The organism is Spirosoma sordidisoli (assembly GCF_004138325.1).
GTDB lineage: Bacteria > Bacteroidota > Bacteroidia > Cytophagales > Spirosomataceae > Spirosoma > Spirosoma sordidisoli.
Genome location: NZ_SBLB01000001.1, coordinates 115344 through 576716 on the forward strand (window position 1 = coordinate 115344; position 461373 = coordinate 576716).

Here is a 461373-nt window from a genome sequence, read left to right on the forward strand (position 1 = left end):
TCACGTTGCTGCGGGACGTACGGGAGCGGGCGCATCGGAACGGCATTGATACGCGGCCGGTAGACATGGAGATCAGTCGGGCGTCGTGAACATCATCACCACGATACCAAAGCATAAATATGCGTCGTACGCGGAGCTGGAGTACGTGCTGCGGCACACGGACGGGGCGGAAGGCGGGTTCTGGCTGGTCAACACCAAGACATTACCCAAACAGTGTCGTGTAGGCGAACATTGCTACATGGTGTACGACGGACAGGTTAGGGGCTACTTCACTATCGTGGATATGGACTGGTCGGAGAACTACCGGAAGCTGCATCGGATTGGGAAGCGTCGAACCACGCGCTGCATTGTACTGGCCAACTGGGTACCGATCCCGGCCCAGCCGCACGTCGGGTTTCAGGGCTATCGGTACACGGCGTTGAACCCGTTGAGTTGATAACGAAACTATCTGAATGAGAACGATAGGTACCAGAGCGGATTGATCACCCGCCAGCCCGTGCCAGGGTCAAGCGATCTGCGGTCGGCACAGCCGCAGACGTCTCTCCGAACGTGTCGGGCCGAGCGCAGGCCGGGTGAAAAAGACCGGCGTTTTTTAACCCAATTAACAATCAAAACATGGAGCAGGAACTGACATTCGGCCAGAAAGCGGTCGGGCTTTTATTTAACCCATCCGGCGACGATGCGGTGGGGCAGTGCAAACAAGGGTTTGCGGACTTGATTGATCAGATGAACAATCTGCGCCAGACCTCGACCAGTAACGATCAGAAACGTCACGCCAGTGTCGCGATCACTGAGATGGAAGGTGCCCAAATGCGGGCGGTCAAGGCACTTACCTGGAACGATTGACGAAATAAAAGGCCGATGACTCACGGGAGAGGCCACGAACGCGATTGAACCGTGTGACAGCCGGGAATAGACCGGCAACATTGCGTAGAGGTGGATAGTGGTTAGCCACGACGCGGCATGTCTGCGTTCCGTAAGGTTGTGAGTTCGATTCTCACCTACGTAACAACCGCAGGGCTGGTGCCTTGTATGGTGTGGATAGAAGCGGATAAGCCGGGCTGGTTTCTGGCCTGGCTTATTTTTTTAGCACTGGACAAACTACTTATAGGCGATACTGAAAATGTCCAAAATTATTTTCCTTGACGTGGATGGTGTGTTGAACTCAGAACTGTTCTACGGCCAGACGATCCGGAACGCGAAAAAGCAACTCCGGAAAGAGGTGAAAAGCGAGGAGCGAGAACGCTTTGATTACCACCTGGACCAGATCGACCAGCAGGCCGTCGAACGGCTCAACGGTATTATTCACGATACCGGCGCGAGAGTTGTTTTGTCGTCGTCCTGGCGGATCGGCAATAGTCGGGAGTATATGCAGTCCCTGCTCGAAGCGAAGGGGTTTACGGGACAGTTGATCGGCCGGACGCCCCGGCTGGACGGGCAGCGCGGCAAAGAGATCGACGCCTGGCTGAATTACTTCGGCATTATCCATCTGGTCGAACGGTACGTGATTCTGGACGACGATTCGGATATGACCGATTACCAGCTTGCCAACTACTACATCCACTGTGATTCGTATTGCGGCCTATCCCCTACCGTCGCCTACAAAGCAACACACATTCTAAATGGTGATTGGCGGGGCCAATTCCGGGGAATAACTACAAAATAATTAACGCGTTTGGAGACGATGAGGCTACACCGGGTCAATAGTCGTGTCGAATAATTGATCGAAAATAAACACGTTGCGTCAATGTGTTCGTTCGCTAAACATTTGAGGAGTTAATCTTTTGAAGGTGGCACCCAGATCACGTACTGCGTAAGAGAAATTACGACGATGTAAAGAAACCAGACGGAACTGGTCATGGATAGGTTAAACGCACTGTCGCCAGAATACTTACCTACTTCGTTCAGAGCCAAGTTGTAGAACACCACAAACAGGGCAAGGGCGGAACCAATCGACCATATTGTACGGCCCGCAGGGGTCTGGTCCTGAAAAAATCTTTGAACTTGTTTCATTGTGTGGCTTGAAATGAATCCACAAAACAAACTACTTTTACCATATGCTAAAGCAGCAGACAGCCGAACAACTAAAAAATGCACGAAAAGCGCAAGGGCTCACCCAGAAGCAGGTGGGCGAATTGCTGGGCATTGACGAGTCTACCTACAACCGTTACGAAAGCGGAACGGCTAATTTATCGCTGGACACAATAGAGAAAATAGTTAAGGCTCTTAATAAATCGGTTACAATCCTGATACAGTAATATATTTTTTTGCCTACAAACTTGGATTATATTCAAGTTTTATCTACTTTTGGATAAGCAAAAGCCCGTACCATCTGTCGCCAAACTTCGGATACGGGCCTTGTGACACACAAACCAATAGAGATATGTGCAATGATCAAAAGTACAACGCGGCCATCGATTCCGCAAAACCTATTGAGTTGCCGGCTAACCCCACTCCGTCCATTCGCCTTGCTTTGTTGGCTGGTCCACAGTTACAGGAAATGTTTGAGGCATTTATTCAGCATAAGTATCGCCTGTACGAAGAAGCCGCTAACGAACTGGCTGCTCATGACCTTGACGCTTATTTTGACACTACCCAGCGCATTTCATTGATAAATGACACGTTGTACGAGGTTCTTTTTATGCTCAACGAAAAAGTGGTAGAGTTTTCTAATGGAGGTGCGGACGCCTGCGGTGTCAGCTTGGCAAAAGAAGTGCAACAGAAGCGCAGAGAAGAATTAGCGGCCCTTCTCACCACAACGCAAACAGCAATCGGTCATGAATAAGGTATTCAGACACCGTATCGGGTTCACTGACTTTGTGAAACGATCAAAGCTGGTGCATGGAGATTTTTATGGCTATATGGAGCCAGAGGGATTCAGGATGGATAAAAACATAGAGATTATCTGTCCGCTACATGGCTCATTTATGCAGCGCCCTCAACATCACGTTCGTGGCGTAAAATGCCCTAGTTGCGCAAGGGAAATAACCAATCGAAAGCCTTTGGGTGCGGCTACATTTATCGCCCGCTCAAAGTCGGTACACGGCGATCTTTACGACTATAACCGAGTTGTTTACGTTAGAAATGATGTCAACGTAGAAATAGTCTGCCCTATTCACGGCGTTTTTTTGCAGACCCCGGACTCGCACTTAGTAGGTAGAGGGTGTAATTTCTGCTCTAAAAATCAGCGTCTATCAACCGAGCAATTTTTGGAGCGGGCTAAGAAAGTACACGGAGACAAATACGACTATAGCCGCGTTGACTATTGCTCCTACAACGTAAAGCTGACAATAGTTTGCCCTACACACGGAGCTTGGGAGCAACTGCCCGGCAACCATTTAAGAGGCAAAGGTTGCTCTTTTTGCGCCAAACAAAATGTTAGTCCGAAAAACATTCGCAAGTCAGCATGGGTCAGCAGGCAGAAGGGTCGCCGGTCCACCCTTTATCTTATTGCGTGCAAAACCAGAGACACCACGTTTCAAAAAATCGGCATTACGCACAACAGCCTAAAAATGCGTTTTCGGGGAGCCCCATTTCTGTTTACCAAAATTTTGGCAATTACCAGTCATGACGCAGGGTTAATTTATGATCTCGAAAAATTGGTCGCCAGACAGTTAAGGCCGTTTCGGTACATGCCCGGTGATAGATTTGGGGGATATACCGAATGTTATAATTTCCCTAACACAGAGAGTGCTGTTGATGTGATAAAAAAGACTTGGCGTACGATTAAACAATAAAAAGAGGTCCGCACTAACGATCAGTGCGGACCTCTTTTTATTGTTCTTCTTCAATGTCGTCCTTATCCTCGGTAGCTAGTTCACGAATAAGTCGGGTCGCGGTAGAGGAAAAGCCGGTTGATTTTGCCCCGAACTCAGTCAGATCATAGATCAGTTTGTCCATGATCTGCTTTTGTTTCGCTTCGTCCTCCTCGCTGAATAGCTTACCAGCCGAAGTAATAGCGTCGATACCCGTTTGCAAATTGTCAGCGGCCGGGATTTCCAGTAGATCGTTGTCTCGGTATCCCTGCTGCTGGCTGATATAATAATCAATGCCCGCCGTGGCAAACGTAGGGGCGATACCCGTAATGTTGCGCACGATGTCAAAGCCAATCTTCTGCGGCACCGCTTCGTAATCGGGTTCGTCTCCGCCGAGAATCGACAATAGCAGATTGACGCCAACGCCGACCATAGCGGTGTAGACCGCATTCAATACAACCGCGTATCCAACGGTGCTGGCCAGTTGTCGCAAGGCGGCTTCGGCTTCGGGCGTCCCTTTTCCTGTTTTGAGCCATGTACCCATTGAGTCCACCAAGGTGTTGAAAATCTTGATCGACTGCCCGCCGTACAAGCCCAATATCTTATTGATAAAGTTGAACGAGGTTTGCAGCGGGGCCTTCTCCGATAGCTGACCCATTACATTCGTTTTGTACGTAACAGCTTTGGTCAGATCAGCTACCCGGTCCCACCACGCATCGCTATTCAGGGCCAGCCCTTCACTGGTAGCCTGTTCTTTCGCGGCCTGCACAAAGGCATAAAACACGGCCCGGTCGCTTTTTCGCATCGGCCCCATTCCGTATTCCTGGGTGTATTCATCGAATTTGCCCAGCACCTTTTGTGCCTGGGTCAAGGTCTGTTTATTAACGCCCAGATCCTGGAACGAAGGGTTATCGACAAACGACGTTTGCGAACTAAACGCCCGGTCGAGCAACACGGCGAACCGGCGTTGCTGTTTCTTTCGGGCTTCCTCATCGGTAAACGTGTAGCCAAGCAATTCTTCGGCGTAGGGCCGCTCTATCGTGTCCAGCCCGGTTAGTCGGCCGGTGAGTCCGCTTTGCTCTTTATCGTTGGCCAGTACCGTGGATGGCGCGTCGAAGTCTTTAAACGCACCGGCCGTTGTTTTGAACAAAATGCCAATGGCCTCGCCCGAACGCAAAAACTCGTCTTTTATAATGCCCTGCCCCACGGCCCCGAAATAACTACCGGCCTGCTTCAGTGGCACCGAAACACTTAACGAAAACACGCTTTGCGTGTATCGTTTCATGATCTGATCGAACCAGCGGTTGTACCGGTTCTCGTCCCGGTTCTTAGCCTGCTCCCTGCGGTAAGACTGTAGCCGGTCGCGCTCCTGAGACAGATACGATTTGATCTGGTCTTTCTGGCTCCCTTCGTAATCGGATTCGATGCTGTCCAGTAACCCGTTGAGGTTGTTGACCACCTTCGTGTTTTCCAGCACATCGCTGACCGCGTTAAAATAGGTCTGCATGGTTTGTACCGGGTCGGTCGCGAGTATTGCCCCCGATGGGCCGTTACGAGCAATTAACTGACGACTTTCTTCCAGTTTCTTAGCGTAACCCCGGCTTTGTTGTTCGGCCGACTGGTCGCTACCAAAGGTGGTCAACGGCCAGTAATAGTTGACCCGCTCGAACGGCTGGGCCGGATTGGCCTCATTCACTTCCTGCTCCAGCAAATCGGTTACGTCCGGGTTATTGAAGAATGTAGCAAGGCTAGAAAAAGCGTCAATTTCCTCCTGCGCTCCGGTTTTGGTAAACCGGTCATTGAGTGTGTTGAAGTCCTCACGGCTCAGTAAGATATAATGAGTTTTGTCATTCTCCCGGTCGTAATAAACTGCCCCTCGCGGTGTACGCCGTAGTCCACCTTCCGGGTTTTTCTCGTACAATGTAACCGGCTCTGGTGCTATCTCGCTGACAGCATCCGCTTTGCCGTAACTGGAAAACTGGCTTCTCGACTTACCAACAATGTCCATCACGACGCCGACCGGCAGGTAGACCGGACGCCGGATAACGGCTCCCGTTTCATCGTAGTCATAGGTATTGACTTCGATGGTTCGCACTGTATCGGCCGTGTTGCCCGTGTTCAGCGAATAGCCAGCCAGCAGCCGGGTAGCTTGTATCTGGGCCGACTCCAATAGTACGCGGGCGTAAGCGGCTTTATCCGCTGATTCGCGCTTCACGGAGTGGATGAGTTCTTTCAGTAAGCCCCCCGAACTATCAATGAAGTTGGTAAACGTTTCCAGGTTCAGTAAGTGCCGTAGCGAAAAGGCCGACCGGAACAGTTGCCCTCGATACCCCTCTGCGTTATACGCGGTATCAAACCCTTCCTTAATCGCGTTGGCAATTTTGTACGCATCGACCTTAACCAGCGTACCGGACCGGGCGAAGAACAGTTCTTTGGGCCGGTTCCAGACCATTGTTTCGGGCGAAACAAGTTCAAATCCCGTTTCCTGCGCTACTTTCTTAATGTAGTCGCGGTCGGTCTTAGTCCAGAACATTTTAGGCGTGTAGTACAGCCGGGCCGATACCTCAATTGGCACTTCGCTATACATCTGCATCGCTTGTTGCCGTAGACTGTCGGGCGTTACGATGGTCCCCAGACTAAACTGCATGGCCTCGGGGTTGGTGTCGATACCCGACGTATCGAAGCCGGCATTGATCTGATCAATCACGGTAGCGGCCCAGTTGGATAACTTGACGTCGGCCAGCTTCTGGTCGGAGACAAGGCCAATGGCGTTGCCGATCTCCGCAAACAGCCCGTCCAGCCACCGGCTAAATTTGCTCTTGCGGTCGCTGAGCCGGAACAACGCTCCCTTATCACCTATCGCCGTTTCCAACGCTTCAATTTCCTGCTCGGCAACGGGCAGGTTTTTATAATAGGAGTTGGCCTGAAGCTTGGTGAAGTAGCCCGACTGCCGCACTAAGGAAACGCCTTGCTGGAATAGGTCTGGGTACTGGGTGCGGGCGACTTCGGCCCATAATCCGCCAAACTCGTGCATGACCGTGTTCTCGTCGACGTCGGGCGACAAATACACCTTACCCTGCCAGCGGAACGCGAGTATTTTGTTGTTACCAACACGCGCCTGCGCATTGCTGTCAGCAATAGCCTGGTTGTATTGCTGGGGGTCGGTAACGACCTCAACGCCCAGGTTCTCCCCGATCTGAAAGGCGAGGGCTTCAACCGGGGTGTCTACCCGCTGTTTAGGCAACAAGGACGCTAAGCTGTGCTGAGTGCCCCCCCGGCTTTCGACAATGGCGTTGGTCGGACTGATGCCAGGCGTGCCTATGTTGGTGTAGGGTTGTTGTTGGGTTAGGCTGTCCTGAGACAGACCGACATTGAACTGCGTATCCCTGGCTTCGATTTCGCCAGCATACGACCGGTACGCGTCAACCACCTTTGCTCGTACGTCGGCGGGTAGCTGACTGGTCGGTGTGTTGCGGTAGGTTTCGGGCAGAACGCCTTGATCAACTAAATAATCAAGTGCTTGTTTGATGCTGGCTCCGGATGCAAACCCTTCATATCGCTGGATGGCGTGTTGCAACTCGTGCAGGGTGACGGATTCGAGTTGACCCACCCATCCAGGAACGTTGGGTTCCAAGTCACCTGTACGTCCGCCATTTCCATCAGATTCGGGTCGTCCAGCGAGGGAATCGTTTGCAGTAGCGTTTCGGGAAAGGGCGTCATAGTACGTGGCGTTAAGGATAATGAGGGGCAGGTTTTGCGGCACCATGCCCCACGTATTTTGCGTTTGGGCGCGTTCAAAAATAACGTGCCACTCGGCTAATTGTGGATACAAGGTAAGCAATTTGTCAATGGAAATCAAGTCCGACACGGGTATGGCCCCCGTGCGCTCACCGGACGGCAATGACCGCATGGTGTCCAGTACCTGTTGCGGGTTTTTTAGCCGGACATCCTGGTCGCTGACCCGGTGCCGCCACAACCCATCCATGCCCACGAACCAGCCGGTCGCTATCCGCACCCGCTCAGCTACGGCTTGCCAGTCGGGATTGGCCTGTAGCGTGGCAAACGTAACCCCGGCCGGGATACCCGCCTGAGCGTACTGAGCGGTAGCGATGGACAGGTTCTCGGCCAGGCTGACGCCATGTATGCCGTCCACGGTCAGGTCGGCAACCGGCCCTATCGTGGAGAAGCGAGGTACCTCATCCAAACTGGGTATGTTGAACAGTTCGGTTTGCGCCTGATCACCGATAACCGCCTGTTCAATGGCCCTGATTTTCTGCTCGTTGTTCTCGGCAATCGCCCGGTCAATAGCGGTTATCTGCTCATCGACCTGCGCAATGGCCTGCTTGGCCGCATCCTGCGCTTCGACGCCTGAGGTGTCCCCCGCGAACAGATCGCCTTGTTGCTTTTTTGTTGAAGCAGGTTTAGGTTGCGCATCCAGCCAAGCTTCCAGTTCGGCAACTGGTCGGTAGCTGGCAATGTCAATCGTAGGGGTACTGACAAAATAGCTCCGAAGGCGAAATCCTTCCGGCGCGGACGTAATGGCCTCCAGAGCCTTTTCTTTGCCACGCTGGTCAACAAACTCAGCAAGGCGATCAATCCAGGCACCGGACAGCTTTTCAACCAAATCAGTATTGTTGGCCTGCTTATTAGCGATTCGCTTAACCAGATCGGCGTTGTTGCGCATCCAGTCAGCAACGTCAAGACCCATAGAGACGAAACGCCCACCCTGCATCACGCCTACATCAACAATCTGTCCGCTTTCCAAACGAACGGACTGGTTTGTGCCGGGCAGCGACTCAATACCGTTTAATGCCGACTCTGCCGTTTGTTGCGCTTTTTGCCGCAACTCGGCTAGTCTGTCCCGGTACGCCGTTGGCGGATTGATAGTGTCGTTAGCGAACAGGTCACCGGTCTGCACCCGGTTGGATGCGTCGCGGACCAGCTTATCCCTTTTGCGAACTAAGGCGTCGCGTTGCTTTTGAAGATTGGCCCCTTCAATGTCGTAGGAAGCCGACACCTCGGCGGTGCGCACATCGCTCGACGCTTCGGCTAAAATCTCGCTGTCTACAGCGGAGGCAAGTTCAGTAGCTGTCGGCGTTTCTGCAACAGGGCCTTCAGCCGGTCGGTCGTTGGAGCCGGTGTCGTATCCGAGTTGGGCGTCGGGGGCGGGGGTAATGTCTGCATCGCTGCGGTCAGCATCGCCGTTTTCAACAGGTGCCGGTTCGATTTGGGTTTGGGCTCTGGCTGCATCAAGTATAGGGCTAACCGTTCGGTTGGCAAAGATAAGACTTTCGCGCATACGGGCATACAACTCGACACCCGCAGGATCAATACTTAGAAAGCCGGACTCAATGGCCGGCAGGTCCGCAATAAAGTTTTCGGCGTCAAACGTGCCGTCCTCCTGGATGTAGCCGTTGCTGATCAAGGCTTCGACCAGCCGGTCAACTACCTCGTCGCTGTACGCATCCACCTCGCTGCTGACCACTGCCACCAGTTCGTCGGTAACGGCTTGTCCCTCCCACATCACGCGGTCCGCGTCGTCCATCGCGTCCAGCGCATCGGCCAAAGCCGCTTCGTCCTCGGCCGATGTATTGTCCTGGGCGTATTGCTGAAGCTGAACGGATGGACCGTTGCCTTTCCGGAACGAGATCACGGCATCAACAATAGCCTGCTCAACGGTCTGCTGGTCGTAATCGGTCAGCCCCAGCCCATCGGCAATGGCCCGGCCAATGGTATCCAATGGCGGTTGCCGGTTGGCCGGGTCCAGGTAGTTGAGGTACGGGTTGCCGCCCCGTTCGCCCCGGCGCATGGCTTCGCCCGCCACCCGGTCGAAATCCGCCATATTGATTTTTCCCCTGGTAGCGAAAAAAGTCAATATCGCACTTTGCAGATCAACGGGCTGATACGTTTTGGCAAACGACGTCCTTACTTTCGGCGTTCGACCAGATCCTGTTGCAACAGCACTCTGGTCAGCGGGTCTTGGTTCAGTCCCCGCTCCAAGCTGGTCAAGCTCCGCTGCAAGCGCGTTATTTGCTCGGTCAAGCGATTCGAGTAATCCGTCTGCCCCTGCGACAGCATCTGTTCCTGCTGCTGCAACAGATCGGGCAAGGTCGTCTGTAGCTTCCTGTAGCTCTCGACCCGTCTGGTCGCGTTGCTCCTCGACAACCGCTCGTTGTAGTTGAGCATCGAAATCAAGCTCGACCGCTGGTGGTTGGGGGTTAAGGCCCGAAACTGACGGGGCGACAGGGTTCGGGCGTGGTGCCGGGGTAGGGGTTGCATCTTGTATCGGGGTTTCGGCCAACAAATCAATATCTTCGCCAACAACGGACTCGGTTTCCGGCGTTGTCTCTACCGGCTGTACCAGAGCTCGCAGGGCGTCGGCTACCGGCGTATACGATTCGGCGTAGTCCGGGTTAGTCAGCAGGCCGTCAGCCGCGTTCAGATACGCCTGGGCCAGTGTTTTAAGCTCGACTACAGCCGGGTTTTCTTTGCGGGCTTTCCGCTTTTTGCCTTCATTGCCCTGCTCGACAGCGGCATACGCTTGTCCAATACGCTCCAGAATGGTTTCGCCATCGCGGATCAAATTGGCCTCCGCGCTATTATCGGGACTGGTGTACCTTGCCGTGGGTAACGGCTTGGCCGGGTCCGCTACGGCCGTGGCAATCGCCAGGTGCTGCGATAGGTCGTCGGCCGGCTGTTCGTAGCTGTCCACCAGGTCCGTGCGCTGGGACGGCACGAAGGCTCCGGATTCATCCAGACCCAGGGGGGTGGTTATTTCTCCCCCCACCCGGTTCAGTTTTCGATACACCCGCTTGTTGCCGTTGGTCACGTACGCCTGTCCGCTGGGATCAATAGCGGTTAAACTGGGCTGGAACGTATCGGGATAAGACACGGCCCCGAACTCCCGGTCCAGACTGTCCAGCTTTTCGGCTACGTAACTGTTGATCTGCGTGCGGTCGGTGTCGGCCGCGTACAGTTCCAACGCCTGCGCCCGGACTTTTTCGGCTTCGGCCCGGCGCGTTTGCTGCCGGATTTCGGCCTGGTACCTGGGGCCTTCCGGTGTCTCGACAACGCCCCCCAGTTGCTGGGTCAGTTTGCGCTGGGCGAGCTCCGCTTTGGTGCGTTCCCCGAACGAGGCATCGGGGTTTTGTAGCACCTGCTCCAGCTCGCTCAGCGACTGGCGGGCCTGGTTTAACTCGGCATCAAGCGTACGGGACACGTTGTCGGATTCGCTGACCCGGAACATGGTGGCCCGGTCGGATTCCGAAAACATATCCACGTCGGCAAAATCAGCCGATACCCGTGCCATGCGGCCCACTTTCTGCACCAGATCGGTATGGGTATCGGCGTCGATCTCACCGGCTTGCAACTTGTGATCCAGTACCCCCAGCATCTTTAACCGGCCGGGCGTCGATGGGTCGTCCGACAGCATCGTATCCAGGTCAATACTTTTGCGCAAGCCGTCGCGGACGTTGGCCCCGACGTAGCCAAACACCATTTGGTTCGCGGGCTTGGTTTGCAGAAAGGTGCCGGGCAGGGTACCGACGAGTACGCCCAGCGTCATGCCGTAGATGCTGTTGAACGCATACCGCCCCCAGGACGGGTCTTTGAATCGGCCGGTACTGTCGGCCGACGCCAGGTTATTGTACAGCAATTTGGCCAGTGTCTCGGCGGTCGTTTGTAAAAACTCCTCACCGGCTTCGGGTAGTCCCTGCTCAACAAAACCCCGACCCACGCGGCTGGACAGTAGCTTGCCCATTGCGCCTAACGACTTCGGGTTTTCGATGATACCCAACGCGCCTTTCACCGCTTGCTGACCGGCATCGACCAGCATGTCCTGTGTGAAGCCTTTGGGTAGGTTCTGCAACGCTTTGACCGCTTCGGACATAGCCGCTTCACGGACGGTGGCACGGGCCGCTTTGTCGGAGATACCCAGCGCACGGGTCAAATTACCCATGTTCGCTGTCTCAATCACCGCGTTGAGCCCGGCCACCGGAATCGCGAACAGCGTGGCGTCCTGTACGTCCAGGCCCGCCCCTATCGCTTCGCGCTGATAGAGTGGAAATGTTTGCAGAAAGGAACTGGCCCCGGTCACCCGCGTCGCGACTTTACCGGCCGTCGCCAGTTCCGACGTTAAAATGCCCCGCTCCGCAGCGGTAGCCGCTGTGCGCAACGCGGCCCGGCTCCCTATCGTCGCAACGGTACCAGCTCCGGCCGTGAGCAAACCGGGCAGGATATAGCTCATGAGCGTACCGGTGGTGCCGACCAAGTTCTTAAAATTAACGTCAAACTCCACCCCGTTTTCCTCACTGTACGAGGCTAACGGTTTCTGGTAGTCCTGAGAAACATAGGCTTTGTAGCCGGCGAACGTTTTCTCAATGCTTTTCTGGGTCCGCGTCCACTCCGGTTTGTCGATCAACCCCGTTAGCCCGGCTCCGGCCGTGGCGAGCTGGGGCACGGCTTCGGCCATATCCACGAACCCGTTGTATATCTGGCCGAAGAACGCGTTGCCTGCCGTCGAGCTGTTGTAGGCGGGTGCCGCTTCCTGCTGGGTGGGGAGCCGGTAGGCGTCGAGGTAGTTGCTACCGGCGTTGCCCCCTTCCACCTGATCGTTGAGGTACGCCAGTTTCTGAGCCAGCGTCGCCTTCGTGGCAAAATCACCCTCGCGGTGCGCCTTCTCCAGCCGCTGAATATCGGCGGTTGGGTTCAGGCCGTTTTTCCGCATCACCTGTTCGGTGCGGGCACTGATCTGGAACGTGGAGAGCTCAGGGTATAAATCCTGATCCAGCTTCACGGGTTTAGTGGGCTGTTTTCCCATTAGAACGTGGTGTCGGTATAAGGGGTGGGTATGGATGGGCTATCCCATTCGTCGTTGGCCCGTTTCTGGCCCTGCTGCGCTTTGATCAATGCGTTGACAAAGTTGGGGTTGGTTGCTTCGTCCACGGCTCCGATAGGCACGAAGATCGTGGCCTGGCGGGTGGACGGGTTGTACACCCCGGTGCCGGCTTTGGTTGGCCCGAACCCGGTCCAGTTGTCAAACAAACCGGCTTTCCGGGCTTCAGTCGGGTCGTTGAACTGAACCGTTACCCGGCTGTAGCCCCGCGTATCTCGGTTCAGTGCGCCTTTGGCCGGGTTCATGCTTTTGGGGTCGATGAACACCTTTGGCTCCACGGCCATGACCTGAAAGTTGAGTCCTTTCAGATTGATCGGCTGAACGCCGTTCGCGTCAATAAACCCTTCCTGAATATTGCCTTTGGAAAAGCCGGTTTTGGTTTTCTGAATGCCGAGCTGCTTCAGCAAGACATCACCCAATTCACCGAACAACGTAGCTCCCTGCAACTGGCCCACTTTGGACAGGTCAACTTTGGAAAACGGCAGCACCTTGCTGCCTTCCGCATCGGGATTGAGTCGGATTCGGTCGGCGGGTGCTGCCCCTTCGCCAAACAACTTATAGTCGTAGCCCTTGCCGTCCGCCGATTTGCCCGACAAGTCCTGGAGTCCCTTCGCGATTTTGATCTGGTTGAGTTGGTACGCCTGCCCTTTCAACGCCTGATCGGTTTTGAAGCCGGCCGCAGCGCGTCGGTTCGCGTCGAACGCCAGCCCCAACCGCTGACCCTCCATACCCAGCCGCGCCTGGCTACGTTTATCGTCATTGACCGCCATTTGGTAGCGGCCCTGGTCCATCTGAAACTCGTAGGCTTTGGTAATCGGGTCGGTTTTGTAATAGACCTGGGTGCCGGCGTGTTGACGTAAGTATTTATCGACGCCCATTTCCCGGCCGTATTTATCAACTAACCGGTTCAGCTTTTCATCCTCACCCACGGCTACCCGCTCCCACGGCAACCGGCCCGGCGCGTACTGGTCGCGAATTTCTTTTAAGTCGTCGTCTGGCTTGTAGCTGCCCCTAAACTTATAAACGTCGCTTTGCCCGGTCAGAAAGCCCTCCAGCTCTTTTTCGCCACTCCGGAAGTTTTTCAGATCGCCGTTGCCGACCAGGAACTCGGATTTATTCGCGGCCTCCTGCGCGGCCAGCACGTTGCGCACATTCTCGGTAGCCTGCGCGTACCACGGCTGTTGCTGCAACCGACTCGCGGAATCAGCCTGCCACGTAGGTAATTCGGCTTTGGCAAATGCCCGGAAATTGCCGTTGTACTCCGTGAGCAGTTTCCGGTACAACGCTTTTTCCTCGGCGTTTACATACGCTTGCAGCCGCTGCCGGTCTTTACCCAGAAACGGTAAGCTGCGGGCTTTCTGCAAAAACTGCTGGGTCAACGCTTCGCCCTGCTGCTCCTCGGCCAACTGCTGTTCGCTTTGCTGGTTGGCGATTGCGCCGACCTGAACGGCTTCCTGCCGGGCGGCTGAAGCCGCGCTCCAATTGGTAAACGGCGCGGTTACCGCCCCGATTAGATTTGCGTTACCCGATGCAACCGGAACCATAGTATGCGATAAATAAGGTAAAAAACGTATTATGCCCCCAATGCGTAGGCCCGTTCCCGAACCCGACGCCGTAACGCGGCTCTGGTCGCGGCCGTTTCGCTGGCCTGCTGAATCTGGTTCTCGGTCAACGCGTCGTACAGTGGAGCGTTCTGCTCAAAAATTCGCCTGTTCTCGGCGTTCTGCAACGTAGCCGATACCAGGCCCGCTCCGATTTGCTGACGGGCCGCATCCCGGTTGATACCTTCCCGCTGGATCGCGCTTTCCATTGCCGCCGTCTGACCTGTAACGGCCCCAAACAACGCAAAGTTACGTTCGCGACGGGCATTATCCTCGGCCAGCACCTGCTGAGTCGCGTTGTTGCGCTGCAAGCCGATGTTGGTCAACCCCGCCAGCGTAACACCGGGCGATGCCCCACCCCCGGTCAGCCGGCTTAGTGTGTTGACGCCCTCGGCGTAGTTATTGGCGATGTTGGTGTTGGCGGTTGCCCGCTCGATAGCACTGAGCCCGGTTCCTTTTCGGTTCGTCACCTCACCGACGTAATCCATCCATCGGTCGGGTACGGTGGGCATGGCTACCGGTTTGGACGCCAACGATACGCCCGTAGCGATGCGGGCCGCGTCACCAACACTGTTGAGTAATGTACCCGCCTTTCCTTTCTTTGTCGCGGCACTACCTGTTTCGTCACTACCCGTTTGAGACGTACGGCGACCCAGTTCTGCATTCAGGCCAGCAATTTGCGTCGCGAACGGATTGGCCGCATTGTCCAGGATCGACATAACCCGCTCGTTGGTAACGGACGGTGAGGTGATCGGGGCCGGGGTTTTTATAGCCGTCCGGGGGTCGGTCAGGGAAATGGTCTGGCCCGGCTGTAGCTGGTCGGGATTGCCAATGCCGTTGTTCCGCATCAGGTCCAGGGTCAGCAAGCCGGTACGGGCCGCAATATTGTCCAGGGTATCGCCGGGCTGCACCGTGTACTGACCAGCGACCGCTGTTACCGGTGGCATGGTCGCGGGATCGGTCGTAACCGTGGCGTAGGTACCCGTCATTTTTCGCGTTGTCGTCTTTTGGCTCGTTGCTTTGGGAGCCGGTTTACGTTTGGCCGGTCCACCGGTAGCGTACATAGGTAAGCCGGCCGGCACGAAGTCGCGACCCGGCGCACCAAACGCCCCGATCTGACCCATTGAGGCCCGGTACTGGCTGGACAGTTCGTTGCCGCGCTGGGCCGCAACCTGACGGTAGGCGATCCGGCGTGGCCGGCTGAACAGACGGGCAAAGAAGCCTAAGTTTGGCTGCTCCACCTGCGGAAACATTGTTTCAATCCGGAACGGGGCCGGTAACGGTGGGGGCACCAGGCCACCCCCGGCAAACAGCTTGCTGCCATCGACCGGCTGCTCGCTGAGCTGTTCAAACAGCAACGCGCCGAGCGCATATTTCTTTTGTCGGGGACTGACCTCGCTCGTCATGATATGGCCTGCTGACAGGGTTTTGTCCTGGGGTAAAATGTATTCGCCAATCCGCATTTCGCCAAACTTTTCTCCGGTGCCTTTGACCGAAATGATCAGATCCTCGGTCGGGTCGTTTTTGCCGTACACCTTGTAGTCTTTCGGCCGGGGTACGGAGCCCGCTACTCCCCCGTACTTATACAGGATAGCCGGACCACCGGCCGCATAGGTCCGGGGTGGCGTTATGCGCTTGCCCGTTTTAGGGTCGTAGTATATTCGCCCTTTTATTTCATAGGGCTTGCCAACAAAGTTCTCAACTTTGATTTTCGACCAATCCTGGCCCGGTATAAGCTGTGGTTCCAAATCCCACCAGTCCCGATAGTTGATATAGTTGCCATTGGCATCTTTCCCTTTGGCAACCGTATAGTTGCCCATAACCTCCCCTATATCATAGTTAACCCAACGATCTTCACCGTCTACGTTTCGATAATCGGCCGCTTTATATTCTACCGGGCCGTTCGGCGTTTTGATGTCCTGTCCAGCTCGTAGCTTGTTGACGTCCACCCGAAGGGCGGACCGCAGTATATCTTTCTCAATGTCGTTGTGAAGCCGGTATCCGCCCCCTGCCGTTGGTCGCAGCGCATCCCCTTGTGGCTTCATACCCAAATAAACCCGCCAGGCGTCATTTTTATTGAGTACCGATTTTTCTCCGATCGGTGCGTTGCTGGCTAGTTCAGCTTGCAAGTACCCGTCATACTCTTTTCTGGCATCGCCGGTTTGCTTGGTAAAATCGTACCCTACAGGATTTACGAATTTATACGCCAGCTTTTCAGCCAGGCCGGGCGTAAAGGGTTTATTGGCATCTTCCCGTTGAGCCGCTGACACCCGTTGCTGGTGGTGACGCATGGAGGTAGTCAGATCCAGGGTGCCAGCCAGTTCGGTTACCAGTTTAGGCGCGTCGAGCAAGGCGTTTTTCGCCCGATTCAGTGACCAGCCTGGCTTGATCGGTCCGCCCGTAGCGTAGCTGAAGTAAGACGTTGCTTTGGGTCGTTTGACGCCAAACAACAAATTATCCATCGCACCCAGATACGAGGGCTGTTCGGTCAGGGTAATAGCCCCGGCTGCACCGGGCAACGCCGGCAGGGCGGAGTTCATAGCCGTGCTTGTACCCAGTTGCGCCGGGGCATTGGGCGTAACGGCTGGCGGGGTTGGCACGGGTGTTTTGTCCGCTGTACCGTTGGGTATAAAGTTAGCTGCCAGCCCGCCGACCTGCGACCCTATGGCTGACAGCCCGACTCCCTGCGCCATCGCGTTTTCCGCGTTTTCGTAGCTGTCGGTAAAGCCTTCACCCGGCATGTTCAGATCGAGTTGCCGATTCACCACCGCCCGGCCCAGCTCACCCCCGGCCTGTCCCAACCCCTGAATGCCGGTCACCGCCCCCACCACGCTGCCGGCTGCGGACGTAATGGCGGGTAGCGCGGTGGACACGACCTTACCAAAACCGGTCAGTTTGCCATACCGGTTGAAATACATATTACCGCCACCGTACACCGGAGGCCGGTAGTAGGCGGTGCTGGGCAGGGTGGTGTCGTACAGTGCCATTATGGTCGGAATGCTAAGTAGATACAGAGGGAGTTGATCAGCACATGAAACGCGTTGTCAATAATGATCATGAGCCATACCGACATCCAAACTGGCTTGTCCGCGTCGTAGCCCATATTTGTGCTTGACCAGTTCCAGTTCACGAGCTTGATCCAGTACACGGCCAGCCGGTAGCGGTCGATGAGTACGTGACTACCCCACACAATCAACCACCAGCCCGACCAGCAAACCAGCAGGAACGGCAGCGCATATATCGTTGCGTGCAAAGCAGCCACCAGCAGCGACCTTGTTTTTTCTCTAGCCATAAAGTCATTTTGCAGTAGGTAGTCCCCCACAAAATGAAGCAGCAGGCCGATGTACAAGGCAAGTTCCAGTGTCATGGTTTGGTCGGGTCTGTGGGTAACTGAGTAGATTTGCCGTTGTCGCGTCGAGCTACCCAGTAAATGAATCCGGTCAGCAACAGAATGATGCCAATACTATATACAATGTTGAACACAAGCATAAAAATAGTGTATTAATATGTTTTTTCACTTATCTAAATACGGTTGAAAACGCGACCAGCACCACCTGCTTGTTCTCGGCATCGTTACCGATCTCAATTTCCACCGTCATATAGTCGTCCCGGAGTCGCTGTTTGGTGCCCGACCAGTCTACTTCGTGCATGGCGTAGCGCAGCGCATTCTGAAAGAACCGGAACCGCTCGTCATTCGCCGGAAACAGCGTATGCACCTGCGCTGGTCCGCCGTCCGGCGTCCAGTGGGTGATCCGGGTGATTTTCCGCCAGCTATCGGCACTGATATTAATCTGGCCGGCGTCGAACGTTTTTTTCTGGTTGGGATAAGGATTGACAATGAACCTGACCACGGACGGGTAGAACGTGCCGAAGTACTGACCGAACGGCCCCCGGTCCATCGCCCATAACGTGTTAGGCTGGCTTCGGGCCGACGCCAGCAGCAGCCGGCCGCGATTGACAAACCGGCTATAATCGCCGTCCTTGATCTCGACAAACGAACTCATAGCCGTGCTGTACACAGCGGTGAACGTGGGTATGCCCGGTTTGTAAAACGAGAACAGGATTTCCTCGTTGTCGCGGTTGGTACCGGCCACGCACTGCCAGTTCCGCAAGCTGTCGATCCCGGCACCGGCCAGTTCATACGTCAGGCGTTTAAGCTGATCACTGAACAGCTCACTCGCACTCAGACTGTCGAGCCCTCCGGTATACCGCAGCAACGCCCCCATCCGGGCATCCCACGCCCCCACCTGCCCATTGCTGGACCAGACGGATTCGGGGTGCTGGGTACCGAACTCGGTGCTGATCGTGATCATCCGGTTGAACACGGCTCCGGAATCCGTTTCGATCACGCCGGCATCGGTCGTCTGGTAGCTCAGCGGGTCGAGCGGCAATATACCGACGCCCCGTTCCTGCCAGCACAGGAGCCCCCGGCCCTGACCCCGTTGCAACTTGACAATCGCGCCCAAACTGCCATTGGCCTGGCCCGCGTCGCCCGGTAGCCGGCTGCGCCAGGCGTCAATAAACTGGCCGGGTTGTTTGGGTGGCGTCCAGCTAAAGCCGGCCGGGTCGTTGGTCACGGCCAGAAAGTCGCGGGGCATGACCGCGTAAGGATTGACCCTGGTGTCCACGGTCAACGCTTTGTTGTAGTTCCAGTCCTCGGGCTGATCCGGATTAATCCCGTTTTGAAACTGCTCTCCTTCCTCCCGGCACGTGGTCCGTTCGGGCCGGAACGCGTTGCGGGCCAGCGTTCGGCCGGGTCGCAACGCGAGGTTGTATTTGGATTCAACCGGAACAACGTGTCCAATGCCGTAATCGCTTTGCCGGCAGCTATCGGAATAAAAGGGGTAAATGCGGGCGAAATCAAACAGCGTGACGTACGCCGGTCCGCCCCAGACCTCAATGTCGTTAAACTCGAAAAATTGACCCGCAGCGGTTTCCACCGGTTTGGCCATACCGAGTAACGACTCGGTGATGGGCTGAAAGTGGCCGCAGGGGTAGTACGGTTCTATGGACGACTGCGCATCGACCGGCTGGGTCGTGCGCTGGATGTAGTTGACGATCCGGAACGTGCCGGGGTTCTCTTGGGAGCCGGCGTCTATACTGGTCCAGTCCGCCGTTTTTACAATCACGGCGTTTCGCTGCAACAGCCCGTCGCCGTAGATATAGAGTCCGCCCGCGCCCGACCACTGCGGGTGGGTCTGGGTTTCGATCTTCAGGTTCAGGTTGTTTTTGTCCAGCTCTTTGTAGGTGGTGTTGAAGCCATCGCTGTGCAGTTTGGCCAGCGTCAGCCTCGTCTCACTGCCCAGGCGCGGCCGGCCGCGCGCGAGCAGCGTAGGGAGCCAGGATAGGTTCGTTGCGGTCCGGTACGACTTTGTATAACCGTGGGTGACGTGGGTTTTGTCAGGCAGGGCCCGGCTGTAGCCGTCCAGCGCAATTACGTTGCTGGAGTACGCCCGCGATACGATGCCGACGTGGTGGAGCACATCGCCCTCCTCCAGTTCTTTGAGTCCACCTTCGATCAGCACATCCGGGCTGTGGTAGGTCAGGTAGTAGGGCTGGCTGCGGGTTTCGCGCCAGTCGCCTTCATTGGGTGTCGTGCAGGGCGTAGGCCAGGGGTAGCTGTGGCGGTTCTGCCCATCGAAATCGGTGGAGAACCAGTTCAGGTAAGGCAGGGGAAACGGCTTTTCCGACCGGCCCGAATCCAGCTTACATTCGTCGGTGCGACAAACCGGAAACACGACGCCCTGGTGCAGCAGCCGGGGAACGCGCTGCCGCTTCACGATCATAAAGCCGCTCACGTTCAGTTTGCCCTCGCTGTCGTACAAATCGGCCACCGGTAGCCGGAGCCCGGAGATCAATACACCCATCGGCACCAGCTCATAAATACCGGCCGGGCTGAGTTTGGTCAGTGCGTAGTGGTCGGTTTCGCCAGCCGGCCCTTCGTCGTACAACTGGGGAAAGGTGAAGGCGGGTAGCGGGGTGACGAACATCGGCTGGCCCAGCCGGTCGAACAGCAATACGCCGAACTCCTCGGTTTCGCCCCGGAAGTACGAGCCGTGCAGCCACTCCCAGACTTGGCCTTTGTCGTTGAGGTAGTCGTTGGTAACGGTGTAGGTTTCGGTCAGGCCGTTGAACGTTTTACGCACCACACTACCCAGCGTCACGGTTGACGAATTGGTCAGCGGGTTGCCATCGGGCTTGCCTGACGTCGGATTGGCAACGGGCCGGAAGGTGGGCTCTTTGACCTCATCCAGCACACATCGTTTCAGGAAGGGCTGAAAGCGGACGGCCGACGCATTCATAGTAATCGGCGGGAGCCGCAGCAAGTCGCCCTCCACCAGCCGGTTGTTTTCCGGGGCCAGGGTACCAACGCGCAGCACCGTTTCGTGCCGCTGGTTCAGTTCGGCTACCGTGATTTCGTCTCCGCTGTTATCAACGATCTCCACCGTTATCGCCGTGCTGCCTGACAACGCCGGGGTGATGGTTATGGGTGGCAGGGTCCGGATTGAGGTGGGTAAGCCTTCCGTTTCGTAGTACAGAACGGCGACAACCACCCGCTCCCAGCGGACATCGACCCGGCTGAGCTCCCAGCGCAAACTTTCCTGGGTTACGACGCCTGACGCGCCCATGACCCGGTTGTGGTGCGAGAGCCGAACGCCGGTCGTCGGGATCTGGCTGGGGAATCTGTCGAAGCCCAGCACGTCCAGCTTTTCGCTGGTGACAAACACGCGCCGGGTCACGGGCGTGAACGCGGACCGTACGCCGTCCCGCGACTCGTAGGCTATCGCGATTTGATACGTGCCGGATAGTAGCTTGCCAATACCCCGGCCCAGGAGCTTAATGGTAGGAAAAACGACGTCCGGCCGTTCCCGGAATCCGTGAGCCGACCAGGACGACGGGTACGGGGTGGTGGTCGGTGCATGGCGCAGGTTCAGCACATGCTTCGTGCCGCGCCGGTTCGTCCAGTACACGCGCTCTACCGACTCGTTCTCGTACGCAATTTCAATGTCAAAGGTGTCGGTCGTTCGCCAGCCCAGCCGCTCGGGAGCCGCGCTGCCCCGCTTGGACCAGGGCTGGTTCTTGGCGTGCGGATCATTGTCGTCACTGTACAGGACGCGAAAGGCACCCGTAACCACGGCTCCGTTCACCTCACTATCGTAGTCCCAGAAGCCGACGATACTGGTCGTGTTGTTGGTCAGGAATAGCACGTTGCCGCGCTGCGCTTCGGCGTCGCCAACGATGTGGTAGCCTTGCGTCAGGGTTAAGGTGAGTAGATTGCCGGGGCTGTTGGCCAGGGACAGGCTTTTCCCATCGGACGTATCGCTGCGATTCCGGTTGTACAGAGTCCGTACGTTCCGGCCGTAGCGATACGTCCCTTGCTGTTGCAGGTGTGCATCCACATCCTGCTTCATGCCGCCAGAAAAAACCTGTGTGTGCGTAGGCATTAGACTCTTGATTCCTTGTAACCAACCACGTTTTCATCCAACCAAACCTCCACCTCTGGCCAGACCAGATCCGGATTGCCATTCGCCACTTTGTCCTCGACAAATTTGCGAATCAACGCCCCGATCTCGGTAAGTTGTGCCAATCGGTCACTCACAACCGGACGTAGTCCGGCAGGCCCATTGCTGCCGGGTGCTGGTCCCTGGTGCGCTTCGTCTGCCGAGTTTTGTTCGTCTGCCGGTGGATCGGTGATTGGTGGCGCAGTATCCGTACTTTCCGCAACAGCCGGCGTCTGTGGCTCGATACCCGTTTCCGTTGTTTCGGGAGCAGGCGGTGTCACGGCTTCGGGTGCGGTGTCCTGGGGCTTCGCAGACTCGGTAGCGGGCGACTTGCTTTGTTCCGGTACGCCGGCATCGGTTTTCTCGGGCGGGGTCTGGGTAGACGCATGGGCATTGTTTCGTTTAGCCATTGGTTTTTTTGGTTTGTGGTTCAACATTCTTTTCCCAGATCGCTACCCAGTCGGCTTTGATCTCTTTGCCGTTCAGGGTGCGGTACCGCTGGAAGCGGGTTTCGTACATCCGCCCGTCCGGCATCGCGATAGCGTATACATCAGGGATCACGGCCTGCACACGACTGGCTATTTGCTGAGCGGAGAGCGCACGGGCGTCAAAGGCAAAGGTTTGTTTCTGGCCGAAGCCTCTCTCACCATTGCCGCCCGGCCGGTCCACAATAATGATCGTGGTAAACGTGGGCGGTGGGTTATGGGCAATGGAACGAACAACGAAGGGCGTAGCTAATAGTATGCCCATGCAGCGAATAAGGATTTGTTTGCGGTTCACGGCGGTACTGTTTTGGGTTAGTAGAAAAAACGGTCGTTGGTCTGGTTACGAATAAAGCCGCTGGCCTGCCGTTCGGTACGGCGGGTCGCGGCTGTTTCGCGGTTGAGCTCGGCCCTGGTCTGGGCAATTAGTGTATCGGCGTTTTGCTGCACCCGGTAGCGGTCGTTGTAGCGGGGGTGAAGCGGGTGGCTTTCCAACAGTTTGCCTAACACAAACTCGTAGCAGGCGGCATAAGCCTCCCTATGGATCAGGGCTTGCCCCCGTTCATCCTTCAGCAAGCCAATGTAGCGAACGTAAAGGTCGCCGGCCGGGTAGTTGGGTAGTTGCAGCCCTACCGGCGTCCGTTTGAAAGCGAGTAACGCTTTGGGGTACATTTCGGTCGTGACTTCGTAGCCGGCCCATTGCTGCCCGTCCAGGCTCAAATCCTCGACCTTCAGCACGTAGCTGGGGGTGGTAAGCGTGTGTTGCGCCACGGGCATTTTTTCCGTGAACTCACTCGCGATCAGGTCATAGCCAATGTTTCGGAACACGGTGCGCATATGATCGTTGACCCGAAAGCGGAAGCGTTCGATGTTGGGGAAGTTGAACTCCTCCGTCAGATCAGACAGCAAATCATCCAGTACCCGCGTTTCCATGTTTTTAATATTCTATTTTAGATTTCCCAAGACACGATTATGCTACCGGTCTGCCCAGGGTTATAGTTCGGCTGAAACTCGGAAACCTTGTAGCGTTCTTTGCGTAAACGAGCTAACAGTTCAGTAGAAAATCCGTGCCTGGAGTCAAACTTTTTAATCAAGCAACCTTGTTTAGCCGCCTGTTGAATGCCGGCGAAAACTTCAGCAAATTCTTGATCGTCCTTTTCTTTCGCTACCCGAGCCCTTAATGCTATAGTTTTTGCCTGTTCGGCCGACAACACTATAGTACCATATCCTTTCTCGTTCTTCTCAATAAACGGACTTTCAATGGTTGACGAAGGCTCTATCGGAGTAAAAATTACGCCCGCATCTGCGTTTTTTTCCTTAGCACTATCTGCCGCGAAACAGGCAGCAATTTTACCCAATGCTCCCGTAACCAAGTTGGCATCTTCCCGACTGTCAAGCACAACATATAGCTCAACAGATTTCGCATTGTCCGGAAGTGGAACATTCTCAATACGATGCACCTGGTCGCTTGTAATATCTGAATACAGCCAGCCGTCGTGGCAGAATGATCTTATTTTTAGCTTACTCATCTTTAGTTGGGTTATGGTTGGTTTATGGGCGTTTCAGTGCCCTCATTCTTTTTGTCGGCTCGTTGCCAGGTCGCGACGTTACCACCGCGCAGGCGCATTTCGGCCCGTTCCTTGATCACGGCCCGGTTGTTCTCCCACTGCCACGGTCCTTCCCAGTACGCCGGATCATTGCGATCCAGCCCTTCCCACGGGTTTTCCATCGCCCCGGTAACGCTCAGCTCATCGACCGCCACCAGTTGCGTCGTGGTATACACGAATAAGCTGTTGCCCTCCACGCAATAAGTCGAGACGTTGTTGCGCCTGGACACAACGGGTAGCTGCCACCGCTGAGCGACCGGCACCAGCGAGGCTCCGCAGCACGACACATTGGTGATGTAGGGCGTGCCGTTCCACGATAAGAAGGTGGGGATCGGTGCAGAGCGAACATTGGTGTCGCAACTCGCGCACTCGTCTCCGGACAGGGTGACGGTACGGGTCGTTATACGCCACGGCGCGATCTGCTGACCCAGTTGCAGCGTCCGGGCATCGTCTTTCACCCGTAACGCTGTCTGTTGCGCGATCAGCTCGGGTTCGATCTGATAAATCGTGATATTGCTATCATCGACCGGACCACTGCCGTACAGCGCATTCAGCACCTCGTAGGCGCAGGCCCGCAGACTGTCCGGGTGTATAACGACCTCGTTTTCCATCTTACTTCGCGTTGTGCTCTATTAAGCCCTTTATAGCCGACTGGTATAGCTTGCCAAGAAGCTCTGCGTATTCCTTCTCCATAAAGGCATCATAGTTAGTCTTTCCGCTATGCCTTTTTTTGCTAATGAGAATCTGTCGCTGTTCGCCCCCTACGGTGAATGTCTGACCATTTACATAATCAGCCATGTTGATCAATCCAGGCGAAACAAATTCTTCATCGGCTTTCGCGTTACCCACAAAGCAGTTTTCTGGCCGAATCAGGTTTTCTCTCGCCAGAAGGCAACTCGTAGCGTACTGTTCAGACGACAAGTCCAGTTGCCGATGGTGATTTATATATTGCCGGGCTTTGGACAACTGACCCACACCGTTGATTTGTTGCGATCCCCAGTCCTGAAACGGATTGGGCTCACCGGATCTGACCGGGAACGCATACGTTTCCCATTGGCTTTTGCCCGACATTCGGGCCTTTGCATAAATTGTTGTTATGCCTTGATTCGCGGCAACGTCCTTGTCGAACGTTGCCGCACTTAAAAAGGTCGGATAACGACCTCGACCTGTTCCAGCTTGTCCAGATACTTCTCAGGGATTTCCCGGCTGGCGAGCGTCTTGGCATGATCCTCGTTAGTGGCCAGCACGTTTTTAGGATCAAGGATAATTTCGGTCTGCTTCCCGGCCTCTACATCTTTGGCACTGGGGTGAAACAAAATGGCAATTTGAAACAGTCGTTTTTTCATCTGTATTTGGGTTTTATAAAATTGCGTTCCAGAGTTGGTCCAGGGTAATCGTGCCGCCCTCCGCGATCATTTTCTGCAACCGGGCTTCGGCCTCCGATAGCTCTTTGGCCGTTTCGTTGATCAAGCCGCGCAGGTTCTTAGCGGCCGTAACCTGCTTGGGAAAGTCAGCGTGATCAGCCTTTTTCCACACCATCGAATCTTCCTGTTTCTGATACTGCGCCAGTTTGCGCTTTAAAAACGCGACGTTCGTAACGTCCGGAATGGACGGCAATTCCAGCAGCGCATTGGTCAGCTTCACAAAAGCATCGTCCTTGTACAAGCCGGTGGGGTACAGCGTCCGGCCCATGTTGTTGACATGGCCCTGGTTCATGGCGGTCATGTGCTCAATGACCTCTTTTTCCCGCAGCTCCAGGTCGCTTTGCTTGCTGTGCAGGGAGATCGGGTGAGCGAACCAGCACGCGTAATGCAGGGCCGCGTCGCCCCACAAGTTGACCAACGGCTTTATGTCCGGGTGATCCAGTACCGTGATCGGCCAGCCAAACCCTTTGTCCGGTGTATAGAAAACAAGCATTATCTATTTTTTCTGGTTGTTCCAGTACGCGAGCCGGCGCGTTCTGCATTCGGTATGCACATTCTCCCAGAACGTAGCCGGATCAACCGAACCCGTTTTAAGCTGCTCGATCAATTCGGCCAGCACCGTTTGCACAATCACCTCGGTATGACTGTGCCGGTACGGCATAACGGGCGGTACCAGTAACCGTTCCAATTCACGGATCTGGGCCGGGGCATTTGCCGGGGTGGGTGTATTGACAAGTCCCATGAATAGTTTTACTAAGGTTTTTACCATATTACTGGGACGACGATAACGCGGCCTGTTGCTCGGCTGACGCCTGCTCCATTTCTGCATCCATAACCTTATTTTCCCGGTCGGTGTTCGTCTTTATATCGGTCAGCGTCCCTTTGAAATCTTCTTTCTCCCGGTTATCCGCTACCCGCATCTGAGCGACGAGAATATCCTTCTCAATTTCCATGCGCAGTAGCTCTTTTTCGTGGTCGCGCTGGGCCTGTTTGTCGGCCAGTTGCATCTGAGCCAGTTGACCCTCTTGCTGGGCCTGTGCCGACGCCCGTTCGGCCACGGCCTCCCGTGCTTTGCGGTAATTGGCGTAGCCAACGGAAGGATTGGGCGAGAGAATGATCTGCATCAACGCTTCGGCGTCGTCCGAGCCGCCCGACTGCATGAGCAAGGTGACGAGTTGATCCAGGGCCTGCTTCGTATCGGAGAGTAACTGACCCGACTCTAACCGGATCGCGAAGTCCGCGCTGCGCAACTCGCGGGTGAGCTGGAGAATTTTCTGCTCGTTTTTGCTGATCACCATCAACGCCTGGTTATCGACGGCGTAATGGAATTTGGATACGTCGGCGCAGGTCTGTAGCAGCTCGTTCATGAACTGGCTGTGCTCCCAGTTGAAGTCGATATTGAGCTGCTTTTGATTCGCGATGTTGAGCTGCTGCTGCTTACCCGAGGAGTACGGGCTGGTCTGACCCTGAACATCGGGGCCGGCCCCGACCCGTATTTCGTAGCTGGTTTGCCAGTCGCGAAACATTTGCCACGCGACTTTGAGCTGTTCGCTGGCGTTGGAGAGCTCGATTGTTTTTAAATGCTGCAAGCCGGCCATGTTGCCCGGCTGGTACTTGGTGCTGTCGATCTTGACCACACCGGTCATTTTCGCATTGTAGCGGTAGGCCACCGCGTTTTTACCCTGCGTATCGTCAATGATCAGGGCTTTGTCATACCCCATGTCGGCCAGAAACATATCGACCCGCTGCATGAGTACGTTGCCACGGGCCGCGTCGTCCTCCCCGAGCCTGGCCATCGACTTCTCGTAGCTGATCCGGCCTACAACCGGCCAGTATATTTTGTCCCGCTCCTGGGTATCTTCATCAAAATCAGGTTGGTATTTGTACGGGCCGATGTCGATAAACGAGTCGTGGCCGATCCGTTTAAACGACCATAGCTGAGGCCGGGCGTATACTTTCACATTGGCCCGGCTTGGTAATTTGGTGCCGATTGGTGTAAAGTCGATGTCGTAGCCGATCCCACCGCTACGAGCCGTTTGCCAGCTCTTTAGCTCTCTGTCGGTCGCCGGGCTGCGGGTGCCATCGCGATCCACGCGCTCGACCATGAACCGCTTTTCCCGCAGCATGGTGAAAAAGTTGTGCTGCACCAGCATATTCACCAGCAGCTTGCCCGTCCCGCGCATGGGATAGAACAGGTTGCGCATCCAGTTCACCTCCGTACTGGTGTAGTCCCTGTTCTCGTCCAGGCAGTAATTGGTGGTGTCGGCTGATATGCCCCGGCTGGACCAGTAGGTGCCGTACGGGTCGTAGCCGATACGGGGCGCGTTGCGCTCGAACAGCTTTTCCACGTACCGCAACGCACCCTTCACCCCGGTGCCGGTCGCGAGCTGGCCGGTGCCGAACGTATTGATCAGTTCGGTCGGCGTCATGTACTCGTTGACCTGGATACCGAACACAGCGGGGTCGCTGAGCTGCTCGACGGGTTTACCCGCCATCCACCTTACTTCGGCCGGCGTAAGGGCCCTGGCGCACACCCGGCCGTTCTTGACTTCGGTGAACGCGAACTGGCCATTGACCCGGAACTTATGCTTTAACGATTTACGACCGATGTCCTGAAAGCTGCACCGGGCGTCAATGTCTTGCAACAGGTCGTAGACAATGCCTTGTACCTGCTCTTGCCCGGTGGCGAAACTCAGCCACTCGTCGGTGGTTTTGGGCAACTGGATGTTGGGGTCAATTACCGGCGCAACGTGGCCTTCCCCCTGGGCGTACATGGTCTGAAGCATGGATTGCATCGCCAGCTTCGCGCCTTTCTTCGCGTCGTCCAGAATAGACTTCTGGGCGAAATCGGTATTGATATTGCGGACGCCGAACTGAAACGGCTGGGCCAGGATCTGGCTGAGAATGGTTTTTTCCGCGCCGTGGAAGAAATGGTTGTCTTTCACCCCTAACGCCGGCTCCTCCCCGAACAGCTTCATCAACGGTTCGTAATCGCTGCGGTTCAGCTTTCCGGCCACGACGTCATAGAGTCTGGCGTGGTTCGGGTTATGATTGCCGTAGAGCGGGTGGGGGTTGAGCAGCATGTAGTCCGATACACGGCGCAGGAACTCAACCAGAAGCAGGGGGTTGGTGTTGAACTCGTCGTTCCAGACCAGGATTGGCTGGTCGAATAGCTGCTTCTGGCGGGCTTCGCTCGACGCCTGGTATTGCCACGGCAGTTGGTCATGCCGCGACACATAGGCGTTGTACGCGTTCTGGTGAGCTATCGGTACGTAGTTGGAAACCATTTGGGCCGCAGCTACCGATATAGGTAAACCTGCGGCCCAAAAATAAAACTATTGTTTAAATATGCAAAAAAACATATCTACAGCTTAACTTCCTTCATCTCGTCAAACCACTCTTTTGTCGGAAAGACAGCGTGTTGCATATCAAAGAAAAAGGCTGGGTTTCCCTGCGAGTTGCCATGTAGTTTTGCATCAATGCGAACCAAGACGCCCATCTGGCTTAAATCGGTTAACACTTCTACAACCAGATCATAATCCAATTCGGTGTTACGCATGATATGGTCGGGCTCAATTAAAAAGTACACATTTTCTTCGTGCACCGACTTGAGCATATTAGCTTTTTCAACCCCGGCCATGAACCTGAACACAGTTCGGCTGGCCTCGAACAGCACTACGGCAATTTCCCGAGTAAACTCCTTTACGCACGGGGCTGCGTATCTCGCTATCCGATCTTCCACTAGCATGGAGTCGTAGATGCGTTTGGGGCCGATTTTTTCCTGTTGCTCCTCAGACCATAAATAAGAAAATCCTATTTGGCATATCTCGTACGGACTTAGGGATTGTCTGGGTTCACGGTCGTTTGAGTGGTTGTGCATTTTAGGTGCCGGGGCTTCCGCTAAGCAACCTTCTGCGACGCGATTTGAATTGAACATAACTCAGGGGGGTTATTGGTTTATGATAATAAACTGTCTGTAATTGGGCCTTAAAACACTTTTAGTTTACACGATCTCGTTGCGGTCGTAATACGCAAACACCTCGGCCAACTGCGTTTCGTCTTTCACCGTGAACTCCCAATCGTCGGGGGCTACTTCTTTCTCGATCACGTTGATGTAAAACGTTTTCGGCGTGAAGGGTAACCGGACCCATTGCCGCGACGGTATTTTTTTTCCGTCCGCCAATATCGCACTGCCTGTATACGACCCTCCGTTTTGGGTTTGCCACACAATGGCGTCGAGGTAGTACGGCTTACCTTCTTTTCCGTTTTTGAACACCGCACCACACCGACTGTTCTGAAATATGCCCCCATCAACCTCGCCCCACTCATTGTCGTTTCCGGTAATAGGCAGCAGCGGCTTGAAGTTAGCGAGGTCATAAAACAGCTTACTCACCATTGGAGCTGAGCTGCCCGAGTGGCCCTGCTCGGCAAAAACCGCCATTAAGTCGAGCACGTTTTTTTTAAGGTGCTGGGTATACTCGTCTTTTTCTTCCTGATTGTCGGTTGCGATCAGGGCATCAAGCTCACGCTCGGCATGGGAAATGAGATTACTCATGGTTTTATTATTGTATTTGGGTTATTTGGTTGAATTTTCGGCTTGGTACTGGCCGCAGGCCGGCCAGTTGATCAGGTGATCGGTGGTAACAGAGCTGGATACGCCCCGTTTGGCACATTTGTAGTACCGTTTGCTGTACTCTACGTACCGGAGTAGCGCACAGGTCTTGCATTTCGCCCCTTCCGGCCCCGGCCCAAACACTTTTATGCATGGATTGCCGTGTTTGGTGCCCGAATGCCAGGCTGATCGGTTTGGTTTGGGCGTGGCGTCCGGTATTTCCTGCCCGAACAGATCAATCATGGACGTAACGGAGGAACTTTAACGCGTGGTAGCCAATAGATCGGGGGGTCGGGCTGTATTGGAACGTGATGTAACGCCGACAAAGCCGATTTTTAGACACGGTTTCCAGCGAGGCCCTTATTACACCGTCGTTCGTTTTGTGAACCGTAACGATCACGATTCCCAACAGATGGGTGTACTGATAGATGTGGTTGGACATAACCCACGCCACCATATTTTTTTCCTCAAACAGTAGCTGAGTAGAGCCGCTGGTCAGTGCATAGGAGGTGTCTTGATCCGGATCGAGCGTATAGGACATGGCTATGCGGAGGTTTCAGGTTTATCCAGTAGCTCGGGGCCGATGGTGGCCCGTCTGGCGATTACTTTTTGGTAGGATAGCTTGGCTAGATCCTCCAGGCTCATGCCCAGACAGGAGGCCGTGGCGTTGAGGTAGTAGAACACGTCGGCAAGTTCGACGTTGAATTTCGTCTCGGTAACCTCAAAGCGGAGTGCCTGGCTGTATCGGCTGTCACTGCGAACTTTTTTCTTGATCCGGTCAATTTCGGACGCGAACTCCACAAATAGAGCCTTATAGTGGGCAATGACTTGTTCAAAAGTCAATAGGTCGTCTATCTCACCGATCTGTGTGTTGTCAGCATATATCTCGGCTTCGGCCGCGACCTCCCCTACTTCACCCAGTAACCCGAGTAAGGCGACGGGCTGTATCCGGCCCTTGACATAGCCGATCTGGTGCTGAAGCGCGGTCAGCTTCGTTACGTAGTTTTGTGTCTCGACTTCCGCGCAATAGGTATTAATAAACGTGATCGGATCAACCCCTTCGTCGCTGGCCAGGTTGCCAATGACCAGAGCGCGGTTCGTTTCCTTTGTTAAATTGAGTTCATCTTCAATCAAATAAAACAAACCAACCTTAGCAATCTCCGCGCAATCAAACTCGCTGGTGTCCATGCTACCGGGTTCGCAGATGCAATACCAGAAGTCGATGTGGTTATGCCGGGTTTTGTTGTTGTACGGCTCAATCACTTTGTTATAATATTTGCTGGCGATTTTATGATCCAGTTCAGCTACGTAGTACAAATCGGTATCGTCATGGTAACCGGAACGAAACGGTTTGGAAACTTGGGTTGGCTGCATGTGGTCGATCACAGCCTGGGTACACAGGTATTGCTCCATTGTTTTAATAAGGATTTTTAGTTGCTTTATTGTTTGACTTTATTGATAAATCTGCCGGACAACGATGTTGCTTATGGCATCTGTTTATGTACGGCTAACCCTTCTTTGATCCAGTTGTTGGTGTCAACGCCAATAGACCGCAGGTAGTCAATGAGGCTGGCGTAAGGAAGCATTTCATCGCAGCCAATCTCGCCATCGTTCCAGATCGTTAAGAAAGGTTTGCTTTCATTTGGGTAGCAAAACAGAACATGGTCCCCTTCTTCAGCCTGCGTTATAACAAAGATGTCTCCAAAATGGGCCACCCACTCTTGGTTTGTTACGTCTGTTGGTAGCCGAAGGACGGGGCGCAGGTAATTTGGCGAAAACATACCGAAGCCGCCTGAAAAAAGCACCTCGGCTCTTGCCGATAAGCTAACCAAGATTCCACGCTGGCCGTGGTACGGGTTATAAATGCAATCTATCTGCACCTGTTTGTTGATGCACTGGCCCAGTTGCTGCGGGGTAAGTTGCCTGGTCTCGCTCATGTGGTTGTCGTTTTGGAAACAACCCGACCAGCACGGCCGGCCGGGTGTCCGAACCTTCCTCTTAACTTACTGATTCCGCAAAGTCTATTGCCATCTGTTTAGCGTCGTCCAAGGTCAGGGCGGTCCATTCGCCCCGGCCCCATTTAGGCGGAAAGGTGCAGAACGCCTGCCCCTGTTTACCGCGCAAGGCTTCGTTGCCGATGGTATCGGCATAGGTCCACGTTATTTTCGCCCCCGGATGGCCTGCTCCGTCGGTTTGCCCCAGCTCGCCCGATACTAACAGGTGCTCAGGCTCCGTATGAAAGTTTATGGCCCATTCCAAGAAGTCTACTTCATTCGCTGGGCTGTAGTTAGCCCCGTCTTTCTGAACTGTATAGCCTACTCCAAAGCCGTAATACGCCCGGTGTGACCAGCCGTACCACTTCTGCTCAGCCGGGTTGAAACCAATACAGGCGGTATTGCCGTCCGGGTCTTTTTTCTGGATCTGCTCGGTAATGCCTTTGTTGTACAGCCAGCGCACATCTTCGGTCAGGTTACCGAAGCACAGGTACGCACCGTCGAGCCGGGTGACGTACATATCAATAGGTTCCTGACCTTCGCCCGGACTCCACGGCTTTATCTCTGCAATTCGCTCAAGCCACTGCTCAAATGTTTCCTTTATTTCTGTTGTCATTTTGTTAGCCGTTTTGCGCCCGGTCGGCGTTGGTTTAAACTATTCGGCCCTCTGGCTCTACCCACACATTTGTAGGGTCACATGGCGGGGCAGTATCATACACTGTATCGTTGAGAAAATAGGTTACGCGTCCGGCAACATATTCACGTACACAGGCACAATCCTGACAGTTTTGAGCGGATTCGTATATGGTTTTTTTAATTGGGGTTCCGCCCCACTTGTGACGTTTTGCCATTTTACTGTTATCCGCAGTCTGTGAATAAGTATCGAAGGTCTTGGTCGGTCAACGGTGTTTTGTCTAGCACCATCCGCAACGTGTTGGCCATTGTACTCGCCTGCATGAACACTAAGCTGAGTTCCTGGCTTCGCTGTGCGTAGTTCGGCGTTGTTTTGGTAATTTTCAGCTTTTCCAGCAACGCCTGATTACTACGTTTAGTGGCTACCGTTATCAGCTTTTCGATCTCAGCTTTCTTTTTCATGCGTCGAAAAAGGATTCGATTGCTGAATCTGGAATGTCTATACCGGCTTCCTTTTTTAGATGCTCGGCAAATGCGCTGATCAGGTTCATATTTCGGTCGGTGCGGGCCATCAGCTCCTCGTCCGCTTCTTCACAACCAACAAGCATTCGTTCCCGTAACAGTTGCAAAGCCTCAATCGCTCTGTCTACCGTCCCTTGATCTGGAAAGGTGAGTGTAATGTATAATGGTAGCCTCATTGTGTCGTCAATCTCTGGAGAGAAACAGAATCCGCGCTCCCATTTTTCAAACGCATTTCTTCTAAAGCTGTCAGGGGCTACCACGACGTGAGAAATTGCGATAGGTATGATAATTTCGGCCATTGTATTGAAGTTTATAAATCTTAGACTTCTTTTTTCACTATTGTTCGGTTGAATGAGGCTAACGCTGCTTCTCGGCTCGGATAGTAGGCTCCGGTCCAGCTATTAGAATTTCTGGACATGTCGTAATCCCAGCCATATTCATAATTGGCTATCCGACCGCGTTTCTCGTGTTTGCACACGCTTTCATAGTTTAGGCGCAACTCGTATTTAAAGCAGGCGATTACAAAACTGACAGCCTGTATTGTCGCTACCAGTTCAGGTTCCGTAGGCGGTTCGTACCCCTGCCCCAGATGGTAATACCCAAGCCATATTTCGTGAGACGGCAGGCCGGAGTTAATTTCCTGTAAGCTGTCTGTGTCGGATTCAATCACCTCTACTTCAACATAGGCTTGGTAATTAAACAGGCTCGCCGTATTGTGTATGTGAGGGCCGAATATTTGGGCAAACTCCCAGCCTTGTATGGACACGTATCCATCCGAATCAGCCACGCTTTTGTAAACCTCTACTGGATGGTGGAATTTTTTGGGCAGGTATTGCTCTTTGCCAGCTTTCCAAACTTCATACCCAGCCTCGGTAAGTTTCACCCATATGGGATAGTTGAGGTTATAGGGAATTTTGGTTGTCATGGTTTTAATAAGGTTTTAAAAATATATGCGAATCTGTTTATCCAATCGGGACGGTGGCCATTTCTCAATGACCGACTGCGCGTATTTCTGATCTTTATTGATCAGGGATTTCAGCGATATGCCGGTGAAAGGGCCGAAGTTGATAATCGTTTCCATTGTCACGATACCAGTTTTGGGCAGCAGCTTACTGTCAAGTTTTTTCAAGCCGTCAACCGTTTCGCTGACAGCTACGGGCTCCGCTTTTATTTCAGCACTTTCCCGCTTTTTCTGATCACGGATCGCGACGCGTTTAGTCACGCTTTTTTTCTTGACCTCAATCATGTAACCCTGTATGTAATCGCGTACCAAATCACTTACTTTATAATAGGTCCAGGTTTTTAACAGGCGTTTCATCCACCATACATCACGATCTATTATATCCGCTACGGTCATACCGGCATAAGGCCCGAATAAAACAAGACTATTCATGTCTACTTCGACATTAATATCGTCTTTATTTGCCAGCGGCTTTAGTAAATTACTTGGGGTGAGTTTGCTCATCTTTTCCGTAGCTTACATATTGCTTGTTGACCTGATATTCTCCCTTCCCTTTTTTCAGCAGCAGGCCGTTTTTTACCAGATTTTTCATGTAGTTAAACTGGCTCGCTTCTTTAAGCCCGTATAACTGCTCAACGGCCAGCCGCTTTTGCTTCGTGTTGGTCCATAAACCATCGGTCCGGTTCATGGTAGCGAGGATATAACCAAATAGCTTGGCTTCGCCAATATGATCGCATTTTGTGATCCACGAACAAGTTCCTTCCAGGATGTTCATCTTTAGCCAGTATCGTATTTTGTGCATTGTGCTGCACGATTATGCTCCACAAATATAGAGTAATCATCTAAAAAAACATATTAATACAATATATTTTTAGATAATAAGGCGAGAAATAGCAAACTATGTTAGAGTATTACTCTACACTATTTTAGACTTTTTGGCAAACTATGTTAGAGTGGAATGTTGCTATATCAGGCAGTTAGCTCATTTTGGCCCATGCCCCGAACCCTATATATCGCCTATCTGTAACGTTTCATTTATACATGCCGCTTACGCGGACCTGCTACCCCAGTAGCTGCCCGTTTTTTGGCCGATTTACACAATTATCTTCCCGGTCTGGTGCTGGGACTACCACCACGCCCGGCCCCACACGCGGCCCCGTTTTGTCTACCCCCCCCTACCTAGTGGTGCGTGCATGGGTAAGGAATCCCTTATAAAAAATGGTATGCTGTGCGTACACTGTCTTTTTTTTATGAGGTGGTGAGGATCGATACAGGCAGGAACGCACGAGGGCTAAGCCAATAGGTATGGGGTCTGGGTCCATAGGCTACCAGCTCAGCGTATAGCAGTGATTTGATAGCAGTGGACAGGTCAGCGGGTTTCCCTCCTACGTGGTCGCGCATCTGCTTGCGTGTGAGTGTTGATAGTTTGGTGTCGGGGTCCAGTTTGGCAGCGAGTAAATACAGCATACGTAAACCGGACGCTGGCAACTGTAGTATTTTGGTCAGTGTATAATCGTCAGGCTGGTATATGGTTGCTAACCTGGTTTCTGACCCAGTGCCGAAAGGGTTCTTTTTAGAAAGTGAATATCCGTCAACATATCTCATGTTAGTCACAACCTGTCAGTAAGTAGCTGAGTTTGTTACGGGACGAATACGGAGGGACGAACGAGGTTGGGGTTGGTGGGAATGGGTGAGGGGGTGGATAGTTACCTGAGGCAATATCGGGGTTTACCTAATGGGTTACCTGAGGGCTAAACTAGGCTAGGGGTCTGGGCGTAGTATTGGGGTAAATCAGGGAACAATACGGGCGTAGCGTCAGGTAACTTGAGGGGTATATCAGGGAAAAGCATCGGCAGTTACCTAGGGATTAGTATCGTCAGGTAACTGAGGAAAAGTACAGGAGTTACACAGGCAGGTAGCCGGGGGTCAGTAGCAGGAAAACAGCACAGATAAAGCAGTAAAAATTTATCTGTTGATAGAGCACACGTCTGCGGATACCTCAACACCTGGTAGGCCAGGGCACCGGCCGACCGGTCGTATAGTTGTAGCCGTGGCTGGGACAAGGCAGGCCGTTCACTCAAATAGTCTCATTAGACCAGCGCAACCATTGGGCGACTATCCTTTTTCATTTGCTCAATGTGTTCTGCCTTGTTTGCTTCATACCTCAACATAAGGGCAGGAAGTACAGATTTTGGCTGCAACCTCAGAAATAGACGATTGTACAATTCAAACCCAGCCTGTTTAAACTTATGCATCCAAATAGCTTCATAGTACTTCAGCGTCTCCGGGTTGCACTCTTGAAGCATGGTGCATGTAAAAGATTCCTGTCCGTGCGTGTGGTAGTCACTTAGCATAAGATCAGAGAACAGTAACCCGCTTTTAGCCTGTGCCATGTGTGTGTAGAAGCGGTTCGACACGCAAGACGACGACCCAACATAAATACGCATAGTGCTTTTGCAGGTAAGCAGGTAAACCCCACAATCGGAAGGGTCTTGCAGGTAACTAGTGTAACCAGGATGATAAGTGCCGTACATGGTTTTAATAAGTTATTTATAATAAAACGCTATATACACTTGCAGGGTTCAATTGAATTAAGTACTTTAGTACTATGAAACCAATAACACCCTACCAATATGCCAAGCTTTGCGGAGTCTCAGCGCAGGCCATAAACCAGCGTATTCTACGAGGTACGCTACCCGTGATAAAGCACGAGAACCCGGACGGTTCAGTAAGCAACTATATAGATGCAGACGCGCACCCACCGGTAAAATTTGACAAGGGCAGAAAAAAAGTTGACCACCAAATCAACTGACATTCAGCAACTTATAAAATATGTAAAAATATTTTATAACAAACACTTGCATAGTTCAATTGTATATACGTACCTTTGTCACAGACATTTAAACAAAGGGATATGAAAACGCACAGAATCACCATCGAACTCGAAGAAAACAGCACGGATTACATTGAATACACGACGTGCGGACATTCAACAGCGGTTGTAATCGAATACAGTGTTGAACAGGCGTCGGACGATAATACGGACGTAACGGAGTTTGTTAAAAATGCGGTATTGCTGGATGGGTTTGAAACGGTCCTTATCGCGGATGGTGCTAATATCTGGGGATAATGAACAACGAGTTGCAACGCATAAAGCGACAATCAGAACAGGTATTGAAACTCGTCAGCATTCTAGTTATCACCCTGTTTATTTTGTGTCTGTTAACATGTTAAAAACCATATTTAAACCTTAAACAATTACCACTATGTCCGGCTTCATTTTTTTCTGCATTTTCATTAGTTCGCTTCTTGCTGTCGCTTCAAACGGTAAGAAAAACTAACCTGTTTTTTAGTCCTCACAGCGATCAAGTCAAAAACCTTATTAAAACCTTAAACTTTGCAATTATGAACACAGCACCCATGTATAAATTAGTTGCCGCGCTACATCTGACAGACGAGCAGATTAAAGCCTACGAAGAACTCCCAGACAACGGACCAAAAACCAAGCTAACCGCTGCACAAACCCAATTTATATCGCGCCTTTATTACGATAAAGTCGAAGTGAACGGTTTCCGCATGGGATGGGGTAAGGAGCTTTACGAAGTGGAGAAAAAAGAAGGTTGGCCCAGTGGCGGACGCGTCAGCGATGCTCAGGCAAAGCGCATGGTTTTAAACGCAGTTATCCACCTCAACAAGCGGAAAGAACTAACCGCTGAACAGGCTGCAATCGAATTTAAAGATGCGTTAGAATTGCGCCCAACGTGGCAGTATATATACGCAAAAGCTTATGAACGTGTGTAGCCGAAACGCCTACGGGCGTCTGCTTCAACTAGCTATTGAAGTACTGATGATGGCAAGCTAAAAACCTTATTAAAACTATATAGCCATGAAAACCATAATCGCACAAGTTCGGGTACGCAAACAAGACAGAAACGGCAACACATACCACGACGTTTCTTTAATCGACGTAGACACAGAAAAACAAATAGCTGACGTAGTGAAGCGATACGGCTACGGCGACCAGTACAAAACAACAACCTGTGAGCTGATAAAAAAGACACTGCCGGAAATAGCTGAAGCGGTCAAGCCATTTGAAACTGATCCCAAGACGTTAGACAATTGGCGGGTAGAAAGTGAGGTTAAACAGGCCGGCATCCTTAAAATTATCTACATAGTCAATCACTTCTAACAAAGTTGGGCCTCGGCCCTACTCTAACGCGCCAACGGTCATTCCTCAGTGTGACGAGCAAAAAGCGGAAGGGGACAACCAAAAAACCTTATAAAAACCATGAAACGCAATTTCACCCGCACAGTTACCGCTGTAACCAGCATACAGCAAAATTACCCCAACTTAATCAAATCGGTTAGCTGGATCGCCAGCATTACCCCTACCCAGGCCGCGCTGGTCATTTGGGCCACTAAGAACGGGATCAGTGCGCCCATCGGTTCAGATCGGGTCAAGCTGTTCGGGGATAACCGGACATTGGTTTCTCAGGCCGTCAGATACCGGAATGCATGAACGTTGTCCGGGCCTCCACCAAATTCGAGCCAGTGTTAACCGGGTATTTAGCACTGGTGCAACGTGACGAAACAGAGCGGGCCGGCCTAATCCGGCTCGCGGTACTGACCTACGGCTATCTGGTTCCGATGGGCACGACCTTCACCCTGGATTATCTGGGCGAACTAATCCGCCAATTCTACGACCAATCGGATGAGCGAAACCGCTTACTGGCGGATCTATGCACGATCAACGCGGACACGTACAAACCAATCCGCCGAACCTACGACGGCGGCTTTAATCAGATCTAATATGTACTCCCATACCCTAGCCACGTTGCGAGCCAGTATTTACAAACTGCTCGTGTCGTTCTGCGAGCTCGATTATGACCTGTTCGAGTTCGTAACGGTTGAAACGGTCGCCCTTTTTGAATCGTACAACTTTGATATACCCGTCGAATGGGTAACTAAAACCGAACGTTATGAGAATCCGGTATGTGTCGAAACAACAGGGACAAACCCTGAAGCTGTCAACGTTTCCGTCGTTTGCTAAAAACGATAAGTCCAGCCGGGCGATGGCCGGCCCTGCCTCCTTACTGGTTTCGTGTGGAGGCACGATCTACAACGTAAGTTCTAACCCAGACATTTACAACCAGGCGAAATAATGGCAAACATGCCCCACACACCAAGCAAAAACCGACGAACGGTTACTAAACGAATCGTTCGTTTTTTGGAGAAAGAATACGCTACCAATAAAGTCGTAAAACTTGACGACAACACAATTGGAACCGGGCACTTATTAGCAGCAAGGGCTACTTGTCTGGGCTTTTCAATTATGCACCTTCCGGGCTCGGATAACAGGGCTTACTGGTGTTTTTATACACAGCCACTGGAACGGTGCCGAGTTATTCATTAAACGAGCCCTAACGCAGACATGAAAGAACACTTTGAAAAACTATCAGCATCGTACTACCACGCCTTTTTTATCATTGTACCGACACAAACGGCGGTCGTGATTCACCGCGAGCCGGGAGCCTGGTTCGCGGTTGAATACGCAACGATTACCGATGCTATGCTAGACCGGAATCCACTGACCACGAACAACGTGGTAGAGCTGACCCCCGACAGTCTAACGGTTACCCTGGTTCACTTTGGCAAACCGTCAACAGCAGTCGTATTGCTGCGCGACCTAAAACGAGTCTATCAATGAGACGCGGCCGGACAGTTCTGGTACTGCTACTAAGTGTAGTGTTGCTCCTATGCGTAACGTTCGCGTACGGTTTTCACCGTCTGTTCATGAAGTATGTCGTGCCTTATTTACTCAATCTCTGATCATGAAGCAGCGATTCTCAGGACCATCGGCTGGTGAACAGGCCGACAAAATGGCCCGATACGGAAACAGCGATTGGCTATTGTACACGGACCGGTCGGGCGTCCGTATAGCGACCAGGCTAACAAAAGCAAACCTAAAAACCTGCTTATTGTGTATTGGCACAAAGGGTCGTTTTTCTCACATTTTAGCCGGTAACGCCCACCACATGCGTTTAGGCTGGCGTACAGGCATAAACCTTCTATCTCAACTCAATCATGGCTAAGAAACCAACACCCAAACAACAAGCTGCAAAGGAACTAATAGCCCAGGGCGCAACGATAAAGCCCTACAGCCGACAGGGCCATAAGGGATGGCAAGACACACCGCTTTTTCTGGCTGCGGCCGAGGACAAACAAACGAAGCTTTTTTGATTCTCTAACAAGGTTTATTACGTATTAAAAACATGGCTAAGAAAACAAAACAGCCGGTCCTGGTCGTAACAGGGCCGGCCTCAGCCGCTTTCGTTATTGAAGGCACAAAGGGGAAAGACGTCGAGACGTACGCCACGATCTACGCGGGCCGCGACGATCACCCTGCGGGTAAAACCAGGCAGAACATGCTGGATCACGCCTACAAAACGCTTGACCAATGGCGGTTCCTAAAGCCGGACATTGAGTTCGCGCTGATTTTGTCAAATCCTAACAATGATTATGACATGATGGACCTGGACCTGCGGGGGCGTGATACAGAAATCGTAACGGAATAATGGAGAACACGTATTATTCCCCAGCGGAGAAAACGCTGTTCTGGGTCGCTGGCTATACCGGCGATCTGAACACGATCCAGGTCAGCGAGCAGGTTAAGTACCTGGTTACCCACGGTACAACATTCGCGGAATATGCGAACGTGGATATGGGCGAGGTACGAACCGACGTAGTACGGGTATCGCGACGATACAAGAACATGCGGGTTTTCTGGACCGTTACCGAGACACCGCCCGCCGACGCCTTCGAGATTACCAATAACTGGACCATGTGGAACTGGCTAACCGATTAAACCTTACACACTATGAACAACATTGCACGGGAGATTGCGCTTACCCTGGCCATTTTATCAACATCGACGCAGCAACGCGCCCTGGTTCGTCGGGAGCTGAACGAAACCCCTAAACCGACCGAAGAACAAATTCAGGAAAAGCTCAATACGGCCAAAGGGTTGAAGAAGTTTTGTATCAATGGCAAAACGGTGTGGGCGCGTGACGAAAAGAACGCGATCCGTAAGGCTAAACGATGAACGAGTTTGGAACTGGCTAACCGATTGAATCATGACAGACCTGCAACTACTTGATAAATACTGTGAAGAATGTCTTGACTTCATCAGCCCCGTCCTGCTACGTGACATCGAAAGCCGTGGTCTATACTCGTATATACTGAGGCTGCCTAACAATGTGGCGCAGGCAAAAGCCGTGATTCGGGGTCGGCTGGGGAAGGATGGCCGGTATGTTGGCGATCCTGAAATTGAAGAAATAGCGGACATGGTTTGCCGACTGGAAAGTTTGCGGGCGTCGCTCAACAGGTTGAACATGGCTGATACTGACCAGACAGCCCCTGTTCTGAAAGAAATGCAGCACTTGACCGATTGGCTTAGCAACTACTACAACAAATGATGAAAAAGACAGCAATACCCGACGAACACGACATCCTGCTTTACGAAGTGGGATTATTCACGGTTCGACCCGGCAAACGAGGCTACGAGGTCTGTAAAGAAGGGCTGACCCATGCTGTTGTCGTGGCCTGGATTGGCTACACGGGACCGATTGGTTTAGAGAAAGCGATCAATGAAGCAAACCGGAGGAACAGCCTTGAACCTTACAAACACACATCCAATGATAACACACACCGAAAGACAGACATGGTACAGCCTCGTGGCCAGGAAGCAACTGCTGGGTAATTATGATCAGGTCTACTTCAACGTAGGGGATACCATGCCCAACCCGTTCACAACGAACAACCCTCACCCGTTCCTGTTGACCCCGGACGAAATCAAACAGCTCTTTAAGTCCGGCCAGTACGAGAACGTAGAAGGGCATGGCGTGAGAAGCTTTTACAAATTCCCTGACAGCTTCGAGATCAGGAAGATTGTAAAGACCATCGCAACGGTAACGACAACCCCATCGCCAGAACAACTAGCCTCCGAGCTATATCTGTAGCCAGACAGCCCGTGAAGTCAATAACCACTAATCTGCATCCCGATGAACTATTTGTGTCTTTACATCGACGGTAAGCCCAAGCCAATACAAGGGCCATTGCCAGAGCGTGAGATCGTAGATATGATCTCAATGGTGGGGCCTATCGAAGTACAATTGCCTTATGGCAATTGGTCGCGGTACATGCTGGCAAAAGACAAGCATTACCCCAACACAAAAAAGGGTGACACTGCGCTTGTGGCAGACATAGCCGCCAACGCCGACCTGCTGGCAACGTTCCGAAAGCTAACCCGCCTTTTCTGGGTTGACTGCTATTACCCGGACGGCTCCGAGCCAATTCATTGCGAAACCATTAGAGCCGCCAACGAACAGATGGCAATCGAAAAAATGGAAGGCATCATGCGCTTTCGAGTGGACAGACACGACTTGCCGACTTTACGTTATAACGCTCGCACACGTCCCGGTACTGACTTGCCCAGACGGGCCGACCGATAACAATTCCTAACTAAAAAAATATACAATTATGACTCCGAAAGAGAAAGCAATCGAACTGACCCTGGGTATCCTGCCTTACGCCTACTGCTACATGGGTAGTGGGATGTTGACTAATGACTATGATCAGCGCGTGGCCCTGGACAGCGCACGTATGGCGGCTAGTAATGTTCTGGATTCCATAGCCCAGGTTGAGCAGGAAGCCAAACTGGTCGCGTACTGGCTGGCGGTTAAAAGTGAACTGCCGCGCATCACTTTTGACGATTTACCTAAGCCAGAAAAAAAGCAAGTGTAGGCGTGAGCTCAAAACGAACGACATACTTTTTGCACACTGCTGACAACTAGCTATAGTTGTTTTCTGGCCACGAGGCCAACCCCAATCAATACCCGATAGCCCTGTTACGTGCCACGTGACGGGGCTTTTTCGTGCGGGTTATGCATGATACTACCGTTTACTCAATTCAGAAAAAAAGTTTGTACCAAATTTGGTACTTATTGTTTTGTGTACTACTTTTGGTACAAGTTAAACGCTAAACAAAAAAACAGAAATGAAAACGGTATCATCAAAATCGCAAGCACTTGATTTAGACGCTCAAATTCACTTAGCACTGAAACGTCATTATGGATTTGCCAAGCCTATTACAGATGGTCAATTTTATGAAACGCCTAAAGGGGAAGTGCAAATAAACTGGACCAACTCAGGGCTTGACCACTTAAAAATTAACACTAGCGAAGGTTCGTGCTATGTCTCCTATACGGTTAAGCCTGACAAAGACCGGGACTAGTAATGACTGAAGCCGAAAACCTAAAAGCCTGGTTCACGGAAAACCGGCGCAAGCTGGTTTCCGTGAAGGCAGTTGAAGAAATGGCGGGAGTGCCAGCGTCAACCCTAAAACACTTTCTGGATGGGCGCCGAGCTATTCCAGAACACCATTTGGAGAATATAGAAAACGTCCTCTCAACAATCGGTTATCAGTCAATCGAGCAACGCAATTTTTTATAGCCACGAAAAAGCCGCTCCCGAAACCGGGGCGGCTTTTTACATTCCTCTCAATATACTTTATTGCTTAAACGATTGGTTTGTCAATTCGTTCAGCGAGGTACCATTGCACCACAGTATCTGGCTTCACCACAACCGGGTTTCCGTATGTCGAGCTCAGCACGACGCCATTATCAGCCATCGTGTAGCGGCCAATATGCAGTTCCTCGGCGGTCTGAGCCACGTAGAGCCGCCCGATCTGTAGCTTACCCGGCTCGGTCCTGACGCAAATCAGCTGGGAACCCAGCGGCATATCAGCTCCGAAGTCGTGAGTGGTCACCGGAAAGCTGTAACAATCGGTCGGGATCAGGTCGTACGGAATCCCGATGCGGTGGGGCGACTTTAACCACTGACCTATATCCCGGCTGGAAATGAATCGCAGATTACCGCCCTTATGCCGCTCTAACGACGCCAAGACCTGCTCGGCGGTCGGCTGGGTTTTACTGATCGGGGAGAACATGGGCAGCGTACCCCGGTCGATGTAGTCCGGGTTCGCACCCAGGATCAAAATGTACTGCTGCCGACCGTGTTTACCCAGCGTGAGATAACCCCGCTCGTAGCCACTGATCGTGCCCTGTCCGTTGGCCAGCTTGAACAGTTTACCCAGGGCCAGCTGGGTGAGCCCCTTCGCTCGCCGGATCTCGTAAAGCCGCCGACCCGTTTCAAGGGTTTCCGGCGTGGGCTCGTGCCGTGTTGTCACTTCACTTTTATCAATCATAATATGGTATTTGCTATGTTAAAAATAAGGTTTTTGACATGATAAACCGCTAAAAAAAAGCACTATTTAGCCTGTGTATCAGTTAGTTTCAGTAAGGTTTCTATCGCGGGTATCGGCTCATGCCAGCGGGCCACGACCTGCTGGGTAGCCGCTTTGTGACTCGATACCAGCCGCCGGATATTGACCTGCTGACCGGGCTCGTGGGATTGGTGCGCGAGCCGGTCCAGGTGCTGAACCACCATCGCCAGGGCCAGCACGGGGTAGTCCAGTAGCGAGGGGTCAGCGAGTGTATATACGTTATGGTCCAGGTAGCGTTGCAGATCGAGCTCGCGTAGCTTGCCGCTTTTCAACTGGGTATGCAGCACGGCACGGGCAACGCGACGGTCGCGTGTTGAGCTATCCAGTTCCGGGCAGGTTCGGTTTAGGTAAGCGGTTGCGTACGCTACTTCCGTCGCGATCTCGGTAAGCGATCGGGCCGGGGTAAAGAATAGCGTACGCAACTTGTCAAACATATCAGTCAGGTTCTTTGTGAGGGTCGATCGCCCGGATACCCAGGGTCAGGAGTTCCTTGATCAACTGCTGCTCCCGGCATAACGCGTCCTGGAGCAGTCGGTGCATTAATTGTAATCGCTCACAGTGGGAACAATCGCGCTCACTGTGGATACCAGCATCGTTCTTGTTGTTGTGGCCACTCTGATTGATAATCGTCGTGTCGCCAATGTGATGATTCGTTGTTGGATGGGTCTTACTCATAAGTTGTGGAGAGGGTTTGTAACCCCACAATAACGTAAGTACCCTGACTTGGTTTATAGATTTTATGAAAACAGTACCATTTATTCACTTTGCGGTATCAGTCCGTCGCGTTGCCCCGATCAAGTAACTTTTTGTACGCGTTTAGCAACTCATCTTTCAACGCGTTTTCCCGCTCCAGCTGCTCAATGCGCTGTTGCAGACTACTAACATCACCCTTGATACTGGCCGTGTTCGTGTTGTTCGTGCCGCGCTGGGTAATTGTATTGGTTTCGTTACCCGGCAGCAGGTCGGTTGTAGTGACACCCAGCAACTCCGCGAACACCGGTAAATACTTCTCTTTCTTTAGTTCGCCCGTTTTCAGAATCGTGTGCAACGTCGTCCGGCCAATACCCGCCTGTTTCGCAAAGGTTTCTTGCGTCCAGGCACTGGTATCAATATACCGCTGAAGTTTTTGGGCATTAATCATCATTGATAATCAGCTAGTTGAGTACTTTTTGTTCAAAAACTTCAACTTTTTGTTCCAAAAGTTTGGTTTTATTGTTCAGTTTGTTCAGTTTTGTATCAGAGATAACTAAGCAATAGCAGAACAATAGCAAAAGTATGGAAGAGAAACAGAAAAACAAGAGACGAGCCAGGAAAACGTTTAGTCCACTTAGTGAACGGTTTAGGTCGGCTTACTTCAAGTTGTCTCACCGTCAACGAACACAGTGCAAGCTGGCATTCTGCAAAAAGTTTGGTATGGTCCAGGATACGTTCCGGCATAAAGTATCGGCCTCGTTCAATGTCACAGAAACGGAAGTAATCTGGCTTGAACGATACACGGAAAAGTCGGGGGAGTTAATTGAACAAACTGAACAGGTATAATTCGACTCGCTATGATTCAGGCATTCGACTATAACAACACAGCAATCGAGTTCGAGCTGATCGACGGTGAGCTATACGCCAATGCTACCGCGATGTGTCTGGTTAAAAAGAAACGGCCAGCCGCCTGGCTTCAAAACGAGTCCACCAAACGGTACATAGCCGCTTTGAAGGCGAAGTCAGGAATCCTGACATCGCTCATAATCAGCAGAAAGGGCGGTACCGACGCAGGGGGCACAACATGGATACACGAAAAATTGATCCTGAAGCTGGCTTCGTGGCTTGATGTTGACTTTGAGGTATGGTGCGATGAAAAGGTGGCTGAACTGCTTCGTACCGGAACGGCAACGCTGGATATTAGCCCGCTATCCGGGTCGGACGCCGACCCGCTACTGACCTTCACGCAAAGGCCCAAACAGATTGCCAACAGTAAGGAGGTCAACAGCTTTAATTTCTCGCAGGGTGGCAAACAGCAGGCTATCGACTATAACCGGGCCAACTGCTTCCACCACACAGGAAAGACCCCTCAAGAAATTCTACTCTGGGCCAAATCAAAGGGCATTCCATCCAGGCATCGCACCTCAGCCAAAGAAGTGATCAGAACTTTTAAGCCCGCCGTGGCCTCGTCAATGGCACTAGCTGACGACTTCTGCAAGACGGGCCGGATTAGTATAGACGAAGCTTCGATCATCTGTAAGGCTCACGCGCTGCCACTATTTCAAAAGATGCAGGAGCTGGGAATCACCACACCTCCCGCCACTGTCCCACAACTTAAACAAGCACGATAATGGCTACTGCTGAGAAATCGAAAAATCCGCTACTGCTTTTTATTGATCCGGATCAGCTAAAAAAGCTGCCTTTGTCCGAACTAAGTATGCTGGATGAATTTGTTGAGGGCGAGATGGGCCGCTTCTATCAGCAAAGTAAGCTGAGTGATAATAGCCATGCCTTACAGGTAATGGAAATCCTTGAAATCGCTTCCGAACTGATCGCAAAGGCTTATCGGGAAAAGGTACGCACGTATGTCTGCATCAAAATGCCGGACGGAAGCGACGCCCTTGATGTCGTGGCACCGGTGAAGGGAGTAGAGCACCATTCTAACTTTCCGATTTATGGAGATCGTAATCCTGCTGCCTGAGCAACTGGACGAGTTGGAGGAACTACTCAGGGACAACGAGCTGACCTACGAGTCTCACGCCAAATTCATTCTGCAAAAAGCGTATTTTCTCTACCGGCGCGAGGGCAAGACACATCACGACACCATGCAGGTATTGCGCCACAAAATTAACGAGTACTACTATGGATAGACAAGTGATCATGGTCACGACCGAGGAAAGTTTAAGAGCCCTGGCCTATATGGTCGCTGATATTATCCGCAGCGACGAAAAGAAACCCGACACCGAACGGTTCATTGCCGTGGAGCTCGCTAAGAAAATCGGGATCGGGCCGCGCCGGGTACGAACCGCGATAGCCGAGGGCCACTACGGAACGGTGTATACGAAGGGAGGCAGAACGATGTATTACGGCACGGTGACCGAGGCCAGGGCGTACCACTTCGAGAACATCAGCAAAAAAAAGACGCCGGCCAGAAACCAACGTCTTTCGTAACTCTTAAAAAAACCTTTTAAAACTTTTTACCATGCAACTAATCTGCCCAGTTACAACCACAACAACCACAACACGTATCCAAAAGTTCGAACCGATCAGCACTCGACTCGAACGAACCATTCAGAAAATCGGGCTACCGGAGGGGTTATCTATCGGTGTTGAGGAATCAGGACCACTCGAAGTAACGATCGCGGTGTCGGGCTCGATCCGCACCAGTATCGCCGGGGCGGACCCCGACGAGTTCGGCTTCGAGTGGAACAGTACCGATGTTGAGGATGAAGTCTCGCTGACACACAGCCCCAACCCCGATATCCATAAACTTGCCGACGAAGCGATCGACGCGATAAACGAGCTGGTCAAGGACCTGCGCGATCAGGCGGACGAGGAACGCGATAGCCATGACAACGATCTGTACCAGCTGTCCACGTATTATTGATTTACCCATTTAAAAAACCTTATTAAAACCATGAAAAATCTGCTCACAACCAAAAACTGGGGGTGCCCCGACACCTGGCCGATCGACGCGGCTATCGTGGCCGAAGCGGCCTGGAACCTGGCCGATACCGCCGAACGGCTGCACGGCTGCTCACTGCGTGAGGCCGATGTATCGAAAAGTTACGGCCGGGAGTTTGCCGGGGTTGATCTGCTGCTGGCCGTGCCGCAGCTGGCTGGTACCATGCGGTTTCCCAAAGCCGTACTCTGGCTGATCCGCAACGAGGTATTGCAATCGGTCGATGTGCTGAACTGGGACACGCTATTTATCCCCAGCCTGTTTATCGAGGATCAACAGGAAGCGTATCGAACCCTTCGGACCCGGACCAATCGGTTAGCGGATTTGCTGATCGCGGCCCACCTGCACTATACCGACGCACAGCGGGAAGCGCGGGTCAGCATCGGGCTGTCCCACACCTATTTCGCCAATATCAAGGCTATGCGGAAAGAAAAGCAGTACTACCGGCTGCAACGGCTCGCTATTGCCTGGCTGAAAGCGGGCGCGATTGATCTGGAACTGTGGGGCGAACGACTGGCCGCTGGTAAAGACTCGCTACTCGACCTGACCTATGCCCGGTAAACGGTTCTGGCAAAGCTTCACGGCACTGACCGTGGCCCTGGCCCTGTATGTCCTCTGGCACTTATCCATCACGTTTATATACCCCTATTTATGAATACCGAAACAAAAGCACCCGACAAAAAAAACACCAGTCAATTACTGGTCAAAATTGACAGTACCTGTAGTGGAGCATGGTTTACCATTGTTCAACCCTGCATTGACCCCGAAACACAGGAAGAATGGGACAATGAAATTGCCCGTAGTAGCACAGCCTATGTATTTGACTACGAAAAATATGGCAATACCACCGCCGTGACTTATAACGAACGGCCCGATATGTGGAAAGCCGAGCCGGATCATGACGAGATAAAGAACTTAATAAACCTCATGGCCACAGCCCCTGAACTGTTTGAATGCCTGAGAGACTGCACGTTTGCCCTTTCAGACCCAAACGTTTCCAGGCGAGAAATTAATCGTGTGTTAGAACAAGCCGCAAGTGCCCTAAAAAGAGCCAATGGGAACTAAAATAAACCTCCGAAACCTGTGGCCTGTGCTGTGCAGCATCGCCAGCATCGCCCTGTTCATTTACGCCGGCTATACCCGGTACGAAGCCGGCGATAAGCAGACGGCCTCCTTTATCTGGCTGCTCACGCCCTGGGTCGCCATTGCCCTCGCGGCTATGATCTGGCTCGACAGAACTACCTCACACGACTTCGACCAAAAGGGGTAACCTCTGGTGACGGGCCGGTTCGATTCCGGCCCTGGTCGCAATGCATAAGCAGACAACGATTCAATCGTCAAATTATGAACACACGTCCCATAGTACTAGGGCTCCACGGAGATCCCTCGATCGGCAAAAGCACCACGGCCCTGACCGCTGGTAACGTTTTACCTCTTGATTTCGACATGGGCCTGGACCGGGCCGGTATCGCGGCCGACGCGTATCCGATCCATTCCTGGCCCGATGCGGTCGCCATGCTCGACAGCGAAGCGTTCGAGTTCTGCGACGCCGTGGTGATCGACACGGCCAAAACCTGCCTTGATAACTTCCTGGCCGAGTACGTGATGAAACAGGATCACAAAAACAAGCGCGGCAACGTGCTGAGCCTACAGGGTTACGGTGCGCTGGGCAACGAGTTCAAAACCTGGCTCAACCGGATTCGCCGGGCGGGTAAGGACGTGATCTGGGTTGCCCATACCAAAGATGAAAAGGACGGCGACGACGTTGTGAAAACACCCAACATCACGGGCGGCAGCTACGACTTGTTGATGCAATGCACCGACCAGCTGGGGTACATGACGACCCAGAGCGGGAAGCGCATGATCAAGTTTCAGATCAGCGAGAAATACCGCTCGAAGGACAGTGCGTATATCGGGGAAGTTACTATCCCGCCCATCAAGCACGACTCGCACGGCTTCTTTCTGTACGGGGTCATTGAGCAGGTCCGCAGCAGCCTGGCCGACCGGACCAAAAAAGCGAAGTCAAAGGGTGAGGTCTGGGGTGAGATCAAAAAGGCCGTGCTGTCCAGCACCGACGCTGACAGTTTGAACAAGTTTATCGCCACGCTCAGCGGGGATACCTATACCGCTCCGGATAAAGCATACGCCAAGCCCCTGATCGTGAGTCGTGCCAGAGAGCTGGACCTGCGCTTTAACCGCGATCTGGCGGTGTACGAATCCGCCACCGCCCCGGTGCCCGCTCCGGTGTCCGACGTACCGGCAGACGAGCCCGTTTCCCAACCTGCATAAGTTCACCTATAACCATACATAACGATGCCAAATTGGTTTCTGGGCAGCATTGCCTACCAACAGCCTATTGACGACGCGAGTGTCGGAACGAAAAACCAGGAGTTCGCGAAGGTAAAAAAGATCACGGAGACATACCTGTTCGACGCCGTGAGCCATTCCGATGCCGAGGCCCGGTTGTATCAGGAGATTGCTGCCAACACGCCCGATTTCGAGGTGACCAAAATTGCCCGCATGAAACTGGCCGACGTGATCAACACGGAGAACGGGGGCGATACGTGGTTCAAAATAAAGGTGCTGTTTATCACCGACGACGAGAAAACCGGCAAGCAAAAGAAATCACCCAGCGTGATTCTGGCCAACGCCGAGACGCCGAAACAGGCGTACGATCGCGTCGAGCAGCTGCTGAAAACGTCCCTGGACCCGCACGAGATCACGGACGTGATCAAAACGAAGATATTGGATATCTACCCCTACGATGAAACAGCTCGCTTAAAGCCGCTGAGTCAGGTCAGTAGCGAACCGGCTTAATCAACCGCCCGCTGGCGGGACCAGCGGGCAAAACATCCCTTCCTATGCAGCTGATCAATGGAGCCGGTGCGCTTATTCTCTGTATTGCTGCCTGTGCCGGGCTGGCCGCTTTAGCCGGAGGCTCTTATATACTGGCAAGCCTGATCATTTACCTGTTTCGGTACGTGTTCAGATCGGTGAGGCAGTGGTTCAACCCACCAATACAGAACAAGCACCATTACAAAAACTATAAATAGCCCAGTGAACATGACAAAGAAATTAAGAATATGGCATGTGCCCCAGGTGCCGGGCGAACGGATGATTGTCGAAGTGCCCGACCTGGCATCGGCGCGGTTGGTTCTAAACACGCTGGCCCAGTACGACCTGTTCCAGCTCGAACAGAACATTAAACCCGACTTCGCTAACGCACAAGGGCTCGAAGTGCTGGACCCGGCAACCGGGGAGTGGGAGGACTGGTACGACGACGAAACCGGACTCAGCTTCGAGGAGTATTGCATCGAAGGCTACCTGGATCAACCAACCGACAGCGAATGACAGCCCTGAACATTTCCGTCTCCAAGCTATGCAGCTTTGACGACTACCTGCACGGCCGCTGGAACCAGGACGACGATAGCAAGCTGAAAAGCTATATCATGGGCACCAGTGTCAAAACCTACGAACAGGGCGCGGGCGACGCGGTTCACGCCTATATCGAGGCTCCCGACCGCTACCCCTGCACGGATCTGACAACCGGCCAGGTCAATGTCAACGGGCATATGCTAGCCCCGGCCGTTGTCGAAACGTGCTTTGACTACTGGATGAACCTGCCTTGCCCCTTTCTATTCGAGCAGTGGCTACCGGCGATGCGGGTTGTGGTGAAGGGCTACGAGGTGTTTGTTCGGGCCAGGATCGACGTGCTGACGCCCGAAGCGATCCGCGACATCAAGACCTCTACCTACGCCTATGATCACGACAAATACGCCGATTCGTTTCAGTGGCGGTTCTATCTGTGGATGGCGTCTCACCTGGACATGGACACCTTTATCTACGACCATTTCCAGTGGAAAAGCAAGGAAACCGAACTAAAGTACAGCAGCGTACAGCTGTATCGGTATCCGACGATGGAACAGGACTGTCAGCGTATCCTAGCCGAGTTCATTGACTACCTGGAATCCCAGGAACTTATCGGCTACTGTGTAGCCAGCGAGAAATCACTCTATTACCAAGCGCAAAGTCGTTAAACCAACATAGCTAAATTAAATGCAACTGGATATGTCATTTGTGCCTGATAACAGGTCGGGCAACTGGTCGGTAGAAACCTTTGAGGTGCCTAAAAACGACCCTACACAAATATTTTCCATCATGAAGTCGGGACGAGGGGTGCCGCCCGGCACGTACAAACGGTTAATGCGTGGCGGCACGGTTGTGATGTCGAACACACCCGACGAACTATTTGATTTCCATAAAGTGCAGCATTTGGCCCACGGCTCTGTGTTGATCAACGGGCTGGGGCTTGGTTGCTTGGTGCGGGTATTACTAAATAAAAGTGAGGTGACGCAGATCACGGTTATTGAAAAAAGCGAAGATGTTATTGCGCTGGTCAAACCTTATCTGGTTGATTCCCGACTAACGATTATACAGGCCGACGCGTTCTCGTTCCAACCACCAAAAGGCGCTCGATACGACTTCGTGTGGCACGACATCTGGGATTACATCTGTAGCGACAACTTAAAGCAAATGGCCATCCTTCACCGTAAATACGCCCGCAGGTCGGGCTGGCAGGATAGTTGGGCCAGAGCTATATGTAAGCAGCAGGATCAACGCTGGAAAAAGCAAGAGCGGGCTTATCAGTCCTTTTCCGGAATGTATCAATAACTCCAAAAACTTATGCGATTCTGCATGGCCTACGGCAGTCGCTGCCAGAAACGTACCGAGTGCGGGGCGTATCAACGCTACCGCACTCACCCCGACCGAAGGCAGATTGCGGCCGTCGAGCTGGGGAAGGCGTGTATCGTGTCGAATCACGCCCAGCAGGAGCCCGTGAAAAAGTTTAACCCCGTAAAAGGTAGTATGTAAAAAAACATATTAATAACTTGTTTGCATGAAAGCGACACCCTATTTTTGGCACACATAACACAGGCGTTATCGAGGTGGTAGCCGATAGCAACTGTAAGGACTTGGTTGTCTGACAACCCGCCCGCCGTTTGCGCTACCACCGCAACGGCGGGTTTTTTATTTCCCCTTCTTTCCTGCAACCGCCAATCAACGCATTGGCATAATCAACTCCGCAATGGAAAAGACATCTTATTTTGACAATTTTATGGACACCGCCCCAGCATTGAGCGGGTATAAGTTTGGGTACTGTGCGGTATACATGGCCATCCTGCGGCTAACCAGGAAGCAGAAAACCAATGTACTGTCCGACGAAATGGACAGCATAAAAAACGTTGCTGCCGTGGGAAAAACCTTCGCCCACGAAGCCGTGATCTGGCTGGACGCGAACGAATTTATCCGCTACACCCCTACAGCCAATGGCAAAATACCAGCCACCATTCATCTAATCTTGGATTCTGCCACGCGGTCTACTAGCGGTCTAGTAGCGGTCCAGCAGCGGTCTAGTAGCGGTCTAGTAGCAGAATCCAGATTTCCTCACGTACACGCCCGCGAAGGGATAGGAACGCACGGCCACGCGGAGAAGGATGTTACTAATTATTTAGATACTTTTAGAGTAGGATATGGAGTAATAGAACCTACGGACTATCTACCGGTAAAGGATGCCCTACCGAGCCGACCGGCCGCAGCCGTTGATTTTTCCGGAGGTCGTCAATTCACACCCGGCCATCCACCCTCCGATCAGGAACGAGCCGATCTGCTCGCGATCCAGCAGTCCGGCCGTAAGTTCTCGTTGCAAAGTTTGCTTGATGACTACGAGAACGCTCACCCCCTCGACTACCCCCCTTCCATGCTGGTTGAGTTTGCCGAGTTCTACGAAAAGGCCGACGACAAGCAACCCTCGATCCAAATTTGGGAATCACTCAGCAACGGCCAGCCCGATAAAGCCCTTTGGCTCCGGCGACGGCTAAAGTCCTGGTGGGAGAAAAAGCAGCTATCCCACTACCCCACCTGGAAAAAAGGCGTTGGCTACCCGGCGACCCCTGACGACGACTACCAGGAAACCCCATTGACCTTTTCGACCAATAACCCGTATGAGTTCATTTAGCCGGGATCAGTCGGAACGTCACCACCAGTTACTCGTCCAGCGAGACGTACCCGAAGAAGCGGTAACGCGCTGGGAAACGATGATTGACGCGATCGAGTGCTCGCCTACCACCAGCCATTTACCCCCCTGGGCCTTTGTCTGGTTTTTCGCTGGTCGAAGTGATGCGTATAGCCGAATCCTGCCCCCGCCCCCCTGGGCGTATGCGCCTTACGGATCGCTGGAATCAACCCCACTCCTGCCCGGCCAGCCGGGTTACGTGCCCCAGCCGGTAACGGCCGACGACCTTCTTGAACTGAAATTAATACTGGGTTATGTTTGACACACTGAAATTACCCCCCTCCGACATACCCTCCGAACGGGCCCTGCTAGGGGCTATTTTCAACGAGCCGCGCCGGTTATTCGATGTCAGGGCCTATCTGGATGAGGGCAACGTGTTTTACGACCTGGAGCTGGCCGACATTTACAAAACGATGCTCTGGGTAGTGGATGCGGGCCAGACCCTACGGCCATTGACCGTGATCCAGCGGCTGAACATGCAGAAGAAGGAAGGTATCTTTGCCAAGCATAACCTACTGGATCTGAGCAACGAGGGTACGGGCTGTGATGTTGACTATACCGCGATTCACCTGCGTGAGCTGTTCATCAAGCGACTGGCGATCAGCGAAGCCAGCCAGCTGATCAGGATTTCGTTCGAGAACCAGCCGCTGGACCATGTTGTCGCGCAGTCGCAGCAACTAACCGAACTGGTGACAGGTCAGGTCAATGTCGGTCGCGACCGGTCCCTGGACAGCATTACCAGCGGGGCCTTCGCCCATATCGTGGACGCGAGTAACGCGCCGACCGGGTTGGTGGGGGTAACCACGGGGTCGGGCCGCATCAACAGGCTCACCGGGGGCTGGCAGAAATCAGACCTGGTGTACATGGCCGGCCGGCCGGGATCGGGTAAAAGTGCGGTGGCACTCTGCCACGCCGATGCCGCAGCGTCGGACAAAACCGGGGTCGGTATCATTTCGCTGGAAATGAGCGCGGAGGATAACGTGATGCGGCTGATCAGCGGACGCTGTAGGGTTCCGTACAGTGAGCTCAGGCGGGGCAAACACGCGGATGGAACGCCGTTCACGCCGGAGGAGTGGCGGGCGATTGAAAAGGCCAGGGACGAGATCAACAGCTTACCGCTCCATTTCTACACCAAACACAGCTACGACATCGCGGACCTGACGTATACCGCACTGGACTGGCAACAACGGTACGGCATTGGTTTGCTGATCGTGGATTACGTTCAGCTCTTAGAGGACCGAACGGTGAAGGGCAACGACCAGCAGCGGGTGAGCGCGGTGAGCCGCAAGCTGAAGCAGCTCAACTTTAGGACCGAAATGCCGATTCTGGCCCTGGCACAGCTGTCCCGTGCGGTAGAAACCAGGAAGAACAAGCGGCCGATCATGACCGATCTGCGGGAAACGGGTCAGCTGGAACAGGACGGCGGTATCATTATCGGACTGTACCGCGACGACTACTACAAGTTGCAGCGGGCCAAGAACCAGCGGGCCGACGCTACACTGGTTATGCCTGACTTTGATAACACGATCGAGTACGATTTATTGAAGAACCGAAACGGGGAGGTGCGTATGGCCAAGCTCTGGTGCGATATAGCGACCAACCGCATAGCCGACGACGCCCCCGGTCTGCTGCCTTACAATGGCATCAGTGCTCCCACGCCCAGCCGGGCTCTGGCACCGGTCCAGGCAGAGGATGAAAGCGACGTTCCGTTCTAAGCTAAAAACCATATTAATATGCTGAAACGAACCTTAGCCTATGAAGTGGATAACGGCGACATCTGGGTGATCGTGGGCCTGATCTACCCCAGCCCATCGGGGATCAGGCCCGTGGCCACCGATGTGATCATGGAGCGGACCCGCGACGGCAAACGAATCGAACGAGCCGTGGATGTGGTCGAGGAGCAGATCAGGCTGAAAAAGCTCGTACCCCGGCCCGTGTTCAACGACAAGCGCGATACAGTGCGCATCGACATCTGTAATAACCAGCTCATTTTAGAAACCATTTAAAAGGAAATAATGAAAGCATTCGTGAGTTTTAGTGGAGGTAAAGATTCTCAGGCATGTTTGATCTGGGCGGTAAAGACATGGGGGCAAAAGGTGGAGGCCGTATTCTGCGATACAGGTCACGAACACCCCTTAACATACATTCATGTGCAAGAGGTTTGTGATCAGTTGGGGGTGGCCCTGCACACCTTGAAATCAAAAAAATATGCTGGCTTTGGTGATATGTCGATACAGAAAGGTCGCTTCCCGTCAACAAAGGCCAGGTTTTGCACCGAGGAGCTGAAAATAAAGCCGATGGTTGATTTTGTGCTCAGTCAAGAAACTGACCTATTGGTAATACAGGGTATACGGAAGGACGAAAGCAACAGCCGATCAAAAATGGAGGAGCAGTGCCACTACTTCAAAGGATGGATTGAGCCGTATGGAAAAGACAAAAAGGGCCGTCCAAGATTCAACACGTATCGAAAAAAGGATGTGCTCATCCATATGGAGCGGTATAGTTCAACGATCATGCGTCCGATTTTCGACTGGACATCCCAAGACGTGATTAACTATATTCTTGAAAATAACCAGAAACCCAACCCATTATACTATAAGGGCTTCTCACGAGTGGGCTGCTTTCCCTGTATTATGTGCCGGCAAAGTGAGCTGAAATTAATCATTGAAAAATATCCGGAGCATATTGACAAAATAAAAGAATGGGAGTCGGGAATGGAGAAAAAAGATAGACACTTTTTCCCGCCTAATTATATTCCTAAACGAGCCATGACCAATCGAATTTGGCCAACTACGGATGATGTTGTTAAATACATTAAAGGGAAAAACGAAACGATCGAAGTTTTTGAAGAACCTGAGGGTGATGGGCGGTGTATGAGCTATTATCATCTTTGTGAATAGCCAAAAATTTAATCCCTTTTGGTTAGCATTTAATGTTTTTTACCATATTTTTGCCATTAAATAAACCTTATTTACCATGACAACAGAAACCGTAGTGTCTACCTCTGCGATCGTCGCCAGTTCCGTGATGCGTCACGCCATGTCCCGGCTGCTCCCGGTCGTATCCATCAACCCGATCATCCCGATTGTAGAGAACATGTTAGTGACGGTACGCGAAGATTTGCTCACCCTGCACGTCTCCGACCTCCATCGCGAAGCCCGCGCTATTATCCCGGCTGAAACCGATGTTTTTGGCACCGACACGACTCAGTTCTGCGTTCCGTTCCGTGAGCTCTACAGATTGCTCGTCACGCTGCCCGAACAGCCCATCACGATTCGCTACGAAGCCGGTGAGTCGCGGAAACTGAGTATCCTCGCGGTGAATGGGGAATACGAGTTTTTGTCGCTGGAGGACCCGCTTGACTTCCCCAAGCCACTAGACTTCAAGCCAACGACCAGCTTCACGGCTCCGCTATCCGAGTTCAAAGCGTTGATGCGACTCATGAAGCCGTTTATCAGCACGGACGATCTGCGCCCGGCAATGACCGGTATCCACTGGCAGTGTGGCGGTGCGCTATCGGGCGGACCGGAGCCCAGCCACAAGGGGCATGAACTGGTCGCGACAGACGGACACTCGATTGTACGCGTTCGGCCCACCTTCCCAACCTGCGACCCATTCGCGGTTATTGTCCCCCTCCAACTCGTATCCACGCTGGCCCAGCTGCCGGACAAAGGCGATAATCCGACCATCGCCATCAACAAAAGCAAAGATAGGCCGATGATAAACGTTAGTTTCGGCATGTTTAGCTACACCGCCCGGTGTATTGACGAGCGGTTTCCGGACTACCCCAATGTGTTGACCGATATTAAACCCACCGCCACGTTCCAGCTGGGGCGGGTCGATTTTATCAGCAGTTTAAAGCGGGCTCTGATCTTTTCTAACCGCATCACTCACCAGTTCAAATTGTCGGTAGCCAGTGTAAACTGGTGCTGAGTGCTCACAACCTGGACTATGCGAACGCGTTTACCGAGCGCATCCCGCTGCACGACAATAAAAAGCACACCCCTGCCGATATCGGGTTCAACGCGAAACTGATGCTGGGTATCATCGCGGTGGTGCCAACCATGATCTTTGAGTTTACTATCACGAAAGCCAGTAGCATTGCGCTACTGCATCCGGTCGGCCCTAACGGACCTGACAAAACGGTGCTGATCGGCATCATGCCGGTTATGCTGGATCGCTATTAAGGTATTTACCATATTAAATACATATTCGTGATTGATCTTGACAACGACCTGCCTGCTCTTTCGTACGCTACGGTGTGCAGCGGGATAGAAGCCCCCAGCGTAGCCTGGCATCCACTAGGCTGGCGACCGGTCTGGTTCTCTGAAATAGACCGGTTTGCCAGCCAGGTTCTTTCCCATCATTACCCCGACATACCTAATCTGGGGGATATGACCCTGATCCATGAAAAAGAAGCCTTCATCCAATCAGATATTGATCTTCTCTTCGGAGGAACCCCTTGTCAAAGCTTCTCCATCGCCGGACTCCGAAAGGGCCTTTCTGATCCGCGTGGCAACCTCGCCCTCACCTTTCTCGCACATCTTGAAAGAAAGCATCCCTGGTGGTTTGTTTGGGAAAATGTCCCCGGCGTCTTATCAAGCTGGTCAGATGAGACGGCTGGTCCGGAGGACGGAACCTACTGGCAAACAAACGATTTTGACACCTTCCTCTGTGGACTTCGGGAAATCGGGTACGGTGTCGCGTGGCGAATCTTTGACGCTCAGTATTTCGGCCTGGCCCAGCGACGCGAGCGTGTGTTCGTTGTCGGATGTCTTGGTGACGAGCGAAGTGCCCAGGCGGTTCTTTTTGAGTCCGGTTGCCTGCAAGGGTATCCTGCGCCGAGCCGAAAAAAGGGGCAAAGCATTACCTACGACCTTGCTCCAAGCCTTAAAGCAAGTGGCCCAGGCACATCAAGAGTCGGTGATAAAAGAGGTCAGGACCCGGTAGTAGCTGTTTGTATGGCTAAAGGACAGGCTAATGCAGAGATTACAAGTGAGCACAGCCCTGCCCTCACTTGTAATCACGAAGCTCCAATTGTTGTGTACGGAATTGACGAGGAATGCAACGTTAGCGAGAATCATTTTGGTTCGCTGTTGCGTGGTGGTCAAGAGGGCACCAGACAGGCTGTTGCGTACCGTACGGCGGGTGATGGTGGTATCTACGAATCAGGTGATCATACTGCGGCTCTGACAACCAATACCGACCGTTCGGCCAATATAATTCTTGGTTTCAGGTATGGGGCGTCACAGCAGGACACGCTGCATCATGAAAACGGAATTATGTCTACCCTGCCATCGGGCTCAAATAACAAAGCGGGCCATTATACCAAAACCGTTCAGGGCCTTTCCGTGCGCCGGTTAATGCCTGTAGAGGCCGAGCGGTTGCAGGGTTTTCCGGATGGATATACGGATATAAAGCCAAAAGGAAAGCCGACGCCTGATGGCCCCAGATACAAAGTTCTGGGCAACTCCATTGCTGTTCCGGTTCTACGTTGGATTGGTCGCCGGATTCAACTCGTACACAAACTAAAAGGCTATGAGCGAAGAACTGAGCATTGAGCAGTACCGCGCCGAGTTGCAGCGCGGGGCCGTATCCCGCCCCAAACTGCCCAGCCGCAAGAAGCAGGTATCGCAGCCCGACCAGCCCGGTACCGAGACACCGCCCGGCGTTCAGGTGATTTTGGGTTCCCCGCCGTCCAAGTCCAATTCGTACCGAATCGTGAATGACACGCTGGTGAAATCAACCGCGATGAAGCTGTGGGAGGAGTCGTTTTACATGCAGTGCAATCTGTACCGGGGCGTTCGGATCAACGGTTTCTTTGAGCTGACGCTAACCGCGTTTTTCCCCTCGATCAGGCACGATCTGGACGGCGTGTTGAAGGGATTGCTGGATTGCTTACAGACCATGCAGGTGATCAAAAACGACAAATATAACACGGCGATCAACGCCCGAAAGTTTGTGGACAAACAGAACCCTCGTATCGAATTTACCCTGACCCCGATCAATTTATGACCCAGCAAGACGATCAAGTGTACGGCCGGTTCGTGCATAACGGCACGTCGTACCGGCTCAACCCGGACGCCGGTGCTGCTGGCCCCAGTGGTCCAATCCTACGCTCACTCCATATCAATGATAAACCGGTCTGGCTCATTGACGACGCGTACTGGATTAAGGAGCCGTGGTCGGAGAACGAGTTGCCCTTCGACGTGGACGTCGCGTTCTACGCGTTCCGGTACTGTCTGGGCCGCATGACGTACGTAGTCTATGACATGGCCGAGTACCTGATCAATCACGCCGACGCGATCGATGATAAACACCGGGCTCTGATCATATCGGAGATTGATGCCGCGATCGAGAAGAAACAGGCCGGTTGGGATATGGACGTTAAACAGTGGCAACGGGTCAAAGCCCGGCTGTCCCCGGCCTACCGGGTACGTGTGTTTGATGGTTGGTACACGATGTATGTATGGGACGGAAAGTATTATTTACCCAACATGCAGCAGTACATGGAACCCTCGGCTATTATAGAAATCACACCACTCAATGGGACGACGTAGGAAAGAGCCCGACATCGACCCGGCTTCCGACTGGCCGCAGCTGATCGCGGCCCACGCCCCGTTCATTCGTCACGCAGCCCGCAGGTTTCTGACCAACAGCGACGACGCGCAGGATCTGGCCCAGGACGTGATGGTCCGGGTCCTGCTCAACGAGAAAAACTTCGACCGGGGCACTGACCTGAAAGCCTGGCTGTACTGCATCGTTCGGAACATGTTCATCACCGCTTACCAGCGCAAAAAACGGGTGAGTCGGGTTGATCTCTCCGACGAGCTCTACAGCGGTATGGATGTGCTGGGGAGCGTGGAGAGCGGGGCCGACGAGCTCATGCACATGCAGTCGGTGCTGGTCGCGGTCAACGGGCTGGTGCCGCGCTACCGGGAGCCCCTATTGCTGTTCATTCAGGGCTGGATGTATGAAGAAATCGCGGCCCACATCGGCCTGCCGGTGGGTACGGTCAAGAACCGGATACACGTCGCCCGGAAGTATTTGCACGACAACAGGGAGCAGATCGCGACCACAACCACCCTGGTTCTGGACGAAACGCCGGAATCATTGCTCAATACCCTATGTACCTCCGCCAGCAACACTTCGTCTTTTTCAACCGGGCCACGGGCCAAATCTGGCAGGACCGGCTCTTTGCGACGCGGCAGGAAGCCAAAAACGCCCTAGATGAGTTCTTCGGCTTCCCGGTTGATCTCAGAGCGATTCGACACGACTGGGAGCTGCAAAAAGTGGGCGTTACGTTCAGTATCAAAACCAAAAAACCTTATTAAACCAATGAAAGCTATCACACTCCAGGACAACGCATCTAAAAACCCCGTGCCCTGGCTATTGACGGGTTATTTTGAGGGAGAACAAAGGAGGCTTTGCCCAAGCTTCCCTGGATACTCTGTGACAGAATCGGGTAGGCTTTTTACCCACAGACGAAAAACGGGGGGTGCTGCAAAGAAGCTGGGTGTTCCCACAGTAGTTGTTGATTTTTCTTATGAAAAGGAGTTGAAAAGGCCATATGTTGACCCAAAGCATCCGTACGTAAATTATCCTATTTGCGTAAACGGAAAGCAAAGAGCCATCGGCATACATCGATTGTTAGCCGACGCCTTTTTTGGTCCTCGACAAAACGGACAGGTTGTTCGACATTTAGATGACAACCCACAAAACAACCATCTGAGCAATTTAAAATATGGAACAAATAAAGAAAACGCCCAAGACGCAATTCGTAACAACAAGAGAAAGTGTAACGAGGACCACCATATGTCTAAGTTATCTAATCAAGATGTAAGGGAAATAAGAAGGTTGCGACATCAAAAGGTCACTGTGCCAGAATTAAAAAAAATGTTTGGGGTGTGTACCGCTACAATTGAAGGGGTCATTTATAATAGGTATTACAAAGACGTAATTTGAAATGAAAGCTATCACACTTCAGGATGATGCGCCTAGCAATCCTGTCTGCTGGCTCAGTCTGGTCGAATGGGGTATCAAAACGATCGAAACCCGCAGCAACTGGATGAACCGGTCCCATTGGGGTGACACGATCCTGACCGGTAGTGCCACGAGCCGGACGCCTAACGCCGGCCTGGCGGTCTGCGTGGTCAATATCATCGACATCGTACCCATGACCCGTGAGCACGAAGAAAAAGCGTGTATCGAGGTGTACGAAAACGCCCGGGCCCTGATCACCACCGATCTGCGCTGGCTCAGCCGGAAGTTCCCGGTCAAAGGCTCGTTGGGCGTGTTCAACCTGGATATGCCGGCCGACGTACAGATTATCACGCCGACGCCGGAGGACCTGAATCCGGCCAACTACCCCGACTACCTCAAGCAGTATCTTTATGCAAACCGACCTAACGCTTTGTCTCGCCAACAACGATAAATGTCCCTTGCGCCGGTCGTGCCGTCGCTACACGGAGCTGGTCAAGCTGGACCCGGCCGAGTGCCATATCTTTTCCAAGATAGATGGGCAGACCTGCGCCGAGGCCGATTACCCCAACGACTACCCGGAGTACCTACCCCTATGAGAGAGATACAAATCAACCCTGACGAGGTGATGTACGCGGTGGGTGACGCGAACTACGCGCATATCCACTTTGCCAACGCGAAGCCGATTGTGTACGCCCGAACCCTGAAACTACTACACGAGCGGTGGCCGGTTATGCTACGGCTGCACAAGCATGTGCTGATCAACCCCAACTTCATCCGGTCGGTTCATGTACCAAAACGAAATGGCGGGGTGCTATCGGTCACGATGCGCGACGGATCAAGTCATGACGCGGGTAGGCGACGGAAAGCGGGCATACTTAAATTTCTCAATCAAAATAACGTATTAAAACCATGAACACCTGTCTCCATTGCAACGCTCCGGTAGAGCCCCAAGAGATCATTCACGGCTACGATGGCTATAAGTCGTATTACGAATGTAAGTCGTGCGAGTGGTGGTCGATGCTCGAAACCGGCAATTCTCAGGTTGGCCACTTCCTGTCACCCGTTGTCAAGCTATTCCCCCACACCCCGCACGATTTGTGTGTGCATGACCTGGTTTCGGCTATCAACAAAATGCCCCGCAACACGACGCCTGCCGAGCTGGCCAACTTCGTGCAAGGCTCGGTGTGCCAGTACCTGGAAGCCTTCTGCGTCGCGGCCAATATCCCGGACGAAAAACGGAAGCTCTACGAGATCAACACCGGTCTGGTCCCCACCCTACCCCGCAAAGAATTTACCCTGCCCGCCAATGAAACGAATTGATCTGTATTTCGGGGACAACCGCATTATACTGCCTAAACTGGCCGAGAACTCGGTGGATTCCATCGTTACCGACCCGCCATACGAGATCAATATGATGGGTAAGTCCTGGGACCGGAGTGGTATTGCCTACGACGTGTATATGTGGCAGTGCGCATACCGGGTACTGAAGCCGGGGGGCTATCTGCTCGCGTTCGGCGCAACCCGGACCTACCACCGCATGGCCTGTGCGGTGGAGGATGCCGGATTCCGGGTTATAGACCAGATGATATGGCTATATTCTGAGGGCTTCCCCAAGTCGCATAACCTGAAAGGTGAGCACGAGGGTAAGGGTAGCGCGTTAAAGCCAGCGCATGAGCCCATTGTTATTGCGCAAAAACCGTTCAGGGGCACCATCCTTGACAATGTACAGAAGTGGGGCGTCGGCGTTTTTAACATTGACCAAAGCCGCATCCCGTTTAGTACTGAACAGGACCTGAAATCGGCTACCTGGGGTCGCGGCACAGACATCACGGGGGGGCAATTTGTGGGCAGTACGCAGCCGTCAGGCAAGACCAATGTAGAGGCCAACCCGAAAGGTCGCTGGCCCGCCAACGTGCTGCACGACGGTAGTGAGCCTATTATGGACGCGTTTGCTCAGTATGGCGAACGGACCAGCGGCAAACCGAGCGGAATTAAAAAGGCTGCTAACAATATATTCGGTCAGTTTGGCGAACAGCCCTTAACCGGCTATGGCGATACGGGTAGTTTGGCCCGCTTTTTCTACTGCCCCAAAGCAACCAAAGCCGATAGGGAGGAAGGACTACGGCGATTCTCCTTACAGCAGGGCGGTATAAAGAACGCGAGCGGTCGGGGGTTTTCGGCCTCTGACCCCAACCGGCCCATTCTTAGACGCAACACATGCCCAACCGTCAAACCGGTTGAATTGATGCGGTATCTGTGTAAGCTGGTTACACCCACAGACGGAACCGTACTGGACCCATTTATGGGCAGTGGCTCAACCGGCAAAGCAGCCGCTATCGAAAGTTTTGGGTTCGTCGGTATTGATAAAGACCCAGAACATTTCCCGATCGCGAAGGCGCGTATTCATCACGCTGCCGGCAAGTATAAGCCGCAATCCACCATTTTCAACCACGGATCTATCCATGAACGCAGCGAAATTTGAAGCCAAGCTCCGGCTGGCTACCGGCAATGTGGTGGGCATATCCCGACCCGAACAAGCCTTGCTTTGGATGAGTGAGGGGGAATACCCGGTTGAAGTCGTTACCCTGCCCGCCTGGGTGCCGATTTTCTGGCAACCCGAACGCAGCTTTTTTGACGAGGACGGCGAGTGGGACGACTCGCTGATCCAGATCAACCAGGAAGTAATGGTGCAGATGGTCTACGGAGCTAATAAGTGGTCGGCCCGCCACCTTCAGCTCAGCTCGTTGAAGCACTTGTTTCGCGAAGTGGGACGGGTGCAGCGGGTGTACAAACGCCCCCGGCCGGAGCCTGGCGAGTTCGATCTGTATTTGCTCGTGTGGTTTGGGTTCAGGTGGATCGGGCTCCGAACCCGTATTGTTGAAACGTAGCGATGAAAGAGACAGAAATCGGTAAGGAGATCGTGTCGTTTTTTGAAGGGCCGTCTCACGAAGTCTTTTGCGAGGTTCCCTGCGCGGGTATTATTGATGTCGTGGTGCAGTGCGGTCCCATTATCACCGCTGTTGAGTGCAAGGTATCGTTCGGGTTGGCGGTGATCGAACAAGCCGTCAAGAACAAAACGTACGCGCATTATAGCTATGTCGCTGTTCCCAAGCGGCCCAGTTCTATGGGTCAGCGGATATGCAAAGACTACGGCATCGGCGTATTGGTCGCGTCGGTTGGCGGATCGTACCTAAACGTGTATGAACAGGTCAAGCCACGCCTGAATCGACGCATCGTTCGGCCCCACCTGCCGGAGTTTTGTAAACACAACGAAGCGGGGGTGCAGAACGATAGGTGGACCGCGTTTAGCTGGTTCGTGGAGGATGTGCGCCGGTTCCTACGGCGAGAACCGATGGGTGCCACGTACAGGCAGATTTTTGACAACTGTATCCGGCATTATGGCAAACCGAGTGTGCTGAACAGTTGCCTTCAGACCTATATCCGACGCAACATACTCAAAGATATAGAGTACCGGGACGGCCGGTTTTTCCTCAGCCTTGCGTCAAATAGCCAAGCCACATGAAAGAGCCGCTATACGTACCCCTCAACTGCCACCAGGATTACATCGGCAACCGGGACCTCGACCCTATAATACACAAAGGGTTTACGGTCGGTAAAAACGGACGCACGATGTACTGGTACATTATCTGGAACAGCTGGGGAAACGCGACCATATACCGGAAGGATGTGGGTGGCATACGATGGGTGCCAAATGATACCATGATCACTATTCATTTTAAATAATCAAAGCCATGCCAAAAGTTTCAACCGAACGAATCGTTCGCGACAAAGGACAAGACACTGAGTTTATCTTTCAGTATGATGTAAATGTGACGAAAGATGGTGTTTTCTCAACAACATTACCCAGCGACGTAGCTAGTAGATTGGAACTGGCTGGTATATCTCTGGCTCAGAATCGACTTGGCAACAAAGGATATATAGAGAGTAAAACCTTTGATGAGTTAATTAAACGCGTCAGAGACATTGTTGATCTCTATTTCAGCAAAGAGCTGATTAGCGAAAAAATTATCATTCGCTATGCTATCCGGACAACATGCGCGTACGTCCTGGACAAGGATGGTAATATCGCGCCTAATGGCACCTACTCTCCCCTTGGCGGAGCGGGCTGGATAAATGGCACCGTCCCTCAACACGCTAGTTCTCCTATGCCTTACGGCATTCTGGCGTATTGCAAACCGTTCGTTCGGCGGGATTATCTCTACAAAAATGGAAAAATAAAGACGGAGTTCGTATCTAATATAGACTGGCGCACCGATGATTTATTAGAGTCTGGTGTCGCCCTAAAATGGCTCAATGATTTGTGTAGCATCTGTCCGCCAGACAACGCCCCCGTTCAAGAGATAGACTATACAGAACCTGTCGCTGCCTTCTTCGTGCAGCTTATCAAGTCGCTGTGTGCGATCAATGAAAAGATTAAAGATTTTCTTGATCCTGTATCTATAAAAACGATAGCCGAATCCAATGGTAGACTTTTAGACTAAGCCAAACCACATAAACCACAACTCTTTACCATGATTTTCACAACACTAGCCTGGTTCTTTTTCAGAATAGCCGCTGTTCTGGCAATCGTCGCGGCTTACTTTGTCCTCTTTGACAATGCTGTCCATGAACAAGCCGACGCCATACTTATAGCAGGCTCCTTTTGTTTGGTAACATCGCAAGTCTTACTGTTGATCAATTCTTGGCAGGAACGGCGACAGAAAGGGTTGAAAACGATTAACCCAAACGTGATGTCGGAACCCGCTGGCTGGCAGAACAGGTGGGTGTCCTACCCCAAACCACCACCGCTACATAGTGAACAAATTTCATCAAAGTCGCGGCTGACCCCAGAGCTCCGTTTCTTTATAGCGATCACCGGTATTGTGGCCAGCTTTGTCGCGCTCAAAACGGGGTTTATTAGCGACCTGACTTTTTACATAGTCTGCTTTCTGGCCCTGCTGCTACAGCAATTATTGAAGCCGAAGTACGTAGCCAATTTGTACAGCAAGGGTGGCGTCGTACCCAGCGTGTCCGACGAACTCGCTGCTGAAAATCAGAAATTGACCGAACGCATATCCGTGCTCGAATCAACGATCGAGTCACGAAACAGCACGATCCAGACGCAGCGGGACTCTATTGACACGTTACATCAGCTACAGTCCGCCCATAACGAACAACTTAACAGAAAAGACGAACTGTTCAATCAAGCGATGGCGATTGATAAAACCAATCGGCAAACGATTGATAAGTATCGCGAACTCACGGACGAATCGCTACGTCATATCCAAACCCAGTCCGCTATGATCGTTGACCTCAGAGCGCAGCTGGAGCAGTATCAGGCTAGATCCGGTTCATGATTCCTTTGCTGTTTTTGAGCAAATCGGTTATCGTCATGTCGATATAATCGGCCGTGGTCTTTATGCTATCGTGCTGGTATATGATTTGTAGATCGAACAGGCTACCGCCCTCCTCGATAAACCGTTTGCCAAACGTTCTTCGGGCGGTATGGGACGACACGACTTTCCACTTCTCGATCGTTTCCTCGACCCGGTTGATTCCGGAATGCCTTACCTTCACAATGGGCGTGTTGATACCGGCCTGTCGGCAAAGTTCTTTCATATAGTCCGATTCGCCCTGCCGCGACATGGCCGGTATCCGCCAACCACACGACTCCAGTATGTCAACGCAGGGCGTACTGATCGGCAATATGTTTTCTTTCCCGGTTTTGGCACTGGTATACCGCACGACCCACTCACCCCCTTCTTTGTGAAAGTTCTTGGCCGAGAGCCCATCGCACTCCGATATCCGTAGACTCGTGTAGCAGCGAAACAGCCACCGGACATAAGCTTTCCACATGCCTGATCCGATTGCGGGTTTCGTCTGGATCAGCGCGTCGAGCTCGGCTTTGGTCAAGCTGATTGGCCGGGTGCGCTCGCCCTTATAGGTATAGTTATCGATCGCGTCGGGTACCACGAACCCCTGTTTCCTGGCTTCGCCCGCGACCACTTTCAAATTTTTGATATGGTTATGGATCGTCGCGTTGCTGAGCTCGTTGTCCACCAGAAAGTCGGTGTATTCGTCCAGCTTTTTCTCCGTCAGCATCGCCCAGGTCAGCGAGGTACTAAAGTTCTTTAAATGTCCCTCGACCTGATTGAAGGTCCGCAGGTACGACGGCTTGCGCCGTTTCGCGCTGATCCGCTTGAACTCGGCAAAGAACGGCACGATTCGTTCGTCGCGTTTGGTCTTGACCGCTGCCTGCTCTGGCTCTACCTGCTGCTGGATGCGATTGGTAATCTCGGTATTGGTCGGCACCATACCCAGCTTGTCGAAGTAGGCCAGGGCTGACGTGAACTGCTTCGTTAGTTCCTGGATGCGGTCGCGCATCAATACGACGTTCGGGGTCTTGGGATGCAGGCTCTGGTGGTCAACGTTGAAATGGGCCGGGGCAATACTGATACCGGCCGATATCTTGACCGTGCGCCCTTTGAACTGGGACGTGAGCGATAGCGGGGCCAGCCCCTTTTTATTGATTTTGCTCTGGTCCAGGAACAGTTTGATCTCGTACATATCGGGGAGGAACCGGGGAATGGGTTCGGGAGCAAAAGTAGGACAGTTACAGACCGCTGCAAAAAGTAAAAGACCGCCACAATGCTTTGTAGCGGTCTTTAAATGTCCTTGCCCTGCTCAGGGTCGCGTTTTGCGGAGAGAGAGGGATTCGAACCCTCGGTACCGTTACCAGTACGACAGTTTAGCAAACTGTTCCTTTCGGCCTCTCAGGCATCTCTCCGGATTTTTTACAACTGCTTCCGGCTTGTTGGAGTGCAAAGATAGAGCCATTCTCCGTTTATGCCAATAGGTAGCTCAGAAAAATCTTTGCAGAATCGCTAATTTTGCTCCTCTTTGCTCCTATTGGCCCTGATTACCAGTTCCGGCAGCATCGAAAAAAAATTTTTAAATGAACTGGTTATATTCATTCTCAACGACCGAATACCTCTTTATAGGGCTATTTATGTGCCTGTACGCTTTCTACATCTGGCGTACATTTCGACTCGCCCGTCAGCTGGGAACAACGGCCTGGGGAGTAGTGCCCAAATTTTTCTTACGCAGCAGCTACCTGATTCTGCTACTGATTGCCCTGCTTGGCCCGTCTTTCGGCGAGGCCAGTGCCGATCTGATGACTACCGGACGCGACGTGTTCCTGATTGTCGATGTTTCGCGGTCCATGGATGCCGACGATGTAGTACCCACCCGGCTCGAGCGGGTCAAGTACGATGTACAGCAGCTGTGCGATACGCTGGCGGCCGACCGGTTTGGCCTGATCCTGTCATCTACCGAGTCGTTTGTGTTGTCGCCACTCACCGCCGATCATGATGCCATCAGGCAGTCGGTTCGCGATGTTCGGACTACTGTTTCGCCAACGGGGGGCACCAATCTGTGCGAGGCTATCGAGCTGGCCCGGCAAAAACTGCTGACCGACCCCTCGACCCGCCAGAACGCCAAGGCTATTGTTATTTTCAGCGACGGCGAAAACTTCAACACCTGCGACCGTACGGCCATGGCCCGGCTTCGTACGTTCCGGATTCCGCTGGTGACGATGGGCGTGGGTACGGAGGGGGGCGCATCGATCCGACAGGGCCGGGATTTTATACGTGACGCCGATAAGCAGATTGTACGTAGTCGGCTGAACCGAAGCTTTTTACAACGACTGGCGCTCGAGACGCAGGGACGTTACATAGAAGTAGAAAGCCAGGATCAGCATATTGATGAGCTGGCCAGCTACATGCGGTCGTTACAGGGGCGGGTCGTTGACCAGCAGCAAGTGGCCGTATCGACCAACAAATATTACTACTTCGTGCTGGCAGCGCTGGTCCTGATTCTGTTTGATCTGATCATAACCGTACGGACGTTTCGGCTATAGGGTGGTCTCAATCTTTCGTCTTATTTTTGGACTCCTGTTTGTTCGTAGCTTATGATCTATGTGTTGATGATTGCCTGGCTCTGGTGGAGCGAGACCGTGCCGGTCAACCAGATTTCGTTAAATAATCAGGCCCGGCAGGAAGCGGAATCAGCTTATCGGGCAGGCCACTACCAACAGGCCCTTAGATTATATGTCTTTCTTAGTCAGGCCACTTCAACTGCCGACCCTGCCGTTCGGCTTAACCTGGGCCACACGTACTTTCAACTGAGACAATACAAAAAAGCAGGTCAGCAGTATCAGACGTTACTCGACTCAGACCGGTCTGCTCTGCGTACGGTAGCGGCTACCCAGCTGGGCATCATTGCCTGTCTCGACCACGACAGTACGGCGGCTCTGACCCTGTTCCGCCAGGCGTTGCTGGAAGATTTCACGAATGAACCGGCGCGGTATAACTTTGAGTTGATAAGTAAGCGGTATACTCCGCGTCCACCTTCCCGACAGGCGCCGGCCAAATCGACTGCCGAAATCCAGCAGCAGGCAGATCAACCGTCTATGGGCAATGGGCAGGTAGAACGGTCATCACGCCAGGATGATCTGCTCCGACGCTTCAGGCAGCTGAATCTGACGCAGGATCAGGCGCTTCAGCTGCTCGATGCTATGCAGACCGATGACTTACCGTATGCGCTGACGCGCTCAGCCCGACGCGTCACAAGCCCGACAGCGGGGGAAAACCGCTGGTAGTAATCACAAACTAACCATGAACGAAGTCGTAATTATTTCCGCTGTCCGAACCCCGATTGGGGGCTTTGGTGGCGTCTTGTCTTCCCTGTCGGCGACCGACCTTGGTGCAGCCGCCATCCGGGGAGCACTCAGCCGGGCCGGTGTGCAGCCCGGCCAGGTACAGGAGGTTATTATGGGTAACGTTGTCTCGGCCAATGTGGGTCAGGCACCGGCCAAACAGGCAGCCCTGAAAGCGGGCCTCCCGGCCATCATCCCCTGCACCACGATCAACAAAGTATGCGCATCCGGCACGAAAGCCGTTATGCTGGCGGCACAGGCAATCCAGCTTGGCCAGGCCGACATAGTGGTGGCGGGCGGCATGGAAAGCATGTCGAACACTCCCTACTACGTACCCAAAGCCCGCTTCGGCTATAAATACGGCAATGCCGAACTCGTTGACGGGCTGGCCCGGGATGGGCTGGTCGACGTCTACGATCAGTGTGCGATGGGCGTGTTTGCCGACCGCACGGCCCAAACCTACAGCATCAGCCGTGAAGCGCAGGATGCCTATACGGTGCAGTCATACCGGCGGGCCGAAGACAGTACCCAAACCGGGCGGTTCGCAGCAGAGATCGTTGCCGTTGAGGTGGCTGGTCGTAAAGGCACCGTAACCGTCAGTGAAGACGAAGAGTACAAGAATGTCATTTACGATAAAGTACCAACGCTGAAGGCCGCCTTCACCCCCGACGGTACCGTAACGCCAGCCAGCTCATCGCCAATCAGCGACGGAGCCGCTGCGCTCGTTATCATGAGCCAACGCAAAGCCGATGAGCTCGGACTAAAGCCACTGGCGCGTATTTTGGCCTATGCCGACGCCGAACAGGAACCCGAGTGGTTTACGACCGCTCCCACCAAAGCCGTACCACTGGCGCTGGAGCGGGCAGGCCTGACCACGGCCGACGTTGATTATTTTGAGATCAACGAAGCGTTCGCCGTAGTACCCCTGGCGTTCAGTCAGCTGCTGGAGGTGCCTCAAGAGAAGCTGAACGTGTTTGGTGGTGCTGTATCGATTGGCCATCCGCTGGGTGCGTCGGGGGCCCGAATTATAACGACGCTCACGAACGTGCTGCAGCAGACTGAGGGCCGCATCGGCGCGGTCGGTATCTGCAACGGCGGAGGAGGAGCGTCAGCGCTTGTCATCGAAAAAGTATAAACGGGTTTTGGGTCCGGTGTTCGCGGAAGCGAGTCATTCCATTCCGCCGGACCCAAAACCGAATATGTAGCCAATGCCCATTCAGGAAACCAACTTCCATTTTCCCGGCCAAACGGGATTTTACCGCGGCAAAGTCCGTGATGTGTATTCGTTCCCGGACCGTTTGATCATGATTGCGTCCGATCGGATTTCGGCCTTTGATGTCGTTCTGCCCCGCCCTATTCCCTACAAAGGACAGGTGCTGAACCAGACAGCCGAGTATTTTCTGCGGGCCACCGCCGATCTGGTTCCCAACTGGTTACTGACGGTTCCCGATCCCAACGTCAGTGTGGGGCTTCGGTGCGAACCCTATGCAGTCGAAATGGTAGTACGGGGGTATCTGGCCGGACACGCCTGGCGGCAGTACCGCGATGGCCACCGAATGCTGTGTGGCGTTGCCCTGCCCGACGGATTACGCGAGAACGACCGGCTCCCCACGCCCATCATAACCCCATCAACCAAAGCCCACGAAGGCCATGATGAGGACATTAGCCGCGAAGAGATCCTGAGTCGGGGCATTGTTTCGGAAAGCGAGTATGTGCAGCTGGAGCGGTACGCCCTGGCGCTCTTTGAGCGGGGTACACAGATGGCTGCCGAGCGCGGACTTATCCTGGTCGATACGAAATACGAGTTCGGTAATCTGAACGGAACCGTGATCCTGATCGACGAAGTCCATACCCCCGACTCATCACGTTATTTTTACGCCGATACCTACGAAGAGCAGCTCCGGGCGAACCAGCCTCAAAAACAATTGTCGAAAGAGTTCGTTAGAGAATGGCTTATCGCGAACGGTTTTCAGGGTAAAACCGGCCAGACCGTTCCGACCATGTCCGATGAGTGGGTAGACCAGATTTCGGGTCGGTACATTGAGTTGTTTGAAACCGTAACGGGCCAGGCCTTTCTGCGCGCCGACGAAACCAACCCACTTAACCGGATTGAAACCAATATTCTGAAGACCCTTACTGATACAACCATATGAATTATACCATTGAAAAAAACGAGCAGTATGCCCTGATTCGCCTGAACGAAACAGCCCTGGAGGGCGAGCTGCCAACGACCTTCGAGACCCTCAGCCGCAGCCTGTTCCGCGAAGGGTACAGCAATATTATTCTGGACATGGCTTCGCTGAAGTCCATCGACATGGCAGGCATCACGGCGATACGAAAAATAAACCGTCAGTGCACGAATGAAGTTGGGTTATTGGTACTCGTTACGAAAGATGACGACCTGATCGAACTCCTCGACTCAGCCGGCGGTAGTGACCTGACCATTCTGCCCACGGTAGAGGAAGCCATCGATGCCGTATTTATGAACGAATTGGAAAACGATTTCCGCAGCGAAGACGACGATGAGTACGACGCCGGGGGCAGCGTCGGTCGCGAGGAAGCCTAGCCTAACCCTATGCCCAACCAAGTTTCAGATCATTCCAGACCCGCTCATTTGCCGTTTACGCTCACCGTGCTGGGCGCCGGTTCGGCCACGCCCAGCCTGCGGTTTCATCCAACAGCCCAGCTGCTAACGGTTGGCAATGATCACATACTTATCGACTGTGGCGAAGGAACGCAGCTTCGATTACTCGAACACCGGATACGGCCGGGCCGACTGCGGTACATCTTTATCAGCCACCTTCACGGCGATCACTACTTCGGGCTGGCCCCGCTCCTCTCGACGCTCAATCTGAGTGGTCGAACGGAAGATCTGTATCTGTTCGGACCCCGTGGACTTGACGATGTACTGACGACCATTTTTCGGGTGTCTGATTCCCGGTTGGGCTACAAACTTCACTTCCAGGCGGTTGAGCCTGACCAGCCGGCATTGCTGCTCGATCATCCGCTGGTAACGGTAGAATCGATACCGCTGCAGCACCGGATCAGCTGTACGGGCTACATCTTTCGGGAAAAGCCCCACAAGCCTCACCTGCTCCGTGAAAAACTGCCGGCCGATGTCTCGATTGAGGTGTTGAAGCGACTGAAAGAGGGACAGGACGTACTGGACGAAAGCGGCCAGCTACGCTACGCTGCGGCCGAGTATACAGCGCCGGGACCGGAGCCGCGTTCCTACGCTTTCTGCTCGGATACCCGCTACGTTGAGGAGCTGGTGCCGCAGTTGCAGGGGGTCAGCCTGCTTTATCACGAAGCCACGTTCCTGGAAGATAACGCCCTGCGCGCGGCCGAAGTGTATCACTCAACGGCCCGCCAGGCCGCTACCATTGCCGCAAAAGCCGACGTAGGCCGGTTACTTATCGGTCATTTTTCGTCTCGCTATAAGCAGTACGAGCCGTTTCTGGACGAAGCCCGTACCGTCTTTCCCGAAACCTACCTGGCTATAGAAGGCGAGACACTGGCCGTTTAAGCCTCCGCCGGCCTACCTTTACAGTTGCTATGTACTTATCCTTTATGCTGGGGTTCAGACTGGGGTTTCTTGAAATTGGCTGGCTAGACCTGCTCGACATGGGCCTGGTAGCGTTGTTGATCTACCAGATTTATAACCTTGTTCGGGGCAGTGTGGCCAGCCGGGTGTTTATCGGCTACCTGCTGGTTTACCTGGCCTACCTGCTGGTAAAGGCACTCGGCCTGAACCTGATGACTACCATACTGGAGTATTTTATCAGTGTGGGTGCCCTGGCGCTTATCATCATTTTTCAGCAGGAGATTCGGCGGTTTCTGCTTTATATTGGTAAATCGACCAACCTCACTAACAGCCGCTGGATTCGCCGGTGGCTCCTGCGCCAGCCGCTGCAGGCCGATCATCAAACAACGCTGAAGCCTATTCTCGATACCTGCAAGGCGCTGAGCACCGAGTTTTCGGGGGGCTTGCTGGTTCTGCAGAAGAATGACGACCTGGAAAAGTTTATCCAGTCGGGCGAAATCATCAACGCCGATCTGTCCAAGTCGCTGCTGCTGGCTATCTTCAGCCAGTACAGCCCCTTACATGATGGCGCCGTGGTAATCAGCGACGGACGAATCCGGTCAGCGCGCTGTATTTTACCCGTCTCCAACGATGACGAACTACCGCCGGCGCTGGGGTTCCGGCACCGGGCCGCTCTTGGTATGAGTGAAGCCACCGATGCCGCCGTTATCGCTATTTCGGAAGAAAGCGGCCGGCTCGCCCTGGCCATAAACGGCGAACTGTCTACGAGCCTGAGCCTGTCTGAGCTGGAAAACCGGCTGGACCAATATCTACGCGAACCCCGAATCGGGCACTAAACCATTATCGACCATAGCCGGTTGAGTGAATTACCATCAGTCAATACGCTTTGAAAAACACGATACAACGGCTCAGCTTTTGTTTGGCCTTCCTGCTGCTTTCTGGCCCGGTTGTTCACGCCCAGCTCCGGCTCGACCTCGAATCGGGTCTTGTTCTCGGCACTCCTTATAACGAAGTCCGCATCCCCAATACGGGCGGCACTCTCGTTGACCTATCAACCGAACTGTCGGCTCAACCAACCGCCTTTTACCGTATTCGGCTGGGTTATACCATTAACAACCGACACACAATCTCTGCGCTATATGCTCCCCTTACGGTTCGTTACGATGGGGCTTTCGATCGGGATGTGAATTACAATGGTCTGATTTTTCCGGCCGGGCAGGCCACCCGGGTCAACTATACTTTCAACTCATACCGGCTAACGTATCGGTACGATTTTGTAGCCGACGAGCGCTGGCGGGTAGGTTTGGGCTTCACGGGCAAAATCAGGGATGCCAATGTTCAGTTTGCGAACGAAACCAGCAATCGGGATACGAATTTCGATAACCTGGGGTTTGTGCCGCTGATCAACTTTTATGTCAGCTACCGGCCCACGCAACGGCTGGGCCTGCTGCTGGAGGGCGATGCGCTGGGGGCCAGACAGGGCCGGGCCGAAGATATTTTTGCGGGAGCTACTTACCAGCTCAGCGATGCTTTCGGTCTGAAAGCCGGGTACCGGGTCGTGGAAGGCGGTGCCAACGTCGATACGATTTATAACTTCACCTGGATCAACTACGCATCGGCCGGGCTGCTCATAACCCTCTAAACGAAACTCGTCCTGCGGGCAATCGATCCAATCAATCTTCCGCAGGACGAGTCAATATCATCCGGGTGCGTTGCTGCCTTTAGTATTCCAGCATACCAGGCAGGCTCTTGGCCTGCTCAACAAAATCGCTCACCTGCTCTACAGACGGCGGCCGTTGCGTAAACTGCCGTTTCTTGTTGATCTCAATCAATTTTGCATGCAGATTGTTGGGCGACCGCTGGGCCAGTTCCTTCACCGTATCCACCCCGGCTTCTTCCATCAGATCACTGTATACCCGACCAATTCCCTTGATTCGGGCCAGATCGGCCCGATTGGCCAGTTCCAGAATAGCGGTTGCATCGACACCAGCTGCTGAGGCCAGCGTTTTACGACCGCCCGGGGTTTTTGCGGCTTCCAGAAGCGCGTCACTGTCGCCTAAACCTTGCCCTTTCAGGGCGTTTAGAACGGCATCCGTAATACCGCGCAGTTCTCCTAACGTAACACTCATTGCAAAAAGAGGATATGGGTTAAACAGAGGTAATCGGCCCGACCTTCAGGCCGCAGAGTACTTTTTCAACGAACAAGGTACTTTCTTCGGGTATCGTTTAAAAGAAATTTTTTCTGAGCGGTAAAGCTGTCCGGGTGCATTTGCGCGTACTCTCGCGCCCATATTACGTAGCGATCTGGCTCCTGCTCCCGGAACCGATTGGCATCTATCTTCTTCTTTAGCAGATAGTTATCAAATAGTTCATCCATTTATTTAGTCTTTATCAAAGCAGCACACTCGTTGTAGCATCAACCGCGATTCCTTCCGGGTGGGGGCGTAAAGTTAAACTACTTACTGTTTAGATCAAGAGAAGCAGTCGGCCCTAGTTCATTATTCCCAGACGCCTACGGAGTGAATGGTCTGCCAGAAATATACACTATATTGTTTTGGTATCGGGAAGGAGTATGTTTGCACGGTTTATTTCCATTCATTCATTATTCATTATGAAGCGAGTCTTAATTGTTCTATTCACACTGGCAGCCTTCTCGGCTACGGCGCAGGAGTACAAGCCATTCAAAGTAAACCTGTCTCTAGGTTTTGCCAAACCGCTGTCGTCGGGCGCGTCAGGTGGGGTATTGTTTGCCATCGAACCCAAATACGGGATCACCGACAATATTGATCTTGGCCTGCGCCTGGAGTCGGCTCTTGTAGCGCGGGCGGTGATCAGTAGCGGCAACACCGTTTCGGGGGAGATCGGCGCGTTCGGCTCGTACCTGATAACCGGTAATTACCTGTTCGGAACGGGCGGAGTACGCCCTTTCCTGGGTCTGGGCGCTGGGCTGTACAGCATCGCTTCGGGCGGTGTCGTAACAGTGGTCGATGGCCAGACACCGGAAGATGTCACCCTGGTTGGCGCTACCAAATTTGGCGGCATGATCCGGGGCGGCATCAAGGCCGGTCACTTCGTTCTGGGCGTAGAATACAATGCGGTCCCGACCACGTCTAACCGGCTGACGAATACGACCATCGAGAGCAAAAACGCCTACCTCGGCGTGAAAGTAGGCTTCGACATTGGCGGAGGGCGGTACTAAGCCAGCCGTGATCGAGCGACTAAAAGAGAGAAAGAGCGGCCATAATAACCGCTCTTTCTCTCTTTTAGTCCTCTGGTACCTGCCAGGGGTGGAAGCGGAGGCCTTTTACACGGCTGAATTCAAGTGTCGGGGCCGGTATCTTAAAAAACTGGGCGGTACCGATGAACCGCTGCAACGACGGGCTGAACGTGCCAACCCTCGACAGATCTGCGTCGGGCGAGATAAAGAACTGTCGGTACCGCTCGAACCTGACTTCATTGCCATTAGCGTCCCAGACCCTGGGGTTATCGTGCCCCCCGATCATACCGCTTCCGCTGTAGCCGATATCCAGATTCAGCCAGCGCGGAAACTGAGGGCCAACCGGTACGACCGACGCCAGATTAACCGATAGCCAGTATTGCTGCCCATTATAGTCTTTAAGCAGTTGCTGCCCGGTTGTTTTTCCGAGCAGATTGGGCCGGTACTGGGGAAAAATGGTTTTCCGGAACCCGTACTTCAGGGTAACGATCTGCTGCCCGGCCCCGTACTGCTGGCCCATAAACAAAGCGGTTCCGGCCGCGTTGGCGAGCATATCGCCCTTCGAAAAGCCCCATCCTTCAGAATAGCCGTCGAAAACCTCCAGCGTACTCTGAAACAGCAGCGCCAGCAAACCGCCGGTCAGGATGCTGGTTCGCTCGTTTACCCCGCTCCAGCGCATGAGTTCGTAACCGCCCCGGCTCATGCAGTAGGCCGTAGCCGCGTGACCGACCTTGTCCATCTGCAACCACTCCCGATTGTCGTTGAACGCGTGAAAAGGCACCCGCTTTTTGTACCACTGCTTTCGCAGCACCAGTAGCGTTACGGTATAGAAAGCCGCGGTTCCGGCCACCACGCCAATAAAGCGCCCCTGTCTGATACCAGACGGGTCGGGCCTGGTCGACATAACCGGCTGGGGCTGAGCAAAGGTGCTGACTGCCAGCAGCCAGGCCAGCAAGAAGGCGTAGAGCCTGTAGTTCATGGCCTAAAAATAGCCGATAATCAGTTGACCAGCTTCGCTAATTCCGCGGCCGATACGGTTAGTAGCCCGACTTTGGGCAACCGCCGGGTCAGTTCCCGCCAGTTGGGATCGGCCTCGTAAATTCGTTTCAGCATGACCACCGCCCGATCAACCTGTTTGGTATTGGCGAGGGCAATGGCCGTCCAGTACTGCATCTCCAGATTGGCCGGAAACAGCTTCATGGCCGCGCCGTACTCGTCCATAGCCCCTTTCATATCATTCTTTTCGGTGGCCAGATCGCCCCGGTTCATGTGTTCGTAAGCCCGATGCGTCCGTAACAGCCGGTCCAGCTCGGCCAGCGGCTGTTCGGCATCATCGACGCGCAGGTCGACCAGGTGATTATCGTCCCAGGGGGTGTCTGATGCGCGGCCTTTCACCATCAACAGCACCGCCGACTGCCGGCCACGAATGTCGCCACCGGCGGCCTGGGCGGCCTGCAGGGCCGAGAGTACCCGTTCGGGCAGGGGCATGCCGGCGTTTTTCTCGAATGCCCCCGCCATTGCCGCAGGCACCGTGTTGTTCAGCATCATATTGGCCTGAACCGAATAGGTAGCCCCTTTCTGATGACCGGCGAAGTCGATGCATTTTTTACCGGTATGCACGGCTACATTGCCCTTAGCGTCGGCAATAGCAACCTGCCGTACATCCCGCCCCTCGTCGGTACGCAGCAACTCATCCAGGGCCTGCTGGGCCGTTTTTCCCGCTTTGAGTAGCGCCAGCCCCCGCATACCAAATGATTTGTTGGTGAACGACTGCGTAGCGACCACCCCTACCCCGGCCTCGCCCCACGACACCGAGGTACCCACCGAGAACCAGTGGCTCTGAACGCCAACGGCCAGGTCGCCGGTTTTTTCGTCGCGGGCAACGATAGAAAACGTATGGGCAAACGGTTCGGGCTGGCCATTGCTGCCTATTCGTACGTGTTGGGCCAGGGCGGGGGCCGTTAGAAGCAGAAAAAAGAGAATACGTTTACGCATGATTGATGAGTGGTTGTCATCATCAAATGTACGCGTGCGGGGCAATTTCACAAGGAGTTAACCGACCCGATACACCAGACCATGTAACTTGCGAATCAATTTGATTCGCTGCCTATCGTCATGAACGATCAACCATCTCCCCCACTCACCCGCGCTCAGGAGTCGCGCGTTGCTATTGAACGGCTTTATATTACCATGCGTCACCTCTTTAACCGGGGGTTTTACAAACCATCGGGCGTATCGGGCGAAGAGATCCGACGGGCGTTGCTGACGCTGCAACCCGAAATCTACGGACTCGTTGGCGACCCCCAGCGGGTTGAGCTCGACGGTCTGGTTTACGTCATGGACCGGCTCCCTAAGGGGATTGAAGCCTGTCGGGTCATCACCCTGGCCTCGCGCGAAGGGTTCGAGAATTCCCATTTCCCGGTGCTCGTACCTGCCAAGCGTCGGCGCAACTGCTACCGTATCGATCAGGAGCAGATGGTCATTGAGGTAACCAACGGCCGAAGCGAAATCTACGATATCCTGACCCACCTGACCTTCATGTTTATGGAGGCCGACAAGATCAGGCGCAACGCCTTCCAGGAGCGGGGTAGTAAATCGCGCGAGTGGGAAAAGCTCGAAGCCATCATCCGGTCGGGCGGCACCGTTACCGACGATGAGCGGGAGCTGGCCCTGACCTACCTGAGTTCTATACTGGGGCGCACGTTTGAAGAAACCCAGCGGGCCTACCGGCGTTTCGAAGAAACCGCGGGCACCAACAACGGCTTGTTTCAGATTGTCTACGGCCTGGGCAGCGTTTCGATCAGCGAGGTACGCGAATCGAACGTAGACCGGGAAATTAACTTCACCCCCATGCTGCGCGAACGCATCGGCCAGCATCTCTATGGCGAGCGCTGGGCGACCCGCATCAAACAATACATCTGGCAAAACAACCTGCAGGACCGGCCGCTGCACATCATCAGCGCCAATCCGCACAGTGTCATGAATTGCCTCTACGCACCGGCCGCCCTGAAAGGAACCACCACCTGGGATAACCTCTACGACCTGGCCATGACCCTGAGCCAGCCAAACCAGCGGGAGCTGCGGGAGCAGGTCGCTCGGTACGCAGCCGAGCATGGCATGCATGTGCTGGAAGACACCGCTGGCACCAGTTTGCTGGTACAGCTGATCGATCTGTCGCGCTGTGACGTATCGAACCTGCCCGCCGAACTGAACCCCGACCCGGTCTATGTTCAGGAAAACCAACCCCTGCTGCTGGTCATGGACTACGCCTTCGGCGAGCAGGCTTTCGAGACGATGGACGAACTGCTGAAGCCCTACGAACGCCAGAGCGAATCGGCAACCCTGAAAGTAGCCTCGGTGACGATCATGGGCAAAGCCGGTATCCTGACCGGCGACAAAGGGGACCTGATGATTCCGACATCACACATCTTTGAGGGCACCGCCGACAACTACCCGCTGGATAATGACTTCAGCAAAGACGATTTCGAAGGCAACGGGCTGGCCGTCTACGAAGGCGCCATGATTACCGTACTGGGCACGTCGTTACAGAACAAGGATATCCTCAGCTACTTCTGCAATTCGTCCTGGAAAGCCATTGGGCTGGAAATGGAAGGAGCCCACTACCAGAAAGCGATTCAGGCCCACCTCAAAATCAGGAACAGCGTACCGGCCGACGTGAAAGTGCGATACGCCTATTACGCATCGGACAACCCGCTGCTGACCGGCGCTACGCTGGCATCGGGCAGTCTGGGTACGCTGGGGGTCAAGCCGACCTACCTGATCACCATGAAGTGGCTCGAAAAGGTACTGCGGGCCAGCTAAACTACGGCATAACACGCTGTCGACTGGCTGAGGGTATTATGCCGGAAGGCCCTGCCCCAGAGCCACATCGGTCTTAGTGTGCGCTCAGCCAACCCATTGGGATCGTGGCTGGGCGCACCTTTTTTTGGTACTGCTACGGGATAAAGTTGCGTTTTCCCAGAAACCTCACGGATCGGCCCCTTTACGGAGCAACAGCCTTACTTTTCCGAACATCAGACCTACTAATTTTGTAGATGAGTATGGGAATCCCCCAGCTACCATTATGGCAAAACATACGAATACAACTGAAAAAGGTCCTGATGTCGTGTTGATTGGAGCCGGTATCATGAGCGCCACCCTCGGTGTCATGCTCAAGGAACTGCAACCCAGCATCACGATCGAGATTTACGAGCGTCTGGACAGTGCCGCAGCAGAAAGCTCCGACGCCTGGAACAACGCCGGTACGGGTCACTCAGCCTTCTGCGAACTTAACTACACCCCCGAGCGCGAAGACGGCAGCGTTGAGACCGCCAAAGCCATCAAGATTGCCGAATCGTTCGAGCAGTCGAAGCAGTTCTGGGCCTACCTGGTTGAACAGGGTTTCCTGAAAGATGCGCCCAACTTCATCCGCTCCATTCCCCACATGAGCTTTGTCTGGGGCGAAGACAACGTGAACTACCTGCACAAACGCTACGACGCACTCCAGCAGAACTACCTCTTCCACGGCATGCAGTATTCCGAAGAGCCTGCTCAACTGGCCGAGTGGATGCCGCTGGTAATGGAAGGCCGCGACCCGGCACAGCCCGTTGCCGCCACCCGGATGGATATCGGTACCGACGTCAACTTCGGCGCGCTGACCCGCTGCCTGTTCGAGAAGTTACAGCAGATGGACGGCGTAACCATGCATTTTGGCTATGACGTGCGCGATCTGTGGCGCTCCAAAAGTCTGGGCGGCTGGAAAATCAGAGTTGAAAACCTGAACGACGGTAAAACCCGCGATGTACAGACCGAGTTTGTCTTTATCGGAGCAGGCGGTGGTTCGCTGCGCCTGCTCGAAAAATCCGACATTCCCGAGAGCCGCGGCTACGGGGGCTTCCCGGTAAGTGGGCAGTGGCTCAAATGCACCAACCGCGCTGTTATTGAACAGCATCACGCCAAGGTCTACGGGAAAGCTTCGGTTGGCGCCCCTCCCATGTCGGTGCCGCACCTGGATACTCGTATGATCGATGGCAAACAGGAGTTACTATTCGGACCTTACGCGGGGTTCTCGACCAAGTTCCTTAAAAGCGGCTCGTACCTCGACCTGCCCAAGTCGATTCAGTTGAGCAACATGGCTCCTATGCTGATGGCGGGTCTGCATAACATACCGCTGACGCGCTACCTGATTCAGCAGGTGATGCAGTCGCCCGAGGATCGGCTCAACGCCCTGCGCGAATACTTTCCCAACGCTCAGATGAACGACTGGGAGCTGGAGATTGCCGGTCAGCGGGTACAGGTCATCAAAAAAGATGAGGAAGAGGGGGGCGTTCTTGAGTTCGGCACCGAAGTCGTGAGCGCGGCCGATGGCAGCATTGCCGCCCTGCTGGGGGCTTCGCCGGGCGCGTCGACGGCGGTATCGATCATGCTCGACCTCATCAAGCGGTGCTTCCCGGAGCAAATGAACTCGGCCGACTGGCAGACCAAGCTGAAGCAGATGATTCCGTCCTATGGGCAGGTACTGGCCAACAATCCGGAACTGGGTCAGCAACTCCGCCGGCAAACCAGCGAAGTGCTGGGACTGACCACCGACGAGCAAACACCTGAGGTAACCCGTTAGCATACCCTACGTTAGGGTATCCTACGCCAGAGCGATGTTACTGCATAAATAGCTCGATTTACGTATCTTGTGCCACGGCCGCCTGGTCGTGGCACATCTTTTTTTAGCCCTGCCCCACCCATGAACAAGCTGATCGCTACCCTCTGTCTGCTGATTCTGTTGCTTCCCCGTCTGATCGCCCAGGACCGGCTCAGCGGCAAATCCTTTGCCACCCGGGCGGTCGTGATGGCTCGTCACGGTATGGCCTGCACCTCGCATCCGCTCTCGACGCAGGCCGCGCTTCAGGTGCTGCGCTCGGGCGGTAACGCCATCGATGCCGCTATTGCCGCCAACGCGATGGAAGGCCTGGTAGAGCCGCACGTAAACGGGATCGGGGGCGATCTGTTTGCCATCGTGTGGGATGCCAAAACCAAAAAACTGTACGGTCTCAACGCATCGGGGCGGTCGCCCTATACGCTGACCCTGGCCGAGTTCCAGAAACGGGGGCTGACACACATCCCCGCCGACGGTCCCCTACCGGTATCGGTGCCGGGTTGCGTGGATGGGTGGTTCTCGCTGCACAAACGGTTTGGTAAAGCACCCATGACCGATATTCTTTCCCACGCGATCCGATACGCCCGCGAAGGCTACCCCGTTCATGACGAAGCGGCTTTTTACTGGCCCACAATGGTTGCGCGCTTCGGCAAGTACCCTAACGTTAAAGAAACCTACGCCCCCACCGGAGCCGCGCCCAAGCGGGGCGAGCTGTTCAGAAATCCGGCGCTGGCCAACACCCTCGAAAAAATTGCCAAAGGCGGTCGGGATGCGTTTTATAAAGGCGATATAGCGCAGACGATCGACGCGTTCATGAAAAAGATGGGCGGCTACCTGAGTGCCCGCGACCTGGCCGATCATACCTCCGAGTGGGTCGAACCCGTATCGACCAACTACCGCGGGTACGACGTTTGGGAGCTGCCCCCCAACAGCCAGGGTATCGCGGCCCTGCAGATGCTGAACATACTGGAAGGCTACGATTTCTCGACAATTCCCTGGGGTAGCCCGGAACACATTCACCGGTTCGTTGAAGCCAAGAAGCTGGCCTTCGAAGACCGGGCCAGATATTACGCCGACCCGGCCTTTGCTACGATTCCGGTTCAGGCGCTGATCAGTAAACCCTACGCGGCAGAACGGCGAGCCCTGATCGACCTGAACCGGGCCGCCAGCCGGGTCGATGCGGGTAACCCGGCGCTCAAACAGGGCGACACCATCTACCTCACGGTGGCCGACGAAGAGGGTAATATGGTATCGCTGATCCAGAGCAACTACCGCGGATTCGGGTCGGGCATGGTTCCTGATGGGCTGGGCTTTATGCTTCAGGACCGGGGCGAGTTATATAGCCTCATCGACGGGCAAAATAACACTTACGCCCCCCACAAACGGCCCTTCCAGACCATTATTCCGGCTTTCATCACCAAAGACGGGCAGCCTTTTATGAGTTTCGGGGTGATGGGAGGAAGTTTTCAGCCGCTGGGTCATGTTCAGATCGTGATGAACATGATCGACTACGGCATGAACCCACAGGAAGCGGGCGATGCCCCCCGGATCGACCACCAGGGATCATCGGAACCGACGGGCGAGAAAATGACCGACTCCGGTCTGATTACCCTCGAGTCGGGCTACCCCTACGAAACCATCCGCGAGCTGATGCGCAGGGGGCATAAGGTAGGCTATGGCCTGGGCGGATACGGCGGCTATCAGGCCATTATGTACGATGCCAAGAACAAGATCTACCACGGCGCTACAGAATCCCGAAAAGACGGGCAGGCAGCGGGTTTCTAAACCTTGTTATGGACCAAAGGCGTGAGTGGCTATCGGCTGGTCTGGCCAGCTGAAGCGTCCGTAACGGGCATCCCGATCAGTACCGACACATCGAGCCATTCGCCCTGTTCAGGATCGGCAAACATCCCGAGCTTAAACATACGGGGCTCGGTTTTGACGACATCACTGACCCAGTTTGACAGGTCCACGTGTTCACGCACAAGCAGCGGCTTATCGTCGCTGTAACTCATAACCAGCAACACCCGGTATACGCCCGATTCGCTGGTTGCCAGCTGCTGGTTCAGCTGACGAGTGAGTTCCTGCATAATCTCGGCCGACCGGCTTTGGCCCCTGGCTCTGGCCGTTGTCAGCGTTAATCGTGCCTTACTGACCACTTTTTTAAAGTCCATAAAATCGACATGACCCAGCATGGACTCGCCGAACGTAGCCAGTTTGCCAACCGCGCTGGTAAACTGATCAACCTGCTGCGACCAGGCCGTTTCTGACAGCGGGTATACCCAGAGGCTGTCGGCCTCGGCCTGCAGGCGATGCATGGTCTGGTTAGCCAGATCCTGCTGCGCAGCCTCCAGATCTGGCGGCAAGCCAATACACACTACCGTAAACAGCCCGTATTCGGCCAGTAGCTCGACCAGGATTGGCGCCAGTTCGCAGTCGGCAGGTGTTCGAAGATCCGTTACGACAAGGGCTAGCTCACCCAGCGCCGGCAACTCATTAAACGCATCGGCCAGGTGCCACTTCGCGTCGGCACGCTCCCTCCCGGACTCCACAAACAGTTTATTGGGTATCGGAGAGGCCCGAAGCCGGTCCGGATCGGTATCGCAGAGGATCGGGACAAGGTTCCGGATAGCTGTCTTGTGCAGCTGATTGCCAACGGCAGTTCCGGTTTCGCCAAGGCCTATCAACGCGATGGCCGGGTTTTCTGAATCGTAGAACATGGGCACGTAGAGAGGTTTGACCGATTACCAAACGGGTTGCCTGGGCAGCTATACACCAAAAAGGCATTGGGCTGTTGTTTTAACCGAACTTACCCAATAAGTGAGACGCCTTGTTAGTAAATGGTGTATCCTGACCCCAGAGGCTCCGATCTGCGGGGTTCAGTGTGTAAACAGATCCGTCTGCTTCTCCGACGCTTTCCGGCGTAACTGACGTAGCGATGACACATGAGCCACCAGCACAATGGGCACCACCACCGATGGCAGCCATACAAACGGAAAATAGAGGATGGCTATGTTGGGCTGACTGAACGCAATCTGCTGAACAGGCGAGGGAACAGCCATAGCCGCAGTCAGCACGATATTGACCAGCAAACCCAGACAGATCAGATTCCATATCAACAACCCCCGCCCAGACAACCGCTTCCGGACAAATGCCAGATAGTATACCACCGGCGCCGTCAGACCAGACACGATATCGACGTTCCGTCCTTCGAAGGTCATTTCCTTCGGCACCGCGCCAGCAACGAACAGCCAGAACAGCACCAGCTCGACCGGGATGCGTACGGTATGCAGTAAAGTCAGCTGGTCCAGCCGGAGCGAATCGAGAAACCGACGCCCCCCGGCGGTTCGCAGCAGCCCAATCAGTACCAGAAGCGGGGGAATCACCAGGGCCGGAAAACGCGGAGGCATCGCATCGGTCTGCCGGTAAAACCCCGCCAGACTCAGGCCCGCCTGAAGCGCCATCCAGGCCAGAAGAACGACCAATACCAGGATCGACTGCCGACTGGCCCGGTAAAACAGCCAGACCGTGGCCAGCGTCGTGGCGCCGAAGACAAGGCTAACGTACAGAGGAAGTTGATGGAGCATAAGGCGGTGGCGAAAGTACCCGACAAAGTACAACCTGGCGCGGCCCGAAACAACACGGGCCGGATGCTGTCATCCGGCCCGTGTTGTTTCGGGTGTTTAGTTCGGCAGGGGCTATCGTCAGGCAGGCAGCTCGCCAACCATATCGCCGGGCTTCACCCATTCGTTAAACTCGTCTTCGGTCAGGTAGCCCAGTTGCAGGGCCGTTTCTTTCAGCGTAGAGCCATTTTTATGGGCGGTTTGTGCAATTTCGGCGGCTTTGTAGTAGCCAATTTTGGTATTCAGCGCCGTTACCAGCATCAGCGACGAATCGACGTGCTTTTTGATGTTGGCTTCGATCGGCTCGATCCCTTCGGCACATTTGTCGTTGAACGATACGCATACGTCGCCAATGAGCCGGGCCGAATGCAGGAAATTATAGATCATAACCGGCTTGAATACGTTCAGCTCGAAATGGCCGTTCATACCGCCGATGTTGATCGCTACGTCGTTGCCCATCACCTGCGCGGCCACCATCGTCATGGCTTCGCACTGGGTCGGGTTTACCTTACCTGGCATGATGCTGCTGCCCGGCTCGTTGTCCGGAATGTGTAACTCGCCAATCCCCGCCCGCGGACCGCTCGACAGCATGCGGATGTCGTTGCCGATCTTCATCAGGCTGGCCGCTACCGTTTTCAGCGCGCCGTGGGCTTCTACAATGGCATCGTGGGCCGCCAGGGCTTCAAACTTATTCTCGGCTGTAACGAACGGCAGACCGGTCAGGCTGGCAATGTGTTTGGCCACGTTGTCAGCGTAGTTGGGCGGGGTGTTTATCCCCGTTCCGACGGCCGTACCGCCCAGCGCCAGCTCGCTCAGGTGAGCCAGCGAGTTGTTGATTGCCCGCAAACCGTGATCGAGCTGAGACACATATCCCGAAAACTCCTGCCCCACCGTGAGCGGGGTCGCGTCCATGAAGTGGGTGCGGCCAATCTTTACGACGTGCATAAAGGCCTTCGCCTTGGCCGCCAGCGTATCGCGCAGTTTGGTAATGCCCGGAATGGTCACGTCCAGCAGGATCTTGTAGGCGGCAATGTGCATGGCCGTCGGGAAGGTATCGTTACTCGACTGCGACTTGTTTACATCATCGTTCGGGTGCAGCGCCTTCTTCTCGTCGGTAAGCGATCCGCCCTGCAGCACGTGCGCCCGGTAGGCCACCACCTCGTTGACGTTCATATTCGACTGGGTACCCGAGCCGGTTTGCCAGACAACCAGCGGAAACTGATCGTCCAGCGTTCCTTCCAGAATTTCGTCGCAGACGCGGCCGATCAGTTCTGCTTTTTCCGGCGCCAGCACCCCGGCATCGAGGTTGGTCAGCGCAGCCGCTTTCTTGAGGTACGCAAACGCCCGGATAATTTCGCGGGGCATTTTATTGATGTCCTGAGCAATTTTAAAATTCTCGATGGAACGCTGCGTCTGCGCGCCCCAGTAAACGTTGGCCGGCACCTGAACCTGGCCCATCGTGTCTTTCTCGATGCGGTATTCCATGTGGTAAGAGCGAAAGAGTGAAGGAGTCAGCGACGGAACAGGTACCAGGCCTGGAATCCGTTCCGTCGCTGACTCTTTAAAATCCGGCTGCAAAGGTACAGGGGGGCCGGTGTTTTCCCATGGGTCTGGTCACTTTGCGCCACGAATTGCCGGGCGATACTGATCAAAACAGCACGTAAAATGGTTCATTGGGTAACCCCTGGCTTATCGATCGAACATGGCCGCTTACACATTACCCAAGAAAATAGCCGCCCGGCAGCACGAAATCACTGCCGACTTCCTGATGGTGATTGACCGACATCTGGCCGACCTGCTGGCCGGACGGGTTACCGAGATGTATGAGATTCGGGACATAGCCGACGAGCTGCACATTCATCCCACCCACCTGAGCAACACTATCAAGCTCACAACGGGCCAGGCACCCTGCTACTTCTTCGAAGAAAAAATCATGACCATAGCCCGGTCCATGCTAACCGATCCACAGCAGTCCGTTGCCAGCATTGCCGCTATACTCACCTTCGACCCCTCCAACTTCACCAAGTTCTTCAAGCGGTTTCAGGGAGTCACTCCGAAGCAGTACCGCGAGGAGTACTGGCGGGCGGAGCGCGAAAAAACTGAAATGCTCACCATTTAAACGGAAACTGTCACCATAGCCTAACCCGTCGGGACCAGCAATTTTGTGCCATCCATTTAAAACAAACAATATGGCAACTGATAACAAAATTGCACTGGTGACCGGAGGCAGCCGCGGGCTGGGAAAAAATATGGCGATGCGACTGGCTGCCGATGGTACTGATCTTATTCTGACCTATCGTACGCAGCAGTCAGAAGCCGAGGCTGTGGTACAGGAACTGGAACGGCAGGGCCGGAAAGCGGTCGCCCTGCGGCTCGACACCAGCCTGTCAACGACATTTGATGCGTTTCTGGACGACGTAAAGGTCAGCTTAGCGCAAACCTGGGGCCGCACCCAGTTCGACTTTCTGATCAATGACGCCGGTATCGACGCCAGCTCGCCCATTGCGCAAACGTCCGAAGAAGCGTTTGACAGCCTGTTTGCCGTTCACGTGAAAGGGGTCTATTTCCTGACGCAGAAAGCGCTGCCGTTACTGGCCGACCATGGGTGTATCGTCAATGTATCGACTGGCCTTACCCGCTTCACAACGCCCGGCTACGCGGCTTACGCGTCCATGAAAGGGGCGGTGGAAGTATTTACCAGGTATCTGGCCAAAGAACTGGGGCCCCGGGGCATCCGGGCCAATCTGGTAGCGCCCGGTCTTATCGAAACTGATTTCACCCAGGCAGCCCGCGACACTCATCCCGAGCTGGGGGACGTTCATATCGTCGCAGACGGCGCTGGGTCGACTCGGGGTTCCCGACGATGTGGGTGGGGTGGCTGCGTTTCTTTGCTCGGCCGACGCCCGTTGGGTTAACGCCCAGCGCATTGAGGCATCGGGCGGTATGTTCCTGTAAATCCGGACTCGGTCAACAACATGGGTGAGCGCGCCAGCTGGCGTTGCTTACCCATGTTTGTTGACGATCGAGCAACCACATTTGCAAATGATCGGGTGATTCGGCAGCTTTACAAAACGAGCTCTAAACCCCAATCTGGCATGGATCAGCGCATTATCAACCTCTTCGACGAGTACACCCATAAACCGCTCAGGCGAGACGATTTTCTGAAACGACTGGCCCAGCTGACGGGCGGAACAGCCGCTGCTCTGGCGGTGCTGCCCTTACTGGAAGTCAACTACGCCAAAGCCGAAACCATCACGGCTCAGGACGATCGTATCAAAACCGAATCCATCACCTACCCCGGCTCCGACACCACCATGAAGGGGTACCTGGCCCGCCCCGCAGCGGCTGGTAAGTATCCGGCCGTTATCGTCATCCACGAAAACCGAGGCCTTAACCCCCACATCGAAGACGTAGCCCGACGCGTGGCGCTGGCGGGCTTTGTAGCCCTCGCCCCGGATGCGCTGTCGGCCGCCGGAGGCACCCCAACCGATGAAACCCAGATGCGGGAGCTGTTTGGCAAACTGGACGCCCAGAAAACGCGCGAAAATTTCATGAAAGCCGTCGACTACCTTAAAACCCGCCCCGACAGTACCGGCAAAGTGGGTGCCGTTGGTTTCTGCTGGGGTGGCGCCATGGCCAATCAGCTCGCCGTTCACGTGCCTGACCTGAAAGCAGCGGTTCCGTTTTACGGCCGCCAACCCGACGCGGCCGACGTACCTAAGATCAAAGCGGCCGTGCAACTCCATTACGGCGGGCTGGACGAACGGGTCAATGCCGGGATCCCGGCCTACGAAGAAGCGCTGAAAAAGGCAGGGGTCGCCTACGAACTTTACGTATACGAAGGCGCGCAGCACGCTTTTCACAACGACACCGCGCCCACCCGCTACAACGAAACCGCGGCCAAACTAGCCTGGGACCGTACTATTTCATTCTTTAAAAAGAACCTGAGCTAACCACCCGCCAGCTACTTGTCGGCCCGGGTGGCCTGCCAGCTACCGGTAGCCATACCATCAGACGCCCGCCAGTTCCCTTTTAGCGCGGACTGTTCATAGGTGCCCGAAAACGTGACGTCACTCCCACCCTGCGGGTCGGCATAAGCTGCGCTGAGTTTACCGTTTTGCCAGGTAATCACTTTCAGATCAATAGGATACCGATTGCCATCGGGCGCCAGCATCACGATCTGGCCGGTCAGCTTCCGGGCGTTGTCCTGATTGATAATCAGGTCGAATTTCCCCGCGTCTGAGCCATCATACGTACCGGCCCATTTGCCGATGAGCATGGCCGATGAGTCGGCCGGGGCCGCGGTTGTCTGAGCGGTGACTACAGAGTAGCTGGCTACCCAGGCCATAAGCAGGAATACCAGGGATCGGATTCGCATGATAATGAAGAAGTTAGTTTGTTCAGGATGGTACAGGAGTCGATCTCCCGCTGCCTCCTAAACAAAAAACCGCCCGACGCCTACTGATCGGTAGCGTCGGGCGGTTTATAAGGTACACAGATGGTGGCTACTGACTGAGGCTGGCAGCCGCTTTCTCATCGACCATCCAGATAAGCTGGCCGTCAGCGGGTTTGATAACCTGCGACGGATAAGTGTCGGGCCGGAACTCGCCCTCCAGCACTTCTTTCAGCGGGGCCGCTTTTTTAGGGCCGGCCACCAGAAACAGTACACACGACGCCCGGTTTACCACCGGAGCCGTGAGGGTGAGCCGGTACATAGTCTGCTGCTTTAGGTAATAAGCCTTCGTCCAGCTGGTTTGCTCGTGTACGACCTCGGTACCCGGAAACAGGGACAGCGTATGGCCGTCGTCGCCCATGCCCAGCAACACCAGGTCGAAGGTGGGGCCGGTGTCGCCAAAATAGTCGTGTAAAATCCGGTCATAGTCGGCTGCCGCAGCCTCGGGTTCGAGTTCGGTGCGCCATACGTGAATCTGTTCTTCGGGGGTGAACACATGCCCCAGCAGCGTATCGTAGGCCATACCAGCATTGCTCTGCTCGTCGTCAATGGGTACGTACCGCTCGTCGCCCCAGAAAACATGCAGCTGCAGCCACGGAATCTGCTCGGCAAAGGGTGATTTTGCCAGCAGTTCGTGCAGGGCTTTGGGCGTACTGCCTCCCGACAGGGCAATGGTAAAACGGTCCTGTTTTTTCAGAACCTCTTTGATCTGCTTCGTAATAAACTCAGCCGCAGCCTTGGCCAGCGCGTCCGGGTTTTTCTTGATAAGAACCTGCATACGATCGGTTTACAGTTGTTGGCAAACGATGCTGATGACGGCAAAAGCCACGATTCGAACACCCAACCGGGTTATTTCCACGAGAACCCGTCTTTTTCGACCAGGCGCATGGCCGCTTCGGGACCCCATGAACCTGGCGTGTAGTTCGGGAAATCGGTGGGAGCCTCGCTCTCCCAGGCGTCGAGGATGGGGGTAACCACCCGCCAGGCCGCTTCTACCTGATCGGCGCGCATAAACAGGGTAGCATCGCCCGTCATCACGTCGAGCAGCAGGGTTTCGTACGCTTCGGGTTCCTGCCCATCGTAAGCCGTTTTGTAGCTGAACACCATCTCGACCGGATCAATGGCCAGGGTCTGCCCCGGGCGTTTAGCCTGAAAACGCAGTCGTATGTCCATGGCCGGCTGGATACCGATCGTTAGCCGGTTCGACTCCCAGGTCGAGATCGCTTCATCGGGGAAGGCAAAATCCGGAGCCGCTTTGAACTGAATCGTAATAACCGTCGTCTTTTCGGCCAGCGATTTGCCCGTCCGCAGGTAGAACGGCACATTCTCCCACCGCCAGTTATCGACGTATAGCTTTACGGCGGCAAAGGTTTCGGTAGCCGAATCGGGCTTTACGCCTTCTTCCTGCCGGTAGCCGGGGATGTCTTTATCTTTTACGCGCCCCGGTCCGTACTGACCACGAACGGCCACCTGTTTGACGTCTTCGGGCTTGATGGGGCGAATCGCGTGCAGTACGTCTACTTTTTTGTTGCGGACTTCATTCGCGTCGAAATTGACCGGAGCTTCGGTAGCCACCATGCACATGACCTGAAGCAGGTGATTCTGAATCATATCGCGCAGCGCACCGGAGCCTTCGTAGTAGCCCCCCCGCCCTTCGAGCCCTACCGTTTCGGCGGCCGTGATCTGCACATATTCGACATAGCGCCGGTTCCAGATCGGTTCAAAAAGCGAGTTGGCAAACCGCAGCGCCAGAATATTCTGGACGGTTTCTTTCCCCAGGTAGTGATCGATGCGGTAGATCTGTTCTTCGGCAAAGAGGCCACCCAGCAGTTCGTTCAGTTCGAGGGCCGTTTTCAGGTCATGGCCAAACGGCTTCTCCACCACGATCCGCACGTGCCGTTTGTCGCCACACAGCTCCAGCTTGCTGAGGTTGGTAGCGATGTTAGGAACCAGCTGCGGAGCCACGGCCAGGTAGAACACCACGTTGGGGTGCTCGCCCCATTCTTCTTCTTTCTGACGCACAAAATCGGACAGCGTGCCGTAGGCGCCCGCATCGCCCGCGTCCATCTGCAGGTAGGATACCAGGGGCGAAAACGATTTCCAGGCGTCTTCGGGTCCGTTTTTACGGCGCGAGAAAGACTGTACCCCGTCGAGCAGGCGCTCCCGGAACGAGTCGTTGTCATACGGACTACGGCCCAGGCCAACAACGGCAAACCGCTCGGGCAGGTACTGGTCGATAAAAAGGTTGTAAAGCGCTGGCGTTAGTTTCCGGAGGTTCAGATCACCGCTGCCGCCGAATATAAAGAGGATGGTAGCGGCTGGCCGCTGATTAGTGGCTGGAATCATAAGCTGGTTGTATTGAGGGCCGCAAATTACCGATGCCCCCCGTTCCGAACAAGTCTACACGAATAAGGTTAGCGTTGGTGGTGCATAGCCCTGACGGATGGATAGGTAAATGTACGGCTGTTCTTCTTTTTTGGTAGACTTGCATTATCTACATCCCAACCGGACTTAGTACATTTATAGTTCGGTTCAGCAGGCTTTACTTTCTTTACCGGCTCTCCCCAGTCTTACGCTTACTATGGATCAGTTTTTCGAGTTTTTCCGGCGGCTTACCGACACCAGCGACTGGCCTCCCCGCTGGCTGTGTGGTACCTGGACCGACTTCCACGGATGGCTCTATATCGTTTCAGACCTTACCATCTGGCTGGCCTATATGGCCATACCGCTTATACTCATTCGGTTTTTACTCAAAAAAACCGGGGTTCCGCTCACGGGTGTATTCTGGCTGTTTGGCGCCTTTATTCTGCTCTGCGGCCTGACCCACCTGATCGATGCGCTCATGTTCTGGTGGCCAGCCTACCGCATCAGTGCCCTTGTCCGGTTTATGACGGGTCTTGTTTCTATTGCTACCGTAATAGCGTTGATCCGGTATTTTAACGAGGCATTGGGGTTGCGGACATCGGATGAATACAGCCGGGAGCTCACCCTTCGGCAACAGGCGATGCAGGAGCTGGCCCGCTCCAACGAAGAACTGCAACAGTTTGCCTATGTGGCCTCCCACGATCTGCAGTCACCCCTGAAAACCATTACCAACTACCTCACGCTGCTGGAAGCCAAACATGGCAGCCACCTCGACACCGACGCCCGAAAGCTGATCAGCGTCTCAACAGCCGCGGCCGACCGGATGCGCTCGCTGATCAACGACCTGCTGGCTTTCTCACGGGTAGGCAACACGGTCGAGTTTACCCCTGTCGACCTGAATCAGGTTGTGGCAGATGTGATCGAAGAACACCAGGCCGATATTCAGGCTACCCACGCAACCATCCGCGTAGAGGGTACGCTTCCTACGCTGACCGCCCACCAGACCGATATCCACCAGCTGTTTCAGAACCTGGTCAGTAACGCGCTCAAATACCGACGGCCGGCTACCGACCCCAAAGTACTGATCCGGGTGTCGGACCGGGGTGATCGCTATCATTTTATGGTCAGCGACAATGGGATCGGTATCGATCTGCAATACCACGACCGTATCTTCCAGATCTTTCAGCGCCTGCACGGCCGCAACGAATACTCGGGAACCGGCATCGGGCTGGCCACCGTAAAAAAAGTCATCGATATTTACGGCGGCCGGATTTGGGTCGAGAGTACCCCCGGCACCGGCAGTACCTTTCATTTTACCCTCCCCAAAATCATAAAAACCCTACAGCATTATGCCCAAACCGATTCGCTGCATTCTGTTGGTTGACGATGACCCCGACGATAATTTCTTTCATCAGCTGATTATTGAGGAGTCGGGCTATTGCGAAACGGTGCGGATCGCTGAAAACGGCCAGAAAGCCCTCGATTACCTGACCCAGACCGATCATCCCGACTACCTGCAGCCCGACGTCATCATGCTGGATATCAACATGCCCGGCATGAACGGATTCGAATTTCTGGATCGGTATCATCAGCTGCCAGCCTCACAAAAGAGCCGGCTGATCCTGCTGATGCTGACGACTTCGCTAAACCCCGCCGACCGGCAGCGGGCCATTGGCATGGACGAGGTGGCTGGCTATTACAGCAAACCCCTAACGAGGGATATGATCCAGAAAATCGTGGATACCTATTTCTCAGCGCCGGTCTGAGGCCGGTCAATCTGAATAGTGCTCAGCCACACGATCCGACCGGCGGGTTATCTACATTATTATTTCGTCAGGCCCGCATTTTGGCTACTTTTGGGCCTGATATCAACCTTGCATTACTTTATGAAAATTGCCATCGGCTCCGACCACGCCGGTTTCCGCTACAAAGAAGCCATTAAGCAGTATCTGATTGACCAGGGTCATGATGTAACGGACATGGGTACCTACTCCGACGCATCGGTTGATTACCCGCGTTTTATCCGGCCCGTTGCCGAAGCCGTAGCGGCTGGTGATGTAGAACGTGGGGTTGTACTGGGCGGCTCAGGCAACGGAGAAGCCATCATGTCGAACCGCATCAAAGGCGTCCGCGCGGCCCTCTGCTGGAATGAAGAGTCGGCCCGGCTATGCCGCCAGCATAACGATGCCAACGTGATCTCGCTGGGCGAGCGGATGATGAGTGAAGAAACGGCGCTCAAACTCGTGCAGATCTGGCTCGACACCCCGTTCGAAGGCGGTCGGCACCTGACACGCATTCAGCAGCTGGACGAATAGTAACGGGGGCGTTATGAACCGACGCATCCGGGAAATCGCCTATTTTCTCTCAAGCCAGAACTTCTCGAACGGCTTTCGTACCACGCTGTCTATTCTACTCCCCTCGCTGGTTTCTGACCAGTTTGGGCACCTGGATACGGGTATGGCCATCTCGCTGGGGGCACTGGCCGTCAGTTTGAGCGATGCCCCCGGCCCGGTTCAGCACCGCCGGAATGCCATGCTGGCCACGGTTGTTGTCAGCGTCGGGATGACTTTACTGACCGGCGTAGCGCGCCTGCACCCGATTTCCATGACCCTGGAAATCGGGCTGCTGGGTTTCTTTTTTTCTATGTTCGTGATTTACGGCAACCGGGCCACCTCGGTCGGTACAGCCGCTTTGCTCACGATGATCCTGATGCTCGACCGGCCGCTCGATCTGATGGGTATTTTGCGTGAGAGCGGACTCATTGCGGCCGGCGGACTCTGGTATACGGCCATTGGTCTGCTCTCGTCGCGGCTTCGCCCCTACCAGGCTGCCCGTCAGGCGCTGGGCCAGTGTATTCATGCCGTGGCTACCTTCATGGCCATCAAGGCCGATTTTTACGACATCAGCACCCCGCTCGATGATGACTACCGGCGGCTGGTTGCCCAGCAGGTTGTGGTGAGCGAGCAGCAGGATGCCGTGCGCGAAATTCTCTTCAAAAGCCGGCAGCTGATGGCCGAGTCCGACAATACCAGCCGCCTGCTCGTGCTTACCTTCACGGATGTCGTTGATCTGTACGACCAGATACTGGCCATGTACCTCGACTATGCCGACATGCTGGAGCGGTTTGGCCAGACCGGGGTTCTGCCGCGCTTTGCCGCCCTGATTCGTAAGCTATCTATCGAGCTCGATTACATTGGCTTATCGATACAGGCCAGTGTGATTCGGCGCCCCCCGATCGACATCAGCAAACAGCTCGATGATCTCTGGCAGCACATCGAAGCACTGGGCCCTGAATACGGCAGTACCCTCGTCCTGCGAAAAGCCATGGTCGGCTTACGAGCCATCAGCCAGCGGCTGTCAATTATTCAGAATAACATCAGCCAGCCCGCGGTACCCACCGATCGGGCCGACACCATCGAATACGGCCGGTTTGTGTCTCACCAGGTCATCGACTGGCCTTCTTTCCGAAACAACCTGACCCGCGAGTCATCAGCTTTCCGACACTCGGTGCGGGTGGCGGTCTCGCTGGTCGTTGGCTACCTGCTCACGCTGGTACTGCCGTACGGCGACTATAGCTACTGGGTTCTGCTTACAGTGCTGGTTATTCTCAAACCGGCCTTCAGCCTGACCAAACAACGAAACATTGAACGCATTACCGGCACGCTGGCCGGGGCCATCATCGGGGTTCTGATTCTGATGTTTGTGCCCGACAAAGCCGCTCAGTTCGCGTTTCTGGTTTTGTTCATGCTGGGCACCTACAGCTTTCTCCGGTTCAACTACCTGGTCATGGTTGTCTGCGTAACCCCTTTCCTGCTGATTGTTTTCAGCTTTCTGGGAACGGGCTACCTCGACGTGGCGGGCGAGCGGTTTCTGGATACGCTGCTGGGCGGGCTGCTGGCCTTCGGCGCCAGCTATCTGCTTTTTCCCAACTGGGAGTCGAACCAGATTGTCAACACCATGCGCGAAATGCTCAGCGCCAACATCCGGTATATGAATCTGCTCCTCGACGGGCTGTCGGGCAAATCACTGCCGGTTGTCGATTATAAACTGGTCAGAAAAGAGGTGTACGTAGCTTCGGCCAACCTGGCAGCGGCCTTTCAGCGAATGACATCGGAACCGAAGCATAAGCAGCGCAACGAAACGCTCATCTACGAATTTGTGGTACTTAACCACATACTATCGGCCAATATTGCCACCCTGATTACCGGTTTGCTGACCGACCGGCCCAGGCCGTATTCGGCAGAGGTACTTAAACCGATCAAGCGGGCCGCAGCCACCCTGACCGACAGCCAGAAGCGCTTGCTGGAAACGCAGCCCGTAGAGTCGGCTGCCACCCGCCCCGTAGCGGCCGACACGGTCGATGCGCCTGAGCCGACTTCGGCCGATCTTCTGTTTATGGAACACCTGCAGTTTATCCAGCAGGTAAGTGGCGATATAGGCAAGGTACTTTCGAAGGGGAACTGGGTCGATCACCCGGCAACAAAAAACCCCGACGGACCGTAGTCATCGGGGTTTTGCTGCGTTGTTAAGAGGTAAACGCCTAACGTATCCCGTTTGTTTCACACATGAAAAACTGTGCCATTATTTTTCACTTTAATCAACTTCGCCATTATAACTCATGCCCTACCTTGTACTCGACCTTGAAATGACCGGCCCTGAGCCGGATTACAACGAAATCATTCAGATTGGCGCAGTGCTCTTCGACGACAACTGGGTCAGGAAGGGGCAGTACCTAACGAACGTCTACCCCGAGAACGAAGAGGCCTTCTCATCGTCTTCGGAAAAGATTCATAACCTGTCTCTGGCTGATTTGCAGGATGCGCCCATGATGTACGACGTATTGCCCGAGCTGGAAGAATGGATCTGCAAAGAATTGTCGATCCGGGTACCGGCGGGTCAGCTCGACCGTACGCCTTACCTGCGCGACGTAATCATCTGTGGCCAGAGCGTCATCAATGACATCAATTTTCTGAAGGAAGCGTATCGGTACGAAAAGCTGAAATGGCCATATTCACGGGTGCTCCTCGATCTGCATACGCTTAGCTACTTTACCTTCCGGGTCCTGCGCGCGAACGGCCGTAAAGTGCCGGACCGGCTGAGCCTGACAGCCATTGCCAGCTACTTCGGTCTGGCACGGGAAGATGGCTTTCATAATGCCCTCGAAGATGCGGAACTCACGGCAAAATGCCTGGCCGAGGTATTCAAACTGGCGGATACCATGAAACTCACTGTATAAGAAAACGCTGGCTACCCGTTAGGACAGATTATACTGTGGAGACGGCTGTGCGACCCGGCGTCTCCTACGCCACCAGGCCCAAACAAGCCCCAGGCTGAGCAACAGCAAGGCGCTGCCGACCATCCAGGGCCAGGCCGGAGGCTGGTCGAGCGGAGCCGCATCGCCAACGACGATCAGACCCGCCCAATAGTTGGGTAGCTGATTTTCGCCCTCGGCCCTGGCCAGCCAGTCGCGCTGGGCCCGCTGCAGGGCTACGTCTTTGGGCATTCCTTCGGCCAGGTAGCGGTAGAACAAATTGGTGATGTCGTAAGTCGCTTTGTTTTCGACGCTCCAGAGCGTGGTCAGTACGCTGGGAACACCAAGGGCAGCAAAGCCTCGGGCTAAACTAAAAACGCCTTCGCCCCGCTGGTTGGCTCCGATGCCGGTTTTACAGGCCGCCAGCACTACCAGTTGCGTATTGAATAAATCGTTGTTACTCAAGTCTGATAATTGTAGGGTCGAATCGGCAAAATAAAGCTGAGGCTCCTGGCCCGTACTGTCATCAGCAATGGCGTGGGTAAACAAGTGAACGACGCGCGCGCGGGCGGCTTCGTCGAGGAAGGTTCGGCGTCGGGCCTGAGTATGGACAAGCAGCACCGACGACTTGAACCGATCGGCTATTGGCTGAAGTGCAGCATCTGAGCCAGGCAGTGACACCTGGCCCAGGCCAGCCGCGAAGGTTACCGGTGCCACCCCCAGAAAATCGGTGGTCCATAAGTTGGCCGTAGCGGAGGCTCTCGTTTCATTTTTCAGCAGCAGCCGCGCCGAATAGGCATAGCTGAACGCGTTTGTCTGCACCAGATAGTCGGCGGTACTGGCCGAGCGGCTCAGAGCCTCGAACGGAACAAACGCCCCATCGGGCGACACAATAACCCGGCCTTCGGGTAGCCCAACTGGAGCCAGCAGCTGCCGATAGAGTGAGTTTCCCAGCCCCATGAACTGACGCACGTTGGCCCGCTGGTTCATCGCATCAGGATTAGCCAGCAAATTCATAAACGAACGAACGGTCTGGCTGTAGTTACTAAGCGGTTGCCGAACCAGCGTAGTACGCCCACCGGCCACGCCCAGTACATACAGGCTACTATCGCCTATAAAATAGCTGACATACGATGCTTTCCGTTCGGTCAGGTATGCTTTCAGGTCAGCCAGGTGGGTGGTCGTGGTATCGTACTTATAACGGTAGTAAGCCGGATTGGAGGCTTCCAGCCCCCGCCGGAACCGATCGAGCTTAACCTGACCATCCAGCAGGGCTACCCGCAAACTGTCGTAAGCCCGGCCTGCCGGTGCATTGGCCAGCGCGGTTTGCTGTTCACTGAGCGTGGCCTGTAATCGTTTTTCTTCGGCATTCTGTTCGGCTGTCAGCTGCCGCCGGGCTCCCAGCTCGTTCAGTTTGTCGGCCAGCATGACGGCCCGGCTTTTTTCAATAAATCGAAATGCCTGTTCGGCATCGCCCAACCGCCAGCAGGTTTCAATAGCGCGCTCGTAAAGGGTTCTGGTTTTATTTCGCCAGAACAGTTTCGACTGCTGCTCGGTATGTTCCCACCGCATGAAGTCGATCATCTGATCGGCCACCTGGTAGGTATGCAGGGCATGGTACAGGCGTTGTTTGTTGTTTCCGGTCGCCCTAGCGTAGTCTAACCAGGCGTCCGCTTTGTCCTGAACGGTGGTGAGCAGGTACTCGCGCTGAAGCACCGATCGAATAGATTCGGCTGCCGGATTTTTTGTTATATCCGACGCAACAAACCGAATATTAGGCACGGCTGCCAGGCTTTGCTGATAAACGGACAGGGCTTTCGTATACTGCCCCTGCCGACGCAGTGCCGACGCAATGTTATCGAGCAGGCGGACCCGATTCATCGGATTGGTTTCTACCTGCAGGGCCTCCTGGTAGGTCTGAACCGCCCGGGGGTAGTTTTTCTGTTTGAAATACAAATAGCCGAGATTATTGAGAACAACCCCTTTCAGCGCGGTATCATTGGCCTGATCGGCCAGCTGAACCACTTTCTGATAGGCCTTCATCGCCGACACATCCTTGTTGCGATTGCTCTCGATGTCGCCCAGTAATAAATACAACTGCGGCAGAACATCTGTTACAGCAGCCGCAATACTCAGTCGGCAGGCTTCTTCAATAGTAACAATGGCTTCATCGTAACGGCCGAGCCAGTACAGGGCATTGGCTTTCTCGCGTAGTAGCTGTGCAACGATTCGCGGCTTATTTAGACCGACAGCCTGCCGCGAGCCCGATTCGGCATAGGTCAGCGCCTGCTGGTACTCTCCTCCCGATGCGCTTATGTAGGCCAGATTCAATAATGAACTGGCCGCCCATTTCAGGTCAGCATCACGACCTTTGGCCCAGCGCAGGGCCTGTAGTAAGGATGCGGTTGCCTGTTCGGCTCTGTTGTCATACAGATATGACGAGCCGGCCAGATAGTGCGCCTGAGCCGCCAGCGCCCTGTTTTCGGGTCGAGTAGTGGCCAGTTTCACTCCTTGCTGATAATAGCCGATGGCCTCGGCGTATTTTCCCTGCTGTCTGAATTGAGTACCGGTAAACAGGAGCAGACGCACAAAAGACGTATCGACGGACTCATGACAGGCACCCCATCGTTTTTGTAAGGCGAGGGCCTGTCCGGCCAGCTGGCTAGCCTCGAGCGTCGTATTTTTCTGAAGCCGGTCCCAGTCTGACCGGAGCGCAGGGCATTGCGCATAGGTAATTAGCGTAGCCAGCGTACAGCCACTGATCAACCAAAGCAGTCGTGCGTTTCTCATAGCTATACTCAATAACTGAACGGACACTCTCAACTACACGGATCGCCACTACGCTGATTGCCGGCCTTAGTTCGTCTCGACCGGAACAACCGTACCCTGATCGATCCGCTCGGTGAGCGCGGTGATTCGGCCCGGTATCGACGTGAGCATCCTCAGACGCTCCGGTATGGTGGTGGGGCGCTGGTTGCATTTCACGATTTGCGCAACCGCAAATGGCGTAGCAAACGATGATCCCTTTACCGGCGGAAACGTAACCGGAGGTGAATTGTCTTCCGACACCAGCGGCTCAATAAATTTGCCATCGTTTCCGCTGCCGATACCCATATTAACAAACCTCTTTGAAAAGTTTTCGACCGTCTCGAAACCCAGCAGAGGGGTTCGCTTCACGGTTGTAACCGTCACTACGCTGGCAAACTGGTCACTATAACAAGAAGGCCATCTGCGCTCATCGCCCAGATCTACAGTCTTATTATTTTTCACATCACCCTCGTTGCCAGCTGCATTGACCAGCCAGATTCCCGCGTCCTGCAGACGCGGTATATAACTACTCAATAGTTTGTCTTCTGTCGACTGATAAAATCCCCAGCTGGCATTGATCGCTACCGGCTTTTGAGGCAAACTGTCGGAGTGGAGCAGGTATTCGAAGCAGCAGAGAATATCGAATAACTGGCCTATACCGTACTTGTCGATGACTTTCAGCGGCAGAATGCGAACCTTGTGCTCCATCTGCCTGCTGATGATGGCCGCAATACGACTTCCGTGCTTGCTCCGGTCGTTGTCGTCGTAGGGATAGTTCTGGTCGTGTACGAAATCCCAGCCGATAAAATCGGGTTCAATGGTTTTTCTGCACAGGGGTTTACCGCCGTTAAACTGAATCGGTATCGACTCAGTATTAGGGTATGAAAAATCGATACCCGTATCCATAATGCCCACAATCGGAAAATCTTGCCAGGCCGACGAATCACGGATGATGCGCCGGAGTTGAAAATCGAACAATGCCGGTTTTATTCGCGGTGGGTTCGGGTTGCCCGGCCCGCTGGAATCCAGGATTTTGGGCGGAGGAGTAATGGTACCGCCCTCGGAGTAGTGTACATCATTGGCGCTACTCTTGACTATATCGAGAGTGGGACCAGAAGTAATTTTTATATCCTCCGTTAACAGGTGCGCGTTATTACCTTCGAGCAATACCAGATTCGGGTTACAGTGGGATCGTTTGATGACCCGTGCTTCGCTGATCACTACTTCCCGTTTGTCCCTTCCCCCGACACCCACGAGACTTAAGGTCTTCTCCTGGTCCACCTCCAACGGCTTTTCGAACAGCGCAACCAGTTGATTACGTACTACCAGTCGGCGGGGGTCAATCTCGTCTGGCACCGTATCGGGAACGAGCTCACCTTTTTCATATAACCGCTTAACCTTCACATGGAAATTGGGGCGCCCTGGGTTCAACATGGGTTTTTCCTGAGAGTGGGACATAACTGGGTATAGGTTAATTACAGCTGTTTAACAAGAGACTGCGCGGTACTTTTGCCTTCCAAGTTGCTGGTAATGACCTCGTCAAGCAACTTTTTGGCCTGCTCTTTATCCATCGGTTGATTCCGTTTGAGCCGGGCGAGTGCTTCGAGGAACGTTCCTGGATTCGAATACAGGTCTGTTCGCTGACTCAGGCGGTGAAAACGCGCTATGGCTTCGTCGTAATTTGCCTGTCGCAGGGCAACAAGCCCGGCCAGTTTCAGGACGCGGTCATTATCGGGCTGCTCGGTAAGTAGCTGATTAAAAATCAGTTCAGCTTCCTGGAATTTTTGCTGGTTATACAGGTCAATACCCTGTTTAAGCCGGTCAGCCGGGCCGCCACTCATGGTCGTGCTCAACTGACCGTATTGCTGGTTGAGGTAAGTGTCGGCCAGTTCTACGGCACTTGTTGGCCCGCCAGCCTGCCGGAAGATGTACCAGCCCAGTCCCAGCAGCAACAGGACACTGGCGGCTGCAACCCAGCGCATAGGCGCCAACCGGCGCCGGGGGGTTGCCACGGTCGGTTCGTCGGACCCGGTGTGTATGGGCGGTTGCGGATGTTTGTTCCGGCGCAGGGCATCCAGTTCGGCCAGGCGCTGCTCGCGGGCTTCCTGCCGGGCTACCTGTTTGGTCAGCACGTAAAAGGCGAGCGCATCGGCAAGGGCCGGGTCAGTGCGGAGCGAGGTCTCAAACCGCGTTCGTTCGTCGGCGGAGAGTTGACCGTTCAGGTAGTTTTCAATGATCTCCAGATCGTTCATAGCATATCGCGATAGCGTTCGCGCAACTTTTCGATACAGCGCAGTCGGCTGGTTTTGGCCACAGCGGCCGTGTTGTAGCCCATGGTCTGCGCAATTTCGTCGTCAGAATACCCTTCTCCCCAGGCCAGAATCATGGCGCGGCACTTATCGCCGATACTGCGCAGATGCCGGTGCAGGGCGTCTACGTCGCTCTGGGCAATGAGCCGCTGTACCGCCGAACGGGCTTCATCGGGTAATTGCAGGAGCGTATCGTCGAGAGACAGGGCATCGTGGACACTACTTCGGTTAGTCGTCTTTTTCCGAATAGCGTCAACACATTTGTTCGAAAAAATTTGATAGAGATACGTTTTAAGCTCCGAACGGCCCTCAAACCGGCCGGTGGTAATGTGTTCGAAGAGAGTCAGGACCGAATCGGAGTAAGCGCTGGCGCAATCGTCTTCGGTCAGCCGGTGTTTTCGCACCCCGTCGGCAATGAGGTAATCGTATTTTTCGTACAGCTTATTTTCAAAGAGCCGACGCTGTGTACCACCCGACCGGATACCCGCCATCAAATCCGCGTCCGATAACTGCCGGCGTAAAGGCTCCATAAGAAGTAGAGAAAGAGAGGTTTATGGGACGTAAAGTAGACAAAAACAGGCAATAAAGACTAGGATCATTCGATAATTAGTCCCTGACAGCACCGGCCTGCATCACGATCCGGCTCAGGCTATGACGACGTCTTCGGCCAGCGGGCACTGAAACGTAACGAGGGTACCGGCTCCGGGCGCTGACTCTATATGGAGTTGCCCGCTCAGCGATGCGGCCCGCTGGTTCAGGCTTCTTAGTCCGTTGCCGGTTGTCCGATCCGCTACCCTAAACCCCCGCCCATCATCGCGCACACTGACCTGGAGTACGCCGGCCTGCTGTCTTACCTGCACGTAGACATGCGACGCCTGCGCGTGTCGGACGGCGTTATGCAGCATCTCTTTCACCATCAGAAACAGATCCCGCCGTCCTTCGGCCGGCAGAACCCAGGTAGGATCGCTGTCGAGCGGCAAATCCAGATGAAGCTCCGTAGGCTGGTGATCGAAGAGCAGGCTGGCCGTTTCGCGCAGGCGGAATGAAAAACTCTCCAGCGACGTTTGCGCCGAGTTCAGACTCCAGACTATTTCGCGCATGGTGGCTACCACCCGCTGGGATGTCTGCCCGATGGTCAGGATCAGGGCGCGCGCTTCGTCGGGTTGGCGGTCGAGCTGGCGGGCGGCTGCCTGGCTGAGCAGGTTGATACTACTCAGGTCAGAGCCTACGTCGTCGTGCAGGTCGCGGGCAATGTCGTCGCGGATGCGCTGAAGTTTTTGCTGTTTCCGTTCGTTTTCGAGGAGTTGCTCGATCAGTTGCGCCTGGTATTTTATTTTTTCCTGTTCATTCTCGCGGTTCCGCAGCGACATACCCAGCGTGAAGCACAATACTTCGCCTACCACGCCGAGTTGCATGAATGTTATCGGGTACGTAAACGGATGGTCGATCTGGCGGGTAAACAGCGCCGGAATGAAATTTATACAGAGGGCCAGCAGACAACCCGACGTAAACAGCAGCGATCCGACAATAAAGTAGGTCACCACAGCCTGCCGCAGCCGCAGAATCCGGGGCATCACCAGCAGCGCACCAGCCGCCACACTGAACCGGTTGATCGTATACAAAGTACTCCGCAGGCTGTCGGAAGCTCCGGCCAGCCACAGCACCGTATCGAGCAGAGCCCCGGCCATCAGTATGGTGGTAATGACCCAGAGTATCCGGTAGCTGACGGAATCCTGCACCGCAATGTTCATCAACAGCACCGCAAACCGGATGTAGAGGACAAAGGCAATGGTTTCGAGCAGGGCGGCCCGGTAATCGGCTCCGGGCAGGTAATCGACCTTACCGTAGCCGATGTCATCGATCCAGAAGGTAGCGACCATACACAGGATATAGAGCGCATACTGCCAGTAGATCGACTTCTGCTGCTGAAAATAGCTCAGCAGGGCATACAGCGCCATCATGCATAGCATGCCGTCGAGGAATAGGCGTAGCGTCGTGTAGGCGGCAGGTAAAGCCATACTAAAAGCCTATGATCAATAGGTCAACCAGTTATCCTACAAACATACGAGTAAGCCCGAATTTTCCTAGGGAATCAGAAACGGACGTGGACTCACACAAAGAGCCAGCACCAGCAGCGCCAGCCAGCCCAGTAGTTGCCGCTTACCATCGAGTGGTTCGTCGAGCTGGGTTTCGGGATGGTAAATACCCAGAAAGCGGCCCAGCACAAAGGCAAAGGCCAGAAACCCCGAATACCCTTCCCAGTCGGGCCGGAACGAAGAGATGACCAGCTGTGCCATAACAACACTGAGGGTTACGAGTAGCGGAGTCATGCGAAAGCCCGCCCGGGGACCATCCTGTTCGTCTATTCTGGAGAAACACAGGTAGAGAAACAGCACATAAAGTCCGAAATACCCCAGCTGTGAGAAAAAAGCATCGTCGGTAGGCACGGCAAAATCGGCGGGTTTGAAGACCCCAAGTCCGGCATAGAAGACAAAGCCCGTGAAGAGCACCGGCGCTACCCGATTAAACCGCGTCCGGCCAATAAGTCCGTACAGAATATGTCCGCCATCCAGCTGACCAATGGGAATCAGGTTGAGCGCGGTGAAGAACAGGGCCAGATACCCCGCCAGCAGAAACGGATAATGAACCATTTCGTAAGGGTGCGGCACCCGCGCCGGATCGGCCACATACGTTTTAAAAAACCAGAACAGCAGGTTATCGCCCAGCCCTACGGCTCCGCCCGGGGGCAGGTTAGCATACACGTACTTCCCATAATCGAGGCCGTATTTCTGGTACTCCGGGTGGATACTGAAGACGTATTCCGGGGGCGGCAGGTGGGTGAATCCGTACCAGAGCACTACCAGCGCCAGCGCAAATCCGGCCAGCGGTCCGGCAATACCAATGTCGAAGTACTTGCGTCGGCTGCCGATGTAATCTTTGATCCGGATAAAGGCCCCCAGCGTACCGATGCTTTGCCCGACCAGGAACCAGAGCGGTATATAATACGGCAGGGTTACCCGCACCCGGTTGGCCTTTGCGGTAAAGTAATGGCCAAACTCGTGTACGGTCAGAATAGCCAGAAAGGGCACCGAAAACTGCAATCCGGCCACAAACTCGGCCCAGCCCAGGGGTTTCATGTCCTCGATGGCGATGAAGAGCCGGCCAAACATCCATTCCGCTCCTGAGAGGGTGGTGGTAATCAGGGTAAGCAAAAAAAGACCTCCGTGCAGGAGGTAGGTACGAGTGCGCTGGTTCATGTCGAAAACGCGGGTACAAACCCGTTCAGTGAGCAGAAAGGCGGTATGACCGCATCACGATAAATCCTTTACGTAGTCCAGCATCGTCAGGGGTGGCTGCACCTGAACCGCCTGAATACCTAACTCGGCGGCTGCGCGGATGTTCAGGGCGTTATCGTCGAAGAAAGCGGTTTCTTCGGCCCGGATGCCAGCCTGGGTCAGCACGTGCTGATAGATCCCGGGCGATGGTTTGGCCATCCGGAGGTCATACGAATAGAACACCGTCTCGAAGAGTTCTTCCAGCGCTGGCTGCCCCATGCCGGTCAGCACCTGGTTGACCTGCCGGATATGGATGGGACTGGTATTGCTCAGCAGGAACAGCCGGTAGCGGGTCCGCAGCTGTTTGATGCGCTCGATGCGCTCCACAGGCAGATCGAGCAGCACCGTATTCCAGGCCGTATCGATGACTTCGTCGGCCCAGCCTTTGGGTGCATCGCTGTACTGGCTGATCAGTTGCCGGACATGGTTGCGGAAGGCGTCGTCGTCGATCAGGCCGGTCTCGTAGTGATTCAGGAAATCGTGCTGCTGCCAGAGGTCCCGTACGTCGTCTTCGGGCATGTTGGCCAGCATGGCAAAATTGCGGATCGGGGCCGTCAGGTCAATGGGGATAATAACGTCGCCGAGGTCGAAAATAAGGTTTTTGAGCGTTGCGGGGTCGAGTGTAGGCTGCATAACTGGCCGATAAGCGGTACGTTCAGAAAACCAAAGATACGGGTAGAATAGCACACAACCCGTATCCGTCCTCTTTCCGATTTATGCCGGTCAGGGGGCCAGCGCGTAGGCCACATACTGATCGCCCGATTTTGATTTTAGCTTGCCCCCGCCACAGGCAATCACAACAAACTGCCGACCACCTACCGAATAGGTAGCCGGGGTCGCGTAGCCGGCAGCCGGCAGGCTTGTTTGCCAGACGATCTTGCCGTTTTTTTTGTCGATGGCCCTCAACTGGCTGTCTTTACTGGCCGCGATGAACAGCAGCCCGCTGCCCGTTACCAGTGGCCCTCCGTAATTATCGGTGCCGGTAGGCGGAATGCCTCTGGCGGTCAGTTCGGGGTACTCGCCCAGCGGCACCTGCCACCGGTGTTCGCCCGTATTGAGGTCAATGGCGGTCAGCGTACCCCAGGGTGGCGCACTGACCGGATAGCCCTGGCTGTCGTACCAGCGGTTATAGCCCGTATGCTGGTAAGGTACATCACGGGTACGAGCCCGACTCGCCTGAGCCGGGGTGGTTTTGTTCAGCAGATAGTCGACGATGGCTTTCCGTTCCGCTTCGGGTAAATGAGAGAAGCCGGGCATCATACCCCGCCCCCTGAGTACCACCTGATGAATAGCCTCCGCCGAGAGCCGCCGGTCGATCCCGAGCAGCGACGGATACGACCCGTCGTGATTGCCGCGCCGGTCGGCTCCGTGGCAGGATGAACAGTTTGCCTTGTACAGTTGCGCCGTCGACACCAGGGCTTTCCCGGCGGGCTGGTCTTTCAGGATAAGCGTCGAATAGCAGGGGTTCTGCTTGGCCGGAATGTAGATGGTTCCTTGCGGGTCGGTAGCGGCTCCGCCCCACTGTGCGCCCCCGTCGGTGCCCGGAAAGAAGATGGTCGTCTCCGCCGTCAGGGGTATATACGGGCTGCCGGTGCGGGCTTTTCGCAGCATGGCTACCAGGGCCGGCCGGTCCGAAGCCCAGGGGTTAATGTCTTTCTCGGTAAAGGTCTGCTGCGTAAACGGGGCAGGTTTCAGGGGAATTGGCTGGGTGCGGCTGGTCTGCTCACCCGCTACGGCATCGCCGGGAAACGGTTGTTCAACGACCGGAAACAAGAGTTTGCCCGTTACCCGATCAAAGACAAACACGTGTCCCTGTTTGGTTATCTGAGCCACCGCGTCGATGCGTCGGGGCCTGCCGTCCGACCCTTTCTGCACGACCGTCAGCAGGTTGGGGGGCGCGGGCGGGTCGCGATCCCAGATGTCGTGGTGAACGAACTGAAAATGCCACAGGCGCTTCCCGGTGGCGGCATCGAGCGCCAGCAGGCAGTTGGCAAACAGGTTATCGCCTTTTCGGTTTCCTCCGTAAAAGTCATAGGCGGCCGATCCGGTGGGTACAAAGACGATACCCCGCTGCCGGTCAATAGCCATGCCGGCCCAGGCATTGGCCCCACCCAGCCGTTGGCGGGGGTTGGCGGGCGACCAGGTCGAGTACCCATACTCGCCCGGCTGCGGAATGGTGCGAAAGGTCCAGACCGTTCGGCCGGTGCGTACGTCGTAGGCGCGCACGTCGCCCAGCAGCGCGGTTTCGCCTTCGGCCAGCCGGGCCCCCACGATGATCAGATTTTTGTAGATGGTGTTGGGCGTATTGGCCCGAACGTAGTTGTCGCCACCGGGTCGGTCGATGCCTTGCTTAAGGTCGATATAGCCGCCCTGTCCGAAGGACTCGATCCGGGTGCCGGTGCGGGCCCGTAGCGCGTAGAGGTTGTTACCGGCCCCGAAGAAGATCCGCTCGTCGGTGCCGTCGGTCCAGTAGGTTACGCCCCGGCTGGTGGTGCCGTCGGTATCGGGCAGGTTCGTTTTCCAGATTTCTTTACCGGTAACTGCGTTCACCGCAAAGGCCTGGGTATTGGCCGACACACCGTAGAGGATACCGCCTATAACGATCGGGTTGCACTGCATCTGGGTTCGGTTCCCAACGGTATCGGCCCCACCCGACGCATAACGCCAGGCCACCTCCAGCCGCTGCACATTAGCGGGCGTAATCTGAGCCAGGGGCGAGTAATGGCTGCGCTGCCCGTCGCCGTTGTATTCAGGCCAGTCGGTATTCGGTTCGGGGCTATTAAGCATCAGGCCCGCCGAGCCTAAAACAGACACAACCCCGAGCAGCACACGTTGCATTTCAGACAGGTAAGCCATACTATCCAATTCGGAATAACTAGAACGGTCGACAATCCGGGCCGGTCAGTACAGCCTGCCCATTCGTGAACGAAGCGTGGGTAGCCGCTCTTTTTACTCGTCCACCAACCCGCCCGTTCACCTGCCCGGAAACCGGAATGGACAGGCGAACGGGCAGTCAACCGAATAACCAATCGGCTCAGAAACGACCAAACTCCTGATAGACCTCGAACGGATCGCGACCGGTAGCCATCGCCTGACGACTCTGAGCCTCATCGGCAAAGGCCTGTTCGGCAATTTCCAGCACTTTGATGGTCAGCTCCTGCGGCACCACCACCACCCCGTCGTTATCGCCGAAGATGTAGTCGCCGGGATTCACCTGCAGCTGGCCGCTCATGCCTTTGACGTAAATGGGAATCTGGTAATCGACCACCATGAACCGGCCAAAAGCCTCGACTGGATTCCGAAACCGGCAGAACGTCGGGAAGCCCATATCGATCAGGTAATTGGAGTCGCGCGTGGACCCGTCAATGACAGCCCCTACACAACCCGCAGCGGCAGCCGCGGTGGCGGATATTTCGCCAAACTGCCCGCAGGAGGTGTCGCCCTGCGTATCGCGGATCTGCACAACCCCATCGGTCATACTCTTGAACATACCCAGCCGAATATCATGCACTTTATGGTCGCGGCTGGGCGTCGCGATACCATGGGCGGTAAACGCAGGCCCGGCCACTTTCATGGTATGAACCAGCGGGTAGATACCGCTCGACATACACTGGTTGTGGTAGCCCAGCCCTTCGAGGGCATCCGAGATCAGCGCGGCATACAGTTTTTTGTAGCGGTAAGCTACTTCGGCGGTGTCGTAGTCTACGAAGTGCTTGCGGACGGGATAATCGTTAGCAATGATTTCCATGTAATCAGTTGATTTATAAGTTACAATTTCAATACGTTCAGTCAGTTAGTTTCAGGCAACACAAGGCTGACCAGGCCGATGCGTCGACGCTTGCCCTTTACAGGCTATGTTCTTTATCGGCCTCAAAAAACCAGATAGCCCCCGCCCCGATCAGTAGCCCCCCGACCACATATACACCCGAGAGGCTGGCCAGCCCAATGGTTAGCCCGAGCGTTGGTTTCAGCACGCCCAGCAGATAAGGAGCCGATGCGCCGATCAGAAACGCACAGGCCAGCATCAGCCCGTAGGCCGATGAACGGATGGTGGGTGCTACTACCTCATACAGGGAAGCCACGATGTTGGAGTCGTACCAGCCCCGGAATATGCCGAAGCCAAACAGGGCTGCGTAGGTCATGGCCTGACTCTGGCTCATGCTGATCCAGTAGATGAAGGGCGCGCCCAGCAACAGCCCAAGCGCCTGGATCACGAGTCGGTTGCGGGGGTTGACGCGGGCAAAATGATCGGCCAGCTTCCCGCCCGACAGTACGCCCAGAAAAGCACCCGCATGGTGATAGAAAAGCGCGGAGAAACCCGCCTGCGTGAGACTCAGCCCGAACTTATCGACCAGAAACGAGGGCATCCAGGTCAGATACCCCACATTCACGAATACCATGCAGCCAAACCCCAGGGTAAGCAGTATCACCGTTGGTTTCCGGATAATGGCCCGGGCCGTGGCCACGATCTGAGTCGTGGATTCCTGTCGGCTGGCGGGCCCGGCGGCCGGTACGTCTTCGGGAATGAGTCGGAAGAAGACAGCCGCCAGCACGATCCCCAGTCCGCCAAACAGGTAGAAAGCATGACGCCAGCCGTATCGTTCACCAATGTAGCCCGCAATCAGTCCGCTCAGGATGATCCCGAAATAAACGGCCGACTGGTGAATGGACAAGACAAAGGACCGGTTATGGCGGTAGTTCTCGCCCAGCATCGCGTTGGCCGATGGCGCGTAGAAGGCTTCGCCCCCACCCGTTCCGACGCCCCGCAGCAAAACAAACTGCACCACCGACGAACACAGGCCCGTAAACAGGGTGGCCCCCGACCAGAACAGCAGGCAGAACCCGATGATATTCCGGCGCGAGAACCGATCGCCAATGAAGCCCGCTACCGGCACCAGCAGCCCATAGGTCCAGACCAGCGCCGACGCAATCAGGCCCAGCTCCGCGTCGGTCAGGCCCAGCTCGGTCCGGATGAGCGGTAGCACCACGCTGAAGATCTGCCGGTCGGCCTGGTTCAGGAAAAAGGCCAGCCATAGCAGGATCAGCAGGGTCCAGCGAACGGGCGCCTGGGGCGGTTTCGGGCGGGCGGCCTCTGGTATCGGCACAATTCCTGGTGGTTCGGATGGGTTCATGTTGGATCGGGTTTACTTGCTTGTTTTCTGAACCAGCAGCGCTTTGGTATCCAGCGGCAGGCTCACCACCGGCGCGTTCCAGGCACTGACAGTGACCGATACCGTTCCGGCTGGCCGTTCGCGGGGAGCGTCGGGCCGCTGGGTGTCGCCCCGCCAGAGCACCGTAGCGGCCAGGGTCCGGACTTCGCCGGGGGCCAGCCAGAAATAGTTGTCATCGGCAACGAGGGCGCGTCTGGCCCCGGCAATGTCGAGTCGGGTCATGAAGGCGGGCGTCGTGCCTGCGTTCCGTACCTGCACCATTAGTTGCGAGCGGCTATCGTCGAGCGGCTTCATCGACAGCAGTTTGCTTTCGAGCGTGGTGGTTGTTTTCTGAACGGTTGCTTTCAGGAAAGGTCCTTTCTCGATCGCCGGCCAGGCTACGGGTTCCGCTACGTACCTATCGTGAGTGGTTTTGTCGTCCATCATCGTCAGCGAACGCGGGTAATAAATGGAGCGCGATACCAGCTTGCCCGACGCGTCGGTTAGTTCAGCCACGACAAACAGGAAGCGGTCTTTATAGGCAGCCGGGATCGCAAACGCCCCGATGGTTGCCGAACTGACGGAGGGCCCGGCCGCAATGGCGAGCGGCTTGGTGGCTTTACAGAGTGGGTTGAACCCATCATCCAGCACCGTTACACGTACCGTATGACCGGCCAGTGCCTGCGGCTGGGCGTGGGTGACCTTGGCGGTCAGCCCGATGGTTTCGCCGGACGCCCAGATCAACCGGGGCAGGTCGATGGCTACGTGGGTCGGCTCGTAGGTGCGTTTCAGAAAATAGTACGGAGCGGCTGCCTGTCCGAACCAATCCATCAGCTGAATAGCAATGACGGGCCAGTGGCGTTTGAACACCCAGGGCATCAGCCCAGCCGTAACGGGGTAGTTACCCTGCATCTTTTCCGAGAAGACCTGATAAAATTCCCCCGCCCCAATCTGCGACGCTTCGGAGATGGACTCGAGCGTTGGATCGGCCATGTCGGCAATGTGCGACGCCCGGCTCAGCATACGCGGCACCCGACCGGGGCCGTATTCGGTAAAGTGATGAATGAAATCGGGGTGCGCGGGGCCAAACGCTTTATCCCACATCTTGCCCAGCCCGGTAAACTCCTTATTGTCGACAGTCTCCAGAAATACACCCGCTTCGGGAATACTATGCATACCCGTTTCTGACACCCACGGCTCAAACTTGTAGCTGCGGTTATACCAGCTGGGGTCCATGTCGGGATAGGCGTGCATGGAGCCATCGTCGGGGGTGGTACGGACAAACAGCCTCGACTTATCGAAGATATCCAGGTTCCGTTCGATGATGCCCATGGAAGCGGCATTGCCGTACGAGTATGGGTTAAACTCGTTACCACCGTTCCAGATCGCGAGCGAGGGGTGGTTCCGAAGCCGGAAAATATTCTGCACTACCTGCGCTTCCCAGACATCCTGCGGATAGTCGGGCGTATCCTGGTTTCCGATCGGAAAATCCTGCCAGACCATCAGCCCCAGCTCGTTACAGATGTCGTAGAAGTGATCGGTTTCGAGCAGCCCCCCGCCCCAGATGCGGATCAGTTGTACGCCCATTTTTTTGGCGGCTTCGAGGGTCCAGCGGTAGCGTTCGCGGGGCAGATCGAGCAGGATATCCTGCGGGGTGAAGTTCATTCCCTTCACGAAGAGTTTCTGCCCGTTCACGATAAACTGCCAGTTTTCCCACCGGTCGGCGGTGCGCGGCCCGGCGGTGGGTACGCGCTCAATGGTACGGATGCCATAGTCAAACTGCATCCGGTCTACCGGGCTGCCGTTCTGCTTCAGCGTCAGGCTGACGTCGTACAGGTTCGGGTCGCCCATACCGTTCGGATTCCAGCGCTTCGGGTTCGGCAGAGTGATGTCCTCTTCGAGCCAGATACGGCCTTCATAGGCGGTAACCGGGTACTCGCGGCTGAAACCCTCGCCCGGCTTGGTCCTGGGCGACTGACCGCCGGACCCGGTCGCTGGCGCCATTGCCTTTGGCCTGAGTTCGACCAGCACACTCAGCGTTTCGGCCACCGGCTTGAAAACGGTTCCTTTTTCGTTGGGGTGGTTTAGCTGGGTGTTGTTCCAGGGGTGAAGCTGTTTCTGGAGCGAGTGGGCCTGCGCGAATACTTCGGCCGAGAGGTGCAGCTGGGCCGCGCTGGCCGTCAGGCTTCGGGTGGTCATATACGGCCGTTCCAGATGAAAGGGCGGTACAATTTCGAGCCGGACGCCCTGCCACATACCCACCGAGAAAAACGGTTCACCCCCCGAGCCACCCGAAATCACCCACGGCTTAATGATTTTACCAGTGGCGCGGGGATTAAAGCCGGTTCGTTTCGAGTAATCGAATTCGCCCGAGGCTGTGCGGGGCAGGTTCTCGTAGTCGGTTGCCCGGTTTCCCCAGTTACCCGCCCGCACCTCTACCGTGATGTCGTTTTTGCCGCCCGGCTTCAGGAAACGGCTCACCTCAACGGTAGGCCCGCCAAACATGCCCTCATGAACCCCCACCAGGCTATCGTTGACCCAGACTTTCGAGAAGTAGTCGACGCCGTCGAAACAGAGAAAAACAAAGTTATCCCGGGCAGCTGCCGGCACGTCGACCGTCTTTTTGTAGTACCAGGCCTTTTCTTCGACCCAGCGGTACTGGGTTGAGTTGCGGTTATAATACGGATGCGGCAACCTGCCGGCCTTGAACAGCGACCAGTGAACCGAGTTAGGGATGGTCGTCTGAAAAGCCCCCTGGCGGCTCTGCTTCAGGTCCGTTACCGGCTTATCGGCATACGACAGTTCCCAGCCACGGCCCGACAAATCGATGTGCTGCGCGCCCGTTCGGGGGGTTATGCGGTACGGTTGCCAGAGCTTTCTGGCGGTCATGTCAGACTGGGCCGACACTCCGCTCGTTAGCAGCCACAGGCCCAAAAAGAGTGCGCTATATATCTTCATGCTGCGCTTTCGGTTAGTTGGTTTCGTATGGTTTTACCTGTCCATACCCCCGCATCAGCAGGAGTCCACCATCGATGGTGATGGTAGTACCGGTCATGTAGCTACCGGAATTGATTAAATCGACCAGTACGCCGGCGATCTCGTCGGGCAGGCCGAACCGACCGGCGGGAATACCGTTGTTCACCGTCTGAAGCAGGTCGGGGTTCTCCCATACATCCCGGTTGATATCGGTCTGCACGGCCCCGACGGCCACCGTGTTTACCCGAATCTGGTGCGGCCCCAGCTCCATGGCTATGCCTTTCATCAGGGTTTCCAGCGCCCCTTTGGTTGCTCCGTACACGCTCAGTCCCAGCCCCGGCCGTATTCCATTGACCGACGTAACTGTCCAGATGCTGCCCGCTACCTGATACCTGACCATGTTGCGGGCCACCGACTGGGTCAGGAACATGGTGCTTCGGAAATTGACGGCGTTGAACAGCTCAAAGTCGGCTTCCGTAACGTCCAGAAAATGGCGTTTGTACGATACCCCGGCATTGTTCACCAGTATATCCAGCCCGCCGGTCATGTCCCAGGCCACCTCGCCCAGTCGAATGGCCTGTTTTACATCCGACAGATCGGCCTGCAATACATGCGCGGTTCCGCCCTTCTCCCGAATGGCTTCAGCGACTCCGGCGGCTTCGGCCTGGTTCTCGTGGAAATGCACCACCACCTCATGGCCTTCGTCGGCCAGACGGAGCGCAATGGCCTTACCTATTCCCCGGGAGGCACCCGTTACCAGGGCTTTTTTTGGTGTTGACTCCATCAGTAGTCCAGTTTTACGATGATTGACCGGGAGAAATCTGGCAGCGACAGCGCTTTGCCAGGGGTACCCTTCGTCCAGACGCCTTTCCAGGGATCATAAAAGGAAAGCGTTCGGGAGGCAGGAAGCCCCGGCTTTATGGTTTTTCGGGACAGCACGGCTGCCGGTCGGTTAGCCTCCAGCTCGCTTTTCCAGTTCGAGGCAGTGTCCCTCACCCAAAGCAGGGTAGTTGTCCGGCCCCGCAAGCCGTAAACCGTCAGGCCATTGTTGGCCGATAGCCGGAAGGGTACGGCCTGCTGCGCTACTGGATCGAAGCCGCTTATGGCTTCGTTGAATCGGCTGAAATGCCACCACAGGTTATTTTTTTCGATGTAATAATCCCAGTGCCAGCTCTGCCCCGGCCCAGCCGCTCCCGCAAAGAACGAAGCGAACAGGAGGTCGTGCAGTAAGGTCCCCTGCGTATCGGCCGGGTACCGCAAAAAGGGGCCGGTATGGTGAGGCTCCACGGCACCCACTTCCGACAGCAGAACGGGTTTTGCCGGTGCCAGGGCCAGTAGACTGCTGACCGCGTCGCTGGCCAAAACATCCATCGGTGCCTGACAAACGGGTAAGGACGCCCCTTTGTCGAGGTAGCGATGGGCCTGCGCCAGCTCGTTGTTCGGCAGCGCCGAGTACGTCCGGTACAGCTCATGCTGTTTGGGCGAATCGTAGCTTCCGAGCGTTTGCATCACCAGCTGATTCGGCACCAGCGCCTTCACCCTGTCGAGCATGTCGGTTGTCCACGTCAGCAGCAAGGACTCGTCGTCGACCCGTACCGAGTTCAGCTCATTCCATAATTCCCAGCCGAAAATCGTTGGGTTGTTGCGGTATTTTCCGGCGAAAAAAGCGACCCGGTTCAGATACAGTTGCTTTCCCTTTTCCGAGCGAAAAAACGCATCCATCGACGAAATCGACCCGGCATAAACGGGCTTATCAAACGGAACGGAAGACGGAAAGGGCGCCGGTGAGCCGGTAACTTTGCGAAAATGTTCCAGGCAGAATTTAATACGTATGCCGTGCTTTTGGGCCAGCCCGACCAGGCCGTCGATCAGCGTTTCGGTTTGTTTATCGACCAAACCCGGCTGCTGCTTTTCGACTTCCAGCATAGGCGTACTTAACCAGACGCGCGTAAAGTTTCCGCCACTGGCAGCCAGCCGACCAAAATAGTGGTCGTAGTAGGCCAGCAGGCTGTCACCATTCGTCACCAGGCGGGCAAAGCAGATGTTGGGGCCTACCGGAATAAAAGGTTTGCCCGCCAGCTCCAGATACCTCGGATTGGTTTTGCTTACCCGTACAAACGCGCTTGGCTGGGCCACCCCCTCCAGACAAATGAGTAGCACCAGCAGCAGTACGTTTCGAGTCAGAGAATAATACATAACAGCCCTGTTGTTTACATCCCACCCACCGTCGGAAACCAGTCAGGCCGGTACGGGTCCTGATGAAAACGGGCGTAGTAATCGCCTTTCTCTTCGTAGTATTTTTCGTAAAACGTCATCTTGTCCTCGTCCAGCGATACGCCCAGCCCCGGCCCGGTTGGCACCTTGATACAGCCGTTTTCGTAGCGCATCAGCCCGCCCTCGATGATGTCGTCGGTCAGGTAGTGGTAGTGTGCATCGCCCGCAAAATTCATGGTCGGAATCGTCGAGGCTGTATGGATCATGGCCGCCAGCTCGATACCGAATTCGGCACCGGAGTGCATGGCTACGCCCAGGTTGAAGGTGTTACAGACGGCCACCAGATCCTTTACCCCGCGCGGGCCTTCCCAGTAATGAATATCGGTCAGGACAATGTCGACCGACCCCATCCGAATCGCCGGAGCGAGATCGTCGAAGCGAGCGGGGTACATATTGGTGGCGATCGGAATCCGGATCTGCTTCCGAACGGCCGCGTTGCCTTCGAGCCCCCAGGACGGGTCTTCGAAATATTCGATGTTGAGGTCTTCGAGCCGGTGGCCCATCTGTACGGCGGTCTGCACCGACCACAGCCCGTTCGGATCGATCCGCAGACCGAAGTCGTCGCCCAGCTGCTGGCGGCAGAGTTCGAGCACCCGCACCTCTTCTTTGGGCGCCATAACCCCCGCTTTGAGCTTCATGGCGTTTACGCCCAGCGTTTCGTGCAGTTCGACGCAGAAATCGGCCAGGTCTTCGGCGGTTTCGTCATGCCGTCCATCGCCGGGGCGGTCGTAGCGCCAGAACAGGTACGCAATAAACGGCACTTCGTCCCGTACGCGACCGCCCAGCAGATCGCTCAATGGGCGGTTCAGTACCTTTCCCTGAATGTCGAGGCAGGCCATTTCGATGGCGGCATACAAGCGGGCATTGGACATGTAGTAAATGCTGCGCAGTACTTTCAGCTTGATTCTTTCGAGGTGAAACGGGTCTTCACCCACAATACGCGGCTTCAGCTTCTGGAGAGCGCCCCGCTGATCGCCCCCGCCTACTTCGCCCAGGCCCACCACCCCTTCGTCGGTGATGATTTCCAGAATGGTGCGCAGAAAATAACCCGGATGAACGCCGGTATTGTGGCGGAGCTGAGCGTTGAGCGGAATAGCGACACAACGGGTACGTAAGTCAATGATTTTCATAGCGGTATGAACGACCGGGCGACTGGTCACGGCCGTTCCGTTAAAGGGTATCTGTCAGGTTGTTAGGTTAATCCAGCACTACGACGATGTCGCGTGTGCCGCTTTTCGGGCATTGAATTTCTTTTTCGTACGTCTTGCCTTTCAGCTGGGTTACCAGCTTGTAGGTACCGTAGAAGCCCCGGTAGCTGGCTCCGTTTGCAGTTGGTTTTACGGTCAGGTTCGTGCGCCACTCCTTATTGATCAGCCGGTCGAGTACGTCGTAAACCGGCTTTTTGGTAAAGTCCCGGTTCAGCAGCCCGCCTTTCCATTTGTCTTCGCCGGGAATTACGCTGCCATCGGCCCGGATCCCGGCCGGGGCCGCGGTGCCGTCGACCAGATTCCACCAGATAATGGCTTCTACTTTTGGGTGGCTGAACCACAGTTTATAGTAGTTCTCGGCCATGACCGCCTGGTAATCAGGGCCTTTATCCGATAGCGCCGAAACCGTAATCTCGGTGATGTGCAGCGGCAGGTTAAAGTCGGAATACAGGTCGAGTGTGTTGAATAAGGTAGTGGGAGTCATCTCTTTGCCCTTCACAATCTGTTCGTATTCCGGCTCGCTGAAGTTGTGAAACTGCAGGCCGATGGCGTTGATCTTCGCGTTACGGCGCAGCAGACTTTCGGTGAGCAGATAATCGGCGCTGTACTCGCGTTTGTTGCTCCGCTTCCAGATAGCGGTCGTGAAGTTGAGGGTAAAGACATTGCTGTTCGGAAATACCCGTTCACTCTCTTTAAAGGCCTTGAACGCAAAATCTTTGGGCATCAGCACGTCGGCATGCCGGTCGGTCACTTCGTTGACAACGTCCCAAATCTGAATCTCGTGGCCATACCGTTGCGCAATCTGCTCGATGCGTTTGCTGATTTTCTGCTCCATGATTTTCTCATCCTTCGGGAGCCAGGTCGGTATGGACCAGCGCGGATTATCCCAAACGAGGGTATGGCCTTTGGGGGTAATGGCATGCTTCCGCGCAAACTCCATCACCAGGTCGGGAGCCGGTCGGCGGTAGCTGTAGGGGCTGTCTTTGTCGAAACGCAGCTTGCCGGGTTCGGGCTCCAGCTCGGGCCAGTAGAACGGAATAGTGACGAAATTGAACAGCCGGGCAAAGTGTTCTTCGTACAGCGCATCCTCCTTCGGATTCTTGAACCCTTTGACCATAAAACCATTGGCACCGAAGTGAAAATCGTGGCGGGTTTGGGTCAAGGAGACATCGCCCGGCGAAACCGGATTTCCGTCCTTATCCGTAAACCGCACCGTAAAGTTTCCCATACGATGTTCGCGAATACCGTCGGCAATACGCTGCTGCACGGCGGGACTGGCCCACTGGTTTTTGTAGTCGTCAGACAGCTGAGCCGACAACGGCAGTGCCGACAGCGTCAGACAGGTGGCAAAGACAAGTTGTTTCATACTTAGGGTAGTAGCCTGCCAGTTGGCTGGCAGGTTCGTTAGAAAAGAGGTTAATGCTGGCTGGCCTATTTAGCTGTTTTTAGTGATCCTTTGAATCCGAGATGCACCCGCGCAAGCCAGGGGTAGGTATTAGTAGCCCCCGCGTTGCCGGTTACGACCCTGACCGCAACCGTACCGTGGGGTAATGCCGGTACGGTATAGATATACTTGTCAATCGAATTATCCTTGTTGCCGGAAATCTGGCTGGGGTAGGCGGTTCGGTGGGTTTTATGCAGCACCCCCTCGGGCAGTGCGGTCCAGGATGAGCTATCGGTCGAGTAAAACAGACTAACGGCATCTACCTTGTCGCTGAAAGCGATCACCTCAATCCAGCTCAGCGTATCGGCGCGGTACACCAGTTCGCCCGATTCACTACCGACGACCCGCTCCGCCTGAAAAAAATCTTCTTCGGTTTGCCGGAGCCGGGGCCATGTCTCCTGGCTGATCCGCAGATTGTCGGAATGCGATGCGGTCAGTGAGAAGTCTTTCAGGTTATCCATCACCATGCGGGATGTGGGCACTACTGGTCCGATTATATTCGATGCGGGCGATATACCAGCCTCGTTTTTACCTTTAATTCGGTAGTAATAGGCCTTTCCGGGAATGGCGCTGGCATCGGTGAACAACGGATAGAAATAAAGATGATAGCTGATGTCCAGATCAGTTCGGATCACCTGCCAGGGCCCTTTTGCCGAACTGGCTCTTTCGACGATATAGTATCTCGCGCCGGGCGAAACGCGCCATTTTAAGGCGACGGCATCGCTTCGTAAACTGGGAAACAGGTAGGGAGCATCCGTCGGCGCAGGCAGGGCGGGTAGCTGCTTTCCCCGGATTTTATAGCCATACGCCCGGACCAACATCAGATTTTCGCGTTCCTTGAAATAGTCGCCACTGTCGAATCCGGGCCAGCGGCTGCCGCCCCAGGAATAGGAATGAAACAGCGCATGGCCACCAATGCCGCCATTATACTGCGGTTTCATCAGGCTCCAAAGCAGCGCCCCGCTGGTGCCCGTGTTGCAAACCGCTTCCAGAACGTCTTTGAACCCCTCGAAGCGCTGAAACTCGTCGATAATCAGCGGGCGTTTACCCTGGCATTCGTTCCAGAGTTCGGCGACCGTGTTCCGATAATTGGGGTATTGCCGGGTTTTGACGATGTCGATGTTGGTATTATTGGCCAGCACATCCGTCACGATGTCGTTCATCTGCTGCACCCCGTTGGCCCGACGCGGATCGGCAATCAGATGGTTGGGGTCAATACTCTTCAGATAGCCGGCCATTTCGGCGATCCAGGCGCTCTGGTTGTTCGGCACCTCGTTGCCAAATTCCCAGGCCAGTATAGCCTTGTCGTTTTTATATGATACGCCCGTAAACCGATTTTTCCGACTGACAACAGTCTGTAGCAACTCCTTAAAGCCGGCTTTAACAGCCGCTGACTGGTAGTAGTCGCCCCCGCCGTAGAGCTTGCTGAACGCAGCTGTTCCGCCCCAGTATCTGTTTTCTTTGACCAGGCAGAGAATGACCCGGATGTTATACTTATTACACAATTCCAGCATTTTATCGATGCGCCGAAATGCCGTTTCGTTATAGGTATGCGGACCCGAAACCAGGGCTTCAAATTCGCCCGAGCCATCGTTAACCGTGATTCCCCAGGTGCGGATGACGGTAACCCCCATCTGGGCCATATCCTTAAAATGGGCTTCCATCTCAAAGGAGAGCTCTACCGGATCATAGACATACCCACTGGCCGGGTTGGTATGTTTATAGCCGTCATAATGCCCGTTGATGGTTGGTGTGTTTACCGATATGAACCTGAACACCTGGTTACCGTCCTTTAGCCGGTCGCCATCTCTGGTAATGAAATGTGTAAAGGCATTCGCGCGTGGCTGGATGGCCAGTACCAGAATCACAACGATACTCAGAACGATTGTTCTCAACATAACTTGATCAATCAAAGAGGGGTACAAATCAGGTAGCCGATAAGGTCAGCTACCTGACGGGATCATACCTAAACATTGTCAATCAATAGCCTGGGTTCTGGTCTTTGGCGGGGTCCAGCGCCGTATTAAAGTTCAGCTCACCCACGGGAATGGGCCAGAACAGGTGCTTGTCGGCCACGTCTTTACCCGTAGCGGCCTTGATGCGGGCTTTCAGTTCGGCGGTGCCCAGGCGTTTGAGGTCGAGCCAGCGTTTGGCTTCGTACTGGGTTTCGTACCCCCGTTCCTGAATGACCAGATTGGCAAACGAAGTAGCGTTGTAATCGGCCAGTTTGAAGTCGACGGCCGAGGCTACGGTGGGCGGCTGACCATAGGCCCGGCGGTGTACCTGATTCAGCGCGTCGAGGGCGGCAGCGGTAGGTCCGTTACCAGCCCGGCTGGCGGCTTCGGCATAGAGCAGCAGGATGTCCGCATAGCGATAGATCGGAAAGTCGTTACCGGCCGCATCATTACCCGGCGCCAGGGGATCGGCAAATTTTTTGCAGAGGAACGAGTTGGCTCCCAGACCGATATTCCAGCTGTACCAGTTGTAGCCCTTGCGCAGATCGGCATTATCCCAGTTTTTAAAGACGGAGTTGGCCTGCGCGTCGGTATAGTGAGCGAAGAACCCACCGGCTCCGTGGAGACGGGAACCCGGATGATGGGCAAACATGGCCAAGTATTGCCCCTGACCGGCCTGCCGGGTCATTTTCAGGTACCAGATTTCTTCGGTCGTCGATACAACGGTGGGGCCAAACACTTTGTCGAAGTCGTTGGCCACCGTAACGGGCACCAGCGAAAACAGCTTCGACTGGATAATCTCGTTGGCTTTATCCCGCGCTTCGGCATACTGGTTCCGGTAGAAATAGACCTCCGCCAGCGCGGCCTTGGCGGCCCACTTGGTGGCCCGGCCTACCTGCGCGCCTTTGTCGGGCAATACCGTTTCGGCTTCTTTCAGATCGGCCAGAATCAGCGTGTAGACCTCCTCGGCCGTCGATCGTTTTATGTTCGGCTCATTGAGCGTGGCTTCGGTACGGATTGGCACCCCACCCCAGTTACGCACGAGCCAGAAATAGCTGAACGCGCGGAGAAATTTGGCTTCGGCTACGTAGCGGGCCACGTCGGCCTGGCTGATCGACGATCCTTTGGGCGCGTTCTGAATAACCAGATTAGCATTGCGGATGGTCAGGTAAAAAAGGGTCCAGCCGGCATCGGTACGGGGAATATTGGTACTGTTGAGCCCCTGAAAATCGCTCAGGACCTGATAGCTCCCGCGTCCGTAGCTATAATCGGTATAGGCTTCCAGCTGCGCGCCCAGCTGACCGCTGATGTTGTTGGGGGCCCGAAGCTGGGCGTAAGCCGCGTTGACGGCCGCTTCTACCTCGCCGGCGGTATTGTAAAATGTTTCGACCGCTACCGCCTTCGGCGATTCCTGCAGTACCTCCTCGCAGGCTGTAAAGACAACAACGGCGAGTGATAGCGCGACTATGTGAATGAGAGATTTCATCGGATTGATAACATGAAGAGTAAGGGTCAAACTCATTAAAATCCTACGCGCAGGCCGAACGTAACGGCTTTGGAGGTCGGGTAGCTGTAGTGATCGATACCCTGACCGATGGAGTTGGCACCACCCTGCGAGTTTGTCTCGGGGTCCCACCAGGAATACCTGGTGAAGGTGAGCAGGTTCTGGCCGCTGGCGTAAATCTGCGCGTTCCGCATCCAGCTGACGCCCCACTGCTGCAGGGGCAGGTTATAGGCGAGCTGAATGTTACGCAGGCGCAGAAACGAGCCATCTTCAACCAGCCGATTCGAGTAGTTATAGGTGTTGGAGCGGGAAATGACCGGGTACTTGGCATTGGGCTGGTCGGGCGTCCAGTGATTGGTAAAAACCTCTCTTGGCATATTCAGCCCGAATCCGTAGTCGAGGGTGTTATTGATCGAGCTGACGTTCAGCAGATCGTTCCCCTGAGATCCCTGCCAGAACATGGTCAGCTCCAGGCCTTTGAACGACATGGTGGAGTTAAGCCCGTAGATAAAGTCCGGGTTCGGATTACCAATGATGGCTTTGTCGAGCTGGTTAATGACCTTGTCGCCGTTCAGATCCTGATAAACGACCCGCCCCTGCTCGTTATAGCCATTTTCGAGGTAGCCAAAAAAGACGCTCATCGGCTGGCCCTCGCGCAGCAGGTTAGCCGCGTCGCTGATCAGCGTTACACCCACGTTGCCACCCAGAATGTCTTTGCCGCCGTACAGTTTAATGACTCTATTCCGGTTGAAGGCAATGTTGCCGCTCAGGTCCCACTTGAAGGCTTTGTCGATCACCCGCGCGTCGAGGGCCACTTCCAGCCCTTTGTTCTGGATTTCGCCCACGTTCTGGATGGTGCTGGTAAACCCAAAACCGACCGGCAGTTGTACGGTATTAAGCAGATCGTAGGTATTCTTGATGTAATAATCGAGCGTAAGCCGGTAGCGGTTGTTAAGGAACCCGGCGTCGATTCCGAAGTCCGTTTGCTCGGTGGTTTCCCATTTCAGGTTACCGGGCAGTACAGTGCCGGGCGCAAAGGTGTTGTAGAGCGCGTCGTCGAATACGGTCTTGCCGGCCAGGAGGTTGTTTAGCGTCGCATAGGGGTTGATCGCCTGACTGCCGGTACGGCCCCAGCTGGCTCTCACCTTCAGGTCGCTGATGTAGGCCGAACTCTTCAGAAAATCTTCTTCCGACACCCGCCAGGCCAGCGCGCCCGATGGGAAGTACCCCCATTTGTTCCCTTCGCTGTAGCGGGACGAGCCGTCGGCCCGGAAACTGGCCGTCAGCAGGTATTTGTTATCGTAACTGTAGTTGACCCGGCCCAGGTACGACAGCAGGGTGGCGAACGAATAACCCGAACTTGGAATACCGGGCGTATTGGCCGAGCCCAGATTAGCGGTTTCGGTAACGTTGCTCAGAAAGCCATTTCCCGACCCGCCCAGCGAGGTATTCAGGAAGTCCTGATAGGTCAGCCCCACAACGGCCGAAATGCTGTGTTTCTGGGCCAGCGTCTTGATGTAGCTGATTGTATTTTCGCTCAGCAGGCTGGTGCCGCGCGTACTCGACACACTGGCGCTCCCCTGCGAGTTGATAAACTGGGTAGAGGTGTAAAAATCAGACCGGTCGTCGCTGTTTTCGATCCCGCCCGACAGTTTGATCGATAACCCATCGACGGGCTTGAACGTCAGGGCTGCGTTGGCCAGCACCCGGTTGGCGTCGATCCGGTCAGTTTGCTGGTAGATGTAATTGAGCGGGTTGATCAGCACGTTCGAGATGAACGGATAGGCCGTAGCCAGCACCCGGTAGGTGCCATCATCGTTGTAGGGGGTGAGCGTAGGTGGAGCCGATATAGCCGCCGAAATCAGCGAGCCACCCCGGTTGCCGCCCCCGTTGTTTTGCCGGCTGGTCTGGATTTTAGTCAGGGTAGCGCCGTAGGTCAGGTTAAACTTCTTGCTGATATCAGACGTGACATTGGCCCGGAGCGAGTAGCGTTTGTAATCACTGTTGATCAGGATACCGTCCTGATTGAAGATGCTGCCACCGACCGAAAACCGGGTCTTCTCATTCCCCCCGCTGACGGTCAGGTTGTGCGTTTGCATGGGCGCTTTCCGGAAGATCAGGTTCTGCCAGTCGAACCCCTCACCAAACGAGTCGATCTGCGCCTGGGTAAAGTACGGAGCCAGCCTGTCGTTGGCGGCCTGCTCGTTATAAAAGGTAGCGTACTCCCTGGCGTTCATCAGGTCCAGCTTTTTACGCAGGCTCTGCACGCTGTAACTCCCTTCGTAGTCTACCCGCATCTGCCCGGCCTTTCCCTGCCGGGTGGTGATCAGTACGACGCCGTTTGCCCCACGCGATCCGTAAATGGCCGTGGCCGAGGCATCTTTCAGGATTTCGATGCTTTCGATATCGCTGTTGTTCAGAACGGTTGGGTTGCTGCCCGAGGTCGGGAACCCGTCGATTACGTACAGCGGCTCATTGCTGCCCTGCACCGAGTTGGTGCCCCGAATGCGCACGCTGACCGCAGCGCCCGGAGCGCCGGTATTCTGAATAACCTGCACCCCCGGTGCCCGCCCCGACAGCGCCTGCAGCACGTTGGTGGCCGGAAAGGCGTTGATGTCCTTTGCCTTCACGGAAGCCAGCGAACCCGTCAGATCCGACTTTCTCACCGTTCCATAACCCACGACGACCACCTCGTTGAGCGACTTGTTATCTTCCTCCAGAGAAACATCCAGCTGCGTACGGCCGCCAACTTCCACCCGCTGGGTTACGTAGCCGATATAGGAGAAAACCACCGTGCTGTTCCCCGAAGGCAGGTTCAGCCGGTACGTGCCATTCGCATCGGTACTGGTGCCGGTGTTTGTTCCTTCAACGGAGACGTTCACCCCAGGAAGCGCAACACGGGAGTCGCCCGTAACGACCTTACCCGTCAGGGTAATGGACTGGCTCTGGACTGCTACTGAGACGAGGGAGAGTAACCCCATCAGTACCAGGCATTGTAGTTTTGATTGCATAGGGTTTAGTTATTTTTATATTATAAAATTTAATACCATAATGATAAGCAAATAAAATTACTCTTTCCCCTTTCTCAAAGTGTTCAGTCATATTTTTTTTTATATATTCTTGGAAATAGCCAAGAAACAAAAAAAACGCCCACTGTAAGGAGCGGGCGTTTGGCGTAGTTTTTCGGTTATTTATGGGACGGTAAAGGCCGCTGACCGTTTAGGCCAGTCTGGCAGATATGCGGTTGGCGGTGTTACGCAGTTCCTGAACGACCCGCGCTTTATCGGTAACCATGTATCGATATTCGGGCATGTATATGCTCAGACTCGCCACCACCCGATCCGCCTTCCGAACCGGCACTGCCAGCCCTACCACCTGTCGTCCGGTGGTGGTCTGGATAGCCAGTTCTTCACGCCTGATCAGGTCGATGGCCTGTTGAAACTGGCCGGGACTGGCGGCTTCGGTCCAGATATCTGCCGTGGGTAATCCGTACCGGGCTGTATACTTTACTAGTTCGGCGTCGGTATGAAAAGCCAGCAATAGACGGCCTGATGCCGTATTATAAGCATCTTTCTGATCGGGTGTGCGTACCTGCAGATCGTGTTCGGAGAACGTACGGAGCAGGACGATCCGCTGATTTCCTTTCAGGGCGGCCAGTAAGGTGTTCTCGTTGAGGAGCGTCGTAAGCCGGTCCATCTCGTCGGTAGCGGCTTCAACGATGTCTTTCCGGTAATTATCGTTTCCGGTCAGCGCATAGGCCTTGGCTCCTAGTATATACCCTTTCTTGGCACCGATCTGTTCGATGAAATCACGGCTGACCAGCGTTTTCAGAATGTTGGCGCAGGTACCGTGATTTAGTCCAACGGCATCGGCTATATCCCCCAGTGCTTTGGGCTTATCGGGGTCCTGGGCGATATACTCGACAATATCAATGGCCCGGTTGATAACCTGAATCATATTTAATTTTACATTATAAAACAAAGCTAACGACAACAGTGAATATGTCAATAGGCAACCCGTGTTTTTATCCCCGAATCTATCCACCGCTTTTCATTGACGGTCTCCGTACCGTCCTGTAACGCGCGCGGCCCTTTCGGGATGTCGTAACCGGGCAGCTACCCGATCCTGACAGTACCCTCAACAAAAAAATCCGCGAAGATCGTCTCCGCGGATTCTTGTTAACCCAACAAGTACGGGTCTATTCGACCACCACACCCATGTTGCAGAATTTCTCGATTCGCTGTTCGATACGGATCTGGGGATCCAGGGCGTTCAGTTCGGCCAGCGTGTCCAGAATCACCGTTTTGAGTTGGCTGGCCATTTCAGAATGATCGTTATGAGCACCACCCAGGGGTTCGTCCACAATACCGTCGACGAGCTGGGCGGCCTGCATATCGCGGGCCGTTAGTTTGAGGGCTTCGGCAGCCTGCTCCTTGAAATTCCAGCTACGCCACAGGATCGATGAGCACGATTCGGGCGAAATAACCGAATACCAGGTATTCTCGAGCATCAGCACCCGATCACCGATGGCAATACCCAGGGCGCCCCCCGAGGCTCCTTCGCCAATGATGATGCAGATGACAGGTACCGTAAGCATGAACATCTCTTTCAGGTTCCGGGCAATGGCTTCACCCTGTCCGCGCTCCTCGGCTTCGAGGCCCGGAAAAGCCCCCGGCGTGTCGATGAGCGTGATGATAGGCTTATTGAATTTCTCGGCGAGTTTCATCAGCCGCAGGGCTTTCCGGTATCCTTCGGGGTTAGCCATACCGAAGTTGCGCTGTTGCCGCTGCTTGGTATTACGCCCTTTCTGCTGCCCGATAACCATAACGGTCTGACCGCCAAGTTCACAAAAACCACCCACCATGGCCGGATCGTCGCGCACCGTGCGGTCGCCGTGCAGTTCGATGAACTGATCGCACATGAGTGAGATGTAATCGAGCGTATAGGGCCGGTCCGGGTGGCGCGAGAGCTGTACGCGCTGCCAGCGGGTCAGGTTCTGGAAAATTTCCTGGCGCAGTTTGTCGATGCTCTGCTCCAGTACGTGTACCGCTTCGCTGACATTGACGTTACTGGTCTGGGCTAACCGTTTGGTTTCTTCCAGCCGGGATTCAAGGTCGGCAATCGGTTTTTCAAAGTCGAGGTACGTTCTCATCGTTACTAGGTGATGAGCAATGGGCGATGAACGGCATACGATCATCACGCATCGCTCATAAATCAAAAGTTTCTCCTTTCTTGGGGATAACAACCTGGGGGTAGCCGGTTTCGGCGAGGGTATCACGGAAAGCTTCCATGCTATCGAACTCGCCATGGACCAGAAAAATACGTTTGAGCGTTTCGGGCGACTGCATACTGACGAAATTCAGCAGATCGTCGCGGTCGCCGTGGCCGCTGAAAACGTCGACTTTTTCGATATTGGCCAGCACCTGATGGTCTTTCCCTTTAATACTTAGGGTTTGCTGTCCGTTCAGGAGTCGCCATCCGAGCGTCCCTTCGGCACAATAGCCTATGATCAGGATAGTCGAGTACGGATTGCTGATGTTTTCGGCCACGTGGTATTCAACCCGACCACCCTGTACCATGCCTGACGACGAGATGATGATGCAGGGTTCACCAAAGTTCGACACGGCTTTGCTGGCTTTGGAAGACTCCAGAAACTGAAAATTCTGAAAATCGAACAGAGCCTCGTTCTCTTTATAAAACGCCTTGGCCTCCCCGCTCAGCATCTTGACATGCTGCAGGTAGATTTTGGAACTCTCGAACGCCATGGGGCTGTCGGAGAACACCCTGATGGGCGGGAAGTCACGTTCGGTATAGAGCCGGTTCAGGGTGTACAGCAGCGCCTGCGTACGGCCTACGCTGAACGACGGAATGATCAGCCGGCCCGGAATATCGATGCAGGTCCGCTGAATAACGTCGGCCAGCGCGTCTTCGGGACTCATGTGGTTCTCGTGGAGCCGGTTCCCGTAGGTACTTTCGCAGATGAGGTAATCGACGGGCGGCACCGGTGCCGGATCGACCAGCAGCGGGTAGTTTTTGCGGCCAATATCGCCCGAAAAACAGATGCTTTTCTGCTCGCCGTTTTCGACTACGTTGATGACGATATGAGCCGCTCCCAGCAGGTGGCCAGCCGGAATAAATGTCACATCGATGCCATCGGTCAGCCGGAATTTGCGGTTGAAGGCAATGGGAACTACATTTTCCATGGCCTCCCGTACCTGCCGGTCCAGGAAGAGATCTTTCTGCATCTGCGCCTGCCGATCTTTGACGCGCTGTTTCTTACTGGCGTTCAGCTCGTTGATTCGCTTTTGATTGAGCGAAGCCGCATCTTTCAGCAAGACGTTGGTCAGGGCAAACGTCGGTTCGGTACAGAGGATCTGTCCTTCATAACCTTCGCGAAACAGATTGGGCAGATTACCGGAATGGTCTACGTGTGCGTGGGTCAGCAACACGACGTTAATACTCGAAGCCTCAAACGGGAAGAAACCTGTTTGCGGAGTGATTGGGGCAGCCTGGCCGTTGGTTTTCGACCGTTCAAGATCAGACCCACAGTCAACCAGGATGCGGTAGTCGTCTATCTCCAGCAGATACATACTGCCGGTAACCTGCCGGGCCGCCCCCAGAAACGATACTTTCATGCGTACAGCGTTAGCTAATCAATGTCGTTGATTCAATGCTTCGGAAAAGGTGATTTTGACACAAGTTGGGTGGCGCGAAATCCGTAAGTTTGCAAAGCTACAAAATCAGGGGCGATTCCCCTAACCGCACGGAAACCTACAGTATGTACCCATTGCGACGCCGTTTAGTTCGATTATCCCCCTCTCTGTTGTTTTTTATCGTCGTCTGGTTTCCTGCGTTTGCGGTCCGGGCCGGTATGGATGGGCAACCGTCGTCACCGCCCGATTCGCTGGCAACCCAGCGGCTCCTTCGTCAGATCGAGTCGTTTCAGGCGGGTCCCGCTGTCCGGTACGGTACGGTGGCGCTTTCGGTCAGGCGGGTACGCGACGGCGAAGAACGAATTGGCTACAACGCCCGGCTGAGCATGCCCTCAGCCTCTACGCTCAAACTCATCACCACGGCCACGGCCCTGGCGGTGCTGGGTCCGAACTATACCTATACCACTACCCTCGAGTACGACGGCTCCATTAAAGACAGTATACTGACGGGTAACCTCTACATCCGGGGAACCGGGGATCCGTCGCTGGGCAGCTGGCGTTTTCCCGCCTACTATGATCTATCGGCGCTGCTCAAGAGCTGGTCCGAAGCCGTACGGGCGGCCGGCATCCGCCAGATTCAGGGACTTGTGGTGGGCGATGCCAGCCTCTACTCGGACCTCACTACGCCGGGTACCTGGCCCTTCGGCGACCTCGGCAACTACTACGGGGCCGGGCTGAGCGCCCTCAACATCAACGAGAACCTGTACCGCATCTTTTTCCGGCCGGGCAAATCGGTAGGCGCTCCTACCAGCGTACTACGCACCGACCCACTCGTGCCCTACCTGACTTTCCAGAACACCGTCACGACCGACGCGGCCAAAACCGGCGACCAGGTCAATATCGTGGGCGCTCCGTTTCTGAACCTGCAGTGGCTTACCGGTAAGGTACCCATGGGCGAACCGGCCAACGAGTTCAGCGTAAAAGGGGCCCTGCCCGACCCGGCTTATTTTGCCGCCCACGCGCTTCGGCAACAACTAGTGCAGGACAACGTTCTGGTACCGAATCTGCCCGTATCGATTGGTGGTGGCCAGTCGACTACCGTCGTAGCATCCGGCACGCGCGTAGTCATCAACCAGCACCGGTCACCCACGCTGGCCGAACTGGCGCAGCAAACCAACTACCAGAGCATCAACCTCTACGCCGAAGCCCTGATCCGAACCGCCACGCGCCAACTCGACAAAACCGTCGGCACAACCGACGCCAGTGTGGACGCGCTAACGGCATTCTGGCAGAAAAAAGGGGTTAACCTCGATGGGTTCCGTATTCACGACGGCAGCGGCCTGTCTACCACCGGTGCCCTCACGGCCGACAACATGACGGGTATCCTGAGCGCCATGGCGCGGGAGCCTTCGTTCTCCGCTTTCTACGAAACCATTCCGGTAGTCGGACAGACCGGCACCGTGCGTTCGCTGGCCCGGGGTACGGCCGCAGCCGGTAACATTCGGGCCAAGAGCGGGTCGATTGAAGGCGTCAGAGCCTACGCCGGGTACTTTACCGCTACCGACGGCGAGCGTATGTCGTTCTGCGTACTGGTCAATAAGTTTACCCCCGGCCAGAACCGCGCGGTAACCACCGAACTGGAAACGATTTTTCTGGGACTGGTTGGGCTGGCCGGTAACTAGACTGTTACCGCTTCCCTATCGATAGCCGACCCGGTGTAATTCGTATTTTATCAATTCACCAGAAGCCCTTCCGGTTTTGTGAAACAGCTCACAAACCGGAAGGGCTATTGGTTACAGGAAGCGCTACCGGGTTTGGCAGCAGCCAGACAGCTTACTAGATAATTATCAATAACCCGGATTCTGCGGGAACGTGGCGGGGTTGTTATACACGTCGATTTCAGCCTGCGGAATGGGGTAGATGAGCCGGTTGGCAGGCACCGTAATGCCGGTTACCTTGATGGCCTCTACGGCCCGACCCGTCCGGATCAGGTCGAACCAACGGTCCGACTCCAGCGCCAGCTCCAGCCGTCGTTCGTTGATAACAGCATCGCGGAAAGCCGCCTGGCTGGCGAGTTGCGCGGGCGTATACGGCTCTATGCCGGCCCGGCTCCGCACCTGGTTGAGCGACCGGAATGCATCGCCGTCGGGCTGGTAGCCCACCTCGTTCAGCGCTTCGGCATAGAGCAGCAGCACATCGGCAAAGCGCAATACCGGAAAATCGTTACCTACGTCATTCGTTGCCGATACCTCGTCGTAAAACTTGCGGGGTACCACGTTGACATTGCTCGGCACCGGCACCTGTACGGTCAGCGGCAGCCGTTTGTCGCCAGCCGGGTAAGCCGACCGCAGCGATTTTTCGATGTTGTCGCCGATGTTGGTCCCGAACCAGAGCGCGTGGCCTTCCGACACCCCGCCTACCCCTTTCCGGAACTTGATGGCGAATACAATCTCGGCGTTGTTTTTGTTGTTCACCGCAAACACGTCGGCAACGTTAGCCAGCAGCCGATACGGACCACTGGTCACTACCTCGCGCAGGATTGGTACGGCCTGGCTGTATTTCTTCTCGGTAACCAGTACCTTTCCCAGCAACGCCCGCGCAGCCCCCGCCGTAGCCCGACCCACATCAGCACCGGTATAACTGACGGGCAGGTTTGCAACCGCATCGGTCAGGTCTTTTTCGATAGCCGCGTACACATCCGTTACCTCATTACGAACATACGAACGCGAGTCGGCTGTAGTACCGGCCGTCAACACCAGCGGCACCCGTCCCCACAACCGCACCAGGTTGAAGTACGATAGTGCCCGGATAAACTGGGCTTCTCCCCGGTAACGGGCTTTCAGACCCGCGTCGATACTGACCGCGTCGATCTTGTCCAGGATCAGATTAGTTCGGTTGATACCGGTATAGAGACTCCCCCAGGTATCGCGCAGAACGGTGTTGGTAGTAGGCTCGATGAACCGGTCGATGTTATACCGCAGACCCGCGTTCGACGATGGGTCGTTATCCAGCACATTGTCGCTGCGGGCTTCTACGATCGTGTTAAAATCACCACCGTACTGGTTGGACGATTGCAGGGCGTCATAGGCTCCATTGACGGCGTTGTTGAAGTCATTGGCGGTCTGGTAAAAATTATCGACGTTGGGCTGCGACTGTGGTTTCAGGTCCAGAAAATCGCTCCGGCAGGCAGCCAGACCAAGCACAAAAAGGGTGGCCATAGCCGTTTGATGACCGAAAGCGCGAACAAACGAATTGGTTTTCATGATGACTACGGGGGTTAGAAGCTGAGGTTAAGGCCAACGGAAGTAGTACGGGCCAGGGGATACGTACCATAATCCTCACCAGCCGACAGGGCGTTATCGGGGCGGGCGCTCACCTCGGGGTTATACCCAATGTATTTCGTGAACGTGAACGGGTTCTGGGTGGTAACATATAGCCGGGCCCGGTTCAGGTGCAGCCGCTGGAGCAGCGCGGTGGGCAGCGTATAGCCCAGCGTGATGGTCCGAACCCGCACAAACGAGCCGTCTTCAATATGCCAGGTCGATATTTCGCCGTTAGAACCCGTTTGCAGGCGGTTGGCGCGGTTGTGCTGCCCGTCGCCCGGGTTAGCTTCCGACTGCCAGCGGTTCAGCGCCCCCCTGAACAGGTTGCCGTTTCCTTCCTGGTTGTAGATATACCGACGAATCAGGTTCAGGATTTTGTTTCCCTGGGTACCCTGCACCGTCACGCCCAGATCGAAACCGGCATAGGCGAAGGTATTGGTAAAGCCAAAGGTGTACTTGGGAAAATAGCTGCCCGTAACGGCCCGGTCGCTGCTGAAATCGATCCGGTTATCGCCGTTTACGTCAACGAAGCGAAAATCGCCGGGGCGGGTCGTGGTCGTATGCGGATAGGCGTCGATTTCGGCCTGGCTGTTAAATACGCCGTTGGTTTTCATGGTCCAGTACTGCCCGATGGGCTCACCAATGCGGGTAATGAACTGCGCGCCCGCTACCCCACCCGACACGATGATCGGATCGCCCGACGGACCAAGTGCCTTTACCCGGTTGCGGTTAGCCGCTATATTGGCACTGGCGTTCCAGCGAAACCCTCCGAACGACTGCTGCGTCCCCAGGGTCAGCTCAATCCCTTTGTTGTTCACCTTCCCAATATTTTGCAGCTCGGTGCTGAAGCCCGAAGCTCTGGGCACCGGCACGTTCAGCAACAGATCAGAGGTGTTGGCATCGTAATAATCGACGCTCAGGGTCAACCGGTTGCGGAAGAAACTGGCATCGACGCCAATATCGAGCATGGCCGTCTTTTCCCATTTGAGCTGGTCATTGGCCGAGTTACCCGGTGCCAGACCGCTAACGAGCGTTTCGGAGCCCAGGATGTAATTCTGGTAATTCAGCAGACTAACGGCCCCGTAGTTCGGTATCTGAAAATTACCCGTCAGGCCGTAGCTCGCGCGTAGTTTCAGATCACTGAGCCAGGTCGATGTTTTCAGGAACGGCTCCTGGGAAATGTTCCAGCCTGCCGATACGCTCGGAAAGTAGCCCCAGCGATTGGCGGCCCCGAAGCGCGAAGATCCGTCGGCCCGGACGGCGCCCGACAGCAGGTACTTTCCGTTATAATCGTACTGCACCCGCCCCAGGTACGACAGCAGTGACCACTCCTGAATATCGGAGCCCCCCGCCGACACCTGCCCGGCGTTGAGCGTCTGCACCAGGTCGTTGGGGAAGTTGGTGGCGGTCAGTTCGGTAGCGGTTCGGCGGTCTTTCTGAGCCGAAAAACCGGCCAGTGCCGACAGGTTATGCTGGCCGATGCTGCGGCTGTAGTTCAGCGTGTGTTCTACCAGCCAGTTGATGTAATTCTGCGTTCTGGAAAAACCGGTCGGTACAGACGCCCCTTTCCGATCGCGGATCTCGACGGTAGATGGGCGGTAATAGTCACGCTGGAAATTGTTGACATCCGCGCCGACATTGAGCCGGTACGAGAAGCCTTTCCCGATATCGTACTGCGCATAGGCGTTGCCGAGCAATCGGAGGTGCCCCAGCTTGTCCTTTATCTCATTGGCAACCGCCACCGGGTTCAAAATAGACGTAGCGCCGTAACCCCAGCCGTTGGCATCGAAGTTATACGTGCCATTCAGGTTGTACACCGGCCAGATCGGTGCTATCTGAACGGCTAAGCCAATGACCCCATCGGCCAGGTAAGGCCCTTCAGCCTTGATCAGATCGTGGTAGGAATAGGTAGGGTTGAAATTAAACCCCACCGACAACCGACCACTTTTTATATCGAGGTTGGCCCGGGCCGCGTACCGCTGGTAGCCCGAATTGATGACGATGCCGCGCTGATCGAGATAATTGCCCGAGACGTAATAGCGCACATTGGCATTGCCGCCGGAAATAGACAGGGTATGATTCTGAATGGGAGCCGTTCTGAAAATTTCGTCCTGCCAGTCGGTATTGGTCAGCCCAGGCTGGCCGCTCAGGTAGGGCACCACCTGGGGCGGAATCAGGGTGCTGGGTGCCCCTACTCCCCTGTTCCTGATCTCATTGCTGTCCGTAACCCGGCCCGTTGGATTCCGGTCCAGATAAGCATTGTTTTTCGCTTCCACGTTAAGGGTCGCGTATTCATAAGCGTTGAGCAGATCCAGCTTTTTCGATACCTGCTGGAACCCGACGAAACTATCGTAGTTGATGATAGTCTTGCCTTCGCGCCCCCGCTTCGTGGTGATCAGTACCACCCCGTTTGAGCCACGTGACCCGTAAATAGCTGCGGCCGAGGCATCTTTCAATACCTCGATACTCTCGATATCATCCGTGTTGATCGTACTCAACACATTGATCGGGTTGTCGGGAAACTGGGTACTCGTACTGCCCGTTGCAAACTTCGTATCCCGCGACAGCGGAACGCCGTCAATTACGTAAAGCGGATCGAGCCCGGCACTGATCGACCCGGTACCGCGTACCCGTACCTGCAGGGCCGCTCCCGGCGCGCCCGAGGTCTGGGTAACCTGAACGCCCGCAATCTTGGCCGCCAGCGCATTGTCGAAACTGACGACGGGCTGGTTAGCCAGGTCCCGGGCCCGCACTGACCCGATAGCGGTCGTCACGTCGCGCCGGTTTTGCACGCCATACCCAACCACCACAACCTCACTCAGCGCGTTATCGGCACTGCTGAGCTTCGCATCGACGACAGTTCGATTACCCACGGCTACCTCGAGCGGCTGATAACCGATAAACGAAAAAACCAGGGTTGAGGAGCCAGCGCTGGCCGGTACCGAAATCCGGTAGTTTCCCTGCGCATCGGTAGTAGCACCGGTATTGGTGCCCTTGATCTGAACCGTTGCTCCGGCCAGGGCTTCACCCGACCCGGCGTCCGTAACGGCTCCCGTAATCGTGGTTTGGGCCCAGCCGGTCGATAGGGTCAGAAGAAACCCGATCAGACCTATTGCTGATAACTTCCATCGGGAAGGTCTTTTTAATAGTAACGAATTCATCATACGCGAGAGACTGATTTAGGGGTGATTGACAACTGGGTGAATTACAGATTGGCTCCTCTTGGGGTTTGCCAATAGCGGACTGTATTGCAGAAGATCGGTCTACCCAGGCGTAGCATAGTTCACTACCCTCAGCAGGTGGCAGACAGCCATTGACGATACGATGGGTACCCGGCCAGGATTGGTGTAGACTGTATATGTTCTATGGAAGTGGTACAGATACCCAAATTACGCATTGTTTGCGCAATCCCGCTTGCCTGCGGATAAATTCTGGGACAAGGTAAGTGAAACTCTCCCGGTTTGCTCACCGGCCTCGCTTTTTACCGCGCCCATACAGCAGAAGGGGACAGTTCGAAACCCGTTCTATCCCCTTCTTTTATATCGATTCGTTCGTGATTTCTGACGATCTGCCCGTTGTGCCTTGTGTTCTTCCAGCCGGTCTGGTTAAAATGAGTAGCGAAGGGTTGTACCAAAGGTTCTTGGATCGCCCAGCACGGCGGCATAGTGGCCCGCGTTACCAGCGGCCGGTAGCAACTGCTCGAAATAATCTTTGTCCAGCAGGTTGCGTGACCAGAACATAATCGATAATCCATTCGACGCCCGGAAACCAACCCGTGCATTCAACAGCGTGTACCCCTCGATATTCAGGTATTTTGAGGGTGACGGACTCGACGAAAAAGAGGAGCGATAGTAGCTATCCAGCGCCAGGAAGAACCGGCCGCTCTGGCTCAGCAAGTTTCCGCCACCGCTGATTTCGCCACCGAACGACCCGGCCCATTTCGAGATTCCCGGCAGGTCGCCCCCCGATATATCTTTGAAGGCCGACTCTCCACCCGTTTCTTCCAGGGGAACGGGGGCATTCTTGAACGATACGTATTTGCCGTCGGTATAGGCCACAGCCCCGTAGAAAGAGAGCCCGTTGCTTACCCGGATGTTGCCATCTACCTCCACTCCGACTACCCGCACCCGTTCAGCATTGGCCAGGTAACCCCGGTTCACCCCCACTTCGGCGGTCTGAACCTGCGTCTGAAAATCCCGGATGTCGGTATTATGGAAAACGACGTTCAGCGTAGACAATGGCGTTGGCCGGGTTTTTACCCCAACCTCAAAATGACTCACGTACTCAGGTTTGATGCGGGCCAGCTCGGTCAGCACCCGTCCGTTGGCGGTGGGCAGTCCCCCCAGGTTGACCCCAACCGGTTTATAGCTATTCGAGTAGGTAGCAAATGAGTTGATTCGCGATGACACCTTATAGGATAGGGTTAACTGCCCCGACAGATTGCTTTCGTCTACGTTTGCCGTAAAGGCCTGATTCGTATAGACCGCATTTTTCAGCGCGATCAGCGCCGGATCAGTCGTTTGCAGCCCTCCGTAGGTCTGTCGGCTGAAATCGACCTGTTTTTCATCATAGTTGTACCGGAGACCAGGCAGCAGGTGAAGCCGGTCGGTAATAGCCCAGTCGACCTGACCGAATACCGCAGCACCGAAGCTTTTCAGCCGGGAGGTAGTTCTGATGCCAAACCCATCGAGTAGGCCGGGGGTTCGCCAGAGCGGACTCGTTGAACTTTGCGAAAAACGCCACTGCGCTGAACCAGACTCTTCGGTATGAACGGGATCCGTCTTGAGGTCCTGCCCAATGGCAAAGACACCGATGACCCCACTCACACGGGGTGAAATAGCTCCGGCGTACCGAACCTCCTGCGTCCACTGCTCGTGACGCGACGTGGCAGCCGACTTACTCAGAACCGGCAGGCCCGTAAAGTCGCGGTCGTTGGAGGGGTCCCAGTTCCAGTAACGCCAGGCGGTCGTTGAGGTCAGCGTTCCCGATCCGATCTTGGCGTCAACGTTGAGCGAAACACCACCCAGCTCGTTTCCCGACCGCCAGGGGGTATCATGGTCAATGACCCGATCGAACGGATTCTGGCTGGGCAGTTTGTAATTCAGGTCGGCAATAATCTGGTTAAACTGCCGATAGGCCGGACGCAACGTAGGAGCCACCCCCGCAACGACCTGGGCATACCCATCCGGGCGCTGACTCGACACGTCGCCCGCCAGCGTTATGCTGATTCTGTCGGTTGGCGTGAACAACAACTGCCCCCGACCGCCCAGGTTATTGAGATCATTGACGGGCTTCTGGGTCGCCACATTGTATAACAGCCCGTTACGCTGGGTTCCCGAAAAGGACAACCGACCGGCTATCTTCCGGCTCAATGGGCCCGTGATCGAACTACGGGCCTGAATGTATCCGTAGTTACCGTAGCTAACTTCCAGCGTAGCACCCGGCTGAAAACTGGCAGCCCGGGTGGTTATGTTGAACGCGCCGGCCGTTGTGTTTTTGCCAAATAGCGTTCCCTGAGGACCGCGTAGCACTTCTATCTGCTCAATATCAATGAAATCGAGCGTTGTTGCCGCCGGACGAGCGTAGTATACACCGTCTACGTAAAAGCCCACCCCCGGATCGATTCCGTCGTTGGTGAGCCCGAAGGTCGATCCCAGACCCCGAATATTGAGCGTCGTGTTGCGCGGGTTAGACGAATAAAGCTGCACAGTAGGCACCAGTTCTTTCAGTCGGTTCACGTTGAACGCGCCCGCATCTTCGACCAGCGCGCCCCGCACTACCGAAATCGGAATGGGCACGTCCTGAGCGGACTCCTGCCGACGGCGGGAGGTGATCACCACTTCAGACAGCTGGTTGTCGTTCGCCAGGGTCAGCGATAACGGCGAATCGGGCCGTTTGGCAAGCAGAATTTCCTGAGGTTTAAACCCAACTGAACTGATACGAATAGTAAACGGAAACTCCTGGCGGGCTGCCAGGCTGAATTGACCGGTGGCATCGGCAATTGCATAGGTGTTCGTGCCCTTTATTAGAACAGTGGCAGCCGCAACGGGCAGGCCTTCGTTGTCTTTCACCACGCCCACTACGACGCCCTGGGCAAATAAGGTGCTAACAGAGAGGATAAAGAGGGTGATCAGAGGTAGTGTTTTTCTCATTGTGGATTATGCTGGTTGGTAAAATGCTTTCTTGTTTACGGCCAACGGGCGACTGGTAAGATGCTGATTCATTACTTTTTAGGGCCGATATGCCACGCGCTTCCCTCCTGTTGATAGTAATCCATCCCAACTGGCAGGGTGCCTGCAGGCACACAAGCACCAATTAATACTTATATTCTATAGGATTTATATATTATTACAGTAAACAAATAAGCCAGTTGTTGGGCTGACTTATTGCAGGCCGGTCACCTTCAGTTTGGGCAACCGCTGGGCAAAAATGATATGGAAAATAATACGATCCAAGAAATAGCTAAAAAAATGACTATCAACAACTTACACAATAGTCTATCTAGTTTAAGGAGTATATACGCGGATACAGGCTATGATGATCAATATCGAAGTTTGGGGCTTCCAGGATAGAACAGCTGTCCGGCGGTATGGGTATGCTTACTGTATAGATTTACTCAGTTACTTGTAAGACAGGTATTTCCACTGAGTCGCTTTCTCGTATACTGCCTGTTGGCAAGCAATAAACCCAATGAGTCCCTGCTTGGGGCACACATCATGACGATCTATGCCTAAAGCAGGGACTCATTGGCTACTCGTCTCCCTGATGCTCGCAGACGGTAACAACGCTGAACCAGTATTGCCCGATCGCTTTTGTCACCTCGCTGAGTCGCTGGAAGGTAGGTGGTTTGGTAATAAAGCTGTTTGCCCCATTGTAGTACGATGTTTCGATATCGTCTTTGGCATCTGAGGTTGTCAGAACGACAATGGGTATATGACGAAACTGGTCATCCGCTTTGATCTCACGCAGCGCTTCCCGGCCATCTTTCCGGGGCATGTTCAGGTCCAGCAGAATCAGCTCGGGCAAGGAGTGTTCAGCGCCAATGTAGCGCCCCCGGTAATTCAGAAAATCAAGCAGATCTTCGCCGTCTTCGGCAAACGATATCCGGCTTGCGGGATAATGCTGATGAAATGCTTCACGCGTGAGGTAACGGTCGTCCTCGTCGTCGTCAACCAGCAGAATATGAATAGGCTTCGGTTGAGTTTGTTCGGTCATGATTGTGTAATGGATGACTTTCGGGCAATACAATTACGAAGGAAGTCCCCTGTTTGGGTTTGCTGCGGGCTGTAATATAGCCCTGATGATAGACGACTACCCGTTTGCAGATGGCCAGTCCAATGCCCGTTCCTTCAAATTCGCTTTTACCATGTAAACGCTGGAAGACCTTAAAAATATGGTCTAAATATTTTTCATCAAAGCCGATTCCATTGTCCTGCACGGTAAATTCAAAATAGTTTCGTCCGGCAACCAAGCCGGGGTACTCAGCCCCGTCTACGGGAGTCGCGCTGATACGCAGCACAGGCTGCACATCGGGCCGAATGAATTTCAGTGCGTTTGAGATCAGGTTGGTAAACAGATGGTCCATCTGGCTCGCAACGGCATAAATAGTAGGCAATGGCCCTACCTCAACCCGCACGCCCAACCCCTTTATACGTAGCTCCTGATCGTCAAGAATCCGCTGAATCACCTCGTTCAGCCGAACCGGTTTAAAGTCTTCGCGGTGACTGGATATCCGCGAAAAATTGAGCAGATCTTTGATCAGCTTGGACATTCGCTCCGCCGATGCACCAATCTTTTTCATGAACAGCAGACTGTCGCCCTCAAACAGGCTCCCGTACCGATCGGTGATCAGATTGGAGAAGGCCTGTATTTTGCGCAGCGGTTCCTGCAGGTCATGACTGGCTACGAAGGCAAATCGTTCCAGTTCTTCGTTCGAGGCTTCGAGTTGACGAATCTGCTCTTTCAGCCTCCGTTCATAGTCGCGCAGTCGGTCTTCGTTCTCCTGTCTGCGCAGCAGCTCAGCCTCCAGCAGTCGGTATAACACCACTACGGTCAGAAACGTCAGCAGCGACAGCGCAAAAATGATGATCAGCGTGTGCCGAAACGATCGGTTGGCCTGCCGGCTCCGGACCTCGACCAGACTACGTTCGGTTTCGACCATAACCGAGATTTGCCAGCGGATATCATCCATGTACCGCTTGGCTTCCCGAATGAGTTTGAACCCATTGGTTTTGTCGGGAGGCGCTACACCGATCCGGACCTGCGTAACGGCCAGCTTTGTCTGGATAAGCGTATCGATTTTATTGACCCTGCTCAGCTGCACCCGATTATCTTTCAGCAGCAGCCGCAAGCGGTTCATGTGCCCCGGCAGTGTCGTAACCGATGTCTGGTAGGGTTCCAGAAACGACGAATCTTTGGTGATGATGTAGCCACGCGCGCCAGCTTCAACGTCCTTGAGTAGCGACAGGGTCTCGTCCAGTGCTCCTATGACCTCATAGGTGTGCCGTACCCGTTCGGTATCCTGGCTGTATTGGTGGTAGCTGTAGAATGATATAATGAACCCGACGGCTATGAGTACCAGAGCCGCAATGAACCCCAGCGCGATACGCCGATTCATCAACGCGGGGGCCATACGTCCGAGTATATTCATAAAAGCCGTTGAGCACTATAGGCAACAAATATAGGAAAAAGCATAGGTTTTGTATAGACGTAGTGACCTCACTCCTGCCCACACAAGTTGCCGACTAAAGTACCTCTACCATCAGATTATGGTTGGTGTAAATGCACACGTCAGCCGCAATATGCAGACTCTCCCGTACCATCTCCTCGGCCGATAGGGTAGCCGCGTGTTTCTTGAGCGCAACAGCCGCCGACTGGGCATATACGCCCCCGGAGCCAATGGCTGCAATGTCATTGTCAGGCTCAATCACATCGCCCGTACCCGATACCAGCAGCAGGTCATCTTTAGAGGCTACGATCAGCATGGCTTCGAGCTTGCGCAAATATCGATCGGTGCGCCAGTCTTTGGCCAGTTCGATAGCGGCCCGCTTCAGATTGCCGCCGTAGGCATTCAACTTTTCTTCGAATCGCTCGATCAGCGTAAACGCGTCGGCTGTTGAGCCAGCAAAGCCGGCCAGCACTTTACCGCCCAGCAATACCCGTACTTTACGGACATTGCTTTTGGCAACGGTATTGCCCATGGTAGCCTGTCCATCGGCTCCGAGAGCCACCTGCCCGTTATGACGGATTCCCACAACGGTTGTGGCGTGAATGATTGGTTGCATACATTAAGTTGTTGATGAATATAACGCCCTAAAACCGGTTTACAGTTCACAGAATCGTCGGCTAACTCCATAAACCGGATACGGAAAAGAGCCGGTACGGCATCAGCTCTCCGCAAACGGAATGGGCCGGTTTACGCTCTCTTCGAGCGATATAAACGTTTCTGTGCGCTGAATGCCACTCACTTTCTGGATTTTATCGTGCAGCACTTCGCGCAGGTGCTGGGTATCCCGACAAACGATCTTGGCGAAGATGCTGTAAATTCCGGTTGTGTAATGGACGTTGACAACTTCCGGAATTTTTTCGAGCTGTTTGGAAACTTCGGCGTACAGTGAACTTTTGTCCAGATAAATACCCAGGAACGCGCTGATGTCCCAGCCGAGTTTAGCATGGTCAATGACAAGCTGAGAACCGCGTACAATGCCCATCTGCTTTAGTTTATTCATCCGGACGTGCACAGTACCGCCCGATACGAAGATCCGTTTACCAATTTCGGTGTAAGCCATGTTGGCATCCTGCATTAGTAAATTCAGTATTTTAAGGTCTGTGTTATCAATTTCTAAATTTTTCTCGGTCATTTCCATTTCATTTTTGATGAGTCTCAACAAAAATACCATTATTCTAAATTTTTTCTAAATTTTAAGAATTTTTACTGCAAAATTTGCAATGAATTATCCGTATGTACTATCTTTGCATTGTCAAGTTGATCGAGCGGGGTCACACGCCGGTCTTCTTGATGTCTTTGAATCTCACACTGTAGGGTGTCGAAATTGGCAGACGTGCCCTCCTGTCTCGGGGGTGGTGATAAGGGATAAACGCAGCATAATGCCGCCCGCAAGGGCGACTGGGGTTGACCACCAGAGTTGTACTGTGGCTAACTGCACCGTGGGCGGTTCGAGTCCCCCTCCTACAGCATCGCAGCGCTCAGACTTTCGAGTCGGCGTTCGATTGGTTTTAGTTTGTTGATGAAGTGTAATCAGACACGCCGGTCTCCATGAGATCGGCGTTTGTTTTTTGATACCCATTCCCGGCCAACGCAAACGCGGACTTTTTTGCCTAATTTTGCAGTTTACAGGTAAAGACCTCTCCGTTCTTCCAACGTGAAACATATTCGTAACTTTTGCATTATTGCCCACATCGACCACGGTAAAAGTACCCTCGCCGACCGGTTGCTGGAATTCACTAAAACCGTTGGCTCCCGCGATATGCAGGCCCAACTGCTCGACGATATGGATCTGGAGCGCGAACGTGGTATCACGATCAAAAGCCACGCGATTCAGATGGATTACATGTATAATGGCGAGCTTTATACATTAAACCTCATCGACACACCGGGCCACGTCGATTTTAGCTACGAAGTCTCCCGCTCCATTGCCGCCTGCGAAGGAGCACTGCTGCTAGTCGATGCCTCGCAGGGCACCGAAGCTCAAACGATCTCCAACCTGTACCTGGCCCTGAACAACGATCTGGTCATCATCCCCGTTCTGAACAAGATCGACCTGCCGGGCGCCAGACCCGAAGAGATCAAGGACGAAATGGTCGACCTGCTCGGGTGCGACCGGGACGAGATTATTCCGGCATCGGGTAAAGAAGGAATCGGTGTTCCCGAAATTCTGGCCGCCATTGTAGAGCGGATTCCGGCCCCCAAAGGTGAACCGGCCGGTCCGCTGCAGGCGCTGATCTTCGACTCGCATTTCAACTCCTACCGGGGTATCGAGGTAATTTTCCGGGTTAAAAACGGCCGTATCCGCAAGGGCGATAAGGTCAAGTTTATGAACACCGGCAAAGAATATACCGCAGACGAGATTGGCACCCTCCGGCTGACGCAGGAACCCAAAGACGTTATCGAATGTGGCGACGTAGGGTATCTGATTTCCGGGATCAAAGTAGCCAAGGAAGTTAAAGTGGGCGATACCGTTACGACCCTCGACAACCCGGCCAGTGTGGCTATACAGGGCTTTTCGGAGGTAAAACCCATGGTATTTGCGGGCATCTACCCGGTAGAAACCAGCGAATTTGAAGACCTGCGCGATGCCATGGAAAAGCTGCAGCTCAACGATGCCGCCCTGGTCTGGGAACCCGAAACGTCGGCAGCTCTGGGCTTTGGATTCCGGTGCGGTTTTCTGGGTATGCTCCACATGGAGATCGTACAGGAACGGCTGGAGCGCGAATTCAACATGACGGTTATCACTACAGTACCGTCCGTGCGTTTTGAGGTGATGACCACCAAAGGAGAGGAACTCCAGGTGTCAGCCCCGGCTGAAATGCCCGAGCCAAACCTGATCGACTACATCGAAGAACCGTTTATCCGGGCGCAGATCATTACGAAAGCCGAATATGTTGGGGGGATCATGGGCTTGTGCATGGATAAGCGGAGCTTACTCAAAAACCAGGTTTATCTGACCGCCGACCGCGTTGAACTTCAGTTCGAGATGCCGCTGGCCGAGGTGGTATTCGACTTTTTCGATAAGCTCAAGACCATCTCGCGGGGGTATGCATCCCTCGACTACGAGTTTATCGATAACCGCGAATCGGACATGGTTAAGCTCGACGTTATGCTGAACGGCGATAAGGTCGATGCGCTGTCGGCCATCGTTCACCGCTCCAAGTCGTATGAGTGGGGCAAGAAACTTTGCGAAAAGCTACGCGAGCTCATTCCCCGCCAGCAGTTCGAAATTGCCATTCAGGCCGCTATCGGTCAGAAGATTATTGCCCGCGAAACCCTGAGTGCCTTACGAAAAGACGTACTGGCCAAATGTTACGGGGGCGACATCAGCCGGAAGCGTAAGCTGCTTGAAAAGCAAAAGAAAGGTAAGAAACGCATGCGCCAGGTCGGCAACGTTGAAATTCCGCAGGAAGCCTTTATGGCCGTGCTGAAAATAAACTAAGCCTGATTCTTCTGACACAAAAAAGCCAGCTCTGAAGGGAGCTGGCTTTTTTGTGTCAGAAGGGCTAAAAACAGGAAACCGCCCCCAAGCGGGAGCGGCTCCACGAGTACAACAAAACCACAGTAAAGCTGTCGGACATTTCGGCCAGACAGGATGCCTGTGGCTCTGTTGATCGTTCGGTATATGGCATTCGGTTACGGTTAACCGAATGCCGCAGAACTATTAGGCTTCGATCAGGAATTCGTCGTGCTGGCTGACGTCCAGACCCTGCTTCTCGTCGTCTTCCGACACGCGCAGCGGCAGAATCAGGTCCGTCACTTTCAGGAGCAGGAACGACATACCGAAAGCGAAGGCCGATACCAGTACCAGCGCAATCATGTGCTCAATGAAGAGACCTGTTTCACCAAAGGCCAGTCCCTCAACGGTTACGGCTGAGTTTACGCCTTTGCTGGCGAAAATACCGGTCATGATCATACCAACCATGCCGCCTACACCGTGGCAGGGGAATACGTCGAGCGTATCGTCCAGAGTCGATTTCGAGCGCAGGTGCGCTACGTAGTTCGATACCATCGCACCGATCGTACCAATGAAGATAGCCGTCGGGATCGTTACGAAGCCGGCAGCCGGAGTGATGGCAACCAGACCTACTACAGCACCGATACAGAAACCGAGCGCCGACACTTTCTTACCTTTTGCGGCATCGAAAAGAACCCAGGCCAGACCAGCCGCAGCAGCCGCCGTGTTGGTGGTAGCGAAAGCTGAGGCAGCCAGCGGAGAAGCGCCTACGGCCGAACCCGCGTTGAAACCGAACCAGCCGAACCACAGCAGACCCGTACCGAGTAAAACGAACGGAATATTAGCCGGAGGCAGTACACTGGCTTCAACGTGTGACTTCCGACGCTTCAGGTAGATAGCGCCTGCCAGAGCCGCCCAACCTGCCGACATGTGCACAACCGTACCACCGGCAAAGTCAAGAACACCACGCTTGAACAGGAGGCCTTCAGGATGCCAGGTCATGTGCGCCAGCGGGCTGTAAACGAACAGGCTGAACAGAATCATGAACAATACATACGACCGGAAATTGATCCGCTCTGCCATCGATCCCGTTACCAGGGCCGGCGTAATTACCGCAAACTTCAACTGGAAGAAGGCAAATACCACCAGAGGAATACTAGCGGCCAGCGACCAGGGCTTACCATCCAGAACTCCCTGGAACATGAAGTGATCGAACGGGTTACCAACAACGCCACCGATCGAGCTTCCGAACGCCAGGCTGAACCCAACCACAACCCACAGTACGCTGATGGCGCCCATGGCGATGAAGCTTTGCAGCATGGTAGAGATAACGTTCTTGTTGTTCACCATACCACCGTAGAAATACGCCAGACCGGGCGTCATCAACAATACGAGGGCCGTGGCCACAAGCATCCAGGCGGTATCGCCCGAGTTTATCCCTTCCGTTACGATTTGCGTCGGAACGGCCGGCATAAAGATGGCTGCTATGCTGATTATCAACAGGATAGCAAGGGGGATGTAGTTAGGTTTTTGCATTGTGTTGGAGGGGTTTTTGTTGTACTTGTTTGCTAAAGAGAGTTAGAACTTAAAGATTGCGGCCATACCCAGGGTTGTCTGCGAGGGCGTCAGGCTTCCGTCATTTTTCTCAAACTTGTCTGCCGAGTAGCTATCGATGCGCAGCTCAGGCTTCAGCAACACGTGACCGTCGGCGGCCGTGATGTTTCCCGTTATCGTGATCGAGTTTACGCTGGCTCCGTTGCCCGCTGCGTCGGTGAGTGCACGGGCGCCTTTCTTATTATCAAACACTTCATAACGAGCACCCAGACCAAATTTATCCGTAAATGCATAGTTCGTATAGAACGCCACACCACTCCAGCTTGTGGAGGCCGATGGTCCACCGAAGCCCTGAAAATCACCTTTCTGCGAACCCGTTGCGGCATTCAGTCCAACAAAAAACTTAGATGTAATCTGGTAGGTAGTCGTTAAGTCGTAGAGCGCGTAGCTGGCGTCATCAGCCGAGGTACCATTAACATCCTTCGAAGCTTCATTGGAGACGATCCCGTTCAGGTAGACGTTCCAGCCCGCTACCGGCGAGAAGAAGAATTGTCCGATGAGACCCTTCTTTTTGTTGTTATCGAACAGGTTGTCTACGTTATTGACTACGCCCAGCATCAAGTAAGACCGGTCGCTGAACGAGTACTGACCTTTCAGACCGATGTGGTAGAAAGGGCCGTTGTTGAAAAGATTTGACAGCGAGTAGTTGTAGTTGACCGGGGCGTCAATTACTTCATACCCGATGTGGGTACCGAACTGACCAGCGGTGAACGTCAGCTTGGGTGTTGCTTTAAAAGTAATGTAAGCCTGTTTGATAGCCAGCGACGATGAACCAGGACCAAGAGGACCCACGTAGTTGCCATAGTTACCCAGATCAGCAAACGGACCGAACGCCATGTCGGCTACTGCATCTACCTTTTCGGAGGTGTAGGTCGCCTTTGCTTGAATAAGCCCGATACCGAACTGACCAGATCGTTGATCGAAAGCCCGGGCGTTACCAACACCCTGACCATTCAACCCCAGGTTAGACTGACTTTTCGGGTTGTTGAAGTTGCCGATATAATACGTATCGAGATATCCTGAAAATGTGAATTTACCGGGCGTAGTAGATGTGGAATCCTGAGCACTGACGCCATAAAACGAAAGCAAAGAACTTAGAAGTAAAAATGCTTTTTTCATAGTGTTTGTTTTGCAGACCGGGCGGCCTTATGGTGGTTTGTTCGGGAACAAATTTTAGGATAAAAATGAGCCTATGCAACAGATAGCGTGAGATTATTAGGCAATTTTGGGTTATTTACTTAATTTTGTTTAAAATATTCTAATAAATCCAGTATTAATACTGAAAATATGATAAAATGATATGCTTGCATAATATTTTGCTAACAGCTCATTAAGCCAAATATTATAAAATTTTAAATTAATAGATATAAGGAAGTTCTCGCTAGCTTAAAAATTGGACAAAACAAAAAACCCGGCCACTCAGTAGCCGGGTTCTCACTTAGGAAAAAGGTAGACGTCAATCAGGCTTCAGCATGTAGCCAGGCCTTTTTAGCCAGTAACGTTTCTTCGTCTTCTACGTGCTCGGGGTCGGGAACACAGCAGTCGACAGGGCAAACGGCAGCACATTGCGGTTCTTCGTGAAAGCCCATGCACTCCGTACATTTATCGCTGACGATGTAATAGAACTCGTTGGAGACAGGCGACTGGGGTGCTTTCCCGCTCACAACCGTTCCATCACCGAAATCGACGTCGGTCAGTTCAGTTCCTCCACCCCACGTCCATTCAACGCCACCTTCGTAGATAGCTGTATTGGGGCATTCGGGTTCGCAGGCACCACAGTTGATGCACTCATCGGTGATCATGATTGCCATGAGCAGTACAGATTTATTGGAGGTAAAAGTATAGACTATTGAATTGGACAACAAATATAACTATTTAAAGGTTGGCGGCAAACTAAATTTTAATCACTTCGGTTGATGGGGTATTCCATTTGATTATTTCATACATGCTTCAATCAGAACGCCTGCAAACGTTCATAGCGCTCGGTGATTTCTTACGCTCAGCCGAGGCCCAGCCCGAATTGACCGAAATAGCCCACCGGGCTCATGCCCGCAATAACTGGTTCACCGTAGCCAATTCGTTAAATGCCTTATCAGCAATTGCCGATGAATTTCTGACAGCTCAGAAACTAACCGACTGGGCTAGCTCGTACCGGTCAGAACCTGATTCTCCCAAACAGGTTGGCGTCGTGATGGCTGGCAATATTCCGGCCGTTGGCTTTCATGACCTTCTTTGCGTACTGATGAGCGGCCACGCTCTGCTTGCCAAACTAAGCAGCCAGGATTTTGTACTTATCCATTATTTAATACAAAAAATAAAGGAGATCAACCCGGCCTTTGATTCCCTGATTGTCGAGGCAGAGCGGCTCAACGCGGCCGAGGCATACATAGCTACGGGCAGTAATAATTCAGCGCGCTACTTCGACTACTATTTTGCCAGTAAGCCGCACATCATCCGCAAGAACCGATCTTCGGTTGCTCTGTTGATTGGCGAAGAGAGCGACGATGAGTTGCTGAAACTGGACCATGACCTATCCGATTACTACGGCCTGGGCTGTCGGAATGTATCCACGCTGCTGGTGCCGGAAGGGTACGACTTCACGCCCCTGCTCCGAACGCTGGAGCCGCTGGCCAACCGATACCTCGACAACCATAAGTACCAGAATAACTACGACTATAATAAGTCGATTTACCTGATCAACGGCGTTCCTCATTACGACAATGGGTACCTGCTCGTTACCGAAAACGATGCGCTGGTTTCGCCCATATCAGTCGTCTATTACCACATCTACCAGACCCAGGACGACGCCAGAAACTGGCTCGACGCCCACAAAGCCCAGATCCAGGTTATTGCATCGGCTCAGGGCTGGCTCCCGGGCAGTGTTCCCTTCGGTAAAACCCAGCGCCCCGGCCTGACCGACTACGCCGACGGTATCGATACCATGGCGTTTCTAAGTAAGCTGTGATGATGAATGATGGAAAACATATTTATTATTCACGATTCATCATTCATTTTACATTTCGCCACCATGATCCGCACGGATCACGGTGGCGGGGTAACTCATCGCTCCTCATTCATCACTCATAACTCACTCAATATCGCCAGCTTTTGAGGTCGGCGTTGGCGGGGTGGTTCTCTTCCATTCGCTTCAACATTTTATCGATGTACATCGTATTGTAGCGTAGGCGGCTGATGTAGTTCGGGACGTTCGGGTCGCCGTTCCAGCAGTGTTCAAACCGATCACCGTAGGCTACTTCGGAGCGGGCTGGCGGATTCTGAACCTTTTGCAGAAAATCTTCCATCAGATATACCGCATTATTGAGGTAGTAGTTGTCCATGTCTCCACAGTAGATGTGGATTTTGCCGGTCACTTTCGGGCCCAGTGTTTTCCAGTCCCGTTTCAGTATGTGGAGCAGGTCAAAATGCTCGCGCCAGTAGCTGGCAACGGCGGGGTCGATTTCGCCGGTTAGCTTATTCCAGATACGCTTGGGATAGCCCGATGGGGCGGCTGGTGAATAAACCGCTTCCCAGATATCGAACTGATCGCCGGAGCGGGAGTTTGTTCCAAGGGCCAGTTCTCGGTGGTTGGTTTCTTCCATGGTCACCTTCACCTGTCCGAGGTAGTTGCGCTGGCTGGGTCGGGGTGTACGCCGTAAAGGGCCTTCGGAATAATAGGCGTTTTTATCTTTGTACAGATTGAAAACGGTATAGGCGTCAAAACTGATCGGATCGGGGCAGGCCGCGAAACAGCCGTTGAACTCGTCGGGATAGAATACCTGAGCCGCCAGCGCTTCCCACCCGCCCGTGCTACCGCCGTAGGTGAACCGGGCCCACCCCTGCCCTATTCCCCGAAAACGGGTTTCGATCTCGGGCAGGAGCTCGTACATGATGGCGTCGCCGTAAGGCCCCAGATTTTCGGAGTTCACCGCGTACGAATCGTCATAATATGGGTTGGCATGCTGGATTTCGACAATCAGCATCCGCGGGAAGTCTTTACTGGTCCACTTTTTATAGAAGTCGTAGGCTTCCTGCGCTACTATCTTCTTGTACCCCCGCAATTTGAACCGCTCAATGTAATCGGTCGTGTCCATATTGGCGGGTGGTGGCGTTTCGCTGAACCCGCTGAAATCATCGGGGAAATGGCCGTGGAAAATAGCGAGTGGGTAGCGAGCCTCCGGGTGTTCGTCGAAGCCAGCCGGCAGCAGGATATGGGCGCCGAGGTACATGGGTCGGCCCCAGAACTCAGTCAGGCGTTTGCTCTGGATTTTAATATGTTTGATGAAGCGGGTATCCTTTGGCTCGTCGATGGGCGGATTAACCTGGTCCATGACAACGGCGAAGGTCTGCCGGCCGCCTGCTTTGAGAGTTATTTTCTGCGGCTTGCTGAAGAGGTTGCCCGGCGCCATTCGCCAGTTCTGGCCTTCGCCCCGATCCATCGGCAGTTTCACGGTATTACGCGTTCCGTTGGGGCCGTTCTTGATCTGAAAGGTTTCGTACTTGTGCAATACCGCCTGCACGTAATAATCACCCGCGGGCAGGTCGCGGAGGCTGCGTTTAGGATACCCAAATACGGTGGCGTCTACGAGCGCGCCCTGCCCGGGTTTGAGTCCGTTAACGTCAACACCGAAGAGCTGGGCCGTTTCGACCGCATCACTTACCTGCTGCCGGGGTTCGGGTGAAGCGGCCTTGGCCAGGATGAGCAGGACCCGACCATCGAGTGGCTGCTGGCTCTGCGAAGTGGGAAACGATACAGAAAATGTGGTCTGGGCATAAGCATGGGAAAACCAGAGCCAGCAAAAACAGGCAAGTAGAGGTCGTATCATTGATCTATAAAAATAGGGTTGCTGTTTATTCGTTACTGGTACACCCGCACGTAATCAACTTCCATTCGTTGCGGCCAGATGGTCTCGTCAACGCCCTGCTGGCCACCCCAGTTACCACCCACCGCTAGGTTCAGGATCAGGTAGAACGGCTGGTTGAAGGGCCACTGGGCCTCGCTGTTTCCCAGCGCCGACCGCTGTACACTGTAATACTGCTGATCGTCAATATAAAAATCGATCTGATCGACGGTCCACTCGATGGCGTACAGATGAAACGTGTTGACTACGTCGGCCAGCTTCAGCTTGTTGGTCTTCTGGGTGCCCTTCACGTGGTTATAGCTTTCGGAGTGAATGGACCCGTGAACCATTCCTTCATCGTAGCCAACGTGCTCCATAATATCGATCTCTCCACATCGGGGCCAGCCTGCAGTGGAAATATTCTTGCCGAGCATCCAGACGGCCGGCCAGGTGCCGCGACCTTTGGGCAGCCTGGCATAGGCCTCTATCCGGCCGTAGGTCCAGGTCTGCGTAGGCCGGGTCAACAGCCGGGCCGAGGTATAGCCCCGGTTTTCCCAGGTTTCCCGACGGGCTTCGATGATCAGTTTACCGCCCTCTACCCGAGCGTTCTCGGGCCGTTTGCGGGTGTAGAACTGCAGTTCGTTGTTGCCCCAGCCATTGCCCCCCACTTCGTACCCCCATTTGGTTGAATCGGGTAAGCCGGGAGTCGAGAACTCATCGGCCCAGACCAGTTTTCGGGTCGTTGGCGCCACCGTCTGGCTGGCAGGTGGCGTTACGGCCGGTGGCAGCGGTAGAGTAGCCGTCGCATCATCAGGACGCTTGCAGGCCAGGAGAAGAGCAACCAGTAGGGTATTCATCAGGAGTAAGGGTTTCATAGGTTTACGTGTCAATCGGGCAGTCGCTATGGCGCCCGGCTCAGCGTGCTGTTTCGCTAAACCGGCAGGAAACAGCGTTTAACCCGGTGTTATGGGGCAAAAGCCCATGTCAGAAAATCGGGCATGATCCGGCTCCAGGTTTCCTGATTATGCTGACCACCTGAAATCTCCACATAGCGGATATCCCGGTTTCGGTCGTAGCCTTTTCTGACCAGTTCGTCAATCAGGTCTGTCGTATCGTCAATCGAGTCGATGATTCCGTTGTTATTTCGGTCGCTGGTTTCATCGTCGGTACCCGTTTCAAACCAGAACGTCAGCCCTTTAGCATATGATCCGGACCGAACGAGGGCGTGCATGATGCGGTCGGTATCGTCGGAGTATCTCCCGTCGAACGCCCGGCTTCGCCACCAGAAAGAGCCTGAAAAAACGCCTGCTTTGCTAAAGCGATCGGGATGGTGAAACACGATATCGAAAGCCGACAGGCCGCCCAGCGAGAAGCCGGCAAATACGTTGTCGGCCGCATCGGCACTGACCGGATAGTGTTTCCGGACGTATGGCAGCAGTTCGGTCAGTACAAAATCAGTATACAAAGCCGCTTTACTCCCTCGCTTCATGTAGTCGGCCTGGGCGGCTGTGCCATATTCCTGAATCCGGTCGCCCGCGTGAATAGCCACCAGCACAAACGGGCGGATGGCCTGCTGCTTGTACAGCGAATCCAGTATGGCCTGCATGTTCAGCTGCGGCAGATCCTGCCCGTCGTTCAGAAACAGAACCGGCCAGCGCGCTGGTGATGACCCACCGGCCTGATGACCAGGCGGCAGAATGACATCGAGCCGAACCGTTCGGTTCAGGGGTACAGAAACCAGCGAATCATCATGCCGGACGGTTACGGCAACCGGATCGGCTGCAACAGAAGCCGGTAATGGTTCAGTCATGTGTGCAAGTACAAGTAGTAGTAGTATCACCTCGGCAGATATCCGGTTAGGTAAAGGTAACCAGCAAACGGCTGGATACGCCGAACCGATCAGCTTTACATTTCCGTCATCCCGTTGTTTTTGACTGACAAAATAAGGGCCTGGCCGGTGCAGACCAAAAAAAATTAGGCCACCCGGCGCATTCACCAACGAATCTCCAGCCCGACCATCCGGTTCACCGGCCTTCGCCAGCGCCTTGTTACAGGGTTTCCGCTCGGGCTGAGCGGATTACCGAGTCCATTATTTTTCCCGTACGCGCGGCTGTTTTTGCCGATGCCAGCTATTTGGCTAATTTCGACCCGTATTTTTTCTGATCTCAACATCAACCAACACCGTGCACGAAGACTATCGCAAGTGGTACTCCCATCACCTGGGCCGCGACATGGAGATGCTGGTTTACGGCAACTGGGGCTACCCCGTTGTGCTGTTTCCTACCTCCATGGGCCATTATTATGAATATAAGGATTTCGGGCTAACGGAAACCGCACGGTGGTTTGTCGAAACGGGCAAAGTAAAGCTGTACTGCATCGACAGCATCGATCGGGACAGCTGGTACGCCAGGCATCTGCACCCCGGCACCCGCATCTGGAACCACGTTTTATACGACCGGTTCCTGAGCGAAGAGTTCGTGCCGGGTATTCAGCGCGAGTGCAACGTCCGTAAAATAGGGGTGGCGGGAGCCAGCTTCGGAGGCTATCACGCACTGAATTTCGCGTTCCGGCACCCCGACCAGGTGGGGCATCTGTTCTCCATGGGCGCGGCTTTCGACGTCCGGTCGTTTCTGGGTGGTTATTATGACGACAACGTTTATTTTAACAACCCGCCCGATTTTATGCCCAACGCCCAGAACCCGGAGTTCCACCACATGAACATTGTGCTGGGTACATCAGCCTATGATTTCTGCAAGAGCGGCAACATCCAGATGTCGGATATTCTGAATCGTAAAGGCATCCAGCATACGCTCGACATCACGCCCTGGGGTGATCATGACTGGCCCGTCTGGAAAGACCAGTTTCCGCGCTATCTGAGTATGATCTAACCAATGTGGCCCATGATCGCTTACGCCCAGCCCACCGGCACGATTACGCCAGCCCTCGACCGGCTTCGCACGCATCTGGTACAGGTACCGGAACGGTTACACGGCTGTTCTGAGGCCGATCTGACCTACCATCTACCGGGCAAATGGTCCCGCAAACAACTACTGGGGCACCTGATCGACTCGGCGCTGAACAATCTTAAGCGATTTACCGACGCCCCGCTGGCCGACGGTCCTTACCGGCTTCAGGGCTACCAGCAGGATGAACTGGTGCTGGCCAACCGGTATCAGGACCTGCCGCTGGACCATCTACTGAGCCTCTGGAGCAGCCTCAATACCCAGATTATCTACGTGGCCGAGGCAATACCGGCTGAGTTACTCAGCAAACCGATTCGGGTCGAAAACCCGACCGACGACACCCTGACGCTGGGGTGGCTGATCGAGGATTATGTTGCCCATTTAGAACATCATCTGAAAACCATGTTATGAAGTAAACGGCCCGGCCGTTCCATGTCTCACGTTCAATCCAAGCTAAACCAGGCGGGTTTCCCGTCTTGTCCGTATGAAAAAAATAGGTATCCTTTTTGGTCAATAGAATTGCTTGAAAACAAATAGATACCTTTTCCTTTCATATAGACGCCCGAAGCCCGACAACGGGCTTTTTTTGCACGTTATGTTTCGGGGTCAGCTTTCACATTTGTTGTACCGTTGTTGTCCTGATCGGACCGTTTCCGGCGCTGGTACAACAACGTGGTAACAGAGTCCGATTCGGCCTGGTCGAACTGGTCGTCGTAGTCCCTCGTCGTTCTAATGTCCGAGTGACCGAGCACACTCTGTCGAACCTCGATCGGCACCCCCTCCCGGCGCATCATATCGGCGAAGCTGTGCCGCATCAGGTGAGCCGTGATCCGATTGCCGAACCCTAATCGTTCCCCCAGGCGGGTAATCTGAGCCTTTGCCCGGTTCTTACATTTCCGTAGCTCCCGGAAACGCTCCTCTGCCGGCAGCTTATCGAAGTTGACAGGTAGGTAGGGGAACAGGTAATCATCGGTCGCTTTCGGGCTGCCATCGGCACGGAGCCGGTACGGGGCGAATAGTTCGATACCCTCCTCATCCAACAGCACCGACAACCATTTCTTATTCTTGCCGGTCTGGTACCGCAGCCGGTGCTCCCTCCCCTCCACGACGTAGTTACTCACGCGCCAGGTAATTGCATCCTGTACCCTGGCCCCATGGCAGAGGAACATGGCCAGCGCCAGCGGCCGGGCATGAGTGGGATCTGTCACCGACGGATGCCCGCCCCGGTGCTTTTTCTCGATCGGCGCCGTGGCCAGCCGGTCAATCTCCTCCACACGCAGGCGCTGGACCTGTTTGCGGGTGACGGTGATCCGGACGCCCCGCATCGGAAAATGTTCGTAGGAGACGAGGCCTGCGTCAGCTGCCTGGTACAACAAGTGCCGGAGCTTCGAGAGGAACGACGATACGCTGCTGTCGGCGTAATGCTGTTGCAGCCAGACACGCAGATCGAGGATATGTTTTTTAGTCAGGGTCGAGAAGGCCCACGACAGTTCGTCGAGAGCGGTATCAGGCACCCGGGCAGGCACACTCAACGACTCCCGCAGGTAGCCGCGCAGCACGGTCAGCAGATCGGCGTAGGTCTCGGCGGTGGTCAGCTTCGACAGATCGTCGCCGGCGTCGGCCTTACGTTTGGCAATGTGAGCCACCAGGAAGGGCAACAGCCGTTCGGGCGGGCCTCCGGTCGTTAACGTGTCGCGCACCTGCAGGGCGGTGTAGGGTTGGCCCTTCTCGTCGTAGTCGGCAATCACAGCCTCGGCCCGGCGATACGCTGACAGAATACGATCGTTGTAGGCTTTCGATTCGACGTGCGACTTGCGGACCCAGTTGCAGCGATCGGGCTTGCCTTCGGGGTTGAAATGCTTCGGATCGATCGACAGGCTGAGCGCCCAGAAGCGGGGCTCCCGGTTGCGGGTAATCCGGATACGTACTACGTGCTGTCCATCGCGCCCGGCTTCGGGCTTCAGCGTTACCGCCAGCGTAGTACGTCCCATACTTATAGACGAGCCTTATAGTAGTCGTACACGTGGTAAATCGCCCGGATTTCGGCCATAGGCAGCTTCAATTCGGCACCGCCGTTCTCAGCCCGCAGGGTAACAGACTTACCCATCCAGTCGACGCCGACCAGGCGCTTGATCGTGAGCTGCTCGTGGAAGTCGACCAGGACAATTTTGTTCAGGGGCGGAAACATGCCGTCGGGCATCCGGTAGGCCATCACCTCAAAACCGGGCTCCAGAACGGGCTGCATGCTGTCGCCGTTCACCTCGACGATGACGTGTCGATCTTCATGCACGCCAGGGTACAACCGGTCCTCGGATACGGGTATGTATTCGCGCTCGCTGGGCACATCGGCGAAAAACGCATCATAGCCGTACCCAGCACGGGCAGAAATAGGGATACGAATGATGTCCACCATCCGCAGGCCCCCGACTTCGACAGATCGCACGCGTGGGCCGTTTTCGTAATTGGGTAGCTGACGTTTGGCAAAGCCGAATACATCCATTTCTGTAGCCTTAAGGGCGTTGAGTATAGCTGTTTTATTCTTCTGGTTTAGGTTAACCGATTTCAAATAGCCGGCCAGCGTCGTTTTCGATTTGTTGAGGAGCCGGGCCAGCTCGGCCTGCTCGATGCCATTACGTTCGAGGTAAGCCCGCAGCATCTGCCCTTCGTACATCTTTTCCGATTCCTCAGGCGCCCCTTCAGCATGATAAACCGGCTCGATACCCAGCTCCAGCCACTGGAGCCGCGCGGAGGTACCCTTCTCGATTTTCAGCAGCTGGCGACGGGTGAACTTGTCGGTGCCAGCCAGCATACGAGACAGGGCGCTCGGCTGGATATCGCACATAGCGGCCAGATCCTGCTGACGACCATCCGCCTTTTCGGCAATGAGTCGGCGGATGCGCTCCCTGATTTTTAGTTGGTCGTCAGCTGACGAAGACATACGAAAAGGCGCTTTAAACGTGCTGAAGCTGTAAACGGCCGTGGACATCATAACATCAAGAAAATTACGTTGTAAATTAAATTGTAAATTTTCTTGCAAATATCACGTACCTAGTTGCATATTTGCTCAAGGTTGTACAGGCGGTGCAAAACCTACCTGTACGGTAAATATGCAAATTAAAATGCAAGGAAATGGGAAGACACAAGCAGGGCATCACCGCTATTCAGTCAAATGAGGAGTTATTCGCACGCATCAAATCGGACATAGACTCCTTCACCGTGAAGTACCTGGCGAGCCTGGGACCGGCAAGCCACACAACGATTTATTTGTATCGTGGTGGTAAGGGAGTTACTCAAAGGACGGAGGATGAAATCTTAGAAACCATCCAAAAAGCGAAGAAATTAAAGGAAGAAGCTGATAACGAGCGCGTATTAGCGGTTAAACAATTGATCGAATCATGACATACGTACCTAGTTATGAGGAGTTTAATAAGTTGCGAGAGGAGTTCCAGGTTCTACGACAGGAAAATGAGTTTCTGCGAAAGCTGTTCCTGTCACAACGAACAGTCACGCGCAGCCAGGCTCGACTCATGCTGGGGGTTTCAGAAACGACGTTGTGGCGGTTGACGCAGAAACAGACGATCGAGGTCGTGAGCGACGGAGGGAAGGAAAAAATTACGCTGGAGAGCGTGCGGGTTTATCTAACGGCGCAAAAAAAATTGTCTACACAAGACGCAAATGGGCGCATTATCGAGGTTTTGCACACTGTGTGCTAATAAAAAACCCGGCCCAGCCAGTGGCCGAACCGGGTACGTTGTTGGCTGAGTACGTACAATGTACAATTTAGTTGCAAATTTTTTTGTAAATAAACTTGCAAATTTCCCGTACCAGTACGTACTTAGCATTGCGATTTAACAACAACGACAAGGCAAAAGTATGAAAAACCACGTGATTACCCTCGCCCTCTACTCGCCCAGCTACTGCCCGGCAAACCTGCAAACCCTCTGCGGCCGCTACACGACTGATTATGAAACGAAGCAGCGGGCCAGCTACACGATTGAAAACGGCGTAGCGACCATCACCGCGCTGACTCCGATCATGGGTACTCAGGTAACCCTGCCCCTGCCCTTCTGCGTGCCGGTAACGGATCTCGGCTCTGGCCAGCTGCACCGGATCGACATCAACGCTGATACGCTGACCGCCCAGCCTGCCACCTGCCCTTCTGCTGCCTGGGCAACCCGACGCGCTGTGATGCCTAACCCGACCATTCGCCAGCAGGTAGTAGCCGACCAACTTTTCTAACCCTCACCGGCCCGCTTCGGCGGGCCTAAACACCTTTCCCCATGACAACCACAACCGTATTGACCGACCAACAGACGAAAATTGGCAAGCTGTTACTGAACGCATGGTCGGCAGAATATGCGCTTCGCATTACGCCCGTCATCAACGATGAGCAGTATCTGCAAGACGCCCTGCAATGGACATTTCCTCAGGCTTACCACGGGGCCGTCTTTTCTGCCCGCGCCCTGCTGCTGGCTCGTGAGTTCGACATCAAAACGGAAAGCCTGATTGCGGTAATGATTGATGAGATGGCCGAGGCCGGATTGTACGAAAGCTGCGACAGCCGTAACGCCTTCGCCCAGCTGCTACCCTACCGAATCTGTACAGCCCTGCCCATGCCAGAGGGTACTACCATTCGCGATTTCCACGCGGAGACGCTGAAAAAGCTCGAACAGGTAGCCATCGCCCACGAATCGGCCATCGTCCAACTCATCGGCATCGAAACGTTTAGCGTAATCGTCGAGAGGGTTCCTGAATACCTGCGTGCTGCATTTCTGGCTGAGCGTTTCAACCTGCTACAGTCATGCTGATCCTGCTCTCACTCTGGGCTATTGCCAACCTGCTGTTTCTGCTTCGCTACTACCATCCGATTAAGCGGGCGATACTACTCAGCAACCAGACCGCCCCTCCTCTGCGGTACCAGATTCGACGTTGGTACCGTCGCCACCGCGCCGAAATCGGCGGCATTGGTTTCGTAATCTTCCTGATTGCCTGTTATCTACTCTTAGCCTTTATCTATCCATGAATGAGCCAATAATTAATCAGCGGGCGCATCAAATCGCCCATACGTTCGTCGAGTGCTTCCGCAGAGAAATAGACCCGGCCGAGGAAAGCAATACCGTTTTTCTGGTCGAACTCTGGCTTACTACCGCTTCGGATAAGCTGACGGGCACCGGTCTACAACGAGTTACCCAGGTTTCTCAGAAAAGCCGACGCATCTACGAAAACGACTTTTCGGCCGGCCACTGTGATGAGGTCCGGATGATGATCATTCAGGGGCTGGGTTACGCCCTGCTCGACTACGTACAAGCCTCTCAGGAGGAAGTGAGTATGTATGAGCTCTGGTACGACGTGGTGGCTGCGGGTATGATCTACGAAACCACCACAGACATACGGCCATGAACGACCGCCAGCGAACCTACCTGATACTGGCCTGCATTGGCCTCGCTCTGGCCGCCCTGGCCTGCAAATACGCCCTCTATTTTCAATGTGTTGCGCCTGCCCTGTGGGCGCGGCATTAGTACACCCCTATGAATTACATCAGGCTTATTCAATCCTTCTGGGCAAAGCACAGTCAGGACTATTTTACAGGCAATGAGACGCTGTTGTACGGGCGTCTCGTTGCCCTGTTCAATGAGGCTGGCGAGGGCGAAAAGTGGCCCGATTCCATGCGCTACATGGACGGCCACCTCTGCACCCAGACAGGACTATCTCCGAACACCCTGGACAAAGCCCGAAAGGTGCTGGTCAGTCGCGGCCTGATCGAGTTCGAAGGCTCCGGAAAAGGCTTCCGGATCGGCGGCAACTACCGGCTGATTGCCCCGGCGAGTTCCTCAAAAAGATCCTCAATAAGTTCCTCAAAAACATCCTCAAATTTTGAGGAACTACCCGAAAGAACCTCAAATTCTGAGGAACATTTACCGCAAGTTCCTCAGCAAGAACCTCAAGAAGATCCTCAACAAGTTCCTCAGCAAGAACCTCAAAATTTGAGGAACTCCCATATATATAAAGAATACCAAACGCCAAACAGCCAAACAGACCAAACTGTAAACGCTGGCAATGCGGGCGAAAGACGGTTTTCTGTTTCTCAACAATCGCCTGGAGAAACGCCCCCACCCCCCATACCCCCCGCCCCCCTGGCTATACCGATACCAGCAGGCAAAGTGTACGGCGACGGACGAGTGCAAGCCGAATGTCTGGACTACTACGCTCAATTCCCCGACGAGTACCCCCGATCGATCTACGTGCCCTTCCTGCGCTACTGGACAAGCATCGTCCGCAAAGGCATCCCGGAGAACATCGGCTTAGAAAAATGGCAAACCATGGATGATTGGGATATCGCCGATCGGCTAGGGCGCTGGCACAAAAGAGACTTGGATGATCAACAAAAACAGCAATATGCAAACGCTAAAAACAACCCCGGCAACGCAAATCGAACAGCAGGTCCGAGAATACCCGTACCCGCCACAGCCGACCCAGCACAACCAACCCGCTCGGGTTTTAACCGTCGAGTTACCGACTAATTCGGGCTACCCGTCCACGGCCTGGCCAGCCTTGACTGAGGAGGAGGAGCAGGATTGGTTAGCGCAAAATCTGCCCTCGCTACTCGTCGCCGGCCAGAAGGCAAAACACCACATTCTCGAAGGGCAGAAACTAGCCCAGAAGATTGCGGCTGCCTCGTTCATCCCGGATACACCCGAACTGTTGATGGCTGAAGTCGTGAAGCGGGGTGAAGCAATGGCTAAACAAAAATTCTGGAGAAAGCCGTTTTCGCTCACCAAATGGAACGAGCACATCTACCAGACGCTGGCCTACTATTTCACCGGAGACGCTCGATTTGAAACGGAAGGCTGCGAACTGATGGGCGTTGAGCCGGGCGTGTTTGATCTCCGAAAGGGCATCCTGCTGAGCGGCCCGAAAGGTTGTGGCAAGACTGATATGCTCGAGCTCTTTTCCCGCAACCCCTACGCCCCCTACATCGTGATTTCGTGCCTGGAGCTGGAGATGGCTTACAGCAAAAAAGAAGTTGGCTCTAACATCATCGATCAGTACGCTGGCCTGATCCCGACTCAGAACGTGCACCACTACTACGGCAAAACACACCTGGGCGTTCAGTTCGATGACTTTGGCGCGGAAGGCGAAGCGGTACACATGGGTAAGCGGGTCAATCTGATGGACGTACTGCTGCAAACCCGGTACCGGATCGTTCGAGGCCCGTACACGCATCTGACAACGAACGCCAGCGAACAGGGCATACAGGAGGCCTATGATGGCCGCGTTTACGATCGCATGATTCAGATGTTCAATTTCATCGAGTTCAGCCCTAACGCCCCCAGCCTTCGGGTATGAAGAAACGGAAGAGTGACAACATGAGCGCGGCCGAGTTTCGCGCCCAGTACGTCGACCAGGAAGAACACGGTTTGCAGGCCCGCTGCGTGAAGTGGTTCAGACGCCAGTACCCCCAGCTCCTACTGGTCGCCGTGCCCAATGCCGCCAAGCGATCATTCAAGCTGGCTGCCATGCTGAAAGCGGAAGGCATGCTTTCAGGCTTCCCGGATCTGATCCTTTGCTTTCCATCGGGCGAATACGGTGCCCTGTTCATCGAAATGAAAACGGTGAATGGCACCCCCAGCCCCGAACAGATTGTCGTTCATGCCTACCTGCGGGCGGCTGGCTATCTCGTCATTATGCCGCGCACCTTCGAAGAGTTTCAATCCCAAGTCAATCAGTATCTCAATCCCTAAAAACTATGTCCACCTGGTATCAAACCACCATCAAGTATGGAACTTACGTAGAGGGCAAACACAAGATCGTTTCTGAGCAGTACCTGTTTCGCTGCATATCTCTGACCGATCTGGAAGCCACCGTCATCGAAACGCTACAAGGGCGCATCAAAGAGCCTGACGTCGATTCGTTCAGTAAACCCCGGCCGTCCGACGTCTACAAAATGACCGATGGCCCGATCAGCGAAATTGAAGGCGATTTCTACGTCGTGAAAGTGCTCTGCGACTTCGGCGACGAAAGTAAAACCGTCGATAAACATATCGTCAATGCCGACTCGCCGACTCAGGCCGAGAAGCGGGTCCGGAAGCGGCTTAAGGACGTACTGTACGACTACGAGATCACCCACTGCGATAAGACCAAAATCCTGGGTGTATACGACAAGGATAACATTGTCTGGGTTGAGGACTTCAGGAAGCGCATGGAAGATCTTGAAGCGGCTGGCCACACCGGTACGGGTAAGCGGAAGAAGAACAAAAAAGCGGATCCAAATCAGACAGCGCTCGACCTCGATCCCAAACCGGAACAGCCCCAATCCGACCCGAACGCCATTACGGCGATGGTGATCCGGAACAACATCGAAGAGGTAGAGGCAGAGGATCTGCAGAACGGGGTTGACCCATCGGCCGACACCCTGACGCCAGTAGGCCAGCTGCCCAAAGGCAAGCGCAGCCGTACGAAGTCGCTCCCGGCTCCTCCTCCGGATGACCAGGAAACGGAGCCCGACGACGACGACAAACACCTCGAAGAATACCTCGCCAACGCCTAATCCCTACCTCCAATGACTTACCGCACAGAAATTGAAAACCTGTTGATTGAACTGCGTGACGCCGATGGCCGCGCTGAAGTTGACGAGAGTCTTTACCCTAAACTTGATCAGGCTGTATGCAAAACCATCGACGGCTTCGTCAACGTGCTATCGGCTGCCAAAGCCGTACGCGACGCCCAGAAGCTGTACTTCCGCACCCGGGCCAGTAGCGATCTGGAGAGGTCGAAGCAGGCCGAACGGATCCTAGACAATCTAATCACACTGTGGACCGGCGAAATGGCGCCACCGCCCGCGCAAACCAATCTGTTCTCATGAGCCAGGTAAAACCCGATGACGTGATGAAGATCACGTTTCACGTCATGCAGGACGGCAAGCCCGTCGCCAAAGAGGTCAAAATGACCCGCCAACATTTCATCGACTACAACGCGAAGCCTAAAAAGAAATGGGCTGATATGTACGAGATGATCGTCAGAGACAAAGCCTACATCAGCATTACCGATTTGTCTAACTCTAACTAATCATGTCTCTCCACAACCGCGGGCCACCTGCCTACTAGCTCCGGGAAGCGTCAAGACTTCTTCTGTCAAAAATGGGCCGACGCTGACCCAACCGAACCAACCGCACCCCTCCCTGCTTTCTCTCACATTTGGCGATGACATGATGATATCAGGGCGGGGGTCGGCTGGCCGGAATTATTCACCTGACCAGTTACCCAATTACCCATAATTACTAATGACATGCATGATCCTAAGACAGTGGCATTTGAAATACGATACCCGTTCAAAAATAAAAGCGGTTATCGCTCGTCGTTTATAACGATTTGGCATAATGACCCGCTGAATTTTCGGTTTCCCGATGGCACACGGAAGCAGGGTCGCAGAAGTGATGACAGCTGCGGGTGGTCAACACCTATGTACCACGAGCAGGAATGGGCGGATTTGAAAAAGGTTGCCATTCATCAATACAGTGAGCTGTTTGCTCGTCAGGTTGCCGAAAAAGAGGGCAAGGACTATGCGTATATCTGCAACCAGCCTGAATCAACCTACGAGATCGTGTATTGGATTTGGCGGGCTATAAAAGCCCACGGAAAAAAGGGCTGGCAGTATGGGAGACGCCGAAATTTCCTGTCAGCGGCCGAACTCGAATTTATAATGGTACTGGCTACCGCCCCAGGCGACAATTTTAAGCAGCACCATAAGCCACACGATGAAGAATCGTTTGTCGATATGTTTCGGATGATCTGGAATCAGTATCGCCGGTTTCATCGGCCTTGGTACAAGCACCCCCGCTGGCATGTGCATCACTGGTCAATTCAGTTTCACCCATGGCAGCAACTCAAACGGCGTTATTGGGATAAATGCTGCATCTGCGGCAAGCGTGGTTTCACGGGGCCAGCGTATGGTAACTGGAACGATGACCGGATCTGGCATGGGGAGTGTGCTAATGCCCGGAAAGAGGCTGTCACAGGCATCAACCCCATACAGTGATGAAAGCAATTACTCTGAAAGATAGCCCTGACCCGTGGGCCACCCTAATCGAGTACGGCATTAAGACCATAGAAACCCGTACATGGTCGACCAAGTATCGGGGTGACCTGCTGATATGCGCCAGCAAATCGAGCAAAACACCCAACGCGGGCAAAGCCGTCTGCGTGGTCGAAGTTTACGACTGCCGGCCTATGACCCCCGCTGATGAAAATGCGGCCCGTTGTGATATATACCCTAATGCCTTTTCGTGGAGGCTGCGTAACCTGCGCTGGCTGTCCGAGAAATTTTCCGTTACAGGGCAGCTGAGTATCTATGAAGTAGAGATACCCGAGGGCATTCGCATCTACCGGCCCGGTTTCAAAGAATTGCTAGATCACCCGGATTACCTTTGAATATGGCTACTCAATACACCTACCTCGGTGACCGGATCACGGACCCGCAGCTGAAGGGCGCCAGCTGCACCGCTGTATTGCGGGAGGACGGCAAGTGCATCCGCGGCCGAAATGGAAGTCAATTGGTACGGTTCGACTCCGGCCGCGAAGCCGTTGTGATTGGCCGACTTCTCAGAAAACTTAAACCTCCTATCAATGTCTAAACTGTCAGAAATCAAATCCCTACTCGGCTCCAACGGCTACGGCACTGGTAGCAACTACGTATGTTTCATGGCCGCTGGCCAGCCCCACACGGTGATCGAAGCGGCCGGCGACAACGACACGCAGCTGATCGTGTCCGGGAACAAGCCGGGCGGGAAAATATTCCGTTCCAGCGACGTGCGGGCCACCTACAATCACATTCAAACGCTGAATTGAATATGGCAGACAAGTATTTCCCTCTCGACGAACTGACCAAGGTGTTGAACCGGATTGCCGAACTATTACCTGAGAGAAAGGATGAATTACACCAAATCGGGTATGATGTTGATGATCTAGAGCGTGAGTTAGCCAGAATGATAAATGCTGAAATGCGTAAGAATCTGGTTCGGCAAAAATTAGCTGTAATGCCTGACAACGTGAAAAAGGCTGTACATGCGTTGTCGATGGCTTTGAGTCTGGAATCAACCCCTAGTTATCGCAATGGCTGTTACGACGCCTTGACTGACCTGTTATCGCTCCAGTGTCTGGATAACGACGATCTCAGGCGAGTGGCTCAGCTGACAGAGCCACAAGACTAATAAGGCTTGGTCAATTTCTCCATCAGCTGACTGAGCAACCTACACGATTCATCGTCGCCAGCCTGCGCACGTTGCAACGCATTCGGTAGAAATTTATCCCAGTCTTCAACAGCGACGTAGGAATTGATTTTGAAGGGATTTCTAGCCGACGTGGGGGGCAATGTTGCCGTTTTGAAGAACTCAATCAGTTTGTCCATGGGACAAAGATCGTAGCTTTGCAGTATCAAAGGGGGCAATGCCCCTAATGGTGTGGATAGAATTGGAAAGCCGTTCCCTACTTGGGGTCGGCTTTTTTGTTAAAAAACAGGCCGCCCGAAACTCGAACGACCTGTAAACACTCCTCTCAATATACTTCATTCGTAGATGTAGATGACCTGGCCAGGGCGCTTCTCAGCCCGCATCCCCTGCCGTCGCTGATTGCCAGTCGCTCGATACGCGACGTGGATCCAGGAGGGCTTACCGGCCGCGTCTGGAAACTCAGTAATCACCTGGTCATAACCCAGCGTCCAGCGATTCTGTCGAATCCATTTGTACAAGTCGCTATTCGACACATGTTTCAGCCCGTCGCAATCGATGTCGATGGCCAGCCCTGACATATGCGCTGAGGTTTTCGACCCTTTGACCGCCACGTTGAGCTTGGCCGATCGGAAAAAGCTGGTGATGGGCAGTTTCCCGAATTGCTCGCAGATCGGCACGTATAGGCCATTATACGCCTTCACCATGTTATTATACTGCTCCAGTGTTGGCACGTTCAGGATGCCGCGCCGGATGGCCTCGGCAGATTTCACGCCCTCGGCATAGGTTAGCCACTTACCAAAATCAGGGTAAACGGGGGTTGCGATCGCTACCATTCAGTTACTTGGTTAAATCAGTGATGTTGGTTCCCTCCCTCACGCGTCGGACGTTGGCCGCCCGCTTCCGCATCGCCTTTTTGCGACCCTTGCCCAAAAACCTTTTGGTCTGGGCTTCCTCGACGAACTGATCTTCCGCGTAGATACTGGAGACTTCCGCGTTCTGCGCCCGCTGATCAGCCGCTTTTGTCTGCCCTTCAGCAGTCGCGACCGCTTTCAGCAGCTTCGCGGTCGAGTCTTGGTAGATTTCCAGCCAAATCGACGTTTTGGCCACGGCCGCCACCAGTTCAGAATCTGCCTGCACGGGAGTAGGCAGATTCGCCTGAGCCGTCAGATCAGCCAGCCGGGTTGACGGTAACGACTTGTTCCGAACGAGGCTATTTAAGGCGGCAATACGTTGTTGTTGCTGACTCATGCCGGCAACGGATCGCCCAACGGTGGCCACGGCCTCGTTCAGCTGGTCGGCGAGCGTGTAGGCGTACGCCTTGGCGTCGCTGGCCTGCTGTTTGCAGGTAGCCAGTAAGCCGCTGAGGTCACTGATCCGCTTGTCACGAATCGAGACCTCAGTAATCACAGAATCACGTTCAGCAATGGCCTGATCGCGTTCGTTGCGGGCTTCGACTTTCTTACCGCACTCCTGGGTGCCCCAGAACAGCGAGCCGCACACGGCCGCAACGAGGGCAAAGGTTTTAAAAGCAGGGGCTATGTTCATTGATATAGGTAGGGGTTACGAGCCAACAGGGAATCACAATCGCAGGGGTCCGCTTCAGTATACCCCACCTTATGCCGGTTGCGTCGTTGAGGAACATCTACCGGTACCGGCTTGACCCGATCCGGACTCAGCAGGTTGATCGGGGGCGAGGACCGAACGGGAGCCGGAATAATGATGGCCGATTTTCGAGCACGCTCTACGTTGGCGTTGGTACGGTCTAGTTTCCGCTCCAGTCGGGAGTTGGCGGTTTTGGTTTCTCTGGCCACCGTGGCCGCCAGCTTCGCCGTTTCCCGGTTCACCGTCTGCGTGCTTTCGACGATCGCCTGTTGACCCGCCTTCAGCGAGTCGGTAGCTTCCTGAAACGTCTGGGTAAGCTCCGAGCGCACCTGAACGACTTCCTGCTTGACCTCCGCCGTGGCGGCCTTCTGAGCGGCCACCGCCCGTTTTTCGCCTACTGCAATGGCTGTTACGACCCGGTAGAAGCCGAAACCAAACAGCGAGACGACCAGCAGGCAGGCGCCGATCAGCCAGACCAGGGAGTTAAAAATAGCAGGCTGAGACTCCTGCCGTCGGCGCAGGTAGCGACCCAGGCGGGTGTTGGCTCCCAGCGTCGCGCGGTGCACGTCGACGGAGGCCAGCACCTCCCTACCAATTGGAAAGCGGTAGAAATACCAGTCGTTATAAATCAACCAGATGCCCGCGCCCAGTAGGCACAGGATCAGAAACACGACCAGGTACGAAAACGCGAACATGGCCACCAGCAGGGCCACGAACGTACTGCCCACCGCTCCCATGCCAATCAGAAAGTGGCCATGGGAGATCCGGTAGGACTGCATCCACCGGATGTAGAAGGCGACGAAGAACAACAGAACGACGAATACAGCGGCAAAATGCCAGAGCTCCGCGACAAACAGTTTCATGGTCATGATCATGGGTTGCCCGGACCTCCAGGCTTGTTTAGAATTTCATCCTGCTTTTTTTTCAGGTACACTTTGATGCCCCAGTACCCGCTGGCTCCGGCAACGAAGCCAATGGTATAGGCGGGGGCGTTGAAGATGGGCGCCAGCAACGGCCCCCCGAAGGCTCCCGCCAGCCAGCCCACCACGAACTGGCCCGCAATCTTGCCAGGCGAATCCGCATCCGGACCACCGGCGATGCCGACCACAATACAGGCTGCCAGCGACCCACAGAAGGGAGCCAGCAGCACGATAAGAATAGGCGGAAAGCCATTGAGTGCGGTGGCTAACTCCTGCAGAAACTCGTTCACAGCGATTCGTTTTAAGGGGTTGAGTGGGTTAGGACAATCCTAGAATGTAATCCCTAGTTGCTGCAGTCCGGTCGTCGTCGTGCCGTCGAAATTGGTGCCGGTCGTAATGACGTTGATGAGCCCCTGATGACTTAGTGCCGTGCCGGGGTGAACGCCGTCCGTCACTACATTGACAGCACCCCCGTTGCTGTCAGACGCAGCCCAAACTGATAGCCCTAGCGTCCGGTCGAACGCTTTGCGTAGGTCTATTACCTTAATTTTCGGATCATTCAGGCCCGTAACCACCTCAACTAGTTTGTTTCGATAGGCATCAACGGCCGTGTTCTTAGTGGTGTTGGCCACGGGAGTGTCCGTTAGCTTGACAATTATCGCATCGGGGTAAATTCGGCGCAGGATAGCCAGTTCCCGGCGTGTATTAGCCTCGTACGTGTTGACAGGTACGCCTTGTCCCTGGTCGTTGAGGCCAAACAGCGAGACAACGAATGTTGGATTTTCAACCCGGATCAGGCGGTTTTCCAGTGCGTTCACAATGTCGCCCGACTTCATTCCCCCACGCGCTACGATGACCGAGCGGTACACATTGCCGCTAGTGCTTTTCGCTTGGTTATTAATCCACGCCTGTACGCCCCACTGCATGATTTCTTCCTGCTTCATATCACCGTTCAACGTGCCCACCGTGCGAGAATCGCCCAACCACAAGATTTTCCTGTTGGCCTGCGGGTTCAGATCATTCGTCATTAGCGTGAGTTCGGTAAGACCCACAGCGTTAATTGAGTCACCTACCCGATGGCCTGACAGGGAAATAGATTCGAGCGGGTAATTGACGTTACGGCGGTATTCAACCTGTCCGGTTCGTTTGGCGGCCGTAGAAATGGTGCTGTAGTTGACAGCGAACCAATCTGAATTACCCATATTGAGTTGTACCGGCCAGCTACTTTGCCACTCCACGTATGTTTTCCGATACATAGCGATAAACATGCGGGGGTTATAGTTGGGCATAGTACCCATGCTGAGGGCGGAACTGGTTGACGCGGGGCGGGCCGACACGCCAAACGTCCAGCTTAGTTGCTGGCCTTCAGTCTCGACAATTTCATCAATATTGAACGCCCCCGATACGGTTAGGCGGGGGTTGGTGATCGTTGTGGGAAAACCGTTCTGCGCGAAACCGGCAAACGATACAAGGGAGAACAGTAGCAGGATAAGCGTTTTCATTGATCAGCGATTTCAAGAAGTGGGGAAATAAAAAACTTGGTACCCGACCAGTAGGCCCGCGTCTGACCATACGGTGGGTGGCTCTTGATGATGAAGTCGGCCGACTTGCCCGGTACCGTCAGTGCCCTGGCGTCGGCGATCGTATTGACTTCGTAGGTATCGACTTTTTTGGCGTCGATCTGGGCTTTTGTGTACACGTCGCTGGCATTCGCCTTCTGGCTAATTGACAGCATGGTGTTCGTTTTGTCGACGTTGTACTGGCTGACAAACGAGGTGTGTATACCGGCATCGAGCTTATTGGGCAGTACTGCGTTGACGGCCGCAATCGAGTTGCTGAGCGGTACCAGATCCGCCCCGGTCAGGTTCGACACGTTGACAGGAGCCAGCCCCAAAGTCGAGCTGACCGGCTGCGACGCCCGCACGAACTGAATTCGATCAGCCCGCACGACCGTTTGTTCGGCCCGTAGCTCCAACCAGATTTCGCCGGGTTGCCGGGCCGTCTGGGCCGCCGTCCAGTTCAGCGAGTAGGTGGCTCCCGAACGCGTGAGCGTGGGCTGATCCGCTGCCGGCAGCATACGCCCGCCCGCCTGGTAGTAGGATACCGCCGACAGCGACACCGGCGAGCCGGTTATGGTGCCGGTTAGAGATGCCGGCGACGAGGGAAACAGCTGGATCGGCTTCGATGCCAGCGAAACGGGCAGGTTGCCCTGGGCCATCGAAACGACAGCCCAGAGCCATAATGCGGAGGTGAGGAGGTAGCGCATTATTCGAGAATGCCAGCGTTGAATGTTCGTCCGATTACGTTATTCGACCCCTGGTTGACAACTGTAGATGACCCTCCCGTACGTCGTATGTTGTCAAGGAAACACTTATTAGCTGTCGGGAATAAGATAATAGCGGCATTACTAGAGGAGCCCGTACCCTGACTAATTGTAATGTCGCGCAGCGTTCCATCGATAGTGCCTTCTCCTCCAACGATAATACCATACATGGGGCCGTTCCCCGTATTATATAATCCGGTAGACTGAACATTGACCTGGGAGGTATTCAACAGTTCCATACCGGTACCCAGCCGGGAGGGCGTGGCCAGCACATAAAAAAGACAATTGCTGATTGTAGCCTGAATAAAGTTGCGTAGTCGGAAGGGCCGCTTCTTGACCTCCGCGTGATTGTTGACAAACGTTAGCTGGGTGGGTATGTAGACGTTAAAGTCTGCGGTGGATTCGATATCATATCCATAATCCATTCCCACAACATCACATTCGGTCCATTTCATACCCTCCAATCCGGCAATTGTCGGGCTACGTACGAAAACCCCGTACAATCCCCCGGAATACACCTTCACGTTCCGGAATACGCCCGATACGGCAGCCCGGGTACAGGTGACCTCTAATCCATTGAAGGTGGGTACCGTAGACCCCAAACTGGCATCCCCTCGCCCATCGATCGTCACATCGGATACAACCGCATTATCCGGGTCGATTATAATAATGCCTTTGCCCCACTCTATATCACCTCCTGCCCGACTCACTTTGACGTCTCGTAAAACGATACCTGGCTGACGGCCGGGCTGGCATTTGATGCGCAAGGCTACTGCGTCGAGGCCGGTCATATTGATACCCGCGTTGATATTGACGTTCTGGATACTCCCCGACACGCCATTCGCGAAATTGAACAGGTCGTTCTGCGTGATATGTTCGAAAATCACACCATTGCCGTTAAATCGAATGGTTGTGCCTGTAACCGCCGTAACGCTCCCGGCGGTATACACTTTACTGGCCTGAGCCGTTAACTCCCTTCCCGATGCTAAAGCCCTAATTAAAGCAGCAGTATTGGCGGACGCTTTCCCGAAATCATTGTAGGTCACCCCGAACTGTTCGATACTGACAGGACCTGCCTGCATCAGTTTGTATCGTAGCCCGTTCGCTGTGACCAGTACCGTGCCCGTATTGTCTGGTGTACTGGTATCAGCTGGATCCAGGTAGTACGTACCGCCCCCTACGCCCTTCACATCGATCACGTCCGGAGTCATTGGCGTATTGATAGCGTTCATTGCCCGTATGGTGGTTTTAGTCTGCACCCGGGCCGCCAGAACCCCTGACAGACTGGATACCCGGCTGATCGCTGACGTGGCCGTCTGCTGGATAGCATTGACTTGCTGCGCCGTGGCCCGCTGGTTGATCAGATTGACCAATTGATCCCGATCCTGCTGGTAGGCCGTCACCGCCACCCGTTCGTTGAGGGCCCCCGACAAGCCCTGTACGCCTGCCACTGTAACCGTTCCAGTGCCGGTGCCCCCACCTGTCGTGGGTGGTATGGTACCAATGGTCAGGGTCAGATAGCCGGTATAGCGCACGGTGGCGCCGGTCGAGATGACGATGTACGTCCGCTCGGCCATGCTTTTAGTGGCGTTGAAACGGACGTACAGTTTATCGGCAATCTTAGTCACGACCGGCTGCTGACTGGTAGGAATGAGCGACCCACCCGGCCGGTAGTACGCCTGGGCGGTGGGTGTGCCGGTCCAGGCATCATTGATCGTGACGTTCTTCTCGATGATGGTGCCGGCAATGCCTGACCAGCTGAAGTTTTCCTGAGCCAGCGCGGGCAAACTCAGGAGCAGAAACAATATGAGGTAGTGAACTCGGTTACGCATGGCTACACTTGATCGAGGTTGCGGTAAGAAATCCATTTGATAGTCCATTGGTCATTGTCTAAGGGAATCATGGCCGAGCCATAGTTGCCCCGCTTGATGCTCACTTCTCTAACGAGATCACCCGACCAGTTGGGTACGCCCGTCAGGTTGATATCCATCGTGCGCATCTGATTGTCGGGGTTCACCTGCAGCGCGTGGGTGAACTCCTGATCACCTTTTTTCCAGCGCAGGTAGATGTAGCTGGTACCACGAACCGCCCAGCGTATGTAGACGTGTTTGTAGACGTCGGCGTTGATCCACCGCTCCGGCAGACTGACATCGAAGTCCTTGCCGCCGTTTTCGTTGTCGGTCAGCGGGGTAATGGTGATATTGTCCGTGATGTTCTTCTCCAGCTGATCGGCACAGTTGTAGAGAAAAAAGCCGTGCCGGGTCTTCAGGTTCTGATCGAACCGATACTCAAATTTGCCGTCCCAGCGGGGCTGGTTGTAGACCCACTGGCGGGCCAGGTTCTCGTTGGCAAACTCGCCGATGGCCACGTCGAAGTCATACACGCCATCCCGATCGCAGCTGAGCATGGGGGCGCTGGCGATATACGCGGCCGGAAAGGTGTCGTTCTGACCGCTGGGGTGCATAGCCGCTACCACCCGCCCCGAGTGGGGTGTATACATCACTAGCACGCGCCCGGTCGATGGGTTTTTGGCCATAATGAATGGCTCGGTACTGAATTTGGGCACTTCGGCCGCTCCCGGATTTACAATGGGGTAATTCGTCAGGGGGGCATTCGTATACGGCTTGCCCGTACAGATCAGGAAAACCGAATAGCCAATATTGATATAGGCACAGGGGAGCTCCTGCTGCCGGGGCGTTGGGTAGTGATTGGCGTAGTTATCATCCCGGAACATGGTCCAGCGCATATGGCGCCGAATAGCCCGCGGCTGGTCCGGATCGAAGCGGTGCCAGTTTTCCATGTACATTTTAGCCAGTACACCGTCGCCATCCCCTCGCGGATTATTCCGCAACTCCCACTGCACCGGCTGCACCTGCACGTAGGCTTGGTTGTTCTGGATGCCATGTTTAAGGGTCACTCCATACTTGGGAAAGTCGTCGATGTTGCCGCCCTGGACCGGATCGTAGCCAATCGCGAAGCTGCTCTTCCCGTCTTCGACATATTGCCCTTCGCCCGCTCCGTTCGGGTACCCGTACATGGCATCCATGATCTGCCGACCGGCATCGAACCGGCCCGAATTGTAGATCGGAGAGTTGACCTGGTTGGCATTCGTACCGTCCCAGCTGAGCCAGTCAAGCACCGAGCCTACTTTCGTATTTAGCCCGGCCTTCAGCGTACCGTTATCGATGAATGAACGCCAGGGAAAATCCGTGGGCTTGGGCGTCTCGGCAAATGGCACGTAGGAGCTGTTAGGCGCGTACACGCCCCCGTAGCCGATCTTCGACACGTTAGTACCGGTATCGCCCCCGCCCCCAACGGTGCTGGCCAAAAACAGGACGATCGGCGTACCAGTCGTCTCGGGGTTGATCTCCCGGATGAATTCGGAATAGCCCGGCCGGTTGAACTTCAGGACCAGCGTTACCTGGGGCACCCCGACGAACGTCCAGTCGAGCACGAAGCCACTGGCATCGACGACCGTCCCGAAACCGTAGGGCTGGCCCGCGTTCAGCTGGGGGTTCGCCGAGTTGCTGAGCTGCATGCCGATCCCGTCCTTTCGCTGAATCGACATGGTAAGCCCTGTGCCATCGAAGCCGATCGGCTTGACGCGCACCTGAAAGGTGTTCGATGAGTAGGTATACCGGGCGTCGGCGTACGGGGGACCGGTGCCGGTGTTGCCGCCTGTGCCGGTACCGGGCTGGGTCGTGACCGCGGCAATGGTGCGAACGACCGTACCACCCGGTCCTGACAGGACCGAAATGGGTAACGCCTTGGCCACGATGGCCGCGTTGATGGCCACCGTACCCTCGGCCGTGCGGGGGTATACCGTCAGGTCACGACGGACCCGAATGTATTTTTCAACGCCGTCGATGCGGCATTTGGCGAAATAATTACTCAGGCTCATGCTGCGGGCGGGGTTGGATGGTTGGTAATGCGGGCCTCGCGGTAGTCACCCCGCCAGGTGTGTTTCTGGCCCTGAAAATCCGTGAACTGGAAGTAGAGATGCTTCGGCTCGATGCCGTTCATGGTAGCGGGGAGCACCCAGTCCTCGAGGAAAGCGCTGCGGCCGTCCAGGAGGACCGTGTAGGCGGGTGTTTTGACCCCGGCGATATCGCCCCAGACCGTGACGGTCGTCGAGGCATTGACATCCTGACAGGGCCACCAGCCGTACAGCCATAGCCACGTCTCGCCATTCCGAACGGCCAGACCACCCGTCAAAATCGGCTTACGGTAGAAAGCTTCAAACGGGTCCGCGGGTCCCTGGCCACCCTGTTTGAAAATCCAGAATTTTGGCTGTACGAGCCGCCACGGCACGTCGTTGATCCAGTTCAGCTGAGCCGCCCGGTTAAAGGCTTTCTGGTAGATTTCCAGACTGGCCCGGCTGGTGCTGTCGTTGCTCACAGCCGCGCCCAGCGCGGTCACAAACTGCGTCTGCATCCAGCCGCGGATGTAGTCGGCGAAGAGGTAATCGGCTATGCCGATTCCTTCCGTCCAGTCCGGGTTGAGGGGCCGACGGTTGATGTCCTGAACCTGCTCCAGAGTAAAGCCGGCTGACAGCCCCGTCTCGCTTTCCCCGTCCACGCGAAACTGGCACGACTGGCCCAGCATGTTCTCCCAGCCGGTCTGCCGATCGGTCGACATGGGCAGGTGTTTACACCCGGCGCGGAACCAGATATTAGCTGCGTACCGGGCAAACCGGCCATAGATTTTCAGCATGGCCCGGTACGTGTCATCTTCGTACAGCTGGCAGGACTGGCTCGCAATCGTGGTGATGCGCCGGTCGGTACGCCAGACCAGCTCACCGTTGACGACCTTGAAGGACCCATCGCTGTTTTTCTGGAACAGGCTCTGATCGTCGAACGTATGTTGCTGGTAGGAACCCACCCCGACGTAGCCTTTGCCTTGTTTGACGAGGCTGGCCAGCACCGAGTTTTCGCCCAAGGGAGCCGCCTGCGAGGAGCCCCGGTAGGGTTCGTCGATGGTCGAAAAGTGCATGTACCTCGGGATAGTCGGGTCCGGATCGACCGCGACGCCAGCCGCCGTGTCGTCATGAAACCAAGGGCCGACGGTGCACAGGTTGCCGTGGTCGGTAAAACCGGTTTTGACGGTGAACCCATCAGCCGCAGCGGCATTGATAATGCCCTGGCTGAGCCACCCCACCTGCCGGTACCACTGGGCGTAATCGCTTAGCCCGGCATTCGGACGCGGGGTAAACACCTCCTGGTTGACGCTGAAGTACTCGACCCCTCCGCCCCACCAGTCGGCTTGCCGGAACGTCTGCCAGAAAAACTGCGCGTACAACTGGCAGGCCGATTCGTCGGTAATCAGAATTTTCTGGTTCGCCCAGTCCATGAGCTGCTGGTACCGGGGGTCGCTGGGACCAATCATACTGGCCGCCTGAGCCGCTGCGGGGTAGTTGGGCATTTCGAGCGCCCGTTTGAACTCCGTGGGGTAGGGTCCCTCGACATCAGCCTGTTTGGCTGACTCACTGGTATGCGTCCAGCCGCGTCCGATGAGATCATTCGCGCCCGGATTCGAGTACAATCGCCCGGGGTAGATAATGACCTTTTTGGGGTGCGTGACGAATTGTGGGTGCCGTTTATGCAGCACTGTATTGAGGGCCGACTGAATGGGGAAATCGTAGTAGTTGCCCGTTTGGCGCGGGGCTTCACGTACAACCTTAGCCAAAATCGGCGCTGGCGTGCTGACAAACGAATTGCCGCTCGCATCCTGCCCCTGCTGGCTGTACGTGTAACTAAAATCGAAGCCATCAGTCGAGTCGGGCACTACCCCATCGGGGGGGTAGTTGCTCGAATCAGCCTCGACGTTGGTGATAATGTCGAGGCCGGTATTGATCAGACAGTTCTGGGGATCCCACGCACCGGGAATGCCGCGCGTGGGTAAGGCGTCGAGCAACTCAGTAGCCGCCGTAGCGATGTAAGCGTCGCGGGTTTCGCAGGTGGTCTGATCCGGCACGTAGCCGTAGCCGTCGACCTGGCCGGTGGCCGTGTCGATGAGCTGAAGAAGTGCGTTGGTTTCCGTTGCCATGATTACGATGTATAGATGGTGCGTACCTGACCGATTTGCAGATTGCTGGCGATGAGGTTGGCGGTGAAAATGGGTGTGCTTTGTCCCGTAATACGCACCTGGAAAACGCTGTATTCGTTGTCGAGGGTCGCCTGGTACTCGGGCCGCCATGGGTAGGCATCGTAGTACTGGTACGACTCGAAACCAGCGGGGCGGTTAAGCGAGACGGGCGGAGCGGAGTAGTCCGAGGCCAGCCACGCACCGGGGCTAAAGGGCTCTTCGCCCGACCAGCTGTCTTCCAGGCTTAGCGAGGCCGTCTGGGCTGTCCGGAACAGGAATACCAGCTTATCGGCCGCTTGCCGCCAGATGGCCGCCCCAGTGATCTGGGCAGTCGTCGTTGATTTGGGCAGGATGTTGAACACGAACGGATCGTCCGCATAACCGCCCCGGCCGTCGGCAACTACGAACCGGAACAAGTGAGTACCCGCCGTGGGGGGCGCCTGGCCATATACACGTCGGGTTGGGGGATCGAAGTTGATCCAACTGGGCAGCGACAGGCTCCACTCGTCGGTGTCGCTGGCCCGCCACTGGAGCACCCACTGCAGGGGGTCGTTGTCAGGATCCGAAAAATTTGTTTCGGGGATGTTGACACTGAAGGGCAACCCCACCTCCCAGGCCATGAAGCCGATGGCCACCACGCGCACCGGTGGACGGTTCAGGTTGCTGCCGTACGCGCTATCAACTACGTCGATAATCTTACCCTGAAATACCTGAATGGCTTTCTTGATGGTATTACCGTTGTTGATATCGGTTACTGGGTAGATGCCGTCCGAGACATTTTCGCACGAGGTACCCGTGCCGTTGTAGATCGTCTGCCCCTTAGCGAGCTGCCCCACCTGCATGACGAAGCCGCCGTTGGGTGTCAGCGTGGCATTGAGAGTTCGGTCATATATTTGCCCGAGCACGTTATTAGCTTCCGTAGGCGTGCGAAACGGGTTACCCATTCCATCCTTGACATAATTGTAGTGGAGCCGGTAGCTTTGAAGCCCGCTGTTTGGCCGCGTACACACGGCATCGAGCACCTGCACATTCAAGGGCTCGGCGGGGTAGGCTTTTCCGTTGTACTCGACCGTTGCGCCCAGGGAGAAGTTCTTACTGGCCGGTCCTGCGTCGATGTTGACGGTTTTAGCGCCCGCGTTGGGAGTTAATAGCAGGTCATCGCTGGGAGTAGCGGCCCAGTTGGGAGCCGTGCTGCCGGAGAACGCTCGTTCCGTGCCGGTGTTGAGCCGCTCAACGACGCTCCAGCTGGTACCGGGCACGCCCTTGGTCATAGCTGTGCGACCCGACACCTTGAATTGTACTGGGTACGGCTCATTGTTTGGCGGGGGTACCACGGCACAGGTCAGCAGGTTGTTGGGCGTATTGTAGCCGACCTCAGCGGAGCCGCTCGGCCCCATCAGCACCTGGATCTGGTGCTGCTTGCCATCTTTCGCCCACTCCGGAAGCAGAAACTCGACCCCGGGAATGACCGTACCGGTTAAGTTGAAATTAGCCACGACATCCGGCCGTGGCTTGTGGGCGGTTTTCGTTTCGACGAGCACCCCGTCAATTACCAACCTGGCTACAATCGGCGTGTTCGGCTTATTGAGGTCCAGCACCCAGGCCCCTACCCCCCGATCGCAGTCGATGAAATCTACCCGGCCCGAATAGTTGGGCGTAGTCGGTGGAGGTGTCGTGTTGGGGGCTTTCCACTTGTACAGCTCACCCGCCCGGTAGGTTTTGGTTGGCGTGGGATTGGTACCGCCCCCGGCGCTGGCTGAGCCGGTATAGAATTCGTCGTCTGTACCCACCACAACCGCTTTGGCCGTCATGCCAGCAGGTAGCGGTTTCAAGGTGCCTTTCAGACTGCCCTTGAAATAGGGCGTCTTGTCAGTTACTGGATCGACGAAAATCGTATCATCTAACGAAACCTCCTCGAAACTATCCTTGATTTGAACGATCAGACGCCCCACCTGAGCCGCGGTCAGTACCCTGTTTTCAGCTTCAAACTGCGCGGTATCGTCTTCATTGACCAGCAGAACCGTGCCTGGCACTTCGTCTGTCGCCTGGCCAATGGCGATCGAGTCGAAGATCGTGCCTAACGCAGCAAACACATTCTTGAACGGGATCGTGATGGTTTGCCCGTTGTGTTTGGTGATGATCAAATCACCCTCGGGCGTCAACTCGAACTGGGTGGGAACTTCGCCGAGCGATTCGTTTACCTTGTCGCGCCCGGCATTGACCAGGTCGCCAGAATCAATTTCTCGTATAGGCATCGGAGCGGTTGGTTGCTGAACAATTGCGAAATCAGCGAACTCCACCGTCCGGTAGTGGGGCCATTACTGGTAATCAGTACTCAAAAATACGATGGTACGTATTAATTGCAATTTTCTTAATCGAAATCCGAAAAGCGGCAGAATCTATACAAATTGGGATTGGCCGTGGTGTCGCTTTCAAAGCGACCGAAACTCCAGCTGCGGTAGTCCTGACAAGCCGGGCCTCCGGGATCGATGGCCACCCGCTTTTTGCGCAGAACAAGCTCCGCCGTTTCGCTCTGGTCATTGTAGACGATCCTCCGCAGGTACCCGCTGACCTTGTTACCGTCTGCGTTCCGCACCGTCACGTAGCCGAGCCGCAGGGCTTCGTCGCCCTCGTTGCGCATGGCTTTGAACAGAATTCGACGTTGCTTTCGGGTCATGTAGACGGTGGCGATGATACGCTCCGGCCGAAAGAGTTTCTCGAAGCGGTCCAGCTCACCCAGGGCCACGTTACCGGTTTCCCGGATCAGCTGCTTATCGGAATCGCCGGGCAGGGCGGGCACGCTGGGTTTGGCCTGGGTAACCATGGCCCCGTTGTGTTTGTAGGCCGTACAGCGCAGCTCGTCGATGGCCTGTTTATAGGCAAGGCCCGAGTTGATGAATGGCGCATGGCGACGTAGCATCCGGGCGGGCGACAGCTCCAGATTATAGGCGTTCGCCGGGTCAGTCACGCCTTCCACGTCGAGCCGTTCGTTGGTCCGCAGCTTAACGCCCAGGGTGCCCAGCGTCCAGGTGGTCGTTACGGTTCCGGTAGGCGTCAGGTCCGAGTCGAGCGCAACTTCGTAGGTCGGATTCGTGAAAACCGACAGATCGAGCGGCCGGGCCGGTGCGGTACCGATGATCCGGAACGGCTTGCCGTCGTTGGGGGTGCCGGTATCCGTGAAGGTGAGCACGTCGCCCACTTTCAGCGCAACACCGCCCACCAGCCGCGACAGCATCGTACTGCTGAGGGTAATGTATTTAGCCGCGTAGGGTTTCCGCAGCGTAGGGGCATCGATCCAGAATTTTGCCGTGTCCGTGAAGCTCTGACTGGCTACGTGCAGCATGAATCCGTCATCATCGTAGCTGCCGGCATCGCTCGTCGTGGGTACCTCTACCCCGTTTTCGAGTTTCTTGATGCCCAGCCGACGCGCTTCTTCGATCGCCGTACCGGCCGCGATGAGCGGACACTTGATTTCGAGCGTCTGATCACTGCTGATCAGGGGCGTCTGGTAGGTGCGCTCGGTGTTGAACTCCTCGGCTACCCCCGCTCCGGCGTCGGGGTATTTCTCGTAGCCAACGACAATCTGATTATGCAGCAGCGCTGTTTCCGGCTCCTCCCGATAGGCGAAAACAGTTTCCAGCTCCAGTATTTCCGTATCCCGGTAGAACCACTCGCCAGCTTCGACGCGCACCGTCGGGCTGTCCGTATCCATATCCTCGTAGAGAATCCCGGCCGCGTGATGTGCCCACAGGGTACCCATCAGGGTTTTGAGCGAAAAGGAAGGCGCTTTTTTCAGCCCACGCAGTAAGGCGCCCGTCGTCAGGGCGTACTCGCTGGCCGGGCCGGGCTGCCCGTTCTGGGTGCTGGCTCCTTCGATCAGCGACCCAACGACCCGGCCGGTTTTGCTGGCTCCTGCGGTCAGGTTGCCCGCGACGACCCCAACGACATGCTTCAGCACGTCGGGCATCATGTAGGTACCGGCCCGGCTGGCGGTGGCCCGGGTGCGTCGATCAATCGCTATCCGCAGGTTCGCCATGGTCACTGTGAAGTCGATCCGCTTGACGGGATTCGCCATGAAACAGGGTATTTCGCAGAAAACGAACAGCTGCGCCCCCTGAGGCAGATCGAGTGAACCCCGGTAGGATGCCGTCAAACTGTGCTCGACGCTGTTAACAAACCCGTTGCCGTTTTTGGGCGCGGCCAGACTGATTCGCTGATCGGCTTTGCCGGGTACCCGAACGAGCAGCACAGGTAGAAATGTCAGCCGTGCGAATTTGGCTTTGGGGGCCAACAGCCCGCCCGATTTGGTCAGGCTCACATTCACCCGAAACAGCCAGTCGATTTCGATCAGGTACGTACCCGCCGTTTCGCAAGTCAATAAAGCCAAAGGGGGCGAAATGGCGTTGGAAAAAATACCGCCTGCATATGGGGTAACGCCCGCCAACTCGTCCAGCGATACAACCCCATCGGTTCGGGGTGGGGTGATGCTGATTTTTGCCGGGTCGGGTAGCATGTCAGGTAGAACGTAAAACACCCCACCCAAACCTGCGTTTTCGAATGTTTCCGTTTCGACGTATTTGCCTTGCTTACTGAACTCGGCTTTTTCCCTCAGGGTCATACCAGCCAGATTAACATCTGAGCCGGTTGGGGGTACTATGGCCTTGTTGTCGAGGGTGAGGGTAGCGTCAACCGAGACGGGTGTTTCCCAGCGATTCTTGACTAATTCAGCAATGCCTCCAACAATAATAGACGCCGACACTTTGCCTGCTTCAATTACTATAGTCGCAAAATCAATTTTTCCCTGAAAATCAATTTCTTCCTGGCCAGCGGCCGGGCCGAACTTATGCACAACCTGAAATTTCACCTCGGCATCAGTTCCGTAGGTGTAGTACTGCTGACTTAAGATGGCGTGCGCGTGCTCACAGTAGAACTCCAGCTTCAGATCGCCCTCGGAGTATGAAGCCACAAAGCCATGAAACTGCTCGTCAACAGAGCCAACCAAAAGGCACCCTGACCAAAGCACAGGCTCGCGGATCTGCGGGTTGATTACAAATGGCTCATCGATACCTACGGCCTGAATAGCCGTTTTCAGGCGAAAGATAGTACGCTCCATTGGACGGCGGTAAATGGGTTGGGGCCGCACCGTCCGGTAGTGGGCGTAAGATGAGGGCTAAATTACGTTCTATTTCCTATTTTTACGCTAATCCTCACTACCGGACGGTGCGGTTCTCTAACCCATTAGCAATACCGTCCATGAATCCAATCTTATTCGAAGAACTCGTCGATAAGTCGGGTTACCTGCGTTCTATTGAGCAGCTGGAAGCCGCCAATGCCAAATTTGCCGATGCCGCGGTGATTCAGAATGAGCGCATTAGAAAGAGCCAGGCTGAACTAATCGCCGAGCTGACCAAACAGCGCGATATCGTCGTTCAACTTAACAACGTCCAACGCGGGGCGGGTAGTGAACTCAGCGGCCTGAAAGACGACGTTACGGGCCTGACGACAGCCTACCGGCAGAGCAACGAGCAGCTGAAACGGAATGAGCAGTTTCTGCAAAACAACAGTCAGGTCGTTGATCAGATGCAGAAGCGGCTGGCCACGTTATCGGCTGAGTACGCCAAGCTCGATCTATCCCAGAAAGCGGACCTCAAGCGCAAAAAGGAGATCGAGCGCGAACTGACCCAAACCACCCGGGCCTATAATTCCCTGATACGGGTTACCAATACTGCCAGCAAAGCCACCGATACGGCTGAGCGCTCCTATGATCGGTTGTCAAAACAGACCAACCAACTGCGGGCTCAGCTGCGGGCCATGCCTGGGGCTTTCGATGCCGAAACGGGAGCCATCAACCGCAACAACCGGGCGGCTGTCGAGCTGCAGAAGCAGATCGAGAAGAACAGCAAGGCGCTGTTAGCCGCCGATCGGGCCATGGGGACCAGCACCCGTAACGTGGGAAATTACGGGTCTGTAGTGAAAGACGTAGCCGGGCAGCTGGTTGGCTTTTCGTCGGCGGCCGGTGCGGTGGTTCTGGTGCTGCGGGGCATACAGGCCGGTCTGGGCATCGTTCAGGATATGGAGCGGCTGAACGCCGGGCTTCGTGCCTCTAGCCGGGATTCGGCCGACTTCGCCCGATCGCAACAGTTCCTGCTGGGCCTGGCTGACAAACTGGGAGTTGAGTACGATACGCTGGTCGGCACCTATAAGAGCCTGAAAGCCGCGACGAAAGACACGAATATGGAGGGTAAGGCCACCGAAAATGTGTTCCGGGCTGTCGTTACGGCTGGGGCAAAACTGGGCCTGACCAACGAGGAGGTAGAGGGCACGCTGCGCGCCTTAGAGCAGATGATCAGCAAGGGTAAGGTATCGGCGGAAGAGTTGCGCGGCCAGCTGGGCGAGCGTCTTCCAGGTGCCTTGCGCCTGATGTCGGAAGCCCTGGGCGTCAGCACATCCAAGCTGGACGACATGATGAAAAACGGCGAGCTGATCGCTACCGAGGTGTTGCCCAAATTTGCGGCTCAGCTTGGTAAGACCTACTCGCTCGAAAACAACCAGCGTATCGAGACGATGGCCGCTAATACGGCCCGCGTGAAAAATGAAACGGTGTTGCTGGTCGATCAAATAAACAACAGCACAGGGGTAAACAAATTTTTCTCGGCCTTGTCGGGTGGGTTTGCGGGGGCGCTGCGTAACCTGCGGTTGTTCGTCAGGGATGGTTCGTGGACGGAGTTCATTACCTTCTTCGGTCCTAATTCGCTGTCGGCCCGCACGGCGCGATCTATAGCTAAAGACGATGCTGTCGCCAAATTCAGTCAGATGGACCCCAAGCAACGAGCCGCGGAGCTGAAACGGCTGCGGGCGCTGGAGGATCAGCAGACCAAAGCCGGTTCCGATGACCGGTACCAGACCCGGGAGATTCGTCGAAAGCTACAGGATGAAGAGCTGAAGATGACCGTCGCCGGTATTCAGGAAAAACGGCGCAATGAGCTGATTGCCGAGAAGGATGCCGTCGAGAAAAACGAGAAGGACCTGACCCGCTTCCAAAAGCAGGCTGTTCGGAAGCGGACGGCGGAGCTGATTGCGCTCGAAAAGCAGTTGGCCGGTGACCCTCAAAACGAAGTACTAGCCGAGAAATTAAAGGTCTATACAAGACTCGATAAAGAGCAGAAAACGAAGGATAAGGAAGTCGCCGACCGGCTGAAGCTGGATAAGCCCGCCAAAGATGATCTGTCCGTACTGGAGCAGCTCGACAAGCAAATCAAATCCATCGAAGAGACCCTGCAAAAACAGGCCATGCAGGATCTGAAGGCCGGGCGCCTGATCGACGTCGACCCCAAACTCACGGCGAAGGTCACGGAGCTGAAAAAACAGTACGAAGCCATCAAGGCCATGCAGGAAGCGATCGAAAAAGGCACCTACAATACCAAGGTGACCTACGATGCCCAGCCGCTGGCCAGTATCGACGATGCTACGGCTTACACGGGTACCCGAGTCGGGCGTAATAAGTCGGCCGAGCTGTCGCCTGAGCAGATCAAAGCCAAAGCCGCCAAAACGCTGGCCGCCCAGACCGACACGCTGCAAAAGCAGATGTACATCATTCAGGAGTACGCTGGCAAACGGGAAAAATTAGAGTTCGACCTGGCTGGTGATCTGTATTCGGTTCGTGAATCGGACAAAAACCAGCTGCGTAGCCTCCTCGAGGAGCAACAGGAGGCTGAGCGGGCCGGGCAGAAAGAGCGGGTGCAGCTGATCGAGGAAGAGATTCGCCGGAAGAAGGAACTCTACAAAGAGGATATGCAGGCCCGGCGTGAGGTCGTTGAGAAATCAATTGAAATTGGCACGACGCTGGTGAACGGGTTATTCGAGATTGAACAGCAGAAGAATCAAAACCGTATCGCCGACCTGGAAAAGCAGAAGGAGTACGAATTAAGCGTAGCAGGTGACAATGCTGGGGCTAAAGAGGCTATAGAAAGAAAGTATGACGAAAAGCGAAAGGCCATACAACGCAAGCAGGATGTGCAGGCTAGGGCTCAGGCGCTCTTTAACGTCGCCTTGTCTACTATTCAGGGTGTGGCCAAAGCATACGCTATGGGGCCGGTGGGCATCCCGCTTGCTGTAGCTATGGGAGTTTTAGGCGCTGTTCAGGCCGGATTAATACTCGCAAAACCAATGCCAGCCTACAAAGACGGCCGTGGGGCTGGTGACACCTACGAAGGGCCAGCACTAGCCGGTGAAGCCGGGAAAGAGTTGCTGGTACGCGACAATAAGGCTTCGCTGATCGATAAGCCCTCTATTGTTGATGTCAAAAAGGGAGATATTATCTACCCAAATCACATCACAGAACGGCTTTTGCGGGGCGAGTACAGGGAAGGCAGTCAAATCATGGAACGCAACCGGGTGGCAGGTCAGACGGCCACGCAGCTGTCGCAGGGTCGCGACCAGTACCAAGCCTATTTAATGAGTAAGGCTTTCGGCTATGGTGGACCTTCGGCCAGTGCCATCGGAAAGGCCGTAGGGGATGCTATCGCCAAACACCCCAAGTTCCACCTGAGCTTTGATAAGAACGGGTTTAATGTAAGCCAGCACGACGCCAACACCCGAATTATTCAACAACGCAACAAACACCAGCTGGGCAAGTAGCTACTTCCCGGCGACTTTACTATACGGTTGTTTCAATTTGATAACATAGCCGTTTCTTTGCTGTAAACTTTATAAAAACAGTATGAGATTTATAGCTACAGTAATTTTTGTTGCTGTCCTTGGTAACGCTTATGGACAGGCCAGCCTTTACGGGAAGAAGCAGGAGGGGCCGCTAACGTTGGAGGGTGGTAAGCAGGTGTCCGTTGGCGATACAATTCACTTTGGTAGGGGCACCATGCCGGGCGGAGACTTCAAATACATTCAAACTCCGGCTAATGCCATTGTTGGACTAGCGGAAAGCTCGTTACCTCACCAGTGGGGCGGGCGGTTCGCCATAGTCAATGCGATACGTACGAATGAAACCAAGCGGTTTGGCAAAAAAACATACGTTGTTGTCAGTGCGGGGCGAAACGCAATGATTGAGATTGAACCAGCTATAGAGGTCGGAGAGGTTGTTGCAATTAACAGCCAGTCAGTTAAGACAAAAAATGCAACAAATAGCAGTTCTACGGTATCCGTGGCCGATGAGTTAATTAAGCTGAAACAGTTGCTTGATGCGGGCGCGATCTCTCAGGGGGAATATGATCAGCAAAAGAAGAAGCTACTTAACCCGTAGCACAACAAAAGCCCGGTCGCTACTGGCCGGGCTTTTGTTATTTGTCGTCATAATGACCTTTGCAAGAGGCTATATATACGGCACTGTCGTCAACTTTGTAAATAAAACGGTGGCCAGTTTCTAACCTACGCGACCAATACGTCTTATAAATGCCGTGCTTTAATGGTTCGGGCTTGCCTTTACCGTCAAAAGGCGTTCGCGCACACTCTTCGGCAAATTCAGCAATCTTTTGGGCAATCTTCGGGTTCTCAGTCATCCATGACTGCAAATCACCAAGCGCCTTCAAGCTGAACGTAATGTCCCGCTTTACACTACGCTGGGACTTCATTAACAAATTGCTGTAACTGCTCTACTGAAAACGTTTTGCCGCGTCCCTCCGCAAAGTCGCACTCAGCCTGCGAAATGACGTCAGTCAACGTTTCGGTACGGGCTACCTCGTAGCGAGTTACACCTAGCCGCTTTGCTAGTTGCGTTATAGCTTTTGCCACACGCGGATTGGTTACAATGTGGATGCTTGTCATAGTTTAGTATCTGTCTAGGCACTTACGGCACTATTGCCTCGCCCTTTTTTGTAAAAGAGCTTGACATTTTACGCTCAAATAACGTAAAACTTGTTGTTTAGGTTGTTATTTACTTGTGTTTTTTCTTGTAAATATATTTGTGAATTAGCTGTACACCTATCCCACCCCCTCCACAATGCCTTTAATGCGCCTAAAATGACCGTTTAGTCATTTAACACATAGTAACATGCGATATATTTCAGGTTATGCCCTATATTTACATCAAACAACCGAAAGTATGCCAACCATTACTGAGACGACAGGGAAACTTATAAGAGAAGCTCGAAAGGCAGCAGGGCTAACTCAGAAAGAATTAGGGGAAAAAATGGGAGTCTCTGAATCAACGGTTAATAAGTACGAAGCCGGGAAGCAAAATTTGTCGATTGAGACAGTAGAGCGCATTGCCAAGGCCCTGGGGGCCGAACTTGAAATTTATTTCAAGAAATAGTGTTTTTATTTACCCTTGCACTTGGAATATATACCAAGCTTACGTACCTTTGATTTGTCAATGAGGGACGAAAACAGCGACACAGTACCCTAACCCGGTTGCCTCGCTCAACGGTAGAACCCGAAACGACAAAGAAATACCCCCAACGCTATCAGTTTGGCGACGGAAGCGAAGGGGGCAAGTAAACCAAACCTATCAGATTTATGTCTACGGAACAAAAGTACGTGGGTAAGGGCGATAATGCCCCATCTATTCCACAAACGGCCCCCAGCGCGGCCCAATGGCCCAAACCGACCTGGCACGCGCTCTATCTGGCTCAACTGGTAGCCGACGGCTCATTGAGCGAAGACGACCGCAATTGGTCTGAAATCATCCCTATTCCTGACGAGAGTATGCAGGCGGGCGGGCCGTTAAACTTCGGCGGCTCGGTCGTCTCGCTCATGCTTGACCCCACCGAATACCACAGCACAACGGGCGTTGTTCTGATTCAGCTACGAGCCACCCCCGCCACCTACATCATTGGCCGGGTACGTTCAGCCAACAAGGTAGGTATGGTTATCAGCCGCGACAATCCGGCATGGCCTACCCGCGCTATTCGCTACGGCGAAGTCGTCAACATGTACAAGGGTCTCTTCGTAACCAACGCCCCCGTACTGTGATGAATGAGCTAATTCGTATCACTACCGACGCTCCCTGAGCGTCGGTAGTATCGGCCCGTGACCTGTACAGTTTTCTGGAAGTAAAGAGTCGCTTCAATGACTGGATAAAAAACCGGATCATCAAGTACGGCTTCATTGAAGATACCGACTATGTAACGCTTACTAAAACTTTAGTAAGCGGGGGTGTTGAAACTGACTACGCCCTGACGCTCGACATGGCCAAAGAGCTGTCGATGGTCGAGCGAAACGCGAAAGGCAAAGAGGCCCGGCAATACTTCATCGAAGCCGAAAAGATAGCCCGGCAACTGATTGAACAGCAAGCCCCGGCCCCCGCCCTGAGTAACGAACAGTTGATTCTACAACTCATGGCCGGGCAACAGGAAATCTTAAGCCAGTTGCGGGCCGACATTGAAAGTATCAAAGCGGGCCAACGACCGCCCGCCCGCGTACTACCGGGCTTGCCGGGCCGTCAGCTATCCCTGCCGGGCGTATCTGCCAGACGGAGGCCCGAAAACTTCCGATCAATGATTAGCCGGAAAGTGGCCGACTACTCGGCTACCTGCGGGGCTACTACTCAGCAAACCTACAACTACCTGTATAAGCGGCTTTACCATATCTACGGTATAGATGTGTACCAACTGTTTCGAGGTGAACGCGAAAGCATCTTGGATGCGTTGGAAAAATACGGCCATTTGGAGCGGCTATATGGGCTAATCATGGCAGAACTCAATATTCCAGACGATTTATAACTATATACTACATGAAGCGAATCTCTTATGAAAATCGGCGTGGGCCTGTATTGAATCCCAAACTAAGCCCCAAACACAAGCCCGTTCAGATCGATCAGGAAAAGCAGGAGAAAAAGCAGGAGGCAATCAGTCGTGTAGTTCAGCACTGTCAAATTCGAAGCCAGAAGCAGGAACAAAAACAACTACCCAAACCCTCCAAGAAAATGTTGTCTCCAAAGAAATCGTCTTGGCGAAAATATAGGTCAACAGTTTGGGCGTTAACCTATGAGCAGCCACTGAGCAACTTGCCCTTTTACATGCTCAGGCATTTTAAAGGATTTCATCTTGACCATATAGTTAGCATTTCGGATGGCCATAAACATTCTATACCGACCGAATGGATAGCTGACCTAACTAATCTACGAATGATTCCGGCTAACGAAAACATGCTCAAAGGTCGATTGTCAGACCCAGTTGCACTTAATAAAATGTTGCGCAGATTATCAGAGTAGGTTTTTCTCAAAACTCTTGCATTTTTCTAACAGCGGTTGACAATCGCATACTCGTTATCCCACAGCTCGAAGCTCGATTTATGCAGGCCACCCCCAAATTCTTCGGCGGTATAGCCTGTTTTTAGAGAAACAGGCTTTCCGTTGACCAATAAATTGCGGTGTGCAAGCATCGTAGTGTATCCCTCCTCACCAAACGCATCGGTCGGAACGGCAACAAAAGGGATATACTTATGAGTCTTGATTAGCGGAATTAATTTTACCCCCGTAGTCACTTCCTCATATTCTTCCTTTTGCGTCTCGGCCATAATCTGGCCGACCTGGCATTTCAGCCGTAACTTATTGACCACCACTTCGAGGGCAGGCAGTTCGTAATCGATCAGGCCGAGCGGGCGGCTGTTGCGGTATTCGAACACGGCCGACAGCTTATCATAGCCGGATTTTAGCAGCCATACCCGGTTGGAGTACACATACCCGCTCCCGCTGTTGATCCGCAGGCGATAATAGCCGTTCGCCGGTAATCCGGTCGGCGGTATCGTCAGGTTGATCTCGGCCACCGTCGACAGATAGGCGTTGTGGATGGCCACGGTACCAATACCGGCCTTGGCCACCGCCAGCGTATCAGCGCGGACCAGATCCACGCCCCCCGACAGCGCCGGGTCATCCAGAAAGCCAAGCAGGCACGTGTAAGTTTCGTCAGGTGCCAGGATGACCGACGCGGCCCCGATCTGGAACGTTTGCTGCATGGGCAGGCCGAGCAGGTGCGAAGCCTCGGGCGGGGTTGTGCCGAAGCTCAGGAACGAATATCTATTCAACAGGCTCATGTTGGGGCTGGGGTTGCTGTGCTTTATACTTCTTTTCGAGGGCGTCTACATACTGCCAGAAATCGAGCGAGGGCGTCTGATCAGTTACCGGCAGGTGCTCCAGCTGGAGCGCAATTTTGTTGCCTACGTAATTACTCCGGATCCGCTCCCAGTCGTTGTTTTTGCCGACGAACCGGGGCGGCTTGAGGCTTTGCTGAATCTCGTACACCAAACTCTTCCGTTGATCAGCCAGGGCGGGGTTGTCGGGATCGATCACCTCGTCGATCTGCAGCAACAGCAGCCGTTGCAGCCTGGCCACGTGCTCCGCTTCGCCGTCGGGGAACCGCTCCGGATAGGCCCGGTTCAGTTCCCCGTAGACTTTTTTCGCAACTCAGCCCACCACGACTGCAACAGCGTCTCGTTCAGCCCGCGGCTGGCCAGCTCCCTCGATAGCTGCTCCACCCCTTCCGGCGTGTAGTCGGTCCAGGCCTGTCCGTCGATCGACTCGACCAGACAGCAAAAAGCCAGCTGGGCCGGGCTTTGCTGCTTTTCGAGCAGGTTGGCAAACAGGAAGCGGGTGTTGTTGATCGCGTTCATCTGGGCGTCCTGATCATCCGAGCCAATCAGACCAATCATCGTCTCGAAATGGCGGTCGATATCGTTCATGTTCGAGCCGATGCCACTAGCGACCAGGGCGTAGTAGTCGTGTTCGGTACGCCTTGATTCGGGCAGGGTGCGGGGGCTGTCATGAGCCAGCAACACGCAGCCCGACGGCAGGGTGAACTCTTTCATGTGTTGAGATATGAAATAAATGGCACGTGACCAATAGAAAGTGCCAGCTGAACTAACTGTCCTATTGTATACTCGCGTTTGTTATACTCGCGAAGAACCTGCAGTAGTCTCTGCCTATTTGCAAGCCAAATTGGGGAAGGAGTATATTCTATTGGGGTTTGCCAAAACTTTCGGCAACTAAGAAAAAGAAAACTAGCCATAAGCGTTTAGTTTATGATTTTATTGAGCCAAACCTGTAGGGGTATGGCTGCCAGGGGCACAAATACATAGATGCTGCACGGTATCAGCTGAAGAAGGGCGAAAACCGCGAAGCCGATCCAGAACCCCCGGCAGAGTAGGCACGGCTGAGCAGGCCAGTACTTACACCAGAACCCGTGGGTGTTCATGTAATCGTCGATCTCCCACTTTTCGGCGAGCATCACGCCGGTAGTGCCACATAGGGCGGTGATGAGCAGGGCTAGTAACATAGATCAGCGTAGTGGACAATGCCGGATGACAAAGGCGACTCATTGCCTGTAGGGGTCATTGTTTGCAAGAAAACCCATAAGGGTTGACTACCCCCGGCGCATGACAATGTGACTGCCATACAACAGCCTTGGAGCAATCCCTCAGACACGAATAGATTCATCGGACGGCGGTAAATGGATGAGGGCCGCACCGTCCGGTAGTGGGCGTAAGGAGAGGGCTAAATTACGCTTTATTTCCTATTTTTACGACACCCCTCACTACCGGACGGTGCGGTTCTCTAACCCATTAGCATTACCGTCCATGAATCCAATCCTATTTGAAGACCTTGTTGATGTTCAGTCCTTCCAGAAGGCGCTGAATAGCCTTGAATCAGCTAATGCCCGCTGGGCCGACGCTGCGGTACTCCAAAACGAGCGCATCAAAAAGAGCCAGGCCGAACTGAACGCCGAGTTGACCAAACAGCGGAACCTCATCGCGCAACTCAACAATAAGCAACAGGGCGCTGTCGAGACCGTAACCGGACTGAAAGACGACGTTGCTGGCCTGACAACGGCCTATCGGCAGAACAACGACCAACTCAAACGTAACGAGCAGTTCCTGCAGAACAACAACAAGGTTGTTGATCAGATGCAGAAGCGCCTGGCCACGTTGTCGGCCGAGTACGCCAAGCTCGATTTGTCCCAGAAGGCCGATGTCAAGCGCAAAAAGGAGATCGAGCGGGAACTGACCCAGACCACCCGGGCGTACAACTCCCTGATTCGCGTTACCAACACCGCCACCAAAGCCACAGAATCGGCGGAGCGTTCGTATGATCGCCTTAATCAAGAGACCAAGCAACTGCGGGCTCAGCTGCGGGCGTTGGATAATGTATTTGAGACGAATACACTAAAAATCAATAACAATAATAAGGCTGCGGCCGAGCTGTTGGCACGTATTCAAGCGAATGATCGGGCACTTCGGCAGCTGGATGCTCAGATGGGTATTCAAACCCGCAGTTCGAGTAATTACGGGACGTCGTTGAAAAATGTAGCCTCCAATGCACTACTAACAGCGGGTAGCCTGATTGGTATTACTTCGGCGCTGGATGCAGTGCAGATGGGGCTGGGCATCATTGCAGACATGGAGCGCGTTAATTCGGCACTCAAAGCTGTATCTAAAGACTCTGCCGATTTTCAGCAAACCCAAAAATTTCTCCTAACAACGGCCAACGATCTGGGTCTGCGGTATGATGTGCTGGCAAAATCCTACAAGGGACTAAAGGCAGCGACAAACAACACCGCCTTAGAGGGTAAGGCCACGCAGCAAATATTTTCCGGACTCGTACGGTCGGGGGCGGCTCTAAAACTATCTAATGAGGAGATAGAGGGCGCAATAAAGGCTGTAGAGCAGATGATGTCCAAAGGCAAAGTGACTGCGGAGGAGCTTCGCGGCCAGCTGGCGGAACGTCTACCCGGCGCTATGCGACTACTGGCCGAAGCTACGGGCCTTTCTGAAGTCGAGTTAAACAAAATGATGGAGAAGGGGGAGCTACTGGCTGTTAATGTCCTTCCTCAGCTAGCGGATCAGCTGGATAAGACTTACGGCAAAGATGCGCAGAACAATTTGGCGTCTATGGCGGGCGGCTGGAATGTGCTCACAAATGAAGTACATCTATTCCTGGCTGCACTTAACGATGACGGGGCTATCGACCGAACAGCTACCAATATTACTGGTATGATTGCCGATACGCTGCGGGGTATGCGGGCTGCGGTGCGGTCGTCGGACTGGAAAACGTTTTTTGGTGCCTTGGCTAGCTATACCGGCATGGGTATGGTCATTCCCGGCATTGGCGACGAAGCCGTAAAGCAAGTAGGTCGCAATTCGCGCAATGAAAAAGTAGTCAATCAGTATCAGTCTATGTCTATAGATCAGCGTAAGGCTCGTCGTGAGATTACGCAGGATGCCATTGCCCGCGACGAAAATCTACTTAATACAACGTATAAGGATTCTATTTTCGGCGGTAACAAATCCAAAGTAGAGGATCGGATTAAGGAGAATAAACAGCTTCTGGAAAAGCTGAACAAGGCAGAAAAAGACGTCCGTCGTCAGCAGCGTAAGGATAATGAGCAGGAGGAAATCAATGCACAGCGCAAGGCAGCGACCAATAAGGCGGCTGAAGCGGAGCGGCAGGCCAAAGAAGCAAAAGCCCGCGCTGCTGCGCGAACAAAGGCCGAAGTTGAGGCTGATCGTCAGTTGAGCGAATCTCTGTCAGTTAGCAAGGCTAATACAGGTAATCAGCTAGCGGGGCTTTCCAATGACAAGCAGGATGGGTTGCTTTCGGAGCAGGATTTCATTGAGCAGCGGCAGAAAATCACCCTCGCCGGTATCGCCGAACGGCAGGGTTTGCTCATAAAGGCGGGCAAGAAAGAAACCGACGATTACAAAAAGCTGCTGGCCGAAAAGTTGGAAGCCGAAACGCAGTACAAACGTGACCTGCTCAAAATACGACTTGCCGACAGCAGACAGAGCACCGCCAACGCATTAGGGCAATTGTCGGCAGACAAAGAAGATGGTACTGTATCGGAGGCTGAGTTTGTAGAGCGCCGGAATGCTATAACCGTCGGCGGTATACAGGACCGGCAGCGTATTCTGGAAGAGGCTGGCTTGCAGGAAAGTAAACTGTATCGTGATGCCGAATCGGAGATTCTGGACGCCAGCGCCGATTATTATAAAGATAGGCTTAAGATCGCAAAGGCGGGGTGGAAGGCTGAGTTAGCCGAATTAAACGATGCATTCAAAGAGATTGATGGCGAAACGGCAGCGAACTATCAAGACCAGTTGGTGGAGCTGCAACGCTTCTACGATAAAAGGCGCGCAGAGGTTCAGAAGAATGTAAACAATGGGCGTATATCGGAGAGTGAAGGCAAGGCACAGTTGGCCGGTATAGACTTAGATCAGCTAAGGGATGAAATTACGGCTCTGGGCTTTTTCTACGAACAGGACCGGCAACTCAGCGAGCAGGCAACGGCTGAAAAAATAAACCACCTCGAGGAGTGGAAAGAAACCGGCATCAAGACTGCGGCTGAGATGTTGGAGGCTGACCGGCAGATTGCGGCCATCAAAAAAGCCCGGGAGGAAGAAGCCGCTAAAGACAAAAAGCGACTTGATAAAGAGGTAGCGGATAACGCGATAAGTCAATCCAAGCGCAAAACCGATAAGGAAATAGCGAATGATGAAAAGGTAGCTACGAAGCGGAAGCAGTTAACCGACTTTGCTTTACAGCTAACACAGGTAGTGGGCGACGGCCTTTTTGATGCAGAAAAGCAGCGTACCCAAAACAAGATTACGGCCCTTGAAAAACAAAAGGAGGCCGAGTTGCAGGCGGTTGGGGGCAACGAATCGGCGAAGGCTGCTATCGAAAGGAAGTACGATGAGCAGCGGAAAAGGCTGATGCGTCAGCAGGATATACAAACCCGTCAGAAAGCTATTTTTGATATAATCCTGGCAGCGGCCGTAAACATTGCCAAAAATCCGGCCCTCGCGCTGTTTACGGGCGGGCTTGCTCTGGCTCAGATTGCTATTGTCCAAAGCCAACCGCTCCCAGCTTACAAAGACGGCCGTGGGGCTGGTGACACGTACGAAGGCCCAGCGCTGGCCGGTGAAGCCGGGAAAGAGCTACTGGTACGCGACAACAAGGCGTCGTTGATTGATAAACCCTCTATTCTAAACGTCAAAAAGGGCGACATTATCTATCCCAATCACATCACAGAGCGGCTTTTACGGGGTGAGTACCGGGAAGGCAGCCAAATCATGGAACGTAGCCGTGTGGCAGGCCAAACGGTTGCGCAACTGTCGCAGGGTCGCGATGCGTACCAGGCGAAACTAATCGCATCAGCGTTCCATGCTGGCCCCACGGCCGGAGCCATCGGTAAAGCCGTAGGGGATGCTATAGCCAAGCACCCCAAATTTCACCTCACGTTCGACCGGAACGGGTTCAATGTGAGCCAGCATGACGCCAACACCCGAATTATTCAACAGCGCAACAAACACCAGTTGGGCAAGTGAGGCTGCCTAATAATTACCTCACAAACTTCTTAATGTGAGGTAATTATTAGCTTCCAAGAATCATACCGCCCATCTTCAAAAACGTTCTCTACACGAAAGTGGGCGGTATCTTTTCTATATTCCTTTCCAGTTCTTAAGGCTGTAGATAAACCAGCTGGCATTGGCTCCCCTATCAGATTAAACGTTTTACGGGCTGCACTTTCATACTTTGACAAGGCAGTAGACTTGCTACTCATATTGGGTATATTCACTTTTAACTTCAAAGTTTCAATGTGCCCTTCCGCTGGCGACTCCAAATATAAGGCCAGGTTATTGAGTATGCCACCTATACCTGGTGTACCAAATTCGTAAAAGTCTGATGCCGCTATCCAGCCAAAGCCTTCATCAAAACGCCACCGGCGTAAAGCACCAATACCCACAGCGCTCAGTTTCTGTCGGCAGTCATCTACGTTATTAAAGAGATCAATTTTGCGAGGTGGCGGCTCTGGAGCGGCTTCAATCTGAGAGAGAAGCGTAGAATCTTCAGCAGAATAACTCTTTGGCCGCTCGACTGTTGTCTGAGTTGGAGACGAGCAAGAAACGACGGTGCTTGAAGCTAAAATAGCCAAAATGAGCCTTAACATGATGTGGAATATTAATGATGTGTATTAAGTGTACGAATTTAAGCCGACGGTTAGCGATATGCCTACATCGGTTTGAGGGTGCTAACCTAATGCCCAAAAGCCAAAAAAGTACCTCTACAAATCAAATAAGTATATCATTACCTTTATGTATTATCGCCAATAGTGATTATTAAACGCTTTAGACAGTATGGGCAAATACATAAGTACAGAGGAGTTCTTAAGTAACGTAACCCTTCAGCTTGAGTTGCTGTACAAGATTGATAGCATATTAGAAAACCACATAGATAACCTGGATAGCCCTCCGACTAGATTGATTAATGAGTATAATAAATATTATGAGAATGGCGATATAACGAAAGAAGAGTACCAAGCGGCTATAGATATTTGGCTCGATCATTATCCACGACGTTAAAGCAGCCTTGACTGTAGAAGCAAGGAAAATACCTTTAACACAAGCAAATGACCGTTTAGTCATTTGACCATGTGACCCAAACCGGGCGGGCGGTCAAAACCTGTATATTTGTCACACACAATCAACCAGAGGTATGTCAGACATAACAGAGCAGGTAGGGGCACTTATTCGTGAGGCTCGAAAAGCGAAAGGATTAAGCCAAGAAGAATTGGCGAAGCTGATGGGGGTTACCAAGGCCGCAATCAGTGGATACGAAACGGGTAAACAGAACCTCACCGTAGGAACACTTTATAAAGTGTCTATTGCTTTAAACTTGCCGCTAAAAATCAGTTTAGGTTGAAATATATTTTTTGCCCTCTATGTATAGATATATCTGTACTTTTGCGTACCTTTGATTTGTCAATGAGGGACGAAAACAGCGACACAGTACCCTAACCCGGTTGCCTCGCTCAACGGTAGAACCCGAAACGACAAAAAAATACCCCCAACGCTATAAATCTTGCCGGATCGAGCGAAGGGGGCGAGTAAACCAAACCTATCAGATTTATGTCTACGGAACAAAAGTACGTGGGTAAGGGCAATAATGCCCCTTCTATTCCACAAACGGCCCCCAGCGCGGCCCAATGGCCCAAACCGACCTGGCACGCGCTTTATCTGGCTCAACTGGTAGCCGATGGCTCATTGAGCGAAGACGACCGCAACTGGTCTGAAATCATCCCCATTCCCGACGAAAGTATGCAGGCGGGCGGGCCGTTAAACTTTGGCGGCTCGGTCGTATCGCTCATGCTTGACCCCACCGAGTATCACAGTACTACGGGCGTTGTTCTCATTCAACTACGGGCCACCCCCGCCACCTACATTATTGGCCGGGTGCGTTCAGCCAACAAGGTAGGCATGGTTGTCAGCCGCGACAATCCGGCATGGCCTACCCGCGCTATTCGCTACAGCGAAGTCGTCAACATGTACAAGGCTCTTATCGTAACCAACGCCCCCGTACTGTGATGAATGAGCTAATTCGTATCACTGCCAACGAGCAAGGTTCGTTGGCAGTCGAGAGCCTGGATTTTGCGGCTGGCTTGGCAATTCAGCATAAGAACTTACTCGAAACGATTCGCACCCATCAGGAGGCTATCGAGAAGGACTTTGGAATAATCGCGTTTGAAACGCGAAAAGTCGAAGGGCGGGGCCGACCTGAAACGGTCGCCCTGCTGACCGAAGACCAAGCCCTGTTTGTGGGGACGCTGAGCCGTAACTCAAAGCGTGTTGTCGAGTTCAAGGCTGTTTTGATCAAATCGTTTGCAGAGGCTCGTAAGCAATATGAGCCTACCCCGGCCCCCGCCCTGAGTAATGAGCAGTTGATTCTACAACTCATGGCCGGGCAACAGGAAATCTTAAGCCAGTTGCGGGCCGACGTGGAGGCTATCAAGGCCGGGCAGTCACATCACCCCCCTACATCGCGCCGAATAGCCAAACAGCTACCCTTGCCGGGAATGCCCCCCGCCCGGCCTCAGCCTACGGCCTCCCTGCGGTCGATTATTCACCAACACGTCATCGAATACGCTGGCATCTGGAACACGACCACACAGGAAACTTATACCTACCTGTACCGGCGACTCTATGACGTATACGGTGTCAATAGCTACCGGCTGCAACGAGTAGGCAACGAGTCTATACTTGACGCCCTCGAACGGTACGGCCACTTAGACCGATTGTACGCGCTGTTAAAGGCTGAATTGATCATACCCGACGACCTGTAATTGAAATCCCCCTTTCTATATATGGCAAACCAACCTAAGTTACCTCATTACGTGGCTACGCTGGCCCTGCTCAACCGGCAATTAGCCGACTGGCAAAACCTGCTCGCTCAACTCCAAGAGTCCGACGCCCCCGCTGAGCAATGCGAGTACGCCCGCCGACAGATAGAGCGATTCAAAGCGGACCTAAAAGCCTTCGATAACTGATGGCAAACCAACGGAATCAGGGCGGCTCGACAACCGCCCTGATTAAACAGATTCGGCGGCTACCTCACTGCTTAGGAATCAACTTATGATATACGTTAGAACATACAGGTATAAACTTAAGCCCACCAAGGCCCAAGAGCTGCAATTTGAACAGTGGGTTGGAGCTTGCCGATTCGTCTATAACCTGTGCTTGGAATACCGTCAAGTTATGTGGCGATTCCACAAGCTATCTGTCTCAAAATCTGATTTAAAGAAAGAGATTGCCCAAATCGCCAAAGAAACACCGTGGTTACGAGCAATGAAGGCCCAGACAATACAGGCCGCGATTGATCGACTCGACAATGCTTTCATTAATTTTTACAAAGGCAAAAAGGGCTATCCCAAGTTCGCTAAGAAAGGGCGGTTTGCGTCTTTTGAGTATTGGCAAAACGTTCGGATTACACACGAATCCTCTTTGATTAAGCTTCCTAAGATTGGCTTTGTTAAGATGTTTTACAGCCGACCATGCCACGGAGTCATTAAGCAAGCCCAGATAAAGAAGTTTGTGGACGGATGGTACGTAACCGTAGTGGTAGAGGAAGAAATTGCCCCCCTCCCTCGAATTGAAAAAACAGTCGGCCTCGACTTAGGGCTAAAATCACTAATAACAAGCTCAGATGGACTAAAAATCAGCAACCCCAGACACCTGCACAAAAAAGAAAAGAAGCTTATTCGCTTACAGCGCAATGTGACCCGTAAAAAAAGGGGTAGCTGCAACCGAAAAAAGGCGGTACGCAAATTGGCATCTCAGTATCTGAAAGTAGCAAATGCACGAAAAGATTATCAGCAGAAGTTGACAACTCAATTAATTCGCGATAACCAAACGATAGTAGTTGAGGAGTTAAATGTAGTCGACTTGCTGAAAAATAATCATTTGGCGAAGTCGATTGGCGATGCGGGATGGGGCGAATTAGTGGCAATGCTAGAGTACAAGGCTAAGTGGTATGGCCGGAACCTGTACAAAGTTCCGGCGCATTACACCTCAAAAACATGCTCGTCTTGCGGCTTCATCAACCAAAGCCTAACGCTGGACATTAGACAGTGGCAATGTCCCTTATGCTTTACAGAGCATGACCGTGATATAAACGCGGCAATCAATATAAAAAACAGGGCGGAGGGACACTCCGTGTCAGCTTAAGAGATATACAACCTCATTAGAGGGGGTAGCTTAAGAAGGCCAAGGCTGAAAAGGGAGTCAGACACTTCCATCAGTAACATAGGTCATGCCAATGGACAATGCATTCCATCCGGAAGGCAGCGAAAGGGTGAGTTTGATAGCGTTCTTCGAGTCCCGACACGTCAAAGCCGGGATAGATTGCGGCCGGGCCGCTCACAGTCTGGTCTTTCGACCCCGAAACGGCCAGCACGCAGTACAATTCCCGCAGCTGCTGACGTACGTTCAGTTTGGCCAGCTCCAGGCTGTTGATGCTGGCCTTTTTGTAGTTGAGCCAGACGATAACCGACAGGGTGCGCGTGATCAGTTCACCGTCGTACTTCTCGTCATCGTGGGCGTACAGGCACGAAAACGCCGGTAGCGTGTCGTTCGGGTAGGCGCGGTAGTACTCGCTGGTTTGGCCCCGGCGAATCCAGGGCTCCAGTTTGCCTTTTACCGTTTGCGGTTTGACGCGGCCGAGCGAGTTACTCCCCAGCCAGCTGATGGTGGTGGCGAGTTGGTCCTGTATGGTTTGCAGCACCTCGTCGAGCGCAACGTTTGATTCGGGCAGGGTAGCCGGTGGCTTCAGGTTCATCGGATGAGCAGTTGTAGTTTATGAATGATCTGGGGGCGAAAGAAAGCCACCAGCCGAGCGGTTGATTCAGTCGTCAGGCCCACAATACGATCGCTATACTTGGCCATCAGTTCGGCCGTTTTTGGGTCCGTGGCATCGATCAGAAACGAGTCGGCGAACACCTGCGTATAGATCGAGCCGTAGAAATCGCCTTTGTCCTTCAGGGTCACCCGGTCGCTGGGCTGCCCTTTTGCGTCTTTCAGGGTTACGGTTACGTCGGTATAGTCAGGCGTAATCGGCCGGCCATCGTCGAGCAGGCCCGCGTGCAGCTGCTCACGGTTGAGGTCGGCAATGAACTCCTCGTTCTCTTCCACCACCTCCCGAATAGCCTGGTAGATGGTTTCGACCGTCAGACGGCGAAAGGGAGCCACGAAGGCCGTACGCAGATCGAGGGTTCGGTTTGCCATTAGTCATACATATTTTCAAACCGAATACCCCGGCGAGGGGCTTCCGCCTTCATACACGGCGAAACGCGCTGCATGACCTTCTTCAGATCAGCCAAGAGCCGGTCTTTTTCCCCGCGCAGGCCGATATCGTATTTGGCGCTGTTCTGCCCATTCAGGGCCACGTAGGCTTCGTTGCGGAACTGAGCCGCCAGCCCGTTCACCCGGTCGCTGGTACTGATCTCCTCCAGCACGTCGCAGGCTATGACGTACAGCAGGGCATGCGTCAACATCTCCTTGTTCTGAATCAGCGTAGCCGTCACGCTGCACCGGGCTTCGATGATCAGGTTCAGCCCCCAGGTCTGGCGCGTGACGTCGTTCTCGTCTTCCTCGTTCCAGGTCATTACGCCCGGTTCATCGGCATTCTCTACGTAGACAGGCCGGATGTCGACAAGGCGTTGTCGGCCCTGAGCCAACGCGTAATCACTGCCGAGGCAGCTCGAACAACCGGCCGGCGAAAAGCCCCGCTCGGCGCCAACCGCCTGCACCCCGATCGGCAGATCCGCTTCGAAGTAGCCAATCAGGTAATACCCGTCATTGAGCGAGGTCAGTACCGTTCCACCATCGTTCCAGATGCTGCGGCCGGAGCTGTTGCCCGTCAGGCCGATGGCGGCTACCGGTTCGGGTGACGATGAGTGAAACACGTAGATCGGCAGGCCAGCCAGCGGGCCGGTTACCTGCAGGGCAGCCCGTAGCATCATCAGGGCGATATCGTCGGCCACCGATACCCGTAAGGCGAGGAACCGGTTGGATTTGGTCAGCTTGCCCGCCAGATTGCCTTCTTTGTTGTAGAGGGGCTGGCGTTCGAGAACCGGCTGGGCGGGTGGTGCACTGGCCAACGACATCGCCAGTTTGCGGATGGCTCCCCGCTCGATCCGCCCGTACCAGGCCGACAAAGGCGTCGTTTCCTGCCAGTAGTCCGTATCGGTCAGCGGTTGCCCTGTGTTTGCGGACCTGACACTTTGGTACAGGGTGCCGCTGTCACTGACCAGATCGTGCTGCTTATACGTTTTGTTGGCCTCGTAACTCAGGGCAACGAAGTCGACCACGTTTGGACCCAGCGCAGCCAGGATATCGGGCCGCAGGAGCTTGTGGGCATCGGACAGGAACAGTTGCGGGTCCGCGTGCTGACTCCCCACCAGATCGGCCCCAGACTGAAAGCCCGAGTACAGCCCGACGACGCCGGTTAATTCATTTGTGAGTTTTACAGTATCGAGCATATCAGAAAGCAAAAAAATCCCCCCTCTGAATCAGAGAGGGGATTGACCGAATACAACCTAAACTAGCTACACAACTATGCCGCAATCGCAGCAATGTCGAAGCGTTTGATCGGTGACTCACCGGCAACGCTCGTGAAGTCGCAGGCAAACGTAAAGTCGGCCGAAAACTTCGTCTTGTACAAAATCGTCTCGTCTACGCAGGTATGCTCCTGCAGTACGCCCCAATCCCAATCGTTGAAAACCTCATCGGGCGTCTGACCCCATAGTTTCACTTCCGTGACGTCCTTGAAGCGCTCCCACTGGGTGAAATCCTCCGGCGAACCGATCACCGGCTTATCGCGGTACACGCCGTCGATGATGTTCACCACTCCCACGCTACCAATTGGAGCGATGTAGTGCACCGGCAGAGCCGAGCCAACCGCCAGCCGGTTCGAGTGATCAGACTCCACAATCTGAGCACCGGCCATCAGCTTATCGGTAGCCAGCACGTTACCGCCACCGGGCGCACCCAGCAGGTTGGTATCGGCCATAGCCACCGTGTTGTGCAGATCGAAGTAGGGCCCCTGAATGTCCATCTGCTCCATGATGGTTTGCAGGAAGCTGTAGAACTTCAGCGACGTCGGCAGCTCATAAGCGCCCGCTTTGCCTTTGAACAGGGGGCTGGCGTTGGGTCCGTTGGCCGGATCGACCACCATCGTGGTGTCCTTGTTGGCATCAATGAACGCAGCCGCCATTTCGTCGAGCTTCGTGTACACGGCCTTTTTGGCCATCGTGTAGCGGTGCCGCAGCGCCTGCTCCATCAGTACGTAGTTGTTCTCGTAGTCCGACGGATTGATACAGATGTCAATCGCCAGGTGCGTACGAGTGAGTGCCTTCAACCGGGTACCGATATCCTGACAGTTGATATCGCACGAACGTACGGTCAGAACCGTGTGGTTGTACTTATCGAAAATCGGGATCTTAATGGTACGGGTAAAGGGCTGTTTGCGGATCAGCTCGATCAGCGCAGCCCCGAACAAGGCGTTCGCGTTGCGGTAGAGGGTGTTGATGGCGCCGTAGTGGCTCATCCGACCCTCCAGCTTCCCAAATTGCCCGGAGTTGATACTGGCGATCAGCTCGGGTAACGTCATGTTGGTAATTGCCATAGTGGTAATACAGACGGGTTAAAAAATGAACTGGTAAGCCTTGCAATCCGTCCGGTAGATGGCAATGCGGGTAATGACTACTTTTTAAGTTCTGCCTCCTTCTCGGCGACGAACTTCTTCCAATCGTCGGAGTACATCCGGAGCCCGGCGTCGGACGCGGCTTTATAAATTTCCTGTTTGGTGCTGGGTTTGCCGCCACCGGAGCCGCCGGAGCCACCGGTACCGCCACCCTGTTGCTGGTGACCGGTCGGGGCCAGGAACAGAGAATGATTTTTCTGAATGATCTCCAGCGGGGTCATGGGTTCGCCGGTGGCCGTGTTCATCAGAAAATCAGCGGTTCCTTTTTTCTTGAATCCGAGTACGCCATTAGCATCTTCGGCACCTTCGTAGAGGGAGTTGAACAGCGCAGTGAGGTCCGATACAGCCCCCTTGCGGGCGGTTGCTTTCTCTGCGTCGGTTTTCAGGGCCGGATCAATGTTCACTGGGGCCGTTTTCAGTGAACTATCTACCAGCCTGGTAACAGTTTTGGCAAACTCCCCCTTCTTACCATCTTCGATCGACTGTTTATAGTCGTCGAATTCTTTTTTGAGCTGATTAAGCAGGGCTTTTTCAGCCGTACTGCCTCCACCATCGCCTTTGAGCATGGCTTCGATCTTAGTGATCTGCTCGGCGGTGAAGGGTAATTTGCCTTCCGCAGACAGTTTCTCAACGTACTCCCGGGTTTTCATGCCGTCGGGCTTGGCGAGGCCTACAGCGGCCAGCATCTTATCCATCGCCCCGTAAAACTTCGGTGCTTCTGAGTCGGCCCACTCCTTTTGCTTGGTGCTCAGGGCGGTGTTGAACTCGGTATCGTATTCCGTTTTCGGTTTGACGACGTGTCCCTTTCCCGTCAGGTAGGTAATGGCGCGGTTTTCAATCTTGCCCATTAAGGCCGCTTCCATTTCGGGGGTAATCTGCTCATCCGTGAGCGCGTTGATGTCTTCGAGGGTAAATGCCATGGTTTGGGTCCGTCCGGTAGACGCTGATTATTAATTGAGAAAATCCCAGCGGACACCCGCCCGCTGGGTACTGAGAAAATTTAAACTCTGTGAACGACGACGGGCTCGAGGCCCAGCATCTGGAACGTTGACGATCCGGTTTGCTTGTCGGTCTTGCTGCGGGCATCGTAGTCGCCTGGATCGAAGAACTGAACGATGCAGTTCTTTTTGTCGTAGCCGATCTGCTTACCCTCCGAATCGGTGTTGTACTTAGGCAGCACGGCCACCACTTTGTCTGTTGGCAGCTCAGACAGACCGGTCATTGTCGACAGGTCGAACTCCTTGTTTTTGTCCTTGTTGCCGTATGGCCAGGTGTTCTTACCGGTCGGCTTCGACTCCGGTTCTTCGGCCGGTGGCGTCGCAGCCTGGGCTGCGGCTTCCTGCACCTTTTGGGCAGCCAGTGCCGCAGCGACACCGTTTTTTATGCCCTCAGCAATAAAAGCTTTGATATCAATAAGATCTGCGATATCAATCTGCGGGGCGGGTTCGGGCGTGCTCGGCTCTGTTTTCACCTCAGGCTGTTTGACCTCCTGGGTCTGAACCTCCGGCTGGGTCGCCGGTGGGGTTGTTGGGGTCTGCGTCTCCTGCGACTCGGGCAGGTTGGGCTGGTTCGATTTCGTCGACATACGATTTTAAAGCGTCTAAAATTGTGGTTACTCGGGATGAATACGGGGTCAGGATACCGAAACGCTCGATCGGGATCTGCTCCTCACGCTCGAAGCGCCGGATAAAGCCCATCAGGCCAACCGCCAGCTGATACCCTTTCGGGTCGCTGGTATGAATGCCAGCACTCATTAGGTCGGCCGGAGCCATGTACGGGTACGGGTTGAGGTCGTTGATCAGCTTGAACCGCAGGCTACGCGACGCATCGGAGCGGGCGTAGTAGTTCTGCAGCATGCCGTCAATTTCCTCCATCAGCCAGAACGAGCCATTGGTTTTCGCCATCTCGGCCAGCTTCATGAGCAGATCACCGCTCAGGGCCGCGAACCGGCGACCGTAGTTCACAGTGCAGCCCACGAAATAGGGGCCATACCGCAGGCGGAGCACCGCTTCGAGTATCCGCTTGTGCAGCATCTCGAAATACTCAGCCAGGTACTGGCCCACCTGGCGGGCGGCTTCCAGAATCGAGAGGATCTGCGATTCGTTCAGGGCCTGCTCATTCTGCGGCCCGGCTTCGCTACCGGTGGCCGTACGCCGGATCTTCGCCCGCAGGAACTCGACCTTTTCCTGAATGTATTTCAGGCTATCGATCGGGGCGTCGATCCAGCCAGCGGGCACCCGCCAGTCGGCATCTTCGCGCTTCTGCTGAGCGGGAATCGGGATCACGGATCCAGGTCCACCCCGGGCACGTCTGACTTTCGACGCACACGACGGGCATTTATGCCTCGTGGTAATGCTCGGCGTGATTGGATCCTGGTACTCATAGGAGCCATTTACGCACGGCATGCCCTGTTCGCTGATCCACCGGCACGGCTCCTCCTCGGCTTCGAGGTGCCAGAACTGAGCAAAAGCGGCTTTCAGGTCGTTGCTGTGCTGGGCCGCATCCCAAAAGATGTACCGATCCAGCAAACCCAGCGACGGCCGGAGCAGCGTATTCGACACCAGGGGGTTGCTCCGATCAACGTCTGCCCACAACTTAAACGCCGGGCAAAAGCCCAGCGAATGCTGAAACCGAAGCTTTTCTACCCACTCCCCCGTCGTTCCGTTCGCCTTCTCGAAAATGGCATAATCGCTCTCGTCGAACAGGGCCCGCTGGTTTTTCTGCTCAGTGTCGAAATAGGCGAATTGCAGAAGCCCCGCTTTGTTGGCGCCAACGGCCGGCAGCGCCTTTTGTACCTTCTCGATGCTGAGCAAATAGGGGTAGGGCTCCGGGAAGTCGGTTGTCTGAACGGCGGGCAGGTCCACCACGACCAGCGAATTAGGAGCGGACATTACAGCGTTGTGACAGTCACGCGCCACGAACCCGTCGATATCGAGCTGCTCGATGTACTGCTCAGCGTCAGCCTGCAATTTCTCGTCGGTCAGCTCGATCGATATGAACCGGTCCTGCGCCCCGTGTACAGCCGCAGCCGAATCCGAGATATCATCCACCAGCTCGTTCGATACCAGCGGCCAGACGATATCGCGCAGCACCTGCTCACGAGCCGACTTGGCGGGAATCGTCGGTTCGAGGTACTGCGTCACCCACGACCGAAAATAGGGCGACGCCGAGGCAGCATCGGTAGCCGACTCGGCGTGCAGGCGGTGGCGCTGGTCGTAGAGCCGGGCAGCGTCTACGGCCTTCGTTTCGGCCTTTTTGACTAGGGGATCGTTGGGGGTGAGCGGCATCGGTCGGGGTTACTCGGTCGTGGTGGATGGTTCGGGGTCCTGTTTTGGCGTTATCAGCTCCCAGCAGGCTACGTGGGTTTTCTGATACTCCAGCAGGGCGTTCCCCTCATCCTCGGTCAGCGTCAGCGTACGGCCGAGGGCTGGCCCCTCTGCGGGGTCCAGTTCTTTGAACTTCATCTTTTTAGCAGCTGCCATGCTTAGAGCAGGTTGTGATTGAAGTTCAGGGTTACTACCATCACGTCACGGTACCAGCCTTTTTCCAGCTCGAAGTTGATCGGGAACTGAGTCAGGCTGTGCAGCTGGCCACCGGTGGGGTCACCGATGAAGAACGAGTGCGCAGGGATGGGACCGAAGGTCTTGCTGCACATGAACTGCCGATCGCCCAGGTAGGCGTAGAAGCCCAGCGTATCAAAATCGGCGTTGGCGTTGGCACGGGCGAACAGTGTTTCTACCTCGTCGTACTGGGTAGGCGTCAGGCCGGTGTACATGCCGTTGAAAACGGGCACCGTCTGGCCTACGACGATCGAGCGGCCGGCTGGCGTGCTGTTGTCGTTCGAGCCGATCTTGACAGCTTCGGTCGAGGGCAACTCGGGAGAATAAACTTTGAACTTCGGTACCAGCAGTTTGGCATCGGTTGTCAGAGCCATCGCGGCCGTGTGGGTGCCCTGGGCTAAGATTGTCGTATCTGTACCGAGGGCCGTGCCGGGCTGAAGCAGCTGGAAGCCGAAACGCCGAACCTGCTGGAGCATGACCATGCAGTTCGAGGCAGTGAGAGCCGTCAGCGGCCCGGTAATGGCATTACAATCGAGGAATTTCATCGTGACGGATTGTCTAAAGAGTTGCTTGCTTTAGGCCACACCGTCCGGTAGTGGGGCTGGATTGGGACAAAAATAAATAAATGCATGGTATTCGCAATATAATTGCAAATAAGCCACACCCCATAAGCCACAAACCCGTACCACTTTTATTTTGAACTTCTTGGCATCCACACGCTGGGTAGGGCAGGCTCCCCTCGCACCCAGACCGCCAATCCATCTTCATCCCATTCGTAGTCTGTAAGTGCTTTTAGTTCCGGCTGAGGCAGTAACACCATACGATATTTGGCATATTCGCTAATTACGCGGGGAACCACTTTACGAACAGATCGAACCAGGTGTACAGAGAGGATACCCCGCTTACCAACAAAAACCATGTATTGACCAACCACTGGAGCCGGATCGTCATGCTGGATATGATAGGTTATGGTTTTGGTCTCCATCATAATTTTACGAATTATCGAAACCGCCGAAGCGTCGGCGCGGGCCGGTCAGCTCAAAGTACTCTCGCATCATTATGTTGTCGGCAAAGTCAGGCGACCAACCGCCCAGGAGAATCTTCTGCGCTTCCTTGGAGTTGATCTGTTGCTTGCCCTCACTGTCGACCGCTTCTTTACGAATAGCCCGCAACTGGGTTTTGATCACGTCCCGGATATCAACCAGCTTGTTACCCATCTTGGTACGGCAACTGCGGTGAATGCTGTGCACATAACCACCAGCGGCATCCGTGGACGACTCGTAGATCCAAACATTGTCGTCATTGAGTGTTATTTTGATGGCTCCCCGATTTACCCGGGCCGCACTGCGATAGTAACACTGCGTTTTAAGGTTCTTGTAGTTTTCCTTAACCCGTGTTGCCGGATCTTCTAGGGCGGTAGCATTATTGAGAAAGCCCTGGTAATCGCGCCTTAGCGACAAAACCTCCCCCCCTACACCGTTCTGATCAATCAGAACATGGTGAGCCATCACGTTAAACTTGCTGCGCAGGAACTCGATAGCCTTTACCGCTTCAGGTGAATCATTGACCTTCATGATCAGACACCCTACCACTTCCCAGCCCTGCCAAACCAGCAGAACAGTCCAGTCGTGGCCAAACCGGGCGATATCACCGGTGATATACCGACTACCGTCGGAGGGAGCGTAATTTGTGTAGATAGAACCAACGGCGGCCGGATCGTATAAAGCCAGGCCATCAGCCCGAACTTTCCAGTTACCGCGCAACAGCCTGACTTTATCCTCCTCAGGCAGAGCCATCAGGTTACCCAGATAGTCGGGGTTTTTAGCCAGAAAGATCTTGTTGCCGAAGATATCCCCTGGAATAAACGTCAGCGACTTGGGTTTGACATTGGCCAGATCCCCCTGAAACATATGGGGAGCTTTGTCAATAACTTCCTGCATGGTATTGCCCCACACCAGCGCATCATTATCCCTGGTGAAATAGCGAAGCCGGCCAGCGCGCTCCGGTATCGGAAACCCATATCGGGGGTTAGGCGAACCGTCGGGCATCTTTTCGTCCTGATCGATCCACCACTCAATCAGAGTGGCCACAAAGCTATCGGGGTCAGGGTTACACGTGCCCCGCATAACGGGTTTGATGCCCGAGGAGGAGCGGTTACGACTCAGCATGTACCAAAACATGCCTTCACTGAACTGAGTCAACTCGTCAAAGCCGATATAGGCCAGCTCTGAGCCCTGCCAGTCATACACGTTCTTTTCGTGCTGCATATGACGGAAGGCCAGCCAGGCACCGCCAGGAAACATCCAATCGGCATCTCTGGAGTGTGCGCCCATCAGTGGGTACAATTCGCGGGCCTTCTCCCATAAACCGCCAGGCGCCATAACCTGCGGGTAGGTGCGACGGAACAGCACACCTGAATAAAACGAGTTTGCCCGGTGCCGGGTCGCTTCATAGGTAAGCACCCATGATTTACCCCCGCCAGCAGCCCCGCCCCCAATAGCGATATCTGCTCTCGACGACATGAACTGTTCCTGAAAACCGATCTGCGGCTTAATGATCTGCGGCTTGCTCATTCTGTGGATCACGGCCGTTATCCGGCATATAAAACACGACGTTGTGAATAGCCTTGCCAGCGCTGGTAACGTCACGACGCTGGATGATGCGGCCATGCACCTCCAGAATTTTGCTTACCGCCGTCATGGGATCGTTGAGCCTGAGTTTCGTCCGGATCGTTTCCGTCACCCCGGTTTCGCTTGTGTGTACGGTCTTGACCTGCTCAATATCCTTCAACAGATGGATATGCGCGCGTGCCTGGTCGGATTCGATGTCAAGCTGCCCATCAGCGGCAATGAAATGTTCGAGCGTACCCCTACCCCACTGGGTCAACAGGTGAACGGCTTCAGCCGCCGACATTGACTTGGCATTCAGGTACGCATCGATGGCCCCCCGAATCTGGGGTTTTCTGAGGTTCTCGTAAGCGATCTCATCATCAGAATGTTCGGAGTAGCCAGCTACGCGGGCGGCCCGCGCTCCATTCTGATCCTTAACGTACTCCTCCACAAACCGGCGCTGCTTATCGGTCAGTCCGTCATGCCAGGGCTTGTCTGTATCAATTGGCAAATCACTTATCGGTTCCTCTTCCATAGTGGTAATCCTTTGTACAATAATACGAACCATTATCAGGAGTACGGATTTCGGCTCACCCGTAGTACGTATTAATAATAATATTCTTGCAAATTTACTTGCAAATTTCCCGTACTATACCGAACTTAGCATTGCGATTTAACAACAACAGACATGAGAAAACAGATCACCACACTTGCCCACGCCATTCGGAAGACTGGCCAGAGCTGGGCCGAAGCCATGAAGCGGGCCTGGGCCGCTATCCGGATCAAGTTTGAGATGGCCCACAAAGCGGTAGGCTTTTTCTACAAGAAGGAGAACGGGGAAACCCGGTACGCAGTCGGCTACAACAAAGTAGCTCCCCCCACGTCGGCCAAACCAGCGCCAGCCAAAAGCGCACTCGTGATCACCTACTTCGACATCGACCGCTGGGACTGGCGCTCATTCAGAGCCGACCGTCTGATCATCGAATAATACCCGATGCCGGGCGGGTTTGACCCGGCGCTCTTTCATCTTTCAATTCTCTTACCCCTCATGGCAAAAACAAACGCCACCCCTGCTGAGCAATCCGCTCCTAATTTTAAGTACCTCCTCGGCCACCCGAAACAATACCGTTTCGACGCCAAAGAGGGCGTTTTCAACATCAATGGCATAGAGAAGGTAGGCCGCACCATGACCTTTCAGCCCATCGCATGGCGGATCTTCACCGACAACATCCTGAATATGGGTACGAAGAATTGGGCGGAGATCTTCTTCATCGACGACAAGAACTGCGTATCGGCCCTCCTCTTTCACGGCTATTCCGTAGACAACATTTTCCGGCTGATCGAGCCGCTGTACTACGATGATCTGACGCTGGCCGACGTAGTTATCACGGCCATAGCGGAGAAGAAAGAGAACACCAAGATTCAGCCCAAAGGTGTTTACTACATCGCTGATTTCTCCTATAAGATGGCCGATCCTGCCCAAACGGCTCCGCTGAAACAGTTTGCGCAGGAAACCCGGATTTTCCGGCAGGAGACGCTAACCGACATCGCCAATATCAAAACGTCGTACGGCTTCTATAACCCCTTCATCGAGGGTACGGCCGCTGAGGCTGGATACCTTCCCCCCGCTGGTACCGATCCTGAAACCGGCGAAGTAGCTACCGGTGAAGACATGACCCAAGGTCCTATCTAATCAGGTAGCGGTCATGAATACCGAAATCAAACATGGCTCCCGGGTGCGCGTCGCCGTGCACCGCGGGGGCTATCACAAGCGAAATTTTACCGGCTCGTTCATGAACTGGACTCCGACAGGCCAGGCCCGAGTACTCGAGGACGGCTGCACGAAAGCAAAAGCATATCCCGCTGACGACGTAAAACTGATCAAACAATGAATATCGATATCGCACAAGACGAACAGGTACATGACGCCGTACCGATGTTTAAAACTCCCCTTTCTCAGCCGATCTCGTTCGAGGTTGCCAAAGCAGACATTGACCACATGCGGGCCGAAGCGGCCGGGCTCCAGATCGCCGGGCCTGACGACAAAGCCGGTTTCAAAACGGTCTATGATCTCCGGCAGGTGATCAAGCGCCAGCGGGTAGCGGTGAAGAAGCGTCAGGACGAATTGAAGCGGCCCCACATTGACTATAACCGGGAGGTTGATCAGCTGGCCAAAGAGCTGACCGAACCCATGGAAGAGATTGAAAACGGCCTGGCTCTGAAAGAGAAGGCGTACAATGATGAGCGTGAGCGGATCGCCCGCGAAAAAGCCCTTTTCCTGCAGAAGCGTACCGAAGGACGCATCAACCAACTCCGCGCGATCGGCTACGAATGGAATCCGTCTACCGAATCATACAGCCGGTTTTACTACGTCGATGATGAGGAGAAAACCGACGTGATCAATTTCGATGACATCAAAGAGATGGAGGATGAGGAATACGCGCCCATCCTGACCGATGCTCAGGCCATACACGAAGCTGAGCAGGCCCGGCTGGCGGAAGAAAAACGTCGGTACAAAGAGGAACAGGAGCGCATCAAAGCTGAACAGCAAGCAGAGGCTGACAAGTTGGCCGAGGAGCGTCGCAAAATAGTAGAACAGCAGGAGGAGCTGAAACGTCAGCAGGATGAACTGAATAATACAATCCGCCTTAATCGTGGAAAACGGCTAATCGAAGCTGGCTACACAGAGAGTAGCGGCAACTACTTCCATCCTAATCACAATGTTCGGTATGATTCATTATTGAGCTTTACTGATGAGCAGTTCGACGCATTGATTCAGCAAGCTGTTGATTACGATCGACGATTCGAAGAACGTAAACGTCAGGCTCAAATTGAGGAGGCTGAGCGAATAAAAGCTGAACAAAAAGCTGAGAAAGAGAAATTGCGGGCCAACCGGGAGCGTCAGAAACTCTTGGCTCCCGACAAGAAAACGGTTAAGGATTTCTTCAAGAAGCTGAAGTCGCACCCATTTCCGTTCCTGCCTGATCTGCAACCCGAAACGGTTGCACTGTTGGGCGAATTCAACGAAAGTCTTGCCCAGCTCATCAATCAGTATCAGACGAAACTGGATGAGTTATGAGCAGCTACGATCAGCTATTCGAGACAGCGCCCGCGAACGACGATCCCAGCTGGTGCAGCACTCAGTCAGTAGGCATGTGGGTTGAATTCTACCAGGCGTGCCAGTTCACCGAGGACGAGTTGTTGGGACGCTTAGAGGAGCTGCTCGATGGAACGTATGTGCCGCAATGGACCTGCGAGATACCGCTGCGGATCGCGGCCCTACAGCAACTGTTAGGGCTGGCCAACGAAACCCCTACCGGCTGGGTATGCCCTACCTGCGCAGCACGTGAGAAGCGCAAACAGAAGCCCGCCGATCAGGCACAAACCTCCTTATTCTAACCATGGCAAAGACGAAGCCTAAGCAGGAAGAAGCCCCGCCAGTCGTACGCTCATTCGAGATCGACGGCATTGTCTACACGGACGGCGATAAGCTACAGGTGATCGCTCCGGAGCTAGGTCTGATCCCGGTAGTTGTCAAGTTCGCCGACTACAGCAACCACCATATCATGACAATGGAGTTCGGCTGGATACGAACACCCCTGCCATGCCGGATGAATCAGCGCCCCGATAGCCCCAACGCATCCCTCAGTTTAAGCATAACCCGAATGCCACCGGCTGGCTCAATTCAAGGCTACCACTCGAACGTGATGCACCTGGTGTACTTCTGCAATTGTGCGTACAGTAAGCATACAGACCAATTCAGATGGTACACCAGCTTCGATATGGGTGTCATTCGGGCCGAAGGGTTAGGCTGGGACTACAACAAGAACCGGCCGCATAATCATCCGCTCGTCGAGGGCTACGAACACTTACAGCCGATGACTTACGAAGTACTAAAGCAAGAGCTGGTTCAAGCCGACAAGCACGGACAATTCACATTATTCTAACCACTATCATGGCAAAAATCACCTTCGTTCAAAATCCTGACGCGGTAGTGTCCACCCCCACACCTGTAGAAAATCAGGTAACGGACATGCATCTCCAGCTCGAAACCATCACCCCCGAACTGGCTCAGCAATTCCTCGACAGGAACACCGACAACCGGCCCCACAAGGAACGGCACGTTCGGTTTCTGGCTGATCAGATGCGGGCCGGAGCCTGGCAGATCACCGGCGACCCGATCAAGATCGGTAAGTCGGGGCGGTTGCTCGACGGCCAACACCGACTGCTGGCCATCGTACAAAGCGAAACGACACAGCGGCTGTATGTAGCCTGGGATTGTGAAGAGGAGATTTTCGCCGTGCTCGACACCGGTCGTAGCCGATCGGCCGCGGACGTGCTGGCCACGGACGGCCTGAAAAACTATACGGCGGTATCCGCAGCGGCCAAACTGCTGATCATGCACGAACGCGGAGTACTGGCCATCATGGGCGGTAAACAGCGAGCCGCCACAAATGCCCAGATACTGGCCTATACAGCCAAACACGATGTTGAGACATCAGCCAGCAAAGCGTCGGCCTGGTCGAAACGCTGTAAGCTGCTCAACCCCGGCGAATGGGTAGCGTTGCATTACCTGCTGGCGAAAAAGGCACCCAAGCAGGCTGATGAATTTCTACAGCAGATCACCACCGGCCTGAACCTGACCGAGGGGCACCCCGTGCTAATTCTCCGTCAGCGCCTGCAGGCCGCACGTGACGGCCGTTTCAACTTCACGGCAGCCGAGCGGATGGCCATGACGGTGAAAGCCTGGAACGCGCATCGGGAAGGCCGGAAAATTGGCCAGCTCACCTGGAAGAACTACGAAGAGTTTCCGGAAATCGCCTGACCTGCATTATGGAGCTGACCGTCGTCATCGAGTACATGCGCTTCTGGAAAAAACAGAAGGGTGTGGAGTACTACAATTTTTCGGAAAGGGGGGTGCTGGCTGGCACCCACTCCCCCAACATCGTTCTGCAAGATGGTGCGGGTTATATGCTGGACTGGCCGGGCGATCACGAGCGGGCTGTTGAGCACCAACGCAAACTATCAGGCACATCCGATCCACAAGCTATGCCGACAAATGAAATTTACGTCCCTGAAGCCAAATGCAGGGAGATATACAGCAAAAGTGACCTTACGAGCATCATTGAAAAAAGCTGCTCTAAAACCTTCTTTTGGCAGAATCAAGAGTACATATACAGCGGATCGTGTCATAAAGGCGGGGTTCCGCTCTATATCAATGCGTACCGAGTCGAGCCGCTGGAAACCTATAAAGGTCCGCTCACCCCGCTGAAATATGGCCCACACTTCGAACAAGTGGATCTGGGCAACCGGGAACGAAGTTATGCCGGGATGTTGCTCACTAACGGCGGGCGGCAGCTAGTAGTATGTGCTCCTGAATACACGTTCAAGCAGCTGGACGTCGGCAAACAACTCTCCATTTTTTAGCTCTGGCCAAGTACGAATATGAATACAGACCTGTTCAATCAGCCTCTCGTCGAGAGACAAACGAAGAAACCCGCACGGGGTCAGCAGCTACAGATTTGCCCGGAAATCAAGACGGTCGCTTTCGATCAGCAGGAAATCTTACACAGCATCCTGACGCTATATGTTGCCGGCAGCACATTCGATGTAGATGCAACCTACGGGTACGGTGGCTTTTACTCGGGCCTTATCCCCCGGCCGGCTCATTGTTTCGATATCGCCCCGAAGCGGCCCGAAGCCATCGAGGGCGATTCCCGAAAACTGCCGCTGCCCAGCTCGAGCGTTCGCAGCCTCATGTTCGACCCGCCGTTCGTGGTCACGAATCACAAGGACTCCGACGAGTACGTGATGGGTCAGAAGTACGGCGGCTACCGCACCATTACTCAACTGCGGGAGCACTATCAATCCTCTCTCGACGAGTTCGCCCGCGTCGTCAGGCCCAGGGGTATCGTCGTGTTCAAGTGTCAGGATTTTGTACACGGCCGGAGCAATTACTTTATTCATAACGAGGTGCTGCACATGGCACAGCGGGCCGGGTTCAAAGCAGTAGACCTGTTCATACTTTTTGCCCGTAATCGCTTCCGGGGCGGGATGGTAAAGCAGAACCACGCCCGTAAGTTCCACTCGTATTTCTGGGTATTCAGACGCAACCAAAAAAAACGCTCCTGATCGGGAGCCCATCTCAACCATGAAACACTATCCACACGCCCCGTTAACGCAGCTGCTGATCGTCATCGCGATCGGCCTGCTACTGATTCACATCAACCGTACGTCGCAGCCAGGCCTGCGCGTCAAACCCGCCCGGGTGGCCGGTTTCTGCGTCGGGTTGTGCCTGGCTTTATTGAGACACCTATTCAACAGGATATGACACTGAACGACAACCCACGCGTCAGAGCCGAACAGCGGCACAAGATCCTGCGCAAACGAAAGGATAGGCTGAGGTCGATCAGCTACCGCGGCACGCCTAAGGACGTTAACTGGGGAGAACACAGCTTGCTATACAACATGTCTGCCTGGCACGCCTATAAGGCCAGGTGCAAACGCCTGATGGCTACTGTGGATGCTGAGCTGAAGCAGTGCGTATCTACGCTGCGAGCGTTCGGATCGAATGTGTATTACTACTAACCAACGCCAGCCGGGCGCTAAGCGGTAGAGATTATGGTCTACATCGACAATTTTAACGCCTGCTACAGAGGCATGAAAATGTGCCACATGATAGCCGATTCTACAGAGGAGCTATTGACGATGGCCGATCAGATTGGCGTGAATAGGAAGTGGATTCAGGACGCAGGCACGTACAACGAGCACTTTGATATATGCCAGGCCAAAAAGGCAAAAGCTTTGAGGCTCGGAGCGCAGGAAGTCACCTTGTTGCAGCTGGGCCGAATGCTTATTAAGCGCCCCGGTCATCCCTTGTATCAGCCATAAATTAGATTGGAGATGGAAAAGAGAAAGAATTTTATTGAAAGCAAAATATGCGTTCGGGAAGGTGAGCAGGTTGTCGGCTTCTCGGTTTCATCCGACCTGCCGCAAATAAAGTGGGGGTTAGGTGCTGATCAATTCAACGTTTCGCGTAGGGCTAAAAACTTGGCCCGTCAATTAACCCGGTCCCCCCTAAGTAAGCAAAGTCGGTATTCATAGTTCTAACAAACCAACGCCGACGGGCGGTAAGCGGCCAAACGATGGAACAACAAGATGAATTAAAGGGGCCAGCCCTTGAACAACAACGTAAGGACCTTTTAAACTGGCAAATCTCGGTCAAGAGTAAAGTTGTGGTGGTTTGCAGGCGATTAGAGGCAACCAATTCGGTTACAACCCAGGACATTACAGATCTGCACAAAGCCCTTGACTTTCTTGATGAGCTTAGGAAACGTTTAGAGATGCTTAAAGCTATCTAACCACCAAACCAACGCCAGCCGGGCGGTAAGCGGCTGAACAATGAGTGACTACGAAAAACCTGAAGGATTCAATCAGATGATTGATCATTTCATTAATGAAATCGAAGAGACTGACGACGAACTGGCGGCTCGTACTGAGCGGAACATTAATCTGATCGGCGCATTTGTCGATCATGTACAAAAGGAAACGGGCATAGAGATTCCCGATGAAGCAGTGGAGAGCTTTTTCGGTGCCTGAAAGTAATTGGGAATAGAGTTAGTGTGGTTACCTACACCCGGTCGGTTTTACTGGCCGGGTGTTTTTTGCAAATGCCATTCAGGTGCGTAGTTTTACCCCGCATCAGGGGTAAACAGCCAACCAGTTACCCTATTGTTGTACCAGCTTTTGTAATCGACACATCAACAGTAACATTATGAGCAACTTAACTAAGATTGGTATCCTTTTTGGTCAGGAGAATACGTTCCCGCAGGCCTTTGTCGACCGCGTCAACGAAAAGCAAAGCGAGTTTACCGCCGAATTTGTCAGCATCGACCGGGTCGAGCAGAGCGTGGCCACGGACTATGCCGTGATCATTGACCGCATCTCGCAGGACGTACCGTTCTACAAAGCCTTTCTGAAAAACGCAGCACTGACCGGCACAGCCGTTATCAACAACCCCTTCTGGTGGGCCGCCGACGAGAAGTTCTTCAACAATGCGCTGGCGGTACAGCTCGGTGTGCCCGTTCCTAAAACGATCCTGCTGCCCTCAAAAGAGCGCCCCGACGATACCAACCATAATTCGTTCCGCAACCTTCAGCACATGAACTGGGACGCCATTTTTGACCACATTGGCTTTCCGGCGTTCATGAAACCTCACGCGGGTGGTGGCTGGAAAAGCGTATACAAAGTTGATAACCCCGAGCAGATGTTCCGGGCCTACGACGAAACGGGGCAGCTGGTCATGCTCTATCAGGAAGCCATTGATTTCGACGATTATTTCCGGTGCTACTGCATTGGCGGCAAAGACGTGCGGATCATGCCGTATGAGCCACGGAATCCGCACCACCTGCGCTACGCAGCCGAGATGAAAACCACCGGCGATGCGGGCAAAAAGCTGCTGGCCACCATGACCGATTACGTACTGAAACTGAACCACGGCCTGGGTTACGACTTCAACACGGTTGAGTTTGCCGTTCGCGATGGTATTCCGATCGCTATCGACTTCTGCAACCCCGCCCCCGATGCCGACATTCACTCGGTAGGTCAGGCCAACTTTGAATGGGTTGTCGAAGCCGCGGCAAACATGGCGATCGAGCGGGCCCGTCGCGTACAGACCGGCAAAGATAACCTGACCTGGGGCACCTTTGTACGCGGTTCTGTAGCCGGCACGGGCCTGACCGCGCCGGACACGAAACAGCCAAAAGCCGAAAAGGCCGAAAAAAGCGCCAAAGAAGCCAAAGCCGACAAAGCGCCCAAAGCTGAAAAAGCCGACAAACCCAAGAAGGAAGACAAGCCTAAAAAGGCGAAGAAATAACCGGGCGTCAGCCCGTCTGACCGCAGCCTGCTTACAGAACCAGCCCCGGGACGCCGTCTCGGGGCTGGTTCGTTCGTTACAAACCTATGGCGCCGGGATCAATGCCGATATCGCGGGCCGAAGCGCGCAAAATAGCCAGCATCTCGATGTAGCTGAACAGACGCCCGTCAATGTAGGCGTGTTCTTCCGGATCGGCGAAGGCCCGTTTCTCTTCCAGATCGCGGATGTTGGCATGTAGACTAATCAGCACATCCTGAATAAAGTCTTCCAGTTGCTGGGGTGTTGCAGGCATCGTCGGGTTGCTTTTGTACTATATAGCAAAGAAATAGGGTGAACACAGGTTTGCCAAATATTCGTTGGCACCCTGACCCAAAAGCAATTACCATTCATCACAAAATAGTCAACTTGCCATACATAGTAAGCCATTTTTTGGCCATATTCGCGGTTTGCGAATAGTTCGCTGAACAAACCCGATCATCAACGGGAACTCTAACCAGTACCAGTCAATATGAAAAGACGAGAGTTTATGCAGTTGTCCGGCGCGGGCATCGGTGGCCTGATGGTAGCCGGCATTCCGGTCCTTGGCAACACGGTTGCTCCCGAACGCCTGCTTGAGCCTGGCGCCGACGCGGCCGCCAAAAAGCGCCTGGCCGATGTAGCGCTGAATGCTGCCAAAAGTAAAGGAGCTACCTATACCGATGTGCGCATTGGCCGGTACCTGCAACAGTTCCTCTTTACCCGTGAGCAAAAAGTACAAAACGTTGTCAACGCCGAATCGTACGGCATCGGCATTCGGGTAATAGCCAACGGAACCTGGGGGTTTGCGGCCACCAGCGACGTTCGGCCCGAAGCCATTGCCCGTTGCGCCGAAACTGCCGTTGCTATTGCCAAAGCTAACTCCCGGCTACAGACCGAACCGGTAAAACTCGCCCCTCAGAAAGGCGTTGGTGACGTAACCTGGAAGACGCCCCTCCAGAAAAACGCCTTCGAGATTCCTGTCGGGCAGAAAATCGATCTGCTCATGAAGGTGAACAGCGAAGCCATGAAGAATGGCGCAGCCTTCGTAACCTCCAACCTGTTCTTTGTCAACGAACAGAAATATTTTGCTTCGACCGATGGCTCGTACATCGATCAGGATGTGCATCGCATCTGGCCTACGTTTACGGTATCGGCCGTTGACCGGACGTCGGGGAAGTTCAAAACCCGCGACGCGCTCTCCTCCCCCATGGGTATGGGCTACGAATACCTCGACGGGCTGGCCTCCGAGAAGATTGCAGCCCCCTATGGTCTGGTAGGCTACCGAAACTCGTACGACATGGTTGAAGATGCCACCCTGGCGGCCAAACAGGTAAAGCAGAAACTTTCGGCCAAGACGGTTCAGCCGGGCAAATATGACCTGGTGCTGGACCCTAACCACCTCGGCCTGACCATCCACGAATCGGTGGGTCACCCTACCGAGCTCGACCGCGTGCTGGGCTACGAAGCCAACTACGCCGGTACCAGCTTCGCCACCCTCGACAAGTGGAAAAGCAAAAATTTCAACTACGGCAGCAAAATGGTCAACATCGTGGCCGACAAAACCCAGGTGGGTTCGCTCGGTGCTGTTGGATACGACGATGAGGGCGTTCCCTGCAAACAGTGGGATCTGATCAAAGACGGCATCCTGGTCAACTACCAGGCCATCCGCGATCAGGCGGCTATCATTGGCGAGAACGAGTCGCACGGCTGCTGCTATGCCGATAACTGGAACTCGGTACAGTTTCAGCGGATGCCGAACGTATCGCTGAAGGCGGGGTCCGAAAAACGCTCGGTATTCGACATGGTGAAAGGGGTCGACAAGGGCATCTACATCATTGGCCGCGGTTCATACTCGATCGATCAGCAGCGGTACAACTTCCAGTTTGGCGGGCAGCTGTTCTACGAAATCAAGAATGGCGAAATTGTCGGTATGCTCGACGATGTCGCCTACCAGTCGAACACCCAGGAGTTCTGGAACTCCTGCGCCCAGCTTTGCGATCAGGACGATTACCGCACCTTCGGCTCGTTCTTCGACGGTAAGGGGCAACCCAGTCAGGTCAGCGCCGTCTCGCACGGGTCGGCCACGACGCGCTTCAACGGCGTCAACGTCATCAATACCGGCCGGAAGATTTAACCCGCATCAGGCTGTTCGGCCCGACGATACGCTACCCGACGGCAGTCATTGCCTGATTCCGCGCGGCATCGATCGTCCGGCACAGCCGCTGCCTAAACGAGTAAGAACAACCGTCAAGAGACAATGCTAACCAGAGAAGAAGCCAAAAAAATTATCGACAAGGTTCTCTCGTACGCGAAAGCCGACGAGACCGCTGTCAGCCTGTCGGGTGGCCGAACGGGCAATATCCGATACGCCCGCAACTCGGTATCGACCTCCGGGGAGTCGGACAATATGAGCCTGGCCATCACCGCTGTTTATGGCAAACGGTCCGGAACCGCTACCATCAACGAGTTCGACGATGCCTCGCTCGAAAAAACGGTTCGGCGGGCCGAAGAAATTGCCCGGCTGGCGCCCGAGAACCCGGAGTACATGCCGATGCTCGGCCCCCAGAAATACCTGGACACGAATACTTACGCCGAAAGCACGGCTAAAATAGACCCCGAATACCGCGCCAAAGCCGCGTTCGATAGTATCGACCCCTGCCGCCAGAAGAACCTAACAGCCGCCGGTTACCTCGAGGACTCGACGGGGTTCTCGGCCATCGGCAATAGCAAAGGGCTGTTTGGCTACAACCGCTCGACGGGGGTTGAATTCTCCATCACCGTTCGTACTGCCGACGGTCTGGGTTCGGGCTATGCGGCCCGCGATGTGAACGATACGAGCAAACTCAGCACCAAAGCGGCCACCGAAGTAGCCATGCAGAAAGCCCTGGCGTCGTCGTCGGCGCGGGCGCTCGAGCCGGGCAAGTACACCGTTATTCTGGAGCCAACAGCCTCGGTCGAACTGCTGCAGAACATGATGGGCAGCATGGACGCCCGCAATGCCGACGAAGGCCGGTCGTTCCTGAGCAAAAAAGGGGGCGGCACCCGACTAGGCGAAAAACTGTTCGACGAGCGCGTCAACATCATCACCGACCCCATGAACGCCGAATTGCCGCTTAGCCCGTTTGGCGGAGGGGGTGGCCGGTTCGGTGGCGGTGGCTCCGATGGGCGCCCGCAGGAAAAGGTAGCCTGGATCGAAAATGGCGTGGTCAAAAACATGTACTATTCCCGCTACTGGGCCGACAAAAAAGGCGTAAAAGCCATTCCGTCGCCGGGAGGTATCATCATGGCGGGCGGCACGCAGTCGCTGGCCGATCTGATCAAGAGTACGGACAAGGGAATTCTGGTGACGCGTTTGTGGTACATCCGCGCCGTAGATCCGCAAACGCTGCTCTATACCGGCCTGACCCGCGACGGTACGTTCTACATCGAGAACGGCCAGATCAAGTTCCCGGTCAAGAATTTCCGGTTCAACGAAAGCCCGGTTATCATGCTCAACAACCTCGAAGCCCTCGGCAAACCGGTTCGGGCGGGTGGTCACCTGATTCCGCCCATGAAGATCCGCGACTTTACGTTCACCTCCCTGTCAGACGCCGTTTAGTTCAACCCGTTCATGGTATATGGTCGGCCAGGGCGGCAGCCATATACCATGAACGCATTCCGAATTCCCATCCCAAACGTATCCCATGAATCGTCGAGACTTTACCAACATACTAGGTATGGGCACAGCCGGGCTGATGCTCCCCTCCCTACCTGCCTTTTCGCGTACTGTTGCGCCGGAAGCCCTGCTCGAAACAGGCGTCGACGTGGCCACCAAAAAGCGCCTGGCCGATGCGGCCATGAACGCGGCCAAGAGTCGGGGCGCTACGTATACCGACGTACGTATCGGTCGGTACCTGAACCAGTTTGTCGTTACCCGCGAAGACAAGGTACAGAACATCGTCAATACCGAATCATACGGGGTAGGCGTCCGGGTGATTGCCGACGGTTGCTGGGGGTTTGCCGCCGTTGTTGATGCCCGCAGCGAAGCCGACACCGCCAAAGCCGCCGAGAAAGCCGTTGCCATTGCCAAAGCCAACGCCAGGCTCATGAAAGAGCCGGTACAACTAGCGCCCCAGAAAGGCTATGGCGAAGTAAGCTGGAAAGCGCCGATCACCAAAAACGCGTTCGAAGTGCCCATCAAAGAAAAGGTCGATCTGCTGATGGAGGTGAACGGGGCGGCCCTGAAAAACGGTGCCAACTACGTCAACTCGGTGCTGTTCATGGTGAACGAGCAAAAATACTTTGCCTCGACCGACGGCACCTATGCCGACCAGGACATTCACCGCATGTGGCCCCTGTTTACCGTCACCGCCATCGACCCCAAAACGGGCAAGTTTGAAACCCGTCAGTCGCTCAGCGCGCCGATGGGCATGGGTTACGAATACCTACAGGCCAACCCGTCGGACAAGATAACCGGAATCACGACCCGCTACAACAAAGGGTACGACATGCTCGAAGATGTAACGGCCGCGGCCAAGCAGGCGCGGGCCAAGCATGCGGCCAAGTCGGTCGAAGCGGGTAAATATGACCTCGTGCTGGACCCGTCGCACCTCTGGCTGACCATCCACGAGTCAGTGGGCCACCCCCTCGAACTCGACCGCGTACTGGGCTACGAAGCCAACTTTGCCGGTACCAGCTTCGCCACCCTCGACAAGTGGAAAAGCAAAAATTTCAACTACGGCAGTAAACTCGTCAACCTCGTGGCCGACAAAACCCAGGTGGGTTCGCTGGGCGCCGTTGGGTATGACGACGAAGGCGTAAAATGTAAACAGTGGGATCTGGTAAAAGACGGCACGCTGGTCAACTACCAGGCCATCCGCGATCAGGTTCATATCATCGGCGAGAACGAGTCGCAGGGCTGCTGCTATGCCGACAGCTGGAGTTCCGTACAGTTTCAGCGGATGGCGAACGTATCGCTGGCTGCCGGCAAAACGCCCCTGTCCGTGCAGCAGATGATCAAAGACGTGAAAAAGGGCATTTACATCATCGGCGATGGCTCGTTCAGCATCGACCAGCAGCGGTACAACTTCCAGTTTGGCGGACAGCTGTTCTATGAAATCAAGAACGGCGAAATTGCCGGTATGCTCAAAGACGTGGCCTATCAGTCGAACACCCAGGAATTCTGGAACTCCTGCGCGGCCGTCTGCGATGAGAAAGATTACCGGCTGGGCGGTTCGTTCTTCGATGGAAAAGGGCAGCCTCCGCAGTCGAGCGCCGTGTCGCACGGGAGCAGCACGACCCGGTTCAATGGCGTCAATGTGATCAATACCGCACGGAAGATCTAAGTTCGTTTAGCCGCAAACCTACCATGGCAACTATACTCACCGAGGCAGAAGCGAAAACCCTGCTTCAAAAAGTCCTGAGCTACTCGAAAGCCGACGAGTGCGAAGTAAACCTGTCGGGCGAAGAACGCGGTAACGTCCGCTATGCCCGTAACGAGGTCAGCACCAGCGGCTCGCTCACCAACCAGAACCTGGTTGTTCAGTCGTCATTTGGCAAGAAAGTCGGGACGGCTACTATCGACGAGTTCGACGATGCCTCGCTCGAAAAAGTGGTTCGGCGGGCCGAAGAACTCGCGCGGCTGGCACCCGAAAACCCCGAATACATGGGCGTGCTGGGGCCGCAGACGTACCTGAAAGCGAACGGCTTCTTCGACACGACCGCCAACATCACCCCCGACACCCGGGCCGAAGCCGTTGCGAAAAGTCTGCAACTGACCCGCGACGCCAGGCTGACGGCCGCCGGGTTTATGGAAGATCGTCATGGCTATTCGGCCATGATGAACTCAAAAGGATTGTTTGCCTATTACCCCAGCACCAACGTCAACTTCTCGCTGACCGTCCGCACCGAAGACGGCAAAGGGTCGGGCTACGTAGCCAGGGGCTATAGCGATATCACCAAACTCGACACCGCAGCCGCTACCAGCATCGCTATTCAGAAAGCGCGGGGGTCGGCCGAAGCCAGAGCCATCGAACCAGGTAAGTACACCGTCATTCTGGAACCTACCGCAGCGGTGGTACTCCTGGAGAACGTATTCTTCAACATGGATGCCCGGTCGGCCGATGAAGGTCGGTCCTATTTCAGCAAGTCAGGTGGTAAAAGCCGGCTTGGCGACAAGATCGTCGACGAGCGCGTCACGATTTACTCGGACCCGACCAATGCTGAACTACCCGCGTCGCCCTGGTCGGGTGACGGGCAGGCGCAGCAGAAAACCATGTGGATCGAAAAAGGGGTTGTCAAGAACCTGTCGTATTCCCGGTACTGGGCCCAGAAGCAGGGTAAAAAACCGCTGCCGGGCCCCAACAACGTGATCATGATGGGCGGCAACTCATCGCTCGACGATATGATCAAGAGCACCCAGCGGGGTATTCTGGTCACCAAACTCTGGTACATCCGCGAGGTCGATCCGCAAACGATTCTACTGACCGGACTCACCCGCGACGGTACGTTCTACATCGAGAATGGCAAGATCAAGCATCCGGTCAAGAACTTCCGGTTCAACGAAAGCCCGATCATCATGCTCAACAACCTCGAAGCCCTGGGCAAGCCAGAGCGCGTGGTCAGCACGGAGTCGGATCAGAACTACCTGATTCCGCCCATGAAGATCCGGGAGTTTACCTTCACCAGCCTGTCAGACGCCGTATAGCCATCCGTAGCCATCGGGTGGCCCCCATCCGATGGCTATTTGCTATTTATCAACTACCGCATGGTGCTGGATACCCTACAGGCGCTGTTTCGCCGGGACCTCGAACGACTCAGGAACGAGATTGACGCCTATCGATCAGAAGAGCAAATCTGGGCAGTCGATGGCCAGATTCCCAACTCGGCAGGGAACCTCTGTCTGCATCTGGTGGGCAATCTGAATACCTATATCGGTGCCGAACTCGGCAAAACCGGATACGTACGCGACCGCCCGGCGGAGTTCGCGCTCAAGGGGATTACCAAAGCAGTGCTGATCAATCAGGTTGAGCAGACGATAGCCGTTGTTGAGCAGACCCTTCGCCAGCTCGATGATCAGCAGCTGGAGCAGGCCTATCCGATCGTGGTGCTGAACGAGCCAACCACCACCGGTTTTTTGCTGATTCATCTGGCCACCCACCTGGGTTACCACCTGGGGCAAATCAATTACCACAGACGGCTACTTGATCAGTAGTCCGCTGTTTCTGCGCAGGAGATGATTACGATTATACCAGCTACCGACGAGCATTTACCCGTAATCCGCGACATGGCTTACCGAACCTGGCCCGGAACGTTCGGGCAGATTCTGACCGACGGGCAGATTCAGTACATGCTGGAGATGATGTACAGCCCGATGGCCCTCCGGGCGCAGGTGCATGAGCAGAAGCATGTGTTTTTACTGGCGCAGGAAGCCGACCAGGATACCTTTCTGGGGTATGTTTCGTACGAGCTGACCTATCGGCATCAGCCCGTCACGAAGATTCACAAGCTGTATATCGTGCCCGAGAGCCAGGGTAAAGGCGTAGGAAACGCACTGGTCGGTGCGGTAGCCGATGCGGCCCGGCAGGCCGGTGACGAGGCCCTTTCTCTGAACGTAAACCGGTTCAATAAAGCCGTTGGCTTTTATGAACGGCTGGGATTCGCAGTGGCAGGGTCGGAGACCATCGACATTGGCAATGGCTTCATCATGGACGATCTGATCATGAAAAAACCACTCGGCTGATGGTATATCCACCAAACCCGCGTTAGTATAATATGACCCGCGCCGGTATTGCCGGCTTACTCAACTGCTTATTTTGAAACCATTCGTTTTCACCCGCATCCAATACACCTCCGGCGACTGGGATACCGATCAGCGAATGCCTACGAATCTGCTGCATTCCCTGGTGGAGTATACTACCCTGCCCGTCGACCAGAAAGAGCGTGTAGTGCGGCTCAACAGTCCCGACCTGTTCAAAAGCCCGTTTTGCTACCTCAGCGGGCATAAGCTGGTCGAGTTTTCGGGTACCGAGCGGGACTATTTCAAGCGGTATGTACAGAATGGTGGCTTCGTCTTTGTCGATGACTGTAACCATGACATTGATGGGTTGTTTGCCAAGTCATTCGAGCAGGAGATGGAACGGACGTTCGGGCCGAAAGCGTTGCAGAAGATTCCCAACACCCACCCGATCTACAGCTGTTTTTTTAAATTTCCGGAGGGGCCGCCAACGACCTCGTTCGAGCTGAATGGCTGGGGCGATGACCTCGTCCATGATTACCTGAAAGCAATTATCGTCAACGGCCGGATCGGGGTGCTGTATAGCAACAAAGATTACGGCTGCGAATGGGACTATGATTTTAGAAACAAACGGTTTCTGGCCGAAGACAATACCAAGTTCGGTGTCAATATCGTGACGTATGCGTTGACGGCCTGACCCCAAACTACATCAGAATTCGCGGAGGAAAGGCACGGAGCCCCGGCGAATTTCAGGCACCTGATTGCTCTCCGTGTACCCTTCTATACAACCTGACTATTTTGGAAACACAACACTACAAAGCCCTGGTGGCCAAGCTTCCGCTGCTGAAGGCTGAAATCGGCAAGGTCATCATCGGACAGCAGGACGCCGTCAACGAAGTTCTGACGGCCTTACTGGCGGGTGGCCACTGTCTGCTCGAAGGGGTGCCAGGCCTGGCCAAAACGCTTATGGTCCGCACCATGGCCGATGCGCTGGCTATGCGCTTCAAACGCATCCAGTTCACCCCCGACCTGATGCCGGGCGATATCGTAGGTACCGAAGTGCTGGAAGAAGACCACAACACGGGCAAAAAGTTCTTCCAGTTCAACCAGGGGCCCATTTTCGCCAATGTGGTGCTGGCCGACGAGATCAACCGGACTCCGCCCAAGACCCAGGCGGCCATGCTCGAAGCCATGCAGGAGTACAAGGTTACCTACGGCGGTACCGACTATCCCCTGCCGAAGCCGTTCCTGATCATTGCTACGCAAAACCCCATCGAACAGGCCGGCACCTATCCCCTGCCCGAAGCCCAGCTCGACAGGTTTTTGCTCTATATCAAGCTCAGCTACCCTTCCGAGCGCGAAGAACTGGAGGTTCTCCGCAGCACGACCGGAACCAGTCGCGCCGACCTGCAAACGATCCTAACCGATCAGGACATCCTCGACCTCCAGAAACTGACCCGTCAGGTTCACATCAGCGACGAACTGATCAGCCTGATTAACCGGATGGTGCGGGCGTCGAGGCCAGCCGACTCATCGGTAGCATTCGTCAAACAGTGGGTCGAGTGGGGCGCGGGGCCGCGGGCGGGGCAGGCGCTGGTGCTCTGTGCCAAAGCCCGGGCCGTGCTGAACGAACGATTCTCGGTAACCCCCGACGATATCCGGGCGCTGGCCTTCCCGATCCTGCGACATCGAATCGCCCTCAACTTCCGCGCCGATGCCGAAGGTATCACCACCGATCGGGTCATCGATGAACTGCTGAAAGCGGTGAAGTAAATGTGTCCGGACGAGCTACAGCGCCGACCCCATGGACCACGGTGTTTATGACCTCCCGTGACCGTGGTCCGTGCGGTCGGCGCTCCGATCCCCACGGACCACTCGCGCGTCAGCAATACCATCCGAACAAGTGGTCCGTGGGGACACGGACCACGGTGTTTAGTGATCATGACCTCAACTCTGAAAACGAATCAACATGCTCAGTACCGATCTCATCAAACTCAACAACCTTCAGCTGGCCGGCAAGCTGGTCAGCGATGAGCTGCTGCTTGGGATCCAGGCCAGCCGCCGGTCGGGGGTGGGAACCGAGTTTGAGCAGTTTCGGCACTACGTACCCGGCGATGATCCGAAACGGATCGACTGGAAACGGTTTGCCCAGACCGGCCATCATCTCATTCGGGAGTCGTCTACCGAGAGTAACCAGCATATCCGATTGCTGCTCGATCTGTCGGGCTCGATGAATTATACCGAAGCGGGCGTAAACCGGCTGGCCTATGCCAAGATTCTGCTGGCTTCGCTGGCTTACATCGGCAACCGGCAGGGCGATCAGCTGAGCCTGTACGGGTTGCAGAACGGCGCTGTTCAGCTGATGGTAGCCGCCGGTAAGTCGTCGTTTCAGAAGGTGGTAGCGACGCTGGAGTCGGCTCGGGCCGCGGGGGCCTGGCAAAGTGACAGCACTAGCTTCCCGGAATTCAGCCGGAAACAAAGCGAACTGCTCATTATGGCATCGGACTTTTTGCAGGTGGGCGACGAGTGGCTGAATCTCATCCGAAACATAGCCGGGCCACGTCGGGAGATCGTTATCTTTCAGCTGCTGGGCGATACGGAACTGACCTTCGACCTGAGCGGGTTTTATCGGTTCCAGGATATGGAAACCGGCCAGGAGCTTGAACTCCAGGCCGAAGCGGTACGCGACGAAGTCCGGCAACGGGCATCGGACTATCTGGCCAGGCTGGATGAAGCCCTGCGGATTCCGCACGTCCGGCTCATCCGGGTGCGGCTGAGCGAGCCGATTGCGCTGGTATTAAAAACCTTTTTGCTGCGTTAGTTATGTCGTTTATAGAACCGGCTTTGCTGTGGGGGGCGCTGGCCATTGCCATTCCCATCGCGATCCACTTCTGGCACCAGAAGCGCGGAACGCCCCTGCCGTGGGCTGCCACCCGCTGGCTCACCGAACGCGACCAGCAACAAAGCCGGGGGTTGCGGCTCGACAACCGATGGCTGCTGCTCGTACGCTGTCTGCTGCTCCTGCTGCTGGCGGCTCTGCTGGCCCAACCCCTGCTCCGGGGACTGACCACCGATAAGACCGTTCAGCGCATTCACCTCGTTCAGCCCACGGACCGAGTAACTACCAATTTTCGGTTCGAGCTGGCCGAAGCCCGTCGAAAAGGCGAGAAAGTCTACTGGGCCACCCGCCGGCCGGAATTGATGAACGAAGATGGCACACTGTCTGACCAGCCGACCACCGACGGGTCGACCCGTTCATCTGGTTCATGGAGCGGCCTGACCCTTCAGACCGCCATCGACCAGCTACCCCATACGAACACCGAGCTGCATCTGTATCTGGTCAATGACCCCAGGCTGGCTGATGTACCCGCCATTTCGGTTCCGGCCCGATATCGGCTCCATACGATGGTCGATTCGTCGGTGCGACCACGCCCGTTTCTGAATCTCGGCAACTCGAAAAAACTACTGGTTAACCGGGCGGGCGTACTGACCACGACAGCCGCGCCCGACCCGTCACTTTCTCTTCAGTCGGCACCGGCTCACTCCGGCCCGCTGCGGGTGCTGCTCTACTACCCCGACAAGCCACAGCGGCAAACGGTTCGGGCTGCGTTGCAGGCGCTGACGGATGTATACTCACTCGGCTTCACGATCGATGAAAAAGCCGCACCAGGAACGGTTTATGACTGGGTGCTGACCAACCGATCTCCTCTCCGGCCGAACCCGCAAACGCTGTATGTCGTGTCGGGAGTAGCCCAGACGGTCCCCGCCGACAATGTGGTATTCACTAACGAGAGTCTGACACCCCCAGCCTCGGAGCTAGTAGCCAGCGGCCAGCTACCCGAATGGTTGGGCGACAAGTTGGTCCGGCATCTCGGCCTGCTCGACAACCGGGCTCCGCTCAGCCAGTCGGCATTACGGGCGCTCTTCGTCCCCACGGCCAAACCCGACCCCGTACAACAGGCTGGTCTGCAACACGCGCTGACCCTGCTCCTGATCGTTTTATTGATACTCGAACGCTGGATCGCGCTGACCAAAAACGCATGAACGAACTCCAACGCGCTTTATCGTCGGTTACGTACCGGCTCTACGCCAATGCGCTGCTCAGAAGTCTGTTGCTGGGCGTAGCCGCCTGGCTGCTGGTAGCGACCCTGACAGGCCCCTCGCTCTGGTCTTTTCTGGCTGGTTTGGTGGGGCTGGGGCTGGGTGCCTGGCTCACCCGCTTGTATCAGGATAAAAAACCCCAGGCCGTCCAGCTGATTCACCAGACCGTTGGCGACGTTGAATACAGCCTGCCCCTGCTGGAAAAATCCCAGCTCAACCTGGCCGAACAGCTTCAGCTCGAACGCCTGGCCGAACGCGTTCGGGATGTTCAGGTACCGGGCGTAATCCTTAGAAATAGTGGCTTGTATGCCGGCGTTCTGCTGGCTGCGCTGGCCGTATACGCGGGCTATCCGCTGCTGCGGCAGCAGGGATCGCCGGGACCGGGGCCGAAAGGATTTACCCTGGCCCGGCAACAACCCGCCGATCGCTCACCCGAGCCGCCCGTCTTCCGATCGGCCGAGCTTCAGGTGCAGCCTCCGGCCTACACCCGTCTGCCCCTTCGGCGGTCGGCCAATCTCAACGCGTCGGCTATTGTCGGCTCCGAACTGACCTGGCGGGTTCAGTTCAGCACCTCAGAACACGTATCGGTTCGGCTGGTAAACAGCCGGGGGCAGGAGATTCCGTTTCAGGCGTCGGCCACTGGTTTCGTGCACCAGGATCGGCTGGTTAATTCGGGACTTTACGCCCTTAAAGCCTACTGGCGAACCAGCCATCGGGGCAAAACAACCGATTCGCTGGTGTACCAGTCCGACTTTTTCCGGCTCGAAGCCCAGCCCGACCTGGCCCCGAAAATTGAGCCCGGGTCGAAAGAACTGTACACGTTCCATCTCCTCAAAGACCCTAAAACGCTGACCGTTACCGCCACGATCTCTGACGACTTCAGCGTATCGCAGGCCTTTATCGTAGCGACGGTGGCGCGGGGATCGGGCGAGAACGTCAAGTTCCGGGAGATGCGAATGCCGCTGGAGCCCAGGAATTTCCGCGAAGCGAAACTCACCAAAACCCTGAATCTGAACGCCCTGCAGTTTGCCCCCGGCGATGAGCTGTATTACTACTGGGCCGCCTTCGACAACCGCCAGCCAGAGCCGAACTTTACCAAGTCAGATACCTACTTTGTAGTCTACAAAGACACCACGAAGCTGGAAGAAAGCGAGCTGGCCACCATGGCCGTTAATATCATGCCCGAGTATTTCAGGAGCCAGCGGCAGATCATCATTGATACGGAGAAGCTCATCGCCACGCGCAAACGGATGCCTGACCCCGCTAACCCGACGCACGTCTTTAAGAGCAGTTCGAACGAAATTGGTTTCGACCAGAAAGCCCTCCGGCTGCGGTACGGCCAGTTTCTGGGCGAAGAGTTCGAGAAATCGATTGGCGGGGGCGATGCGCTGCCGACCGACCGCGATGGGGATCCGGTAGCCGGGTTTGCCGCTATTCAGCAGTACATGCACAAGCACGATGAGGGCGAAGGTGAGCATGGCGGGCCACCATCGGGCGGACATGAAGGGCATGACCATGACGGGCATAACCACGGGGGCGGACCGGCCGTTACCGATAAAGACCCGGTAGCGGCCCTGATGGAGCAGTACATCCACTCGCACGACGATGCCGAGACCAACACCTTTCATGAACAATCGACCCGGTCGCTGCTGAAGATGGCGCTGGAGAACATGTGGCAGTCGGAACTGCACCTGCGCCTGTATGAACCCGAGAAAGCGTTGCCCTTTGAGCGCAAGGCACTGGAGTTTCTGAAGCTCTCGCAGCAGAAAGCCCGCTCATACGTCAAAAAAACCGGGTTCGACCCGCCCCCCATCAAGGAAAAGGAAACCCGCCTGACGGGCGAGCTAACGAACGTTGACCCCACCAACCGGCAGAGCCGCACCATCAGCCAGGTACAGATAGCACCGATGGTCGCCGACGTACTGGGGTATCTGGACCAGCCGCAGCTAACCGCCCAACAACGGTTCACGGTTCAGCAGCTCGGTAATGCGCTCGCAGACCGAACCCTCAACAGCGGTCTGACCAACTGGTCGGTGCTGGCCAGTCTGCAGAAGTTAACCAACGGAAAGCCCTTATCAGCCGCGGAGAAAACGAGCCTGAAAACCAGACTGTACGCGCTGAGCAATCCGACCAAACAGACCGAAGCGGCCTATAGAAGCAGTCCGGCCCTGGAACGGGCGTTCTGGCGGCATCTGTAAACCAGCCCACCGAATTAACTGGTCATACAACCTGGCTATTTTCGATGCATACAACCCTTCCCGTAACCAATCCATTTGTCATCGCTACGCTGCTGGCTCTGCTTGTCATGCTGGTGGTGCAGATGGGGCTGCTTTTCCGTAATAAATCGCTGCCTCCGGGCCGTAAGTGGCTCCGGGCGGGGCTGAATGGGCTGCTCTGGCTGCTGGCCGTGGCGTTCGTGCTGCAACCGACCTGGCCGTCTGCCCAACCGACTTCCCACGCTTTGCTGGTTGGTGACGACGTCCCCGGCGCCTTTGCCCAACACGTCAGGGATAGCCTGCACCTGAAAGCCAGCTTTACGAGCGCCCGCTTCAAACCCCGCTACGACTCGGTGACGCTGGTAGGCCAGGATTTTCCGACCGAAACGCTGACCAGCCTGAGCCAGGCGGCCCTGCGATGGGTGCCCTACAACGCCCCTGATCAGGCGCGGGACCTCCACTGGAAGGCCGTTGTTGGTCAGGGCGAACTGCAGCGCATTACAGGGCGGATCAACTCATCGGGCAAACAGAGGCTGACGGTCCGGTACGGGAATCAAACGCTGGACAGCCTGATGCTCCCGGCAGGCGAAACTCCTTTTTCGCTCCGGTTTCCAGCCTTCGCCCGCGGTCGGTCGCGGGTCGAACTGGTGCTGAAGGGTAATTCCATCGACAGTGTTCATTTTTTCAGCCGCCCGCTTAAGCCATTGCGGGTGCAGTTTTTGCAGGATAGTCCCGATTTCGAAAGTAAGACCCTGGCCGACTGGCTGGGACGGCACGGCCACTCGGTGCAGCTAACCGCTACCCTTTCCAAAAATATCAGCAGCGACGTACGGATCAACGCCACCTCATCAACGGCTCCGGCCGACCTGATCGTTACCGACCCGTCTAACGCAGGTAGCGCAGCGGTTCGAAAAGCTGCGGCCGACGGGCGGGCGGTGCTGTTCATTAACCTGACTAACCCCGAAGCCGATTGCCGAACCATCAATCAGGCGCTGGGCAGCCGCTGGCAGGTTCGCCGGATCGCGACGGAGCCAACCGTACCGGTAAGCGATGGACTGACCGCCCTGCCCTACCGCTTTGCCGAGGCCGTGAATCAATCATCGGCAGCGGTGTATCCCGTGGCGGCACAACGCATCACAGCCCGGGGCGCATCGGCTCAGAGTCCGCCCGCCCGCGTGGCTGCAAGCCTGCTCAGCGACACATTTCCCCTGGCTCTCAGTGGCGACAGCCTGACCTACACCCGCATCTGGACGGCAATTCTGGCGCTGACCTACCCCACCAACGAAACCCAGCTCCAGGCCGATGCGCCCCTGATTCGGGGTATTGCCGAACCGGTTCAGCTCAACAATACGAGCCGACTGCTCAGCGCCCTGCTGGCAGGTCCCGATACGGTCCGGCTCGCGACGGCTCCGCTCAACAACCGCTCGGTACAGGGCGACTACAGGCCCACCGTGGCGGGCTGGCAGCCCGTTTCCGACTCACTGGCCCTATTTGTGCGCGAGCCGGTTCCCGGCGATCCGGTCGGCAGCCGGGCGCGGGTTCGTCAGCTCATGCTGGCTCATGCAGATTCGTCGGCGGGTGCGGGTGCAAATTCCCCGACCACCAGCGAAACCATTCCGAGTTGGGTATGGCTGGCGGCTTTTATTCTGGTACTGGGCATTTTATGGGTCGAGCCGAAGCAATAACGGCACTTTATTTGCGGGCGTTAGCGTTGATTGCTACCCATACGTCATGCGCTTCCTATTTTTAGTTGTTATCGGCTGGCTGTATGCCGGGCTGGCGGCAGGCCAGGCTCCGGCCCTCGTAAAGACCCAACGGACGGAGTTTGTCATCAGGGCCGTTGATGACAAGACCTCCGCCGAACTGCCCACCCAGTTCAGGATTGAGGCCCGGCGGGCCAAAAAGAAATGGGAGGGCACATCGAAGCCCCCCAGCGGGTTCATGTTTATCCTGACCCGTACGGACACGCTGACGGTAATTGCCAAATCGCCGGGTTACCTGGAGGCCGAAGAGGTGATGGTGGTCACCTGCGATACCTGCCCGGATTATGCGTATACCATCCTGCTGGAGAAATATACCAGACCTGACAGCGTTTTCAGCAACCTGCGCGTGAACCAGGCGTTCCGGCTCGACAATATTTACTTTGACCAGGGTAGTTATATCCTGCGCCCTGAGTCGTATCCGCAGCTCGATAAATTGGTTAAAACCCTGGTCACTACGCCAAAACTGGTTATCGAAATTGTGGGCCATACCGACAACGTTGGCGACCGCCGACTCAACCAGGCCCTGTCGGAAAACCGGGTAAAAGTTATCCGCAGCTATCTCATTCGCAGTGGTATTGCCGAAGACAGACTTCGGATCAATGGCTACGGCGATGCCCGCCCGGCAGCCCCCAACGACTCGGAAGAAAATAAACGAAAGAACCGACGGGTCGAATTCGTTGTCTTAGCGTTATAAGCGCACTGATGACGTCTGATGAGATACTTTGTTCAACCCGGCTCCATTGTCCGGCAGATCTGGGGCGATGCCGATGTAATTCTGCTGGTCTTTGCCGGCTCGGCCGCTGAGTTTGCCCTGAACCGGGCCGTAGACTGGCTGTTTTTTACCGGCAAACTCCCAGCCGACCCGATTGCCCGGTTGTTCTCGACCGTTCGCTACGCGCAGGAAATCGTGTTTGCGCCCGAGGCACAGGCCCGGCAGGCCATTGCCCGCATGGGCGCGATTCATGGGGGCGTGGAGAAGAAACGCGGCTATGAAATTCCCGACTGGGCCTACCGCAACGTACTGTATATGCTGATCGATTATTCGGAGCGGGCCTACCAGACGCTGCACCGTCCGCTGACCGATGCCGAACGGGATGAACTCTACTCGACCTTCCGGGCAGTAGGCGCGGGCATGAACGTTCCGGACTTACCCGCTTCGTATGGCGACTGGAAAACCGACCGGCTGGTTCACCTCAACCGCGACCTGACCCGCAGCGACTATACCGACCGGCTGTTTCAGCGCTACCGCGAGCAGCTGGGAAACTGGCGTTACGATCTGCTGCGACAGGTACAGGGCATGCTGGTGCCCGAACAGGTGCGGCAGCCGCTTGGTCTTCCCAAAAAGCCTGCCCTGATTCATTCCATCGGCCTGTATAAAGTCCTCAATACACTAGGGTTGCGATCGGCCGTACAACGAATTTTGCTGCCAACCGAGTATCTTGGCCAGATTCGAGGTTTAGACCGATAAGCGGTCATTTTGCCAACACCCATCAACATGACTAATCCGATTACTACCTCGGTGTTCGATCTGTTCAAGGTCGGTCCGGGACCATCCAGTTCGCATACCATTGGGCCGATGAAAGCGGCCTTCGATTTTCGGCAGCGGATCAGCGCACTAGCCGGTCGGCCAGTGCCCGATGCTATTCATGTTCACCTCTACGGATCGCTCAGTGCCACCGGTAAAGGTCATGGTACCGACCGGGCCGTCGTGGCTGGCCTGCTCGGCTGGCAACCGGAAACCACCGATCCTGACGCGCTCCTGGCTTTACTGAAAGACCCGACTACGCTGTATCCGGTACCCGTTGGCGACCAGCTGATTCTGGTGGGGCCGCAGCATATTCATTTTGAGCGAAAGCGGTACGACTCTCCCTTTGCCAATACGATGGTGCTCCGACTGACGGCTGGCAGCGAGACGCTGGCCGAGGAAGAATATTATTCGGTGGGGGGCGGCTTCATCAGCCGCAAGGGTGAACCGGAAATCAGCCCATCGACGGTTTCAGTCCCCTATCCGTACAGTACCATGACCGAGCTGAAGCAGCAGCTCACCCAGCATTCCCTATCGCTCGATGCGCTCCTGCTGGCTAACGAAATGGCCTTGACCAGCCGGAGCCGGACCGAGGTGAACCAGCGGCTCGACCAGTTGCTGGAATTCATGCACAAAGCCGTTCGGCGGGGGCTCCGTCACAAAGGCGTACTGCCCGGATCGATCCGGCTAAGCCGAAAAGCACCGGTGTTATACCAGCAGGCCAAAACGATGGCCAATGCTTCAGACAGTTTTCTGATTTTTCTGAACGCGTACTGCCTGGCCGCTTCTGAAGAAAACGCAGCCGGCGGCATTGTCGTCACCGCCCCTACCTCGGGGGCGTCGGGCGTTATTCCGGGCCTGACCTTTCTGGCCAAACACCATTTTCATTACGACCGGGCTACCCTCCGGGCCGGTATGCTGGCGGCTGCGGCCGTTGGTTTTCTGGTGAAACATAATGCCAGCATTTCCGGTGCCGAGATGGGCTGTATGGGCGAGATCGGCACGGCTTCGGCAATGGGGGCGGCCTTCCTGACCCGATGCGCCCAGCCCAGCGGCAGCATCAGCGCTATTGAAGCAGCCGCCGAAATTGCCATTGAACACCACCTCGGCATGACCTGCGACCCCATTGGCGGCTATGTTCAGATCCCGTGTATCGAACGGAACGCCATGGGGGCCGTAAAAGCCTACAATGCGTACCTGCTGGCCACCTCGGGAGCCCCTTCGTCGCAGAAGATTTCGCTCGACGCCGTGATCAAGGTGATGAAAGCGACGGGCCGCGATATGTCGACGAAGTACAAGGAAACCTCCGAAGCTGGGCTGGCGCTGAGTGCTACGGAATGCTGATCAACCCATGATGATTCAAACAATACAGGGCTGTTCAGCTGTTTATGTATTGCGAATCACAATTCGTGGTAAATACTCAATGAAAGCGGGTTACTACCCGCCCAACGAATGGCAACAATTTACACTCCCAAACAACAGCGGATCCTGCTCATTACGAGTCTGATCATTATTGCGGGCTTCATCATTGCCGGGCTGCGTGGCTACGCATCGGCCTTTCTGGGCGCCGGCATCCTATACGTAGTTTTTCGACCCTGGTTTACGGCGCTGGTCCACAAACGAAAATGGAACCGGCAGCTCGTTACGGCCATGCTGATCCTGTTTTCATTTGTGGTCATCATCATGCCGTTTCTGACCCTGAGCCTGATGCTGGTCGGCCGGATTCAGTACTACAGTCAGAACGCCGACGACATCCTGAACCTGATCCACAAAGGCGAAGAACTGACCGGATTCCGCATTACGAGTCCGCAGAACATCCGGCAGATCGTTCAGCAGGGCGCGGGTTATGTTAGTCGGCTGCTCCCATCGCTGGCGGGCGGGGCGCTTGATTTCATCGTCATCATCGGTCTGATGTTCTTCACGTTCTACTTCATGTTCGTACAGCAGGAAGCCTTTCAGACAGGCCTGCAGAAGTACCTGCCTTTCAAGCGCGACACCCAGCGCGAACTGGGCGAATCGCTCAAGAACAACGTGAATGCCAACGTATTGGGACAGGCACTGGTTAGTTTGGTGCAGGGGGTACTGACCGGACTGACGCTCTGGATCTTTGGCGTACCCGACGCACCCTTCTGGGGAACCGTAGCCTTTTTTATGGCCTTCATTCCGGTGCTGGGCACACCCCTGGTCTGGGGACCGGCCGGCCTTATCCAGCTCTCGCAGGGTAATACCGGTCAGGGTGTTGGCATTCTGGTGGTGGGCATCGTGGTCATCATCAACATCGACAACCTGCTCCGGATCGCACTGGCCAAACAAATGGGCGACATTCACCCGCTTGTCACTCTGGCTGGTATCGTATTGGGCGTTCCTATTTTCGGGATCCTTGGTCTGGTCATTGGTCCCCTCCTGCTCTCGTACTTCATCGTGCTGATGCAGGTATTTGAACGCCAGAACCGTGATCAGCGCGAAGAAGTGGCCGAAGACGAAGCCAAGGTGGAGAAGGTTGTCGAACGACGCGTATAAGGCTAGTCGTTAGTACGTTATTCCTAAAAACCGCTCCCTTTCTATGGCATCTGTTGATGACCACAGAAAGGGAGCGGTTTTTGTTATTGAGTGCGCTCGGGTACGTACTGCAGGAGCACGATGCCGCAATCGAATGGAACGGTTTTTACCAGTTGTAGATTCCGTTTTCCATCGGCCTCGCCAAAGATGGGGAGTCCGCGTCCAATGGCCGCCGGGTTGATCAGCAAGTGCAGCTCATCGATCAATCCCTCCCGGATCAGTGACGAAACGAAGCTGGCTCCTCCGTATACAATGATATCCTGACCGGCCTGTGCTTTCAGGCGCCCGATCTCGTCGACAAGCGAACCAGTGGCTACCGTTGTATTCTCCCAGATCGACTGGCTGAGGGTTCTGGAGAAAACGACCTTGCGGGTCTGGGTGAATTTCTGCCCGGCTTCATAATCCGGATTGTCGGGATTAGCCGCCACAGAGGCCCAGTAGGGGATGAACCCTTCGGCCAGTTTTCGGCCCAGCACAATACAGTCTACGGGGTCAGTCAGTTCTTTTACATACTCCTTCAGGGCATCGTCCCAGTCGAAAGTCATCCAGTCCATTTCGCCGTTAGGACCGCCTATGTAGCCGTCGACGGTCATTTGAACCTGAAGCTTTAGTTTTCTCATGTCGCTGTTTTTTCTACAAAAATAGTGTCGACAGCCACTACGGACGGGTTGTGTATGCGCCTTTGGAGCGGTGTTTTTGCGACATTACCAGCGTACCGGCCCGGGCCCTTATGGACCGGCCACGGTTTACCAATTCGGCTGATCATACGATCCCTAAAAAAGCCGCGGCCCTGACTACAGATCAGAACCGCGGCTACTTTTATGTTTGAACCGATTACTCGTTGTATCTGGTCACCTTACTGGCTCCCGACGTTTCGGAGTCCAGCGAACCGACCTGACCCAGGGTTGCATGGCTGGCTCCGCTGGCATCGATAGTAGCCTTGTCGATCTGCATGCTGGTGGCTTCGATTTTACTGGCTCCGCTCAGATCAGCTTCTACCTGGGTGGCCCGGCCCCGTAGCACAATGTTCGACGCCCCCGACAGATCGATGGTCAGGTTAGTGACATCTCCGTCAAAAACCGTACGGCAGGCTCCGCTCATACCAATGTTCAGCTTATTGTAGGCGCCGAAGCCGGTCAGGTTCGCCTTCGATGCGCCCGATAGTTTCAGCTCGTCAATCGAGGGCACGGTAATTGTCAGCCCTATGCGCTTCCGGTTGTTCCAGTCGAAGATACCCCGCCGATCGACCGACACGTCGAGGGTATTGCCACTGACCTTCACGCTGACATCTTCGAGATCCTCTTCGCGGCCGTCGGCCACTACTTTATACGTATCGCCTTTGCGGAACCGCACCACGAAAGCCCCGCCCACGTCTACTTTCGAGAAATTGCTCACGTTGAACTGGCGGGTGTTGCTACCGATGTCGTCGAAATCGTCGCCCAGCTCGTTGGCTACGGCATTCTGTACGTCGTCGGTCAGGTCGGTTACGTCGTTGTCCTCATCGTTACCGTCGTAGCTGCGGTCTTTTTCGCGGGGGAAGTTGAGACAAACCAGTCCGTCGTTCTTGGTAAACTTCCAGACGCTGGCTTCCATCCGGTCAAGTTCTTTCCCCCCAAATTCATTCCGGATAAACAGGGCAAAGTCTTTGGACATACGGAACGGTTTCTCATAAGGCAGCATCACTTCCATATCCAGATCCTGGGCCCGGAAGCGTGATTTGGGTTTCAGGGTGATGGCATTTTCAAACGCAATGACTGAATCGCGCACCGTATAGCGGTAGTCGATCTGGCGGGCATTTTCCTGCGCATTGGCGCGGCTGCTGCCCTGTGCCCGAAAACGCTGTACGAGGCTGATCGCGGTGCCTTCGTAGCCTTTCAGCTCGATAGAGGGACGCCAGTTGTCCTCATCCATTTCGGTCAGGTCGAAGGTCGGGATGGCAGCCGCTACGGTCAGCGTCCTGGTTTCTTCGACGGTACCACTCCGCTGGAAACTGTTGATCAGCGGACTAACGGTACCCAGCAGAATGACCAGGCTCACCAGATAAACCCCGCCCAGCGTCAGCGCGGTACGGCTGCTGATAATCGGCCGCGTAGTGATGAGCATGATACCGAGTACTGCCACGGCGAAGGCCTGAATCATACCAACGGCGAAGGCCGCTACAATCATGGGCATCGTAATGTCGCCCCGCACAAATCCGATCGGAATATCACCGAACTCCGCGCCCGACTCAATACCGAAGGCGGCTCCCGTTACGGCCAGACAGGCAATCATCAGCGCGAACGCTACCACCAGACAGATAATCCCGGCGAAGACCCGGATTACCGCCACGACGCCGTTCAGCAAGGGACCGAGTGCACTGCCAAGGCCCCCAATGATCGTGGCGATGGCCCGGAAAGGGAACAGCAGAATACGGGTCAGGGTACTTTCGTTATTCGGCGACTCGTTGATATTCAGGTTCTGCTTGATGCTCGACTCGATGTTCGAGAGTGTAATGGGCTGCCCCTGCATTTCCATCTTCTCGGTCAGCGTTTTGGCCGTTGGCGCTACCATCCACAGAACGACGTACAGCAGAAAGCCTACCCCGAAGAATACGATACCCAGGACGAACAGCAGCCGTACTACCCCCGTGTCGATGCCGAAGTAAGCTGCGATACCCGACGCTACCCCGCCCAGTACTTTATCTTCGGGGTTCCGGTAAAACTTCTTCACCGTCTTGTCTTCTTCAATGGTCATCACGCCCGGCAGTGCAATCCACATCGCAATGTAGATGAACAGGGCGAAGCCCGATACGCTGGCTCCGGCCCCATCGCCAACCGGCGGCAGCGCCAGAAACAGGGTCAGAAAGATGAGCCGTATCCAGACTACGTCGATGTTGAAGTAGTGGGCCAGACCGGCGGCTACCCCGCCCAGGGTCTTCCGGCGCAGGTCGCGCACCAGTCGGCGGGGTTCACCATAAGCCTCGGCCGATGAGCCGCCGTAGGCAGACGATGAGCTTCCCCCAGCCATCGTGGCCGCGGCTCCGGGCGCTTTGGTACCACTGCTGAACGCCGAATTGCGCCCGCCGTTGGTAACCAGTACCTCTTCTTCTTCTACCGCTTCGAAGTCAGAAACCGTACCCATGGCCGCCACCAGTTCGTTGACGTCGTCGAGCGAAACCACCTGATTGCCGGTTGCTTTCAGCTTGGCCAGCAGCTTTTCCGCGATACGATTTTCGATGTCAGTTACAATCTCCTGGCTGTCTTCGTAGGTTGAGAAATACTGCTGAACCGACGTCAGGTAATTTCTCAGTTTATCATAGCCATCCTCTTCGATGTGGAAGATGACACCACTGATGTTGATGCTGATTGTCTTTTTCATGGTCGTAACCCGGACTTCAGTCCGGTCCTTTTACTGGTTTAGGTCGGGTTAGTTGGTTGCAGAGGAAGGATTGACGGGATCGACGGATGCCGCAACGGGGGTGTTTCCATTAGCGGGCTTGCGGTGCTGGTCGGTCTTGCTTACGATAGAATGTACCGACTCGGATAACTCCTGCCAGGTGTCGTTCAGCGCGTCGAGCGAGTTACGACCCAGGTCGGTCAGGATATAATACTTACGGGGCGGTCCGGAGGTCGATTCTACCCATTTATAGTCGAGCAGGCCGGCATTTTTCAGACGGGTCAGCAGCGGGTAGAGCGTACCTTCCACCACCATGATTCGGGCGGAGGTTAGCTCGTCGAGCATATCGGAGGCATATACCTCGCCCCGCGATATGATGTGCAGAATGCAGAACTCCAATATTCCCTTGCGCATCTGCACCTGAGCATTTTCTATATTCATCGGTGTACGGGATTGCGTTAAACTTGATGCATCAAAGGTAGCATAAGGTACTATGCGATACAAGGTACTTTATTAAATATCTTCGTTTTCCATGATTAATGGTGCTAGAACGGGCTGAACGGCAGACGCTTTTTGTACACAAGTTAAAATGGTATGTATATTTCGATTCATTACCCACCGCTATGCTTCGACCATATGCCCTTACGATGCTTTGCTGGCTAGTTGGCTCAGCTATCTCAGCTCAGTCCTCACCAGCTGGTAATGAGTGGATTACCTACAGTCAATCTTACTACAAAATTCCCATAGTTCAATCGGGTCTGTACCGCATCACGAGCCTGGACCTGCAAAAACGGGGGGTGGTTGTACAGGCCATCGATCCAAAGACCATACAGCTGTTTCATCGGGGAAAAGAGCAGGCCATTCGGGTAGTAGACGAAACCGACGGTCGCTTCGATCCGGACGACTACATCGAGTTTTATGGCCGCGGCAACGATGGTCTGGCCGATTCGGCGCTTTACCGGAGCGACGCTGACCAGCCCGGACCGGCGCAGCCCCATTCGTACTACAGCCTGTTTAGCGACACGACCGCTTATTTTCTGACCTGGCGACCGGGCGGCCCCGCGGGTCGGCGGATGGTTACCGCTACCGACACGGTGGCTTCAGACCTGAACCCGGTCGAGTACCACTGGGCGGAGGAGCTACGCCTGTTTACCGATACCTACCCGGGTTATGCGGCCGGGATACCCCCTAAGATAGAATACAGCCACTACGAGCCGGGCGAAGGGCATACGGGCGTCATTCTGCAGACCCTCCCTTACGTCACCAGTCTGCTGCTGTCCAACGCCTATCGATCGGGTCCGCCCCCCCAGATCGACATCCTGCTGACCGGCCGCGACTACACAGCCCACCGGGTGGAGGGGCGGGTGGGGCCAGCGGCTGGCGCCCAGCGGCTGTTCGGGTCGGCCACTTTTTCTCTCTACGGCAACGCCCACCTCCGCGACACCCTCAGCTGGCAGGACGTCGGTTCCGACAATCAGTTGCTGGTATCGACCGCAGCCGCCGATGGAAACCGCTACTCCCTGTCGTACCTGCGGCTTCGCTATCCGCAGCGGCTCACGGCCAATAACCAGCCGGTTTGTTTGTTTCGGCTGCCGCCCCATTCGGCCGGTCGGTCGCGGCTCGTTGTCCTGGACGTTCCGGCCACGGCCCGCTTTTTCGACATCACAGACCCCAACGTGCCCACGCTGATCCAGCACCGGCAGTCCGGCACCACGGCCCGGCTCATCGTACCCGGCTCCGATCAGGAGCGGATCATTCTTTGCAGTAGCCAGGTCGACCCGATCCCGACCATTCGGCCCGTCACGTTCGTCGACTGGCGCAACCGGCGGCCTACCTATCTGATCGTCACCCACGAAAATCTGATGCAGCCAACGGTCCGTAGTGCCAACGCCGTACGGGCCTATGCCGCTTACCGGGCGTCGGTCGAGGGGGGCGGGTTCGATACGCTGACCGTGACCATGGCGCAGCTGATCGATCAGTACAGCTACGGCGAACGGCACCCCCTGGCCATCCGGCGTTTTGTTGACCAGCTCCTGCGGCAGAGTCGGGCATCCGGCGCGGCACCGCCCGAATTTCTGTTGCTGCTGGGCCGGAGCCGCAGTGCAGCGGGGGTGCGGCACAACCCCGACCAGGCCGGGCTGGACCTGGTCATGACGATGGGGTTCCCCAGCTCGGACGCAGCGCTGACGGCGGGTCTGGACGGTGCCCTCCGCGACGTCCCCCGCCTGCCAACGGGCCGTATCAATGCCGCCACCCCGGACGATGTACTGGCTTACCTGAACAAGGTAATCGAATACGAACAGCTCCCCTCCGATACGCCCTGGCGCAAACAGCTGCTCCACCTCAGCGGAGGCACTTCACCCGACGAATCCAGGTTATTCAGGTCGCTGGTCGATGCCTACGGGCGCCAGGCCACGAGAGCCGCGCTGGGCGCTCGGGTAGCAACCCTAAACAAACAAACCACGGCCCCCACCGAAGACCTCAATATCGCCCCGCAGGTGAACGAAGGCCTTGGTCTGATTACGTTTTTCGGTCACGCGGGCCTGTCGGTGACCGATTTGAATATTGGTTTCTGCTCAGATGATGCGCTGGGTTACCGAAATCGGGGCCGTTACCCGGTTCTGCTGATCAATGGCTGCGCTATCGGCAATTTCTTCTTCGGCCGCCCCACCCTCACCACCGACTGGATACTGACGCCCGAACGGGGAGCCATCGCGGCCATTGCCCAAAGTCACCTCGGTTACGTGAACACCCTCGATCAGTACAGCACCGTGTTTTACGGCCTGCTGACCGATAGCACCTGGCTCGACCGGTCCATCGGGCAGCTTCAGCAGGAAACCATCCGGCGCATTCTGACCCAAACCCCGACCGGTCTGGCCCTGGCCAATGCCCAGCAAATGGTTTTACAGGGCGACCCTGCTATCCGCCCATTCCCGTTTCCCACCCCCGACTATGGGTTCGTGCCAGGTGGACTACGGGTTGAAGGACCGAACGGCGCGGCTTTGACCAGCGCCAGCGATTCGGTCACGATTCGGGTAGTCATCCAGAACACTGGTCGCTATCAGGCCGGCCGGTTGCCGATACGGATACGCCGGTTTATCCAGGGCCGCGAATCGGGCGTGTACAACCTGAGCTGGCCAGGCACCGTTGCCTACCGCGACACCATAAGCCTGACCATTCCGAATGAGCGTACTACCGAAGGCGCCAACCGATTCGACCTGTCGGTGAACCCGGCCGACCGCGCTGATGCGATTCCGGAAGTGAATCGGACCAACAATCAGCTACAGGCCGAGCTACCCGTACCCGGCCAGCTACCCCGGCTTATCTACCCGCCGATGTCGGCGGTTGTGGCCGAGCGGCAAATTCGGCTCATTGCCCAGCCGTTCGGTCAGCCTCAGCAGTTGTATACGGTTGAACTCGACACGAGTGCCCGCTTTACCAGTCCCGGCCGGCTATCCTGGCAGCTCACAGCTGAAAACGGCCTGTCGTTACCGGCTACGCTCACCGGCCCGGCACCGACCCGCTATTTCTGGCGCGTACGGCCCGTCCTGCCAGCGGAGGCTTCCTGGCAGTCGGCACAGTTTACCTACCATCCGGCCGCGGCCGACAAAGGCCTGCCTGAAGGACAGGTCTGGCTATCGACAGCCATAGCGACGAATGACCTGCGCCAGGGCGACAGTGTAGCGATTCCGGTGTCCTTCGCCAACCTCAGTCCGCACCCTTTCCTGGACTCCCTAGTCGTGCAGCAGGTTCTTTACGGGGCCCGTCTCCCCCAGCCCCAACTCAGTCGGTTCCGGATTAAAGCCCCCGCTCCCGGCGATACGACCCGGTTTACGGTGCGCGTACCGACCGTGTCGATACCCGGTCTGAACCGGCTCATGATGACGGTCAACCCCAGCCTGCAAGCCGAGTATTCGCTGCTGAATAATACGCTCGATCTGCCCCTGCCGGTTCAGGCCGATCAACTGGCTCCGCTGCTGGAAGTGGCGTTCGACGGGACCCGGATCAATGAGGGTGCCGTCGTGTCGGCCAATCCCGTGCTGGATATCCTGGTGGCTGATGATAACCGGTCGCTACGCCGGCGCGACACCACCGGCATGGCGCTCTTGCTGCAACGCCCCGGGCAGCTGAGCTGGGAGCGGCTTGGCTGGACAAACGCCCGGATTCAGCCAGCCGGTGCCGATAACGTATTCCGGGTGCGGTACCAGTTGGCGTCTCTGGCTGAAGGCGACTATGGCCTGATCGCTACGGCGCAGGATGCTGTCGGGAACGCGGCTGTACCCTATCGAACGCGGTTTCGGGTGGTACGAACCCCGGCGCTTACCGATTTTACCGCTTACCCCAATCCGTTCCGCGATCAGCTTGTTTTCTCGTTTTCGCTCACAGGCGAAAGCGCTCCAAACGAGGTGCAGCTTGTCATTACGGATCTGATGGGTCGACCGGTCCGGCATCTGCGCAGTAGTACGACCGGCCGCCCGGTCCGGGTTGGACTGAATGAATGGGTATGGGACGGGCGCGCCGACACCGGCGAGGACATGCCGGCGGGTGTGTATCTGTACCGATTGATGATCAACGATGGCTGGGTAGTGCCCGCGCCCCCGCTCCCCCACGGCCGACTGGTACGGGTGCCCTAGCCCGGCTCCAGCGCCCCGGCAGTGGTTAGTCCCAGCACTCCATGAGCAGCAGATCGCCGGTCCGGGCTTCGACACGAACAAAGCCGTCGGCGGCTGCTTCGTTGCTGCTTCCCGTCCGATAGCCGAGGGTCATGGTATCGTTCTGTACGTTGTATTTCAGTCCTTCGGTAGTAATGCCGGTTACCGTCCCGACCGGAACCAGGGAGAGTGGCGTGCCCGCTTCGTACCATTTCTCGAATCGACCCACCAGCGGAAAAATGCGGGAGTGGTCGTCGAGCATGACAATCCGGATCTGGTCTTTGTACCGGACAATATTGGTCATGTTGGTCAGACTATGGTCGGCCCGCCGACCCGTTGCCCAGATGATATTGACAGCCGGATAACCCCGGCCGATCAGGTACTCTATTCCTTTTTCCAGATCGGTTTTATCCTGATCAGGCGTGTGAACCACGTCGAGCGGGTACTGCTGCGCCCGGATGGTTGCCAGGTCGAGATCCCGGTCGAAGTCGCCCAGCAGCACGTCTACTTTAATACCCAGATCGAGCACCCGCCAGATAGCACTGTCGAGCACCACCACCGTTGGACTCCACTCGAGCAGCTGGCCAAGCAGTTCGGGCTGGCAGGCTTCGCCGTTGGCGATCAGCAAAGCCGGCTCCTGCTTGTCACGAACGATATGATGAGACGACATACGAGAATGAACAGCGTGAGAACGACGACGATTTTAGCCCTGTCGGCTACTCTGCAAAGCCCGGTCAATGTCGGAGGGGTCATCTACGGCCTGGCTCTGGTGCACGGTTGTTACCAGTTTGATACAGTACCCCGCTTCCAGCCAGGCCAGCTGCTCCAGCGATTCAGCCTGCTGAAGGGGCATGATGGGCAGAGCGGCAATTTTTTCGAGTATATCGGCCCGGTAGCCATACAGGCCCACATGCCGCTGATACGGGTGGTGCTCGTGCCAGCGCGCCGGATCAACATCACGGAAGAACGGAATCGGCTGACGACTGAAATAGAGCGCTTCCTGTTTCGCGTTCAGGACAATTTTAACCTCGCCCGTACTGTGCAGTATCTCCGCCGACTCGACGGGCGACATCTGGGTGGCCAGCTCTACCGATCCGTCGAGGACAGCCGCCAGCTCATCGATCTGAGCGGGGTTGATAAACGGCTCATCGCCCTGTATATTAACGACGTAATGAGGCCCGGGAGCAGACAGGCTACCCGTCCCGGCCAGTTGCGCATAGGCTTCCTGGCAACGCTGGGTACCGTTTACGTGGTCGGAGTGGGTCATCGCCACCTCGCCACCTGCCTGCCGAACGACTTCGGCAATGCGTTCATCGTCGGTAGCGACGACAACCCGGTCCAGCAACTGGGCCTGCCAGGCCTGCTCGAGCACACGAACAATCATTGGTTTGCCGCCAATATCGGCCAGCGGTTTGCCCGGAAAACGCGTTGAGCCGTACCGGGCCGGAATAATGCCAATTATCATAGAAACAAAGAAATTGGTTTTGCCGAAGCGGGATATGCCCGCTCCGGCAAAACCAGCTACAGCCGCCGGAACAGGTCCTTAAGCAAATCAATGGTTATTACGTCCTGCCAGTGGGGGCCGATGGCGTGCAGCCACATATGCGGCAGGTTATACGACACCTCAGCCATCCGGGTCAGCGTCTCGTCGCTCCACTCGGCCGACAGCCCCTGCGGCAAATCGATCTGGTGGTAAGCCACCATCTGCCTGAACTCCGCTACGCCTTCGGGGTAATAGTCGGCCAGATGATTCATGATCAGACAGTTGGCGTAACAGTGACGGGTACCCAGAATTTTGGACAGGCCGTAACTGAGCGCGTGGCACACCCCCACTTCTGAATAGGTCAGGCTAAGCCCGCCCATAAGCGAAGCGACCATCAGCTTCTCGTCGTTTTCGGGCGTCTGTCCGGACTGATTACCCAGAAATACCTCCCGGCAAAGCTTAAGCGACTGCTCGGCAAAGGCGTGGGAGTAAGCGTTGTTCATACGACCATTTTCCGACTCGATGCAGTGGATATAGGTATCCATACCGGTATAGAACCACCAGTTGCGGGGTACGCTGGCAATCAGGTCCGGATCGAGAATAATCTGGTTGAAAACGGTCCATTCGCACTTAAGGCCCAGCTTCTTAACCGGCCCGGTCAGTACGGCGGTCATGGACACCTCGGCGCCGGTACCCGAAATCGTAGGCACCCCCACATGATAGACACCTGGTTTTTTGATGAGGTTAAGTCCCTGATACAGCGTTGAAGACCCATCATTGGTGAGCATCAGCGACAGCGCCTTGGCAATATCCATGATACTGCCGCCCCCGATCCCGACAACCCCGGACGGCAAGCCGCGCGTGGCCAGAATTTTGTCGCGGAGTTCGTCGATCTGCTGGGTGGTGGGCTCGTGTTCTTCTACACTGATGTAGTAGGTCAGGTCCTCGCTATGTACCGGCACCCGGCTCTCGAGCGATTTCCCTTTGAAATAGTTATCGACCAGGAAAACGAAATAGCCTTCATTCTCGGCCCGGTGGGGAGCCAGAATCTCATCGAGCTGATCGAAGCTACCCCGTCCGAAAACGGTTTTTTCGATGCCTTTGAAATTCTTGTGCGTGGGTCGGGTGGCGGTTGGTACGGTGGTGGTCATGTGGCTTAGGCTTCGATAAGGATGGCTTTACGGATGGCTGTACCCACGTTTTCGGCCAGGGCGGCTACCTCGTCGGTTGTCCAGCTCGCCCGGATACCAAACGAAATAAGCCGCCCGATTACCGACTGAGCGCCGGGCAGATCGAGGCTGTTATAATCCTGGGGAGCGCCAAACTTTTCGATAGGCAGCGCCGACGCCGTCCGCATCTGTTTGATATGATCCCACTGATTGATGAAATGGTACATGTTGGTGAACCAGTAGTTGAATCCACCGACCCCGGCTGCGTTCAGTTCTGCCAGTACCCGCCCGGCCGATTCGGTATCGGGCAGCAGCAGATTGAGGAAGGTAGCCGAGTCGCCATCGGGATCGGGAATGCGCGCAAACGACACGCCCGGAATCGCGCCCAGCGTAGCCATCAGCTGCTTCTTGTGGGCATTGTTCTTCTGGATGATGTCCGGCACCCGACGCGTCTGCACTAGTCCAACGGCGGCATGTAGCTCGCTAATCCGGTAGTTGAAGCCCAGAATCGGGTGCTGTTCCATACCCCGGTTGGTACCGATATGATCGTGGCCATGGTCCGAGAACGAATCGGCATGTTTATAGGCCTGCTCGTCGTTAGTCACCATGACGCCCCCCTCACCTGCCGTGGCAATCTTGAAGAAGTCGAACGAATAGGCGCCGGTTTTGCCCCAGAGGCCCGTCGACACCCCTTTGTAGCTGGCTCCCATGGCCTGACCGGCATCTTCGACCAGCACCAGCTTATGTTCGTTGATAACCGCCATGATAGCCCCCATGTCGGCCATCTGCCCGCACATATGCACCAGGCAAACGCCTTTGGTACGGGGCGTAATGGCCCGGCGGATACTATCGGCACTCAGGCAAAGCGTATCATCGATATCGGCGAAAACGGGCAGAGCGCCCACCATCAGCACGGCCTCTATGGTAGCGATGTACGTAAACGGGGGCACAATCACCTCGTCGCCAGCCCCGATTCCGGCCGCTACCATGGCACAGAGCGCGGCTGTCGATCCGCTCGATACGGCATGGGCGTAGTTGGCCCCCACCAGTTTGGCCACTTCGGCTTCAAACTCGCGGGCCTTGTAGATGTTGTTTCGCTGGGCTTCGTGATTGTAACGAAACAGGATACCCGTTTCGAGGACGTCGTTGATTTCGGTGCGCTCCAGGGCGCCGAAGAATTCCATTCCAGGCATGAGACAGACAATACGTTATCGGCTTGGGGCCAGGGGCCGGAGCCGGTTAATTTTCAGCAAAAGTACGTTTTTTCAACCGTTACCGGTACGTGCTTTTCGCTAGTACCGTATACGCCCCTCCCACCCGATCCACTCCTGAAAGACGGCATCGGCCTCCTGCCGCAGACACTGCTGCATGGGAATTGACCGTTGCTCGCGGGGCTTGTCGATCTCCTCATAGATGAACTGATCATCGAAACCGGCACCGGCCGCGTCGGAGTGAAAGGCACCGTATACGATCCGGCTGGGTCTGGCCCAGTAAATGGCCCCCAGACACATCGGACAGGGCTCGCAGGAGGTGTATAACGTACAGTCGCTGAGCTGAAACGAGCCTAGATTCCGGCAGGCATCCCGGATGGCTTCGACTTCGGCATGGGCGGTCGGGTCGTTGGTCGAGGTAACCCGGTTACAGCCCCGGCCAACAATTTCGCCGTTGCGGACAATGACGCAGCCAAAGGGGCCACCCTGCCCGGTTTTCATCCCCTCACGGGCCATCTGAATAGCCTCGCGCAGAAAATCTTCGTCGGTTTTTAAGGTTCTTGTCGTCATAAACTAGCAGTAAACGCCCGGCCTCCGGTAATTGACCGGCGCCGGACAACAATCGGTTCGGACTAACTTTATCGGATGGGCACGACTACCCCGACGCCCGATGGCCCGGCCGACAGCAGGAGCCGCTCCTGCCGGTCGCCCCGGTTTTTGGCGATAAAATAATTGACCAGATCAAAAGCCAGCAGGAAGCCCCCCTGCACCATGACCGATGCGCCATAGCCCCGCAGCTGGTCGGCTTTGTCCGGCTTTAGGTCACCCCGCTGACGCAGGTAAGCCCCGCCCACCACGTAGGCCACATCCAGCCCCGCGTTGACCAGCAGCAGCTGTTTTAGGTTTTCGTGCTGCCGCACCGCATCGGCCAGCGTTTCGCCCCCGGCGCTGCGTTTGCGCCCGCCCAGCAAGCCCGCGCCCGCAATACCCAGGTTGAACAGATTCCAGTACACATTCATCTGGTGAAAATATCTGGTCTGCCCCGAGGTTTGCCCGGCCGCTATACTGCCCACGGCGATGTTGGCCAGGGCATAACTCCCCAGCGCCAGGCCAAGCGTTTTCTGATGGCGCAGACGCTGTTCGCTGAACTGACGCAGGTCGGTTGTGGCTTCGGCGCGCTGGGCCGACACGGTGTTGCCCAGCAGGACCGACCCGACGGTAAGAAGTACCCGATGAAGTGTGTGCATAGTGGTGTATACCGTTTGGTTTACGCCAACAGAAGCGACCCAAACGGAACTCAATAAACCGCTTCGCAGACCGGATGGTTTAGCGAATCAGCGCGTGGCGGGCTACCAGATCGTTTACGTTGGTCAGCTCCCGAACGTCGGGAACAGTCAGCAGCTGAACGGGCTGCGACTGGAGAATCTGCCGGGGTGACAGCTGTCCGTCGGCTACGGCCCGATCGGCCACCGCAGCAAAGGCCGGCTCGTATATACCCAGCAGCGGCTCGGGTTCCTGCCCCGTTGAGTCGTAAAAAACCGTGGCCAGCCGGGTCGGGTCGCGGTTGGTCAGCAGGGCCTCAACCGAGCGACTCGTCAGCAGGGGCATGTCGCAGGCCACCACCAGCCAGGCCGCCAATGGATCGTGCCGAAACGCCGACAGTATCCCGTTGAGCGGACTGCGGATAGCCAAGGCATCGACGATGAACGGCTGTCCATCATCGGTAAGCGCAGCCGCCTGGTCGGGGTTGACCGACCAGAATACGGCCTGACAGTAGGGACGAAGCAGATCGACCAGGTGTTCGCGCTGTGGCTTCTGGTAGTAAACAAGCTGGGACTTATCCTGCCCCATACGACGGCTTTGTCCCCCGGTCAGGATCAGCCCGTTCAATCCCGTCGTCGGATTAGTCCCGTTTAAAGTCGCGCTTGCCACCGGTTTTCTCGACTAAAAGGGTTTCGCGGATGGTAATATGGTGCGACATCGCCTTGCACATGTCGTAGATCGTCAGCGCAGCCACCGACGCTCCAACCAGCGCTTCCATCTCGACCCCGGTCTTTCCTTCGGTCGACACCAGACACTCGACAATGGCCGCTGACCCCTCGGTCGTGATGGTAAGCTGGCAATTGTCGAGCCCCAGCGAATGGCAGAGCGGAATCAGCTCGTCGGTCCGTTTGGCGGCCATCGTTCCGGCAATAATGGCCGTCTGAAAAACCGGTCCTTTTTTGGTCTGTATGTCGGAGCCAACCAGGTGTTGCATGATGGCATCGCCCAGCTCAACCACGCTGCGGGCGCGGGCCGTCCGGCGCGTCACGGCCTTGGCCCCCACATCGACCATCGCCGGATTACCGTCAGCGTTAATATGCGAAAGAGACATTGATGAATGATGAATGATGAATGATGAATGTAAAAAGCTTTTGCTCATTTTCCAATCTTCATTTTTCACTCTACGCTTTTCGGCATACATTGTCCCCCACAGTTCTGGTTCTCCTATACCCCCTCATTCATCATTTCTCGTTTATCATTTACCATTAAAAACATCATTTCTCGTTCATCATTTATCATTAAAAAAACGTATGCTTTCTGTCAACGACGCGTTTGCGCTTACTCAACAATATCCTTTACCACTGGCCGCTGAAACCGTTTCGTTGACCGAAGCGGGGGGGCGCGTACTGCGCGAAGCCATCCGGGCCGATCGCGATTTCCCACCCTTCGACCGGGTGGCTATGGACGGCATTGCGATCCGGTTTGCCGACTATCAGTCCGGGCAGCGAACCTTCCGGATAGCCGGTCAGCAGCGCGCCGGACAGCCCCCGCTTACGCTGGAGCCCTCGGCTCAGTCGGCAGAAACGGGTTTGTGCCTGGAAGCGATGACCGGCGCCATGCTCCCCATCGGGACCGATACCGTCATTCGGTACGAAGACCTCAGCCTGGCCGATGGCCTGGCCACCATTACCATCGACGATGTGCAACGGGGGCAGCACGTGCACGCCCGGGCTACCGACCGGCGCGCCAACGACGAGCTGCTTCCGGCCGGCACCAGGCTCGGCCCGACCGAACTGGCCGTAGCAGCCTCGGTAGGAGCAGCTACCTTACAAGTGACGGCCCTGCCCCGCATAGCGCTGGTCTCGACCGGCGACGAACTGGTCGACGTTGCCGATGCGCCACTGCCTTACCAGATTCGCCGATCAAACACGTATATGCTCCGGGCTGCGCTGGCCTCTTTTGGGATTACGGCCACCCTGCATCACATCATCGATGATGAGCAGGTGTTGCAGGATCAGCTGGCCCGGCTCCTGGATCAGAACGAGGTGCTGATCCTGAGCGGGGGCGTTTCGGCCGGGAAAGCGGACTTCGTGCCTGCCGTACTGACCCGGCTGGGCGTACAGAAACAGTTTCACAAGATCGAGCAACGCCCGGGTAAGCCGCTCTGGTTCGGCACGATGAACGCCGGTCAGCCGGGTCTGGCCCGCACCGTTTTCGCCCTGCCCGGCAACCCCGTATCAACCATTCTCTGTGCTTACCGCTACGTGCTCCCCTACCTGCGTACATCGCTCGGCTTACCGCCCGAGCCAGCCCGCTACGCGCAGCTCGCCCGACCGTTTACATTCGCGCCGGCCATTACGTATTTCCTGCCCGTACGGCTGGCGAGCGAACCCGACGGTCGACTGCTGGCTCACCCTCTCCCCGGCTCCGGCTCGGCCGACTTTGCCAACCTGATGGAGGCCCGCGCCTTCATGGAACTTCCGGCCGACCGAAGCGAGTTCAGCGCAGGCGAAGCCTTTCGGATATGGTCAACGCTGTAGAAACCTGTATCTTTGTGGTTGAATTACGCCTATGAACGCCACCATTGCCAACGATATTTTCCGGCAGAGTATCCGCGATTATCACCAGACCGACCATGTTGACGCGCCCCTGCTGAACCCCTATCCGGCCAGCGAACTGACCGGACTGCTTTATCGGAAAAACTGGATAGACACCGTACAGTGGCATCTGGAAGATATCATCCGCAGCCCAGCAATCAGCCCCGACGAACTGGTTGCCATCAAGCGCCGGATCGACCAGTCGAACCAGGACCGGACTGATACTGTCGAACTCATCGACTCGTATCTATACGAGCAGTTTCGGGCCATTACCCCCCAGCCAACGGCGCGTATGAACTCCGAAACACCCGCCTGGCTGCTCGATCGGATGTCGATCCTTCAGCTTAAACTGTATCACTTCCGCGAGCAGACCGAACGTCCCGACGTATCGGCCGAGCACCAGCAGAAAGCCCTGGCCAAGCTGGCGGTGCTGATCGAACAGGAAGCCGACCTGGCCCGCTGTTTCGACGAACTGCTGGACGATATTCAGGCCGGTAACCGCTTCATAAAAGTGTACCGGCAGATGAAAATGTACAATGACCCAACGCTCAACCCGGTCCTGTACGGGCAAGCCTGAACGGCTGGTCTGTTGCTGGTTTCACCCCACTCCTAACCGAGCCGCCTGCGCGGTTGAACTCCATTACGCTTGAGACAACACCTGCTTTTGCTTCGTTTTTCGGCAATGGGCGACGTGGCCTTACTGGCTCCGGTCGTGCAGGCGTTTACCCGGCAGTATCCCGACGCCCGGCTGACGCTGGTTACCCGGCCCAGGTTTGCCGTATTTTTCCAGCAGTTTCCCAACCTGGAGGTAGTAGGTGTTGACTTTGACGGTGCCTACCAGGGCTTTGCCGGCCTGCTGCGGCTGTTTACCGAACTCCGGCAGCAGCCGGTCGATCTGGTCGTTGATCTGCATCAGAACCTGCGTTCGATGGTGCTCAAAAGCCTGTTTCGCCTGACGGGGGTATCCGCCGTAACGCTTGACAAAGGCCGCGCCGACAAGAAAGCGCTGACCCGTAAGCACACTAAAATCCGGCGCGCGCTGCCCCATTCGGTAGCGCGGTACGCATACACGTTCCAAAAAGCCGGCCTGACCGTCAGGCCGGATGCCCGGTTTCGGTTTGGGTCATTCGCACCGGCCGAGTCGGAGTTGACAGCGTTTCTGGCTAAGCAGACGCTGATCCCTGAAGCCCCCTGGCTGGGTATTGCTCCTTTTGCCCAGCACCCGCAGAAGATGTGGCCCTTTGATCGGTTCGATCCGCTGCTGGACAAACTACTCACCACCCGTCCGATCCAGATCTTTCTGTTCGGCGGTGGGCTTGCCGAGATCGCGCAGCTGGACGCCCTGCAACGGCGTTTTCCGCAAACTATACGGGTGGCGGGCCAGCTGTCGATGGCGGCCGAACTGGCGCTGATTCAGCAGCTGAACGGTATGGTCTGCATGGACTCGGGAAATATGCACCTGGCTGCGCTGAGTGGGGTGCCGGTGCTGTCGATCTGGGGGGCTACCCATACCGACGCCGGTTTTGGCCCCTGGGGTCAGGGGCCGGAAGCCGTACTTGAGGTTTCTACCGATCAGCTTAGCTGCCGTCCCTGTTCGGTCTTCGGCAACAAACCCTGCTGGCGGGGTGATCTGGCCTGCCTGAACGATATTCCTGCCAGTGCCGTAGCGGAGCGGGTGCTCGGGCTGCTCAGTCGGCCCCACTAACCGGCCGGGCTATTCGAAGTTTTTTTTCTTCTTCTGCAGTTCTTTCACCACAAAGTCGAACGAGATATCGTTCATGCACCGGAAGTGTTTGAGCGGGCAGGTGCCGTTGGTGCCTACGGTACAGGGACGGCAGCTAAGGCCCAGCTTCTCGAGCCGGACGTAGGGCGTACGGTATGGAAACCGCCCAAAACCGGGCATGGTACTGCCCCAGATCGAGTAGACCCGTTTGCCAAACGCAGCCGCAATCTGCATCAGGCCCGTGTCGTGGCTAAAAACAACCCGCGCGCCCTGAATAATGGAAGCCGACTGGTTCAGATTGAATTGCCCACAGGCATTGTAGATCAGCTGATTTCCCAGCGCCCGCGCCACTTCGTCACCAAACACGCGGTCGGCTTTGTCGCCCAGCAGCACGATGGGAAAGTTTATCTTTCGGCATAGCTCCACCATTTTGGCAACGGGCATACGCGCCGTCTGATGCCGCCCGCCAATGGCGTAGGCGACGTAGTTGTGCTGGTGGGAAGCCGGTAACCAGTCGGGCTCGACCTGATCTTTATACGGGATAAAGTAGTCGAGGCCCATTTCGTCGTCCTCAATACCCAACGGAGCCAGTGCCTCAAAATACCGGTCTACCACGTGCTGGGGCGGGATGACGTTGACCTTCCAGCGCTGGTACAGCCACTGCCTCAGCCGAAACGTCCTGACGCTGTAGGAACGAACCATGAGCGCGGCTTTGAGGAAAGCCGTCAGCACATTGTTCTGAAGGTCGACCACCAGATCGAACCGCTCGGCCCGAAGTTGCTGAATCAGCTCGGTTGGGCTCTCGCCAGCGTAGTGCCGCTTATCGATGTATGGATTGTGCTCAACGATGGGCAGGTAAGCCCGTTTGGTGCAGATATGTACTTCAGCATGGTGAATCTGCTGTTTCAGACAACGCACAACCGGCGAAGCCAGTACCATATCGCCAATGGATGCGAACTGCAGAACCAGAATTTTTACCGGGGAAGCCATGCTGATACATTTCCACAAAACTATCGCATTTATTATGCCAGTCCAAACCGTTCAATAGACCCACCAGCGCGGTTTGTTGGGTGTTCGGTAGATGCTGTTTTCGCAGACAACACAGGGCGATAAGGGCGGCACGAATACGGGAGGAGCCAGGTCGGGCGTACCCTGGCCGGCACTCCGGTCCACGTAGAACCCCCGCTCGGATACACCCGTTGCGCCAAAATACCCGAACGCCAGGACAGATGGGTCACTGACGCAGCGGATGTTACCCTGTACCAGCGCCGGTGCCGGATCGAACAGACCGCCCGTATTGCCTACCAGCTGCCGGACGCTCTTCCAGAACGCATAGGCCCCCTGACTGATGGCCTGCTGCTGCACCTCCAAATAATAAGGCGCCGACGAGGTGTAGGGCGCCCGCATGATCAGCTGTTTGCTGATAGCCTGTCCGTTGATGTTCGCATCCGAGCTGGTATTGACGCAGTTATAACATCGCTCTATATCCCAGCACTGGCTGCAGCAGCCTAGTCCGGTATACGACCCGTCGGTTCGGACGGTGCGCTGGCAAACACTGATCGGCTCGTAGTGGGTCCACTCCCAGCGGTAGAAATTACCGGGTGTGGCAGGGTCTTTGGTATCGATGTAGACATCCCACCCCTGCCGGCGGTTGGTGGTTCCGGCAATGGCTTCGTTCCGGTATTCGGTATACACGTTCAGGATGGGTGGCGCGGCCGTCAGCAGTTCCGGCTGCGACTCAAACTGCAAACCAGCCCGGGTCTGAATGGTCAGCTTATACTGTCGACCAGCCACCCCTCTCACCCCGTTTGCCCGGGTCTGGTAAACGCCGGCCGACGTTTCGGTAAGGGTTTCCCGATTGCCGGCGTTATCGGCCAGGGTAACCGTGGCTTTTTCTACGAGCAGGTTTACACTTCGGATGCTGTAATCGGCGGTGCGACTCAACCGAACGGTATAGGGGCCGGGCTGGTCGGTGATCTGCCCTTCTACAATGAGCGCAGGGGGCAGGCTGATGCTGTCAGGCTGGTATTCAGTTACGCAGCCAGCCAGCAACACACCTGACAGGCAGGCCAGCCATACTTGCCGCACAAACGCGATTAGTTGATTCATATCAGACCTAGAAAACCCACCAGCGGGGGGTAACGGAAGTTCGGTAAGGGCTGTTCTCACAGGGAAAACAGGGATCGGGCGGACTACGGAATAGAAGCTGTGGCTGAGCTGGCGGAGCCCCCTGCACGTCGGAGCGGTTGACCCGGAGCGGCACCACCGAAATGCCGGTAGCGCCAAAGTAGCCAAACACGGGTTCGGCCGCGTCGGCGGTGTTTCGGATGTTGCCCTGTACCATGGCCGGAGCCGGGTCGAACAGGCCGCCCGTATTATTCACCAAGCCCCGAACACTCTTCCAGAAGGTATAGGCCCCCTGACTGATGGCCTGCTGCTCAATTTCGAGGTAGTAGGGCTGAGTCGATGTAAACGGCACCCGGGTGATCAACTGCCGGCTCAGCACCTTCCCGTTGATACTCGCATCGGAGTTCACGTTCAGACAGTTGTAGCAGCGTTCAATATCCCAGCAGAACGTACAGCAGTACAAATCATGGTAAGCGTTGGTTCTGGGGTTTTCAACGACCCGCGCGCAGGCACTGACAGGCTCGTAATGGACCCAGTCCCAGCGGTAGAAGTTACCGGAGGTTTCGGGGTCCTGGGTATCGATATAGACATCCCACCCCTGCCGGCGGTTGGCCGTTCCGGCAATGGCTTCGTTCCGGTATTCGGCGTAGGCTTTTAGTATGGGCGGAGCGGACGTGAGCAGCTCCGCGTCGGACTCATAGCGCTTGCCGGCTTTGGTAAGAATGGTCAGCTTATAACGTCGACCGGCCAGGCCACGCAGGCCATTTGCTTTGGTCTGGTAGGTGCCGCCTGCCACTTCGGTCAGGGTTTCCCGGTTGCCCGCATTGTCTTCGATAGTCAGCGTGGCACCCTGTTCGAGCAAGTTGAACCCCTGGTTGCTGTAGTCACCGGTGCGGGTCAGGCGAACGGTATACGGCCCAGGCTGGTCGGTAACCTGTCCTTCTACGACGAGGCCAGGGGGCAGCGAGAGCGTTTCGGGTTGGTATTCGGTTACGCAGCCAGCCAGCAGAAACAGCCAGATACTAACCAGCTGACCGCTCCGTTTTGGTCGGGTGAATCGTGTTCTCATTGGGTTCAGTCAACCCACCAGCGGGGCCTGTTTGGGGTTCGATAGATCGTATTCTCGCAGACGGCACAGGGGTCGGGCGGCACGCGGAAAATAGCCGGGCGCGACACATCGGGCGGCCCCGGCGCATTCCGTCGATTAACCAGGAGCGGCACCACCGTCACCCCCGTCGCGCTGAAGTAGCCGAAAACCGGTTCGGCCGGGTCGCTGATGCAGCGCAGATTTCCATCCGATACCGCCGGTGCCGCGTCGAAGAGGCCACCTACGTTTTGGGTCAGTTGCCGCACACGTTTCCAGAAGTCGTAGGCGCCTTTGCTGATGGCCTGCTGCTCAATCTCGAGGTAATAGGTTTTCCGAGACGTGTAGGGTACCCGCATGATAAACTGTCGACTCAGGGTCTTGCCGTTGATGTTGACATCTGAGTTGACGTTGAGGCAGTTGTAACACCGGTTAATTTCCCAGCAGGGCGTACAGCAGCGCAGGTCATGGTAGGCGCCCGTCCGGACGTCGTCGATAATCGTCGCGCAGGATGCGGTATCCTGGTAGTTGGTCCACTCGTAGCGATAAAAGTTACCGGGCGTTTCGGGGTCTTTGGTATCGATGTAAACATCCCACCCACTCACCTCGCTGCGGGTCAGCGCCAGTGGCTCGGCCCGGTATTCGGCATACGCCCGGGTTATGGGGGGAGCCGCTGTCAGCAGTTCGGCACTGGACTGATATTGTTTTCCGGCCCGGGTGGTGATGGTCAGCGTATACCGCCGGCCGGCCACGCCCTGTAACCCGCCGGGTCGGGTTCGGTAGGTACCACCCGGAGCCTGTTCGAGCAGCGTTTCGCGGTTGCCGGCATCATCGGCCAGGATAACGGTAGCGCCCTCTTCGAGCAAGTTGATACTGCGGATGCTGTAGTCGGCAGTGCGGGTCAGGCGAACGGTGTATGGCCCGGGCTGGTCGGTGACTTGTCCTTCAACGATCAGTTTCGGGCTGGTACTTACCGAGGCTGGCTGGTACTCCCTGATGCAGGAGAATACCAGCGCCAGTACTGCCCACGCCACAACCCATAAGCGGATAGGTGCTTTCATCAGAACCTGAAGTTATAGGTCAGCGACGGGAAAGCCGTAGCGAAAATGGATAGCTTGTAGGCGTCGGAGAACGAGCGGGGATTGAGCCGGTAAAAGATCGAATACGCGTTTTTACGGGCGTACACATTGTAGATTGAAAAGACCCAGCTGCTCTGATTCCGCTTTTTCTTGAGCGGATTCTGCTCGAACGTCATCGAGAAGTCGAGCCGGTGATAATCGGGAATGCGCTGCTGATTGCGGTCGACATAAATCGGCACATACACCCCATTGATCCGGGCGCGAGCATAGGGCTGGGTGATCGGCCGTCCGGTGCTGTAGGTAAAGTTCAGCGACAGGCTGAACCAGGCCGTGGGGCGGTACGTGGCCAGGGCGTTCAGCGTGTGTGGCTTGTCGTAGTTGGCCGGATAAGCCCGGCCACTATTGACCCGTTCAACGGGAAACGGGCTGTCCATGGTCAGGAACGTACGGGCGAAGGTATAGGCCGTAAAGCCCGTCCACCGGCCTTTATTCTTCCGCAGCAGGGCTTCGAACCCGTAGGCTTCACCCCGCCCCTGTACAATCTGGGTTTCAACGGCTTCGGCCAGTTGCAGCTCGGCCCCGTCGCGGTAGTCGATGGCGTTGGCGATGCGCTTGTAATATATCTCCCCCGACGCTTCGATGGCGTTGTCGGCCGTATTTCGGAAATACCCCAGCGACCACTGATCCGCAATCTGAGGCTTGGTATAGACGTCGCTCAGGTGCCAGCGCGAGGTGGGCAGGGCGGCTGTCGTATTGGTCACCTGCTGGATGTACTGCCGAAGCCGGCTGTAGCCCGCCTTGATGGATCGGCCTTCTCCCACCGACCAGCGTAATGACAACCGCGGCTCCAGCCCCCCAGACCGGTGGTAAACCGTGCCAGCCTCGTAGGTCTGGGTCGACGATACCGTTTCATCTTCGCGCGGGCCGTTTTCCAGGTACGTACGCACCGTTGCCGGGCCGCGGTTCAGCAGGGCTGAATAGCGCAGACCCACCAGTACCGACACCGCCGTGTTTACTTTCCACTCGTCCTGTACATAAGCGGCCAGCTCATAGGCCTGTTCGCGGGCCAGATCAACCGGCAGCACGTTGGAAAAAGGGCCGGGGGTTCGGGTGTTGGGCTGCACCAGATAATCGATAGCGCTCAGTCCTGCCTGCCACTGGTGATTGTCGCCGGGCGTATAGGTCAGGTCGGTTTTGATTTGCCGGTGCCAGATGCCCGACCGCAGATCGAACGCGTTGGCCGAGTCGGGCGAAGAGAGGTTGGCCCGGTAGCGGCTCAGAATAACCGAGGTAGCCAGGTTCAGCTGACGGCCGATAAAGTAATTCCAGCGTAGCACCCCGTTGGTGGTCTGGTAATCGAACTGGGTCGAGGATGCATTGATTTCCTGTCCCGAGAGCGAATCCGACGCCAGCTTGAACACGTCGGTGCTCACGTAGCCGGTCAGGGTGATGGTATGCTGCTCGGATGGCTGGAATTTGATTTTGGTGGTGAGGTCGTAAAAGTTGGCTTTGGTGCCGCGCAGGTTGGCCGGCGCCAGCTTGAACAGAAAATCGTTGAACGACGCCCGGGCGGCAGCCAGAAACGACAGCTTTTTTTTGATGATGGGCCCCTCAACGCCGAGCCGGTTCGAAATCAGCCCTATCCCACCGTTCAGGCTCCATTTTTCGGCGTCGGGCTCCTTGATCTTCACGTCCAGGACCGACGACGCCCGGCCGCCGTAGCCAGCCGCAACGCCCCCCCGGTTCAGCGTTACATCCCGCACCACATCCGGGTTGAACACCGAGAAAAAGCCCATCAGGTGGCTGGAGTTGAACACCGGGGCATCATCGAACAGCACCAGGTTCTGATCGGCGCTGCCACCCCGTACGTTGAAGCCGGGAGCCCCCTCGCCCACGGTGGTAACGCCCGGCAGCAGCAGCAGGCTCCGCACCACATCGACTTCACCCATCAGGGGCGGAATTCGACGGATGCTGCGGATACTCAGCTGCGATACGCCGATCTCCACCTTCCTGACGTTGCGGTCGGGGGTTTCGCTCGTGACTACCACCTCCTCCAGATCTTTGGCATCGTCTTCCATGAAGACCTCGCGGAAAAGCAGTTTCTGGAGCGAGATTGTATCGTAGCGCGGCCGGTACCCTACGTGGGTAAACTTGAGTACGTAGTTGCCGGCGGGCATCGTTACCACGTAAAAGCCGTCTTTGGCCGTTACGTAGCCTTTAGATACATTGATAACAACGATATTGACACCCTGAATTGGCTTGCCTGTTTTGGCGTCGCGAACGTAGCCGGTGGCTGAATAGGCGATGGCGTTTTTTTGCTGGGCAACGGCTTCGGTCAACAAACAGGCAAGAACCGACAGAACGTAAAGAAGGCGCATAGAGGAATAGAGGAAACAGGTAGCCGCCCAAAGCGGACGGCTGACCGTTTAGCATGAATAGTAAAGCTAAACTTACCTATTTCTTCCCTATTCCCAACTTTCGATTCTGCAAATAAGTCTGCATATCGTCCAATGACAACGCATTGAAGGTCATTTGCTTGGTTAAACCGCCTTTCCGCCCGACGGCAACGCCATAATGCATATCGAGCAAACCGCTCAGCGTATGCGCATCCGGATTTATACTCAGCATGACGCCCTGCTCCATGGCATAGTCGATCCAGCGCCAGTCTATGTCGAGCCGGTACGGGCTGGCGTTGATTTCGATCACAACCTGATGGGCCGCGCAGGCATCGATAATGGCGCGATGATCGATGGGATACCCCTCCCGCGCCAGGAGCAGTCGGCCGGTCGGGTGGCCCAGAATGGTAGTGTAGGGATTTTCGATGGCGCGCAGCAGCCGCGTGGTGGCTTTTTCGATGGACATGGTCAGCGTCTGGTGAACGCTTGCTACTACATAGTCGAAACTGGCCAGGATTTCGTCGTCATAATCCAGCGATCCGTCGCCCAGGATGTCGGACTCGATGCCTTTAAAAATGCGAAACCCGGTGCCGAAGCCGGCATTGAGCGCGTCGATCTCCGCCTGCTGCGCCCGAACGCGTTCGGCATCAAGTCCGTTGGCGTAGCTGGCCGTTACGGAATGGTCGGCAATGCCGAAATACGTCAGACCCAGCTCGCGGCAGTAGGCCGCCATCTCGGCCACCGACTGCTTGCCGTCTGACCAGGTGCTGTGGTTGTGCAGTGTCCCCCGCAGATCGTCCCAGGTCACGAGTTCGTCGGCACGGTGTCGGGTGGCCCAGCGGAAGGCGAAATCATCTTCGCGCATTTCGGGCACGATATACGGCAGGCCGGCCCGTTCGTAGATAGCCGCTTCCGAAGTATCGGGGCTGGTATAGGCCACCTGAAGCAGCGAAGCGCCCCCACTGCCCACCTGCTGGAGGTGCGGCTCGGCCGCTGACAGGATAAACAGCTGCCGGTCCATCTGATCGGGTGCTACCAGCAGCAGTTCAACCCGTACGTCGAACCCATCGAGCTGGCCCCGCCAGGCAAAGGGCGATGATTCGACCTCGTTCGGCTGGAGGCTGGGTATCCCGTTCAGGGTCAGCATTGCCGATATCGGGTCGCTGGTCTGGATCAGCAGCTGTACCGTATCGATTTCCTGGGCTTTCCGCCGAACCTGCCCGCTCACCTCGACCCGGTCAAAATGCGGGGTCAGTTCATCGAGCAGGAGACCGGCCATCTGGGCCGCCTTGTCCATCCGTACTTTGCCTTTCTGCTCCTGCAGAAACTCCAGCGCAGCCAGAATCTTGTCCTGGGTAGCCTTACCAAAGCCTTTGATGGTAGCCACGCGCCCTTCTTCGCAGGCCTGCTGAAGTTCGCCCAGGCTCACGATGCCCAGTTCGCGCCAGAGCGTACCTATTTTTTTCACCCCCAGTCCTTTGATGCGGAACATATCCAGCACCCCGGCGGGCGTTTGGGCCAGCAGTTCGTCCAGTTCGGTCAGGCGGCCGGTATCAGCAATCTCGCGGATTTTATACGCTACTGATTTTCCGACACCGGGCAGTTTAATAAGTTCGTCGACGGGCAGGTTGGCCAGATCGGCGGTTGATTTGTCAAGGTTGAAAGCCGCCGAGCTAAACGCCCGCGTCCGGAAAGCGTCCTGTTCGTGGAGTTCCATCAGCCGGCCCGTTAGTTCGAGCAGGTCAACGATTTCGGAATTGGTCATTGTATAAGCCGCATTTATGCTGCAAAATAGGCAATTGGTCGGATTTCACGGGTGTGGGCCAATGGCGTCGCCCATCTTTACATCATCAGAAGGCCAGCAGACGCCAGCCTCAGCAACCCTGAAAACCAATCTCTGTCATGACCACCCAATCCGTTTCTCCCCAGCGCGACGATCTTTTATGGAAGCAAGCCAAAAAACGCGTTGGCTTCATCATGCACCTGCGCTCTTACCTGATCGTCAATGCCGGTCTCTGGCTGATCTATCTGGTCACCCACATGGGCTCGTTCAGTCAGCCGGTCTTTCGGGGGTATGGACTGCCCTGGCCGCTGTTTGCCATGATCGGCTGGGGCATTGGGCTCGCTTCTCACTACTTCAGCGTCTATGCCCGGCCCGACGAGCGGGGCATGGTTGAACGGGAGTACGAGAAGCTCCGCAATCAGTCGCGCTGACCGCAGCCGTCTGGGCTAATTCCAGTCGAAAACGGGATAGACACTAAGTTAACCAAACACTTTGCCGCCCCGCGAGTACATGTTTATGAGCCGGGATGAGGACAGGCGAACGAGGGAGCGAAACGCCCGGCTCTACGCCACGTATGCAAACAATACTCCACTCGCCAACGAGCGTGCTGCATCTGACAGCTGCGCTCGTGGCGATGGCGACAGGAACGGGGGTTCTTTTTCTGCCGAAAGGTACCCGCCAGCACCGGCGGCTGGGCCGGGTTTACGTAGTGAGTATGGCCGTGCTCCTGCTGACCGCGTTCCAGATTTATTTTCTGTTCGGCCGGTTCGGAGTCATCCACTGGGGTGCCGTCGGTAGTCTGATTACCCTGTTGATCGGGCTGGTCCCGCTCGCAATCCGATCCGGTATGCCGTCCTGGCTAGGCTGGCATTATGGCGGCATGGGCGCATCCGTAACGAGTCTGTATGCCGCTTTCCTGGTTGAGAGCAGCTACCGGTTTTTTCCACCCACCTGGTTCTGGTACGTTACGATGGGATCGGCCAACGCCGTTTTTCTGATCGGGGCGGTGCTGCTATACCGCTACCGGCGCTTTGATAGCCGGCCAGGGGTCGTAGTTCTCGAGCGTAAAATCGGCAAAGGTGAAGTCAAATACCGACCGTACGTCGGGGTTCAGCCGCATGACCGGCAGCGGACGCGGCTCGCGCGCTAGCTGGGTCTCTACCTGCTCGAGGTGATTCAGATACAGGTGCGTGTCGCCCCCCGTCCAGATAAATTCATGGGCTTCCAGTCCACACTCCTGAGCTACCATCATGGTCAGCAACGCATAGGAGGCAATATTGAAGGGCACACCCAGAAAGACGTCGGCACTGCGCTGGTAGAGCTGGCAGGACAGCTTGTTATCGGCCACATAAAACTGAAACAGGGCGTGGCAGGGCTGCAGAGCCATGTTCGGAATATCGGCCGGATTCCAAGCAGAGACAATGATCCGGCGCGAGTCGGGCGAGTTTTTCAGCTGCCGCAGCACCTCGCTGAGCTGGTCGATCACGCGGCCGTCGGGCGCGCTCCAGCTACGCCACTGTTTTCCGTAAACGGGGCCCAGGTCGCCCTGTTCGTCGGCCCATTCGTCCCAGATACTAACGCCGTTGTCTTTCAGGTATTTGATGTTGGTATCGCCTTTGATGAACCACAGCAATTCGTGGATGATCGACTTCGTATGTACTTTCTTGGTGGTCACCAGCGGAAAGCCCTCCTGCAGGTTGAAGCGCATCTGGTAGCCGAAAACGCTGATGGTACCGGTGCCGGTACGGTCTGTTTTGCGGGTTCCGGTGGCAAGAATATGTCGAAGCAGATCGTGATACTGGCGCATGGGTGATGTTGAAATGAACCCAAAAGTCGGTAGTTACCGGCCGGAAGTCAACAGGCAAATCGCTTTTTTCAGCCGCGCGATCCGGCCGGTGTCAGTGTCCAAGCCGGATGCGCGCCGGTAAGGTCCTAGGATTCAATCTCGAACGAGTAGGTAATGTCCGCAGTAGGCCGGAACTGGGCAGTTGCGGAGCAATACTTATCCATCGACAGGTCGATAGCCCGCTTCACGCGATCGGAATCGAGAGCACCCTTTAACGTATAGGTCAGGTGAATTTTCTGGAAGGGGGCGGGCGTAGCTCCCTTCTGACGAAGCCCGTCGACCGACAGCCGGAATCCGTCGATAACCTGCTTCTGTTTCTGCAGAATCAGGATGACATCGATGGCCGAACAGCCAGCCAGTCCCATCAGCAGCATCTCCATGGGACGGGCCCCGGCATTATGTCCGCCAATGTCGGTCGCTGCGTCAATATGCTGCACAACACCCGACGTACCAACGGCCTCAAAATGAAAGGCATCGTCGACCCGAACGAGTTCTACCTGCATCGTATTAAATTCAGGAACAGTGGCAACCGGTTGTGAATCAAGCATTGTATTTCTTGCGTTTATAGGGTATCGTTTGTACTTTCACAGACTTAAACAAACGGAGTCATGTCCGAAAAATTCACTGACGACCTCTTTAACCTGAAAAACGACCGGCGGCTGAGCGTATACCTCTACCGGGCCGGTTTTGGCTGCTGGCTGTTGTACATCCTGTCAGGTGCCCGTTTCATGCAGTCAGTGAGTATGTACCGAACAGATTTTGGGGTGTTCGCGTTCTTTTTGATGGTCATGGGCCTGTCGGCGTCCATGATCTACGATTACTACCACCATCCGGCCGAATTTGCCCAGAAAAGAAAGTGGCTGGCTATCAGCTATGTGGTACTGGCAGGCCTGATTTACTTCTTTATCCTGCACCACGAGCCGGTCTCGATCGAGCACCTGCTGGGCCGGGGTTTGTTCTAGCAGACGCTCTGCTGCAGCGAGCTGCCGGGCCAGGCCGCTCCTTTCTCACCACTCTATAAGTTCCGGATGTATTTCTGCCCACCGAGGTAACGCATCTGCCGGGCAATCTGGCGGGTTCGTCGCTGTACGTAATTCGACGGCTTCTGGATCGACAACTGGCGGGGATTGGGCAGAACAGCGGCAATACGGGCCGCTTCGTTGCGGCTGAGCGTGGCGGCTGAATGGCCGTAGAACCGCTGGCTGGCGGCTTCTACCCCAAACGTCATCGGCCCCGTTTCGGCCACGTTCAGATACACTTCCAGAATCCGTTTCTTGCCCCAGATCAGCTCGATCAGTACCGTGAAGTATACTTCCAGGCCTTTACGGATGTAGCTCCGCCCGTTCCAGAGAAACACGTTCTTGGCGACCTGCTGCGAAATGGTGCTGGCACCACGCGGCCGTTTCCGATGCTGGTTCTCCTTGATCGCATCCTGGATTTCGTCAAAATCAAACCCCCAGTGCGTCGGGAAGGCCTGATCTTCGGACGAGACCACGGCCAGGGCGGCTTCTTTGCTGATCTCGTCGTAGGGTCGCCATTTCTTGTAGACCCGCCCCGGCTCGTCGGTACCGACCGTATCGAACCAGCGCGACACAACCAGGGGCGTTACCCAGACCGGCACGTACTTAAGCACGATCACGTAGCCGATCGACCCGAAGAAGAGCCACAGAAACGCCTTGATGCAGAACCAGTAGGCCCGTTCCAACAGGGGTCGCTGCCGGATGAACCCACGCGCCTGCTGCCAGCGACCCGTCTTCTGCAGGCGGCTCGTTGACGCATGAGTCGCTTTGGGGCGGGGTTGCTGCGGCATATCGCGAAAGGTGTTGGCACGACGTTGCGGATTCATAGAAGCGGGTCTGTTGCGCGAAAATAGCAGTATTGATACCGGAAATCCGAACACCGAATCGACAGGATAAACAATTTCTATTCTGGGGCAACACCCAACCAGAGCGTTACTCCACAAAGAGCGTGGCGGCTACCCGGTCGGCAAAGAGCTTACCGGCCTGGGTCAGAAGCAACTGCCCGCTCTCGTTCGTCAACCAGCCCGACGCATACAGGCCGATCAGTTCGCGGGCCTGCACCTGCGTAAAGTCGGCGCCCAGCAGTTGGCTCAGCTCAGCCACTGAACAGCCCCACTGGGTACGCAATCCCGTCAGGAGGTACTCGTTCACCTGATCGGCTACCGACAGCTCCTCCACGGTGGCGGGCAACGTACCGGCGCTGATCGCAGCGATATAACGTCCATTGTTGGCTATGTTGTATTGGCGCGAGAAACCATTGTATGAATGGGCACTGGGGCCGATGCCGAGGTAGGGCCGGCGCTGCCAGTAGGCCGTATTATGCCGGGCATACTGGATCTGCCCCCTGTCGTTTGGCCGGGCAAAGTTGGAGATTTCATAATGGCGGTATCCGGCACCGGTCAGGGCCTGGGTCAGCTCTTCAAATTGTGTAGCTGCGAGGCCCTCATCGGCGGGGGGCAGTTTCCCGGTTTTTGTCCACCGGCCAAACGCGGTATCCGGCTCGATGGTCAGGGCATAGGCCGACAGGTGGGTAACGGGCAAGGCCAGCATGGTCTCCACATCCGTTTGCCATGCCGACGTGGCCCGGCCTGATGACGTGGCCCGGCCTGACGTGGCCCGATCAGGAATGCCGTAGATCAGGTCTACGCTCAGGTTCTCAAACCCGGCGTCGCGCGCCTGGCTGACGCAGGCGCGCGCTTCGACGGCCGTATGGGCGCGATTCATCCACCGGAGGGTCGGCTCGTCGAAGGTCTGGATTCCGATGCTGAGCCGGTTCACGTAGCGGTTCAGGATGTGAAGCTTGTCAGGACTCAAATCATCCGGATTGGCTTCGAGGGTTATTTCGGGCAACGTACCGCTGGCACCGGCTACCAGGGTAAACTGTCGGTAAATGGTATTGAAAAGCTGATCCAGCTCGGCCTCGGTCAGCAGGGAAGGCGTTCCCCCGCCCAGGTAGATTGTCTCCAGCGTTTTGTCGGGCAGATAGTCGGCCTGCATGGCCAGCTCAGCGCATAACGCATCGACCAGCGCCGATTTCTGCCCCAGGCTTGTACTAAAGTGAAAGTCGCAGTAATGGCAGGCCTGCTTGCAGAAGGGTATGTGAACGTACAGATGCATGTAGGTATATGACACCAAACCAGAACCGCAGGTTCCGTTGCCTCAGCCCTATCTAACCGGCCCGCAACCGGTCAGCGCAGCGATTTTTCCAGCACAATAGTTAGCCCATGCGGGCCCTGCAGGGTCCCGGTAATGGCAAAGCCGAAACGCAGATTGAGAATCAGCATCTCGCGCCACTGGTTATAGGTTTGGGTACGGATGGTATGATAGCCCTGGTCACGACACCAGTCGTGCTGACGACGCATCAGCTCTGACGCAATACCCTGCCCCCGACGGGTCGGATCGACGCAGCCCAGCCAGCTGTAGAAATGACCGGGTTTGCGTTCATACCCCAGCTTACAGCCAACCACCTGTTCGTGAAGCGGATCGATAGCCAGCTCGGCCAGTAGTGGCGTTCGGGCGTGCTGATAGTGTAACTCGGCCAGCAGGTCGGCCTCGGGACGAGAAAAAACGGAACTGAGGAGGTGAAGAAAAGACGCAGCCAGGGGTTCGGCAGGCAAGCCAGCCACCCGTTCGTACTGAATATTCATCTGGCAAAGATGGTGTACAGACGTCAAACGTTCGGCAACTTCCGGCCGATCAGTCGGGGCATTTCTTGCAGCGTTTGCCCTTTTTGTACTTCTTGCAGCATTTCTTCAGCACGCACTCCTGCCCAACGAAAGCGTTGAACGACAGAAGCGGCTTCGCATCAGAGGCAGGAAGGGTTGTTACAGAAGAGAAAGAATCGTCAGTCATGACTGTTTACTGGCTGCTGGTACACTGCAAAGGTATATCTATTTAGATTTAATACAAATAAGATTTATGAAAAAATTCTGGGTCACTTTGGGCCTGTGCCTGGGAGCCGGTATAGTACTGGCTCACGAGTTCTGGTTGCAACCTAGTCAGTATTTTGCCCAGGCTGGCAACCGGATCAGCCTGAAGATTCTGGTTGGCGAAGGGTTTCTGGGCGAACCTTCGGAGGGTAAGAAAAACCGAATTATTCAGTACAGGCACTACACAGCTAACCGTATTACCGACCTCAGCCCAACCCTATCCGGTGATACCTACAGTGATGTATCCGTGGTGCTTACTTCACCCGGCACTCACCTGTTCAGTTTCAGCAACACGCCCAAATTTCTGACGATGAAGGCCGATAGCTTTCTGCTGTATCTGAAAGAAGATGGGCTTGACGGAGTTATCGCGGCCCGGCAGCAACGGGGCGACAGCCGTAAGCCCAGTCGGGAATTGTACCAGCGCTGCGTGAAAACTCTCGTGCAGGTAGGCCAGAAAACAGATCGGACTTTTGCGACCAATACCAACTTACCGCTCGACATACGGGCCAGCCGAAACCCCTACGACCAGCGGGCCGGGCAGCAGGGCGAATTCCAGGTTTTATTTGGCCAGAAACCCGTTGCCAATGCGCTGGTCCGATACTGGAACCGCAACGCAGCCAACCGACTTTCTGAAGAACGGCAACGATCCGATCGGCAGGGACGCGTTCGGTTCCGGCTCCGATCGGGTCAGAATATGATCAGTGTCGTACATATGGTTCCGGCCAGCGATACAGCCCAGGCCCGGTATGGTCGGGCCGATTGGCATAGTTACTGGGGCAGCTTGACGTTTGGCTGTCGATAACCCCAAATTTGTATGAACACCCTGCTGAACAGCCTGGACCGCTACCGGGCTTATGCACCATTCCTGATTCGGCTGGTGGTTGCCTACCAGCTTTTCGACGCTGCGGGTCATACGGCACTCAACCCGGCAGAGGGCTTACCGGGTTATGCCGACTGGCTTACCAGCCTGGGATTTCCGCTGCCGATGGTGAGTGCAGCGCTGTCGGCTTATACCGAATTTATTGGCTGTATCCTGCTGGTGCTGGGCTGGAAAACCCGCTGGGCCGCCCTGTTCCTGATCATCAACTTTTCGCTGGCCCTGCTGGTTGCACACGTAGCCATCGGCGACACCTTTAAAAACACCCTTCCGGCCCTTACTATCTGGGCTGTAAGCGTATTCTTACTACTCAACGGTCCTGGCAAACCATCCATTGATGAAGGCATTTAACTGGCTATCCCTTAGCGTTTTCGTCCTGACCCATACGGGACTGGTAGCTCAGACTCCAGTCCTGCGCGACACCCTGCTGACGGGCTATACACGCACCGCTCTGACCCCACTCTATTACGGCCAGGGTACCGACCGACTCGGCGGAGCCCGCATGGAAACCCTCGACTCCGGGGTCGTACTCCGGCTAACCGGGCTCGATACAGTATCCAGATTATGGCGGGTGCGGCTTTCTCCTACCCTGTCGGCCTTTGTACCTACGGATCAGATCATTGCCGACACCCTGACGGCCAGTCAACCCGGTTCGGCGAGGTTCATCAACAACTGGACCGTATCGGGCGACTCGACCCGGCCCTTCGACTACGTGGCGGTTCGGTTGCCCACCCGACTGCCCTACCGGAGTCAGGTGCACAACGACCCCGGCCGGCTTATTGTCGATGTTTTCGGCGCCACCGCCAATACGAACTGGATTACCCAGCTGTCTTCGGCTACTGAAGTGAAGCGGGTCTGGTTTGAGCAGCTCGCCGACGAAACCGTCCGGATTTATATTGATCTGAAGCACCGGCAGCCCTGGGGTTACGCGATCTATTATCAACGCAACACGCTACTGATCCGCGTGCGTCGACCGCCCGGCCGAGCCCGCTTACGGGACCTGGTAATCGCCGTAGACGCAGGGCATGGCGGCTCCAACACGGGTGCGCGCGGCCAGCAGACCGGAAAACTGGAGAAAGAGATGACGCTCGATGTAGCCCTGCGGCTACAACGGCTCCTCGAACGGGCCGGTAGCCGGGTGCTCATGACCCGCGCTACCGATACCCTGCTGGGCCCCACCGCCCGGATTCTGGCCATGCGCCGGGCGCAACCCAACCTGCTCGTCAGCATTCATTTCAACTCGGCCGGTAATGCAGGCGTGCGCGGAGTCAGCACGTACTACAAACACCCGGGTTTCCGACCGTTGAGCCAGCACATTTTGCACGAGCTGCTGCAAATCAGAACGAACGACGGCCACCCCAACGAGTTTGGAAACGTTGGGCACTTCAACTTTTTCTTCAATGCCCCAACCGATTACCCCAACGTGCTGGTTGAGGGACCGTTCCTGAGCAACCCCGCCGACGAAGCCCTGATTACCGACAGGCGGTTTCGCCATCGTATGGCCAAAGCCATCCGACGAGGCATCCGACAGTTTCTAGCCGACAGCGTACGCTAGTATATCGTTAAATCAGGATGTCGCCCACCAGATAGAGTTGCACCTGCCCGGCAATATCGACCCGTTCGCCGTTGAGTTTGCAGCGCAGGTAACCGCCCCGCTGCGAAAGTTGGCGGGCCGTTAGTTCGTTTTTTCCCAGCTGTTCGGCCCAGTAGGGTGTCAGGGTAGTATGGGCCGAACCCGTTACGGGGTCTTCATCGATGCCGGACTGAGGGCCGAAGAAGCGGGACACGAAATCGACGCCACTATCGGCATCGCCCGGCGCCGTTACGATCACGCCCCGGGCCGGTACGGTGGCCATCTCCCGGAAATCGGGGGTCAGCGCTTCAATCTGTTCCTGACTTTCGTAAATCAACAGGTAGTCCGTTTTCCCTCTGTACACCGCCCGGGGTTTTTCGCCCAGGCTGGCTACCAGCGCGGGCGGCTGCACATTCGCTTTGTGAACAATATCGGCCGGGAAGTCGAGCGTGAGCCAGCCATCATCACCGCGGCATACCTTGAGCAGGCCGCTGCGCGACTCAAAGAAAATCTGGTCGGTATCCGGTTTCTCTTCCAGATAAAAGACAACATGCCCGGTTGCCAGGGTCGCATGACCACACAGGTCGACCTCTACCGTTGGCGTAAACCACCGGATATGGAAGGTAGCGTCCTGATCGGTTTGTACGTAAAAGGCCGTTTCGGCCAGGTTGTTTTCAGCCGCAATTCGCTGCATCTGGTCGTCAGGGAGCCAGGCTGGAAGCGCCACCACAGCGGCCGGATTGCCAGCAAACAGCTGGTCGGAGAAAGCGTCAAGCTGATAAATTTTCATAAGGGGTGACCGGGTTCTATGGTTCTATTCAGGAATAGTGCTTTATAGACTGCAACTGTTCGAACAGCTGCGGGGTAAACTGGGTAAGCGATGGTAGTATCAGATCGGCCAGGGCAAACTTCGGGTCGCGGATTTCAAATTCGGCCGGTACCGCTACCGTTCGCATACCAGCCGCATGGGCCGAGGCCAGCCCCGTACCCGAGTCTTCGAACGCCAGACACCGGGCCGGATCGATACCCAGTTTACGGGCCGCCCCAAGATACACATCGGGCGCAGGCTTGTTCCGTTTTTCCAGCGTAGCCGAATGCCAGAGCACCAGCCTGTCGCGAATACCCATCCGGTTAACGACTACTTCGATAAGACTCATCGGCGAGGCCGAGGCTATAGCCGTAGCCACACCCCGTTCGGCGAAGAAGTCGAGTATGGCCAGAGCGCCCGGCATCGGTTCGGCTAGCTGGCCAATCCGTTCGTGAGCGCCCTCGGTAATGGTAGCCCCGATTTCGGATCGGCTGTGGCCGGGCGTTTCGACCCAGGGGCTGCGTCCGTACCAGTAGTCGACAACGGCTGGTATGGGCATGCCTGTCGTTTGCATACACTCTTCGTCGGTGAGGTTCAGCCCTACGGTCCGAAAAACCTCCTGCTCTACTGACCGCCAGTGGGGTTCTGAGTCCACCAGCAGCCCATCCATATCAAAAATAGCTGCGTGTATCAACGTACTAGAGTCTCACCATAACCTGGGAGACAGTTGGGTTAAGCGTTTGCATGACCGGATTGCTGCTTGCAAAGGGCCGGTCGCCCATGACCTGTTCGGCCAGCTTCTGGTCGTTCACCGGGGCCGAATCGATCGAAAACCGAACACTGAGGAGCGAAAGCTGTCCTTTTGGTTGTAATACTCCCCCCTGCCAGTCGCCCACCAGGCCACCCATGTCCCAGCCGAAGCCGTAGAGCTGGAAGGGCCGACCGTTAATTGTCTCGACTTCGCGCAGGGTACTACCAATTTTCAGTCCATTTTCCAGCGCCCAGCGCGAGGGTTTGCCCGAGCGACCACTCTTTTGGTGCGACGGTCGTAACAGAATAGCGTCGGGTTTACTGAATGTCCTGGTATCTTTCCAGATAATTTCTGCCTGATCAGGTGTGCCGCGAAACAGGGTGGTGCCAACGGTCGTCTCGCCCTCGGCCACGTAGATGGTATCATGCGTCACAACAGCCGGGCCTAGGCGGGCCATCAGCGAGGCTTCGGTAGAGGTAGCCGTGATGGTACCGACCCGTTTGCCGGGAACGATCAGAAAAGCCCTGGCGTCGATTGGCTGGCGGCTGGTTGCGGTGGCAGCCGCAACTGGTTCTGTGTTTGTTGTATCGGCCCGTTGCCGGCACGATTCTGCCAGCCAGGCCACCGTTGTCAGTAGGAAAAGCGTAGTACGAAACATAATCACTAGACGTCAGCCTGGCGAAACGGTTTTACATCGATGCGGTCCCAGACGCGTTCAACGATATAGGGATCGGTGAGCAGATACTGCCGGAGCTGCTCGTCAGACTCCAGTTCCAGCATAAGCATAGAACCGATCATTTGCCCATCGGGGTCGAGCAGTGCCCCGCCCAGAATGAACTGCCCGTTGGCCTTGAGTTGACGAACATAATCGAGGTGGGCGGGCCGAACAGCCATACGCCGGTCCAGACTGGCAGGGTGATCATACGCGTGGATGACGTATTTCATGAGCTTCAAATTCGCGGGTTGTGTGGCAAGATACCATCTTTCGCCGTTTTCATCCCATAGTCCAGCGGGTTCGTCCCACATTTTTGTCGTGCCCGGCCGGGTACTTTAGTTTTGCGTCATTCTTACCAAAACACCTATATAGATCGCCTTTTCATGGAAACGAATTTCAGATCAACCGATTTTCCGACAAACGCCCCGCCGAGTGCTACGCCAACGCCCTATCCGTCGCTGCTGCAGGCCTGGGGCCTGATTGGTCTGCTGCTGCTGGCCGGCATTCCGGCCGCTCTGCCGTCGTTACTCATCAGCCAGCTGGCCCCCGACCTGAAAGCCGTTGGCGACACCCTGGCCTACATACTGGCCTTTAGCCTGACCATCTGGTTTGCGTTCCGGCAGCGCCGGTCGTCGGCTCTTTCGTTTGCTCCGGTAGCGCCGGCGGTATTTCCGCTCGTGGCGCTGGGTACGGTGGCGCTGGGTCTGCTGATCGAACCCCTGACCTCGGTACTGCCCACGCCCGACTGGCTCGAGCAGCTTATGCGGGATGCGTTTACCAAAGACGCCATTTTTTCGGCGGTCGTCTGCGCGCCCATCCTGGAGGAGATTCTGCTACGGGGCATTATCACCGACGGGTTTCTGAAACGCTATTCGCCCACCCAAGCCATTGTCTGGTCGGCCGTTATCTTCGGGGTGATGCACCTCAATCCGGTACAGACAGTGGGTGCTACGCTGCTGGGGCTGGCGCTGGGCTGGTTGTATTACCGCACCCGATCGTTGTGGCCCTGTATCTTTTTACATTTCGTCAATAATAGTATCGGATCGCTGGGTTTGTACTTCGACGAGTCGCCCGATATGAGCGTTAATTACACACAACAGTGGATCGGCGACAACAATCTGTACGTGGCTTTGCTGGTCGTTGCGGCCGTTAGTTGCTACGGGGTCTATCGGGCACTCGACCGGATACTCCCTCAGCAACCGGCCTGATTCCCTTCCTCCATTCAGTATCGATTCTGTTTTTATACCCGATGAAGCCCCTTTCCTTATCGCTGAGGCTCCCCCTTCCGTCAGTTGTCAAACGATTCGTCGTGAACCGGGAGGTTCGTTTACTCCTGATTCACCTGCTCATCTGGGTAACCGTTAGCCTGGTTCAGTACTACCTGATGATTCGGTTTGTACCCGCCGGTAAAGCCCCCGCCGGTACAGCCGTCATCTATCAGTACGCCAGTCAGCCATTTGTGTACCTCCAGATCACGCTGCTGATGAATCTGATCTTCGTGATTTGCGTACACGGCTGCTACTGGTTCTACCGGTGGGTATTCGACCGGGACCGCCGTTGGAGCGCCCCCGTATTTTTCGGGTTTGCGGTAGCCCTCTTCATCGGGTTTGCCTTTCTGATGGGTATTTACGCCGGTATCTTCGAGCGGCATATCGACCAGGCCATGGTCGTCAGCAGCGTTAGTTTTTCGTGGGTATACGCCCTCGTATTCACGTTCGTTCGGGCCTACCGGCAACAAAAACGCGATCAGCAGCGCTTGATCCAGCAAAAGACGCAGGCCGAACTGGCAGCCCTGAAAGCCCAGGTGAACCCCCATTTTCTGTTCAACACGCTGAATAATCTCTACGGCACCGCCCTCACCGGCGACTCGGACCGAACGGCGGTCGGTATCGAACACCTGTCGGGGGTAATGCGGCACATGGTCGAAGAGTCCAAACGCGACCGGACACCCATCGGCAAAGAGATCAAGTTTCTGGAAGACACCATCGAGCTGCACCAGATGCGCATACCGCGGCTCGACACCATCCGGATTCAGTCCATCATGCGCTGGGACGGCCTGCAGGCCGAGATTGCCCCGCTGCTGCTGGTATCGTTCATCGAAAATGCCTTCAAGTACGGCATCAGCATGAGCCAGCCCTGCTTTGTCGACATCCGACTCACTGTAGAGCAGGGCCAGCTGTCGTTCCGATGCCGCAACAGCATTATCCCAACCAACCGGCTCGGCGCCAGTACCGGCACCGGCATAGACAATGTACAGCAGCGCCTGGCCCTGCTGTACCCCAAGCGGCATACCCTTACGATTCAGGAAGAAAACGACGTGTTTGACGTTACCCTGACGATTGTGCTCCAAAACAGCTAACGCCTTCGGCATTTCTTGCTAATTTCCGGCTTTCAAGCCTGTTTTCCCCATGTCCTTCTGTCTATGACCCGCTTCTCTGGCTGGCCGCTTCTGCTGTTGACGGCCGCAGCATCGGCGCAGCCGACTCCCCCATCACGACCTACCCTCACCGTCGAAACCATCATGCAGGACCCCAGGGGATGGGTAGGCACCTCCCCCTCCAGCCCCTTCTGGTCCGACGACTCCAAAACGCTGTACTTCAGCTGGAACCCGACCCGCGAACCGGGCGACTCGCTTTACAAGGTAACCTTTAGCGCGGGTAAAACCCTGGCCCCGACAAAACCGCTTAAAGTCAGCCCGACCGAAAGACGAACCCTGGCCACTCCGCCCAACGCCGTCTTTAACCAGGCCCGCACCCAGCGACTCTTTGAACGCCAGGGCGATCTGTTTCTGGTGGATGTAAAGACCAATGCGCAACGACAGCTGACCAATACCGTCGAGACCGAGAGCGACCCGGCCTGGATTCAGTCGGGGTCGGCGGGTGCCGGGCAGCGGATCGTTTTTCGGCGTAGCCCGAACCTGTTCAGCCTCGACCTCTCCACCGGTCTCCTCACCCAGCTAACCGATTTCAAAACCGGATCGAAGAAGGGCGACCCCAAACTGACCGACGAAGAGAAATTCCTGAAGGCCGATCAGCTGCGCCTGTCGGCCGTACTTGCCGAACGAAAAGCGAAGAAAGACGCTGCCGACCGCATCACGAAGGCCGACCGCCCCCGCCGGCCGAAAGAGATCTACCTCGACGATAAGCAGCTCGTGAACCCGCTGCTCAGCCCCGACGGTCGGTTTATCACCTACCGGCTATCCCGGTCGGCCAGCGCCAAAACGACCTTTGTGCCCAATTATGTTACAGAATCGGGCTATACCGAAGACATTCCGGGCCGCACGAAAGTAGGCGCTCCGCTGGCAGCCCAGGAGTTTTTCGTTTATGACATCCAGAAAGATACCGTTCGCAGCGTACCGACAAAGGAGATTCCGGGTATTACCGATCGGCCGGCCTTTCTGAAAGCCGGCAGCAAAGCCGATACCAGCCGGAAAGCCCGGCCCGTTGTCATTAGCGGCCCCGTCTGGTCAGAGGATGGGAAACTGGCCGTTGTGGTCGTTCGGTCGCAGGACAACAAAGACCGCTGGATCATGCGGCTCGACCTGGCCGACAGCCCCCAGTTAACCCTGCTCGACCGCCAGCACGACGATGCCTGGATTGGCGGTCCGGGGGTCGGCCCAAACGGCGGTACGGGTAATCTCGGCTTCCTGGCCGATAACCAGACCATCTGGTTCCAGTCTGAGGCCGATGGCTATTCGCACATCTATACAGTAAACGTACTGACCCAAGCCCGTAAGCAACTGACATCGGGCAAATTTGAGGTGCAGCAGGCGTTTCTATCCAGAGACAAAACGCACTTTTTTCTGCAAACCAACGAAGTGCATCCCGGCGAGCAGCACTTTTACCGGATGCCCGCTACGGGTGGCGCCCGTACCCGGCTCACTACCATGACCGGAGCCAATGATGTGACGCTGTCGCCCGACGAAACCCGACTGGCTATCCGCTACTCGGGCAGCACCCAACCCTGGGAGCTATACGTGTCGGCGCCGGCCGAACTTCAGTCGGCGACGGCGTCGAAGAAGACCGGCGCCACTCCAACCCCGATCCGGTTGACCGACTCCCCTACCGACGCGTTTAAAGCTTACCCCTGGCGGGAACCCAATCTGGTTACCATTCCCGCCCGCGACGGGCAGTCGATCTACGCCCGGCTCTACAAACCCGAGAAAGCCAATGGCAAGAGTGTGGTGTTTGTACACGGGGCCGGGTATCTGCAAAATGCCCACAAATGGTGGAGCCAGTACTTCCGCGAGTACATGTTTCATAACCTGCTGACCGATCAGGGCTATACCGTTCTCGACATCGACTACCGGGCCTCGTCAGGTTATGGGCGCGACTGGCGCACGGGTATCTACCGGCATATGGGCGGTAAAGACCTGACCGATCATGTCGACGCGGCTCAGTGGCTGGTAAAAACGCAGGGAGTCGACGCCAATCGTATTGGCATTTATGGCGGCTCGTACGGCGGATTCATTACCCTCATGGCCCTGTTTACCGCGCCTGAAACGTTCAAAGCGGGGGCAGCGCTACGTCCGGTAACCGACTGGGCGGCTTATAACCACCCCTACACGGCTAACATTCTGAACGAACCCCAGGCCGACTCACTGGCATACCGGCAATCGTCGCCCATCAATTTTGCCGAAGGGCTGCGCGGGCATCTGCTCATCTGCCACGGAGTTGTCGACGTAAACGTGCACGCCCAGGATGCCATCCGGCTGGCCCAGCGGCTCATCGAACTGAAAAAGGAAAACTGGGAGCTGGCTCTGTACCCGGTTGAGGATCACGGCTTCGTAGAACCCACCAGCTGGATGGATGAATACAAACGCATCTTGAAGCTCTTCAACGAACGGCTTTAGACCAATCCGTTGGACGCAGGCAGGGTATGCCTGCTTTACAGGTATGAGTACGAGGTTTCAGGGCATGAAAAAGGAGCAGACTCGCTGCTCCTTTTTCATGCCCTGAAGAATCTCCGTTGCCATTATTCTACAATAACCCGGACAACAGCCCGGCGATTATCGGCGTCGGCCTGCAGTACGTATTGGCCCGCCGGTATGCCCGACAGCAACCAGTCGGCCTGTTTCTTGCCGGTAAAGGCCGTTAGCTGCTGCTGCCAGACCGACCGTCCCGAGACGTCGACCAGTTGCAGACGTACCGCCGACCGACCTATCTGCTCGATCTCAACCCGCAGCTGATCCCGGACCGGGTTGGGGCTGATCTGCACCCGGAAGTCGCTAACGGGCTCGGCAGTAGCGGTCAGCACAAAATCGATCGCGTCTGAAGGGGGCGACGAGCAGCCGTTGACGGTGATGACCGCAAAATACTGGCCGCTCTCGAACGGCACCAGAATCGGGCGGGTCGCGTTGGGAACGGGCCGGGCCGGATTGGTCCCCTGCCGAACGTACCACTGAATACCGGCCGTCTGATCGACCAGCAGTGTGCCGCCCGAAAGCTGAATAACCGGTTTAAAAGGCAGCGGATTCGTAGCCCGGATGGTAACGAATACCGTACTGGCTGTACAGCGGTTGCTGTCGAGTACACTCACGGTATACGTCCCTTCGGCCAGGGCCGTTTGGGTAGCGGTGCGGTTGCGTAGCGTATCCCGTCGTTCCGTTAGCCAGTAGTAGGTAAACGGCCGGGTTCCGCCCGACACCTGCACGGTGGCTTCTCCTTCACTGCCCCCTGCACAGGGCGTATTTTTAACGGTGCCGGTAGCCAGCGTTAGGGCGTTGGCATCGGTAATGACGGCCACTACCGAATCGGTACAGCCGACTTCATCAGCCACCCGGAGCCGGTAGGTGTTGGGGCGCAATCCCCCAATCAGGCTGCCTGGCTGGTAGGGTTGCCCGATCAGTTGGTACTGCCGTACGGTACCGCTGCCTCCCGTGCTGGTCAGCTGCACAGCTCCCGTCGGGCACACGCAACAGCTGGCCGGTGTAGGGGTAGCCTGCACTTTGATCGGAGCCGCCTGCGTAACGGTGGCCGAGACCAGTTCCGAGCAGCCATTGGCGTCCGTACCAATAATGGTATAGGTACCAACGCCCACCCCGGCGAACGTACTGCTGGCTTGGGATGCCTGACTCGTGGCCAGTCGATAGGTTACGGCTCCGGTACCGCCGGTATTGCTGACGGTGATGGTACCACTGGTCGGCCCGAAGCAGTTGACGGGTCGGGAAACGGCACTCAACCGAAGCGGAGCCGGTTGCCCTACCGCTACTGACCGCCGGGTTTCGCAGCCGTTGCCGTCCCGCACGGTGATATCGTACGTATTGGCCGACAGCCCGGTGAACTGCGAACCCGTCTGAAACGCATTGGTACCGATCTGATACTGATAGGCCCCCGTACCCCCGGTAGCTACCACACTGATGCTCCCGTCAACGGAGCCGACACATTTGGTAGGCTGGGCCGTCAGCTGAACACTAAAAGCTGCCGGAGCGGTAACGGTAACCGACTGAAACAGTACACAATCGTTCCGGTCGGCCAGGCCAATGGTGTAGGTTGTGCCGCCTTTCAGGTCCAGAAAGGTGCCGCTCTCGCGCGGGCCGACTCCATCCAGGAAATAGCGGTAGCCACCATTACCACCCGATGCCACCGCCACAATACCGCCATCGGCTCCACCCGTACACTTCGCCCCCACGGCGGTAATCGTCAGCGACAACGCGTCAGGTTGTCGTACCTGCGCACTGGTCTGAACGGTGCAGCCTGCGGCATCGCGGACAACGATGGGATAGGTACCGGCCACGAGCCGGTCGAAGGTAGCGCCCGTCTGGAACGGCCGGTTGTTGAACTGATACTGGAGCGCTCCCGTACCGCCCCCCGCCACGACGACCACCCGGCCGTTGTCGCCCAGGTTGCAGGAAACAGGCGTCACGGTGGCCGAAACCGAGATAGCCGCACTGACCCGGACCGTTGCCGAAGCCGATGTACTGACGGTATTGGTAACCAGCGACGTGGTACTGGTGGCGGTGCTGCTGACGGCGGTCGTTGTAACAACCGACGTGCTCGTTACGCTACAGAGTGCGCTATACGTCGTGGTCTGGGCAGGTGCCACCACCACCACCGCTCCTGTCTGACTGGTTGACCAGCGTAAGGTACCATTTGCCGGACACCCGCTGGCCGTCAGGGTTACGGACGTACCGGCACAGACGGAGGCCGAACTTGTTCCGATGGTCAGCGCGGCCGGCGTCTGATTCAGACCGGCCCGTACCGAATGCGTTGTCAGCAGGAGGCCGATGATCAGCAGCAGGCCCGAGAGCTGAAAATGGTATAAATGTGCAGATATAACGTATTGTATACGATTTCCCATAAGCAGAGTGGAAAGCTCAACTCAAATTCGAGCTGTTAAGGTAATCAACCCGGGTGTTGCCCGTAGTCCTTTATTTACTTTTCGGAGACAAACTTAGCGAGTTTACCCACACGGAGAAAGCCCGTTGCCGTTACAGCATAAAACCCGGTTTAGGGCCGGGTTTTATATGCTGAAACCAAGTATGTCAATAAAATAAGCCCCAGTCATCGGGAGCGTCATTGTCTTTGTCAAATCCGTTTACCCACTCCACAAACAGCAGCCGAAACTGTTCGATCTCGTCGCGGAGTACGTTCAGGTAAGCCGGAGTTGCCAGCTTTTCGGCTTTACAGTAGGAGGTTTGCGCCAGTAGTTCGCGGGCGTGCATCTTGATGATGACGGCATTTTCCATACGCAGTGTGTACAGATCTCCTCCTTCTGCGCCTACAATCTTGGGAGCAAGCATCATGGCATTGGCCAGCATTTGCTCATGCATCATCAGCACATCATCTTCCTTGTTGATCGTCTCGACAATGGCCTGCGTAAGTTCCATCAGCTCGTTGGCTTTGCGCAGAATGGGCAGATTCTTAATCCGGCGGTTTTCGGCCTCCATCTCTGCGCGGGCCTCTTCAGGATCATAATCCTCGTCGAAGCCGTCCCAGTCCATAAAGCTATCGTCGTCGTCTTCGTCGTCAAAGTTCATTGCGCATGGTTGAAGGGGTTCATCACCTTCTTTAAGACCAAAGTAACACAAAGGTTTGCCAAAAACAAATCGATACATCCAAAACAACCTGTCTGCCAGCGAGAAAAATCGTCCCTGTTACCCCCAGGTTACCCAGGCGGCAACCACTCTCCCGAACGCCCACCGCCCACCGGCACGGATCGCAGTGAATAGTCACATGGGCTGTCGAGACATTGATATACTACCCCCGTAGATGTTATCTATTTTGTGTATTTATAACTATCTGATTACTATTTTTTCAAATAAAAATTACTAAACCCAACCAATTAGTCGACCGATGTACACTAAATTCGCCAGGCGATTACCAACGCAACGACTACTCTTTATCCAACATGACTGTATTTGTACTAAAAGCAGCCCGGCAGGCTGTTATGGTGGCTATGTGCCTCCTGAATCTGTCGGAAGCCTTTGCCCAGCTGGACGTTACGTTTCCGGTTGAGCGGATGGTTATCCAGCGCGATAACGACAACTGGGCAACGGTTCAGATTGCCGGCAGCTTTGCCCAGCCGCTGGATGCGGTAGAAAGCCGGGTCGTTGCCCGCCAGACGGGACAGGGGACCTCCACCGACTGGGCCGTTCTTCAGGCCAACCCCATCAATGGTCAATTCAACGGAACCCTGCGCGTTCGGGGGGGCTGGTACACGGTAGAGGTGCGGGGCCTGCGCAACGGTCAGGTCGTAGCTACCGACAATGTACAGCGGTTCGGCGTAGGCGAAGTATTCGCCATTGTCGGCCACTCCAACGCCCAGGGATCGGGCTGTTTCATCAATGGCATCGATTACTGCCCCACCATGGAGGGCGCCGTTGACGACCGGGTCACGGTAGTAGCCGTGGATCAGAGTACGCCCGAATTTCTGGAATACGAAAACACCGCCGATACCCGCTACTTGCCGGGACTGGGTTTCAGCAAGCTGCTTACCTACAGTGGCATGTCGCCGTTCGCCAAAGTGTCGTGGTTCTGGGGCTATATGGGCGATCAGCTCGTGCAACGGATCAACGTGCCGGTGTTGCTGTACAATGCGGGCTTCGGCGGTACCAATATGGAACACAATTACAAAGCCGCCAACGACATTCCGTTCGAGCATGGCTTCTGTAAGTACTCGCTCCGGATGCCGTTTGTCAATCTCCGGAACCTGATGAATCTCTATGTGCCGTCGACGGGGATCCGGGCCATTCTGCTTCAGCATGGCGAGAACGACCGGGGTAACTCAACGGCCGATATCATCATGCATCATTACGGCACCATCGACAAACTGCGCCAGGAATACCCCGACAAGCAGAATCTGGCCTGGATCGTTGCCCTGTCTTCCTTCGTCAGCGGCCGGTTCGAAAACGTTCGACTGGCCCAGCGAACCGTCTACAGCCGGCCGGGGTATAAAACCTACCTCGGGCCTGACCTCGACGTAATCAGTTCGCTGGAAGACCGGCCCGATGGCATTCACTACTCGCCGGCGGGCCAGCGTAAGGTGGGCGCACTGTGGGCCGCGGCTCTGAACAACGACACCTTACAGGCAGCCCAGCCCTACCCGGCCCAACTTCAGCCGCTTGCTACGGTTGCCTGTGCCAGCGGCAATACCCTGCAGCTCACCCAGCCCGACGGCTACAGCTACACCTGGAACAATGGCAGCACCTCCCGCAGTCTGACAACCGGCAACGGTACCTATTCGGCCCGCCTGCGTAACGCCCAGAACCGGCATGTCTTCCCGCCGGCCGTTACGGTTCCGGCCGAAGTTCGCCCCGCCCGGCCCACCATCAATTCGGCGGGGAATACCTCCGATATTTGCCAGATTGCGGGTTTGACCCTAACGTCCAGCTATACGGCCCTCAACCAGTGGAGCACCGGCGCCACCTCCTCCTCGGTCGTCATAACCACGCCCGGCACCTACACGCTGCAAGCCAAAAATGCCGTATACGGCTGTTTGTCAGACGCCGTTACCCGAACCATAAACCTGGCCGGTGCTGACCTCAGCCTCTCGCTGCACGTCAGTCGGCGGACGCCCGCCGTTGGGGATACGGTGACCTTTACCCTGACCGTACGAAACGAAAGCAACTGCGATGCGCGGGCGGTTACCATGCAGAACCGGCTGCCTGCCAACGTCAGTTTCGTCTCATCGGCCGATGGTCTGTCTGTCACAAACGGTATAGTACAGGGCAGCCTGAGTACCGTACCGGCCCGGGCTACCATTACCCGCCGGTTTGTTGTCCGGTTAAACTCGGCCGGTATGTACCAGAACGCTGCCGAGCTTACAGCCAGCCTGAACCCCGACCCCGATAGCCAGCCCAACTCCGGAACGGGCGACGGTCAGGATGACGAATCGGCGGTTGACTTACGGACCTTATCTGCGGCTACAACCTCGCTGTATATATCCCCCAATCCGTCTCAGATTCCGCTGCCCGTAGTTCAGCCCAGTCAGCCCGCGCCGGATAACAGCAAGGCAGACCTCAGCCTGGCCCTACAGACCAGCACCCGGGTACTGACCGCATCCAGTCCGGTATCGGTCACGCTGACCGTACGGAACGCAGGGGGCCTGACCGCCAGTAGTGCAGGGGTGCGCTGCGACCTGCCCGCCGGCCTTCAGTTCAGCAGCACCTCGTCGGGTATGACAGCCAGCGGCCAAGCTGTTTCGGGTGTGCTTACCCAGATTGCCCCCGGCCAGAGTAAAAGCCTGGTTTTTGAGGCCACGCCCACGGGCTCAGGCCTGTTCACCCTCAGGGCCCAGATCAACGCAGCGTCTCCGGCCGATCCGGATTCGACACCCAACAACGGCACCGGAAAAGGAGAAGATGACGAGGCCATCGCCGATCTGCGAGTGGGTCTTTAACCAATGCATTTTTGAAGAAAAGAGCCGACATACCCAACAAAAACGGGGGCAACCTGTATATTTGTTGGTCATACAATCTGCTTCCCCACTGTCCCGAATGACGTATTGTTTAGGAATCAAAGTCGCATCAGGGTTAGTTGCCATCGCTGATACGCGGCTGACTTCCGGCACCGAAGTGTCGTCGAACCGTAAAATTTCGGTTCATGAAGTTGAGAATCATTCGTTGTTTATCATGACTTCCGGCCTGCGCTCCGTACGGGATAAGGCCATTACTTATTTCCGCGAGGTGCTGGCCGAGCAGGACCGATCGTTCAACAAGCTTTACAAAGCAGTCAATGCCTTTGGTGAACAGGTTAAACGGGTAGCGCAGGAAGATAAGGCCTCCATTGTGGCCAGCGGACTTCATTTTAACCTCAACGCCATTGTGGGGGGGCAACTCGAAGATGACGACGAACACAAGCTGTTTGTGCTTTATCCAGAAGGCAACTGGGTAGAGGTCGACCAGGGGGCTCCGTTCAAGATTATTGGCAACTCCGGGTATGGCAAGCCGCTTCTGTTCCGGAACCTGTCGTACGAGACCAGCCTGCCCGACGCCCTCAAAATCGGGTTTCTGGGCTTCGACGCCACCCGCGTCAGCGCCAATGATGTCGATTATCCGCTCGACGTCGTCATCTACCCCAAAGACAGTTTTCACATGACCGAGTACCGGCTCGAAAAAGAAGATATGGACGAGGTTTCGCACCAGTGGAGCGCCCTGCTCAACAATTCGGTGCGTAAGCTCCCCTCCTACTGGATGGATCCGATCTTCGACAAAGTGCGGGCTGCCAACCTCAGGCCGGCGAAATAAATACGGTAGGCTGGATACGTGTCGATTCTGTCGGTATCTTAGTCAGTCTACGCCCCGATACTCTCCTGTACTTAGCTTCTCCCATCCATGCACCTCCACGTTCGGCACGAATCCGAGTACACTTATGACGCCCCCGTAGCGCTGGGACCGCAAACGCTGTACCTCTATCCCCGGATGTACCCCTATCAGCGGCTGTTGCGGTATGAACTGATCATAGACCCGTTGCCGTCGCGCGTGGTGCGCAATGTAGATGTAGAAGGCAATGTGCAGCAGCTGGTCTATTTCAACCACCCTACCTCCCACCTGCGGGTAACAGCCGAGATCGAACTGCAATCTGACGAGTTCAACTCCTTCGATTTTGTGCTGTTTCCCTTCGAAACCCAGCGGGTGCCGTTTCGATACCCCAGAGAAGTGCTGGACCTGCTCCAGCCCTATCTGGACCGGACGGGTGTAACCGAACGGGTCGAATCGTGGGCGCGGCAGCTGGCAGCCAGTGCGGGCTGGCAAACCACGTCCTTTCTGATGGCGCTGACCCAGGCCATCCGTCAGTTTGTCTACGAGGTGCGGGAAGAAGGAGCGCCGTTTGAACCCGAACAGACGCTCATCCAGCGCAAAGGCTCCTGCCGGGATTATACGACCCTGTTCATGGCTGCCTGCCGGAGCCTGGGTATTGCCTCCCGTTTCGTGAGTGGCTACCTGTTCGGCAATCCCCAGCAGGAACACCAGCTTCACGCCTGGGCCGAGGTGTATCTGCCCGGCGCGGGCTGGCGCGGCTTCGACCCAACCGAAGGCTCTATTGTAGTAAACCGGCATGTCTTTCTGACCTCAACGGCCAAACCTGAACTGGCGGCTCCCATCAGCGGTACGTTCAGCGGAGAGGCCAACTCAACCCTGCGCTCCGACCTGCTGTTCGTCTGACACCATCGGAAAATTTCCTAAAAACCGTTCTTCGGCCGAACGCGCTCCCCGCTGAATAAGGGAACGACGAAACTGTATCTGCACCCGCTTTAAAACGACACAAACTGAACCCCTACTGACTATCTTTGTGGGCTAACAACCTATTACTTTTAAACCGATCACGTGGCATTAATTAAGTCTATTTCCGGGATTCGAGGGACAATTGGGGGGCGCAGTGGAGATGGGCTGACGCCGTTGGATGTAGTGAAGTTCTCAGCCGCCTTCGGGTACTGGCTCCGGCAGCGCAATCCTGACCGTCCTACCGTCGTCATTGGGCGCGATGCCCGCCTGTCGGGCGAGATGGTGTCCCGACTGGTGGTCGGTACCCTCCAGGGCCTGGGCCTGAATGTTATCGATCTGGGCCTGTCTACCACGCCTACCGTCGAACTGGCCGTAACGGGCGAGAACGCAGCGGGCGGTATCATCCTGACCGCCAGCCATAACCCCATCCAGTGGAACGCGCTCAAACTGCTCAACGAAGCCGGCGAGTTTATTTCAGCAGCCGACGGTGCCGAAGTGCTGGCCATTGCCGAAGCCGAATCGGTCGATTTTGCCGATGTTCGTAAACTGGGTCAGTACCGAACCGATACAACCTGGCTGGCCAAACACATCGAACTGATCCTGGCGTTGCCGCTGGTCGACCGCGACGCGATCGCCAAACGAAACTTCCGGATTATTGTCGACGCCGTTAACTCGACGGGTGGCCTGGCGGTGCCGATGCTTCTCGAAGCGCTGGGGGTCGAGCAGATTACCCGGCTTCATTGCGAACCGACCGGTCAGTTTGCCCATAACCCCGAACCCTTGCCCGAAAACCTTCGGGATATCATCAAGGAGATGGAGAAAGGCAGTGCGGATCTGGGCATTGTGGTCGACCCCGATGTTGACCGGCTGGCGTTGATATCGGAAGATGGCACCCCCTTCGGTGAAGAATATACGCTGGTAGCCGTTGCCGATTATGTACTTCGCAGCGGTACTGTTGGTAATACCGTTTCTAACCTGTCAAGCACCATAGCCCTCCGGGAGGTGACCCAGCGGTACGGCGGGCAGCATTTTGCGTCGGCAGTGGGTGAAGTCAATGTGGTAGAGATGATGAAGGCGCAACAGGCCGTTATCGGGGGCGAAGGAAACGGGGGCATCATCTACCCCGACCTGCACTTCGGCCGCGACGCGCTCGTCGGTATTGCGCTGTTCCTGAGCTACCTGGCGCAGACCGGCAAATCGGCTTCGATGCTTCGCCGGACCTACCCCAACTATTACATCTCGAAGAATAAAATCGAACTAACGGCCAACATCAACGTCGACGAAGTGCTGGACCGGATTCAGGCCCGGTACGCGCGCAATCCGATCAATACCATCGATGGGGTTAAAATCGAGTTCGACAAAGAGTGGGTGCATCTGCGCAAGTCCAACACGGAACCCATTATCCGCATCTACTCCGAGTCAGATACCCAGGCTACGGCCGATCACCTGGCCAGTAAAATTATCAGCGACATCCGCGAAGTGATTTCGGAAAAACGCTAAGTGCTGACTACATACGCAGACGTGCCCCCGGAAGCTGGTCGATGATCAGTTTCCGGGGGCACGTCTGCGTATGTCCGTTACGACCGGACCTTAACGGCTGCCGTATGTCGTATCGTCGTCCAGATCGGTTCGACGGTCGGCGCTGCGAAGCGACGGATCGACCGACGAATCCAGGTTTTCTATGTCTACGTCGGTGCTGCGAACCGTATCCCGAATGGTTTCTTCCCGCTCGGACACTTCTTTTCCGATCGATATCTCTTCGACCACGTTCGCTGTTTTCGACACGACCGGTATTTCGGCATGTTCGCGCAGTTCGATCTGACCTTCCTGGAATGCGTTCAGATCGTCGGCATTGGCCGGGCGGTTGACGGGCGTACGCTGAACGTGTACCCGCTCCTCGCGCAAACGGAGGCTTTCCTCAACAGGACGCTCTACAATGCGGCTCCGAACCCGTACGCCACCGCGTTCTACGTCGCGTTTGCCTACCTGCAGGTCTTCCTGAATCACTTTAATGGTCTGGTCCGCATCGACTACCCGATCCTGGTCCGTATAGGCCACATCCCGTTCGGCAACCGTCCGATCCAGATCCGTACTATCGGTCAGGTCATTGACGGTATTGCCAACAACACCCGCCCCCATCGTAGCGCTGCTTCCCGACAGGGAGCTGTCGTAGTCGGCGGTGGTGTTGTACTGAGCGGCCCGTTCGTCAACATCAACGGCTCCGTTATCGTCGAGGATATCGGCAGAGCGTTCGGCCTCGTCGGCCGTCTGTACGTGTACCGTTACGAGTGTACCCCGTTCGGCCACCGTTCTCAGGCGCCGGGCATCGTCGTCATCGTCACTGCCAAACAGCGAACTGAAGAAGCCTCCTATGCCCCCTGAATCACGCCGGTCTTCTTCAACCCGGTTGTTGTCGGCAATGTATTCGCTGTCTGAATACGCGGTCTTCTGGGCCGACAGATCGATGTTACTGCGCGAAAATCCATCGCTTACCAAGGCATCTACTGCCTGCTGTGCTTCGGTGGCGTCGTCGAATACGCCGATCACTGTTAGTGCCATGATTTCTCCTGATTAACGTTGATAAAAGGTTAGTTTGATTATAACGAAGGCCCCCTATCCGGAGCCGGACGTTCGCTGTTTTGGCCAGACCGTTCTATTACAACGGTTTCCTGCCGCACACTGGCCCGTTCGGTGCTGTTGCTGACGGTCCGGCGTCGGGTAACCCGCACTTCTTCGACCAGCATAAGCCGCTTCTCGATGACCAGCACTTCTTTCAAAACCGGATAAACGGTCGTCTCTCCTTCGTACCGGACAGGCGGAGGTGCCCCCACGGTCTGATTAACCGGCACCCGCTCGATCTCCACGGTTTCATTGGTGAGCGAAACCGCCACCGTTTCTTCCACTTCCTGAACGGTTTTTATGAGCCGGACCCGCCCTGTTTCAACCTGACGCGTCTCAACCCGCAGCTGCTCCTCAATGACCGGAATCACCACCGAATCGGTGGTAACCCAGGTGCCGGAAGACGGCTGCTGCTGTTCGTTGGTGTTGCCACCCGGCTCTCGTTCCTCATTCATAATCGCTCGCCAACGGGTCAGGCTTTTGCAGCCCCTTGTATGATAGGAAGAGATTATATGTCTATTTGTTCTATTAATTTACTATAATTTATCTACGACCCCGTAGCCACCCGGCTGCCGGGCTGGCTTATCATCCCAACGATTGGGCCAGAAAAAAGTCCTATCTACCGTTCGATCAATACCCTAGCGATTGTATTTCCGGCGTTGGCGTCTTTTCGACTAAGTCTGATAAACGCTACTCACCCATGATCCAATCAGCCACACTGACGCCTGCCTCCTTCTTACCCCGTCTGGTATCTGCACTTGGTTTGCCGGGTTTAGTCCTGCTGCTGATGAGTTGCATGACGACCCGCATCAGCACCGCCCCCGACTGCAACACCCCCGCCAATGTCAGCTACACCCAGCAAACCGTAACGGCTTATTTCTGGGGCCTGAAGCAGCCCGCCGACATTCAGCCTAACTGCAATCCGGGCCATGCCTTCAATCACCTGAATGGCGTAACCGTCAAGTCGACGTTTGGCCATTACCTGCTGTCGACCGTAACGCTTGGTATCGTCACCAAACGGCGCGTACAGTGGTGTTGTGCGCCCTACGTTCCGCCTACCGATTCGCTCTAATCACCCACCCTTCTCCCGTTGCCTCATGAGCTTACCAAACGGACTCGAACCCCTCACCATCACATCGCTGACCAATCGGCACGAGAACTTTACCCAACCGCTGACGAGCGGAGCTTCGTTCAAACTCAACATTCCGACCGGTATGCCCGATGGCCGGGCGGCTTACCGGCAGTCTACGGCCAATTGCCAGTGGCTGATTCAGCACGCAATCGACCAGGGTTTACGCCTGCGGGCCATCGGCAAAAACTGGTCGTTCACCCAAGTAGGCGTCACCAACGGCGGCATGATCGATACCAACGCGCTGACCCAGACGTTCAGGCTACGCCCGAGCTCCGTCGATCCGGCGTATGGGAAACCGGCCGATTCGCTCTTCTTCACCCAGTGCGGCAATACTGTACATACCCTTGAGCAACTGCTGGAATCGATGGGCAAGTCGATTCGGGTATCGGGCGCCAGCAACGGGCAAACCATAGCCGGCGCCATTTCGACCGGTACACACGGGGCGGCCTTCGATCTGGGGGCAACGCAGGATATGGTGGTTGGCATGCATCTGGTTTGCGGCCCCGACCGGCACGTCTGGCTCGAACGGGCTTCAAATCCGGTAACGACCCGGGCCTTTACCGAGGGGCTGGGCATTACCGACGTCCGACGCAGTGATGAGCTGTTCAATGCCGCGCTGGTCAGTTTCGGCTCCTTCGGTATCATTCACGGCTTACTGCTCGATGTGGACAACCTCTTCTGGCTCAAGTCATACAGTCAGAAAAGCGTGGCCTACACCCCCGACCTGAGAAAAGCCATGACCAGCTGCGATTTTTCGGGCATTGCCGACGCCCTAAGGCTCCCACCCGCCGACCCCACCGGTGCTTCGGGAGAACCGTATCATTTTCAGCTCATCGTAAACCCGCACCAGTTCGACACCACCGGTACCAACCCGGACCGGGGGCCGTTTGTCCGAATCCTCTACAAACACACCACCAAACCGGCGGGCCTGGATTTTTCGACTATCAACAAACCGGACTTTACGTACGGCGACGACACCCTGGGCCTCATCCAGACAGTACTGGATAAACTTCGCCCCCGGATGCTTATCCCTACCCTCGTCAACGCCCTGTACCCGATGGCCCTGGAGCAGACCGACGGGTATGTTGGCACGATGCGGGAGTTTTTTGCCCCGACCGACATTCGGGGCCGGGCCTGCAGTTCGGCCATCGGCATCGACGCCCGGCATAGCCCCCAGGTTCTTGAGGCCATTATCGAGTTGAACCGGCAGACGGCGTTTCCGGGTGTGATGGGACTTCGCTGGGTGAAGCAGACGCCCGCTACGCTGGGCTTTACCCGGTTTCCGATCACCTGTGTTCTCGAACTGGACGGGATCGACTCCAACCTGACCAATCAGTTTCTGCAGCGCAGCTGGGCCCGGCTCGATCAGCTCGGGATTCCGTACACGCTGCACTGGGGCAAGATCAATTACGGTCTCAGCGAACCGCTGGTTCGGCGGATGTACGGCGATGCCCGTATCGATGCCTGGCTAAGCGCCCGTCAGCAGCTACTGGACGAGCCCACGCGGGCGGTGTTTACCAACGAGTTTATGGAGCGTTGCGGCCTGGACAAACCGCCAGTTCCGGCGGGCATCGTTGCCTGACTGAAAAGCGTGAGTTCTCCCTGCGTTTGACGGGACTGACTAGTTATATTGCTAACTCCGTGTCTGTGCCCCATAGTCAGATACGGCGCCTGGTTGCCTGTCTGGTCAATGTTTCAGGCTGGGTTTACAGTGAATAGCGCTCTTGCCGTCAGTCCGGGGTTCGTTGGTATACGATCGGCTAGTAAACAGCAGCCGGTCGCCGTCTTCATGGTGTTTTGTCTGTAGCAGGAATGTCTTGGCCTGCTCAACCCGATAGTACCCGGCTTCGGTCTGAGCGAAATCTACCTCAGCGCCATTCTGCACTAAATTGGTCTGTGTATGCGAGGGCCGCACCACGGCCTAGCCCTCCGGTATCCTTTTAGCCGGATGAGCAAAACAGGTTGGATAAGGCATTGTAGGATTATGGCCAACAGCCACAAGAAGCATGTTCCGACAAGTCGTCGTCTACGTTTTTTGAATTATCTGGCGAGAAACAGTCTGAACGTGTGCAGCCGATTATGACCTAATTCAGTCGTTAGTTTGCCTTTGTCGAGCGAAATGGCCTGATCATCGGTTTCGATGTGGGTGGTGTTAAACCCTTTTGCGATGGGTACATTGGCAGACACCGTTACCGCTTTGTTGGTGTCGGCCACGTTCCAGACGCGCATGATGATACCTTTCTCAATGCCTTCTTCGGCCGGTTTCAAGGCCCAGAGCATTGCGTCGGGGTCAGACAGGCTAACGAGCGAAAACTGGCTGGGGTCGTAGCCTGACCCACCCTGTATGGGGTGCGCTACCAACGGGTTCTGATGCGCCAGGGAGAACCGCATGGCGTCATTGGCGTTGAAGCCCCCAATATGCGGTTTCAGGGCTAGAAAATGCTCGAAATACGAATCGCCATCCTGATTGATCATGCCCAGCGCATTGTCGATCTGCCCAGCCGCCAGCACTTTGAGTTGGGGCGTATCCTCATCCAGCTTCGTATTGGTGCTTTTACCGACTTTCATGAAATACGCATCCCGATTCGACAGGATCATACCCCGGCTGGCGTCTGACATATCGGCGAAATGATTCATGGCCAGCCAGTCGAACCGGCTGGCGGTGTCGGCATAGTGTCCGCCTTTTATGGTTGGCTTCACCCGCAAAATGGCTCCCGCTTCTTCATGCCACGTATCGGGCTTGTCGAGGTTGAGCGAAAAGGCATAGGTGACCGCTTTGGCATCCAGATTCTGGGTGATGTAGTTCTCCAGTTCAATGCGGTCGCTGTTTTCAAAGAGAGTCACTTTTGAGGTGTGCTTGATGGGTTTGTACGAAGAAGCCATCAGCGTGACCGATACCGCGCCTTTATTTTCTACCCTGACCTTATCTCCCTGATTGCCCAACCCAGACCCTAAATCATTGAGGTACAGCTTATCCTTTGCCTTTACCCATTCCCGATTCGTTGCTTTTTCGATCAGACTCGTGATAACGCCCTGAGCGGTAAATTTTAGTTTATAGAACCGGTTCTCAATGGTACTGTCAGTGACGGCCAGGCTGCTTTGGAACGTAGCCGGTTTAGCCACCTTTTGTATCTCAAATACCTTGTAGCCAACCGACGGAACATTGGACGCCAGAATCCGCAGGTAGGGTTTATCCTTTTTTCGGATCAGTTGAAAAGGCACTTCCTTCCCATCGGTTTTGTCGACCACCCGAATCGTAGCCGGGCCAGCGTAGGGGTAATCGCTATAATCGGAACGTACCCAGTTCAGCGGGTTAAACACATAAAATGACTCCGTCGTGTTGTTAGGTTTTGCAATCAACTGCCCCAGCCGTTTGAGCGACCGGTTGTACAGCGTGTCTACGTAACTGATAAAAATACCCGCCGTTTTCTTCTGCCAGTCGGCGCGTTGTTTGCGCGTGATGTGCGGCCCGTCGGCGGTCCAGTCGTGCTCGAAATACATGCCACACGCCAGCCACGCTTTTTCCTTTTGGGTGGCTAAATCCTGAGCAAACTTTTTGTCTTTCAGCGCAACGAATGTGTAAACGGCTTCGGCCGTTCTCAACTTTTCAATAGCCCGTTTTACCGAAGCCGACACCTCAGCTAGTGAGGCAAAACTATTGCCCCATTCGGTACTGCCATACGAGGTCGTTTCTGTCGGTAATGAAGCGCCATATTGTTTCTCAAAGTCTGTAAAGAAATCGATTTCGTTCGACACAATCACCTCGTAGTCGGCTCCGGATTTGTCTTTAGCAACCTTTGGAAAATTACTGGTCAGGGTTTTCAGATCGTCGCCCCCTTTACCAAATGCACCCGCTATCGAGTACGGATAAACAGGGTCGTTCATCAGGGCTTTACAATCGGTGACCGCATTGTTTTGATGCGCGGCTTCCAGGTACGTTCCCAGGTTATATCGGTACTCTTTCCGGTTGGTAATCATCGACGGATTCACGGAATACCATTTCATCAAAACACGCTGATCGTCAAGGCCTTTGTACCAGTACATCTGGTGCTTATGCCGGTCGAGCCCCGTCACTTTGGTGGCGCAGGTACAAACGCCTTTCCAGGAATACCTGGCCCCCGACCCGGCCCATAATGACGATAAGCCCAGAGGCAATACCTGATCTTCCATGTTCAGTACCAGCGGTAAATCCAGTCCGTACTTCCGCTTCAGCGAGCCGGCATAGTACATGTCGCGCAGGGTGGCTTCGGCGGGAGCAGCGCCCATCAGCACAATCATGGAATTCAGCGGCACCGTAATCTTACCATCTCTGATCTGCTTGATGAGCTTGCTGAACTGCTCGGGGCTGCGCGTTTCCCGGTAGTTGTAGACCCAATATGACCCATCGCAGTTCCACTTGTTCTGCAGGTTGTAGGGCAGATGAGCGGTCGAGTCGTTGAGCTTTATGTAGTAATCCAGCATTTCCGAGAACGCCTTTTTATAGGTCTCTTCGTCGCCCGTCCACATATAGTCGGTATGGTCGTCGTTGGCAAGGTAAATCTTTTTGGGTTGGGCATGCAGGTACGTTGTCAACGTGATAAACACCAAAAGGAAGCTTATTTTCAGGACACTGGCTGTACGAAAAGGGGTAGCTAAGTTCATTGTTCCAGGGTTCAGGGTGGGTTTACTGCCGACAGAGCAAAATGGCTTTCGTTGTTGTATTCCAGGTACTAATCAGGTTGCTTGTCCGTCCAGAGGGTAAAATCATCCCAATAGACCTGAAGCGTTTTGCCCTGCGCCCGTACGTGGTTGACCAACTCTTTGGAGGTGTACAATTTCATGGGATTATAGCCCGTGATGCCGTTGGGTGACGGATCGGTGGTGTTGTGGGTGAAGTTGGTAATGTCATACACGACCTGCCGGGGCTGCCCGTCGGGGGTGATGGCCAGAAAAAACCGCCCCGTGTCGCGGTTCCCTTCTTTGAGGTAATACTCCATCGTAAACCACCTCCCGATGGGTACCGCCACGGTTGACGAAGCCGAATTGGCGTGCCATACTTCCTTCTGACCCGCGTTTTCAGCATTCAGAATAAATTTCAGTTCGTTTTGGGGGCCACTTGCCTTGCCGATACCGAGCGTGATGCGAAAGCCGTAGGGCTCGCCTTTCACCCACCACTCGTTGTTCCAGAACTCGGAGATCGTGCACCAGCTAATGGCCCTTGGGTACGTCTTCAGCGCGTTGAAATCGTCGGTCAGGAACACCCGAACGGACTGATACAACTCGGTAAGCCCTCCGTTGATGCCGTACAGATTGGTTTGGATACGGGCCTTTTGCTGGTTTTCGGAAGCCGCCCACGAGTCATTGAGCCAGTAGTGGAGTACGTGGTTTTTGGGGTTACCCGGTTCGGCCATGACGCGGGCCAATCGTTTGGTCGAGTCGCCCCCCGTGTACTGTACCTGCATCCGGCCACTCTTCACCAGCCGTTGCCAATCGGTGCGCCAGTTACTGTTGGCCGAAAAACTCGTATCTACGCCGTCGATGTATTCCATTGGGGCACCGTGGTCATTCGTGCCGTTGAGTTTCAGCACACGGCTACTCCCCTCAAAACCAGTCTGGAAGAGCCGTTTGCCGGTAGATGGCCCCTGCTGAGCATGACAATACAAAGAAGCCAGAATATAGCCCAACAGGAGGCTGACGAAACGAACGGTCATAGGGGCCATGTCTGATTTCAGTTTTCGGTAGTTGATCTGCTCCTTTTTGCGGATAGGTACATGAGTCATTTCGGATTGGCATCCCTTACAGCAGCCAGCAAAGTCATCCAGGCGAAACAGCAGTCGCCCGATTGCGGATCAGTCCGGTCGAGCGCCAGATAAAAGGGGCAGGCCTCCGCAGATAAGCCATCTGGCTGCCAACCAGGGGCAATCAGCCTAATCCTTCTGCTGGGCGTAGTACGCGTTATTCCCGGTTCAGGTCATGCCGAAACGTTGCAGAAATTTATCTCACCCGTAACCGCACCCATTGGCTTTACGTAAGGCTACTAGATAATCATCAGGAATAACTCCATCCGACGGGTTCACTATTTTTTTAGCCCGGAAAGTCCGCCAAACAGGACATCATGGCCATTTTTTTAAGAAATCTCATAAAAAATGGTCTAAAATCACAAAATCGAGTAAGGGATATCCCATCTTGATCACTCTTGTATGGGTAAGCATTTACTGCATATCTTTTTATGGCTCTACCTACTTCCGATAGCAATCCTGAACCGGCGCCATTTCGCTCATCGGAGGAGCCCAAAACGCGTCACTTCGATGATCGGGAAACTTTTATCCGGCAGGCGTTCGCGCAAAACCCACGGGTTGGTTACGAGCTGTTGTTCAGACGGTACTACCAACCGCTTTATAGCCACGCTACCCGCCTGGTTTATTCGCCCGATGTGGCGGATGATATTGTGAGTGAGGTGTTCCTGAACTTCTGGCAAAAGGAATCGTACACAAACGTTACCACATCGTACCGGCTCTATTTGTTTATGTCGGTGCGGTATGCCGCCTTTGCTCACCTGCGTCGGGAGTTCAAACACGAATCGCTGGATATACTGGAAGCGCAACAGGCGGCACTGGATACCCCTTCTGCCGAAAAGATCATCCTGTACGATGAACTCTATCTATCCATTGATCAGGCCATAAAATCGCTGCCGCCCCAGAATCAGCGGGTGTTCATGCTGAGCCGGTTCGACGGTAAATCGCACGCTGAAATCGCCCGGTTATTGTCGATCTCCCCTAAAACGGTGGAGGTGCATATTCACAAAGCCCTGCGCTTACTCCGAACAATTATTGCTGAACTATAAGGGATAGCCCGGTTTGGCGACTCTCTAGTGTAAGCATTATACATACAACCTAATGAATCAGGACATAAATCGGGAGCTGTTGTTTCTATACTGGTCGGGCCTGGCCACACCCATGCAGCGTAAGCTAATCGTGGAATGGCTTCAGGAATCAGCGCATCAGGAAACGTTTTATCAGTGGCTCACAGAATGGGAAGACCTTTATCCCCAATCGCTGGGCGATACCGATAAAGCCTGGGTGGCCCTGAGCAGCCGTGTCGATGGAGAAGCAGCCCAATCAGCACCGGCAGAAACCCAGTCGAGTCGTCCCCTGCCGGTATGGCGGCCGCTGGCTGGCTGGTGGATGATGGCGGCTAGTTTTGTTCTGATCATGGGGGTAAGCTTTCTGCTGCGCGATACGCTATTCTGGAACACCTACCGGACCGGCAGCGGGCAGATCGCTACCATCCAGCTGGCGGATGGTAGCCAGGCCACCCTCAACGCGAATTCTGAACTGCGCGCGCCAATTTATTTCCTCCCGTTCGGAGACCGCTCCATCCAGCTGACAGGAGAAGCCGATTTCTCCGTCACCCACCAGAAAAATCACCAACGTTTCATTGTAAAGACGCCCAGTAACGTAGATGTCGTTGTGCTGGGTACTGAGTTTGTGATCCGGTCGACAGGAAAGCAGTTTCGGGTGGCCTTACATACGGGAAAAATTGCCCTCAAGCAGGATACAAGCCGTACCGATATGCCGCTGATGACGCTCAAACCAGGTGATGTGGCTTCCATCGATACAGGAGGAGCCCTTCAGCTGGCCACTCGCCAGCCAACCCGCCAGTTGACGACCTGGCGAAATCGCCTGTTTGTGTTTGATCATCATTCGCTGGGCGACGTGCTGACAATGCTGAACGACCAGTTTGGCGAGACTATCAAGCTGGAAAACGACTCCCTGGCCAACTATCAGATTACCGGTCGTTTTCGGGCCGAACGGGCCGAGGATCTGCTGGCGGTAATCACCGAAATTACGGGTTACCGGATTGTGACGCGCAATAATCAGAAATACCTGGTCAACTAAATCTAGACAATCAATCTGTATTCCTAACTCTACTATGCTGCTTTCTACCAGACCATTACAGCGGACTCTGGGCTGGAGCATATTCGGTTTGCTTTGCCTGACACTGCAAACCGGGTATCCACAGGTTTTGGCTGCCCTTGGCCGAAAGTCTCACCAACCCGCTTTTAAAGCAACGCAACAGCAACAGGTTCAGCTACGCACTGTCTTACTGGATCTGATGAACCAAAAGCAGGTCAATATTCTCTTCGATGAGCGCCTGCTGGTTGACAAACTCATTTTTACCGGGCAAGTCAAGACCAGCTGGTCCGTCGAGAAAACGTTATCGACGTTGTTGGAACGGACCGGTCTGCGCTACCGTCGCATTCGAAAGGATACCTACCTGATTCTGGAAAAAAACGACACGAAATCGGTTCAGGTAAACCCCTTGCCTGCGGATATCAAAGCCGTTGCCACGGCCAGCAAGGGAAGCGACAGTCCGCTGGCGCAACCGATGAACCCCGGTCTGGTTCCGCTGCAGATGAAACAACCCCTGGATCAGACGGTAACCGGCGTAGTGACTGACAGCGAAAAAGGAGAGCCTATTCCGGGCGTTAGTATCGTGATCAAAGGAGCTACCCGAGGAACCAACACGGATGCCAACGGTAAATTCAGTATCTCCGTCCCCAATGGAAACGCGGTGCTGATATTCAGCTTTGTGGGGTTCGAAAAGCAGGAAGTGACTGTAGGGAACCGCACCCAGCTCAACATAGCCCTGAATAACGACCTCAAAGAACTGAATGAAGTACTGGTAGTGGGGTTTGGTACCCAAAAAAAAATAAACGCGACGGGAGCCATTTCGACCATTGGCACCAGAGAACTGATTCAGTCGCCGGTGGCCAACATCAGCAACTCGCTCGTAGGCCGTTTGCCCGGCTTGTTTGCGACCCAGTCGGGTGGTGAGCCGGGGAACGACGGCTCCAAAATCAGAATCCGCGGGGTAGGTACGTTTTCGGGAAATACCGATCCGTTGACGCTCGTAGACGGTATTCAGGTTGACAACTACAACAACATCGATCCCAACGAAATTGAGTCGGTAACGATTCTGAAAGATGCTTCTTCAACGGCGGTATACGGGATCAGGGGGGCCAACGGTGTACTGATCATCACCACGAAGCGGGGAAAAGTAGGCCCACCCAAAGTGAGCTACACCTTTAACCAGGGCTTCAATTCGTTCACCGACATGCGGGAAATGATGAACAGTGCCGATTATGCCACGCACTTCAACGAAGCCCTGAAGAATGATACGTTCGTAACGGGGGCGGTTTACGTTCCCCGCTACACGGATCAGGATATAGAACTGTATAAAAACGGGCAGGACCCAATTTTTCACCCCAATGTGGACTGGTTTGATGTGATGTTTAAAAAAGTCTCGACTCAGTCGCAGCACAATATCAACATCAGCGGAGGGCAGACCAAAGTAAAATATTTCATTTCGGCGGGGTTCTTCAATCAGGAAGGCTTGTTCAAAGATACCCGGGATGTGGTGGACGCCTTTTCGCCCCAGTCGATCTACAAGCGCTACAATGTCCGGTCAAACTTCAATTTCGACGTAACCCGCCGGTTGAAACTTACCCTCGACCTGTCGTCACAAACCGAAACTCGGAGCGGTAACAATGGACCGAGTACCGAGCGTGTGGTGGGTGATATTGGCCGGGCCAGCCCCCTGAGTACGCCCGGTGTGGTAGACGGCAAAGTGGTCAATATTACTACGGGTTCCCAGAACAACCCCTACGTCAGCCTGCTTTACCCGGGCCAGGCGGGGGGGCTCAAGCGCTCCTACCGAAACTACCTCAATGGAAACGTGCGGGCTGATTATGACCTCGATGCACTGACGGCCGGCCTGTCGGTCCACGCCAACGTAGCCATGCAGACCTACAACGACCAGCAGATTACCAACACCAAAACGCTGATTACCTACCTGGCTACCAAACTGCCCGATGGCACGGTCAACCTGGTCCCCTCAACTACCGAAGCGCAGTTCAATTTTGCCCAGGTGGGCACGTTCACCAGACGCGTAACCGCCGAATTTGGTATTGACTACAAACGAAGCTTCGCCCTGCACAACGTCACGGGGCTGCTGCTCTATAACCAGCAAAAAACGTTCGACCCCGCCCTGGCCTTTTTGATTCCCAAAGGCTATCAGAGCTTTGTTGGCCGGGCTACGTATGATTATAACGGTCGGTATCTGGCCGAAGTCAACGTTGGGTACAATGGCACGGAGAACTTTGCACCCGGCAAGCGGTTTGGCTTGTTCCCGGCCTACTCGTTGGGCTGGGTGGTATCGCAGGAGCCATTTTTTCAGAAAGCCGGCTTTATCAACTTCCTCAAAATCAGAGGCTCGTATGGCGTTGTGGGGAATGATAACATTGGCGGTACGCGCTTTCTCTACCGCTCGACCAGCTATTCGTCGGTGCCTAACATCTACTATTTTGGCAATGTAGGCAGTACCTATAGTGGCTTTCCCGGCATACGGGAAGGAGCCACCGGAAACCCCGACGTGACCTGGGAACGAGCCGTCAAACAGAATATAGGCCTGGAGATGTGGTTCTGGAAAGACAAAATCAGGTTTACGGCCGATGTCTTCAACGAGAAGCGTAGTGATATCCTGGCCACGCCCCAAACCATTTCATCGATTGCCGGTCTGGCGCAACCCGCCAGCAACCTCGGCAAAATGGAGAACAAAGGGTATGAAGTCGATATTGCCTACACCGATAAAATAGGCAACCTGGGGTATCGCGTTTCGGCTAATTTAAGCTTTGCCCGCAACAAGGTTCTGTACCGCGATGAAATACCCAACAGGTACGCCTACCAAAATCGGACTGGGCAGCGGCTCGGACAAAACTTCGGGCTTATTGCCGAAGGACTGTATAATACGCTGGAAGAAGTCAACGACCCGGCCCGGCCTGTTTACTCGTATTCAAATAATAAAATTCAGCCGGGAGACATCAGGTACCGAGACTACAACGGTGACGGGATCATCGACAATTTCGATGCCGCCCCGATTGGCTTCTCCAACATCCCCGAAAAAACGTTTGGATCTACCATTAGCCTCAATTACAAAGGGTTCGATTTCTCGGTGCTTTTTCAGGGCGTTACCAACGTGTCGCACTATTACACCCGGTTTCAGAAAGGGACCGGTTACGGGCAGGCTCCCCCGGAAGGATCGCCGAGTTATTTTAACGAAAGCTGGAGTGTCGAACGCTACGAAGCTGGCTTACCCATCCGATTTCCCCGGTTTTCGGTCAACAGCAATCCGAACAATGAAGGGTCTTCGTTCTGGCTGGCCGACGCCAGTTACCTGCGGCTAAAGAATGCCGAAGTAGGCTACAAATTTCAGCCGGGCATTCTCAAGCGCGTCGGGCTAAACTCGTGTCGTATCTATGTAAATGCCAACAACCTGATTACCTGGGACAGAATGCTACCGGGTATCGATCCCGAGAACACCTCGACCGGCGATACTAACACGGAACCCTACCCGCTCGTACGAACCATCAACGCAGGATTGAACCTGAATTTTTAATAAACCACCCCTATGAAAAAGCTGTACTTCATCGCTACGGTCGTTATCTGCTGCTTCATAACGACTGCCTGCGAAAAGAAATTTTTGGACAAGGCCCCTGGGGTTGACCTCACAGAAGACAACGCTTTTCTGAACAAAGCCAACCTGGAGACGTTTGTGACCACCATTTACCGCTACGCTGTTCATTCAAACTTCCGGTACAGAATTCAGAGTGAAGCCGTTGCCAGCCCAGCCAATTATTACACCCCGTTCTCGGGCGTAAACACCACCGACTGCATTCACCCCAGTTCCAGTATCAGCGATGAAGGCGATGCATCGGAAGCTGCCTTTATAAACAACAACCGGTGGAACGAAGGGGTCATCCTGCCGGCCAACATCGTAAACGTAGAGGACTTCCGGTACTACATCCGCTGGATCGCCATGCGACAGATTAACCTGGTACTGAAGCGGATCAATGAAGTTCCCGATGCCGACGATGCGTACAAAAAGCAGGTCGTTGCGGAAGTGAAGGCCCTGCGGGCCATGAATTACATGGAAATGCTGAAACGCTATGGCGGGGTGCCTATCGTAGAAAAGGTATTTCAGCCAGGTGAGCAGGTAGACGTGCCCAGAAGTTCGTTCGACGATTGCGTCAAGTTTATCGTGAAAGACGTTGATGAGGCCATTCCCAATCTGCCGGCTGTCTATTCTGCCTCTCAAACGGGTCGTATAACCGCGCTGGCGGCTCTGGCCATCAAATCAGAAGTACTGCTTTACGCAGCCAGCCCCCAGTTCAACACGGCTACCCCCGTGATCAGCATGGGCAATGCGGCCGATAATCAACTGATCTGCTACGGCAATGCCGACCCCAACCGCTGGAAACTGGCTGCCGATGCCGCCAAAGCCGCTATCGACTATGCCCTGGCCAATGGCTACGGCCTTATCGACGAGCCGGCTAACCGGATTCCGAAAGAGTTGGATAATGGTACGGTTGGCCCCCTCGGAAACTACCGGGTGTCGTGGGAAACGAATAATAACAAAGAGCTGATCATGATGTACCAGGGCGGGGCCAACAGCGCCAACGGCATTACCAATGTCGGCAATGCGCCCCTGACGTTCTGGAACCCAACCTGCTACGGCTCGTTCTGGAGCGGCATCAGTGTACCTCTGAATTTCATAAGGAAATATGAGAAACTCGACGGAACACCCCAAACCTGGGATGCCGCCGGCGGAACCGATCTGATCGCCAAATACAACGAACTGGACCCCCGCTTCAAGCAAACCATGTCGTACACGAACGGCTACTATACCGCCCGCGACCCCATTGCTCAGATTTATAATGGCGGTAAAGATTACGCGAACTGTAAAGGCGGTGTCTGGCTCCGTAAGTACATCCCCCGCAATGCCACCAGCGCCAATTTCGTCATGAACGACGTGATCTTCCGGGTCAACGAACTGTATCTCAACTACGCCGAAGCGCTGAACGAATTTTCGGGCCCGGTAGCGGAGGCCTATGCCGCCGTAAACGCCATCCGAACCCGGTCGGGGATGCCGAACCTGCCAGCAGGATTAACCAAAGAGCAGTTCCGCCAGCGGGTCCGTAATGAAATTGCCATCGAGCTGGTCAACGACGATCATCGGTTCTGGGACATCAAACGCTGGCTCATTGCCGAAGAAGAAGGGGTAATGAAAGGCAACTTCGAGGGCTTACAAATTACGCGGACGGGTACGGCTCCCAATTACAAATACACCTGGAAACCCTACACTTTCGAGACCAGGACATTCAATAAAAACATGTACCTGCACCCGTTTCCGCAAAACGAAGTGCTCAAGGGAAACCTCATTCAGAATCCCGGCTGGTAAGCTCCTCACACCATGAAACGATCCTATACCAACAAAGGGGCTTCACTCTTTCTCCTGTTTGCGCTCACCGCTCCGGCTCTGCAGGCGCAACAGGGCGTGGATATGCCCGTACCCACATTGGATACCATTGCTCCGTACACGAAGCCGGCCAGCCGGGCCATTGGCTACGGCACCCAGCCGGTTAGCCACGTAACCAGTGCCATTTCGACCGTGTACGGGGTTGATTTAGAAAAAAACTTTACCCTCAACCTGGGCAATACGCTGTATGGCCGCTTACCTGGTTTGTCGGTTACGCAGGGCGGGTCGGAGCCGGGGGCGGCTACGCCGGGCCTGTTTGTGCGCGGGGTAAACACTTTTGGCGGGGCAGGTAATGCTCCCCTGTACGTGATCGACGGGTATATCAGCAACGGGTCGGGTACGTCCAATGCCTTCATGCAGCTGATGCCCGAAGAAATTGAAACCATTACGGTGCTCAAGGATGCCTCAGCAACGGCCATTTACGGGGCTCGCGGGGCCAATGGCGTTGTGCTGGTGACCACGAAAGCAGGTAGAGAAGGCCCCCTGCGCATTTCGTTTACCACCAAACAGGGCTTTAATCAGGCTCAGTACCTACCCAAGTTTTTGAATGCCTACAACTACAGCGTTCTCTACAATGAAGCCCTGGTAAACGACGGCCTGCAGCCTCGCTATACCGATGCCGACCTGGAGGCTTACCGGAACGGCACCGATCCCGTATTTCACCCCAACGTCGACTGGTACAAAGAAACCCTGCGGAAAACAGCACCCGTTTCCAGCTACAACCTGACGTTTGGCGGGGGCGACAAATTCGTGCGCTACTTCGTAATGCTGAACGCCCTGAGAAGCAACGGCCTGTTCAAAAAATTCGGGGATATGAACCGGTACGCCGGAGCGGAGGAAAGTTCGAACTCGAACTACTCGAAGTACAACTTCCGCACGAATCTGGATATAAGCCTGACCAAACGATTTACCGCAGAATTCAAGATTGCCGGCTCCATCGAGCAAACCAATAACCCCAACAACTACACCACCGGAGGAACGTTCAACCTGCTGGCCCAGCTGCCGCCCAATGCCTTTCCGGTCTACAACCCAAATGGGAGTTTTGGCGGTAATGCCTTGTACGCCAATCCCGTAGCCAACTTGCTATCGACCGGATTTTACAAAAACAATTCCCGCACCATTCTGACCTCGCTGAAATTTACGGAGCAATTAGATATGCTGGCCAAAGGGTTGAGTGCGTCGGTGGCGCTCTCGATCAATAACTACTTCGAATCGGGCTCGCGAAAAACAAAGCAGTATCCCCGGTTTAGCCTTACAAAAGGCGCAGCAGGCGATACGGTATACAGCCCGGCTATTGGTCAGTTAACATCCCTGGCCGGCGCCGAAGAAACGCTCGATCAGTACCGCAACCTGATTATCCAGGGCTTTCTGAATTACAACCGGACCGTTGGCAAAAGTAATGTGTCGGCGATGTTGATGGTGAATACCGACAATGTAACCGTGTTCGGGCCAGCCTCAGACCCGTCAACACCGACAGCCAATTCAACGGACCCCTACAAACACAACAGTGCCGCCGGCCGACTGACGTATGCCTACAATAACAAGTACATTGCCGAAGCGTCGGTAGGGTACATGGGCAGTGATATTTTTGCGCCCGGCAACCGGTATGGCTATTTCCCGGCGGGTTCCATCGGGTGGGTTGCCTCCAATGAAAAATTCCTGACGAACAGTACAGCCATTGATTATCTAAAATTCAGGGGCTCGTACGGTCTGGTTGGCAACGATATAATTGTACCGCTGGGCTTGTCGACCCGGTATGCCTATACGCCCACCTTCGGCGGAGGGGGTTACTTCTTCGGCACGGGAAACACGGCCGTCGGTGGCTTTGCCGAAAACGCCATTGCCAACCCCAACGTGACCTGGGAGAAAGAGAAGTCGGTCAATATTGGGCTGGATGCCACCCTCTTTAAAAACATCGACATCACCTTCGATTATTTCAACCGGGACCGGTACGACATTGTGGTACCATCGAACAGCACAACGCCATTGATTCTGGGTATAGTGACGCCTAACCTGAATCAGGGCAAAGCCAATAACCGGGGTTTCGATGGCTCCATCCGATACACCAGTGGTAGCAAAAACGCTTTTCAGTTTTTTGTCGAGACCAACCTTTCGTACTTTAAAAACAAGATTGTGTTCAACGCAGAGGCTCTTCAGGCCAACACGCAACTGTACGGAACGGGGCGGGCCATTGGTCAGCCGCTGGGTCTGAAAGCCATTGGCTTTTATAGCGAGGCCGATATTGCCCAGCGCCTGATCGATCCCAAAACCGTACCCGGCGTGCTGACCGAAGTGATCAGGGCGGGTGATATAAAGTACCAGGACATCGGCGGACCCGACGGCAAACCCGATGGTGTCATCGACGGTAATGACCGCTTGCCCATTGGTAAACCCGGTTTGCCGAACTTCTCGGCGGGTCTGCACACGGGCCTTCGCTACAAAGGCTTCGATGCCGATCTGGTGTTTCAGGGTGCTACTGGGAATACGGTTTATTTGGGCGGCAATTACTTCCAGGCCTTCCAGAGCAACGGCCAGGTTGCTCCGATTGCGCTCAACCGCTGGACACCCCAAACGGCCGAAACCGCCGACTACCCACGGTTGTCCTCGAAAGACAATCTCAATAACTACCAGTTTTCAACCTTCTGGCAACGCGATGGCAGCTTTGTCAAGTTGCGTAGCGCCGAAGTTGGCTACACGATACCGGCCAGTTTGTCGAACCAGATCCGAATTCGAACAGCCCGGTTCTTCCTGAACGGTACCAATCTTTTCTCGATCGACCGAATTCCATACGGCGACCCTGAATCCCTGACCGGATACCCTGTAACCCGGACGGTGACAGTGGGCCTAAGCGTTCAGTTGTAACTCATTTTAATCGGAGCTAACGAATGAAGAAATATATCTATAGCATCATTTGCCTGATCGGGACAGGGCTCGCGGCCTGCCAGGATCTTGACCGTGAGTTTGTGACCACCATTGGCCGAAACGAGATTGAACAGTCATTTGGCAACGTCCAGGCTTTACTGAACGCCATTTATTCCGACATTCCCGATGGCATGCTGTACATTGGGGGAGCGGCTATGATGGCATCGGCCACGGACGAAGCCGAGTTCACCGCCGAAACAAACACCGTTCAAAGCTTCAACACCGGCAGCTGGAACGCGATCAACAACCCGGACTTCGTGTGGGGCAACTACTACCGGAGTATTCGCAAGGTGAACCAGTTTCTGCTGTCTACCGGAAAAGTCAACCTTGACCCCTGGAAACTGGACCCGTCGCCTTCGGCCCAGCAAGTGTATCAAACCAACCTGGCGGCTATTAAACGGTGGACATACGAAGCCCGGTTTCTGCGCGCTTATTATTATTTTGAACTGGTAAAGCGGTACGGTGGCGTACCCCTGCTCACCAAAGCGCTCTCGCTGGAAGATGATGTCAGGAACATTCCCCGGGCGTCGCTCAACGATTGTCTCCAGTTTATAACCGCCGAGTGCGATTCGGCAGCGGCCCAGCTGCCCCTCAACACCTCCACCTTCCCCTACGTAGCGGCTACCGATCTGGGCCGGGTTACCAGGCTCACGGCGCTCGCGCTGAAAAGCCGCGTGTTGCTCTATGCCGCCAGCGATTTGTTCAATAACCCGGGCTGGGCGGGCGGCTATGCAAAGCCAGAATTCATCGCACTCCCCACCGGCGACCGGGCGGCCCGCTGGAAAGCGGCTTCCGATGCCGCAAAAGTCGTGATCGATGCGGGTGGTGCTGTGACGTTGGGGAACTACAAGTCGCTCTTCAACACGTTCAATAACCCCGAGATTATTTTTACCCGAAGCAACGCGGCCAGTAATCAGTTCGAGCGAAACAACTCCCCCATCGGCTTCAACCTGGGCCTTAGCGGGAACACGCCGTCGCAGGATCTGGTGGATGCGTATGAGGTAAAAGTAAACGCCACTACGGCCGTCAAGTTCGACTGGAACGACCCGGCTATGCGGGCCAATCCGTACGCTAACCGGGACCCGCGGCTGGGCTTTTCCATCGTTACCAACAACTCGGCCTTCGGTACGCCCAGCCGTAACGTGCAGCTTTGGACCGGTGGCCTCGATGCCAGGCCGATCATCAATGCGTCTAAGACCGGTTATTATTTGCGGAAATACCAGATTGAAAGCCTGAACCTGATCAACGGGAACACGGGCGTTCACAGCTGGATCATCTTCCGTTTTCCGGAGATGTATCTCAATTATGCCGAAGCCCTGAACGAATGGAACCCCGGCAACGCCGATATCAAGAAATACGTAGACCTGGTGAGAACGCGCACGGGCGTGGCCATGCCTCCCCTGCCGACCGGACTTTCGCAGGCCGACATGCGGGAGCGGATTCGTAATGAAAAACGGGTTGAGTTTGCCTTCGAAGATCACCGGTTCTGGGATGTGCGCCGATGGATGCAGGGGCCCGCTTATTTTAACAAGCCACTAACGGGCGTGAACATCACCCGCAATGCCGACAACACGTTTACCTACGCGGTGGTAAAGGTAGAAGATCGGGTGTTCACGCCTAAAATGTACCTGTATCCGATTCCCCAGAGCGAACTGAACATCGTTACCGGCATGATCCAGAATCCACTCTGGTAAGGATCGACCCACGCAACCCTATGGCAGATCAATTTACCCCCACGGAGCATAGTCAGCTGTGGGACCGGTTTCGGACGGGAAGCCCGGGCGCTTTTTCGCAGCTGTACCGATCGTTTGCCGCCGATCTGTACAGCTATGGGTACAGGCTGGTTCGCCACAAAGAACTGGTAGAAGACTGTCTCCACGAGCTGTTTTTACACATTCACGAAAACAGATCCAGACTTGGCTACACCGATAATATCCGCTATTATCTCTGCCGCGCATTACGCCGTCGGCTGGCCGAATCGGTTGAACGCCTGAACCGGCTGGAATCGAGCCCGTGTCTGCTGGACAGGCCAGCATTTCTGACCCATTCGTATGAAAGTTTGCTGATTGACGAGCAGGTGGTAGCGCACCAGCAGCGGGTTTTGGAAACAGCGATGAACCGGTTGCCAAAGCGTCAGAAAGAAATTCTGCATTTGGTTTACCTGCAGGGGCTGACCTATCCGCAGGCGGCCGAAGTCATGAATCTATCCATAAAGAGCGTTTATAACACCGTTCATGTGGCGTTGAAAACACTGCGGGGACAGGTTAAGCCGTACAGTAAGCACCAGGCTTTTTTCGGCTTTTGACGCGAATAACAAACCTGCCCACATGCTACTATCTGTTAATCAGCGATGCTCAATGAGGCTCAGCCGTATACCCATAGCCCTGTTACCGCCCAAGTCATCTGCCCATTCGGTTGGCCGGATCAATCCTGTATTGCTGTTCATCTCACTGCCGTTGCTTGTACTTTTTTCGGGCACTATCCGTGGCCAGTCGGCCCCCTCTACCGGTGCGCTGCCAAACCAATTACAACCCTGCAGGGCCAGCCTCCGCCAGGATACATTGGTGATCGAAAACGACAGGATTGCCCGGCACTATCGCTGGAATAACGGCCATCTGATTACCCTAAGCCTGACCGACAAAAAGCAAAAGAAAACTTGGACCTGGCTTAGCCGCGAGCCCGACTGTGCGTTTCCCGGCCACACTTCGACCGAAGGCCAGGGGATCTTCGAGACAAAACAGATTTTGGGCCAGCCCAACCAGGCCGACCATCTGGAGGTGAACGTAACTACCCAGCTGGGCACGCTGGCCGTGCGACGGGTTTTTCGGATTTATCCGGGCATCGCTGCGATCAATTGTACGTTTTACCTGCGCGGAAAAGCCTCGGCCGAGTGGCTTCAGACCGCCAGAGAGGCTGGGTCGGGGATGGATTTCAAAAATATTGAGTCGCAAAACGACCTGAATAAATTCAATGCGACGGTGCCGGCAATGGACAGACTGGCGCTGGCAGGCAACCACTGGCGGGGGCGGGCGGTTGAATTCACCGACATGACCGACCGCAACAACACGCTGGTTACGGAGGTCAGCTACAACCTGTACCGACAGCCGGGATACCTGAAAGGCAATCTGCTCTGGCTGACGGATAACCTCACCGATGCGTCGTTTTTTGTGCTGAAAGAAGCCCCCGTATCGGCGGTGCAGCTGGCCAATCCGGGCTTCGATTTTCTGGTAAAAACCGGGAGTGTTCAAACGGTAGGCGCCGGTATGTTGCCAACCGACCTTTCGGTATCGGAATGGGTACGGGGCTACGGCTATACGCTTGGGTTGGGCGGTCCGACAGAGCTTGAGGGATTGCAAACACTACGTAGCTATCAGGATGCCAGACACCCGCGCCGGCCCGACCGCGACGAGATGATCATGATGAATACCTGGGGCGACCGCAACAAAGACACCAGGATCAGGGAACAATTCATCATCACCGAATTGAACAGGGCCGCTGAACTGGGTATAACCCGGTTTCAGATCGACGACGGCTGGGAGCTGGGTAAGTCGATGAATTCGGCTACCCCGGGAGGCAGCAGCGAGAACATCTGGAAAAACCCCAATTACTGGAAACCCGATCCCGACCGCTTTCCCAACGGCCTAAAACCCGTGATCGACGCGGCCAGAAAGCTGAACATCGAACTGGGCCTGTGGTTCAGCCCCAGCCCCGACAGCAGTTTTCATCATTGGGATAAAGACGCACAGACGCTGATTGGGCTGTATAAGCAGTACGGCATTCGGACGTTTAAAATTGATCTGGTTCAGATACCCGACAAAACGGCCGAGGTCAATTTTCGCCGGTTTCTCGATACGGTGATGGCTGGCACCAATTACCAGGTGGTGTTCAACATGGACGTTACCGCCGGTCGGCGCAACGGGTATCACTTCATGAATGAATACGGCAACCTGTTTCTGGAAAACCGGTACACCGACTGGACCAATTATTACCCCTACTGGACACTCCGCAACCTGTGGAATCTGTCGAAATATGTGCCAGCCCAGAGTTTGCAGATCGAGTTTCTGAACAAATGGCGTAATACCGACAAATACCCGGCAAACGACCGATTCGCACCCGCCAACTACACCTTCGATTACCTGTTTGCCATCACCATGATGGCTCAGCCGCTGGCGTGGTTCGAGGCTACGGGCCTGCCCGCCGAGGCTTTCCAAACGGGCAAGCTGATCCAGACCTACCGGGCTATTCAGCCGCAGCTTCATGGCGGGCAGATTTTTCCGATTGGGAGTGAACCCAGCGGGAAAAGCTGGACGGGTTTTCAGTCGGTGGTTTCGGCGAGCGAAGGTTTTCTCCTGGTATTCCGGGAAAACTCGCCCGCGGGTCAGCAAGCGATCCGGACCTGGTTACCCGCTGGCAAACGGGTCAGGCTACAACCCGTGGCCGGTGCCGGAAAAGCAACCGAAACGGCTGTGGGAGAGCATGGAAGCCTGTCGCTGTCCTTACCCGCGCCGAACAGTTTTGCTCTCTTTCGCTACAAGGTGTTGCAGTAAAAATCGATAAACGGCCATGAAACCTATCCGTCTGCTATCCTGGTGTACACTTCTGACCGGCTGCCTGCTGATGTCGTGCTCCGACTCGGCGGAGGTGCCCCAGGAAATTCAGTCACTGGCCGATAAACTGCCCGAATCGGTCGATTATAATCTGCACGTCAAGCCCATTATCTCGGATCGCTGTTTCAAATGCCACGGCCCCGACAAAAACAAGCTCGAAGCAGGGCTGCAGCTGGCTACCTACGAAGGCGCTACCAAAACGCTGGAAAGCGGAGTGGCGGCCATTGTGCCGGGCAATATTGGTAAGAGCGAACTCGTCAAACGCATCCTGAGCCACGACCCCGATGACGTGATGCCCACGCCCCAATCTAACCTGACCCTGACCGACGAAGAAAAGGCCATTCTGGTGAAGTGGGTGCAGCAGGGCGCCAGGTACAAAGAACACTGGTCGCTGGTGCCCATCGAAACGCCCGGCGTGCCCCGCGTCGGTAATAGTTTCTGGGCGCGCTGGGGCCTGACCGATGATGAACAAACGCGCTGGGTCCGTAACGATATTGACCGCTTTGTCCTCGATAAAATGAACGACGGTCCGGCGGTCCGGCGCGGCCTGAAGCCCTCGCCCGAAGCCGACAAAACGACGCTGCTCCGGCGGGTATACATGGACCTGACCGGCCTGCCGCCAACGCCCGCCGAAGTTGACGCTTTCCGAAACGATACCCGGCCCGATGCCTACGAACGCGTGGTGGATAAACTGCTGGCTTCTCCTCATTTCGGCGAGCAACAGGCCGTTAGCTGGCTCGATCTGGCCCGCTTTGCCGACTCGCAGGGCTATCAGGACGACCCCATGCGCAATGCTTACCCCTACCGCGACTGGGTGATCCGGGCGTTTAACCAGAACAAACCCTTCAACGAGTTTATTACCGAGCAACTGGCGGGCGATCTGATTCCCGGCCCGGCAACACCCGCCGTTCGGCGCGACCGGCTGGTGGCTACGTCGTTCAACCGGCAGCACGCGCAGAGTGGCGAAAACGGCATTGTGCCCGAAGAATACCGCATCGAATACGTGGCCGACCGCACCAATACATTTGGCAAAGCCATGCTGGGGCTGACGTTTGAATGCGCCCGCTGCCACGATCACAAATACGACCCCATTCTGGCAAAGGATTATTATTCGCTGTTTGCGTTTTTTAACCAGAACAAAGAGACCGGCCAGATCACCCACAACGGCGAAGCCTGCCCGACCGTCATGCTGCCTACTGCCGAAGTAGAAAAAACCGTCCGCTATATCCACACCCATCTGAAAATCCTTGAACCAAAACTCAATCCTGCCATCTACCAACCCGCTTTTGCCCGCTGGGCCCGTAACCCCAAACCAGCCTCAACGCTGACACAGGGGCTGCTGGTGCATCTGCCGTTTGAGGAATCAGGTAACGACAGCTACGCCAATGCAACGGGCTTTGCCGTTGAGGCTTACGTCAGTGGCGACAAGGAACGCAAGCCCCTGCCCACGCCCGGAAAAGTGGGGAAAGGCCTGTTGCTCCAGGGCGATTGTGGCGTTGGCATTACCCTCGCGGGCGTAGACCAGGTCGATGGCCGCTTGCTGGAACCAGCCAAACGATTCGGGAAGGGGCTGAACTTTGAGCGAAACCAGCCGTTTTCGGTGAGTATCTGGGCCAACGTGAAGCAGGCCGGTGCGGAGGGCGCCCTGTTCCGCCGGTCTAACTACGAAAACGAAGGCTACCGGGGCTATGGCGTCCGGCTGAATGCCGACGGAACGCTGCGGGTGCTGCTCAGCTACGTCTGGCCCGCCAATTGTATTGAGCTGCGAACCCGTCAGAAACTACCGCTGCGGTCCTGGCAACACCTCACCCTGACCTACACCGGCAACGGCAAAGCCAGTGGCGTTCGGCTGTTCATCAACGGCCGCCCGGCCCCCTGCGAGCTCATCACCGACAACCTGACCAAAGGCCTGTTGCATGGCCCCTTTGGCACCAACAAATCGGACAAACTCCCCATTTTCGAGATTGGCAATGAGCAGCGGGAAAAAACGCTGCGGAACGTGGCTGTAGATGAGTTGCGGATTTACAACCGCCAGCTATCGGCCCTGGAGGTGCAGTCGCTGGCGGTCACCACCGGAGGCCAACCGGCCAATCTGGTTCCGGGCCTGCTGGCCCGTTCAACACGGTCGCCTGTCCAGCATCAGCAACTCCTGGAGCACTACCTGCTGACCAGCGACTCGACCGCTGCGGAGTACCGCCGGCAACTGGCCGACTGGCGCGGCAAAGAGGTTGCGTTGCTGACCGACGTGCCGGAGGTGATGACCATGCAGGAACTGCCCGTCAGCCAGAGCCGCCAAACGTTTATTCTGAAACGCGGGGTATTCGATGCGCCCGGCGAGCCCGTCATGGCCGAAACCCCCGGTAAACTGGGCAAGCTACCGGCCAATTACCCGCGCAACCGGCTCGGACTGGCGAAATGGCTGCTCGATGAATCGAATCCGTTGTTTGCGCGGGTGATGGTGAATCGGTTCTGGCAGCAGTATTTTGGCAACGGGCTGGTAAAAACACAGGAGGACTTTGGCAATCAGGGCGAGCTCCCCTCCCACCCTGAACTACTGGACTGGCTGGCGGTGCAGTTCAGGCACGATGGAGTAAACGGCTGGGATGTCAAAACATTCATCCGGCGGATGGTCACGTCGGCCACCTACCGGCAATCGTCCGTGGCCACCAAAGAGCAGATCGAAGCTGACCCGGACAACAAGTGGCTGGCCCGAGGATCGAGTTATCGCTATGCCGCCGAGCAGGTGCGCGACAATGCACTGGCTGCCAGCGGCTTGCTGGTGCGTGACATTGGCGGGCCGAGCGTGTATCCCTATCAACCCGCAGGCATCTGGGAGGCCCTGGCTACCCGGAACACCGTCAGCTACCGCCAGAGCCAGGGCGATAGTTTGTACCGGCGGAGCATGTATACGATCTGGAAACGAACCTCACCGCCACCCATGATGCTCAACTTCGACGCGCCCGACCGGGCCTTGTGTACGGTCCGGCGGCAGAAAACCGCTACCCCCTTGCAGGCTTTGGTAACGCTAAACGACCCGCAGTTTGTGGAAGCCGCCCGCGTGCTGGCCGAGCGAACCATAAAACGTACCCGAACGCTCGACCAACGGATCAATTACTTTTTTCAGGCTGCCCTATCCCGACGACCTCGACCAACCGAACTGGCCCTGCTCCGGCAACTGTACAACACGGAGTACGCCGGTTTTCTGACCGAAAAAAGCCGGGCCGAGTCGCTGCTCAAGGCTGGGGAGTTTTCCCGCGATGCCTCGCTTGCCCCCGCTGAAGTAGCTGCCTATACGGTGGTCGCAACGACTATCCTGAATTACGACGAAGCCCTGGTAAAACGCTGACCCACCATGCAAACAGATCTAGAACATCAGATTCATGACCAGTTCAGCCGCCGGAATTTTCTGGGTCAGGCGGGTCTGGGCGTTGGGGCCGCTGCGCTGGCGTCGTTACTACCCCGGCAGACGCTGGCATCGGCCGATCAGCCCAGCGGTACGGGCGGGCCTCACTTTGCGCCAAAAATAAAGCGGGTCATCTACCTGTTCCAGAGCGGGGCGCCCTCGCAACTCGAAACCTTCGATTACAAGCCCAAACTCGAAACCATGTGGGGTCAGAACCTGCCCGAATCGGTGCGGAACGGGCAACGGCTCACGGGTATGTCGGCGGGGCAAAGCTCGTTTCCGCTGGCGGCCTCACTCTTTAAATTTGCGCAGTATGGCCGGAGCCGGGCGTGGGTCAGCGAACTGCTGCCGCACCATACCAAAATCGTGGACGACGTCACGTTCATCAAGTCGATGTACACCGAGCACATCAACCACGATCCGGCGGTGACGTTTATCCAGACCGGCAACCAGATTGGCGGACGCCCGTCTATGGGTTCCTGGATGAGTTACGGCCTGGGTTCCGAGAACAAAAACATGCCCGCCTTCGTGGTACTGCTGTCCAAAGGTCGCGCCGGCGATCAACCCCTGTACGCCAAGCTGTGGAGCAATGGATTTCTGCCCTCCACGCATCAGGGTGTCATTTTCCGGTCGGGGCCAGACCCGATTTTTTACCTTAACAATCCGGCGGGTATCGACAAAACCTCGCGCCGGAACATGCTGAATACGCTGGCCAGGCTAAGTCAGGATCAGTACAGACACGTGCTCGATCCCGAAATCAACAACCGGGTGCAGCAGTACGAAATGGCCTACCGGATGCAGGCGTCGGTACCCGAAACCCTCGACATCGCCAGCGAACCCGGTTATATTTTCGATATGTACGGCCCCGAAAGCCGCATCCCCGGTACGTTTGCCGCCAACTGCCTGCTGGCCCGAAAACTGGCCGAGAAAGACGTGCGGTTTATTCAGCTCTACCACCAGGGCTGGGACCAGCATTTCAACCTGCCCAAAGACATCAAAACCATGGCCTCGTCGGTAGATCAGGCCTCGGCAGCACTGATCCAGGACCTCAGACAGCGCGGCTTGCTGGACGATACGCTGGTCATCTGGGGGGGCGAATTCGGGCGGACCAACTACTCGCAGGGCAAGCTGACGAAAGACAATTACGGTCGTGATCACCACCCGCGCTGCTTCACGGTCTGGCTGGCCGGGGGCGGTATCAAAAAAGGATTCACGCTGGGCCAGACCGACGAGTTTAGCTACAACATCACCAAAGATCCCGTTCACGTCCACGATTTGCAGGCGACGGTGCTGCACCTCCTGGGTCTTGACCACGAGAAACTGACGTTCAAATTCCAGGGTCGCCGGTACCGCCTGACCGATGTGGCCGGTAAAGTCGTGAAACCTATTCTTGCCTAACGTCAACCGCTTATTAGAACCGAACTGTCTATGAACTACTACACTGGATTGATTCAGCTGGGCTTGTTGCTGCTGAGTACAACGCTACTGGGCTGCGATCAGAAGGCCGTAGAGGATATTGTGGCTCCGGCGCGCCCCCCAGCAACCGCAGTCGCCCGGAGTTATTATGTCTCCGAGGCAACCGGCTCCGACGCCAACCTGGGTACCTCCATCAATGCCCCCTTGAAAACAATCACGGCTGGGCAGGCACTGGCCACCCCCGGCGACACGGTATTTATCATGAACGGGTCATACATACCCGCCACCACCATTCAACTGCTAAAATCAGGAACGGAAGGAAAGTACATTACCTACAAGGCCTATCCGGGGCACGCCCCCAAATTCATCTTTTCCGGAAGCATCTGGAATGCGGTAAGCATCAATGGCTCTTACCTCGTTCTGGAAGGCATCGAATTTCAGGGCAATAACCAGAATCTGACCTATGCCGACGCCCTGGCTTCGTATAATGACAAACAGGCGGGCGGAACGAATAATGACCGATATGCGACCTATAACATGAATGGCATTTCGATCGGAGGCCCAAGAACGGATTCTAAGTTTCCGCATCACGTAGTCATCCGCAACTGTAAGATACACGATTTCCCGGGGGGCGGTCTCAGTGCCATTCAGACTGATTACATAACATTTGACGGAAACACGGTTTACAACAACGCCTGGTATATGATGTATGGCGGCAGCGGCATTAGTATTCTGACCCCGTTTGACAGCGACGCCAACACCGGGTACAAAAACATTGTCCGAAACAACATCTGCTATAACAACAAAACGACCATACCCTGGATTGGCCTCACCCCCGCGCGGCTTTCGGATGGCAACGGCATCATCATCGATGTCAACCTGCGTCCATACAATTCGACCGCAACGGATAAACCGTATAAGGGTCGGACGTTGGTTGAAAACAATGTCAGTTTCAATAATGGGGGGTCGGGTATCCATGCGTTCGACGCAGCGCACATCGACATCATCAACAACACGACCTATAACAACGCCCAAATTATGGTCGACTACGCCGACCTCTATGCAAATACCTGCAACGATGTACGAATTATGAACAACGTTGTTTATGCGAAGCCCGGCGGAAAGTGCAATTCAAACAACAAAAACACCAACGTTATCTACGATTACAATATCTACTTTGGCGGTACCACGGCGGTAAAAGGGTCCAATGATAAAGTGATGGACCCTCAGTTTATCAACCTGTCGACCAATGCAGCCGTGGCTAACTTTTCATTAGCGGGTGGAAGCCCAGCCATCAACGCCGGCACCCAAACGCTGTTCTCCCCGAAAGACATTAAAGGGGTGGCGCGGCCCAAAGGGGGAGCCATCGATTGTGGCGCCTATGAAGTTCAGTAGTTCACTGATCTTCAGGCGGCTCAGGCAGTTTGCTAAGGTTCGGCGGGTTCAGGCCTGCCCTATACCCTTTCAGCACCGGCGCTACCCGGCTGGGTAAGTCGGCCATCGTCTCCCAGCCCCGCGACGGCGGCCCGGCCTAAGAGCTTGTTTGGGGAAGAGTTGATGTGAATTCCACTAGCCCGAATCGCTACCTTTTTGCCCCCCAGCCCCCTAAAGGGGGAGCCGTCCGCGCCGAATGGGCTCCCCCTTTAGGGGGCTGGGGGGTACAAAGGCAGCCCATCGAGCCAACTAACGTCGACAAATCTCTTCCCCCAACAACCTCTTAACCCAGCGGGGAGCCTTGCCGACTGCCCATTACGCAGCAAAGTCGATGACTGAAGCACCTGCTGCTTTTCAGCTACTAAACCGAACAAAAGTCGATCTGGAATGAAAAAAGTGCGTCTCTTCTTTTTCGTTGTTGCCAGCTTGTGGACAGGGATTAGCATTGCCCAAAAACCTCGCTTTAGAAACTATCGGCTATGGTACGACAAACCCGTGCCGAATCTGCCCATTACGAACTTGGATTCGCTCAATGCCCAGACACTGGTAGAAGCCACCCCGCTGGACCCCGCCTGGGAAAACTGGTCGCTGCCGATTGGGAACGGCTATATGGGAGCCTCGCTGTTTGGCCGGACGGTAACGGAACGAATACAACTGACCGAAAACAGCATGGCCGCCAAAAGTCTCTACGGTGGCGTAGGCTTAACTAATTTTGCCGAGCTGTACCTGGACTTCAACCACAAAACGCCCCAAAAGTACAGCCGTAGCTTACGGCTCAACGATGCGGTGTCGACGGTAAAATACGAACAGGACGGGGTCAGGTATGAGCGGGAATACATAGCCAGTTATCCGGATAAAGTACTCGCCATCCGGCTAACGGCCAGCCAGAAAAATAAACTGTCGTTTACCGTTCGGCCTGAAATTCCGTACAAAAAACCAATTGGCCCGGCCTCCAAAAACAACGGACGCGTGGGCCGCGTGTCGGCCCAAAACGACCTCATCACCTTATCGGGCAAGCTGGAACACCTCAATATTCGGTTCGAAGGCCAATTCAGGGTCATTCCAACGGGCGGCACGCTGAAAGCCATCACGGATGCGGACGGTGATAACGGGAAGATTGTGGTCACCGGCGCCGATGCGGCCCTTATTCTGGTGGCGGTCGGCACAAATTATAAACTGGACAGTTCCATTTTTGAGGAACATACGAGTAGCAAAAAGTTAGCCGACACCACCTCGCCCCACCGCAGGGTAACGGCTATTCTGGAAAAAGCATCGGCCAAAACGTACGCTCAGTTACTGGCGTCTCACCGAAACGAGTACAGCGCGTTGTTCGATAGAGCCACGGTCAATTTGGGCGCAAACGAGTCGGCATTGACAACAGACGCGCTGTTGAACAACTACAAAGCAGGCGTCATTGACCCGTACCTCGAAGAATTGTACTTTCAGTATGGGCGATATCTGCTCATCTGTTCGTCCCGCCCCGGCACGTTACCACCTAATCTTCAGGGCATCTGGAGCCAGTACGACATCACGCCCTGGACGGGGGGCTACTGGCACAATATCAACATACAGATGAATTACTGGCCCGTCTTTACAACTAACCTGACCGAGCTGTTTCAGTCGTTTGCCGATTACAACCTGGCTTATCGCCGGGCCGCCACGCAAGGAGCAACGGACTACCTCAAACGGAACAACCCCCACAGGCTGGTGGCGGGCGATGGCGAAAATGGCTGGACCATCGGAACCGGAGCAAGTGCGTATTCCATCTCAAAGCCGGGTATTCATTCCGGGCCAGGCACCGGCACGATGACGACGAAACTGTTCTGGGACTATTATGCGTTTACGGGCGACAAACAAATCCTGAAAAACATCACCTATCCGGCCCTGCTCGGCATGTCTAAATTCCTGGCCAAGGTAGTGGTCGATACGGCGGGCGTACTCCTCACCTATCCATCCTATTCTCCGGAGCAACGATGGCAGAAAGTGAAGGAGCATTATAAGACAATGGGCACTGCGTTCGATCAGCAGATGATCTACGAAAACCATCGGGACGTGCTGAAAGCCGCTCAGGAACTGGGCGATACCACGCCTTTTTTGGCTGTCATTCAGGCTCAGTTACCCAGGCTTGACCCGGTTCTGATAGGCATGTCGGGGCAGATTAAAGAATACCGGGAAGAAAATTACTACGGTGAAATCGGCGACCCCAGGCACCGCCATACATCGCAGTTGGTTGGTCTGTATCCGGGTACGCTCATTAACTCGACGACCCCCGCCTGGCTGGATGCGGCCAAAACAAGTTTAAACGGACGGGGCGATAAAGCAACGGGTTGGGGCATGGCCTTCAGACTCAATCTGTGGGCACGAACAAAAGACGGCGACAGAGCCTACGCCTTGTACCGGTCATTGCTGCAAAAAGGAACGCTGAATAATTTATGGGACACCCACCCCCCTTTTCAAATCGACGGCAATTTTGGCGGAACGGCAGGGGTAGCCGAAATGCTCCTGCAAAGTCATGAAGGGTTTATCGATCTGCTACCCGCCCTGCCGCAGGCGTGGAAAACCGGTGCTTATTCGGGTCTGCTGGCACGGGGAAATTTTGAGGTATCGGCTCAATGGACGGATGGACAGGCCCGTAGATTCACAATCAAATCCAACGCAGGTGGCCTCTGCCAACTGCGCTATCCCAACATCCACCAGGCTACTGTACAGTCTGCTACCGGAAACAGGGTGCCGATAACCTCGCTAAAACGGGATTTTATTGCGTTTGCTACCCAGGCGGGGGATGTCTTTACCATCACGGGCCTACCCGCTGCCAGCAAAGTGGCCAACCCGTCGAACCTGCATATCAACGAGCAGCAGGGTGAAAAAATCGTTATCCGGTGGGATAAAAGCCCCGACGCTGTTGCTTACAACATCTACAGCCATGTTGGCAACTCACCAGATTATACCCTGATTCAAGCCAATTGCAGAGCAACAACCACCGAGCTTGTAGCGGCAGACGTGAAAGCCGCCAAACACGGCACCCTGAGGGTTACGGCGGTTGATGAAACCGGCAGAGAAAGCAGTGGCCTAACGGTGCAGGTGATCTACGCCCATTGACTGTGCGATGGGCTGGCTACGCCAAACGTTTGATGGATTGGCTAAACCGGTTTTGTTTCTCCAGCCTCCGTTAGCGGGCCACAATCAGCAGGCCAAGGCCGATGATGTAGCAGACGAGCATGGCGTTGAGCAGGGCGCCCACGCCTTTGGGAGCCGCCCGGAACTCGCGCCAGACGTAGATGCCCCAAAGAGCCGCTACCACCGTAGCCCCCTGCCCCAGCCCGTAGCTGATGGCTGGCCCGGCTTTGTCGGACGCCAGGATGCTGAACAGCATACCCAGGCACCAGATCATACCGCCCAGCACGCCGGTCAGGTGGTCGCGGCCCGTGCCTCGAACATAATCGCCGTAGCTGACCGGCGTACCCACGAACGGGCGACGCATCAGCAGGGTGTTGAACAGCAGGTTGCTGAGCAGAATACCAAGGGCAAAAAAGAAGACGGCCGTATACGGGCTAAGCTTACCGGGCTGGGGCACCGCAAAATCGGGAAACATGGCCTGGGCCACATTGCCGTAGAACAGGCCCATCAAACAACCCGCCACCACCGACAGGGCCAGACCTTTCGTTGAGCGGCCGGTGGTTTGGGTGGCTGTCCGGCGGTAGGCAAAGGCGTTGAGCAGAATGGCGATCACAATCAGGGCCATACCGCCAAACAACAGAGCCGCATTGCCCACCGGTGCGTTGAGGTAGTTGACCACCACCCCGATAACCAGCGCCAGCCCGATACCCACCGGAAACGCGACCGACATGCCCGCAATGGCAATAGCTGCCCCCAGCAGAATATTGGCCGCGTTGAATAGCACCCCGCCCCAGAGCGCCGACCCCATATTGGCGGGATCGGCCTGCCGGATATCGGCCAGAAACGGGCGGCCTCCCTCGCCCATACTGCCCAGCGTCAGGGCCGACAGCAGCGCCAGGGCAACAATGCCCAGCACGTAATCCCAGTAAAACAACTCAAAGCGCCAGGTGCCGGCGGCCAGTTTCTGGGTATTGGCCCAGGAGCCCCAGCACAGCATGGTGATGAGGCAGAAGAGTACGGCCGTGCCGTAGGTATCGATGATGAACATAGGGCAGGATTAGTAACGGGCCAGTACGGGTTTATCGCCGAAAACGAGCAGGTTATTCAGCCTCAGGTTTACGTCTGGCGTGGGGTTGAGCCACTTCAGCCGAAGGGTGTGCTTGCCGGCGGGCAGCTGGTATTTCCAGGCCAGGTCGTACCGACGGCGGGTGAAACTGGCGGGCAGGCTGGCCGTTTCCTGCTTTTTCCCGTCGATATACACCTCCATCTGCGCTACAAAATCGCTCTCGTACTGGTAGGAAGCCGTTTGTCCCTTGGGCCGGACCTCTCCGCTGAGAATATAGCCGATACCGTTGAAGGTGGTGGTGTACTCGTCGGCCAGGGGTTTGTTGATGGGCCGCTTTTCGAGGGGAAAATGGCCCGTAAAGCCCTGTTCGAGCCGCACGGTTTTGGGCGTCTGCAGGGTAATGGAAACCGTTTCGCCGTCTACCTTGCCGCCGTTGCGCCCGATGACCTGCAGGGCGTGTTTCATACCAATGCTGTAGACATCGTTGAGCGACAGGGTGGTATATTTAAAATCGATGTCTTCGGCTTCTTTCAGGCCCTGCTTCCAGTAGGCGGGTATGTTGTCGTAGCCCAGCATGGTGCCCAGAATACCGCCCGCCGACGAGGGGTTGCAGTCCGAATCCTGCCCGGCGCGGGTGCTGATCTGCATGGTCCTGGTGTAGTCGCCCTGGCCGTAGAGTAGCCCCAGCGCAATGTAAGCCGCGTTCACCTTGGCGTCGATGTTGAACGTTGCAAATACGCCATCGGAGCAGCCCACGTCATCGGACCATTTCCGCTGAATCTCGAACCAGGTCCGTTTCCAGTCGTTGGGGTACTGCTGGTGCCAGCTGATCACGTCGCTGATGCACTGATAAAAGGTGCTCTGCGGTGGAATCGTCTTCAGGCTTTCGCGGACAATGTAGTTGACGTCATTGCTGACAAACGCCAGGGAGTACATGGCTCCCACAAACACGCCACCGTACCAGCCGTCGCCGTAGTTCATGATGTGGCCGATGGGATCGCCGATCTGAATAGCCGTGTTGGGCATACCGGGGGCCATCAGTCCCGAAAAATCGGCTTCAATCTGAAAGTCAATATCGTCGGCGTGCGGATTGTTGAGCCAGTGGCCCGAGTCGGGGGCTTTCAGGCCGCTCAGGATGTTGTTTCGACCGACCTGGTTGGCGTGCCAGAGCATATAACCGGCCCGGGCAAACGCGTTGGCGTGTTCAGCGACGGGAGCATCGAGACCTTTCTTCTCGAATACATCCACAAACGTGAGATCCATGTAAAGGTCGTCGTACAGGCCCACGTTCTCGATCATTGTTTTTTTGATGTAGCCATCGTACCAGGGAATGGGCTGGTAGTCGTTGATCATGGTGCCGTTGAACTTGAATTCGGTCGGGCCGCCAAAGGTGCAGCCAATGACCTGACCCGCCCAGCCGCCTTTGATTTTGTCCTGTAAGGTGGCTTTAGAGAGGGTTATCGTGCCGGGCGCAGTACGTTTCGGCTGGGGACCGGGGCTCAGTGCCAGCAGGGTCAGTAAGGGCAGCAGGAAACAGATTTTTTTCATGGAGTAAGGGCGCTTTATAACAGGTTAAGCAAGTACAAGGGGGATGGCATCTACTTCGGGGCGGTGGGGCAGCGACGCCTGAGCCCCCAGCCGGGTTACGGAAATGGAGGCAGCTTTGCAGGCAAAGGCCACGGCATCGGCCAATGCCTTTCCTTCGGCCAGGGCTACGGCCAGCGCGCCGTTGAAACAGTCGCCGGCAGCCGTGGTATCGACGGCCGTAACGGGCGGAGCTGGCAGGAGAGCGGGTGGGGTATCGCTCCCCGCCGACGATACGTAGGCACCCCGCGCGCCGAGGGTGATGACAACGTTAGGCACGCCCATCGTGTGGAGGTGCTGCGCGGCCTGCCGGGCGGTGGTTTCGTCGGTAACCCGGATGCTGGTGAGCAGTTCAGCTTCGGTCTCATTGGGCGTAATGGCATAGAGGCAGGCCAGCACCGCCGGGTCGAGCACCTGAGCCGGGGCCGGATTCAGCACCACCCGCATGCCCCGCTCGTACCCCTGCCGGATGGCATACTCCACCGTGGGCAGGGGCGTTTCCAGCTGCAGCAGAATAACCGTACTGGCCGGCTCGCTGATGGACGCCAGGGCATTGGCCACCTGATGCTGGTCTAGCCGGGCGTTGGCGCCTGACGCCACCATGATGCTGTTTTCACCCCGACTGTCGACCCCAATCAGGGCCACCCCGGAAGGCTCGTCAGCGTCGGTCGAGATAAATTCACTCCGGATGCCTTCCCGCTCGAATTGCTGGAGTGCCTGCCTCCCAAACACGTCGTTGCCCACGTTGGCGACGAAAGTAACGGTAGGTGAAGCACCCGTATCGGACGAGATCAGCGCCAAACGGGCGGCTGCTACGGCCTGGTTGGCTCCTTTCCCCCCGGGGTTCATCAGGAACGTGCCGCCAATGACCGTTTCGCCGGGAGCCGGTAATTTGCTGGCCTTGATGACCATGTCCGTATTCGAGCTACCAATGACAAAAACTGTTGCAGACATAGTGGCGAATGTTATTGAACAAACCTACCAAAAAATAGCATCCTGATCAGAACAGATTTTTTACGTTTAGCTATTCCTACTTACAACTTCATCGGCAAAATATGACCGACACGAGCCGTTTAGACGTATGTTTACAGAATCTGTCAGCTAATCCTACATGACTATCGACGTTTTACACCCGCTGATTCATTCGCTCACAAAATCGGAGAAGCGCTACTGTCGGCTAACAACGGGCGGTTCAGGGGTCGACAAAGGCTTTCTGCGCCTGTTCGACTGCCTGCTGGCGCACGATACGCTAAACGAGGAGTTGACCGCTGAGCTGGACCGTCAGTTTCCCGGCTCTACCCTCGAGCCGGCCCGCAAGCACCTGTACCGGGTAGTGATGCAGCGGCTCCGCCAGTTTGAGCAGAACCAGCGGGTTGAGGTGCGGATTGGCCAGCTGCTGCACGACAGCCAGATTCTCTACGAGCGGGGGCTTGTGCAGGCCAGTCAAGACCAGCTCGAAAAAGCCCGGCTACTGGCCCAGCAGCACGAGCGGGGCCTGTATGCCGTGCTGGCTGCCCGGCAGCAGGCCGAACAGTGGGTGCGGCTGCAGTTCGATGGGGTCGACGAGCCCGCTCTGGCCAGCCTGCACGACCAGATCCGGCAACAGCTCGACCAGTCGCAGGCGGCCCTGCAGCACGCGGCCCTGTACGAAACGCTCCTGTTTCGCTACCAGGCCCGGGGGGTTGTGGGCAGCCCGGCCGATACGCTCCGACTTAACGATTTGCTGCTGGAAGAATACCAGCTATTGAATCGCCAGACCCGCACTGGGCCCTCCCGCCGATCGTTCGCCCTGCTGCAGCAGCATCTGCATTTCCAGTCGGCCTACTTCCGGATGATTGGCGACGGGGCGGGCAGCCTGCGGGTGTATCGGGAATTAGAGACTCTGTTTGCGCGAAACCCCACCCTCTGGACCCACCAGCCGTTGTACTATGTCCAGCTGCTGGAAGGTATTCTGGCCGACCTGCGCCTGCTGGAGCAGTACGAGGCCATGCCGTATTTCATTGACCGGCTTCGGCGGATCGACACCCCCGTTCAGGGGCTTAACCGCCTGGTGCCGTACCTGGCGCTGTATTTTTCGCTACTACGCCTGGTCGATGCCCAGCACTATACCGATGCTGTTGCCCTGTTGGCGCCGTACCAGGCCGACCCGGCCGGCTTCGAGCGCGAACTAAGCCAGCTGCCCATGACTACCCGCACCGAATTTGATCTGTTGCTGGTGCGGCTGAACCTGGGTCTGGGTCAGCTGTCGGCCGGTCTGCACCGGCTCAACCGGGTGCTGGCCCTGCCCGCTCGCTCGTTGCCGGGTACACTCTATACCCAGAGTCGGCTGCTGAACCTGCTGCTGCACGCCCGGCTCGGCAACGCCGATTACCTGACCCACGCCCTGAGGTCGGTAGAACGGAAGCGGAAAAACAAGGCTTCGGCGGGGGAGCAGCTGGTGACTGACCTGCTTCGGCAGTGGCTCAGCGGTCGGCTGACGAAGGGCAGTCTGGACCGGATCGACACCTTTAGTGGTAGCCCCGCCGACCGGCAGCTGCTGCGCAATCTGGACGTACGGGACTGGATAATCCGCCGGTGAAACGCTGTCTGCTTCTATTCACATTACCTACTCCCCGTACAGCTCCTTCAGGTTTTTCCAGACGGGTTCGCGGCTATATAGTTCCTAATCATTGGATGACAGCCAACCTGACTGCTTTTCATAACGCCTTGAGCTTGAAGTAGCAGAACAGGGGCCAGGAATGGGGGTGCGAGCAATAGCCCTGAAAAGCCCGTTTCCGGTCGGGCGACGGCACCCAGAACGCATACAGTCCCTCGCGGTGGAGCGTCGAGTTTACCTCGTCGGCGGCTGTCCAGTGGCCCACCCAGTAGTTTGGGTACTGCCGGGCAAAATTGGCAAACGAAAACGTCGACAGCAGCGACCACGCTTCGGCTTTGTCGAAGGTGGCTACGCCCAGCAGCAGCGGGTATTCGAGCGAGAACCAGATACCCCCGTCCTCGCCGTCGGGATTACGACCCCAGAGCGACCGTTCGCGGGAGCGGGCGCCAATTTTCTCGGGCGTCAGGAGCCGGCTTTTGACGTAGGCGTAAATCTCCCGTTTGCGTTCGCTGGTCAGGTCGGGTGCCTGCAAGAGATAGCCCTGCGGCTCCAGACATACGTTGTCCAGCCCAAATTTGAGCTTGCTGTTCAGGTAGGCCCGGGCCGAGAAGGTACGGCTGCCCAGATCGCGCAGGTAGTTTTCGGCAACGGTTGTCCGGTACTGGCGCAGGGCGGTCAGGAGCGATGCGGCCTGCGGGTTGTCCGCTTTTTCCAGGGCTGTAATCAGCTTAGGAAAGGTGGCCAGCACCAGGGCCGAGTTCAGGTGCGACTCCGCCGATCCGGCAAAGATGTTCGGCGAATGGTCGTGGAAAAAGCTGTCGCTCCAGTCGGAGTTCAGCATCCGCACCAGGCCGTTGGGACCAAGCCCGATTTCGTCGCGCAGGTAGACGAAATACTTTTTCACGAACGTCAGCACCGAATCGGTCCGCCCGGCTTCGGCGGGGTAATAGGCCACCGGCTCGTTCAGAAAGCCGTAATCGTTCGTAATCAGCAGGTATTCGGCCAGCGTCAGAAAGAAAAACAGCTGTTCGTCGCTTTCCTTGTAGATAGATGGGGCCGTGTAGCCGTAGCCGTTGTTGCCCCGCTTGATTTCGCCGTCCGCTTCCGTATGCTTCATCACATACCGCATCGTCGATTTGGCCAGGGCGGGGTTGGTATAACAGGCAGCCAGGGCCGCCTGCAGGTGATCGCGGTTGGAGATGTTGTCGCCAAAGTAATAGCTGTACACGGTGCCCTGCGGAATGAAGGTCTCCCCAAAATAGTCGCTGTATTTGGCCGAAGCTTCGAGCATATGAGCGTTCCAGAGCATCTCGCGCTTCAGCACCTCGCTGGTCTCGGCCGACAGATCAGGTAACTTCTTTTTCCACTGCTCAGCAAACAGGCCGTCTGCCAGACCGTTGGTATTGGCGCCCGCCAGCAGCGCAGCTACCTCGCTGTCGACCGCCTTCAGATCGGCACCTTTGGTCAGGCCGATAACCAGGTTGAAGCGGACCGTCTGTCCCGGTTTCAGGCGGGTGCTGACGCGGGCCGCCAGCGTATCGCCAGTGGCCCCGACGGTGGCCGTTTGCCCGCTGCCGTCGGGCAGTGCCTTCATGAACAGGGCGGGCGGAGCCAGGTCGTAGGGGTAGCGTTCGCTGGCGCCGGGGAGGACCAGAAATTCGTTGGGCTGGTGGGTGATCGTGGCCAGCACGGTTTGCCGATCGTCTGCCGCACTGGTGCGGGCGCGGTACCGAAGCGGGCGTTTGGCCGGGTCGGTATACTGCGTGCTGTTGAGTACGAAATTGACTCCTACCCGCTCGGTATAGGTCAGATTTTGCGGCTGGTTGCTCTGGTTGGTCAGCGCTACCGTTACGATAAAGGCCGGACTGCCCGCGTGGATGACGGGCGAGGGCTTCACCGACAGGACGCGCGTGCAGCGTACCTGGTCGGGAAGCTGATAGTCGTAGCGGGCAAACCCCACGCCGAACGTTTTCTGAACCCGGTTCGGATCGGCCGCTATCGTGCCTACGCCCACCAGGTCGGTGGTGTGGCTGCCCCGGCCGGCTGAAACCACAACGCGGGCATCGTTCCAGCCGTAGTTGGTCTGGCTAGCCGCATTGACGCGTGCCCAGGCCCGTTCGGCCGTCAGGAGCTGGTAGCGCCCACTGGCGTGGGTGATGAGGGCCATGCGGTAGTTGCCCAGCAGAAAATACGGATCTTCGGGCAGGTTGGCGTCCTGGCCGTTTTTGTCGATCGCCGTAAAGGGCAGCGGCCCGGTATAGTGGTAAACGGGAAGCGCCTTCGCCGACATGCCCCAGTTACCAATCGGCTGCGCACAAACCGGCTGTTCCAGAAACCAGCCGACAGCGGCCAGCAACGCGATTCGTTTCATCATACAAAAGGGGTATACCTGCTAAACGCCCAACGTGAATTTTAGCCCGGTTTTAGGAATACAGGGTGGAACATTGCTGAAATATGGGTCAGCGCGCCGATTTGAGAAGACCGTCTGACTCCATGTTCCGGTATAGTTTAGTCAGGCATACGGGTTAACTCTCTTTCGATTTCTTCCAGCGATTTACCCTTTGTTTCGGGCATCCGCAGGCGCACGAACAGGAAGTAGACAAAGCACAGCAGGGCATGCAGGCCGAATGTGAGTGGCAGACCCCAGTGCTGCTTCATAATCGGAAACGAGGCCGTCGTAAAGAAATTGGTAATCCATAGCGCCAGGGTAGCCAGGGCGAGGGCATTGCCCCGAATCCGGTTGGGAAACAGCTCCGACAGCGCCACCCACGTTACCGGCCCCAGCGTGGCGGCATAAATGGCGATGAACGTTAGCACAAATACCAGCACCCACGCGCCGGGCAACTGCCAGTAAAACGCGGCCGACAGCGCCAGGGCGTCGAGACCCAGCAGAACCGAACCGTACTGCAGTAGTTTTTTGCGGCCCAGCTTGTCGATGGTGCCGATGGCTACGAAGGTGAACAGAAAGTTGATGACGCCAATGATGATCGACTGCAAAAAGGCCGAATCCTGCCCCATGCCCGCCTGCCGAAACAACTCCGGCGCGTAAGAAAACAGGGAGTTCTGCCCCACGGCCTGCGAAAATACGGCCACTACGATGCCGATAAACACGATGGGCCACAGCTCTTTGCGGAACAGGTCGCCCACGGCTTCGCGTGATTCCTGGGCGAAGCTGGCCTGAATCTGAGCGGCTTCGGCCTGGGCGTAGTCCGGTCCGCCAATGCGGGTCAGTACCCCGCCGGCCTCCTCGTGCCGGCCTTTGCGGATCAGCCAGCGCGGGCTCTCGGCCACTAAGAATAGGCCCACAAAGAACAGCAGCGACGGGGCCGACTGGGCCGAGAACATCCACCGCCAGTTATCGGCACCGGTGTTGAGCAGCAGGTAGTTAGACAGGTAGGCCAGCAGAATGCCGATCACGATAGACAGCTGGTAGAACGACACCATCCGCCCCCGCATGGTAGCAGGCGAAATTTCGGCTACGTACATGGGGCACACCAGGGCCGCGGCCCCCACGGCTACCCCGCTCAGCATCCGAAACCCGACAAACAGCGGGAAGCTCATTGCCCAGCCCGTGCCCGCGCCCGTGAGGGCAAACAGCCCCGCGCAGAGCATCAGCAGCCGGCGCCGACCGAGCGAATCGCTCAGTTTGCCCGCCAGCAGGGCACCCAGGGCCGCTCCGAGGTTGATACAGCCCACCGCCCAGCCCGTCTGGAACGCATCGAGCCGAAAAAATTGGGTGAAAAACGGCACCGTACCCGATATGATGACCAAATCAAAGCCGAACAATACCCCGCCCAGGGCCGCAATGGCGCTGATGAGGTACACATACTGCCGGTTGATAGTAGCCAGACTGCTGACAGCCTGGGACTGGGATTGAATAAGTACGGCCATGGGAGTTTAGGGAAAAGCAAATACAGAGATAAACAAAGCAGGCTACGAAGAGATACGCTGGGGCATCTCTTCGTAGCCTGCTTTTTACTTCAGCGCGACGTCGGCTTCTTTAGCCAGAAAATCAGCGCCTTCTTCGGCCAGTCCGGCGGCTTCCCAGGTCAGCAGAGCCTCGTTGGGAACAACTTCAATGGGGGTAATACTCGACATCGACGACGCAGAGTCGTTGTAGCCGATGTTGGCCTGGCGGTTGTAGCACGAAATCATCGACCAGCGCGGCTTGTCCGACAGGTTGGCCTCGGACCGGTGGAGAATGTTGCTGTGGAAGAACAGCACGTCGCCCGCTTTCAACTCCACAAATACCCGCTCCATGGTTTGCAGGGCCAGATCGACGTACCGCTGCGAGGCTCCTACCTGCTCGCCCGCAAACCCGTGCTCGACCCGGCCCATTTTGTGCGAACCCCTGATGACCTGCAAACAGCCGTTTTCTTCGTTGGCATCGGTAATGGCAACCATCACCGACATCATCTGGTCGGGTAGCAGAAACTCGTTTTTGTACCAGTAGCCGTAATCCTGATGCCACTCCCAGGCCCCCCCTACCCGGGGTTCTTTCTGCATGAGTTTGGAGTGGAAATGGCAGACCGCCGTATCGCCGTCGAGCAGCGCATCAGCCGCGTTGACCAGCTGTTCGCTGCGGGTGAGCAGCCCGTAGGTGTCGTTGCCGGGTTTGTACCAGAGCGAGAGCTTGCTGCGTTTGCCGGTGCTGTCGTTCACGTTGATGGCGTTTTTACTCACCGCGCTGTCGTCGATGGCTACCCGGTACAGCTTGTCGACCTCTTCCTGACTGAGAAAGTTACGGACAATGAGATAGCCGTCCTGCTGATACTGACGGACCTGTTCGGAAGTTAATGGCTGATTTGTCATGGCGATTATTGATAAATCTGTGTGTTTCGATGGCGTTACTGACTACTGATCTGAAAAAGCGTCCCGCCGTACCGTTCATTGATGGTTACGGGGAAGCCGGTCGTTTGCAGGGCTTGGCCGGTGAGGCTGGTCACCAGCTGGTTGTTCATGGTTAGCACCTGATAGCGCCTTAACGGGTCCAGGTGCGCCACGGTGACCTGGCGTTTCGTTTCGGTGGCCCCATGCCGGAATACGCCAATAATGCCTCCCTGTCTGGTCTCGGTATTGATGCGCTGGAAGCCATCCCACAGGCCCTCTTTCGGTTCGCCAAAACCAGGCAAATCCTGCCGGTAGGTCATGATCTGATGCCTGTTTTCCATCGCCTGCAGCCAGTCGGCGTAGGCCCGGTATTTTTTCAGATCCGCAGGCAGCAGTTTACGGGGGTCACCCAGCATGATGGGCAGCGCACCGGCCAGTGACTTGATGTGCATTTCCCAGCCGGCGTCCTGCATTTCGGGGTTCCCAATGACCAGGGCCGTGGCGGGTATGGCGGGCGAACGCCACCAGGCCATATTCCGAACGCGCAGGTCGACGTTGGCATCGGGTGGGCCGTAGAAATTAGACAACCAGTCGCCCTCGGCATGTTTAAGCATAGCGTAATCGATCAGTTGCAGGCCACCCATTGTCTCGAAGGTGCAGTCGATAAACAGGTTGGGTTTGGCCGCGTGCAGCTCATCGAACAACTGCCAGACCTCTTCATAATTGGTATAGAGCGACTCGTGATGGTCTTTATGGCCTTTGTGATTGTTGGCATAGCAGCCAGTTACCTTGTTCCCAAAACGATAGGTACTGGTCACCACCGTGAAGTCGAGCTTCAGGTATTCCAAGCCGTATTCCAGCGCCAGTTTGAGCAGCACATCTTTGATATAGCCTCGCCATCCGGTGCCAAAGCAGGCGGTACGCATCGACAGGTCATCTTCATGCAGGTTGGCCGGTTGCTGCTTTTCGTCGAGCACAAACCAGTCGGGATGGGCCTGATACACTTTGCTGTCGGGCGACGCACTGCCCACGCTGACCCACAGCCCCGGCTTCATGCCCAGCGATTTGATGTAGTCGAAAACGGGTTTCAGGCCGTTGGGGAATTTCTTTTTGTCGATGTTCCAGTCGCCATAATTGTCGGCCCAGCCATCGTCGATAATGAATTCCTTCATGCCCGCATCGGCAGCGGCCTTTGCCAGCTCCATCACCAGCTTTTCGTTGAGGTTTTTACGGAAAGGCACCCACGTATTGTAGACGAAAGTGGGTTTCTGGGCCAGCTCAGACAGGCGTATGCCCAGGTGTTTACGGACAAAATCAGGCACGGCGGTATTCAGTACCTCATCCGGGTCTTTGTGCGCATTGTAAACGATGGTGAAGACCTGCGGGGTGGTAAACGACTCGCCTTTATGAATGTATTTCCGAAACGGGAAGCGGGCGTCCTTGTGCGTCAGGCCGCTGAGTATAGTGGGTTCGTTCCAGAAAACAGACGTATGTTTCACCACGCCGGAGGCCTCATTGCCGATAACAATGCCCTGCTGCCAATCGCTGTTATGCACCGTCAGCAGCGCATCCTGAAAGTTACCATCGTAAGGACCAATGGAACGGCGCCGACCATAATCGTGGCAAATCCAGCTAAACGTTGTGGCGTAGTAGGGGGTTACCGTGAACTTCTCGACATCAACCGATTCGAGCCGCATCGATTCGGCCGTCAGGTTTCTGATCGTCAGGCTTTTCCGAATAACGGGCTGGCCGGGATACAATAAAAAATTGACGATCAGCTCGATCCGGCCATCCTTACTTTGCAGCGTAACGGCAGCGCCATCGCCCTGCCGGGCATCGGTAAGTTTCTCTATGGTTTTCAGTGTCCAGTCGCCGGAACCGGTATATACGGTATCGTTTAGCTCGAACTGGAAATCGGCGCTCGTTTGGGTGAAGTACTTAAACGCTCCGTTAACCGGCTTGTAGGTGGTGGTCAGAAACGAACCGGAAACGGCCGTCGGCAGGGATATCGTTCGCTGCACGACCCCATTGTTCAGCACCAGTTCGGTAGCTGTCCAGCTGGCGAAAGGACGGGCCACACCCGAGGCCGCCGACTGGGCGAAGCCCTCCGGTACAGACCTGATGCCCCCAAGGGTAATACAAACGGTGAGAAAAAACAGGAAGGACTGCTTCATGCTGAATGGCTTTATACCCGGTCAGTCGATCTGTGAGCTGCCTATGGATATTGTATTTTATAATCACAAAATTCAGTTATTCGAGGATCGGTCAGATGAATGATTTTGGCCTAAACCTGGATTATCTTACCTTCGGCGGTCACATACAGCTACACAATGGCAACGAATCGACAAAACCGGAAAGGCCGGGGCTTTACCGGCGAGCGGATGATTGAAATGCCGAAAGAGGTCATCGATAAATGCCGGGCCATGCCGCTCATCAACCAGTTATTTATTACCCAGATGGGCTTCTTTCCCAAAGCGCTGCACCACTACTACCAGCGGCCAACGGGCATGTCGCAGGTAATTCTGATCTACTGCACCGACGGACTGGGCTGGGTTCAGGTACCGAAAGGTCGGGTACAGCTGCAGGCGGGGGACCTGTACGCCATTGCGCCGGGCGTGCCGCATTCCTACGCGGCCGATCCCCACAATCCATGGACGATTTACTGGTTTCACATCAACGGCAGCGCCTGCGCGGAGTCGGTCTGGGCCACCCTGGGTAACGCAGACCAGCTGCCCCAGACGGTTCGGGTTGTATTCTCCCCCGAACGCATTGCGCTCTTCGACCGTATCTACGACACCTTTCTGAACGGCTACAGCCAGTCGAACCTGCTCTTTGCGAACCTGACCCTTCCGTATTTTCTGGCGTCGTTTGTACTGCCCGATAACTTCCGGCCCAAAACGCGGGTAGCGGCACCCGTCAGTGCCACCGACCGGGCCATTCAGTTCATGCAGGACAATCTGTCCCGACCGGTCACACTGGATAATATTGCCCAGTCGGCCCATTTGTCGGTGTCGTTTTTCTCGCGCAAGTTCAGGCAGGATACCGGCTACGCGCCCATCGAGTATTTCAACCACCTCCGCATTCAACGGGCCTGTCAGTTACTTCACTTCAGCAACCTGCGCGTCAACGAGGTAGCCGCGCAGCTGGGCATGGACGATCCGTTCTATTTTTCGCGCCTGTTCAAAAAGCAGATGGGCCTCTCCCCCGCCGGGTATCGCAAACGGGAGGGGATACAGGTTACCCCCCAACCTTAAGCGTAGCGCTGCTTCAGCAGGTTCAGCATAAATACGTTCACGTCCCACTGGCTGGCCAGCGGCTCCTGGGTGTAAGGGTGCAGCGGCATGTACGGGGCCGGGCCAAACTCGGTGTTGACCGTCAGCTGCGTACCATGGGCGCGGTGGATGGCTACCAACCGGTCCCACCAGGCCAGGTGGGCGTTGAGCGTTTCGGTCCAGGCCGGGGCGCGGGGGTCGGCCACCTGCGGCCCTTCCGGAAACCCCACCCGGCTGTGGAGGTGGTCGGCGCGGGACAAGGCCAGTTGTACCGCTTCGGGCTGATCGTCGAGCATGGATTCATGAACAGCACACCAGTGCGAAATGTCCAGGCAGATGCGAAGGTTAGGCAGGCGGGTGAGGTATTCCTGCGTTACGTGAGCCGCAAACAGCGCCTTGCCCCGGTGGGTTTCGTGGATAATACGCACGCCCGTTTCCGCCGAAATTCGGGCGGCCAGCTCAAACAACCGGCTGTTCTGCGCAACGCTGAAGTAATCTTTTCCCGTCTGGCAGTTGATGAACACCGGCCCGAAAGCTGCCAGGTGGCGCAGGTAGGTTTCGTAATTGCGACTGTGCTCGGCCAGGTCGCGCTCAACCGACTGGTAGTACTGCCCAATCCACGTCAGGCCATGCGCCCGCAGCGTGTCCACGAGCGTCTGGCTGGCGACCTTATCCAGGGGCAGGGCCAGCTCGACCCCGTCATAACCGGCCGCTTTCACGCGCTGGCAAAACTCCCCGAACGGAAGGGTATTGCCCCACTCGGGGGCGTAAAAGCGGATCGGTATCCCAGGAACTGACTCAGGCATAGGTGCAAGGAATTTACTGTTCAAAGGCGCCCCGGTCGCGACCGCTACCGGCCGGCCGGGCTTTTTTAAGCAGATCGGTAGGCAGCGGCACGTCGGCGGAGCCTGAATGCAGGGCAGGACTGCCCTTAGCCAGCCGGAAATTACCCGTCAGCAGGTCGGGGCGCGGGTCAATAAAGCGGGGGTCTCCCACCCGGTCGTTAGGCCCCGTAAAGATTGTCTGGGCCGTTGGGTACAGGTTATAATCCCAGCGGATGTTGGTATTGCGGTTGTTGGAGGTGACCTGACCACCGGGGCGCGGCACGATAATGTTGTTCAGAATCACCACGTCGTCGGAGCGGTTGGGAAACAGTTCCTGGTAGCCCACGATGCCGCCGTTATGGTAGGTGGTATTGTTGATGATGTCGACATGCCGCGTCCGGAAGGTGTGGATGCCCGACCCACCGTTGTAGGCACTCAGGTTGTTGGCAATCAGGGCACGGCCTTTCCACTCGGGCCGGGCGGGTTTGGGATCGGGGGCGGGCTGGGTCACCGTCTGGCTGGCAGGCTTCACCACGGCGTCGGCATTGGGGTTAGTGGCACCGTTGGCCGTGTTCTGGTCGGTCACGTCGAGCAGGATACCGTTTCCGTCGCTTAGTTTGTTGATGCGCTCCCACGGCACGAGGGTCTTGTTGTTCCAGACCCGGTTGCGCTGGATAACGATGTGGTAGCCGGGCGCATCATCGAAGGCCCAGTTGTTGAGGGTGGTAATACCCGATCCGCCGTAGCGCATAAACCAGGCATTGTCGAACACGGTACAGTCTTCGACGGTCAGGTAATCCATTTCGATCCCGACAATGCCTCCGCCGGGGCATTTACCCACCGTGCAGTTGCGGATTATGAGGTGGTGTGGCTTGCTGCCAGGCGGGTTGTTGCGGCCGTTGAAAAAGATACCGTTGGTGTTAAAACCGGGGTCGGGCTTTGGCTTTTTGGCGTCTTCCTGCGCCTTCAGCAACACAATCGAATCGTTCCGGCCCGTTACCGACAGGCCATCGAGGATGTGGTACGAGCCAGACACCTGAATACCGCACCAGCCCACGGGCCGGATGTCGGGTTGGTGGCCGGGCCGTGCTTTCCAGGTTATCCAGGCACCGGGTTTGCCCGAACGAGTGATATTCAGCACCGCGCTGCCGTTACCGGTGTCGGTGTTGGTATAGATCCCATTGCCGATCAGCACCACATCGCCGGGTTCTACCAGACCGGCGGCTTTCTGTAAACTACGAAAGGCTGTTTTCTCCGATTTGCCGTCGTTGGCATCGTTGCCGGTGCCGGATACGTACCAGGTCTGGGCCGAGACGAATGGGGTAGTTAAGAGCAGAACGAGTAAAAGCAATTGATTCATGGCGAATAGGTCTGTTTCACAACTAGTTGGTTGGTCCGGGATGTGTGGCTCTCCGGGATTGTCTGCCCTTCCTGCTTTACCCTTTTAGCTGATAAACGGAGCGACTGTCCGTTTTTCCCGGCTTTGGTGCCAGGCTGGTGTACGCTCCGCGGTCGTTCTGTCGGGTAAGCGGCTTTACCCGCCTGTCAGTCAACTTGCTTACCGCTGCACCTGCAGGCGATAGGTATTCAGCTGACTAGGCGCAAACGGTAGGGTGAGCCTGCCTTTCCTCGGGGATAAGGGGCGCTCGTTCGTTTCGATGTGCGTGGTCTGCCAGGCGCGGCTGATGGGCATGGCCAGTCGAAGCGTTGGTGCCATGGCGGTGTGGGTTATGTTCCAGAACCGGGCAATCAGGCCGTTGCTGATCCCCTCCTCGCTGGTTTTCAGCCCCCACAGCAGCACGTTCCTGTCCGAAACCGTCAGCAGCGAATACGTCATCGGAGGATAGTTGCCGACGAGGCCGGTTACCGCACCGGTTACCAGCGGGTTCTGGTGCTCGAGTGCAAATCGCATGGCTGCCTGCGCATCGAAAGCCGCCGGGTGGGTGGTGAGCGCAAACTGGTACCGAAACGCGGTGGCTCCGTTCTGCTGCCGGATCCCCAGCTCCGGCCCGTCGACCTGCCCCCCCGCCAGCGCGTTCAGCTGGGGCGACTGCTCCCAGAGTGAATCAACGGTGCTGCCGCCGAGCCTGAAGAAGCTGCAATCCAGGTTGGAGAGGGTTACCCCATACGCAGCTTCGCTTAGGTCGGCAAAATGATTAAACGTGAGCCAGTCGTAGCGGGCGGGTCCCGTTCCGGCTGCTCCGCCGGTGCGGCTCCGGTTGGCATAGTGTCCACCCCGGCGTTCTTCCCGGGCGGTAAGAACGGCTCCCAGCTCTTCGTGGCGGGTTGTTGGCCTGGTCAGATTGAACGAAAACGCCCAGGTTTTTATATCACCGAAATTCGCCTGGATACTGTCTTCAATATCAATACGGGCCGGGCCGGTCGGCTTGCCCTGGTGGCTGCTCTTGTACAGGGTTACCCGAACCGTATGCGGAACGGGGTCGCTGGAAACGGCTTTGAGCGTGACCGATACCGCCCCGGCATTTTCGACCTCAACCTTTTGGCCGGCATCCGGATTGACCGTTCCCAGGTCGTTGAGAAACCGCCCGCCAACGGGTTGAACAACCGGCCGGTTGCCGGCCCGACGATCAACCAGATCGCTGATAACCCCGGATGGACGCAGCCGAAGCCGATAGTACGCATTTTCGATGACATCGCTGGTCACCTTAGCCGCCATGGGCTGAGGACGGGGTGTAGCGTTTTGAATCTCGAAGACTTTATACCCCACCGAAGGCACGTTTTCGGCCCAGATCCGCAGATAGGCTCGCCCCCCTTTTTGAATGACCTGACTGGCTACTTCGTTGTTTTCTGCCAGGTCAATAACCCGCACTGGCCGGGTCGACGGTAACGGCAAGTCAGCTGCGTCACTCCGGGACCAGCTTAAGGAATTAAAAACGTAAAACCGCCGGGCGGTCGCGTCGGCCGCCCTGATCTGACGGCCCAGCGCCCTGACCGACCGGCTGTAGAGCGTATCGACGTAGCGGCTGATGGTGCCCTGCTGCCGAAGCTGCCAGTTAGCCCGCTCCTGGCGCGTCACGGGTCCGTCGGCCGTCCAGTTGTGTTCCCAGTAGAGCCCATAGGCATCCCAGGCCTGCTGGCGAGCGGGAGTCAGGTCGGCCGCGAAGGCAGTGTCGTTGAGTGACACCAATGCCGCCAGGGCTTCGGCCGAGCGGAGCTTTTCGGTAGCCCGGCGCACCTGGGCCGTAGTCTCGTTCATGGATACGGGGTACAGATCCCATTCGTTGCCGTAACTCACCGACTCGCTGGGCAGGCTGGGGTAGCTTCGCTCCACATCCCGAAAGAAATCTTCTTCGTTAGACACCCGAACCCGGCGCGTGGGCGTCGTACCGGTTTGGGCAGCGGCAATAAAGGCGGGGGCCTGAAATGTACTCAGGTCGTCCCAGCCGTAGCCGAAGGCCCCCGCCACGTTGTACGGATACGCTGACTGCGCCGATACCGTATCGCAAAGCGCCGTCAGGCCATCGATGGTGTGAGCAAAATTGGCGGCAATGCCGGCGGTTTTGCGCAGGGGTCGGGTCTCGCTGTAGCCGCCCAGCCCCGTGTTTTCGCCAATGAGGCTGTACCATTTCATGATCACACTCCGCCCGTCGGGGCCCATATAGCGGTACAGCTGGTGCGGCCGGTGGGCCAGACTGGTCCTGGAAAGCCGGCTGGCACAGCCGCAAACGCCCCGCCAGCTGTATTTCGCGCCCGACCCGGCCCAGAGCGAACTCAGGCCCATGGGCAGGGTTTGATTTTCCATGGCGATGGCCATCGGGAACCGCAGCGTGTACTGGCGCTCCAGCTTCCCGGCATAGTACATACCCCGCAGCATAGCTTCGGTGGGCTGCCCGCCGTAGGTACTCACCACCGAATTCAGCGGGCTGCTGATGTGCCCCGACCGGATCGCGTTCATCAGCCGGTCAAACTGAGCCGGACTACGGTAGGTCTGGTACGTTCTAAGCCAGTAGCTACCGTCGCAGTTCCACCGCGCCTGAAAGTCGTCGGGGTTATGTCTTGTCGAATCGATCTGGCGCAGGTAGTAATCGAGCATTTGCACGAAGGCCGAGTCGTACCGGGCTTCGCTGGCCGTCCACATATAATCCGTGTGGTCGTCGTTGGCCAGGTAAAGTCGTTTAACAGCCTGCGCCCGAACGGTCGAAACCGAAGCCGCTAACGAAACGATCAGAAGAAGTGTTTTCATGAACTCGGCCCGGAACCTGTTAGATGGCTTCTGTTACTTTACCGCCCACCACGAACGTTTCGCCGATGTTCATTCCCTGCGCCATGTAATACGCCATGAAATTGAACGGCACGATGGTGTGCAGGATAGAAAACGGTTCGGCCACATCGTCGGGAGCTTCTACCGTCAGCACCTGCGCCCCGGCCCGCTCAACCCGCTCCGACAGCCGACGGGTGCGGTCGTAGGTGGCTCCCTTCGCCAGGATCTGAATCAGAAGGCTATTCGTCGCCGTTTCTTTGGGGCCGTGGTCGTACTGCGCCATGGCCAGCCCCTGAAACGAGAGTTTGGTGCTTTCGCTCAGGATCAGAGCGGCTTCGTGGGCCGTGCCGATATTGGGACCGCTGCCTGTTACGTACATACCGTGCATCGGATGCTGCTGCCGCAGGGCCAGTACCCGCTCGGCCAGCTGCTGCCCCTGCTCGTGGTACTGCCCGAAGCGTTCGGTCAGTTGCCGCACGGCCGCATCGGGCAACAACCCAAACCCCCGGAAGAGGGCAACGAGGGTGTTGACGTAGGTTTTGGACGATGAATACTGCTCCAGCCCCGCCCCGATGGCTACCACACGAGCCACGTTGGGGGCAGTACACAAGTCGCTGGCGGGATTGTTGGACACGGCCACGTACTGATCAAACAGGTCGCGGCACCACAGCACTTCGCTGCTCTGGCCCGACTGCGACAGCAGCACGGCCATGGGCGCCCGCTCGTCCCTGGCCAGGTAATACACGTACTCCGAAGCCAGTTGGGGGAAAATGGGCAGACCCAGGTAGCTGAAGGCCAGGGGCGCAAAATACGACGAGCCCATACCGAGATACGGCACGTGTAGCGGCAGCGGGTCGACCGGGCTGCGGAGTCCTTCGCGGGCCCGGTCGGGAATTTCCAGAATTTCGGCAAGTACAGGATTCATACGTTCAGGGATTGGCGACGGGCACACCGTCAGCCGGTACGTTTTCTTTTTCGTAGGAAAGGGTCAGCGCCCCCGCGACGGCGAGCGCGATACCCAGCGACTCCGTTACGGATACACTTTCGTTCAGAAAGACAATGGCCAGCCCGATGGTGAAAACGGGTTGCAGCGCCCCGGCAATGGTCGTTACTTTAGACGCTTTCCCTTCGGCCCCGTAGGCCACAAAACTAGCCAGTACACCCAGTCCGTTCAGCATACCGGCCAGCGAACCGAGGCCCAGGGTTTGGGTTGAGAGGTTGAGGTCGGCCAGGCCCAGGCCTGCGAACACGAGCGCAATCATCACCGACGACAGGATAAAGCTCACGTACGACCACTCGGCCGATATATGGTTGGTCGTTTCTTTCTGAGCCGCACTGAACACACCCCAGAAAAACAAGGCGATCAGCGAGTATACAAGCCACGGACTAAGGCCCAGACTGGTAAAAAAAGCGGTTGGATTGTCGAACAGCAGCGATTCGCCCGAGAGCATGACTACCGCCGGAATGGCCAGCAGAATGCCAAGCGCGTTGAGCCAGTTAAGTTTTTCCTTAAACACCAGCAGCGCAATCGCAATGGTAACGAGTGGGTAGAGGTTGGTTACGGGAATAACAATAGCCGCCAGCCCACCGGCCGTGAACGCCTGATAGACGGCTACATTGCCCGCTACGGCCAGGGCGCCGGCCACCAGCCCCCAGCCAATGCCCCGGCGGTTCGGGCGCTGCGTCCTGAGTTTGCGGAGGATGAGGGGCAGCGTCAGCAGCATCCCGGCGCTGAACAGCACATGGTTGGCAAACGGCGACACCTGGTCGGAAATCAGCTTGGCCACCACGCCCCAGGTGCCCCAGAAAAAGGCCGCGGCTATCGAGTACAAAATCCAGGATTTCATCATAATGAATGGTACTAGAAACGGGTGACACGGAAAACCAACCAACCAATTCGTGTTTACGTTCTTACTTATGTTTGCTCAGTGAAGAGGGCGGCACCGCCCAGAATACCAGCCTGCTCGCCCAGTTCAGAAACAGCGACCCGGGTTTTGTACGCCTTGTATGGATTGAGCAGACTGGGTGTATGCAGCTGGTCGGTCAAGTGCTGGAGTCCTTTCGCAATACCTCCGCCCAGCACAATAAGGTCGGGTGCGTAGAGATTGATGTAGTTGTCGATGCCAGTTTTCAAATAGCCTACGTACTCGTCAATGATCGCCCTGGCGTCGTCATTGCCTGCCAGCTGCTGACTGAAAATGGTTTCGGCAGTCGGTGGTACTGTCGGATAGGTCGCTGCCCAGGCCCGGCGGCTGGCAATTCGCTGGATACCCGCCGAGGAAACCAGCGACTCCAGGCAACCCGTTTTACCGCAGTAGCATACGGCATCACTGCTTACAACGGTCAGGTGCCCCCCCATGTGGGCAAACGGAAGCGAGCCATCCAGCCGCCCGTCGATGGTGAAGCCCAGCCCTAAGCCGGTGCCCAGCGTCAGCACCAGCACCCGACTAACTCCCCGCCCCTGCCCGTAGAGCGCTTCGCCCAGGGCTACCACCCGCGCGTCGTTGTCGAGCCGGCAGGGCAGGCCATGCTGCCGCGTGATGAGATCGGCGAGAGGATAGTCTTCCATGAAGTCGAGAAAGCCGTAAGTCGAATCGACCACACCACCGGCAAAAACGAAGCCGGGCACGCCGATGCCCACCCCCGCCACCTCAGTCTCCTCGGCTGCGGCCCGGTCGGTAAACAGACGGATGGCTTCCCCGATCAGGGCCAGAAAACGCCCGCCGTCTCTGGTTTCGGTCGGGGTGATATGCATGGCTTCAACCCGCCCGCTGGCGAGGTTGACCAGGCCAATTTTGGTGCGGGTTCCGCCAATGTCAATACCAATTGCGTGGGTTTTCACAGAAGGTCAATGGTAAAGTTAAACGAAGGGATCCGGTGCCCGCGAATCCGTCATTCTGCAAAACAGCGCGCTGTCGGTTTTTTCCCGGTTTTGGCCGTGTCATTTCAGTCGGCCAACGGACTGTACCGTTGCTTTGCCACGTACCGATTTACTGGAGCTTAACCAGACTTTTATCGGCAATCAGGATAGGCGCGTCGTAGACCGGCATGTTGGTAAAGGTATAGGTCGAGCCCGTCTTTTTCCACTGACCCGCCGGAATCTCGTACACGCCCCCGCTGATGAGGTCGACGTAGACCGGCTGGTCGAAGTGGCCGTTGATAAAGGTAAAAGTCAGGTTGCGGGTCTTGTTGGAGTCCGTGGGGATATACTCGTCGGACCAGATGGTGTAGACCTGTTTCCCGGTGTTTTTGTGTCGGTAGCCGTACACCGCCAGGCTGCGGTCGGTGCTGCGGCTGTAGACCACCTCCGATTGATCGGCGGGCAGGTAGGCGTTGTTGTACGACGGCTTCAGTTTCTTCAGCCGCTCCAGCGAGTTATCGAAAATCGACGTTACGTGCTGAATGGCGTAATAGGCCATTTTTGGCCGGATGGCCCGCTTGGTCGAGTCGGATTTGATAATGCCCTTGTAGTTAAGCCGGTTGATAGGGCCGCTGGTATAGGCCATTTCGATGAGCCCGAAAATACTCGTTTCAATGTCGTGACCCAGGTCGCCGAGCATCCGGCGCAGGTCCCATTTAGCCTGGGTCAGCTCGCTCCAGTCGTAGTCCCAGAGGGCGCCCCGGCCGCTTCCGCCCCCCGAGGGACAGCCGTTTTCGCCCTGCCGCAACGGAATGCCGGGCGCGTACTTGTCGAGCACCGCCCGCAGCTTCATCACCTTGCCGTAGTGTGAATCGGGGTTGTAGACGTAGTCGTGATAGGTGAAGTTATCGAACAGAAGAATCTTTTTACGGTCGGCCAGGATCTTAAAAAACCGGTCGGCATAGTCGAGATCGATGTGGCCCATGGCCAGGCCCGACACCCGCGCTTCGGGCTGAATACGCTTGATGATATCGACAGTACGGATGGTCAGGGCCGCAAATTTGTCGGGCGTGTTTTCCTGGTTGTCGCCAAAGTTGGGTTCGTTCCAGATCTCCCAGTCGACGACTTTGTTTTTGTACCGCTTCACCATGGCCTCCACCCAGCGGTCCCAGGCCGCCAGAGCCTCCGGCGAGGTTGGTACGCCCGCGCCGAGGTTGGCCCCGCCCCCGTTGGGATAGTTATGGTTGCCGTAGGAGGTCTGCAGCCAGGGCTGGAAGCCGCGCCGGTGGGCATCGTCAATGATGTGGTCGAGCCAGGCCCAGTCGTACTGCCCCTTTACGTTTTCGGTCTTGTCCCAGCCCGCCTGCATCCGCAGCCGTTTGATACCGAGGGGGGCGATGTACGCTTTGTACTGGTCGTAGTCGGTGAAGTCGCGGTCCATCGTCTCGCAGCCGATCAGCCAGTTAGACCCCGTAATCTCACTGGTGGAGCGGGGTTTTACGGTACCGATGCGGGGCATGGTAACGGCAAAATCGGTTTTCACCCGGTCGGGACGGGTGTCGATGGGCTGGGCAGTCGCAGGTTCACCCATCAGGGTCAGCAGGCTGGTCGCCAGGGCAATGGTGGATGTAAAGAAGGTGGTTCTCATGGTGGTACAACTAGCGAGTTAGGGCTACTTCTGGCCGACGGTAGCGCGGCCTGGAATCATGCGCACCTGTAAGGTTGTCGTTGTTTGAGCAGGTGTTTGAAGTTGAACTACGATGCGGCTGACGCCCGGATTCGCCGAATCCTGCCTGTTCCGGGGCTGTGACACATCGTCAATGACCACCGTGTAGGGTTCCGATGCCGATAGCAGGAGCTCCAGCGACTGGTTATCCTGCCGCAGCAGCAGACCCCGGGGCGTTTTGCTCACGGTGGCCCTGGTCAGCCATTGCCAGGAAGCGGCCACGGGGCGGTCGGCGGTGGTCCAGACATCATCCAGCCGCACCGAACGGTCGGGCAACAGCCGGATACTACGCGTCACGCTGGCTACCTGCTGCCGGTAGAGTGACGTCAGGTCGATACGGTTACCCAGGCTGCCATCGGTGCCGGGCAGCACGCTGATGCCGGCGTTCCCATCGACCTGCTGTGGCTGCTGGTCGAAGCGCAGGATATTGTGCCCCTCCGGCCCAACCCGGAACGTAGTCCATCGGGTACTGTTCTGGCTGTAGTTCCAGAGGTCGAGTTTGGCGGCCCGCATCCTGTCGTAGCTTTCGGTACCCAGGTCAATAGCCCAGCGAACGCCATCGGCTTCGAGCACAAAACTGCCCACGTCCATGTGCGCGTGCGAATGATTGGGCGTTCCGCCCTTGATGGCCACGAACGTGGCCGCTGGGTCCTGCCAGGCCGACCGCATCACCGCCATCGGCAAAACACCCTGCGAGGTCCAGTGGCGGGGCCGTGTAATGGTCGATTTCCCAGCCAGTTCCGGCTTCCACCACAACAGTTCGAGGGGTGTATGCCGGTTCGCCGTCACGCTGCTTTTGGTGTTCGAGACAGCCGCCCGATACAAGGTGTTTACATCGGCCAGTTCCTGCCCGGCCAGATCTGGCCGTTGGGTTTCCCGGGCGAACCACAGCATAATGGGTTCATTCTGGGTTTCGAGGTGGTAGTCGGAATAGTTGACATCCAAACCACTCGGCCCCACCATTTGCAGGTTGTAATCGGCCGTTTTCAGAAAGCCGGGAAACTGTTCCAACCCGAAACTCTTACCCAAAGCCGAGCGCAATGCTTCGATCAGCAGCACATGAAACGTGGTTCCGTACGACCAGTAGCTGGGGCCTTCGGGATACGCTCCGTCGGGCGCATAAACGGCTCCGGCATGGGGCACGTTCTTAATGGCCCGGTTGATGATTTTCGTAGCCAGTTCGGGCTCCCGTTCGGCAATGGCCAACGCCCCCACGGTCAAGCCGCCATGGCACACCTGCGTCCAGTTGAAATCGCCATCTACCCAGCTTCCGTTTCCCTCCGCAACGTTCAGCGATGGCAATAAGGCATTTTTGACGATGGCCTGGGTAAGCTGGTTGCGTTCGTCAGGAGTTAGGTCATCATACAGCCAGTCGAGTCCGATACCCGCGGCCAGCGCGCCTTCGCCCACATCCAGAAAGTGGTTGGGAGCCCAGTCGGGCAGGGTGGCCAGTTGTACCAATTCCTGACGGGCGCGGTTCAGATAGCGCTTGTCGCCGGTAAGCCTATAATTCATCGCCAGGGTAATAATACGCCCCTGCACGGTTCTCATCTGGCTAAACTTAAAACCCGTTGTCGGATACACGATTTCGGGAGCGGTCAGGAGCCGTTCAGCTTCGTGTTGTATATAGATTTTCAGCCGTTGAGAGACCGTATCGTTCTGGGTCTTTAATTCAGCAAAGCGAGCCGCATTCGCCAGTAAACGCGGATGTGCCGGCAACGTTCGCACGTCTACCTGGGCCTGAGCGCTGACATACGCGCCCAGCCAGAACACCCAGACCACACGGACGATCGGAATTATACGTCGCATTGTAATAAATATTTCATGCCTGCCGGGTTGTTGTCGATGGTCTCGAAGACCGATTTGGCATCGGCCAGGGGTGAAATCTGGGTGATCAGCGCGTCGAGTTGTAAGGTACCCGACGCGGCCAGGGCGATGGCTTCGTCGAAATCCTCGGGTTCGTAGACCCGTGCCCCGATCAGCTTCAGCTCCCGCCAGAAGAAGCGGAACAGATCAACGGCTTTGGGTTCGGCATGAATAGCCACCATCACGATCCGACCCCGGACCCGGGGCAGTTGGGTCATGGTCGTGACGCCCGCCTGCACACCTGATACTTCGAAAACAACATCGGCCATGGCTCCATCGGTGAAGTCTTCCACATGAGCGAGCAAATCCGTTCCTTTCGGGTTGACCGTCGCCAGCCCCATCGAATCAGCCAGTTGCAAACGGGTTTCATTTACCTCCGAAATCAGCACATTCGCTCCTTTCTGTCGGGCCACCAGCGCAATCAACATCCCGATGGGCCCACCACCGATGATCACGACGTTCTCGCCCGCTTTCACCTCACCCAGCCGCACATCGTGACAGGCAACGGCCAGCGGTTCGATCATCGCCCCAATCGTAAGCGGTAAGTTGTCGGGTAAGCGGTGGAGAGTTCTAGCGGGTACGTTCCAGTACTGCTGCATACCACCGGGGGTATCGATGCCGATAAATTTCAGGTTTTGCCCAATGTGCTGAACGCCGTTGTCTACCGGCATTTCCTGACCAGGCTTCAGCGGCCGAACCGTTACCCGATCGCCGGGTTGCCAGCCCGATACGCCTTCGCCCACCGTGTCGATTTCGGCCGACACTTCGTGGCCAATCACCTGTGGCAGTGAGAGTCGCTGCGCCATAGCACCGTGGTAGATGTGCACGTCGGTACCACACACGCCACAGTACGCTACTTTCAAACGAACCTCGCCCTGCGCAGGCCTTTGGATATCAACATCCTGTAAATCAAAGGTTTTGTTTCCTGTAAACTGGAGTGCTTTCATTGGTTTGGATTTTTTACGTAGAGACGCGACCCTTCGCGTCTCAGCATGCGTCAGCAATTTCATCTGCCCACCATCCGGTATATGAGACCCCTGTTTGCGAATGAAATTGCTGACGCGTGTGTGCTGGCGCATGATGAGACGCGAGGTATCGCGTCTCTACAGTAACACCTGTCTTTCTAAGATCTGCAGCATATTCCCGTCAGGGTCAAAGAGGTTACGGACTTTGCCGCCACCGATGGCGTTGATGACGGAGCCACCCCAACGAACCCCTTTGGTGTCGAGGAAAGCGATGGCTTCGTCGATGTTTTCGACGCGCAGGGCGAGGTGCGACCAGCCGGGTGTCCAGGTGGTGCGTTCAGGACGGGCGGTGTCGTCTTTCGGCATCACTTCGAGCAGGGTGCCGTCGGGGGCTTTGAGCATCCAGACCGGCTTCGGGTGTCTGAACCACTTTTCGTAGCCGAATACCTCGCAGTACCAGTCGGCAAGCTGCTCGACGTCATTGGCCGCGACGCCGGGGTGATCGATTCCTTTTAGTTTTAGAGGATTCATGGTTTTTTCGTTTCCAGTGCCTGCATGGCCTTTGCATACCTGCGTCCCAGCTCGCGGGCCGATTCGGCGTTGAAATGAGTAGCATCGCCCCCATCGGTCAGGCCCGATGCATCGGCGAAGGCTACCCGCGACAGCCGGTTGGGTAGATTGGACAACGTGGCATTGATTTGGGTAGCCGCCGGATTCTTCGATAAGTAAAAATCCCCCAACGTACCCACCACAACCGGCACATCGGGACTGCCGAACGCCTGCCGAAAGCGCCCGATTAGCTCCGTGAGCTTGGCTTCATACCCAGCCGCCAGGTCGGGTTTGCTATCACTTTCACCCTGATGCCACAGAATGCCGTGCACCGTACCTGCCTGTTGCGCCAGTTGAACCCGTTGAACGGCTTCATCGTAGGGATAATTCTTTGTTTGCTCATGGTACCCTCCCGGTGTCCAGGCGTCGATGGCCGACCCTCCTACGGCGGTTGGAATCAGGCCAATGAACGCGTTGGGGTTCTGTTCGGCCATTAGTTTACCAAACGCCAAACCCGGACCAACACCCACGACCGCTGGCTTGTCGAAGTGCATCGGCTCGGTAGCAGGCACCCATTGATTGGCTTTGTTCAGCATCCACACACGCGGATGTGGGGTTTTATCAAGGGTATCGACCTTGCCACGGCCCGCCATATTCGACTGGCCTGCCAACACATACAAATGGAAATTGGCACGGTCCAAACCAGTTGGCAGGGAGGGTTGAGCCACCGTGCTGAGTTGGCTTAAGAGGAGAAAAAAAGCAGTCAGAAGCAGGTATTTAGCCATGATCGGGCATTCGTTTTAAAGAATAGTGGCCCGATTCGTTAAGCACATCCCAACGTCGGCCATGCCCCGAAACTAACGAAAGCTGATGGGCTTCGTCATCCTGTACGATTAGCGTCCATTTTTTCTGCCCGTTCGATAGCGTAAACGCGTTCCCATCTACGGTTAACGCCCATCGATCCAACACAATAGCCTCGTCGAGAGCAATAGCGTGAACAACCGTCCGGGCGGTTGCCGCTGCCTTTTCTGTCCAGCGGTAGAGCAGGCCGCTGCCGGGTTTTCCTTCGCCGTACTGGTTTGGCTCTACGTGGTAGGCGTCGTGGACGTACCCATAAACGGGGTACCCGATTTTACCGTTGCCACAGTGAAACAGCTTCATACCGGCCTCATTTCGTCGAACAGTCAGGCACGTAGGTTGCGTGTCGACCTGCGCCTGTCCGTCGCGGTTATTGACCAGCCAGTTCCAGACCGTTGTCACGGGTTGGCTTGCCTCAATCCGGTCAATGACGAACAAAACATTACTCCCCGCCATGAGCCAGAATCTTGAAAACGTGTCGATAGGCGCACCGCAAGCGTTACCAATCTCCGAGCCAACGACCGAAACGGGTTCATCGTGCGCAACAATCAGCCGCCGATTTCCTCGGTCGACAGCCGGACCGGGGACGCCGTTGATCAGCAACCGACGAGGCAGCACGCTTTTCTGCTCCAGCATGGTGGCTTTGGCCTTATCCTCCTGCAAACCCAGCGTTTCTGCCTCGACAAGGAAGGTGCAGGTGTTATGCGTTTGCGTGCTGCTCTCCAGCCCGTGAATCAGGTTCCGGTAGCAACTGTGGCCGGGGTCGACCAGCAGTCGTTCGCGGTTATGCACAAGGATAAAACTGTTCAGGTCGCCGTGCAAATGGCCGGGACCGTGCAGCCCCTCTCCCCCACCGTTGATGGCTACGATGGTCTTTCCATTCCAGGCGTCACGCATGAAGGTGTGGCCGTTACTGAATGCCGTCGTCAGCGGCAACCCTGCTTCCTGCGGACTAATGCCTTTCGTTTCGTGGGTCAGCAGCGGCAGGGTCAGAAAACCCCAATCGTTATGCATCCCGAAGGTCGCCAATTCGTGCGGCCCCTGCGTAGGAACGGTCTCGTAGTAGCTAGCAAACAGGCCACGCGCCAGTTGCTTTTCGTCGTCTGTTCCGGCATGAACGGCCAGGTGTAGCAATAGGTCGCCGGAAGGCCGGAACAGGGCCGCGCTGTCATTGAAATTGGCGGCCCGGGCGCGGGGTTCGGTGCCCCAGGAACCGCTTCCATTCTCAGCAAGAGGTTTGGCGTAGAACATGCTACTGGCCACCCACCGAATGCCCTTTCCATACGTACCCACATCGAGCAGGGCGGCTTTTTCCGGGTACGTTCGGCTCAGCGATTCATAGGCCAGCATGAGCGCAAACGCCAGGTAATTGCCGTATTGCAACGACTCGCCGTAGGAACCATCGGGCTGGAATGCCAGTGCACAGCGTTGCCATTCCGATACGTATTGATCGATCAACTCCTGCTCGTTAAGAACCGCTGCCGCTACCAGTACGCCCGACATCAGAATGCCCCGCCAGTTGGCCAGGTGCGTGTTTTTATCGATCCACCGCCGACAGAGAACAATGCCTTTTTCGGTCAGTGCTTGCCGTACTTCGGCCTGTTCCGACTCAGAAAAGACGTCACGAGCCAGATCATAAACGGCACTCAGCGCCCAGCACAAATGCGCCGTTTCCAGGTGTCCCGTCAGCGGCTCCAAATGGTCACGAAACGCTGGTCCAGCCCAGTCGTAAGCAGATGTTCGGGCAATATCGAGCGTAACGGTGCGTAGCCAGTTGGCCAGTCCTTCGTCGGGTTCCAGCGCATACAGCATGGCCGCGTCCGACAGGTATTCGGCTGCCGGATAATACCAAGCTACGGTGGCACCAGGTCCTAGCAGTCCCTTCGTGACAACCCGTTCGTAGACGCGCTTGTGCAAAGCCGCGTAGAAACGACTTACCAATGGCTCGCCGTTTTGGAGACCCGTCAGAATCCGGGTACGTTCGGTATCGGTTAAAAAGCAAGATGCTTCGTTCCTCAGCATGACAAAAATCAGAAGTACCCCCCGTTTTTCACTACGTCGGTTGGTTTCATGCCGCTTTCGACCATCTCGCGGATTTCGTCTTCTTTGTGCAAGATTTTCTCGGCTGCCAGCAACACATCATAGGCGATGTTCTGCGGAATCGAGATTACCCCGTCGATGTCGCCAAAGACCCAGTCGCCGGGCTTTACGGTTACCTCGCCCATGAGAACGGGCTTCTGGTAGTGGTGCATCCGAAACCGACCGAGCATGCCCGTGTTGGCTTTGTACTTGTGAAACACCGGAAAACCCAGTTCCAGAATCGCCTGTGTGTCACGGATACCGTTGACAACTGCGCCCCGGCAACCGGCTTTTTTTGCGGCCATGGTCATCACTTCGCCCCATTGTGAGGTGACGGTGTCGCCCGTACAATCCCACACAACCACCGAATCGGCGTGCAGGTCTTCGAGCATCTGGGCGCGCATTTCAAACTCTCCGTCGGTCGTAATGTCGGGGCCACCTTTCACAGTAAAGGCCAGTCCGGCCATTTTCATGGCCTCGCGCAGGGGCGCAAACTCGGGCGGCAAACTGGTGGCGTGCATGTTGTAGTTGAACCGCAGCACATCGTTGACCGCCCCCGTGTAGAGCCGCAAATACCGCTCGCGCATCTCGGCAACCGGGATGGGAAAAGGCGATGCCGCAACAGCCTGGCCGTTGCCGTTCGTGTGGGTATGGAGTGTGTTCGTTATCATCCTGCCAGAAAATTCATGTTGTCGAAATTAATTTCACGGATCACCACGTAATCCGGTTGGTTGAGCACGAACGTGATCACGTTGGCCACGTCTTCCACTTTTAGAAACTTCTCCCGGGGCACCTTGCGATCGCCCCAATAGTCGCTATCGGTGGGGCCGGGGTTTATATCAGTCACCCTGATCCCTTCTTTGATGACCTGATCGGCCAGTCCACTGCTGAGGCCACGGGCGCCAAACTTTGAGGCTGCATAGACCGGAGCATTGGGGTTCGTACGCTGTCCAGCCATTGAAATTACGGTCAGGATATGCCCCGATTTCTTCGGCTTCATCACCTTCAGCGCTTCGCGGTTGCAGAGAAAAACGCCCCGCATGTTCACGTTGACCATCTGCTCATACGCATCCAGTTCTGTCATGGAAAGATCGGTTGTCAGCACGCCCATACCCGCATTATTGAGCAGCACGTCGACGGTGCCAAAAGCCTCAAGACAGGCGGCAAACCCGGCCTGCACGTCGGCTTCTTTGCTGACATCACCTTTGAACGAGCGTAGGTTTTCGTGCTGTACTTCATCGGAAAGCTGACGGGTTCGACTGAAGTCGAAGACTTTTGCACCCTGATCGAGCAGTTGCAGGGCCGTAGCCTTGCCAATGCCACCCGATGCGCCGGTGATGAAGATTACTCGGTCTGCGATCCGGCGGTCGGCGTCCCGGTTATTGTTGAGGTTATTCATATGTGTAAGGTTGTGATTCGATTAGTGTACGGTTGTTGCTGTGGGAACTTCTTCTTTAAGCAGAGCGGCTGCTTTTCGTGCCTTGTACCATAAGAAAGCAGAGAGAGCAAGACACACGCTCCCGGCTCCCAGCGCCAGTTGCCCGCTCAGCATAGCCCGCGAGGGGAAGCCCATGATGACGAACATGAGGCCGGTGAGCCCGAAAGCGATGCCATACATCAACTTGATAGCATCGGCAAAGGCATCGTCGTTTTTACTTTCCTGGACCGGCACAAACGGCACGGTCAGTTTGTGGAAGAAAGCCGCCACGCGCTTGTTGTAGGCGCTATCTGCTGATTTAAAATAGCCCGACAGGATGAATACCGAGAAGCAGAACCCGATTTCGACCAGCGTGGCAATGGCCCAGCGCACCTCATCAATGACGCCCGGACCGGCGAGGTTGAACGCATCGGTTTTCACGAAAAACACGTGCAGGACAAAACCTAATGCAACTCCGCCAAACAAAGTCACCAACGCCCCCCAGGGTTGCGGTTTGGCCATGAGCACACCCACGATAACGGGCACGATCATGGGCACAGCGAAAATGCCCGCCAGCAGTTTGTTGGCTTCAAACGCCCCGCCAAATCCGGCCACAAACAGAGCCCCGACCGTAACGATGCCGCCCACCAGTAAGGTCATCAGCCGACCCACGAGCAGGCTTTCTTTCCCACTGGCATTAGGGCGGAACACACGCTGGTAAATGTCGCGGGTGAGTACACTGGCTGTGACGTTGTATTCGGCACTGAGCACCGACATGGTGGCGGCAAACATGGCGGCCATCATCAAGCCCATAATACCCGACGGCAACAGCTTCACGCAGAGGCTTACATACGCCATTTCGGGGTTGGCCAGGTTGGGCAGAATAACCCGAGCAGCCAGGGGCGGAAACAGGAAAATGATGGGAAAAATAAAGAAGAAGACCGCCGACAACCCCGCCAGTTTCTGCCCGTCGGTTTCGGTTTTGGCACTGTAGAAACGCTGAATGAACGTCCAGTTGCCGAGGTACCGAATGATGAGGAGAATGTAGTAGGTAACGAGCCAGATCGGAATGCCCTTTTTGCCGTTGAACCAGGTCATGTTCTGGGGAATAACGGCCTGCATATTTTCCAGGCCGCCAGCTGCGTTGTAGGCCAGCGGCACCAGAATCAGCGTGGCGAAAAACAGGATCACAAACTGCACCACGTCGGTGACGATCACGGCCCAGAAACCCCCAACGACCGTGTACAATGTCACAACAATACCACAACCGATGACGGCCGTTTCGAACGGCATTCCCGAAGCCGCCGTGATAAAGAGCCCGATGGAATACAGTTTGATCATGTCGTCGAGCAGTTTGAAGGCCACACCACTCCACGAAAACAATTGCCGAATGGGGGCGTTATAGCGCGTTTCGAGGAACTCGACGGGGCTCATGATGCCCGCCCGTTTCCAGCGTTTGGCAAAAAAGCCAATAGCAATCAGAGAAGGAAACACGGTACTCCAGATCACCGTAATGGCCACCAGTCCATCGGAGTAGGCGATGCCCGCGTAGGCCACAAAGATGAAGGTGCTGAACTTGGTCATGAAGTTGCTGATCCCACCAGCCACCCACGACACGCCACTCCCACCCTTGAAGTAGTCGTTGATGTTCTTGACAAATCGGCCCAGGAAAATCCCGATGCCCGACATCATAATCATGTACAGGACAATGGCCGTGTAATCGAGCGCTTTAAGTTGGTTCATACGGTTAATGAGTAAAAGGGGTCCGGGTCTTTATGGTCTTTTGGCTGAGGCAGTTCATTCGTCAGGCGCCTACTAGTTCAGGAGCGTTATCACTTCGTTGGTCAGGGCCTCTTTTCGGGCGAGGTTCAGCTTCTTGTCGCCCCGGTACCAGTCTTTCCATTTCTCGGGTTTAGCACTCAACGCTTTGCCCTGCTGAGCGAGCGAAATAGCCCGCGTAGCCTCCTGTAAATGCTGTATTACGCTGCTCTTATCGGCGGCATCAGCGGCCAGTTTCGCCTGAATAAGGTGCATGAGCCAGTCTTCCAGTCCAAGCATTATTTTGATTTGGGCAACAAAGTTGACTTCGAAAAATAACCGCTGCTCGGGCGTTAGCTGAGGGGCTATTTTTATCGCCAGTGCGTCGGCTCGCATCAGTCCCTCTCGCTGCCGGACAACCCGAACCAGCTGTTCACTAAGGGACAAATCGCCCGACCGCATATCGCCAATCGCCGACTTTATCCATTTGCTCTCCTCCGTTTCGGTCTGCTTGTTTTTCAGGATAGCCTGGTACTGAACCGAGTCGGTCAGTTGAGCTTTCAACTCGGTTAGCATACCTGCCCCAAGGCTGGCCGTTTGGCCGTCCATCAGAATTGGTGTGCCCGTGTTGTCGTTGAGGACAAAACTGTCGAAATAGGTCTGGTAAGCCTGGGCCACCGCCTTTGCGGACGAACCAAATCGCTCGGCAAACCACTGGTCGTTGAACTGCCGGGTATCAAATCCGGCGAAGTCACGCAGCATCTCCGCCGAAGCCGCAATGCCTAGTTGAAACTCCCGCACGTTCGACACGTTCAGGATGCAGTAGGTCGTATCGCCTTTTTGCACCGCCTGACTCAGTACTTTATAGGTTTGCGCAGGTGGCACGATCTGCACCAGATGAGGCCCTGAACCCCATAGCTGGTGGTGGTAATACACGCCGTAGGTATTTTTTTGCGAACGGGGCGTTTGCATGAAATCGGCCTGCCAGCGCCACCCCGGCGAATTGTCGGCAAAAACGACGGTTACTTTTTCTGGTATACGAAGGTGTCCGGCCTGGTTCAACACCGAGCCTTCGGCCCAGAGCGTGGTAGTCACAGGTGGGTTCGGGCGAGGGTCTACTTCCTGAATCAGCCGCATCTGAAACGCCATCGCGTCGGAGATGAGTTTGCCCCGGTCGGCGTCGGTTTGCGGGGTGTTGGGGTCCGCCAGCCACATGGGGCGGTCGGCAATGCCGCGCAGGCCAATTTGCCAGATTACGTTCGGGTATTTCGCCCACTCACGAGCATACACCCGCCATACTTCTTCTACCTTCTCGCGATTACTGAAGTAAGAAAACAGCGGACTACTGCCGTCTTTGGCTTTCCAGTAGTTGAAATACGAAAACGCGCTCACCCCCATTGGCTCCACATGGTGCATGGAAACGAACAGACCCCGTTTGGAAGCTTCCTGAATCAGAACCGCTTCGGCCGGGTTTCGGATGTCGATAAAGCTGGCTGGGATGATTAGGTTGAACTGCAATCGAAGGGCCGTTTCGCAGACTTTCGCGATAAGGTTGGGCGAGGCTACCTGCTGGTAAAACGGGTAGTCGATGTTTCGACGGCCGCTGCTTTCGTACCACTCGGTCAGTAGATCTTCGTCGTTGATGAACCAGCCCCGGTACCGAAAAGTCGGCTTTTGGGATTGATATTGAATGGTTTCCCAACGCAGAACTGCTCGCTTTTGCGGGGCGCGATCATTCCAGAAATACATGGGATCGACACCCAGATAGTGCTCAATGAAATAATAAATGCCAAAGACGGTACCGAGTGGACTCGTACCGGTGATGTACAGATCGCCGTTTCGGACGTTTAGCTCAAATTGCTCCGGGGCTGACCCCGCTTTGGTCTGAATGAATACAGCTGCCTGACCGGGCATTTTCTTGTTTGCTGTTCCCAGCGTTTTGCCCGTAATTTTTTCTACATCACGAATCAAATCCTGAATGGCCAACCGTACGGGTTCTGTCTCATCCCCGGTCAGTACGATTACGGCCCGCTGCGATTGACTGACTAATACAAACGGTGCTTTCTGCTGCCCAAAAGCGGGCAACGTACACCATAGCATCAGCGGTATCAGCAGCAAACGCTTCATAACAAGGCACCTTATCAGGCTATTCATTTGCTAAAAGGTCAGTTTGGGTAATTCATTTTCCAGGTACGTTAGCCACTGCTGCTTTGTCTTTACGTGCGGGTTTTTGGTCCAGCCTGCGCCCACGTAGTACGTAATGGGCTGACCGGCTTTGACGTTGACCAGCACGAACTGTTCGTTTTTGTGCGTTGCAAACCGGCTGATAAGGGCGGGGTTGGCGATGATGCTGGTGCCCAACTCTCCATTGGCAGGCAGGTATGATTCCCAGACCGTAAGCAAGCCGGTTTTGGGATCGGTCAAGATTTCGGGTTTGTTGGCATAGGAAATGCCGATGCCGACCGTGATTGGCCCTTTATGATCTGTCTCGAATGTGCTGACGACTTTGAAAAAGTTCGTGCCCATTTTCATGCTGATCACCTTGCGTTCCGACACCATAAATTGCCCCGCCGGGCCGCCGTCCACTTTCCAGGGGTCGAAAACCAGCTCGAACGCGATTTCGTCGGGGGTGTTTTTCAGGATTTTATGCGTCGCGTAGGGCTGTGAAATGTAGGGCTTATCGTTCGACCAGATGGCCGTTCCGCCGTTGCCCCGCCCGAAACCGACGTGAAAAAAGTCGCAGCCCTCGCCCCGGTCGATGTGGTATTCCAGCCCCTCGGCGTTCAGGCTGTACCACTTGTCGGCAATGGGATAGTCAACGGATTTTGTCCAGACATCGATACCGCTACTAACCCGGTCTTTCACGGGTGGACCATACACGCGGAAGGCTACGCGGTCGTTTTCCCAGAGGATATTGCCGTTGGCTTCGGGCCTGTAGCGAACATACGTCTGCGGTTTGCGAAGCGAGGCTTCGTTGGTCACGAAATAGCCCGCCGTTGGCGCGTCAACGGTGATGATACCCAGTTTGGCGGCTTGCGTAAAAGCCAGAACAGCCGGGCCAAATGCGTGCTGATCGTTGAATTTCCAGCCCTGCTTTTTGTAATCGGCTTTGGTTCCTTTTCCCGGACACAGGCAACTGCCGCAGGTATGGCTTACCGATCCGTCGTCGCCGATATAGGCCATGTAGCCGCTCAGGCCCTTTTTGAAGGCGGGCAGATACGATTGATCGAGCACTTTTTTCTCGATGGCAATACCGATGGCATACAGCATCAGTCCACTGCCCGACGTTTCCACATACGACGACGTATCGGTCATTTCCTGGTGCCACAACCCGTTTTTGTTCTGATGGCTGAGTACCGCCGTAAAGAATGACTTCGCCAGTGCGTTGACGGCTTTTTTCTGCGGGTGCGAATCGGGCAAGTCGCGGACCAACGAAGCCAGCCCGAACGCGCCCCAGCCGTTGCCCCGGCTCCAGTTGTCCTGCGAAATCACGCCCTTCCCCTGAAAACCCCTACCCTGATGGAGCAGGCCGTTGGCATCCTGAAGAACCCTGAATAGCTCCAGCGTTTCAAACACCGCTTTGTCCACGTATTCGGGTTTATTGAGCGCCAACCCGCTGTAAAGCAAGTAAGGCGTTACGGCAAAAGCCATGTCGATAAACACCTGATCGAGACTGTCTTTGGCCCAGTTGGCGGTCAGGATTCCCTCGGCAGAACGCTTCTGTTCACTGACCATCTTCTCCGCAAAGCGGGCTACCTGATCAGTCAGCGCGGGCGACTTTTTCAGGTACGTTAGGTAAGCGGCCCCGCTGCCTCCGGCCTTGTAGCTGATAAAACTCCCCCGCCCGTCGATCTTGCCACTGTTGAACTGCGCGAATAGCTCAAGCGCCCGGCTCAGGGTTTTGGGGTCTTTTTGAACGATGCTCAACTCCGCCATGCCGTGCATCAGCAAACTGCCAGGGTACAACCCCATATCGATGGTAGCCAGCCCCTTGTTCAGCACCCGCTCGGCCACGGTCAGCGTAGCGACCCGCTTGTCCGCTTCCGGTTGAGCAAACAGCAGATTACTCATCAGAACGAATAGAAAGAGAAGCTTGCTGTTCATGGATGTTTAGAGTCTAAAAATTGATTTATCAGCGATCAATACGGGCGAATCGTAAACGGGTACGTTGCTGAAGGTGTAGGTTGTACCCGTTTTCTGCCAGCTTCCTTTCGGGATTTCGTAGATGTGCCCCGTCAGCAGATCGACCCAGACGGGGGTATCGAAATTTCCGTCGCTGATGGTGATGTCGATGGGTGTGGTCGTGAACAGGTTCGTGGGCGTTTTGCTGTCTAACCAAACGGCGACCAACTGCTTTTTTCCCGCTTTTTGCTTGTATCCGAATAAAGAAGTCGACTCTCTAGCGGTTGTTGTCGCGTTGAAACCGGGAATTAGTTCGAGCCGGTTGTCGAACACACTGGCCAGATTCTGCACCGCGTAGTAAGCGACTTTCGGGCGAATGACGGTCTTGTCAAGGTCCGACTGAATCAGGCCTTTCATGTTCAGCACCGGCGTGTCGCCCGCATACCGGATGTCGATGATGGTGAACACCGACGTTTCAATGTCGCGCCCCAGATCGCCGAGCAACCGGCGCATATCGTACTTGGCCTGCGAATATTCGGTCCAGTAGTACTTGTCGAGGGCGTAGCTGGGGATGTAGCCGGAAGGCGCTCCGTTTTCGCCCTGCCGGAGCAGGAGGTTGGGCGCGTATTTGGCCAGTTGCCGTTTGAATGAGGCCACGCCTATGTACGATTGTTCGGGCCGGAAGGCGTAACTGTGGTACGATACCCAGGTGAACAAATCCAGTTTTTTCCGGTCGGCAAATACGGTCAAGGCCCGGTTCAGGTACGTTGTGTCGGTATGGGTAGCGAGGGCCAGGGCTGCAATTTTGGCCTCCGGCTGAATGCGTTTGATGATCTCGCCCGTCCGGATGTTTAGCTCGGCGGTTGTTTCGGGCGAATTTTTCTGCATCGGATGGTCGGGCTCATTCCAGATTTCCCACTCCTTCACCCGGTCTTTGTAGCGGGTGACCAGCGCCGTGACCCAGCGGCCGTAAGCCGCGAAGCCTTCGGGTGAAGTCGGCATACTGTTGAGCAGACCCCGCCCGCCACCGCCTTCATAAATCGGATTGCCGTACGAGGTTTCGAGCCAGGGGTCAATCTTGTTGGCAACGGCAAAGTCGATGATCTCGTCGAGCCACGTCCAGTCGTATACCCCTTTCACTTTCTCACACTTGGCCCATCCCGCCTGCAACCGGATTTTCTTGACGCCCAGCGGAGGCAGGTACGCTTTATACCCGTTGAAATCGGTAAAATCGCGGTCGAGCGTTTCGCAGCCCACCGTAATGCGCGACGATTCGATGGCCGATGTCGAGCGCGGCTTCAGCGTACCGATGCGTTTAAATTCGACCGACAACGGCGTTTTAACCCGCTCGGTTGAGGTATCGATAAACTGGGCAGATGCGGTGCCTGAAAGGAGCAGTAAGTAGGCGAACAGGAGATTTTTCATGTGTTTGTAGAGACGCATCCTTGCGTCTCCCGTGCGTCAGCAATTTGTTTTTCGGCGTACCATCCGGCGGTGAGACCGGTCCGCCGGTGCGGCAAGGATGCGTCTCTACAGATGTACGGCCGATTTCTCGGCAATCAATACCGGGTAATCGGGTATGGGCATTTCAGAGAATGTCCACTCTTTACCGGATTGCCTGCGTTGATTCGCCGGGATTTCGTAGATTTTCCCGGTGATCAAATCCACAAAAACCGGACTCCTGAACTGGCCTTTCACCGTCACAGTGGTCGGCTTGGGTACGTAGGCTTCAGCGGGACGGGCTTCTTTGCTCCAGAGCGTAACGAGAGTGCCTCTGTTTCGCTTGTTGCGGTATGCAAACCCGTTCACCGTTTCCTGACTGATAGCTGGCTTAACGTCCGACAGCAATTCAATTTGGTCGTCGAACAGTGAGAATACGTGCTGGGCGGCTTTGTAGGAGAGCTTGGGTCGTTTGATGGTCTTGTCGGGATTGGTTTGCAACAGGCCTTTGGTGTTTACGCCAACCATGTGGTCGCCGGCCGCGTAGTGAATGTCGGAGATGGTAAACAGGTTAGTGGCGATGCCCCGTCCGTGGTCGCCCAGCATCCGTCGCAGGTCCCATTTAGCTTGCGTTAGCTCGCTCCAGTCCTGATCGCGCATAGCACCGATGGTAATTTCTTTGGGGGTCGACGGTGCCCCATTTTCACCCTGCATAAACACAACGCCCGGTTTATAACTCCAGACGAGTTTACGCATCTCTTCAATCCTTGGATACGAGGTATCGGGGTTATGCGCGTAGCCGTGGTAGGTCATTACATCGACCAAATCGAGCGCATTTTCCTTTTTGAGTGTCTCGTAAAAGTCCTTTACAAAGTCAAGCCGGGTCACGCTGGCCATACCGAGCGCAATCAGTCGAGCGTTGGGTTGGATAGCTTTAACCAATCGGGCTGTGCGGATATAAAACTCGCCGATTTCTTTACCCGTGTGCGATGGGTTGAGGTCAGGCTCGTTCCAGATTTCCCATTCCGGCACCTGATTTTTGTAGCGCGTTACGATGGCACGCACCCAGTTGTCCCAGGCCGCCAGGGCTTCGGGTGAGGTTGGGATGTGGCCCGCCAGCTTGGCTTCGCCCCCACCCTCGTAAATCGGGTTGCCATACGACAGTTCGACCCACGGCGCCACCCTTCGTGAAGCCGCATCGGGAATAACCACGTCGAGCCATTTCCAATCGTATACCCCTTTCGTTTTTTCACACTTGCTCCAGCCACCCTGCAACCGAATCCGTTTGGCTCCCAGTGGTCCCAAATACGACTTGTATGATTGGTAATCGGTGTAATCGCGGTCGAGTGTTTCGCCCCCGATGCTCCAGGTGCTCGATTTGATGGATTTGGCATCACGCGTTTTAAGTTGCCCTACAACCTTCCAATCAGGTTGTGCCAGAATGAGTTGAGGTAACAGAAGGCTGACGGCAAGAAACAGACGACGAAGCATAATGGTGTTTTAAGGTAGGTTATCAGTACTCATTCATTAGTTGTTTGACAAAAAAGGCCGCCAGGATTCCCCGCGTCGGCGGCCCGACGGCCTTTCCATTCCAACCTATGATTAATCAGTTTACTCAAATACGTATTGGTATTTATGGACAATCAAGCTCTCGTTTAGAATTGAATCCGATACGTGTTCAGTTGACGAGGGCTAAAACTCGTTTTCAGACTGGTACTAATAGGCTTCAGCACCTGCTCATTGGTTTCAATATGCGTGGTTTGCCAGGCCCGGCGGATTGGCAATGCCCAATTCAGCGTGGGTGTGGCGGCCGTTTTGTTCAGATTCCAGAACCGGGCAATCAGACCGTTGTTGATACCTTCTTCGCTCGGTTTTAATCCCCAGATCAGCAAGCCCGGAGCATCAGTTTTCAGCAGCGAGAATGTCGTTTCAGGATAAGTACCAGCATTACCCGTTACGGCTCCGGCTACGAGCGGATTCTGGTGTTCGAGCGAGAATTTCATGGCGGCAAGTGCGTCGAATGCACCCGAGTGAGTCGTCAGGGCAAAGTGGTAGCGGAGGTCTTTTACCCCATTCTGATTGTAGATACCCAGCCGGAGCGTGTCTTTTTTGCCGGACCCGTAGGTATCTACCTGCCCGCCAGCCAGTGCGTTCAACTGGGCCGACGTTTCCCAAAGCGAATCGGGCCGGGCCGCCGTTGCAGTGCTTTGACCCAGCTTGAAGAAACTGCAATCCTGATTCGAGATCGTGACCCCGTAAGTTGGTTCGGCGACGTCGGCAAAGTGGTTGAAGGTCTGGTAATCAAGTCGGGCATTCTGGCTGGCATAGTGGCCGCCACGAGTCTCCTTTTTCGCGGTTAGAATCGCCCCCAACTCTTCGTGGTTAGTCGTTGGCTTATCGAGGTTCAGCGAAAACGACCAGGCTTTCACATCCCCAAAATTGGCTTGCAGGCTGTCTTCAATATCGATCCGGTTGTTCCGAAACAGCGTTACCCGTACCGTATGAGCAATGGGGTCGTTTGAAACCGCTTTGAACGTGACCGATACGGGTCCTTTATTCTCCACCATTAGCTCATTACCCGCGTTGGGATTCTTGGTACCAATGTCGTTCAGCAATCGCCCATTGGTTTGCTTCACCAACTGACGGTTCGCTTTCCGGTCATAGAGTTCGCTGATGACACCCGACTTTTTCAGCCGAATCCGGTAGTAGTCGTTCTGAATAAACTCACCCGCTACCTCGGCCGCATCGGGCCGACGAGTTGGCGCTCCCTGCTGAATTTCATAGACCTTGTAGCCGACGGATGGTACGTTTTCGGCCCAGATTCGCACGAACGGTTTACCCCCCTTCTGAATCGGCTGGCTGACAACCTCGCGCTTTGTTTGTACATCAATAACCCGAACGGGTTGCTGACCAGCATAGGCAAAATCGGCTACGTCGTTTCGCGACCAGTTCAGGGGATTGAACACGTAAAAACGGGACGCCAACGTACCTGTCTGGCTACCTTTGATCTGCTGCCCCATCGCCAGCACCGCCCGGGTATAGAGCGAATCTACGTACCCGACAATCCGGTGGTGCAGTTTGGTTTGCCAATCGGCCCGCTCGCGTTTCGATACGGGGCCATCAGCCGTCCAGTCATGCTCCCAATACAGGCCATAGGCTTCCCAGGCCAGATCGCGGGCCGTTTTCAGGTCGCGGGCAAAAGTGCTGTCTTTGAGCGATACCAGAGCCGCCAACCCCTCCGCCGACCGTAGTTTTTCGGTGGCCCGGCGAATATGGGCGGTGGTTTCGTTCATCGAGACGGGGTACAAATCCCACTCGTTGCCATAACTCACCGACTCAGTCGGGAGCTTCGGGTAGGTACGTTCAACGTCGGCAAAGAAGTCTTCTTCGTTCGAGACACGTACCCGGCGAGTAGCCGTCGAGTACCGTTGGGCTGCGGTGGTAAAGGCGGGCGACACATAGGTATCTAGATCATCCCAGCCGTAGCCAAACGCACCCGCTACATTGAACGGATAAACCGAACGGGTCGAAACGGTATCGCACATCGTGGTCAGGTCGGCTATCACCTTACCCATATCGCCCACAATATCCGTTGGCACTTTCTCGCGCCGGGCTTCGGCGTAGCCGCCCAGTGTCCGACCGTTATAGATGGGTCGATTGTACCATTTCATGATGACGGACCGGCCATCCTGACCCATGTAGCGGTAAAGTTGGTTTCGGCGGTGGGCCAGACTTTCGTGGGATATTTTGCTCGCGCAGCCACAAACGCCCCGCCAACTGTATTTGGCCCCCGACCCCGCCCAGAGCGAACTCAGGCCGAGTGGCAGCGTCTGGTTTTCCATGCACACCGCCATTCTGAACCGTAAATTCCACTGCCGTTCCAATTGCCCGGCGTAATACATGCCCCGCAGTACTGCTTCGGTGGGTTGGCCCCCATACGTACTGACCAACCCATTGAGCGGACTGCTGATGTGCCCCGACCGAATGCGACCAATGAGCCGTTCGAACTGGGCCGGACTACGAAACTTCTGGTACGTTTTGAGCCAGTAACTGCCATCGCAATTGAAACGGGCCTGAAAATCATCGGGTAACTGTTGGGTCGAATCAATCTGCCGGAGGTAATAGTCGAGCATACGGACAAACACCGTGTCGTACTGCGCTTCGTTACCCGTCCACATATAGTCGGTATGGTCGTCGTTGGCCAGATACAGTCGTTTTACCGGCTGCGCGTTCAGCGTAACCGCCAGCAGCAACAACAAGACAACTCCCAGTAAGATGACGCTCAGTCGTGACATGGCTAATGGCTTAATAGCCTGTATTTTGTGTCAGCTTTTTGTTCAGATCGATTTCGCGCAGTGGAATCGGGTACAGTTTCTGATGGCTCAACACCTTCAGCCCTTTGGCAGTCAGAACCGTCATATACCGATCGGTACGCAGCAGATCGAACCAGCGGTGATTTTCGAAGGCCAGTTCAACCCGGCGTTCGTCTTCGAGCGCCAGCCGCATTGTCGCCTGGGTGAGGCCCGTTTTGTCGGCAAGGCCCGCCCGTTTCCGAACCTGATTCAGGAACGGCAGTGCGTCGGCTGTTTTGCCCTGTTCGTTGAGTGCTTCGGCATACATCAGCAATACATCGGCGTAGCGTAGTATCGGGAAATCGACGTCGGAGTCAGCGTTAAGTGCCCCCTGTTGCCGGAACTTCACCACGTACGCATCGGCCACATCACGACCCTGCGCGTTTTTGTAGGTCGTTAGCAACGACGCATCCTTGCGCACGTCACCCGCTTCGTAGGCTTTAACCAGATCGGCCGTGGGGCGATTGAATCCGCCACCACCGCCACCGCCCGTACCAAGCAAAACAGTCCCGGCGTTGAACGGTGCCCAGTTCGACCACATATCGGAGCCCTGCCCGATTTGTCCCGACAGGTACTGCACCGCAAAAATCACTTCGCGGTTGGCCGCAAACGAGGTTGTGTTGGCAAACACACTGGCATACGACGGCATCAGGTCGTGCGCCTTCGAATCGACAACCTCTTTTAGTTTGGCAGCTGCATTATCGTACTGTTTCAGGGTCAGGTACACCTTACCCAACAATGATTTTGCCGCCCAGCGGGACGCCCGGCCAGCTTCGGCGTTGGCAATCGTAGCGGGTAATTTCTCTTCGGCTGCTTTCAGGTCGTTCACAATGAGTTCGTACACCTGAGCCGCCGGGCTGCGGGGCAGGTCGTTGGCCCCGTAGGGCGAGCTAACCTCCGACGTAAGCAATTGAACATCACCAAAGAACCGAACCAGGTTGAAGTAGAACATGGCCCGCATAAACTTGGCCTCGCCCTCAAACCGGTCTTTACTCGCCTGCGGAATCGTGGTGGCAGGCAGGCGGTCCAGAATGGCATTGGTCCGGGCAATGCCCAGGTAATGCCCCGTCCAGGCAGCCCCGACGGTAGCGTTGGAGATCGTAATCAGGTAGTCGTCGATCTCGAAGATCGGGAGGTTTACCGGCTGACGCGTAACGCCCAGATCGGTGTTGTCGGTGATGATTTCGGACATCGAAAACAGGGCACCGCTTCCCCCGCCGTATAAGCCGGGGTTTTTCAGGGTCGCATACACCCCCACCACGGCGTTGTTGAAATCAGCCGTTGTTTTGTAGAAATTAACTTCGCTTCGTTCAGTAACCGGCACCTGCTCCAGGAATGACTCCTCACAGGCCGTCGATAACAGCGCCAGCAGAACCAAAGATATATACTTGATTTTCATCGTCTTGTGAAGATAAAGTGGTGGGTTAAAAACCGAGATTGATACCAAACGTGATGGTACGGGCCTGTGGGTACGTGCCAAAGTCGAGGCCAGCCGCCCGAACATCGTCGCCCGATCCGCTCACCTCCGGATCGAAGCCGTTATAGTTGGTGAAGGTGAACAGGTTCGTCGCCGTGGCATACACCCGCGCAGAGCCCAGACGCAGCCGATTCACGACAGACGTGGGTATGTTATAGCCGAGCGAGACATTGCGAATCCGCAGGAACGACCCATCGAACAAGTAGGCACTGCTAAACACCGTGTTGTTGTTCCGGCTTCCGCGGATAGCGCGGCCATACACGCCGTTGCCCGGTTGTGTAGGCGATACGTAGCGGTTGTCAAAAGCCTCCTGAATCTGGTTCTGAACGCCGGAGGTGTTGATCGAGAAAGTAGAGTTGAAAATCTTTTGCCCCACCATACCGTTAGTCAGCACGTCGAGCGTGAAGCCTTTGTACGAGAAATTGTTGTTAAAGCCGAAAAAGAAGTCGGGATGGGGACTGCCGATCACCGTCCGGTCGTTATCGTCGATCCGGCCATCGTTATTGATGTCTTCCCACTTGAAATCGCCCGCTTTGGCGAAGGGTTGTTTACCGTAGGTCGTCGCTTCTTCGTTGGTCTGGAACACGCCAATCATCCGCCGACCAAAGAAGCTTCCGATTGGGTCACCCACCTGCGTCACGGCGTATACCTGCCGGCCCAGTGCCGACGAGAATATTTTTTCGGTTTCGGCGCTCATCGCCAGCACCTTGTTCCGGTTGAAAGTAATGTTGAAATTGGTGGTCCACTTAAACGCCTTCACTGTATTTCGGGTGGTGAGCGCCAGTTCGATACCCCGGTTCTGCACTTCGCCCAGGTTGACGAGCGCACTCGTCAGTCCGGTTGCCGATGGGGTCTGAATGCTAAAGAGCATGTCGGTATTGCGCTTGTCGTAATAGTCGGCCGTGACGGCAACCCGGCTGTTGAGCAGACTAAAGTCAATGCCCAGGTCAAGCTGCTTCATCGATTCCCAACCCAGCAAACTGTTGGTGAACGACGACCGGCCGAGACCGGGGGCCAGCGCATTGCCCAGCACATAGTTGGCATCGCGCAGTTGGCCAATGGCCCGATAATCGCCAATAGCATTGTTACCGGTCAGGCCGTAGCTGGCGCGTAGCTTCAGGTCCGATACGAAGGTCAGCCCCTTCATAAAGTTTTCTTCCGATACCCGCCAGCCCACGGATGCCGAGGGGAACGTGCCCCAGCGGTTGTCGGCTCCAAACCGGGATGACCCATCGCGCCGAACAGTAGCTGTAAACAGGTATTTGTCGTTCAGCGAGTAGTTGACCCTGGCCAGATACGACAGCATCGTATGAACCGTTGTGCCCTCGCTACCCGCATTGACCGTACCCCCGTTGATATTGTCGATCAGGTTGTCGGGAAAGCGGGTGGCCTGCGCCTGAATGCTATTGGCGTAGGCATTCTGGGCGGTGAAACCAACCACGGCATCAACGGCGTGGCGACCCACCTGCTTTTTGTAGCTAAAGGTGTTCTCTGTGAGCCAGTTGGTGGCTTCGCTGTTGGTGGCGGTGGCGTTGGTCAGCACCGATACCGGGTTGTACGTGTTGGGATCGAACCGGCGGTTTTTCGAGTAGTTCAGGTCGGCCCCTACCGTCGACCTGAACTTCAAGCCGTTCAGGATTTCGTATTCGGCGTAGGCATTCCCAAACAGGCGGAACTGGGTGCCGTTGATCTGTAATTCATTCGCCAACTGCACCGGATGCGGATACGCAATGTCGCCTTCGGTGGGTTGGTAGGTGATGGTGTAATTGCCGTTGGCGTCATAAACAGGCACATACGGAGGCAATGACAAAGCCGCCTGCACCACCGCCCCGCCCGAGTGGCCAATGGCACTGACATCGTCGATTTTAGTGAAACTTGGCAGCATCGTTACACCCACCGTGAGTTTATCCGACAGTTTGCCATCCAGATTAAGCCGAAAACTGTAGCGCTCCAGACCGGAACTGATGATGATGCCTTTCTGGCTGAAATAACCGCCCGACAAGGCATACCGCAGCTTGTCGGTACCGCCCGATGCCGACACCTGGTAGTTTTGAATCGGGGCCGTGCGGAAAATAACGTCCTGCCAGTCCGTATCGGGAAGCTTAGACAGGTCGCCCTGGAGGATACTCGGAATCTGGTACGAATTGGGGCGAACAGAATTCGGGTCCGTTACCTTTCCCGTAGCCACGTTATCCAGATAGCCGTTGTTACGCCCTTCGGTGACGAACTGGGCAAAATCGCGGGTATTCAATAAATCCAGTTTTTTGGCTACCTGCTGAAAACCCGTGTACGCGTCCACTTCGATGCGTGCTTTACCCGCCTTTCCGCGCTTGGTTGTGATCATGATAACCCCGTTAGAGCCGCGCGATCCATAGATAGCCGTTGATGAGGCATCTTTCAGCACGTCGATACTCTCGATATCGTTGGGGTTGATGGTGTTAAGCGGGTTGCCAATGCCTGAGTTGGTCACCGGGTATCCGTCAATCACAAAGAGCGGTTCGTTTCCGCCTGAAATTGAGCCGATACCCCGAATCAGAATGTTGGTGTTGCCGCCGGGCGCACCGTTGCTCTGCGAAATCTGCAAGCCCGCTACCTGCCCCTGCAATGCCTGATCGACGCCCGAGACGGGTAACTTCTGAATATCTTTTGAACTCACCGAAGCAATGGCGCCCGTCAGATCTTTCTTTTCCTGGGTACCGTAGCCAACCACCACAACCTCGCCCAGCGTTTTATCGCCGGGTGTCAACTGGACATCAATCGTCGACCGGTTGGCAACGACTACTTCCTGGCTAAGGTACCCCACGTAGGATACAACCAGTACGGCATTACCGGCAGGCACCGATAGCCGGTAGATCCCCTCCGCGTTGGTTGTTGTACCGTTGGAGGAGCCTTTGAGCAATAGCGTCACGCCGGGTAATGACTGGCCGGTTTCATCGGTAACACGGCCGGTGACGGTCAGGGTAGTTTGGGCATGAGCTGTCAGAAAAACAGCCAGCCCCAGCATCAGCAGCAGCCAGGTTCTCTTTCGAATGCGGGAAGTAAAGTCAGAGTTCATAATGATTATTATTTGACAATAGTAAATAACAATTCTATAATGCAATACTATATCTTTTATCAATATCGAGCAATTATTTTCACTTATTTTTTATAAATCATAATTATTCCATGTTTTCAGGTATAAGTATTATTATAATTTTATCTCATTTTTCTTAATTACATTAGCTCATTTGCTACAAATAATCCAATTTCAACGAAATGCTCACGCTAGGCTGGGCGTCCAGCTTACCAGTCGTGTTATTTCGTATTTATCTGTTATACTTGCGTCTTACTACAACAATGATACACTATGAGTGTCGCTTCTCTTTTTGACCTAACGGGTAAGGTGGCCCTGGTAACGGGCTGCAAACGGGGTATTGGCCGAGCAATTGCCATAGGGCTGGCGGAGGCTGGGGCCGATATTATTGGCGTCTCTGCGTCACTCGAGACAAGCGGGAGTGAGGTAGAGCAGGCTATCAAAGCGCTGGGCCGGGAGTTCACCGGGTACCAATGTGATTTTAGTCAGCGGACATCGCTATATGCGTTCATTGACCAGATCCAGCGTGCGTTTCCCGTCATCGATATTCTGGTTAACAATGCCGGTACCATTCTGCGCAAGCCGGCCGCCGAGCACCCCGACGAGTATTGGGATACGGTCATTGAAACGAACCTGAATGCGCAGTTTGTGCTGAGCCGCGAACTGGGAAAAGGCATGCTCGAACGTGGCCAGGGTAAAATAATATTCACGGCTTCGCTACTGACGTTTCAGGGCGGCATCAACGTGCCGGGCTATGCAGCCAGCAAAGGTGCCGTGGGGAGTCTGGTGAAGGCGCTGGCTAATGAATGGGCAGGCAAAGGGGTAAACGTCAACGCCATTGCACCGGGTTACATTGCTACTGACAATACCGAAGCCCTGCGGGCCGACCCCGACCGCAGCCAAAGTATTTTATCCCGGATTCCGGCTGGGCGCTGGGGTGAGTCGGACGACTTTAAAGGGCCGGCTGTCTTTCTGGCATCCGCGGCCGCTGATTACGTTCATGGCACCATTTTGACAGTAGATGGTGGCTGGATGGGGCGTTAACTCCTTTCCATCCGAAAACGAAGCGAATCTGTCAGCCGTTACTTATCCGATTTTGCTTACATTCCGTTATGGTACTAGTCATTATTAAAGCGCTGGATGTGCTGGAGTACGTAGCCCGTGACCAAACCCGGCCGTCTACGCTTACCGAGATAGCCGAAGGGTTGCAGCTCAACCCGGCCACCTGTGCCAACATCCTGCAGACGCTGGTCTCCAAAAATTACCTCGAACATGTAGGGCGTAAAAAAGGCTACCGACTGGGTCCGATGGCTTTCAGCCTGACCAACAACGCCAACTACGAGCAGCAGTTGGTGTCGGCGTCGAAAGAGGTTATGGAAGCGCTGACGCTCGAGTTGAACGAAACCTCTATTCTGGGCGTCATTCGCAACAACAAGCGGTTCATTCTGCACCTGGTCAATAGTGATCAGGATTTGCAGGTTCGCAGCCGAACCGAACGAAACGTGTATGAAACGGCCAGTGGTCGGCTTTTGGTCGCCTTCATGCCCCCCCGTGAACTGGAAAGTCTGGTTAATCAAATTGGTTTACCGGCATCGGATGTCTGGGAAGAGGCCACTACGGCCGAGGGCCTGGCTTCCAGCCTGGCCAGTATCCGGCGTGATGAGCTGGCTGTTACCATTTCCAAAACGCATATCATCGGGCTGGCTGTCCCCATTCGTCGGGGCGACCTGGTCATCGCCAGTCTAAGTGTTTTTCTGCCTCAAGTGCGCTGCAACGCCCGCCGTCGGAAAGAGATAGAACAGGCCCTGCACCGGGCGGGTCGGGCAATCAGCCAGCAGCTGAATTAACCCTTACAGGGACTGGCTGAATAATACTTGTTAGCAATCTGAATAGCCCCTGCAGGGGGAGTTTGGGGAAGGTATCTGCTGACGTTAATCGGCTCGAATGGGCTGACTTTTCTACCCCCCAGGTCCGCGACGGCGGCCCGGCCTAAGAGGTTGTTTGGGGAAGGAATTGATGTGAATCCTACTAGCCCGAATCGCTACCTTTTTACCCCCAGCCCCCTAAAGGGGGAGTTAGCTCCGCCGAATGAGCTCCCCCTTTAGGGGGCTGGGGGGTAAAAAGGTAGCCCATCGAGCCGACTAAAGTCAGCAGATACCTTCCCCAAACAACCTCTGAAGAGTGCAGCCGGGCTTTTATTACTTTTTGAAGGCCTGGGTTATCTCTCGTAAATCTACGTCCATCAATTTGTCGATCTGTTCAAAAGCAGTGCCTACGCCCGTTACCGTTGCTTTTTCTATGTCTTCGGCCTGTAACTCCAGCGATGAGTTTCTGTCAGTAGTACTTAATGAATAGCGAAGTTTATCGGCCAGGGGCTCCATGTTGCGGTAAATATGGCCCCAAAGAGTCAGCTCGATCAAATCGAACTGTGGTTGTATAATATCGCTTAGGTCAAATGGCGATTGTAACTTTTCGGCTGGGTTAAACTTGTCAAAATAGGTATACAGCCGGGGCCGGAATATAGGGATTTGGGAGAGGATAAAGTCAATGGTCCAGCAGCGTCCAAAGCGTGCCCAAAGGGCTTGCCGCACCACGATGCCCACCTCAAGCAGGGGCGTATTGCGGTTAATTTCCCGCAATCCGGTGTATTCAAAATGCAGGAGTAACAACTCCCAATAGCAATAACGACCTACGTTAGGAGGGGCTATCCAGAGGGCTACGTTGATAAAATAGCGGCTTATTTTTTCCCAGTTTGTTTTATTGACCGCATTCTCCAACCCAATCAGATTCATATTGAACCAGTGGTGCCAGGTGGAATCGACGACAACACGGCCCACGGTGCTGCCATTGCTACGGCCGTCATACACACTGATCATGGGGAAGTGAGCAGCGTTCACTGGCCCTTTCTGGTGGTTCAACTTGGCTTCAATAGTTCCGTAGGCGATAATCTGCGGCCTGGGTTGTACGCCACCTGCATCCGGGTATTCCTTCTCCGGCCCAAACCCCACCGTAGCCGCATAGTCAATGGTGGCGGGGTCCTCGCAACGACCCTCGTGCGGGTGATCAGGCATTACATTGATGGGGCCATGGGTGGGGTGGCAAAGTATCCGATGGGGGTATTTGTACCGGAAAAATCCCTGCCGAATAATGCGTTGGGGCACCCATTGAATGGTCTGGGGCAGGTTATCGCTTTCATTGGCGTTGGCAATCACATCAACGCCGGTATCTTCATCGGGGGTGGCGGGCCGGTTGGTATCCAGTCTGGATGGCCCGTTAATTGGCGGTACACCATCGGCGTTGGTCCATTTGCGCATGCTGCCCACCCGGGGTATCCGATGGCACATGCTGGCACCAAGGTAGTCGTGATCGCCGGTAGCAAATACGCCCCCTCCCTGGTTCATCCAGTCGGTCAATACCCGTAACTCGGCGTCGGTACTATGCCAGGGGTGACTGGTGATGTTTGTGTCTGGCCCGGCAGCATTGTCTGGCGCGAAGCCAAACAGGAATACTTCGTGGTAGCGGTTCAGCACCGGATTGCCACCGGAGGTGGAGTCGAAACGAAAGTCGATGTATCTGGGCTCAAACGGGCCGGGTGAGGCTACTTCCGTGAACACAATATCGGCCGGGTTTATGACCGTTGGCCGTTGGGCAATGTCTACCTTAAAAACGGTACAACCCACCGTCGTTTCCCGCAACAGCTTGATAAAACGACCAACGCCAAAACCATCATTTTCACCAATGCGAACCGAGGTGTCAACGACGATCAGTACGCTAATTCGACGGCGTGTCCATTTCACTAAATCTTTGTAGTGATCAAACGACCGGTAAGCGCCCTCCACCTTGATAGGTGAAGTACCTTCTTTAAAGATTGAAAAGGTGTTTGCCATGATAAGTTGGTTTTAGGTGCGTCAATATTGACACCTAAAGTTTCAAGGCATACAGGGCATCTGAAAGAGTATAAGTACCTGTTTTTGTGTACGGTAACAGGCCTGGGGTTTTACCTGCTATTTCCGGATCAGCTGGTCAATTTACAGGGGATAAGACACCCTAGCCTTCCATAGTATCCATTTGGGAGTTTTACTGATAGACAGCCAGGAAGCTCTCGCTGGGCTTCGGATCTGAACGAACCCAGTCAAATACCGTTACGGGTAGACGCCCGCAGCCAGGGGAGGCATAAGAGCTATCCTCGTGGGTACGGGTAATGGTCTTTAGAATGAGTGGCCGCAACGGCTTATTTACCCAGATGCATGTGCCTGGATAGGGGTCCGGGACAATTGGCCCTGCTGGATTGACCCACCGCTATCGTTGACCGGCCGTCTGACGAGTAATCCGTATGGTGTGCTCAGTCAACCACACCATACGGATCTGCCTAATCGTTCGTGCTTAGGACGTGGCAGAATCGCCAACCGTCGTAAAACCGGTGGCTACGGTAACGGCTTTCCAGTTTTCCAGATCATGCTGCAAGGCCTGTATTTTCCCATACGCCATATCGTAAGCGTCCTGACCGAGCAGCAAATGCAGGGGCGGGTTGGGCGCGTTAGCCACCTGGATTATCGCGGCTACCGCTTTTACCGGATCACCGGGCTGATTGCCTCTGATTTGTTCCCGATGCATAGCTTCTGACTCCCGCACCAGGGCGTAATCGGACAACTGCCCCTGCGCGACCCGCATCGAGCCTGACGACAGGAACTCGGTCCGAAAATAACCGGGCTCAACGATTGTTACCTTCACCCCAAAGGGGGCTACCTCGGCAGCCAGCGATTCCGATAAGCCCTCGACGGCAAATTTGGTGGCGCAATAAATACCCCAGCCAGGAAAGCTACCCGTAATGCCGGCAATCGAAGAAATATTAATGACATGACCGGACTGCTGTTTCCGTAAGTAAGGCATAACCTGCCGGATGACATTCAACATCCCGAATACATTGACCTCGAAATTGGCCCGGGCTTCTTCATTCGTCAATTCTTCCAGACTACCCAGCTGGCCATAACCCGCATTGTTGACGACTACATCAACACGGCCAAACTGGCTGACGGTGGCGTTGAGGGCCTCTCTAACACTGGCCTCGTTTTCCAGATCCACAGCCAGTGGCAGAAAATCAGCCGACTGGCGACCAACGGCCTGGCGCAGTCCATCGATAGTGCGGGAGGTTGCTGCCACCGCATGGCCGGCCTCCAGCAATTGATTGACCAAACCCAGACCGAATCCTTTAGAGGCCCCCGTGATAAACCATACTTTTTGTTCTCCATGTTGCTTGCGTGTTTATTGGCAGCAAAGGTCGGGGAGCAGGGTCTATCCCGGCTTTCGCCAATCAAACCAATGCTTACCAAATTCAAACAGTTCGAAAGGCAGATGGGGTCAGTCGGGTATGCTTTTTAAAGAAGTAGGTAAAATGAGCTGGTTCGTCGAAGCCCAGGCAGTAGCTGATTTCAGCAATGTTCCAGTCGGTATGTTTCAGCAAGGCGGTGGCTTCGCTGATAAGCCGATCGGCGATGTGAGCCGTCGTTGTCCGGCCGGTGGTATCACGGATGGATCGGTTCAGGTGGTTGACATGCACCGACAACTGCCGGGCAAAATCACTGGCCGACCGTAGCCGGAACCGCTGCCCCGGCAACTCGATGGGAAACTGACGTTCGAGCAACTCGATAAAGGCAGCCGTGGTGCGGGACTTAGCATCCGGGTGCTGATAAAGGCTGTCGGAGGGCTGGAATTTCAGGGCTGTATGAATCAATTCGGAGAGGTAGCTGTGAATCAGATCATATTTGTAGATATAGTCTGAGTTGACTTCAGCTAGCATTTTCTCAAAAAGCCCGCTTATCAGGTCATCCTGGGCGGCTTCGAGCGGGTAAGCCGGTTTACCCCCAATCCGGAACATGGGTAACTCCTGCAGGTTACTGCGCATGCGCTCAGCCATGAAGGCCTCCCGAAAGATGCAGAAGAACCCGGTTTGCCTGTCGGAAAGAGGCTCCCAGTTATAGGGCACCTGCGGATTAAAAAACAGCAGGGTCGACCCATTAACCCGGATACTTTTGTCGGCGTAATGATAGAGGTTGTCTCCCCGGATCAGGGAAACTTTGTAGTAATCACGGCGGCTGTACTGAACAGGAACGGTCCCCTGACCGATGCAGTCCTCTAAGCGGAACACATTGATATGCGTGGCGTCATGGTGCAGACCAGCCGGTTGCTGGTTAAATTTCAGTCGGTAAAAATCGGCTATTGTTTCTGTTGGCCCCATGGAACAAACTTACACAATACAACCAAGCAATGGTCATTTGACGACGTTATAACCAGCTATACTATAAATCGCCACCAGGCAAGCTACCAGTCATCGGAGGGAAACTGTCAAATGCTTACGAACGCGGTTTGGCACCGTTTACCAGGAGTTATGATACAAGATGACGGGACCGTGACGCACACAAGCCTGATACTGGGTACGTTGACATCTATCCTTCTACCAACTAAGCGGTGAGCCGCCCAGTCGTCCCTGCCGGTCGGCACCTTCGTTGCTCTGCTGGTACCTGCCCGCCAGAAAGCCAGCGGACTCCAGGGCAACAGACTCAGTCCGCATTTGCGACCGGCAGGAGTGTGCCCCTGCTCCACCAGCGAGTACTCCATCTGCAATGGGGCCGGGTATCTGATGAACGGCGGCTAAGATTGCAGCTTGGGCCGTGTAGCAGGCGGGCATGTCTGAAAAACTGATATACCGAATCTTACCCGCCTGCACCAGAGCGCCCAGCGTGTGCAACACCTCCTCCACGGGTATCACCATATCCCAGACGTGCAGCCAGTAAAGGTCCACGTAGTCGGTCTTCAGCCGACGCAGGAAGTTTTCGAGGGCGTGGTGAATATGCTTGCGGCCGTTGCTCCCCGCGCGCGGGATGCGCGGGGGCGTGTTGAAGCCAAATTTGGTCGCGCAACCCGCCATCAGCTATGCACTGGCCGACGAGTTCTTCTCTGCGCCCACCAGAATCGGCGTTGGCGGTGTCGATCAAGTTACCCCCGGCATCGACGTACTCATTAAAGATCAGTTGGCGGGTGTCGTCAGGCGAGTTCCAGGCCGTGTTGCCAAAGGCCATGATGTCCAGTCTCCACCAGGCCGGAGCGACCCAGTATACGATTATCAGCCAGTGTCATTAATAGCTGTTGCTGGAGCGAAGTCGCTATTGCGCCGAGAAACGGAAGGCCACCGGGCTGAGGCCCGTCTTGCTTTTGAACAGGCGGCTGAAATACTGTGGGTATTCGAAGCCAAGCTGAAAAGCCGTCTCGTTGACCGACAGAGACGTTGTCAGCAGGAGCCGTTTGGCTTTTTCGATCAGGGCCTGGTGAATGTGCTGCTGGGTGTTCTGACCAGTCAGTACGCGCAGCAGATCACTCAGGTAGGCGGGGGACACGTTCAGCTGATCGGCGAAAAACTGAACCGTTGGCAAAGGCTGGTCAGTTTCCTGCGCGAAATAGTCCTTCAGCGCCGTCTCGAACCGGCTCAATACCGATCCTTCGTCACGGTCGTGTTCGACCGAACGCCGGGTAACAAACTGACGGGTGTAAAAACGGTCGGCGTAGGTTAACAGCAACTCGACCTGGCCTACCAATACGTCCTGACTGAACGCGTCGATCGGCCGGTCGCACTCCGCCCGCAGGTTATCGAGCAATCGGCCAAGCTGAACTTCTTCCTGTTCCGACAGGTGGAGCGCTTCATGCACGGCGTAGGCGAAAAAGCCATAGCTGCCGATTCGTTTGCCTACCGGGTATTTCCGCAGCAGGTCCGGGTGAAAGACCAGCATCCAGCCCGTCACCTGGGTGGTATCTAGTGACGGATCGACAGCGAATACCTGGCCGGGCGCTGAAAAACCCATGACTCCCTCGCTGAAATCGTAGGGGCGATGGCCGTAGTACAGCAATCCATTCAGGTTTCGTTTTAAAAATACCGTGTAGAGTTGGAGGGCGACTGGTTTGTGTATACCCTTGCCGCCACGGGCCACCGCCTGTTGATTAGCCGCTCCCAGATCAATCAGGGTGAGCAAGGGATGCGCGGGGGCGGGCAGGTCGTAGAACCGGGTATACTCGGTAACGGTCTGTAGCGTCTGGATGTCGGTGGTCGTGTGTTTCATCGATACGATAAACCATTGGCTGTAATCCGTTTCAGGTTGTTGATTCGCCTGGATGGGCAATCCAACAACCCGAAACGGAGTTTGGTTAGCTAAAAACCGGATAAGCGGAGCCCGCTACGCTGCCCACTGGCAGAATTGCATCGAGTTCGGCGAGTTCCGAAGGGCTCAACGTGATAGCAGCAGCGGCCACATTGGCTTCCAGGTACGTTCGTCGCTTCGTTCCAGGTATAGCCACTACGTGTTGAGCGAGTACCCAGGCCAGGGCCAGTTGCGAAGCGGAAACGCCTTTCGTTACAGCCATTGATTCCAGCTTCTTAACTAACTCCAGGTTCTTATAAAAGTTGTCGCCCTGGTAGCGGGGAAACATCCGGCGTGAATCAGTTGGCTCAAAATCGGCCGGCGATTTGATCGCACCCGACAGAAACCCTCGTCCCAGGGGCGAGTAGCCCACAAAGCCGATACCCAGTTCCCGCGTTGTTTCCAGCACCCCCGTTATTTCTACGCCCCGATCAAACAGCGAATACTCACTCTCAATGGCCGTGATGGGATGCACGGCATGCGCCCGTCTGATGATGTCCGAAGGCACTTCCGACAGACCCAGATACCGGATTTTTCCTTCCTGAACCAGGTCAGCCATGGCCCCTACGGTCTCTTCAATGGGCGTGTTGGGGTCCAGCCGGTGCAGGTAATATAGATCAATGTAATCCGTTTTGAGGTTCTTCAATGATCGCTCAATTGACTTCCGGGCATACGCCGGCTGGCCATTAAAGGCGTAGGTAATGGTGCCGGCATCGTCGACCTCGAAACCGAATTTGGTCGCGATCGTAACCTGGTCGCGTTTTCCCGCCAGGGCTTTACCCACTAGCTGTTCGTTGGTGAAGGGGCCGTATACGTCTGCCGTATCGAGCATGGTTACTCCGAGTTCAAGCGCCCGGTGAATCGTGGCAATACTTTCGCGTTCGTCGGGCGTACCGTATATCGTGCCGCCGGGAAAATCGCTCATGCCCATACAGCCCAATCCTTGTACGGAGACCTGTAAACCCTGACTGCCTAGCGGTATTGTTTTCAATATGCTCATATCGTCTTGTGGTTTGAACCATTAATTACGATACAAAGGTCAGCCCAGTGCCCGCCCCGTCAGCTAAACGAAACGCGGTTTATGCAATACAAAACGCGGTATTGATCATGAATACAGGCAGACAGACGAAGCTAACTCGCTTAGACATAGAACGCTCGTAAGGGCTTAATAACGCGGTCATATTGATGGAGACAGCAATAGTTTTCACCTCCTGTTTGTATGGCGAAGCTGGCGCCATAGAACAGAAAAGCGGTGCCAGTCTGTACTGACACCGCTCTATTGACTACGAGCCGCTTTGGCCATTTTAGTGGCTACTCACCCAATTGCCCTCCAAACTCCGGAATGACTCATGTTCTCATTGTCAACCAGTTTGCTTATTCCCACTCAATGGTGGCCGGGGGTTTGGACGAGATGTCATACACGACCCGGTTTACGCCTTTGACCCGATTGATGATCTCGTTCGAAATATCGGCCAGGAACTCGTACGGCAGGTGGGCCCAGTCGGCGGTCATGCCATCGACGCTCGTTACGGCACGCAGCGCCACGACTCGTTCGTAGGTACGCTCATCACCCATAACGCCCACCGACTGTACTGGTAGCAGCATAGCGCCTGCCTGCCAGACTTTGTCATACAGGCCCTCCCGCTTGAGTCCGTTGATGAACAGAGCGTCGACCTCCTGCAGAATCTGCACTTTTTCGGGCGTAATATCTCCCAGAATACGGATCGCCAGTCCCGGCCCCGGGAACGGGTGGCGGCCCAGGATGGCATCGGGCAAACCCAGGGTGCGGCCTACGGCTCTTACTTCGTCTTTAAAAAGGGTGTTGAGCGGCTCAACCACTTTCAGTTTCATGAAGTCGGGCAGACCACCAACGTTATGGTGCGACTTGATGGTAGCCGATGGTCCTTTGACCGAAACCGACTCGATCACATCGGGATAGATGGTTCCCTGTCCCAGCCACGAAACGCCTTCGATCAGATGGGCTTCGTGGTCAAACACATCGATAAAGGTTTTTCCGATGGCTTTACGCTTGGCCTCGGGATCGGTCAGGCCGGCCAGGGCTGTATAAAAGCGGTCTTTGGCATCGACGCCTTTCACGTTCAGGCCAAGCGTTTTGTACGACTCCAATACCCCGGCAAACTCGTCTTTGCGCAACACGCCGTTGTCGACGAAGATACAGTACAGGTTTTTGCCGATAGCCCGGTGAATGAGCACTGCCGCCACCGACGAATCGACTCCGCCCGACAAACCCAGTACGACTTTGTCGTCGCCCAGTTTCTCGGTCAGCTGAGCAATGGTCGTTTCGGCAAACGACTCGGCGGTCCAGTTCTGCGAACAGCCGCAGATGTCGACAACGAAATTGTGGAGCAGCGTTTTACCCTGCAGCGAGTGGGTCACTTCAGGGTGAAACTGAATGCCGTACGTCGGTTCGCCTTCGACCTCGAAAGCCGCCACCCGCACCGTATCCGTTGAGGCAATGACCCGGAACGAATCGGGCACATTGGTGATCGTATCGGCATGCGACATCCAGACCTGCGAGTGCTGGTCGATGCCGCGCATCAGCGGACTGTCGGTATTGACGGTGCCCAGTTTGGCCCGCCCGTATTCGCGGATGGCCGACGCCTGTACTTCGCCCCCGCTGGTGTGTGCCAGCAGCTGTGCGCCATAACAAACGCCCAGAACGGGCAGCTTATGGCGAAAAGCAGCCAGATGCACATCAGGCGAGTCGGCATCGCGCACAGACGACGGACTACCCGACAGGATGACGCCTTTTACATCCGGGCTGATGGTTGGAATGTTGTTGTAAGGATGGATTTCGCAGTAAACGTTCAGTTCGCGGACCCGGCGGGCGATGAGTTGGGTGTATTGCGAACCGAAATCCAGAATCAGAATCTGTTCGGTGGCCATGGATTGGTCTCTAAAGCACAAAGGTAGGGCATTTTTCAATACGCTGACCTAAAAACCAGGAATCCCCCCTGTACCACCTGTCTGAACGGGTCACTAGCGAACCACAATCAGTCGGGAGCGCAGCCCGCCACCCCTATATTGAGCGGTAATCAGGTAAGGCCCTACCGGTAAGGCCGCCACCGAAAACGGCATCGACGACGCGCCGGCCGGCACCCGTTCTGAGCGCGACAGCACGACCCGGCCCGACTCATTCGTGACCAGCAGCGAAACCGTATCGCCCGACCAGTCGGGCGGCAGCTTGAGCCGAACCTGGTCGCTGGCGGGGTTCGGAATCAGCACGGCAGTCTGAACGAAGGTGGTATCAACCGCGGTCCGGCTTACCGGCAACTCCTGCTTTATGGACAGAATAAGCTGGAGCGACGCCGTAACTACGGGCGAGGAGGCCGACTCGGCCTCCTGATTCACGGCCCGTATCCGATACTGGTAGATGGCGCCGATGCGCATAGGCCTGAGTGGTGAGGTCTGCCGCAGATCGAGGTAACTGGTAGCCGAACCGGGCAGCGTAGCCAGCAGCTGAAACCGCCCGCTGGTATCGGCCCGCTCCAGCACCCATTGGGTAATAGCGGCCGAGGGCGATTTCCAGGCCAGCCGGATCGCCATCGTATCGATCGGAACGGCCTGCAGCGCCTGAGCACCGGGCAGCTGAGCCGCAATGGGCACCTGGAAAAAGGTCAGCGCCCGCATACCCCGCTGGTTTCGGATGGTAGGGCCAACGTAATACCCGACTTCCAGATCCCGGTATGACGACGGCAGATACGTCAGATTTTTGGCGTTGACGGACTTGGTCAGTTTCAGCACGAGCCGGTTGCCCTGTTCCGACACGGACTGTACAACGTTCGACTCACCGGATGGGTAATCGGTATACACGAAATTACGCAGGCTCTGGGTGTAGCGCGCGCCGTTTATCGTATTGACAATGATGGTGTCGGCGGGCCAGCGCATCACCTGCCCCGGTTCAAACTCCAGGGTGATCTCATTCTGCTCGGGGGTGCTGTAAAACACCTTGCGCACATTGGGCGAGGCTATGTTGCTGGTGTCGGTTGCGCCGTACAGGTCGCGGGCCACCAGCCGGTACAGTTCCGTACCGAACTGCCGGTAACCGGCCTCGCCATAGTGAATGCCATCGTACCCGGGCAGGCCGACGGTTGCGATGGGTTCGTTATCGCCAAATATGGCTTTCGACCGGCGCTGGTAATCGCGCAGGGCACCGGCCTGTATCTTGTTTTCGGTCAGCAGGTTCAGCTGCCCGTGGTACACTTTGGTCAGGCCGGGGTAGTCGCGCTTCCAGTTGGCATACAGTTGCGGAAACAACCGGCTGTAGGTGTCCGGATCGCCAACGGCTTCGGCTTCGCCCTGCCGCCAGATCATGGCCCGAACCTGACCGGCCACGCCCGCTTTGGTAGCCCGGTACAGCAACCGGCCGTAGAGCGTATTCAGATTGGTGGGCTGGGTCGCATCCCGAATCACGTGGCTGTTGATGGAGGTAGAGCCCGCAGCGCCGTTGATGACAGCGGTTGGGATACCCTGCTGCTGCGCGATCAGGCGCTGAAGTTCAATACCCCACAGCGCGTTATTGCCTTCCGTCGTATTCGACAGGCTCCAGGCTGTATCGGCCGGGTTGTAGGGCACATCGCCCCGATTGACGCCAAACGTCCGGCAGAACTCACTCCGGTAGGCGTTGTTATCGAACCGGCCCACCGCATTCGACTGGCCCATGACCAGATACACATCGCCACAGACGATGCTGTCACGAACAGCAACCCGCACCGAATCACCGGCCGACGGATGCACGAACAGCGAAAACCGGTACTCGCTCAGCTCCGCTTTGATGATGGGCCTGAAGGCAAACCGCCCCGTTAGCGAGTCGACAGCAACCCGGTTATGCTGATACAGGGTCTGGTTTCGATGAACAACCAGAGAAACGGCTCTGGCGCTCCCGATCGGGATACGGCCACTGATGGTTACGGCACACTGGCTGGACTGATCGCGGGGGTAGAGTTGAAGTGGTGTGGGCCATTGGTCCAGGACAACAGACTGTGCCTGAACCATGACAGGGAAGAATCCCAGAAAGAAAGCGACAATACGTAAGGACTTCACAAGACGACGGTAAGTAAAACGCAAATCTACTTAGATGTCTGTACACATAATAGACTGCTGCCAACTATTTTAACCTAACCGATTCAGCAAGTTACATGACGTATATACGTGAGAGTCTGTTGATTCGATTGACGGCTCAGCTGTATTTAAGGGTAAAGCAGATATTTTTTCCTGGTCAACTTATAAGCGTTAAGAGATGGCTGCCAGCTCTTCCGAATCTGGCTTTCCGGGACACTCGTTTGCAGTTGCAGCCGCAGCTGATCCGTACCCGCCAGCTTATCGATGTAGTTCGTGGCCAGAAAGAAGCTGGTTTTGTCCGTAGCGCGTTTGTAGAAGTCGATGAGGTACGTTAGCACCAGGCTCTGGCGCGACACCGGTACGGTCGACAGATCGAGGCCGTAGCAGAGTTTACCTTCCTGGGGTGGGTTCATGGCACCGGGCTTATCGACGGGGGTAAACGTATACGGGCCGTATTTGGTAAGGGGCGAGCCAATCACCTGAAACTGCTTATCGGTGCCCCGGCCAATGCTCACCACCGTTCCTTCGAAGAAACAAAGCGACGGATAGAGCAGCACCGACTGCTGGTTAGGCAGGTTGGGCGACGGCGGTATGGGCAGCACGTAGGGCGTTTTGTGGGTGTAGTTTTTTACGGGAATAACCGTCAGCGGAGCGATCCGGCCGGGCCCGAGCCAGCCTTCGCCGTTGATCATACGCGCCAGTTCGCCGATGGTCAGTCCATGAACGACCGGAATAGGGTGCATACCGACAAACGACTTAAACTTGGGGTCAAGTACAGGGCCATCGATGTAATGCCCGTTCGGATTGGGACGGTCCAGCACGATCATGGGCTTACGGGTTTCGGCGCAGGCTTCCATCACGTAATGCATGGTGCTGATGTACGTATAGAAACGGGTACCGACATCCTGGATATCGAACAGGATTACGTCCAGCGAATCCATTTGCTCGGGCGTTGGCTTGCGGTTCTTGCCGTAGAGCGAGGTGATGTAAATCCCCGTACGCGAATCGCGCCCACTGCTGATTTCTTCACCATCGGTAGCCTGCCCGCGAAAGCCATGTTCCGGCGCAAAAATGGTTTTTATGCTGATGCCCCGCGCCAGGAGCGTATCGACCAGATGGGTACGCCCAATCGTTGAGGTATGGTTAACGACCAGCCCCACCCGTTTTCCCTGCAGGGCGGGCAGGTACAGCGGCAGTTGTGAGGCTCCGGTAACGGGTTGGGCCTGCGCTCCCTGACTGACAATGACTAAGAGTATACAAACTGCGGTGACGATGCGCGAACGAATGGAAATTGGATTCATAACAAATCAGTAATTAATCGGTATGCTGATCAGCACCCGGCCGCTGCCGGATGGGTAGCTGAATAACAAAGGTAGTACCGCTGGCCGAAGTAGAATCTAGCGACAGAACGCCCCCGTAGCCTTTGGTGATGATATCATAGCTGATTGACAGCCCAAGTCCGGTGCCCTGGCCGGTTGGTTTGGTGGTAAAAAAAGGCTGAAAAATTTTCTGTGCGGCCTCGCTGGGCACCCCCGTTCCGTTGTCGCTCACCCGGATCTCGACCTGGTCGGCTACCTGCCGGGTCTGAACGGTAACGGCGGGCTGGTAGCCGGCCGGGCTCAGCAGCTGTCGTTCCCGCACCGCATGAAAAGCGTTATTGAACAGGTTAAGCAGCACCCGCCCCACCTCCTGCGGCACCACCGCTACCGAAGGCAGATCCGGTTGCAGATCGACGATGAGCTGAGCGTTGAAGTCTTTATGGGCCGCCCGCAAGCCATGGTACGACAGCTTCAGGTATTCATCGGCCAGCGCGTTCAGATTGGTTAGGGCGGGCTGGCCGGTATTATTACGGGCATGATCGAGCATACTGCGCACGATGCCCGACGCCCGACTGCCGTGCTGGTTGATTTTGTCCAGATTTTGCCGGAGGTCGGCCAGCAGTTCGGCTTCCAGGTCGTCATCCCGTTTATCCGGCTCTTTGGCTCGTTCTTCTTCCAGTTCGGTAACCAGTTCGCCCGATACCTCGGCGAAGTTGTTGACGAAGTTGAGCGGGTTCTGGATTTCGTGGGCAATGCCGGCTGTCAGCTCGCCGAGGCTGGCCATTTTCTCGCGCTGCACCAGCTGCTGCTGGGTACTTCGCAGTTCGGCCAGCGACTGCCGCAGTTCGGCGGTACGGTCGGCCACCTGCCGTTCCAGCGTCTCGTTCTGGCTTTTGAGTAGGCTCTCTTTCTCGGCCGACAGCTGTTCAACTTCATCCAGCCGGGCCTCAAGGCTGCGGTTGGTCTGCGCGTATTCGCGCGCCAGGATGATGGCAAAGCTGATCGGAAGTACCACAAAAAACAGCAGATTGGTGGCGTTTCCCCAGTAGGCGGCATAGGTCGGATACGCATCACTGAGCCAGGCGCTGGCAAACCCGCCCACAACCAGAATCAGCAGCAGCGCCAGCGAGCTACCCAGCACCAGCCGCGCATTGGGTCGACCAGCCCGGTTGGCCAGGATACTGACCCGCAACCCATCAATGAACAAGACTACAACCGTTACAGTATATAGTAAACTTCCCGCCTTTGAGTAATCTGAATAATGCAGCAGCAGGCGCGATACGAAAAGAACAACCGCTATCAGCCAGAACAGCCACGACAACCGGTACCCCAGATACACGTAGTAGATCGCCAGCAGCAGGGTCATGAACAAGGTGACCATCAGATTTCCCACCAGCGACATCCACTCCGCGGCTTCCGGACTGGTAATCACCCCCAGCGAGGTAAGCAGGGCTATAAACAGCGAACAGGATGCGGCCGTCAGTCCGAAGATCAGGTTGATGCGCTGACGCCGGTAATAGAAGTACAGAAAATGGATGGCACCCAGCATGAAAAATATCCCGACCAGCATGTAGTTCGTCAGGGTAGAGGCAAACAGTTGCTCGGCCACCTCGCTGGTAGTCTTCTCGGTCCGCACCAGCTTCACAAAAAAAATCGGCAAACTCTGGTAATACAGATGAGGCACGTAGCCGGGTGGTCTGTGCTGGGATAGGCGTACGGCTATGACATGCCGACCAGCCGTCAACGGCGGCAGCAGGTAGCGCTCCCAGGTGGCGGGCGTGTAGGACTGCTGCTGCGCGTAGTTTTTCCCGACGGTTCCCAGCTTTACCAGCAATTTGCCATCCAGATACAGTTCAGACGCGCCGTACTGATTCAGCTCCATCGACATCGACTGACGGGCAACGGCAGAACCCAGGTTGACCGTAATCCGCAGCCAGCCCAGGGGTGAGCGCTGGAAGTCAGGCAGTTCATCAATGGACTGGATGGGCTGAATGGGACTCCATCGGCGGTCGTCGAAGTCAGGACTGGCCCATATGGCCTGATCGCCTGGATGCCACCGCCAGCCCGATCTGAGGAGCAGCCCGTTGTCGGGCAGACTGTCGACCTGGATTGGGGATTGGGCATGGGCGAACCCGAAACCGCCGACCAGCACGATCAGCCAAAAAAATCGGGTATACAACCCCATTACATCTCGTGATTTAGTCGCTAAAAATACGCACCGACCGGGTTAGTTCATAACCGGAGCCGGGCTATGTCGGCCGGAACAGGCAAAAAGCGTAGTTTTGTCGTTATCTGCCAAGTTACCCATCGGAGGGTAATTTATGAACGAGTAACCATCGCTTTGAACGTTCCTGTTTTTCTGGCCCGCAAGGTACGCCACGCCCCGATCGGCTCTTTTTCGGCAACGGTAACGCGGGTAGGCGTAGCCAGCATTGCGCTGGGGCTGGCCATTCTGATCATTGCCTTCGCGATCCTGTTTGGCTACAAACGCACCATTCAGCAGAAGATATTCCTGTTCGGGGCTCATCTGCAGGTGTCTAAATTCACCAACAACTTCTCGTACGAGGAGTCGCCCCTGCCGGTCAATACGGCGCTGTATCAGCAGCGCGAGCCCATTCCGGGCGTTCAGTATATGCAGGCCGTGGCGCTGAAAGCCGGCATTCTGAAGACCAAAGAAGACCTGGCGGGGGTTATCCTGAAAGGCGTCGGCCGTGATTATCGCTGGGACCTGGTGCGCGAATCGCTCGTAGCCGGCACCGTACCGGTTGTAGGGGCCGATACAGGCAACGGCAGCACCCAGCTTCTTATCAGCCAGTACATGGCGCGGCAGCTGCGTCTTTCGGTCGGTCAAAAAGTACCGATGTATTTTCTGGGTAACCCGCCCCGTGCCCGCAGCATGACCGTCGTCGGCATCTACGATACAGGACTCGAAGAGGTCGACAAGACCATTGCCATCGGCGATATCCGGCTGGTGCAGCGGCTCAACGGCTGGGGGCCCGACTCGGTAGGCAGCTACGAAATTTTCGTGAACGACTTCGATCAGCTCGAAGCGACCCGCAACGCCGTCTTCGACCAGACAACGCCCGATATGCGCGTAACCCGCGTTACCGATCAGTACCGCCCCTTGTTCGACTGGATGGTTCTGCTCGACCGCAACATGGTCATTCTGCTGGCGCTGGTCACGTTTGTGGCCTCGTTCAATATGATTTCGGTGTTGCTGGTGCTGATGATGGAGCGCACGCCAATGATTGGTCTGCTGAAGGCGCTGGGGGGCGACGATCCCCTGATCCGGAAGGTGTTTCTCTACGTCGGCCTCAATATGGTGGGCTGGGGACTGCTGATCGGTAACGCTGTCGGGCTGGCTTTCTGTTTTCTCCAGTATCGGTACCAGCTCATCCCCCTCGACCCTAAAAATTACTTCGTCAACCACGTCCCCATTGCCTGGGACTGGCCTACGATTCTGGCGCTGAACGGCGCTACCGTCCTGCTGATTGCCCTTGTACTCTGGCTACCGACGTTCGTCATCAACCGCATTCAGCCCGTAAAAGCGCTGGCGTTCAAAAAGTAGAAAAACGGGGTTTCACCCGAAACGGTATCCCCGCCGAAACGTTTATCGGCTCTCATCCGCGATAGCTGCGTTTTCAGGTCTATCGCGGATGAGAGCCGAATGTCTTTCTGGCTTATTCGACCGCCCGAACGGTATAGCCTTTCTGGCGGAGCAGGTTCACGACGCCTTTATCGTTACCGAGGTGGCCCGCCCCAAACGCGAAAAAGGTCGGTTTGTCTTTGGCGGCCTTCTCGATGACCGGTATCCAGTTGGCGTTCCGTTCGTTGAGCAGCTTGTCTTCAAACTCAACGGAGTTGCTGCTGAACTGGCTGGTTTTAACCATATTCATCAGTTTGGCAATATCGCGGGCTTTGTACGCGTCGAGCAGGTTCATAAATTCTTTTTTGGCTTCATCGGGCTTTCTGGCCATATCGACCAGGCCTTTCAGCTGTTCCTGCTCCGGAATTTTGTCCAGTGCCGCCAGCTGAGCCTCCAGCGACTCGAGCCCCAGCACCTCTTTCTTGTCTTTCCCCGCCATCTGCGCAAACGTCAGGTCGTAGGAAGCTGGCTGGCAGGGCAATACGGTCATGTACATGAGCGACATCAGGCCGATGGGTTTAAAGCCCCCCACCTGCGTCAGACTCACGTTCATCTTCTGCTTGAGGTAGGTATCCAGCACCGTGTAATCATCGGGCTTGAGCATGTCTTTGATGTTTTTCCCATTGGGCATCATCATAGCCTTCTGCATCTGCCCCATCATGGCCGGATCATCCATGTCCAGTTCGAGATAAACCTGCTGGGCGTCGCCAATGGCTTTTTTCGTAGCCTCGGTGATGTTCAGGTCCGTGGGGCAGACCAGATGGAAGGTGCCGTAGAGATAGGATGGCTGGCTGAGGCCGTTGCCCGTCACTTCATAGAGTAAAGCGTTATCCTGTGCATTCGTTGTGCCGATGAGTGTTCCGGCCAGCAGCAGACCGGCGATTAGTTGTTTTTTCATGAGATTGGCAGGCGTTTGTCTGTTTGGTTGAACCAAAGCTACGACAGACGGACAGGCTCTGCCAACAAAATGGGGGCAAGTCGGGCGAAGATGGGACAAACAGCAGCAACGATGGGATGAAACCCATTCCCGATTGCTTTAGTAACTTTGGCAAAAAAGGAGAAGAACGGCAGACCAGCAGACGGCAGGCAGGCGATTTCGACAACGGGATCCGGTCTGTTTCACCACGATCAGCCTGCTCGTCTCCGCCTTATTCCCTTCATCAATATGATCGCTACTCCCGCTAAACCCCAGTCCCAGCCCGAAACCGGCTGGACCCATAAAATCCGTATCGTCACGGCCGCGTCGCTCTTCGACGGCCACGATGCGGCTATCAACCTTATGCGCCGGCTGATGCAGGCGTCGGGCGCTGAAGTCATTCACCTTGGCCATAACCGATCCGTTGCCGAAATCGTCGACTGCGCCATTCAGGAAGACGTACAGGGCATTGCCATTACCAGCTATCAGGGCGGCCACCTTGAGTTTTTCAAGTATATGTACGACCTGCTGAATGAACGCGGGGCAGGTCATATCCGAATTTTTGGCGGAGGGGGCGGCACCATTCTGCCCTCGGAGATCGACGAGCTGCACGCCTATGGGATCACCCGCATTTACAGCCCCGACGATGGCCGCGCCATGGGATTGCAGGGCATGATCAACGACCTGCTGCAGCAGTGCGATTTTGAACTCCCCCCCCTGCCCACCACCGACCCCATTGACGTCCACGCCATTCCCCGGCTGATCACCACGGCCGAGAACGAACGCGCCACGGAGAAGCAACGGCCCGGCGAACCGGCCTTTGCGGCTCAGCGACCAGATGGCGCCCTGTCGAACCCGCCGGTGCTGGGTATTACGGGTACGGGCGGAGCCGGCAAGTCGTCGCTGGTCGATGAGCTGGTGCTGCGCTACCTGCGTACCTACCCCGACAAAACACTGGCCATTATTTCGGTCGACCCCTCGAAGCGAAAAACCGGCGGGGCCCTGCTCGGCGACCGAATTCGGATGAATACCATCCATAACCCTCGCGTTTACATGCGGTCGCTGGCCACGCGGCAGTCGAATCTGGCGCTGAGCCGCCACGTGCAGGATGCCATTGACGTCTGCAAAGCCGCCCACTTTGACCTGATCATCGTCGAAACCTCCGGCATTGGGCAGTCCGACACCGAAATCACCGAACATGCCGACAAGACGCTGTACGTGATGACGGCGGAGTACGGCGCAGCGACGCAGCTGGAGAAAATCGACATGCTCGACTTCGCCGACGTCATCGCCATCAACAAATTCGACAAACGCGGCTCGCTCGACGCCCTGCGCGACGTGCGCAAGCAGTACCGCCGGAATCATAACCTCTGGGACACGGCCGACGATGCGCTGCCTATTCTGGGCACGATAGCCTCGCAGTTCAACGACCCGGGCATGAACGCCCTGTTCGATCGGCTGATGGAAACGCTGGGACTTTCGCCGGGACCAGTCGCGAGCAACGCAGAAATTCAAGGTACAACCCCTGCTCCCCCCCAGGCCATTATTCCCCCCGACCGGGTGCGGTACCTGGCCGAAATTGTGGAAGAGAGCCGCCGTTACGACGCCTTCGTGAACGAACAGACAGCCCTCGCCCGCCAGCTCTACCAGATTGACGGCGTCCTCCAAACCCTGTCCGTGGTCGTAGACCCGGACAGTGGTGGAGTGGCGAGCAGAGGGGAAACACTACCGACACCACGCCCCGGGTCTGCGACCACGGACAGGGTGTCGGTACACACCGAACTCCAGAAACTGTATACCGAACTCGAAGCACGGCTTCATCCCGACTGTCGCTACTGGCTACAGCAGTGGCCCGCCATGCAGCAGCGGTATACGGCCGACGTTTACGAATTTAAAGTCCGCGACAAAGTGATCCGGCAGCCGCTGTATACCGAAACCCTGTCGCACCTGAAAATACCGAAGGTCAGCCTGCCCAAATACCACGACTGGGGGGATGTGCTGCGCTGGCTGCTGACCGAAAATGTACCGGGCGAGTTCCCTTACGCAGCCGGGGTATTCCCGCTCAAGCGCGAGGGCGAAGACCCAACCCGTATGTTTGCGGGCGAGGGTGGCCCCGAACGAACCAACCGCCGGTTCCACTACGTCTCCAAAGGGCAACCCGCCAAACGGCTCTCCACCGCTTTTGACTCCGTAACGCTCTATGGCGAAGACCCGGCGCTGCGTCCCGACATTTTTGGCAAGGTAGGCAACTCGGGCGTGAGCGTCTGTACCCTCGACGATGCCAAAAAGCTCTACTCGGGCTTCGACCTCTGCGACCCGGCCACCAGCGTCTCGATGACCATCAACGGTCCCGCGCCCATGCTGCTGGCCTTCTTCCTCAACGCAGCCATCGACCAGCAGTGCGAAAAATGGCTGGCCGACAACGCAGACAGCCTCAAACTCGCTTCAGCCCCCCACGCTCCGGCCTACAACGGACCGCTCCCCGAAGGCAATAGCGGGCTGGGACTGGGCCTGCTGGGCACCACCGGCGACCGGGTACTGCCGCGCGAGGTCTATGAGCAGATCAAAGCCGACACCCTGCGCAAAGTTCGTGGTACCGTACAGGCCGACATTCTGAAAGAAGACCAGGCCCAGAACACCTGCATCTTCTCGACCGAATTTGCGCTCAAAATGATGGGCGACATCCAGCAGTACTTCACCGACAACCGCGTCCAGAATTTTTATTCGGTGTCGATTTCGGGCTACCACATTGCCGAAGCGGGCGCCAACCCCATCTCGCAGCTGGCCTTCACCCTCTCCAACGGCTTTACGTTTGTCGAATACTACCTCAGCCGGGGTATGCGGGTCGACGATTTTGCGCCCAACCTGTCGTTCTTTTTCTCCAACGGCATGGACCCCGAATATACCGTTCTGGGTCGGGTAGCCCGGCGCATCTGGGCGAAGGCGATGAAGCACAAGTACCGGGGCAACGACCGAAGCCAGAAGCTGAAGTACCACATCCAGACCTCGGGCCGGAGTCTGCACGCGCAGGAGATTGCGTTCAACGATATCCGCACCACCCTGCAGGCCCTGCTCGCCATCTACGACAACACCAACTCGCTGCACACGAACGCCTACGACGAAGCCATCACGACCCCTACCGAAGAATCGGTTCGGCGGGCCATGGCCATTCAGCTCGTCATTAACCGCGAATTCGGCCTGACAAAAAACGAAAATCCGCTGCAGGGTTCGTTCGTTGTTGAAGAGCTTACGGACCTGGTCGAAGAAGCCGTCTATCAGGAATTTCTGGCCATTAACGAACGCGGAGGGGTGCTGGGCGCCATGGAACGGATGTACCAGCGCAGCAAGATTCAGGAAGAATCGATGTACTACGAAACCCTGAAACACAACGGCGACCTGCCCATCGTGGGGGTCAACACCTTCCTCGACCCCAACGGCTCACCTACCATCGTGCCGGCCGAAGTGATCCGTAGCACCGACGACGAAAAACGCAGCCAGGTCGACAACTGCCGGACCTTTCAGGAGCGTCATCGCGCCGAAGCCGAGGTAGCACTGGCCAACCTCCAGGCTACCGCCCTGGCCAATGGAAACCTATTCGAGAGCCTGATGGAGGCCGCCAAAGTTTGTTCGCTGGGTCAGCTCAGCAATGCCCTGTACGCCGTAGGGGGCAAGTATCGCCGAAATATGTAAAGAATCACCGCCCGACGGCTGCTGATAAAACCAACCGTCGGGCCTTTTCGTACGTTTAGTCTATAAGCAGAAACGGCCGGATAGCCCAGCCGTTGGCTGTTTTTTCAACAACCTATGCAGTTGCTCCATCCGTCGACGGTCGTTTTACTGATTGCGCTCCCCGATACCCACGAGGCCAGCCGCAAGTCAGTAGCCAGCCTGTCGACCTGGCGCGCCATGCGTCGGTTAGTCGAGCAAAAGGCGCAGGCTGCGGGGCTGCCGCTGCTCTCTTCCGATCAGCTCATCGACCACCGGGGCTCGTTTGGCAACCAGCTCAGTTCGGCCGTTTCGGCAGCTTTTGCGCGCGGTTACGAACGGGTCATCTGCGTGGGGAACGACTGCCCCGACCTATCGCCCGTTGATCTGCGCCGGGCGGCCAGCGCGCTGGCTGCGGGCCAGCTGCCGGTCGGCCCCGACCGCCGGGGCGGGCTCTACCTGGTTGGTTTCGATCAGGCCCGGTTTAAGGCCGATGTGGTAGCTCAACTACCCTGGCAAACCGGTCAGCTGGCCGATGCGATGCGGCAGTTCGTCTCATCGCAGGATGCCGCACTGCTCGAACTCCCCGTCCGGACCGACCTGAACAACTCCGCCGACATTATCCGGATTCGATGGACGGGGCAGGTTGCCAGTCGTCTGCTCAACACCATCCGACAAGCTCTGTCGCCCACCCGAACGGCCGCCTGTTGCGGGCACTGCGGCTCCGGTCTGGCACTGGCTATCGACCCCTCGTCGGGCCGCGCTCCGCCCCTCTTTGCCTGACGCGCTGCGTCCTCTTCCTGTTCATTCTCCGGATCGTTTCATAATCGGTCTGTTCAAACCGGCACGTGTCTGGCTAACCCGGCTGCGTGCGCTGATGCCCCTGCTTAGTAAGGCAGGCTGTTTTTCGTTTATTGTCTACCAATTCATTCATGAAACAAGTACTCTACACACTCGTGCTCCTGCTGGGCACCTGCTCAACGTTACTGGCCCAAACGGATCTGGACATTACGGTTCTTCAGCTGACCCGACAAACGCCGGTCGAAGGCGCTACGGTTTACCTCGAAAACAACGCCATTGGCCTCTCAACGTCCGGCATTACCAATGCGCAGGGTAAAATTCAGTTCAGAGCCCTGCCTCTCAACGGCAGCTACCGCGTTTTCACCCGCGACGATGCGAACTACCTCGAAACCTCGTCCGACAATATCGAACTCCGCACCAACGGCCGCCGATCGGTAACGCTGCTGCTCCCCACCCGGACCGAACAAACGCTGAACGAGGTGGTGGTTCGCAGCACGAGCACCTCGCGGATCAACACCGTCAATGCCGAAGTATCGTCGGAGATGGTCATTCAGAAGGTGCAGGAGCTGCCGGTCGAAGGGCGCGATATCACCCGGGTGCTGTACCGCTTGCCGAACGTCAGCCAGGCAACGGGTTTCTTTCCCGAGGCTCCCAACGTCAGCATCAACGGCGCCAACGGCCTGTTCAACAACTACCTCATCGACGGGCAGGATAACAACGAGCGGTTTCTGGGGGGGCAGCGGTTTGCCATGCCCGTTGGCTTCGTGCGTAACATCTCGGTGCTGACCAACAACTACACCGTCGAGTTCGGCAACACCGGCAACGGCATTATCAACCTGACAACCCGATCGGGCAGCAACGAAACCACGGGCGAGGTATTTCTGCTGTCGCGGCCCGGCCGACTCACCGATTCGCCCTCGGCCTACGCGCAGCGCGATCTGTCGGGCAATCAGGTTAAAGATGGGTTTCAGCGGTTCCAGGGCGGTTTCGGCATCGGCGGGGCGCTGGTGAAGAACAAAACCTTCTACTACCTCAACTACGAACACACCACCGACGTGAAAGACAACCTGCTGACGGCACCGGCGCTGGGCGTTAACCAGACCATTCGCGGTACCAACCAGTTCGATCTGATCTCGGGTAAACTCGACCAGTTCTGGAGCAGCAAGTTTCATTCGTCGCTGCGGGCCAACGTCGGTATTGTGGCCATTGGCCGGCAGGCAGGCGGGCTAACCGGCGGTAATGCCTTTCCGTCGGCAGCCAACGCGCAGGACCGCAACTCGATCACCATTGCCAACAAAAACATTTACACGACCGACCGGTTCACGTCCGAGACCAATCTGCAGTACGCCCGTTTTCGCTGGAACTACGCCCGGGCGCTCAACCCCAATAGCCCGAGCGTTACAGTACTCGATCCGCAGGGCGTCGGCATTGCTTTCCTGGGGCATCCGGGCTACCTGTTCGACGAGCTCGAAAACACCGTTCAGGTGCAGCAGAAGCTCACGCTTTACCGGGGCAACCACACCATCCGGGCCGGCGTGGAGCTGATCAGCGGCACCCATTCGCTGTTTGGCGGAGGTAACCCCAACGGCAGTTATACCGTTCAGCTAACCCAGCCCCAGCTCGACGCGCTGCGGAGCCGCAACCTCGGAGCCGCGCTTAGCCCGTCTGACATTCCGGCCGATGTGACGGTGCTGGGTTATTCGGTTGAACTGCGTCCCAACTCGTTCGGCAAAACCCAGAATATTCTGAGTGGGTACCTCGAAGACCAGTGGTCGGTCAGCGACAAGCTGAATCTGACGCTGGGCCTGCGCTACGATTACGACAACCTGTCGAAAGGCGGGGCGGCTTCCGGCGATTTCAACAACCTGGCTCCGCGCTTCAGTGCCAACTACAAACTCAGCCCCCGCAGCAGCCTGCGCGGTGGCGTCGGGCTTTTCTACGACAAGATTCTGTACACGATTTACAGCGATGCGCTGGCCCAGAACAACACCTCGGCCGACTACCGGCGCCAGCTACAGGCCCTGATCGATACCGGTATTCTGCCCACATCGACCAGCCTGGACCGCATCACCTACGACGGCAACCTGTCGGTGGGCGGCACCAGCAGCGGGGGCGCTCCGGTTCGTTACCTGCAGGGCCCTTCGGCCGAGTCGTTTGCGGGGCAGCGTAACACCTTCAACGGGGGCGAAAACCGGATCCTGAACCCCAACGGTTACCAGAACCCGTATACCGTTCAGACGTCGATCGGTTATCAGTACCAGATCAACAGCAACACCCTGTTCTACGTCGATGCAGTGTATAACCACGGCTATAACCTCTTCCGGACCCGCAACCTGAACGCTCCCGCCCCCTGGGACTATAGTCTGAGCGGACAGCTTGGTATTGCCCGGTCTACGGCCACCGCCGACTCGACACGGCCCATCCCCGTATATACCGGCGCCGGTGGAGCACAGTTCGTGTCGATCAATGGCCAGCGACTGGCGGGCGGGGCCAAAAGCATCGTGGTGACCGAAACCGCCGGCGAGTCAGAATACTACGCGCTGAGCTTCAACTTTCAGAAAGACCGGGGCACGGGTCCGCTGGCCTACCGCCTGATTTATACCCTGTCGTCGCTGCGAAACAATACGGAAGATATTAACTTCCGGGCGCAGGATGCCAACAATTTCGCGGCCGAGTGGGGTCCGTCGGTCAACGATCGCCGGCATATCATCAACGGTATTGTCAACGTTTACCCCCTCAAAAACCTGACCCTGACGGTGGCCGCCCTGATCCAGAGTGGCCAGCCCATCAACCGGATTCCCGACGCGTCGCAGTATTACCTGGTCAACAGCCGCTTGTCACCCGTTCTTATAGGTGGTACGCGCCGGTTCACCAACGACCTCAACGGCGACGGTGGCTCGTTTGGGGATGCCTACCAGGGTAACAGCGACCGGCAGCCCGGCCAATCGCGCAACAGCGACCGCCTGCCCTGGTCCGAAACAATCGACGCCAGTGTTCAGTATCAACTGCCGGTTGGCGACCGCGGCCGACTCGAGATCCGCGCCGATGCCTTTAACGTGCTCAACACGGTGAACCTGAGTGGGTATTCCAATAATGCCACCCAGAGCAATCAGATTCAGGTTGGCCCCCCATCGGCGGGTATCCTCCAGAAGAATGCTGCGCCCCCACGCCAGTTCCAGTTTGGCGTGCGGTACCTGTTTTAACCAGGATAACTACCACACCAAAAAGGGGCACCGAATATGGTTCGGTGCCCCTTTTTGGTGTTCACCCGTTGCGGTGTTCCCACAGCAACCCGACCGGATGGGAAAACCCCACCCTCACCCGTTGCCGTGAGGACACGCCAACGGGTGAGGGTGGGGTTTGGCGGGGGTTGTCGTATCGGTGATTGTAGCGATTCAGTTGGGCATCATCATGGGAGTCGGGTCGCATTCGAGCCGGTACACGCGATGGCTTTGCTGACGATGCAGGCTGTCGAACTCTGTAATGGATATGTACAGGTCATCGGATGGCGTTTGCGACGAGCTCACCAGCCGAATTTCGTGACTGGCTCCGTCGAACTCGATGACCCGGGTCCAGGTTTTGCCCGAATCGTAGCTGCACATGAGCAGACTTTTGGCCTGGCTCGACAGACAGCTGTAGGTCGTAGCCCATAATTCGCTACCCGATGCGCCCTGCCGCGTTACCAGGTTCATCACCGGACTCCGGCGGTACGGATCGGGTAACGTTAGCTTCTCGAAACGAACTCCGTCAACGGTTCTGACGATGAAGTTGGTGCCGCCCAGGTAGTCGCTGCCAAAGACCACCGCGTCCTGCGTTTCGGCCATCGACAGGTAGCCGCCCGTCTGATGGTGGTAGCGGTTAATCAGCTGCCAGCCCGTCGTAAACCCAGTCGATTCGTTCACCAGCGCCCGGTTCGACCAGATTTGTTTTTTGTTATCCCCATCGGTCAGGAAAACAGCCTTTGCCGTAGCCGAATACCGCACCAGGTGCACGTGTTTGTTGACCCCCTGTCGCTGCAGAAAATCAGACGAAGTCCAGGTTTCGCCCCCGTCGATGGACGAATAGACATAGGCCAGGTTCTGCCAGGATCGTCCGTGCCAGATGGACCCGTATTCGCCCAGCAGCAGCGTATGATCGGGCAGTTCGGTCATGCCGTTGTTGAACAGGAAATAGCTGATCGGCGTCGACAGGTTCAATACCGGCCTGAACGACAGTCCGCCATCCCGGCTTTGGTAAACAACCCCTTTTACACACACAAACAGCGTCGAGTGCTGGCTCACAAACAGTGACGCGATGGGGTGCTGAAATTCGTGAAGCACCTCAACCGACTGGCTCCGGTCAACGCTGACAACCAGCGCATTGGGCCTGGAAAACAAGCAGCCGTATAATCGGCCATCGGTCGCCTGAAAACTGTACTTCCAATCGACCGGCACCGCCCTGAACGACAGCCCCGCGTTGATGGATACTGAACCGGCGGCCGTATTTTTCCGGAGCCAGACCCGATCGTTGGTGATCGAAAAAAACGACTGATCCGTGAAAGAAACGTATCGGTTTCCAAGCCGGAACAGGCGGAGCCGGTGAACAATCTCCCAGCGCAGGAACGAAACGCACTCGCGCAGTTTACCGACCCGGTAGAGATCGACGGCAAGATCCCACAAGCGCTTTATAATCAGCGGATCGGGCTGCCGGAGCAACGCAAAGTATTTTGACGAAATATCCATTACAGTGATCTGAAAGGGTGGATAGAAAAAGAACCTGGTGGCTACTGCGCCCGCATGGGTACGGTGCGCTGCGCCACCAGCGTATACATGAGCTGGCTCTTGTGGTGCTGGGCAAAATACTGGGTATGGTAGCTGATCTGAATATCACCGAAACCCAGCACCCCCAGCGCCTGCTCGAGCAGTTCGGGCGACAGGTGCCACCAGGTTTCTTCCGGGTGCCCGATGGCCGGGTCGGGCCGGAAAATCATCGACGGGCCGAAAAGCTTCTGACGGATCGCTCGTACGGCTCCTTTGCCGAGCCAGCCAAACAGCGTGTTGATAAGCCGCTGGCGGTTATTGTCGAGGATGTCGGTAATGATAATGGTTTCGCGGGTGATCCGGGCGGCCTGCTGCAGGGCCAGGAACGGGTCGCGGATGTGGAGCAGGATACTGCCAAACGTAGTTATATCGACTTGCCCGACCGAGTCCGGAATGTGGTATACCGAGCCATGGACATATTCGCAGGAGGAGTTGAGCAGCGAATGGGCCAGTCGGTAGGCGTTGTTGATTTTCCGGATGTGGTTTTTCCGGTCGGGGGCCAGCGCAGCTGCGTTCTTATCGGCAAACGGCACAATATCCCAGTCCTGCTCGGGCGACAGGTCGTAGCTCACCACCGACGCCCCTTTCTGCTCCATATGGAACGACAGAAAGCCGTTGGCCGCGCCCATTTCCAGAACCCGTTTGTTGGTAAGCCTTACGTTGCCCAGGTATTTCTCGGGCGACTGGCGGAGGTCCCATTCGCCTTTCATCTCGCCCAGGCCGGGCAGATCGATGGTGTGGTAGAAGTAATAATCGTCAGCATTGACAGCGGCTGGTTTTTCGACAGTTAGTGTTGAGTTCATCATTGTGTTGTCCGAACATGGACGAATAAAGGGGTGTGGATATAATTTTTTGAGGAAATGACGGGCATCAGTACGAACGTCAGGGGCCTCGATAGACAGCGGTCGCGTTTTTCATCAGTGTCAGCATCTGGTTACAGCTCTGTATCGGCGACGCCGGCAAAAGGTGAGTCGTTTCGCCCTGATTTTTTTTCAGTTTTTTTTATCCGTTTTTTTCCCGGGCGACGACTTACCTTTTGGCCGCATGACCGATTAAGCAATAAGTAGCGACCAGACGGGTCCGTATTGGATTGGATCATATATTCGTCTATTCCACACGACTATGTCCACTCAACCGCTACCGATCTTTTCCAGAGATCAGGATTTGTACGACGCCCTGCGCCGTCGCGATGAGCGAGCTTATCAACTTTTGTACAGTGAATCGTTGCCTCCGTTTCGGTATTGGGTCATCACCAATAGCGGTACAGCCATGGACGCCGAAGATGCTTTTCAAAAAGGGCTGCTCAATTTTCTACTCAACCTCGAAACCGGCCAATACCAGTATCAGCCCGAAACGCGGGTCACGACCGTTCTTTTCGAGTACTGCAAACGGGTCTGGTTTACCGAACTGAAATCGGCCCGGGTACGTCGGCGCGGTACCCTGCCCGAGGGCTACGAAGCGGCCGACACCGACGATGTGCAGAGAGATCTGGAGCGGGCCGATGTGATCCGGGCCGTACGGGCGTCACTCCATCAGCTGAAAGGCGAGTGCCGAAACCTGATGGAATGGTTTTACGTAGATGAACTGTCCCTGCGCGAAATTGCCGGGCGGCTGGGTATGAAAGAATCGTCGGTCAAATCGAAACGATACGACTGCGCCGAAAAGTTGAAAACCTATTATCGGCAGACCGCCATCAATCAGGGACTATGAAGTTGTCGGAGGAGCAATACGAAATCATTGATGCCTACCTGGCCAACGAATTATCGGCCGCCGACCGGGCGGCTTTTGACGACGAGATCCGGGCCGATGCCGACCTACGGGCCGAGGTTGACCGGCAGCGTGAGTTGCGGCTTGGCCTGCGGGCCATCGGGATCGAACGGGCGCTCGACCGGGCCCGGCTTCAGTATCAGCAAACCGAATCCGCAGCCCGGGCCGTAGCGCCCGAACGGGCCGTGGTCCGTCCGTTGGGAAGCTGGCGGTACTGGGCCGCAGCCGCGTCGGTCGTGGTGGTGCTGGGGGCCGGCTACTACGCCTACCAGCAGACCGCCCGCCCGGCAACTGACCTGGCGTACAACAACGCCCTCCCCGCCGACCCGACCAGCGAACTCCGCAAAGCGTTTCCGACGGGGGAGTTACCGTCCTCCGTCCGCAACCAGTTTCTGGACGCCCTGCGTAGCTACCAGTCTGGCAAGTACGACCAGGTCATCGACCAGCTCGCCACGCTCCCGGCCGACAAGCAGACCATCCATTACAAAAACTACCTGCTGGGGTTAAGTCATCTGGCCAACAATCAGCCCGCCGAAGCCATTCCGCTGCTGACCAAAGCCCAGGCCTCCCCTACCCGGTCGCTGCGGCAAAAAGCTGACTGGTTTCTGGCGCTGGCCTACGTAAAAAACGGACAGAAAGAGAAAGCCCTGCCGACACTGAAGCAAATCAGCAGCGACAGGGCCAACCCTTTTCACACGCAGGCGCAGCGAGTCCTGCAAAAAATCAGCAACTAGCTCTACTGCTCGAAAAGCGATTTTACTTCGTCAGGTCTAAGCGCCCGCTTGTAGATCCGGATATCGTCCATGGCACCGCTGAAATAGTTAGGATACTCACGAAGTTGAGCCCCAAACTTCAGCTCCCCGCCGGGGCATTTGTCCATACTGGAAGCTGGCAGAGGGTCACTCTGCGCGAGGGGTGAGTTGTTGTAATAGATACTGAGTGTATTTTTCGAGTACACATATACCAGATGAGTCCAGGCACCGGGCGTAAGTTTTCCACTAAACGTCGATGGCTGCCAGCCTTTACCAGGTTGACAGTTACTATTTTGTTTTATGTCAGCCATAAATATGTAGTTGTTCGACCCGCTCTCACTTTTCTTGATCAGTGCGCTGTACATCTCATTCTCACTGGTGGCCCATTTCGACTTGTTAAATATCTGTATCCGATCATTTACGTTGTTGATCGGATTCGCCTTGATCCATAGGCTGATACTAAATTCATCTAAATTATTCAGGCTGGCGTTGTCATTCATGAAGAAATAATCCTCGACTCCATCGAGCAGAATAGCCGAGTTTGGTCTATCTCTACGGTCAGTAGTGAAGGTTGGAGTACCCGCTGGATTCGCATCGTTTTTGTAAACAGTTATATCCTTCATGGAACCATCCGTAAACGACACCGACGCGATAAGATCATTCGTTACGGTGTCCAGTGGCGTCGTAAACGACAGAATCGTAGTGCTGTAGATAATTTCACCAGACGGCAGTTTGGCATACGCCCGGTAATAATATGTCTTATTGGGTGTAAGATCTGTAAGCGGAACAGACACGTTGGTACCTACTGGCGGACTTGTAACTATATGTTTACTGCCATTATTTAGATCGGGCGTACTATTTAATGAGTAGCATATACCGTATTCTACAGCCGACGGAGTACCAGGTGTGTTGACGACCAGGCCGACGGTAGCGGTGGTTGACGCGACATTGGAAGACCCCAGTGTCGTTACCGACGGGTCCTGGCCCGTCGTAAATGTTAGCACAGGGGAGCTATAACCAGGTCCTGCCTGATTGACGGCATAACTGCGTATATAATAAGTCGTATTCGGAGACAAACCCGTTACTGACGTTGGAAAATCTTTATTGATATCGCCGGTGCCTGTAATTGGGGCCGTTTTACAGTCTGACTGATTTAATGCAGGCACTTTATTGCTTGACGAGTAGCAGATTCCATACGCCGTAATCGTGGCATTTCCGTTGGAGGTTATCGCCATCGTAGCTTTTGCTGTCGTCTTCGAGATATCGGCTATCGGCTGGAGGGTGACCGTTGGCAGAACGGCATTGCTCACCGTAACCGACGTGATCAGGGTTATTTCCGTCTTACAGGCGTTGGTAAGCGTTGCCTGTACATTGTACGTACCCGGTTGGGCGTAGGTATGCGTGGCTGTCGTACCGGTCGTAACGGTCGTACTGCCGTTGCCAAAACTCCATTTGACCTGATCGATGGTGCCGCTAGCCTCCCCGATGCTGAAGTTCACTTTCAGCTGTTGTATGTCCGCACGCAACGTTCCTTTCGGTTCACCACAGCTGCGCTTTGTTTTTTTGTTGGGCAGTAGATCCCAGTTGTCGCAGCTTACGAGCAGGGTGCCGCCCGCGGCCAGCATAAGCAGGAAAATAATATAGGTTGAGAAACGATTCATGGGTGTTATCACGAAAATGGGTGTGAACAGAAACAGTTAAAACTTGTAGGATACAGCCAGTCCCCACGACTGCGAGGCCGGTTTCAGTTCCAGCGCCGTTGTGCGGGGTTTGGGTTTACGCAGCAGCAGGTAGATCTCGGCCACCGTCGCTACGGCCGCTACCCCGATGCAGGCCTTGAACAGGCCGCTTTTCTTCTGGGCCGCTGCGGCTGCGTCATAGGCGTCGCTGTACTGCTGATACGCGGCCGGGTCGGCAATCTCGCCACTATTGGTTGGGTCGGTGGTTTGGCTGATCTGGTTCAGGGCATCTAGTTTCGACTGGTAGTCGCTCCGCAGCAGCAGAGCATAGGCACCCGCCCCGATGGCTACGACACCCGTAGCCAGTTTCAGCCCCACGCGCCGGGAGGGCCGGGTCAGGTTGTCGATGGTTCTGATCTGAAGCCGCAGCGTCTCCTGCCGGGTGGTGGTATAGGTAAGGGCTTTCGAATAACTCTCCCGGGCCAGCAGATACCGCTTCTGGTTGAAGAGTACGTTCCCTTCCCGTTCGTAATAGTCGGCATACTGGGCGCGGGTAATTACGTCGTCGGGGTTTAGGTTAAGCAGCTGGTTCAGCAGCGCCACGGCTTCGGGTCCTTTGCCCTGCCGCAGGGCATCTTCGGCCTGTTTGCGCAGGTTCAGTCCCGTAGTACATTCCTCGATCTGGCCCCTGGCGTAGGCGTCGTTCTCAAAGCCGGGCACCTCCAGGCAGTTCTGATACTGTCGGCGGGCTTCGAAGTACTTGCCTTCCTTGAAGTAATCGTCGCCCCGTTTCTTGTACCGGTCATATTCGTCATCGACCGCAGCCAGGCTGAAGGCGGTGCGCCCGTGGGCGGTGGTCACAAAGGGGGCTGTCAGTAACGAAAGCAGGATGGATAGATGTAATAGTTTACGCATAAAATGGAGGTACTAGTTTGTGCATTGTTTGATTTTCCGTCGGACTTCTTCGGTGTCTTTTACAGCTTTGGCCACCAGGTACCAGTCTTTGGCGCCTTCCAGCTCGTCTCTGTCAAATAGTTTCCCGGCCTTGTTCATGTTGTAGGCGTAAGCCGCTTCGGCCCGGGCGGTGTTGAGTTCGTATTCTTTGGTGAGGCCCTGCGCCTTCGTGAAGGCAGCCATGGCTTTGGCCTTGTTGTTGCCGTTGGTGATGGCCTTCATCCCCTCGTCGATGAGCTGGTCAAATTCTTCCTGCGCCAGCTGCTTTGCACTGGTTCCGGTTTCTTTGGGGGTTGGGGTCGGATCGGCCGGTTTGGTTTTGGCATCGTCCGTCGGGGCGGGCGACTCGCCGGGTTTGGGCGTCTCCGCCAGGGGGCGTGTTTCCGGGATGGGGGCTTTTACCTTACGCAATTCGTTCAGGGATGCCGTACGCAAATTCGCCACATCGCGCCGGGACGGATCGAGCTGCAGGGCACTGGTAGTCAGCACGTACGCCTTTTCGTAGTCTTTCAGCCGAAAAGCCGATCTGGCCTTCTGAAGAGCAACCGTAACGCGCTGGTTGATGGCCTCCCGGCCTGCGGGAGCCGGCAAAACTGTTTCGGGTGTGGTTTCCCTGGGCGTTTTTTTATCCTCACCAGCGGGCGGTACTGCCGGGACGACCGTTGCCTTCTCGCTCTTTGTTCCCGGGTTTTCCACACGCTGGCTGCCACCGAACAAACCGGGTTGCTGTAACACGAAAAACAGGGCCAGACCGCTCAGCCCCACCAGCGGAGCAACCACCCGCCACGGAAACGTTCGGGTAGCCAGCCGCGTACCGACACCCTCAGCCACAGGAGTCGATACCGGCCTGATGGGTAAACCGATGGGTACCGGCGGTGCGGCCACGACCGGCCCCGAAACGGGTTTGGCGCGCTCCGTCGCGGGGGGGTTAACGACGGGTGGACGCCGGACAACAGCGGGTTTAGGCGCCGGTGGGGCTACGTACACGTCGGTCCGCTCGCCGACAAATGCATCGGTTTCCGGCTCGATCGGCTGAGGTTTGGGACGCAGCTGCTCTTCGCACAGGGCCAGACCCAGCGTGGCTACCGTATGTGATGCATCTCGCAGCAACACCTGCTCGTAGACCGATTTGGCCTGATCGAACCGGTTTTGCCGAACCAGCGTTTCGGCTTCGGCGATCAGGTCGTTGAGCAGCTGCCGCTCCAGCGCGGCCCTGGCCTGCCGGATACCCGCCTGCGCTTCGGCCTGGTTTTCGCGCTTGGTCAGTACCTGCTCGTAAACGGCAATGGCCTGCTTATACTGACGGGCATCGGCCAGCGCTTTGGCGTCGGCCAGCAGCTGCGGAATCCGGTCGAGCAGGTCGAGCAGCTCATCTTCTTTGCGAACGCGCTCGTGGATGTCCCGCACCAGACACCGGCGAATCATGGCATTATACGGCTGGGGCACCTGATCGAGCCGGGCAGGCAGCTCAACGGTAATGATTTTTTTCTCGATCTCACGCCGGGCCGATTGTTCGCTGGTGACTCGCAGGTCGGCCCGGAACGGTTTCTCGCCCGTCATGATCTCGTAGAGAATCACCCCAAACGCCCATAAGTCGAGGTTGAAGCTCACCCGGCTCCCTTCAATCTGTTCGGGAGCTTTATAGGAGGGAGTGCCGCGCCCATCGCTCAGGTCGAAGTCAGAACTTTCGATTTCATCGTCGCGCACCAGTTTGCTCAGTCCGAAATCAGCAATCTTGGGGATGAACCGGCCGGCGTTGTCGCGGGAGATCAGGATGTTGGCCGGTTTGAAATCGCGGTGTACGATTCGGCTACGGTGCAGATGCTGAAGGCCGAGCAGGATACCCCGCGAAATGTCGTAGATCTGGGCCGGCGTCAGCGTGACCCGCCGGAGCAGATCGGCCAGGTTACCATCCGGGTAGTACTTCATGATGGCAAAATCGCTGACGCTCGTGTCGGTTTCGAGCCGGTAGCAGGCGTCGTACCGGGCAATGTTGGCCTGGCGCGGCACCCGCTGGGCCAGCTCCACTTCGGCCTTCAGCGATTTGGTATCGTTGCCTTTGAACTCGCTGATCTTGATGGCAACCCATTCCGTTTCCAGCTGATCTTCGACCTTGATAACCCGCCCGTACGAGCCGCTGCCCAACAGCATACCCTCATCGTTAGGGCGGATGGGGTAGCGTTGTCTGAAGTCCTGAAAAGTAGTAAACGTTTGATTCATAGCAAGCAACGTAATTAATCAGTCAGGTGAACGCTTACAGATAGGCCAGGGGCAGATCGTCGGAAAAGCGGCCGTAAAACAGGGGCGTTTGCTGACCGCGTGTCATCTTCCGGACGCGCGGAGCAATGTATCGGTGCAGCTCGCGGATGGTCACGATCCGGTTACCATCCAGGTCGCCCTGGCCCGTCAGTCCCCGCAGTATGAAATACGTGAAGGCGCCCCCGGCCAGCCGGCCATCTTCGAGCGCGTACTGGGTAGACCGGCTGGCCAGCAGCATGGCCACGTTGCTCCCGTCATGAACCGGCTGTACGAAGGTCGGGCGGCTGGTCCTGGGCTGGGTCATGCCCCCCGACATGCAGGCGTCAGCGATGCAGAGTTTGGTTTGGGCTTCCGAGTCGTGGAAGGCAGCCTTGATCATTGGGTAGCTCAACAGTCGCGCGGGGCTGTCGGGGCGGGCATCGTAAGGCACAAAACTGTCGGGCAGTCCATGTCCCGAAAAGTAGAGAATCACCCGATCGGTGCGACGCGCCTGCCGAAACAGCAGGAGCGCCTGCGCAATATTGGCCTGCGTAGCCTGCTGGTTGGTCAGGAGCCGGATGTTGGCGGCTGGTACGTTGCCCCCGGCGCGGCTTTTCAGAAATGAAACCACATGCCAGGCATCCCGATCCGCAAACCGCAGATCACCCGTCGAATACGTCAGGGCTTTGTAGTCTGAAATGCCGATTACCACGGCATAGGTCTGCCCGGTAGCTACCGGATCCGGTAGCCACAGTAAAGACAGCAGACTCAGCAAGGCGTGTACGATCATGACAAAATAGAGCTAGCGGGTTCGGGCTGGGCTACCTGACGGATACCGATCAGATAAGCCGAGTAGTTGTCTTTGGTCTGGCCCGCACACATGATCTGCATAGACTGGATATGCTCCCGCTCCGACCGGTCGATGGCCAGTATCGTTTCCAGCATCTGATCGTCGAGCGTTTCCAGCACCCCGTCTGTACACATGAAAAAGTAGTCGCCGGGCTGAACATCGGTCAGCACAACCACATCGGCCGCTGGCCGGGCTGCGGGTTTGTCAACGGCCGACGCGCTGGCAACGGCCAGTACCGCCCGGCTGAGCCGGTTTCGCCAGGGATGGGTTCGGGCCTGGGCAGCAGTGATAATACCGGCCTCCACCATGTCGGTCACCTGCCGGTGATCCTGGGTGCAGAAGATGATTTTCCCGTCCCGAAACTGATAAACCCGGCTGTCGCCCAGGTGCGCTACCGTAACGCCTTGCTCGTGGAGTTGTACCAGGGCCAGCGTTGAACCCATGCGGCTAACGAGCGGGTGCGCCTGCAGATAGGCGTTATAGGCCTCGTACGCTTCATCGAGGGCGCGGCTCAGGTGGTGGCTGTCAAAGACCAGTTCAGGTCGGGCGCTGGCGTACCGGGCGAGGGCCTGGCACAGCAGCTGACTCGCCACTTCGCCCTTGTCGGCGCCCCCCATTCCATCACAAACGATAAAGAGCTGCGACGCTGGCGTGGCCATGTCGACCGGCGGATACAGGGCATCCTGGTTGACAGGCCGCTGACCGACCTGCGAAAACGCAAGCGGCAAAGCAGGCTGAATAATCATAACTTACTGAGTGCGATCGGGGTTGAAGGCCAGCTCGATCCTATACGAGTCGAGCATGGGCTGTGGAATAGAAAAATGGATCAGCCGAAACTGATCGGCTCCGCCCAGGGTAATCAGCGCCTGGTCAGCGACGTCGATCAGTTCGGTTTTGCGAATCGACACCTGGTTCAGCTGGGTACCGTTCAGGCTATACTGTCGGGTATCGGGCTGCTGCGGATCAGCAACGCCGTCCTGGAGCAGGTACCGCAGCTGGCCCGCCCAGGGATCGAACGTAACCGTCAGGGTGCAATGCCGCCGGCTGACGAAGCACTGTCCGCCATGCATGAACCGCTCCACCTGAACCGTACAGGTATTGGCTGTGCCGATCACGTTATCGCCGAACTGAAGTGGGTATACCTGCGTCGGGTCGCGCTGACAAACCAGCTTTCCAAAGCCGGGAAGCCCCTGTACCAGCCGTTCGTCATACTGAAACGTCGTTTGCAGGGTGTTGATGGCCCCGCAGCCCAGGTGAGAGCATACGATGCTGCCGCGCTCGGCATCGGCCGCCCGAACCATAATGCGCCGGGCGCACTGATGGCAGGTGATAAGCGTAGTTTTGAAGCCTGTCATACGCCCTACTCGTCCATCTCGCTGACATCGCCGTTGTTGACGTAGGTATCGTCCGGCTCGTGAGCATCGGCTACGTAATCAACCTCATCGGGTTCGGTGCTGGCGTCGTTCAGCTGATCGGTCGGTGCTGCGGGGGTTACCGGCGCCATGGTCGGCTCCAGAATGGAGTCCACAATTTCTTTCGACATACTGGCTTCCAGCCCCTGGCTGAACTGGTCGTTGCTCAGCACGAACGGATCGTCGATCTTTTTGATCTCCACCAGTTCTCCGTCGAGGGAGTCGTAGCGCAGGAGGGTGTCCAGCCCTTCGTCACCGCTGGCATCGACCACCCGGTAGGCATGGCCGTCGGCTCCTTCCATCACCAGCGTATCGATGACGCCGTCCTGATCGTAGTCGATGCCCATAACCCGCTGACCATTCATATGCCCTTCAATGACGGTAGGCTCGGCCCCGGCTTTTGCGTCCTGCCCGGCCTCCGATGGAGTCGCGGCAACCGGTGCTTCCGAATCGGCATAAGGCTTGACGGGCAGCTGCTCCTGGGTAATCATTTCCGCAAACTGGTGGCGCTGGGCCAGCGAGAGGCTGCTCCATTCCGCCTGTTCGAAGGTGCTGTACCAGTGGCCGTGCCAGCTGAACACCCCGCCAAAACCGACTTCCTGCCGCGCAACCTCGAAGGCCTGCTCAAACGGCATGGCATCGGTAACCGTCCCGGCTACGTCCAGCTCGGCCGGCAACTCGATCGACGATGGCACATCAGTACCTGGTGGGTTACCACCGACAGAGGGTTCCTGACTGTTCTGTTTGGCGAGGATGGCCCGGCTGACCACCCAGCTGGCTCCGCCGAGCAAGAGGGCTGCGGCCGAGATGCCCGCCAGCTTCTTCCGGTCCGGGCGGCTGGTCGGGGTAGTAACAACGGCTGGCGTTGGGGTAGCCGGGGCTGGCGTCGACGGATAAACGTCAGTCTGCAGATCGATGGGTGTGGATAGTTGTGACATGATAATACGTTGATTATAGATGAAAAGCGTCTGTATAACTCTGTATAGGTGTCGACCGAAAAAGGTAAGTGGCTATTGACGATAATTTTACCGGACCCAAATCGCCTGGCAGCGTCGACACACTTTCTGATGGGCCAGCAGCTCCCACTCCCGGCTCCCAAACGGATCGCGGCAAGTGGGGTTAGGGCAGCGGTAACGTTCCCGGTATTCCTTGTCGATGAGTTCGAGTTTTTCGTCGGTCGACAGGAGCGTAGAGCATAGCGTAGGCACCAGCATGCCCAATCCCGCACTGGAGAGGAGCGTAAACGCCAGCCCACCGGTTGACAGTACGGCACCGATACCGACCACCGACGATAGCAGTACACTTCCCGTCCGGATCATTTTTTCGCGGTTTCGACAGTCCCGGCGCAGGTTAGGATACTGGTCAAACACCTGTCGTAAGTCGGCAAAAGCGCGTGTAAAATCCAGCGGATTAGCGGTGGGCTCCGGGTTGGCAGGGGGTGGCGTCGGCTCGACCGTTACCGGGTCGGACTTCCGCAGAGCCAGTAGCTCCGGGATGGTTAGCTCAGCATCGGCGAAACGGATTGTATCGTGGCTATCCACAATTTTGCGGACGATGCGGGTGCCATTGACGAACGAACCGTTTTTGCTGGCGAGGTCTTCGAGAACGAAGGTGGTGGGTGTACAGCGGATCAACCGGGCGTGGTAGCCGCTTACTCTGGCGTTGGCAATCACAATCTGATTGTCGAAACGACGCCCGATGGTATAGGCAGGCAATTGACTCAGATCGTCAATCAGTTGCTCCAACTGGCTGTCATTTCTAGCTAAAGAAGGCATGGATAGGGGAATCGAATTCCGACACTAATATATAAATTATACAGGCTTAGAAACAAATTAATGACCGACCTGTAGCCTTCCTTTTCGTAAGCGGTCGTTCCGCCGTACAATTAATGATCTGATGATCATCTTATAAGTTCATTTTTCATTATCAAAAAACGTGGTCTGGCCAGTACCCAGTCTGCTCAGCCAAGAGGTTGTCTGGGGAAGATATCTGCTGACTTTAGTCGGCTCGAGGGGCTGCCTTTTTTGCCCCCAGCCCCCTAAAGGGGGAGCCCACTCGACGGGGTTATCTCCCCCTTCAGGGGGCTGGGGGCAAAAAAGGCAACCCTTCGAGCCCACCTCCAAAACCCCGGGTGGTTTCAAACGAAAATCACCCGGGGTCGGTTACCCGTTGGTATGGCAAACTCATCATTCGGCTCTTTACTGGCCCGCGTCGGGCTCGACTGGTTTATTCTCGCCCTACTGGCCATGATTGGTCTGGCGCGGCTTTTTCCCGAACCGGGTGTTCAGCAGGGACCTTTTTCCCTGTCGTCGCTGGCGGGTTATGGCGTCTCGCTGATCTTTTTCTTCTACGGGCTGCGGCTCAACTTCGAACAGTTACGGGCCGGGCTTCGTAACTACCGCCTTCATTCGGTTATTCACCTGACCACGTTTCTCGTCTTTCCGGCGGTGGTGCTCGCGGCCCGGGCGGTCTGGCTCACTCCCGACACCGAACTGCTATGGCTCGGTATCTTTTACGTCGCGGCCCTGCCCTCTACGGTTTCGTCGTCGGTCGTAATGGTTTCTATTGCGGGCGGTAATCTGCCGGCGGCAATCTTCAACGCCAGCATCTCCAGCCTGATCGGCGTCTTCTTCACCCCCCTCTGGATGAGTTATCTGCTGTCGAGTACGGGTGGCGACTATGATCTGGGCGGGGTTATCGGTAAGCTGACCCTGCAGGTGCTGGTGCCGGTGGTGCTGGGGCTGCTGCTGAACCGGCGGCTGGGCTGGTTTGCCGAACGGCACAAGGCGTATCTGCGCTACTTCGATCAGTTCACCATCCTGCTCATTGTTTATACGGCCTTCTGCGAATCGTTCGAGCGCCGGCTGTTTGCCGACTATTCGGCCGCCGATCTGCTTTCGCTGGCCGCGCTGATGCTGGGTCTGTTTTTCCTCATCTACGGGTTTATTACCCTGGTCAGCCGACTGCTCCACTTCAGCCGTGAAGACCGGATTACGGCGCTGTTTTGTGGTTCCAAGAAGTCGCTGGTGCAGGGCAGCGTGATGGCCAATGTACTGTTTCCAGCCAGCGTGGCCGGTATTGCCCTGTTGCCAATTATGATGTACCATGCGCTGCAGCTTATCGTGGCCAGCATCCTGGCGCAGGCAATGGCCCGCCAGCGGGACACGCCCGCTCCTGTCATTCAGAAGTGATTCGGGGCGACTCAGCCACCCGAAAGCGGCATTCGGCCAGATAGGCCCATACCCTGGTTAAACGCCCGGCCGTGGATTGTCTCTAACGATCAGTAAACCACAAACGCAAAACAACTGAATCATGAAAAAGACAATTGCAGCCGCCCTTACCTTATTCGCACTGACCACTGGCGTAACCTTTGCTCAACGTGGCTACCCGCAGCCGAACCGTGGTCCCCAGTATGGCGGAACCCAATACAACAGCAACCGGGATGAATTGCAGGAGGAGCTGAAGATCGACCGTATCGACGCCATCGTTGGTCTGTCGCGCCGTCAGGAAAAGCAACTCCACAAGATCGAAGACAATTACGACCATACCGTAGCTACGGCCCGCCTGACGCCCAGCGCCTACCGCCAGCTGCAACTCCGGAAACGCCAGGATATGCTGGCTGTGCTGACCTCCGCCCAGCGCGAGCGCCTGTTTGCGCAGCAGCAATACCGTCGGCCTAACGCCCCCTTCGGTCGCAGAGGCTAAGCTATACCCCACCGTAACGAAACGAGGAACCGGCGTGATGCCGGTTCCTTTTGTTTTTTTGGGAAAAACCGGCCGCCAGTCAGTGAACCGCCAGCATGTCCAGACTGTGCCAGACCAGGTCGCCCATGGTTCGGCAGGCATCGAAGTGGCTGGTTCGGTAATGCCGGTTCAGGGCGCCCCGCAACTGCTCCACGTTGGCCCCGGGGGCAATTTCGTCGACCCGCATGGCCGCCATCAGATCGCCGATCCGGGCTTGTTCTACCCGCAGCCGCCCCGCTACCAGCGAGCGCTCCTCAATTTGGTACTGGCGCACACTCTCGGGGGTCAGGCAGCTCGTACCGAGGTCGATAATGGGCTGATTCTGCCGGTAGTACTGCGGCATATAGACCGATTTACGGCCTTCGTACGACTGCTGATCGAAGTCGATGGCGCGAATGCGGTAGTAGACCTCGTCGAAGTCGGGCGTGATGTCGACCACGAAATTACTCGAGTGCATATCCCCCAGGAGCCGCACGAAACACCGTTCGTTGAACTTCACGAACTCCTTGCAGAGCCGGATCGGGTTCATGTCCTCGTCGTGCATCTGCTGCTCGAAAAACATATCGCCCGGAATCCCGGCAATGTGCTCTTCGATGAGGGTCTGTCCGCTGGTCAGGTAACTGATGCGATTGGGCGACAGGATATGCTCCAGCTCCAGACCGTAAATGCGGGAGGCATCGGCATTCTTGATGTAGAAATAGTCGAAGTTATCGTTGACCAAGTTCCGCACCCGCACCCGAAAGGGCCGGGTGTTGCCGTACAGGCACAGATCGACCCGATCGATGGTGAGGTGGGCCGTGATCGACATATCGCCGTCGGCTTTCAGGATGGCGTAGATCGTTTTGAGCGCCAGCAGGATATCGTCGGTTTCCAGCGCCGGGTAATAAACGGTTTCCCAGAGCGTATCGCGGTCGCGCTTGTCGAACAGCGAAGCCGAATTATCGTACCGAAGCAGGTCGGTATACTGTATCGGCAGCCGATGCTCGCGATTGTACTGCTCCAGATATACCCGCAGGGGGCCACTGATGGGATAAGCACGTTTCTTCTTTGAGATGATAGGCATAGACAACCGGTAGCTGGGTGGCGGGGTAAAGATACGGGCCGACACGATGGGTTGTTTCGCGGGCTGGCCCCCGGCGCCCCGACGGTGTCATATTAAGCTTTTGTTACGACCAAACCCTTTGCGTTTGTTCGATCGTTATGTCTTCATCGCTAGTCCGTCTATTTTGTCGACCCACCAACCGCCCCGAACCGACACCCCGCCCCTGCTGAACCGCCCGGCATTTGGTACCGATTTTATCTGGGGCACAGCCACAGCCGCCTACCAGATTGAAGGCGCTGTCGACCGCGACGGGCGCGGCCCCTCCATCTGGGATACGTTCAGCAAACAGAAAGGCAAGATCAAAACCGGCGAGCATGCCGATATAGCCTGCGAGTTTTACGACCGCTATGAATCCGATTTACGACTCCATAAAGAGCTGGGTCTCGACCATTTCCGGTTCTCACTGTCGTGGTCACGGATTCTGCCCGACGGTACGGCCCCACCACGGGGTGGACGCATCAACGAAGCGGGCCTGGCTTTTTACGACCGGCTGATCGACCACTGCCTCCGGCTGGGCCTTACCCCCTGGATTACCCTCTACCACTGGGATCTGCCGCTGGCGCTGGAAAACCAGGGCGGCTGGCCCAACCGCCAGATCGTCGACTGGTTCACCGATTTCGTCGATGTCTGTACCAAAGCCTACGGGCACAAGGTCAAGCACTGGATCGTGCTGAACGAGCCGCTGGCGTTTTCGGTTTTGGGCTATTTTACCGGTCAGCACGCGCCGGGGCGTCGGGGGTTCTGGAATCTGCTGCCCGTTATTCATAACACCGCCCTGGCGCAGGCCGAAGGAGGCCGCATGGTACGGCAAAATGTGCCCGACGCTCAGATCGGCACGGCTTTCTCCTGCTCGCCGGTCGATCCGTTTACCCCCCGCGACCAGAACGCAGCGGCCCGGGTCGACGCGCTGATGAACCGGCTTTTTATCGAACCCGCCCTCGGCCTCGGCTATCCCAGCGACACCCTGCCTTTCCTGAGCGACATTGCCCGGAAGGTTGCCAAACCCGGCGACATGGAGCGGCTGGCGTTCGATTTCGACTTCATTGGTCTTCAGCATTACTTCCGGGCGGTGGTTGAGCAGTCGTTATTCATGCCCTACCTTTGGGCCAAGGAAGTCACGGCGCTTCGGCGGGGGGTACCCGTTATTACCGAGATGGGCTGGGAAGTGTATCCCGACAGCATGTACCGGATCATCCGTCAGTTCAGCCAGTATGCCGGTATAAAGAAGCTGATTATTACCGAGAGTGGGGCGGCTTTTTACGACACCGTCCAGCACGGAATGGTTAACGATACGGCCCGCACCGAGTATCATCAGCAGTACCTCACTCAGGTGCTCCGGGCCCGGCAGGAGGGGCTTCCGGTCGATGGGTATTTTGCCTGGACGTTCCTCGACAACTTCGAATGGGCCGAAGGGTACCGACCCCGGTTTGGACTCGTCTACGTCGACTTCCGCACCCAGCAGCGCATCGTCAAGGCGTCGGGGCGGTGGTTTCAGCAGTTTCTGACCGCCGAAAACGAAACGTCGAAACGACTATAAACCCGTAGACCCCGGCGGTCCCCGTTGCCGCTAATTACCAACACTTCGCCGTTCATAGCAGTTGTATTTCTAAACCAAAACCAACGTTATGCAATACCCTGAATTCATCCACGAAGGCAAAGAAAAACTCGGCGTCGACACCGAACAGGAAGTCCTCGACATTACCCGCGCTTTTCTGCACACCCTGACCCAGCACCTGGCCGGCAACGCAGCCGATAACCTCGGCGCCCAGCTCCCGGCTCCGCTACTCGACATCATCCGCGAAATCAGCCCCGAAGAGCGCGACCAGGGCGAACGCTTTAAACTAACCGAATTTTACGAGCGCGTAGCGGACAAACTGAATGTCGACACCGATACCGGCCAACGCTATACGCACCAGTTCATGCAGGTATTCGGCCCGATGGTCACGGAGGGTGAGCTCCACAAGCTCAGGATTACCCTGTCCGACGACTATGCGCCCCTTTTCGACAACGTTAAAACCGCCAGTAACGCCCCTAATTAACGCGTTGTGACGAGCGGGGAGGGATACGAACCGAACAACGGCCAGCCGCATCGCTCCCCACTCATCATCACCCGTTCTGTTCCCCAGTTTATGTCCACTATCCTTCCTCTTACCACGCCCGAGCAGGCCGTATCGGCCATCCAGTCGGGCAATCGTGTTTTTATCCACAGCGTAGCCCAGACTCCGCATGTCCTGATCCGGGCTATGGTCGACCGGGCGCCCGAGCTGCGCGACGTAGAAGTCTGCCACATCCATACCGAAGGCCCCCTGCCCTATCTGGAGCCGCAGTACCGCGAGTCGTTCCGGCCCAATTCGTTCTTTATCGGCGCCAACATGCGGAAGCAGCTCGCGCAGGGTATCGGCGATTACGTGCCGGTGTTTCTGAGTGAGGTGCCGCTGCTGTTCAGCCGTCGGATTCTACCCGTTGATGTGGCCCTGATTCAGGTGTCGCCCCCGGATCAGCACGGCTATTGCTCGCTTGGCCCCTCGGTCGATGTGTCGCTGGCGGCCATCCGGTCGGCCAAGTACGTCATTGCGCAGGTGAACCCCCGCGTACCCCGCACCCACGGCGATGGACTGATTCCGGCCAGTATGCTGCACGCGGCCGTGGAGGTCGACGAGCCGATCTACGAAGTACACACGGGCGAGATCAGCGCCGACGACCGTAAAATCGGGCAGTACGTAGCCAGCCTGGTTGAGGATGGGGCTACGCTACAGCTGGGCATCGGCGGTATTCCCAACGCCACCCTGGCCGAACTGATTCATCACAAAGGCCTGGGTATTCATACCGAAATGTTCTCCGACGGCGTCATCGACCTCGTTGAGCGGGGCGTCATCACCGGCGAGCACAAAACCGTGCTACCTTACCGGATTGTATCGGCCTTCGTCATGGGCAGTCAGCGGGTATACGACTTCATCGACGACAACCCCGGGGTGGCTATGAAGCAGGCCAGCTACACCAACGACACCTCTATCATCCGGCGCAACCCGAAAGTAACGGCCATCAACTCGGCCATCGAGATCGACATCACCGGCCAGGTCTGCGCCGACACCATCGGTACCATGCAGTACTCGGGGGTTGGCGGGCAGATGGACTTCGTACGGGGCGCGTCGCTGTCGGAAGGCGGCAAACCGATAATTGCCCTCCCCTCCGTAACGAGCAAGGGCCTGAGCAAGATCGTTCCGTTTCTAAAAGAAGGCGCCGGCGTCACCACGACCCGCGCCCACGTGCATTACATCGTTACCGAATACGGCATCGCCGACCTGTATGGGCAGAACCTGCGCCAGCGCGCCCGGGCCCTGATCAACATTGCCCATCCCGACCACCGCGAAGAGCTGGAACGGCAGGCGTTCGCGCGCTTCGGCCACCTCTAAACAGCCATTAAAAATCGACGCGGTACAGGAAAATCGGCAGAAACCCGAGCTGGTATTCCTGTTTGATGAAGCTGCCGTCGGGCTGGGGCGCGTAGCTGAGCGACAGCAGGTTCTGTATACCGAGGATATTCACCAGATCGACCGAGATCGTATGGGTCAGGCCCCGGCGGTCGGCTGCCCCGCGGTTCATCTTGTAATCGACCTTCAGATCGAAGCGTTTGTAAGGCGCAAACTGAAGGGTGTTGCGGCTTGCGCTCTGGTAAATAATCTCCTGGTTCAGCCGCGACGCTGCTTCATCGACCGGGCCGTACCAGCGCCCGCCGGTGGTGGTGTATTTGAACCCAAGGTTGAGCGACGATCGCCGGAATACAAATTCTTTCGAGAACAGGGCATTGAAGGCGTAGCGCCCGTTGAAATCCGTATTTCGCAGCACCCCGTCAGACCCGGTGTATTTTGCATCGAAGACCGAGCCCGTGAGCAGGAAATAATAGTGGTTGCTGAAAAACTTCTCGACCGTTAGCTCCAGCCCGTAATTACGGCCGGTTCCGGTGTTGACCAGCGGACCCGGAAAGATTCGGGAGAAGGCCGCCCCCGTGTTGACCATCGAAAACGACGACTGCGCCTGTTCGACGGGTATGTTGAACAGGCGCTGGTAATACGTCTCCAGCAGCAGCCGAATGCTACGCCCCAGCAGCCGCTGGTAACTGGCTACATAATGCCAGCTTTTGGTCAGGCCCATTGTCCGGTTGGCCAGCGGCCCCGCGGCCGAGCCACTGCCCGGGTTTTCGGCGTAGAAGTAGGTATAGAGCGGCTGTATTTGGCTGTGTAGTCCTGCGGCCAGACTCAGTTTCTGCCGGGCGGGCAGCTCCCAGCTCAGCCCGACCCGAGGCTCTACCGGCGCTACACTGCGGGTGTTGAGCGTAAACCAGAGCGCATTCAGGCCAGCCGTCAGGGTCAGATTTTCGGTCAGGCGGTGGCGGAAGCTGACATAGGGCTGTACCAGCGCAAAGGTTTCGTTCGTGTTCCAGCGCGTGCGCCAGGGGGTGAAGCGGGTGTAGCTCAGATCGGTAAACGACCGAACGCTGTCGAACGCCCGAAAGCGGTACAGATCGGTGTTCAGACCAACTTTCAGGGTAGCGCGGGCACTGATCTTATGGTTGACGAAGGTAGCCAGCGAGTACTTCATCTCCGAAAACCGGTAGTCCAGGATCGGCCGGAGCGAGTCGATTACGTAGCGATTGTTCACCACCAGCGGGTTGCGGTCGCCGTCCCTGCGCAGGAACAGGTAGTTGTGGTTGGCATCCTGCGAATTGCCCGATACGGCCAGCGTCGCTTTCCAGAACGTCTGGGGACTCAGCGGGCGGGTATAGGTCAGTCCGGCGGCCCCCATACGCGCGGTGTAATACTGATCGCGGTCGTTATTGCCGAAGATGTTACGGTCTTTCACCTCCTGTTCGCTGATGAGGATATCGACGGTGCTGGTTCCGCCGAGGGCCCAGAGCGCCAGCGCCCCGACCGACTCGCCCCGCCGGTTTCTGAGCGGGAAGTTGAACCGAAAAAAACCGTCCTGATAGGTCGGTACCGCCTGGGTTCCGATGTCGATACCGATTTTGTTGAACAGCCACAGGTTGGCGTAGCGGTAGGTAGCCAGATACGACGCCTTCGAGCTCTTCGACAGCGGCCCCTCGACCATGGCTTCAGTACCCAGAAAGCCGAACTGCACCATTTTTTCGTGGCGCTCATTATTTCCGTTGCGTAGCTTCAGGTCGAACGCGCCCGCCACGGTATTGCCAAATTCGGCCGGAAAAGCCCCCGTAAAAAAATCGGAGTTGGCCAGATACCGGTTATTGATGATACTGACCGGCCCGCCCGATGTACCTGCAATAGCGAAATGGTTGGGACTGGGAATACTTACGCCATCGACGCGCCAGAGCACTCCCTGGGGCGAGTTGCCCCGAATAACGATGTCGTTTCGGGAATCGTCGGCGCCCTGCACCCCGGCAAAATTGGAAGCCATCCGGGCCGGTTCGCCCCGGCTGCCCGCGTACCGGTTCGTTTCCTCCACCGAAAACTGCCGGGCCGACACCACTGCCATTTCGTTACGGGCCTCGCCGGTTCGCTGCGCCTGCACCGTTACCGCCACCAGCTGCCGGATTTCCTCTTCCAGCTCAATGTCCAGGATTTTTTCCCGCCCGGCATCCAGGCTCACATCAGCGAGCACCATCTCCTTGTAGCCCACCAGCGTCACCTTTACGGTATGCCGCCCAACGGGTATCCCGGTTAGCCGAAACAGGCCAGCCGTATCGGTCAGTACGCCCTTATCGGCCAGCTGTACCGTAGCGCCCACGAGCGGAAATTTGGATTCTTTATCGACCACATGGCCCCGCAGGGTTTGGGTTAACTGTCCCTGTCCCAGCAGGGGCGTAACCGCCAGGCAGACCAGCAGCGACAACAGGCAGACCGTTGCGCCGAAACGAGCAAAGATTTTCATGAACAAGAGGAAGCAATCAGCGGGTAATATTATCACATCATCCGCTGATATACAATGACGCGTACCGGACCAGATACTTACCTGACTGTGTGTACAAAATTGAGCCGCGACCAGCCCGGTCGCGGCTCAGGCGCTTATCGTCTGCATCAGTTCGCTACAACTTCGTAATGCGCTTCGATGCCATCCGGTCGCCAACCCGAATCCGCAGTATGTAGGTCCCGGCCGGCTGCTGGTCTAGCGGCACCAGAGCCGCATCGCGACGGGTTTCGTGCTGCCAGGTCGATCGGCCGGTTAGATCGACCAGTTCCAGCCGGGCCGTCTGGCTGGATGGCAAGCCGTGAATACGTACCGTCAGCGTGGTTGTAGCCGGTATGGGATACACCTCGACCACACTAGCCAGCGATTGATCATCGATCGAAAGCAGCGGAGCCACTGTAATCAGCACGGTTTTGTGGGGTGGGGTTACGTTCCCGCAAACGTTACTGACGGCGGTCAGGAAATAGGTGGCTGTTCGGGCGGGCATCACCGTAAGCGTATGCGGATTGGAGGCCGTCTGCACCGTTTTCGGACTGCCCAGTACCCCCCCGGTAGTGTCCTGATAGGTAAACACCCAGGGTGCATCGCCTGTGAACGCCACCGACAAATTGGCCGACTCGCCCTCAAAAATGGTTCGGTTGCCCGTCATCGTAGCCGTTGCCCGGGCTCGTACCGTCAGCAACGAAGGGCTATAGGTCCCGTTGATCGGAATTTTAGGGTTGGTAGCCATCACGCGCACCCGGTACGTACCGGCGGCAATACTGGTCGGAATAACGCCTGAAATCTGCCCGTTTATGGTCTGGTTGCCTATGGTGATAAAGTCGTTTTTCGTGCTATCCGCTTCGACCCGGGCAATCTGTAACCTAAACACACTCCCCGGATTGAAAACCCCCGTTGTGGTAAAGCCCGTCGAAACGCTCGTGCCTGCGCAGACCGAAGAGGCCGCAAGGTCCAGGGTCTGTATCTCCGGGATCGCTACGGTGATGGTCGCCGACGCGCCCCCCGGCTGGCCCAGCCCGCATTTATTACTTACTTCGGCCACCCGATAGGTCGTCGTGCGCTCGGGCAGAACCAGCAGGGTGGTGTCTTTGGTTGCCGTTCCGGCCAGCCCGTTCGAGAGCCGATAGCGGTAGGGGCCCACCCCGGTAAACGCCAGCTTCAGCGGCACCTCTATGCCCAGGTTAACGGCAGTCGTTCCGCCGATCGACAGGGTGGGCGTCGTCTGCACAAAGACCCGAATAGCCGTCCGTGGACTTTCGCAGGTGTTGGTGTCTGTCTGGGTCACGTAATAGATATCCCCCTCGGCACTGGCTGTAGGCGACGTCGTTGGCGGCACCGGCGCGCTCGTGCTGACCACACCTTTCGGGTCAATCCATTTCAGGTTCCTGCCACTGGCTTCCAGCGGTTGTGCGGTCGCGCCCTGGCATAACTCGACCGTAGTGGCTGCTACGGTCGGCGCCGGGGTGGTCAATATTCTGACGGTCAGGGTTGCTTTGGGCCCTTCGCAGCCGTTAACCGTCTGCGTAACCTGGTAGGTAAAGGTGGCTCCCTGGCTGGTACTGATCGTGGGCGGCATCGTGAACCGGTTCCCATCGGGGTTGTACCAGGCGAGGTTCTCGCCTTTGGCCGTAACCGTTTCGCCGGGCGCAAACTGACAGATCGTTCGGGGGCTTACCTCGGGCGGAGCCGGCAGCGGCTTAACCGTAACGACCAGCGCAGCCCGGGGGCCTTCGCAACCATCGATCGTCTGAGTGACAAAAAAGGTTGTCTGGTTCGCCTGCCCGGTAGTCACGGTGGGGGCGGCTGTCGAGCCGGAGCCCCCAGCCTCGGTCGTGTACCAGAGCAGGTTTTGCCCGCCAGCCGATACGGTTCGGGCCGGTTCGTTCAGGCAGACGGCCAAGGGCGCCGTAGCCGGGCTGCTGGGCGTGGGTTTGACGACAACCCTGATTTCGGCCCGCGGACTCTCGCAACCGCCCGCCGTTCGGCTAACCGAATAGGTCGTCGTACCCGGATTTTCGGTCGAGGGTGTAGGGGCCTGGCTGCTGCCGTTTCCGTTCATATCGTACCACCGCAGTTCATTACCCGACGCAGTCAGCGCCGAAGCAGCCGCTTGCTGACAGTAGCTCACCAGACTGGTAACCGCCGGTGCCTCGGGCAGGGCAGTTACGGTTACGGTCAGGTCGCTGCGGGGGCTTTCACAGCCGTTGATGGTCTGGCTGACCCGGTACGTAAACCGGCCGGGGCTATTGGTTTCCGGAATGGCCGTTTCACCGATCCGCGTGCCTGACTCGCGGTACCAGGTTAAGCCCTGTCCAGTAGCCTGCAGCGGCTGAGCTTGCGCGTTCTGGCAGTAGGCGGAGCCGTTGCTGGCTACGCCCGGTGCAGCGGGTATGGGGTAAACCGTCACGGACAGGGTGGCCCGGGCGCTTTCGCAGTTGTTAATCGTCTGGGTTACATAGAAGGTCATCTGGCTCGCCTGCCCGGTGCTGATTACGGGGGGCGTTGCCGAGCCGGTAGCCGAGCTATCGCGGGTGTACCAGCGCAGGTTCTCGCCCGTGGCCTGCAACGTGGGGGCGGCCGTGTTCTGACAGATCGCCACCGGGCCAACCCCGGGAGCCGCCGGAATAGCGTGGATGGTAACCGACATTTTTTCGCTGGCTACGCTTTCGCAGCCGTTGACGGTGCGGGTTAGCCAGTAAGTAAACGTGCCGGTCTGGGTAGCAGGCACCCGCGCGCTGAGCAACCGCTCTCCATTGTTAACATCGGTGAGGGTTGGCTGGCCGTTCCCCACGCCATACCAGGTGTAGGTGCCGGACTGAACCGCTACTTCCGTCCGAATAACGGCGCCGGGGTCGCCGAAGCAGAACGAATAGGCTGTCTTCTGAACGGCCGGGGCCGTCGGTGCCTCTTTGATCGTCACGCTGACGCCGGTACGGGCGCTTTCACAGGTATTGACAGTCTGGCTGACGTAATAGCTTCGGGTACCGGGCGCATCGGTAGTAAGGGTAATCGAGCCGCGGGCTTCTCCCCCCGATGACTGCTCATACCATTTCAGGTTCTCGCCCGTTGCGGTCAGCGTTTGGCTGGCCGAAAACTGGCAAAGCGATACCTCGGCGGTACTGACCCGCGGGGCAGGCGGAATACCATAGACCGTTACGGGCAACGCCACCCGTGGACTTTCGCAACTCCCGCTCACCGTCTGCGACACGTAGTACGTCTGCTGCCCGGTACTGGTGGTAACCGGCGATGGTGCCGCCGGAGAGCCTGTGCCCCCGGTAGCAGCCGCGTACCAGTTGAGCGTACCGCCACTGGCCGCTATGGCCGACAAGGGACTGGCCGATGCACCCAGGCAATAGCTCACGGCCGATACCGTAGGCGCGGGTGAGGCAGCTTTCACCTCTACGGTAATTGCCGCCCGCTCACCTTCGCAGTCGTTGACTTTCTGTGCTACGTAATAGGTGAACGTGCCGGCACTGCCAGTCGATGGTACCGGCGCCTGTGCGGACCCCGTCCCCCCCGTTGCGTTTGTGCCGTACCACACCAGCGAGGCACCATCCGCATTGGTCTGAGCACTCAGCCCGCCGGCCGTCTGAAACTGGCAGACTGTAACCGTGTTGGTCGATACGGTCGGCTTTTCAGGTCGTGCATTGATTTTTACGGTAATGTAGGCTGTAGGCTGCAGTGAAGCTCGACAACCGTTCAAATAATGAGACAAAGCAAATTGAATACTGCCGACCTGATCTGTAGAGGGCGTAGGTGGTTTAGATTCTCCTCCTAAACCAAAAACATCCTTTGAGTATAGCACTATAGATCCATCCGTCAGCGGTTTATGTCCTTTTTCGTTCAAGGGTAGAGCTTTGTCGCCCTGACAGTAATCTATTATTCCGTAAACAGCTCCGTTGCCTACGCCAACAATGTTATCAACGTTGATAGATGACGAAGGCCTGGGCTTTACAGTAATTCGGGCTTGTGCCCGATCGCTCTCACAACCGTTTATCTGCTGAGTAGCAAAGAACGTCCTCTGGCCAGGAATTTCATTACCAGAATAAATTTCGAATGATTTATCGGTAGCAGTTCCGTAGGGTGTCAAAGAGCCGACGGTATTACCATTTGAATCATATAGCCGGGGGATTGCTTCTGGTGAACTTAGTTTAACAGGTACTGTAAAAGAAGTAATATTAGACCCCATCGGCCGTTGACACACTTCACTCTCGGCAGTAACACTAGGCGGGGCAGGCTTTGCCTTAACGGTAAGTTCAGTGATATTACTGACCAGGGTTGTATCACGGGTTCCAACCAGTCTCACCTTGTAGGTGCCGGCTGGTATATCGGCGGGAACGGTGGCCCGTACCTGTGCACCGTATCGGCCCAGATTGCTCAGGATTACGGAGGGTATAGTACGAAACCCATTCCCGCTGGATAGCTGGACAACAAAGGCGGCATACGCCTGTTCCTGCGTACCGGCAATATCGAAAAAACCATTGGGGAACGTACCCGGACAGATAGCGGCTGGCGAGGGGGCCGATGAGCGTAGAGGGTCCTGCGCCCGGAGCATGGTACTGCAAACAAGCAGTAAGCTCACGGCTAGACGTAGACGTTGAGTCATGAATGAACAGAAAAGTGTGGATAGACTACTACAAATATAGACTGCAACTACCAGTCTACTTATCCCTCAAACGCTCCATCATTTGTCTATTTATCTACCGGTAGCCGGGCAGACACCGCCCCCTCGGGTGGGCACCCGGCCCAGGCTTTGATTGCCATCGACGTACCGAAACCCAGCTCCCCTATCTACTCCCTTACCGCCCACGAATCAGTAGACCAGCCCCGGTAAGTTACCTTTATGCGCTAAACGCTATTTTGCCGCCCCTTAATGAACGTGTCCATGTGTAGTTCCTTCGCTTCCCGCCTGTCGCTGTTCCTGACGGCCCTGGCGCTGGTTTCGGCTCAGGCCCAGACGCTCCGCCCACCCGCCTACCCGCTGGTTACCCACGACCCGTACTTCAGCCTGTGGAGTACCACCGATAAACTGACCGACTCCCCCACCCGCCACTGGACCGGTCGCCCGCAGTCGCTCGAGGGGTTGATCCGGGTCGATGGCAAGGCGTATCAGTTTCTGGGCGCTGTCCCTACCACCTACCAGCCCATTCTGCCCACCGGTGAGTCGAAACCGTATACGGCGCTCTATACCCTGACCAAACCCGCCGACGGCTGGGAGAAACCCGACTTCGACGCCCGCAGCTGGCAGTCGGCACTCGGCCCCTTCGGCGACACGCCCGACGCCCGCACGACCTGGCGCAACAGCCAGACGCATAAGGCAGGCATCTACGTCCGGCGCGAGTTCACCTACGACGGCAAAACCGACCCGGCCAAACTACTGCTGGCCCTCAACCACGACGACGAGGTCACCATCTACCTCAACGGGACCCGAATCCTGAACAAGCCGGGTTATATCAGCGAATACATCTATATGCCCCTCCCGGCCGAAGCCCGGCAGGCACTGCGCCCCGGCAAAAACGTATTGGCGCTCCACGGCGTCAGCCCCGGGGGCGGCTCGTTCGTCGATGTCGGGATCGTTAACCCCGTCATCTCAACGGCCATGGCAACCGCCAACCAGACCGGCGTAACGGTTTCGGCCACGCAGACAGCGTATACGTTTGAGGCTGGCCCGGTAAACCTGCGGCTGAACTTCCTGTCGCCCCTGCTGCTCGACGAGCTGGAGGTGGCTGCCCGCCCGGTTACGTATGTGACGTTCGAAACCAGCGCCCGCGACGGCAAACCACATACCGTACAGGTCTTTTTCGGGGCGTCAGCCACGGTGGCTACCAACACGCCCGGGCAGGACGTCATTACCGACGCAGGCCGTACGGCGGGTCTGCGGTGGCTGAACGTGGGTACGCAGCAGCAGCCCGTTCTTCAGAAAAAAGGCGATAATATCCGCATCGACTGGGGCTACGCGTACCTGGCCGTACCCGAACAGGCCGGCACCCAGTTGACGCCGGGATCGCTGGCCACCCTCAAAGCGGCTTTTCTGAAACAGGGCACCCTGCCCGCCGGCCAGAAAACGAGCGGCCCCGCCCAGGAGCAGGGGCTGGCGCTCAGCCTGTCGATGGGGTCGGTTGGCACAACGCCGGTGCAGAAACACCTGCTGCTGGCCTATGACGACCTGTATTCCGTGCAGTATTTCGGCAAAAACCTGCGGGCCTGGTGGCGTCGGGATGAGACGATGACGATGCCCCGACTGCTGGAAACCGCCGAAAAAGACTACGCCCGCCTGCGGCAGAAAAGCAGCGCCTTCGATGCGCAGCTGCTGGCCGACGCGCAGAAGTCGGGCGGAAAACCCTACGCCGACCTGTGCGTGCTGGCCTATCGGCAGGCCATTGCGGCCCACAAGATCGTGGCTGGCCCCAAAGGCGATGTCCTCTTTTTCTCGAAGGAGAACTTCTCCAACGGCTCCATCGGTACCGTCGACGTGACGTATCCGTCGGCTCCGCTCTTCCTGCTGTACAACAACGAACTGGCCAAGGGGCTGCTGCGGTTCATCTTCGACTACAGCGAATCGGGCAACTGGAAAAAGGATTTTCCGGCCCACGACGTAGGCACCTATCCGCTGGCAAACGGGCAGACCTACGGGGAGGATATGCCGGTTGAAGAAGCCGGCAACATGATGATTCTGACGGCGGCTTCGGTACAGATAGACGGGAAACCCGACTTCGCGCGCGAGCACTGGCCCACGCTGACCAAGTGGGTAGGCTTTCTGAAACGCGACGGCTTCGACCCGGCCAACCAGCTCTGCACCGACGATTTTGCCGGTCATTTGGCCCGCAACGCCAACCTCTCCGCCAAAGCGATTGTAGGCATTGCGTGCTACGGCAAGATGGCCCGGATGCTGGGCGATGAGAAAACGGCCGACGAACACCTGACCCTGGCGCGTGAGCTGGCCCGGCGGTGGATGCAGATGGATGCCGACGGCGATCATTACGCGCTGACGTTCGACAAAACACCGGGTAGCTGGAGCCAGAAATACAATATCGTCTGGGATAAGCTGCTGGGCCTCGACGTGTTCCCGACCGAGGTAGCCCGGAAAGAAGTGGCGTTCTACCTCAAAAATCAGCAGCCATACGGACTCCCGCTCGACAGCCGCCGGACCTATACCAAGTCCGACTGGATCATGTGGACCGCCACGATGGCCGACTCGAACACCGATTTTCAGGCCTTCATCGATCCCATCTGGAAGTTTGCGAATGAAACGCCGACGCGCGTACCACTCTCCGACTGGCACGAAACGACCAACGCCAAACAGGTTGGTTTTCAGGCCCGGTCGGTGGTGGGTGGCTACTATATAAAACTGCTGGCCGACCGGCTGGCGGCTGGCCGGTAGTGTGTTGCCCGGGCCGATGGCGATCCCGTGTCGGCCCGGGCTTACCGCATCGCCTAGAGCTGCACGACCAGGCCGCGGTCTGTTTTCTGATGCACCAGCTCGCCGGGCAGGTGCGACAGGATCTCGCCTTTCAGCGCGTTGATGAGCTGCCGCTTCAGAAAGCTGCGGTGCATGACCAGACTCACCTCCCGAACGGGCTGGGGCGACTCGAACGACCGAAGCCGCGCCCTCCGAACCGGGTCCATATCGACGGTGGCCAGGTAAGGCAGCAGCGTGAAGCCACTCTGGCGGTCAATCAGTTTGATGAGGGTTTCCAGCGAGCCCGTCTCGTACTGAAGGCGGGCGGGTTCCAGCAGCGAGCCGTCGGGCGTTTGGCGGTCGGCCCCGCAGATGTTGATCACCTGGTTGCGGAAACAATGGCCCTCGGTCAGGAGCCACAACCCATCGGTATGCAGGTCGGCCGGTGCGATGGTTTTTTTGGCCGATAACGAATGGCCTTCCGATGCGTAGAGGACAAAGGGCTCTTCAAAAAGCGGCACCTCGGTAATGCCGTTCTCGGTCAGTGGCGTCACCACCAGCCCAACGTCGATGAGTCCGTTCCGCAGCCGTTCAACGACCTGCTCGGTCACCAGCTCCTGGATGCGAACCGATACGGCCGGGTATTTCCGGATAAACTCGCCGATGAAATACGGCAGCAGATACGGGGCCAGAGTAGGTATAATGCCGATGCGGAGATCGCCCCGAAAATCGTTTTTCGACTCGCTGACCAGCTCCGGGATACGCCGGGCTGTCCGAAGCACTTCGCGCGACTGGGCCAGAATGGCCAGCCCCAGCTCGGTAGGCACAACCGGCTGCTTGGACCGATCAAAAATCAGCACCCCCAGTTCATCTTCCAGTTTCTGGATCTGCATACTGAGCGTAGGCTGGGTAACATGGCAGGCATCGGCAGCCGTAGCAAAATGCCGAAAGGTGTCAACGGCTACTATATAATCGAGTTGAGTGAGCGTCAATCCGGTAGGTGATTACAATTTTAAGCACAGCCGCCGGGCGGGACTAATTCCGATTTTGGCGGTAATAAATCGAAATTCCAATACTTTTACTGATGAAACAACCACTCTGCATGAAAACACGTCAACTTTTCATTTTTTTATTCGTCCTGACCCAGACCGTTGGATTTGCCCAGTCGGCCAAGTCGGTTAATCCGGCCGCAGCGGGCTTTGATGTAGCCGGGTCCGATGCCCGCGCCGTACAGATTGCCGACCAGGTGATGGCGGCCATGGGCGGCCGGAAAGCCTGGGACAACACACACCTGATTGCCTGGAACTTCTTCGGGTCGCGCCGACTGATCTGGGACAAATGGAGCGGCACCGTCCGGGTCGACAACCTCAAAGACGACCAGACCGTTATTCTGAACGTCAACAACGACAAAGGGCGCGTTTTTCGGCAGGGTGCCGAAGTAACCGACGCCGACTCCGTAGCGAAGTACGTAAAACAGGGCAAAGCCGCCTGGATCAACGATTCGTACTGGCTGGTTATGCCCTTCAAACTGAAAGACTCGGGCGTAACGCTCAAGTACCTGGGTGAAGAGACGACCCAGGACGGCAAGCCTGCCGATGTGCTTCAGCTTACGTTCAAGAGCGTCGGCAATACGCCCGATAACAAGTACAAGATCTGGGTCGATAAAAAAACGCATCTGGTCTGGCAGTGGGCCTACTTTCCCAAGTTCACCGATGAGCAGCCCCGCTTCACGCTGCCCTGGATCGACTACCAGAAGCACGGCGGCATTCTGCTGTCGGGCGAACGCGGTGATCGTGACCTGACCGATATCATGGTCTTCACCGGCCTGCCCGGCGAGGTGTTCAGCGATTTTGCCCGCCCGGACCTGAATCGCTATCCGCAGGCGAAGTAAACAGGCCGGGGGTACGGCCACCGCGTTGGGAGGCCCCCCGCCCCCGGCTCGTTTTCGGTAAACTAACTCGTTAAAATTGCTGTTCTGCCAGCATGGAAGCACCTGTTCTGAATCGTACTACCACCACCCCGAAGCCGCTCGGCAAAACGGGGGTTCTACTCGTCAACCTCGGCACCCCCGATAGCCCTTCTGTTCCCGACGTACGCAAATACCTGCGGGAGTTTCTGATGGACGGGCGCGTCATCGATATTCCGTTTATTCCCCGTTTTCTGCTCGTCAACGGCATCATCGCGCCATTTCGGGCTCCGAAGTCGGCCAAGACCTACAAGGAAGTCTGGACCGAAAACGGCTCTCCTCTTAAATATTACGGGCAGGTCAACGAACGGCAGCTGCAGCAGGCGCTGGGCGACGAGTACGTAGTTCGGCTGGCCATGCGCTACCAGAGCCCCAGTATCGACGCCGGTCTGAGCGAGTTTCAGCGGCTGGGCCTGACCGACATCATCGTGATTCCGCTCTTTCCGCAGTATGCCTCGGCTACCACAGGATCGGTCTACGAAAAGGTGATGGACATTATAAAAACCTGGCAGGTCATTCCGGAGATTCGCTTCATCAACCGGTTTCTCGAACATCCGAAATTCATCGACGGGTTTGTGCAGCTGGGCCGCAAGTACATGGCTGAGCACGACTTCGATCATTTTCTTTTCAGCTACCACGGCCTGCCCGAGCGCCAGATTCGCAAAGGCGATATAACCAAAACGGTTTGTCAGCTGGGGGAGTGCTGCGCATCGCTCCGTGCCGATAATCAGCATTGCTACCGGGCACAGTGTTTCGAAACCACCCGCCGGCTCGTGCGGGAGCTCGGCATTCCGGAGGGTAAATACACCACCTGTTTTCAGTCCCGACTGGGCCGCGACCCCTGGATCAAGCCGTATACGGAAGATACCATCCGGGAGCTGGCCGGGAAAGGCATAAAACGGGTGCTGGCTTTTTCACCGGCTTTCGTGGCCGACTGTCTGGAAACCACTATCGAAGTGGGCGAAGAGTACAAAGAACTATTCGAAGAGCTGGGCGGAGAACACTGGCAGCTCGTAGAGAGCCTGAACGACAGCCCGATCTGGGTAGAAACCCTGGTCGACCTGGTCAGAACGGCTTAGCGTTACCACCCGTAAAAAACGCCCCGTATCGATCGATGCGGGGCGTTTTTGCTGTTAGCGGGTGGCTACCATCCGGGGTTTGGGCGTAAAGGGCGGTACCGTGTGCTCAACGGGTTTTACCGTTCGGAGGTAGTCGTAGATAGCGCCCAGATCCTGATCGGTCATGTGGGCATACATGGTCCAGGGCATGATTGAGTTGGTACCCTCCTCCCCGACAGTGGGTTGTGCCGACGCGTTGGTATAGGCCCTGAAGCGGGCAATAAATGCCTCGCGGGTCCATTTGCCGATACCCGACTGAGCCGGAGTGATGTTAGCTGCGCGGGCCGTACCGGTAGGCATCGGAAACTCACGCCCACCGGCAAACGACATACCGGGCAGCCCCTGCCCCTGCGCATCGACCGGTGTGTGGCAATCGCCACAGCCCGCAAACATGGTTATGTATTTCCCATACGCAATCTGGTCCGTTGGGGCCGGCCGTTTGCCACCTTCCCGTTTGGCGGGTATGGTGTTGATGATAAAATTCATTGGAAAATCCGACTCCGACGCGGGTACCACGTGCTGTATGGGTTTCAGACTACGCAGGTAAGCAATGATCGCGTGAATATCATCCGGGGCCATCTGCCCGAAATTCTGGTACGGCATCACCGGGAACAGAGCGCGGCCATCCCGACTGACGCCGGTTGTAATGGCCCGGTAAATTTCCCCGTCGGTCCAGGTACCCAGATGCGCGGGGGTCAGGTTCGGGGCGTAGTAATTACCCGGAAAACCCTGCTCCCGTAAAAATCCTTCGCCCCCTTTTCCTTCGGTACCGGCTACCATGGGCCCGGTTAGTTTCGTGAAGTCGCGGGTAGAGTGACAATCCATACAGGCGGCTACGTGGTTGGCGAGGTACCGCCCCCGCTCGATCTGAGCCGCATCGGAATCAATCTCCAGCAGGGGCGCAGGCCCTACGTCGGGCAGTCCCAGCCGGATAAACGCCAGACCAGCACCAACAATAACCAGGAGCCCGACGATCAGGAACGTCAGGGCTTTACGTATTCTTTTTCTCATGAGGATAAGGAAAAATAGGGAATAAACAAAAATAGACCAACTACCTCCAGAGTACAGATATATTTTTCAAACGGTTGTTTCCATTATGATAAACAAGTAACTTCAAGAATACATATAGTAACCTCATTACTAATAATTTACATTATAACATAACGTATGACAGGATATTTATTTAGCACACTTATTCTATCATACCTATTGCATATTAGTTTTTCCTTGCTTTCTTTGCAACCAAACCGCTTTATCCGTAAATTTCATGTATCCTTTTTCGCTCATGCAGAGCGCTTGTGTACGTACGTGCACCCTGCTACTGCTATGCCTGCTGACGTGTGTCAGACACTCCGCCATCGGCTCTTCAGCCCCGCTCCTTTTCGGTAAGGACGCTCCACCCAATCGATCATCAACGGCCCCACCCAAAGTCGCGTTACCTGTCTCTCCGATCACTAAAACAAAAGCATCTCCTGTTGCATACAAACCTCTACCTCATCTCATTTACAGCGATCCCATTCGGTTTAACCTGCAGGTAAGCCGTCGGTCTGTACGGCTGGGAGAATCGGTCGAACTGGTCATTACAGCGCAGCTGCTTAACCTGTCGCCCAATTCCATGTTCTTCCTGCCCGGAGCCAATGCCTACCGGCTGAAGCTGCTGCTGCCACCGGGTTTCGAACAGACAGGTGGAGACTATGTCGACTTTATTGGCGACGAACTATCGTACCCGGCTCACCCTGTAGCCACCTATCGCATTCAGGGTCGCTTCCGCAGTATCACCGAAGGCACCTCATTCCGGCTCCTACGCGGGCATAGCCAGGCTACGGACCAGAGCCTCTTCATCGAAAAAGCCCAGCTTCACCTGAAAGCGGTTCCCGGAGAGCCCAGAGCCTCTTCATCATCCAATACCATCGACGACCAGACGCTGATGGTGATTGGTGAGCCGGAGCCCGCAGCCACAACCGCCGGCGCTCGGGCGGCTGCTCCGTCGTATCGGTCATCGCTCGAACACGCCCGCTGCGAAACCATTGGCGGCTGGGTCATTGACGCCAACAATCCCAGCCAGTCGGTCAGCCTCGATATTCATCTGAACGGGCTGAAGGTAGCCACCATCTCCGCCGACCAGCCCCGCAACGACGTCGCCAGCGCCTTCGGCAGCAGCTATAACAAATACGGATTTACCTGGACCCTGCCGGCCAGCTACAAGTCGAACGATAAGCTGATCGTGTCGGTACGCCCTACCGGCAGCACGACCGAACTGACCGACAGTCCCCGCGTTACCGAGATTTGCGTTGGTTCGGGCCAGTCGCCGATAACGACGCCCCCCAGCACGACCGTAACCACGCCACCGAGCACTACAACGGCCACCACTCCGCCCAGCACGACGGTAACGACGCCACCAACCACGACGGTAACCACCCCGCCCAGTAGCACGACCGCCACGCCCCCCAGCACGACGGTAACCACCCCGCCAACGACCACGGTAACGACGCCACCAACCACCACGGTGGTGACCCCGCCCGCCCCCAACGCCAGCTACCGCTCCTCCTTCGAGCACGCCCGTTGCGAAACCATCGGCGGCTGGGTTCTCGACGCCAACAACCCCAACCGGTCGATCAGCCTCGACGTCTACATCAACGGCACCAAAGTCGCCACCATCGCGGCTGACCGGGTACGTAGTGATGTGGCCAGCGCCTTCGGCTACGGCTACAACAAGTTTGGCTTCCTGTGGAGTATTCCCGACAGCTACAAGTCGGGCGCTCGCATGACCATTTCGGTACGGCCCGCCGGCACCAGCATCGAGCTCAACAGCAGCCCGCGCACCACCGACGTCTGCGCCGGGAGCGGTACACCCCCCGTCACCACCGAGCCGCCCACCACGACGGTAACCACCCCGCCCAGCACGACCGTAACGACGCCACCGACCACCACGGTGACGACCCCGCCCTCGCCCAACGCCAGCTACCGCTCCTCCTTCGAGCATGCCCGTTGCGAAACCATCGGCGGCTGGGTCTTCGATGCCAACAACCCCAACCAGTCGGTGAGCCTCGACGTCTACATCAACGGCACCAAAGTCGCCACCATCGCGGCTGACCGGGTGCGTAGTGATGTGGCCAGCGCCTTCGGCTACGGCTACAACAAGTTTGGCTTCCTGTGGAGTATTCCCGACAGCTACAAGTCGGGCGCTCGCATGACCATTTCGGTACGGCCCACCGGCACCAGCATCGAGCTCAACAGCAGCCCACGCACTACCGACGTCTGCGCCGGGAGCGGTACACCCCCCGTCACCACCGAGCCCCCCAGCACGACGGTAACCACCCCGCCAACGACGACCGTAACGACGCCACCAACCACCACGGTGGTGACCCCGCCCGCCCCCAACGCCAGCTACCGCTCCTCCTTCGAGCATGCCCGTTGCGAAACCATCGGCGGCTGGGTTCTCGACGCCAACAACCCCAACCGGTCGATCAGCCTCGACGTCTACATCAACGGCACCAAAGTCGCCACCATCGCGGCTGACCGGGTACGTAGTGATGTGGCCAGCGCCTTCGGTTACGGCTACAACAAGTTTGGCTTCCTGTGGAGTATTCCCGACAGCTACAAGTCGGGTGCCCGTATGACCATCTCGGTACGGCCCGCCGGCACCAGCATCGAGCTCAACAGCAGCCCACGCACCACCGACGTCTGCGCCGGGAGCGGTACACCTCCCGTCACCACCGAGCCGCCCACCACGACGGTAACCACCCCGCCAACGACCACGGTAACGACGCCACCAACCACCACGGTAACCACCCCGCCCGCCCCCAACGCCAGCTACCGCTCGTCGCTGGACCACGCCCGCTGCGAAACCGTTGGCGGCTGGATTCTGGATGCCAACAACCCCAACCAGTCGGTGAGCCTCGACATTTACATCAACGGTACCAAAGCGGCCACCATTACCGCCGATCAGCCCCGCAGCGATGTGGCCAGCGCCTTCGGCTACAGCTACAACAAGTTTGGCTTCCTGTGGACCATTCCGGCCAGTTACAAGTCGGGCGCGCAGCTGATCGTATCGGTTCGACCCACCGGCACGGACCGCAACATCACGAACAGCCCGCTCACGACGGATGTATGTTCAGGATCGGGCACTCCGCCGGTAACGTCACCCCCACCGAGCACGACCACCACGACCCCGCCGGTTACCACACCACCGATCGTGACCCCACCGCCGTCCACTGATTATCCGATCCTGGACAGTCCGCAGCCGAGCGACTTACGGCCGTTCATCCAGAACGAGCGGGTACGGGTAGCCATCGATCTGGCCGTAGGGGGCGTAGTTCGGGAAGTAACGGATCTTCAGGTTGGCGAGAACATGATCAACTGCCTCGTGAAGGACGGGAAGCGGGATACAGGACGTGACGACCAGATTGCGATCTACGGACTTCCCGATGCTAATCAGGGCTGGACAACGGGCGGCAGTCAGCTCCATGACAACATTGGCTACAACCCGGTACAGGGTGGCGACGTGCTGCTGAACCGCTCGCCTATCCTGGCCTTTGGTAAGACCAACAACATGCTGTACTGCAAAACCCGGCCGCTGCAGTGGGGCCTGAACAACATCCCGGGCGATTATATCATTGAGCAGTGGATTCAGCTTCAGGGTAACATCGTTCGCCGGCACGTTCGGATTACGGGCAACCGGCCCGAAACCGGCAGCCAGTTCTATGACCATGCCCGCCAGCAGGAATTGCCCTGTACCTATACCAGCGGCTCGTTCTACCAGTACTACGTGGTTCAGGGAACGCCTTACACCAACGCTCCGCTGGTTAAGGTAAATGACATTCCCAACCTCGATGGTAGTGGCAAAACCCTGAACCAGTACGACGATTCGATGGGCCAGATTGCCCCGCTCAACGTCGATGCCTCTGAGCCCTGGATTGCCGCCGTACGTCCGCAGGATAACCGGGGTATTGCGCTGCATACGCCGTTCTCGAACGAGTTCAAGGTCGGTCTGTTCAACAGCGTAGGCTGGGGTCCGCCAGAAGCGCTCAACGCCGGCTATATCGCCAATGGCCTGAAACTGACCCTGGACCGGAACGGCGTTTACGAATTCGACTTCAACATGGTTGTGGGTAGCCTGAACGAAATCCGGAACACGATCAACTCGCTGCCGCAAAGCGAAACCAAGCCACACTACGTGTTTGCAGGGCAGAGCAAACGGCATGGATTCTCGTACCAGAAAGGCTATGATCAGGGCTATCCTGTGGGCGACGAACTGAGCATTACCCCGAAAAACCGGCGGTTCAGCTTCACCTCACCCCGCAAAGGCTACAAAGCATCTGACATCAACCGCATCTACATCAGAATACGGGCGCGCACCAACGAAACCCAGTTTGTGCTGAAGTGGCGAAAAATTGGTCAGTCGCCCATCGAATCCGAATGGGCTGGTCAGTCGATCTCCTTCCCCATTACGGGCGACAACCAGTACCGGACCATTGCAATTCCGGTCGGTAACCACCCGCAGTGGAACGGTATTATCAATGAGTTTTCGATCAACTACGCCAACCCCAATGAAGAACCTGCCAACAACCAGCAGATCGGCATCAAGTGGATTTCGGCCGAAAACCTCGAAAACCAGTAAGACACTCTTAAAATGAGTTCGGATAAAAGCTGATTACTTTAAAGCCGTTTCAGGTCATCTGAAACGGCTTTTTCGTAGTATCACCAGCAAGTTGTATACATCAGGCTGCCATGAGGCCGTCCGTTGCCTGACCTGACTCCAGCATGGGTGCTATGGTCGTGTTCATCCGCTCCCGCACGAAGCTCTCCTGCAGATAAGCGGGCAGCTTACTGACCAGTTGCCGGTACGCGTCCACGCCCAGCGCTTTGGCAATGTACGCTTCATGAACAGCGTTGACATGGGCAACGATATTGACCAGGCTCTGGTGAAACAGCTTCACATCGATCTCGGAGTCGACAAACCGCTCGATTTCCCGGTTGGTCGACGAGATACGCAGGCGGCTCAGCATGTCGAAATAGGTGGTATACCCGATCTGCCTGGCCAGCTGCTTGTATTGCTCAACGCTGAACTTCTGCAGAATCTCACCCGTCTTCGGGCTTCGCAGCGCCGTTTTGGGATTGTTCTGGATGGCATTGCGCAGCGACTTCACCCGCTGGTCGCGGGTGGTTTTGAGAAACTGCGCCAGTTCGGCCTGGGCCGACCCCGCCCGCGACGGCAGCAGCAGGTCTGTTTTCGCCGTAACGCTGAATCGCCGGGCCATCGGCAACCGCTGAATGCGGTAATTATTGATCGGGCCAAGCGCGTAGTAGCCGATGGACGACGGGTAATAGCCACGCACGACCATGTTTCCGATCCGCTTCCGGATCAGCTCTTCGTTACTCACCTGAATGCCCTGCACCGCCAGAAAAGCCCGGGCGCTGAACAGCGCACTGTAGTAGGCCTGCGGAAACGTCCAGTGCAACGAGCTTTGCAGATACTGTTCGTCATTCACAACGGGTGTAATCCGCAGCGCATATTCGGCACTCCAGCTGTTGAGCAGCAGCTTTTCCAGTGCCTTATAGGCAGCGTCGTTCACCCGCCCATGGAACTGCCCGAAGATGGGAAACTTAGCCACATCGAACAGGTCGTTCTGGTGCTGGATATGATAATCCATGGCGAAAAAATGGTTCAGAAACACCTGTGCCGGAATAGACTTCCGCCAGTTCTCGTCGAGCGGCAAATGGCTCGCCGGAGCTGGTGCAAGCGGTGCCTGAGCGTTCTGGGAATGCATCGTCACGTTGGTTATCTGTGTCATACTTTATCAACAAAAAAGGCATTCCCGGCGTTCCTTTCCCTGCCCTAATTTTATGTATATAAATCCTATGAAAATCAGCAAGTTATATACTATTTTTTGACTTCAAAAAACCCACCCTCAACGGCATATAGAGCGGATAGACCATATTGTATTTTTGCGCGAGCGAAGGCACTTTTGCTTTGCGTTTTTACGTTGAAAGAAAACATGAAACGAATACAGCCTCTCGTTATTTACTGTTGCTTACTAGCTAGTCCGTTGTTTCCACAGACTGGCTGGGGACAAACCCCGCCCATGTCGCCCTCAACGCTTCAGGCCGTCACCTTCGAGGGTTCCGTTGTCGATGCTTCCAACCGGAAGCCGCTCAGCGGAGCTCTTATTTCAGCCACGAATCAGGCCGGCGTGAAAGGGAGTTCGCAACGAACCGGAGCCGACGGTTCGTTCAAAATCACCCTTGGCCCCCGTCAGTCTTATGTAGTAACCATTAGCGCTGATGGCTATCATCCCCTCAACGAACAACTCACGTATACGTCTATCTACGTGAACAAGCTCACCAAAGTGATCCGGCTGTATCGTACCGGGACACAACCCCCTGTTCAGGAAAAAAATGTGACGCTGGCCGATACGCGCCAGACTATGCCCTCTTCAACCACCCAATCCACAGACATACTAGCCTCAGGTACAAACACGGCTAATGCAGCGACGGTACCAGCGGCAGCGGCTCCCGTGGCTACGGCCCCTCCGGCCCGACCGACTCCTCCTCCCGCCAGCAGCCCCCGCGTCACCCCGCCCAAAACCCTCGACGCTAAAGTGGTTTACACTCCTCCGCTCGTTGTGGCTCCGGTCGGAAAAACTACGCAGCTGCGAGCTATTCAGTTTGTACAAAGCAAAGCCGAGCTGTTGCCCGACGCCCAGCCCGCACTCGACCAGCTGCTGACCTTCATGCAGGCCAATGCCACCGCCGAAATTGAGCTGGCCGGTCATACCGACAACCAGGGCGATTTTGATGAGAACCTGAAGCTCTCGAAGCAGCGGGTCGATGTGGTCAAAGAGTTTTTGGTAAAGAATGGCATAGCCGCCAATCGAATCAGCACCCGCGGCTACGGCCCAACCCGCCCCATTGCCAGCAACAACCACGAGTTCTCCCGCCAGCAGAACCGGCGCGTCGAGATGATCGTAGTCAAACAGTAGAGACGCGATCGCACCGGCCCTCGCGTCTCACCCGCGTCAGCAACAAACCATATGGCTGGGTGGTCCGTGAGGACCGGAGCGCCGACCGCACGGACCATATGTAAGAACGTAGAAACGGACCACCTACCCTTTACCGGCGGCCCAGCCACAGGCCGGATACGACCAGGGCGGTGCCAGCTACGGTGTACAGGGTGATGGGTTCGCCCAGCAGCACGTACGAATAGAGAAAGCCGAAGATCGGGCAGAGAAAGAGCCAGAGCGACGCCCGGACGGGGTCTTGCCGAACGAGGTAGAACCACAGTTGCAGAGCCGCCACCGACACCGGTATGATCAGCCAGAAGACCGACGCCCAGAACCGGGCATCGTAGTTTGAAGCGCCGAACACCGACGGGTCGAAAGCCGCGCTCAGGAGCGTGAAGGGTATCAGCAGAAAGCCCCCCAGCAACACCTGCCAGCCGTTGATGACCAGGTTGGGCAGACGCCATTCAAAACGCGCGTAATAGACCGTTGCGGCCGATACCGAGACCATACCGACCAGCAGGATCACCAGGCCCTCTACGGTAGCGTGAGCATCCTGCAGGAGCGGATACGTTGCCACCCCAACCCCAACCAGCCCCAGCATAAGGCCGGCCAGCTCGTTCGGACGCGGCATACGGCGCAGCCACAGCGCCGACAGCAGCGCAATGAACAGCGGATTGGTAGCCGTAGAAAGACTACCGATCCCGGCCGATACCTGCTTCAGTGCCAGCACAAACGCCCCCAGATAGATCGTCGTGTTCAGCAGCGCAAAAATCGTCAGCCGGCCAAACTCAGCCCGGTTGGGCCAGGCGTCGGTACGCTGTATGCCATACGCGAATAACAACATGCCGGTACCGGCAATAAAAAAGCGCACATTGGCCAGAATGAGCGGATGCACCGACAGCACCCCAAATTTGGTTGCCGCCGATGCCGACGCCCAGAGAGCCGCGAAAAGAACACCGGGGAGCAGCTGTTTCATCGGCTCCCCCCGGGTTTAGCCACTCGTCGCAGGGCTGCGTAGTTCGTATGTCTGTCTGTCACGGCAGCATCGGCGGGTTAAAATCCAATCTTACCCCGACGGCCGTTAGGCTTTTGCTCGGCCGCCCAGTCGCGCATCTCGGCGAGTTCTTTTTCGTATCCGCCCGACAGAATCGGGAAACGCATCCACGAGCGCGGGTCAAGGTTGTGGTCGTCGAGGTGGAAGCTGGGGGCGTAGCGTTCGCGTTTCCACTGGTTGCGGCTCCAGAGTTTGAAGAACCGCTCTACCCAGATCAGCAGTTTTTCGCGCTCGTGGGTACCGGCAAACTGTACTTCAACGAGCTTCAGCACATCGACGGGGGGCTGCTTGTCGCGGATGGCGGCCTGCTCGATGGCGTTCAGCACATCATACGGCATCAGGTCATCCTCGTCGGTCTGTTTCTTGTCGAGTGGTCGCAGCTCGGCGGTGGGCTGCAGGTTGTTGACAGCGCGCAGTCCTTTTACCTTGATCAGCTCATCGGCCGCAACGGGGCCAATAGCCAGGCTGGTTCGGTCGGTGGGTTCCGTCGCATTTTTGATATTCAGCCCAACGGTTTCGAGCCATACCAGCCAGCTCCGCAGAAAATGCTTGTCGATGCCGGTAATGGGCGAAATACTGCCCGCCGTATCGCCATCCATAGTAGCGTAGCCGACAGCCGCTTCGGAGCGGTTCGACGTACTGAGCAGCAGCGCATTGTTGATGTTGGCAATCATCCAGATACCCGGCGCCCGCACCCGGGCCTGAATATTCTGCAGCGCCAGATCGTCGGTATCCCACGACAGCGTGCGGCCCAGTTGCGCTTCGATCAGCCCCCGGTAGGTTTCTACCAGCCCGTTGATGTTGATCGAGAGGAAGGTAGCCCCAATGTCGTCGGCCAGTTCTTTGGCCGAGTTGAACGTATCGTCGGATGAGTTTTCGGTGCCCTGATACATGACCGTCAGCAGCTTCCCGACCATGGCCTCGGGCGTTTCACAGTCCTGCAGCGCGCGGATGTAGTCGAGTTTTTTCTTAACGCCCTCGATGCCGATGTTCTGCACGGCCATCCGAATCATCAGGAAAACGGTAGCCGCAATGGCCGACGAGTCGGCTCCGCCACTCAGCGAAAGCACGTATCCCTGCGACCGGCTCTTGCGCAGGTAGTCGAACAGGCCCAGCGCCACGGCCCGCGCGAACTCTTCTTCTTTGAGGTATCCACCCCGCTCCCAGGCTTCCAGCTCTGCTTTCTGCCTGACGGGCGCCACCTCGGGCCAGTCGAACCGGTCAGCGACGCGCAGGTTCGTCATGGCCAGGGCCAGGTTACCGCGGCTCTGCACCTGGTTGAGCCGGGTCGCATCAATATCGATCACGGCCGGTACGATGACGAAGTCGTGGTAGCTCAGCCGCGCGCCCGACACCAGCAGTTCGCCGTTGGAGGCTACCATAGCGTCGCCGTCGTAAATGACCCGCCCGGCTTCGTTCCCGAGCATGTTGGTATATATGTAGCTGACCCCAAACGCCCGGCTGGCATCGATCACGAAGCGCTCGCGGGTCTGCGATTTGAAGAAGCCAAAGTGGCTGGCCGACGGGTTCATCAGAATATCGACACCCCGTTCGTACAGCGTACGGCCGGGCCGGTTGGCAATCCAGGCATCTTCGCAGATCTCGAACGCGATACGGACGCCTGACAGGTCGAAGACCAGATCCCCGAACGGATAGGTAAAATCGCCGATCCGGGTTTCGTCGCGCAGGCCCATCTGCCAGGGCTGGAACCAGCGGGCTTCATAATGGAGACCATTGTTGGCCATGTACTGCTTGGCCGCAAACCCCAGAATCCGCTTGTTGGCCACCAGACATACGACGTCGTAAATCCGGTTGTTATGCCGCAGCGGCATACCGAGCGCTACAGCAATGTCGTTGGTATGTTCAACGATATCCAGCAATGAGGCAATGGCCTGGTCGATGGTATTCTGCGCAAAAAAGGCATCCTCGCAGCCGTAGCCGGTAATGGCCAGCTCGGGCAGGCACAGCAGGCTGACGTGCTGCCGCTGCGCTTCCTCAATGGCGTTGATGATGTTTTGCTTGTTGTGTTCCCACGCTAAGGGGGTCTGGTTCAGTACACCGGCGGCTACTTTCAGAAGTTTCATGGATACAGGGAGTGCTTATCGATCCGGCTGGCCCAACGCAGCGGGGCGCTCTCACGACAAAGATGCTGTAAGAATAACAAAAAAGGACGGCAAATGGGTTTAGGTCAGAAATCGCCATAATCGACCTGCAGGCAGGTAAGCCCCACCGTTCGGCGCCACATGTCGACAACCTGCTGGCGGTCATCGACCACAAACTCTACCCGGTACCGCCCCCGGATATGCCGATCGAACAGCTCCTGCTTGACGACGGCATCTTTCCGGTTGTCGCGCTGGGGACGCATGAACAGCTGATAGTCGGCCGTGGTCCAGCCGAAATGCCGGTTGAGCCAGTCCACGGTTTCGGCCCGGCAAACGGCGTCGCGACCGGAGAAAAACACGATGGCATAGCCCGAAGCCTGCATGGCCCTGACCAGACTGATGATGGGCCATTTGGGCGTATCGAGGCCCACCCGCTGCCAGTCGTACGGTGAGCGATCGCCTTTGTCGGCTACGGTGCCGTCGATGTCGACCAGTATGCAGCCGGGCAGATGACTCTCCTGCTCGCGTTGAAAGGCGGGCCGGCGGGTCAGGGTTTCGGACGCAAATCGGAATGTCTTTTTCAGGGTTGCCAGCTGCTCGGCCTGCTTCCGGATCACGGCCTCCCCTACCGAATCGTCCCGGTTGCGGTCGCGCCGGATACACTCGTCGAGGGGCGTATCGATGAGCCGGTACTGGATCGTGACTTCGTCTAGATGCTCAGCCAGCAGCTTCCTGAACTCATTGAAATAACTAACCTTTAGGTTGGTATTATCGACCAGCACATGCCAGCCCCGGCCCAGCCCCTCCAGAATAGCCGTCTCCTGCATGGCGCTGACAACGGTTTCGATCCGATTTTTCTCCGAATCGGGGTAGTTTTGCCAGTAGTCGGGCAACGAAACCGGCAGCAGACTACGCCGGAGATCGTCGCGGTTGACCCGCAGCCAGTTGGGGTGGTCGGCGCAGAACTGGCGGGCGTAGGTAGACTTGCCGCTGCCGCTCAGGCCGGTCAGGATCAGCACCTGTTTCATGATTGACGTTTCGACGACTTCGCCTGCCTGCCCAATGCTGCGGGCGCATCGGTCAAGCCAGGCATCGTTTCGTTCTTACTGTTTTATAAAATCGTAGGAAATCAGGCTTTTGCCGTTGGGCATCCGGTAGGTCTGGCGTCCCTCGAAACGCAGGGTCGGAGCGGTATGAGCCAGCAGGCTTTCCTCGGCCACCTCGGTAGCGATAGCGGCTACCGGCTGCAGCGTTGTTACCCCCGTGTTGCTGACCCAGCCGCTGTTGTTGCTGCGCTGGAGTACCACATTCAACAACCCACCCCGCCGGAGGGTTTGCCGGATACTGGCAAAGGCCCGCTCCAGATCGACGTATTCGAGAAACAGGTGGCAGATAATCAGCTCGGCCGAATCGGGTGGAATCGGAACGGGGTCCTGGTTGATGTCGGCCTGTATCAGCACCAGCTCGTTCAGGATGGGGTCGTAGCGCTCGTGGCAGATGGCCAGGTAAGTCGGGTTCAGGTCAACGGCATAGACCCGCCGGGCGTCGGTGAAGTGAACGAAGCCGTTTCCGGTGCAGGCGCCATAAACAGCTATCGTCTGCGGATAACGCTGCTCTATTTTCTCCTGGGTAATCTCACTCAGACAGGCCAGCTGACCAACGGTGTCGTGGCTCATATGGCGTTCATAATCATCGGCAGGAACGTCGCTCCAGGGATTCATAGGTATCGGTTTATCAGTGGCAGCTCTCCCGGCGCAGCGGTCGGTCAGGCAACCATCGGCTCGGGACGGTCCCGAAACTTGCGGCTAAAGTACGCAAACGACGCGATGACCAGTATACCGTAAACGACTGCCAGAATGTAAGCGCCCGACACGAAGAACTCCCGGTAGCTAATGCCGCCCTGCCCGAAATTTTTATACAGCAGCACCCCAACGCTACCCAGATACCCGTACCAGTCGGCCAGGGTGACGATGAAACCAACCGTGCTGACGTAGCGAAAAGCCGCTACCAGCCGCTCGAAATACAGGCCGTTGCAGGGTACGTAGCCCATGTATAAACCCAGCCCCGTCAGCAGAAACCAGGTGCCGGGGTCGAGGGTACCCACGGTGTAGAGCCAGGTGCTGACGCCCACCAGCACCCCGCCCGTCAGCATGATGCCGTTCAGCAGGGCAAACGCCCGAAAATTGTCCGTCACGCGCTGCAGCAGGGCCATGACAACCAGAATTCCCAACGCAACCAGCGTTTCCGTACGGGCAAAAACCGCCGGGTTCTCCACACCCGCATCTTTCATAATTTCGGGCCCGAAGTTGTCGCGAAAGTCGCGGAAGGCGGTCAGCAGGACATAACTGGCGATGAGCAGGGCCAGCCCGGGCCCGAACTCGCGCACGAAAGCCTGCCGTTCGGGCTGGTTCATCGGCTTTCGCTCGGTACGCAGCGCCCGATCTTCGGGCGTAGGCGGAGGCAGCAGTGTTAGCGCGTAGACCGATACGAGCATCGGCAGTACGAACAGACTCCCCGTTACGAAAGGCAGCCAGAACTCCGTTACGCCCCAGCTGGCCCGGATCGACAGCGCCACGGTTTTTACGAAGCCCGACGCGAAGATGAACGAAGCAGTGAGTCCGGCAACCAGCGCATCGGTTTGTCGGCGGCCTTCCAGAAAGCCGAGGGTGATTCCGTAGACCATACCCAGCGGCAGGCCGTTCAGGAACAGAAATACGATATTCCAGGGGGCCGGAACGAGGGCAAAGCCCAGCAGCGCCAGCAGGGCCATGCCAACCAGCAGCAGCATATTGCCAGCCCGGCGCCCTGGCGACATCTCCGATACAAACTTGATACCCAGCCCTTTGGAAGCGGCATAGCCCAGTACCTGCGCCGTAACGAGCCAGATCTTATAGTTGATCCCCGCAAAGGCCATTCCTTCGAAGGTTACCGCCGTGATACCTTTGCGAAAGGCATACATGCAGGCGTAGGTGCAGAAAGCAGCCGTGGCTCCGAAGAGCATGAACGCGGTCGGGTGGCGAAGGAATCTGGGAGTCATGAATCGTCTGTTGACTGACAATAAATGACATTTCTACCAACTAACCAACACCGACAGCCACGCGCTGCGGCCAACACCGTCGACCCCTGACCCGTGGGTCCGGTAGGCTTCGTTGGTCAGGTTCTGCAGTTCGGCGCTGACGGTCAGGAATTTCCAGCGATAGCCGCCGTTGAGGTTCAGTACCTGCCAGCCGGGAGTGCCGTTCTTACCGATGCGGTTATCATCTTTGTCGCCCTGGGCCAGCCGGGTTTGTGCCTGCGCATACAGGTACTCGGCCCGCGCCCACCAGCCAGCCCGCTGGTACGTCAGTCCGGCGCGGCCGTTGAGGGGCGGAATCCGACGAAACGGCTCGTTGGCCGTCCTGTTTTCGCCGTAGGTGTAGGTGAGTCCGCCGTACGCCAGCAGGCCCGCCCCGAACTCGTATTCAACCTCCGCTTCGAGCCCGCGGATGACTGACTCCGAGCTGTTCTGTTTCAGGTATACCGGATAGCCCTGGATGGAATCCCGCCCCGACCGGACGCGGCTGATGAAGTCGGTCAGCCGGTTGTTATACACCAGCAGGGTAGCCGCCAGCCGGCCGGTCCGTACTTTTACGCCGGCCTCGGTTGTCAGTGACCGCTCGGGGCGAAGGCTGGCATTGGGCACTTCGTACCGGAAATCGACGATGCCGAGCGTACCCAGATCATCGACGTTGGGCGCCCGGAAAGCCGACCCCACCGAAGCCACCAGCCGAACCGCTGGCACGATAGCATAGGAGGCTCCGGCCGAACCAACCAGCGCCGACGGTCGGATGGTCGCTTCGCCCAGGGTAGCCTCCGGGGTAGTGATCTGGAAGGCGTTATACCGGGCGCCCGCCGTCAGGGTCAGCCGGTCGACGGTTATCGTGTGGTTCGAAAAGATGGCCAGGCTGCTCATCGTTGCCCGATCCGGATACAGGCCCCGTTTCAGCGTGGCCGCGCCGGTTTGGGTATTCACATCCTGCCGGGTGCTGCCAACCCGGTCGTAATACCACTCGATGCCGTTCTGCATCCGCCAGTAGCGCATCGGCTGGGCGTTGGCCAGCAGGCTCAATCCGGTGGTGGTGGTCTGGTCCCGTTCGTAGACCGCCGTGGGGTTGTTGTTGCGCTGACTCTGCCGCCCTTCGATCTGCCGTTGCCACGATCCTGTCAGCTGCACCGATTGCAGAAACCGATAGTCGTAATAGCCTTCGAGCCGGGCGTAGGCCAGCTGTCGGCGCTGGGGGTTGAACTGGTAATACCGGTAATTTTCGAGCCGGACCCGATGGTAGACCGGTACGCTATCCTGTTGCAGGTTCTGGTAGGCCGCCGTGGCAATGAGCCGGTTCGACAGCTTGAACCGCCCTTTTATATCGCCCGACAGCTGGTTATAGCCCGTGGGTGACTCCCGCCCGAGGCCACGGCCCGCTACCAGATCGCCAAACTTCCGGTACGCCAACCCGCCCCTGATGGCTACCGACGGGGTCGAAACCCCCAGTTCGGCCCGGCCGCTGTATTCCATATCCTGCGTCATGGCCTTTCCGAAGAAACTGCCCGTTACGGCCGGGCGGTCGGCAAACTGCGGGGTTTTGGTCAGCACGTTTACGACCCCGCCGATGGCATCGGAGCCATAGGCAACCGACCCGCTGCTCCTCAGAATTTCGATCTGCCCCACGCTCTGAGGGTCGATGGTATTCAGGTACTGGTTAGGCCCGGAGCGGAAGGTAGCGTTGTTGAGTCGGATGCCGTCAATCAGCAGCAGCGTCTGCTGGCCAGTCAGCCCACGAACAAAGGGCGAGCCGCCCCCGTGGTTGGTCTTCTGCAGGAATACGCCGGTTGCGCCAACCAGGGCTTCGGGTACGGTCCGGGGCGAGCGCTGCCGCAGGTCGCGGGGGGTAATCAGCGTGGTTACTTCAGGGCGCTCAAAATCAACGGATTCGCTGCGTTGCGGAGTAGAAACCAGCTGCTGATTCAGCTGAATTACGCTCGGGGTTGCGTAGACCAGTATCTTCCAGTCGGCCCGGCTGTCTATCGTCACCGTCGAGTCGGTTAGCCGGTAGCCAACCGAGCTTACCCGTATGGTATACTGGCCTTTGGACAGGTTGTAGAAATTGAAGTATCCCCGGCTATCAGTAGTTGTGCCCCGGGTAGTCGGGATGAGTTGCACGGTCATTCCCTGAAGCGGCAAACTGGTTCGGGCATCACGTACCATCCCGCTCAGGGTCTGGCCAAAGGTTTGCTGAAGCAGCAGGAGACTGCCAAGCAGGGTGTACAGTTTGTGCATGATGTTTCAGGTTGATCAGCACATAAGATACTGACTACAGGAGCCAGCCAACGAAAAATGTGCCTACTTCTTAGTTAACGTTGATTTTTAGACTGTTCTCGTTCGTCAATGACGCGGTTGTTACCAATAGTCACTCTGGTTAACGGCCTTCCGTTTGCTGCCGGTAATGATCGGCGCGTTGGTCGGCGCGGTCGTCCATCTCGGGGCCGCGCTGGATTTTACGCCAGTCGAAGTTTTTTTTGTAGGGCTTCATGGCCTCCTGCGGGTCGAAGATGCGGGCGTCGGGCAGGACGGCCGTATAGGGGCGCAGGTCGGGTTTGTCGGTAAAGAAGTCCTGGAGCAGCGAGGCCGTAGCGTCGTACTGATTGACGTAGGGCACGCTGAGCAGGTTGTAGATCATCTTGAGGATCGACCCGAAGTTGGCGTGCGTGTGCGATACATAACCCCGTTTCACGTACGGACCGGCCAGCATCAGCAGCGAGCGGTGGGCATCGATATGATCAACACCTCCCTGCGGATCATCTTCGGTCACGATCACCAGCATATTTTTCCAATAGGGCGTCCGCGAGAGGAAGTGCAGCATACGCCCCAGCGCCAGGTCGTTATCGGCCATGTACGAGTGCAGATACGGATAGCCTTCGTCCGGACGGGGACCGGACCCGTGGTCATTGGGCAGCATGACCGTGAGCAGTTGCGGCAGGGGCGCCCGTTTTTTACCGAGCCACTTCGCCGTGAACTCCCGTTCGAACTGATCCATCCGAAACTGATCGGGGATGTTGGTGTTATAGCCCGCAAAATTTCGGGAGGTATGTCGAAAAGCGGCCGCTGGCATCGGAAACACGACCGGATGAGCCGCGCCGAAGAGGGTATCGAACTGCTCTTCGTAGTTGCCGGCGTATTCGTTGACCTGACCAAAGTTATAAAACGAGACCTTACTGCGTTCCAGCGCTTCCCACAGCCCGCCAATCTCGTTGTAATCTTCAGGATCGATGGCCCCCGACGACTTCGGGAACCGCCGACCGGGCGCTTTCGAGAACGGGTCGAACCGGCCGGCCGAGGCTGCATTGGCCTCTACCCACTCGTTCGGAATGGTGCCCATCATCCAGTGGTGGCCGTGAATGCTGGCGTCAGAATCGCAGTAGAAGTTGTCGGAGAACCCGAACTGGCTGGCCAGCCGGGCGTGGTTCGGCATAATGTCGGCACTCGTGATCCGTACCGAATCACCCGGCTGATCGGTGGTACGACCGCTGTTACCCCGCGTGGTGGTTATACGTGACCGTACGGTTACGCCCGTACCGAAACGAGCCAGGGTCGAGTCGCCTTTCCCGGCCCGGAGCTGGCCCAGCACCTCATCGTACGTTCGGTTTTCTTTGGTGATGTAGACGATGTGTTTGATCGGTGAGGGCCGCGTTCTGGGCAGCACGGGCAGCGGATTACGCCCCGGATCAGCTACGGCCACGGTCTGGTAGGTGTTGGCCAGTACCTGCCGGGTCAGGGCGGGCAGGTCGGCCCGCAGGTCTATAGCCTGGAACGTGCCCAGCTGGATATCGCCGATATACGTACCCTGCGGTGGTTTCACGAAGCCTGCGCCCCCATTGGGCCCGGCTCCGTAGCCGCGCGCCGACGTAACATACAGCGTTTTTTCGTCGGGCGACAGCGCCACTCGGGTGGGTCCCCAGCCGGTCGGAATCAGCCCCCGGACCGTGCGGGTCGGCAGATCGACAACGGCCACGGCATTGAACGCCAACAGGGCTACGTACAGTGTTTTTTCATCGTTGGTCAGCGTCAGGCCAAAGGGCATCAGGCCCCGATACCGATCCAGTTTCGGGTCGACCCGGAGCGAAATCGTACCAGCCAGCTTACGCGATCGGTGGTCGATGATCGAGATATTGTCGTTGGTAGCGTTGGAGACATAGGCGTAGCGGCTGCCCACCACCACCGAGTTGGGCGACGACCCACCAACTACCTCCGCTTCTTCGATCATCCGGGCGCCGGTTCGCTCCCCAATCTGCAGACCGGTTTTGAGTTTGGCCGTTACGCGGTTGGTGGCCAGATCGATCAGCCAGACGCTCATGGCCTCGTCGGCCAGCGGACTACCCAGGCCCGGTATACGCCGGCCATCCCGCTCAACCCCTTCCCTTGATTCTTTGGTATGCGCCCCATAGGCCGGAAACTGGAGCATCATGGTGTCTTTATTAGTGGGGGTTACGCCCGGCACCAGCGGGTACGCATACAGCCCCACGTTGGCCACAAATGCCTGCTTCCGGTCGGGGGTCAGCGCCAGCCCGAACGGTTGCCGCCCCGTTGGGATCGAGGCTGTAATTCGTTTCGTGGCCAGGTCGATGCGCACCAGCCGGAAGTTGGCCCGGTCTAGTGCCAGCAGCTCACGACCGTTGAGCAGCAGGTCCGACGTAAAACTATCGGTATAGCCATTGCCGTTGAGGTCGATGCTATCGGTTGTCCGAAGGGTTTCGGTGTCGAAGATGATGACGCGGCCTTTGTCTCCGTTACTCAGGTAAGCCGTTTTATGATCCGGTGCCAACGCTACGCCGAGGAAGGTAGCTCCCTGTACCGGCGACGGAATCGTGCCGGCATAGTCGGGCACCCGGACGGTGGCCAGGGTTGCCGTGTTGATGACCGTCAGCACGCCGTCGTGCAGCGTCAGGGCTTTGGTCCCATCGGGCGAGAGCGTCAGCCCGAATGGGTCATTCGTTATCCGGATCGTCTGTCCCGCCGGGGTTACGTACCGGCCACTCGGCAACACGGCCCGGCCCGCCAGCCGGTTGCGGCCGGTATCGATCCGGCAGTAGTCGGCCCGGCCTGGTACCTGTAAAGTCCTATAGGTTTTCTGGCCAAAGGCCGACCCGGCGAGCAGCGCCAGGCCAGTCAGTAGATATAACTTCATAAAGTAAGGCGGTTAGACGGACGAAAAACGGATTACAGACCGGCTATCAGGCAGACAAAGCCAGGTAATAGGCAACATCGGGTGTGGGTAAGCCCGGAATTTTCGCCTGCTCGTCCCACCGGCGCAGTTGCAGGATCTCGGCAAAATAGGGATGCTGTTCAAAGTGGGCGGCTTCGTCGGCGGTCATCGGTCCACCCTGAAACTCAAGCGTCCGCAAACTCGCGTCCGACAGCTGAGCGAAGTACTCAGGGTTCTTTGCAACCAGATACCGCTTGGCGTTGACGTGATGCTCGATCAGCGCGGCTACTTTCTCCGAGTAGCCGCGCTGCCGCAGGAAATCGGCCCCCAGCCGCTCGTGGTCAACCGTGCCGTAGCCATCCATGTAGCCTTCGGCCGCGTCGGCAGGCAGCAAATGGCCAATATCGTGTAGAAAAGCCGCCTGCACCGTTTCCCGATCGGCCCCGGCCTGTTCGGCCAGTAGCGCCGTCTGCAACGCATGTTCCAGCTGCGTAACCGGCTCCCCGTAATACGCATCCTGCCCCCCCTGGGCAAACAAATCGAGTATTGTAGTCATAAGTGAGTGGTGAATGATGAGTGATGAACGATGAGTGATGAGCGATGAGTGTATTTCCGTTCCCGTATTGCATCATTCATCATTCCCCGTGGTCCGTGAGGACACGGACCACGGGGACGGAGTAGTCAGTGAGGATCGGAGCGACGACTGCACAGACCACGGGGACGGGCGCTGGCGCATCGTTTATCATTCATCGCTCATCATTCATCACTCATCACTATTTATTGTTGTACGTCAGATACGTTCGTTCTATGGTGCCGTCGTCGTAGAGGTCAAATAAGGCGTAGCCGGCTTTAGTCTGGTGGTAGGTGTCGCTGGTCCACCAGTTGCCGCTGACGGCCCCGTTGCAGAAGTAGGTTACGTTGTTGTACTCGACCCGGTCGAGCAGGTGCATGTGTCCGCTCAGGCAAGCCTTTACGTTAGGGTGCTGGTAGAACAGCGCAATCAGATCAACGGCGTCGGTATGATCCCAGCTACCGGGTATCTGCCAGTTGCCATTTTTGACGTTGGCTTTGTCGTAAAAGACCGTTGCCGACACAATCGGGATGTGCGACAACAGCAGCACCGGGGTTTTCGGATCGGTGCGGGCCAGATCGTTTTTGAGCCAGTCCATCTGTTCGGCGTCGATATGGGCCGTATACCACTTGCCCTCGGGGGTGGTCTGTACGCTGTCGAGGATGATAAAGTGCCAGCCGTTTTTGTCGAACGAGCGGTAGCGGTTGCTGATGCCCATCTGCTCAACGGCCCATTTTTTCCCGTAGAGCGGGTCCGCTTTGGCTCCTTCGTACCCCCAGACGTCGTGATTGCCGATGCAGTATTCGATCGGCAGCGAGCTGTTGCCCTTGACGACGGTATGCCAGGCGTCCCACTGCTTTTGCACCTGGCTGCGGTCCTGCCCCAGTGCATCCATGATCGTATCGCCCCCGTGGAGAATAAAAGCGGGTTTATCGGCCTGGTCCTGCGCGTGGTGCAGACAGCGGGCAACGGACGCCATCGGTTTACTGTCGGCGGTGATGTGCGTATCGCCCAGGTACGCGAACCGAACGGATCGTTTACGGACAGCGCTGGCAACAAGGGGCAAATCCGGCGCAACGAGTGGCAGCAGGCCGGCGGTTTTGAGGAGTGAACGACGATTCATAAAAAAAGGGGATCGAACAAATGACTGCATCGGCACTGAGTATGAACCCAATACCGATGCAGTTTAGCCAGTTTCGCGGGCGATTGCAACAGTCCGAAGCTGTACTTCCCGTAAAGTAAGGGGCGTCGGCCTACTTGTCCCACCAGACGGCCGTGTTCAGATCGTCGGTTCCCTGACGGGTTACCGCTTCGGCCCGATTCTTACCGTTCAGCGCCTGCTCCGACTGCGGGTACGGGTAGCGCACCGGTACCCGGTTGCCGTTGAGGTTATCGGGCCCCGGCGTAACGGTAGGAATGCCCGTCCGGCGCCAGTCGAACCAGCCCTCAAGTCCGTTGAACAGCAGCGCCACCCACTTCTGGGTCCCGATTTTTTCCAGCTTCTGCTGGGTAGTCCCCGTATAGGCCACCCCCGCCTGGGTGAAATAGTCGGCCGCGGGGGTTACGTTGATGCCGTACTCGGCCGGTACGATCGCCTTGTAGTAGTCCATATTGGCGCGGATACCATTCAGGTAGTACGTTTCGGCACTACCCGTCGAGATCAGATTTTTCTCCCGGGCTTCGGCCAGCAGGAACTGCACCTCGGCATACGTCATCACCAGTCCACGCGCCACGTTAGGTACCGGCGCGGGCGAGCTGCAGACGAGGCAGGCAAACGGCAGCCCCACCCGCGAAACACCCTGCGGGCCACCGTTGTAGTTCAGCGCCGGCGTATCGCCCAGTCCGTTGGGTACGCCTACGTATTCGACCTTACCCGCCGACGAGGGCCGCTCGACCGGCCGGGCAAAGACCGGCAGCCGCGGATCGTTGATAGCCAGGAGTCGGTCGACCAGCGACTTGCTGGCCCGGAACTCATCGAACGAGCCTACCCGCGAGCCGTAGAGCGGCCACTGGTTCGGAGCCGTAGCCTGATAGGTCAGGGCTGCGTTGTCGGCGTTCGATTCCATAATCGGGAATTTGGCCCGGTCGGCAACGATGGCCTGCAGGTCGGCCGCGACGTTCCGCTTACCGGAAATCCGCATCAACGCCCGTAGCCGGAGCGAGTTGGCCAGTTTTTTCCAGCGGGCAATAGACCCGGCCCCACCGCCAAACAGTATGTCGCCGGCCAGCACTTCGTTACTAGTACCGAGCAGGTCGTTCGCTTTGGCCAGATCGGCCAGAATACCGGTGTATACGGCTTCCTGCGTATCGTACTTCGGCGCGTAAACACCGCCCGACTTGGCCTGGGTCGCTTCCGTATACGGAATATCACCATAGGCATCGGTTGCCAGCGTGAACAGCCACGACTTCCAGATCAGCGCCACCCCGAGGTAGTTGTTCTGACCAGCCGCGGTAGCCAGATCGATGATGTTCTGAACGTTGCGCATATTACCGTAGACACTGTTCCAGACGCCGTTGCGCTCACCCCAGAGGTAGCGATCTTCGTTTACGAACTGAATCTTGGCCGTATGCTGCACAACGATGTTGCCAATGCCCCAGGCCTCACCGACCTGGTCGTTGATCGTATTTCGCAGCACACCCGCCAGCAGCAGATCCGGCGATACCTGCGTCGGGACGTTCGGGTTGGTATTGACCTCCTCAAACTCGTTGTCGCAGGCAGTAGCGATCAACAGAGCCAGGCCAAAAACGATTGATTTAAGCACTTTCATAGCTTTTGAATATCGATGGTAGTGATTGACGATCAGCAAACCGCCAACGACTATGATGATAGAATGGACAGAGACGGTTAGAGTTTCAGCCCCAGGTTGAACCCGAAACTGCGGCTCGACGGAATGGCCATGTATTCGATACCGGGCAGGGCCGTGCCGCCCGAATACGACAGGGTTTCGGGATCGACATGCGGCACTTTGGACCACACGGCCAGGTTACGACCAACCAGCGTAAACGTTACCCCCCGCAGCGGCACCCGACCCCAGATTCGATCAGGAATGCTGAAGCCCAGCTGTACTTCGCGGAGCTTGGCGAACGAAGCGTCGTACATGACCCCTTCGGCAATGTTGCGCCCGCCGGTCCAGGCCGTGTGCCACTGCCGCGAGTTCAGCTTCACGTCGTTCGGAGCAAAGGTGGTTGACCCATCGGCATTGGTAACGATTTTGGCGCCCTGCCCAATGACGCCGTTGCCGGGCAGGCTCAGGTCATAGCCATTGGCGCGGCCTTCCAGGGTCTCGATGATGATACCGCCCTCACGACCCACGGTCTGGGTCTCGGAATACAGTTTACCACCCTGGCGGATGTCGAACAGGAAGCTCAGCCGCAGGTTCCGGTAGCTCAGGCTATTGTTGATGCCCAGCAGAAAATCAGGGTTGTAGTTACCCAGCTTGATGCGTTCGGTGGTAGCCACCGGCCGCCCGTCGCGGTAGACCATCTGCCCCACGTACTGGCCCGATGCGTCGTAGTACGGCTTCGTTGGGTCGCTGTTCTGCACCCGGGCAAACCCGATTCCGTACATATCGCCCATGCGCTCACCCACGCGGGCTTCGATGCTGACCCGGCGGCTGGCCATCACGAAGTTCTGAATATTGTCAGAGAGCGAGATAACCTTGCTGCGGTTGGCCGAGAAGTTGAAATCGACACCCCAGCGCAGGCTGTTAGGCAGCTCGACCGGCACCAGGTTCAGCGCCACCTCTACCCCACTGTTGCGGATCAGACCGGCGTTGATAGCCCGGCTGTTGTAGCCACTGGTGATCGATAGCGGAATGTTCAGAATCTGGTTGCGGGTGTTGGTCAGGTAATACGACACATCCAGCCCCACCCGGCGTTTGAATAGTTTCAGTTCCACACCACCTTCGAACGAGTTGCTGATTTCGGGTTTGAGGTTGAAGTTGGCCAGGCGGTCGGTTTCGCCGTATACCTGGCTGTTGCCGAACGGGTCGCTGGGGTTGTACGCCTGGGTAAAGGTGAATGGGTCCGTGTCATTACCTACCGATGCGTAGTTGACGCGGGCCTTCAGGAAGGAGATCGACTGCGGCAGGGCAATCATCTCGCTCAACACGGCGCTGAGCGCAGCGGAGGGGTAAAAGTAAGAGTTGTCCTGAGTACCCAGCGCCCGGGCATACTCGGGCAGCGTCAGCGCGCTCGACCAGTCGTTGCGGGCCGTCAGCTCGAGGAACAGGTAATTCCGGAACGCCAGCTGGGCCGACCCGTAGAGCGAGTTTACCCGCTTGCCAACCAGGCTCTGCGCCACCTGCAGTGGCACCCGCGAGTTGGTCAGGTTGTAGATACCGGGAATATTCAGCTGACCGGCATTGCTCTCCAGGAAATCCGATTTCTGCCGCAGCTGGTTGCCGCCAAACGTACCCGACAGGGTCCAGTCGGCATTGAACTCTTTGTTGGCCGTAAACAGAAAGTCGGTGTTGCGTTCTTCGGTAATGATGCGCGAATCGCGGTACTGTCCAAACGGGAACCGCTGGGTGCTGAACGCCCGCCGGTATTCGCGTTTTTCGCTGCTGTAGTCGATGGCCGTACGGCCCTGAACGCTCAGCCAGGGGGTCAGATCGTACTTCAGCGAGGCATTGCCGATCACGCGGTCATACAGTTGTCCATTCGTATTTTCGTAAACCGTTAGGTAGGGGTTGTCATGGTAGTTGTAGTTCCAGCTGAACTGCCGGGTTCCTTCGAGACCGCGCATCCAGAGGTCCTTCATCGGCTCGAGCTGCACCGAGGGCGGCAGCCAGCAGTTGAAGAGATACATGATACTTTCGGTACCGTAGCTGATCGATGGGCGGTTGCCGCTTTCGCCCTTGATGTAGCTGACGAACGCATTGGCCGAAAATTTGGGGGTGAAGTTGTAGCCCCCGCTCAGCGAGGTCGTGTAGCGTTTCAGATCGGTGTTTGGCACGATACCGGTCTGGTTCAGGAGCGTGTGCGCCAGCCGGAAATTGCCGGATTCATTACTACCCGTCACGGCTACGTTGGTCGTGTTGGTATGGCCCGTCTGCAGAAACTTCTTTAGGTTATCGGTTTCGGGTACCCAGGCCGTGGGCGTGATGACGCTGCCCGCCGGTGCGTTCAGGTCGCCCCCCCGGAACGGAATGGGCTGGCCGTTGAGCGTGCGGGGTGAGTTGTACTGAGGATAGCTTTTGTTGAGCGAGAAGGCAGGCCCCCAGGCTTCGTCGGTTCCGTCGGTCAGGCCGGCTCCGCCCCCGTTGACAAAGGCGAAGTCGCCCCCGTTGGCGTTCCCCTGTCCGTATACGTTCTGGTATTCGGGCAGCACGAGGGGTGTTTCGAAGGTCTGGTTCGTGTTAATCTCGACCCCGATGCCTTTACTGCCGCGGCCTGATTTGGTCTTGATCACAATTACCCCGTTGGCCGCCCGCGCGCCGTAGAGCGCCGACGCAGCCGCTCCCTTCAGCACGTTGATCGACTCGATGTCGTCGGGATTGACGAAGCTGGCGCCGTTGCCGAAGTCTACTTCGAGGTTGTTACGGCCCGACCCGCTGGTGAGCCCGTTCGAGATCGGCACCCCATCAATGACGTACAGCGGCTGGTTTTTGTTGAGATCGACCGAGCGCTCGCCCCGGATCGTGACCCGCGCCGAGCCGCCAATGCCCGATGGGCTACCCACTACCGTAACCCCCGCCACTTTACCGGCCAGCTGGTTGGTCACGTTGGTTTCGCGGGCTATAGTCAGCGCACTGCCCTGAATCTCCTGAGTGGCATAACCCAGGGCTTTCTTTTCACGCTGGATACCGAGGGCCGTTACTACCACTTCGCCAAGCGTCTGGGCATCGCCCTTCAGCGATACATCGACCGTTGACCGGTTACCGACCGCCACCTCCTGCGATTCGTAGCCGATGAACGAAAACGTCAGCGTACGGTTAGGACCCGGCACCGTGAGGGTGTACCGCCCGTCGGCTCCGGTGGTGGTGCCCGTCGTGGTGCCTTTTATGACAATCGATACCCCCGGCAGTGGCTGGTTGTCATCGGCCGAGCTGACCCGCCCGGTAATGGATTGTGCGGTAGCCGCCAGCCCCGACAGCAGACAAAAAAAGAACGCCACCCAGAGTGGGCGCAAACCGGGCAACGGGGGCGTTAAAGAAGGTAAACAGGTTGATTTCATACATGTGCAGGTTAGTCTCGAGTAAGTACCAGCCGCAAATGTATGTCAGCACTGTTACGCTAATATTTCCTGATTATCAATCCTTTATGAACAGAAAAGCCGGATGATCACAATAAAATAACAGCTCCATAGGCTTAACCTGCTTGCCCCAGAGCCCGGCTACACGCTGACGTTCAGCCACTGCCGAACGGTTTCTTCGGCGAAGCCAGCGCCCGAGCTCATTCCTTTGCCGCCAATGCCCGTAATGATCCGGATATTCTCGTCGACCGGGTAGTCGAAGATCTCGTCGGGGGTCTGGCTGTAGAAACCGGCCCAGGTTTTTCGAACCGTTATCGGAAAGCGGACAATTCGCCGGGCTTCGGCCAGCATGAGTTCGTTGATGAAGTCCTGCGTATGATAGCCCAGGTCTTCGGCCCGGGTCGCGTCGGCGTATTCGTGCGAGTCGCCGATGATGATCGACCCGTCGACGGCCTGCTTGAACAGGATATGGATACCCCATTCTTTCAGCGCGGCCAGCTGGGGGGGCGTAGCGATCGACGCGTAGGACGGACACTGCTGGAACGACTCGTACCGCCGAATGGTCAGCCCCGTCAGGATATTACCCGGCAGCAACAGACCCGCCACCGGCTCGGCCAGCAGCATCTGCAGCTTGCTGACCACCAGACCAGCCTCGGCCAGCACCTCCGGAAACAGCAGCCGCACCTCGTGTCCGGAGCAGATCAGCACCCGGCTGGCCTGGTACCGCTCCCGGTTGCTGAGGGTAATGATAGCTCCGTTGTAGTTGGACTGGCAGTCGATCACAGCCGCCCCCGACTGGTACGTTACCCCGTACTTCTGCTGGATAAAGGCGATGAGCCGGTGAATCATCTGTTCCGGTTCGAGACTCAGCTCCTGCGGGAAGTAGAGCCCACCCCGTACGTAGTCTGCCTGCAGGGCCGGGTACCTATCCAGACACTGCGCCTGACTGAGCAGCTCGCTGGTATAGCCAAGTTGCTGATACCGGTCGTGCAGCTCGTTGACCAGCGTCCATTCATCGGCGTCCGAAGCCAGGTAGACGGAGCCATTGGCCCGCACCGTCAGCTCGGTTTGCGCCTGAATGTCGCGGTAGATCTCCAGGCTCCGACGGCCATAATCGAACCAGCGACCCGCCAGTCCCGACGGTACCGCCTGGCCGAAGTTCCGAACGGTGGCGCCCATCGGGTAGCGGTCTTTCTCGAGTAACAGCACCCGCAGCCCGGCTTTGGCGGCATGATAGGCATGAAACGTCCCCAGTGCACCGGCACCGACAATGATAAGATCGTACATGGATAAACGGTTCAGAGAAGCGGCCCGGCCGATAAGGTTCGGACCGACGGGTTAGCTGACAACAAAGTAGCGGCTGTCTACCAGCTGGGGCAGATCGACCAGCGAAGCCAGCAGAAGGTCGTGCGGATAGGTCTCCAGCTGCTCCTGCGTGTGGGTTCCGTTGGTGATACCGAGGTTGAGGCCTACCCCGGCGGCCCGGCCAGACAGCAGATCGGACGGGGTATCGCCAATGTTGATGACGGCCTTCGGGTTCGTTACGCCCAGCGTGGCCATAGCCCGCTCGATCATGTACGGGTAGGGACGCCCCCGCTCTACCTCGTCGCTGGCGATGGACAGCTGGATCAGGCTATCCCGGCTACCGACGCGATCCTGATCGAGGCCGTCGAGCCAGCCCAGCTTGTCCAGGATGATGTCGGTTACGGTGCGATAAAAGCCTGTTGTCAGCGCTATGGCGATGCCGCGCTCGTGCAGATAGGCGAAGGTATCGAGACAGCCTTCGGTAGGCGTGGCGCCGTTGGTGGCGTAGTGGTTCTCCAGAATACCCCGGAAAGCCGCGTACGACACATCGACCTGGTGGTTCACGTCGGGGTGCACATCGCCCAGCTGTTCTTTCCAGAGCGTTTCGAAGACGTACCGTTTGGCCAGCCCCTGCATGGCCAGAATCCGTTCGTCGGTAACGAACAAACCCGTTTCAGCGGCTGCCAGCGCAAAGCACCGCTCTACTTCGTGGTGGTCGGTAACGGTTGTGCCGGCCATGTCAAAAACCACTAATTCAATTGGTTGCATCGGTCAAATCGGTTACGTCAGTTAGGGAAAGAGCGGTAAAGCAACGCAAAGAATCGATACATGCTGTTGGTGAGTCCATTAACAAATAAAGAAATTCTTAGGCCATATACCGGGCTGCGCGCTGCGCTGGGAACCAGGAGGTCAGAATAGTCATCAGAACAACCAGCCCCCCCGTCAGGACAACATCGATCAGATCGAGCCGGACCGGGTACGCATCCACGATAGAACTGGGCGTTCCCATACTGACAAACCCGTATTGCTGCTGGAGCAGACAGATTACGATGCCCAGCACCAGCCCCGTAATGGCTCCGGTCAGCGCAATGATGGCGCCTTCGGTCAGGAAGATCCGCCGTATCATACCCGACGTAGCTCCCATGGCGAACATAATTCCAATGTCCTGCTTTTTTTCGATGACCAGCATCGACAGGGAGAAAAAGATGTTGATCGACGCCACCAGAATAATGAACGATAAGGTCAGCGCCACAAAGAGCTTCTCGACCCGGATGGCCCGGTACAGATCCCGATTGAGGTCGTCGCGGCTCTGAACGGTCAGTTGAACGGCTGGAGCGGCTTTGCTGACAACGGCTTCCAGGGCCTGTTTGGCAGCCTCCTCATCGGTGCCCGGCCGCAGCTGAATTTCCAGACTCGTTACCTCATTGGGCTCGTAGCCGAACAGGGCCCGCGCCACGCTGATTGGCGCCAGCACCACATTATTGTAATTGGGTACTTCGATATAGAACACCCCCCCTACCGTCAGCGCTTCCCGGTTAAACGCGTTCGGGTTGATGGCGCTCAGCGTCTGGCCACTCTGCGGATACAGGATCTCGAGCGGGGTAAGAATATCGACCGGCGAAATGCTCAGGTCGTTGCGTATTCCTTCGGCCACAACGGCATAGTTGACATCGTCCCGACGCAGCACCAGCTGCCCCTGAATCAGGGTTGAGTCGAGCTGGCTGCGCTGGGTATAATTATCGTCTACCCCCTTCAGCTGTACCACCGCCTGCCCGTCTGTTAACCCACTGGCGCGGTAGCGGGCCAGCGCATTATCCTGCGCCACCGCGCTGATGAAGCTGACACCGGGCGTTTGGCGGAGCTGCGACAGGAGCGCCGACGAGGCAACGAACCGCTTTCCTTCGGCGGGCAGTATGGTCATGTCGGCTTCGAAGTTGCGGAAGAGCTGCCGGTTCAGTTCTTCCATCCCGTTAAACACCGACAAAACGATGATGAGCGCCATGGTACCCACGCCCACCCCCAGCATCGACAATATCGACAGCCAGCTGATGAAGCTGCGTTTCTTACGCGAAAAAAAGTACCGGCGGGCGATCCAGGCAGGGAGGTTCATGCTTACGGAGTGAATGAGTAAACAAGTGCGCGGTGAGATTGCATGACGATCGGTTGAATCGCTCAATCACCATCTACTCATTTACTCAATTAGTATCGTCGTCATCCTCGGCCGGGGCGGGGGGTATCTCCAGGCCGGCGAAGAGTTTATCCATTTTGTCGGCGTATTCGGCGGTGTCGTCCAGAAAGAAATGTAGTTCGGGCACAATGCGGAGCTGGTGCCGCACCCGGTCGCCGAGGTGTTGCCGAATCACCTTGCCTTTTTCCTGGATCAGGTCCAGCAATTCATTCCTGTTTTTGGTGGCCAGAAAGCTCAGGTAGATACGGGCTACGCTCAGATCGGGCGACACCCGCACGTTGGTCACGGTTATAAAGCCCCCTGGACTGGATGGTCCGTTGAACAGGTGCGGTACCTCGCGCTGGAAAATTTCGCTCAAATCTTTCTGCAACTGGCGGGCAACTTTCTGCTGTCGTTTCGATTCCATATCATCTGTGGTTGAGTCACTATCCAGTCGGTTTAACCCCGGCGGACTGACTTTGTTAATGCAGGCCTCGCCCCGTTCCGGTTACCGGTCGCCTGGACCGTAAGATCGGCATTGGGGTGGCCATTCGCGCAAATATCCGACGCTTTTTCCGTTCTGCCGAAATTGACCGTAATTTCGCCCTGACCACCGTTACCCAATACTAGCTTTGCTTCGTTTTTTTCGTTCATATTACCCCTATCAATACGTCAGTCTGCTGGGCCTATTGGTGCTGATCCGGCTGCCGCTTCTGCTTCATCCCTTTCCGCTGCTCATTCCGGAGTTAAACTGGCTGCTCGTTGGTGAGCAGATGAACCAGGGGCACCTGCTCTACCGCGACATCTGGGACAGTGTGAGCCCCTTATCGGCAGCTGTCTACTGGGGGCTGAACGCCCTCTTTGGCCGATCGGCTACCTCTTTGCACGTAGCGGCCACGCTCGTGTCGGTATTTCAGATTGTATACGTCAATTACCTGACCAACGTGCGCGACTTCTACTCCGACCGCTCGTTCTGGCCTGGTCTGGTATACATGCTGTTTCTGCATCTGTCGTTCGACTGCCTGACCCTGTCGCCGGTGCTGATGTCGACCAGTTTTCTGCTGCTGGCACTGGGTACGCTCGTCAAGCAGATGGATCGGCGCGGGGCTACCGATGAAGTGTTCGAGGTTGGGTTTTACATCGGCATAGCCGCGCTCTTTTACCTGCCGTCGGCCCTATTCATCATCTGGGCGGCCATGTCGATGCTGCTGTATACAGGGGCTACCTTCCGGCAACACTCGCTGTCGCTGTTCGGGTTTCTGTTTCCGCTGGCGGTTACGATTCTGTTTTATTACCTGAGCGATAGTTTCGACGATTTCAACCGCAACCTGCTGTCGTCAGTCTTTCGGGTGCGCCAGTATTCGCTGTCTGACTACCAGTCGCTGGTGGCGTCGCTGCTGATTCCGCTGGGGCTGGGTGTGCTGGGGTTTCTGAGCCTGTTCAACACCAGCAGTCGGTATGTCAACGTACAGCAGCGGATTCAGCAGATCATGGTGCTCTGGTTTGGCGTAGCCGTACTGACCATTGCGCTGATGCCTTTTCTGGCGCCGATGGCCTTTCTGAGCTTTGTGCCTCCGATGGCTTATTTCGCCGTTTTCTACTTCGAAAACGTCCGAAAACAATGGCTGGCCGAAGTGGGGTTCATCTCCGCTTTCGGGCTTATCCTGCTGTTGTTTTACCAGGGCGCGCTGGGCCTTGTGCCGGGGTCCGATTTTGGTCGGCTCAGTAAGCTGCAGGTCCGGGCGTCGCCCCTGACGGCTACGATCCGTAACCAGCGGCTGCTGATCATCGGCGAAGACCTGAGCGCCTATCAGTATAACCGACCCGCCACCCCCTACCTCAACTGGGACCTGGCCAAGTATGATCTGCGTAACCTGGACAATTACGAAGCCGTGATCAACGTCTTCGACCATTTTCGGAAAGACCCGCCCGATTACATCATTGACCGCGAAAACGTGGTAGAGAAGCTGTTCCAGCGCGCCCCCGCCCTGGCCGAACGGTACGAAAAAACGGCAACGGCTGGCGTATATAAGCGAAAATAAAATAGGTTTGTAGTATTCGGTTGCTGGCTGACTATAGCCGTTAGCTGACAACCGGCCCCAACCGCAACCCCAGCTACCCATGCCTTCCTACTCGTTTACCAACAAGCGCACCAATCTGTATATTTTTCTGAGTGCCGTTTTCCTGACAAACGCGCTCATTGCCGAGATCATCGGCGTCAAAATATTCTCGGGCGAAACCCTCCTGGGCACCCAACCCGCTCAGATTCACCTCTTCGGCGACTTCATTCTGGATTTCAACCTCACCGCGGGCGCCGTGATCTGGCCGTTCGTTTTCGTCACCTCCGACATCATCAACGAATACTTCGGCAAGGCGGGCGTTCGGCGGATTTCGTTCCTGACGGCAGGCTTTGTGGCGTATAGCTTCCTGATTATCTATGCCGTGACAACGCTGCCCCCGGCTCAGTTCTGGCTCGATGTCAACGCCAAAGACGGGGCCGGAAACCCCATCAACATCAACAACGCCTTTCAGATGATTTTCCGGCAGGGCCTGGGCATCATCATCGGGTCGCTGACGGCTTTTCTGATCGGGCAGATTCTCGATGCATCGGTGTTTCAGTATCTGCGGAAGATCACCGGGAGCCGCAAAATCTGGCTGCGGGCTACCGGCTCTACACTGGTGTCGCAGCTCGTCGACTCGTTCGTAGTACTGGGAATCGCGTTTTATGTGTTCGGCAACTGGTCACTGGCGCAGGTCATTGCGGTAGGCATCATCAACTACCTCTACAAAGCGACCACCGCCGTCCTGCTGACCCCGGTTCTGTACATCGCCCACTACGTCATCGATCGGTACCTCGGTAAAGAACATGCCGAAGAGCTGGCCAACGAGTCGGCCATGAGTTCATTTATGTAGGGGCTGGCTTCGTCGCCAGTTATCGAGCAACACCGCCGTAGCGATGCCGACGTTCAGCGATTCGGCATCGCCATAGCGCGGAATCGTAACCCGGTTCGTCACAAACCGCCCTACCTCCGCCCGTATGCCGTTCGATTCATTGCCCATGACCAGGTAGCCTCCCGACCCGAACGGCAGCGTATGCACATCGGCGCCGTCCAGAAAAGCGCCGTAGACGGATACCTGTGCCGGCAGGACGGTTGTTTCCAGAAACGATGTCAGATCGCCGTACCACCACGATACCCGCGTAAACGATCCCTTGCTGGCCGAGATAACCTTCGGGTTATAGACGTCGGCCGTCGTGTCGGAGCAAAGAATTTTACGAACGCCGTACCAGTCGGCAATGCGCAGAATCGTGCCCAGGTTACCAGGATCCCGAATATCATCGAGAATTAACGCTATTTCGCCGGCCTGGGCTACTAAGGGGCGGTTTTCTTTCGTTCTGACCACAGCCAGGGCCGCGTTGTTGCTTTCGAGCGTACCGACCCGCTCGAGTTCGGCCACCGACGCGATTTCGACGGGTGTTCGTTGGCGGTCTGTCAGCTGGACGTTTTCTTTGTAGAAGCCTTCGGTAGCCACCACCAGTTCCGTATGGAAATCGGACAGCAGCACTTCCTGCACGCTCTTGGCCCCTTCGACCAGGAATGCGCTATGTTGCTGCCGGTATTTTTTCTGGTGCAGCGACCGAATGAATGACGATTGACTTTTTGACAGCATGAAGCAGCGAGTGGATAGTGAGCAGCGTATTCATCATATCGATCGACAAAAGTTGGCACAGGGTACTGCGCTCTGGCGTCGTTATTCGGTCTACCTCCTCTACTATTCGATAAGCATTGGTTTATCCGGTTGCCTGAGTTCCAAACAGCTGCGAACCGGCGAG

The 461373-nt window shown here is 55.9% G+C and carries 411 protein-coding genes, 1 tRNA gene and 4 pseudogenes (2 of these 416 running past the window's edge); 198 read left to right on the forward strand and 218 right to left on the reverse strand.

Features of this window, described 5'->3' with window-relative positions; translation table 11 throughout:
* The 4 genes from EQG79_RS00525 to EQG79_RS00540 all read left to right on the forward strand — a co-directional run.
* On the forward strand, positions 1-89 hold the end of the coding sequence (locus tag EQG79_RS00525) for a hypothetical protein (protein ID WP_129598804.1). The gene continues 406 nt to the left of window position 1, outside the view; 89 of the gene's 495 nt are visible here — the last part of the coding sequence; its start codon lies off the left edge, out of view; its stop codon occupies positions 87-89.
* Complete coding sequence (locus EQG79_RS00530; protein WP_129598807.1) at positions 86-436, forward strand: hypothetical protein; 351 nt, start codon at positions 86-88, stop codon at positions 434-436. The genes EQG79_RS00525 and EQG79_RS00530 overlap by 4 nt, the downstream gene beginning before the upstream one ends.
* Before the next feature lie 179 nt (positions 437-615).
* The gene (locus EQG79_RS00535; RefSeq protein WP_129598809.1) at positions 616-846 is read left to right on the forward strand and encodes an Acb2/Tad1 domain-containing protein; all 231 of its coding nucleotides are present in this window, start codon (positions 616-618) and stop codon (positions 844-846) included.
* 277 nt (positions 847-1123) lie between these two features.
* Positions 1124-1666 (forward strand): HAD domain-containing protein, encoded by a 543-nt coding sequence (locus EQG79_RS00540; protein WP_129598814.1) that lies wholly within the window; start codon positions 1124-1126, stop codon positions 1664-1666.
* 110 nt (positions 1667-1776) lie between these two features.
* Here the strand turns inward: EQG79_RS00540 and EQG79_RS00545 are convergent, their stop codons facing one another.
* Entirely contained in the window at positions 1777-2013 is a 237-nt protein-coding gene (locus EQG79_RS00545; RefSeq protein ID WP_129598817.1) for a hypothetical protein, read from the reverse strand.
* 44 nt (positions 2014-2057) lie between these two features.
* On the opposite strand from EQG79_RS00545, the gene EQG79_RS00550 reads away from it, so the two are divergent.
* The 3 genes from EQG79_RS00550 (at position 2058) to EQG79_RS00560 (ending at position 3737) form a co-directional block, all read left to right on the forward strand.
* Entirely contained in the window at positions 2058-2258 is a 201-nt protein-coding gene (locus EQG79_RS00550; RefSeq protein ID WP_129598820.1) for a helix-turn-helix domain-containing protein, read from the forward strand.
* Between the two features lie 125 nt (positions 2259-2383).
* Positions 2384-2785, forward strand: coding sequence for a hypothetical protein (locus tag EQG79_RS00555; protein ID WP_129598823.1), 402 nt, complete (start codon positions 2384-2386; stop codon positions 2783-2785).
* Complete coding sequence (locus EQG79_RS00560) at positions 2778-3737, forward strand: hypothetical protein (RefSeq protein ID WP_129598826.1); 960 nt, start codon at positions 2778-2780, stop codon at positions 3735-3737. Before EQG79_RS00555 ends, EQG79_RS00560 begins: the two co-directional genes overlap by 8 nt.
* Before the next feature lie 37 nt (positions 3738-3774).
* On the opposite strand, the gene EQG79_RS00565 is transcribed toward EQG79_RS00560, so the two are convergent.
* The 29 genes from EQG79_RS00565 to EQG79_RS00705 form a co-directional block, all read right to left on the reverse strand.
* Positions 3775-12573, reverse strand: coding sequence for a hypothetical protein (locus EQG79_RS00565; protein ID WP_129598829.1), 8799 nt, complete (start codon positions 12571-12573; stop codon positions 3775-3777).
* The gene (locus EQG79_RS00570) at positions 12573-14192 is read right to left on the reverse strand and encodes a hypothetical protein (protein WP_129598832.1); all 1620 of its coding nucleotides are present in this window, start codon (positions 14190-14192) and stop codon (positions 12573-12575) included. Before EQG79_RS00570 ends, EQG79_RS00565 begins: the two co-directional genes overlap by 1 nt.
* A 29-nt stretch (positions 14193-14221) precedes the next feature.
* Positions 14222-17236, reverse strand: coding sequence for a LysM peptidoglycan-binding domain-containing protein (locus EQG79_RS00575; RefSeq protein WP_129598835.1), 3015 nt, complete (start codon positions 17234-17236; stop codon positions 14222-14224).
* On the reverse strand, positions 17236-17616 hold the full coding sequence (locus EQG79_RS00580; protein WP_129598840.1) for a DUF3307 domain-containing protein: 381 nt from the start codon (positions 17614-17616) through the stop codon (positions 17236-17238). Before EQG79_RS00580 ends, EQG79_RS00575 begins: the two co-directional genes overlap by 1 nt.
* Positions 17617-17767: 151 nt before the next feature.
* Positions 17768-21694, reverse strand: coding sequence for a hypothetical protein (locus EQG79_RS00585; protein ID WP_129598843.1), 3927 nt, complete (start codon positions 21692-21694; stop codon positions 17768-17770).
* Positions 21694-22161, reverse strand: coding sequence for a hypothetical protein (locus tag EQG79_RS00590; RefSeq protein WP_129598846.1), 468 nt, complete (start codon positions 22159-22161; stop codon positions 21694-21696). The genes EQG79_RS00585 and EQG79_RS00590 overlap by 1 nt, the downstream gene beginning before the upstream one ends.
* A complete protein-coding gene (locus tag EQG79_RS00595) occupies positions 22154-22501 on the reverse strand; it encodes a hypothetical protein (protein WP_165358808.1) in 348 nt (115 codons plus the stop codon). Before EQG79_RS00595 ends, EQG79_RS00590 begins: the two co-directional genes overlap by 8 nt.
* A 47-nt stretch (positions 22502-22548) precedes the next feature.
* Positions 22549-23166, reverse strand: a complete 618-nt coding sequence (locus EQG79_RS00600) for a hypothetical protein (RefSeq protein ID WP_129598852.1) — start codon at positions 23164-23166, stop codon at positions 22549-22551.
* Between the two features lie 17 nt (positions 23167-23183).
* Entirely contained in the window at positions 23184-23762 is a 579-nt protein-coding gene (locus tag EQG79_RS00605) for a hypothetical protein (RefSeq protein ID WP_129598855.1), read from the reverse strand.
* Between the two features lie 11 nt (positions 23763-23773).
* Complete coding sequence (locus EQG79_RS00610) at positions 23774-24451, reverse strand: hypothetical protein (protein WP_129598858.1); 678 nt, start codon at positions 24449-24451, stop codon at positions 23774-23776.
* 1 nt (position 24452) lies between these two features.
* Positions 24453-24911 (reverse strand): hypothetical protein, encoded by a 459-nt coding sequence (locus EQG79_RS00615; RefSeq protein ID WP_129598861.1) that lies wholly within the window; start codon positions 24909-24911, stop codon positions 24453-24455.
* Positions 24912-24979: 68 nt separating this feature from the next.
* On the reverse strand, positions 24980-25186 hold the full coding sequence (locus EQG79_RS00620) for a hypothetical protein (RefSeq protein ID WP_129598864.1): 207 nt from the start codon (positions 25184-25186) through the stop codon (positions 24980-24982).
* Between the two features lie 13 nt (positions 25187-25199).
* Positions 25200-25757, reverse strand: coding sequence for a hypothetical protein (locus EQG79_RS00625; protein ID WP_129598869.1), 558 nt, complete (start codon positions 25755-25757; stop codon positions 25200-25202).
* Between the two features lie 3 nt (positions 25758-25760).
* Positions 25761-26033: a hypothetical protein gene (locus tag EQG79_RS00630; protein ID WP_129598876.1), complete on the reverse strand. Its 273-nt coding sequence runs from the start codon at positions 26031-26033 to the stop codon at positions 25761-25763.
* A 1-nt stretch (position 26034) separates the two neighbouring features.
* On the reverse strand, positions 26035-28551 hold the full coding sequence (locus EQG79_RS00635; RefSeq protein WP_129598881.1) for a PspA/IM30 family protein: 2517 nt from the start codon (positions 28549-28551) through the stop codon (positions 26035-26037).
* A gap of 77 nt (positions 28552-28628) precedes the next feature.
* Complete coding sequence (locus tag EQG79_RS00640; protein WP_129598886.1) at positions 28629-29201, reverse strand: hypothetical protein; 573 nt, start codon at positions 29199-29201, stop codon at positions 28629-28631.
* Positions 29202-29267: 66 nt separating this feature from the next.
* Positions 29268-29819 (reverse strand): hypothetical protein, encoded by a 552-nt coding sequence (locus tag EQG79_RS00645; protein ID WP_129598891.1) that lies wholly within the window; start codon positions 29817-29819, stop codon positions 29268-29270.
* Between the two features lie 21 nt (positions 29820-29840).
* Positions 29841-30119 (reverse strand): hypothetical protein, encoded by a 279-nt coding sequence (locus tag EQG79_RS00650; protein ID WP_129598896.1) that lies wholly within the window; start codon positions 30117-30119, stop codon positions 29841-29843.
* Entirely contained in the window at positions 30112-30417 is a 306-nt protein-coding gene (locus EQG79_RS00655; RefSeq protein WP_129598901.1) for a hypothetical protein, read from the reverse strand. The genes EQG79_RS00650 and EQG79_RS00655 overlap by 8 nt, the downstream gene beginning before the upstream one ends.
* Before the next feature lie 2 nt (positions 30418-30419).
* Entirely contained in the window at positions 30420-31289 is an 870-nt protein-coding gene (locus EQG79_RS00660; protein ID WP_129598906.1) for a nucleoside triphosphate pyrophosphohydrolase family protein, read from the reverse strand.
* A 71-nt stretch (positions 31290-31360) separates the two neighbouring features.
* Entirely contained in the window at positions 31361-31813 is a 453-nt protein-coding gene (locus EQG79_RS00665) for a hypothetical protein (protein ID WP_129598913.1), read from the reverse strand.
* A gap of 61 nt (positions 31814-31874) precedes the next feature.
* The gene (locus EQG79_RS00670; RefSeq protein ID WP_129598917.1) at positions 31875-32486 is read right to left on the reverse strand and encodes a hypothetical protein; all 612 of its coding nucleotides are present in this window, start codon (positions 32484-32486) and stop codon (positions 31875-31877) included.
* Positions 32487-32728: 242 nt separating this feature from the next.
* Positions 32729-32965: a hypothetical protein gene (locus EQG79_RS00675; protein WP_129598920.1), complete on the reverse strand. Its 237-nt coding sequence runs from the start codon at positions 32963-32965 to the stop codon at positions 32729-32731.
* On the reverse strand, positions 32962-33324 hold the full coding sequence (locus EQG79_RS00680; RefSeq protein WP_129598923.1) for a hypothetical protein: 363 nt from the start codon (positions 33322-33324) through the stop codon (positions 32962-32964). The genes EQG79_RS00675 and EQG79_RS00680 overlap by 4 nt, the downstream gene beginning before the upstream one ends.
* Before the next feature lie 20 nt (positions 33325-33344).
* Complete coding sequence (locus EQG79_RS00685; RefSeq protein WP_129598926.1) at positions 33345-33950, reverse strand: hypothetical protein; 606 nt, start codon at positions 33948-33950, stop codon at positions 33345-33347.
* A gap of 15 nt (positions 33951-33965) precedes the next feature.
* A complete protein-coding gene (locus EQG79_RS00690) occupies positions 33966-34490 on the reverse strand; it encodes a hypothetical protein (RefSeq protein ID WP_129598929.1) in 525 nt (174 codons plus the stop codon).
* Complete coding sequence (locus EQG79_RS00695; protein ID WP_129598932.1) at positions 34468-34788, reverse strand: hypothetical protein; 321 nt, start codon at positions 34786-34788, stop codon at positions 34468-34470. Before EQG79_RS00695 ends, EQG79_RS00690 begins: the two co-directional genes overlap by 23 nt.
* 446 nt (positions 34789-35234) lie before the next feature.
* Positions 35235-35453, reverse strand: coding sequence for a hypothetical protein (locus EQG79_RS00700; protein WP_129598935.1), 219 nt, complete (start codon positions 35451-35453; stop codon positions 35235-35237).
* 623 nt (positions 35454-36076) lie between these two features.
* The gene (locus EQG79_RS00705) at positions 36077-36520 is read right to left on the reverse strand and encodes a GIY-YIG nuclease family protein (RefSeq protein ID WP_129598938.1); all 444 of its coding nucleotides are present in this window, start codon (positions 36518-36520) and stop codon (positions 36077-36079) included.
* Positions 36521-36900: 380 nt separating this feature from the next.
* On the opposite strand from EQG79_RS00705, the gene EQG79_RS00710 reads away from it, so the two are divergent.
* The 16 genes from EQG79_RS00710 (at position 36901) to EQG79_RS00785 (ending at position 43496) form a co-directional block, all read left to right on the forward strand.
* Positions 36901-37116: a hypothetical protein gene (locus tag EQG79_RS00710; protein ID WP_129598941.1), complete on the forward strand. Its 216-nt coding sequence runs from the start codon at positions 36901-36903 to the stop codon at positions 37114-37116.
* 275 nt (positions 37117-37391) lie between these two features.
* Positions 37392-37787 carry a hypothetical protein gene (locus EQG79_RS00715; protein WP_129598944.1) on the forward strand — a complete coding sequence of 132 codons (396 nt, stop codon included), beginning with the start codon at positions 37392-37394 and terminating at the stop codon, positions 37785-37787.
* An 85-nt stretch (positions 37788-37872) separates the two neighbouring features.
* Positions 37873-38175: a hypothetical protein gene (locus tag EQG79_RS00720; protein ID WP_129598947.1), complete on the forward strand. Its 303-nt coding sequence runs from the start codon at positions 37873-37875 to the stop codon at positions 38173-38175.
* Positions 38176-38274: 99 nt separating this feature from the next.
* Positions 38275-38505, forward strand: coding sequence for a hypothetical protein (locus EQG79_RS00725; RefSeq protein ID WP_129598950.1), 231 nt, complete (start codon positions 38275-38277; stop codon positions 38503-38505).
* Complete coding sequence (locus EQG79_RS00730; protein WP_129598953.1) at positions 38502-38795, forward strand: hypothetical protein; 294 nt, start codon at positions 38502-38504, stop codon at positions 38793-38795. The genes EQG79_RS00725 and EQG79_RS00730 overlap by 4 nt, the downstream gene beginning before the upstream one ends.
* 170 nt (positions 38796-38965) lie before the next feature.
* Positions 38966-39148, forward strand: a complete 183-nt coding sequence (locus tag EQG79_RS00735; RefSeq protein WP_129598956.1) for a hypothetical protein — start codon at positions 38966-38968, stop codon at positions 39146-39148.
* Positions 39149-39417: 269 nt separating this feature from the next.
* The gene (locus tag EQG79_RS00740; RefSeq protein WP_129598959.1) at positions 39418-39693 is read left to right on the forward strand and encodes a hypothetical protein; all 276 of its coding nucleotides are present in this window, start codon (positions 39418-39420) and stop codon (positions 39691-39693) included.
* Positions 39694-40258: 565 nt separating this feature from the next.
* Positions 40259-40561 (forward strand): hypothetical protein, encoded by a 303-nt coding sequence (locus tag EQG79_RS00745; RefSeq protein WP_129598963.1) that lies wholly within the window; start codon positions 40259-40261, stop codon positions 40559-40561.
* Entirely contained in the window at positions 40561-40851 is a 291-nt protein-coding gene (locus tag EQG79_RS00750; RefSeq protein ID WP_129598965.1) for a hypothetical protein, read from the forward strand. The genes EQG79_RS00745 and EQG79_RS00750 overlap by 1 nt, the downstream gene beginning before the upstream one ends.
* Before the next feature lie 12 nt (positions 40852-40863).
* Positions 40864-41088 carry a hypothetical protein gene (locus EQG79_RS00755; protein WP_129598968.1) on the forward strand — a complete coding sequence of 75 codons (225 nt, stop codon included), beginning with the start codon at positions 40864-40866 and terminating at the stop codon, positions 41086-41088.
* Between the two features lie 31 nt (positions 41089-41119).
* Positions 41120-41461 carry a hypothetical protein gene (locus EQG79_RS00760; RefSeq protein WP_129598971.1) on the forward strand — a complete coding sequence of 114 codons (342 nt, stop codon included), beginning with the start codon at positions 41120-41122 and terminating at the stop codon, positions 41459-41461.
* Positions 41462-41680: 219 nt separating this feature from the next.
* On the forward strand, positions 41681-42004 hold the full coding sequence (locus EQG79_RS00765; RefSeq protein WP_129598976.1) for a hypothetical protein: 324 nt from the start codon (positions 41681-41683) through the stop codon (positions 42002-42004).
* Between the two features lie 42 nt (positions 42005-42046).
* Complete coding sequence (locus EQG79_RS00770; RefSeq protein WP_129598979.1) at positions 42047-42496, forward strand: hypothetical protein; 450 nt, start codon at positions 42047-42049, stop codon at positions 42494-42496.
* 28 nt (positions 42497-42524) lie between these two features.
* Entirely contained in the window at positions 42525-42788 is a 264-nt protein-coding gene (locus EQG79_RS00775; protein WP_129598981.1) for a hypothetical protein, read from the forward strand.
* 253 nt (positions 42789-43041) lie between these two features.
* On the forward strand, positions 43042-43278 hold the full coding sequence (locus EQG79_RS00780; RefSeq protein ID WP_129598984.1) for a hypothetical protein: 237 nt from the start codon (positions 43042-43044) through the stop codon (positions 43276-43278).
* 2 nt (positions 43279-43280) lie between these two features.
* Positions 43281-43496 carry a hypothetical protein gene (locus tag EQG79_RS00785; RefSeq protein ID WP_129598987.1) on the forward strand — a complete coding sequence of 72 codons (216 nt, stop codon included), beginning with the start codon at positions 43281-43283 and terminating at the stop codon, positions 43494-43496.
* A gap of 64 nt (positions 43497-43560) precedes the next feature.
* Here the strand turns inward: EQG79_RS00785 and EQG79_RS00790 are convergent, their stop codons facing one another.
* From EQG79_RS00790 to EQG79_RS00805, 4 genes are all read right to left on the reverse strand, one after another.
* Positions 43561-44250: a helix-turn-helix domain-containing protein gene (locus EQG79_RS00790; RefSeq protein ID WP_129598990.1), complete on the reverse strand. Its 690-nt coding sequence runs from the start codon at positions 44248-44250 to the stop codon at positions 43561-43563.
* A gap of 62 nt (positions 44251-44312) precedes the next feature.
* A complete protein-coding gene (locus tag EQG79_RS00795) occupies positions 44313-44762 on the reverse strand; it encodes a hypothetical protein (RefSeq protein ID WP_129598993.1) in 450 nt (149 codons plus the stop codon).
* Between the two features lies 1 nt (position 44763).
* Positions 44764-45003, reverse strand: a complete 240-nt coding sequence (locus tag EQG79_RS00800) for a hypothetical protein (RefSeq protein ID WP_129598996.1) — start codon at positions 45001-45003, stop codon at positions 44764-44766.
* A gap of 97 nt (positions 45004-45100) precedes the next feature.
* The gene (locus EQG79_RS00805; RefSeq protein WP_129598999.1) at positions 45101-45472 is read right to left on the reverse strand and encodes a hypothetical protein; all 372 of its coding nucleotides are present in this window, start codon (positions 45470-45472) and stop codon (positions 45101-45103) included.
* A gap of 406 nt (positions 45473-45878) precedes the next feature.
* Here EQG79_RS00805 and EQG79_RS00810 point away from each other — a divergent pair, with 406 nt between their 5' ends.
* The 37 genes from EQG79_RS00810 to EQG79_RS00985 all read left to right on the forward strand — a co-directional run bounded on the left by EQG79_RS00810 (position 45879) and on the right by EQG79_RS00985 (position 67396).
* Positions 45879-46652 (forward strand): KilA-N domain-containing protein, encoded by a 774-nt coding sequence (locus EQG79_RS00810; RefSeq protein ID WP_129599002.1) that lies wholly within the window; start codon positions 45879-45881, stop codon positions 46650-46652.
* Entirely contained in the window at positions 46652-47002 is a 351-nt protein-coding gene (locus tag EQG79_RS00815) for a hypothetical protein (protein WP_129599005.1), read from the forward strand. The genes EQG79_RS00810 and EQG79_RS00815 overlap by 1 nt, the downstream gene beginning before the upstream one ends.
* Entirely contained in the window at positions 46977-47171 is a 195-nt protein-coding gene (locus tag EQG79_RS00820; RefSeq protein WP_129599008.1) for a hypothetical protein, read from the forward strand. Before EQG79_RS00815 ends, EQG79_RS00820 begins: the two co-directional genes overlap by 26 nt.
* On the forward strand, positions 47164-47472 hold the full coding sequence (locus EQG79_RS00825) for a hypothetical protein (RefSeq protein WP_129599011.1): 309 nt from the start codon (positions 47164-47166) through the stop codon (positions 47470-47472). The genes EQG79_RS00820 and EQG79_RS00825 overlap by 8 nt, the downstream gene beginning before the upstream one ends.
* Before the next feature lie 31 nt (positions 47473-47503).
* Positions 47504-47908 (forward strand): hypothetical protein, encoded by a 405-nt coding sequence (locus EQG79_RS00830; protein ID WP_129599014.1) that lies wholly within the window; start codon positions 47504-47506, stop codon positions 47906-47908.
* A gap of 30 nt (positions 47909-47938) precedes the next feature.
* The gene (locus EQG79_RS00835) at positions 47939-48544 is read left to right on the forward strand and encodes a hypothetical protein (protein ID WP_129599017.1); all 606 of its coding nucleotides are present in this window, start codon (positions 47939-47941) and stop codon (positions 48542-48544) included.
* Positions 48545-48634: 90 nt separating this feature from the next.
* Positions 48635-49048, forward strand: a complete 414-nt coding sequence (locus EQG79_RS00840) for a hypothetical protein (protein WP_129599020.1) — start codon at positions 48635-48637, stop codon at positions 49046-49048.
* Positions 49038-49253: a hypothetical protein gene (locus EQG79_RS00845; protein ID WP_129599023.1), complete on the forward strand. Its 216-nt coding sequence runs from the start codon at positions 49038-49040 to the stop codon at positions 49251-49253. The genes EQG79_RS00840 and EQG79_RS00845 overlap by 11 nt, the downstream gene beginning before the upstream one ends.
* A 74-nt stretch (positions 49254-49327) precedes the next feature.
* Entirely contained in the window at positions 49328-50272 is a 945-nt protein-coding gene (locus EQG79_RS00850; RefSeq protein ID WP_129599026.1) for an ATP-binding protein, read from the forward strand.
* Positions 50273-50296: 24 nt separating this feature from the next.
* Positions 50297-50800: a DUF4494 domain-containing protein gene (locus tag EQG79_RS00855; protein WP_129599031.1), complete on the forward strand. Its 504-nt coding sequence runs from the start codon at positions 50297-50299 to the stop codon at positions 50798-50800.
* A 44-nt stretch (positions 50801-50844) separates the two neighbouring features.
* Entirely contained in the window at positions 50845-51036 is a 192-nt protein-coding gene (locus tag EQG79_RS00860; protein WP_129599036.1) for a hypothetical protein, read from the forward strand.
* A gap of 10 nt (positions 51037-51046) precedes the next feature.
* Complete coding sequence (locus EQG79_RS00865; protein ID WP_129599041.1) at positions 51047-51334, forward strand: hypothetical protein; 288 nt, start codon at positions 51047-51049, stop codon at positions 51332-51334.
* A complete protein-coding gene (locus EQG79_RS00870; protein WP_129599046.1) occupies positions 51331-52020 on the forward strand; it encodes a hypothetical protein in 690 nt (229 codons plus the stop codon). The genes EQG79_RS00865 and EQG79_RS00870 overlap by 4 nt, the downstream gene beginning before the upstream one ends.
* Positions 52021-52039: 19 nt before the next feature.
* A complete protein-coding gene (locus EQG79_RS00875) occupies positions 52040-52654 on the forward strand; it encodes a polyamine aminopropyltransferase (RefSeq protein WP_129599052.1) in 615 nt (204 codons plus the stop codon).
* Positions 52655-52666: 12 nt separating this feature from the next.
* Positions 52667-52855, forward strand: coding sequence for a hypothetical protein (locus tag EQG79_RS00880; RefSeq protein WP_129599058.1), 189 nt, complete (start codon positions 52667-52669; stop codon positions 52853-52855).
* Between the two features lie 214 nt (positions 52856-53069).
* Positions 53070-53999, forward strand: a complete 930-nt coding sequence (locus EQG79_RS30880) for a hypothetical protein (RefSeq protein WP_165358812.1) — start codon at positions 53070-53072, stop codon at positions 53997-53999.
* Positions 53986-54318, forward strand: a complete 333-nt coding sequence (locus EQG79_RS00890) for a hypothetical protein (protein ID WP_129599070.1) — start codon at positions 53986-53988, stop codon at positions 54316-54318. The genes EQG79_RS30880 and EQG79_RS00890 overlap by 14 nt, the downstream gene beginning before the upstream one ends.
* Positions 54311-55771 (forward strand): replicative DNA helicase, encoded by a 1461-nt coding sequence (locus EQG79_RS00895; protein ID WP_129599075.1) that lies wholly within the window; start codon positions 54311-54313, stop codon positions 55769-55771. Before EQG79_RS00890 ends, EQG79_RS00895 begins: the two co-directional genes overlap by 8 nt.
* 18 nt (positions 55772-55789) lie before the next feature.
* A complete protein-coding gene (locus EQG79_RS00900; RefSeq protein WP_129599080.1) occupies positions 55790-56062 on the forward strand; it encodes a hypothetical protein in 273 nt (90 codons plus the stop codon).
* Positions 56063-56071: 9 nt separating this feature from the next.
* Complete coding sequence (locus EQG79_RS00905; RefSeq protein WP_129599083.1) at positions 56072-56956, forward strand: phosphoadenosine phosphosulfate reductase family protein; 885 nt, start codon at positions 56072-56074, stop codon at positions 56954-56956.
* A gap of 76 nt (positions 56957-57032) precedes the next feature.
* Positions 57033-57989 (forward strand): DNA polymerase III subunit beta, encoded by a 957-nt coding sequence (locus EQG79_RS00910; RefSeq protein ID WP_129599086.1) that lies wholly within the window; start codon positions 57033-57035, stop codon positions 57987-57989.
* Positions 57983-58243 carry a hypothetical protein gene (locus EQG79_RS00915; RefSeq protein ID WP_129599089.1) on the forward strand — a complete coding sequence of 87 codons (261 nt, stop codon included), beginning with the start codon at positions 57983-57985 and terminating at the stop codon, positions 58241-58243. The genes EQG79_RS00910 and EQG79_RS00915 overlap by 7 nt, the downstream gene beginning before the upstream one ends.
* A 27-nt stretch (positions 58244-58270) precedes the next feature.
* Positions 58271-59617, forward strand: coding sequence for a DNA cytosine methyltransferase (locus EQG79_RS00920; protein WP_206445570.1), 1347 nt, complete (start codon positions 58271-58273; stop codon positions 59615-59617).
* Entirely contained in the window at positions 59595-60071 is a 477-nt protein-coding gene (locus tag EQG79_RS00925; protein WP_129599092.1) for a RusA family crossover junction endodeoxyribonuclease, read from the forward strand. The genes EQG79_RS00920 and EQG79_RS00925 overlap by 23 nt, the downstream gene beginning before the upstream one ends.
* Positions 60068-60616, forward strand: a complete 549-nt coding sequence (locus EQG79_RS00930; RefSeq protein WP_129599095.1) for a hypothetical protein — start codon at positions 60068-60070, stop codon at positions 60614-60616. The genes EQG79_RS00925 and EQG79_RS00930 overlap by 4 nt, the downstream gene beginning before the upstream one ends.
* Positions 60603-61286 (forward strand): RNA polymerase sigma factor, encoded by a 684-nt coding sequence (locus EQG79_RS00935; protein WP_129599099.1) that lies wholly within the window; start codon positions 60603-60605, stop codon positions 61284-61286. The genes EQG79_RS00930 and EQG79_RS00935 overlap by 14 nt, the downstream gene beginning before the upstream one ends.
* 108 nt (positions 61287-61394) lie before the next feature.
* Complete coding sequence (locus tag EQG79_RS00940) at positions 61395-62021, forward strand: HNH endonuclease (RefSeq protein ID WP_165358813.1); 627 nt, start codon at positions 61395-61397, stop codon at positions 62019-62021.
* A gap of 1 nt (position 62022) precedes the next feature.
* Positions 62023-62490 carry a hypothetical protein gene (locus EQG79_RS00945; RefSeq protein ID WP_129599105.1) on the forward strand — a complete coding sequence of 156 codons (468 nt, stop codon included), beginning with the start codon at positions 62023-62025 and terminating at the stop codon, positions 62488-62490.
* Positions 62450-62635, forward strand: coding sequence for a hypothetical protein (locus tag EQG79_RS30885; protein ID WP_165358814.1), 186 nt, complete (start codon positions 62450-62452; stop codon positions 62633-62635). The genes EQG79_RS00945 and EQG79_RS30885 overlap by 41 nt, the downstream gene beginning before the upstream one ends.
* Positions 62632-62952 (forward strand): LytTR family DNA-binding domain-containing protein, encoded by a 321-nt coding sequence (locus tag EQG79_RS00950; RefSeq protein ID WP_165358815.1) that lies wholly within the window; start codon positions 62632-62634, stop codon positions 62950-62952. Before EQG79_RS30885 ends, EQG79_RS00950 begins: the two co-directional genes overlap by 4 nt.
* Complete coding sequence (locus tag EQG79_RS00955) at positions 62949-63359, forward strand: hypothetical protein (protein WP_129599111.1); 411 nt, start codon at positions 62949-62951, stop codon at positions 63357-63359. Before EQG79_RS00950 ends, EQG79_RS00955 begins: the two co-directional genes overlap by 4 nt.
* A complete protein-coding gene (locus EQG79_RS00960) occupies positions 63346-64521 on the forward strand; it encodes a DNA-methyltransferase (protein ID WP_129599113.1) in 1176 nt (391 codons plus the stop codon). The genes EQG79_RS00955 and EQG79_RS00960 overlap by 14 nt, the downstream gene beginning before the upstream one ends.
* Positions 64502-64927 carry a hypothetical protein gene (locus EQG79_RS00965; protein WP_129599116.1) on the forward strand — a complete coding sequence of 142 codons (426 nt, stop codon included), beginning with the start codon at positions 64502-64504 and terminating at the stop codon, positions 64925-64927. Before EQG79_RS00960 ends, EQG79_RS00965 begins: the two co-directional genes overlap by 20 nt.
* A 2-nt stretch (positions 64928-64929) precedes the next feature.
* Positions 64930-65562, forward strand: a complete 633-nt coding sequence (locus EQG79_RS00970) for a hypothetical protein (protein WP_129599119.1) — start codon at positions 64930-64932, stop codon at positions 65560-65562.
* Positions 65559-65783 (forward strand): hypothetical protein, encoded by a 225-nt coding sequence (locus tag EQG79_RS00975; protein ID WP_129599123.1) that lies wholly within the window; start codon positions 65559-65561, stop codon positions 65781-65783. The genes EQG79_RS00970 and EQG79_RS00975 overlap by 4 nt, the downstream gene beginning before the upstream one ends.
* An 8-nt stretch (positions 65784-65791) precedes the next feature.
* Positions 65792-66541: a hypothetical protein gene (locus EQG79_RS00980; protein ID WP_129599126.1), complete on the forward strand. Its 750-nt coding sequence runs from the start codon at positions 65792-65794 to the stop codon at positions 66539-66541.
* 30 nt (positions 66542-66571) lie between these two features.
* Positions 66572-67396 carry a hypothetical protein gene (locus tag EQG79_RS00985; RefSeq protein ID WP_129599129.1) on the forward strand — a complete coding sequence of 275 codons (825 nt, stop codon included), beginning with the start codon at positions 66572-66574 and terminating at the stop codon, positions 67394-67396.
* Here the strand turns inward: EQG79_RS00985 and EQG79_RS00990 are convergent.
* Together EQG79_RS00990 and EQG79_RS00995 are read right to left on the reverse strand one after the other, a co-directional pair.
* On the reverse strand, positions 67380-68606 hold the full coding sequence (locus tag EQG79_RS00990) for a tyrosine-type recombinase/integrase (protein WP_129599132.1): 1227 nt from the start codon (positions 68604-68606) through the stop codon (positions 67380-67382). The two genes, EQG79_RS00985 and EQG79_RS00990, sit on opposite strands and share 17 nt — an antisense overlap.
* A 133-nt stretch (positions 68607-68739) precedes the next feature.
* Positions 68740-68826: transfer RNA gene (locus EQG79_RS00995), tRNA-Ser, on the reverse strand.
* A 168-nt stretch (positions 68827-68994) separates the two neighbouring features.
* On the opposite strand from EQG79_RS00995, the gene EQG79_RS01000 reads away from it, so the two are divergent.
* The 8 genes from EQG79_RS01000 (at position 68995) to EQG79_RS01035 (ending at position 75941) form a co-directional block, all read left to right on the forward strand.
* Entirely contained in the window at positions 68995-69957 is a 963-nt protein-coding gene (locus EQG79_RS01000) for a vWA domain-containing protein (RefSeq protein WP_077919944.1), read from the forward strand.
* A 51-nt stretch (positions 69958-70008) separates the two neighbouring features.
* Entirely contained in the window at positions 70009-70698 is a 690-nt protein-coding gene (locus EQG79_RS01005; protein WP_077919945.1) for a tetratricopeptide repeat protein, read from the forward strand.
* A gap of 16 nt (positions 70699-70714) precedes the next feature.
* A complete protein-coding gene (locus EQG79_RS01010; protein ID WP_129599135.1) occupies positions 70715-71890 on the forward strand; it encodes an acetyl-CoA C-acyltransferase in 1176 nt (391 codons plus the stop codon).
* 73 nt (positions 71891-71963) lie between these two features.
* The gene (locus EQG79_RS01015; protein ID WP_129599138.1) at positions 71964-72908 is read left to right on the forward strand and encodes a phosphoribosylaminoimidazolesuccinocarboxamide synthase; all 945 of its coding nucleotides are present in this window, start codon (positions 71964-71966) and stop codon (positions 72906-72908) included.
* Positions 72905-73321 carry an STAS domain-containing protein gene (locus EQG79_RS01020; protein ID WP_077919948.1) on the forward strand — a complete coding sequence of 139 codons (417 nt, stop codon included), beginning with the start codon at positions 72905-72907 and terminating at the stop codon, positions 73319-73321. The genes EQG79_RS01015 and EQG79_RS01020 overlap by 4 nt, the downstream gene beginning before the upstream one ends.
* Before the next feature lie 9 nt (positions 73322-73330).
* Entirely contained in the window at positions 73331-74281 is a 951-nt protein-coding gene (locus EQG79_RS01025) for a ribonuclease Z (RefSeq protein ID WP_129599141.1), read from the forward strand.
* A gap of 44 nt (positions 74282-74325) precedes the next feature.
* Positions 74326-75135, forward strand: a complete 810-nt coding sequence (gene cdaA / locus EQG79_RS01030; RefSeq protein ID WP_129601103.1) for a diadenylate cyclase CdaA — start codon at positions 74326-74328, stop codon at positions 75133-75135.
* Positions 75136-75185: 50 nt separating this feature from the next.
* Positions 75186-75941 (forward strand): porin family protein, encoded by a 756-nt coding sequence (locus EQG79_RS01035; protein WP_240699236.1) that lies wholly within the window; start codon positions 75186-75188, stop codon positions 75939-75941.
* 79 nt (positions 75942-76020) lie between these two features.
* Here EQG79_RS01035 and EQG79_RS01040 read toward each other — a convergent pair whose 3' ends face one another.
* The gene (locus EQG79_RS01040; RefSeq protein WP_077919952.1) at positions 76021-76428 is read right to left on the reverse strand and encodes a DUF4332 domain-containing protein; all 408 of its coding nucleotides are present in this window, start codon (positions 76426-76428) and stop codon (positions 76021-76023) included.
* Between the two features lie 482 nt (positions 76429-76910).
* Here EQG79_RS01040 and EQG79_RS01050 point away from each other — a divergent pair, with 482 nt between their 5' ends.
* Entirely contained in the window at positions 76911-77498 is a 588-nt protein-coding gene (locus tag EQG79_RS01050; protein ID WP_077920102.1) for a hypothetical protein, read from the forward strand.
* A gap of 64 nt (positions 77499-77562) precedes the next feature.
* Here the strand turns inward: EQG79_RS01050 and EQG79_RS01055 are convergent, their stop codons facing one another.
* Both EQG79_RS01055 and EQG79_RS01060 read right to left on the reverse strand, forming a co-directional pair.
* On the reverse strand, positions 77563-78495 hold the full coding sequence (locus tag EQG79_RS01055; RefSeq protein WP_129599146.1) for a DUF2279 domain-containing protein: 933 nt from the start codon (positions 78493-78495) through the stop codon (positions 77563-77565).
* Between the two features lie 20 nt (positions 78496-78515).
* Positions 78516-79511: a DUF1028 domain-containing protein gene (locus EQG79_RS01060; RefSeq protein ID WP_077919955.1), complete on the reverse strand. Its 996-nt coding sequence runs from the start codon at positions 79509-79511 to the stop codon at positions 78516-78518.
* A 120-nt stretch (positions 79512-79631) separates the two neighbouring features.
* On the opposite strand from EQG79_RS01060, the gene EQG79_RS01065 reads away from it, so the two are divergent.
* From EQG79_RS01065 to ggt, 3 genes are all read left to right on the forward strand, one after another.
* Complete coding sequence (locus tag EQG79_RS01065) at positions 79632-81338, forward strand: DUF6909 family protein (protein ID WP_077920103.1); 1707 nt, start codon at positions 79632-79634, stop codon at positions 81336-81338.
* A gap of 262 nt (positions 81339-81600) precedes the next feature.
* Entirely contained in the window at positions 81601-83133 is a 1533-nt protein-coding gene (locus EQG79_RS01070; RefSeq protein WP_077919956.1) for a malate:quinone oxidoreductase, read from the forward strand.
* Between the two features lie 120 nt (positions 83134-83253).
* Entirely contained in the window at positions 83254-84951 is a 1698-nt protein-coding gene (gene ggt, locus EQG79_RS01075) for a gamma-glutamyltransferase (protein ID WP_129599149.1), read from the forward strand.
* 29 nt (positions 84952-84980) lie between these two features.
* Here the strand turns inward: ggt and EQG79_RS01080 are convergent, their stop codons facing one another.
* The 3 genes from EQG79_RS01080 to fumC all read right to left on the reverse strand — a co-directional run bounded on the left by EQG79_RS01080 (position 84981) and on the right by fumC (position 88274).
* On the reverse strand, positions 84981-85886 hold the full coding sequence (locus EQG79_RS01080) for an FtsZ/tubulin family protein (RefSeq protein WP_129599152.1): 906 nt from the start codon (positions 85884-85886) through the stop codon (positions 84981-84983).
* Between the two features lie 159 nt (positions 85887-86045).
* Entirely contained in the window at positions 86046-86753 is a 708-nt protein-coding gene (locus EQG79_RS01085) for a hypothetical protein (protein WP_129599155.1), read from the reverse strand.
* Positions 86754-86870: 117 nt separating this feature from the next.
* On the reverse strand, positions 86871-88274 hold the full coding sequence (gene fumC / locus EQG79_RS01090) for a class II fumarate hydratase (RefSeq protein ID WP_077919960.1): 1404 nt from the start codon (positions 88272-88274) through the stop codon (positions 86871-86873).
* A 217-nt stretch (positions 88275-88491) separates the two neighbouring features.
* Here fumC and EQG79_RS01095 point away from each other — a divergent pair, with 217 nt between their 5' ends.
* From EQG79_RS01095 to EQG79_RS01105, 4 genes and pseudogenes are all read left to right on the forward strand, one after another.
* Positions 88492-88908: a helix-turn-helix domain-containing protein gene (locus EQG79_RS01095; protein WP_077919961.1), complete on the forward strand. Its 417-nt coding sequence runs from the start codon at positions 88492-88494 to the stop codon at positions 88906-88908.
* Positions 88909-89044: 136 nt separating this feature from the next.
* Positions 89045-89530 (forward strand): annotated as a pseudogene (locus tag EQG79_RS31530) (SDR family NAD(P)-dependent oxidoreductase); the annotation flags it as partial.
* 133 nt (positions 89531-89663) lie between these two features.
* Positions 89664-89744: a hypothetical protein gene (locus EQG79_RS31535; RefSeq protein ID WP_317126244.1), complete on the forward strand. Its 81-nt coding sequence runs from the start codon at positions 89664-89666 to the stop codon at positions 89742-89744.
* Positions 89745-89884: 140 nt separating this feature from the next.
* On the forward strand, positions 89885-90742 hold the full coding sequence (locus tag EQG79_RS01105) for a dienelactone hydrolase family protein (RefSeq protein WP_077920104.1): 858 nt from the start codon (positions 89885-89887) through the stop codon (positions 90740-90742).
* Between the two features lie 11 nt (positions 90743-90753).
* Here the strand turns inward: EQG79_RS01105 and EQG79_RS01110 are convergent, their stop codons facing one another.
* From EQG79_RS01110 to zwf, 3 genes are all read right to left on the reverse strand, one after another.
* Entirely contained in the window at positions 90754-91167 is a 414-nt protein-coding gene (locus EQG79_RS01110; protein WP_236648620.1) for a hypothetical protein, read from the reverse strand.
* Between the two features lie 127 nt (positions 91168-91294).
* Positions 91295-92020 carry a 6-phosphogluconolactonase gene (pgl, locus tag EQG79_RS01115; protein ID WP_129599158.1) on the reverse strand — a complete coding sequence of 242 codons (726 nt, stop codon included), beginning with the start codon at positions 92018-92020 and terminating at the stop codon, positions 91295-91297.
* A gap of 71 nt (positions 92021-92091) precedes the next feature.
* Positions 92092-93588: a glucose-6-phosphate dehydrogenase gene (gene zwf, locus EQG79_RS01120; RefSeq protein WP_077919964.1), complete on the reverse strand. Its 1497-nt coding sequence runs from the start codon at positions 93586-93588 to the stop codon at positions 92092-92094.
* A 235-nt stretch (positions 93589-93823) separates the two neighbouring features.
* On the opposite strand from zwf, the gene EQG79_RS01125 reads away from it, so the two are divergent.
* The 5 genes from EQG79_RS01125 (at position 93824) to EQG79_RS01145 (ending at position 98842) form a co-directional block, all read left to right on the forward strand.
* Positions 93824-94990, forward strand: coding sequence for a sensor histidine kinase (locus EQG79_RS01125; protein ID WP_129599161.1), 1167 nt, complete (start codon positions 93824-93826; stop codon positions 94988-94990).
* On the forward strand, positions 94956-95372 hold the full coding sequence (locus EQG79_RS01130) for a response regulator (RefSeq protein WP_077919966.1): 417 nt from the start codon (positions 94956-94958) through the stop codon (positions 95370-95372). The genes EQG79_RS01125 and EQG79_RS01130 overlap by 35 nt, the downstream gene beginning before the upstream one ends.
* A gap of 120 nt (positions 95373-95492) precedes the next feature.
* On the forward strand, positions 95493-95921 hold the full coding sequence (rpiB, locus tag EQG79_RS01135; protein WP_077919967.1) for a ribose 5-phosphate isomerase B: 429 nt from the start codon (positions 95493-95495) through the stop codon (positions 95919-95921).
* Between the two features lie 13 nt (positions 95922-95934).
* Positions 95935-98109: an FUSC family protein gene (locus EQG79_RS01140; RefSeq protein ID WP_129599164.1), complete on the forward strand. Its 2175-nt coding sequence runs from the start codon at positions 95935-95937 to the stop codon at positions 98107-98109.
* Positions 98110-98224: 115 nt separating this feature from the next.
* Positions 98225-98842, forward strand: coding sequence for a 3'-5' exonuclease (locus tag EQG79_RS01145; protein WP_077919969.1), 618 nt, complete (start codon positions 98225-98227; stop codon positions 98840-98842).
* An 18-nt stretch (positions 98843-98860) separates the two neighbouring features.
* Here EQG79_RS01145 and EQG79_RS01150 read toward each other — a convergent pair whose 3' ends face one another.
* From EQG79_RS01150 to EQG79_RS01250, 21 genes are all read right to left on the reverse strand, one after another.
* Positions 98861-101647 (reverse strand): CHAT domain-containing protein, encoded by a 2787-nt coding sequence (locus tag EQG79_RS01150; RefSeq protein WP_129599167.1) that lies wholly within the window; start codon positions 101645-101647, stop codon positions 98861-98863.
* A gap of 66 nt (positions 101648-101713) precedes the next feature.
* Positions 101714-103123: a S8 family serine peptidase gene (locus EQG79_RS01155; RefSeq protein WP_077919971.1), complete on the reverse strand. Its 1410-nt coding sequence runs from the start codon at positions 103121-103123 to the stop codon at positions 101714-101716.
* 17 nt (positions 103124-103140) lie between these two features.
* Positions 103141-103917 carry a tetratricopeptide repeat protein gene (locus EQG79_RS01160; RefSeq protein WP_129599170.1) on the reverse strand — a complete coding sequence of 259 codons (777 nt, stop codon included), beginning with the start codon at positions 103915-103917 and terminating at the stop codon, positions 103141-103143.
* Entirely contained in the window at positions 103914-104504 is a 591-nt protein-coding gene (locus EQG79_RS01165; protein WP_077919973.1) for an RNA polymerase sigma factor, read from the reverse strand. The genes EQG79_RS01160 and EQG79_RS01165 overlap by 4 nt, the downstream gene beginning before the upstream one ends.
* A gap of 114 nt (positions 104505-104618) precedes the next feature.
* Entirely contained in the window at positions 104619-105992 is a 1374-nt protein-coding gene (locus EQG79_RS01170; protein ID WP_129599174.1) for a sensor histidine kinase, read from the reverse strand.
* 66 nt (positions 105993-106058) lie between these two features.
* Complete coding sequence (locus EQG79_RS01175) at positions 106059-107231, reverse strand: site-2 protease family protein (RefSeq protein ID WP_077919975.1); 1173 nt, start codon at positions 107229-107231, stop codon at positions 106059-106061.
* 54 nt (positions 107232-107285) lie between these two features.
* Entirely contained in the window at positions 107286-107942 is a 657-nt protein-coding gene (locus EQG79_RS01180) for an HAD family hydrolase (protein WP_129599177.1), read from the reverse strand.
* A gap of 90 nt (positions 107943-108032) precedes the next feature.
* Entirely contained in the window at positions 108033-110147 is a 2115-nt protein-coding gene (locus EQG79_RS01185) for an outer membrane protein assembly factor BamB family protein (protein ID WP_129601105.1), read from the reverse strand.
* Positions 110148-110343: 196 nt separating this feature from the next.
* Positions 110344-111057 carry an RraA family protein gene (locus EQG79_RS01190; RefSeq protein WP_077919978.1) on the reverse strand — a complete coding sequence of 238 codons (714 nt, stop codon included), beginning with the start codon at positions 111055-111057 and terminating at the stop codon, positions 110344-110346.
* Positions 111058-111154: 97 nt separating this feature from the next.
* Positions 111155-112441: an MFS transporter gene (locus tag EQG79_RS01195; RefSeq protein ID WP_129599180.1), complete on the reverse strand. Its 1287-nt coding sequence runs from the start codon at positions 112439-112441 to the stop codon at positions 111155-111157.
* Positions 112442-112453: 12 nt separating this feature from the next.
* Positions 112454-115417, reverse strand: a complete 2964-nt coding sequence (locus EQG79_RS01200; RefSeq protein WP_129599184.1) for a glycoside hydrolase family 2 protein — start codon at positions 115415-115417, stop codon at positions 112454-112456.
* A 13-nt stretch (positions 115418-115430) separates the two neighbouring features.
* Entirely contained in the window at positions 115431-116219 is a 789-nt protein-coding gene (locus EQG79_RS01205) for an SDR family NAD(P)-dependent oxidoreductase (RefSeq protein WP_129599187.1), read from the reverse strand.
* Positions 116219-117631 carry a glycoside hydrolase 5 family protein gene (locus tag EQG79_RS01210; protein WP_129599189.1) on the reverse strand — a complete coding sequence of 471 codons (1413 nt, stop codon included), beginning with the start codon at positions 117629-117631 and terminating at the stop codon, positions 116219-116221. Before EQG79_RS01210 ends, EQG79_RS01205 begins: the two co-directional genes overlap by 1 nt.
* 14 nt (positions 117632-117645) lie before the next feature.
* Positions 117646-118839, reverse strand: coding sequence for an enolase C-terminal domain-like protein (locus EQG79_RS01215; RefSeq protein ID WP_129599194.1), 1194 nt, complete (start codon positions 118837-118839; stop codon positions 117646-117648).
* A gap of 67 nt (positions 118840-118906) precedes the next feature.
* Positions 118907-120283 (reverse strand): endo-1,4-beta-xylanase, encoded by a 1377-nt coding sequence (locus EQG79_RS01220; protein ID WP_129599199.1) that lies wholly within the window; start codon positions 120281-120283, stop codon positions 118907-118909.
* Positions 120284-120348: 65 nt separating this feature from the next.
* Positions 120349-122259 (reverse strand): glycoside hydrolase 5 family protein, encoded by a 1911-nt coding sequence (locus EQG79_RS01225; RefSeq protein WP_129599204.1) that lies wholly within the window; start codon positions 122257-122259, stop codon positions 120349-120351.
* A gap of 82 nt (positions 122260-122341) precedes the next feature.
* Positions 122342-123802, reverse strand: a complete 1461-nt coding sequence (locus EQG79_RS01230) for a RagB/SusD family nutrient uptake outer membrane protein (RefSeq protein ID WP_129599209.1) — start codon at positions 123800-123802, stop codon at positions 122342-122344.
* 35 nt (positions 123803-123837) lie between these two features.
* A complete protein-coding gene (locus EQG79_RS01235; protein ID WP_129599214.1) occupies positions 123838-126831 on the reverse strand; it encodes a SusC/RagA family TonB-linked outer membrane protein in 2994 nt (997 codons plus the stop codon).
* A gap of 208 nt (positions 126832-127039) precedes the next feature.
* Positions 127040-127777, reverse strand: a complete 738-nt coding sequence (locus tag EQG79_RS01240; RefSeq protein WP_077919987.1) for an IclR family transcriptional regulator — start codon at positions 127775-127777, stop codon at positions 127040-127042.
* Positions 127778-128018: 241 nt separating this feature from the next.
* Positions 128019-128972 carry an acetyl-CoA carboxylase carboxyltransferase subunit alpha gene (locus tag EQG79_RS01245; protein ID WP_077919988.1) on the reverse strand — a complete coding sequence of 318 codons (954 nt, stop codon included), beginning with the start codon at positions 128970-128972 and terminating at the stop codon, positions 128019-128021.
* A gap of 55 nt (positions 128973-129027) precedes the next feature.
* Positions 129028-130455 carry an MBL fold metallo-hydrolase RNA specificity domain-containing protein gene (locus tag EQG79_RS01250; protein WP_077919989.1) on the reverse strand — a complete coding sequence of 476 codons (1428 nt, stop codon included), beginning with the start codon at positions 130453-130455 and terminating at the stop codon, positions 129028-129030.
* A 188-nt stretch (positions 130456-130643) separates the two neighbouring features.
* Between EQG79_RS01250 and dacB the strand changes: the two genes are divergently transcribed.
* A complete protein-coding gene (gene dacB / locus EQG79_RS01255; RefSeq protein ID WP_449448560.1) occupies positions 130644-132155 on the forward strand; it encodes a D-alanyl-D-alanine carboxypeptidase/D-alanyl-D-alanine endopeptidase in 1512 nt (503 codons plus the stop codon).
* A 165-nt stretch (positions 132156-132320) separates the two neighbouring features.
* On the opposite strand, the gene EQG79_RS01260 is transcribed toward dacB, so the two are convergent.
* The 7 genes from EQG79_RS01260 to EQG79_RS01290 all read right to left on the reverse strand — a co-directional run bounded on the left by EQG79_RS01260 (position 132321) and on the right by EQG79_RS01290 (position 143656).
* On the reverse strand, positions 132321-133736 hold the full coding sequence (locus EQG79_RS01260; RefSeq protein WP_240699237.1) for a RagB/SusD family nutrient uptake outer membrane protein: 1416 nt from the start codon (positions 133734-133736) through the stop codon (positions 132321-132323).
* Positions 133737-133750: 14 nt separating this feature from the next.
* The gene (locus EQG79_RS01265; protein ID WP_170315637.1) at positions 133751-136960 is read right to left on the reverse strand and encodes a SusC/RagA family TonB-linked outer membrane protein; all 3210 of its coding nucleotides are present in this window, start codon (positions 136958-136960) and stop codon (positions 133751-133753) included.
* 441 nt (positions 136961-137401) lie between these two features.
* Positions 137402-139948 (reverse strand): TonB-dependent receptor, encoded by a 2547-nt coding sequence (locus EQG79_RS01270; protein ID WP_077919992.1) that lies wholly within the window; start codon positions 139946-139948, stop codon positions 137402-137404.
* Between the two features lie 598 nt (positions 139949-140546).
* Complete coding sequence (locus EQG79_RS01275) at positions 140547-141011, reverse strand: response regulator (protein ID WP_077919993.1); 465 nt, start codon at positions 141009-141011, stop codon at positions 140547-140549.
* Positions 140965-142446, reverse strand: coding sequence for a sensor histidine kinase (locus EQG79_RS01280; RefSeq protein ID WP_240699238.1), 1482 nt, complete (start codon positions 142444-142446; stop codon positions 140965-140967). Before EQG79_RS01280 ends, EQG79_RS01275 begins: the two co-directional genes overlap by 47 nt.
* A gap of 94 nt (positions 142447-142540) precedes the next feature.
* Entirely contained in the window at positions 142541-143080 is a 540-nt protein-coding gene (gene hslV, locus EQG79_RS01285; RefSeq protein WP_077919994.1) for an ATP-dependent protease subunit HslV, read from the reverse strand.
* Positions 143081-143182: 102 nt separating this feature from the next.
* The gene (locus EQG79_RS01290) at positions 143183-143656 is read right to left on the reverse strand and encodes an Lrp/AsnC ligand binding domain-containing protein (protein WP_077920109.1); all 474 of its coding nucleotides are present in this window, start codon (positions 143654-143656) and stop codon (positions 143183-143185) included.
* A 522-nt stretch (positions 143657-144178) separates the two neighbouring features.
* Here EQG79_RS01290 and lepA point away from each other — a divergent pair.
* Complete coding sequence (lepA, locus tag EQG79_RS01295) at positions 144179-145966, forward strand: translation elongation factor 4 (protein WP_077919995.1); 1788 nt, start codon at positions 144179-144181, stop codon at positions 145964-145966.
* A 222-nt stretch (positions 145967-146188) separates the two neighbouring features.
* On the opposite strand, the gene EQG79_RS01300 is transcribed toward lepA, so the two are convergent.
* The 3 genes from EQG79_RS01300 to EQG79_RS01310 form a co-directional block, all read right to left on the reverse strand.
* Positions 146189-147517, reverse strand: coding sequence for an ammonium transporter (locus EQG79_RS01300; protein WP_077919996.1), 1329 nt, complete (start codon positions 147515-147517; stop codon positions 146189-146191).
* A gap of 42 nt (positions 147518-147559) precedes the next feature.
* The gene (locus EQG79_RS01305; protein ID WP_077919997.1) at positions 147560-148714 is read right to left on the reverse strand and encodes a porin; all 1155 of its coding nucleotides are present in this window, start codon (positions 148712-148714) and stop codon (positions 147560-147562) included.
* A gap of 341 nt (positions 148715-149055) precedes the next feature.
* On the reverse strand, positions 149056-149406 hold the full coding sequence (locus tag EQG79_RS01310; RefSeq protein ID WP_077919998.1) for a 4Fe-4S dicluster domain-containing protein: 351 nt from the start codon (positions 149404-149406) through the stop codon (positions 149056-149058).
* 134 nt (positions 149407-149540) lie between these two features.
* On the opposite strand from EQG79_RS01310, the gene EQG79_RS01315 reads away from it, so the two are divergent.
* Positions 149541-150560: an acyl-CoA reductase gene (locus EQG79_RS01315; RefSeq protein WP_077920110.1), complete on the forward strand. Its 1020-nt coding sequence runs from the start codon at positions 149541-149543 to the stop codon at positions 150558-150560.
* A gap of 127 nt (positions 150561-150687) precedes the next feature.
* On the opposite strand, the gene EQG79_RS01320 is transcribed toward EQG79_RS01315, so the two are convergent.
* The 3 genes from EQG79_RS01320 to EQG79_RS01330 all read right to left on the reverse strand — a co-directional run bounded on the left by EQG79_RS01320 (position 150688) and on the right by EQG79_RS01330 (position 154243).
* On the reverse strand, positions 150688-152418 hold the full coding sequence (locus EQG79_RS01320; RefSeq protein ID WP_129599227.1) for a hypothetical protein: 1731 nt from the start codon (positions 152416-152418) through the stop codon (positions 150688-150690).
* Between the two features lie 32 nt (positions 152419-152450).
* Positions 152451-153308, reverse strand: a complete 858-nt coding sequence (locus EQG79_RS01325; RefSeq protein ID WP_129599232.1) for a glycoside hydrolase family 16 protein — start codon at positions 153306-153308, stop codon at positions 152451-152453.
* 89 nt (positions 153309-153397) lie between these two features.
* Complete coding sequence (locus EQG79_RS01330) at positions 153398-154243, reverse strand: alpha/beta hydrolase (protein ID WP_129599236.1); 846 nt, start codon at positions 154241-154243, stop codon at positions 153398-153400.
* Positions 154244-154616: 373 nt separating this feature from the next.
* On the opposite strand from EQG79_RS01330, the gene EQG79_RS01335 reads away from it, so the two are divergent.
* Positions 154617-155321 carry an esterase family protein gene (locus EQG79_RS01335; RefSeq protein WP_129599240.1) on the forward strand — a complete coding sequence of 235 codons (705 nt, stop codon included), beginning with the start codon at positions 154617-154619 and terminating at the stop codon, positions 155319-155321.
* Positions 155322-155333: 12 nt separating this feature from the next.
* Positions 155334-155807 (forward strand): DinB family protein, encoded by a 474-nt coding sequence (locus tag EQG79_RS01340; RefSeq protein WP_161492717.1) that lies wholly within the window; start codon positions 155334-155336, stop codon positions 155805-155807.
* Between the two features lie 182 nt (positions 155808-155989).
* On the opposite strand, the gene EQG79_RS01345 is transcribed toward EQG79_RS01340, so the two are convergent.
* Both EQG79_RS01345 and EQG79_RS01350 read right to left on the reverse strand, forming a co-directional pair.
* Positions 155990-157387, reverse strand: coding sequence for a tyrosine-type recombinase/integrase (locus tag EQG79_RS01345; RefSeq protein WP_129599246.1), 1398 nt, complete (start codon positions 157385-157387; stop codon positions 155990-155992).
* 2 nt (positions 157388-157389) lie between these two features.
* A complete protein-coding gene (locus EQG79_RS01350) occupies positions 157390-158334 on the reverse strand; it encodes a LexA family transcriptional regulator (protein ID WP_129599249.1) in 945 nt (314 codons plus the stop codon).
* A 191-nt stretch (positions 158335-158525) separates the two neighbouring features.
* On the opposite strand from EQG79_RS01350, the gene EQG79_RS01355 reads away from it, so the two are divergent.
* From EQG79_RS01355 to EQG79_RS01430, 17 genes are all read left to right on the forward strand, one after another.
* The gene (locus tag EQG79_RS01355) at positions 158526-158795 is read left to right on the forward strand and encodes a hypothetical protein (protein ID WP_129599252.1); all 270 of its coding nucleotides are present in this window, start codon (positions 158526-158528) and stop codon (positions 158793-158795) included.
* The gene (locus EQG79_RS01360) at positions 158792-159109 is read left to right on the forward strand and encodes a hypothetical protein (protein ID WP_129599255.1); all 318 of its coding nucleotides are present in this window, start codon (positions 158792-158794) and stop codon (positions 159107-159109) included. The genes EQG79_RS01355 and EQG79_RS01360 overlap by 4 nt, the downstream gene beginning before the upstream one ends.
* 160 nt (positions 159110-159269) lie before the next feature.
* A complete protein-coding gene (locus EQG79_RS01365; RefSeq protein WP_129599258.1) occupies positions 159270-159635 on the forward strand; it encodes a hypothetical protein in 366 nt (121 codons plus the stop codon).
* Positions 159636-159676: 41 nt separating this feature from the next.
* Positions 159677-160204 carry a hypothetical protein gene (locus EQG79_RS01370; protein ID WP_129599261.1) on the forward strand — a complete coding sequence of 176 codons (528 nt, stop codon included), beginning with the start codon at positions 159677-159679 and terminating at the stop codon, positions 160202-160204.
* The gene (locus EQG79_RS01375; RefSeq protein ID WP_129599264.1) at positions 160198-160419 is read left to right on the forward strand and encodes a hypothetical protein; all 222 of its coding nucleotides are present in this window, start codon (positions 160198-160200) and stop codon (positions 160417-160419) included. The genes EQG79_RS01370 and EQG79_RS01375 overlap by 7 nt, the downstream gene beginning before the upstream one ends.
* Positions 160416-160796, forward strand: coding sequence for a hypothetical protein (locus EQG79_RS01380; RefSeq protein WP_129599267.1), 381 nt, complete (start codon positions 160416-160418; stop codon positions 160794-160796). Before EQG79_RS01375 ends, EQG79_RS01380 begins: the two co-directional genes overlap by 4 nt.
* Positions 160793-160915, forward strand: coding sequence for a hypothetical protein (locus EQG79_RS31440; RefSeq protein WP_262708607.1), 123 nt, complete (start codon positions 160793-160795; stop codon positions 160913-160915). Before EQG79_RS01380 ends, EQG79_RS31440 begins: the two co-directional genes overlap by 4 nt.
* 9 nt (positions 160916-160924) lie before the next feature.
* Positions 160925-161917, forward strand: coding sequence for a helix-turn-helix domain-containing protein (locus EQG79_RS01385; RefSeq protein ID WP_129599270.1), 993 nt, complete (start codon positions 160925-160927; stop codon positions 161915-161917).
* A 31-nt stretch (positions 161918-161948) separates the two neighbouring features.
* A complete protein-coding gene (locus EQG79_RS01390) occupies positions 161949-162743 on the forward strand; it encodes a P-loop NTPase family protein (protein WP_129599273.1) in 795 nt (264 codons plus the stop codon).
* Positions 162740-163138, forward strand: a complete 399-nt coding sequence (locus tag EQG79_RS01395) for a VRR-NUC domain-containing protein (RefSeq protein WP_129599276.1) — start codon at positions 162740-162742, stop codon at positions 163136-163138. Before EQG79_RS01390 ends, EQG79_RS01395 begins: the two co-directional genes overlap by 4 nt.
* Positions 163139-163143: 5 nt before the next feature.
* Complete coding sequence (locus EQG79_RS01400; RefSeq protein ID WP_129599279.1) at positions 163144-163944, forward strand: DUF4494 family protein; 801 nt, start codon at positions 163144-163146, stop codon at positions 163942-163944.
* Between the two features lie 12 nt (positions 163945-163956).
* Positions 163957-164259 carry a hypothetical protein gene (locus EQG79_RS01405; RefSeq protein ID WP_129599281.1) on the forward strand — a complete coding sequence of 101 codons (303 nt, stop codon included), beginning with the start codon at positions 163957-163959 and terminating at the stop codon, positions 164257-164259.
* Positions 164256-164462, forward strand: coding sequence for a hypothetical protein (locus EQG79_RS01410; RefSeq protein ID WP_129599284.1), 207 nt, complete (start codon positions 164256-164258; stop codon positions 164460-164462). Before EQG79_RS01405 ends, EQG79_RS01410 begins: the two co-directional genes overlap by 4 nt.
* Before the next feature lie 219 nt (positions 164463-164681).
* Complete coding sequence (locus tag EQG79_RS01415; RefSeq protein ID WP_165358816.1) at positions 164682-165431, forward strand: hypothetical protein; 750 nt, start codon at positions 164682-164684, stop codon at positions 165429-165431.
* On the forward strand, positions 165431-165823 hold the full coding sequence (locus EQG79_RS01420; RefSeq protein ID WP_129599290.1) for an ASCH domain-containing protein: 393 nt from the start codon (positions 165431-165433) through the stop codon (positions 165821-165823). Before EQG79_RS01415 ends, EQG79_RS01420 begins: the two co-directional genes overlap by 1 nt.
* A 195-nt stretch (positions 165824-166018) precedes the next feature.
* Positions 166019-166240: a hypothetical protein gene (locus EQG79_RS01425; protein ID WP_129599293.1), complete on the forward strand. Its 222-nt coding sequence runs from the start codon at positions 166019-166021 to the stop codon at positions 166238-166240.
* A 2-nt stretch (positions 166241-166242) separates the two neighbouring features.
* Positions 166243-166602: a hypothetical protein gene (locus tag EQG79_RS01430; protein ID WP_129599296.1), complete on the forward strand. Its 360-nt coding sequence runs from the start codon at positions 166243-166245 to the stop codon at positions 166600-166602.
* Positions 166603-166955: 353 nt separating this feature from the next.
* Here EQG79_RS01430 and EQG79_RS01440 read toward each other — a convergent pair whose 3' ends face one another.
* The 11 genes from EQG79_RS01440 to EQG79_RS01490 all read right to left on the reverse strand — a co-directional run bounded on the left by EQG79_RS01440 (position 166956) and on the right by EQG79_RS01490 (position 182662).
* On the reverse strand, positions 166956-167453 hold the full coding sequence (locus tag EQG79_RS01440) for a D-Ala-D-Ala carboxypeptidase family metallohydrolase (RefSeq protein ID WP_129599301.1): 498 nt from the start codon (positions 167451-167453) through the stop codon (positions 166956-166958).
* Positions 167454-167457: 4 nt separating this feature from the next.
* Positions 167458-168165 (reverse strand): hypothetical protein, encoded by a 708-nt coding sequence (locus EQG79_RS01445; protein WP_129599304.1) that lies wholly within the window; start codon positions 168163-168165, stop codon positions 167458-167460.
* Positions 168162-169085, reverse strand: coding sequence for a hypothetical protein (locus tag EQG79_RS01450; RefSeq protein ID WP_129599307.1), 924 nt, complete (start codon positions 169083-169085; stop codon positions 168162-168164). Before EQG79_RS01450 ends, EQG79_RS01445 begins: the two co-directional genes overlap by 4 nt.
* Positions 169086-169093: 8 nt before the next feature.
* The gene (locus EQG79_RS01455; RefSeq protein WP_129599310.1) at positions 169094-169432 is read right to left on the reverse strand and encodes a hypothetical protein; all 339 of its coding nucleotides are present in this window, start codon (positions 169430-169432) and stop codon (positions 169094-169096) included.
* Between the two features lie 39 nt (positions 169433-169471).
* Positions 169472-170644 carry an SGNH/GDSL hydrolase family protein gene (locus EQG79_RS01460; protein WP_129599313.1) on the reverse strand — a complete coding sequence of 391 codons (1173 nt, stop codon included), beginning with the start codon at positions 170642-170644 and terminating at the stop codon, positions 169472-169474.
* Positions 170641-171408: a hypothetical protein gene (locus tag EQG79_RS01465; RefSeq protein ID WP_129599316.1), complete on the reverse strand. Its 768-nt coding sequence runs from the start codon at positions 171406-171408 to the stop codon at positions 170641-170643. Before EQG79_RS01465 ends, EQG79_RS01460 begins: the two co-directional genes overlap by 4 nt.
* Complete coding sequence (locus tag EQG79_RS01470) at positions 171408-173297, reverse strand: hypothetical protein (protein WP_129599319.1); 1890 nt, start codon at positions 173295-173297, stop codon at positions 171408-171410. The genes EQG79_RS01465 and EQG79_RS01470 overlap by 1 nt, the downstream gene beginning before the upstream one ends.
* 2 nt (positions 173298-173299) lie before the next feature.
* Entirely contained in the window at positions 173300-175366 is a 2067-nt protein-coding gene (locus tag EQG79_RS01475; RefSeq protein WP_129599323.1) for a hypothetical protein, read from the reverse strand.
* Entirely contained in the window at positions 175363-177510 is a 2148-nt protein-coding gene (locus EQG79_RS01480) for a hypothetical protein (RefSeq protein WP_129599326.1), read from the reverse strand. Before EQG79_RS01480 ends, EQG79_RS01475 begins: the two co-directional genes overlap by 4 nt.
* A gap of 2 nt (positions 177511-177512) precedes the next feature.
* A complete protein-coding gene (locus EQG79_RS01485) occupies positions 177513-179804 on the reverse strand; it encodes a putative Ig domain-containing protein (protein ID WP_129599329.1) in 2292 nt (763 codons plus the stop codon).
* A gap of 116 nt (positions 179805-179920) precedes the next feature.
* Positions 179921-182662, reverse strand: coding sequence for a hypothetical protein (locus EQG79_RS01490; RefSeq protein ID WP_129599332.1), 2742 nt, complete (start codon positions 182660-182662; stop codon positions 179921-179923).
* 140 nt (positions 182663-182802) lie between these two features.
* On the opposite strand from EQG79_RS01490, the gene EQG79_RS01495 reads away from it, so the two are divergent.
* Positions 182803-186186: a tape measure protein gene (locus EQG79_RS01495; RefSeq protein WP_165358817.1), complete on the forward strand. Its 3384-nt coding sequence runs from the start codon at positions 182803-182805 to the stop codon at positions 186184-186186.
* An 82-nt stretch (positions 186187-186268) separates the two neighbouring features.
* Positions 186269-186802, forward strand: a complete 534-nt coding sequence (locus EQG79_RS01500; RefSeq protein WP_129599339.1) for an SHOCT domain-containing protein — start codon at positions 186269-186271, stop codon at positions 186800-186802.
* 37 nt (positions 186803-186839) lie between these two features.
* On the opposite strand, the gene EQG79_RS01505 is transcribed toward EQG79_RS01500, so the two are convergent.
* Positions 186840-187130 carry a Txe/YoeB family addiction module toxin gene (locus EQG79_RS01505; RefSeq protein WP_129599343.1) on the reverse strand — a complete coding sequence of 97 codons (291 nt, stop codon included), beginning with the start codon at positions 187128-187130 and terminating at the stop codon, positions 186840-186842.
* A gap of 470 nt (positions 187131-187600) precedes the next feature.
* On the opposite strand from EQG79_RS01505, the gene EQG79_RS01510 reads away from it, so the two are divergent.
* The 4 genes and pseudogenes from EQG79_RS01510 (at position 187601) to EQG79_RS01525 (ending at position 189709) form a co-directional block, all read left to right on the forward strand.
* Positions 187601-187810: a helix-turn-helix domain-containing protein gene (locus EQG79_RS01510; protein WP_129599346.1), complete on the forward strand. Its 210-nt coding sequence runs from the start codon at positions 187601-187603 to the stop codon at positions 187808-187810.
* A 203-nt stretch (positions 187811-188013) separates the two neighbouring features.
* Positions 188014-188469 carry a hypothetical protein gene (locus EQG79_RS01515; protein WP_129599348.1) on the forward strand — a complete coding sequence of 152 codons (456 nt, stop codon included), beginning with the start codon at positions 188014-188016 and terminating at the stop codon, positions 188467-188469.
* Positions 188470-188528: 59 nt separating this feature from the next.
* Positions 188529-189218, forward strand: a pseudogene (locus tag EQG79_RS01520) (antA/AntB antirepressor family protein); the annotation flags it as partial.
* Positions 189219-189229: 11 nt separating this feature from the next.
* The gene (locus tag EQG79_RS01525; RefSeq protein ID WP_129599354.1) at positions 189230-189709 is read left to right on the forward strand and encodes a hypothetical protein; all 480 of its coding nucleotides are present in this window, start codon (positions 189230-189232) and stop codon (positions 189707-189709) included.
* A gap of 26 nt (positions 189710-189735) precedes the next feature.
* On the opposite strand, the gene EQG79_RS01530 is transcribed toward EQG79_RS01525, so the two are convergent.
* The 5 genes from EQG79_RS01530 to EQG79_RS30890 all read right to left on the reverse strand — a co-directional run bounded on the left by EQG79_RS01530 (position 189736) and on the right by EQG79_RS30890 (position 192345).
* Positions 189736-190530, reverse strand: a complete 795-nt coding sequence (locus EQG79_RS01530; RefSeq protein ID WP_129599357.1) for a hypothetical protein — start codon at positions 190528-190530, stop codon at positions 189736-189738.
* Positions 190514-190828, reverse strand: coding sequence for a hypothetical protein (locus EQG79_RS01535; RefSeq protein ID WP_129599360.1), 315 nt, complete (start codon positions 190826-190828; stop codon positions 190514-190516). The genes EQG79_RS01530 and EQG79_RS01535 overlap by 17 nt, the downstream gene beginning before the upstream one ends.
* 44 nt (positions 190829-190872) lie before the next feature.
* A complete protein-coding gene (locus EQG79_RS01540) occupies positions 190873-191301 on the reverse strand; it encodes a hypothetical protein (RefSeq protein ID WP_129599365.1) in 429 nt (142 codons plus the stop codon).
* Between the two features lie 206 nt (positions 191302-191507).
* Positions 191508-191768, reverse strand: coding sequence for a hypothetical protein (locus EQG79_RS01545; RefSeq protein ID WP_129599370.1), 261 nt, complete (start codon positions 191766-191768; stop codon positions 191508-191510).
* Between the two features lie 370 nt (positions 191769-192138).
* Positions 192139-192345: a hypothetical protein gene (locus EQG79_RS30890; protein WP_165358818.1), complete on the reverse strand. Its 207-nt coding sequence runs from the start codon at positions 192343-192345 to the stop codon at positions 192139-192141.
* 51 nt (positions 192346-192396) lie between these two features.
* Here EQG79_RS30890 and EQG79_RS01550 point away from each other — a divergent pair, with 51 nt between their 5' ends.
* Positions 192397-195813 (forward strand): tape measure protein, encoded by a 3417-nt coding sequence (locus EQG79_RS01550; protein ID WP_165358819.1) that lies wholly within the window; start codon positions 192397-192399, stop codon positions 195811-195813.
* 29 nt (positions 195814-195842) lie between these two features.
* On the opposite strand, the gene EQG79_RS01555 is transcribed toward EQG79_RS01550, so the two are convergent.
* Positions 195843-196436: a hypothetical protein gene (locus EQG79_RS01555; protein WP_129599380.1), complete on the reverse strand. Its 594-nt coding sequence runs from the start codon at positions 196434-196436 to the stop codon at positions 195843-195845.
* A gap of 545 nt (positions 196437-196981) precedes the next feature.
* On the opposite strand from EQG79_RS01555, the gene EQG79_RS01560 reads away from it, so the two are divergent.
* The 5 genes from EQG79_RS01560 (at position 196982) to EQG79_RS01580 (ending at position 199986) form a co-directional block, all read left to right on the forward strand.
* Positions 196982-197188: a helix-turn-helix domain-containing protein gene (locus EQG79_RS01560; RefSeq protein ID WP_129599383.1), complete on the forward strand. Its 207-nt coding sequence runs from the start codon at positions 196982-196984 to the stop codon at positions 197186-197188.
* A 206-nt stretch (positions 197189-197394) separates the two neighbouring features.
* Entirely contained in the window at positions 197395-197850 is a 456-nt protein-coding gene (locus tag EQG79_RS01565) for a hypothetical protein (protein WP_129599388.1), read from the forward strand.
* Positions 197850-198605 carry a Rha family transcriptional regulator gene (locus tag EQG79_RS01570; protein WP_165358820.1) on the forward strand — a complete coding sequence of 252 codons (756 nt, stop codon included), beginning with the start codon at positions 197850-197852 and terminating at the stop codon, positions 198603-198605. The genes EQG79_RS01565 and EQG79_RS01570 overlap by 1 nt, the downstream gene beginning before the upstream one ends.
* Positions 198606-198626: 21 nt before the next feature.
* Positions 198627-198809, forward strand: a complete 183-nt coding sequence (locus EQG79_RS01575) for a hypothetical protein (RefSeq protein ID WP_129599398.1) — start codon at positions 198627-198629, stop codon at positions 198807-198809.
* An 85-nt stretch (positions 198810-198894) separates the two neighbouring features.
* Positions 198895-199986, forward strand: a complete 1092-nt coding sequence (locus tag EQG79_RS01580; protein WP_129599403.1) for an RNA-guided endonuclease InsQ/TnpB family protein — start codon at positions 198895-198897, stop codon at positions 199984-199986.
* A 70-nt stretch (positions 199987-200056) separates the two neighbouring features.
* Here EQG79_RS01580 and EQG79_RS01585 read toward each other — a convergent pair whose 3' ends face one another.
* From EQG79_RS01585 to EQG79_RS01640, 12 genes are all read right to left on the reverse strand, one after another.
* Positions 200057-200596 (reverse strand): hypothetical protein, encoded by a 540-nt coding sequence (locus EQG79_RS01585; protein ID WP_129599409.1) that lies wholly within the window; start codon positions 200594-200596, stop codon positions 200057-200059.
* The gene (locus EQG79_RS01590; RefSeq protein ID WP_129599412.1) at positions 200593-201042 is read right to left on the reverse strand and encodes a hypothetical protein; all 450 of its coding nucleotides are present in this window, start codon (positions 201040-201042) and stop codon (positions 200593-200595) included. Before EQG79_RS01590 ends, EQG79_RS01585 begins: the two co-directional genes overlap by 4 nt.
* Positions 201042-202298, reverse strand: a complete 1257-nt coding sequence (locus EQG79_RS01595) for a hypothetical protein (RefSeq protein ID WP_129599415.1) — start codon at positions 202296-202298, stop codon at positions 201042-201044. Before EQG79_RS01595 ends, EQG79_RS01590 begins: the two co-directional genes overlap by 1 nt.
* Before the next feature lie 74 nt (positions 202299-202372).
* Positions 202373-203443, reverse strand: coding sequence for a hypothetical protein (locus EQG79_RS01600; protein WP_129599420.1), 1071 nt, complete (start codon positions 203441-203443; stop codon positions 202373-202375).
* Between the two features lie 77 nt (positions 203444-203520).
* Positions 203521-204441, reverse strand: a complete 921-nt coding sequence (locus tag EQG79_RS01605) for a hypothetical protein (protein WP_129599424.1) — start codon at positions 204439-204441, stop codon at positions 203521-203523.
* Positions 204442-204521: 80 nt separating this feature from the next.
* Positions 204522-205106, reverse strand: coding sequence for a hypothetical protein (locus EQG79_RS01610; protein WP_129599427.1), 585 nt, complete (start codon positions 205104-205106; stop codon positions 204522-204524).
* Positions 204994-206808: a hypothetical protein gene (locus EQG79_RS01615; RefSeq protein ID WP_129599430.1), complete on the reverse strand. Its 1815-nt coding sequence runs from the start codon at positions 206806-206808 to the stop codon at positions 204994-204996. The genes EQG79_RS01610 and EQG79_RS01615 overlap by 113 nt, the downstream gene beginning before the upstream one ends.
* A 9-nt stretch (positions 206809-206817) precedes the next feature.
* Positions 206818-207003: a hypothetical protein gene (locus EQG79_RS01620; RefSeq protein WP_129599433.1), complete on the reverse strand. Its 186-nt coding sequence runs from the start codon at positions 207001-207003 to the stop codon at positions 206818-206820.
* 2 nt (positions 207004-207005) lie between these two features.
* The gene (locus EQG79_RS01625; RefSeq protein ID WP_129599436.1) at positions 207006-207626 is read right to left on the reverse strand and encodes a hypothetical protein; all 621 of its coding nucleotides are present in this window, start codon (positions 207624-207626) and stop codon (positions 207006-207008) included.
* A gap of 146 nt (positions 207627-207772) precedes the next feature.
* Entirely contained in the window at positions 207773-208069 is a 297-nt protein-coding gene (locus EQG79_RS01630) for a hypothetical protein (protein WP_129599439.1), read from the reverse strand.
* Positions 208070-208073: 4 nt separating this feature from the next.
* Positions 208074-209654, reverse strand: coding sequence for a terminase large subunit domain-containing protein (locus EQG79_RS01635; protein ID WP_165358821.1), 1581 nt, complete (start codon positions 209652-209654; stop codon positions 208074-208076).
* Entirely contained in the window at positions 209632-210201 is a 570-nt protein-coding gene (locus EQG79_RS01640; RefSeq protein WP_165358822.1) for a terminase small subunit, read from the reverse strand. The genes EQG79_RS01635 and EQG79_RS01640 overlap by 23 nt, the downstream gene beginning before the upstream one ends.
* A gap of 177 nt (positions 210202-210378) precedes the next feature.
* On the opposite strand from EQG79_RS01640, the gene EQG79_RS01645 reads away from it, so the two are divergent.
* The 14 genes from EQG79_RS01645 (at position 210379) to EQG79_RS01705 (ending at position 218565) form a co-directional block, all read left to right on the forward strand.
* Complete coding sequence (locus tag EQG79_RS01645) at positions 210379-210678, forward strand: SH3 beta-barrel fold-containing protein (protein WP_129599448.1); 300 nt, start codon at positions 210379-210381, stop codon at positions 210676-210678.
* A gap of 60 nt (positions 210679-210738) precedes the next feature.
* Positions 210739-211383: a hypothetical protein gene (locus tag EQG79_RS01650; RefSeq protein ID WP_240699240.1), complete on the forward strand. Its 645-nt coding sequence runs from the start codon at positions 210739-210741 to the stop codon at positions 211381-211383.
* Positions 211384-211396: 13 nt separating this feature from the next.
* Positions 211397-211582 (forward strand): hypothetical protein, encoded by a 186-nt coding sequence (locus tag EQG79_RS30895; RefSeq protein ID WP_165358823.1) that lies wholly within the window; start codon positions 211397-211399, stop codon positions 211580-211582.
* On the forward strand, positions 211579-212769 hold the full coding sequence (locus tag EQG79_RS01655; protein WP_129599451.1) for a hypothetical protein: 1191 nt from the start codon (positions 211579-211581) through the stop codon (positions 212767-212769). Before EQG79_RS30895 ends, EQG79_RS01655 begins: the two co-directional genes overlap by 4 nt.
* Positions 212766-213089 carry a hypothetical protein gene (locus EQG79_RS01660; RefSeq protein ID WP_129599454.1) on the forward strand — a complete coding sequence of 108 codons (324 nt, stop codon included), beginning with the start codon at positions 212766-212768 and terminating at the stop codon, positions 213087-213089. The genes EQG79_RS01655 and EQG79_RS01660 overlap by 4 nt, the downstream gene beginning before the upstream one ends.
* A 2-nt stretch (positions 213090-213091) precedes the next feature.
* On the forward strand, positions 213092-213637 hold the full coding sequence (locus EQG79_RS01665) for a hypothetical protein (protein WP_129599457.1): 546 nt from the start codon (positions 213092-213094) through the stop codon (positions 213635-213637).
* A gap of 8 nt (positions 213638-213645) precedes the next feature.
* Complete coding sequence (locus EQG79_RS01670; RefSeq protein WP_129599460.1) at positions 213646-214515, forward strand: response regulator transcription factor; 870 nt, start codon at positions 213646-213648, stop codon at positions 214513-214515.
* 8 nt (positions 214516-214523) lie between these two features.
* Entirely contained in the window at positions 214524-215117 is a 594-nt protein-coding gene (locus tag EQG79_RS01675; protein WP_129599463.1) for a hypothetical protein, read from the forward strand.
* 18 nt (positions 215118-215135) lie between these two features.
* Positions 215136-215822: a class I SAM-dependent methyltransferase gene (locus EQG79_RS01680; protein WP_129599466.1), complete on the forward strand. Its 687-nt coding sequence runs from the start codon at positions 215136-215138 to the stop codon at positions 215820-215822.
* Between the two features lie 19 nt (positions 215823-215841).
* Positions 215842-216021, forward strand: coding sequence for a hypothetical protein (locus tag EQG79_RS01685; RefSeq protein ID WP_129599469.1), 180 nt, complete (start codon positions 215842-215844; stop codon positions 216019-216021).
* A gap of 290 nt (positions 216022-216311) precedes the next feature.
* Entirely contained in the window at positions 216312-216581 is a 270-nt protein-coding gene (locus EQG79_RS01690) for a DUF4031 domain-containing protein (RefSeq protein WP_206445571.1), read from the forward strand.
* 254 nt (positions 216582-216835) lie between these two features.
* A complete protein-coding gene (locus EQG79_RS01695) occupies positions 216836-217051 on the forward strand; it encodes a hypothetical protein (RefSeq protein ID WP_129599475.1) in 216 nt (71 codons plus the stop codon).
* Positions 217052-217091: 40 nt separating this feature from the next.
* A complete protein-coding gene (locus EQG79_RS01700) occupies positions 217092-217289 on the forward strand; it encodes a hypothetical protein (RefSeq protein ID WP_129599478.1) in 198 nt (65 codons plus the stop codon).
* Positions 217290-217464: 175 nt separating this feature from the next.
* Positions 217465-218565: an ATP-grasp domain-containing protein gene (locus EQG79_RS01705; RefSeq protein ID WP_129599481.1), complete on the forward strand. Its 1101-nt coding sequence runs from the start codon at positions 217465-217467 to the stop codon at positions 218563-218565.
* A 76-nt stretch (positions 218566-218641) separates the two neighbouring features.
* Here EQG79_RS01705 and EQG79_RS01710 read toward each other — a convergent pair whose 3' ends face one another.
* Positions 218642-218857: a hypothetical protein gene (locus tag EQG79_RS01710; protein ID WP_077920005.1), complete on the reverse strand. Its 216-nt coding sequence runs from the start codon at positions 218855-218857 to the stop codon at positions 218642-218644.
* A gap of 216 nt (positions 218858-219073) precedes the next feature.
* Here EQG79_RS01710 and EQG79_RS01715 point away from each other — a divergent pair, with 216 nt between their 5' ends.
* From EQG79_RS01715 to EQG79_RS01790, 16 genes are all read left to right on the forward strand, one after another.
* Complete coding sequence (locus EQG79_RS01715; protein ID WP_129599484.1) at positions 219074-220717, forward strand: TldD/PmbA family protein; 1644 nt, start codon at positions 219074-219076, stop codon at positions 220715-220717.
* Between the two features lie 123 nt (positions 220718-220840).
* Positions 220841-222181: a TldD/PmbA family protein gene (locus EQG79_RS01720; protein ID WP_077920007.1), complete on the forward strand. Its 1341-nt coding sequence runs from the start codon at positions 220841-220843 to the stop codon at positions 222179-222181.
* A gap of 85 nt (positions 222182-222266) precedes the next feature.
* A complete protein-coding gene (locus EQG79_RS01725; protein ID WP_077920008.1) occupies positions 222267-223907 on the forward strand; it encodes a TldD/PmbA family protein in 1641 nt (546 codons plus the stop codon).
* 23 nt (positions 223908-223930) lie between these two features.
* Positions 223931-225268, forward strand: a complete 1338-nt coding sequence (locus EQG79_RS01730; protein ID WP_077920009.1) for a TldD/PmbA family protein — start codon at positions 223931-223933, stop codon at positions 225266-225268.
* A gap of 39 nt (positions 225269-225307) precedes the next feature.
* Positions 225308-225775: a DinB family protein gene (locus EQG79_RS01735; protein WP_317126229.1), complete on the forward strand. Its 468-nt coding sequence runs from the start codon at positions 225308-225310 to the stop codon at positions 225773-225775.
* Positions 225776-225796: 21 nt separating this feature from the next.
* Positions 225797-226303, forward strand: a complete 507-nt coding sequence (locus EQG79_RS01740) for a GNAT family N-acetyltransferase (RefSeq protein WP_077920011.1) — start codon at positions 225797-225799, stop codon at positions 226301-226303.
* A 73-nt stretch (positions 226304-226376) separates the two neighbouring features.
* Positions 226377-226994 (forward strand): DUF4159 domain-containing protein, encoded by a 618-nt coding sequence (locus EQG79_RS01745; protein ID WP_077920012.1) that lies wholly within the window; start codon positions 226377-226379, stop codon positions 226992-226994.
* 101 nt (positions 226995-227095) lie between these two features.
* Positions 227096-228070, forward strand: a complete 975-nt coding sequence (locus tag EQG79_RS01750) for an AAA family ATPase (RefSeq protein ID WP_077920013.1) — start codon at positions 227096-227098, stop codon at positions 228068-228070.
* A gap of 196 nt (positions 228071-228266) precedes the next feature.
* The gene (locus EQG79_RS01755) at positions 228267-229118 is read left to right on the forward strand and encodes a DUF58 domain-containing protein (protein ID WP_129599487.1); all 852 of its coding nucleotides are present in this window, start codon (positions 228267-228269) and stop codon (positions 229116-229118) included.
* A gap of 2 nt (positions 229119-229120) precedes the next feature.
* On the forward strand, positions 229121-230341 hold the full coding sequence (locus EQG79_RS01760) for a BatA domain-containing protein (protein ID WP_129599490.1): 1221 nt from the start codon (positions 229121-229123) through the stop codon (positions 230339-230341).
* A complete protein-coding gene (locus EQG79_RS01765; protein ID WP_077920016.1) occupies positions 230338-232596 on the forward strand; it encodes a hypothetical protein in 2259 nt (752 codons plus the stop codon). The genes EQG79_RS01760 and EQG79_RS01765 overlap by 4 nt, the downstream gene beginning before the upstream one ends.
* Before the next feature lie 44 nt (positions 232597-232640).
* Positions 232641-234299 (forward strand): hypothetical protein, encoded by a 1659-nt coding sequence (locus tag EQG79_RS01770; protein ID WP_129599493.1) that lies wholly within the window; start codon positions 232641-232643, stop codon positions 234297-234299.
* A 46-nt stretch (positions 234300-234345) separates the two neighbouring features.
* A complete protein-coding gene (locus EQG79_RS01775) occupies positions 234346-235071 on the forward strand; it encodes an OmpA family protein (protein ID WP_077920018.1) in 726 nt (241 codons plus the stop codon).
* 18 nt (positions 235072-235089) lie between these two features.
* Positions 235090-235845, forward strand: coding sequence for an oxygenase MpaB family protein (locus EQG79_RS01780; RefSeq protein ID WP_129599496.1), 756 nt, complete (start codon positions 235090-235092; stop codon positions 235843-235845).
* Positions 235846-235872: 27 nt separating this feature from the next.
* Positions 235873-237246 (forward strand): L-serine ammonia-lyase, encoded by a 1374-nt coding sequence (locus EQG79_RS01785; protein ID WP_077920020.1) that lies wholly within the window; start codon positions 235873-235875, stop codon positions 237244-237246.
* 108 nt (positions 237247-237354) lie between these two features.
* On the forward strand, positions 237355-238422 hold the full coding sequence (locus EQG79_RS01790; RefSeq protein WP_129599499.1) for an AI-2E family transporter: 1068 nt from the start codon (positions 237355-237357) through the stop codon (positions 238420-238422).
* An 83-nt stretch (positions 238423-238505) separates the two neighbouring features.
* Here the strand turns inward: EQG79_RS01790 and EQG79_RS01795 are convergent, their stop codons facing one another.
* From EQG79_RS01795 to EQG79_RS01805, 3 genes are all read right to left on the reverse strand, one after another.
* Positions 238506-239081 (reverse strand): dihydrofolate reductase family protein, encoded by a 576-nt coding sequence (locus EQG79_RS01795; RefSeq protein ID WP_129599502.1) that lies wholly within the window; start codon positions 239079-239081, stop codon positions 238506-238508.
* A gap of 214 nt (positions 239082-239295) precedes the next feature.
* Entirely contained in the window at positions 239296-241818 is a 2523-nt protein-coding gene (locus tag EQG79_RS01800) for a GIN domain-containing protein (protein ID WP_129599504.1), read from the reverse strand.
* A 48-nt stretch (positions 241819-241866) separates the two neighbouring features.
* Positions 241867-242277, reverse strand: coding sequence for a PadR family transcriptional regulator (locus EQG79_RS01805; protein WP_077920024.1), 411 nt, complete (start codon positions 242275-242277; stop codon positions 241867-241869).
* A 182-nt stretch (positions 242278-242459) separates the two neighbouring features.
* Between EQG79_RS01805 and porU2 the strand changes: the two genes are divergently transcribed.
* Positions 242460-246470 (forward strand): putative type IX secretion system sortase PorU2, encoded by a 4011-nt coding sequence (porU2, locus tag EQG79_RS01810; protein ID WP_165358824.1) that lies wholly within the window; start codon positions 242460-242462, stop codon positions 246468-246470.
* Positions 246471-246495: 25 nt separating this feature from the next.
* On the opposite strand, the gene EQG79_RS01815 is transcribed toward porU2, so the two are convergent.
* The 8 genes from EQG79_RS01815 to moaC all read right to left on the reverse strand — a co-directional run bounded on the left by EQG79_RS01815 (position 246496) and on the right by moaC (position 252725).
* A complete protein-coding gene (locus tag EQG79_RS01815) occupies positions 246496-247158 on the reverse strand; it encodes a thiamine diphosphokinase (protein ID WP_077920026.1) in 663 nt (220 codons plus the stop codon).
* A 33-nt stretch (positions 247159-247191) separates the two neighbouring features.
* Complete coding sequence (gene kdsB / locus EQG79_RS01820) at positions 247192-247953, reverse strand: 3-deoxy-manno-octulosonate cytidylyltransferase (protein WP_129599512.1); 762 nt, start codon at positions 247951-247953, stop codon at positions 247192-247194.
* Positions 247954-248009: 56 nt separating this feature from the next.
* Positions 248010-249122, reverse strand: a complete 1113-nt coding sequence (locus tag EQG79_RS01825; RefSeq protein ID WP_129599515.1) for an iron-containing alcohol dehydrogenase family protein — start codon at positions 249120-249122, stop codon at positions 248010-248012.
* A gap of 5 nt (positions 249123-249127) precedes the next feature.
* Positions 249128-250333, reverse strand: a complete 1206-nt coding sequence (locus EQG79_RS01830; RefSeq protein ID WP_240699241.1) for a DegT/DnrJ/EryC1/StrS family aminotransferase — start codon at positions 250331-250333, stop codon at positions 249128-249130.
* A 99-nt stretch (positions 250334-250432) separates the two neighbouring features.
* Positions 250433-250921: a nucleoside deaminase gene (locus tag EQG79_RS01835; RefSeq protein ID WP_129599518.1), complete on the reverse strand. Its 489-nt coding sequence runs from the start codon at positions 250919-250921 to the stop codon at positions 250433-250435.
* 68 nt (positions 250922-250989) lie between these two features.
* Positions 250990-251598 (reverse strand): DUF6992 family protein, encoded by a 609-nt coding sequence (locus EQG79_RS01840; RefSeq protein ID WP_129599521.1) that lies wholly within the window; start codon positions 251596-251598, stop codon positions 250990-250992.
* A 79-nt stretch (positions 251599-251677) separates the two neighbouring features.
* Complete coding sequence (locus EQG79_RS01845) at positions 251678-252241, reverse strand: NTP transferase domain-containing protein (protein ID WP_240699242.1); 564 nt, start codon at positions 252239-252241, stop codon at positions 251678-251680.
* A 13-nt stretch (positions 252242-252254) separates the two neighbouring features.
* Entirely contained in the window at positions 252255-252725 is a 471-nt protein-coding gene (gene moaC / locus EQG79_RS01850; RefSeq protein WP_129599524.1) for a cyclic pyranopterin monophosphate synthase MoaC, read from the reverse strand.
* A gap of 199 nt (positions 252726-252924) precedes the next feature.
* On the opposite strand from moaC, the gene EQG79_RS01855 reads away from it, so the two are divergent.
* The 3 genes from EQG79_RS01855 (at position 252925) to EQG79_RS01865 (ending at position 255916) form a co-directional block, all read left to right on the forward strand.
* Positions 252925-254154, forward strand: a complete 1230-nt coding sequence (locus tag EQG79_RS01855) for a molybdopterin molybdotransferase MoeA (RefSeq protein WP_129599528.1) — start codon at positions 252925-252927, stop codon at positions 254152-254154.
* Between the two features lie 31 nt (positions 254155-254185).
* Complete coding sequence (locus EQG79_RS01860) at positions 254186-254788, forward strand: DUF4254 domain-containing protein (protein WP_077920034.1); 603 nt, start codon at positions 254186-254188, stop codon at positions 254786-254788.
* A gap of 87 nt (positions 254789-254875) precedes the next feature.
* Positions 254876-255916 carry a glycosyltransferase family 9 protein gene (locus EQG79_RS01865; protein WP_240699243.1) on the forward strand — a complete coding sequence of 347 codons (1041 nt, stop codon included), beginning with the start codon at positions 254876-254878 and terminating at the stop codon, positions 255914-255916.
* Between the two features lie 9 nt (positions 255917-255925).
* On the opposite strand, the gene EQG79_RS01870 is transcribed toward EQG79_RS01865, so the two are convergent.
* From EQG79_RS01870 to EQG79_RS01895, 6 genes are all read right to left on the reverse strand, one after another.
* Positions 255926-256924, reverse strand: a complete 999-nt coding sequence (locus EQG79_RS01870; protein ID WP_129599533.1) for a glycosyltransferase family 9 protein — start codon at positions 256922-256924, stop codon at positions 255926-255928.
* Positions 256925-256975: 51 nt separating this feature from the next.
* Entirely contained in the window at positions 256976-258043 is a 1068-nt protein-coding gene (locus EQG79_RS01875; protein WP_129599539.1) for a DUF4249 domain-containing protein, read from the reverse strand.
* 7 nt (positions 258044-258050) lie between these two features.
* Positions 258051-259130, reverse strand: a complete 1080-nt coding sequence (locus tag EQG79_RS01880; protein WP_129599546.1) for a DUF4249 domain-containing protein — start codon at positions 259128-259130, stop codon at positions 258051-258053.
* A gap of 5 nt (positions 259131-259135) precedes the next feature.
* Positions 259136-260206: a DUF4249 domain-containing protein gene (locus EQG79_RS01885; protein WP_129599551.1), complete on the reverse strand. Its 1071-nt coding sequence runs from the start codon at positions 260204-260206 to the stop codon at positions 259136-259138.
* A complete protein-coding gene (locus EQG79_RS01890) occupies positions 260206-262602 on the reverse strand; it encodes a TonB-dependent receptor (RefSeq protein ID WP_077920040.1) in 2397 nt (798 codons plus the stop codon). The genes EQG79_RS01885 and EQG79_RS01890 overlap by 1 nt, the downstream gene beginning before the upstream one ends.
* Positions 262603-262678: 76 nt before the next feature.
* On the reverse strand, positions 262679-264385 hold the full coding sequence (locus EQG79_RS01895; protein ID WP_129599557.1) for a helix-hairpin-helix domain-containing protein: 1707 nt from the start codon (positions 264383-264385) through the stop codon (positions 262679-262681).
* 137 nt (positions 264386-264522) lie between these two features.
* Here EQG79_RS01895 and EQG79_RS01900 point away from each other — a divergent pair, with 137 nt between their 5' ends.
* A complete protein-coding gene (locus tag EQG79_RS01900) occupies positions 264523-264834 on the forward strand; it encodes a 2TM domain-containing protein (RefSeq protein ID WP_129599561.1) in 312 nt (103 codons plus the stop codon).
* Between the two features lie 581 nt (positions 264835-265415).
* Here the strand turns inward: EQG79_RS01900 and EQG79_RS01905 are convergent.
* The gene (locus EQG79_RS01905) at positions 265416-266210 is read right to left on the reverse strand and encodes a thymidylate synthase (protein ID WP_077920043.1); all 795 of its coding nucleotides are present in this window, start codon (positions 266208-266210) and stop codon (positions 265416-265418) included.
* A 125-nt stretch (positions 266211-266335) separates the two neighbouring features.
* Positions 266336-266797, reverse strand: a complete 462-nt coding sequence (locus EQG79_RS01910) for an OsmC family protein (protein ID WP_129599565.1) — start codon at positions 266795-266797, stop codon at positions 266336-266338.
* A 60-nt stretch (positions 266798-266857) separates the two neighbouring features.
* Between EQG79_RS01910 and EQG79_RS01915 the strand changes: the two genes are divergently transcribed.
* The gene (locus tag EQG79_RS01915; RefSeq protein ID WP_077920045.1) at positions 266858-267211 is read left to right on the forward strand and encodes a hypothetical protein; all 354 of its coding nucleotides are present in this window, start codon (positions 266858-266860) and stop codon (positions 267209-267211) included.
* A 53-nt stretch (positions 267212-267264) separates the two neighbouring features.
* Here the strand turns inward: EQG79_RS01915 and mtgA are convergent, their stop codons facing one another.
* The 4 genes from mtgA to EQG79_RS30900 form a co-directional block, all read right to left on the reverse strand.
* Entirely contained in the window at positions 267265-268095 is an 831-nt protein-coding gene (mtgA, locus tag EQG79_RS01920) for a monofunctional biosynthetic peptidoglycan transglycosylase (RefSeq protein WP_170315638.1), read from the reverse strand.
* 106 nt (positions 268096-268201) lie between these two features.
* Entirely contained in the window at positions 268202-269386 is a 1185-nt protein-coding gene (gene hemW / locus EQG79_RS01925) for a radical SAM family heme chaperone HemW (protein ID WP_129599569.1), read from the reverse strand.
* Between the two features lie 71 nt (positions 269387-269457).
* Positions 269458-269916 carry a GNAT family N-acetyltransferase gene (locus tag EQG79_RS01930; RefSeq protein ID WP_129599571.1) on the reverse strand — a complete coding sequence of 153 codons (459 nt, stop codon included), beginning with the start codon at positions 269914-269916 and terminating at the stop codon, positions 269458-269460.
* A gap of 49 nt (positions 269917-269965) precedes the next feature.
* The gene (locus tag EQG79_RS30900; RefSeq protein WP_165358825.1) at positions 269966-270121 is read right to left on the reverse strand and encodes a hypothetical protein; all 156 of its coding nucleotides are present in this window, start codon (positions 270119-270121) and stop codon (positions 269966-269968) included.
* A 66-nt stretch (positions 270122-270187) separates the two neighbouring features.
* Between EQG79_RS30900 and EQG79_RS01935 the strand changes: the two genes are divergently transcribed.
* From EQG79_RS01935 to EQG79_RS01945, 3 genes are read left to right on the forward strand one after another with little or no spacing between them, the layout of a single operon-like run.
* Positions 270188-271000, forward strand: coding sequence for a DUF4198 domain-containing protein (locus EQG79_RS01935; RefSeq protein ID WP_129599573.1), 813 nt, complete (start codon positions 270188-270190; stop codon positions 270998-271000).
* 12 nt (positions 271001-271012) lie between these two features.
* Positions 271013-271426 carry a DoxX family protein gene (locus tag EQG79_RS01940; RefSeq protein ID WP_129599575.1) on the forward strand — a complete coding sequence of 138 codons (414 nt, stop codon included), beginning with the start codon at positions 271013-271015 and terminating at the stop codon, positions 271424-271426.
* Entirely contained in the window at positions 271413-272630 is a 1218-nt protein-coding gene (locus EQG79_RS01945; RefSeq protein ID WP_129599577.1) for an N-acetylmuramoyl-L-alanine amidase, read from the forward strand. The genes EQG79_RS01940 and EQG79_RS01945 overlap by 14 nt, the downstream gene beginning before the upstream one ends.
* 7 nt (positions 272631-272637) lie before the next feature.
* Here the strand turns inward: EQG79_RS01945 and EQG79_RS01950 are convergent, their stop codons facing one another.
* Genes EQG79_RS01950 through EQG79_RS01965 form a run of 4 tightly spaced genes read right to left on the reverse strand, consistent with a single transcriptional unit; the run spans position 272638 to position 275152 of the window.
* On the reverse strand, positions 272638-273438 hold the full coding sequence (locus EQG79_RS01950) for a PhzF family phenazine biosynthesis protein (protein ID WP_077920051.1): 801 nt from the start codon (positions 273436-273438) through the stop codon (positions 272638-272640).
* Positions 273439-273466: 28 nt separating this feature from the next.
* Positions 273467-274150 carry a hexitol phosphatase HxpB gene (gene hxpB / locus EQG79_RS01955; RefSeq protein WP_129599579.1) on the reverse strand — a complete coding sequence of 228 codons (684 nt, stop codon included), beginning with the start codon at positions 274148-274150 and terminating at the stop codon, positions 273467-273469.
* A 4-nt stretch (positions 274151-274154) separates the two neighbouring features.
* Positions 274155-274865: a hypothetical protein gene (locus tag EQG79_RS01960; RefSeq protein ID WP_129599582.1), complete on the reverse strand. Its 711-nt coding sequence runs from the start codon at positions 274863-274865 to the stop codon at positions 274155-274157.
* A gap of 5 nt (positions 274866-274870) precedes the next feature.
* Positions 274871-275152, reverse strand: a complete 282-nt coding sequence (locus tag EQG79_RS01965; RefSeq protein ID WP_077920054.1) for a YciI family protein — start codon at positions 275150-275152, stop codon at positions 274871-274873.
* A gap of 153 nt (positions 275153-275305) precedes the next feature.
* Here EQG79_RS01965 and EQG79_RS31195 point away from each other — a divergent pair, with 153 nt between their 5' ends.
* The 3 genes from EQG79_RS31195 to EQG79_RS01980 all read left to right on the forward strand — a co-directional run bounded on the left by EQG79_RS31195 (position 275306) and on the right by EQG79_RS01980 (position 279774).
* Complete coding sequence (locus EQG79_RS31195; protein WP_206445572.1) at positions 275306-276130, forward strand: CPBP family intramembrane glutamic endopeptidase; 825 nt, start codon at positions 275306-275308, stop codon at positions 276128-276130.
* Positions 276131-276171: 41 nt separating this feature from the next.
* The gene (locus tag EQG79_RS01975; RefSeq protein ID WP_129599584.1) at positions 276172-277281 is read left to right on the forward strand and encodes a sensor histidine kinase; all 1110 of its coding nucleotides are present in this window, start codon (positions 276172-276174) and stop codon (positions 277279-277281) included.
* A gap of 63 nt (positions 277282-277344) precedes the next feature.
* A complete protein-coding gene (locus tag EQG79_RS01980; RefSeq protein ID WP_240699245.1) occupies positions 277345-279774 on the forward strand; it encodes a S9 family peptidase in 2430 nt (809 codons plus the stop codon).
* A 122-nt stretch (positions 279775-279896) separates the two neighbouring features.
* On the opposite strand, the gene EQG79_RS01985 is transcribed toward EQG79_RS01980, so the two are convergent.
* Positions 279897-282221 carry a T9SS type A sorting domain-containing protein gene (locus EQG79_RS01985; protein ID WP_129599586.1) on the reverse strand — a complete coding sequence of 775 codons (2325 nt, stop codon included), beginning with the start codon at positions 282219-282221 and terminating at the stop codon, positions 279897-279899.
* A gap of 184 nt (positions 282222-282405) precedes the next feature.
* Positions 282406-282900 (reverse strand): hypothetical protein, encoded by a 495-nt coding sequence (locus EQG79_RS01990; RefSeq protein WP_077920058.1) that lies wholly within the window; start codon positions 282898-282900, stop codon positions 282406-282408.
* Between the two features lie 371 nt (positions 282901-283271).
* Between EQG79_RS01990 and EQG79_RS01995 the strand changes: the two genes are divergently transcribed.
* The 4 genes from EQG79_RS01995 to glmM all read left to right on the forward strand — a co-directional run bounded on the left by EQG79_RS01995 (position 283272) and on the right by glmM (position 289086).
* Complete coding sequence (locus EQG79_RS01995) at positions 283272-285761, forward strand: DUF11 domain-containing protein (RefSeq protein WP_240699246.1); 2490 nt, start codon at positions 283272-283274, stop codon at positions 285759-285761.
* Positions 285762-285858: 97 nt separating this feature from the next.
* Positions 285859-286608: a peptidase gene (locus tag EQG79_RS02000; protein WP_077920059.1), complete on the forward strand. Its 750-nt coding sequence runs from the start codon at positions 285859-285861 to the stop codon at positions 286606-286608.
* Between the two features lie 87 nt (positions 286609-286695).
* Entirely contained in the window at positions 286696-287526 is an 831-nt protein-coding gene (locus EQG79_RS02005; RefSeq protein WP_077920060.1) for a transglutaminase family protein, read from the forward strand.
* A gap of 162 nt (positions 287527-287688) precedes the next feature.
* Positions 287689-289086: a phosphoglucosamine mutase gene (glmM, locus tag EQG79_RS02010; protein ID WP_077920061.1), complete on the forward strand. Its 1398-nt coding sequence runs from the start codon at positions 287689-287691 to the stop codon at positions 289084-289086.
* A 90-nt stretch (positions 289087-289176) separates the two neighbouring features.
* On the opposite strand, the gene EQG79_RS02015 is transcribed toward glmM, so the two are convergent.
* On the reverse strand, positions 289177-290145 hold the full coding sequence (locus EQG79_RS02015) for a YsnF/AvaK domain-containing protein (RefSeq protein ID WP_077920062.1): 969 nt from the start codon (positions 290143-290145) through the stop codon (positions 289177-289179).
* A gap of 38 nt (positions 290146-290183) precedes the next feature.
* Positions 290184-290660, reverse strand: coding sequence for a YsnF/AvaK domain-containing protein (locus EQG79_RS02020; protein WP_077920063.1), 477 nt, complete (start codon positions 290658-290660; stop codon positions 290184-290186).
* Positions 290661-290905: 245 nt separating this feature from the next.
* Here EQG79_RS02020 and EQG79_RS02025 point away from each other — a divergent pair, with 245 nt between their 5' ends.
* Both EQG79_RS02025 and EQG79_RS02030 read left to right on the forward strand, forming a co-directional pair.
* Complete coding sequence (locus tag EQG79_RS02025; RefSeq protein WP_129599588.1) at positions 290906-291277, forward strand: hypothetical protein; 372 nt, start codon at positions 290906-290908, stop codon at positions 291275-291277.
* Between the two features lie 25 nt (positions 291278-291302).
* On the forward strand, positions 291303-292919 hold the full coding sequence (locus tag EQG79_RS02030) for an FAD-binding protein (protein WP_129599590.1): 1617 nt from the start codon (positions 291303-291305) through the stop codon (positions 292917-292919).
* 458 nt (positions 292920-293377) lie between these two features.
* Here EQG79_RS02030 and EQG79_RS02035 read toward each other — a convergent pair whose 3' ends face one another.
* A complete protein-coding gene (locus EQG79_RS02035; protein ID WP_165358826.1) occupies positions 293378-295909 on the reverse strand; it encodes a glycosyl hydrolase-related protein in 2532 nt (843 codons plus the stop codon).
* Positions 295910-296046: 137 nt separating this feature from the next.
* Entirely contained in the window at positions 296047-297096 is a 1050-nt protein-coding gene (locus tag EQG79_RS02040; protein WP_129599594.1) for a hypothetical protein, read from the reverse strand.
* A gap of 449 nt (positions 297097-297545) precedes the next feature.
* Here EQG79_RS02040 and EQG79_RS02045 point away from each other — a divergent pair, with 449 nt between their 5' ends.
* From EQG79_RS02045 to EQG79_RS02100, 12 genes are all read left to right on the forward strand, one after another.
* Positions 297546-298160 carry an RNA polymerase sigma-70 factor gene (locus EQG79_RS02045; protein WP_077920069.1) on the forward strand — a complete coding sequence of 205 codons (615 nt, stop codon included), beginning with the start codon at positions 297546-297548 and terminating at the stop codon, positions 298158-298160.
* A gap of 52 nt (positions 298161-298212) precedes the next feature.
* Complete coding sequence (locus EQG79_RS02050) at positions 298213-299214, forward strand: FecR family protein (protein WP_129599596.1); 1002 nt, start codon at positions 298213-298215, stop codon at positions 299212-299214.
* Between the two features lie 217 nt (positions 299215-299431).
* Positions 299432-302773, forward strand: coding sequence for a SusC/RagA family TonB-linked outer membrane protein (locus EQG79_RS02055; RefSeq protein WP_129599598.1), 3342 nt, complete (start codon positions 299432-299434; stop codon positions 302771-302773).
* Between the two features lie 12 nt (positions 302774-302785).
* On the forward strand, positions 302786-304615 hold the full coding sequence (locus tag EQG79_RS02060; protein WP_129599600.1) for a RagB/SusD family nutrient uptake outer membrane protein: 1830 nt from the start codon (positions 302786-302788) through the stop codon (positions 304613-304615).
* A gap of 12 nt (positions 304616-304627) precedes the next feature.
* Positions 304628-307555 carry a SusC/RagA family TonB-linked outer membrane protein gene (locus tag EQG79_RS02065; protein ID WP_129599602.1) on the forward strand — a complete coding sequence of 976 codons (2928 nt, stop codon included), beginning with the start codon at positions 304628-304630 and terminating at the stop codon, positions 307553-307555.
* Positions 307556-307578: 23 nt separating this feature from the next.
* Positions 307579-309309, forward strand: a complete 1731-nt coding sequence (locus tag EQG79_RS02070; RefSeq protein ID WP_077920074.1) for a RagB/SusD family nutrient uptake outer membrane protein — start codon at positions 307579-307581, stop codon at positions 309307-309309.
* 20 nt (positions 309310-309329) lie between these two features.
* The gene (locus tag EQG79_RS02075) at positions 309330-309920 is read left to right on the forward strand and encodes an RNA polymerase sigma factor (RefSeq protein WP_129599604.1); all 591 of its coding nucleotides are present in this window, start codon (positions 309330-309332) and stop codon (positions 309918-309920) included.
* A 52-nt stretch (positions 309921-309972) separates the two neighbouring features.
* Complete coding sequence (locus EQG79_RS02080; protein WP_077920076.1) at positions 309973-312162, forward strand: alpha-galactosidase; 2190 nt, start codon at positions 309973-309975, stop codon at positions 312160-312162.
* Between the two features lie 16 nt (positions 312163-312178).
* On the forward strand, positions 312179-315568 hold the full coding sequence (locus EQG79_RS02085; protein WP_129599606.1) for a DUF1553 domain-containing protein: 3390 nt from the start codon (positions 312179-312181) through the stop codon (positions 315566-315568).
* Positions 315569-315574: 6 nt separating this feature from the next.
* Entirely contained in the window at positions 315575-317023 is a 1449-nt protein-coding gene (locus EQG79_RS02090) for a DUF1501 domain-containing protein (RefSeq protein ID WP_129599608.1), read from the forward strand.
* A gap of 30 nt (positions 317024-317053) precedes the next feature.
* Positions 317054-318436, forward strand: a complete 1383-nt coding sequence (locus tag EQG79_RS02095; RefSeq protein WP_129599610.1) for a right-handed parallel beta-helix repeat-containing protein — start codon at positions 317054-317056, stop codon at positions 318434-318436.
* Between the two features lie 426 nt (positions 318437-318862).
* Entirely contained in the window at positions 318863-321574 is a 2712-nt protein-coding gene (locus EQG79_RS02100; RefSeq protein WP_129599612.1) for a glycosyl hydrolase family 95 catalytic domain-containing protein, read from the forward strand.
* Positions 321575-321644: 70 nt separating this feature from the next.
* On the opposite strand, the gene EQG79_RS02105 is transcribed toward EQG79_RS02100, so the two are convergent.
* From EQG79_RS02105 to rbsK, 3 genes are read right to left on the reverse strand one after another with little or no spacing between them, the layout of a single operon-like run.
* Positions 321645-322640, reverse strand: a complete 996-nt coding sequence (locus EQG79_RS02105; RefSeq protein ID WP_129599614.1) for a GRP family sugar transporter — start codon at positions 322638-322640, stop codon at positions 321645-321647.
* Positions 322641-322649: 9 nt separating this feature from the next.
* Positions 322650-324206 carry an ADP-ribosylglycohydrolase family protein gene (locus EQG79_RS02110; RefSeq protein WP_129599616.1) on the reverse strand — a complete coding sequence of 519 codons (1557 nt, stop codon included), beginning with the start codon at positions 324204-324206 and terminating at the stop codon, positions 322650-322652.
* 24 nt (positions 324207-324230) lie between these two features.
* Complete coding sequence (gene rbsK / locus EQG79_RS02115) at positions 324231-325196, reverse strand: ribokinase (protein WP_077923103.1); 966 nt, start codon at positions 325194-325196, stop codon at positions 324231-324233.
* A gap of 157 nt (positions 325197-325353) precedes the next feature.
* Between rbsK and EQG79_RS02120 the strand changes: the two genes are divergently transcribed.
* A complete protein-coding gene (locus EQG79_RS02120) occupies positions 325354-326820 on the forward strand; it encodes a hypothetical protein (RefSeq protein WP_129599618.1) in 1467 nt (488 codons plus the stop codon).
* A gap of 118 nt (positions 326821-326938) precedes the next feature.
* On the opposite strand, the gene EQG79_RS02125 is transcribed toward EQG79_RS02120, so the two are convergent.
* From EQG79_RS02125 to EQG79_RS02140, 4 genes are all read right to left on the reverse strand, one after another.
* On the reverse strand, positions 326939-329212 hold the full coding sequence (locus tag EQG79_RS02125; protein ID WP_129599620.1) for a hypothetical protein: 2274 nt from the start codon (positions 329210-329212) through the stop codon (positions 326939-326941).
* A gap of 134 nt (positions 329213-329346) precedes the next feature.
* Positions 329347-330729 (reverse strand): sugar porter family MFS transporter, encoded by a 1383-nt coding sequence (locus tag EQG79_RS02130; RefSeq protein ID WP_129599622.1) that lies wholly within the window; start codon positions 330727-330729, stop codon positions 329347-329349.
* 84 nt (positions 330730-330813) lie between these two features.
* Positions 330814-331650 carry a phytanoyl-CoA dioxygenase family protein gene (locus tag EQG79_RS02135; protein WP_077923106.1) on the reverse strand — a complete coding sequence of 279 codons (837 nt, stop codon included), beginning with the start codon at positions 331648-331650 and terminating at the stop codon, positions 330814-330816.
* A 35-nt stretch (positions 331651-331685) separates the two neighbouring features.
* The gene (locus tag EQG79_RS02140; protein ID WP_129599624.1) at positions 331686-333842 is read right to left on the reverse strand and encodes a glycoside hydrolase family 36 protein; all 2157 of its coding nucleotides are present in this window, start codon (positions 333840-333842) and stop codon (positions 331686-331688) included.
* A gap of 156 nt (positions 333843-333998) precedes the next feature.
* Between EQG79_RS02140 and EQG79_RS02145 the strand changes: the two genes are divergently transcribed.
* Positions 333999-334922 carry an AraC family transcriptional regulator gene (locus EQG79_RS02145; RefSeq protein WP_240699247.1) on the forward strand — a complete coding sequence of 308 codons (924 nt, stop codon included), beginning with the start codon at positions 333999-334001 and terminating at the stop codon, positions 334920-334922.
* On the opposite strand, the gene EQG79_RS02150 is transcribed toward EQG79_RS02145, so the two are convergent.
* From EQG79_RS02150 to EQG79_RS02255, 22 genes are all read right to left on the reverse strand, one after another.
* Positions 334919-335746, reverse strand: coding sequence for a sugar phosphate isomerase/epimerase family protein (locus EQG79_RS02150; protein ID WP_317126230.1), 828 nt, complete (start codon positions 335744-335746; stop codon positions 334919-334921). The genes EQG79_RS02145 and EQG79_RS02150 overlap by 4 nt on opposite strands.
* A gap of 13 nt (positions 335747-335759) precedes the next feature.
* A complete protein-coding gene (locus EQG79_RS02155) occupies positions 335760-337124 on the reverse strand; it encodes a right-handed parallel beta-helix repeat-containing protein (RefSeq protein ID WP_077923108.1) in 1365 nt (454 codons plus the stop codon).
* A gap of 198 nt (positions 337125-337322) precedes the next feature.
* Entirely contained in the window at positions 337323-339968 is a 2646-nt protein-coding gene (locus EQG79_RS02160; protein ID WP_129599626.1) for a glycoside hydrolase, read from the reverse strand.
* Between the two features lie 19 nt (positions 339969-339987).
* Positions 339988-340911, reverse strand: coding sequence for an SIS domain-containing protein (locus EQG79_RS02165; protein WP_129599628.1), 924 nt, complete (start codon positions 340909-340911; stop codon positions 339988-339990).
* 4 nt (positions 340912-340915) lie between these two features.
* Positions 340916-341836 carry a DMT family transporter gene (locus EQG79_RS02170; protein ID WP_240699248.1) on the reverse strand — a complete coding sequence of 307 codons (921 nt, stop codon included), beginning with the start codon at positions 341834-341836 and terminating at the stop codon, positions 340916-340918.
* A 65-nt stretch (positions 341837-341901) separates the two neighbouring features.
* On the reverse strand, positions 341902-342828 hold the full coding sequence (locus EQG79_RS02175; protein ID WP_129599630.1) for an ROK family protein: 927 nt from the start codon (positions 342826-342828) through the stop codon (positions 341902-341904).
* Positions 342829-342976: 148 nt separating this feature from the next.
* Positions 342977-344437 carry a GH39 family glycosyl hydrolase gene (locus tag EQG79_RS02180; RefSeq protein WP_129601119.1) on the reverse strand — a complete coding sequence of 487 codons (1461 nt, stop codon included), beginning with the start codon at positions 344435-344437 and terminating at the stop codon, positions 342977-342979.
* Between the two features lie 81 nt (positions 344438-344518).
* Positions 344519-346381 (reverse strand): heparinase II/III domain-containing protein, encoded by a 1863-nt coding sequence (locus tag EQG79_RS02185; protein ID WP_129599632.1) that lies wholly within the window; start codon positions 346379-346381, stop codon positions 344519-344521.
* Complete coding sequence (locus tag EQG79_RS02190) at positions 346369-347385, reverse strand: zinc-dependent alcohol dehydrogenase (RefSeq protein WP_129599634.1); 1017 nt, start codon at positions 347383-347385, stop codon at positions 346369-346371. The genes EQG79_RS02185 and EQG79_RS02190 overlap by 13 nt, the downstream gene beginning before the upstream one ends.
* Positions 347386-347541: 156 nt before the next feature.
* Entirely contained in the window at positions 347542-347934 is a 393-nt protein-coding gene (locus tag EQG79_RS02195) for a VOC family protein (RefSeq protein WP_129599636.1), read from the reverse strand.
* Positions 347931-348737, reverse strand: a complete 807-nt coding sequence (locus EQG79_RS02200; protein WP_129599638.1) for a sialate O-acetylesterase — start codon at positions 348735-348737, stop codon at positions 347931-347933. Before EQG79_RS02200 ends, EQG79_RS02195 begins: the two co-directional genes overlap by 4 nt.
* Positions 348730-350832, reverse strand: a complete 2103-nt coding sequence (locus EQG79_RS02205) for a heparinase II/III domain-containing protein (protein WP_129599640.1) — start codon at positions 350830-350832, stop codon at positions 348730-348732. Before EQG79_RS02205 ends, EQG79_RS02200 begins: the two co-directional genes overlap by 8 nt.
* 8 nt (positions 350833-350840) lie before the next feature.
* The gene (locus tag EQG79_RS02210) at positions 350841-351560 is read right to left on the reverse strand and encodes an RraA family protein (RefSeq protein WP_129599642.1); all 720 of its coding nucleotides are present in this window, start codon (positions 351558-351560) and stop codon (positions 350841-350843) included.
* Positions 351557-352288, reverse strand: coding sequence for an SDR family oxidoreductase (locus EQG79_RS02215; RefSeq protein ID WP_077923119.1), 732 nt, complete (start codon positions 352286-352288; stop codon positions 351557-351559). Before EQG79_RS02215 ends, EQG79_RS02210 begins: the two co-directional genes overlap by 4 nt.
* A gap of 21 nt (positions 352289-352309) precedes the next feature.
* The gene (locus EQG79_RS02220) at positions 352310-354049 is read right to left on the reverse strand and encodes a sodium:solute symporter family transporter (RefSeq protein WP_129599644.1); all 1740 of its coding nucleotides are present in this window, start codon (positions 354047-354049) and stop codon (positions 352310-352312) included.
* A gap of 72 nt (positions 354050-354121) precedes the next feature.
* Positions 354122-356191, reverse strand: a complete 2070-nt coding sequence (locus EQG79_RS02225) for a glycosyl hydrolase 115 family protein (RefSeq protein WP_165358827.1) — start codon at positions 356189-356191, stop codon at positions 354122-354124.
* Positions 356192-356221: 30 nt separating this feature from the next.
* Positions 356222-358168, reverse strand: coding sequence for a DUF4861 family protein (locus EQG79_RS02230; protein ID WP_129599650.1), 1947 nt, complete (start codon positions 358166-358168; stop codon positions 356222-356224).
* Between the two features lie 6 nt (positions 358169-358174).
* Positions 358175-359611 carry a GH39 family glycosyl hydrolase gene (locus EQG79_RS02235; RefSeq protein ID WP_240699249.1) on the reverse strand — a complete coding sequence of 479 codons (1437 nt, stop codon included), beginning with the start codon at positions 359609-359611 and terminating at the stop codon, positions 358175-358177.
* Positions 359612-359716: 105 nt separating this feature from the next.
* Positions 359717-361117: a GH39 family glycosyl hydrolase gene (locus tag EQG79_RS02240; protein WP_129599657.1), complete on the reverse strand. Its 1401-nt coding sequence runs from the start codon at positions 361115-361117 to the stop codon at positions 359717-359719.
* A gap of 164 nt (positions 361118-361281) precedes the next feature.
* Complete coding sequence (locus EQG79_RS02245) at positions 361282-363921, reverse strand: glycosyl hydrolase-related protein (protein WP_129599661.1); 2640 nt, start codon at positions 363919-363921, stop codon at positions 361282-361284.
* Between the two features lie 10 nt (positions 363922-363931).
* Complete coding sequence (locus tag EQG79_RS02250; RefSeq protein ID WP_129599664.1) at positions 363932-365377, reverse strand: RagB/SusD family nutrient uptake outer membrane protein; 1446 nt, start codon at positions 365375-365377, stop codon at positions 363932-363934.
* 25 nt (positions 365378-365402) lie between these two features.
* Positions 365403-368510 (reverse strand): SusC/RagA family TonB-linked outer membrane protein, encoded by a 3108-nt coding sequence (locus EQG79_RS02255; protein WP_240699250.1) that lies wholly within the window; start codon positions 368508-368510, stop codon positions 365403-365405.
* A gap of 291 nt (positions 368511-368801) precedes the next feature.
* Between EQG79_RS02255 and EQG79_RS02260 the strand changes: the two genes are divergently transcribed.
* Complete coding sequence (locus EQG79_RS02260; RefSeq protein WP_077923128.1) at positions 368802-369572, forward strand: SDR family oxidoreductase; 771 nt, start codon at positions 368802-368804, stop codon at positions 369570-369572.
* A gap of 68 nt (positions 369573-369640) precedes the next feature.
* Complete coding sequence (locus EQG79_RS02265; protein ID WP_077923129.1) at positions 369641-370375, forward strand: IclR family transcriptional regulator; 735 nt, start codon at positions 369641-369643, stop codon at positions 370373-370375.
* A gap of 351 nt (positions 370376-370726) precedes the next feature.
* On the opposite strand, the gene EQG79_RS02270 is transcribed toward EQG79_RS02265, so the two are convergent.
* The 11 genes and pseudogenes from EQG79_RS02270 to EQG79_RS31260 all read right to left on the reverse strand — a co-directional run bounded on the left by EQG79_RS02270 (position 370727) and on the right by EQG79_RS31260 (position 385300).
* Positions 370727-372415 (reverse strand): hypothetical protein, encoded by a 1689-nt coding sequence (locus EQG79_RS02270; protein WP_077923130.1) that lies wholly within the window; start codon positions 372413-372415, stop codon positions 370727-370729.
* A 496-nt stretch (positions 372416-372911) separates the two neighbouring features.
* Positions 372912-373769, reverse strand: a pseudogene (locus tag EQG79_RS02275) (oxidoreductase); the annotation flags it as partial.
* 91 nt (positions 373770-373860) lie between these two features.
* Positions 373861-374763 (reverse strand): helix-turn-helix domain-containing protein, encoded by a 903-nt coding sequence (locus tag EQG79_RS02280; RefSeq protein WP_129599670.1) that lies wholly within the window; start codon positions 374761-374763, stop codon positions 373861-373863.
* Between the two features lie 216 nt (positions 374764-374979).
* Positions 374980-375453, reverse strand: coding sequence for an aldo/keto reductase (locus tag EQG79_RS31200; RefSeq protein ID WP_206445574.1), 474 nt, complete (start codon positions 375451-375453; stop codon positions 374980-374982).
* 37 nt (positions 375454-375490) lie between these two features.
* A pseudogene (locus tag EQG79_RS31585) lies at positions 375491-375604 on the reverse strand (hypothetical protein); the annotation flags it as partial.
* Between the two features lie 84 nt (positions 375605-375688).
* On the reverse strand, positions 375689-376636 hold the full coding sequence (locus EQG79_RS02290; protein WP_129599673.1) for a helix-turn-helix domain-containing protein: 948 nt from the start codon (positions 376634-376636) through the stop codon (positions 375689-375691).
* Between the two features lie 85 nt (positions 376637-376721).
* Positions 376722-377714 (reverse strand): aldo/keto reductase, encoded by a 993-nt coding sequence (locus EQG79_RS02295; protein WP_129599675.1) that lies wholly within the window; start codon positions 377712-377714, stop codon positions 376722-376724.
* A 374-nt stretch (positions 377715-378088) separates the two neighbouring features.
* The gene (gene guaA / locus EQG79_RS02300; protein ID WP_077923135.1) at positions 378089-379621 is read right to left on the reverse strand and encodes a glutamine-hydrolyzing GMP synthase; all 1533 of its coding nucleotides are present in this window, start codon (positions 379619-379621) and stop codon (positions 378089-378091) included.
* A gap of 93 nt (positions 379622-379714) precedes the next feature.
* Entirely contained in the window at positions 379715-381778 is a 2064-nt protein-coding gene (locus EQG79_RS02305) for a sialate O-acetylesterase (protein ID WP_236648868.1), read from the reverse strand.
* Between the two features lie 146 nt (positions 381779-381924).
* Complete coding sequence (locus tag EQG79_RS02310) at positions 381925-383097, reverse strand: exo-beta-N-acetylmuramidase NamZ family protein (protein ID WP_077923137.1); 1173 nt, start codon at positions 383095-383097, stop codon at positions 381925-381927.
* Positions 383098-383110: 13 nt separating this feature from the next.
* Positions 383111-385300, reverse strand: a complete 2190-nt coding sequence (locus EQG79_RS31260; RefSeq protein ID WP_129599676.1) for an ATP-binding protein — start codon at positions 385298-385300, stop codon at positions 383111-383113.
* A gap of 156 nt (positions 385301-385456) precedes the next feature.
* Between EQG79_RS31260 and EQG79_RS02320 the strand changes: the two genes are divergently transcribed.
* On the forward strand, positions 385457-386683 hold the full coding sequence (locus EQG79_RS02320; RefSeq protein ID WP_077923139.1) for an ABC transporter permease: 1227 nt from the start codon (positions 385457-385459) through the stop codon (positions 386681-386683).
* Between the two features lie 112 nt (positions 386684-386795).
* Here EQG79_RS02320 and EQG79_RS02325 read toward each other — a convergent pair whose 3' ends face one another.
* Entirely contained in the window at positions 386796-387659 is an 864-nt protein-coding gene (locus tag EQG79_RS02325; protein ID WP_129599677.1) for a TraB/GumN family protein, read from the reverse strand.
* A gap of 267 nt (positions 387660-387926) precedes the next feature.
* Here EQG79_RS02325 and EQG79_RS02330 point away from each other — a divergent pair, with 267 nt between their 5' ends.
* From EQG79_RS02330 to EQG79_RS02340, 3 genes are all read left to right on the forward strand, one after another.
* Positions 387927-391367, forward strand: a complete 3441-nt coding sequence (locus tag EQG79_RS02330) for a methylmalonyl-CoA mutase family protein (protein ID WP_129599678.1) — start codon at positions 387927-387929, stop codon at positions 391365-391367.
* Between the two features lie 114 nt (positions 391368-391481).
* Entirely contained in the window at positions 391482-392165 is a 684-nt protein-coding gene (locus EQG79_RS02335) for a DUF2064 domain-containing protein (protein ID WP_077923142.1), read from the forward strand.
* A gap of 149 nt (positions 392166-392314) precedes the next feature.
* Positions 392315-395386, forward strand: coding sequence for a TonB-dependent receptor (locus EQG79_RS02340; protein WP_129599679.1), 3072 nt, complete (start codon positions 392315-392317; stop codon positions 395384-395386).
* A 192-nt stretch (positions 395387-395578) separates the two neighbouring features.
* Here EQG79_RS02340 and EQG79_RS02345 read toward each other — a convergent pair whose 3' ends face one another.
* Complete coding sequence (locus EQG79_RS02345; RefSeq protein WP_129599680.1) at positions 395579-396904, reverse strand: WD40/YVTN/BNR-like repeat-containing protein; 1326 nt, start codon at positions 396902-396904, stop codon at positions 395579-395581.
* A gap of 41 nt (positions 396905-396945) precedes the next feature.
* Entirely contained in the window at positions 396946-397788 is an 843-nt protein-coding gene (locus EQG79_RS02350) for a class I SAM-dependent methyltransferase (protein ID WP_077923145.1), read from the reverse strand.
* Between the two features lie 316 nt (positions 397789-398104).
* On the opposite strand from EQG79_RS02350, the gene EQG79_RS02355 reads away from it, so the two are divergent.
* Positions 398105-398692: an RNA polymerase sigma factor gene (locus EQG79_RS02355; RefSeq protein ID WP_129599681.1), complete on the forward strand. Its 588-nt coding sequence runs from the start codon at positions 398105-398107 to the stop codon at positions 398690-398692.
* A complete protein-coding gene (locus EQG79_RS02360; RefSeq protein WP_129599683.1) occupies positions 398689-399483 on the forward strand; it encodes a tetratricopeptide repeat protein in 795 nt (264 codons plus the stop codon). The genes EQG79_RS02355 and EQG79_RS02360 overlap by 4 nt, the downstream gene beginning before the upstream one ends.
* A gap of 2 nt (positions 399484-399485) precedes the next feature.
* Here EQG79_RS02360 and EQG79_RS02365 read toward each other — a convergent pair whose 3' ends face one another.
* The 8 genes from EQG79_RS02365 to EQG79_RS02400 all read right to left on the reverse strand — a co-directional run bounded on the left by EQG79_RS02365 (position 399486) and on the right by EQG79_RS02400 (position 408409).
* The gene (locus EQG79_RS02365) at positions 399486-401162 is read right to left on the reverse strand and encodes a LamG-like jellyroll fold domain-containing protein (protein ID WP_129599685.1); all 1677 of its coding nucleotides are present in this window, start codon (positions 401160-401162) and stop codon (positions 399486-399488) included.
* A gap of 36 nt (positions 401163-401198) precedes the next feature.
* Entirely contained in the window at positions 401199-402095 is an 897-nt protein-coding gene (locus EQG79_RS02370; RefSeq protein ID WP_077923149.1) for a hypothetical protein, read from the reverse strand.
* Positions 402096-402107: 12 nt separating this feature from the next.
* Positions 402108-404354, reverse strand: a complete 2247-nt coding sequence (locus EQG79_RS02375) for a serine/threonine-protein kinase (protein WP_129599687.1) — start codon at positions 404352-404354, stop codon at positions 402108-402110.
* Between the two features lie 34 nt (positions 404355-404388).
* On the reverse strand, positions 404389-405162 hold the full coding sequence (locus tag EQG79_RS02380) for a caspase family protein (RefSeq protein ID WP_129599689.1): 774 nt from the start codon (positions 405160-405162) through the stop codon (positions 404389-404391).
* Positions 405159-405968 carry a PP2C family protein-serine/threonine phosphatase gene (locus tag EQG79_RS02385; protein ID WP_129599691.1) on the reverse strand — a complete coding sequence of 270 codons (810 nt, stop codon included), beginning with the start codon at positions 405966-405968 and terminating at the stop codon, positions 405159-405161. Before EQG79_RS02385 ends, EQG79_RS02380 begins: the two co-directional genes overlap by 4 nt.
* A gap of 3 nt (positions 405969-405971) precedes the next feature.
* A complete protein-coding gene (locus tag EQG79_RS02390; RefSeq protein ID WP_129599693.1) occupies positions 405972-406577 on the reverse strand; it encodes an FHA domain-containing protein in 606 nt (201 codons plus the stop codon).
* Between the two features lie 5 nt (positions 406578-406582).
* Positions 406583-407572 carry a hypothetical protein gene (locus tag EQG79_RS02395; RefSeq protein WP_129599695.1) on the reverse strand — a complete coding sequence of 330 codons (990 nt, stop codon included), beginning with the start codon at positions 407570-407572 and terminating at the stop codon, positions 406583-406585.
* Between the two features lie 87 nt (positions 407573-407659).
* Complete coding sequence (locus EQG79_RS02400) at positions 407660-408409, reverse strand: FHA domain-containing protein (protein WP_077923155.1); 750 nt, start codon at positions 408407-408409, stop codon at positions 407660-407662.
* A 399-nt stretch (positions 408410-408808) separates the two neighbouring features.
* Here EQG79_RS02400 and EQG79_RS02405 point away from each other — a divergent pair, with 399 nt between their 5' ends.
* Together EQG79_RS02405 and EQG79_RS02410 are read left to right on the forward strand one after the other, a co-directional pair.
* Positions 408809-409825: a bile acid:sodium symporter family protein gene (locus EQG79_RS02405; RefSeq protein WP_129599698.1), complete on the forward strand. Its 1017-nt coding sequence runs from the start codon at positions 408809-408811 to the stop codon at positions 409823-409825.
* Between the two features lie 121 nt (positions 409826-409946).
* Positions 409947-410339 carry a hypothetical protein gene (locus tag EQG79_RS02410; protein ID WP_077923157.1) on the forward strand — a complete coding sequence of 131 codons (393 nt, stop codon included), beginning with the start codon at positions 409947-409949 and terminating at the stop codon, positions 410337-410339.
* A 79-nt stretch (positions 410340-410418) separates the two neighbouring features.
* Here the strand turns inward: EQG79_RS02410 and EQG79_RS02415 are convergent, their stop codons facing one another.
* Positions 410419-411441 carry a hypothetical protein gene (locus EQG79_RS02415; RefSeq protein WP_129599700.1) on the reverse strand — a complete coding sequence of 341 codons (1023 nt, stop codon included), beginning with the start codon at positions 411439-411441 and terminating at the stop codon, positions 410419-410421.
* Between the two features lie 163 nt (positions 411442-411604).
* Here EQG79_RS02415 and EQG79_RS02420 point away from each other — a divergent pair, with 163 nt between their 5' ends.
* From EQG79_RS02420 to EQG79_RS02430, 3 genes are all read left to right on the forward strand, one after another.
* The gene (locus EQG79_RS02420) at positions 411605-413017 is read left to right on the forward strand and encodes a GH1 family beta-glucosidase (RefSeq protein WP_394343298.1); all 1413 of its coding nucleotides are present in this window, start codon (positions 411605-411607) and stop codon (positions 413015-413017) included.
* A gap of 88 nt (positions 413018-413105) precedes the next feature.
* Positions 413106-413519, forward strand: a complete 414-nt coding sequence (locus tag EQG79_RS02425) for a DUF2267 domain-containing protein (protein WP_077923159.1) — start codon at positions 413106-413108, stop codon at positions 413517-413519.
* A gap of 90 nt (positions 413520-413609) precedes the next feature.
* A complete protein-coding gene (locus EQG79_RS02430; protein WP_077923160.1) occupies positions 413610-414893 on the forward strand; it encodes an acetyl-CoA hydrolase/transferase family protein in 1284 nt (427 codons plus the stop codon).
* A 7-nt stretch (positions 414894-414900) separates the two neighbouring features.
* On the opposite strand, the gene EQG79_RS02435 is transcribed toward EQG79_RS02430, so the two are convergent.
* Entirely contained in the window at positions 414901-417384 is a 2484-nt protein-coding gene (locus tag EQG79_RS02435) for a TonB-dependent receptor (RefSeq protein ID WP_129599704.1), read from the reverse strand.
* Between the two features lie 154 nt (positions 417385-417538).
* Positions 417539-421123, reverse strand: a complete 3585-nt coding sequence (locus tag EQG79_RS02440) for an Ig-like domain-containing protein (RefSeq protein WP_240699252.1) — start codon at positions 421121-421123, stop codon at positions 417539-417541.
* Between the two features lie 1182 nt (positions 421124-422305).
* Between EQG79_RS02440 and EQG79_RS02445 the strand changes: the two genes are divergently transcribed.
* Positions 422306-424801 (forward strand): glutaminase family protein, encoded by a 2496-nt coding sequence (locus EQG79_RS02445; RefSeq protein ID WP_129599706.1) that lies wholly within the window; start codon positions 422306-422308, stop codon positions 424799-424801.
* 53 nt (positions 424802-424854) lie between these two features.
* Here the strand turns inward: EQG79_RS02445 and EQG79_RS02450 are convergent, their stop codons facing one another.
* Positions 424855-425811 (reverse strand): hydrogen peroxide-inducible genes activator, encoded by a 957-nt coding sequence (locus EQG79_RS02450; protein WP_077923164.1) that lies wholly within the window; start codon positions 425809-425811, stop codon positions 424855-424857.
* Between the two features lie 110 nt (positions 425812-425921).
* On the opposite strand from EQG79_RS02450, the gene EQG79_RS02455 reads away from it, so the two are divergent.
* Together EQG79_RS02455 and hemH are read left to right on the forward strand one after the other, a co-directional pair.
* Positions 425922-426710 (forward strand): LolA-like protein, encoded by a 789-nt coding sequence (locus tag EQG79_RS02455; protein WP_129599708.1) that lies wholly within the window; start codon positions 425922-425924, stop codon positions 426708-426710.
* Positions 426711-426802: 92 nt separating this feature from the next.
* Positions 426803-427864, forward strand: a complete 1062-nt coding sequence (hemH, locus tag EQG79_RS02460; protein ID WP_077923166.1) for a ferrochelatase — start codon at positions 426803-426805, stop codon at positions 427862-427864.
* A gap of 54 nt (positions 427865-427918) precedes the next feature.
* Here hemH and EQG79_RS02465 read toward each other — a convergent pair whose 3' ends face one another.
* Positions 427919-428914 carry a cytochrome c gene (locus EQG79_RS02465; protein ID WP_129599710.1) on the reverse strand — a complete coding sequence of 332 codons (996 nt, stop codon included), beginning with the start codon at positions 428912-428914 and terminating at the stop codon, positions 427919-427921.
* 604 nt (positions 428915-429518) lie between these two features.
* Here EQG79_RS02465 and EQG79_RS30905 point away from each other — a divergent pair.
* Positions 429519-433523, forward strand: a complete 4005-nt coding sequence (locus tag EQG79_RS30905; RefSeq protein WP_165358803.1) for a hypothetical protein — start codon at positions 429519-429521, stop codon at positions 433521-433523.
* 100 nt (positions 433524-433623) lie between these two features.
* On the opposite strand, the gene EQG79_RS02475 is transcribed toward EQG79_RS30905, so the two are convergent.
* On the reverse strand, positions 433624-434697 hold the full coding sequence (locus EQG79_RS02475; protein WP_170315639.1) for a hypothetical protein: 1074 nt from the start codon (positions 434695-434697) through the stop codon (positions 433624-433626).
* Positions 434698-434988: 291 nt separating this feature from the next.
* Here EQG79_RS02475 and EQG79_RS02480 point away from each other — a divergent pair, with 291 nt between their 5' ends.
* Positions 434989-435885 carry an OmpA family protein gene (locus tag EQG79_RS02480; RefSeq protein ID WP_240699253.1) on the forward strand — a complete coding sequence of 299 codons (897 nt, stop codon included), beginning with the start codon at positions 434989-434991 and terminating at the stop codon, positions 435883-435885.
* Positions 435886-436015: 130 nt separating this feature from the next.
* Here EQG79_RS02480 and EQG79_RS02485 read toward each other — a convergent pair whose 3' ends face one another.
* From EQG79_RS02485 to rbfA, 15 genes are all read right to left on the reverse strand, one after another.
* A complete protein-coding gene (locus EQG79_RS02485) occupies positions 436016-436882 on the reverse strand; it encodes a DMT family transporter (protein WP_077920118.1) in 867 nt (288 codons plus the stop codon).
* A gap of 77 nt (positions 436883-436959) precedes the next feature.
* The gene (gene nadE, locus EQG79_RS02490) at positions 436960-439044 is read right to left on the reverse strand and encodes an NAD(+) synthase (protein ID WP_077920119.1); all 2085 of its coding nucleotides are present in this window, start codon (positions 439042-439044) and stop codon (positions 436960-436962) included.
* Positions 439045-439148: 104 nt separating this feature from the next.
* The gene (locus EQG79_RS02495; RefSeq protein ID WP_129599716.1) at positions 439149-440090 is read right to left on the reverse strand and encodes a phosphatase domain-containing protein; all 942 of its coding nucleotides are present in this window, start codon (positions 440088-440090) and stop codon (positions 439149-439151) included.
* Positions 440091-440165: 75 nt separating this feature from the next.
* Positions 440166-440783, reverse strand: a complete 618-nt coding sequence (locus EQG79_RS02500; RefSeq protein ID WP_129599718.1) for a class I SAM-dependent methyltransferase — start codon at positions 440781-440783, stop codon at positions 440166-440168.
* Between the two features lie 44 nt (positions 440784-440827).
* Positions 440828-442099, reverse strand: a complete 1272-nt coding sequence (locus tag EQG79_RS02505) for a DUF5690 family protein (protein WP_129599720.1) — start codon at positions 442097-442099, stop codon at positions 440828-440830.
* A 33-nt stretch (positions 442100-442132) separates the two neighbouring features.
* A complete protein-coding gene (locus EQG79_RS02510; protein ID WP_129599722.1) occupies positions 442133-444379 on the reverse strand; it encodes a TonB-dependent receptor in 2247 nt (748 codons plus the stop codon).
* Positions 444380-444518: 139 nt separating this feature from the next.
* Positions 444519-447284, reverse strand: coding sequence for a phosphoesterase (locus EQG79_RS02515; protein WP_129599724.1), 2766 nt, complete (start codon positions 447282-447284; stop codon positions 444519-444521).
* 46 nt (positions 447285-447330) lie between these two features.
* Complete coding sequence (locus EQG79_RS02520; protein WP_129599726.1) at positions 447331-447858, reverse strand: phosphonate degradation HD-domain oxygenase; 528 nt, start codon at positions 447856-447858, stop codon at positions 447331-447333.
* Positions 447859-448075: 217 nt separating this feature from the next.
* Positions 448076-448996, reverse strand: coding sequence for a metallophosphoesterase family protein (locus tag EQG79_RS02525; RefSeq protein ID WP_129599728.1), 921 nt, complete (start codon positions 448994-448996; stop codon positions 448076-448078).
* Positions 448997-449126: 130 nt separating this feature from the next.
* Positions 449127-450641, reverse strand: a complete 1515-nt coding sequence (locus EQG79_RS02530; RefSeq protein WP_129599730.1) for a SusD/RagB family nutrient-binding outer membrane lipoprotein — start codon at positions 450639-450641, stop codon at positions 449127-449129.
* A 77-nt stretch (positions 450642-450718) separates the two neighbouring features.
* On the reverse strand, positions 450719-454051 hold the full coding sequence (locus tag EQG79_RS02535; RefSeq protein ID WP_129599731.1) for a SusC/RagA family TonB-linked outer membrane protein: 3333 nt from the start codon (positions 454049-454051) through the stop codon (positions 450719-450721).
* Positions 454052-454210: 159 nt separating this feature from the next.
* Complete coding sequence (locus EQG79_RS02540) at positions 454211-455356, reverse strand: TIGR03364 family FAD-dependent oxidoreductase (protein WP_129599733.1); 1146 nt, start codon at positions 455354-455356, stop codon at positions 454211-454213.
* 51 nt (positions 455357-455407) lie between these two features.
* Positions 455408-456142 carry an HAD family hydrolase gene (locus tag EQG79_RS02545; RefSeq protein ID WP_077920130.1) on the reverse strand — a complete coding sequence of 245 codons (735 nt, stop codon included), beginning with the start codon at positions 456140-456142 and terminating at the stop codon, positions 455408-455410.
* A gap of 97 nt (positions 456143-456239) precedes the next feature.
* Positions 456240-457484 (reverse strand): ABC transporter permease, encoded by a 1245-nt coding sequence (locus tag EQG79_RS02550; RefSeq protein WP_129599735.1) that lies wholly within the window; start codon positions 457482-457484, stop codon positions 456240-456242.
* 85 nt (positions 457485-457569) lie between these two features.
* On the reverse strand, positions 457570-457968 hold the full coding sequence (gene rbfA, locus EQG79_RS02555; RefSeq protein ID WP_077920132.1) for a 30S ribosome-binding factor RbfA: 399 nt from the start codon (positions 457966-457968) through the stop codon (positions 457570-457572).
* Positions 457969-458173: 205 nt separating this feature from the next.
* Between rbfA and EQG79_RS02560 the strand changes: the two genes are divergently transcribed.
* Together EQG79_RS02560 and EQG79_RS02565 are read left to right on the forward strand one after the other, a co-directional pair.
* Positions 458174-459583, forward strand: a complete 1410-nt coding sequence (locus EQG79_RS02560) for a hypothetical protein (RefSeq protein WP_129599737.1) — start codon at positions 458174-458176, stop codon at positions 459581-459583.
* A gap of 79 nt (positions 459584-459662) precedes the next feature.
* Complete coding sequence (locus EQG79_RS02565) at positions 459663-460454, forward strand: queuosine precursor transporter (protein WP_077920134.1); 792 nt, start codon at positions 459663-459665, stop codon at positions 460452-460454.
* Here the strand turns inward: EQG79_RS02565 and EQG79_RS02570 are convergent.
* Entirely contained in the window at positions 460443-461210 is a 768-nt protein-coding gene (locus EQG79_RS02570; protein WP_077920135.1) for a TrmH family RNA methyltransferase, read from the reverse strand. The genes EQG79_RS02565 and EQG79_RS02570 overlap by 12 nt on opposite strands.
* Between EQG79_RS02570 and tamL the strand changes: the two genes are divergently transcribed.
* On the forward strand, positions 461209-461373 hold the start of the coding sequence (gene tamL, locus EQG79_RS02575) for a translocation and assembly module lipoprotein TamL (RefSeq protein WP_077920136.1). Its footprint extends 2511 nt past the window's final position; only the first 165 of its 2676 coding nucleotides appear in the window; the start codon lies at positions 461209-461211; its stop codon lies beyond the right edge, outside the window. The two genes, EQG79_RS02570 and tamL, sit on opposite strands and share 2 nt — an antisense overlap.

Bases quoted from the DNA above. Each gene is read 5' to 3' on its own strand.
- EQG79_RS01805 (WP_077920024.1), bottom strand. From the start codon at position 242,277: ATGAATATAGAAAATGCTCAGGTGCAGATGCGCAAGGGAATATTGGAG.
- EQG79_RS01420 (WP_129599290.1), top strand. From the start codon at position 165,431: ATGAAAGCAATTACTCTGAAAGATAGCCCTGACCCGTGGGCCACCCTA.
- EQG79_RS01660 (WP_129599454.1), top strand. From the start codon at position 212,766: ATGAGCAGCTACGATCAGCTATTCGAGACAGCGCCCGCGAACGACGAT.
- EQG79_RS01760 (WP_129599490.1), top strand. From the start codon at position 229,121: ATGTCGTTTATAGAACCGGCTTTGCTGTGGGGGGCGCTGGCCATTGCC.
- EQG79_RS01475 (WP_129599323.1), bottom strand. From the start codon at position 175,366: ATGAGCCTGAGTAATTATTTCGCCAAATGCCGCATCGACGGCGTTGAA.
- EQG79_RS00650 (WP_129598896.1), bottom strand. From the start codon at position 30,119: ATGATTGATCTGTTCGGGCAGGAAATACCGGACGCCACGCCCAAACCA.
- EQG79_RS01595 (WP_129599415.1), bottom strand. From the start codon at position 202,298: ATGCTCGATACTGTAAAACTCACAAATGAATTAACCGGCGTCGTCGGG.
- EQG79_RS00635 (WP_129598881.1), bottom strand. From the start codon at position 28,551: ATGGTTTCCAACTACGTACCGATAGCTCACCAGAACGCGTACAACGCC.
- EQG79_RS01360 (WP_129599255.1), top strand. From the start codon at position 158,792: ATGACATACGTACCTAGTTATGAGGAGTTTAATAAGTTGCGAGAGGAG.
- EQG79_RS02360 (WP_129599683.1), top strand. From the start codon at position 398,689: ATGAAGTTGTCGGAGGAGCAATACGAAATCATTGATGCCTACCTGGCC.
- EQG79_RS00640 (WP_129598886.1), bottom strand. From the start codon at position 29,201: ATGTTCAATTCAAATCGCGTCGCAGAAGGTTGCTTAGCGGAAGCCCCG.
- EQG79_RS01790 (WP_129599499.1), top strand. From the start codon at position 237,355: ATGGCAACAATTTACACTCCCAAACAACAGCGGATCCTGCTCATTACG.
- EQG79_RS02070 (WP_077920074.1), top strand. From the start codon at position 307,579: ATGAAGAAATATATCTATAGCATCATTTGCCTGATCGGGACAGGGCTC.
- EQG79_RS01195 (WP_129599180.1), bottom strand. From the start codon at position 112,441: ATGAACCCATCCGAACCACCAGGAATTGTGCCGATACCAGAGGCCGCC.
- EQG79_RS01450 (WP_129599307.1), bottom strand. From the start codon at position 169,085: ATGAAACTGTTTGTCGCGGAGCTCTGGCATTTTGCCGCTGTATTCGTC.
- moaC (WP_129599524.1), bottom strand. From the start codon at position 252,725: ATGTCTCTTTCGCATATTAACGCTGACGGTAATCCGGCGATGGTCGAT.
- EQG79_RS01445 (WP_129599304.1), bottom strand. From the start codon at position 168,165: ATGAACATAGCCCCTGCTTTTAAAACCTTTGCCCTCGTTGCGGCCGTG.
- EQG79_RS00730 (WP_129598953.1), top strand. From the start codon at position 38,502: ATGAACGTTGTCCGGGCCTCCACCAAATTCGAGCCAGTGTTAACCGGG.
- EQG79_RS02385 (WP_129599691.1), bottom strand. From the start codon at position 405,968: ATGATTATTCAGCCTGCTTTGCCGCTTGCGTTTTCGCAGGTCGGTCAG.
- EQG79_RS00735 (WP_129598956.1), top strand. From the start codon at position 38,966: ATGAGAATCCGGTATGTGTCGAAACAACAGGGACAAACCCTGAAGCTG.
- EQG79_RS01425 (WP_129599293.1), top strand. From the start codon at position 166,019: ATGTCTAAACTGTCAGAAATCAAATCCCTACTCGGCTCCAACGGCTAC.
- EQG79_RS01570 (WP_165358820.1), top strand. From the start codon at position 197,850: ATGAATGAGCTAATTCGTATCACTGCCAACGAGCAAGGTTCGTTGGCA.
- EQG79_RS02085 (WP_129599606.1), top strand. From the start codon at position 312,179: ATGAAACCTATCCGTCTGCTATCCTGGTGTACACTTCTGACCGGCTGC.
- EQG79_RS00685 (WP_129598926.1), bottom strand. From the start codon at position 33,950: ATGACAACCAAAATTCCCTATAACCTCAACTATCCCATATGGGTGAAA.
- EQG79_RS01645 (WP_129599448.1), top strand. From the start codon at position 210,379: ATGAGAAAACAGATCACCACACTTGCCCACGCCATTCGGAAGACTGGC.
- EQG79_RS01290 (WP_077920109.1), bottom strand. From the start codon at position 143,656: ATGACCGAGAAAAATTTAGAAATTGATAACACAGACCTTAAAATACTG.
- EQG79_RS02065 (WP_129599602.1), top strand. From the start codon at position 304,628: ATGAAACGATCCTATACCAACAAAGGGGCTTCACTCTTTCTCCTGTTT.
- EQG79_RS01350 (WP_129599249.1), bottom strand. From the start codon at position 158,334: ATGTCTTCGTCAGCTGACGACCAACTAAAAATCAGGGAGCGCATCCGC.
- EQG79_RS00705 (WP_129598938.1), bottom strand. From the start codon at position 36,520: ATGTACGGCACTTATCATCCTGGTTACACTAGTTACCTGCAAGACCCT.
- EQG79_RS02265 (WP_077923129.1), top strand. From the start codon at position 369,641: ATGGTACTAGTCATTATTAAAGCGCTGGATGTGCTGGAGTACGTAGCC.
- EQG79_RS02155 (WP_077923108.1), bottom strand. From the start codon at position 337,124: ATGAATCAATTGCTTTTACTCGTTCTGCTCTTAACTACCCCATTCGTC.
- EQG79_RS02055 (WP_129599598.1), top strand. From the start codon at position 299,432: ATGAACCAAAAGCAGGTCAATATTCTCTTCGATGAGCGCCTGCTGGTT.
- EQG79_RS02005 (WP_077920060.1), top strand. From the start codon at position 286,696: ATGCACCTCCACGTTCGGCACGAATCCGAGTACACTTATGACGCCCCC.
- EQG79_RS01755 (WP_129599487.1), top strand. From the start codon at position 228,267: ATGCTCAGTACCGATCTCATCAAACTCAACAACCTTCAGCTGGCCGGC.
- EQG79_RS02435 (WP_129599704.1), bottom strand. From the start codon at position 417,384: ATGAAAATCTTTGCTCGTTTCGGCGCAACGGTCTGCCTGTTGTCGCTG.
- EQG79_RS01565 (WP_129599388.1), top strand. From the start codon at position 197,395: ATGTCTACGGAACAAAAGTACGTGGGTAAGGGCAATAATGCCCCTTCT.
- EQG79_RS02330 (WP_129599678.1), top strand. From the start codon at position 387,927: ATGATCGCTACTCCCGCTAAACCCCAGTCCCAGCCCGAAACCGGCTGG.
- EQG79_RS02040 (WP_129599594.1), bottom strand. From the start codon at position 297,096: ATGACTCATGTACCTATCCGCAAAAAGGAGCAGATCAACTACCGAAAA.
- EQG79_RS00540 (WP_129598814.1), top strand. From the start codon at position 1,124: ATGTCCAAAATTATTTTCCTTGACGTGGATGGTGTGTTGAACTCAGAA.
- EQG79_RS01185 (WP_129601105.1), bottom strand. From the start codon at position 110,147: ATGCAACGTGTGCTGCTCGGGGTTGTGTCTGTTTTAGGCTCGGCGGGC.
- EQG79_RS01830 (WP_240699241.1), bottom strand. From the start codon at position 250,333: ATGCCTGGAATGGAATTCTTCGGCGCCCTGGAGCGCACCGAAATCAAC.
- EQG79_RS00670 (WP_129598917.1), bottom strand. From the start codon at position 32,486: ATGACAACAGAAATAAAGGAAACATTTGAGCAGTGGCTTGAGCGAATT.
- EQG79_RS01325 (WP_129599232.1), bottom strand. From the start codon at position 153,308: ATGAAACCCTTACTCCTGATGAATACCCTACTGGTTGCTCTTCTCCTG.
- EQG79_RS00950 (WP_165358815.1), top strand. From the start codon at position 62,632: ATGAGAGAGATACAAATCAACCCTGACGAGGTGATGTACGCGGTGGGT.
- EQG79_RS01010 (WP_129599135.1), top strand. From the start codon at position 70,715: ATGAACGAAGTCGTAATTATTTCCGCTGTCCGAACCCCGATTGGGGGC.
- EQG79_RS00835 (WP_129599017.1), top strand. From the start codon at position 47,939: ATGAAAAATCTGCTCACAACCAAAAACTGGGGGTGCCCCGACACCTGG.
- EQG79_RS01240 (WP_077919987.1), bottom strand. From the start codon at position 127,777: ATGATTCAGGTTATCAACCGGGCCATTGATATTGTCGAGTATATCGCC.
- EQG79_RS00850 (WP_129599026.1), top strand. From the start codon at position 49,328: ATGAACACACGTCCCATAGTACTAGGGCTCCACGGAGATCCCTCGATC.
- EQG79_RS02240 (WP_129599657.1), bottom strand. From the start codon at position 361,117: ATGCTTCGTCGTCTGTTTCTTGCCGTCAGCCTTCTGTTACCTCAACTC.
- EQG79_RS00550 (WP_129598820.1), top strand. From the start codon at position 2,058: ATGCTAAAGCAGCAGACAGCCGAACAACTAAAAAATGCACGAAAAGCG.
- EQG79_RS01340 (WP_161492717.1), top strand. From the start codon at position 155,334: ATGATCGCTTACGCCCAGCCCACCGGCACGATTACGCCAGCCCTCGAC.
- EQG79_RS00660 (WP_129598906.1), bottom strand. From the start codon at position 31,289: ATGGAGCAATACCTGTGTACCCAGGCTGTGATCGACCACATGCAGCCA.
- EQG79_RS00570 (WP_129598832.1), bottom strand. From the start codon at position 14,192: ATGGTTCCGGTTGCATCGGGTAACGCAAATCTAATCGGGGCGGTAACC.
- EQG79_RS01440 (WP_129599301.1), bottom strand. From the start codon at position 167,453: ATGGTAGCGATCGCAACCCCCGTTTACCCTGATTTTGGTAAGTGGCTA.
- EQG79_RS02145 (WP_240699247.1), top strand. From the start codon at position 333,999: ATGGCAACGAATCGACAAAACCGGAAAGGCCGGGGCTTTACCGGCGAG.
- EQG79_RS02375 (WP_129599687.1), bottom strand. From the start codon at position 404,354: ATGAATCAAACGTTTACTACTTTTCAGGACTTCAGACAACGCTACCCC.
- EQG79_RS01110 (WP_236648620.1), bottom strand. From the start codon at position 91,167: ATGCGAATCCGATCCCTGGTATTCCTGCTTATGGCCTGGGTAGCCAGC.
- EQG79_RS00775 (WP_129598981.1), top strand. From the start codon at position 42,525: ATGACTCCGAAAGAGAAAGCAATCGAACTGACCCTGGGTATCCTGCCT.
- EQG79_RS01980 (WP_240699245.1), top strand. From the start codon at position 277,345: ATGACCCGCTTCTCTGGCTGGCCGCTTCTGCTGTTGACGGCCGCAGCA.
- EQG79_RS01780 (WP_129599496.1), top strand. From the start codon at position 235,090: ATGAGATACTTTGTTCAACCCGGCTCCATTGTCCGGCAGATCTGGGGC.
- EQG79_RS01835 (WP_129599518.1), bottom strand. From the start codon at position 250,921: ATGACGACAAGAACCTTAAAAACCGACGAAGATTTTCTGCGCGAGGCT.
- EQG79_RS01765 (WP_077920016.1), top strand. From the start codon at position 230,338: ATGAACGAACTCCAACGCGCTTTATCGTCGGTTACGTACCGGCTCTAC.
- EQG79_RS02550 (WP_129599735.1), bottom strand. From the start codon at position 457,484: ATGAACCTCCCTGCCTGGATCGCCCGCCGGTACTTTTTTTCGCGTAAG.
- hemW (WP_129599569.1), bottom strand. From the start codon at position 269,386: ATGCATCTGTACGTTCACATACCCTTCTGCAAGCAGGCCTGCCATTAC.
- EQG79_RS02410 (WP_077923157.1), top strand. From the start codon at position 409,947: ATGAAAAAGACAATTGCAGCCGCCCTTACCTTATTCGCACTGACCACT.
- EQG79_RS01280 (WP_240699238.1), bottom strand. From the start codon at position 142,446: ATGAATATACTCGGACGTATGGCCCCCGCGTTGATGAATCGGCGTATC.
- EQG79_RS02395 (WP_129599695.1), bottom strand. From the start codon at position 407,572: ATGTCACAACTATCCACACCCATCGATCTGCAGACTGACGTTTATCCG.
- EQG79_RS00805 (WP_129598999.1), bottom strand. From the start codon at position 45,472: ATGATGATTAATGCCCAAAAACTTCAGCGGTATATTGATACCAGTGCC.
- EQG79_RS01975 (WP_129599584.1), top strand. From the start codon at position 276,172: ATGAAGCCCCTTTCCTTATCGCTGAGGCTCCCCCTTCCGTCAGTTGTC.
- EQG79_RS00860 (WP_129599036.1), top strand. From the start codon at position 50,845: ATGCAGCTGATCAATGGAGCCGGTGCGCTTATTCTCTGTATTGCTGCC.
- EQG79_RS02540 (WP_129599733.1), bottom strand. From the start codon at position 455,356: ATGTACGATCTTATCATTGTCGGTGCCGGTGCACTGGGGACGTTTCAT.
- EQG79_RS02425 (WP_077923159.1), top strand. From the start codon at position 413,106: ATGCAATACCCTGAATTCATCCACGAAGGCAAAGAAAAACTCGGCGTC.
- EQG79_RS01370 (WP_129599261.1), top strand. From the start codon at position 159,677: ATGACAACCACAACCGTATTGACCGACCAACAGACGAAAATTGGCAAG.
- EQG79_RS01180 (WP_129599177.1), bottom strand. From the start codon at position 107,942: ATGCAGCCTACACTCGACCCCGCAACGCTCAAAAACCTTATTTTCGAC.
- EQG79_RS01070 (WP_077919956.1), top strand. From the start codon at position 81,601: ATGGCAAAACATACGAATACAACTGAAAAAGGTCCTGATGTCGTGTTG.
- EQG79_RS01160 (WP_129599170.1), bottom strand. From the start codon at position 103,917: ATGAACGATCTGGAGATCATTGAAAACTACCTGAACGGTCAACTCTCC.
- zwf (WP_077919964.1), bottom strand. From the start codon at position 93,588: ATGATTCCAGCCACTAATCAGCGGCCAGCCGCTACCATCCTCTTTATA.
- EQG79_RS02225 (WP_165358827.1), bottom strand. From the start codon at position 356,191: ATGAAGCGTTTGCTGCTGATACCGCTGATGCTATGGTGTACGTTGCCC.
- EQG79_RS02220 (WP_129599644.1), bottom strand. From the start codon at position 354,049: ATGAACCAACTTAAAGCGCTCGATTACACGGCCATTGTCCTGTACATG.
- EQG79_RS00990 (WP_129599132.1), bottom strand. From the start codon at position 68,606: ATGTACGAGATCAAACTGTTCCTGGACCAGAGCAAAATCAATAAAAAG.
- EQG79_RS01785 (WP_077920020.1), top strand. From the start codon at position 235,873: ATGACTAATCCGATTACTACCTCGGTGTTCGATCTGTTCAAGGTCGGT.
- EQG79_RS02545 (WP_077920130.1), bottom strand. From the start codon at position 456,142: ATGCAACCAATTGAATTAGTGGTTTTTGACATGGCCGGCACAACCGTT.
- EQG79_RS01690 (WP_206445571.1), top strand. From the start codon at position 216,312: ATGGTCTACATCGACAATTTTAACGCCTGCTACAGAGGCATGAAAATG.
- EQG79_RS01630 (WP_129599439.1), bottom strand. From the start codon at position 208,069: ATGATGGAGACCAAAACCATAACCTATCATATCCAGCATGACGATCCG.
- EQG79_RS01990 (WP_077920058.1), bottom strand. From the start codon at position 282,900: ATGAACTTTGACGACGAAGACGACGACGATAGCTTTATGGACTGGGAC.
- EQG79_RS00965 (WP_129599116.1), top strand. From the start codon at position 64,502: ATGAACGCAGCGAAATTTGAAGCCAAGCTCCGGCTGGCTACCGGCAAT.
- hslV (WP_077919994.1), bottom strand. From the start codon at position 143,080: ATGCAACCAATCATTCACGCCACAACCGTTGTGGGAATCCGTCATAAC.
- EQG79_RS01125 (WP_129599161.1), top strand. From the start codon at position 93,824: ATGGATCAGTTTTTCGAGTTTTTCCGGCGGCTTACCGACACCAGCGAC.
- EQG79_RS02465 (WP_129599710.1), bottom strand. From the start codon at position 428,914: ATGAGAAAAAGAATACGTAAAGCCCTGACGTTCCTGATCGTCGGGCTC.
- EQG79_RS01625 (WP_129599436.1), bottom strand. From the start codon at position 207,626: ATGAAATTCCTCGATTGTAATGCCATTACCGGGCCGCTGACGGCTCTC.
- EQG79_RS01590 (WP_129599412.1), bottom strand. From the start codon at position 201,042: ATGGCAAACCGAACCCTCGATCTGCGTACGGCCTTCGTGGCTCCCTTT.
- EQG79_RS01960 (WP_129599582.1), bottom strand. From the start codon at position 274,865: ATGTTTCGTACTACGCTTTTCCTACTGACAACGGTGGCCTGGCTGGCA.
- EQG79_RS02340 (WP_129599679.1), top strand. From the start codon at position 392,315: ATGAAACAAGTACTCTACACACTCGTGCTCCTGCTGGGCACCTGCTCA.
- EQG79_RS01575 (WP_129599398.1), top strand. From the start codon at position 198,627: ATGGCAAACCAACCTAAGTTACCTCATTACGTGGCTACGCTGGCCCTG.
- EQG79_RS01540 (WP_129599365.1), bottom strand. From the start codon at position 191,301: ATGAAAGAGTTCACCCTGCCGTCGGGCTGCGTGTTGCTGGCTCATGAC.
- EQG79_RS02125 (WP_129599620.1), bottom strand. From the start codon at position 329,212: ATGATGAAACGAATCGCGTTGCTGGCCGCTGTCGGCTGGTTTCTGGAA.
- EQG79_RS02000 (WP_077920059.1), top strand. From the start codon at position 285,859: ATGACGTATTGTTTAGGAATCAAAGTCGCATCAGGGTTAGTTGCCATC.
- EQG79_RS30885 (WP_165358814.1), top strand. From the start codon at position 62,450: ATGCAAACCGACCTAACGCTTTGTCTCGCCAACAACGATAAATGTCCC.
- EQG79_RS00940 (WP_165358813.1), top strand. From the start codon at position 61,395: ATGAAAGCTATCACACTCCAGGACAACGCATCTAAAAACCCCGTGCCC.
- EQG79_RS00905 (WP_129599083.1), top strand. From the start codon at position 56,072: ATGAAAGCATTCGTGAGTTTTAGTGGAGGTAAAGATTCTCAGGCATGT.
- EQG79_RS01150 (WP_129599167.1), bottom strand. From the start codon at position 101,647: ATGAGAAACGCACGACTGCTTTGGTTGATCAGTGGCTGTACGCTGGCT.
- EQG79_RS02485 (WP_077920118.1), bottom strand. From the start codon at position 436,882: ATGAAACAGCTGCTCCCCGGTGTTCTTTTCGCGGCTCTCTGGGCGTCG.
- EQG79_RS02400 (WP_077923155.1), bottom strand. From the start codon at position 408,409: ATGCCTTCTTTAGCTAGAAATGACAGCCAGTTGGAGCAACTGATTGAC.
- EQG79_RS01300 (WP_077919996.1), bottom strand. From the start codon at position 147,517: ATGCAAAAACCTAACTACATCCCCCTTGCTATCCTGTTGATAATCAGC.
- EQG79_RS01620 (WP_129599433.1), bottom strand. From the start codon at position 207,003: ATGGCAGCTGCTAAAAAGATGAAGTTCAAAGAACTGGACCCCGCAGAG.
- EQG79_RS02030 (WP_129599590.1), top strand. From the start codon at position 291,303: ATGAGCTTACCAAACGGACTCGAACCCCTCACCATCACATCGCTGACC.
- nadE (WP_077920119.1), bottom strand. From the start codon at position 439,044: ATGAAACTTCTGAAAGTAGCCGCCGGTGTACTGAACCAGACCCCCTTA.
- EQG79_RS00535 (WP_129598809.1), top strand. From the start codon at position 616: ATGGAGCAGGAACTGACATTCGGCCAGAAAGCGGTCGGGCTTTTATTT.
- EQG79_RS01265 (WP_170315637.1), bottom strand. From the start codon at position 136,960: ATGATGAATTCGTTACTATTAAAAAGACCTTCCCGATGGAAGTTATCA.
- EQG79_RS02250 (WP_129599664.1), bottom strand. From the start codon at position 365,377: ATGAAAATCAAGTATATATCTTTGGTTCTGCTGGCGCTGTTATCGACG.
- EQG79_RS01400 (WP_129599279.1), top strand. From the start codon at position 163,144: ATGTCCACCTGGTATCAAACCACCATCAAGTATGGAACTTACGTAGAG.
- EQG79_RS02170 (WP_240699248.1), bottom strand. From the start codon at position 341,836: ATGATGAAATCCTGGATTTTGTACTCGATAGCCGCGGCCTTTTTCTGG.
- EQG79_RS02200 (WP_129599638.1), bottom strand. From the start codon at position 348,737: ATGGCTAAATACCTGCTTCTGACTGCTTTTTTTCTCCTCTTAAGCCAA.
- EQG79_RS01655 (WP_129599451.1), top strand. From the start codon at position 211,579: ATGAATATCGATATCGCACAAGACGAACAGGTACATGACGCCGTACCG.
- rbfA (WP_077920132.1), bottom strand. From the start codon at position 457,968: ATGGAATCGAAACGACAGCAGAAAGTTGCCCGCCAGTTGCAGAAAGAT.
- EQG79_RS01460 (WP_129599313.1), bottom strand. From the start codon at position 170,644: ATGAAAACGCTTATCCTGCTACTGTTCTCCCTTGTATCGTTTGCCGGT.
- EQG79_RS01935 (WP_129599573.1), top strand. From the start codon at position 270,188: ATGAAAAAATTCTGGGTCACTTTGGGCCTGTGCCTGGGAGCCGGTATA.
- EQG79_RS01585 (WP_129599409.1), bottom strand. From the start codon at position 200,596: ATGAACCTGAAGCCACCGGCTACCCTGCCCGAATCAAACGTTGCGCTC.
- EQG79_RS02230 (WP_129599650.1), bottom strand. From the start codon at position 358,168: ATGAACAGCAAGCTTCTCTTTCTATTCGTTCTGATGAGTAATCTGCTG.
- EQG79_RS02370 (WP_077923149.1), bottom strand. From the start codon at position 402,095: ATGCGTAAACTATTACATCTATCCATCCTGCTTTCGTTACTGACAGCC.
- EQG79_RS00575 (WP_129598835.1), bottom strand. From the start codon at position 17,236: ATGGCACTGTACGACACCACCCTGCCCAGCACCGCCTACTACCGGCCT.
- EQG79_RS02090 (WP_129599608.1), top strand. From the start codon at position 315,575: ATGCAAACAGATCTAGAACATCAGATTCATGACCAGTTCAGCCGCCGG.
- EQG79_RS00980 (WP_129599126.1), top strand. From the start codon at position 65,792: ATGCCAAAAGTTTCAACCGAACGAATCGTTCGCGACAAAGGACAAGAC.
- EQG79_RS00680 (WP_129598923.1), bottom strand. From the start codon at position 33,324: ATGGCCGAAATTATCATACCTATCGCAATTTCTCACGTCGTGGTAGCC.
- EQG79_RS00615 (WP_129598861.1), bottom strand. From the start codon at position 24,911: ATGTCGGGCAAAAGCCAATGGGAAACGTATGCGTTCCCGGTCAGATCC.
- EQG79_RS01060 (WP_077919955.1), bottom strand. From the start codon at position 79,511: ATGCGTAAACGTATTCTCTTTTTTCTGCTTCTAACGGCCCCCGCCCTG.
- EQG79_RS01725 (WP_077920008.1), top strand. From the start codon at position 222,267: ATGAATCGTCGAGACTTTACCAACATACTAGGTATGGGCACAGCCGGG.
- EQG79_RS02180 (WP_129601119.1), bottom strand. From the start codon at position 344,437: ATGGGTGAACCTGCGACTGCCCAGCCCATCGACACCCGTCCCGACCGG.
- EQG79_RS01500 (WP_129599339.1), top strand. From the start codon at position 186,269: ATGAGATTTATAGCTACAGTAATTTTTGTTGCTGTCCTTGGTAACGCT.
- EQG79_RS01485 (WP_129599329.1), bottom strand. From the start codon at position 179,804: ATGCCTATACGAGAAATTGATTCTGGCGACCTGGTCAATGCCGGGCGC.
- EQG79_RS01430 (WP_129599296.1), top strand. From the start codon at position 166,243: ATGGCAGACAAGTATTTCCCTCTCGACGAACTGACCAAGGTGTTGAAC.
- EQG79_RS01230 (WP_129599209.1), bottom strand. From the start codon at position 123,802: ATGAAATCTCTCATTCACATAGTCGCGCTATCACTCGCCGTTGTTGTC.
- EQG79_RS02535 (WP_129599731.1), bottom strand. From the start codon at position 454,051: ATGAAATCAACCTGTTTACCTTCTTTAACGCCCCCGTTGCCCGGTTTG.
- EQG79_RS02570 (WP_077920135.1), bottom strand. From the start codon at position 461,210: ATGCTGTCAAAAAGTCAATCGTCATTCATTCGGTCGCTGCACCAGAAA.
- EQG79_RS00760 (WP_129598971.1), top strand. From the start codon at position 41,120: ATGACAGACCTGCAACTACTTGATAAATACTGTGAAGAATGTCTTGAC.
- EQG79_RS01040 (WP_077919952.1), bottom strand. From the start codon at position 76,428: ATGAGTGTTACGTTAGGAGAACTGCGCGGTATTACGGATGCCGTTCTA.
- EQG79_RS00600 (WP_129598852.1), bottom strand. From the start codon at position 23,166: ATGGAAACGCGGGTACTGGATGATTTGCTGTCTGATCTGACGGAGGAG.
- EQG79_RS00875 (WP_129599052.1), top strand. From the start codon at position 52,040: ATGCAACTGGATATGTCATTTGTGCCTGATAACAGGTCGGGCAACTGG.
- EQG79_RS01250 (WP_077919989.1), bottom strand. From the start codon at position 130,455: ATGAAAGTATCGTTTCTGGGGGCGGCCCGGCAGGTTACCGGCAGTATG.
- EQG79_RS02310 (WP_077923137.1), bottom strand. From the start codon at position 383,097: ATGAATCCAATTTCCATTCGTTCGCGCATCGTCACCGCAGTTTGTATA.
- EQG79_RS01840 (WP_129599521.1), bottom strand. From the start codon at position 251,598: ATGCACACACTTCATCGGGTACTTCTTACCGTCGGGTCGGTCCTGCTG.
- EQG79_RS00815 (WP_129599005.1), top strand. From the start codon at position 46,652: ATGGCTACTGCTGAGAAATCGAAAAATCCGCTACTGCTTTTTATTGAT.
- EQG79_RS00725 (WP_129598950.1), top strand. From the start codon at position 38,275: ATGAAACGCAATTTCACCCGCACAGTTACCGCTGTAACCAGCATACAG.
- EQG79_RS00610 (WP_129598858.1), bottom strand. From the start codon at position 24,451: ATGGAAAACGAGGTCGTTATACACCCGGACAGTCTGCGGGCCTGCGCC.
- EQG79_RS00975 (WP_129599123.1), top strand. From the start codon at position 65,559: ATGAAAGAGCCGCTATACGTACCCCTCAACTGCCACCAGGATTACATC.
- EQG79_RS02210 (WP_129599642.1), bottom strand. From the start codon at position 351,560: ATGATAACGAACACACTCCATACCCACACGAACGGCAACGGCCAGGCT.
- EQG79_RS01375 (WP_129599264.1), top strand. From the start codon at position 160,198: ATGCTGATCCTGCTCTCACTCTGGGCTATTGCCAACCTGCTGTTTCTG.
- EQG79_RS02295 (WP_129599675.1), bottom strand. From the start codon at position 377,714: ATGAGCATATTGAAAACAATACCGCTAGGCAGTCAGGGTTTACAGGTC.
- EQG79_RS00655 (WP_129598901.1), bottom strand. From the start codon at position 30,417: ATGTCCTATACGCTCGATCCGGATCAAGACACCTCCTATGCACTGACC.
- EQG79_RS01480 (WP_129599326.1), bottom strand. From the start codon at position 177,510: ATGGCAACGGAAACCAACGCACTTCTTCAGCTCATCGACACGGCCACC.
- EQG79_RS01155 (WP_077919971.1), bottom strand. From the start codon at position 103,123: ATGTCCCACTCTCAGGAAAAACCCATGTTGAACCCAGGGCGCCCCAAT.
- EQG79_RS01905 (WP_077920043.1), bottom strand. From the start codon at position 266,210: ATGCGCCAGTATCACGATCTGCTTCGACATATTCTTGCCACCGGAACC.
- EQG79_RS02120 (WP_129599618.1), top strand. From the start codon at position 325,354: ATGACTATCGACGTTTTACACCCGCTGATTCATTCGCTCACAAAATCG.
- EQG79_RS02515 (WP_129599724.1), bottom strand. From the start codon at position 447,284: ATGAAGTTATATCTACTGACTGGCCTGGCGCTGCTCGCCGGGTCGGCC.
- EQG79_RS00565 (WP_129598829.1), bottom strand. From the start codon at position 12,573: ATGGGAAAACAGCCCACTAAACCCGTGAAGCTGGATCAGGATTTATAC.
- EQG79_RS01615 (WP_129599430.1), bottom strand. From the start codon at position 206,808: ATGCCGCTCACCCCCAACGATCCCCTAGTCAAAAAGGCCGAAACGAAG.
- EQG79_RS00555 (WP_129598823.1), top strand. From the start codon at position 2,384: ATGTGCAATGATCAAAAGTACAACGCGGCCATCGATTCCGCAAAACCT.
- EQG79_RS01720 (WP_077920007.1), top strand. From the start codon at position 220,841: ATGCTAACCAGAGAAGAAGCCAAAAAAATTATCGACAAGGTTCTCTCG.
- EQG79_RS00840 (WP_129599020.1), top strand. From the start codon at position 48,635: ATGAATACCGAAACAAAAGCACCCGACAAAAAAAACACCAGTCAATTA.
- EQG79_RS00625 (WP_129598869.1), bottom strand. From the start codon at position 25,757: ATGCTTGTTTTCTATACACCGGACAAAGGGTTTGGCTGGCCGATCACG.
- EQG79_RS00855 (WP_129599031.1), top strand. From the start codon at position 50,297: ATGCCAAATTGGTTTCTGGGCAGCATTGCCTACCAACAGCCTATTGAC.
- EQG79_RS01495 (WP_165358817.1), top strand. From the start codon at position 182,803: ATGAATCCAATCTTATTCGAAGAACTCGTCGATAAGTCGGGTTACCTG.
- EQG79_RS01200 (WP_129599184.1), bottom strand. From the start codon at position 115,417: ATGAAGATATATAGCGCACTCTTTTTGGGCCTGTGGCTGCTAACGAGC.
- guaA (WP_077923135.1), bottom strand. From the start codon at position 379,621: ATGGCCACCGAACAGATTCTGATTCTGGATTTCGGTTCGCAATACACC.
- EQG79_RS00560 (WP_129598826.1), top strand. From the start codon at position 2,778: ATGAATAAGGTATTCAGACACCGTATCGGGTTCACTGACTTTGTGAAA.
- EQG79_RS01580 (WP_129599403.1), top strand. From the start codon at position 198,895: ATGATATACGTTAGAACATACAGGTATAAACTTAAGCCCACCAAGGCC.
- EQG79_RS02495 (WP_129599716.1), bottom strand. From the start codon at position 440,090: ATGAAACAGGTGCTGATCCTGACCGGCCTGAGCGGCAGCGGCAAGTCT.
- EQG79_RS01525 (WP_129599354.1), top strand. From the start codon at position 189,230: ATGAAGCGAATCTCTTATGAAAATCGGCGTGGGCCTGTATTGAATCCC.
- EQG79_RS01345 (WP_129599246.1), bottom strand. From the start codon at position 157,387: ATGGGACGTACTACGCTGGCGGTAACGCTGAAGCCCGAAGCCGGGCGC.
- EQG79_RS01410 (WP_129599284.1), top strand. From the start codon at position 164,256: ATGAGCCAGGTAAAACCCGATGACGTGATGAAGATCACGTTTCACGTC.
- EQG79_RS01560 (WP_129599383.1), top strand. From the start codon at position 196,982: ATGTCAGACATAACAGAGCAGGTAGGGGCACTTATTCGTGAGGCTCGA.
- EQG79_RS00710 (WP_129598941.1), top strand. From the start codon at position 36,901: ATGAAAACGCACAGAATCACCATCGAACTCGAAGAAAACAGCACGGAT.
- EQG79_RS01380 (WP_129599267.1), top strand. From the start codon at position 160,416: ATGAATGAGCCAATAATTAATCAGCGGGCGCATCAAATCGCCCATACG.
- EQG79_RS02160 (WP_129599626.1), bottom strand. From the start codon at position 339,968: ATGAAAACACTTCTTCTGATCGTTTCGTTAGCGGCTTCGGTTTCGACC.
- EQG79_RS01995 (WP_240699246.1), top strand. From the start codon at position 283,272: ATGACTGTATTTGTACTAAAAGCAGCCCGGCAGGCTGTTATGGTGGCT.
- EQG79_RS01465 (WP_129599316.1), bottom strand. From the start codon at position 171,408: ATGCGCTACCTCCTCACCTCCGCATTATGGCTCTGGGCTGTCGTTTCG.
- EQG79_RS01130 (WP_077919966.1), top strand. From the start codon at position 94,956: ATGCCCAAACCGATTCGCTGCATTCTGTTGGTTGACGATGACCCCGAC.
- EQG79_RS01395 (WP_129599276.1), top strand. From the start codon at position 162,740: ATGAAGAAACGGAAGAGTGACAACATGAGCGCGGCCGAGTTTCGCGCC.
- EQG79_RS01220 (WP_129599199.1), bottom strand. From the start codon at position 120,283: ATGAAACAACTTGTCTTTGCCACCTGTCTGACGCTGTCGGCACTGCCG.
- ggt (WP_129599149.1), top strand. From the start codon at position 83,254: ATGAACAAGCTGATCGCTACCCTCTGTCTGCTGATTCTGTTGCTTCCC.
- EQG79_RS00585 (WP_129598843.1), bottom strand. From the start codon at position 21,694: ATGCCTACGCACACACAGGTTTTTTCTGGCGGCATGAAGCAGGATGTG.
- EQG79_RS02110 (WP_129599616.1), bottom strand. From the start codon at position 324,206: ATGAAAAAAATCTGTTTCCTGCTGCCCTTACTGACCCTGCTGGCACTG.
- EQG79_RS02020 (WP_077920063.1), bottom strand. From the start codon at position 290,660: ATGAATGAGGAACGAGAGCCGGGTGGCAACACCAACGAACAGCAGCAG.
- EQG79_RS00945 (WP_129599105.1), top strand. From the start codon at position 62,023: ATGAAAGCTATCACACTTCAGGATGATGCGCCTAGCAATCCTGTCTGC.
- EQG79_RS02380 (WP_129599689.1), bottom strand. From the start codon at position 405,162: ATGATCGTACACGCCTTGCTGAGTCTGCTGTCTTTACTGTGGCTACCG.
- EQG79_RS00765 (WP_129598976.1), top strand. From the start codon at position 41,681: ATGATAACACACACCGAAAGACAGACATGGTACAGCCTCGTGGCCAGG.
- EQG79_RS01165 (WP_077919973.1), bottom strand. From the start codon at position 104,504: ATGGAGCCTTTACGCCGGCAGTTATCGGACGCGGATTTGATGGCGGGT.
- EQG79_RS00675 (WP_129598920.1), bottom strand. From the start codon at position 32,965: ATGAAAAAGAAAGCTGAGATCGAAAAGCTGATAACGGTAGCCACTAAA.
- EQG79_RS01000 (WP_077919944.1), top strand. From the start codon at position 68,995: ATGAACTGGTTATATTCATTCTCAACGACCGAATACCTCTTTATAGGG.
- EQG79_RS01700 (WP_129599478.1), top strand. From the start codon at position 217,092: ATGAGTGACTACGAAAAACCTGAAGGATTCAATCAGATGATTGATCAT.
- EQG79_RS02530 (WP_129599730.1), bottom strand. From the start codon at position 450,641: ATGAAAGTGCTTAAATCAATCGTTTTTGGCCTGGCTCTGTTGATCGCT.
- EQG79_RS02025 (WP_129599588.1), top strand. From the start codon at position 290,906: ATGATCCAATCAGCCACACTGACGCCTGCCTCCTTCTTACCCCGTCTG.
- EQG79_RS01705 (WP_129599481.1), top strand. From the start codon at position 217,465: ATGAGCAACTTAACTAAGATTGGTATCCTTTTTGGTCAGGAGAATACG.
- EQG79_RS01245 (WP_077919988.1), bottom strand. From the start codon at position 128,972: ATGAGAACGTACCTCGACTTTGAAAAACCGATTGCCGACCTTGAATCC.
- EQG79_RS00580 (WP_129598840.1), bottom strand. From the start codon at position 17,616: ATGACACTGGAACTTGCCTTGTACATCGGCCTGCTGCTTCATTTTGTG.
- EQG79_RS01095 (WP_077919961.1), top strand. From the start codon at position 88,492: ATGGCCGCTTACACATTACCCAAGAAAATAGCCGCCCGGCAGCACGAA.
- EQG79_RS01650 (WP_240699240.1), top strand. From the start codon at position 210,739: ATGGCAAAAACAAACGCCACCCCTGCTGAGCAATCCGCTCCTAATTTT.
- EQG79_RS00880 (WP_129599058.1), top strand. From the start codon at position 52,667: ATGCGATTCTGCATGGCCTACGGCAGTCGCTGCCAGAAACGTACCGAG.
- EQG79_RS02140 (WP_129599624.1), bottom strand. From the start codon at position 333,842: ATGAAGCAGTCCTTCCTGTTTTTTCTCACCGTTTGTATTACCCTTGGG.
- EQG79_RS02205 (WP_129599640.1), bottom strand. From the start codon at position 350,832: ATGCTGAGGAACGAAGCATCTTGCTTTTTAACCGATACCGAACGTACC.
- EQG79_RS00590 (WP_129598846.1), bottom strand. From the start codon at position 22,161: ATGGCTAAACGAAACAATGCCCATGCGTCTACCCAGACCCCGCCCGAG.
- EQG79_RS01685 (WP_129599469.1), top strand. From the start codon at position 215,842: ATGAAACACTATCCACACGCCCCGTTAACGCAGCTGCTGATCGTCATC.
- EQG79_RS01015 (WP_129599138.1), top strand. From the start codon at position 71,964: ATGCCCATTCAGGAAACCAACTTCCATTTTCCCGGCCAAACGGGATTT.
- EQG79_RS01490 (WP_129599332.1), bottom strand. From the start codon at position 182,662: ATGGAGCGTACTATCTTTCGCCTGAAAACGGCTATTCAGGCCGTAGGT.
- EQG79_RS01900 (WP_129599561.1), top strand. From the start codon at position 264,523: ATGACCACCCAATCCGTTTCTCCCCAGCGCGACGATCTTTTATGGAAG.
- EQG79_RS31195 (WP_206445572.1), top strand. From the start codon at position 275,306: ATGGAAACGAATTTCAGATCAACCGATTTTCCGACAAACGCCCCGCCG.
- EQG79_RS02405 (WP_129599698.1), top strand. From the start codon at position 408,809: ATGGCAAACTCATCATTCGGCTCTTTACTGGCCCGCGTCGGGCTCGAC.
- EQG79_RS02245 (WP_129599661.1), bottom strand. From the start codon at position 363,921: ATGTCACGACTGAGCGTCATCTTACTGGGAGTTGTCTTGTTGTTGCTG.
- EQG79_RS00630 (WP_129598876.1), bottom strand. From the start codon at position 26,033: ATGGTAAAAACCTTAGTAAAACTATTCATGGGACTTGTCAATACACCC.
- EQG79_RS01530 (WP_129599357.1), bottom strand. From the start codon at position 190,530: ATGAGCCTGTTGAATAGATATTCGTTCCTGAGCTTCGGCACAACCCCG.
- EQG79_RS00605 (WP_129598855.1), bottom strand. From the start codon at position 23,762: ATGAGTAAGCTAAAAATAAGATCATTCTGCCACGACGGCTGGCTGTAT.
- EQG79_RS01050 (WP_077920102.1), top strand. From the start codon at position 76,911: ATGAAGCGAGTCTTAATTGTTCTATTCACACTGGCAGCCTTCTCGGCT.
- EQG79_RS01870 (WP_129599533.1), bottom strand. From the start codon at position 256,924: ATGGCTTCCCCGGTAAAAATTCTGGTTCTGCAGTTCGCATCCATTGGC.
- EQG79_RS02355 (WP_129599681.1), top strand. From the start codon at position 398,105: ATGTCCACTCAACCGCTACCGATCTTTTCCAGAGATCAGGATTTGTAC.
- EQG79_RS00595 (WP_165358808.1), bottom strand. From the start codon at position 22,501: ATGGGCATACTATTAGCTACGCCCTTCGTTGTTCGTTCCATTGCCCAT.
- EQG79_RS01225 (WP_129599204.1), bottom strand. From the start codon at position 122,259: ATGTTGAGAACAATCGTTCTGAGTATCGTTGTGATTCTGGTACTGGCC.
- EQG79_RS00970 (WP_129599119.1), top strand. From the start codon at position 64,930: ATGAAAGAGACAGAAATCGGTAAGGAGATCGTGTCGTTTTTTGAAGGG.
- EQG79_RS01945 (WP_129599577.1), top strand. From the start codon at position 271,413: ATGAAGGCATTTAACTGGCTATCCCTTAGCGTTTTCGTCCTGACCCAT.
- EQG79_RS00930 (WP_129599095.1), top strand. From the start codon at position 60,068: ATGACCCAGCAAGACGATCAAGTGTACGGCCGGTTCGTGCATAACGGC.
- EQG79_RS02455 (WP_129599708.1), top strand. From the start codon at position 425,922: ATGAAAACACGTCAACTTTTCATTTTTTTATTCGTCCTGACCCAGACC.
- EQG79_RS01675 (WP_129599463.1), top strand. From the start codon at position 214,524: ATGGAGCTGACCGTCGTCATCGAGTACATGCGCTTCTGGAAAAAACAG.
- EQG79_RS01305 (WP_077919997.1), bottom strand. From the start codon at position 148,714: ATGAAAAAAGCATTTTTACTTCTAAGTTCTTTGCTTTCGTTTTATGGC.
- EQG79_RS01310 (WP_077919998.1), bottom strand. From the start codon at position 149,406: ATGGCAATCATGATCACCGATGAGTGCATCAACTGTGGTGCCTGCGAA.
- EQG79_RS01890 (WP_077920040.1), bottom strand. From the start codon at position 262,602: ATGCGCCTTCTTTACGTTCTGTCGGTTCTTGCCTGTTTGTTGACCGAA.
- EQG79_RS00645 (WP_129598891.1), bottom strand. From the start codon at position 29,819: ATGAGTAATCTCATTTCCCATGCCGAGCGTGAGCTTGATGCCCTGATC.
- EQG79_RS01915 (WP_077920045.1), top strand. From the start codon at position 266,858: ATGTCCGAAAAATTCACTGACGACCTCTTTAACCTGAAAAACGACCGG.
- EQG79_RS01235 (WP_129599214.1), bottom strand. From the start codon at position 126,831: ATGCAATCAAAACTACAATGCCTGGTACTGATGGGGTTACTCTCCCTC.
- EQG79_RS02060 (WP_129599600.1), top strand. From the start codon at position 302,786: ATGAAAAAGCTGTACTTCATCGCTACGGTCGTTATCTGCTGCTTCATA.
- EQG79_RS01140 (WP_129599164.1), top strand. From the start codon at position 95,935: ATGAACCGACGCATCCGGGAAATCGCCTATTTTCTCTCAAGCCAGAAC.
- EQG79_RS01260 (WP_240699237.1), bottom strand. From the start codon at position 133,736: ATGAAAACCAATTCGTTTGTTCGCGCTTTCGGTCATCAAACGGCTATG.
- EQG79_RS01895 (WP_129599557.1), bottom strand. From the start codon at position 264,385: ATGACCAATTCCGAAATCGTTGACCTGCTCGAACTAACGGGCCGGCTG.
- EQG79_RS00910 (WP_129599086.1), top strand. From the start codon at position 57,033: ATGACAACAGAAACCGTAGTGTCTACCTCTGCGATCGTCGCCAGTTCC.
- EQG79_RS01515 (WP_129599348.1), top strand. From the start codon at position 188,014: ATGTCTACGGAACAAAAGTACGTGGGTAAGGGCGATAATGCCCCATCT.
- EQG79_RS01545 (WP_129599370.1), bottom strand. From the start codon at position 191,768: ATGTTACTAGCCCTGCTCATCACCGCCCTATGTGGCACTACCGGCGTG.
- EQG79_RS01770 (WP_129599493.1), top strand. From the start codon at position 232,641: ATGCATACAACCCTTCCCGTAACCAATCCATTTGTCATCGCTACGCTG.
- EQG79_RS01965 (WP_077920054.1), bottom strand. From the start codon at position 275,152: ATGAAATACGTCATCCACGCGTATGATCACCCTGCCAGTCTGGACCGG.
- EQG79_RS01605 (WP_129599424.1), bottom strand. From the start codon at position 204,441: ATGGCATTTACCCTCGAAGACATCAACGCGCTCACGGATGAGCAGATT.
- EQG79_RS30880 (WP_165358812.1), top strand. From the start codon at position 53,070: ATGGAAAAGACATCTTATTTTGACAATTTTATGGACACCGCCCCAGCA.
- EQG79_RS02475 (WP_170315639.1), bottom strand. From the start codon at position 434,697: ATGACACAGATAACCAACGTGACGATGCATTCCCAGAACGCTCAGGCA.
- EQG79_RS01210 (WP_129599189.1), bottom strand. From the start codon at position 117,631: ATGTATTATTCTCTGACTCGAAACGTACTGCTGCTGGTGCTACTCATT.
- EQG79_RS01170 (WP_129599174.1), bottom strand. From the start codon at position 105,992: ATGGCTTTACCTGCCGCCTACACGACGCTACGCCTATTCCTCGACGGC.
- EQG79_RS00830 (WP_129599014.1), top strand. From the start codon at position 47,504: ATGCAACTAATCTGCCCAGTTACAACCACAACAACCACAACACGTATC.
- EQG79_RS01610 (WP_129599427.1), bottom strand. From the start codon at position 205,106: ATGTCGACGAAATCGAACCAGCCCAACCTGCCCGAGTCGCAGGAGACG.
- EQG79_RS00865 (WP_129599041.1), top strand. From the start codon at position 51,047: ATGACAAAGAAATTAAGAATATGGCATGTGCCCCAGGTGCCGGGCGAA.
- pgl (WP_129599158.1), bottom strand. From the start codon at position 92,020: ATGCAGGTTCTTATCAAGAAAAACCCGGACGCGCTGGCCAAGGCTGCG.
- cdaA (WP_129601103.1), top strand. From the start codon at position 74,326: ATGCTGGGGTTCAGACTGGGGTTTCTTGAAATTGGCTGGCTAGACCTG.
- EQG79_RS00690 (WP_129598929.1), bottom strand. From the start codon at position 34,490: ATGAGCAAACTCACCCCAAGTAATTTACTAAAGCCGCTGGCAAATAAA.
- EQG79_RS00795 (WP_129598993.1), bottom strand. From the start codon at position 44,762: ATGTTTGACAAGTTGCGTACGCTATTCTTTACCCCGGCCCGATCGCTT.
- EQG79_RS02325 (WP_129599677.1), bottom strand. From the start codon at position 387,659: ATGAAAAAACAACTAATCGCCGGTCTGCTGCTGGCCGGAACACTCATC.
- EQG79_RS02445 (WP_129599706.1), top strand. From the start codon at position 422,306: ATGTGTAGTTCCTTCGCTTCCCGCCTGTCGCTGTTCCTGACGGCCCTG.
- EQG79_RS02100 (WP_129599612.1), top strand. From the start codon at position 318,863: ATGAAAAAAGTGCGTCTCTTCTTTTTCGTTGTTGCCAGCTTGTGGACA.
- EQG79_RS00890 (WP_129599070.1), top strand. From the start codon at position 53,986: ATGAGTTCATTTAGCCGGGATCAGTCGGAACGTCACCACCAGTTACTC.
- EQG79_RS01815 (WP_077920026.1), bottom strand. From the start codon at position 247,158: ATGTCGTCTCATCATATCGTTCGTGACAAGCAGGAGCCGGCTTTGCTG.
- porU2 (WP_165358824.1), top strand. From the start codon at position 242,460: ATGCTTCGACCATATGCCCTTACGATGCTTTGCTGGCTAGTTGGCTCA.
- EQG79_RS00785 (WP_129598987.1), top strand. From the start codon at position 43,281: ATGACTGAAGCCGAAAACCTAAAAGCCTGGTTCACGGAAAACCGGCGC.
- kdsB (WP_129599512.1), bottom strand. From the start codon at position 247,953: ATGATAATTGGCATTATTCCGGCCCGGTACGGCTCAACGCGTTTTCCG.
- EQG79_RS00935 (WP_129599099.1), top strand. From the start codon at position 60,603: ATGGGACGACGTAGGAAAGAGCCCGACATCGACCCGGCTTCCGACTGG.
- EQG79_RS31440 (WP_262708607.1), top strand. From the start codon at position 160,793: ATGAACGACCGCCAGCGAACCTACCTGATACTGGCCTGCATTGGCCTC.
- EQG79_RS02255 (WP_240699250.1), bottom strand. From the start codon at position 368,510: ATGAACTCTGACTTTACTTCCCGCATTCGAAAGAGAACCTGGCTGCTG.
- EQG79_RS00750 (WP_129598965.1), top strand. From the start codon at position 40,561: ATGGAGAACACGTATTATTCCCCAGCGGAGAAAACGCTGTTCTGGGTC.
- EQG79_RS01315 (WP_077920110.1), top strand. From the start codon at position 149,541: ATGCTTCAATCAGAACGCCTGCAAACGTTCATAGCGCTCGGTGATTTC.
- EQG79_RS00620 (WP_129598864.1), bottom strand. From the start codon at position 25,186: ATGAAAAAACGACTGTTTCAAATTGCCATTTTGTTTCACCCCAGTGCC.
- EQG79_RS02480 (WP_240699253.1), top strand. From the start codon at position 434,989: ATGTCGCCCTCAACGCTTCAGGCCGTCACCTTCGAGGGTTCCGTTGTC.
- EQG79_RS01635 (WP_165358821.1), bottom strand. From the start codon at position 209,654: ATGAGCAAGCCGCAGATCATTAAGCCGCAGATCGGTTTTCAGGAACAG.
- EQG79_RS00870 (WP_129599046.1), top strand. From the start codon at position 51,331: ATGACAGCCCTGAACATTTCCGTCTCCAAGCTATGCAGCTTTGACGAC.
- EQG79_RS02080 (WP_077920076.1), top strand. From the start codon at position 309,973: ATGAGGCTCAGCCGTATACCCATAGCCCTGTTACCGCCCAAGTCATCT.
- EQG79_RS02520 (WP_129599726.1), bottom strand. From the start codon at position 447,858: ATGACTACAATACTCGATTTGTTTGCCCAGGGGGGGCAGGATGCGTAT.
- EQG79_RS02525 (WP_129599728.1), bottom strand. From the start codon at position 448,996: ATGAATCGTCGTTCACTCCTCAAAACCGCCGGCCTGCTGCCACTCGTT.
- EQG79_RS00900 (WP_129599080.1), top strand. From the start codon at position 55,790: ATGCTGAAACGAACCTTAGCCTATGAAGTGGATAACGGCGACATCTGG.
- EQG79_RS02415 (WP_129599700.1), bottom strand. From the start codon at position 411,441: ATGCCTATCATCTCAAAGAAGAAACGTGCTTATCCCATCAGTGGCCCC.
- EQG79_RS01080 (WP_129599152.1), bottom strand. From the start codon at position 85,886: ATGTTCTACGATTCAGAAAACCCGGCCATCGCGTTGATAGGCCTTGGC.
- EQG79_RS30905 (WP_165358803.1), top strand. From the start codon at position 429,519: ATGTTCTTCCTGCCCGGAGCCAATGCCTACCGGCTGAAGCTGCTGCTG.
- EQG79_RS00825 (WP_129599011.1), top strand. From the start codon at position 47,164: ATGGATAGACAAGTGATCATGGTCACGACCGAGGAAAGTTTAAGAGCC.
- EQG79_RS00985 (WP_129599129.1), top strand. From the start codon at position 66,572: ATGATTTTCACAACACTAGCCTGGTTCTTTTTCAGAATAGCCGCTGTT.
- EQG79_RS01005 (WP_077919945.1), top strand. From the start codon at position 70,009: ATGATCTATGTGTTGATGATTGCCTGGCTCTGGTGGAGCGAGACCGTG.
- EQG79_RS01950 (WP_077920051.1), bottom strand. From the start codon at position 273,438: ATGAAAATTTATCAGCTTGACGCTTTCTCCGACCAGCTGTTTGCTGGC.
- EQG79_RS02350 (WP_077923145.1), bottom strand. From the start codon at position 397,788: ATGATGAACTCAACACTAACTGTCGAAAAACCAGCCGCTGTCAATGCT.
- EQG79_RS00545 (WP_129598817.1), bottom strand. From the start codon at position 2,013: ATGAAACAAGTTCAAAGATTTTTTCAGGACCAGACCCCTGCGGGCCGT.
- EQG79_RS00770 (WP_129598979.1), top strand. From the start codon at position 42,047: ATGAACTATTTGTGTCTTTACATCGACGGTAAGCCCAAGCCAATACAA.
- EQG79_RS00780 (WP_129598984.1), top strand. From the start codon at position 43,042: ATGAAAACGGTATCATCAAAATCGCAAGCACTTGATTTAGACGCTCAA.
- EQG79_RS02135 (WP_077923106.1), bottom strand. From the start codon at position 331,650: ATGACAAATCAGCCATTAACTTCCGAACAGGTCCGTCAGTATCAGCAG.
- rbsK (WP_077923103.1), bottom strand. From the start codon at position 325,196: ATGTCTGCAACAGTTTTTGTCATTGGTAGCTCGAATACGGACATGGTC.
- EQG79_RS01680 (WP_129599466.1), top strand. From the start codon at position 215,136: ATGAATACAGACCTGTTCAATCAGCCTCTCGTCGAGAGACAAACGAAG.
- EQG79_RS31260 (WP_129599676.1), bottom strand. From the start codon at position 385,300: ATGGGGTTGTATACCCGATTTTTTTGGCTGATCGTGCTGGTCGGCGGT.
- EQG79_RS01695 (WP_129599475.1), top strand. From the start codon at position 216,836: ATGGAACAACAAGATGAATTAAAGGGGCCAGCCCTTGAACAACAACGT.
- EQG79_RS01020 (WP_077919948.1), top strand. From the start codon at position 72,905: ATGAATTATACCATTGAAAAAAACGAGCAGTATGCCCTGATTCGCCTG.
- EQG79_RS02195 (WP_129599636.1), bottom strand. From the start codon at position 347,934: ATGAATCCTCTAAAACTAAAAGGAATCGATCACCCCGGCGTCGCGGCC.
- EQG79_RS02050 (WP_129599596.1), top strand. From the start codon at position 298,213: ATGAATCAGGACATAAATCGGGAGCTGTTGTTTCTATACTGGTCGGGC.
- EQG79_RS02500 (WP_129599718.1), bottom strand. From the start codon at position 440,783: ATGAATCCCTGGAGCGACGTTCCTGCCGATGATTATGAACGCCATATG.
- EQG79_RS00745 (WP_129598963.1), top strand. From the start codon at position 40,259: ATGGCTAAGAAAACAAAACAGCCGGTCCTGGTCGTAACAGGGCCGGCC.
- EQG79_RS01190 (WP_077919978.1), bottom strand. From the start codon at position 111,057: ATGGAAATCATTGCTAACGATTATCCCGTCCGCAAGCACTTCGTAGAC.
- EQG79_RS01740 (WP_077920011.1), top strand. From the start codon at position 225,797: ATGATTACGATTATACCAGCTACCGACGAGCATTTACCCGTAATCCGC.
- fumC (WP_077919960.1), bottom strand. From the start codon at position 88,274: ATGGAATACCGCATCGAGAAAGACACGATGGGCCAGGTTCAGGTGCCG.
- EQG79_RS31200 (WP_206445574.1), bottom strand. From the start codon at position 375,453: ATGGCGGGTTGCGCGACCAAATTTGGCTTCAACACGCCCCCGCGCATC.
- EQG79_RS01105 (WP_077920104.1), top strand. From the start codon at position 89,885: ATGGATCAGCGCATTATCAACCTCTTCGACGAGTACACCCATAAACCG.
- EQG79_RS02510 (WP_129599722.1), bottom strand. From the start codon at position 444,379: ATGCACAAACTGTACACCCTGCTTGGCAGTCTCCTGCTGCTTCAGCAA.
- EQG79_RS01710 (WP_077920005.1), bottom strand. From the start codon at position 218,857: ATGCCTGCAACACCCCAGCAACTGGAAGACTTTATTCAGGATGTGCTG.
- EQG79_RS01600 (WP_129599420.1), bottom strand. From the start codon at position 203,443: ATGGCAATTACCAACATGACGTTACCCGAGCTGATCGCCAGTATCAAC.
- EQG79_RS02430 (WP_077923160.1), top strand. From the start codon at position 413,610: ATGTCCACTATCCTTCCTCTTACCACGCCCGAGCAGGCCGTATCGGCC.
- EQG79_RS30900 (WP_165358825.1), bottom strand. From the start codon at position 270,121: ATGACTGACGATTCTTTCTCTTCTGTAACAACCCTTCCTGCCTCTGAT.
- rpiB (WP_077919967.1), top strand. From the start codon at position 95,493: ATGAAAATTGCCATCGGCTCCGACCACGCCGGTTTCCGCTACAAAGAA.
- EQG79_RS02190 (WP_129599634.1), bottom strand. From the start codon at position 347,385: ATGAAAGCACTCCAGTTTACAGGAAACAAAACCTTTGATTTACAGGAT.
- EQG79_RS02270 (WP_077923130.1), bottom strand. From the start codon at position 372,415: ATGGCAAACACCTTTTCAATCTTTAAAGAAGGTACTTCACCTATCAAG.
- EQG79_RS02280 (WP_129599670.1), bottom strand. From the start codon at position 374,763: ATGGGGCCAACAGAAACAATAGCCGATTTTTACCGACTGAAATTTAAC.
- EQG79_RS01355 (WP_129599252.1), top strand. From the start codon at position 158,526: ATGGGAAGACACAAGCAGGGCATCACCGCTATTCAGTCAAATGAGGAG.
- EQG79_RS01365 (WP_129599258.1), top strand. From the start codon at position 159,270: ATGAAAAACCACGTGATTACCCTCGCCCTCTACTCGCCCAGCTACTGC.
- EQG79_RS02150 (WP_317126230.1), bottom strand. From the start codon at position 335,746: ATGCCTGAGTCAGTTCCTGGGATACCGATCCGCTTTTACGCCCCCGAG.
- EQG79_RS00665 (WP_129598913.1), bottom strand. From the start codon at position 31,813: ATGAGCGAGACCAGGCAACTTACCCCGCAGCAACTGGGCCAGTGCATC.
- EQG79_RS01555 (WP_129599380.1), bottom strand. From the start codon at position 196,436: ATGTTAAGGCTCATTTTGGCTATTTTAGCTTCAAGCACCGTCGTTTCT.
- EQG79_RS01730 (WP_077920009.1), top strand. From the start codon at position 223,931: ATGGCAACTATACTCACCGAGGCAGAAGCGAAAACCCTGCTTCAAAAA.
- EQG79_RS02365 (WP_129599685.1), bottom strand. From the start codon at position 401,162: ATGAATCGTTTCTCAACCTATATTATTTTCCTGCTTATGCTGGCCGCG.
- EQG79_RS01800 (WP_129599504.1), bottom strand. From the start codon at position 241,818: ATGAAAAAGACAATCAGCATCAACATCAGTGGTGTCATCTTCCACATC.
- EQG79_RS00800 (WP_129598996.1), bottom strand. From the start codon at position 45,003: ATGAGTAAGACCCATCCAACAACGAATCATCACATTGGCGACACGACG.
- EQG79_RS02565 (WP_077920134.1), top strand. From the start codon at position 459,663: ATGCCTTCCTACTCGTTTACCAACAAGCGCACCAATCTGTATATTTTT.
- EQG79_RS01415 (WP_165358816.1), top strand. From the start codon at position 164,682: ATGCATGATCCTAAGACAGTGGCATTTGAAATACGATACCCGTTCAAA.
- EQG79_RS01505 (WP_129599343.1), bottom strand. From the start codon at position 187,130: ATGAAGTCCCAGCGTAGTGTAAAGCGGGACATTACGTTCAGCTTGAAG.
- EQG79_RS01510 (WP_129599346.1), top strand. From the start codon at position 187,601: ATGCCAACCATTACTGAGACGACAGGGAAACTTATAAGAGAAGCTCGA.
- EQG79_RS00925 (WP_129599092.1), top strand. From the start codon at position 59,595: ATGAGCGAAGAACTGAGCATTGAGCAGTACCGCGCCGAGTTGCAGCGC.
- EQG79_RS01910 (WP_129599565.1), bottom strand. From the start codon at position 266,797: ATGCTTGATTCACAACCGGTTGCCACTGTTCCTGAATTTAATACGATG.
- EQG79_RS00715 (WP_129598944.1), top strand. From the start codon at position 37,392: ATGAACACAGCACCCATGTATAAATTAGTTGCCGCGCTACATCTGACA.
- EQG79_RS00790 (WP_129598990.1), bottom strand. From the start codon at position 44,250: ATGATTGATAAAAGTGAAGTGACAACACGGCACGAGCCCACGCCGGAA.
- EQG79_RS01470 (WP_129599319.1), bottom strand. From the start codon at position 173,297: ATGCGTAACCGAGTTCACTACCTCATATTGTTTCTGCTCCTGAGTTTG.
- EQG79_RS01055 (WP_129599146.1), bottom strand. From the start codon at position 78,495: ATGAACTACAGGCTCTACGCCTTCTTGCTGGCCTGGCTGCTGGCAGTC.
- EQG79_RS00845 (WP_129599023.1), top strand. From the start codon at position 49,038: ATGGGAACTAAAATAAACCTCCGAAACCTGTGGCCTGTGCTGTGCAGC.
- EQG79_RS01825 (WP_129599515.1), bottom strand. From the start codon at position 249,122: ATGACCACCACCGTACCAACCGCCACCCGACCCACGCACAAGAATTTC.
- EQG79_RS02345 (WP_129599680.1), bottom strand. From the start codon at position 396,904: ATGGATATTTCGTCAAAATACTTTGCGTTGCTCCGGCAGCCCGATCCG.
- EQG79_RS01775 (WP_077920018.1), top strand. From the start codon at position 234,346: ATGCGCTTCCTATTTTTAGTTGTTATCGGCTGGCTGTATGCCGGGCTG.
- EQG79_RS00755 (WP_129598968.1), top strand. From the start codon at position 40,864: ATGAACAACATTGCACGGGAGATTGCGCTTACCCTGGCCATTTTATCA.
- EQG79_RS01330 (WP_129599236.1), bottom strand. From the start codon at position 154,243: ATGACTGAACCATTACCGGCTTCTGTTGCAGCCGATCCGGTTGCCGTA.
- EQG79_RS00700 (WP_129598935.1), bottom strand. From the start codon at position 35,453: ATGCTGTATTTACTCGCTGCCAAACTGGACCCCGACACCAAACTATCA.
- EQG79_RS01880 (WP_129599546.1), bottom strand. From the start codon at position 259,130: ATGAGAACACGATTCACCCGACCAAAACGGAGCGGTCAGCTGGTTAGT.
- EQG79_RS02185 (WP_129599632.1), bottom strand. From the start codon at position 346,381: ATGCGACGTATAATTCCGATCGTCCGTGTGGTCTGGGTGTTCTGGCTG.
- EQG79_RS01985 (WP_129599586.1), bottom strand. From the start codon at position 282,221: ATGGGAAATCGTATACAATACGTTATATCTGCACATTTATACCATTTT.
- EQG79_RS01875 (WP_129599539.1), bottom strand. From the start codon at position 258,043: ATGAATCAACTAATCGCGTTTGTGCGGCAAGTATGGCTGGCCTGCCTG.
- EQG79_RS01860 (WP_077920034.1), top strand. From the start codon at position 254,186: ATGAACGCCACCATTGCCAACGATATTTTCCGGCAGAGTATCCGCGAT.
- EQG79_RS01885 (WP_129599551.1), bottom strand. From the start codon at position 260,206: ATGAAAGCACCTATCCGCTTATGGGTTGTGGCGTGGGCAGTACTGGCG.
- EQG79_RS02130 (WP_129599622.1), bottom strand. From the start codon at position 330,729: ATGGCCGTACTTATTCAATCCCAGTCCCAGGCTGTCAGCAGTCTGGCT.
- EQG79_RS01065 (WP_077920103.1), top strand. From the start codon at position 79,632: ATGAACGATCAACCATCTCCCCCACTCACCCGCGCTCAGGAGTCGCGC.
- EQG79_RS01270 (WP_077919992.1), bottom strand. From the start codon at position 139,948: ATGAGAAAAACACTACCTCTGATCACCCTCTTTATCCTCTCTGTTAGC.
- EQG79_RS01275 (WP_077919993.1), bottom strand. From the start codon at position 141,011: ATGACCGAACAAACTCAACCGAAGCCTATTCATATTCTGCTGGTTGAC.
- EQG79_RS00955 (WP_129599111.1), top strand. From the start codon at position 62,949: ATGAACACCTGTCTCCATTGCAACGCTCCGGTAGAGCCCCAAGAGATC.
- EQG79_RS01215 (WP_129599194.1), bottom strand. From the start codon at position 118,839: ATGAAAATCATTGACTTACGTACCCGTTGTGTCGCTATTCCGCTCAAC.
- EQG79_RS01550 (WP_165358819.1), top strand. From the start codon at position 192,397: ATGCAGAAGCGCCTGGCCACGTTGTCGGCCGAGTACGCCAAGCTCGAT.
- EQG79_RS01320 (WP_129599227.1), bottom strand. From the start codon at position 152,418: ATGATACGACCTCTACTTGCCTGTTTTTGCTGGCTCTGGTTTTCCCAT.
- EQG79_RS01930 (WP_129599571.1), bottom strand. From the start codon at position 269,916: ATGAATATTCAGTACGAACGGGTGGCTGGCTTGCCTGCCGAACCCCTG.
- EQG79_RS02215 (WP_077923119.1), bottom strand. From the start codon at position 352,288: ATGAATAACCTCAACAATAACCGGGACGCCGACCGCCGGATCGCAGAC.
- EQG79_RS02015 (WP_077920062.1), bottom strand. From the start codon at position 290,145: ATGGCACTAACAGTGATCGGCGTATTCGACGACGCCACCGAAGCACAG.
- EQG79_RS01025 (WP_129599141.1), top strand. From the start codon at position 73,331: ATGCCCAACCAAGTTTCAGATCATTCCAGACCCGCTCATTTGCCGTTT.
- EQG79_RS02335 (WP_077923142.1), top strand. From the start codon at position 391,482: ATGCAGTTGCTCCATCCGTCGACGGTCGTTTTACTGATTGCGCTCCCC.
- mtgA (WP_170315638.1), bottom strand. From the start codon at position 268,095: ATGAATCCGCAACGTCGTGCCAACACCTTTCGCGATATGCCGCAGCAA.
- EQG79_RS01855 (WP_129599528.1), top strand. From the start codon at position 252,925: ATGCTTTCTGTCAACGACGCGTTTGCGCTTACTCAACAATATCCTTTA.
- EQG79_RS01940 (WP_129599575.1), top strand. From the start codon at position 271,013: ATGAACACCCTGCTGAACAGCCTGGACCGCTACCGGGCTTATGCACCA.
- EQG79_RS02505 (WP_129599720.1), bottom strand. From the start codon at position 442,099: ATGACTCCCAGATTCCTTCGCCACCCGACCGCGTTCATGCTCTTCGGA.
- EQG79_RS02165 (WP_129599628.1), bottom strand. From the start codon at position 340,911: ATGAATCCTGTACTTGCCGAAATTCTGGAAATTCCCGACCGGGCCCGC.
- EQG79_RS01085 (WP_129599155.1), bottom strand. From the start codon at position 86,753: ATGCTCCATCAACTTCCTCTGTACGTTAGCCTTGTCTTCGGCGCCACG.
- EQG79_RS01405 (WP_129599281.1), top strand. From the start codon at position 163,957: ATGACTTACCGCACAGAAATTGAAAACCTGTTGATTGAACTGCGTGAC.
- EQG79_RS01665 (WP_129599457.1), top strand. From the start codon at position 213,092: ATGGCAAAGACGAAGCCTAAGCAGGAAGAAGCCCCGCCAGTCGTACGC.
- EQG79_RS01205 (WP_129599187.1), bottom strand. From the start codon at position 116,219: ATGGAGTCAACACCAAAAAAAGCCCTGGTAACGGGTGCCTCCCGGGGA.
- EQG79_RS02045 (WP_077920069.1), top strand. From the start codon at position 297,546: ATGGCTCTACCTACTTCCGATAGCAATCCTGAACCGGCGCCATTTCGC.
- EQG79_RS00895 (WP_129599075.1), top strand. From the start codon at position 54,311: ATGTTTGACACACTGAAATTACCCCCCTCCGACATACCCTCCGAACGG.
- EQG79_RS01385 (WP_129599270.1), top strand. From the start codon at position 160,925: ATGAATTACATCAGGCTTATTCAATCCTTCTGGGCAAAGCACAGTCAG.
- EQG79_RS02235 (WP_240699249.1), bottom strand. From the start codon at position 359,611: ATGAAAAATCTCCTGTTCGCCTACTTACTGCTCCTTTCAGGCACCGCA.
- EQG79_RS01795 (WP_129599502.1), bottom strand. From the start codon at position 239,081: ATGAGAAAACTAAAGCTTCAGGTTCAAATGACCGTCGACGGCTACATA.
- EQG79_RS02105 (WP_129599614.1), bottom strand. From the start codon at position 322,640: ATGTTCATCATCGATACCTACGGCACGGCCGTACTCTTCTGCCTCATC.
- EQG79_RS00960 (WP_129599113.1), top strand. From the start codon at position 63,346: ATGAAACGAATTGATCTGTATTTCGGGGACAACCGCATTATACTGCCT.
- EQG79_RS02390 (WP_129599693.1), bottom strand. From the start codon at position 406,577: ATGACAGGCTTCAAAACTACGCTTATCACCTGCCATCAGTGCGCCCGG.
- EQG79_RS30895 (WP_165358823.1), top strand. From the start codon at position 211,397: ATGAATACCGAAATCAAACATGGCTCCCGGGTGCGCGTCGCCGTGCAC.
- EQG79_RS01145 (WP_077919969.1), top strand. From the start codon at position 98,225: ATGCCCTACCTTGTACTCGACCTTGAAATGACCGGCCCTGAGCCGGAT.
- EQG79_RS00810 (WP_129599002.1), top strand. From the start codon at position 45,879: ATGATTCAGGCATTCGACTATAACAACACAGCAATCGAGTTCGAGCTG.
- EQG79_RS02095 (WP_129599610.1), top strand. From the start codon at position 317,054: ATGAACTACTACACTGGATTGATTCAGCTGGGCTTGTTGCTGCTGAGT.
- EQG79_RS02075 (WP_129599604.1), top strand. From the start codon at position 309,330: ATGGCAGATCAATTTACCCCCACGGAGCATAGTCAGCTGTGGGACCGG.
- EQG79_RS02260 (WP_077923128.1), top strand. From the start codon at position 368,802: ATGAGTGTCGCTTCTCTTTTTGACCTAACGGGTAAGGTGGCCCTGGTA.
- EQG79_RS00740 (WP_129598959.1), top strand. From the start codon at position 39,418: ATGAAAGAACACTTTGAAAAACTATCAGCATCGTACTACCACGCCTTT.
- EQG79_RS00695 (WP_129598932.1), bottom strand. From the start codon at position 34,788: ATGCACAAAATACGATACTGGCTAAAGATGAACATCCTGGAAGGAACT.
- EQG79_RS02290 (WP_129599673.1), bottom strand. From the start codon at position 376,636: ATGAAACACACGACCACCGACATCCAGACGCTACAGACCGTTACCGAG.
- hemH (WP_077923166.1), top strand. From the start codon at position 426,803: ATGGAAGCACCTGTTCTGAATCGTACTACCACCACCCCGAAGCCGCTC.
- EQG79_RS00720 (WP_129598947.1), top strand. From the start codon at position 37,873: ATGAAAACCATAATCGCACAAGTTCGGGTACGCAAACAAGACAGAAAC.
- EQG79_RS00820 (WP_129599008.1), top strand. From the start codon at position 46,977: ATGGAGATCGTAATCCTGCTGCCTGAGCAACTGGACGAGTTGGAGGAA.
- EQG79_RS01670 (WP_129599460.1), top strand. From the start codon at position 213,646: ATGGCAAAAATCACCTTCGTTCAAAATCCTGACGCGGTAGTGTCCACC.
- EQG79_RS01715 (WP_129599484.1), top strand. From the start codon at position 219,074: ATGAAAAGACGAGAGTTTATGCAGTTGTCCGGCGCGGGCATCGGTGGC.
- EQG79_RS01175 (WP_077919975.1), bottom strand. From the start codon at position 107,231: ATGAACCAGCGCACTCGTACCTACCTCCTGCACGGAGGTCTTTTTTTG.